Raw genomic sequence first — 360510 nt, forward strand, 5'->3', positions numbered from 1 at the left:
ATAATAAAGGAGCCTGGCAGTACGGTACCATTGGCCTCGACTACGACCCTGCCGAGTATCACAGCTTTTCGCTGGCTGGCTCCATAAACCACTACGGCGGCAATACCACGCAGGACCTGTTTAGCCAGGACCGAGCCGCTTTCCCAGTGAGTAACCCGCTGTACACGCGCGCTACCAAGAATATTTTCAGCGGCCTCAACGTGGAGGGTACCGGCACCTACACGCGCACCTTTAAGCAGGCGCGCAAGGAGTGGAGCGTGCTGGGCCAGTACGCGCTCAACACCGGCACCTTTGGCTACGACTTTGACCAGTACACCAACTCGGCAATCCCGCTAGAGCAGAGCCAGGCCAGCTACCGCGAGCGCAGCCGGGGCCGCACGCCGGGCCACACCTTCACCTTTCAAACCGATTTTACGCAGCCCTTCGGCGATAAAAAAACCTTGGAGCTGGGCCTGAAAGCCATATTCCGCAGCACCGGCTCCATTGCCGATGTCGATACGCTGTACCCCGCGCTGTCGTCCGATTTTACCCGCTCGGCCCGGCGCTCCACCAATTTCAACTATTCGCAGGATGTGCAGGCAGCCTACGCCACCTATGGTTTTGGGGTGGGTAAGAAGCTCAGCGCCAGCCTGGGGGGTAGGGTGGAGCGCACCGGCCTGGCCGCCGATTTTGTGAATAATCCCGGCTTCACGCGCAGCTACGTGACACCGCTACCTAATGGCAATGCGCGCTACGCCTTCAGCGAGGTTACCAGCCTGCGCCTAGCCTACAGCCGCCGTATCACTCGGCCCTACATCGACTATCTCAACCCGTTTATCGACCGTTCCGATGCCAAAAACATCTCTTACGGCAACCCCAATCTCGACCCCGAACTGACGGATTCCTACGAGCTGAGCTACAACACCAGCATTAAAACAATGAGCCTCAATGCCTCGCTCTCGGTGCGCCACACGGGCAATGCCATCGAGCAGGTTCGCTTCCTGACTACCAACCCGCTTGTGGCGTTGCCCGAAACCATCGTGCCCGACCCCAGCGTCACGGTCCAGACGTTTGCCAACGTGGCGGCCAATACCTACTACCAGTTCAACGTGTACCTCTCGGCTAAGCCGTTGCCCAAGTGGGACCTAAGCGCCGGCCCCGATGTGCAGTACATCGTGCGCCGCAGCGTGGCGCTCAATGCAGAGCGCCAAGGCTTCACGGCGGGCATCAACGGCAATACTTCTTACAAGTTGAATAAAGGGTTCACGGTGCAAGGGTTCGTGTATGCGTCCCTACCCACCCCCGAGATTCAGGGCACCGGCCCCGCCAACCTCTACTACCAGATGGGCGTGAAGAAGAGCCTGCTGAAAGAAAAAGCTGACCTCGTGCTCAACTTCGGCAGCCCGTTCAACGCCTACTGGCCTTATCGAACTACCACTACTACCCAGTATTTCACCGAGCGTTCGGAGTCGCGTTCCTACCAGCGCGCCTTCCGGTTCAGCTTCAGCTACCGCTTTGGCCAGGCCGGCCAGGCCAAGCAGCGCAAGAGCATCAACAACGACGACACCAAAGGTGGGGGTAGCAAGCAGGGCGGCTAAGGAAACAACTTGCGTTTAAACACGAAAAGGCCGGTCCCGCACTGCGGAACCGGCCTTTTCAACTTTCATGCTTCGTTATTTTACCTCACCAGCTTCCGGCTCTGAGGGCGCCTCTTCGGGCCGCTCGTCGCTGGGCAGGTTGGGGGCCTCATCGCTCTTGGCGATGCTGAATGACAACTCTTCTTTGCCTTCCTCATAGTCGGCTGTGATGATGTCGCCGTGCAACAGCTGGGCTTTCAGGATTTCCTCGGCAATCGGGTCTTCGATGTACTTCTGGATGGCCCGATTCAGCGGACGCGCACCGTACTTGGGGTCGTAACCCTTATCCGATACGAAATCCTTGGCTTTTTCCGTCAGCTCCACTTTGTAGCCGAGCGCGAGCACGCGGCTCAACAGCTTGCCAAGGCTGATGTCGATAATCTTGTGGATATCCTTCTTCTCCAGGGAGTTGAAAACGACCACATCATCCAAACGGTTGAGGAACTCTGGCGAAAAAGTCTTCTTCAGGGCGTTGGTTATCGTGCCCTTCGTCAGCTCGTCCATGTTCTCATTGCGCGACTTCGTGCCGAAGCCAATGCCAGCGCCGAAATCCTGCAAGTCACGCGCCCCGATGTTCGAGGTCATGATAATGATGGTGTTCCGGAAGTCCACCTTGCGGCCCAGGCCGTCGGTCAGAATACCGTCGTCCAGCACTTGCAGCAGCAGGTTGTACACGTCCGGGTGCGCCTTCTCAATCTCGTCGAGCAGGATAACCGAGTACGGCTTGCGGCGGATTTTCTCCGTCAGCTGGCCGCCCTCTTCGTAACCCACGTAGCCGGGAGGCGCGCCGACCAAGCGCGATACGCTGAATTTCTCCATGTACTCCGACATATCCACGCGCACTAGCGCATCTTCCTTGTCGAAGAGGTAGGTAGCCAGTACCTTAGCCAGCTCCGTCTTACCCACACCCGTAGGGCCGAGGAACACGAACGAGCCAATCGGCTTCTTCGGGTCTTTCAGGCCCACGCGGGTGCGCTGAATAGCTTTCACCAGCTGCTTGATAGCTTTTTCCTGGCCAATTACCTTTCCTTGCAGCTCCTCACCCATGTTGAGCAGCTTCTGGCTTTCGTTCTGGGCCACGCGGTTCACGGGGATGCCGGTCATCATGGCGATTACCTCAGCCACGTTTTCCTCCTTCACCGTGTAACGCTTCTTCTTGGTCTCGTCTTCCCAGCTTTTCTTAGCCGACTCGAGCTGCTCCAATAGCTTCTTCTCGTTGTCGCGGAGCTTAGCAGCTTCCTCGTAACGCTGCGATTTTACCACGCGATTTTTCTCACCCTTGATGTTCTCAATCTGCTCTTCGAGCTTGAGAATATCCTCCGGCACCACGATGTTGTTGATGTGCACGCGGGCACCAGCCTCGTCCAAGATGTCGATGGCTTTGTCCGGCAGGAAGCGGTCGCTCATGTAGCGGTCGCTCAGCTTTACGCACTGCTCGATGGCCTTGTCCGTGTACACCACGTGGTGGTGGTCCTGGTACTTGTCCTTGATGTTGTGCAGGATTTCAATCGTTTCCTCGGGGGTAGTGGGGTCCACCATCACCATCTGGAAGCGACGAGCCAAGGCGCCATCCTTCTCAATATACTGGCGATACTCGTCCAGCGTGGTAGCGCCGATGCATTGAATCTCACCGCGGGCCAAAGCTGGCTTGAACATATTTGAAGCATCGAGCGAGCCCGAGGCACCGCCGGCGCCCACAATCGTGTGCAGTTCATCAATGAACAGAATCACGTCGGGCGACTTCTCCAGCTCGTTCATCACGGCCTTCATACGCTCCTCGAACTGGCCACGGTACTTGGTGCCAGCCACCAGCGAAGCCAAGTCCAGTGTTACTACACGCTTGTTGAAGAGCACGCGGCTCACTTTCTTCTGGATAATGCGCAGGGCCAAGCCTTCGGCAATTGCCGTTTTGCCTACCCCCGGCTCACCAATGAGAATCGGGTTATTCTTTTTACGGCGGCTCAGTACCTGGGCCACGCGCTCAATCTCTTTTTCACGGCCCACGATGGGGTCGAGCTTGTCATCCTCGGCTAGCTTGGTGAGGTCGCGGCCGAAGTTGTCGAGCACCGGCGTGCGCGACTTCTCCCCGGCTTTGCGGGTGCCAGCGGCACCGCCTTGCCCACCTTGCTGGCCCCGGCCAGCCCCGCCCTGGCCTTGGCCAAAGAGGCGGTCGTCATCGTCGTCAGCCTCCGGGCCGGCTTTGGGGCCGGTAGTGGGAGCCGCGCCGTGGTAGTCAAGCGAGTCGCGCACGGTTTCGTAGTTCACGTTGAATTTGGAAAGAATTTGAGAAGATATGTTGTCCTCATCGCGCAAAATGGAGAGGAGCAGGTGCTCGGTACCAATGATTTCCGACTTGAAAATCTTGGCTTCGAGGTAGGTGATTTTCAGCACCTTCTCGGTCTGCTTGGTTAGCGGAATCGAGCCGGTAATGCTGGTGCCTTGGGTGGAGGCTGTGTTGCGCGTGGCTTGCTCAAGAGCAAACTTCAGCTCATCGGTGGCCACGCCGAGCTTTTTCAGCAAGCCGAGGGCCGTGCCTTCGCCTTCGCGAATCATGCCCAGCAGCAAGTGCTCAGTACCGATGTAGTCGTGGCCCAGCCGGATGGCCTCCTCCCGGCTCAAGGAAATAACCTCCTTGACGCGGTTTGAAAATTTAGCTTCCATGCAAGCAAGATATTAATAAGACGCAGATAGTAGCTGTACCGAAAACGGCCTGAATAGTTACGCTACACAGATACGTAAAGGAAAGCGGAATATTTGAAAAACAAGCGCCTGGGAGCGAAGGTTCGACCAAAATAAAATTGACCTTCTCCTGGGTCTATAAAAACTGCCCCGCCCCCGGCCCTTGCATAAACAGCAAGTCCAACACGCTAAGGTTTGGTACAAATGCGGTACCAAATACCTGAGGGTATGAATGGGGCGACGGTCTGTCAGGTTCTAGCCCGTTCGGCAGGGCTTTAGGTGTCAAGAAGTCGCGCCGGTCGAGTAGCGCCTCCTGGCCCGGCGCCGGGGGGGTAGGGGCCAGGTACTCGGCCGTGAGCTCAATAGGGAGCGGCCAGCGCAGGCAGCGAAACAACAGCTGTAAAAAAGCCAGGTTCAACTCCCAGAGGCGGGCGGGCTTCTGGGCGTAAATATCCTGCAAGTAATCAGCGTAGTAGCCAAAGTACGGCGAGGCCCCGTAGGCGGTTTGCAGGGTGCGAAAGTGGCGGTGCCGCCAGTTCTGGCGGTAGTCAATCTCGATTTCGCTGGTGCGCACCTTCGCGGCGCGGGCGCCATCAATCACCGGCACCGTGAGCGGCTGCGGGCCTTGCACCGTGAGTACCAGGCAGCGGTTGCGGTAGGTTTGTTTGTGGTAGTGCTCGTGGGCGTCGAGCAGTAGCTCATCAGCCGACAATAGCTGCTGAAAAAACGGAATAGATGGCAGGTAATGCAGCTCGGTCAGGACAACGGACATGGCCGCAAGGTAGCCGCAGCCGTGTAAAACGGAGGGGTATTCCGTTGGCCGCTGCACAACTTGCGCACGCGGAAACGGAGTGTCACTCCGTTTTACGAGCTCTTCGTCCGGCACGGTAATGGCCCTGGCGCCCACTACTTGCTTATTTTTGTTCTCTATGCGTTTCCTACCCCTCTCTCTTTCGCTGGTCTTGGCGGCCAGTCTTGGTGCCCAGGCCGGCCCGCCGCAGCTGCTGCTGCGGGTGGCCAAGTTTCGCAACCTCGACCAGGTGCAGAAAGGCGGCGAAATCGAGATTTCGGTAATGGTGCCGACCCAGCCGCTCACCTACCGGCAGCGGGCGCCCAAGTCGTTTCAGTCATCGGCGGTAGTCGATTTGACCATTCTAAAAGCCGACGGCACCACCGCCTGGCAGGAAACCGTGACCCTGAAGCCGCCGGTGCTCAGCGACACCACCATTGCCATCAAAAACCCGCTGAGCTTCCTCAAGCGCGTAGCCCTGCCCGACGGCACCTACACGCTGCGCGGCCGCATCCGCGACCAGTACAAAGCCGCCAACGGCGAAACGACCGTGGAGCTGCCCGTCGTCATTGCCGAGCCGAAGGGTCCCGCTTTCAGCGACTTGGTTTTCCTGGCCCGGCCCGCTGCCAAGGCCAGCGCCCAAAGCGTCTTCAACCGCGGGGGCTACCTGCTGACCCGCGCGGCCAGCGGCTACTATGGCCGATGGACCGATAACGTCTTCTTTTACACCGAGTTAAATCAGGTGCCCGCCGGTCGCTCGGTGCGCTTGCACTACCATCTCGCTGCCCCCGACGGCACCGCTGCCGACGCCGACGCGCCCCCCGTAACCACGCAGGCCGGTCGGCCCACAGCCGTGGTAGGCCAGCTGCCGCTCGGCCCCATTCCGGCCGGGCCCTTCACGCTCACCATCGAGGCCCGCGACATAGCCACCAAAAAGGTGCTGGCTACCCAGAGCCAAAGCGGCGAGCGCAGCCTTACCGAGTATGCTCCGGCGGGGGCCGCCGTGCCCCGATGAGTACTACCCCTGCCGTGCCATGGTACTACCGTGTGCTTAGCTGGCCGTTACTGACTCTGGCTCATCTGCCGCTGGTTGTGCTTTATGGCTTCGCCAAGAGTCTTTATTGGCTGCTGGCCTACGTGGTGCGCTATCGCCAGCAGGTAGTGCTTGATAACCTGCGTCATGCTTTTCCCGAAAAGTCAGCTGCCGAAATTCAGCACGTGGCCCGGCAGTTTTACTGGCACTTCGCGCAGGTAATGGTCGAAATTCTCAAGTTGGCCAGCATCAACGCAGCCGAGCTGCAACGCCGCGTGCACTTTACCAATCCCGAATTGCTGGGCGGCTATTTGGCCCAGGGCCGGCAGGTATTGGGCGTCGGCTCACACATGGGTAACTGGGAATGGGTGCTGGCCGGGGCCGCGGTCAGGTTTCCAGGGCAGGTGGCCGGGGTATATAAGCCGCTGGGCAACAAGTTTTTTGAGTATTATGTGCGCCGCTTGCGCATGCGCCTCGGCGCCGAGGTGGTACCGATGCTTAGTACGCTGCGGTACCTGGTGGCCCACCGGGGCCAGGGCCAAATCCTAAGTCTAGTATCGGACCAGGCCGCTGGCCCCGACGACCGTCCGTACTGGACTGATTTCCTGCATCGGCCGGCTGGCTTTTATACCAGTGTCGACCGCCTGACGCCGCAATTCGCCGCTGTAGTGCTCTGCGCCCGCACCCGGCGGGTAAAGCGCGGCTACTATACCGTCACTTTCACAGAATTGCCTGGCGATGCGGCTACTACTAGCCTTCCCCCAGATGCTGCTCATTACCCGATTATAGCCTCCTTCGTGCAGCTACTGGCCGCCGATATCGGCGCGGCCCCCGAGCAATACCTCTGGACGCATCGCCGCTGGAAGCACAAGCGGTAAATGAGCAGTTGCGTACATGAGTAAGGGTAGCCTGGAGTAGTTTATTCTCCAGGCTACCCTTACTCATGTACGCAACTGCTCATTTACCGCTTACAGAAACTGCTCAATGTCGCCCAAGCCCTGGCGCACCAGCTCAAAGTCGTCATTGGTGCAATCCACGATGGTGCTGGGCTCGTTGCCGCCAAAGCCGCCGTCGATGACGAGGTCTACGAGCGAGCGGTATTTCTCAAAAATCAGGTCCGGGTCGGTCACGTATTCTTCCAACGTCTCCGCGCTTTCGCGCACCGATGTACTCACGATGGGCGTACCAAATTCTTTCACTATTTGGCGCACAATCTGATTATCAGGTACCCGAATGCCCACCGTGCTGCGCTTCACGCCGCCGTAGCGGGGCGCGTTGGGGCTAGCTTCGAAAATGAAGGTAAAGGGGCCGGGTAGGGCTTTTTTAATGACCTTAAACACGGGGGTAGTAATGCCGTGCGCGTAGTCGCTGATGTGCGACAAGTCGTGACAAATAAAGCTAAGGTTAGCTTTCTCAGGCTTTAAGCCCTTAATGCGGCAGAGCTTTTCAACTGCTTTCGCGTTGTTGATATCACACCCAATGCCATAAACCGTATCGGTGGGGTAAATAATAAGCCCACCCTTGCGCAACACTTCTACTACTTGCAGAATGCGATTTTGGGGCGGGTTATCGGGGTGGATGCGGAGCAGGGTAGCGGACATAGGGCAGAAAAAGATTTTATATAAAAGAAGGAACAGGCAGCGGGGGTAGCCCGTTCGGGTGGGAAAGGTACTACGGCGGGCGGTTTTGGCCTCCGCGCCTTTCAATAGCTAAGCGCTACAAGCCAATGGCGCGCCAGTTGTTTGCGGTGATGGGGGTAGGAGGACCAACCGGGGGTTAATTTCGCAAACTTTATTTTTCAATCCATGTCTGAACCTGTCAAAAAGTCCGCTTTCGAGTACCGCGCAGAGTCTATCAAGCGCCGCAATCGCTACGGCACCGTGAGCGTGATACTCGGCTTGATAATGGTGTGCTTCTCTTATTATTTCTACCAGGTTTTCTTTAACCCCAACATCGACACCAAGGACCGGCCGACCTACGTCTACATCCGGCGCGGCGACAATTGGCAGAAGGCCCTGGCCCAGGTGGAGAAAAGCGGCGCGGTTATCGACCGGCTCTCGCTGTATTTTGTGGGCAAGATGATGGGCTACAATAAGCCCGGCGCCGTGAAGCCAGGCCGCTACGAACTGGTAGATGGCGCCACCAACCGCCAGGTAATCAACCTGCTGAAGTCGGGCCGCCAAAAGCCGCTCAAGCTCACGTTTACCAACGTGCGCCTGCGCCGCGAGCTGGCCGCCAAGCTATCCAAGCAGATTGACGCCCGCCCCCAGCAAATCGACTCGCTGCTGAGCAGCCCCAGCTATACCCGCAGCCTGGGTTTCGATACGACTACGGTGCTCTCGATGTTCATCCCCAACACCTACGAGCTCTACTGGAATACCTCGGCCCAAAACCTCATGCAGCGAATGAAGTCGGAATACGAGAAGTTCTGGACGCCCGCCCGCGACGCGGCCCGCGAGAAGCTGGGCCTCAGCCGTGCGCAGGTGAGCACGCTGGCTAGCATCGTGGAGGCCGAGCAGCAGCAGCATGCCGACGAGCGCCCCCGCATTGCGGGTGTGTATCTTAACCGCCTCAAGCGCGGCATGAAGCTGCAAGCCGACCCCACCGTGGTGTATGCCAACGGCGACTTCGGCATCAAGCGCGTGCTCAACGTGCACCTGCAAAAAGACTCGCCCTACAATACGTACAAGTACGCCGGCTTACCCCCCGGCCCCATCAACCTGCCCAGCATCGCCAGCATCGACGCCGTGCTGCACCCCGAGCAGAACGACTACCTATACTTCTGCGCCAAGGACGACTTCAGCGGCTACCATGCTTTCGCCGCCACCCAGCAGCAGCACCTCGTGAACGCCCACCGCTACCAGGCCGCCCTCACGCGGGCGGGCATTATGTAGCCAGGGCCAGCCGCACTCCACGGCGGCTTGCCGGCTTGGGCGGGGGTAGGGGCTGCTACGCGCTGGCGCTTCCCCAATGGTTTGCCACTGGCTAGCTACCGGGCGGTTTTACTGCTACAGTATGCTTAGCCCCTGCCGCCCCTTCGGGGCCAGCCACGCTTTGCACGCGCACCACCAAGCCAAGCAGCGTAAGCAGCACAAAAGCAAGGTAATAGCGGAAGTGAGGAGAAGTATTCATAAAGCTGGCGCGTGTGGAAAAGTAGAATAAGCTTAACTATGCACAAAGCTACTAAGCTAAACCAGACTATTGCGAACCCTTGGTTTAAACCAAGAATTTTGTGGATGAATCAGGTTTTTTCCTGGTTGAACAACTAAAATGGCGGCCTTCGCTTGCCTTACTACTTTACCTATGTACCAAGCCGATATTCAAATTCGCGTGCGCTACGCCGAAACCGACCAGATGGGCTACGTGTACCACGGCAACTACGCGGCCTATTTTGAGGTAGCCCGCACCGAGTCGTTCCGGCAGCTGGGCATTCGCTACAAAGACCTCGAAGGGCAGGGGGTAGGGATGCCCGTGGGCGAGCTGCAAACCCGCTTTCGCCGCCCCGCCCGCTACGACGACTTGCTGACTATCAAGGTAATGCTGCGCGAGCTGGTCGAGGGCTCACGGGTTAAGTTTGAGTACGAAATCCGCAACGAGGCCGACGAGCTGCTGACGGTAGGCCACACCTTAATGGTATTTGTGAGCACTACTACCGGCCGGCCGGTACCTATTCCGGCGAGCGTGCGCGAAAAGCTGGCGCCGTATTTTGCCGAAACCGAAGCTGACCGGCCACTGGGTACCGGCCGCGCTACCCCCGGCGACGCGCCCGCCCCGGCCACGTTTGGTAAGTGAGCAGGTGAGTAGATGAGTGAGGGCGCGGGTAAAACCAGTTCGTGAACTCATCGGCCTGCCCGCTCCTTTACCCATCTACTCACCTATTCAGTTACCAATGCACGCTCCTCCCGCCCGCCGCCGTGTGCTACCCGATGTGCGCCGCCACCGTGCCTACCGCATGCTCATGGCGTGGGGCAAGCGCCGGCGGCTGGGCGGGGGCCACGTGTCGCTCTACGACGTGGGCGAGCGGGTGCTGCACGAGCTACGTCTCGACTCGCTCGAAAAGCGTGCGGCCTACATGGCCTTCAACCTCACGCTGGCGCTGTTTCCGACCATCATCTTCCTGTTCACCCTCATCCCCTACATCCCGGTGCCGAACCTGGACGTGGACATTCTGCAGTTTCTGGCCGATATCATGCCTCACGAGCTATACTCGGCCACGGCGGGTACCATTGAGGATATTGTCCGCATTCCGCACGGCGGGCTGCTCTCGTTCGGGTTTGTGTCGGCCCTGGTGCTTTCCAGCAACGGCATTATGGCCCTGCTCGACGCTTTTGAGAAGAAGTACCCGTGGTTCAAGCACCGTGGATACTTTCGCAAGCGCCTCATCGCTACTGGCCTAACGTTTATTCTGGCCCTGATTCTGGTGCTCTCCATCGCGGGTATCTTTTTCGGCACCTTCATCATCGACGCGCTGGTATTCTACGAAGTAGTGCCCGAAAGCTCCACCGAATTCATGATTCTGGTGCTACGCTACGGCTCGCTTATCGGCCTTTTTCTGACCACTACCTGCGTCATCTACTACTTCGTGCCGCCCGTGCACGACAAATGGCCCTTTATCTCAACCGGCGCGCTGGTAGCCACGCTCCTCATCTTTCTGGTGTCCTTCCTGTTCACGCTCTATGTGCGCATCTTCAACTCCTACAACCACTTCTACGGCTCCATTGGGGCGCTGGTAGGCTTTATGGTGTGGCTGGAGTTTGTGTGCATGACGCTCATCATTGGCTTCGAAGTCAATGTAAGCATCGACGCCGTGACGGGAAGACTGAAATTATTGCCTAATGACAAATAACTACTATCTAATTAGTTAGTGTGAGATTAAAAAAAAATAGTCCGTAGTCACTTGTCATTAGTCATTACGTATCTACTTTTGCAGCCCCAACCACTCGTTTGGGACCTTTAGAGAGGTGGCAGAGTGGTCGAATGCGACGGTTTCGAAAACCGTTATACCGGCAACGGTATCGGGGGTTCGAATCCCCCCCTCTCTACGAAATGGTGAATTAATGAATTGGCGAAGTAGCTTCCACGCTTCGCTAGTTCATCGGTTTGCCATTTTATTTCTAGAGAAGTGGCAGAGTGGTCGATTGCGGCGGTCTTGAAAACCGCTGACTGTAACAGGTCCGGGGGTTCGAATCCCTCCTTCTCTGCAAAAAGCCCCGTTTCCAAGCTGGAAACGGGGCTTTTGCTTTTTCGGGGGACGGTTTAGGGGACAATTATGAAAATTTATAAGTCAAGCCAGTTCTTTGCAGCCTCGTATCTCACTGCCTTACTACATCCACTTCTATTATGATGAGGCATTGTCTAGGTAGCTTGAGCTGAACTACGCGCGGGAAGGGGCCGAGCCGCTGGTGGTGAGTGGGGCGGTGTTTAAGAAGTGGTGGGTGAAGGGGTAGCGCCTAGCGTAGGCAGCACTTTGCTACTTAAATAAGTTCGCCAAAATTCTACTGTTTGGCTAACAAGGCTACGCATGGTTTGCGTAGTACCATCTTGAAAATCAATTAATAACCAGTTATTGCCGTAAGTCTCGGTATATGTAGGTGGATAGTAACTTTCAAAAGCGACACGGCTTTGTGCCATATCTGACCGAGGCTTACTAACAGTCAGGTGTTTCATGCCTGTAACTACATCATGCATTACATCGAGCGCTGGGCATTGAGTAGTTAGGTAAGCTCGATAGGCTTTAATGCCATTTGGGCCATAAGTGCCCTGTTCGTAGCTAAGTAGTGTCCAGTCTACTAAATGCCAAGCTGAAGTGGCGCAGTCCATTGCTTTGTAAGTCGAATCAAGTTCGCCAGAGAATGCCGCGAAATCTGCTTCGAGCTTGCGAAATAAATCTTCGGGTGAGGTCAGAAGTGTGTATGAGGCCATGAGTCAATGCATTGAGAATGCAGCTAAATTAAAGCAGTAGGTAGTACTAAAACTGGAGCCGGATGCTGAACTCGCCAGCTGCGCCACACAGTAACTAGTAGCAGTACGATAGCTAAGTCAAATGCCAGGCGACGGGGCAGCAGGTCGGGCAGCGGTGGCAGCGGTGGGTGAGCATGGGGCGAAGGCGTGAGGCGCCGTACTAGTCAGCATCAATATTACTAAACCCGTGTATATTTGGACACCTTTCACAGGTGCGCGTTGGCAGACGCTGCTTCCGACTTCACCACTGGCCGAATCGCGGCTAGCGGCTAAGCCCGTTGCGCTCTGCCAGGCGCACGGGCTTTTTTCTTTTTGCAAATTTTTGTGGATTGCACAGAAGCTGTAAAGGATTTTCTAAATCTTTGAAAACAAACCCAAAATGTCCAAAAAGAAGTCTGCTGAAATTCGCACAACATTCACTACATTAAACATTAAGATTAGGCAGCACGGTAACAAGGATAGTACACCTGCTCAATATGCGGACCTATTCATGAAGATGGCTAATCAGAAAAAAAAGATTAGGCTAGCGTCTGATTTAGGTGGTATTATCTGGCGCTGCCAGCGTGAGCGCGCAAATGGCCGAGATATTATTCTCGGGTTTATCACTCGCTATACAATTATCGAAAGCGGTAAATGGCTAGAAATAGATAATCCAGAAGCTCAAGAAACGGATGTACCAATACCGGCTGGTATGGCAGCTAACAGTAGGCATACCCCATTTTATTTTATACCGGAAAATCATCGTTTAGCACTGAAGCGCGGCGCTAAAACATTGACTCCATTCCAAGCTAAAATATTTTTTGAACGCGCATTCAAATTTGCATTAGAGCCTGAGCAGCATATCGAGATAGATATCGCTCCCTCTGAGGAACAGTACAATCGCATCTTGGAATCCAAGTCATTGTCTCGTCTGGATATTACCTTAAACTTCTCCAATAATGACATAACTGACGACTTTGCAGCTATGATTGAAGAGCAGGTAAGGGCCACTAAATCAAGAAGATGGAGGATAGAGGCAGTGGCTGAAGACGGTGAACTATTGGACCCGAGTAAGAGTTCAGTATTGGCGGGCGCTCTGGGCGCAGCAAAGAATAACGGGACCGTCGAAGCAACAGAAGTAAGCCCAACAGGTAAGAAAAAGGTCATCAGGCCCAGTACTGCCCCTCGCACAGAGACGATAACTTCCGCGCAACCTAGCAATTTACTTGGTGACGTGGGTGATAAACTTTTACAGATGTACCCGCGGCCTAGAACCACTCAGCAAGATGAATGATGTCACTAATTTAGTTAAGCAGCATGAAGCTGGTTTCGCCGGCCTCAGGCATCTGTACCCTAAAGACTTATTAAGGAAAGGTATTTTATGGCCCACAATCGCAAGCACCATCTTAATAGTTTTTCTACTAGCGACTAAAGCAGATTCGCAGAAGATGTTAACAAGTATTACAGAAGCAACAATCTCTGTGATGCCATCTCTCCTAGGATTTTTGCTCGGAGGCTATACTATACTGATAAGTTTTTCGAATAATAAATTATTAGGCAATCTAACCAAAATACCTAAAAACAGCAACATTAGTGTATTTCAAAAAGTCAGTTGCATTTTTGCATTAACAATTTTAGTGCAGTCAATAACATTGCTATTTGCTTTGATTACTCGATTTTCAATGCTGATAGATATTAAAATACCAAATAACTATAGCTGGTTTCTGACATTATTTAGATATATAGATTACGGTGTTAGTTACTTACTATTAACTATGCTATTCTATACGATTTTCGCATTTAAAGACATTATAGTTAACATATTCAGCTTAACTCAAGTCTTCCACCTAACTATTGTTATTTCGCAGGACGAAGAAGAGTTAGACTCAGTAGCCACTAAGGCGTGAGGACAATTATTAAATCAAGTAATCCAATCCATTGCTGCACCAATATACCAGAATCCCAGAAAAGAGACAATCGTTTTTTCATAGCGCGTGGCCAGCCGACGGTACTGTTTGAGCCGCCCAAAAAAGTGCTCGATTTTCTTGCGCTGGCGGTAGGTCTGCTGGTCTAAGGCGAAGGGCTCGACCCGATTGGGGCGGTTTGGAATCACCGCCTCCATGCCCTGCTCGGCGCAGTACGCCCGGTTTTCATCACTATCATAGGCGGTATCGGCCAGCACTTTGCCCGGCTGCAAGCCCGCCAGCAAGGGCAGCGTCTGGGGCGTGTCGCCCGCCTGGCCCATCGTGGCAATCAGGCGTACGGCGTGCCCCTGCGCCTCGACACACGCGTGAATCTTGGTGCTTACCCCACCTTGGCTGCGGCCGAGGCATTCGGTTTGGGGGTCACTTTTTTTTGGCCCGCCGAATGTTGATGAGCCCGCAGGATGGTCGAATCGAGCATCACCCAGGCTAAGTCGGGCGTCTGGACGGTGGCGAAGAGCCGCTCCCACACCCTCTTTTTAGCCAGCCGCCGAAAGCGTTTGCAGGCCGTGTTGGATTTGCCGAAGCGTTCAGGTAAATCGGCCCACGGGCAGCCCGTGCGGGCAATCCAGAGCACCGCATTGAAAAACAAGCGGTTATCTGTGGCCGTCACCCCGCAATCACTGGCTTTGCCTGATAAGTGGGGAGAAACCACCTCCCAGGTAGCATCCGAAACTTCGTGGCGACGCATAAAATTGAGTCAAAAAACAAAGATATATTACTCCGCTTTATTGTCCTCACGCCCTAGTTCATCTGAGAAGCCTCGCCGTAATGGCGGGGCTTATTAATTAAAAAGATATAAGCCCTGCCCACTAGCGGGGCTTTCTCATGCCCACCCTTCCGACAGCCGTACGCTATGCTATCTTGGCTGGCATGAAATACCTGCTGATTGCCTGCTGTTTGTCACTAGCGCCCAGGGTCTACGCGCAGAGTGCGCCTACCACTACCGCGCCCGTCAGCGCGCCCTCCCGCTATTGTGCCTTGGTTGTTGCTGATGACCGCTATTTCAATTCAAGCCGGGCACGCCTAGAATATGGGCAGCCTGCCCCCGGAGAAGTAGCTGACCCCGAAATGGCCGAGATGGCGAAGACCATCCATCAATCCGGCAGTATCATTGATATCTGCAATTATTTAGGCCGTCATGGCTGGGAGTGGCTAAGCACGACAACGGTACAAACCGGGGGCCGCAAGTCTAGTCTCAACGATATGGAGTACTTTGTCGAAAATGAGACGCGCTACTTCTTTCGTCGCCGAACGCCCTAAAACTCCGGCAATCGCACGTAGTGGCTGTAATCCTCCAGCGGCACGCTGCTCACAAAGCTCCTGAGCACTATCGGCTGCTCCTGGCCATAGTCCACGCCCACCTCGACAAAGAAGCCGCGGCCTTCATCAGCGCAGTGGTAGAGATTGACGCCCTCATCAGTGCTTGGCTAGGAAGGTACCGTGCTTAAGTACCCAGTAGAACTGCACCACGGGCGAAAGCAAGCGAAACGACTAGAAGCTCATGCCCGCAAGGTAGTAGCCATCATTTCGCCAGCAAAGCACGACACGTATCAGAAAGAACGTCTGCTGCCTGACCTCATTTGAAGTTAGTAGTACTAACACTGCGCCGGGCGTAACCACCAGCGTCAAGGGGGCTTCCTCTAGTACGGCCTCGGCGATAACAACTGTACATTTCAGAACCTGTACGCTGTAGCAATCCCCGCTCTTTACAGGAAGCCTATACCGGTTCCCTTACTGCACGCCCACCTAGCCACTACCACAGACTTGCCCCACTTATTCTTAAGTCCAGACAAAAAGTGCATCGGCAATCCTTAGTTCCGTGCTGGCACTGATGTATCGAGAAGAATAGGAAATTAATATTGTGCCACATGCACTATTAAAGCAGTAACCCCCGAATTGATACGCACGTGGCCCACCGCATCCGCCAGGCTTCTGCCCTTGACGACTTATAGGTGTGAAACGCTGAATAGCGCAATCCCACTCCTTTGGGTACGTACTTACGCGACTGAGTAGCGGACTATGTTCGGATTGCCGCTACTTCCGGTGTCATGCAGTAGCGGCAATCTGAATGTTACCTGCCAGTAATACTCATGACCATGAAACATTACAATATATATTACAGCTGCCTTACTTTAAAATAAATTTATGAAAACGGTCAGCTTTTTTATCTCGATAATATTCTTATTTCTGCCCGCATTTACATATGCACAATTTCCGGTTATCGATTTGCGTGATGATGTTAATGCCTCAAAAAACTGGGTTGGTTTTGCAGTAAGAGATAATACGACATCTGGACATGCCTTTGTGATTTTAGGACGAGAGAATGAAAAAAGTGCAATGACAGAAATCGCTATTCAAGGCTTTTATCCTAATGGAAATATAGTGAGTTCTCCAGGTGAAGTAAAATCTGATTTTGAAGGCCTAAAGTACGTTCGGAGTGCAGACCAAATTTACTTTATTGTAAACGATAACGATTATACTACAGCACATCAATTGTTAGTTACGTGGGAATATAATCCTCCAAAATACAATGTTTTTACAAATAACTGTATTGACCTTGTGCAAAAGGTGACAAAATCAATAGGTATAGACTTGCCTTCAAGGGGTTTGCTATCTATTAGGCCAAGCGGCTATCTGAATAAAGTTAAGGAGCAATTGAATTCAAACGAAGGCTTAAGCTATTACAAGACCAATTCGAGGATAAAAAAATTTCCAAAGGGAAGTTATCGCGGAGCATTAAATAACGGTATGCCTAACGGGTTAGGTACGTTAGTTTCGGAAAATTCTGTTTATAAAGGGCAATTTAAAAATGGTAAGTATGACGGAGAGGGTAAACTCAGTACTGGCTCTGATACATATTCTGGTCATTTTAAAGATGGTATTCCTGACGGACAAGGTAATTTAGTTAACAAGTCTAGAGCATACGTAGGGTATTTCAAGAATGGAGCATTTGACGGAAAAGGGGAATTAGAAAATAAAGAGAATGGCTCAAAAATTAGTGGCACATTCAAAAATGGAAAGATTGATGGTAAGGTTACCATTGCAAGAAATAAAGGTAATGAAACTACTACTTTTGAAACAAAAGATGGTAAGCAAGTAACACCAACAAATACAAAATATAAGGATGGGTCTAAAAAAGTGACTCAAATTAACGATAAAGGCGAGCCTATATCTTCAAAATACGATGGTAGCGATGGAACTAAAATTTCTATGAATTTCCAAGATGGAAGACCTTCGTCAGCAGATTATAAATTCCCCGACGGTAGTGAAATTAATCTTCAAAAATATTATGAAGCAGCCACTGATTCCGCCTATGGTACTGCTAAAGGAAATAATTATACATATGTTGGAGATTTCAAGTATTTAGTCTTTTCAGGAAAAGGTGAGTTAAATGTAAGTGGCACCCAGATGAAAGGTGATTTCAAAAAAGGTCGAATTGATGGTGCGATTGAACATGTTCACAGAAATGAGTATACTTTTGATGGAAAGATTTGGTATGATGATAAATATTCGTATCAGAGCGGTAATATGACTCTAGCAAATGGAGATACATATCAAGGAGAACTACGAAACTTCTTATTTCATGGGAAAGGAACTTACGTCCATGATGAGCATTGTGGTAATTGGGGGAATTGCAATAGTTATACACTAACTGACATTTCTTGGGTTGATGGGAAGACTAACTTTAGACCTCTTATAACTCCAGCATCTTCTGCTTTTCTTGATAATAGCTGGTATAAAACTAGTTTGCCAGATTATAGCATGTTCGATGCCCCTCTATTTGTATTAATTGGGGTTCCAACAGAGTATCCAACGTTTAACTCACAAAAAGGCCAATGGAACTGGAATATTAAATTTCCGATATTAATATTACCATAAAAATTCTCGAAATTTAACGCCAGGTAACATGGATTTGGCAATAGTAGGGCTGAAAAATATTAGCTTCAGTTGTATTCAGGCTATCAGCTTCAGTTCCGGTTTAACATTAGCAATTTGGCTATTAGTTGTTATCTTTAACACTTAGTTGTCAATTGGCTTGGATTATCGGCTGGACGTTATAAAATCCTCTGGCATCGTAAAGCACTGCTCGCTAGCCGAAAATAGTATTTAAAATCCTGGAATAATCAAAAACAGGATACTTGCAAATACTTTATTTGGGTAATTTAATTAATTCTGTTGGATTAGTTTTCGGTGCAATTATCTCGGATATGAGGTTGAACACTTTAAAGCGGCAGAGCATCTAGGAAATAAAGTCTTTTAATTATTTCGTCTTGGTTGCGCTTAACAATCCGTAGTATCTTAATAGGCATTCCTTACAATAAGATGCGACGCTGCCATGATTTTTCTGCAGTTTTGAACTGCGTGCCTTTGCCGAGCGGCTGGGCTAGTCCGCGTATTAAGGAGTGTGCGACCAAGAAAGCGGCGGGAGCATTGAGCGACCTCAACTTAAGCAGCCTTGTTAATCCACCGTTAATAAGTCCTCCAATCGTGTAGTAAATGCCCTGCTCCGCCACTGGGCCTGCGCCACGCCGAGCTCCTGCGTGCTTGGCTTACCCGCACCTGCCCGGTCTGGAACGAACTGCAAGCTGGGGCTGATTCGAACCATCTCTACCGGGGCCAGCTGCGGGGCGCCCACCCGGGGGTAGTGCTCACCTTCGTGGTGCGGCTCACCCGCCCCGCGACCGGCTGGCAGTACCAGCTGCTGGCCTTCCAAGTGGGCACCCCCACCAGGGAGGGCCTGCTGCAGTAAGTGCCCCTGCTGGGGGTGCCCGACGACGCGGACTACCGGCCCGATGTAGCCAGCTTTCAGCAGCAGTTGCAGCGGGCGCTGCCGACGCTGTAGCGCCTAGCGCACGCCCGCGGCGGGGGCAGTAGTCCGGGTGGGCACTAGGGCGTAGAACTGCTGGCGGCCGTAGTGAAAGCTGACCAGCTTATCCTGGCTCAGGTAGGGAAAACCCAGCACACCCTGGTACGGCAGCGGCTGGCCGTTGGCGGGTCGAGCAAAGGCCGCCAGCTGCACGGGCATCCCCTGCCAACTAGTTTCCCCCACCACCGCTTCGCGCAGCATACTACGCCGCACGAGTTGCCGGTGGCCATCGGCGCCCGTTGAGGGCTCCGCGGCGCCCGGCTGGGGGCGGTCGGGCAAGGGCAGCGTGCGGCAGAAGGTGGTGTCGAGCTGGTTATCGGCGGCCCCGGTATCGAGCAGCCACCGCACGGGTGCCTGGCCGATAAAGCCGGCCGCCACGGGGAAGCCCCTGCCCGGCACCAGAGTAAAGGCCACCGAGTCCCGGCGCGTAAACGGCCGCCGGGCGGGGTGCGGCACGCGCAGGGAATAAAAGCTGACCCGGCGCTGCGCGTAGTCCAGCACGACTTCGAAGTGCTGCAGCAGCCCGTAGCCGATAAAGCCCAGTAAGGGCCCGCCGGTGTAGCGGCGTAGGTGGTCGAGGGCAAAGGCCTGGGCGGCGAAGCCCGTGAAGCGGGCGGGCCCGAGGGCGAACTCCCGCACGGCCAGGGCTTGCACGACTACCCGGCCGGTCTGGCCGCGCGCTATCTGGGGAGGCTGCGTCGTACTGAGCTGCTGGGCAAAGGGGCCGCTGTCCACCACCAGCGGGGCCGAGCTGCCCGTATCGAGGATAAAATCGCCCCGCTGCCCGTTGCAGCGCAGGTCGCGCAGCACGACCAGTCCGCCCACCAACTTAAAGGGCAGGGTGAAGGCGGGCGTGGCCTCCAGGCGGTGGGGCTGGGGGGCCGGCGCGGGCGTGGTGGCCGGCCTATGAAGTGGGCCCAGTAGGGCTAGTAGTAGATAGAAACACATGGAGGCAGAGCAGGCCATAAGGGCCAGCGGACGGCGGTAAAACTACGCGCGTCTGGCCGCACCGTTGCGCGGATGAACTTACCCACTTAGCCGGGGCAGAGTCCTGGCCTTGCTGGCCGTTTCCTGCATTAAAACCGACGATGCTACTCCCTCCGCGGCGAAGCGGGCGGAAGAGGTGCGCCGCTGGATTCCGCTGGGAGAGGTGCATAGCTAGGCTCGTAGCGCCGTGAGCGGCGGGCCTCATCGTGACGCCCGCCGTGGGTGCCAGCCCGGCCGTGGTGCGGGCGCTGAGCACCACGGCCAGCTACTTCGCGGGGGTAGACCTGAGCCTCAGCCTGAACGGCATGGTATTGACGGAGTACTGGGCCGACCTGCGGGCCATGCTCGACCAGGCCCGCTACCTGACCGAATATTATAGGCTCACGCCGCAAGACATTGCCGAGCTGGATTTCAGCATCCCGATTTGGGACGCGCTGCTCGGCGACTTTTTTGCCGTGGCGGCCGTGGGCGAATACGACCCGCGCCGTCCGGTGGAGGTCCGGCTGGCCCGGCTGAACGCTGCCCAATTGGGCGCGCCAGCGGTACCGGGTGCCGGGGTAGAGTGGTATGGAGGTGAGTTTTACGGCTCAGAATGGTACTAGAAGATTAGCTGAGTAGTAGGTAATTGATTCAGGTACCATTCGAGTCTACCCAATCTTGTGTTCTTATAGGGAATAGCCATGCCTGGCACTAAGGCGACATGACCAAGTATATCTGCATTTTCTAAATACTGAACTTCTTCCAAGGTAAAGGATACCGACTGCGTCATATGAAATAGCTTTTGTAATTCATGAGAATATCCACTTGGCTGATTTCTTTTTACAGGAAACACATAGTTATACGTGTCTACGGTGGTAAGCATGATATTTTGAGGATTGCCCGCAATAGCAGATAACAAGTCGATTTTAGTGGAGGGATACATGATGCCATCTATTTCATCTTTATTCACTACATATTGAAGAAGTAGTTGAGGAATAATATATTCTGGCTTGAAAATAGCTTTAGGATGTTCAGTGCGAAATACACATGCTATAACAAGAGGCAGGATAGCTAAATAACTAAAGGTTACCTGCACTCGAAATGCCTCATTTTTTTCGTCTCTCAATGGGTCATTTTGCTCTAAAGTAGGAAGAAATGAGTTTGTTATATTTCTGAATTGAAAAGGCCGAAGAATACGAACAATATTCAATTCTCGTTGAGGTATGAATTTAGCAATATGCAAATTAGCCACTGACGGCCGATCAAATTCTTCCCAACACGTAAAAACAGAGCCACCTAAAAACAAAGCGGGTAAGCCAGGAATACTATACCTAGTTGTTTTGGCCTCGTGTCGCTTCTCAAAGGGCAAATGAAACAACTCTTTCTCTTGTAACTGATGAGCTTCGCTGAATCGTGCCCGAAAAAATCCGTTTTTCTGATAATTACCTTGAGAATCACCGTGATTTTTATAGCGACTAAAAATCTTAATTGTATCTGTAAACTTAATGTTTTCTAGTGTGGCATTAAACAAGCTCGTAGCCTCTAATATCTTGCCATCATAATATAATTCAATCGTTGTGCAAATTCCATTAGACAATTTTTCGAAATTACTTTCAAATAATAGCAAATGCTCTTGTGTGAAATATAGTTTTTTTTCTAATGTTGTCTTCAAATGAGATTTAACTGTATTCAATGATTCTTTGACAAAACTTGGAAAATAACCTTTAGAGGTAAAATAAATCTTCCTCTCGACATCTAAGCTATCAAAATAGCTCTCAAGGCCACCATGGGCATCCTTAGTAAAAGTCATAATGCAATAATTAAGTGGGGTATGCAAGTTACACTCACGGGGCATGGTCGGCATCGGCCTTAAAGCTGCGCTGTTAGCCCCACTCATGACGGTGGGGCTTTTTGTTGCCTCAGCTCTTAGTGCATGCTGCCCGAATCCACCTGCTGGTGTAGCTTTCGGGCATGAAAAAGCTACTACTCATGGGGGTGCTATTGACTGGGCTGATAAGCCCGGCTGTGGGGGCAAGCATGGAAAAACCTCTTGCCAGTTGACAGCACAAGCGGCTATGTAACCCGGGACCGCCTGGATGCACCCAACCAGGCGCAGGCGCAGGCCCTGGCCCGTGCGTACGCCCGTACAACACTCACCGACAAGCCAAGCTTTCTATTGGATAGTAGCAACGCGGGGCGGCTATTGATTAGCGGGGCCGGAGCGCGTGGATTTAGCCGGCGTGGCGGCCCCGCTAACACGGCTGAGCGCACCTTACATTACGAGTTGCTGCTGCGGCCTCACGCGGGCTATTATGAGTACGAGCTGACTGACCTGACCAACGAAACCTCCGTAATACAATACAGTGTAGCGCCTGGGGTAGCAGCAGCAACCACGGCTCGACGTGGGCCAGTTGAGGCAGGACTACGTAACCCCACCAGCTACGATAAAAAGTGCCGCCCCACCCCCGCGCTTCGCTCTTACCTGCGAGGCGGTGAATGAGGCGGTTCTGGCTGTGCTGTCGGATGCGCGGGCGACTACACCGTGAGGCTGAACATGGTGAGCAGCATGACGAACCCCATGTACTGGGTGAAGGGTAACCTGCTGCAGGCTAAGCAGTGGTTTCTGCTCATCCAGCCGGTGGCTTTGGCCTACCCTGGCGGGCGCATAGCTTATCGGCAGAGCCCCCAAAAGTCTTAGTGCACCTTACCCACTACTCGCCCAGTTCTGGTTTGCTGGATTTGTAGCACGCCTTGTAAGCTGGAGCCGTGGGCTACTATTTCCACCTGGTGCGTGATGATCACTGGGGCCGGGGCCTGCGTTTGGGCAGCGGGCGTGTACGCTTTAGGCGCGCTCGGCACGGCGGTTGAAGTGCCACCCGAGCCAATGCTTTTGAGGCTGCTGCCGGCGCTCTGCCCTATGGCCGAGGCGATGCCGGCCAGCGCTACCAGGCCCACGCCGGCCGCAATGGCCAGTACCCCACCCTGTGGGCCAGTGAAGAGCGAATCCAGCGCCAGCTTGCCGATGCCGATAGTGATGAGCTGCTTGCCAAAGTCGGACATAAACGAGCCGATTTTGGAGAGGATGCTGCCAAACAGCTGCCCGAAGGCATCCCCCGCCGTGGCCGTGCCGGCAATGATGCTGCCGAACGCATCGGCAAACGAGCCGGCCAGGTCGGCCAGCGCCGGACCGATGGAGGCGCCCAGCTGGTCGGTGAGCTGCTCCATGCTGGTGTTGAAGTCGAGCTGGCTCTGTTTCACGGGCACAAAGGCGTTTTGCAGCTGGCCTTGGCCGGCCTGGATATCCTTGGCGGCCTGCCCAAAAATGGCCTTGTAGTCCGGCAGCTCCGGGTTGTCCACTACCAGGCTCGAAACGGTATTCGACAGGTCGGGCAGTTCAACCTTGGGCAGCTTCAGCTTGAACTCCGGCGTCTCGGTGGGGAAGGCTTTCTTCACCACGTCGGCCATGCGCAGGCTCAGGTTGGCATTGTCGCCCAGCGTCACGTTCAGGTTTTTCAAGTCGCCTACCAGGTTCTGCACCGCCCGGCTGAACGGCGAGTAGCCCGCATCGAGCAGCTTTTTAATGCCCGATTGGTCGGCTGCTTGCCGGGCTTCGAGGTACTTAAACTGCTCGCCGAGGGCCAGCGACTCGTTGCCGATTTCGCGGAAAGTCTTCTGCACCTCGGCGTAGGCCTTGGCCATATCGCCGTTGGCCTTGCCCAGCTCATTCAGCCGCTTAATCTGTGCTTCGAGGCTGGCAATAAGCTGGTTGCTGGCCGTAATGTCGGCTTCGGTGGTCAGATTGGGCTTGGCATCCTGCGCCGTTTTGAGGCGGGCCTGCAAGTCGGCCAGTAAGCCGACTTTTGCCGTGGCGGCTTCCGTGCTGCCTCCCAGAAACTTTAGCGCTAGGTCGGCCTCGGTTAGGGCCTGGATGAGTGGTCCGGCCACAGTACGGGCCAGGATGCCGGCGGCAGCCTCGAAGTCCTGCACCTGCTTGCGTTGCTTATCCAGTTCTTCGCCCACCTTGGCAATATCATTGCGCAGGTAGCCGATGTTTTCGGCCGCGCCTTTGGCTCCCAGGTTGCTCAGTTCCACGCCGTTGAGCTTGCCCGTTTCATTGACCGCCGCGGCTGACTTTTGTAGGGTAGCAAAGGCGTCTTCCAGCTCTTTAAGTTTGGCCTTGGCAGCCGGTAAGCTGTTAAGTGCAAAGGCTTTGTCCAGCCCCTGAAAAGTGTCAATCGACTGGCGGGCCTTTGCGGCCGCGATATCAATAAAGTTGCCGTACTGGTCAATCTTAGTACCCGCCTCGGGCATGATGGCCGTCACGCGCTCGACGACGCTGCGCAGCTCCTCCTGCTCGGTGACGCTCAGGCTGGTTTTGCTCTTGAGCTGGTCGTATCGGTCGAGCAGCGGGGTGAGGCTGCTATCGAGCTTTTTCGTGGCCTCGACCTGCTTTTGAAACGATTCGTAGGCGCGCTCGCCCTCGGTGCGGGCGGCGTAGATGACCAGCGCCAGCGTGGCCAACGCCGCTACAATCGCGCCCGTGGGGCTCAGTACGGCCGCCAGCGCCCCGCGTAGCGCGGCCATGTTATTCTGCATCAGTAGCGTAGCGGCCTGCACCTCCAGCATCCCGGCGCGAATGGCCGGCAGGGCAGCACCCAGCGTGCCCAGCCCCACCAGCACCGGACCGGTGGCGGCGGCCAGGCCGGCCAGCACCGTGCCGGTGGCCAGCACGGCCGGGCTAAGCTGGGCCAGGCCCGCCGCCAGCGCGGCCCCGTGCCGCAGCAGGCTATCAAAGAAGTCCAGCAGCCCACTATCGGCAACAGCTTGCGCCAGGCCTTCCACTGAGCTTTTGAACGCTTCCAGCCCGCCGGTGAAGCCCTTGTTCAAAATCTCGCCCTGGCTGGCGGCATTCACCTTGCCGATGCTGGCGGCCATTTCATCGAAACCCTCCGCGCCAGATTTGGCCAGCAGCAGGGCTGTACGGATAGAATCGGCCCCGAATATCTGCGTGCCAAACGTGTTTTTCGCTTGGTCTGACAAGCCGCCGAATGCCTTTTGCAGCTGGCCGGCAATGTCGCGCAGCGGCAGCATCTTGCCCTGGGTGTCGAAGAAATTCAGGCCCAGCTGCTTGATGGCCGTCTCGGCTTCCTTGCTCTGCAGCACCAGGCGCTGCAGGAAGGTTTTGAAGCTGGTGCCGGCATCGGAGCCCGACGAGAAGCCCGACGAGGTGACGCCCAGCGCCGTGTTGAAGTCCTCGAAGTTTACGCCCAACTGCCCGGCCACGGCCCCGGCCTGGCCCAGCGCCTGACGGTAGTCGTCGATGGCGAATTTGCTGGCAATGGTGGTGCCGGTGATGTTGCTTACCAGGCCCGCCGCTTGCTGGGCCGACTTGCCGAAGTTGTTCATTACGTCGGTGGTGATGTCGGCGGCCGTAGCCAGCTGGGCACCGGTAGCCGTGGCCAGGGCGGTGCTGGCATCAGCTGCCCCGCCCAGAATCTGGGTGGTGCTCAAGCCGTTCTTGGCCAAGTTCTCTAGGGCCTGAGCTGCCTGCACGCTGCTGAACTTGAGGTTGGGGTCGAGAGCAATGTTCTGCGTTTTCTGCCGCAGGGCGGCGAGGCTGGCACCGCTGGCCTGGGTGGCGGCTTCTACCCGGTTGAAGGCGGACTGAAAATCGCCGCCCACTTTGAGCGCGCCCGCGCCAATCAGGGCAAGCGGGGCGCTCACGTAGGTGGTCACGCTTTTGCCGATGTCCTTGGCGCCCTCCGCAAACTGCGTCAGGCCTTTGAGGTCTTTTCTTGCCTCGGCCATGGCAGCTTTGAAGCCACCTATTTCAGCACCGAGAACGACGGAGACGCTAGCGAGAATATCCATAAGGCAACCAAGTCAGGACCCGCCAGGCGGCCGGCGGCTGAGCAGAAAAAAGGCGAGAGAAGAGCGCGATAAAAAGCGTCCCCAATCTCCGATTGGGGGCCGGTTCTGCCAAGGCCCGGCGGGGTAAAGCGGGGTAAGCAGCTGGCCGCTACACCTCGCCCGGGGCGGAGAGGCCGGCGCAAGAGTGCGTTCACGCCCACGGCTGGGTAAGGCCGTCCACTGGGCTGGACACCCTTGGCGGTAATCGGCGCAAAAGTGTGCCGATTGGTACAGCCGTTCGGGGCGCTGATAGCTCTGGCAACTGGTACTAAAGCTCAGTACCAGTTGCTACCGCCCGAGCTGGGTATGGTAACACTATACCCAGCGTAGTGAACTATGCTAGCAGATGGGCAAACTCATGGGAGATAGTAGGGCCGAAGTTCTGTGACGGCTGACACGTACAAGGGGTGGCGCGGGTGGCCTGCTTTCGTTATGCCTAAGCACTGAGGCGAAACGCCAGCCTGCCTCAGCAATTCCATTACTTCTTTTGCTCGAAGGCGCGCCATGCGGTGTGCTCCCCAGGCTACGACTACCCATTTTGCACTAGCTATTTCGTGCAGCAAGTAGCGCTCTGCTTCCCCTAGGGGGCTTGCGTGACTCTTTAAAACACGTGGGTGAGCGGTGCACAGCGTGTAGAGGTTACGCACTGACAGGCTGCCAGCGCCCCAATCCTGAGCAAAGCTGATGCACCGTCGAATAGTAGGGTCATCTTTTTCGGCATCTGCTGTGCTGGGGTTAAGCATAATGAAGACAGCCTGCGGTAAGCTCTCATCCCAAGTGCGACCGAGTAGGTACCGATACTCTTTAGTGTGGTCGTCGTTAAATGTTGCAAAGTGTTTCATCCTTTCATATCGTTCATCATTTCCTCGAACGGGTCCTTCCCGTCCTCGCCACCCAGCGCCGAAACCTTGCTGCGGCTGGCCGGCGTGAGGCCGAACTGCGTGAGCATGGATGAGGCCCGGCGCCAGGCATCTGAGGCAATCGCTACCTGGGGGTAGGCGCGGTGCATCACGCCGCCTTGCTTAGTGTAAATCTCGTAGCTCATGCCTTCACGGTTCACGAACTCCCTGGCCTCGGCCCACTCAGCCAGCGCCTCGGTGAGTAGTTGCAGCGCGGGGCCGTCGGCCACGGTGGTGAGCTTCATCGACAAGAGCACGGCCCCGATTTCCCCCCAATATTGTTTCGCCCGGTCACTGAGCCAGTCCGGTGGGGTAGGCAAATACACGTCGGCCGTGGGCTCGTGGGGGTTGGTGCGAGAGGGCTGCAAAGTACCGCCGAGGGCCTTTTGTGCAGTGGGTTTGCGGGGTCGGCCGGCCATTTTAAAATAGTATTTTATGAATATAGTAACTGATTTCCCCTTTTCCCTCCATTATGCACGCGCGTGTTTTTGACGCACTCAACGGTCTAGAAGGCAAGGGGGCTTGAGGATTTTACCCCCCTATCCCCCTGGCCTGTTTTTAGCCCCGCTACGGGCCTCGTTTGGTTTTGGCGCGCTGGGCGCTGTCTGCTGCTGTGGGGGCGGCGTGGGGGGCTGCTAGGTAGGTGGGCGTGCCATAGGTTACGCGCTGGAGCTAACAGCTAACCAAGCGGGGTAGGGGCGGTGGGTAGTAGCCGTTCGCTCTGTGATTTTCGAGCATGGCAGGACTTACAAAGCGACTGGTGGTTGGCAGCGTCCCAGAAGGCACCACCAAGGCGTACAGGGGTAATGTGGTCGCAGACTGTGGCTACCGTGGTGCGCCCCTGTTTGGTGCAGACTTCGCAGCACGGGCAACGTCGCAGTTGGGCTTTACGGGCAGTCTGCCAGGCTGCGGTGCCGTACTCGGGACTACGGGCAGCGTGCTGCTGGTACTCGCGCTTCACAGGGGTGGGCATCCATGGGCGCCTGACTGGTTTGGGTAAAGAGGGCATCAACTGAGCGGTTGGTTATCGGGTGGGGTGGTAAGTAACTGAGCAGCGTGGGCAGCTGCCTGCCGGGCCGCGCGGGCGGCTGCTCGCCGCTGACGACCGGGGCGCATATTGTCGGGGTGTTCGCGCTGCCACTGCAGAATAGCAGGCCGGCGGCGCTGGGAGCGTACGCGCTCGGCTTCGCGCATGCGCTCGGCGTGGTCAGGGTGGCGGCGTAAGGCGCGCAGTTCAGCCGCCCGACAGGCCTTGCAGGTGCCGCGATACTTCTGCTCAGCCTTGAGAAAAGGAAAGCGCTCCAGCAGCTGCGGAATACCGCACTTTTTGCAGGCTTTGAGGAAAGCCGTTTCGGACATAGTACAAGTTGGATAATCCATAGGAGCTGTTCGTAAGGTATTAATTTAAGAATAATGCAATTATTAAAAAAAGGGTCTGTTTTGACAGCGTGATAAATTCACGATGCCCTACGATCTAAGGCTGGGCAGGCTGAAGGATTGGAACCCCTACCCCCTAGGCGATGGGGATGGGGGTCACCGATGCCCGGCGGGCAGCTACAGCCGCTTCAGCCAGGAAGGCGGTGTAGGCCTCATCGAATGCGGCCGCCGGCAGCAGCGGGTAGTAGCCAGGTATAGCGGGCTCACCAGGTAGCAGGTAGAGCGTGAGCGGGGGCTCGTCAGGACTGAGTAATTCAAAGGGCAGCTGCACCTTGCTGATGCGCAGGCGCTGGCCATTGTTGCCGGATACGATAAAGCAGTTGGCGGCAGGCCGTAGGTCCAGGTGCCAGTAGGGGCTGCCGGTGGGGGGCGCTACCAGGTTGGCGGGCTGGGCCAGCTCCAGGCCCAGGTGCGTGGTCAGGGCAGCATGCAGGTACACGCGGCCCTGGTCCGTCACGGACAGGGTGGGCAAGGGGGGTAGCAGCGGGGCAGTAGCAGTAGGGGAATTCATGAGCGCACAGGGTTAGCAGTTTTCGGATGAGGTAGCGGGCACCGTGAGCTGATACAGGCCAGGGCAGTGGGGCTGGGCAGCACCCAGGGCCAGGGTAAGCTTAGTGCCGGGGGCCAGCAGGCCGGCGGGCAGACGCACGCCGTTAATGCGGGGGCGGGTCGCGGCGTGCCAGCTGATGTGCAGGCGCGCCGTGGGGCGCAGGTCCAAGTGCCAGCCGGTGCAGTCCGCACCGGGGGGTAGCAGGTCAATGGGCTGGCCGACACGCAGGCCCAGAGTAGTAAGCAGAATCTTACTCGGATACAGCCGGCCCTGGGCGGTGAGCGTCAGCGTGGGCGTGGGGCTGGGCGGGGGCAGGTGGTGGTCGAGGATATAGGCAGGTAGCATAGATGAGGGGGTATTTCTGGCAGAAAAAGGTAGGAAGCGTGTGGTAGCTAGCGGCCCGGTTGGGCCCGGGCCCGGCGGCGCTCAGCCTTGGTGACCGCGCGGGCGTGGTGCAGCAGGGCCATGGTGGCGCGGTGGGCGGCCAGTTCGGGGTAATAGGCGGCACTCTGGCGGTTCTGGGTGGTGAGGGTAACGCGCACGCCACCGCGGGCGGTGGGCTGGGGCTCACCGAGCAGCCGGCAGGCGTAGGCCGCCACGCGGGCGGGGTAGAGGGCCGTGATGGGCTCCTCGCCTGGGTATTCCATCCGGATGCGAACCAGGCGCCCGGCAGCCAGCTCAGCCAGCTTGTACTTGTCGCGTTTGGCAGCAGCGAGCAGGCGGGCCTGCTCGGCTTGCTGGTGCTGGCCGGCTGTGTGGTGGGAGGCTAGGAAGTCTTTTGCAGAAAGCATGGGGGTAGGGGTAGTAAGATTTAATACAGCCCTGAATCTTGAAACTCAAGACTCAGCTTCGGTTGGCAGCGAGGTAGTAACGAAACGTTACACCCTTTGGCGGGGGAAAGGGGTAACCAGATTGGTTATGCCTTCAGGGGGCCAACGCAATTTTGCGTTGACCTCTTCGGGCGGTCAGCTCACTTCTGAGCTTACCCTTTTGGAGGTCGAGTAACTTTTAACGGCACCTTTCGAGGTCGCCTCACTTCTGAGTACACTCCTCGGCGGTCGGCCCAGATTTGGGCACACCCCTCGGGCCGTTTCAATCGCGTAACTTTTAACGGCATCGGTGAGGGCCGTCAATCAACTGACTTTTCAATCGATTGAAAAGTGAGCCCACCTGCTGAGCCAGGGCATGAAAGCAGTTTTGCGTTGGTGGCGAGCAGAATTCAACTTTGAGGAGTGCCGGCCAGCAGCGGCCGGTGGGGTAAGGCCGTGGCGCAGGGTGGCATGAATTCAACGTTGAATTGGTGGCGGTCAGAATCCAGATTTGGATTCTGCTAAAGCCGTGGCCGGCGAGGTAGGGCCGTAGGGCAGTGGGGGTAGGGTAGGGCGTGAATCCAGTTTTGGATTGGTGGGCGCAGTGGCCAGGCGGGGCTCGTCGAGCAGGGCAGCGAGGGGGGGGGCGTAACGGCTAGGATTGATAATGAATTAGAAGTGTTGATTAGCCGATTCGTGCCATGCCGCGAAACGGTCTCGACTGAGGATTGGGGGGCTGGTCTGTGGCCAGCCGTTGTATATCAGGGCGATATAGCCCCCTTCAATTCTGACGCGCTTCGATTTATAAGCAGGATGTAAAAACACTCGCTTACCAGTGCGCGACCGCCTAAGGGTTTGGGTGATTTCTGTATAGTTCAGGCTGAGCAAGTGCAGCACGAATAGCTCATTGGCTTGAAAAGAAGTAGGCAGTGTGTAGCAAGACATCGCAGTAGTAGGTAAAAAGTGGCTGCCCCACGAATGATTTCCTAGTTTCGTGGGGCAGAAAAATAGCCTTTTTCTATAGCGTCAAGGCATTTTTTTGGAGGTTTTAGAGAGGCGTTGTCTGCTGTTTATACTTACTCTAGCCAATTTGTATTTTTCTTATTCTCGCGTTTTATAGTAATGAGAAAAATACAAAAAAAGAAAAAGGTATAGGCTGAAGCGTAAAGAGTGACCTTTTGAATGCTGAAACACTAGGTAATGAATTGATTCACAATAGGTAGGCCTGCCCCACGAATGATTCTTTAAGTTCGTGGGGCAGCGAGCGGCGGTATCATATAGAACTGCTTTTCACGCCAGTCACGTTTCTCCCACCTTTTTCTCGAAAATCCAAGCCTTTCAAACCAATTATTAAATCGCCGCAGGGTTATTCGTTTATCACCTGTCTCTGTTTGATACCGTTTTAAAGCATCTTCCACCCAAATACCCGGCTCACCTGCCGGCACGCCCGCCGCCAGTAGCTCTGCCGCAAACTCGATGAACTCCGTACCCGTCTCTTGCTCCAGCTTGCGGGCAGCCAGCGTGGCTGAAGGCAGCTGCACCAGCTGCCGGCCACTCTTCAGAAAGCCCTGCACCCAGAACAAAGCCAGGTTGAAGAAACGGTTGTACTCGGCCACGTCATCTTCCCAGCCCTCCCGAAAGAAGCCGCGGCCGAACTCATCCTTTGGGGTGTGGGTGGCCGAGTAGTGCGGGGCCAGTGGAATTTCCAGCTTGCGGCCCTCGTGGCTGCTGCCGTCGCCCAGCAACACGTCGTTGGTGGTCATCGCGAACTTGGGCCCGTCCGCGAAGGGAATGATGAACTCGGGCTGGTTCTTCTTGTTGACGGCCAGCTCCGACACGATTTCGGTAAAGAGCTTTTTGAAGGGTAGCCGCCGGCCATCCCACTCATCGAAATAGAGAATTCGGGTATCGAGTTCGACCCGCGAAAAGCGAAAGCCATCCTCGAAGCGGAAGGTAGCGCCGGGTATCAGTGTCACTTTGATGAGCTCACCCACCGCCCGAATCAGTAGGCTCTTACCCGTCCGGCCATCGGGCTTGCCGGTGGTGGCCACCTCATCGAGGAAGATGACGCAACGCGCGTTCAGCTCCTCCTTGTAGCCGTGCAGCAGGTAGCCCAGTGCGTGTTGTAGCACGGTCAGGCGGGCGGCGTCCCGGGCACTCACGTTGGCCGTGAAGGTGTGGAAGTCGCACTGCTCGGCGGCGGACCGGCTGATGAGCACCACGTGGTGGGTCCGCACCTGCTCGGCCCAGATAAGGCCTGGCAGTTCGTCGTAGGGGTAGGCCTGGCGCTCGTCGGCGCCCACCCGTACCCAGCAGTTGGCAAAGAAGAAGTAGGCCAGTTCGCGCTCATCCCGCAGGAACGGCTGCTCCAGGCTCGGTAGATTCTGCAGAAACTTCGGGTCGAAGTACTTGCCATCCTTGCCGTGCACTAGGTCTTGCACCTGAAAGCGGTACACGCCCCCGTCGAACTCGAAGGGCAGGCCTTCCAGGTAGGCGTTCACGAAGTCGCGCAGCTGGCCGCTGTCCTGGCGGTGCACGATGTTGGCCCGCACCTGCACGGTCAGGTAGCTGCCCTCGCCCGTGCGGTACTTGCGGAAGCCTGCGCCGGCCAGCCAACTCAGGTACTTGTTGTCGCTGAGCACCAGCTTCGGCGGGGCATCGCGCTTGGTGCTGGCGCTGGGCAACAGGTTCCAGAACGTCAGCAGTGCCAGGGCCTGCTGCTGCTCCTCGGCAATAGCCTGCACGGCGGCCTGCACGCTGGTCAGCGGTACGTGGGCCTGGGTGGCAATGTCGGAAGCCAGCGAAACCACTGTGCCGTAGGCCTGGCGGGCGTCGCGCAGTTCCCGGCGCACGCGCAGCTGCAGCCAGTCGGGCAGCAGGGGCTTGGCCGGGCCGGTTTTGTAGAGGCCCGAGTGCAGGGCCTTCTCGGCGTTCTTGAGGTCGGCCACGTTTTCCTTGGCCAGCACCTCGGCGTGTAGCGCATCGTAGGCGCGGCCGGCGTCGACGAAGCCCGAGCCGACGTAGCCGCCCACCGTATGGGCTGCGTGCAGCACCTTCACGTACTTGCCGCCGTCCTGGGCTTCCCGAATCATCTTGCAGCCGATGGCAATCAGCGTGGCTTCCGTATCGGCGTTGCGCAGGTCGGGGCCTGCCAAGTGGTGGGCGGGCGCCTGGCGCGCCGCCCGCGCCGCCACCTGGGGCTCAGGCAGCGTTTCCTCGAACGTGGCGGCCTCCTCATTCAGGTACAGCGCCGGGTCGTAGCTGACGAAGCGCAGGCGGCTTACGTTCGAGCAGCTGGCATCTACTGTTACGCCGTGGGCGGCCAGAAAGTAGGCGGCCAGGGCCCGAAAGCTGCCTTTGTGGTCGTCGGGCGGAATGGGCACCAGCACGCAGAAGCCCACACCGCCCACGCTGGCCGCCACGGCGTAGGCGTAGCTGTCGGCCTCAATGCTAGCGCGCGCGGCCGCCAGGTTGATGCTGGCGTTGGCGTCCTTAGCGTCGATATCCAGGCAGAGCAGCCCCGAATGCGCTAGCAGCTTGCCGTCGGCGCGGGCGCTGAATGTGCCCGACGTGGTGAAGCCAGGCAGTTTCCTTTTGGCCCTGTCATACGCGGCCTTGTCACCGGCGACCGCGCGGGCCGCCTCGACCTGCTCGCGCCAGCGGCCCTCTTTGATGCCCGCCAGCACCTCGGGCAATTCCAGCGCCTGGCCGGCGGTAGTTACGGAGTCAGGATAATAGGAAACGAGCATCACTAATTTAGGCTAGGGCTGATGGCCGCCACGACCTCGGGGCAGTGGCTTTCGCGCAATTCGTAGCGCAGAATGATGTGTAGTTCGGCCAGGCGTAGGATGGTGGCAGGCCGCTTATCCGGCTCACCCTCGGGCAGCCAGCCCCAGGCCAGGCACAGAATGGGCACGGTCGGGTGGTCAAGATTATTCTGGTCGATGGTGGCCATCTCCACCGCCTGCTGCCAGGGTTCGTGCCGGCGCTTCGTGCGGATGAGCAAGAGCTGGGCGCCCACGAGTAGCCGGTGCCAGTCTTCCCGATGCACGCGCTGCATCCAGAACTTGCGGCCGTCGGGTAAGGCAATTTGTCCTTCGTTGGCGGGCAAGCCAGTTTGCTGGGCCGGGCGAGGCGGGTGCCCGCTCAGGCGACGCACCAGCGTTTTTGAGAAGTTACCCACAGGCTACCTCGCTTTCTTTGGCTAAAATCAGAGTTGCTTTCATGCTGCTAATTCAAATGATGTGGTTTCTTCTTCTGCTGGCGCATAGCCGCCTAGCATCGAGAAGGCATCTATCACGGTCGTATCCAGTAGCTCGGCATAAAGCTTTTGGGTAATGAGCACGTTGGCGTGGCCCAGGAATTTGCTTACTACTGGTAGGGGTATTCCCATATTCAGCAGTAACGTTCCGGCTGTCTTGCGCCCGACGTGGGTGGTCATTTTTTCGGCTGCAATGCTGCACATTTCACCCAGCACTTTTAGCCCACGGTTATAGGCTTGATTAGTCAACACAGGTATGGTATCCTCATAGTGCGCTAGCAGCCGCTCAGCTTCGGGCAGCAGCGGAATCACGCACTCGTAGCCCTTGAACATGGTGCTTTTGGCCCGCTTGACGCGTAGCACCCGCCGCAAATTGCCGGCCCTGTCGCGGTGGTACTCCACATCACGTCCCACGTTCAGGCTGGCCATGTCAGCGTAAGCCAGGCCCGTCCAGCACTGGAACACGAAGCAGTCGCGGACCAGGCCGAGGCCATTGTTGGCGAGCTCGATACAGGAAATTGCCTCCAGCTCCCCGACGGTCAAAAATTTAATAGGCTCTTTCGCTTGATGCTTGAACTCGTAGTGCTGAGCTGGGTTTTTGTCGATATACTCCCGACGCACGGCCCAGCTTAGGACTTGCAAAACCCCGCGAAGTATTTTGTTAGCAGAGTTGCGCTTGAGGCCCTTTACCTTTAGAAGCCAGTGTATTAGCTTATCGGCCATATTCAGGCCGAAAGATTCGGGCCGTAGGCCTGCTATATCGTGAGCCCGCAAGAAGTCCGTAAGCCTATTGAGGCGGGTTTTGTGGCTCATGGAAGTAGCCAAAGCGATTTCTACACCTACCAGCCCCTCACGCTCTGCTATAAATGCCCGGTACAATTCTGCTAGCGACTGGCTCACGCGCTCACGCGTAAGCTGCTGCGGCGTCTTTTTGGGGCCGCGTAGGCCATCCTTAACCGCCGTAATTCGCACCTCCACTACTGGCCCGCGTGGTTCAGGCTTGCGCAACCGCTTGTATATCTCAACTACTTCACATTGTAGCTGATACAGCGTGTTGTTATGCTCGGCTACCACCTCCTCGCTAAAGTCGGGCAACACATGCTGCTTTTGACTGGCTGGCATAGTCAGCTTGCGCAGAGCGTTTTTCCAATAGGCTTTCGGGCAGGTAACGCCGGTAGCTAGAACAACGCGCTTGCTGTCAATGGATAACAGCAACACAATGGGAGCAAGTCCTAGGTGATTTTCGCGCTTGTGGCGTCGTCGAAAGGATAGATATAGAGTGTCTACTTTCATGCTACCTGCCCTCCTTTCTGAACGGCGGGCCGGAACGGCCGCGGCGCGAACTTCGCGGGCGCTGCCACAGGCACAGGAGCACCTACAGCCGGTTGTGGCTGCCCAGCCGCTAAGCGAACCTGCAAGGCGGTAAAATCACGCGCCACTTTACGCCGTTCAATAAAGCGGGCGTAGTAGCGGCTCGTCGTGCGCTCGTTACGGTGCCCGAGCACGGCCGACACGGTAGCCAGCGGCACATCTTCGTTGAGCAAAAACATGCCGAAGGTGCGGCGGGCGGCGTGGTGGGTAATGTCCATTTCCCAGCCTAGCAGGCTGCCTATTTCTTTCAGCGAGCGGTTTAGCGGCGCGTTCTCATAGCGCGGCAGCCCAGCGGCCCCGTACTTGTTCAGCAGGCGCACCGCGCCCGGCAAAAGGGGCATTGCGAAGCCCGCACCGGTTTTGGTGCGCTGCATTTCCAGCCAGCCCGCCGCGTCGATGTGGGTAGCCGTGTCGAAGCTGTCGAGGTCGGCCCACGCCAGGCCCGTCCAACACGAAAACAGGAACGAATCTGCGCACCGCTGCAAGTAGGCGTTGGCGAACGGGTAGGCTTCTAGCTTAGCTACTTGTTCGGGCAGCAAGTACACCAGCGGCTTTTCAAAGCTGTGCGGGGCCGACCAAGCCGACAATGGATTGACCGCCAACCATTCTTGGTTAATAGCAAAGTCCAATACCTGACTTACCCAGCCAACTACTTTGCCAGCGTAGTGGGCTTCGCCCTTGCCCCGCGCCGCGCCGGATAGCTTGCCAGCTACGGCCGGCCGGGTTAGAATTAGTTCGCACAACGCGTCGGCGTGTTTGGCCGTGAACTTGTGCAGCGGCATGTGAACGTGCTGCTGTTTTTTCAGGTACTCACGAAGTAGCCCAAACCGACACTTGTACTTTTTAATAGTAGCAGGTGAAAAGCCGGACTTGTCCCACGCGGGGGCCGTGGCAGGCCGCACCTGCTTCTCGCGGGCGGTAATGAATTGCTCAGCGGCCTGTAACAGCGTCGGCACGGCCTTGCCGAAGCCCCGCAGCACCTCCACGACGGCGGCGGCATCAGAGGGTAGCCCTTGTCGCTCTAAGTCAATTTTGATGCTGCGCAAGCGGTTGTAGAGGGCGCCTAGGGTGGCATTGTCGGCTTCCACGTCGGGCGCGTCGCCATACAGGCAAGAAGTAGGTGCGTTTTGCCAGCTGCGGGGGGTAGGTGTCTGCCCCTTCTTTACGGGGGGCCATGCCTGAATACCCGTAGAAAAGGGCGTAGCTTCTTGGCCGCCACAGGTCAGGGTGCAATACACGACGCCCGGCTGGCCTTCTTTTTTGGAGTGCCGCAGCCAAAAGCGGATACTCATGGTGTTGAACTGAACCGTTTTCATACTGCCAGCTCCTCTCCACCGCTAAAGCCCACGGCCATGCCCACACGGTGCGCCACCCGCCTCACCGTGGCCGCGCCACAGCCCAGCAGCACACCCACGGCCTGCCTGGCCTCAGCCAGCCCGTAGGTGGGGGTAGAGGCAGGTGCTTCGACAGCCGCCGCCGCCACAGCCAGCGTGGGGGCGGTAGTCAGCTGCTCCAAATGATAAACGCACAACTGGCCTACCAGCTTCGCGGCCCGCCGGTCCTGCTGGCGCTCGTAGGCCAGCATCCCGCGCAGCAGGGTCGCAAAATCGTCATAGCTGCCGTAGCGCAGGGTAGTAGCGTATTGGCCCGCGCCGGCCGGCCGGGCCTGCAACGTCACGCACCACCACTGCGAAGGCGGCAGGCCGTGGTGATTGTCAACAGTAGGTACTTGCCGAGTCGCCCAGTCAAATACGCGGGCTGACACCCAGCCCTCTACCACGGCGGTTGTCTCCGTTCCCAGGTAGTCGAGGCGGGGCCGCTTATTGGCCTGGTCGGTAATCGTAATGCGGTAGCGGGCCTGACCGCCGCGCACTAAGTCGGCATCGAGCTTGACGCGCAGCAGCTGAGCCAGCGAGCGGCCGTGCGGGTCCGTGTGCAGCGCGGCCAGCGCGGAGCAGAAGTAGGGGTAGAGGCCCTGAATTGCGGCGGTAGTCATAAACGAGTTTGGGGTGAAGTGAGTGGAAAAAGTGTAGGCAAAAGCGTGGCTGAACTAGCTGGGCTAGTTGGAAGTAAAGCCCAGAAAATCAATGGTTATTTACTTAGTGACTCGCGCGCTTGGTGCGGGCCGGCTTGGCCGTGCGCTGGTGCTGGGTGCCGGCGGCCAGTACGTCGGAACGACGGATATAAGACCTGCCGCCAATCTTCTGGTAAGGCAGCTTACCAGTGCGTTTGTGCTCGTGGATTGAAGCCACACACACATCCAGCAGTTCGGCTGCTTGCTTGATGGTTAGTAGCTCATCACCGGCCGGTTGTTGGGTTACCGCGGCGGCCGGTGCTGATTGCATCTCGTGCCGGACTATGTTGCGTAAGTCTTCGAGCAGCTGCTGGTAATCGACGACGGCGATAGACATTTGAAAAAAGCAATAAGGGGGTGGCCTGGCCTCGAATGAGACAGGTAAATGCTTGACAGGAAATGATTTGTGCTAGCCGGTTAGTGATAGGGTGGCTAGTGTCTGGGCGGCTTCGAGAGCCCCCGATTCTTTAGCCATGCGCAGAGCTTCGCGCACAGCGGGGTGGCCTGGGTTACCACGCTTTAGCGCATGGCTAACTGAGGGTTGCGAAAGTCCTAGCTTTTTAGCGATAGTCCCTACATCGCCTGGCGCAAGTAAACTACTGATGTTATCTTTTGCCTCCATTGTGTGTGAAATTGTTCGCAATTGCGTATTATTGCGTGGCTAATGCAAATATACGCAGTGTGCGAATAAATCGTTCGCAGTTGTCAATTTTTTTTATTCAAAAGTCATAATGGAAGCTCAGCACTCTATACACGGACGCCTTGATGCGCTTATTGCTCATTTCGCAAACGGTAACAAGACAGCTTTTGCGAAAGAAGTAGGCACGTTGCCTAGCGTAGTGGCTAGTATAACAGGTGGTAGAATGAGCAAGCCCGGCTTTGAATTGCTAGAGAAAATCATGTTGCGATATCCTGAGATTAATGGCAGCTGGCTTTTAGCAGGCCGGGGGCCTATGACTGTTCCTACCCCGCCAGCAAGGGTACAATTACCATACAAGCCCCCCACAGCGCCCCGTCCTAGCCAGTTTCTACCACCTAATACTGACTTTTTAGAAGAGTTTCATAAACAACAGAGCGCCGATTGGGGCTACTTGTTAGAGGTAGGTAAATACTTGGAGGCTGTGAGTCCTAGCGCCCTGATGAATGACTTTACAGATAGGCTCCCTTACACACTAAATCCTAGTTATGAACCCGATGAGCTTGACCAAGAGGAGGAGGGAAATCGGATAAGGTGACCTCACGGTGTTAGTACCTCAACCGTCCCGATAGTCTGGGCCCGCCCATCTACACACCCGTACCCCGCCGCCGTGGCCCAGCACGCAAGCCGTGACCGTGCGGGGGCATTCAAGCAGCCACAGGGCACCGATGGGTAGCAGGATGGCAGGGGGCAAAGATGGTGTTGCTGCCGAGGGAAAAGTGAGCCCGTCGGCAACACCACAAAGGGCGGCGTCAGCCAGATTTAGTGCCTCGCTTTTTTGCGACCGCCCCACTCCTGCGACACCGAGTCCCAGCCCCCAACACCTCAGCCTTCTTCAAGTAAACCCGGCCGCCAATTCGAGTATAGCCCAGCAGCCCCCGCCGCTTCCACTCATGGATAGTAGCCACGCACACGTCGAGCAGCGTGGCGGCCTGGCGCACGGTCAGTAGTTCTTCCTCAGCGGCCGCCGCTGCGGGACTCGCTGCCTGGGCCTGGCTTACCTCGTGGCGAACGATGGCGCGTACATCGTCGAGTAATTGCGGGTAGCCCACGCTCTGGGTGATAATGGTAGGTAGCACCGTGGTCGCGCCGCCGGAGAAGTAAGCCTGGCGGCGTGGTGCAAAGGGACTAAGTAACTAGACAAAAAAAAGGGTACTACCCAAGGTAGTACCCTGAAATTAATTATTTTTTATTTGGAAGTGTCAGATTTAGAGGTAGTTAAAAAATGGTCTAAGGCTGGCTTTAGCTTATCAAGAATAGTTGTTTTCTCGCTTTTCCGTCCCTTGGCCTTAGTTATAGTATTTGCTGGGTCTTTTAATGCCTCGCCAAAAAAAGCCGCTAGTAAATGAGTAAACTTTTCACGATTACCAGTTACTATTAATCCACTTGCTATTAAAGAATAACTCAGTTCGACTATCTCTGTCAAAGAGCCATTCCATTTATAAGGCTTGGATGATATAAACTCACCGGCTTGGGCGCTACTGAATGATTGTTGCTCAGCCAATTTGCGAGAAGCCTCCGCTATGCCGGTTGCTAGATTAATTGCTTCCAATCGCTCAGTTTGTTTGATTAACCAATTATGAGCGTGCGTCAGGTTGGTCGGAACTGGCTGTAGATTAGGCAGGCCCTGAGTTATTAGGTCAACCAAGTACTGATAATCATCCACAAGGGCCGAGAAACCATAGACGGTTTCAAGCTTCTCTCCCAGCAGCTGGTTCAGATAAGGAATGACGTGGAAGAGCGGAAGAGGAGGGCCGTACAAGCTTTCGTAGCGCAGCTTTTCCTCGTCATCAGCAAAGTAACCGTTGGGAAGAACCCCACTAAGCACCCAGAAAAAGCAATTCTGAAAGTCAGTCTCGTAAATGCGCGCGGGTATGTTCTGCTCTATGGGCCGCCTCTTGAACACGTCAAGCTGAATGTACCTATTGCCTTGTTTGGTGAGACCATCTCGTCTGGCCTCTTTTATTTCATCCCAAAGTTTTTGCCCTGGTAGCTGTTCCATCGTGCTGGTAATTAGTTTACTACTTAACTCTGACACCTCTGCTGCGCACCACTTGCTCCTCTACCACCTGCTGCTCCACTACTTTTTCCTGCCTTACCGTGTGCGCCTTAGCCGCCTGCACCTGCTGCGCAAAGTCCTGCCCATCAGGCCGGATATCCTCGTAGCCGAATTTTGCCCCTGTCTTTGAGTCGAGCACGGCCAGCTCCGTCGGCCCCCCGAGAACCAGTTTGTAGCCCAGTCCTTTCATGGCCACCTGTAGCTCAGACTCCCCACGCCACGGCAGCGCCAGCTGCTCAGCAAGGGCCTGCTCAATGGCCCGACGAGATTGCTCCCGTAGGTTTTGCCCTTGGCTTAGCAGGTACCTGTCGAGTGGCTCGCCCTGGGCAAGCTGGACGGCTAGCTGATTAAAGCCTCGAATTTTGGAAGCCTCCGACTTCTGCAGTTCAGCCACCTTGGCTTCCTCGGCAGCCAGCTTCTCGTGCACCTTCGCCAGGTTCTCCTTGGCGCGCGCCAGCTGCTGCTCCAGCACCCGGGCCCGGTCATGCTCCAAGGTGTTGGCCGTGGCTACGGTGGCCACTTTTTCTAACTGCTGGTTGGCGGCCGCTAGCTGCGCGGCGAGGTGCGCGTCGAGCAGCGCCTGCTGGCGGTCGAGGTAGCCGCGCAGGTTCACGCGGTCCCAGGCCGTCGGTTCTTCTAGTCTAAGGGTAGTAACAATGGCCGGAGCGGCGACCTTGGCCAGCGCTTCCTTGCTCATCTGCTGGGCCCCGTAGTGCCGGCGCACGTCCTCGTGAATAGCCGTGCTGTACTTGATGCCCCGCTCCAGGCCGTGGGGCGCCATCGCCTTGGCGTAGTCGGTTTGCAGCTGGCGCAGGCTCATCGGGCTAAAGACATCGCGGCTACAGAGCCGGCCATCGGCCGTAATGGGCACCACCACAGCGTGAATGTGCGGCGTCACTTCGTCCTGGTGCAGGGTGAAGCTCACCACGTTCTGCGGCCCGAAGCGCTCGCGCACAAAGCGCAGGTTGTCCTGCACCCACAGCGTGCCGCGCCGGTCGAGCGCCCGCCCGGCAGCATCGCGGGGGAAGGCCTCAGGGCTACCCGTCAGCACCAGCTCCACCGCCCGCACGGCGTCGCTGCGCAGCCTGGCCAGGTGCAGCTCGGCGATGCGCTCGTTGGCCAGGTGCCAGTAGTTGCGCTGGCCGTGGTTGAGATGCTCCTCGTTGAGCACCGCCCATTCCGGATTAGCATTCGGGGTATCTTGCAGCCGGTAATTGTGCTGGGTGGCACTGGTGGCCATGCCCAGATTCTTGAGCTTGCTCAGGCGCAGAATGGCGTAGGACATAGCGGGTGGGTGGGCATTCCCAAAGCGTAATGGGTTACACCTTGGATGGTCTGGAGTGACACCGGAAATATACGGAATCGGCTAGACTATAGCTAATGATTTTCCTGTTTCTGGGTCACAAAAAAGCCCGCTTCTGCCGGGGCGAGAAACGGGCTTTCGGGGCTGCTGGTAATTCGTGCTCCTATCAAAACGCGTGGTAGCCAGACATCGCCTTCACTTGCTCCATGGTCAGTACCTGGTAGGGGATGCCCATGCGCTGCGCATTCTGCTCGACCGTCTGGCTGAAGCCAGCCTGCTTGCGGCGCTCGTTGACGTGGGCCGGGTCCTGGATGGGCCAGATAATATTGTGCTGCTCCGGCGTGCCCGTCTTCGAATTGGTGCCCCCGAAGTTGAAGCCCTGCGTGCCGTACACCTGCGCCTGATTGTGCTGCAGCAGCTCCCGGTCAAGCATCATGGCGTAGAGGCGGAAAGGCAGTTCGCCGCGGTCCGCTGCCTGCTTGATGAGGGGTAGGTATTGCGAAATGCGATTGGAATGCTGGATGACGTAGAAGGCCGCCTCGTTCGTGGGGGTGCCGACGAGTGCCTTACCTGGGTAGCCGTGGCGCTGAATGATGGCCCCCACGCGCTTGATGTCGGCCGAGTCAGTTCGCAGCATCAGCCCGATTAATTGTGCCTGCTCCTGCCCAGCTGGGAAGTGGTGCACGGCCGCCAGGGAGTCCACCAGATAATGCTTCTCGGGTACCAGCATTGCTTCCCGGTAGAGCTGGTCAACATGGTAGAGGCTATCGAGTTCGTACTTGAGCCGTAGGTTCAGGGTCTGCTGGGCTGAGGCTCCGAGCGTGACGAATAGGAAGAGCGATAGGAAGTAAATCTTCATGCGACTAAGATATGTATGCCGCTACTCCACCTGGTATGTGGTGCCGAACGCGCACGGCCACTGCTGGCGGTACCACTACCCGCCGATGGACTCCAACCAGGATGCCACGCCTCACCAGCCAAAAGCCAGTACGATGCACCAAGTGACGGCTCCCACCACCGTGCCGACTAAGGCTAGCCTTAGAACCGTCCGGACGTAGTCTTTGCGAAAGGACTCCCTAAGATTCATCCCGCGAAACTACTGCTACGCACTGCCTCACGTGTGGATGCTAACCAGCCTATTGCCGCTTTGTGAATATAAGCGTTGTAGGCCCTGAACCACCCGTACCCTCATTAGCAGTATAGGTAGTAGTAAGAGAATAGCCTTGCTGGCTTAGCTCAACGAGCAGACTGCGTGTGTACTCAGCCTGACCGTTAAGGTAATCGCCTTCTCCTTTCTCTTTCAGTTGCTTCAAGTTGACCTCACGATGCTCTGGCTTGCTACCGGGCCGAGCGATACCAATCTGCATCGACCCATTGGCCTCAAGCACTTTTATCACAATAACTTCGGCCCCACCAGTCTGCGCCATCACCGGCTGCGAAGCCAATGCTACTAGGCACGCCCCCAAGAATAAGAGTTTTCTCATGGCCGTGAAGATAATATTACCCTACTGGTACACTCACAGGCAGTCAGAAAATTTACTGCTCAGTAGCTACTTTACCCCGCATAAGCCCCCTCCGGCGTGAAGCGCACCAGCTTGAGCATGGCCAGCGTATCGAGTAGCGGCTGCACCCGCTCAGGCCGTGTGCGGCGAAAGCAAGCGGCTACCTGGGCCAGCGTAACCGGGGTGCCGGCCTGCGCCACCACGGCCCGCACGGCCTGCATCTGCTGGGCCAGTTCCGTGGGCCAGGGATGAATAATAGCGAGGTCAGTGAGGGCCGTAGTAGCCGACGCGGCGGTAGGTAATACAAGGGCGGCTTGCTGCTGGCCGGGCGCCTGGTAGGAGGGCCGCAGGTAACGCACGGTGCCAGCCGCCTCTTCCTGCCGGCGCTCGTGGTTGAGCTGCACCAGGCGGGTAAGAATATCGGCGTCGGGTAGGTCGGCTGGCCAGCCGTATGCGGCGGCCACTGCGGCGTCGAGTTGCTGGTGCAGGCTGAGCACTACGGCGGCCAGGCCCTGCTCGTGGGTGGTTTGGTCTTTGGCCGTGAGGGGCTGGCCGGCGCGCAGTTTCTCTACCACATTGTAGAGGTCGGTGAGCGTGAGGTTGGGGTAATGGGCCTGCTGGCGCTTGCGGTGGGCGTCGAGCGCTTCGGCTAGCTCGCGGATGTGGGCTTGCTGGGCAGGTGTGGCGATTGGGAAAGGAAAGGGATCGAAGCAACGGGTTTTTACATAAACTGGGTCGTTACCCACGCCCAAATGGCTGCCGGAGGCCAGTGCCCAAGCGGTGTGGCAGCGACTTGATAATACGCCCAATGCAAAAGCGTCATCCAGCGCAATAGCCACCAGTTTATTGTCAGGCAGAATGCTAGCGTCTAGAAACTGAAAAATCCGATGCTTCGCCGTCTCGACGGTGGCTAGGTAACGGCATAGACCATCAATAGCTTGACGCATTTCGTCGCGGGTACGGCCATGTAACCACCAGTTAGCTTTTACTCGTGCTTCATTGCTACGATCACGCTCTGGCTTTACACGCTCTACCACTCGCTGATAAAGATTAGGAAACTGCTCAAGGGCCTGAATTTCAGTCAGCCCGAAGAAATCAATAACCACTACACCCCGACTATTTCCTGTAAAATCCCGGCCGTTTAAGTAGGGTCGGATTACTGCGCGAGCGGCAGGCATATTTGCCACCATTGCAGTAGCATCTGCTTCGGATAAAATAAATCCAGCTCCATACAATTGAACACCACGGCTAGTTAATGCGGCATTCGCAGTCAAGGACTTGACCCGATCTATTTCCGCACCGATGCTCAAATCGGGTTGGATGCGGCCTTCCTCGCTGCCGAAAGCTACCTCGGCCGCATCGTCGCCCCCCACGGCTTTTTCGGAGAGCACGCGCAGTAGCTGGCCCGTGGGCGCTCCGTTCGCCCGTTCGCCTACGGTGAAAGCTACGCGCACAGCGGCCCCGTCTGCGCTATCTACCCACGGGTGGTCAGGGATGGCAAAAGTCAGCGCCAGCGGGGGCTTCTCACCTTCGAGGAAAGGCTGCATCACGCGGCGGTTGAAGGTCTGGCGCAGGCTGTTGGTCGTGATAAAGCCGAAGCGCTCTGCACAGCCGGCCTGCACGGCGGCGGCGGCGCGCTGCCACCAGAACATAACGAGGTCGGCCGAGTCAGGCACCTGGCCGGCGTAGGCCTGGCGTAGGGCCAGAGTGTAGGCATCGCCCAGGGCCTCACGCATGCGGCTAGCTCCTACAAAGGGCGGGTTGCCGACGATAAACTCGGCCTCAGGCCACTCGGCTGGCCGTGGGCTGGTATAATCCGGGCCGTCGCAGGTCAGCACGGCATCTTGCTGCCTAATATTCTGGTAGTCGTCCAGCAGCGGCTCGCGCAACTGGGTGAGGCCGTGGGTGCGTAGATGCCATTGCAGGTAGCCGATGCGCAGCACCACGTCGGCGATAGCGGCGGCGCGCGGATTCAACTCCAGCCCCAGCAATTGGCGCGGGCTCACGGTAGTGCCGTCGCCCAGCTCCAGGCGGCCACTTTGCCCGAGCTGGCCCAGGGCGGCGAGCACCTCGCCTTCGAGGCGCTTGAGGTGCTCCAGTGTTACGTAGAGGAAGTTGCCCGACCCGCAGGCTGGGTCCAGAATGCGCACCGAGGTGAGACGGCGCAGAAATTTCAAGAGCTCTTCGCGGGCTTCGGTCACGGACTTCTTACCCTTGCCTGTCTCAAGCAGCTGGGCGCTGGCAGCCTGGGCAGCCGCCCACTCGCGGCGCAGCGGCTCCAGCACGGTGGGCAGCACCAGGCGTTCGACGTAGCGGCGCGGGGTATAGTGCGCCCCCAGGCTGTGGCGCTCGCGCGGGTCGAGGGCGCGCTCCAGCAGGGTACCGAAGATAGCGGGCTCCACGGCCTGCCAATCGGCTGCGGCGGTTTGTTGCAGTAGCGTCAACTGGTCGGCGGTGAGGGGTAGGGCGGTAGCATCGTGAAAGAGCTTGCCGTTGAACTGGCGCACGTGTACCCGTAAGGCCGGCGAGAAGCCGCCCTTATCCATTGCAACCCACAGGCTTTGCAGGGCGGCGGGCAGGTTGGCGCGCTCCTCGGCCGAGCCCGCATAGTCGGCCAAGAGCTTGGTAAATGACTTTTTGGGAATCAACTCCACGTCTTCAGCAAACATGGTGAAGACGCAGCGCATCAGAAACTGCGCTACCACATCAGATGCGTAGCCAGCACGCTCCAATTGGCTGCTCAGGCCCGCCAAGTGTCGGGCGAGCTGGCGCGTTACTTGGGCCGCCCGGCGGCTAGGGTCGAGCTGCTGCGGGTCGGTAAAAAGCAGCCGTAGTCGCGCCTGGGACTCCTCTTCTGCCAGGGCCGGCAGCATGATGCGAAAGCTGCTAGAATCAGGAAACGGCACGTAGCCCTCCCCAACGCCCGCGAAGTTGGCATACAGGTCGATGCAGTAGCCTACATCTATCACTACTACGAATGGCGGCCGTGGTTCTGCTGCAGGCAAGGCCCGCACGTAGCGCAAGGCCTGCTCACGAGCGGCCTCCATCATTTGGCCCCACTTAGCTGAACCACGGGTTGCGTGGCCTAGGCGCCGCCGCTCAACTGGTAGGCCTAGCTCTGAACGCTCACGTTTAGAGTCAATTATAGGTTCCCGCGTTCCCGCGTTCCCGCGTTCCCGCGTTCCCGCGTTCCCGCGTTCCCGCGTTCCCGCGTTCCCGCGTTTTTATTAGTATCTAAAAAATCTTCAAAACTACCTACACCCTGCTTCGTTTCCAACACGAAGCAACCTCTTTTGTAGAGGTCAATCCGGCCAGTGGTGTCCTTGTTGCCAGGGCCATTATCGAACGTAACGGTTCGTTCAAAAACGTAGGCATCCTGAGCTGGCTTATGCGTGGTAGCATCAGGGTGAGGTACGCCTAGCAAGTCGCACAGTTCAGTCAGAAATAAGCTGTAGTTGGCCCGCTCCGCTCCGCCCGAGGGCTGCCAACGGGCTTCAAAGTCAGAGTAGGTCACGGGTGGGAATCTGTATAATAGGTTATGACTGCAAGTATAGAGCAGAGTAGTAGAAGTTGCATTTCTGATAGTAAGGCGTTCACTGTCCCCACGACTGCCGAAACTCTCGCTCTACCGCGTCACTGGTCACGTTGACGTAGCGCTGAAAGGACTTCCAGCCGCGGTGCCCCGTCACTTTCATAATCGTTTCCGGCCTCAGGCCTCGCTCCAGGCTCAACGTGACGAAGGTGCGCCGGCCGGTGTGGCAGCCCAGCCGCTCCCATTTGGCAACTGTAGTGCTCTCGCGCACGCCGCCCCGGAAGCGAATAATCTCCGTTGGTGCGTCGATGCTGGCCAACTGGCCGAGCTCCTTCAGGTAGTCGTTAAGCTTCTGGTTGGTGATGGCCCGCACCTTACCGGCCAGCAGCTGCTCAACGATAGTCAGCGCTTCGGGCCGTAACGGTACCGTAACGGTTTCGCGGGTCTTCTGCGTAGTCATGCGTAGCGAGTGGCCGCGTAAGTGCTCCGTGCGGATACTAACTAGGTCAGAGAAGCGCAGGCCCGTGTAGCAGGCCAGCAGAAAAAGCTGGCGGGCGTTGTCGAGGTAGCCGCCGGCCGGCAGCGCCAACTGCTCCAGCGCCGCAACCTCGCCGGCGGTGAGCGTCATGATGTCCGGCTCCTGCCGCTTCCAGCTCAACCGGTCAAAGCCCGTGGCGTTGGTGTAGCCGCGGTCCCGGGCCCAGCGTAAAAACCTCTTCAACGTGAGCACCTGCTTGGCCACCGTGTTGTCGGTGAGCTGGACCTTGTGCAGTAAGTACGTGGTGTAGCGGTCGCCAAAAGTGGGCGTGATGGTGTCGAAATCCACAGCATACTTGCTGGCCTGGGAGAACTCGCGCAGGTGGCGGGCCGCCGTGGCGTACACTTGCGCGGAACGCGGTTTCTGTTGAGCGCGAGCAAGGGCTATCCACTCGTCGAAGTATTCCCATAGGGAGTGCGCTACTGGCGCAGTGCTGGCCACGGGCGCGGCCACCGGCTGCACGGCGGCTCGCAAAGCTTCCGTGCTCGGTAGTTGGCCGAGGGCGCGGTACTGGCTGTAGCAATCGAGCAGCTGCTCCTCGGCCAGCTTCAGCGCGTCATTGAGTGTGCCGTTGTCGGGCAGCCCGCGCTCCTGGGCGCGCTGCTCAGCTTTGAGCCATTGCTTGGGTAGAATGCTCAAGCCAGTATATACCTTGACGCGTTGCCCGTCGAAACTCAAAAAGGCGAAGATGGGCGTGAGCTTGGTAGCGCTGGGCTCTTTGAGTAAAAAGGAGACGGAAGCCATTGGGTAGGAGAGTAGCTACCCAAAACTAGCTACTGTCCCCCGCCTAAGGGGACAACCAGGGGACAAAATGCCCGATTTAAACCGATACTAACTAGACTTATCCAGAGTAGTTACTTAGTAAAGCTGGCTTTGAAGCGTTCAGAGAGGGTTTTTAGTAGTGGGATGAATCTAGCTGAATCGCAAGGATAAAGTACCTCCTTCTCTGCAAAAAGCCCCGTTTCCAAGCTGGAAACGGGGCTTTTTCATGGGCTGGTTCTAGCGTCGGTTCCCGAGTCGGTGTACCGGTTTGGGAACTGCGCTAGCTGGCTACTCAGTCCAGCTCATTATCCGGAATAATGATGAAGCGCTGCTTTTCATACACCAGCGCCAGCGAGGCAATGCCGTCTTTCTGCCAGTCGGCTACGAGAGGCATTCCTTTGCGAATCAGGTTTTTAATTATTTCCGGAATCACATTCAGCAGTGATTCTGTCATGTGCTTCAGCGTTGCTTCTTCCTGGGCTATCTCTTCGATAGCTTCATTCATGCGCTGCTCGTGCTCACTGGCGGCTACCACATTAGCAACGGTTAGCGTGCGCTGCCCCAGCGCCAGGGGCACCGGGTTAAAGGCCAGGGCCTCGGTAAGCTTCTCTTGCAGGTAGGATAACTTGCGTTGTGTATATACCACGCCGTGCATTTGGCGGGCAAGCTGTTCTTGGTCCATAAGGGGGGGTAGGCGGGCCGTGATACTAACGTTAACTACTCCTGGCGGCGGTAGGGTCGAAACGGGTGTGGTGCAAAGGAGCTTACCTGCGGCCCCATGCCGCCATGCGCCGCATAAAAGTCCTTAATAGCCGTTTCCAGGCCGGGCCGGTCGTGTAGGTCAACGGTGGCAAACACGTCTTGCGCGGCTATTGGCGCGGCCAGCGTGCTCAGGCGGCAGCCATCGATACCCAGCGGGTGCTCAATGTAGAGGCGTACCCCATCGCGCGCGGCGTGGTTGAACTGGTAGCTCCAGGTCTGGCTGAAGTTATTTCGGCTAGCGCGCGATTCTTGGCGGATAGGCGCAAAGCCGAGGCTTCGCAGATAAGTATCGGTCATGGTAAGAAGGTAGATTATATTTTACCTTGTTTACGGATAGCCTCAGCAGTGCGTTATTATCCTACTTAAAATCAATTTATTAACTTGGTCACCTGGCTGGCGGCCAAGCAGGAAAGTGGTAAGCCCTTGCCGGCCTTGTGTCGGTAACGTGCGTGGCCCCCGTTTGGTAGCTGCCACGTGGCATGAGCGGCCAGTGGGCAGCCGCGCGCTCACAACCGTCTGCTCACTCACTTGCGTACTTATAAGGGCAGCTACTGCCGCAATTGGAGGCTGCCGTGTTTCTTTGCTTTATACCCAACGCTCCTTCTAATGGCCAAATCTGCTGCCTCTTCCGCCCCGCCTACCCCCCCCGCCAAGCCCAAGCCGGCTGCCCGTGCCAAAGCGCCCCGTGCCAAGGCCGTAGTAGTGCAGACCCCAGTCAATGAAGAGCTGCCGCCCGACCGCCTCAACCTCATTGCCCAGGGCCTGCGCGAAAAATCGGGAGCCAAGCAGGCTATTTTTCGGGCTACGCAGGCGGCCTTTACGCTGCTGCGGCAGGTGTCGCAGCAGCTGTGCTTAGAGCTGACGCAGAAAGTAACTGCCAACACCGACGCCAGTGTGAAGATTGATTGCCTGCCCGTGAACGAAATGGAGTTTCACATTCGCTTCTCCGGCGACTTGCTAGTGTTTGTGATGCACTCCAACATCGTCACGTTTCCCGATGACTTCGGGCCGCTCAACACGCCTTATGTGGAAGCCGACTTTCGGCGACGCTTTTTCGGCCACATTATGGCCTACAACTTCATGGCCGACAGCATCCGCTACCAGCGCCTGAACGACCCCGGCTACCTGCTGGGCCGCTTGCTTATCAATATCGACAGCCACTATTTTCTGGAAGGCGTGCAGCAGCTGGAACTGCCCGGCCACGACATGAGCGCCAGCACCGTCACGGCCGAATCGCTGCGCCTATTCGTGGAAAGCGCCATGATTGCGGCCGTCAACAACGACCTTATCGCCCCGCCGCTACCCGAAATCCAGAAAATATCGGTGAAGCAAAAGCTGGAAAACCAGCAGGTGAGCCGAGGCAGCAAAGTCGGCTTCAGCTTCACGGCGCAGCAAGTCTGAACCGCGGATTTATCGGATTCGTCGGATTTTGGTGAGAAGACACTACGGACCACTTTGACATCACCAAAATCCGATAAATCCGACGAATCCGATAAATCCGCGGTTCAGACACCGTAGCCTACCCGCTGCCGCACTTTAGCCAGCACGCCCGCGCCGTATTCCTGCGCCCGGCGCGCGCCGATAGCCAGCGCCGCATCCAGCTCCGGTAGGTTGTTCATGTAGAAATTAAAGCGCTCGCGCTCCGGAGCAAAGCGTCGCAAAATCAGCTCGTAGAGGGCCTGCTTGGCGTGGCCGTAGCCGTAGCCGCCGGCCAGGTAGCGCTGGCGCAGGTCGGCCGTTTCGGAGGGGGTAGCGAGCAGCGAGAAAAGCCGGAACGTGACGTCGGTATCGGGGTCTTTGGGGTCTTCGAGCGGCGTGCTGCTCGAAATGATAGTTTTGATGGTTTTCAGCAGCTCCTTCTCGGGTGCAAACACGTCGATGATGTTGCCGTAGCTCTTGCTCATCTTCGCGCCGTCGGTGCCCGGAATAGTCATCAGCTCCGTATCGACGCGGGCCTGGGGCTCCACCAGCGTGTCGCCGTAGCGGCTGTTGAACGCGTGGGCAATGTCGCGCGCTATTTCGAGGTGCTGCACCTGGTCCTTGCCCACCGGCACAATCTCGGCATCGTAGAGCAGAATGTCGGCGGCCATTAGCACGGGGTAGGTAAACAGGCCCGCGTTCACATCCGAAAGCTTATCGCTTTTGTCCTTGAAGCTGTGCGCGTTGGCCAGCATGGGGTAGGGCGTGAAGCACGACAGGTACCACGTCAGTTCGGTCACCTGCGGCACGTCGGACTGCCGGTAAAACAGGTTTTTCTCCGTGTCGAAGCCGCAGGCCAGCCACGCGGCGGCCACGGCGTAGGTGTTGGCGCGTAGCAGCGCCGGGTCGCGCACGGTCGTGAGCGAGTGCAGGTCGGCAATGAAATACAGCGAGTCGTTCTGCGGGTTCTTCGACAGCTCGATGGCGGGTAGGATGGCGCCGAGCAGGTTGCCCAGGTGCGGGCGGCCGGTGCTCTGAATGCCGGTGAGGATGCGGGACATAGTTAAAAATAAAGTTAGCCCGACGCGCTACTCTGAATCAAGCGTAGCTGACGGCGTAAATAGTTGGAAAGCTAAACGCCCTCATCCATAAATGCCTCCTCCTGCAATTCTGCCGTTTCTTCTGGCCCCAAATACCGGTCAATAGCATAATGCGCCAAATAAAGCAGCGGTGTGAGCAAAATGGCGGCGGCGAACTTATACCAATAATTGAACCGCGCCACGTCGAGCACCTGCGTCATCGACCAATTGCCGAACAGATAAAACGCCACGTATAGCACCACGAAGCTGTCGACAAGCTGCGAAACGAGCGTAGAGCCAGTGGCCCGCAGCCAGATAAAGCGGCTGCCCGTGACGCGCCGAAACAGCTGAAACACGCTGGCATCGAGCACCTGCCCGATAACGAATGCCACCAGCGAGCCGATAATAATGCCCAGCCCTTGCCGGAAAATGCTCTGGTAGGCAAACTCGATATTGAAGGGCCGGCCCTGCGCATCGGTCTTGTTGAGGTCGAGCCAGAAGTCGGCCGGTATCAGCTTGGTGGTACCCAGAATAACCAGGAAGGCGTACAAAATCAGCCCCACCGTGAGGAAGGTGATGCGCAGCACGCCCTTGCGCCCGAAATACTCGTTGATAACGTCGGTGGTGATGAACACGACTGGCCACACCAGCACCCCGGCCGTGAGGTTGCCGCTCAGCCCAAAGGTTTTTTCGACCGAGAAAATCTTGACGCCGATAATTTCGGCCAGCAGCGCATTTACCAAAAAAATGCCGCTAAGCACTAGGTAGAGCTGCTGTTTTTTGTGGGCGTAAGAGGACATTTTTAGGTGCGGCAAGCTTTAGCTTGCCGGGGTAGGGTAGGGTAAGCTTTCGCTTACCGGGCGTAGGGCGTTGGTACTGAAACGGCAAGCTAAAGCTTACCCTACACGCTTACTTCGAGGCCTTCGGTGGCTAGCTCCGTCCATGGGAAAACGGCTTGGGCTTCTTCCAAATGCGCATCCAGCTGCTTGTAGCGCGACGAAAAGTGGCCGATGAGCAGGCGGTGGGCATCGGCGGAGCGGGCCAGCTGGGCCGCTTGCCGGGCGGTGCTGTGAAAGGTAGTGGCCGCCCGCTCGCGCAGGTCGTCCAGAAACGTGGCCTCGTGGTAGAGCAGGTCCACGCCGCGCACTAAATCGGCCAGCTCGGGCGTGTACACGGTATCGGAGCAAAAGGCGTAGCGGCGCGGTGGCGCGGCCGGCACCGACACGTCGGCGTGAGCCAGGGCCGGACGGCCGCTTTCGGGGTCGGCGGGCAGGTCGTGGCCCTGCGCCAGCTGGCCTAGCTCGGTGGGCGTGAGGCCGGGGGGTAGGCGCTCTTTCACCAGGTTGGCGCGGCGCGGCTGCTCCTCAAACAGGTAGCCGGTGCACGGCACGCGGTGGCGCATGGGCAGCGACCACACCCGCACCAGGGCATCCTCATACACCACGGCGTGCGCCTCCGTATCGACGGGCACAAACGTGATGGGGTAGCTGGGCTGCATGCGCGAGTGCAGCGCCTGCGTGGTGAGCACCATTTCCAGGCCGGGCGGGCCCACTACCAGCAGCGGCTCTTGCCGGCCCTGTAGGCTGAGCGTGCTCAGCAGCCCGAATAGCCCAAAGTAGTGGTCGCCGTGCAGGTGCGAGATAAAAACGACCCGCAGGGAGCTGAGGCGACGGCGGTGCTCCAGCAGCCGCAGCTGGGTGCCTTCGCCGCAGTCGATGAGGTAGCGGCCCTCGCCCACCGCCAGCACCTGCGCCGTAGGGTGGCGGCCCACCATGGGGGTAGCCGAGCCGCTGCCCAGTATCTGAAGCTCGAATAGCATTGTCAGCTAGTAGCTGTTAGCTACTAGCTTTTGCAGGCGCTAACAGGTTATGAAAAAAAGCAGCCGTTAGATACCAGCGCCAGCTTTCGTCTTGCCGACAAAAAGCTAGTAGCTAGCAGCTAACGGCCATATGCCGCAAATAGGCAGTGGCACACTAAAATTTATTCTTTATCCGTCAAATCGCGCTCAATGGAGTGCAGAAAGATGCGGTCGATACCTTCTTCTACCGTGGGCAGAATGTGCAGTACCGATTCGAGCTTGCTGATAGTGATGAGCTTAAGCACATGGTCTTGCAGGCCCGTGAGCACTAGCAGGCCGCCCGTCGAGTTGCAGAGCCGGTTGGCAATGAGGATGCTGCTGAGCCCCGACGAATCAGTGTATTTTACGTTTTGTAGGTCGAGTATCAGGTTGTTACTGCCTTCCGCGTTGAGCTTAACAAACTCCGATTTCAGGTCAGGCGCAACGGTCGTGTCGAGCTTCTTTTCATCAATCGTGATGACGGTATAGCTCTCTTTCTTGTCAATGGAGTACTTCATAAAACCGCGGCGGGAGAATGAGAATTAAGTGCAGAGGGACGAAGGTAACGATAAAATGCAGAACGTGAAATGAATGCTTTCCCCAAGCTCATCCTTAACGAATTGAGCAACACCAACTAGTTAGTCTTAAGGGGTAGCTCCTGTTTCCGGCCCCCCAAAGGTAAGCGAGGCCCACGTACTTAGCCAATCGGCCCGGCTGGCGAGGGCGGCGGGCGCGGCCTCCATGCGCACCGTAGCCAGCAGGTAGGGGCCGGCATCGGGCAGGCGCAGCAGCACCCGCCCCTGGGCATTGGTATAGGTAGCGAAGTAGGTAACGGCCGGCTGGCCCGGCGCGAGCGTATGGTGCGGGCCCGTGAGGGGGGTAGGGCGCCATACCTGCACCTGCGCGCCTGCCACCGGCCGCCCCTGGCTCAGCACCCGCACCGTGAGGGCGGCGCCAGGGCGCAGGCGGTAGGGGTTTTGCTCGGGCACCAGCTCCAGCGGCAGGCCCAGCACCCGGCGGTAGGTCGTGTCGGCGGCGGCGGGGGGTAGGGCGGGGCCGCGGGTGGCCAGCACCAGCGCCTTGGCGCAGCGGCGGTAGGCTTCGCGGCCGGGCTTAGTGGTGCTTTCGTCGGCTTCCTGGCGCTGGCGTAGGGCCAGGCTCAGACCTTCTTTGCGCAGGTAGGCGGTGAACTGGGCAGCCGGCAGTTCAATAAAAGCTAGCTGGCTGGTGAGGGCGACCACGTGCGTGCCCGGCGTGGGGCAGCGCAACGCCGGGGCCAGTGAGTCGGTTAGCAGCGCGGGGTGTAGGTCGGCCGAATCGGCGGGGTTAGGGCCGAGGCGCACGAAGCGCCGCACCCGGCGCGTGGGCCGCGCCCAGCTGTTACCCGCGAAGTTTTCGCCCACTAGCAGCTTAATGGGCACGGCCGCGCCCACGGCCACGCGGTAGCTGGCCGGTTGCAGCCAGAACTCGTGGGCCAGGGCGGCGGCGGTGAGGAGTAGGAGGGGGGGTAGGAAACGCATGTAAGTATATCCAAGAATTCAACAAGAACGTCATGCTGAGCTTGTCGAAGCATCTCTACCGCACCGTTCGGGTGTCGTTTGGTAGAGATGCTTCGACAAGCTCAGCATGACGTTCTTGTTGAATTCCTACTAACCTTTACTGCCGTTCCAGTGCCAGTGCATAGGCCCGGTCGTAGTACACGCGCAGGTTTTTCCAGTCAAAAATGTCGGCTGAGCTTTCGACGCGGTTGCGCTGGGCGATACGCTCGCGGCGGCTCAGCAGCACAAAGTTCCAGAGCATGTCGGTGAGCTCCTCGGCGGCCTGGTCGAAGCTGCGCTCCTGGCGGCGCACCACAAAAATGCCTTTGTCCTCGTGCTCGGGCACGTTTTTCTGCACGTAGTCGCCAAAGCCCGAGAGGTCGCTCGTGATGGCTGGCACGCCGCGCGCCGCGCACTCCAGCGGGGTGTAGCCCCAGGGCTCGTAGTAGCTCGGAAACACGCCCAGGTGGCAGCCCCGCACAAACTGCCCATAGTCCATGCCAAAAAGCGGCGAGGTAGTACTCACAAAATCAGGGTGGTACACGATTTTCACCCGGTCGTGCTGGTTGTTGACCAGGTTGGCCTTGCGCACGAAATTCAGGATGTCATCGTCCTGGTCGTTCACCAGGTTGTGGGTAATAACGGAGGGTAGGGCCGTAGTTTTCCAGCTTTGCAGGCCGCGGCGGTAGCGCAGCTTCCAGTAGTCGTCCACCATGCTGTCGAGGTCGGGCAGGCGATGGTCGTGGCTGGCAGCGGCGGCGTAAAACAGCCGCTCGCCCACCTGCTCCTCAATGGCGCGGCAGGTCTGGCGTACTTCTTCGAGCTGGGCGCGGCTTTGCAGCACCAGCGGGTTGATGCTGGTATAGGGCCGCTTAGTGATGAAAAACATCACCACTTGTCCCTCCAGGCCGCTTTGCTGCAGGCGGTGGTTGAGGCGCGCCAGGGCTTCCAGCGTCAGGTCAAAACCCTTGTTGTGGTATTCGTAGCGGCCCGAGGTGAAGAGGTAAATCGTCTGGTCGAGGTCGAAAGAATAGCTCTGGAAAAAGTGCGCCATCACAAACTCGTGGATTTTATCCTTGTAGAGCTTGTGCAGGTTCTGAAACTCGTGCAGGGCCACAAAACGCTCGATATTCAGGCCATTCGGCAGCACCGCATCGGGTATTCTATCCAATAAGTAGATGCACTCGCGCACCGTCAACTCGCTCACCGTCGTGAACACGTGGCTGCCGTGGGCGGCGGCGCGCTCCATGCTCACGGCCGGCTCAATGTTGAAGTGGCGGGCCTGCGCGCGCCAGTCCACCAGCATCAGGTTGTCGTAAAAATTGGGGTCGTTCATGGCCAGGTAGCGGCCCAGCAGCGTAGCGTGCGTGGTGAATAGCAAGTGCACCGGCACCTGGCGGCGGCGCAATTCCGGAATCGCTACCCCCGTCATCCACTCGTGAAAGTGCCCGACTACCCGCCACTGGTCCACCGTTTGGCGGGCCACGGTTTCGATAAACTGCGTGGCCAGGTGCCCAAAGGCAATAACCTGGTGCAGCAAATCGTCGTTGTCGGGCGCCGGAATCTTGTGGTCGCGCCAAAGGTCACTTTTCAACGTAGCCAGCTCGCCGTATTTCTGAAACGGATTGATGAGTACCGTGCGCGGCCGGCCCGTTACGAGCCACACCCCGAGGCAAATATCCATGCCCTGGGCGCGCAGCGTGCGCACGGCCGTGGCGTAGGGGTCGTTCATGCCGGCCAGCTGGTCGTCGTCGTAGCTCTCAAACTCGCCCTGCGCCATCAGCGGAAAGTAGGGCCCCAGCAGGCAGTAGCGCCCGCCCCATGCCGGCATGGTAGCCGGCACCTTCGAGCGAATAACCGTGTAGATGCCGCCTACCTGGTTGCACACCTCCCAGGCTACTTCTATCAGTAAGGAATCAGGAAATAAAGCTTCGGGCGCGGAAGAATGGGGCTGCATAGGCGAGGAGAAGGAGGGTAGGAATACGGAGCGAAAGGTAAGCGCTCCCACGTTTAGTTAGTAGCCTGAACTAGGTGGTCGCGGGATTGCCTGTTAAAACAATACGTTTACCGTCGTGCTTTAGGCTGACGCATTCCAATCCTTTTTTATGTCGGACCTCACCAACGTGCTCACGCCCGAGCACCCCATTCTACCCCACCTGACGCAGCGCCGCAGCCCGCGCGCCTACACCGCCCAGCCCGTATCGGCCGAGGCGTTGCAGCAGCTGTTTACTGCCGCCGGCTCGGCCGCCTCGTGCTTTGGCGAGCAGCCCTGGCGCTTTATCGTGGGCAGCAAGGCAACCAGCCCCGAGGCGTACCAGAAAATTCTGGGCACGCTGGCCGAGTTCAACCAAGCCTGGGTAAAAAGCGCGCCCGTGCTGGCCATTGCCCTCGCTAAAACCACGTTTTCGCACGACAGCAACCCTAATGCCTGGGCTACGCACGACGTAGGCCAGGCCGTGGCTACCCTGGCCGTGCAGGGCGTGGAGCTGGGTCTGCAAATTCACCAAATGGCCGGCTTTTCGCAGGAAGGCGCCCGCACGGCCTTCAGCATCCCAGCCGGCTACAACCCGGTATCGGTGTTTACCATTGGCTACCCCGGCGACCTTGACCAGCTTCCCGAAGCCCTGCGCGAGCGCGAAATGCTTCCCCGCGTGCGCAAGCCGCTGGCCGAGTTTATGTTTGAAGGCGGCTGGCCCCAGCCCGCCGAGGAGCGCTACGACCAGGCACCGGTATAAGTGGTAAATGAGTAGGTGAGTAAATGAGTAAGGGGGGTAGGGCGTTCAAAATTCAGAACGCCCTACCCCCCTTACCCATTTACTCACCTACTCATTTACCTTTAACGCGATAGAATTACGGCTGCATACGGCCCCAGGGCGATGCTGCCATGCTGGTCGTAATCGTCGTATTCTCCCGCCACCGCATCGGCGCCCAGGCCGGGAAAATTGCTAAAATCAGCATCGTAGCCTTCCCAGTCCGAGTTGAAGCGCACCTGCCAGTTGCCGCCGGCGGGCAGGCCAATAGTATAGTCGTGGTGTGCCTGGTTGGAAAAATTTACCACCACCACGGTAGCGTCTTCGGGGTTGCCATCCCAGCGGGCGAAGGCAATAATCTTGTCGTCATTGTTGACGTGGAACACGTGGCAGCCCTGGCCGCGCAGGCCGGGCGTCACGCCGCGCAGGTCGCGCCGCAGCGCAATGAGGTCGCGGTAAAGCTGCGTGAGGCCGCCGTGCGCCTCGGCCCAGTCCCACTCCAACGGCTCAGTATCGTTGAAAGCGCCGGGCGCCAGAAATTCCTGGCCCTGAAACAGCATCGGAATGCCGGGCGCAGTGAGCACCAGCGCCGCACCAAGCACGGTACGCTTCTTGGCAAAGTAATTCTCCACGTCGCCGGGCATTATTTCCTCGGGCAGGCGGCTTTTGCCGTTGGCTACCTCGTCGTGGCTCTCGGTGTAGATAATGCGCTGGAAAGCATCGCCATTATACGCCGTGCAAATAGCCCGGCCCACGGCGTGCATGTCGCGGTCAGCATCCGAATAAGCCTTCAAGGCCTCGTGTACGGGGTAGATGAACGAAGCCGACCACTGCGCCGAAAAGCCCTCGCCGCCCTGCTCCGTGGCCCCCGTAATGGCGGGGTTCGAGCGCAGGTCTTCCGCGATGGTGATTTTCCAGGGCTGGCGAGCCTTTATTTCCTCGTTTATCCAGCGCATCAGGCTCCAGCCGTCGGGCAGGTCGGCGCCGGGGTCGTCCTCGCCGCGCACGTTGCGCACGAAGGCAATGGCATCCATGCGCAGGCCGTCGCAGTGGTAGTCTTCGAGCCACATCAGGGCATTGTCCAGGATATAGCGGCGCACTTCGGGGCGGCCGTAGTCGGGGCGGTTGTGGCCCCAGGGCGTTTCGGCCCGCCAGTCGTTGTAGAAGTAGATGCCGCCGCCGTCATTTTCCTGCCAGCCGTCAAACTGCCACAGGTCGAGGTCGCCGGGGCCAAAGTGATTGTACACCACATCGAGCACCACCGCAATGCCGTGCTGGTGCGCCGCCTTCACCAGCTCGCGGAAGGCCTCGGGCCCGCCGTAGTCGCTCTCCAGGGCAAACGGGTTCGAAGGGTTGTAGCCCCACGAGTAGGCACCCGGAAACTCGGTAGCCGGCATCACCTCGATGCAGTTGATGCCCAGGCCTTGCAGGTAGTCGAGCCGCGCTATCACATCGCGAAACGTGCCCGGCTTGCCCGCTTCCACCACATTAAAGGTGCCGATGTGCAACTCGTAGATAACGAGGTCGTTCCAGGCCGGCATCTGAAAATTATCACCTTCCCAGTCAAAATCCTGGGGGTCAAACACCAAGGAGTAGCCTGACGAATTGGTGACGGACCGGGCGTAGGGGTCGTTGCGGGTAAGCTCGCCACTGGGCGTTTGCAGCACGTATTTGTAGCCATCGCCGGGCTTGGCGGGCAGGTCGGCGGCCCAGTTGCCATCGCCCTCGGCTTGCAAGGGGTGCTTGGTTTTGTCCCAGTCGTTGAAGGTGCCGGTGACCGAAACGGCACTGGCGGCCGGGGCCCATACCCGGAAGGTGGTGCCATGGGGGTGGGGTAGGGCCCCAAACCCCTCGCGCACGGGAGCTGCCACGGTGGGCGCGGCGGGGGCTTTGGCTGGCTTAGAGGGGGTAGGGGAAGCGGCTGATTGAGCGGCGGGTTTAGCTTTGGGTAAGGTCGGGGTAGGCATAAATAGATGCCGACGCGCGCGGGCTTCTGTGGCGAGCCCGACTGGCGCGACCAGCGAATTAATCCACCTTTTACGAAGCTAAGCAGATTAGGATGTGCTAGTCAGCTTGGTGGCTGTGTGCAATGCAGATAAGGGAACTTATAAGCTCCACCTTAGGTTAGGCAAAAAAGCGCTCTTAGCTCGGCATCAACGAGTCAAAACCCACTGCTTTTCTGCGCGTTGCTTATGACCCTGGCTTTACCTCCCGACGTCTTTCAGGTATCTTACGAACCCAGCGACGACATCCTGGCCGCCGACTGGCCGCGCCCGCTGCCCATGGAGCTGCTGCCCGCCTGCTACGAAAAGATGTTGGCCGCCGCCCAGGCCCAGCACAACTGCCGCTTCTGGCTGCTCGATATTCGGCAGCGCAACTGGCACTCGGCCGAGTTTGGGTACTGGTTCCTGGCTGAGTTTGTGCAGCGGGCCGTGGCCGCGCTGGGCCAGCCGCTTTTTATGGCCTACTTAGTGGCCGATGAGCAGCAGCAATTTATCGAATCGGGCCCTACCGATACGATGCTGCGGCAGGCGGCCCGGCTCAATTGCTTTCCCTTCTATTTCAGCTACGAAGAAGCCGCCCTGGCCTGGCTACGCGACCAGCGGGCTGCCGAGCAGGCTTCGCTGCCCGGCCAGCCACGCGCCGCAGTGGCCGCCCAGTAGCGCGCGGGCCAGCTATCAAAATTGGAAACAATGGTAACCTGCCGGATAGATTTGGGGTTTTAGCTTTGCGCCGCGTCTACCTGATAAGCTTACATGCCCCGTCCTCGTCCCGTTGTTTTTGGGTTATATGCCTGGTCGCCCGACTATGGCTACCGCTACCTGCACCCCGCCAATCGCCGCTCATTTGAGTTGTTAGAGCCTGTGGGTAAGGTATTTGAAAAAGTAAGCGACCTCGACGACGACAGCGACTGGATAACCCTGCGCTACGACGAACAGCAGTTTCTGGTGCGCGGCGAGCTGTTTAAGGAGATTTACAATAAGCCACCCTTTGGCTTCGGCGATTTGGTGGAGGAAGTGCGCCCTACCCCCGGCCAGCCGGCCCACCTGGGCCTCATCTCCGATATTTATTGGAGCGAAAGCCGCGATAGCGCCACCTTTCAGTTGGTCGAGCGCAAGCGCAAGCTGGCCCGCATCTTCGAGCCCGAAGAGCTACGCAAGGCCGATGTCTGAACCGCGGATTTTTCGGATTCAGCGGATTAGTCGGATTTTGTAGCAGATTAGCCACGCTCACCGAAATAGCCTAATCTCTCTTCATTAATTTGAGCGAACTGCACGAACTGCGGGCATTTCGGGGGCAATTTGCGGGCGCAAATGACAGCGCCCACAAAATCCGACCAATCCGAAAAATCCGATAAATCCGCGGTTCAGATACCTGCTTTGTGGAGCGCGCTCACGGTGGCGCAGGTGCGGCAGCAGTCGCGGCTGGTAGCCAGCCGCAGCATGCAGCCGCTCAAGATTATCAATCCCGCTGCCCCGGCCGGGCCAGCCTGCCACGCGGTACTGGCCAGCTACGGCGGCGGCCTAGTGGCCGGCGACAGCATCCGGCTGCGCGTGCACTGCGAGCCCGACACGCGACTGCTGCTCACCACCCAAGCCAACACCCGCATCTTCAAGTCGATAGATGGCCGCCGGGCCGAGCAGCTCACCGAAGGCCACGTGGCCGACCACGCCCTGGCCGTGGTGCTGCCCGACCCGCTGGTGCCCCAGGCCGCCAGCCGCTACCACCAGGCCCAGCACTGGCACCTGGCCGACACGGCCACCCTGCTGCTGGTCGACTGGTGGCACGCCGGCCGCACCGATATGGGCGAAAAATTCGCCTTCACCGAGTTTGCCACCGAGCTGCGCGTAACCGTGGCCGGCCGCCTGGTGCTGCTCGACCGCTTCGCGCTGCGGCCCGAGGAGCACTTGGCTACCTCGCAGGCCACGTTTGGGCCTCATCATTCGGCGCTGGCGGTATACCTGGTGGGGCCGCCCGCAGGGGCGCAGTTCCAGGCGTTGGCCGCGGTGCTGCGGCGCCTACCCCCCCCTGGCCAGACGGCGCTGCACGCCCAGCTCGCGGGCCAGCCCTACGTGGTAGCTGTGACTCAGGCCCGCGAAAACGTGCTGCTGGTGCGGGCGCTGGGGCAGTCGCGCCAGGCCCTGGAGCCGGTATACCAGGCCCTGGCCGAAGCGCTGGCAGGCAACGAGCTACTCGGCTTCAACCCGGCCCGGCGCAAGTACTGAGGTAGAGGCGCAACATGGTACGCCTCTACCTCAGCTAGTTTGGTAAACCACTTGATTGGGGCTGAAAACCTGGAGGAAATCTGCTGAAATTCTGCTTGTTCGCTGCCGCCAACCTTAGCAGTCGGGCTTGCGTTTAGCTTCTTTTTTCGAATCCTATGAAGCAGATTTTCTCCTTACTCATCGCCTCGCTGAGCCTGGCTGCTGCCCAGCCAGTAGTAGCCCAGCAAACAACTTCGCCTTATCGCACCCGTTTTGCCGTCGATGGCCCGGTTATTCTGGGCGAGCTGGCTGTGAGTGGCTTCGGTCTCTACCGCTCGATGCAGCGCGACGGGCTCTCCAACACGCAACTAGCCGCGCTCAATAAGAACGACATCCCCAGGTTCGACCGTTTTTCGGCCGGCTACTTCAGCCAAAGTGCCCAAACGGCCAGCGACCTCATTTGCTACCCCACGCTGGTTATCGCGCCCGGCCTGCTGGCCCTCAACCCCGCTATTCGTAGCCACTACGGGCAAACGCTGGCGCTGTACGTGCAAACTGTGCTGGCCGCTGATGCGCTTTTCACGACCTCCATCGGTAATATTCCGCGCTACCGGCCCTTCATCTACGGCACCGAGGGTGGCGACCTGCGCAACGGCCACATCGCCACCAACTCGTTCTTTGCCGGCCATACGGCCCACACGGCTGCGGCTACCTTCTTCGCCGCCAAGGTATTTCACGATTTTAACCCCGACTCGCCGGCCCAGCCCTACGTGTGGGGCGCCGCGGCGGCGGTGCCGGCCGTGGTAGCGTATTTCCGCGTGGAGGCCGGCAAGCACTTTCTCTCCGACAACATTGTGGGTTACGCCGTAGGCGCCACCATGGGCGTAGTAGTGCCGCAGCTGCACAAAATGGCTGGCCGCCGGGGCATCTCGCTGGTGCCGCTACAAGGCGTGAACGTGAACGGGTATTCGTACAGCGGCCTGCTGCTGAGCAAGCAGTTATAAAACAGCATAAGTATGCGCCTTGCAAGCTGCTATTGGCTATGCTGAAGCAGTTCCATGCCCAACTATCAGTTTAAAGCTGACGACACTCTATCCGTTTATCGGTTCGTGAGCGAGGACCGCAAGGGACTTGTTGCGAAGCGAATACAGTTTACGCTAGTCAACTAGGCCTGAATCTATACTTTGGGTTTTAGTGACGAGCATCCCGCTAGCGGCGAGCTAGATGACTTAGTTATTCGTGATAATGGCGACACCGGGAAAGCGCTGGCTGGCGTAGTATCAGCTATTTACGACGGGTACTCAGAAAGAAATAGACTTAGCAGAGACAAAGAAATCTATAGCGAAAAGCCCCGAAAACAACTGCTTTCGGGGCTTCTCTTTTACACCAATTCCCAGAGAACCTTACCCAAACATCCCCACCGCATTCTTGCTAGGCAGGCTAGTCTTGCCCATTAAATACATGTCAATCTGCCGGGCGGCCTCCCGGCCTTCTGAGATGGCCCACACGATGAGCGACTGGCCGCGGCGCATGTCGCCGGCCACGAATACGCCGGGGATATTGGTGTGGTAGGTGGTTTCGGGGGCGTGCACGTTGCCGCGCGCATCCAGCCCTACCCCTAGCTGGCCGAGCAGGCCCGCGTTGGCCGGGCCGGTGAAGCCCAGGGCCAGCAGCACCAGCTGGCACGGGATTTCGCGGTCGGAGCCGGGTACTTCCTCGAAGCGGACGCGGCGGCCCATTTCGTCGGTTTCCCAGGTTACGTCGCTCACGAGCAGGGCGCGCACCTGGCCGTGGGCATCGCCGAGGTAGGCCTTGGTGTTCACGCCCCAGTAGCGCTGGCAGCCCTCTTCGTGCGAGCTGCTGGTGCGGAAAACGGTGGGGTAGAGCGGCCAGGGCGTGTGGGCCGGGCGCTCCTCGCCGGGCTGGTGCATCATAGCAAACTGCGCTACCGACTTGGCTTGCTGGCGGTTGGCTGTGCCCACACAGTCGGAGCCCGTGTCGCCGCTGCCGATAACGACCACGTCGAGGCCATCGGCCAGAATGTGCTCGCTGTCCACGGGCGTGTCGCTCACGCGGCGGTTTTGCTGCGTCAGGTATTCCATGGCGTAGTGTATGCCTTGCAGGTCGTAGCCGGGCAGCTTCAGCTCGCGCGGGGCGGAGGCGCCGCCGGCCAGCACCACCGCATCGAAGCCCAGCCGCAGCTCGTCGGCCGAGATATCGCGGCCGATTTCCACGTTGCAGCGGAAGGTCACCCCAGCGTCTTCGAGCAGCTTGATGCGGCGCTCAATCACCCACTTTTCGAGCTTGAAATCGGGCACGCCGTAGCGCATGAGCCCGCCCGCATGCGGGTCGCGCTCAAACACCGTGACCGTGTGGCCGGCCTCGGTGAGCTGCGCGGCCACGGCCATGCCGGCCGGGCCCGCGCCCACTACGGCCACCGTTTTGCCGGTCTTGAGTATCGGTGCAGTAGGCTGCACGTAGCCCTTCTCAAAGGCAATTTCGATGATATTCTTCTCGATTTCCTCAATGGCCACCGGCGCACTGTGGATGCTCAGCACGCAGGCCGACTCGCAGGGCGCGGGGCAGATGCGGCCCGTAAACTCGGGGAAGTTGTTGGTGGCCGTGAGGATGTCGTAGGCCTCGCGCCAGTCCTGCCGATACACTGCCTCGTTGAACTCGGGGATGATGTTGCCCAGCGGGCAGCCCGAGTGGCAGAAAGGCACGCCGCAGTTCATGCAGCGCGCCGCCTGCTGGTGCAGCTCCTGCTCGGGGTAGAGGCCGATAAACTCTTGGTAGTGAGCCACGCGCTCGGTTGGGGCCGCTTTGGGCGGCGTGGTGCGCGGGTATTCTTTGAAGCCGGTGATATTGCCCATGGTGTATGACCCCACCCCCGGCCCCCTTCCTGGTGGGGAGGGGGAGCCGAGAGATATTGAATAAGGAATTTATGGAATACTAAAAAGCTAAAATCAAAAATCATCAGGTTCCCCCTCCCTTGCAGGGGAGGGGGAACCTACCCCACCTTCACCTTCCCCACCAGTACCCGCTTGTACTCCAGCGGGAATACCTTCACAAACCGCCCCGCTTCTTCTTCCCAGTTGCCTAGCAGGAAGTTAGCTAAGTGGCTGCCCGTCAGCTCGACGTGTTGCTTAAGTAGCGCTTGGATTTCGGTTTCGTCCTCCTCAGCAAGGCCTTCGAGGGCTACCATGTCGGGGTTGCAGTTGACGGGAAACTGGCCTTCCGGGTCGTAGACCCAGGCCAGGCCGCCGCTCATGCCGGCGGCGAAATTGCGGCCCGTGCGGCCCAGCACCAGCACCCGGCCGCCCGTCATGTATTCGCAGCCGTGGTCGCCTACCCCCTCCACGACGGCCGTGGCACCCGAGTTGCGCACCGCGAAGCGCTCGCCCGCCTTGCCGCGCACATACAGCTCGCCCGAGGTGGCGCCGTAGAGCGCCACGTTGCCGATGAGGATGTTATTCTCGGGAGTAAACGTGCTGGCGGCGGGCGGGAAGATGGCTAGCCGCGCGCCGCTCAGGCCCTTGCCTACGTAGTCGTTGGCTTCGCCTTCGAGCTTGAACGTGAGGCCGCTAGCCGAAAACGCGCCGAAGCTCTGCCCGGCCGAGCCGGTGAACTTGTAGCGGATAGTATCGGCGGGTAGGCCGGCCGAATGGTAGCGCTTGGCAATTTCGTTGGAAAGCAGCGTGCCGATGGTGCGGTCGGTGTTCTTTACTTCGAATTCGCCCGTTACGGCTTCCTGGCGCTCTAGCGCAGCTTTCGCGTGTTCCAGCAACTGCCAGTCGAGCACCTCGTCGATGCCGTGGTCCTGGCTTTCGCTATTATATAAGGTGCCGCCCGAGATATTCGGGGCGGGCGATAACACCCCGCTGAGGTCGATGAGCTTGGCCTTCCAGTGGCCAGCCTCGGGGTTTACTTTCAGAAACTCGCTGCGGCCCACCATCTCGTTGAGGGTGCGGAAGCCCAGCTCGGCCATGATTTCGCGCAGTTCTTCGGCCAGGAAGCGGAAGAGGTTGACGATGTGCTCGGGCTTGCCGCTGAACAACTTACGCAACTCGGGGTCTTGCGTGGCCACGCCTACCGGGCAGGTGTTGAGGTGGCACTTGCGCATCATGATGCAGCCGCCAGCGATGAGCGCGGCCGTGGCCACGCCAAACTCCTCGGCCCCCAGCAAGGCGGCTACGGCCAGGTCGCGGCCGGTTTTCATCTGGCCATCGGCTTGCAGCACTACGCGGCTGCGGAGCTGGCTGCGGAGCAGCGTTTGCTGCGCTTCGGCCAGGCCCAATTCCCAGGGCAGGCCGGCGTGCCGGATGCTGCTGAGCGGCGAGGCGCCCGTGCCGCCGTCGTAGCCCGAGATGAGAATCACGTCGGCGTGCGCCTTGGCTACGCCGGCCGCGATGGTCCCTACCCCCGCCTTGCTCACCAGCTTCACGTTGATGCGGGCGGCGCGGTTGGCGTTTTTGAGGTCGAAAATCAGCTGCGCCAGGTCTTCGATGGAGTAAATGTCGTGGTGCGGCGGCGGCGAAATCAGCCCTACCCCCGGCGTGGCGTGGCGCACCTTGGCAATCCACTCATCTACCTTGTGGCCAGGAAGTTGGCCGCCCTCGCCGGGCTTGGCGCCCTGGGCCATCTTGATTTGTAGCTCGTCGGCATTGGTGAGGTAGTGGGCCGTTACGCCGAAGCGGGCCGAGGCAATCTGCTTGATGGCCGAGCGCATGGAGTCGCCGTTTTCCATCACTTCGTAGCGCAGCGGGTCTTCGCCGCCCTCGCCGGTGTTGCTCTTGCCGCCGATGCGGTTCATGGCGATAGCCAGCGTGCTGTGCGCCTCGTGCGAAATCGAGCCAAACGACATGGCACCCGTGGCAAAGCGCTTCATGATATTCTCGGCCGGCTCTACTTCTTCGAGCGCAATGCTGGGCCGATGCTTGGCAAAGCCCAGCAGCCCCCGAATGGTAAAGAGCTGGTTCGGATGCTCATTGAGCAGCTGGGCGTACTTCTTGTACGTCTGGTAGTTACCCGTGCGCGTGGCGTGCTGCAACAGATGCACCGTTTCGGGGTTAAACATGTGCGCCTCGCCCTTGCGCCGCCACTGGTACACGCCGCCCGTGTCGAGCAGCTCGGGGCCCACGGTGCTTTCCTGCTTGTAGCCGTGGTGGTGCTTGTAGAGGGTTTCGCGGGCAATCTCATCCAGCCCCAGGCCCTGAATCCGGGTCACGGCCCCGGTGAAATACTGGTCCACCACGCTTTGGTTAAGCCCCAGAATCTCAAATACCTGCGCGCCGTGGTACGATTGCAGGGTCGAAATTCCCATCTTCGAGAAAATCTTCAGCAAGCCATCGCACACCGCCTTGATGTAGTTGTAAGCCAGCTTTTCGGCGGGCAGGTTATTGCCCAATAACCCGGCCGCGTGGCGCGTCTGGATGGTAGCCAGCGCCAGATAAGGGTTCACGGCCGTGGCTCCAAACGACAGCAGACAGGCGAAGTGGTGCACTTCCCACACGTCGCCGGCTTCCACCACCAGGCCCACCGAGCCGCGCATCCCGCTCTTAATGAGGTGGTGATGCACCGCCGACACCGCCAGCAGCGACGGAATGGGCGCGTGCTCCGAGTCCATCGCCCGGTCCGATAAAATCAGCACTTCAAAGCCGTCATTCACCGCGTCTTCGGCGTAGCGGCACAGGCGCTCTACCCCCCGCTGCAACGCCCCTGGCTTGCCATCGGCCTTGAAATAAGTCTGTAAGGTCTTGGCCTGAAACGAGCCGGTATCAATGCTGCGCAGCTTTTCCAGCTCGCGATTGCTCAGAATGGGCTGCTTGGCGGCCACGCAGTGGCAGTGGCGCGGGTCTTCATCTAGGATATTGCCGTTGTTGCCGATGAAGGTGGCCAGGCTCATCACCAGCCGCTCCCGAATGGGGTCGATGGGCGGGTTCGTAACCTGCGCAAAAAACTGCTTGAAGTAGCTACTCAGGTGCTGCGGCTGGTCCGAAAGCACGGCCAGCGGCACGTCTACCCCCATCGAGCCGATGGGTTCCTTGGCCTCCAGCGCCATCGGGGCCAGGATGGTTTCGAGGTCCTCGCGGGTGTAGCCGAAGGCCTGCTGGTACTTCATCACCGCGTCGGCGCCCAGGTCGGTGAAGGTGAGGCGCGGCTCGGGCAGGTCCTCCATCTGAATCTGGTAGTCCTCGAGCCAGCGGCCATAATCTTGCTGGCCAGCTGCTTGTGCCTTTATCTCGCGGTCGGTAAGGATGCGGCCGGCCTTGGTGTCCACCACGAACATCTTGCCCGGCTGCAAGCGGCCTTTCTTGATGATGCTCTCCGGCGCGAGGGGTAGCACGCCCGCCTCAGACGCCACCAGCACCCGCCCATCGTTGGTAATGGCGTAGCGCAACGGGCGCAGGCCGTTGCGGTCAAGCATGGCGCCCACCAGCGTACCATCGGTAAAATTGAGCGCCGCCGGGCCGTCCCAGGGCGCCATAAACGTGGCGTGGAACTCGTAGAACGCCTTTTTGAGCGGGTCCATCTGCTCGTTGCCGTCCCAGGCTTCGGGCACCAGCATCATCATTACGTGGGGTAGGGACCGCCCGCAGTGCAGCAGCAGCTCCACAATGTTGTCGAGGCAGGCCGAGTCCGACTGCCAGGGGTCGATAACCGGCAGCAGCATCTCCATTTCCTCGGCCGAGAAGTAGGGCGAAGTATAGGTGGGTAGGCCCGCGAAAAACCAGTTCAGGTTGCCGCGCAGCGTATTAATCTCCCCATTATGAGCCAGGTAGCGGAAGGGCTGGGCCAGCTTCCACGAAGGCATCGTATTGGTCGAAAACCGCGAGTGCACCAGCCCAAAAGCCGAGGTCACGCGCTCGTCGCTGAGGTCGGGGAAATACATACCGACCTGAAACGTTGTCAGCTGTCCCTTGTACACGATGGTGCGGCACGAGAGCGAGGCGAAATAAAATGCATCAAGCGCAGCCGGCAGCTTCTCATTCAAGGTCTTGATAATCAGGCGACGCAGAATGAAGAGCTTGCGCTCAAAGTCGGCTTCGGTAGCCAGCCCCGCCGGCCGGCCCAGAAACAGCTGCTCCATCACCGGCTCGGCCGAGAGGGCCGTAACGCCAATACCCTCGGTGCGCACCGGCACCGGCCGGTAGCCCAGCACCGGAATGCCCAGCCGCTCTGCCGCCTCCGCAATGAGGTGGCGCGCCCCCTCGCGTAGCTTCTCCTTCTTCGGAAAAAACACCATGCCCACGCCGTAGTCGCCCGGCTCGGGCAGCCGGATGCCGTGCTTCACGCATTCCTCCAGCAAAAACCAATGCGGCAACTGAATGAGCACGCCCGCGCCGTCGCCCGAGTCGGAGTCGCAGCCGCAGGCGCCGCGGTGCTCCATATTAGCCAGCATGGTAAGCGCGTCGGCCACAATCTGGTGGCTCTTGCGCCCGTCGATGTACGTGATAAAGCCGGTGCCGCAGGAGTCGTGCTCAAACTCGGGCCGGTAAAGGGTGGGCGTGGTCATTTCAAGTAGTAGTTAGCAATGAACAAGTAGCAATTGGCGGGCTTCGGGGCGAACCGACCGGACACGGCTTCGCGGCGCTGGCCCCAAGCTGTTTTTGAAAAACAGCGAGGCTAGTGCCGAAAATCGGCATCCGTAGTGGGTGGGGGAGGGGAGGGAGAGGGTGGAAGCGAGGCAAAAGCAAACAAAGTCAGCTTTTGCCAAGGCAGTTTGGCGCAGTGGGTGCGCAAACCGAAGAGTAAGATACGCCGCCGTAGCTGAACGGCAACTTAGGTAGCTAGCGTCGGTCTTCGTGCACGGCGGCCAGGGCGTGGGCTTTGGCCGCGTGGATGTGCGCGATAATTGGCCCTAAGTTATGTCCATCCGAAGCACGGGCGAATACAACTGGTCCATCGCCGCGCATTCGGCGCGCGTCGCGGTCCATCACGCCCAAATCGGCTTTTACGAAAGGCGCCAGGTCTATTTTATTGATAACCAAGAGGTCAGACTGCGTGATGCCGGGGCCGCCCTTGCGAGGCACCTTGTCGCCGCCCGACACGTCGATGACGTAAATCGAGTAGTCCACCAGCTCGCGGCTGAAGTGGGCGGCCAGGTTGTCGCCGCCACTTTCCACAAACAAGTAATCTATTTGATAATCAAATTTGTGCATTAATCCTTCCAGCGCATCCATATTCAGCGAAATATCCTCGCGAATGGCGGCGTGAGGGCAGCCGCCGGTTTCGACGCCCACGATGCGGTCTTCCGTCAGGGCGCTATTGCGAATTAAAAACTCGGCATCCTCGCGGGTAAAAATATCGTTCGTGACCACGCCAAGGCGGTGTTCATCGCGCAAATTCTCGCACAGCGCCTTGAGCAGGGCCGTTTTGCCGGTGCCCACCGGCCCGCCGATTCCCACCGTGAAGGCTCGCTTGCGGAAGTTGCGGTAGGGGGGTAGGCGGCGGGTTTCGCGCTCAGCAAAACTGCCCGGCGAGTCGAGCGCCTCGTGGCTATGGCCGTGGAGCAGCAGCGCCAGTTTCTCAACGAAAGCCATAAGCAATTAATTCTGAAAGAGTCGCGAGTAAATATTGTCGTGAAAAATCTGGGCTACATCCAATAGTAATGTACAACGCGTAGCCTCCATGTAGGGCCGAATATCGGCAGAATCCAGTAAACTCTCAAAAATAACGTAAAAATCGTGCTGCAGCAAGTGCCCCGCCATCGGCCCAATAAATCCCAGGCGGATGGCTGCGCTCAACTGGTCGCGCAGGGCCAGGTGTAGGTAAGTACTCTGAATATCAGCTACCTCAAAGCCACCGCGCCCCAGGCTAAGGCCAAACAGCGGCACAAAATGCGCCGGCAATTCCTGTTGCGCCAGCTCGCGGCCCAGCTCAGCCAGGCCAGCTTCGGGGTAGAAGGTAGCGAGCAGCTTCAGCCAGTTTTTGCCCTGCGTGAGGCTGGCCCGGTGCAAAGCGGGCGTGAGCAGCTGAGCATCGTACTCGATAAGGAGGGTAGGGAGGTCATCAAAACCAGCCTGCGCCGCCGACGTGATGAACGGCAGCTCGAACCCCACCGCCTGCTGCAAAAACGAGTAGAGATAGGCCCGAAACTCAGTTTCTGTCCTGATGAGGCCAAAGGTCAGGCTGCTTTCCAGCCCGTAGGAATAGGCAAAGGAGCCAGTGGGCAGCGCCGAGTCGGCGAGGTGGAGCAGGCGGGCGAGGTGGGGCATAGTGTCGTTTTAGCGGGTCACCTCACCCCCCGACCCCCTCTCCTTGGGGAGAGGGGGTCGGGGGGTGAGGTGAATAATGAGATGGAGGATAGGGATATAATAAAACCTTAGTAATTTGGCTTTATGGCAAATCTTGGTCCCACCGACAGTTCTATTCACACCTTCACTACTGACCGAAAGCGGTGGAAAAATCTGAAAGAATTTGCCCGCGATAATCACAAGCAGCCGACTCCGGCGGAAGCGCAGTTGTGGCAGGCACTGCGGGGTAACCAGCTGGGGCCGCGTTTCCGGCGGCAACACGCGATTGCGGACTACATAGTGGATTTTGTGTGCCTGCCGGCGTGGCTGGTAGTGGAAGTCGATGGTGAAATTCACCAAAAGCCGGAAGCCGTTGAATATGATGGGGGGCGCACTCATGCCTTGCAGGAGTGCGGTTTCTTGGTGGTGCTCTACCCCAATGAAGCAGTGCTGCAACGGCTACCCGAGGTGTTAGCAGATATTGAGCGGCATGTGAAGCTGCTGATGGGGTAGTTATTCAATGATTCACCTCACCCCCCTACCCCCTCTCCCCAAGGAGAGGGGGTAGGGGGGTGATTTTCTAATGCCAATCTCGTTTCACGTTTGCGCCGCCTCGGCTCCCCCTCTCCCCAAGGAGAGGGGGTAGGGGGGTGAGGTGACCCGCTAGAACAAATTATACAGCTGCGCCAGCGGCAGCGTCTGCGCCGGCTCGCACGTCAGGTGCACGCCATCTACCATCACCCGGTACGTCTCCGGGTCCACCGAAATATTGGGCAGATAGTCGTTCAGCGCCATGTCTTTCTTAGCCACCGTGCGGCAGCCTTTCACCGCCAGCACGCGCTTGCTCAGACCGTATTCAGTTGACACCTTCTCCACCGAAGCGGCCGACACAAACGCCACCGAGCAGTAGCCTACCCCCCCGCCATACGCCCCAAACATGGGCCGCGAAAATGACGGCTGCGGCGTGGGGATGGAGGCGTTCGGGTCGCCCATCTGGGCCTGCACGATAACGCCGCCTTTGAGAATCATCTCGGGCCGCGAGCCGAACAGGGCCGGCTTCCAGAGCACCAAATCGGCGAGCTTGCCGATTTCGATGGAGCCGATTTCTTCGGCCATGCCGTGGGCGCGGGCGGGGTTGATGGTGTACTTGGCCACGTAGCGGCGGGCGCGAAAATTGTCGTTCGGCCGCTGGGCGCCGGCGTCTTCGGGCAGGGGGCCGCGCTGCTGGCGCATCTTGTGGGCCGTTTGCCAGGTGCGGGTGATGACCTCGCCAACCCGGCCCATCGCCTGCGAGTCGGAGCTTATGATGCTCAGCGCGCCCATATCGTGCAGAATATCTTCGGCGGCAATGGTTTCGGGGCGGATGCGGCTCTCGGCAAAGGCCACGTCCTCGGGGATGTTCTTGTCGAGGTGGTGGCACACGAGCAGCATGTCGAGGTGCTCGTCGAGGGTGTTCACTGTAAACGGCCGCGTGGGGTTGGTGCTCGACGGAATGACGTTGGGCTCGCCGCAAATCTTAATGATGTCGGGCGCGTGCCCGCCGCCCGCTCCCTCCGTGTGGTACGAGTGGATGGTGCGCCCCTTGAAGGCCGCCACCGAGTTCTCCACGAAGCCGCTCTCGTTGAGCGTATCGGTGTGGATGCACACCTGCACGTCGTACTTGTCGGCGATAGTCAGGCAGTTATCAATCGTGGCCGGGGTAGTGCCCCAGTCCTCGTGCAGCTTGAAGCCCAGCGCCCCGGCCTCCACCTGCTCGGCCAGCCCCTCGGGTTTCGAGGAGTTGCCCTTGCCCAAAAACCCGAAATTCATGGGGAAGGCATCGGTGGCCTTGAGCATCATTTCGAGGTAAAACGCGCCCGGCGTGCAGGTAGTGGCCGTGGTGCCAGCGGCCGGACCGGTGCCGCCGCCCACCATCGTGGTCACGCCCGAAGCCAGCGCCTCGGTTATCTGCTGCGGGCAAATGAAGTGGATGTGGCAGTCGATGCCGCCCGCCGTGAGGATGTGCCCCTCGCCGGCCACCACTTCGGTGGTCACGCCCACCACCAGGCGCGGGTCCACGCCAGGCATGATGTGCGGGTTGCCGGCCTTGCCAATGCCCACGATGCGCCCGCCTTTGATGCCGATATCGGCCTTGTACACGCCGGTGTAGTCGAGCACCAGCGCATTAGTAATCAACAGGTCGAGCGCATCGGCCTGCCCGATGCCGGCCGCCTGCCCCATGCCATCGCGCAGGGTTTTGCCGCCGCCAAACTTGCATTCCTCGCCGTACACGCAGTAGTCGCGCTCGACCTCCAGCAGCAGGTCGGTATCGCCCAGGCGCACCCGGTCGCCCACGGTCGGGCCATACATAGCGGCATACGCCTGCCGGGAAAGGGGTAGGGACATGGGTCTATGAGTTTTTTGTAGCCAGTTTTCCTAATAGAAATAAATCTGACCTATTATAAATAGCGCTAAAAAACATAAGAAATAATAATTAATTAGCTTACATTTATTATAAAAATCAAAGAAAAACGAATTGTCATAAAGAAAGCCGTATTCTTTTTTATTAGGAAAGCCCAATAAGTACCCAAAGAAGTCAGTGTAGTTACTTAAAAGATTATTTACCTTGTTTTTACGCCATTGATTTACGTCAGAACTAGTGTAGATTGTGAGAAAATGAATGATTTTATTTAATCTGTATTTGTTATAAGATACAAATGCGAAGATGTTAATAACACCTAAGAGTGTAAGAAGAGCGTCAAGAGTATCCACGAAAGATTAAGGTCGAAATAAAATACTCGTTTAGCTTGAAGCCAAGTTACTAGCTGTTTATAAATAATCGTTACCCCAGCTTCCCCAGCGCCTGCTGCTTGCCGGCCTCATCGAGCGGGCCATCAATCCAGCCGTTGCCGCCGTACACGCGGCGCTCGCCAGCCAGCGCTACTAGCTGCACGCGCTTGCGCTCGCCCGGCTCGAAGCGCACCGCCGTGCCGGCCGGGATGTGCAGGCGGTAGCCGAAGGCCGCCGCCCGGTCGAAGTCCAGCCCCGCGTTGGTTTCGAAGAAGGGGTAGTGCGAGCCCACCTGCACCGGCCGGTCGCCCCGGTTGAGCACCTCCAGCTCAATTACTACGCGGTTTTCGTTCAGGATGATGTCGCCGTCGGCCAGCAGGTACTCGCCCGGCACGGCGGCGGGCACCGGCGCGGCAACCGGGGCCGTGCGGGCTAGGCCGCTGCCGTAGAGTGCCAGCTCGGGCGCGCCGTGCTCGCGGCAAATGGGCTGGTGGACGGTCACGAGCTTGGTGCCGTCGGGGAAGGTGCCCTCTACCTGCACCTCGGCCAGCAGCTGGGCCACGCCCTCCAGCACGTCGTTGAAGCCCAGGAGCTGCTTGCCCTTGTCCATGAGCGCGGCCACCGATTCGCCGTCGCGGATAAACTCCAGTAGCTGGGTAGCGAGCAGGGCGGCGGCCTCGGGGTAGTTGAGGCGCAGGCCGCGGGCGTAGCGCTTCTGGGCTACTACGCCGGCCTGGTGCAGTACCAGCTTGTCGAGGTCTTTGGGGGCGAGGTGCATGGGGGAGGGGGTAATATTGGACAGTCATGCAGAGCGTAGCGAAGCATCTCGCGTGCTGACCCCAGGGTTACTATCCCAACGACTGCGAGCGAGATGCTTCGCTGCGCTCTGCATGACGGGTAGGGTATCTGGCGGGCTAATGTAGGTCAGGCGCGCCAGTCCACGTTTCCAAATCTATGGCTTCCCAGTTTGGATTGAGCCCCGCAATCATTTTTTCCTTTTTGGCACGGCTCCAGCCTTTCAGCTCTTTCTCGCGAGCAATGGCTTGCATGGCGTCAGCGCAAAGCTCGAAGTAAACCAGTAAGTTGGCTTGGTAGCGGCCCGTAAATTTGTTGCGTTGGCCCAACGTGTCGCTATGCTCACTTAGCCGCCGCGCCAGGTCGTTCGTTACACCGCTGTACAGCACAGTACGGATGTTATTGGTGAGCATATAGACGTACATGGGGCGCGATAGTCGGGTAAGTTAAAAGGCAAAAGAACGGTCAGGCAGAGCGCAGGGAAGCATCTCGCCCGCAGTCGTTGGGGGTAGTACCATTAGCGTCAGCACGCGAGATGCTTCCCTGCGCTCTGCCTGACCGTTTAGGGTAGCCAATTACTGTAAATCATCCAGCTACCGTACCCCACGCTCAGCCCCGACGACAGCACTACCGCGCCGGCCCGCAGCCGCCGTCCCAGCCGCATGCGGGGCGTAAAAGGAATGCGCATCAGGCTCACGGCCACCAGCATCCCCAGCACCGAGCCCAGGCCAAACAGCAGGATGTAGGCCAGGGCGCCCGCTACCCCCGGTATCGCGCTCAGGGCCAGCAGCACCAGCGCGCCGCTGCCCGCCAGCCCGTGTACCAGCCCCACGGTGTAGGCTAAGCCGGGCCGCTGCCTGGTTACTTGCACTGGCTGGTAGGAGTTTTTATCCACTAGCCTACTGATACCCAGCCCAATCAACATCACGCCCACCACGGCCTCAAAGTAATGCGATTGCAAAAACGTGGCTCGCCCAAGAATCAGCAGCCCGCCAAAAACGATGAGCATCGTGGTGTGCCCCAGGCCCCAAAAAAGGCCATTTTTGAGCGCCGCCCGCAGCTGGTCGTGGCGCGCCACGAGGGTGCTCACCGCCAGCAGGTGGTCGGGCTCGAAGGCGTGGCCCATGCCCATCACCGCCGCGAATAAGAGGGGTAGGAGGCTGTGCATGGGGGGAGAAGAGTATTAAAAATTAAACACGGTCGTCAGGCAGACCGCAGGGAAGCATCTCGCGTGCTGACGCCAGGATTACTACCCCAGCGAAGCGAGCGGGATGCTTCCCTGCGGTCTGCCTGACCGTTCTTTTACTAGTGAAAAAATACCAGGCCTACACCGACCGAATCATCCAAATCTGGCAGCCAAAATGCCCGCTATCCCCCAGCGAATTAGTAAGGTACGTGAACCCCAGGCGCTCGTAGAGCGGGATGGCCTGGGTCAGCTCATCCGTGGTTTCGAGGTACACGCGGGCGTAGCCGTTGGTGCGGGCAGCTTCGAGGCACTTGTTTATCAGTGCCTTGCCCACTCCACGGCCCCGGGCGGGGGGTAGGAGGTAGAGTTTCACCAGCTCCACGGTATTGGCGGGCAGGCCCTGGGTAGGGAAAATGCCGCCGCCGCCCAGCACTTCGCCATTCACTTCGGCCACGAAATAGGCACTGCGGGGCGTTTGGCTGAATAGCTCGTGGAGGTGGTCAGTGGCGGTGTCGTAGTAGGCGGTGCCAGGCTTGGCGGCGCCAAATTCGGTGAGCGTATCGCGGATGGTGCGGGCCAGGGCCGCATCGTCGGCGGCGGTAATGGGGCGAATGGTAAGCGAGTCAGTCAAAATCGAAAGAAAAGTCTTGGCACAAAAGAGATAAAGCGCCGCCAAAAACAATCACCATAGCGGCAAGTTCTACAAGACCTGCCAGCAACTGGCACGTGAATAAGGACAAGCAAAATGAACGATACAGTGGATAATATCAAAGGTAAGGTCGTCGTAATTACGGGCGCCAGCAGCGGCCTGGGCGAAACCACGGCGCGCCATTTGGCCAGCAAAGGGGCGCTGGTAGTGCTGGGCGCCCGCCGCGTAGAGAATCTGGAAAAAATTGCCGCCGATATCCGCGCCGAGGGCGGCCAGGTAGAAGTGCTGCAAACTGACGTCACGAAAGCCGCCGAAGTGAAAGCGTTGGTAGACAAAGCAGTAGAGGCTTTTGGCCGGCTCGACGTCATCATCAACAACGCTGGCCTGATGGCCATCGCCCCCATGAGCGCCACCAAGGTAGACGAGTGGGAGAGCATGATTGACATCAATATCAAGGGAGTGCTCTACGGCATTGCCGCCGCGCTGCCCATCTTCGAAAAGCAAGGCGCCGGCCACTTCATCAATATTTCGTCGGTGGCTGGTATTAAAGTATTTAGCCCCGGTGGCACCGTGTATAGCGGCACCAAGTACGCTGTGCGCGCTATTTCCGATGGCCTACGCCACGAAGTGGGGGGTAGCATCCGCGTTACCAGCATCGAGCCCGGCGCGGTAGAGTCGGAGCTGAAGCACGGCAGTTCGCACGAGGAAAGCGCCAAAGGCGTGGTGGAGTTTTACAAGCAGGCCATCCCGTCGTCGTCGGTGGCCCGCGCCATTGCCTTCGCCATCGAGCAGCCCGCCGACGTTGATATCAACGAAATTGTGCTGCGCCCCACGGTGCAGGAGTTTTAAGATTGATTAAGATAGATATCTATTAAACAGATATTTAATAAACAGATATCTAATAAAAAAAGGATACCGCTACGTGTAGCGGCATCCTTTTTTTGTAGGCAGTGAGCCCTAGCCAGCATTGGCAAATTGCCGTGCACTATGAGCGCGCAGTCAGGTTACTTAAGCAGCTCGTGCAGCACAGTCTGCATCGAAAACGTGCGATTGCCCGCCTCCTGAATAATGAGCGAATTGGGTGAATCGAGCACGGCATCCGACACCTCCACGTTGCGGCGCACGGGCAGGCAGTGGATAAACTTGCCGTTATCTGTCAGTGACATATGCTCGGGCGTGAGCATCCAGTTGGGGTCGTTGCTGAGCACCTGGCCGTAGTCACGGTAGCTGCTCCAGTTTTTGGCCTGCACGTAATCGGCCCCTTCAAGGGCTTTTTTCTGGTCGTACTCAATGGTGGCACCCTTCGTGAATTTCGGGTCCAGCTCGTAGCCCTCGGGGTGGGTAATCACAAAATCTACCCAGTCAATTTCCGAAAACCAGTCGCAAAATGAGTTGGGCACGCACTGCGGCAGGGCGCGCACGTGTGGGGCCCAGGTCAGCACCACTTTCACGCGCTCCTTGTTCTTCGTCTCCGCCACTGTAATGAGGTCGGCAAACGACTGCAAGGGGTGCAGCGTGGCGCTTTCCAGACTGATAACCGGTACCGTGGCGTACTGCAAAATCTTGCTCATCACCTCCTCGTTGTAGTCGGCCTCCTTGTCCTTGAGCGTCGGAAACGTGCGCACGCCCAGCACGTCGCAATACTGGCTCATCACTGCAATAGCATCCTTAATGTGCTCCTGCGTCGAGCCGTTCATCACGGCGCCATCGGCCATTTCCAATGTCCACGAGTCGGCCCCCGCGTTCAGCACCCAGGCTTGCGCGCCCAGGTTGTATGCTGCTTTCAAACTGCTAAGACGGGTGCGCAAACTGGGATTGAAAAATATCAGCCCCACGGTTTTATTCTTACCCACGTGCTGGTAGCCGAAGGGGTTTTCCTTAATTTCTAAGGCTTGAGCCAGCAGCGCTTTATAGTCGCCCGCATCGGCGAAAGAGAGGAAGTTTTTCATAATTAATTAGAATAGCTCAAAGCCAAAAAAGAACGTCATGCTGAGCTTGTCGAAGCATCTCTACCGCTTCGTTGGATTACTACCCTAACGGCGTGGTAGAGATGCTTCGACAAACTCAGCATGACGTTCTATTATTCAGTAACGAGGCGATTACCCAGCCTTGTACTCGTTCCAGCTCTTAATCTTCAAGTCGCTCATCTCCAGCTCGCAAAACGCATTAATAAATGCGCTCGCCAGCCGCGCATTCGTTAGCAGTGGGATATTAAAATCGACCGAAGTACGGCGGATTTTGTAGTCATTATCTAACTCGCCTTTCGTCAGGTTTTTGGGGATATTAATGACCAACTCGATTTGCTTGCTACGCAGGTATTCCAGCACGTTGGGCTGCTCCTGGCTATCGGGCCAGTGGAGGAGGGTAGAGGCCAGGCCCATGTCGGCGAGGAACTTATGGGTGCCCTCCGTGGCGTAGAGCGTGAAGCCGCGCTCGGCCAGTAGTTGGGCCACCGGCAGCAGCGTCACTTTCGAGGCGATGGGGCCGCCCGAAATCAGCACCGATTTTTGCGGGATGCGGTAGCCTACCGACAGCATCGACTTGAGCAGCGCTTCGGCGGCGGTGTCGCCCAGGCAGCCTACCTCACCGGTCGAGGACATGTCCACCGTCAGCACCGGGTCGGCGCCCGCCAAGCGAGTGAAGGAGAACTGCGAGGCCTTGACACCCACAAACTTGGCATCGTACACCAGCTCGCTGGCGTCGCGGTCTACGGGTATGCCAAGCAGAATTTTAGTCGCCTTTTTAATCAGATTGTTACCCGATACTTTCGACACAAACGGGAAGCTGCGCGAAGCCCGGATGTTGCACTCAATCACCTGCAAGTCGTTGTTTTTACCCAAAAACTGGATGTTGAACGGCCCGCTGATTTCGTAGCGCTTGGCAATTTTTTCGGCAATGGCTTTCAGGCGGCGCACCGTCTCCACATACACCTTTTGGGGGGGGTAGTACATGGTGGCGTCGCCCGAGTGCACGCCCGCAAACTCGACGTGCTCCGAGATGGCGTAGCTCACGATTTCGCCGTGGTCGGCCACTGCGTCCAGCTCAATTTCCTTGGCTTCCTGAATAAACTCCGATACCACTACCGGGTATTCGGTGCTCACTTCTTTGGCGAGCTTGAGGAAGGTTTCCAGTTCGAAGTTATTGGAAACCACGTTCATGGCGGCACCCGACAGCACGTAGCTAGGCCGGATGAGCACCGGGAAACCAACCTTCTCCACGAACTCAAACACACCCTCCAGCGTCGAAAGCTCGCTCCAGCGCGGCTGCGCGATGTCCAGCTCGTCCATAATCGATGAGAACTTGTGGCGGTTTTCGGCCTCGTCGATGCGCTCGGGCGAGGTGCCCAGCACCGGCACGTTTTCCTGGTGCAGGCGCATGGCTAAGTTGTTGGGAATCTGGCCGCCTGTGGAGAGAATAACCCCGCCCGGCTGCTCAAAATCCAGAATATCCATCACTCGTTCAAACGACAGCTCCTCGAAATACAGCCGGTCGCTCACGTCGTAGTCGGTCGAAACGGTTTCGGGGTTGTAGTTGATAACGATGGTTTTGTAGCCCTCCTCGGCGGCAGTCTGGATGGCGTTTACGCCGCACCAGTCAAACTCCACGCTGCTGCCGATGCGGTACACGCCCGAGCCCAGCACGGCCACCGATTTTTCGGTTTCCGGCTTCAGGTCGTTTTCGGTGCCGTGGTAGGTGAGGTACAAATAGTTGGTCTGGGCCGGAAACTCGGCTGCCAGCGTATCAATCTGCTTCACCACCGGCACAATGCCCAGCGACTTGCGCAGCGTGCGCACGCGCAACTCGCTGTTGCGCAAGTCGTTTTCGCCGTAGAATTTGGCCGCTAACTGTTGGTCCGAAAAGCCAAGTTTCTTGGCTTCTTTCAGCAGCGCCGTGTCGGGCGTGGTGCCGTCGCCGAGGGGTAGGAGCCGCTGACCCAGCTCGAAAATGGTGCTCAGGCGCTGCAAAAACCACAGGTCGATTTTCGTCAGCTCGTGCACTTGCTCAATGGTGTAGCCCAGTTCAAATGCCTGATTGATAGCGAAAATGCGCTCCTCGTTGGGGTCGCTCAGCAGCTTATCTACCTGGGCGGGGGTCACGTCGGCCTCGGGCCGGTTGGCCACGAAACCGCGCTTACCGGTGTCCAGCATCCGCAGGCCCTTCTGAATGGCTTCCTCAAACGAGCGCCCGATGGCCATCACCTCGCCCACGCTCTTCATGCTGGAGCCAATCAGTCGGGTCACGCCGTCAAACTTGCCCAAATCCCAGCGTGGCAGCTTCACCACCACATAGTCGAGCGCCGGCTCAAACAGCGCCGAAGTCGTCTGCGTCACGCTGTTTTTGACCTCGAACAGCCCGTAGCCCAGTGCCAGCTTGGCCGCCACAAATGCGAGGGGGTAGCCCGTCGCCTTCGAGGCCAGCGCCGACGAGCGCGACAAACGCGCGTTTACTTCAATCACGCGATAATCTTCCGAAACCGGGTCGAGCGCGTACTGAATATTACACTCACCCACAATGCCCAGGTGCCGAATAGCCTTGATGCCAATCTGGCGCAGCTTGTGGTACTCGCGGTTGCTCAGCGTCTGCGACGGCGCAATTACGATGCTCTCCCCGGTGTGAATACCAATCGGGTCGAAGTTCTCCATGTTGCAGACCGTGATGCAGTTATCATAGCAGTCGCGCACCACTTCGTACTCCACTTCCTTCCAGCCTTTCAGCGACTCTTCCACCAAAATCTGGTCGGAAGTCGTAAACGCCCGCTCGGCCAGCGCCCGCAGTTCGTCCTCGTTGTTAGCAAAGCCGCTACCCAGGCCACCCAGCGCAAACGCCGCCCGAATAATCAGCGGAAAGCCGATTTCCAGGCCCGCCGCCAGCGCGTCGTCCATGGTAGTCACAGCCCGGCTACGGGCGGTTTTTACGTCGATTTCATTGAGCTTGTCAATGAAAATATCCCGGTCCTCGGTGTCAATGATTGACTGCACCGGCGTGCCGAGCACGCGCAGGTTGTACTTCTCGAAAATATTATTCCGGTAGAGCTGCACCGCGCAGTTTAGCGCCGTTTGCCCCCCAAACGCCACCAGAATGCCGTCGGGTTTTTCCTTCTTAATTACCTCCTCGACGAAATACGGCGTGACGGGCAGAAAGTACACGTCGTCGGCAATATTGTCCGACGTCTGCACGGTGGCAATATTGGGGTTAATGAGGATGGTCGTAATGCCTTCCTCCTTCAGCGCCTTCAGCGCCTGCGAACCGGAATAGTCAAATTCGCCCGCCTCGCCGATTTTCAGAGCGCCCGAGCCGAGAACCAGTACTTTCTTGATGTCTTTCATTGGTTGCTTAAAGCCTTCAGAATAAGAAGGAAGCGAGTGTAAAAATTAAGTTTTTTAACGTCAAAATCAGGGCGTTCGTCATGCTGAGCGGAGCGCAGCGAAGTCGAAGCATCTTGGCCGCTTCGTTGCTAAGCAAGTCCACGTATTATGTCCAAGCGGTTGCTAAGGGCATGCGGAGAAAAAAAGTCAGGAATAGTATGCTCATTTCTCTGTGGCCGACTTAAAAACTCAGGTTTCCATTCAGCGATGCGCTTTTCCTTGATGTGAATGTATTTTTCGGGTTCAGGCTCGTCTATGTATTCCTCTTGTAGCACAAGAACCAGCGGCGCTTCTGTTCCAGCGTGTGCCAACGAATAAGCCAAGGCTTCTTCGTATGTCTCAAAAGAATAGAAGTAGTCATCGCCATCATCAAAATCGGGTGCTCCATCATGCGGATGGCACCAGACCCGATATTCTAAGACCTCATCCCAAACGTAGCCGCCTGAGCCAACGAACGCCGGATAAGTGCCTATTAAATCGGGGTCTTTTGCTGCTGAATATTTTGACATGAATTTAACCCTCCCAAGTTTCTAAGTCAATTGCCTTCCAAGCAGGGTTAAATCCGTTTATCAGAGCTTCCTTTTTCGCCCGAGTCCAGCCTTTTAGTTGCTTCTCACGCGCAATAGCCTGCGTAGCATCAGGACATATTTCAAAGTAAATCAGCAAGTCCGCCTGATATTTACCCGTAAACTTTCCAACGTCGCCACGCCCGCTACTGTGCTCATAGAGCCGCCTCACCAAGTCGCTAGTCATACCGATATAAAGCACGGTTTTCGTAGGGTTAGTAAGAATGTAGACGTACATATTTTGAAAAGCGAGTGACTGTCATGCTGAGCTTGTCGAAGCATCTTGGCCGCTTCGTTGCATACGTATTCCAACGAACCTGCCAAGATGCTTCGACTTCGCTGCGCTCCGCTCAGCATGACGTTGCTTGTTGCTTCTGTTTATACCGTCGTCTGCTCCGCCTTATACCTCTCCACCGAAGCCAAAAAGTCGTCAAACAAATACTCCGTATCCACTGGCCCGCCGGCGGCTTCGGGGTGAAACTGCACCGCGAAAAACGGCTTGGTTTTGTGGCGGATACCCTCACAGGTGCCGTCGTTTAGGTTCTCAAATAAGCCTTCCCACTCAGCGGGCAAGTTCTTCATATCTACCGCGAAACCGTGGTTTTGCGAGGTCACGTAGCACTTATTGGTGCCGAGCTGGCGCACGGGCTGGTTGTGGCTGCGGTGGCCGTATTTCAGCTTGTAGGTGCTACCTCCGCAGGCCAGGCCCATGAGTTGAATGCCCAGGCAGATGCCGAAAATCGGCTTGTCGCCGGCCAGTGCGGTGCGCAGGTGGCCGATGGTTTTTTCGCAGGTGGTGGGGTCGCCGGGGCCGTTGCTCAGGAACAGGCCGTCGTAGTCGAGCTGGTTGAAATCGTAGTCCCAGGGCACGCGGGTTAGCTCCACGTCGCGCTCCAGCAGGCAGCGGATAATGTTGTTTTTCACGCCGCAATCGACCAGCACTATTTTGTGCTTGCCGCTGCCGTAGCGCTTCACGCCGTCCACGCTCACCTGGGCCACGAGGTTGTCCTCGTTGGGGTCGTGCAGCGGCACGTCGTGGTCAGGCGTCACGATTTTGCCAAGCATCGCGCCTTCTTCGCGCAGCTTCTTGGTGAGCATCCGGGTATCCACATCGTAAATGCCGGGAATATCGTGCGCCGCCAGCCACTCGCTCAGGCTTTGCGAGGCGTTCCAGTGGTTGTACTCCTCCGAATAATACGACACCACAAGGCCCGAAATATGCACCTGGCTCGATTCGAGGGCGCTCGAAATATCCTGCTCAATCTGCTCCATCGGCACGCCGTAGTTGCCCACCATGGGGTAGGTGAGCACCAGAATCTGGCCCCGGAAGGAGGGGTCGGTCAGGTTTTCGGGGTAGCCCGTCATGGCCGTGCTGAACACAACCTCGCCCGCCGACGCCGTGTAGGCCCCAAACGACTTGCCTTCCAGCTCAGTGCCATCGGCTAATACCAGTTTTACCGGCTTCGTATTTTCCACGCTTGTTGAGTTATGTGTAAAATGGAGTGGTGCTCCGTTGGTCGCTTTAAGCAATTTAACTATCGTTTGTCAGGGTCGTCGGTCATGCAGAGCGCAGCGAAGCATCTCGCTCGCAACGTTGGGTTGGTAACCCTAGCGTTAACACGCGAGATGCTTCGCTGCGCTCTGCATGACCTTATCCTTCTATTATTCCTGCTCGACTACCGTGTTATCAACCGCAAATTTAGCCGGTTCCAGCGCGTATAGCGCCTGCAAAAATAGGTCAGCCTCGGCTTTTGTGATGTTAAGTGGTGGTAATAAGCGCAGTACGTTCGGGTCGCTGGCGTTGCCCACGAAGATGTGATGCTCGAACATGAGCTTGTCACGAATCTCCTTGATGGGGAAATCGTATTTCACGCCAATCATCAGCCCACGCCCACGCACCACCGTGGCTTGGCTGTGCGCCCACAACTCTTGCATGATGTAGGCACCCAGCTCGGCCGCGTGAGCCACCAGGTTTTCCTGCTCCAATACTTCGAGTACCGCTAGCCCCGCCGCGCAAGCCAGATGGTTGCCGCCAAACGTGGTACCCAGCAAGCCATACGACGCCTTAAATTTGGGCGAAATCAGCACACCGCCAATCGGGAAGCCGTTGCCCATGCCCTTGGCCGTGGTGATAATATCCGGCCGGATGCCCGCGTGCTGGTGCGCGAAAAACTTACCGCTGCGGCCGTAGCCGCTCTGCACTTCGTCGGCAATCAAAAGGGCCCCGTGCGCCCCGCAGACCAGCGAAAGACCCACCAGAAAATCGTCGGGCGGGCTAATAACCCCGCCTACCCCCTGAATCGGCTCCACGATGACTGCGCACACGTCGCCGCCGCGCAGTGCTTCCACCACCGCTGGCAAGTCGTATTCCAGGAAGGAAACCAGGTGGCCTGCGTTAAAAGGTGCCACAATTTTAGGGTTATCCGTCGCCGCCACGGCCCCCGACGTGCGGCCGTGAAACGCACCCTTGAAGGCGATTACCCGCTTTTTGCCCGTGTGAAACGACGCTAGCTTGAGCGCATTCTCATTGGCCTCGGCACCCGAGTTGCACAGAAACAGGCTGTAGTCAGGGTAGCCCGATAAGTCGCCCAACTTCGTGGCTAGCTCCTGCTGCATCGGGATTTTCACCGAGTTGGAGTAGAAGCCGATTTTGGCCACCTGCTCCTGCACGCGCTGCACGTAGTGCGGGTGGCTGTGACCGATGGAAATCACAGCGTGGCCGCCGTAAAAATCCAGGTATTGCTGACCGTTCGCGTCCCAAAGCGTCGCGCCGAGCGCCCGAACGGGGGTGATGTCCACTAGCGGATAAACGTCGAAGAGGTTCATGGTTAGGTTATTCAGAATCTAAAAAAGAACCTTTGTTCTTCTGGATGAATAAGGCATAATTCATTAGGTCTTTATCGACCCATCGCAAATTGATGTAATGGTTATTTGTTATAATTCTATCAACGTGCTCAACAAATTTGTATTCATTAGGATTTGGAATAAAATGTTTTGCTACAAGAATATGGATTGGTAGTTGTTCGACTTTTTTTAAGAATTTTTGACCGCCTCTATGCCAGGGTTTCAAATCAGACCTAAGTTTTATTGCTCCGTTAAGTGTAATATTTATGTAGCCATGCTGTGGAATATCCGGCTCAATCCAATGAGGCTTTCTACTTCCATCTTTACCATTTTTAGAATATACCAGAGGCTCGTGTTCCTTTCCAGGTTCTTTATTCCAGAACTTCCAAATGCGACCTGATTCTGTAACAGCGTACCGATACCCTTCGATTCTAGTGGCCTGTTCACCATCAAGCGTAAAATACTGCCTGTCTTGAAGCATTGGCTAGGAGAGAGACTATTATTTAAAGAAATTTGATAGTAAAACCTTTATTGAGTTTCTTCCTAATCTAGAATGGCCGGTAGAGCCGCAAGATTAGAAAAACGAGGCTTTTATTCCCAACCCTGCCGTTTCCTCCAAGCCAAACATTAGATTCATATTCTGAATAGCCTGCCCCGATGCGCCTTTCAGCAGGTTGTCCAGCGCGGACGTGATGAGCACTTGGTCGTCGTGCTTAGCCACGTGCAACAAGCATTTATTGGTGTTCACCACTTGCTTGAGGTGAATTTCCTTCTCCGACACTATCGTAAACGGCGCATCACGATAGTAGTCGGCGTACAACTCTTGTACTTCGGGTACTAAAAGTTCACAGGTAGTATAAACTGAAGCGAAGATGCCCCGCGTAAAATTGCCCCGGTAAGGAATGAACCGCACTGGCTTAGCAAAGCTCGTCTGCAAGCCTACGAGCGTTTCGCCAATCTCGCCCAAGTGCTGGTGCGTGAAGGTTTTATAGGTTGAAATATTGCCGGTGCGCCAGGTGTAGCCCGTCGTTTCGACGAGGCCCCGGCCCGCGCCGGTGCTGCCCGTAATAGCCGAAACGTGCACGGCATCGTGCAGCTGCCCGGCGGCGGCCAGCGGCAGCAGCGCCAGCTGAATGGCCGAGGCAAAACAGCCCGGATTGGCAATGCTGTCGGCGGTGCGGATTTGCTCGCGGTTCAGCTCCGGCAGGCCGTATACGAAGTGCCGGCCGGCTACGTCGCGGTCGGCCGCCAGGCGAAAATCATTGCTCAGGTCAATGACCTTCGTGGAGGGGGGTAGATGCGTTTTCAGTAGCCACTCGCGGGAGTTGCCGTGGCCGAGGCACAGGAAAACCACGTCCTCATCGCCGGTTAGCTCGCTGGCAAAGGTGAGGTCGGTATCGCCCAGCAAGTCGTCGTGTACCGAGTGCAGCGGCTGCCCGGCCTGCGTCGAGCTAACCACCGCGCCGATTTCGACTTGCGGATGGTGCAGCAGCAGGCGCACCAACTCGCCGGCCGTGTAGCCCGCGCCACCCACGATACCCGCCTTAACCAACTTGCTCATCGTTCAGGCTGGCGTGGATTTTCAATTGGTTGCCGAAGATTTTAATAAAGCCGCGCGCGTCGCGCGAATCCCAGGCGTTGTTCTCCTCACCGTAGGTCGCCACTTTCGATTGCATCATGTCGTACTTCGACTCAATACCCAGCAGCTCAAAGTGGTAGGGCCGCAGTTCGACGAACACCGTGCCCGTCACGCGATCCTGCGACGACACCAAAAACGCCTCGAAATCGCGCATCACCGGGTCGAGATACTGTGCCTCGTGTAGCAGCGTGCCGTACCAGGTCGCAATAGGCTCTTTGTTAAGCTGCTGCCAGCGCGAAAGCGTATGCTTTTCCAGCAAGTGGTGCGCCTTAATAAGCAGCAGCGCCGCTGGCGCCTCGAAGCCTACCCGGCCTTTGATGCCCAAAATGGTGTCACCCACGTGCGTGTCGCGACCGATGGCGTAAGCGCCGGCGATGTCATTCACCTGCTGAATGAGCAACACGGCATCCATGCGCTGGCCGTTCAGGGCCACCGGCTCACCTTTTTCAAAGGTGATTTCCAGCTGGCTGGGCTCAGTTTTGGATAATTGGGTGGGGTAGGCGCTCTCGGGCAAAGCCTGGCGTGAGGTCAGCGTTTCGACGCCGCCCACGCTGGTGCCCCAAATACCCCGGTTGATGGAGTATTTAGCCTTTTCCCAGCTCATTTCGAAGCCCTGGTCCTGCAAATACTGAATCTCGGCCTGGCGCGACAGCTTCTGGTCGCGGATGGGCGTGATAATCTCCGTATCGGGCGAAATAACGGCGAAAGCCACGTCGAAGCGCACCTGGTCGTTGCCGGCGCCAGTGCTGCCGTGCACGATATACTCAGCATTCTCTCGCTTGGCATACTCGGCAATGGCCAGCGCCTGAAACATGCGCTCGGCGCTCACGCTCAGCGGGTACGTGTCGTTTTTCAACACGTTGCCAAACAGCAGGTAGCGCAGGCAATCGTGATAGTAGCGCTCCGTAATATCAATTACCTCGTGCTTCACCGAGCCCAGTTCATAAGCGCGCTTTTCAATGGCGACTAACTCGTCGGCCGAAAAGCCGCCCGAATTCACGATAACGGTGTGCACTTCTAAATCCTGCTCCCGCGAGAGGTTCACCACGCAGTACGAGGTATCCAGCCCGCCGCTGTACGCTACAATTGCCTTTTTCTTCATTAGAGTGAGTAGCACGGACTGTTAGTCCGCGAGTAAAGAATCATAAATACTATTGCCGGGAGCAGCTTTCAGCTCGTAGCGCGGACAGAAAGTCCGCGCTACGATTACATCGGTGCTACTATTGGTAGCTGCATTTCGGCCGGAATAGCCGGTGCATCTTCGTCAATTTCCACAGCCGGCAGGGGAGCGTTAATATCGTCGAAGACCATACCCGTGCACAGGCACATTTTGCGCTCATTCTCCGTCAGGATAGCGAAATTTTTGCAACTTTTGCAGCCTTTCCAAAAATCTTCGCTGGTCGTCAACTCCGAGAACGTCACGGGTTTGTAGCCCAGGTCGCTGTTGATTTTCATCACCGCCAGGCTGGTCGTGATGCCGAAAATCTTGGCGTTGGGATACTTGGTGCGCGACAGCCGAAAAATCTCGCGCTTGATGGCGCGGCCCAGGCCATTCTTACGCAGCTCGGTGTTCACCACGAGGCCCGAATTGGCCACGAACTTGCCACTCTCGAAGGTTTCGATATAGCAGAAGCCGGCCAGCTCGCCGTCGACGAAGGCAATAACGGAATTTCCCTGGCGCATTTTCTCGCGCACATATTCCGGGTCGCGCTTAGCGATGCCAGTGCCCCGCTGCTTGGCCGACTCGATGTACCACTGGCACAGCAGGTCCGCGTAGTGCGTGTCTGCTGCCGTTGCAACCCGAATTGTCATGATTATTAAAGGGATAACTTAAGGAAAGAGACGCAGTTAACCGGCCCCCACAACAAGCGAGTTAGCGGCAGAAAACCCGAAATCTATCGGTTAAGCGGCCGGGCTCTCTCGCTGAATACGAGAATAGCTCGGTAAAAGCTGGCGTTACAGGCCAGCGCCGGCGGTTGAAGCCGGCTAGGATCGTCGCAGCAACGCGCAAACCAGCGTGCGCATGCTTTCCGAGCCCAAACGGGTCGTAGTGGAAAGCAGAGAATTGGTGCGAACCAAGTAAGTCATTGCAGAAAGTAGCCGTGGGCTAGCGAGTTAAACTAGCAAACCAGGGGCCATAATGGAGCCGCAAAGGTAAAAGTTCCTACTTTTGCCCGCAACAGAAAAGGTGTTTTTTTTCGCGGCTGGGTGAAGGGCTGGCGATGAACAAAATATGAATAAGCAGGAAGTAACTATTTATAAGATTGGGGGTGGCATTATTGACGATGCCGCCGAGCTGACGAAATTCCTGGCGCTACTGGCCCAGGTGGCCGGTCCCAAAATCCTGGTGCACGGCGGCGGCAAAGGCGCCAGCACGATGATGCGCGAACTAGGGATGGAGCCCCAGCTCATCAACGGCCGCCGCATCACCGACGCCGCCACGCTCGATATCGTAACGATGTTTTACGCTGGCAAAACCAACAAGCAGGTGGTCGCCGAGCTGCAAAAGCAGGGCATAAACGCGCTGGGCTTGAGCGGGGCCGACGGCAACATAATCCGGGGTCACAAGCGTCCGGTGAAAGATATCGACTACGGCTTTGTGGGTGACTTGACGCCGGCCAGCGTCAATGTAACCTTATTGCAAACCTTGCTGGCGGCTAATATTACGCCCGTGCTATGCCCCATTATTCACGATGGGCAAGGCCAATTATTGAATACCAACGCCGATACCATTGCCTCCGCCGTAGCCGTGGCGCTAGCTGCTGAGTACGAAGTGACGCTACACTACTGCTTTGAGAAGAATGGGGTGCTACGCGATGTGACTGATGATAACTCGGTGATTCCTGAAATTAATTCAAGAACTTATGCTGAATTAAAGCAGCAGGGAATTATTGCCGATGGGATGCTGCCCAAGCTGGAAAATGCCTTTTCGGCGCTGAACCAAGGGGTAGCAAAGGTAATTATTGGCCACGCGCTCAATATTGGGTCTGACTTGCGTACGTTGCTATGTCTGAATTAATTGCGCAGCTGAGCGAAGAAGCGATTGAATTATTAACTCAATTAATTCAAACGCAGTCTTTTTCGCGGGAAGAAACCGCTACTGCCGATATTCTGGAAGCATTTCTGACGCAGCATACTATTCCGGCTCAGCGGCAGGGACATAACGTGTGGGCCACAAGCCGCCATTTCGACCCCGCAAAGCCTACTATTTTACTCAACTCGCACCACGATACTGTGAGGCCGGGCGTGGCGTGGTCCTACCCCCCCTTTGGTGCGGTAAGGGAAGGTGATAAATTAATTGGCCTGGGCAGCAACGACGCCGGGGCATCGGCGGTGAGCTTACTGGCGGTATTTCGATATTTTTACGACCAACCCACGGCGTTTAATTTAATTTGCGCTATCACGGCCGAGGAGGAAATTTCGGGCGCCAATGGCATCAAAAGTATTCTGCCTGAATTAGGAAAAATTGACCTCGGTATTGTGGGTGAACCCACCAGCATGAATGCCGCCATAGCCGAAAAAGGCCTGCTGGTGCTCGATGGCGTAGCACATGGCCGCACCGGCCACGCCGCCCGCAACGAGGGCGATAATGCGCTGTATAAAGCGCTGGATGATATTAATTGGCTGCGCAGCTACCAGTTTCCGAAAGTGTCGGAGTTGCTCGGGCCGGTGAAAATGACGGTAACCCAGATAAGCGCCGGCACGCAGCATAATGTAGTGCCTGATGAGTGCCGCTACGTGGTGGACGTGCGCCCTACGGAGTGCTACACGAACGAGGAAATTCTGGAAATAATCCGCGCGAATGTGCAAGCTGAAATTACGCCGCGCTCCACGCATTTGCAGTCGTCAGGAATTTCCTTAAATCATCCGATTGTGCGAAAGGCGGTGGCGATGGGAAAAACAACTTACGGCTCACCGACGCTCTCTGACCAGGCATTAATGCGGTTTCCTACCTTGAAGATGGGGCCGGGTGACAGCGCTCGCTCGCACGCGCCGGATGAATATATTTTGTTGAGTGAAATCCGCGGTGGAATTGCGGATTATATTGGTTTATTATCCGACTTTAAATTTTAATTCTCTTAGTCTGTCATGCTGAGCTTGCGAAGCATCTTGCCACGCCAGAATTAGTCGTTCAGCGGTGATAGGATGCTTCGCAAGCTCAGCATGACAGATGGGTGGGAGCTAGTAGTTGTAAAATATGAAAATCTGGGAAAAAGGCTTCTCCGTCAACGATAAAATTGAGCAGTTCACGGTGGGGCAGGACCGGGAGCTGGATATGTACTTGGCGCCCTTCGACATGCTGGCCTCCAAGGCGCAGGCGAAGATGCTGGCGAGTATTGGCTTGATTTCAAAAGAGGAAGAAAGTCAGCTGCTGCAAGGCTTGGACGAGCTGCTGGCGCAGGTCGAAAACGGCACGTTTCAGATTGAAGCCGATTTTGAGGATGTGCACTCCAAAATCGAATATTATTTGACCAATAAATTCGGTGATGCAGGCAAGAAAATCCACACGGCGCGCTCGCGGAATGACCAAGTGCTAACGGCGATTCAATTATTCATTAAGGATTATACCGAAAGAATTGGCGCTAAAATCCTGGAATTAGCCGATTTATTAATTCAACGGGGCGAGAAATATAAAAACGACTTGCTGCCGGGCTACACGCATTTTCAGGCGGCCATGCCGAGTAGCTTTGGGCTGTGGTTTGGCGCGTATGCCGAGCATTTACTGCTGGATATGAGTTTGCTGGAAGCGGCGCACACCGTGGCTGACCATAACCCGCTAGGCTCGGGCGCGGGCTTCGGCAGCAGCTTCGGTATCGACCGCGAGCAGACGACCCGCGAGATGGGATTTGGTAGCTTGGCTATCAGTGCGGTAGGTGCGCAGATGCTGCGCGGCAAGACTGAAAAAACGCTGGCTTTTGCCATAGCGGGCGTGGCAGGTACGCTCAGCAAACTGGCTTATGACCTAGTGCTGTATAACAGCCAGGATTTGGGCTTTGTGAAGCTACCGAAGGAATTTACGACGGGCTCCAGCATCATGCCGCACAAGAAAAATCCCGACGTTTTTGAGCTGGTGCGGGCGCACTGCAACCGGCTGCAAGCGCTGCCTACTGATATTATTCTCACCATTAATAATCTGCCCAGCGGCTACCACCGCGATTTTCAGATTTTGAAGGAGATATTATTCCGGCCGATGGTGCAGTTTGCGAATATTCTCGATATTCTGCTCTTCGCCGTGCCCGAATTGCAGGTAGTACCGGGCGTGATTGACCAGCCGAAGTACGACGCGATATTTTCGGTTGAGAATATCAATCAATTAATTCAGCAGGGCGTGCCGTTTCGGGATGCGTATAAGCAAGTGGGGCAGGCCGTGGACGCCGGCACCTACGTGCCGCATAAGGAATTTGCGACTACGCACCTGGGTAGCGTGCACCAGCCGGGTCTCGATGCGCTGAGCGCGCGCCTGCAAGCCGTGCGGGCGCGCTTGCCTTGGATTGGGGCCATTGCGGAGGGGTAGGGGGGTAGGAAGCTTGCGGCCCACGGCGTAGCTTAGCCGCCTAACAGCCGCTACTTCTGCCAAAACCCGTATGAAAATCACGAAGCTGCTCGTCGCCAATCGCGGTGAAATAGCCATCCGCGTGTTCCGCGCCGCCACCGAACTGGGTATTTCCACGGTCGGTATTTATACCTACGAGGACCGCAACTCGCTGCACCGCTACAAGGCCGATGAGGCCTATCAGATTGGCGGCGACGACGAGCCGCTGCGCCCGTACCTTGATATTGAGGCCATTATCGCCGTAGCCAAGGAGAACGGCGTGCAGGCCATTCACCCCGGCTACGGGTTTTTGAGCGAGAATGCTAACCTGGCCCGGCGCTGCCGCGAGGAAGGCATCATCTTCGTGGGCCCGCGCCCCGAGGTGATGGAAGCGCTCGGCGACAAGGTGGCCGCCAAAGAAGTGGCGCTGCAATGCGAAGTGCCGCTGATTGAGAGCAGCGAGGCCGATTTGGTGGATGTGGAGGTGGCCCTGACCGAGGCGCACCGCATCGGCTACCCCATTATGCTCAAGGCTGCCTCGGGTGGAGGGGGTAGGGGCATGCGCGTGATTCGCGACGATGAGCAGCTGCGCAAGGGCTTCTTTGAGGCGCGCAACGAGGCGCTCAATGCCTTCGGCGACGACACCGTATTTCTGGAGAAATTTGTGGAGCGGCCCAAGCACATCGAGGTGCAGCTGGTGGGCGACCAGCACGGGCACCTCACGCACCTTTACGAGCGCGACTGCTCGGTGCAGCGCCGCTTCCAGAAAGTAGTAGAGGTGGCGCCGGCCACAGACCTGACCGAGTCGCTGCGCCAGCGGCTGTATGAGTACGCGCTGAAAATCGGCCGGGCCGTGGGCTACGACAACGTGGGCACGGTGGAATTCTTGGTGAACCCTGAGCTGGACCGCATCTATTTTATTGAGGTAAACCCCCGCATCCAGGTCGAGCACACGGTGACTGAGATGATAACGGGCGTAGATATCGTTAAAACCCAGATTTACATTGCCTCGGGCTACCCTCTCGAATCGCCCGAAATTGGGCTGGGACCCGACGTGACGGTGCCGCGCATGGGCGTGGCCGTGCAGTGCCGCATCACCACCGAAGACGCCACCAACGACTTCAAGCCCGACTACGGCACCATCGTGGCCTACCGCTCGGCGGGCGGCTTCGGCATCCGGCTCGACCAGGGCTCGGTGTACCAGGGCGCGGTGATTTCGCCGTTTTTTGACTCGCTGCTGGTGAAGGTATCGACCCAGGCGCCCACCCTGGCCGGCGCGGCCCAGAAAATGCTGCGCACGCTGGACGAGTTTCGGGTGCGGGGGGTGAAGACGAACATGCAGTTTTTGCAGAATATCGTCCGCAATCCCGAGTTTCAGGCCGGCGAGGCGACCGTTGATTTTATCAAGGACCACCCCGAGCTGCTCGATATCCGGAAGCGCCTCGACCGGGCCACGCGCCTGCTGCACTACATCGGCGAGGTGGTGGTGAATGGCAACCCCGACGTGGAAGGCCGCGTGGATGAGCGCCGCCAGGTGCGCCCCGCCCCGCTGCCCCACGCCGACTGCACCCTACCCCCCCCCGCCGGCACCAAGCAGAAGCTGCAGGAGCTGGGCCCCGAAAAATTCAGCCAGTGGCTGCGCGCCGAGCCGCTCATTCACTACACCGACACCACGCTGCGCGACGCTCACCAGAGCCTGCTGGCCACCCGCATGCGCACCATCGACATGCTGAAGGTGGCCGACCGCTACGCCCACCAGCACCCCCAAACCTTCTCGATGGAGGTGTGGGGCGGGGCTACGTTCGACGTGGCGCTGCGCTTTCTGCACGAAGACCCTTGGGCGCGCCTCACCCGGCTGCGCGAAGCCGTGCCGAATATCTTGCTGCAAATGCTCATTCGCGGGGCTAATGGCGTGGGTTACAAGGCGTATCCGGATAACCTGACCGAGCGCTTCGTGGCCGAGGCCGGCGCCAAGGGCATTGACGTGTTCCGCATTTTTGACTCCCTGAACTGGATGAAGGGCATGGAGTCGTGCATCAACTTCGTGCGGAAGCAAACCACCGGCCTGGCCGAGGGCAGCATCTGCTACACCGGCGATATTCTGGACCTCAGCCGGCCCAAGTACAACCTGCAGTACTACCTCACGCTGGCCAAGCAGCTCGAAGATGCCGGTTCGCACATCCTCTGCATCAAGGATATGGCGGGCCTGCTGAAGCCCTACGCGGCGGCCGAGCTGATTCCGGCCCTGCGCGAAACGGTGAAGATTCCCATTCACCTGCACACCCACGACACCAGCAGCCTGCAGCCCGCCACCTACCTCAAGGCCGTGGAAGCGGGCGTGAACGTGATTGACGTGGCGCTGGGTGGCCTCTCGGGCCTCACCTCGCAGCCCAACTTCAACTCGCTGGTGGAGATGCTGCGCCACACGCCGCGCCACCGCGAGTTCGACCAGCGCAGCCTCAACGAGTTCAGCGACTACTGGGAAGCCCTGCGCGAGCAGTATTACCCCTTCGAATCGGGCCTGCTGGCGGGCACGGCTGAGGTGTACGGGCACGAGATTCCGGGCGGGCAGTACTCCAACCTGCGGCCCCAGGCGGCGGCGCTGGGTTTACTCGACAAGTTTGAGGAAGTGAAGCAGCGCTTTCACGATGCCAACCAGCTGCTGGGCGATATTCCGAAGGTGACGCCCTCTTCCAAAGTGGTGGGCGACCTGGCCTTGTTCATGGTTTCCAATAAGTTGACGCCCGAGGAAGTTATCAGCCGGGGCGAGAGCCTGAGCTTCCCGGAGTCGGTGCGCGAGCTGCTGCGCGGCGATATTGGCCAGCCGCTGGGCGGCTGGCCCGCCGATATTCAGCGGGTGGTGCTCAAGGGTGAGCCGGCTTTCACCGACCGGCCCAACGAACACCTGGCGCCTATTGATTTTGACAAGGAGTGGGCCGATTTTGAGAAGGAGCACCCCTACGCGCAATTCACCGACTTGCTTTCCAGCCTGCTCTACCCCAAGGTGTTTGCTGACTATTGGAAGTTCCGGCAGAACTACGGCGACGTGAGCCGGGTGCCTACCCCCGTCTTTTTCTTCGGCCTGAAGGAAGGCGAAGAAACCATCATCACCATTGCGCGGGGCAAGACGATTATCATTCGTCTGCAGTCTATCGGCCCCGTGAATGACGAGGGGATGCGCACCGTGTTCTTCGCCCTCAACGGCCAGACCCGCAACCTGGAAGTGCGCGACCGGCACGTGGAAGTGAAGACCGTGCACAACCAAAAGGCCGACCGCGCCAACCCCAAGCAAATTGGCGCGCCCCTGCAGGGCATGCTGAGCAAGGTGCTGGTGGCCGCCGGCCAGCAGGTAGCCAAAAACACCCCGCTGTTTGTGATTGAAGCCATGAAAATGGAAACCACCATTACCGCGCCCGACGACCTGACGGTGGGCACCCTGGCGCTGGGCGAGGGCGCCCGCGTGCAGGCCGACGACCTGGTGCTGACGGTGGCGTAGCGTTACTAGGTAGCCGATGGTAGGCCAAGTCTTATAGGTACATGTATGACTACAGTGAGCATGTTTTTTAGGAGTGCGACCCTGGCCCTGGGGTGTAGCCTGCCGTTGCTAAGCCACGCGCAAAGCTCAGAGCTGGCCCGTGACCATAACAGCAATAATTTCAACAACGGGTATGCCATGCCGCCTCCCGAAGCGAATACGCTGCAAGGCAGCCCGTTTCTGCTGGCTTCCTGGTTGCCGGGTACCATTCTGCTAAGCGCTTCGACGCAGCCCATTGCCACGCCACTGAAATATGACGTGTACCGGCAAGAGCTGCGGGTGCGCCGTGCCAAAGGCGACTCGGTAGTGGTGCCCCTGGGTCAGGTGCGCGAATTCAGCCTCCTGGGCGGTAGTCTGGCCCGCCGCTTTGTGTGCTATTCTTCGGCGGCCTTGCCCGCCGAAGGGGGCAGCTGCGGGGAGGTGGTCTTCGATGGCCCGCACGCCCAGCTATTGAAATTCGTGCGCAAAGAAGTTAAGAAACGGGCTGTTGAAAACGGTGCCTACGTGTCGAACAACACGGTAAATGTGCTCGAAGAGCAGACGCACTACTACCTGCACTGGCCGGCCGATGGCCACTTCACCCCGCTCAAGCTGAAGCGCGCCAGCCTGGAGCAGGCGTTGGCCGGCCAGCCGGCGGCCCTGGCGGCCCTAAAAGCGCGCAAGGGTGGCCTCAGCTCGGAAGCCGACTTGGCAGCAGCGCTGGCAGTTATCGACCCCGTGCTTACTACCCCCGCGAAATAATACGGTATGCTAAGCTATTGCAAATCATTAGGTAACGTAGTGGCGGCGGCGCTGCTGGCGCTGGTAGTGCAGCCGGCCGCCGCGCAGCGCGTGTCAGAAAGCACCGTGAAGCGGGTGCTCACGACCCTGGCCGCCGACGATATGCAGGGCCGCGCCACCGGCCAGCCTGGTCAGCTGAAAGCGGCGGAGTTTCTGGCCGCTGAGTTCAAGCGCATTGGCTTGCAGCCGCTGCCGGGCGCTACGAGTTTTATGCAGGAGTTTCCGGCGTATGAGTCGGCGCTGGCCGGCGCCCAAGCCACGCTCAATGGGGTAGCGCTGCCCGCCGACCACGTATTTGCCCGCACCAGCCAGCCCGCGCTCAGCTGGACCGAGCAGGACGACGTGCGCGTGTTGTTCCTCGGGCCAACCGAGAAGATTCAGCCGCACTTCCGGGAGATATTCCGGCCCGAAAAAAACACGCTGGTCATTTTTGACCCCGTGCATGCAGACGAGTTCAAGTCGCTGGTGGCGCAGTTCAGCAAGCCGCAGCTACGGGCCGAACAAGCCGGTAATGCTTCTTCGAGCGTGTGGCTGCTGGCCAGCGCTGCGCCTACCCCCCTCACGTACCGCGTAGCGGCTACTACCACCACCAAAACGCTGACGCTGCGCAACGTAGTGGGCTACCTGCCGGGCCGCGACCCGGCCCACGCGGCCGAGCAAGTCATTTTTTCGGGCCACTACGACCACCTGGGCATTATTAAGCCGATGGCGGGCGACTCGATTGCCAATGGGGCCGACGACGATGCCAGCGGTACGACGGCCGTGGTGGCCCTGGCGCAGTATTTCAAGAAGCAGAAAAAGAATGCCCGCTCGCTGATTTTCGTGGCCTTCACGGCCGAAGAGATTGGGGGCTTCGGGGCGCGCTATTTCTCCCGGCAGCTCGACCCGCAGCGCCTGACAGCCATGTTCAACATCGAGATGATTGGCAAGCCGGCCAAGTTTGGGCCCAACACGGCGTTTATCACGGGCTACGAGAAATCGGATTTTGGCCAGCTGCTGCAAGCCAATCTGCAAGGCACGCCGTTCAAGTTTGAGCCCGACCCCTACCCCGAGCAAAACCTGTTTTACCGCTCCGACAACGCCACGCTGGCGCGCCTGGGCGTGCCAGCCCACACCATCAGCACCGACCAGATTCCGACCGACAAGCTCTACCACAGCGTGGACGACGAGGTGAGTAGTCTGGATATCAAGAACATGACGGCCGTTATCCAAGCCATTGCCCAGAGTGCCAGGGGCATCGTGGCGGGCCAGCAAACGCCAACCCGCGTGGCGCCCGAAAAGTAGCTATTCTTGGCAGAACAGCGTTGAAAAAGCCCGTCATTCCGAAGTTGTCGAGGAATAACGGGCTTTTTGGCGACGCTTTTGGCGACGACTATTATCAGCGCAGGTGCACGGCCTCAAGCTGGGCCAGCGGCTCGCCGCTGCGCTCCGAGTTGCCGTAGAGCATCAGCATGTTGCCTACAATACGGTAGGCGCGGGTGGCCCCGAGGGCCTGGGCGAAGCTTTGCTCGGTGTCGAGGGAGGGGCACGCCATGCGGGTGCTCAGCAGGGGCGCAAATTGCAGCTCACCGTCGTTCTCAACCGATTCGAGGCCGCCCCGAAAGCGGTTGCAGCCACCCTGCCCCTCGGCTGTGCCCGCCGCGCTGATAAACAGAAACGGCTCCTGGCCCTCGGGGAAGGTTTCATGCAGGGGCTGGCTAGAGAGCTGGCGCAGCACCCAGCGCGTATTGCGCAGCGGCGCATCAGGAGTAATATTGGTAACGGGCGGCGTGGTATTGCCGCGGTCGGTGGGGCGCTGGCAGGCAGTGCCGGCTAGCAGTAGGCAAGACAGAAAAAAGGCGGAGAGACGCATGGAAAAAGCCGGAAAAAAAGCCGGCTCGCAACTATACGTTACGAGCCGGCTCTGAGTAGTAAAAAGTGTGGCTAAAGACAGACTTTTTTTTGTTGCGAATGGTGTTTTATAATTGATTACCAGTAAAATGTACCCTGAGTAATAGTGCAGGGGGTAATACTAGTTGCCGCCGTTGCCGCCCAGCCGAAAGCCTAGGCCTACCCCCACAGTGTTGGCCCCGGCGCTCACGCCGCCCAGGATGCGGCCCACTGTAGCATCGAAGCGCAGGCCGGTCCAGGGGCGGTAGTAGAGGCCGGCGTTGGCGCCGGTGGTCAGGTTATCGCGGCCGCGGCCGTAGGCTTCCACAAAGTAGCCGGCCTGGTTGGTGATGGGCGCCGTGAGCGCCAGCGAGCCGATGTACTGCCCACCAATCTGGCCGTTGAAAATATTCGTCAGGGTGATGCCGCTCTGCACGAAGCCGAAGTTGCCTTCGAGGGCGGCGCGGCGGCCTAGCTGCTGGCTCACGAGCAGGCGGCCGGCGGGGGCCCAGGTGCTGCGGCGCAGGCCATTCTGGCCGGTGTTGGGTAGCGCCGCTTCTACCAGCAAGGCTACCTGGAAGCGGCTGGCCCGGTCAGGCGTCAGCATCAGCTTGGTGCCCACCGTGAGCGGCGCCCAGCCCACCGAGTCGGGACGCGGGGCGCCGCTTTCGCCCATCGTGGCTGGCGTGCCGGCCGTGCCGAACACGTAAGGCTGGGTGATGCGCAATTCCATGCTGTTGAAAAAGCCGATGCGCAGCATTGTAGCCTGGCTGTTAATCCCTACCCCCCCTTGGGGCGCGTAGTGCTGCCAGCCGGTTTCGAGCTGAAACTGCCCCGGCCGCAGCACGCCGGCCGTGATAGTCTGGCCGGGCCGGTCGGGCCGAATGTGTTGAAAGAAAGGCGTTTCCGCGTTTTCGTTGCTCTCATCCAGGGTATTTTGGGCCAGGGCGGGGGTGAGGCGGCCTGCGAGCAGGGCGGCCAGCACCAGCGGAGTGGTCTTGCGCATAGGTACCCCGACGCGCAACCCGCCGGGATAGTTCAACGTAGAAGGCCGCTTCATTTGCAGCTCACGCAAAAGGGAGGGGGTAAGGAAGCGCCACGCTGGCGTTCCCTACCCCCTCCCTCACTTTATTAGGTTTCATGCAAAAACGTCTGTCATTGCGAGCCTGCGAAGCAATCTCACTTAAACGAGTCGTTTGAACATCGCTTAAATGCGATTGCTTCGCAGGCTCGCAATACAAGTAGCAGCATTTACTTGGCGGCTTGAATAGCTTGCACAGCGGCCGCGGCCGTGGCTTGGTTCTGGGTGGCGTGGGCGCCGGTTTGGGCGGCGGCGCCTTTTTGCAGCGCGTCAATCATGCGCTTATCAAAACCGTAGGCGCGCAACTGGGGCTGAAGGGCCACCTTCTGGAGACGGTCCACGTCCTCGCCGAAGGCCGTGGGGTCGTCGAGGCGGCCCAGCATCTGCACCATCGGCGCAATGAGGCCGTAGCGGCTACGGCCGGTGGCGGCATCGTAGGTGGTGCGCATGTAGTTCCACTGCGCGGGGCCACCGTGCGCGGCGTACACGCCCGTTACGGCCGAGGCCAGGTGCGGCTCCGATTCCAGGGTTTTGGCGCGGGCCAGGGCCAGGGGGGCGTCAATCTCGCCCAAGGCTTGCAAGCCCGCGCCTTGAATGCCGTAGGACTGGCTGCCGAGCGCGGCCGTCAGGGTTTTGGCGTCTTTCTTGTCTTTCAGTTCGCCCAAGGCCAGCAGCGCGGCGGCGCGTACGTGGGTGTCGGCCTCGGTGGCGGCAAGCTGGCGTAGGGTAGGCGCGGCAGCTTTGGCCACGGTCTTATTATCGAGCTTCAAGCCCTGAATGGCCGCAATGCGCAGGCCGTAGAACTTATCCTTGAGGGCGGCCAGCACCACGGCACGGGCAGCACTGCTGGTAGTTTGCTGAGTCAGGGCCGCGTCGAGGGCCTCGCGGCGGTCAACGTAGAGCGGGGCGTGGCTGTACTGGTAGGCGTACTCGGCCAGGGGCTTGTTGTCGGTTTTTTGCCAGAGCGTGAATTTGTCGGCGTCCACGTTCACCAGCTCGGGCCGGGCGGCCAGCGGCATGGTAAAGGTCTGGGTGGCCTCAGTCATGGTCACGCGCTGGCGCTGGGCCTTACCCCCCACGTAGTAGTCGATGGCCAGCGGCAGCCGAAACGGCTCGCCCGGCTGCGTCTGCTTGATGGTGACGCTCTGGGTTTTGCTGCCCGCGTTCCAGGCGTAGTCGATGGTTACGGCCGGGCTGCCATTGTTGTAGTACCACTGGTTGTAAAACCAGTTGAGGTCCTGGCCCGACACGGCTTCCATGGCCAGGCGCATCTGGTGGGCCTCGCCGTTGCCGAATTTGTTGTCGGTGAGGTATTTCTGCAAGCCAGCGAAGAATACGTCGTCGCCCAGGTAGGTACGCAGCATCTGCACGATGGCGCCGCCCTTCTGGTAGCTTACCAGGTCAAATACGTCTTCCTTATTGTTATAATGGAAGCGCACCAGGTTTTTGGCCGCGTCGCGCGGGCTGGCCAGGTAGCTTTGGCGGTAGCGGTAGTTGTGGGCGTCGGCCTCGTCCTGGCCATACTTGTGCTCGGCGTAGAGCGACTCCGAGAAGTCGGCCATCGACTCGTTCACCGTGATATTAGACCACGACTCAGCCGTGACGTAGTCGCCAAACCACTGGTGAAATAGCTCGTGCGCAATCACCGATTCCTGGTCGTAGGTGCGGTCCAGTAGCTCGCGGTCCGTCATTTGCACCTGCTCGCCGTGCAGCGTGGCGGTGGTGTTTTCCATGGCGCCGCTCACGTAGTCGCGGGCCACAATCTGGCTGTACTTATTCCACGGAAACTCGACGCCCAGCCGGCTGCTGAAAAACTCCAGCATATCGGGCGTATTACCAAAAATCTGCTTGGCGAAGGGCGCGTACTTGGGCTCCAGGTAGTAGTTAACTTCCTTGCCGCGCCAGGTATCCTTGTAGATTTTGAAGTCGCCCACGGCCATCATAAAGAGGTAGGGCGCGTGGGGCAGGTCCATTTTCCAGGTATCGGTGCGCAGGCCGGGGCCGGCGGGCTTCTGGCTCACGAGGCGGCCGTTGCTGAGCGTCACGTACTTGGCTGGCACGGTCATGGCAATTTCCTCGGTCGTCTTCTGGTTGGGCCGGTCGATGGTCGGAAACCAGGCCGACGAGCTTTGCGTCTCGCCCTGGGTCCAGATTTGCACCGGCTTGCCCGCCACCGCGCTGTCGGGGTTGATAAAATACAGGCCCTTGGCATCGGTAATAGCCTGCGAGCCTTGCACTTGCAGCTCATCCGGCTTGGCCGTGTACTCGATGTACACCATGTACTCCTCGCCCGGCTTGTAGAGGCGGTCGAGGTTGATACGCAGGTTATTCTTATCCGAGTAGTCGAATTTCAGCGGCTGCTGCGCCCCGCCGCTCATGATGGCCACGCTCTTGATATCCATGCCCTGGGCATCAAGCCGCAGCGTGTCGGTGGCGTAGGCGTGGGGCTTCAGCGTCACCCATTCCTGCCCGTAGAGGTAGCGCTTGGCGTAGTCGAAGCGCACGGCCAACCGGGTGTGCACCAAGTCGTTGGTTTTAGTAGCCGAGGGCTGGTAGGGCGCGTTGGCCGCCGCCAGGGGGGTAGAGGGCGCCTGGGCCTGGGCCGCCAGGGCCAGCAGCAGGCAGCCCGGCAGCAGCGCAGCAGAGAGAAGCTTCATTCAAAAAAACTAAAGGGCGAGGGGGTAGGAGGGGGGTAGGGCGCAAAGACCCAGCTCCCCGCACAAAGTTGCTACGCGCGCCGCTCTCAAACGCAAAGAGCCGGCCGCTAAGACAGCGGCCGGCTCTTTTTTTGATTTCCAAGCGCGTAAAAACTTACTTCACTATTACGTTAGCACGAATTTCACCGCTAGGGTATTGGCTAGTGTGAATGTTGGCGTACACGTGAGCCATCTTAAAGGAATCTGCCTGCACGGCCATCGGCTTAGCCGGAACGGCCGGGGTGGTTGCAGTAGCCGGCTGGGCCGCTACGGCTGGGGTCGTAGTTAGCGTAGTGCTACCCGTGACAGTACCGCTGGTGCCGGTCGGCAGGTTGCTGATGGGAATAAATACATCCCCAGTGTGTTTCGCGTCACCGTAGTGAAAGTGAGCGGCCTGCGGCGGCCCGGTGAGGTTTTTGAAGGTAAGTGTATAGGTCAGCAGCTTGGTAGCGGGGTCGTAGGTGCCTGTAACGTCGCCGGTAGCGGTGGAAGCGCTGGTAGGCTTGATGGAATTGGCCGCACTCAAATTACCCGAAAGCTGCTGCGTAGTAACAGCCGGCGTAGCTGGGTCGTCTTTTTTGCAAGCAGTTGCCAGCGTGAGGGATGCCAGTGCGGCAAGGAGAACTTTTTTCATAAAAAAACAAAAATTTAGAAAGAGATAAATGATTTTGGAAACAAAGTAACAAAAGTTCGGGGCGTACGAGCTAGAGAATTGTTGCGTTTTGTTGAAATTTGCTATATAATCCTTGGTAGGTGCCAATTGTTTTTTGTCCCCTAAAAGAAGTTATAGCAAGGGGCATGAACGGCGACTGCTAAGAAGGCAGCCCTACCCCCAGCGCCACGCCTCAAGCCCGCCGCGCTGGCAGCATTGAGCCGTTTGCCCCGCCATTGTGGCAGGAAAAAGGGGCTGGTACGAGCCTTGTAACAAGGGCAGCAACGGCCGCATAGCTGTTATTCTAACCAGACATCACTCCTCTTTTTAACCTTAGCACCCACCAGCATTATGGGCAAAATCATCGGTATTGACTTGGGCACCACCAACTCGTGCGTCGCCGTAATGGAAGGCAACGAGCCGGTTGTTATCCCCAACTCCGAAGGCCGCCGTACTACCCCTTCCATCGTCGCTTTCCTCGACAATGGTAAGGGCGAGCGTAAGGTCGGTGACCCGGCCAAGCGCCAGGCCGTTACCAACCCCAAGAACACGATTGCCAGCATCAAGCGTTTCATGGGCCGCCAGTTCTCCGAGGTTTCGTCCGAGAGCAGGTACGTTGCTTACGACCTGACGCCCGGCGCTAACAATACGGTAGCCGTGAAAATTGGCGACCGCAACTACACGCCCCAGGAAATTTCGGCTATGGTGCTTCAAAAGATGAAGCAGACGGCCGAAGACTACCTGGGCCAGCCCGTGACCGAAGCCGTTATCACGGTGCCCGCGTACTTCAACGACGCCCAGCGCCAGGCTACCAAAGAAGCCGGGGCCATCGCGGGCCTCGATGTGAAGCGCATTATTAACGAGCCTACTGCGGCTGCCCTGGCTTACGGCTTGGACAAGAAGCATAAGGACCAGAAAATTGCCGTGTACGACCTCGGCGGCGGCACATTCGACATCTCCATCCTGGAGCTTGGCGACGGCGTGTTTGAAGTACTAAGCACCAACGGTGATACGCACCTCGGCGGCGACGACTTTGACCAGGTTATCATCGATTTCCTGGCCGACCAGTTCAAGAGTGAAAACGAAGGCCTCGACCTGCGCAACGACCCCATGGCCCTCCAGCGCCTGAAGGAAGCCGCCGAGAAAGCCAAAATCGAGCTGTCGAGCTCCAACGAAACTGAAATTAACCTGCCGTACATCACGGCTACGGCTTCGGGCCCCAAGCACTTGGTAGTGAAGCTGACGCGCGCTAAGTTCGAGCAGTTGAGCGACAGCCTGGTGCGCCGCTCGATGGAGCCCTGCAAGAAGGCGCTGTCGGACGCTGGCCTTTCGGCCGCCCAGATTGACGAGGTTATCCTCGTGGGTGGCTCGACCCGCATTCCGCGCATTCAGGAAGAAGTAGAGAAGTTCTTCGGCAAGAAACCTTCGAAAGGTGTGAACCCTGACGAGGTAGTAGCCATTGGCGCGGCCATCCAGGGCGGCGTGCTCACCGGTGAGGTGAAGGACGTGCTGCTGCTCGACGTGACCCCGCTCTCGCTGGGCATTGAGACGATGGGCGGCGTAATGACCAAGCTCATCGAGTCGAACACGACTATTCCGACCAAAAAATCGGAAACCTTCTCGACGGCTTCGGACTCGCAGCCTTCGGTAGAAATCCACGTGCTGCAGGGCGAGCGCCCGCTGGCCAGCCAGAACCGCACCATCGGCAAGTTTCACCTCGACAGCATTCCGCCCGCCCCGCGTGGCGTGCCGCAGATTGAGGTAATCTTCGATATCGATGCCAACGGCATCCTAAACGTGACGGCTAAGGACAAAGGCACTGGTAAGGAGCAGAAAATCCGCATCGAAGCCAGCAGCGGCCTCAGCGACGCCGACATTGAGCGGATGCGCACCGAGGCTACGGCCAACGCCGAAGCCGACAAAATCGAAGCTGAGCGCATCAAGAAGATGAACGACGCCGACTCGCTCATCTTTCAGACCGAGAAGCAGTTGAAGGAGTTCGGCGACAAACTGAGCGGCGGCAACAAAACCGCCGTAGAAGGCGCCCTTGCCGACCTCAAGAAAGCCCACGAAAGCAAAGACCTCAACGGGGTTGATGCTGGTGTAGCGGCGCTCAACAAGGCTTGGGAAGCAGCTTCGCAGGAAATGTATGCTGCGGCTGGCGCCCAAGACGGCCAGCCCGGAACTGATGGCCAACCCCAGGGCCAGCCCGCTGGCGACCAGGTTACCGACGTAGACTACGAGGAAGTAGACGGCAAGTAAGCTGCTGTTTGCACCTATTGTGAAAGGCCGGGAGCGAAAGCTTCCGGCCTTTTTGCGTACCTGGGGTACCGCTCAACTACTACGGGCAGGCTTCGGCTACCCAGAGGGGGGTAGGGATATTTCTGCACAGCTTAATGCAATAAAAAGCTAGATAAATACCGTTCGTGCAACATGCAAGAAACAATACGCGCGCTACGAATACTCTTAATCTAAGATTAATGCGTAGTATATAGTATTGATTTTATGGTATTTTTTAAAGTTTATTTATTCGTTACTATTTTATAAAAATCTGTTGAGCAATGACTTGTAAAAATTATAAGTTAGACATAACTTGTGTAATTTTTATGGACAGGTTTGACGTGGTAATAAGTGCTATGTAACTTGCTTACTAATTGCCTGCCTGGGCTACTGTAGGCTAGTGCCGGTAGAAGTAATTTTTCACCGGCTAACGCCGGTACTACGCTACTGCGAGTTGGCTGATTTAATACCTGGTGCTGGATTTTAACAGGTGAAAGGCAGTTTGTGACGCGTGCTGCTACTAACCTGGCGAAAACCAGTCCCCGGCATGATTTTTATTTCCTTGTTTTGCCAACCAATTAGCTAAGCCATCCCGTAGGTCAGGCCATGAGTATTTTTAGGCTATTTATTCGTCGCGTTGCGCTGCTGCTGCCTGTTACAGGCCTGCTGCTAGCTACTGGCTGCACCCTGCGTGAAACGCGCCAGGAAAGTGTTCCTGCCGTGGAGCCCCACCTAACTGTGCGGGCCGTGGAGCAGGCCAGCCTGGGCACTCTCGATGTTCTTTCCCTGCGCACCCCCGACGACGTAGACCTACCCCGCCGCAATCAACTCATTGACGGCTACGTGAATAAAAACCTGCCGCTGAAAATGCGCTTGCAGCTCAATGTCTACAACCCCAACTTGGAGCCCACCGCCATTACCGGCCTTGACTACACGATATTGGTAGACAAAAAAGAGCTGGGCGCGGGCCGCATGCCGCTGGCGTTGGAGCTGCCGCCCCGCGACTCGGTGCGCGTGCCGTTCAGCTTTGAGTTGAATACGTATAAGCTGCTGGGTACTGATGCGCTGCCTGCGCTGCGCAATTTTGCCCTGGGCTTCGGCGACCTGCGCCGCCAGCGTGTGACGCTGCGGCTCCACCCCATTATGCGCAACGCTCGTGGCCGCTTTAGCACGCTCGTGCGGCGCGTGCCGCTACCCGTGGCTAGCCGGACCAAGGTTGCCCAACCCGCACCGGCCAGCGTGGAGGCCAACTTGCGCAGCAAGGTTGTTAAGCCAGTTCCGCAGGCTTTGTAATGGCAGTTTAAATACACCTGCTTGGCACTACCGTAAGTGGCCCGGCTCCTCATCCAAACCGGATAGGAGCCGGGCCACTATGCTTAGGTAAGGTGCTTAAGCTGGCTCTTCTACTGCCGCGTCGTGGATTTTTTCGCGGGCTTCGAGGCGGTCTTCGGCGTCGGCGGCTTCCAGTTCGGCTTCCTGCGACTGCCAGCCTTGGGGCTCGTAGCTGAGGCGAATAAAGATAGGAAAGTGGTCGGACCCGATGTAGGGCAGGCGCTCGATGTGCTGCAAGCGGAAATGAGCCGAGTGAAACACGTGGTCGAGGGGCCAGCGCAGCAGCTTGTAGTCGGCATGAAAGGTAGGCAGCAGGCCCCGGCCCACGCGCGGGTCAAGCAGCCGCGCCAGTCGCCGGAACAGTTCGGAAGTGTGTGACCAGGCCACGTCGTTGAGGTCGCCGGCCACGATGGTAGGCCCGTCGTGCACCTGAATGGCGCGGCCCACCAGCAGCAGCTCGGCATCGCGCCGGGTGCTGGTCTTGGACTCGCTGGGCGCCGGCGGCTTGGGGTGCACAAAGTGCAGGTTGGCCTCGACGCCGCTGGGCAGCCGCACCCGCCCGTGAAACGACGGAATGCCGGGGTCGAGAATAAACTGTATCTCCTTGGTTAAGAGAGGTAGGCGCGAAAAAACCAGCATGCCGTAGGTGTTGGGCAGCGGTGCGTGGCAGGTGTGGGGGTAGTCTTTGGTGAGGCCTTGCAGCTGGCTCAGCCACCACTCGTCGGTTTCGACGGCCAGCACGATATCGGGCTGCTTTTCGCGGATAACGCCCAGGCACCGTGAGGCATCGCGGTTGTACATCAGCACGTTAGTTACCAGTAGGCTGATGTGGTTGGGGTCGTCGGGGCGGCGCTGGCTGTCCTGCACCTGCTTGCGGTGCCAGGTCGTGTAAGGCCAGATGCGGCTGGCCTGGTACACCACCGTTAGGCCCAGCATACCCAGCACCACCGGCGCATGCGCCAGCCAGAGCCGGTGGCCTGGCAGGGCCAGCAGCAGCAAGCTCAGCAGCAGGCCGGCTACTATTTGCAGGCGCGGAAAGTCGCAAACGCGAATCCACCAAGCCGTTTGACGAAGCAGGGGTAGCAGCGTGGCCAGTATGCCAGCGCCACCCAGCAACAGCCCCAGGCCGTGCAAAATGAAGTAAAAAGTGGGCACGCGATGAGTGTAGCGGTGGGCAGATAGGACTGTAAAGATGATAAGCGAACGATGAAATTGCGGACAACTTCGTCGGTACCCCGCCCGCCTTCAATTACCCGGCCAATACCTTTACGGCATGGAAGTCCTGATTCTCACCTTCACCACGCTCTTTTCGGTCGTCAATCCCTTCGGCGCCATGCCGGTGTTTCTGACCCTCACCGACAGCGACAGCAATGCCGAACGCACGGCCACCGCCCTGCGCTCGTGCCTCTACATGGTCGCGATTCTATCAGTAGCGTTTTTTGGCGGGCAGTATATTCTTAACTTCTTCGGTATCAATATTCAGCACCTGCGCATTGCCGGCGGCATCCTGCTCATGCGCTCGGCCTTCGACCTGCTGACGCCGGGCGCCAACCGCGACCGCGTGGGCCCCGCCGCGCTCGAAGAAAGCATGCAGAAGGACGATATCAGCTTCACGCCGCTGGCCATGCCCATGCTCTCGGGGCCGGGCTCGATGGCGCTCTGCATCGGCTTCATCCGCCCTTCGGTGGCGGATAAGGTTTTCACGGTATTGGGCTTCGGACTGGTGGCGGCGGCGGCCTTTCTCATCCTAGTGTCGTCGCTGCGGCTCACGCGCTTCCTGGGCCGGCCGGGCATGGCCGCGCTGGCCCGCGTCATGGGTTTTTTGACACTGGCCATCGGGGTCAACTTCTTCGTGACGGCCGTGAAGGCGCTGTTCCATGTGGCAGAGTAGCACATGGTTTCTAGCGGGTGCTAGCGTCTTGCTATTATCCAGTTGCCTGGCAGACCAGCGCAACACCAACGTAGCGGAGACGAAACCACACCGCACAATTGTTTACTTTCAAAATGGTAGCGATACAGAACCGGAAGCTAATTTGGAAATTCGCCGCGATGATAGCGTGGTTTTTTCTGGTCCAGTTTCATTCAACAATACACCTGATGCCTGGCATAGCCTGATTTTGCGAAATAAGAGTGCGACGCATCGCTTCAGTATACTCCACAAAAATACTGGCGTTAGACTTGATACATTGGTGCAAAGCACTGATAGCGTAACGCATGTCTTTCTGACTTTTAGTTATCACAAACTTTCGGCTGAAGAACTCAGACGCTTTCACAAAAACGCACATGATGATTTGGAAGAGGCATACATGCGTAAGCTATTTGGTAGCCCGCGACGGTTTTCGGTTTTAGTAATGAAAGGGCCAGTATCTATTCCTTAGCTACTGGCCCTTTTAGCTACTTCACTATCACCCGCTTACTAGCCGTGCGCCCAAACTTCGTAGGGAAATACACCAGCTCCGCCTTGGCCGGATTGAGCGTGTAGCTGCCCCGGTAGCGCGGCTGCAACGCCACCCGAAACGTGTGCCTGCCCACCGGCAGGCGGTCGATAAAAATGCCGGCCTGGTGCTTGAGGTACTCGCGGTGCACCTCGCCATAAGTAGTCGGCGCCGGGTCGCCGTAGGAGCAGCCGGCCGGAATGGGCACTTCCAGCAGCACGTAGTGGGCCTCGGCCTGCACGTCTACTGTTACCACCAGCTCCACGGGTTTGCCAGCGGGTAGGGCCACGCGGCTGCCTGCCTGCCCGGCCAGCGTAGTTGTGACGGTAAACGGCTTGGCCACGGCGGCGGGGGTAGGGTCCCAGCGCGTCTGGTACGCGGTGGCGTACACCGGCAGGCCGCCCTGCTTGCGCAGCGTAAGCGAGCCCGTGCCCGCGGGCAGCGTGAGCGCCAGCGGAAACTGCGTGACTGGCCCCGCCGGCAGCGCCGGGCTGCCACTGAGCTGCACTTGCGCCGCCTTGCCCGTGCCCGGTACCAGCAGGTCGGGGCCGATGGTAGCCAGGATTTGGGCCGTTTCGTAGGTGCTACCCCAGTAGCCCCCACCCCGCAGGCCCAGCAAAAACGTGCGGATGCGTGCTAGCTCGGCCGCGTGCCCGCCTTGCTGCCGCAAGAGTTTATACGCCAGCAGCGTAGCCCCTACCCGGCTCGAAAGCAGGTAGCGGTAGTACGTGCCGTCGCGCAGCGTATCGGCATAATACACGCCGCCCAGCTCGGTGCGCAGGCGGTAGCGCCGCAGCGTGTCGAGCTGGTACGACAGGCCCAGCTGCTGGCGCAACTCAGTGAGGGCCAGGTAACGGTCGAGGGCCGGGCGGCGCGGGGCGGCGGCCTCCACGCGGCGCAGGTAGGTGCCGTAGGGCGCGGCGGCGCCGAGCTCGTGCAGCAGCTTCAGCAGGCGAATCTGGTCGTCGTCGGCCGCAAAGTGGCCGTAGTAGCGCTGGGTGGGGGTAGGGAGGCTCAGTCTTTCGTCCAGCTCGTGCAAGAGGTAGGTGGTCAGCTTGTTGCGGTCAATGGGCACGGCGTAGCCCAGCTTCTCGGCGGCCAGCAGCGCCTCCACTACGTGCACGGTAGCCCAGGGGCTGATGTCCGACGTCGGCCAGGTACCCCAGATGCCCTCGGGCTGGTGGCGGCCATCGAGGAGCTTCTTAATGAGAAAGTTAACCACCTTCTGCCCCTTATACGGCACGCCCTGCTGCTGCCGGATACGCTGCTCCAGCAGCAGCCCCAGCAGGCGCGAGGCGGCCTGCTCGTTGCACAAGTACGCATACTGCTGCAAGTGCTGAATCTCCGATAGCAACGCGGGCAGCGCGTCGCTTTCCACGCGCACCGTGGCCGGCCCTAGGCTCGGGTCGAGGGGTAGGGTGATGGTCGTATCGGCTTCAGCCAGCACGGCGTATGTACCCACGCGCTCGCGGGTGCCCACCGGCAGCACCGGTAGGCTGCGCTGCTCGCCGTCGGCGTAGCCACTGGCTTGCTCCAGACCAAAAGCCACCTGCACCGAGTCCGCCGCCGCCGGGGCCGTCACGCTGAGCGTGTCAATAAACGACGAGCCCACGCGGCGCGCCTGGCGGCGCACCACCTGCCCGCCCACGCGGAAGGTGGTGGTCAGCTGCGCCGTATCGGGCAGGTAGTTCAGGGCCTTGCCGAGCACCTGCACGCGGTCGCCAGCCACCAGGAAGCGCGGCACGGCCAGCGTGGCCAGCAGCGACTTGAAGGCCCGCACCCGCCCGGTGCTGCCGCCCAGCCGCCCGTGGTTGTCGGAGCCCACCACGAAGGTGTCCCAGCTCGTCACGTCGTCGGGCAGCACCACGTCGGTGTGGGCGCGGCCTTGGGCGTCGGTGAGGAGAGTAGGGCGCCACCAAGCCTGGTCGCGGAAGTGGCGGCGCAACGCCAGGCGCGGGTCGCCCCCGGGTAGCAGGTCGTTAGTTAGCAGCAAGTTAGCCAAATTGTCAGTGGGCTGGCCGGCCAGCACAGTGCCGCTTTTCAGGGTGATGAGGACCACGCCCGCGCTGGCCCGCAACCCGTAGAGCGCGGTGGCCTCAGTGCCTTTCAGTACTTTCATGTCCAGAATATCGGCCGGGCTGATATCAGCCAACCGGCCAGTAAGCAGTACGCCATTCACGACGTAGAGCGGCTGTGCGCTGGCCGTTACCGACGCACTACCCCGGATGAGCACATTGGCTGGCGCGCCGCTGATGCTCACGCCCGCTACCCGGCCCTGCAGGCTATACCCCACCACCGAGCTTACGCTGCCCGTCAGGTCGCTACGGCGCTGGGTGCCGTAGCCCACTACGACTACCTCCGAAAGGGACTCCGTCGATGCGCTCAGCGCGACATCCAGCTTATTACGGTAATCAATGCCCTGCTCCTGCGTGGTGTAGCCCACGGACGAAAAAACCAGCGTCTGCGCCTCAAACGGCACCGCCAGCGCGAAGCTGCCATCGGCCGCCGTGGAGGTGCCGTTGGTGCTGCCCTTCACCAAAATCGTCACGCCGGGCAGGCCTTCCTCGGTGGTGCGGTCCACCACGCGGCCGCGTACTTGGCGCGTATTGGCCCGCCGCCCACCCGGCTGCTCCACCCTGATTTCGCGGCGCGGCGGGGCCACTACCAGCACGCGTACCAGCGGCGACAAGCGCCACAGCCACTGGTTGATACGGTGGCTGAGCGGGCCGGACGGCTGGCGGTCAGCGGCCCGCAAGCGGAAGTACGTCTGGCCATTAGCTTCGACCAAAACCGTTTCTTTGGGAGTCAGGCAGCTGCTATCGGCCAGCAGCACGGCCACGCGGTAGCGGCCGGGCGTCAGGCCGTGCAGCAGGGGGTAGGCGGGCTGTAAGCGCCGAAACTTGGGCTGGTCGGGCCGCGTGAGCAGCGTGTAGAGCGGCTGGGCCAGGCTATCGGGCAGCAGCAATTCCAGGCGTCCCTGGCCGGCCAGCGTTTGGTCCGGGAAGGTTAGCTTGGGCGCTTCGCGGTAGCGAAGGGGGTAGGGAAGAGGGCGCCGAATCCTCTTGCTTTTTTTACCTTTCAAAGCCGACGTTGCGGGAGTCGCGTACTCGTAGGTCGCGCGCTCGTATAGCCAGGGGCGCAGCGCGGCTTCGGTGTAGGCAAAATCGCCGAGCGGCAGCTGGGTGGGTAGGCCCGACCCGTTGAGGTCGCCCAGGCGCGCCGGGTCGAGGCACGTCAGCTTAATCAAGCTGGGGCTGAACTGGTAGCTGTACAGTGGCTCAAACAAAAACTTGCGTCGGCCGCCCTCGCTCTGCTCCTCGCGCAGGGGCCGCAGCAGCACCGAATCAGGCTCAAAAGGCCCCGCTAGGGCCATGCCACCCGAATAATAGCTGGGCGCTACCGGGCGCAACACATTGCCCTGGCGCAGCGTCGAAGGCCCGCGGCCCATCACCGGCACCAGCGTGCGGCGCAGGGCCAGCAGCTCGGCGGGCAGCAGGGTAGGGGGGCGCTTTTCCACGGTCAGCTCGGCGCAGGGCTGGTTGGGGTCGAGGCTGAACGTGAGCTTGTGCTGGGCCCGCAGGTACACATCGCGCAGGGTAATGAGCCGGTTGGCGGTGCGAATGCTGAGCGTGTGGTGCCCGCTGTCGGCCACGGCCACGTAGGGCTGGCCCTGGTTAATGTCGTGAATATAAGCCGGCTGGCCATCTACGTACACCGCAATCGGCGCCTGCACCCGGCCCGAATCAACCACGAACGCCGCCACCTGCGTGAGCCCGCCCGGCGCCGGCCGATACTCGTAAAACGCGCCGCCCGCCGGGTACAGAAAGTGGTAAAATTGCAGCGAATCGAGCCCCAGCTGGTGCCGCCACTGCTGCCAGGCCAGCCGCTGCCGCTCAGTAGCGTAGTGGCTGAAACCAGGGGTAAGGGCGAAGCGCTGGCGCGCCAGCCGGCCCGCCACCGGCGGCGCCGTCACGGGCAGCTCGGGCAGGCCGCCGCGCTCAAACTTGCTGGTGTAGGCGTAGGCAGTGAGGTCGGCGTCGGGCATGGGCCGGCCGCGCTCGTCCGTAACCCGGAAGCCCAGGCGCAGGCGCTGGCCGGGGTAGGCCACGGCGGGCTGCTCGGTGGCAATGTGCAGCTGGCGCGGCACCGGCCCCACCGAGTACTCCGCATCGCGCAGCTGCCCGCCCCACACGTAGTGCAGCGATACGTGCCAGGTAGCCGTGTTATTTTCCTCAATATTCAGCTGATAGTCACTGGCGTAGCCGCGGTCACGCAGCTCATTGCCCCGATATACATAGTACCAGAACGGCAGGCGGTGCGGGTTGTCCACGGCCAGCCGCAGCGAGTCGGCGGTGCGGGCCGAGCCGAGCGTGAGGTCAGCGTTGTTGGCGCTCAGGTCGTGGTGGGCGCTGCGGCCGGCGTCGTCGTGCACCAGGTAGCTGGCCGCCTGTGGGTTCAGGGATAACGCGAGGGGTAGGCGCACGCTGCCGCGCCGGAAATACGCGCTGTCGCCGGGCGCGCTATTCGCCCTGGCAATGTCCAGCCGGGCGCGGTGCGGCCGGTCAATACCCAGCGAGTCGTAGCGCAGGTGCACTGAGTCGCCGCGCACCGTCAGGTGCAGCCGGCCGGGGTCGAGTTGATAGGGTAGGCTGACGGTTTTCACGTGCCGCTCGTTGTCAGTGGTCCGAAACTCGGCGCGCACCTCGTAGCTGAAATCGGTGCGCGGAAAGATGCCGGCCGGCAAATCCACGCGGGTTTCGCCCACCGGGTCGAGCGCCTGGGTGTGCGCCCACAGCGTATCGGGCACAAACAGCCGCCGTCCCAGCACCTGGCGCGGCCCGCTGGTGGGCACCACTGCCAGCCGCACTTGCGCATCGAGCAGGTTCAATTCGCTGGCATCGCTGCCCCGCATAAAGGCCGCCTGGGGCTGCCCCCGCCGGGGCGCCTTCTCCAGCATTCGTAGGGTAAACTGATTGTTATTCAGCTCATAGTCTTCAAATCGAAAATCGCCCTCGGCCACGGTCTGCTCGTGAGCATCTTCCAGCACCAGGCTGGCGGTGGTGCCCACGCGCAGGCCCAGCGTGTCGGTGAGGGGTAGGGCAAACTCGTAGGAGCCGGGGCGCACCGGGCGCAGGGTGGCCAGGCGCTTGGGCTTGCCCAGGCCGCCGCCGCTCAGCCACAGCGTCAGGGGCTTGGTGCTGGGCCGGCCGCTGCCGCGCTGCAGCACGCGCGCCTTCAGGCGCAGGGTGTCGTGGGCGGGTCGGTAGCGCGGCTGGCTCACAAGCAGGTAGCTCAGCCAGCGCTGCTGGGCATGCTCCTCACGCTGGTCGCGGTGCTGCTCGCGGCGGTTCTGCCGCTCGTCGCGCACGTCCTCGCTGAAGGGCGAGCGCAGCAGGCCCACCAGCCCGGTATTTACGGTGGAAGCGTGTCGGAGGTCATGGGCCGTGCGCCACACCGGCACCGTAAGGTAGCCCAGCGGCCAGCCGAAAAGCACGCGGCGGCCGGCCGCCAGCCAGCCACTGCGCCGCCAGTTGCCGCCCGGCTGGCGGTAGGTTTGGGCCAAGGGGTGGAAGGTGGTACGCCCGCCGGCCGTCACGGCCACGATGCCGGCCCGGCTGGGGCGGGCTCGGCGGTAGGTGCGGGTGGCGGGGTCGCAGGCCAGGGGCTGGCCGGCCACCGCCACCTGTGCGCCGGGTAGCAGCTGCCCCAGCGAGTCGCGCACCACCAGCGTCAGGTCGCTTTGGTTGTCAATGACTTCCAGCGTGCGCGAGGTTTCGGCGCGCAGCCAGTACACCAGCTCGGGCCCTTCGGTGTGGGCCACCAGGTAGTAGCCCAGCGCCAGGCGCGGCCAAGCCGGCTTATCAGTCGGAAACGAATCGACCGGCACGGTAAAGAACTCGGGCCGGGCCGCCTGCAAGCCGCGCTCATACAAGCGCTGCGCCTGGGCGGTAGTCAGCCGGAAAACCTTGGTGAGGTAGCTGCTCTGGCGGGCCTTGGCGAGCTGCTGCTGTGCCAGCACGGGCAGCGCCAGCCAGCATAAAATCAGGGTGAGTACGAGTTGGTACATAAGCGGCGGGGTAGGGAGTGGCTACCTGATGCCGCCGCGCTGCTTATTGCACAAAAGAAAATCGTTTGTCATTGCGAGCCTGCGAAACAATCGCCCCAGAACAAACCCTGAACGAGTCGCTCTGATGCGATTGCTTCGCAGGCTCGCAATGACAAACGATTTTGACTACCAGCTTCTTACGGGTTAGTCGACCACAGCCCCGCTTCCTTCACAAAAATGCGCCGGTTCAGCTTCAATTGCGAGATGATAAACTCGGCAATATCCTCCGGCTGCATCACCTTATCCGGGTTGCCGTCGGTGAGGTTATTACTGATAGCCAGCTCGGTAGCCACCGTGCTCGGCGTGAGGGCAGTCACCCGGATGTTGTGCTTGCGCACCTCCTGCATCAGCGATTCGCTGAGCCCCATCACCGCAAATTTCGAGGCGCTATAGGCGCTGCTGCCCGCCGATGCGCGCAACCCCGAGGTCGAAGAAATATTGATAATGTCGCCCGTCTGCCGCTCAATCATGGCTGGCAGCGCGGCGCGCGTCACGTAGTACACGCCCAGCAAATTCACCCGAATAATGTGCTCCCAGTCGGCCACCGGCATCTCCAGAAACTTGGCAAACGTGCCGATGCCGGCGTTATTAATTAGAATATCGAGCGGGCCCAGCTCGCCGGTGATGTGGGCCACGGCGGCGTTCACGGCGGCTTCGTCGGCCACGTCGGCGGTGGCCACGCTGGTTTTCACACCCAGCTTTTGCAGCTCGGCGGCTACTTCGGCGAGCTGGTCGGCCGAGCGGGCCAATAGGCCTACGTGTACGCCTTCGTGCGCCAGCGCAATGGCCACGGCCTTGCCGATACCCTTGCCCGCGCCCGTTACGAGGGCGACTTTTCCGGTTAGTTTTTCCATGAGAAGAATAAAATGGTCAGGTGAGATAACCCCAGCGTAACCCGTCCAAGCCGCATTGGGTTAACTACTCAATCGTAATTATCCGGTAGGGCCCTGCCCAACAGAACCTTTTTTAGCTGAATTTCCATGAAAGCCATCGTCATTACCCGCCCCGGCGGCCCCGAAGTATTGCAGCTGCAAGAGCGCCCGCGCCCCGTGCCGGCCGCCCACGAAGTGCTCATCAAAGTAAAAGCCATCGGCCTCAACCGCTCCGACCTAGGCCTGCGCGAGGGCAAGTACGGCGGCGCACTAGTGAACGGCGTGGTGCCCGGCCTCGAAGTAGCTGGCGAGGTGGTCGAGGTGGGCGCGTCGGCCCCGCGCTGGGGGGTAGGCGACCAGGTGTGCGCCCTGCTCACCGACGGCGCCTACGCTGAGTACGCCGCCATCGACGCCCGCCACTGCCTGCCCGTGCCCGCCGGCTGGTCACTAGAGGAGGCCGCCAGCCTGCCCGAAACCACCTTTACCGTGTGGTCCAACGTCTTCCAAATGGCCGCCCTGCAGCCCAGCGAAACCGTGCTAGTGCACGGGGGTAGCAGCGGCATCGGCCTCACCCTCATTCAGATAGCCACGGCGCTGGGCAACAAAGTGCTGGCCACCGCCGGCACCGCCGACAAGTGCCGCGACTGCGAGAAATTCGGCGCCGCCCGCTGCGTCAACTACAAGGAAGAAGACTTCGAACAGGCCTTCAAAGAGGAAAAAATCAACGTCATCCTCGACATGGTGGGCGGCGACTACACCGCCAAAAACCTGCGCCTGCTCGCCCCCGACGGCCGCCTGCAATACATCAACGCTATGAACGGCCCCAAAGTCGAGCTCAGCCTGCTCGATATCATGACCAAGCGCCTGCGCCTCAGCGGCAGCATGTTGCGCCCGCGCTCCGCCGAATTCAAAGCCGCATTGGCCGCCGAGGTCGAAAAGCACGTGTGGCCGCTGGCGGCCAGTGGCCAACTCAAGCCGGTTATCTACAAAACCTTCCCGCTGGCCGAAGCCGCTAAAGCGCAGGAATTGATGGCCAGCAGCGAGCACATAGGCAAGATTCTGCTGGTGAATGAGGGGTAGGGAATCGTTTGCCTTGTCTGTCATTGCGAGCGCAGCGCGGCAATCGCCCCAGAACGAAGCCCGAACGACTCGTTCTGGGGCGATTGCCGCGCTGCGCTCGCAATGACAAATGGAGCAAGTGATTTAAACGGAGCATCCTATCACTTCAGCACCTGCGCCGCGTGTTCCTTCGTATCAGGCCGCTTGATAACCTTCTCAATCAGCCCATCAGCGTCAATTAAAAACGTGGTGCGCACGGTGCCCCAGTAGGTTTTGCCGTAGTTTTTCTTCTCCTGCCACACGCCGTAGGCGTTCACAATGGCCTTGTCAGCATCGGCAATGAGCGGGAAATGCAGGTCGTATTTCGCCGCGAACTTGCCATGCGAGGCCGCGTCGTCGGTGCTCACGCCGACTACTTTGATGCCCTGGGCGGCGAGCTGGCCCTCGTTGTCGCGCAGGTTACAGGCCTGGGCGGTGCAGCCGGGCGTATCGTCCTTGGGGTAGAAGTAGAGCGCCACGCGCTGGCCGCGCAGGCTGCTCAGCGTGAGGGGGTTGCCGTGCTGGTCGGGGGCCGTGAAATCGGGGGCGGCGGTGCCGGGTTCGGGAAGCATCTCTTTTGAATTATGAGTTATGAATTAGGAGTTATGAGTCGTTTGTCCACGCTAGTCGTTCGGATGCGATTGCCTCGCTGCGCTCGCAATGACAAACCATTGGAAGACAAAAATTTCCTTACAGCTTCAGCGGGATAACTCGTTTATTGCCAACCTGGTCGGTGAGCCGCAGCTCAGCAGCACCGTGCAGCGCAGGCCCCAGCGTATCGCCGGCCACGGTGAAGAGGGTAGCATTCTTATACTCGTAGCGCAGCAGCCGGAAGCGCCCGCCAATCAGCAGCTTATACGAGCTCAGGCCCGACATATCGTCGCCCACCCGGAACAGCAGTTGCCCGCCCGCGCGGCTCAGCAGCTGGGCCGTGGGTGCCTTGGTATCGGTGTAAAGCCGGAACTGGCCAAACTGCTTCAGATTGGCCGAAAGCTGGGTGCTGTCGGCGTTCCAGAGGCCGCCCGCGTAGGCCCGGCCGCCGTTGGCCGACACACTGTAGATGGCGGTGCGGCGGCGTTCGGCGGGGGGGGTAGTGGGCTTCAGCGTGAGGCGTAGGGGTAGGTAGAGCGGCACCAGCGGCGAGCCGATGGTCCAGCTTTCGGGGGCCGTGGGCCCGGCGTCGGCTCGGTGCAGGGTGTTGAGATAAAGCGGCGAAAACAGCGTTTGCGGTCCAAAAACAAGGTTGGCGTAGGGCGTGGCGTAGCTCATTTCCTTGCCGGCCGGTATCATCGCTTGGCGGTCGAATACCTGGTGCACGCTGCCCAGCAGCAGCGAGTCGGGCAGGCCGGCGCGCAGGTCGTAGAGGTAGGTGGTGGCCGCGCCCATCGAGTAGCTGGGGCGCAGCGCCAGCTGCCGGCCGCCGCGCCGCAGCAGCAGGTACTGCGGCTGGCCGGTGGTATCGGTAGGGGCATTCAGCGCGGTGGCGCGCAGCAGGTTGCGCGTTATATCGTAGCTGAGCTTGGGCCGGGCGCCGGGGGTAGGAGCCGCGCCGGACAGCCGGACGTAGTCGGTGGGCTGGTCGCCGCGCAGCACCAGCCGCGCCGTGGCCTTGTTGTTGTACGCATCAGCCAGCTCAAAATCAACGGTGTACACCTTGCCCGCTTCCACGTCGAGCTTGCCCTGGCCGATGCCGGGCGGGGTGTAAAAGGGCAGGTCGTTGCTCTCCTCTACCCACAGCTTTTGCAGCGTGCGGCCGCTGGTGCGGGCATAAGCATAGTCCACGAAGTTGTTGACCTGCCGCGTGCCGCTCGGAAACGGTACGGCGTCAATCACGTGCTGGTAGTGGGGCTGGCCGTTCACGCGCACCGTCACGCGCTGGATACCGTTCTTGTTCCAGGCCCCATCAAACCTATCGAAGCCCTGCAGCAGCAGCCCGACTTGCCCAAAGCACGAAACCGTATCGGGCCACACCGTAGCCGCGCCCGGCGCGGGCTGCACCTTTGGCACCAGCAGCGCCCGCTCGAAGCGCCCGCGCACCCGCGCGCCAATGGCCAGCGGCTCTACGGCCAGCGCCTGCAGGGTAGGGCCAGTATGGTCCTGGATTTCGGGGAAGCCGCCCCACTGCAAGGGGTTTAGCTGGCGGTCCTGGGCGTCGCGCACTTCCCAGTGCACGTGCGGGCCGGCCGAGCCGCCGGTGTTGCCCGATAGCGCCACTTCCTCGCCGCGCCGCACCGGAAACCGGCCCTTATCAAAGAATAGCTCCAGCTCGTAGGTCTGCTTCTCGTATTGCTGGCGCAGCAGCTCGGACCCCACGGCTCCCTCAAACTTGTTGAGGTGACCGTATACGGTGGTCAGGCCATTAGGATGAGTGATATACAGCACGTTGCCGTAGCCAAAAGCCGATTGCTTGAGGCGCGAGATGTAGCCATCGGCCGAGGCAAACACGGGCTTATTGACCCCGCCGCCCGTCTTGATGTCGAGGCCGCCGTGGAAGTGGTTGGGCCGCAGTTCGCCCATGCTGGCCGCCAGAAACCCCGGCTGCCCAGGGGCAATTGGAAACAGGAAGTAGCCGGCCGGCACGTCCACCTTGCCCGCGGCCGCGGCCGCCTTTATCGGGCCGCTCACGCGGCGCGTGGTGGTGTCGTCCTGCCCGTCGTCCTGGCCGTGGCCGCTGGTAGCCAGCAATAATAAGCCGCCGAGCGCCGGCAGCGATAGCCAGCGCACTAATTTGATAGTCAACAAAATAATGAGTAGGGTAAGCTTTAGCTTGCCGTTGCTGGTAACGCAGGCCAGCAGTTTTTTATATCAAAATGACGCACAATACGGCAAGCTAAAGCTTACCGCACAGCCCTACCGCACGGGCACTTCCAGGATTTTCTCGCCTTCGAGGTAGCCCACCAGCTCGTCGCCGGGCTGCACCGGGCCTACCCCGGCGGGCGTGCCCGTAAAAATGAGGTCGCCCTGCTTGAGGGTAATGTACTGCGACACGAACGCGATAATCTTGGCAAACGGGTGTAGCATCAGCCCCGAATTGCCCTGCTGGCGCACCTCGCCGTTCACTTCGAGCTTAAAATTGATATTGGCAAAATCGGTGAAGTCGGCCACCGGCTTGAAGGTGGGCGAGATGGGCGCCGAGCCGTCGAAGGCCTTGGCTAGCTCCCAGGGCAGGCCTTTTTTCTTGAGCTCGCTCTGCAGGTCGCGGGCCGTGAAGTCGATACCCAGGCCGATGGCGTCGAAGTAGGTGTGGGCAAATTTCTCCTCAATGTGGCGGCCGTTTTTGCACACGCGCAGCACCAGTTCTAGCTCGTGGTGCACGTCTTTCGAAAAATCGGGCACGAAAAATGGCTGGCCGCGCTGCACTAGCGCAGTTTCGGGCTTGAGGAAAATGACGGGGGCGGCGGGCGTTTCGTTGTGCAGCTCGGCAATATGGTCGGCGTAGTTGCGGCCGATGCAGATAATTTTCATGGACGGAGATAGCGAAAAAAGAGGGGGGTAGGGCGGCGCGGCGCGGCCCGGCGGCTGGTCTTGCCACCACAAAGTAAACATTTCCCCCGCCCGGTTGCGTATAGCTACTAGTACCCGGCTGCTAAAATAGTCCTGAACCAGCAGTTGGCCGGGCAGCTTCACACGCCCTATTTTCCTACCCTTACGCTACTTTTTTCATGCTTAAGAATTTCCTACTTGCCTCCAGCCTGCTGCTTGCCGCCGGCTGCACCACCGTACCCATTACAGGCCGCCGCCAGCTCAGTCTAGTGTCAGATAGCGAGATGAATACGCTGGCCATCACGCAGTACAAGCAAACCCTGGGCGAGGCCAAGCTCTCGACCAACTCGGCCGATGTGGCGGAGGTGCGGCGCGTGGGCCAGCGCATTTCGCAGGCCGTAGAGCAGTACTTCAAACAGCAGGGCCAGTCGGCGCAGCTCGAAGGCTACCAGTGGGAATTTAACCTCATCGACGACCCTAAGACGGTGAATGCCTGGTGTATGCCCGGTGGCAAAGTAGCCGTGTACTCGGGCATTTTGCCGATTACGAAGGATGAGAATGGCCTGGCCGTGGTGATGTCGCACGAAATTTCGCACGCCGTGGCCAAGCACGGGGCCGAGCGCATGAGCGACCAACTGGCGGCCCAGGTAGGCGGCGCGGCGCTCTCCACGGCCCTCTCGCAAAACCCGACTACCACCAAAAGCCTGTTTCTGACCGCCGTGGGTGGTGCCAGCCAGGTAGGCATGCTCGCCTTCAGCCGCCGCCAGGAAAGTGAGGCCGACCACCTGGGCCTGATTTTTATGGCCATGGCGGGGTATAATCCTGAAGGTGCCGTACCGTTTTGGGAGCGCATGGCCGCTCAAAGCCAGGGCGGTACGCCCGAATTTCTCTCGGACCACCCCGCCGATGCCACCCGCATTGCCGACATCAAAAGCCTGCTGCCCGAGGCCATGAAATATTATAAGCCGCGCTAAGTGGCGCAGATTAGGCACGATAGATGGAGCGCACGGCGTTAAGCTACCGTAGGTTGCTGCGCTACCTACCAGCTGCAATCAAAATTCATAAAATTATACTTCGTGTAATGAGCGCCTTGTCTCGCCTATTTGGGTTGCTGCTACTGGGAATGCTCAGCGGCTTGCTGCTGCTGACCTCGTGCGAAACTACCCGTAACCGCGAAAAAACTGCCCCCGTGGCAAAAGCCGAGCGGGTAGGTGACCTGCCGGGCGCGGCCTTATCGGGCGCGGCTAACAGCCGTCAGATTATGCGGCTCGACAACAAAGGAGCGGTTAAGTACAAAATGGGGCAGGCCACGCTGGCGTCGGCGCTCATCCGGCAGTTTCACGACGGCACGGTTATCGACAACGTGCAGGTGCGCAAGGCACCGGGGAGCGAGGCTGCCAACCCGGTGTACTACCTCATCGGCCTGGGGCATAATAATGGCAGCTACCGCGCCATTGCCCTGCCCTTGCGCGGCACCGACGACAGCACGTACTACCTCTCGCCCAAGGCCAGCCGCTACGTTATTTCGGGGGTAGGCTGCCCCAATTGCTACTTCGATTTTGAAGACGGCCACATCATTGGCACCACCTGCGACGATAATTCGGGCGGCAGCAGCTGCAGCCTCAAAGTGTTGCAGGAGAATGAGGTATTTGTCTCGGCCGCGCCCGATAAGCGCCGGGCCAAATGAGCCGCGCCGCCAAATGGGCCCTGCGCCTGAGCCTGGTAGCCCTGGCCGTGCTGCTCACCAACGATAGCGGCCGCCCTACCCCCCCACGCAAGCCGTGAAGGAAGTAAAAGTGAAAAGTCAAAAAGCACGTCACTCCAAGCTTGGAATGACGTGCTTTTTGACTTTCAAGCCGAATGCCACTCGCCGCCGAGCACTGTGGCGTGAGCTTGAAAGTCGTTGTCAAACAAACACATATCGGCCCGGTAGCCGGGCGCGATGCGGCCAATTTCGTGCGCCAGGCCCACCACCCGCGCCGGGTAGAGCGAGGCCATGCGCAGCGCCTCGGCCAGCGGCAGGCCCACGTGCCGCACGCAGTTTTGCACGGCCGTGAGCATAGTCAGTGCCGAGCCGGCCAGCGTACCGTTTTCATCCACAAAATGGTCGCCCTGCTGGTGAAAGCGGTAGGCGCCGACGGTGCCGGCCTCCACCGCGTCGGTGGTGAGAAACAGCCGCTCGCCCATCACTTTCTGGCTCACGCGGGCCGCCGCGTAGGCGCAGTGCACGCCATCGACGATGATGCTGGCGTAGGCCGCCGGGTGGTCGTACACGGCGCCCACCAGCCCCGGCGCCCGGCTCTCGAAGCCCGACATGGCATTGAATAAGTGGGTAGTGGTGGTGAACCCGTTGCCAAATGCCGCCGCGGCCCGCTCGTAGGTGGCCGCCGAGTGGCCCGCCGACAGCACCACGCCCGCCGCCCGCAGCCGGGCCACCACGGCCGCGCTCACCCGCTCGGGCGCCAGCGTCATGAAGCACAGGGCGCCGTCGGCCTCGGCTAGTAGCTCGTCAATATCCCGGGGGGTAGGGATTTGAATAAACTCCTCCCGGTGCGCGCCCTTCTTGGCGGGGTTGATGTACGGCCCCTCCAGGTGCAGGCCCAGCAGGCCCGGCATGGTGGGCAGGGCCGCCCGCACGGTGGCCAGCGCCTCGCGCATCAGGGCGGGCGGACTGGTGGGCAAGCAGGGCAAAAAGCTGGTGGTGCCGTGGCGCAGCGTGTGCGCCCGCAGCCCGGCCAGCACCGGGGGGGTAGGGGCCACCGAAAACAGCACCCCGCCGCCATAAATCTGCAAATCGACGAAGCCGGGGCTCAGGTGCAGGCCGCGGCCGTCGCGTCGGGGCACGTCGGGCGGTAGCTCGCCCGCCGTCGGCAGCACCGCCTCAATGCGGTCGCCGTTGATGAGCACGGCGTGGTCGGGCAGCACCTCGGTGCCGGTGTACACGGTGCAGGGCGTGAGCAGGTAGCGCATGGGTCGCGGCGAAAGGGTAATAAGGTTAGCCCACCACCTCAGCCGCCAGCACCTGCAAATCCAGCCCATCAAACGTGCCCGAGGTCATCAGCAGCAAGTTGGTATCGGCCCAATGCTGCGCGTGCAGAAAATCGGCCAGCTCCTGGCTGTCGGTGAAAACCCGCAAATCGGGTCGCTCGAAGGCCGCCGCCACGGCCGCCGGTGCGAGGGGGGGTAGGCGCTTATGCTCTAGCACGTGGGGGTTAAAGTACACCACCGCCACGTCGGGCGCGTCGAAGCAGTGCGCATACTGCGGCAAAAACGCCGGGTTGAGCGAGCTGAAGGTGTGCAGCTCCAGGCAGGCCACCAGCCGCCGCTGCGGAAACTGCCGCTTGAAAGCCGTGGCCGTGGCGCGCAGCTTGCTGGGTGCGTGGGCAAAGTCCTTGTACACCACCGAGGTAGCGCCCTCGCGCACCAGCTCCAAGCGCCGCGCCGCACCCTTGAACGTGGCCACGGCCTTGTAAAAGTCCTTGCCCTTGATACCCAGCTGCTTGCATACCTCCTTGGCCGCCGAGATATTGCGCAAGTTGTGCTCTCCAAACACCTGGATGGGCACCTCGTCGTCCTTCTTGGTAAGGAGGTAGGTGCGGCCGTCGCGGATGACGTTTTCGTGCGGGCCGTAGCCCACGTAGGTCACGTCGGGGTTGCTGGGCACGGCCACGAGCTGGGTTTGCTCGTCGTCGCGGTCGTAGATGAGCACGCCAGCCTTGGGCGTTTGGCGGGCAAAAATCTCGAACTGCTCGCGGTAGATTTCCTCGGTCGGAAACACGTTGATGTGGTCCCAGCTGATGCCCGAAATCACGCCGATGTGGTGCTGGTAGAGGTGAAACTTGGGCCGCCTATCCACCGGCGACGACAAATATTCATCGCCCTCGATGATGATAATCGGCGCATCGTCCGTCAGTTGCACCATCAGGTCAAAGCCCGCCAACTGCGCGCCCACCGCGTAGTCGAACTGCCGCCCGTGAAACCGCAGCACGTGCAGAATCAGCGCCGTAATGCTCGTTTTGCCGTGCGAGCCGCCAATGACCACGCGCTGCTTGTCCTTACTGGCTTCGTAGATGTACTCGGGAAAAGAGTAAATCTTGAGGCCCAGCTCTTGGGCGCGGGCCAGCTCGGGGTTGTCGGGGCGGGCGTGCATGCCCACAATCACGGCCGTGAGGTTGGGCGTTACGCGGGCCGCGTCCCAGCCTTCGGTGGGGGGTAGGAGGCCGGCGGCGGCCAGCCGCGAGCGGGCGGGCTCAAAAATCTCGTCGTCCGAGCCCGTCACGTGCGCGCCCCGCCGGGCCAGGGCCAGCGCCAGGTTGTGCATAATGCTGCCGCCCACGGCAATCAGGTGAATATTTTCCAAGTCTTTGACAATTAACTGCTTATTATTAATGCTGAACTGCTCCGGCGAGCCAATACGAGTGGCTAACCTGCCCGCCGCCCCTGGCTAAGCCGCCCGCTGCCAGCCGGTTGCAGGGCGCGAAAGTACGGCCGGGCTTCCGGTCGGGTCGGGCAGTGGGCCAAAAACAATTGCCTCCACCCGGCTTTCATTTCGGGCACTTTTAAGTTAGCTTTGTTAGTTCAGGCTCTTCGCGGCCTGGCCAACTTTTGCGAAGCGCTCCCGCACTGTTTCCGTCTCTTGCCCCGCCTACCCTCTTAATAATGAACGACCGAATGGACGACCGCCTCAAGCAATCCGCGGCCCGCGCCGCCGCCGCCTTTCAGGGTGGCCGCGGCCAACGGCTGCCCGTGCCCATGTCGCCCACCGGCAAGCTGCCGCCCCAGCGCCTCGAAATGGAAGCCGCCGTGCTCGGCGCTCTCATGCTGGAGAAAGACGCGCTGACCACGGTAGTCGATATTCTGAAAGCGCACAGCTTTTACAAGGATGGCCACCAGCGCATCTACAAGGCTATCAGTAACTTGTTTGATAAGTCGGAGCCCATCGACCAGCTCACCGTGGTGCAGGAGCTGCGCGAGATGGGCGAGCTGGAGGCCGCCGGGGGGGTAGGCTACGTGGCCGGCCTCACCATGCACATCAACTCGGCGGCCAACATCGAGGCCCACGCCCGCGTAATTCTGGAGGCGGCTATCAAGCGCGAATTAATTCGCACCGCCACCGACATCCTGCGCGACGCTTACGAGGAAACCACTGACGTATTTGAGTTGCTCGACGCCACCGAGAAAAATATCTTCCAGGTGTCGGAGGACAACATGCGCAAGGGCGTCGACTCGATGCAGGACCTGATGGTGAAGGCCATCAAGGAGCTTGAAGAAAAGAAGCACCAGAAGGACGGCCTCACCGGCGTACCCACCGGCTTCTCGGCGTTGGACCGCGTGACCAGCGGCTGGCAACCCTCTGACCTGGTGATTATTGCGGCTCGGCCGGGCATGGGCAAAACCGCTTTTGTGGTGTCGGCCATGCGCAACGCTGCCGTCGATTTCAAGAAGCCGGTCGCCATTTTCTCGCTGGAAATGTCGTCGCTGCAGCTCGTTAATCGTCTGATTTCGGCCGAGGCGGAGCTGGATTCCGAGAAAATCAAGAAGGGCAACTTGGCTGATTACGAGTGGGCGCAGCTCAACCACAAGATTTCGGCGCTCTCGTCGGCCCCGATTTTTATTGATGACACGCCCGCGCTCAGTATTCGGGAGCTGCGGGCCAAGTGCCGCCGCCTCAAGTCGCAGCACGATATCCAGCTCATTATCATCGACTACCTGCAGTTGATGAGCGGCGGCGAGGCCGGGCGGCCGGGCGGCAACCGCGAGCAGGAAATTGCCAGCATCTCGCGGGCGCTCAAGGGCATTGCCAAAGAGCTGAACATCCCGGTAATTGCCCTTTCGCAGCTCTCGCGCTCGGTCGAAACGCGCGGCGGCGACAAGAAGCCCCAGCTCAGTGACCTGCGCGAATCGGGCTCCATCGAGCAGGATGCCGACATGGTTATCTTTCTCTATCGTCCTGAATACTATAAGATTACGGAGGATGAGATGGGCAACCCGACCCAGGGCATGGGCGAGGTAATTATTGCCAAGCACCGCAACGGCTCGCTCGAAACGGTGCAGCTCAAGTTCATCGGCCGCTTCACCAAGTTTGCCGACCTCGACGGCTTCGATGGCGGCGGCGACGCGGGCGGCTTCGGCGGCGCGCCGGCCTTCTCGTCCAACTCGTTTCCTACCAGCAGCTTCGACTCGGAGCCGGCCGGCGGGCCCGCGCCGGGTGGCGGCTTTGCGCCGAACACCATCCGCCTGGGTAGCAAAATGAACGATGCGCCCGCGCCGGTGCCCTTCCCCAAGGGCAATAGCTTCGGCGAGGAGCCGCCGTTTTAAATCTTATTCAACTAAAGAAGAACGTCATGCTGAGCTTGCCGAAGCATCTTGGTCGCCTCGTTAGATGAAGCGGCCAAGATGCTTCGGCAAGCTCAGCATGACGTTCTTTTGTGCTCGTTTCTTCCTTGAACATGCCGCTTAGCGACCCTGCTTACACCCTACCCCTCCTTTGCGCAGCATCGCTGCTGGCGGGCCTCATCGATGGCATGGTGGGCGGCGGCGGCCTCATTCAGCTGCCGGCGATGCTGCTGCTGCTGCCCACGGTGCCGGTGCCCACGGTGCTGGGCACCGGCAAAATAGCCAGCCTGGCGGGCACCTCGGCCTCGGCCTACCGCTACCTGAAAGGACTCACGGGCGTGTCCATCAACTGGCGCACGGTGGCGGTGGCGGCGGTGGTAGCTGGCTGCTTCGCGCTGCTGGGCGCACGGGCCGTGAGCGGCCTCAACAAGGAGCTGGTGAAGCCGCTGGTGCTGGCGCTGCTGGTGCTGATGGCCGCTTACACCTTCTGGCGCAAGGACTTTGGCAGCCTGCACGCGCCGCGCCTGCACGGCAGCCGCGAGCTGTGGACGGGGGTAGGGCTGGGCGCGGCCATTGGGTTTTATGACGGGTTTTTTGGGCCGGGCACGGGCAGCCTGCTGTTGTTTGCGTTCGTCGGGCTGTTTGGCTACGACTTCCTGGCGGCCTCGGCCTCGGCCAAGGTGGTGAATATTGCCACCAACCTCGCCGGGTTGGCCTACTTCATCTCGACGGGGCAGGTGCTGTACTATTACGCCCTACCCATGGCGGCCTGCAACGTGCTGGGCTCCACGCTGGGCGCGCGGCTGGCCCTGAGCCGGGGCACGGGCTTCGTGCGGGTGCTGTTTTTGGGGGTAGTGAGCGCGTTTATCCTAAAACTGGGTTGGGAAGTGGGCGTAAGTAGTGGAGTGCTGTAAAACGGAGTGGTACTCCGTTTAGCGCCCGGTCGGAAACGGAGTACCACTCCGTTTTACCGCATGCTGGCCTAAACATGTGGCCAAGCTGGCGGGTTATGGAAGCTTACTATTGGCTGTTTCATGTCCATTCCTAAACCAACCGTTCTCATTACCGGCGCTACCGGCCAGATTGGCGGCGATGTACTGCGCCGCCTGCAAGGTGACGATTCCATCACGCTGGTAGCCGCCGTGCGCTCGGCCGCCAAGGCCGCGCCGCTCGAAGCGCAGGGTATCCGCACGGTTATCCTCGATTTTGACAAGGAAGAAACGCTGGGCCCGGCCCTGCAAGGCATCGACCGGGCGCTGCTCGTGACCGGCTACACCGTGGATATGCTGCGCCAGAGCAAAGCGTTTCTGGACCAGGCCAAGGTGGCCGGCGTGCAGCACATGGTGCACCTGGGTGCCTGCGGGCGCGACGACACCACGGTGGCGCACTGGGCTTGGCACCAGCTGATAGAGCGCTACATCGAATGGTCGGGCTTCTCGTTCACGCACCTGCGGCCCGAAACATTCATGCAAAATCTGCTCAGCTACGGCGGCACGCAGGTGGTGAAGGCGGGCGTTATTCAGCAATTTACCGGCGATGCTCGCCTGAGCTGGGTCGATGCCGAAGACGTGGCCCTAGTGGCCGTGCAGGCATTGCTGCACCCCGAAAAGCATGCCGGCCAGACCTACCGCCTCGGCTACGATGCCAAATCATACGGCGAAATCGCGGCCATTATGCAGCAGGCGCTGGGCGGACCCTTCCACTACGAAGCCCTACCCCCCGAAATCTTCTTGGAAAACATGCGCGCTGCCGGGGCCGAGATGGCCTACATGGGCTGCGTGTATGACCACTACAAGCGCTACGCCGCCCACACCATTCCGGGCGCCGACGACACGTTCGATAACTTTCCCGCCATCACGGGGCAGGAGCCGGTGCGCTGGCAGCAGTTTGTGGAGAAGCACCGCGCGGCCTTTGCCTATTGAAAGGAGCTTACTAGAACGTCAGGCTTCGATAAGCTCAGTCTGACGTTCTAGTAAATTATTATAGGTGAAAGACTTGTTTCCAAATAAGCAAAAAAATGAAGAAAGGCCGTCCTGCCCATCTGGCGTCCGCTTGTCGAAGCATCTCTACTGCAACAGTAATCTAATCGGGGCAACGAAGCGGTAGAGATACTTCGGCAAGCGGACGCCAGATGGGCAGGACGAGCTGTTTTTAAGATAAACTAATTACCGTCGAGTACTTAAAGCCTACCCCCCCTAGAACCGGTAGCCCACCGTGGTCAGGAACTGGCGCGGCGGAATGGGGTTGATGCTGTAGCGGTCGTGCACGAGGTAGTTCAGCTCATCGGTGATGTTGGAGAGCTTGAACAGGATGGAGAAGTGCTGGTAGGCATAGCCGGCCGATAGGTCCACGGTCGTGAAGCCGCTCAGCGAAATGGTGCGGCTGTAGCTGCCGGCCTGGCCCACGGTGTTGTTGTTGCCGCCCAGGCGCTGGCCGGTGTAAAAGGCCGAAGCCCCCAGCTTGAGGCCACGCAGGCCGGGCCGGTCGAAGGTGTAAAAGATGGAGGCGTTGGCAGTGTGGGCCGGGTTGTTGGTGAGGCGCTCGCCGTTGATGGGGCTGCCCGTGGCGGTGCCAGCGTTGGTGTAGCGGGCAAAGTTGTAGGCGTAGCCGGCGTTGAAGTAGAAATTCTGCGAGAAGCTGCCGCTGATGTCCACGTCGGCCCCGTCGCTGGTGGTTTCGCCGGTCAGCTCCTTCACCGTCGTCACGGCGTTAGGGTTGCCAAACCGGTCGTAGGGAGCCGTCTGGGCAAAGTTGTTGTTGAGGTAGCGGTACACGGCCGCGTTGGCAAACAGGCGGCTGCCAAACAGCTCGGTCTTCACGCCGGCTTCGTACTGGTTCACCAGCGACGGCGACAGGTTCTGGCCGTAGATGTCGGTGCCCGTATTCACAATGAAGTTGTTGGCGTAGCTGGCGTAGAGCGACAGCGTGGGGAGGGGCTGAAAAATCAGCGCCCCCTTGGGCGACCAGGCCTGGTCAATCTTGTCGGCCGCGCCATGGCGCGTTTGCTGCTTGTCGTAGTTGGCAATGCTGGTTTGCTGCGTAGTCTGGTACGAGTAGCGCACCCCGCCGAGCACTTTAAACTTGGGCGAAATAGCTATTAAATCCTGCACGTAGCCGCCAAAGCGGTACGAGGGCGAGGTGGTGCGGGCCGTATCGATGATGCCCGGCACGTCGGTGCGCGCCCCGTATTTCGTGGGGTCGAGCAGGTTAATAACGCCGTAGCCGGAGCCAATCTTACCCGTCGCATCCTGGTACTTGAAGGTGGTGCTGGTAGTGGTGATGCGCAGGGCATCGCCGCCCACTAGCAGCTGATGGCCCAGGAAGCCGGTCGTAAATTTTCCGTTCAGGTTAAGCTGGGCGTTCCAGTCGCGCTCGCTGGTGTTCACGGCCCCCAGCGTGCGGGTATAGTCGCCGTTGGCCGCAATCGCGTTGTTGGGCACGGCCAGCCCGAAGCCATGCACGCGGGTGTCGGCCACGCCCGCGATGGCACTCAGCCGCCACGCATCCGAAAAGTGGTGGGTGAGCACGGCCGAGCCGGTAGCCTGGTCGGTGACGTTGTAGGCCCAGGGTGCGTTAATAAAGCGCGAGCGCGGCGTGTTGGGCAGCAGCCGCGACTCGGTGTTCAGGTTGATGATGCCTACCCCCGCGTCGGGCGTGATGTCGGAGCGCAGGTAGTCGCCCTGCACCAGCAGGTCGGTTTTTGCCCCAAACTTGTACAGGAGCGAAGGGTTCACGTACAGGCGCTTCGACGTCACCACATCGCGGTAGCTTTGGGCATTTTCGTAGGTGCCCACCACCCGGAAAGCCAGGTTTTTAGTCAGCGGCCCGTACACGTCGACAATCGGCTTGTAGAAGTTGTAGCTGCCCGCGCGCATCTCCACCGAGCCGCCCCATTCGTAGCGCGGCTTTTTGGTGACGGTATTAATAATGAGGCCGCCCGACACGTTGCCGTAGAGCAGGGCCGCCGCGCCCTTCAGCACCTCCACCGATTCCAGGGTGCTGGCGTCGGGAATGCCCTGGGTGTTGGTGAGCAGGCCGTTTTTGAAAATGCTACCCCCCCCGCCGCCGATGCCAATGCTGTAGCCGCGCGCCGAAAACGTTTCGGCCACGCCGCCGCGCTGCTGCGTCAGCGATACGCCGCTCACGTTGCGCAGCGCGTCGCCGAGGCGGTTTATTTGCTGGTCGGCAATGACGGTGTGCGTCACTACGCCCACGCTCTGGGGCTGGTCGAGGGGCGCAATGTCGGCCTTGCTGGCCGAAGCCAGGCGATTGATAGTCGTGGTGCCCGTCACGATAACCTCGCTCAGGTCGGCGGCGCTTTCGCTCAGGGCAAAATCGGCTTTAGCCGTCTGGCCGGCGGCCACCGTTACGGTCTGGCGCTGCGGCTGCAACCCCACATAAGATACTTGCAGCTCCTGCTCGCCCGGCTCGACGCCCACGATGGTGAAAGAGCCGTCTTCGGCTGTATTGGCTCCCTTGCCCAGCTTCGGCAGGCCCACGCTAACGAAGGCCGCTGGCTGCCCATCGCTGGTGCGAACAATCCCCCGAATAGTACCCGTGCGCTGGTGCGCGCGGCCGGCAGCAGCCGGGATAGGGAGCCCCTGCCCCTGGCTGAATACGGGCAAGGCCACGCTGATGAGCAGAAAAGGAAAGAAGAAGTGGCGCATACGCTTATTTAGAATCGTTCAACGTAGCGCAAAGGTCAGGGCTAGTTTAGATGTATTCCAAATAAATTCTGCAGAAGGTTTGTAGCTCGAATGGCTTTCCTGGCCACTTTTCTATTCGTAAAAGCTTGCTTTATAGGGTATTGATAAATAAAAAGGCTCCATTGTAGAGCCTTTTTTATTTAGAATAATCTTAAATAAGCTTCACCAGTTAATCCATCTCTACCGTTTCGGCCACTGTCTGGCTGGTCGGCGTTAGCTCAAAGGCTTCGGCCAGCAGCTCATACGAGCGCAGGCGGTCGGCAAAATCGGCGGTGATGCTGGTCAGGAGTAGCTCCTCAACCTCGTAGGCTGCCGCCAGCTCGGTGAGTTGGGCGTGTACCTGCGCGGGCGTGCCGCTCACCACGCGGGCCTGGTGGTAGCGCAGGCGCGTTAGTTCGAGGGGGCCAAACTGGTAGGCCGCTGCCTCGGCGGCGGTGGGGTAGGGGCCGCGCACGCCCTGCTCAAAGCGCAGCAGCTGCATGAGCATGGCCTTGGCCAGGGCGTTAGCTTTCTCCTCGGTATCGGCGCACAGCACGAACAACGCCACGCTGGCGGCGGGTGCCGCCAGCTCAGGCGAGGGCCGGAACTGCTGCCGGTACGCGCGCACGGCCGCCGGCCCGCCATTGGGATTGATAAATTGCGCAAACGTGAAGCCCATGCCCAGCCGCGCCGCGAAGTCCCCGCTCTGCCCGCTGCTACTCAGCAGCCACAATTCGGGCTGGGTGTCAATCTGTGGAATGGCCAGCACTCGCTCGTGAATGGTTTCGGGCGTGCGGTCGTCGCGCAGGTACGCCTGCAAATCAACTAGTTGCTCGATAAAATCTTCTTCCTTAAACTGGTTGCTCGGGTTGAGCGCGTAGGCCGTGAGGCGGTCGGCGCCCGGCGCGCGGCCGATGCCCAGGTCGATGCGGCCGGGGTGCAGAGCTTCCAGCATCTTGAAGTTTTCGGCCACCTTCAGGGCCGAGTAGTGGGGTAGCATCACGCCGCCCGAGCCCAGCCGGATGCGGCTGGTGTGCGCGCCCAGGTGGGCTAGCAGCACTTCGGGTGTGGGGCCGGCAAGGGTAGTGGTATTGTGGTGCTCGCTCACCCAAAAGCGGGTGTAGCCCAGGCGGTCGGTGAGTTGGGCGAGCTGCGTGGTTTCTTGCAGGGCCTGGCGGGCGGTGGCGCCGGGCCGCACCGGCGACTGGTCGAGCACGCTCAGGCGCAACGTGGGGGTAGGGGACATAGCGGGATAAATAAAGAAACGCGGATAGGTCCGAGTAAAACATCGGCTTCCATCGCCTTGTTTCTGCCAGCAAATCCCTTTTCCCTACCCCCTCTCTTTATGAGCACTCCCAATTCATTGGTGTTGAACGTGGCTGATGGCACCCAGGCGCACGCCTACGTGGCCCAGCCCCAGAACACCACTTCGGCCCCCGGCATCATTCTTTTTCAGGAAGCCTTCGGCGTGAACCACCACATTCGTAGCGTAGCCGACCGCCTGGCTGCCTCCGGCTACGTGGTGGTGGCGCCCGAGCTGTTTCACCGCACCGCCGAGCCGGGCCTCGAAATCGGCTACGACAACTTTGCCGCCGCCATGCCGCACTACGGCGCCGTGACGCCCGACACTATGAAGCAGGACGCCCAGGCGGCCTACGACTGGCTGCAGGCCCAGCCCAACGTGCAGAAGGACAAAATCGGCGCTATCGGCTTTTGCCTGGGCGGCCAGGTAGCCTTCGTGGCCAATGCCGCGCTGCCGCTGCAAGCGGCCGTGTCGTACTACGGCGGCGGCCTGCACACCCGCACCGACATGGCCAAAGACCTGCACGCGCCGCACCTCTTCTACTGGGGCGGGCTCGACCAGCATATCTCGAAAGACAATATCACCACGATAATCGACGCCGTGGACGCCACCGGCAAGCCCTACATCAACACCGTCATCTCCTACGCCGACCACGGCTTCCACTGCGACGAGCGCCCGAGCTATAATAAGGAAGCCGCCGCTGAGGCCTGGGCTTTCACGCTGGCTTTCTTCCAGGAAAAGCTGGGGTAGGGAGTGTAGCGTGACCTTTCGCAGCTCGGGCGCAAGCACGGCGAGCAGCGCCGTCCGGTTTATCCGGTGCCGCCCGCTCGCTGCACTCGCGCCCGAGCTGCGAAAAGTCGCGCTGCTTCTCACGTAACCTTTCTACCCCAAATCCATACAGAAGAGCATGAAAACTTCCCACCGCTCTTCTGCCGGCTGGCTTTGGGCCGCCGGCCTTGGCGTTGCCGCCCTTGCCACCACCGTTTGGCGCAACCGCCGGGGCTCGTATGAGCTCATGGGGCGCACCGTGCTCATTACCGGCGGCTCTCGCGGGCTGGGTCTGGTGCTGGCCCGCCGCGCCGTGGCCGAGGGCGCCCGCGTGGCCATTTGCGCCCGCGACGAGCAGGAGCTGGCCCGCGCCCGCCAAGACCTGCTCACCTACGGCGGTACCGAGGGCAGCGTGCTCACCTTCGCCCGCGACCTCACCGATGCCAACGAGGTGCGTAGCCTGGTGGCCGAGGTCGAAAAAAAGCTGGGCGGGGTAGATGTTCTGGTGAATAATGCCGGCATTATCATCGGTGGCCCGCTCGAAAACATGGACGACCGCGACTTTGCCGATGCCATGGATACGCACTTCTGGGCGCCGTTTCACGCCATGCAGGCGGTGCTGCCGGGCATGCGGCTGCGCGGCGAGGGCCGCATTATCAATATCTCGTCGTTGGGCGGCAAGGTGGCCATTCCGCACCTCACGGCCTACAGCGCCAGCAAGTTTGCCCTCACGGGCCTGTCCGAAGGCTTCCGGGCCGAGCTGAGCCAATTTGGCATCTACGTCACTACCGTGTGCCCCGGCCTGCTGCGCACCGGCAGCGCCCAAAACGCCGACGTGAAGGGCAACCACGAAAAAGAATACGCCTGGTTCAGCATTGCCGACGCGCTGCCGGGCTTCACGATGAGCGCCGAAGACGCTGCCCGCCGCATTTGGAACGCCGTTCGGCGCGGCGACGGCGAGCTGATTCTGTCGTTGCCGGCCAAGCTGCTGGCTACCTTCCACGGCATCGCGCCCGGCACTACCGTCGATATTCTGGCCTGGGTAAACCGTGCCCTACCCGCCACCGGCGAGAGCGCCGCCGCCAACGAGCGCCGCAAGGGCTACGAGAGCGAAACGCCCATCACCCGCTCGTTCCTCACCAAGCTCAACCGCGACGAAGCGGCCCGCAACAACGAAAACTAGCGCCGGGCAACTGGCTTGCCGAGCCGGCCGGGGGTAGCCTTGGCCGGCTTTTTTGATGGGTAGCCGAAAAATGTGGAGTAATCGGGCCAGCGTGGTTAAACCATGAAGCTAGCCTAAAGTCAATGGGTGGTAATATTCGACTACTTGTAGCTCAGCTCATTGACTTATGAAAAACGCTTTTCTCCGCCGCCTACCCCTCATCTTGCTACTGGTGCTGGGCACCACGGCCGTCACTAGTGCGCGCAGCGGCTTTGGCCACCGCAACGGCCCGAATACGCCGCCACGCCACGATATTAAAGCCTACATCGAGGCCAACGTACTGCCCGTGCTACGCCAGCAGCGCCAGAAGCTGGAACCCCAGCTCGCGCCCGCCGACCAGGCCAAAATTATAGCCTTCCGTGCCCAAGTGGAGGCGCTGAAAACTCAGCGCCAGGCCCTGCGCCAAAGCCTGCGGCCCGCTGCCGCGGCACCCGGCGCGCGCCCTACGCTCACGGATGCCCAGCGCCAGCAAGCACAGGCCCTGCGCCTGCAAGGTCAGCAGATTATGCTGAGCGTGGCCCAGCTGGCCCTGAAATACGATGCCAATATCCAGAAGCTGGCCGCCGAAATTCAGCCCCAAAAAGCACAGTGGGCCACTGACCTCAAAGCCATCGTGGCCAAGGATACTACCCCCGAGCAACAGGCACGGCTGGCCCGCTGGCAGGGCTTCGCGGCGCGGCGCGGGGGCCTGGGCAAGCTATTTAAGCCGGCGGCTTTCCTGCTGCTTGACCCCAACGGCCCGGCCGAAAACGCTACCCCCCTCGGCGGCACCAGCCTCTACCCCAACCCCGCTGCCGCTGCTACCCAGCTGCAATACGACGTGAAAAAAGCTGGTAACGTCAGCGTCGAGCTGCTCGATGGCACCGGTACCAAGCTGCGCACGCTCATCCCGGAAACGCAGCAGGAGAAAGGCACCTACACGCAATCGCTCGACCTGAGCGACCTGCCCAAAGGCACGTATTTCTACAAAATCACCACCAAAAGCGGCAGCGAAACCAAGCGTTTCGTGAAGGAATAAGTAGTAGCGAATGACTAGTTAAAGACCGCCATGCTGAGCTTGTCGCAGCATGACGGCCTTTCTTAACTATTCTCTACCCCCTCACGGCGTGAGCAACGCCCCCAGCTGCCGCAACGTGATTTCGGCCGACTTAGCGGCATAGCGGTAGTTGACCAGCCGGTAACCGGCATCCTCGAAGCTCTGTTGGGCCAGCTTCACATCGACCAAGGTTGAGAGGCCGGCGTCGAGGCGCATCTGCACGAGCTTGAGGAGCTGGCGGGCGGTGGTGTAGCTGGCTTCGGCGGTGGTTACGAGGGTAAGCTGCTTTTCATATGATTCCCAGGCTTTCAGTGCGTTGAGGCGGTAGTTGCGCTGCAAGGCCGTGCGCTGCAGCTCCGTAGTGCGCGTGTTGAGGCGGGCAATATCGACCAGCTTTTTATTAACGCCCCCGGTGTAAATGGGCACCGACAGCCCCAGCCCCGCGTAGGGCCCGTAGCTCTGGTTGAATAGCGTGTTGCCCACCGCATTTTGGCTGCGGGCGAAGTTGGTGCCGGCATTCAGCCCGAAGGAGGGGTAGCGATTGGCGCGGGTTTCGCGCTCAATCAACTCATTAACGCGCACTTGGCGTTCGGCGGCCAGCAGGTCGGGGTTCTTATCGAAGGCGCCTTGCAGCTCGGCCCAGCTCAGGCTATGGTCTACCGGAATGGTATCTTCCACGGCCACCGCCTGGGTCAAATCCAGGGTGAGGGCGCGCAGCAGGTCGGCGGTGGCCTGCTGGGCAGCCAGCGCCTGCTGCTGTTGCGTCAGCAGCTGGGCATTGAGGTCGAGCTGCGCCTGAAAGCGGTCGGCATTGTTGGCCAGGCCCACGCTTTGGCGCGCATCGATGAGGCGCAGCTTCTGGCGCGACACCTCTACCGAGGCTTCCAGGGTGCGGATGTAGCGCTGCTGCTGCACCACGGCGTAGTATTTCAGGCTCACGTCGGCCAGCACGTTTTGCACGGTCGAGTTTAGCTGGAGCTGGCTGATTTGGGCCAGCTCGTTCAGGCGCTTGCGGGTGGCTACTACCCGGCCCCCGTTGTAGAGCAGGTAGCTGCCCGCCAGCCCCACATTGTACTGCGTGGAGCGGGCGCCCGTGGCCGAGCGCGGGTCGCCGGTATTGAACTGCTGCTGCGTATTGTTGATAATCAGGTTGTTGCTAGCGTTCAGCCCCACCGTAGGCAGCGCGCCCGCAAAGCCCGCGTTGTTCTGCAGCGCCTGCACCTCCACATTAGTCTGGCTGATTTGAATGTCGAGGCTGTTTTTGAGCGCCGTCGTTAGGGCCTCGTGTAGGGTGAGGGTAGGGGCCGGGCCACCCCGCCCGGCCGGCGACTCGGCCGGGGCCGGGGGCGCGGTCGTTTGGGCCAGGGCAAGCGCGGGCAGCAGCAAAAAAAGATGGACTAGAAACTTCATAAGAAAAAAAAGGCTCGCCCGCCACGGTTTATCTCTCCCTGGCCCCCGCTCGCGTGGAGAAGGGGCCAGGGGGTAGGGCCACGCTAGGCGGCTACCTCGGCTGGCTCGGGGGTAGGGGCTAGCGCCTCGGCGGCAGCCTCGGGCTGGCGCTCTTTGGCAATAAAGGTATAAATAGCCGGAATGACCAACAGCGTGAGCACCAGCGAGAACAAAATGCCGCCCACGATAACCGTGCCCAGCGGCTTGCGGCTGGTGCTGGCCGCGCCCAGGCTGAGCGCGATGGGTAGGGCGCCGAGCGCGGTGGCCAGCGAAGTCATCAAGATGGGGCGCAGGCGCTGCTGGGCGGCCAGGCGCACGGCCTCGTGCAGGGGCATGCCGGCGTCGCGCTGGTGGTTGGCAAACTCCACGATGAGGATGCCGTTTTTGGTCACCAGGCCGATGAGCATAATCATCCCGATTTGCGAGAAGATGTTGAGCGTCTGGCCCACGGCCCACAGGCTGAGCAGCGCGCCGGCCAGCGCCAGCGGCACCGTGATGAGGATGATGAGCGGGTCGCGGAAGCTCTCAAACTGCGCCGCCAGCAGCAGGTAAATCAGCACCAGGGCCAGCAAAAAGGCAAACGTGGTGTTGCCCGCGCTCTCGGCAAAGTCGCGCGACGAGCCGGTGAGGGCCGTCTGAAACGCGTCGGGGTTCAGCACCTTGTCGGCGATGGCCTGCATGGCTTGCACGCCGTCGCCCACGGTTTTGCCCTCGGCCAGCTGCGCCGAAATGGTGGCCGCCTTGAAGCGGTTGAAGTGGTAGAGCGTGGCCGGGTTCGAGTTTTCGACCTGGTGCACCACCGCCGACAACGGAATGCTCTCGCCCCGGCTGTTGGTCACGTAGAGGCGGCTAATGTCGTTGGGCGCACTGCGGAAGTTGCGGTCTACCTGCCCAATAACCTGGTACTGCCGGCCATCGCGCAGGAAATAAGCCATGCGCCTACCCCCAAACGCGCCCTGCACGGCGGCCACCACATCCTGGGTAGTCAGGCCCAGGTCCCGGATTTTGAGGCGGTCAAACGTGAGCTGCACCTCGGGCTTGTTGAACTTGAGGTTGGCATCGACGTTCTGAAAAGTCGGGTCCTGCCGGGCGGCGGCCAGAAACCGGGGTAGGGCCTCCCGAATGCGATTGAGGTCAGTGGTTTGCAGCACAAACTGCACCGGCACGCTGCTCTTCGAGCCCGAGCCCACGGCAATGGTCTGCTCCTGCACCACGAAAATGCGAGCGTCGTTGAAGCGCTTGGTGGCCTTGGTCAGGTACTTAGCTATCTGCTCCTGGGTGCGCTTGCGTTGGTCGGGCGGCACCAGGCCGGCGCGCACCTGCGAGGTATTGGCGCTGCCGCCGGCGGGCGTGCGCGAAAACACAAAGTCATTTTCGGGCACCGAGTCGCTCACGAAAGCCGCTACCTGGTCGCTGATTTTTTCCATCGCCCCGAAGCTCGTGCCCTCCGGGCCGGTCAGTACCATACGCACGCTGCTGCGGTCTTCGAGCGGGGCCAGCTCGGTCGGAATGCCCTTGCCAATGAAAAAGATGATGCCCGCGCAGGCCGCCACCACCACCCAGGCCAGCGCCCGCACCCGCAGAAACTTGCCCACAATGCGCCCGTACCAGCTTTCCATGCCCTGGAAAAACGGCTCCGTTTTGTCGTAGAGCTTGCCGTGGCCGCTGCCGCTCTGGTTGCTGCTTTCGCGGTGCAGCACCACGTTGAGCACCGGCGTGATGGTGAGCGACACGAAGGCCGAAATCAGCACCGCGCCCGCCACTACTACCCCAAACTCGCGGAACAAGCGCCCCGTGAAGCCTTCCAGAAAAATGACGGGTAGGAACACTACCGCCAGCGTGAGCGAGGTGGCAATAACGGCGAAGAAAATCTCCTTGCTGCCCTCACGCGCCGCGTCCTTGATGTTCATGCCCTCTTCGAGCTTGCGGAAGATGTTCTCCGTCACCACAATACCGTCGTCTACCACCAGGCCGGTGGCCAGCACAATGCCCAGCAGCGTCAGAATATTGATGGTGAAGCCCGCCAGGTACATCACGAAAAACGTGGCAATGAGGGAAATCGGAATGTCGATGAGCGGGCGCAGCGCCGTGAGCCAGTTGCGGAAGAAGAAGAAGATAACCAGCACCACCAGCCCGAAAGAAATGGCCAGCGTTTCCATCACTTCGTCAATCGAGTTGCGCACAATCTTGGTGTTGTCCACAATCACCCGCATCTCAATGTCAGACTTGTTCTCCTTCTGCACCTCGGCCAGGCGCTTGTTGAATTCGTCGGCAATCTCCACGTAGTTGGAGCCCGGCTGCGGCACAATAGCCAGGCCCACGGCGTAGGAGCCGTTGAGTTTCCAGCTCTGCTCGTAGTTTTCGGGGCCCAGCACCACCCGCGCCACATCGCCGAGGCGCACAATGCCCTGGGCATTTTCGCGCAAAATGAGGTTGCGAAACTGCTCTTCGGTGGTGAAGCGGGCCATCGTGCGGATGGTCAGCTCGGTGTTGCCGCCGTAGATTTTGCCGGCCGGCACCTCCACGTTTTCGGCGTTCAGGGCCGCCTGCACGTTGGTAAACGACACCTGGAAGGCGTCCATCTTGGCCGGGTCGAGCCATAGGCGCATGGCGTAGCGCTGCTGCCCAAATATGTTGATGGCCGACACGCCATTGATGGTCTGGAAGCGCTGCTGCAGGTTGTTCTCGGCAAAGTCGCTCAGTTCCAGCAGGCTCTTGGTGCGGCTCTGCACGGCCAGGATGAGGATGTTATCCGAGTTGGCGTCCGACTTCGACACTACCGGTGGAGCGTCGATATCCTGCGGCAGCGAGCGCACGCCCTGGCCCACCTTGTCGCGCACGTCGGAGGCGGCGGCCTCCAAATCGACGCCCAGGTTAAACTCGACCGTGATGTTGCTGCTACCCAGCGAGCTGCTCGACGTGATGGACTTGATGCCCGGAATACCGTTAATCTGCTTTTCGAGCGGCTCGGTTATCTGGTTCTCAATCACGTCGGCGTTGGCACCGGTGTAGGAGGTATTGACGCTGATAATGGGCGGGTCGATGGCCGGGTAGTCGCGCAGGGCCAGAAACGAAAACCCTACCCCCCCGAAAAGTATCAGCAGCAGGTTAAGCACCGTCGCCAGCACGGGCCGTTTAAGGGATAGCTCGGAGATGTTCATTAGTATAATTTATTGCTAACTGCCTAATCATCTGTCATTGCGAGCGCAACGAAGTGAAGCGCGGCAATCTTTCCTTGTCGTTCGCTTTACTAGGTTAGTAATCCTAACGTGAAGGAAAGATTGCCGCGCTCCACTTCGTTGCGCTCGCCATGACAAACGGGATTTAATTCACGGATTTCGCCTTGCGCACCTTCACCGGCTTGCCGGGCTGGGTAAACAGCACGCCGTTGGTCACCACCGAGTCGCCGGCGGCCAGGCCGCTGGTAATGGCAATATGGTCCTGCTGGCGGTCGCCGGTGCGCACATCGCGCATGGTGGCCTTGCCGTTCTTCACCACCACCACTTGGTCCGACTTATCGCCGGGCATGATGGCGTTGGTGGGTAGCAGCACGCTGCGGCGGGCCGCGCCGGTGGGCACGCTCACGCGGGCAAAGGCGCCGGGGCTGGCCTGGGCGCCGGCCGGCAGCTGGGCGCGCACGGTCAGGTTGCGGGTAGTTTGGTTGACCTGGCTTTCCTGGGCGATGACGGTGGCGCGGTAGCGGCGCGGCGGGTTGCCGGTGAGCTGCACCATCACCACCGAGCCGGGATGCACCAGGCCGCCGTTGGCCTCGGGCAGCGTAAAATCTATCTTGAGCTTGGTATCGGCCTGCAGGGTAGCGATGATGGTAGTGGGCGTGACGTAGGCACCGGGGCTCACCTGGCGCAGGCCCATCACGCCGGTGAAAGGCGCCCGAATGACGGTTTTGGCCAGCATGGCCTGGGTGTAGGCGGCGTCGGCCTGGTTGCTGCGCACCTGGCTCACGGCCAGGTCGTAGTCGGCCTGGTTCACGCCCTGCACCTTCAGCAGCTTTTCGAGGCGGTCTTGCGAGAGGCGCGACACTTGCAGCAGGGCGTTGGTTTTCTGCAGGTTGGCTCGCAGGTCGGCGTCGTTGATGCGGGCAATCACGGTGCCCTTGCTCACGCGGTGGCCCTCGGGCACGTTGAGGAAGGTGAGGCGGCCGTTCACTTCGGGGTGCAGCTCCACGTAGTCGTTGGCCACCACCGCGCCGTTGGCCTCAATGGAGTCGGTCACGGCCGAAGGCCGGGCCACCACCACATCGACCAGGGCGGGGCCGTTGTCCTTTTTACCGCCCTTGCCGCCTTTGGCCTCGTCGGGTTTAGCATGGCAGCCAGCCAGCAGGGCCAGCGCAGTGCCGGCGATGAAGAGTGGAGCCGTAGAAAAAAAACGCATACAGGGAATAAGGTGATACTCAGCAGCCAGCGCCGCTAGGCGCCGGGTGGCCGGGTGGGAGGCAGGCAACACCGAGCCCATGGGTCGGGTTCAGTGCGCGGGCGCAATGACGCGCCCGCCGGCCCGGAGGTTGCGCCGCCGGCCCCGTATTTTTGGCCCATGAAGAAGCCCGCCGCCCCGCTGCCGCCTACCCCCCCCGCCGAGCGCAACTACTTTGCCGACGTGCACGAGGTGGTGCGCCTGGTGCCGCCGGGCCGCGTCACGAGCTACGGCGCCATTGCGCACTACCTCGGCGCCCGGCACGGCTCGCGGGCCGTGGGCTACGCCCTTATGGCGGCCAACCTCGACGCCATCACCCTGAAAAAAGAAGCGCCCGTGCCCGCCCACCGCGTGGTGAATCGGCTAGGGCAGCTCACGGGGCGGCACCATTTCCCTACCCCCTCTGCCATGCAGGAACGCCTCGAAGCCGAAGGCGTGCGCGTGGCCGACGATGTGGTGGTCGATTTCAAGAAGCTGTACTGGGACCCGAGCGTGGAGCTGGCGTAGGGCCGCTCCTTTGGTAAACGCAAAAGGCTGCTGGTAATCGAGTTACCAGCAGCCTTTAAGTATGCGTAACTAGTGGGTATTACTTGTTTACTTCCAACGGGGCTGAGGCGATATGCAGGTAACTAACCTTCCAGTCATTCTTGCTGTCTTTGCTGGCTATCATCAAGTAAGAACCAGTATCTATGCCTCCCTGCTTGTATTTGGTCGCTTTAGCTGAAGGCAATACTTTTTGAGTGTAAAAGCCCGAGTAGTAGACCATATTGGCGTCACCACCTTTGGCTAGCGGCGTAAACTTGAAATCGGCGGTTCTACCAGTTGGTTTAAAAGCAGAAGTTACGGTGTCTCTGCCAGTCATCCGCTGTTTTAACGAAGTTCCAAGGACCACTACGTTGTCTGCCAGCAGGCTCCTGATTTTAGTAGTGTCTTCTTTCACAAGGGCTTCCATAAACTGCTCGCCGATGGTAGTGGAAGCCATGGTGGTGGCAGGGGCAGTAGCCTCAGCCGGTGGCGTACTCACGTTGCCAGAGCAGGCGCCGAGTAGCGCAGTCAGCGCCAGGAGGGGTAGGGATTTTTTCATGCTTGGGGAAAGAGAATAATGAAATTGCCGACAATCAAAGAGTTAGACTATCAAAAAAAACGAATGCATAAGCCAAGTAAAACGGCTCAGCTTGCTGCGTTGCTTGCATTGACACGTTTTCGCCTACAAAAAAGCTGCTGGAGATTCATCCTCAGCAGCTTTTTTGTAGGCGAAAACGTGACCTTTACTTGTTGACCTTGATAGGGTCTGTGGCTATGTGTACATACGCAACTTGCCAGGTAGCCCCTTCCTTGCGGGACAGAGTCATATAAGAGCCGTGGCCCGAAGCGCCTTTCGGAAGATTAGCCATCGGTTTGATGTCGTAGGTGTAATAGCCCGTGTCGTAGCCCATCGTGGCGTCGCTGCCCGACTGCAGGGGCGTAAGTTTTAAATTACTGGTGTTGTCGAATGTCTGCTTCAGCCAGGCAGTGCTCACCGAATCGCGGCCGCTTACCACCGCCTCCGTGTTGACGAGATAGCGTACCTTCTTCGACAGACAGGCGGTGGCTTTGGTCAAATCCTGCTGCTTCAGCGCATCGGTAAGCTGTTGCGTCAAAGCGGTCATGGTGGCTGGCCCGGCCGCGGCGGGGAGGGTAGCGGCCGGCACGCTGGCGTTGCCGGCGCCAAACGCCAGGAGCGTGGCCACGGCCAGGAGGGGTAGGGAGGTTTTCATACGCTGCTAGATGGGAAAGGTGAGCGGCAAATCTAGCAGAGAACCAAGAGTTTATGATGCTTTAAGGGGTTGAAAACCAGTAAAACAGGTAGAAATACTTGCCTCGTCCCGCGCTACTTGCCCGCTACCCCCGGCGCGGCCAGCGCCACGGTTTTGGGGTCCATGGTAATCTCGGCCAGGCGCTGGGCCACGGCGGGCGTTATGGTGGCCTGGTAGCGGCCGTGCAGGTACTGGGCCAGGAATTTTTCGGCGTCCGCAATCATGGCTAGGTTGTTCACGGGGCGGGCAAAGCCGTGGCGAAATTTGGACGCCAACCCGCGCCCTACCCCCCGCTAGCTGCCCGGTGCTACTTCACCAGCCGGTTGAGGGCGGCCGCGCCGGTGGCGTCCTTCACCTGGCGCAGGGGCTCGGAGGCGGCGGCCCGGCATTCGAGGTAAGTGGGCGCCTCGGCGGTAGGCGTGATGGGCAGGTACACGGCGGGGCCGGCGGCGGGCAGCAGGCACACGCGCAGCGGCTGCTCGCTGGCCGGCTCAAAGGTGAGGTAGTCGCCGGGGGCCAGTTCCTGGGCGGGCTGGTCGTCGGCCAGCCGGATGCGCACGGCGGGCCCTTTGTCGCCGCGCGGCCGGTACACAAACAGGTGCGTGGGCCGGCTGGCCGCGCCGGGCGTTTCGGCCAGGGTAGGGGCCTGGTCGAGGCTCACTGTGCCGGGCAGCAGGTGCAGCGTAAACAGCGCCCGGCGCCCCAGCGAGGGGGCGCTGGCGCTGGCCAGCACGCTGCCCATTAGCAGGGAGTTGTTGAATGAGCGCCCATTCACCGCCATGCGGTACTGCGGGTCTTCGCCCACCTGGCCGTAGTACACGAAGCCCGGCCCCTGCCGCCGCAGCCGGTAGTAGCTGCGCTCGCGGCGCACGTAGTAATCCTGGCCATCGCAGAAGCCCCAGGCGTCGGTCACCATTTCCAGCTTATTGGTCGGCAGCGGGCGGTAGAGCTTCACCTCCGAGTCGCCGGCCCACTCGGTGTTCAGGTAGGGGTGCTTTTCCACGTCGGGCAGGCCAGGCTCACTGGGCTGATTGTGCCAAAACTCGACCACCGAATGGTAGATGCCGGGCCGCGGCTGCGTGGCCGGCCGCAAGATGGGCAGCTGCTCCTCGGGGTGGGGGGTAGGGGCCAGCACGTAGGCGGCCGGGTAAGCCGGGCCCGCCGGCAGCCAGGCGGCCTGGCTGCGGGCTGCATCGGCGACGCCCAGCAGCAGCACGCCCAGGTTGGCGGCGTGCAGCTTGGTGGCATCGGTAAAGGGCCTGCGGTTCGATTGGGCGTGCACGTTGGCGTAGTGGCTCACCAGGCGGTAGGTGCTGTCGGGCTGGGGCGCGTAGAGGTCGGCGGTGCAGCCGGCCACGGCGGTTTCGTCGTGGCCCAGAGTTTCGGCTATTTCGAGGCCCGTGAGGCGCAGCACCAGCGGCACCGCGCCGGGCTGGCCGGGCGCGTAGGTGTCGTAAAACGGCTGCAAGGTGGCCCGCACTCCCGCCCGAAACGTAGCAGGCATCAGCAGCATCTCGCCCCGGCTCACACTGCCCACGCTGGCCCGCTGCGCCCGCGCATCTACCACGCGGGCAATGTAGGCCGGCCCCGGCGCCAGCGCGCCGCGCGAGGTAGGCGCATCTAGGTAGTAAATTCCTTGGGCGACCCCCAAGTGGCTCAGCAGCAGCGCACCCCCAGCCAGTAGTATAGTAATTATTCGCACAAATAGCAAGAAAAAACAGGCCCGAATTGCGGTAGTCTGCGGACGGCGCCTGCCCGCCAGTGGGTCAGCAGCTCAGCCCCGACCCGCAATAGTAGTGCCGGGCCCTATAGTTGCCCGGCCGCGCCGGCCTCAGCGCGCTGCCGACTGGCGCACCACCAGCGCCTGCAGGGCCGCCTGGCCCTGCGCCTTGGGCACCCAGCGCCAGTAGCGGTTGCCGGCCGCCAGCGGCGTTATTTCCAGATACAGGGGCTGGGCCGGATTAGGCAGCAGCATCTGGGCGGGGCCATCGGGTGGGCCCACGCCCTCCAAGCTCAGGCGTAGGGGTAGCACCGGGTGGAGGCACGTGAGCCGGCAGTAGCCGCCAGGGTAGAGGCGGGCCGTTTCGCGGCCATTTACCAGCACCCGCATCGCGTTCAGGTTGCGGGCCTGGGGCGGGCGGTAGAGGTACACGTAGGCAGTGTCTTCGCGCCGGGGCCGCAGCCCCGGAAACGAGCCCACTTCGCCGGTGCGCGGGTCGAGGGCCAGGGTCAGGGGCTCGCCGCCGGGCACGGGCGTAGTCAGCATCGGGTTCTGGCTCAGGCGCTGGGCCGGCTTTTGGGATAGGTAGGCCTGGTACTGCATATTATAGGCCGCTTCCCGCACGAAGGTGAAAAAGTCGTTGTACCGGTTGAGCGGGTAAAACTTGTCTTCCTGCTCAATAAACAACTGCTGCCCATCGCAAAAGCCCCAGATGCCGGGCGGCACAGCTCCCCGGCCCGCCCCCACCACGGGCCGCACCCGCGCCACGTGCCACCAGGCCCACCACCAGCGGGCCACCTGGCGCGCCTGGTAGCGGCTGGGTCGGTCGTCGGCCACCGTGTCGAGCCGGAAGGCCAGGGTAGTGTCGGGCTGGTTGGCCACAAACTGCGCAAAGCTGCGGTACAAGCCCCGGCGCGGGGCCTCGCGCAGGATGGCCGCCGCGGCTTGGGCGGCGGGCAGGGGGGTAGGCGCATCGGTGGCCAGCTGTGCCAGCGTGCGGGCGGGCTGCTGGGCGGCGCCGGCCCAGTCGGCCTGCGCCACCTGCCCCAGGCAGTAGCCCAGCAGCCGCGCCAGTCGGGTCGAAAAGTATAAGGCACTTTGGTAGCTGCTGCCGCCCCAGTGCCCGGCCACGCGCTGCACAAAACGGTAGCCATCAGGCTGGTGCGCGTACACATCGAAGGCCAGGTCGGTATCCGACTGCCACGGCGGGGTTTGCTGCGACGCGCCATCCGAAAGCATTTCGGTCAGTTGTAGCTGCCGCAGGCACAGCACCACCGGGTAGTCGGTGGGCCGGGCGGGCAGCCGGGCCTGCATAAAGGCGGTTAGCTCGGTGGCCGCGCCCTCGCGAAAAAAAATAGTGGCGGGTCGGGCCTGTCCGCCGTGGCTCATCACCCCAATCTGGGGGCTGCGGCGGCCATCTACCACGCTTTCCACGGCTACCGTGCGGCCGGGTACCTCCAGCGGCTCCTTGTGCAGGTCGATGTAGTATTCCTGGCCGTGGGCAGCCCCGGCCGCCGCCAGCAGCCCAGCAAGAAGCAGTGTTTTCATGGCAGAGAGAGGTAAGTAAGCCCCAGCCAACACACAGGGCACGGCCGGCACTTCGTTGGCTTCGCGCCGCTGGCTTCGCCACGAAATATAGCACTGCTGCTACTAAACTGAAAGCGCCTAGCGTGCCGCCCAACGAAGTTGGCTGACTTTTCTGCCTTCCTACCCCCCCTGTTTTTACGCGGCCTGGGCCAGGTGGCAGTTCTTATACTTTTTGCCCGAGCCGCAGGGGCAGGGTGAGTTGCGGCCCAGCACCGTCTTCTGGGCGCGCAGCTGGCGCAGCCACTGGCGTGGGTCGAGGTGGCGGCCGTGGGCCGTGAGCGTTTGCTCGGGGTGCTGGTGCAGGGCCTGGCTCAGCAGGTCGAAGAGTTCGGGGTGATTTTCCTGCAGCTTCTCGGGGCGCTCGAAAAAATACTCGTTCACCACCGCAAAAAACTCGGCTTCGTTAGTGCCGGCGTAGGGGTCGATGTCGGAGTGGCCGGCCCGGATGGCGGCCAATTCGCGCTGCATCATCTCGGCCCAGGCCGGGCGCAGGGCGGGGGGTAGGCCTGCGCCCGGCACGCCGTCAATCTCGCCGTCGGCTTCGTCCACGAGATGCGCAAACTCGTGCACGCCCACGTTATGCCGGTCCTCGGCGTCGGCAAAGCCCTGCACCAGCGCGGCCCGGCTCAGGCGCATATACTGCGAAGTCTGGAAGCGCTGCACCGAGCCCAGCAGCGTGCCTTGCAGGGGCTGCACCTCCTGCTCGGGCCGGGTTTCGAGCTGCCAGCTATCGGGCACAATCAGTACCTCGTGCAGCGTCGGATATTCCCAGCCCGGAAAGCCAAACACCGGAATCACGGCCGCCGCCGCCGTGAGCACCCGCGTGAGGTCGTCTACTTCGGTTTGCACGCCCGTGAGGTGGGTGCGGGCCAAAAAGAGCTGCATGGCCTGCTCGAAACGGGTTTTCTCGGCCGCCGCCAGGCCGTTGTAATAGGCTACGTTTTCGGTGAGCAGCGTGCGCCAGGCGGCCGGAAAAGGGGTAGCGAGCGCGGCCCGGCGGCGGCGCTGGTCGGCGGTGAGGTAGCGGTAAAAAACCAGCAGCAGGGCCAGCAGCACGGCCCCGGCCAGAAAATAAGGAAGTGACATGGCCAGCTTAACGGCCGGCCCGGCCCAGCGGTTTTGGCGCTGGCGGCAGCGGCAGGTTCTGGGTGGGCTGGGCCGCGGCCCGCGCCGCTCGTGCCGGGGTAGGGCGGGCCGTTTGGCGTTTCATGCGCAAATTTGTGGCGCAACTACTCCTTTTGTCATTCCCCTGCCTGCCCCGATGAACGCCGCTGACCTGAACGCCGCCCTGCTGGCCCTGATTGAGAAGAAAGCTGAGCTGCACACGCTCACCTACGACGACGCCCGCTACGACGATGTAGAGGAGTCGCTGCACGACCTCGAAGACGATTTTAACGAGGACTATGGCGCCGACCTGGAGGCAGTGCTGGATAAAGTCCACGTCGACCTCAAATCCGATACCGACGTGCTGCTGCCCACCGCCTACCTGCCCGCCACCGACATTCCGCAGAAAGAAGACGGCGTGTGGGTCGATTCGGAGAAATACCCTGGCCGCGTGCGCCTCGTGCTACGCGCCAACCCGCCCCGCTTCATCCTCACTACCAGCAAGGGCCAGGAGCACGAGCTCTGGAAAGCCTAACCCTCCCTGCCTCAGCCAAGGAGCCGCCCGGCTAGTGCCGCTGAGGTTGGATTGGGCCGCAACAAGCCCTCTCTGGCTGGCCAAACTACCTGGCCGGCTGGTATCCCTACCCCCCTCTGCGCGAGTGAAGGCAGAGATACCAGCCAGCAAGAAGACCCCGTTGTCGAAGTCACCTGCAGTTGAGCAGGCGACTTCGGCAACGGGGTCTTCTTGCTGGGCCGCGTGCTGGTTCACCGCAGTGAGCAGCACGCAAGCCTAGTGATAGTGCGGTACCAGAACAGGCTGCGCCAGCGCCAGGCGGGCACCCACCAACGCCGCTTCCAGCGACGGAAAATAGGCGGTGCGCAGCGCATAAGGCAGGCCGGAGGGGGTAGTGCCGTGGGCGTAGCGCTGGGTAGCGGGCGGGCTCAGCGAGGTGGGCGACTGCACTAGGCTCAGCTCGCGCAGCCCAACTGCGGCCGCGCGGGGAATGAAATCAGTCAGCAGCCAGTCCTGGGCCTGCACCGGAATGGCTTGCAAGCGGTGCACATCGCCCACCCAGCCCCAGGGTTGCTCGGGCGTAGAATGGGTTTCGAAGTAGCGCAGGGCAGCTTCCTGCAAAGCGATAAATTCGCTGGCGCTGGCAAAAGCGCGCCATTGGGTAACGATGCACGGCCCGCTGGTTTCGGTTAGCACCAAGCCGTAGGGGCGAGTAATAAGTACGGTAGTAGCCATAAGAGTAGGAAAGCGCTGCCTAAAAGCAATAACTCATCCAAACTAGCTCCTGCCCCTTAGTTGAACCTGCTTTTCGCTGCAAAACCAAACTTAGTCTGGCTATTATGCTAAAAAGGAGAGTAGCAGCTGGCAACAAGTACCAGCTGCTACTCTCCGTAGGAGGCCTTTGTAGAAAGCCGAAAAGGCTAACAGGCTCCGGATTTCCTAAGCCGCATTGTTCCCCAACCCCGCCACGCCAGCTCCTCGTGTGGAACCGGGTAGGCCAGGCTAGTTAAACAAAGTCGCTCAGCTCCAGCCAGCGCTCGCCTTTGGCGTCCAGGTCTTTATCAACGGCTTGCAGGCGGGCGGGCCAGGTCGTCAGGTCCTCCCGCGAGCCCTGGCCGGTGGCTAGGTTGGCCACAAGCTGCTCCTTTTCCCGTTCGAGCGCGGCAATGTCCTTTTCTAATTGCTCAAATTCCTTCTTCTCGGCAAAGCTGGCGCGGCGCTTGGGCGGGGCGGCCACCGGGGTGGGGGCGGCGGGCGTAGCGGCGGCTACTTTGGCGGCGGCGCGGGCGACCTTAGCGGCTTTTTCCTCGGCTTCGAGGGCGGCTTCGGTTTCGCGCTCGGCCAGGTAGTCGCGGTAGTCGGTGTAGTTGCCGGGGAAGTTGAGCACGGCCCCGCCCGGCTCCAGCACAAACAGGTGCTCGGCCAGGTTATCGAGGAAGTAGCGGTCGTGGCTCACGATGAGCAGGCAGCCCGAAAAATTGAGTAGAAAGTCCTCCAGGATGTTGAGCGTGCCCAGGTCAAGGTCGTTGGTCGGCTCGTCGAGAATGAGGAAGTTGGGGTTTCGTACCAGCACGCGCAGCAGCTGCAAGCGCCGCTTTTCGCCGCCGCTCAGCTTGCTCACCAGTGTGTACTGCTGGGCCGGCGGAAACAGAAACAGTGTCAGGAACTGGCTGGCCGTGAGCACGTCGCCGTTGGCTAATTCTACCACTTCGGCCACCTCCTTCACAATGTCAATCACGCGCTGGGTAGGGTCAAATTCCAGCTCCGTCTGGGTATAGTAGCCAAACACGGTCGTCTGGCCCACGTCCACGGTACCGCTGTCGGGCTTGAGCTTGCCAGTCAGCATGTTGAGCAGCGTCGATTTGCCCGCGCCATTAGGTCCAACCAGGCCGATGCGGTCCTTCTTTTTAAAGACGTAGCTGAAATCGTCCAGCACCACCTTATCGCCAAATTTCTTGTTAAGGCCGTCGGCCTCAATGATTTTGCCGCCCTGGCGGGTGGTTTTCACGCTCAGCTCCAACTGCTGCTTGCCCAGGTTGGTGCTGGCCTTTTCCTTGGTTACGTAGAAGGCGTCGATGCGGGCCTTCTGCTTGGTGCCGCGGGCCTGGGGCATGCGGCGCATCCACTCCAGCTCCTTGCGAAACAAGTTGCGGGCCTTCTCCACCTCCACGGTTTCGCGCATTTCGCGGTCAGCCTTTTTCTCCACGAAGTACGAGTAGTTGCCCTGGTAGCGGTACATGGTGCCCTTGTCAAGCTCCACGATTTCGTTGGCCACTTTGTCCAGGAAATACCGGTCGTGGGTCACCATCAGCAGGGTAAGGCTGGGCGAGTTGAGGCGGTTTTCGAGCCACTCGATGGTGGCTAGGTCGAGGTGGTTGGTGGGCTCGTCAAGTAGCAGTACATCAGGCTCTTCGATGAGCACGCGGGCCAGGGCCACGCGCTTACGCTGCCCGCCCGAGAGCTTGCTCACGTTGCGCGTCAGCAGCTCGCCCAAAATGCCGAGCTTGCCCAGAATCTGCTGCACCTGCGACTCGTAGTCCCAGGCGTTGAGCGTATCCATGCGCTCCATCACGCGCTGCAGGTCGTCGGGGTTGTGGTTGGGGTCGTTGACCACGTGCTCGTAGTCCTTCACGGCGCGCAGCGTGTCGTTCTGGCTGGCAAAGATGGTTTCCTCCACCGTCAGGCTTTCATCAAACACCGGCTGCTGGCCCAGGTACGTGACCCGAATGCCTTGGCGGCGCGTCACGAGGCCCGTATCGGGGTTCTCCAGGCCGGCCAACACGCGCATGAGCGTGGTCTTACCGGTGCCATTGATGCCCACAAAGGCAATGCGCTGGCCCAGCTGTAGTCCAAAGTTGAGGTTCTGAAACAGCCAGCGGTCGGCGTAATTCTTCGAGATATTCTCGGCGGATAGCAAATTCATAAGTCTTGCAAAGGTACGGCGGGGGTAGGGCGTAGTGAGGTGGGCATATAAAAAGAACGTCATGCTGAGCTTGCCGAAGCATCTCGCGTGGAGTACTAACTCAATCGTTTGACCGATTTTAGTACTACCCCACGTGAGATGCTTCGGCAAGCCCAGCATGACGCTCCTGCCGAAACCTTGCTTTCTTATTTCAACTCGCCCAGGCTGCGCTTGATGCGCCCAAACGCGTCGGCCAGCTTCTCATCGGCGGCGGCGGTGCTGAAGCGGATGCAGTCGGGCGCGCCGAACGAGTCGCCGGCCACGGCCGACACGAACGTGTCGCGCAGCAGATACAGCGCCAGGTCCGACGAGTCGTTGATGAGCGTGCCATCGGGCGCGGTGCGGCCGAAGAAGGCCGACACGTCGGGGAAGATGTAGAAGGCGCCTTCGGGGGTAGGCGTCACGAGGCCGGGAATGTCCTTTACCAGGTCCAGCACGAGGTCGCGGCGGCGCTTATAGGCCGTCACCATCTCATCGGCCGAACCCCTACCCCCCTGCAAGGCGGCCAGGCCGGCGCGCTGCGCGATGGAGCAGGTGCCGGACGTAATTTGGCTCTGGAGCTTGTCGCAGGCGGCGGCCAGGGCGGGGTGCGCGGCCAGGTAGCCCAGGCGCCAGCCCGTCATGGCGTAGCCCTTTGAAAAACCGTTGACGGTGATTACCTGGTCTTTAACCGCATCGAACTGCGCCAGGCTCACGTGCTCGCCGGTGAAGTTGATGTACTCGTAAATCTCGTCGGCGATGGCGAAGATGCCGGGGTGGCGGGCCAGCACCTCGGCAATGGCGCTCAGCTCGGTGCGGCTGAACACGGCGCCGGTGGGGTTGCAGGGCGAAGAGTACATCACGGCCTTGGTGCGGGGCGTGATAGCGGCCTCAAACTCGGCAGCCGTCACCTTGTAGTCGTTTTCGAGCGTGCCCATGATGGGCACGGCCACGCCCTCGGCCAGCTGAATCTGGGCGGCGTAGCTCACCCAGTAGGGCGAAAAGATGATAACCTCGTCGCCGGGGTTCACCAGGGCCATGATGATGTTGCTGAGGGCCTGCTTGGCGCCAGTGCTCACCACAATCTGGTTGGGAGCGTAGGTCAACTGGTTGTCGCGCAGTAGCTTGTCGCAAATGGCCTGGCGCAGGTCGAGGTAGCCCGGTACCGGCGTGTAGAAGGTGTAGCCCTCGTCAATCGCCTTCTTGGCGGCTTCCTTGATGTACTGCGGCGTCTGAAAATCGGGCTCGCCGAAGCTCAGGTTAATCACATCTACGCCCTGGGCGGCCAGCTCGCGGCTTTTCTTGGCCATGGCGATGGTCGCCGACTCCTGAATCTGGAGGATGCGGTCGGAGAGGTAGGCGGTCGGGTCGGCCGGCGCGGTAGCCGCAGAGTTGCTGGGAGCCATATTCTTAAGCAATAAAAGAAGGTGCGAGTCGCAAAAGTATTCGAAAACTGCTGGTTCTTGCGCACTTAATCCGCGTAAAAGCAACATTTGTAGCCATTCGCGCCTTCTACGCTACCCCCGCTTGCCTGGGGCGCCTCCCTTAATTTTTGCCAAACCTGCCATGCCAACCGCCGACCTGCCCGCCACCAAGATGCTCACGTTCCTGTCCGAAGTGCCCAAATCCGGCCCGCCAGTCGCGCCCGTGCCCTTCAGCAGGGCCGAACTAATGGGTTTTAAGGAAGTAAAAGAATGGCTTGCCAAAGGCTACGAGCTGGACAGCTTCGAGAATAAGCTGTCGCCTAAAAACCCGGCGCAGGTTATTCTGTTAGTCGTGCTCGCTCGTAGCGCGGATATTTAGTTGTATAGAAATTGAGCTGTTAGTTGACGGCTAGTAGCCGAAGGCTCACTGCTTAAAGAGTCGTTTTAGCGACGGCCGCCAAGTAATAGGTGTTGTTGATTTTCGAAGAGGCATCGATTACCACTTTGGTTTGCACGACATCATCGACTAGAATTTCGACGGCGTAGCTAGCGGCCGGGTTAGGCACTACTGTACTTGAAGGTGTGATGGCCCGGAAGGAAATTTCCACAAAAATGACATCTCCACTGTTTCTGATGCCACCGTCGAGCACTTCCGTGTCATTGTTGCGAGCTGAGCCAGCGCCGAGTTGCTCCGGGAGATTGTTTCCGGTTTGCCGCGAAAAAGTGTACTGTGCGCCAAGTCCATCGAGTGACTTGGCCGTGAACCGAACTTGCACTTTGTGCTGACCGGCGGGTAAAACGTTGTACTCGCTGACGCGCGAACAGGCCCCTAAAAAGGTCACTAGAAGAAATAGGCCGATAATCTTGAATGTCCGGTTCGAGGGCATGGTTAATTGTATTAATGGGTTAATGGCTACGTGTACGCGATTGCGTGAGAAATGGACGAAAATAGTATTACTACGCTGCCTGAAGAAGTAAAATGGCATTAAATATCATAAAATTGCAAATTACATGCCGCTTTTAACGAGAAGCGAGAAGCAAGAAGCTGGAGGAGTTGGAGGACTTTCTCGAATTAGTTGTCAAAACGTGCGTAAGCACGGTATAACGTCTGTTTATTAAACGGAACCGATGCAACTGTTCGCCGGATAGAGCGAAGAAGGGTGTCCCCGCGTCCTCCAACGCGGACTTGAACAGGCGGTTCCCAGCAGCTAGCCGCGGCGTCCTACCCTCCCAGGCTGCGCCAACCGCGCCAGAGCACTGCTAGGTCGAGGCCCGGCGCGTAGTCTTGCGCATATAGCCATTCCAGGCGGCACTGGGTTGCCGCCGACAGCGACTCGGTAGCCGCAGCCACGTCGGCCGGGGAGAGCACAGCGGGATAGCGGCTGGCTTCGGGCAAATAGCGCAGACCCACCCAGCTGCAGCGGCCGCGCAATACCTGGGCTACATTGGGCAGCAGGCCGCCGGGCCGATGCTGGCCCCAGAGTAGTAGCGGGCTCAGCATCAATACTATTCCTGCAAGGACCAAGTCGAGCAGGCGCTTGTTGCGGCGCTGGGCGGGCTGGCCCAGGCGCCACGAGCGGTCGAGGGCATAGTAGTCGCCGGGTGCGTCTTTGCGGCTGCTGCCGATGATATACTGGCTGCCCGCCGGCAAAATCTTGTAGGCCACCGGCGGCTGGGCCGGCAGCCGGGCCATAAGGTCGATAATCTGACTAGCGGGCAGGTCCTGGCCGCAAAAAATCAGTTCTGTGAGGCCGTAGATGCGCAGAAGTGCGGGCAGCTCGGCCACCGGGCCGAGGTGGTCGGCAAGGAGAGGGGTAGGGGCGGCGTTCGAGTTTTCATCGGGTGTGATGTAGCCGATAATCTTGGCGGGTACCTGGGCCTGGGCCAGCAGCTGGCGCACGCGCTGGCTTTCGGCCTGGCTGCCCACGATGGCCAGGGTTTTGGGGCGGTTTTCGCTCAGGCGCAGGTTGCCGTGGCGCAGCCAGTGGCTGAACACCCGCCGGCCCACCAGCGCCGCCACCGCCCAGGTACCGCCCAGCACAATCAGGGCCTTCGAGAAACGCCAGCTGTCAAAGAAATTCGACACCGCCGAAATGAGGACCGTGCCTACGGCTACGCCCCGCACCACGCGGCTGGTGCGCGCCGGCGGGTCGTAGCCCCCACTGAGCCAGGTAGTGGTCAGCCACACCACGATGTAGAGCGGCACGGCCACCAGCATGTACCGGGGGGGGTAGGGCAGGGGCACGTACTTGTTGTTGCGCTCCCAGTATATTTTGAGGGCAAATATGCCGGCGTAGAGCAGGCCGGCATCGAGTAGCACCGGGGCAGCGGCGCTGGCCAGGCGCTGGGCCACCGCCGCGCCCGCCCGCAGCCAGATGGCTGCGTTTATCAGCAGCGAAAACAGCCCGGCCTGGCTGGTGGCGAAGTGCTTGCGGGCAAAAATGACCATGGCGCGGTAAAAAACGAACACGTAGTTGACGCTCGTGCGCTTGGTGCTCTCACCCTTGTAGTGCAGAATGCGGGTGCCGGGGAAGTACCAGTTTTGCCAGCCGCCGCGCGTGAGGCGGTACGAGAGGTCGATGTCCTCGCCGTACATAAAGTAGTCTTCATCGAGCAGCCCTACCCCTTCCAGCGCGGCCCGGCGCAGTAGCATAAACGCGCCGCTGAGCACTTCTACCTCGTGGGCCTCGTCTTTGTCAAGAAAACCTAAGTGGTAGCGCCCGAACGTGCGCGAGCGCGGAAACAGCCGCGCCAGCCCAAATATCTTGTAAAATGCCACCGCCGGGGTAGGCAGCCCGCGCTTGCTTTCGGGCAGGAAGCCGCCCTGGCCGTCGAGCATCTGCACGCCCAGGCCGCCGCAGCGCGGGTGCGCGTCCATAAAGTCGCAGCAGCGCCGGAAGGTAGTTTCCTCTACCAGCGTGTCGGGGTTCAGCAGCAGCTGGTACTCGCCGGTGGCCAGCCGCAGGGCCTGGTTGTTGGCTTTGGAAAAACCCGGATTATCAGGGTTTTCCAGCAGGATAACTTCCGGAAACAGCGCTCGCACCATCGCTACCGAGTCGTCGGCCGAGTGGTTATCCACCACGAATACCTCTACCGGCTCGCCCAGCGCGGCCGCCGCCACGCGCACCGACAGCAGCGTCTGCTCCAGGAAGTAGCAGACGTTGTAATTGACGATAATGACGGAGAGCTTCACGTGTTAGCTAGTAGCCAGTAGCAGTTAGCTGATAGCTTTTTTCAGCCGAGTACCCAGCAGCGTAAACAGGGCGACAAAGCTAACAGCTAGCAGCTAACCGCTGCTTGCCGAAAAACCAGCTACGCCTTACGCAGTAGCCACATATCCTGGCTGAGCCGCTGGCCCTGCTGCTGGCCGGGCTCGTGGCGCAGCACCTCCAGGCGCTCGCCAAACAGCTGCCGCAGAAACGCTGGTGGCTGAAAGGCGGTAAATACCCGGTGGCCCTCCCGCACCTGGCGCCGCTCCACCAGCGCGCCGGCGTCGAACTGCGCCTGCTCGGCCGGGGTAAGAATGGCCCGAAACGCGGCCCCGTGCGTGGTGAGCAGTAGCACGCCGCCGGGCCGCAGCACGCGCAGCAGCTCAGCCAGCCAGCTCACGTGCCCGGCCGCCGAGAGGTGCGTAAAAATGGAAATGCCATAGGCCGCATCTACCGAGCCGGTGGCCAGGGCCAGTGGCGGGCTCATGCCATTGTGCAGAAACGTGATGCCCGGCAGGTGCGCCCAGCACCAGGCCACGGACTCGGCGTTGGCATCGGTGCCGGTAAACTGGCAGCCGCCGCCCATAACCTCGGGCAGGTGCCGAACCACGCGGCCCGGCCCGCAGCCCCAATCCAGCACGTGCTGGCTTTGCAGACTGGTATAGGGCGCCAGCTCGTTTTTCACCCACTCCGCCGTTTCGCGGCCGCCCGCATAGTAATTGCGGTAGCGCAGCTTAAACGACTCGTACATGAGGTAGTCGGGGGGTAGGGCCACGGCCGGGTGGGCCGCCCGGAACGCCCGGTTCTCGCGGTAGTAGCGCGCGCGCAGGAGCCAGTAGCGCAGCCGGTCGGCCAGGTGCAGCAGGCCGGCTTGCCGCAGCCAGGTGCTGAGGGTGGCTTTATTCATGGGCGCAATATCGGGGCAACGCCTCGCTGCCGGCCTGCCGGGTTATCGGGCCTGGCGCTGGCGCTCCACGATGCTGCGGCCGAGCGTGATTTCGTCGGCGTACTCCAGCTCGCCGCCCATCGGGATGCCGCGGGCGATGGTGCTGATGTTGAGCTGCTCGAAGTCGCGCAGGCGGCGCGAGAGGTAGAAGGCCGTGGTGTCGCCTTCCATCGTGGGCGAGATGGCCAGAATAATTTCGCGGATTTCAGAATCCTCGGCCGCCGCGCGGGCCACCAGCGAATCGACCTGCAGGTCGGCCGGCCCTACCCCCTCAATGGGCGAGATAACGCCGCCCAGCACGTGGTACACGCCCTGGTACTGCCCGGTATTTTCGATGGCGATAACGTCGCGCACGTCGGCCACCACGCACACCATGGCGTGGTCGCGCAGCTTATTAGCGCAAATGCTGCACTCCTCGGCGTCCGAAATGCTGTGGCAGGTGCGGCAATATGTGATGTCGAAGCGCATCTTGGCCAGCGCCTCGGCCAGGTTGGCGGTGGTGTCGCTTTCGGCCTTGAGCAGGTGCAGCGCCAGGCGCAACGCCGTTTTTTTGCCGATGCCGGGCAGCCGCGCCAGCTCGACTACCGCGTTTTCAATAAGCTTGGAAGGAAAATCCATTCTGGGAATAAAACGATTTTGTCATTGCGAGCAACGCGAAGCAATCGCACCAGAACGAGTCGTTCGGGTTTCGTTCTGGTGCGATTGCTTCGCGTTGCTCGCAATGACAAAATCGCCCCTATAACTAACTAATCAAACAATATCAGCCGAAATTCCCCGGTCATGGATGGCCGAGCAGCGGGGCTCCAGCTCCTCGTAGGTGCCATTCTTAACCGCGCACTTGCCCTTGTGGTGAATGAGCAGCGTGCACTGCTCGGCCTGCTCGGGCTCGTGGCCGCACACCTCGATGAGCGTCTGGATAACGTGCTCAAACGTGTTCACGTCGTCGTTATAGACGATGAGCGTGCGCAGCTCCTGCTCTTCTTCGAGCAGCAGTACGTCATCCTGGTAATCAATCTGTGGTCGGGTAGCGGGAAATGCCATGACGCAAAAATACGGCGGCCGGCGCCGACGGTAGTACGTGGGTATCGGCTGATAACCGTGCGCGCGGCGGTTTCGTTTCGCCGAAAACCGGAATAGTAGCCGGGTTGGCACATTTCTTACCAAGGCGCTACCAAAAGCACGCCCCGCCGCCCGGGCCGCCTGGTGAGCGGCTGGGGCAGCGGGGCGTGCTTAAACAGCGCTAGTTGCGCTACTCTACCTGGCGGTCGCCGCCGGTGAAGCCCAGCATCCAGCCCGGGTACTCAGGTGCGAGCTTGCTCACCTCATCGAGCTGCTGCAGCTCTTCGGGCGTAAACTTGACGTCTACGGCCGTGAGGTTGTCTTCGAGCTGCTCCATCTTCTTGGCCCCGATGATGACGGTGCTCACTACTTTTTGGTGCAGCAGCCAGGCTAGTGCCAGCGAGGCCACGGTGCTGCCCTTGGCCTCGGCCATGGGGCGCAGCTTATCCAGAATATTGAACGCCAGGTCTTTGTTAACGGGCGGGAAGTCGAAGCCGCTGCCGCCGCGGCGGCCTTCAGCCTCCTGGTTTTCGCGGGTGTACTTGCCGCTGAGGAAGCCGCCGGCCAGCGGGCTCCACACCATGAGGCCCACTTTTTGGTCGAGTAGCAGGGGCACCAGCTCGCGCTCCAGGTCGCGGCCCGCCACGGTGTAGTAGGCTTGCAGCGAGGCGAAGCGCTCCAGGTGCTGGTAGTGCGAGATGTCGAGCGCCTTCATCAGCTGCCAGGCGGCCAGGTTGCTGGCCCCGATGTAGCGCACCTTGCCGCTGCGCACGAGGTCGTCGAGGGCCCGCAGGGTTTCTTCCAGCGGCGTGAGCGGGTCGTAGCTGTGAATTTGGTAGAGGTCGAGGTAGTCGGTTTGCAGGCGCTTGAGGCTGGCTTCGGCCTGGGCAATAATCTGCTTGCGGGTGAGCCCCACGTCGTTGGGGCCGTCGCCCATCTTGCCGCGCACCTTGGTGGCCAGTACCACGTCGTAGCGGTTCACGCCCAGGTTGTGCAGCGCCTGGCCGGTCATTTCCTCCGACTGGCCCTCGGTGTACACGTTGGCCGTGTCGATAAAATTGATGCCCGCATCCAGCGAGCGCTTGGTGAGCGCGTCGGCCCCGGCCTGGTCTACGCCATTGATGGCGGCAAAGCGGCCGCCCGAGCTGCCAAAGGTCATGGTGCCCAGGCACAGCTCCGACACTTTCAGGCCAGTATTGCCTAAGAGATTGTATTTCATGGGTTGTTGGGAAAAGGAATGAAGCGTGCGCCGGGCCCTACCCCCCTGGTGAGTGGCAAAGCTGGGTCCGGCGCGGTGCTATGGTAAACCGCTCAGGAGCCAGGGTGTTGCAATTGGGGTAGGGGGTAGGGGCTGTCAAGCGTAAATTTTCGGGCCGGCTTTACCGGTATTTTTGGGGAAAACGCCGGAATTGAAAGTAGAATGTGACCAGCTAAACCGCTCATTTTACCTCTCTTCCTGTTCCTTTGCAGCTACATGCCCGTTCCTTCCGCCGAATTTAAAAAAGCACTGGCTCGCCTCTCCGACAAGGAGCTGGCGGCGCTGCTGCTACGCGCCGTGCGCCGCGACGCCGAGCTCTACGACACCTACACCTTTGAGCTTCTGCCCGATGTGACGGTGGCCACCGTGTACGAGGCCAGCGCCGACCGCATTCACGAGCTGTTCAACGTGGCCGTGACGGGCCGCCTGCTCAACCGTAGCCTCGTGAAGGCCCTGCGCGGCGCCGTGCAGGAGGCCGCCCGCGCCCGCCGCGTTACGAAAAGCAAGCAGCTTGAAATAGACCTGAGCATGTACACCCTGCGGCTGATTTTTGAGAACTACACGGGGCAGTTCGACAGCGTGTACCAGGGCTTTTTCGTGGGTACGGCCCGGCTGGCGGTACGCCTCACCAATCTCATCCCCAAGCACCTGCATGAGGACTTGTGGCTTGAATACAAGCCCGAGCTCGATGATTTTCTGACCCAGCTGCACGGCCGCAAAAAGAGCCGCGAGCTGAAATTTGAGCTGCCCCGCGAGCTGGTGCTGACTTCCTGAAAACCCATGGCTGACGCTCCGCTCCCTACCCCCTCCTGGCCGCGCATACCCCGCCTCGTAACCCTGCGCAGCTCGCTGCAAGCGGCCCGCGACCCGGTGGGTAACCTCGACAAGCTGCTGGCGCACTACGGCGACACGGTGCACCTGTTTTTGGGCGGCGCGCGGCCGTCGGTCGTGACCCGCGACCCGGCGCTGGTGCAGCACATTCTGCAAAAAAACCACCGCCGCTACCACAAGTCGGACCTCACGCACGGGCTGGTGCGCTACCTGGGCAAGGGCCTGCTCACCAACGAAGGGGCCGACTGGCTGCGCCAGCGCCGGCTCATTCAGCCGGGCTTTCACCGGCAGCGGCTGGCGGGCCTCACGCGCCTCATGCGCCAGGCCGCCGACGAGTGGGTGCAAGACCTGAAATTGCAACTATCTGACCAAAAGCCAGTAGTGGAGCTGGATGCCCACGCCGCCATGACGCAGGTGGCGTTTCGCATCGTGGCGCGGTCGGTGTTTGGCGACAGCCTGGGCGAGGAGCAGCTCACGCAGCTCAGCGACTGGCTAACGGCCATTCAGGCGTTTTACGTCAACACCATCCGGCAGCCCTACTTGCGGCCCTGGCACTGGGCGCGGGGCAACTACGGCCGCCACGACCAGCTGGCCCGCAACCTGCGTGAGCTGGTGCGCGGCGCCATAGCCCGGCACGAGGCGGCATTGGCGGCCGCCCCCGCCGGCGCCCTACCCCCCAACGACCTGCTGCAAATGCTGCTCGATGCCCGCTACGAGGACGACGGCACGGCCATGAGCGAAAACCAGCTGCTCGACGAGCTGAACATCCTGCTCATTGCCGGCCACGAAACCTCGGCCAATGCCCTGGCCTGGGCCTTCGCCCTACTGGCCCACCACCCCGAAAAGCAGGAAAAGCTGGCCGCCGAAATAGCGCGCGAGCTGCCTAATGGGCAAGCAGTTGAGTTTGAGGACCTGCCGCGGCTGCCCTACGCCCTGCACGTGGTGCAGGAGGCCATGCGCCTCTACCCGCCCGCCTGGATAATCGACCGCACGGCCACCGAAACCGACGAGTTTGCCGGCGTACCCATCGCCAAGGGGACAATTTTCTCGCTCTATATCTACGGCCTGCATCATCATCCTGGCCTGTGGCCCGATGCGGAAGTATTTAACCCCGAGCGCTTTGCGGCTGGTGCTGCGCCCGCGCCGCCCGCCTACGGCTACCTACCCTTTGGCGGCGGGCCGCGGCTGTGCGTGGGCCAGCAGTTTGCCCTCACCGAGCTGCAGCTAGTCTTGATTCAGACGCTACGCGAGTTTCGGGTGGAGCCCACCGAGGCACCGGTACCGGGCATGAATCCGCTCATCACGCTGCGGCCCGCCGGCGAGCTGCGTCTGCGCTTTCGGCGGCGATAGGGGGGGTAGGGCCGGGGTAATAATGCGTTGCTTCACAGCTCATTCACCCTGCAAAGCATGGGGTTTATCGCACGCAACAGCCGCTACCGACACTGGTGCCGGTAGTACTTCAAAATCACCCTCAATTACGTAGTTACTGCGGTTCTCACGGCTGGGTACCTGCGCCGGTCCGACGGCGGAGCCGTCCGACCGGTTGACGCGTGCGCTGCTTTGCCAGTCGTTTCGTCCTCGTTCCCGCGTCAACCGGTCGGACGGCTCCGCCGTCGGACCGGAGCAAGGACCCTGACTTGAGAATTGTTCTAGTACAGCGCGAGCGAACGCAGGTTCTGGAACGCGTCTGCATTGTCTTGCAGGGCCAGATAACGGCCGAACTCCTGGGAGGGCAGCACTTTTTGCAAGCAGTCGGTGAGCAAAGCCGGGGTGCGCGTCAGGCGCTGGTGCTTCTGCACTGCCTCTTGCACGGCTACCGTTTGCTCCTGCGAGAGCTGAAGCGTGGCGGCCAGGTAGCGTACCAGTGGGCTAGCACTGATGCCATTGCCAGCAATGACGCCAAGGCTGGGGACAGCGCGCTCAAGGTCGATATTCTGCGCAGCTACCGGTTTGGTAGACAGGCCAATGGCTAACAGGAAAATAGCAGAGGTAAGGAATGATTTCATGAGCAAGAGGAGAATAAGATGGGTAGTAACAGCAAGCACAGCCGCCGGCATTAGACCGCTGCTGCGTTTGACTGATTCAAAGGTACAACCAACTTTTGGTTTTATGTAATCCAAATTACTCACTTGTAAGTCCTATTCAGGTAATAATTTTCATTTATCCAGAATTCGCTCATCTGCTGGTGGCTACCCTTTTGCCGCGAAGGCCCTATCGCATGGCCAGTTAGCGGAGGTTTTTATAGATATCTGATTGATTCTGAAGTTATAACAGCTGGTCATACTGGTCGAGGGTAAGCACTGCCTGCAGGCGCTGGCTCACCTGCTCGGGCGTGCGCACTTGCATGGGCCGGGTGCGCAGGGTTGCTGCACGTTTTTGGTCTGCTCTTGCGGAAGCTGTAGCGCGGCGGCCAGGTAGCGTACCAGCGGGCGGGCACTCAGGTCGCCACTGGCCAGGCGCAGGCTGGGAGTGGGGCGCTCCACGTCTTGCGCAAAGGCGTGGATAGGGGCAGTTAGCAGGACGGCGAGAAAGAGGAAGCAGGCGGTAAAGAGGGCTTCTATACTAATAAGGAGAGAGGGTGAATGAAGTGGCAGACCACGGACCGGTAGCACCGAGCAAGCAGGGAAACCAGAGAAGCTTTACGCTGCGGTATCGGGTTACTACCCGGCGAGATAGGTGGCTATCGTTCCTTTCTTATTCCACCTACGAAACGTGGTGCGCGCAGATTTTATGGATAAAAATTTTTTTTAAAAAATTCATTGGGATAGTAAAGAGCTCTGCTCAGCTCGTTTTTCCGCCCATTTTTTTAGTAGCCTACTAATCGGCTGCCCAGTTCCCGACGCAAATCAGGCACGTCATAATGGCGTAGCACGCCCGGCAGCAGCTCTGAGTAAGCCTCCTTCGCCGTCGGGTTTTCCAGGTAATAAAGCCACGAGGCTGGCCCGCCGCTCACCTGCACCTGGTCGATTTGGGGTTTGTAGGTACGCGGCGTACTATGAGCCGAGCCATTGCCATCGTTGACGTCGGTAGTTGGCACTTTCACTACGAGTGGGCTCAGCAGGGCTGCGTGCAGGGCTACTAGCGCCGCACGCCCATCGGCCCGCAGCAGTAGCGGCAACTGCCACAACCGGTTCTCGTTGCGGATAAAACGCAGTAACGTGCTGACGTCCAGCACGCGCTGGGCCAGCAGCGGCCGGCCTAGGTGCAGCGCCAGCAGCGCATCGCGGTATTCCTGGTTATAATACTTGGGGTCGTTGAAAGCGGCCGGGTCGGTGGTTTCGCCCAGGCCACGCAGGTCGGCTAGCAGCACGGCTGAGCCCTGGCGCTGGTAGGTGGCCAGGCGGTTGGCGCTGTCGCGCAGCACTGCGGCCATGCCTCGGTCGGGCAGCCACACTACGAGGCGCGCCGGGGGGGTAGGGCCCGCTGGCAGCAAGAGCCGGGCCGGCAAGGGCGGCTCGCCGGACCGCCGCAAAATCAGATTTTGCCAGACTAAGCCGCTAGGTTGGCGTAGCGTGTCGCCAGCGTCGATACTGGTAATTTGGCCTTTTTCACTACTAATGCCCAGCTGCTGACCCACCAGCGCGGTTAGCGCCGCGCCGGTGGGCCGGCCGCGCCGGGCGGCCAGCGCCTGGGCTTCGGCGCGGTGCAGGTCGGCCAGGGTTTGCTCGTCTTTGAAGCTAGTGTTGACCTGGCCGGTGGTGGTGCAGCGCAACGTGGTTTCGGGTAGCGCGAGCGCGGCGTCTTCGGGCACGGCCGGGCCGCCTACCCCCAGCCACCGCCGAAACCAGGCCACCGCCGCCGCCCGCTTGGGCGCCGAGATGCCGTGGCCGTCGTCATACGTAAAAATGGCGGCCTGCGCGGGCTGGCCCAGCGCGCCGTAGGCCCGGTGCACATCGGCGTAGGCGGCCTCCATATCAGTCTGGTCCACAAAGTCGTAGCGACCCGTGAGCAGCAGCACTGGCTTGGGTGCGAACATAATGGGCCAGTCGGCCACGTCGAGGCCAGCCGCGCCGGCACCGGGCAGCATCACGCAGCCATCGGCCGGGCCGGTAAGGGTGAGATTGCGCTCGCCGGCGGCCACGTAGCTGCACAGCGCCGCCACCTTTACCCGCTCGTCGTAGCCCATAAAATAAGCCGTTTGGGTGGCCCCGCCTGAGTTGCCGAGGCAGCCCACGCGGGCGGCGTCTACCTCAGGCCGGGTCAGGAGGTAATCGAGGCCGCGCACGTTGTCCCACAGCTCCTCGGCGGGCAGGGTGCGGCCTAGCAGGTTGGCTTCGGCATTCAACAATGTGTGCTCCGTAGTGCCGCCGCGCGTCAGCGACTTGCCGCTGGCATCGGTCAGCTGCATGCGCTCGCCCTGCGAAACGGGGTCGATAACGAGCACCACGAAGCCATTACGAGCCAGCAGCCGGGCCGTGAGCTGGTAGGAGGGAGTAGCCTTACTCGCGTTCTCGTGCCCGCAAAACAGCAGCGCCGCCGGCTTCTTCCCTACCCCCTCCGGCACGTATAAATTGGCCGTAACGTGGTGGTGCGGCAGGCTCTCGTAGATAATTTTCTCAATCCGAAACCCCATCTGCGGCACCGTGCCCACCACCCGCGCCCGTAGCGGCGTGCGCGCCGGCAGCGGCCCCAGCACCCGCCGGAAGCGCGCCCGCGCCGAGTCGCGGTAGGCCGCCGTGCCCGCCGCCGAAGTCAACGCGGCATCGAGCGCCGCCCGGCGCGGCACGTATTGCTGGTGCACTTGCTGCAGCAGGTAGGTCGGTAGCGTAGTCGGCGCTTTCCAGTCGAGGACGGGGGTAGGGGCCTGGGCGTGGGCACGGAAGGCAGCCAGGACGAAGAGTGCCGCGATTATCTTTTTCATCATGGGTGGGTGGGGTAGCAAGTAAAAGGGCCGCTTTCCAGCTGGAAAACGGCCCCGATACATTCTGAAACAAAGTGCTTATGCCTTTTCAGGCAGCAGCACGGCGTCGGGGTAGTTGCCGAGCACCGGCTGCGAGGGTGAGCCTTGGGTTACGGCCTCCACGAGCAGCTTACCGCCCACAAAGGCGCCTTTCCAGCTCTCGCCCAGGCCGCCGAATACTTCCTCGCGGTCACCGCGGCTGCGCAGCTTGTTGACGCCCACCTTGAAAGCGCGCAGCTCCTTGCCGGTGCGGGTGGCCCACTTCTCGTCGTCTGAGCCGAGGGCGGTCACGAGCGCGCCGTTCGAGATGTTCATCTCGCCCACCAACTCCTCCACGCGGTCTACCAGCACCACCGAGTCGATGGGGCCGAAAGGCTCCTTGAAGTACAGCTCGGCCTGGCGGGGTAGGCCCACCAGCGCGCGCGGGGCGCGGTAGGCCGAGCGGTCCTGACCGGGCAGGAACAGGCTGTCATCTAGCTTGCCTTCGTAGAACGGGATAGCGCCAGTCTTGAGCCCGTCGGCGTAGAGGCGGTCAAGGTCTTCGGCCTGGCGGGCGTTGATAACGGGCCCGAAAGCTAGGTCGGGCAGCTTGTCGCCGGCCTTATCTACGAGGGTAGGGTTGCCGATTTTGAGGCTGCTGATGGCCTTGGTGTACGTTTCGAGGAATTCTGGGAACAGCCGGCGCTCGACCACCCAGCGCACGTAGGCGGTGCAACGCTGCTTACCGTAGTCGTAGCCCTTGGTGAGCTGCTCGGCCAGGGTGTCCCACTGCGAGTAGTTCCAGATGCCATAGGTGTTCACGCCCTCCATTTCGAGCATGTAGCGCTTGTCTTGCGCAGCCAGCGCGTCGGCAATGTTGCGGCCGTTGTAGCGGCCGCCCACAAAGCTGAGGCAGTCCACGGCAGCGTCCTTCACCAGCACATCGCTCAGCTCGCCGCCGGGGCCGCTCACCAGCGTCACGGGCAGGCCGGCGCGGCGCGCAATGGCAAAGGTGAGGCTCAGCGAGATAAAGCCGCCATCGGTAGGGGCCTTGGCAATCACCGAGTTGCCGCACAGCACCTGCACCAGCACGGCGTGCAACAGCACCGACATGGGGTAGTTCCAAGAGGCAATGTTGCTGACCAGGCCCAGCGGCTTGCGGTCGCCGAGCATGCTCTCGATGTTATCCACGTACCACTGCACGCCCTCCACGGCGCGGTCAATGTCATTGAAGCCCAGCTTGTAGGTCTTGCCGATTTCCCACATCAAGAGCTTGCTTACCAGGTCAATGTGCGGGCGCAGCTGGTCGAGGCAGTCCTGCACGCGGCGCTTGCGCTCGTCAAGGTCAGTAGCGGCCCAGGCGGCTGCTTCGCCCTTGGCGGCGCGCACGGCGCGCAGGGCTTGGTCGTGCTGCAGCATGGGCAGCGAGCCAATGTCGGAGCCGTCGATGGGCGAGTGGAAGGGCTTGGGCTGGCCCGGCTCCTGCCAACGGCCTTCGAGTAGGTTGAAGTAGCCGCCGTCGGCGGTAAAGATTTCGGGAGTTGCCTGCTTGAGGTCGGCCAGTAATTTGCTGAACTCGACTTCGGGCGCGATGATTTTGGGCATGGAGAAAAAAACAAGTAGCAGGTAACAAGTACCAGTGAGCAGCCTATTGGCTGGCAGGCGAGGGCTGACGTGCCCGCTGCGTACACTTACTGATAACCGATTCGGCTGATAATTGATACTTAATGGCTGATAATTGAACTAAGCGGTGGCTACGCTTTGTAGCTCGCGCACTAGCTCAGCCGAGCCTACAAACAGCGGTACGCGCTGGTGCAGGTCGGCGGTGGGGCGCACGTCGAGCACTTCTTCGGCCCCCGTAACTGCCACGCCGCCCGCCTGTTCGCTAATGAAGGCAATAGGATAGCACTCGTAGAGCAGGCGCAGCTTGCCGCTGGGCCACTGCCCGGTGGGGGGGTAGAGATAGATGCCGCCCGTAAACAGGTTGCGGTGGTAGTCGGCGGCCAGCGAACCCACGTAGCGGGCGGCCATGCGGCGCTCCTTACAGGTGGTGAGGAAGGCGCGGGCAAAATCCGGAAAGTCAAACCAATTGCCCTCGTTGCAGGAAAACACCTCGCCCGTGGCCGGAATAGTCAGCTTGGGGTGCGAGAGGAAAAATTCGCCCAGGCTTGGCTCGTAGGTGAAGCCCGCCACGCCGTGCCCGGTCGTGTACACCAGCATCACGCTGGAGCCGTAGAGAATGTAGCCCGCCGCCACCTGCGCCCGCCCGCCCTGCAAGAAGTCTTCGACCCGCGCTGGCCCGCCGTAGCGGCTCACGCGCCGGTAAATGCTGAAAATGGTGCCCGTGCTCACGTTGAAATCAAGGCTCACCGAGCCATTCATCGGGTTGAGTGCCACCACGTAGCGGCCGTCGTGGTTGCCGGTATCAATCATGTCGGCGCTGGCTTCGCTTAGGATGGCGCAGCACTCGCGGCCGTTGGTGAGGGCACGCACAAAGCGCACGTGGGCCTCCTCGCCCAGGCGGTGGCGGGGGGGCGTATCCTGGCCCTCGGGCGCCACTACTTCGGCCAGGCCGCTGAGGCCAGCGCGGCTCACCTCGCGCACCATAATCTTGCTAGCCAGGGCAATATCGCGCAGCAGCTGGCTCAGCTCGCCGGTGGCAAACGGAAACTCGGCCTGCTTGCGCATGATGTAGCGCTCCAGGGTAGTGCCGACGGGGGTAGCTAGGTCGTCGTGCGAAGGAGGAGAGGTAGGGGACATATCAATTATCAGTGAGCAATTATCAAGGAGCAGGCGGGGAGAATGCCAGGCTCATTCGGCATTTTTCGGGCACTACGCCAGCTTACGGCTTGGTTTCCGGCTGCTTCTGCGACTGCCACAGCACCACCTGCCAACCCTTCTGGGGGTCTTTAATCTGGGTAGTGACGTACTTGATGTGGGCCACGTTGGGCGAGCCGTCGGGCTTATTGGGCTGGTAAATAACTATTTGGCCGTTTACCACGGCCGCGGTGCCACCATTGTAGGCGCGCACGTTCATGTTTTCCACGTCAATCTTGTCATACACGCTTTTGCCGTCGTGAATGCTTTGCAGGTACTCGGTTTTGTCGTTCTGCTTGCCGCTGGCATGCGTGTACACGAGGTCGTCGGCAAAGACTTTTTCCATAAAAGCGTAATCCTTGCTCACCTGCGCGGCAAAGCGCTGGCGCTCCAGCTGCTCCACTTCCTTGGCAGCGGCGGCGTTGCGCTCGGCCATTTTGCCGTCCGTAGCAAGCAGGGCGGTGTGGGAGCGCGGGGGCTTGAGGCGTTGGGTGGTTTGGGCTGCGCCGAGCAGGGGTAGGGCCAGCAATAGGGCGCTGGCAATGGGCAGGTGTTTCATGAGTCGGGTGGGTTAGGCAGCAGAAGAGGGGGTAGGCTCGTCGAGCGAGATAGGCTCCATGCGCGGCACCAGCGTGAACATCAGCACCCAGGCCAGCAGGTAGGCCGCGCCGCAAATGAAAAACATGATGTAATAGGCCTTATCGAGCTGTCCAATAGCTTCGTAGTGCACAAACATGCGTTTCTGCACCAGCGCCGTGAGTGCAATGCCGCCCATGCCGCCCGCAAAGCCCCCAATGCCTGTGACCGAGGCCACCGCCCGCTTCGGAAACATATCCGAAACAGTAGTGAAGATGTTGGCGCTCCAGGCCTGGTGGGCCGCCGCCGCAATACCGATTACCAGCACCGCCAGCCACATATTCATGGCCCCCAGCCACTGCGCAAACACAATCGGGAATACGCAGAAAGCAATCAGCAGCATAGCCGTTTTGCGCGCTTGAAAAGCCGGCATGCCGCGCCGCATAAAGCCCAGCGGCAGGTAGCCGCCGCCCACGCTCCCGATACTCGACAGCACGTACACGGCCGCTACGGGCAGCGCAATGGCCGTGCCCGTAAGCTTGTATTGCTTGGTCAAAAAGTCGGGCAACCAGAACAGGTAAAACCACCAGATGGGGTCGGTAATGAACTTACCGATGACGAAGGCCCAGGTTTGGCGAAAGCCCAGCAGGGGCAGCCAGCCCACCTTGGGCTTTTCCTCCGTCACGCCTTCGGCCGGCAGGCCCACCGGAATGTCGGCGTTGATGTAGTCAAACTCTGCTTTGCTCAGGCGCTTGCTCTCGGCGGGCGTTTCGTAGATGAGCATCCACAGTACCAGCCACACGAAGCCTAGTGCCCCCGTAACCAGGAAAGCCGACTGCCAGCCCCAATGCTCGGCCATCCACGGCACCGAGAGCGGGGCAATGATGGCCCCCACGTTGGAGCCCGAGTTGAAGATACCCGTGGCCAGTGCCCGCTCACGCTGCGGAAACCATTCGGCCGTGGTCTTGATGGCGGCCGGGAAGTTGCCGGCCTCCGTCAGCCCCAGAAAGCCGCGCGCCACCCCAAAGCCCATCGTGCTGCTTACCAGCGCGTGGCCCATCGCGGCCACGCTCCAGAGCGCCGTCGAAAGCGCATAGCCGATTTTGGTGCCCAGCTTATCAATAATGCGCCCTACCCCAATCATGCCCACCGCATAAGCCAGCTTGAAGGCAATCTCAATGTTGGCGTAGTCGCCCGAATTCCACCCAAAAGCCTTCTCCAGGTACGGCTTCAGCAGCGAGATAACCGCCCGGTCAAGGTAGTTGATGGTCGTGGCGAAAAATACCAGCGAACAGATAGTCCAACGGTACCGGCCAATAACCGACGTGTCGGCGAGCGGCGGCGAGCTGCGAAGGGTGGGATTCATAGAGGATAGGTTAATTAAGGAGGAACGTCATGCTGAGCTTGCCGAAGCATCTTGCCCGTCTCGTCCTCACGATTGAATTACTACTGCACGCGAGATGCTTCGCCAAGCGGACGCCAGATGAGCATGACGTTCTGTTTACTTCTTCCTAGTAGACAAAAACGTCATCAGCGGAGCTACGCGGGCCGTAATAGCGGCCGGGTCGCCTACCCCCTTAAAAAGCTGCGAGCCAATGCCCACCACGTTCACGCCCGCGCCAAACCACTCGGTCAGGCTGGCTTCGGTGGGCTCGACGCCGCCCGTCACCATGAGCTTGGTAGTGGGCATGGGGCCGCGCAAGGACTTGATGTAGTCGGCCCCCACGAAGTTGCCAGGGAATATCTTCACGATTTGCGCGCCGAGCTGCGTGGCCGCGTGTATCTCATTGGGGGTGAGGGCGCCGGGCAGCCAGGCCACGTCGTGGCGCTGGCAGGCGGCAGCTACGTCGGCGGTGGTCACGGGCTGCACCACGAAGGCCGCGCCGGCCGCGATGAAGCGCTCGGCATCGGCGGCTGTGTAGATGGTGCCGATGCCCAGCACCAGGTCGGGGCATTCGCTCTCGGTCAATTTAGCCAGCTCCTGAAATACTTCGAACGCATTGGCACCGCGGTTGGTAAACTCAAATACCCGGATGCCCCCGGCGTAGCAAGCCCGCACCATGGACTGGGCATACGCCGCATCGGCGTGGTAAAAAACCGGCACCAGTGGCGCGGCTAGCGTACGGGTGATAACGTCGGAAGAAGAAAGCATAGGTAAAATTCTGGTCTTTTGCGTTCGTCTGTCGTTGCGAGCCTGCGAAGCAATCGCATCAGAACTAGGCGCCTGGGTGTCATGCGGGTGCGATTGCTTCGCAGGTTCGCAATGACAAGTAAAAAAATTAGCGCAATAAGCGCCCTGTGAGGTTGCCCTGCATGAGGTGCTCGACTTCGGCGGGCGTCACCAGGTTGATGTCACCGTGGATAGTGTGTTTCAGCGCCGAAGCGATGGTAGCAAAGGATAAGGCTTGCTCGCGGCTCTCATAGGTATTGGAGCCGTAGATGAAGCCCGAGATGAACGAGTCGCCGCCGCCGATGCGGTCCACCACCGGCGAAATGTCGTAGAATGGCGTTTCAAAAAACTCGCCCTGGTCCCACAGCAGGCCGCAAATGCGCTCGTGCGAGGCGCTCTGCGTCTGGCGGCGGGTAGCAATCACGCGCTTGATGTGGGGGAAGCGCTGGGTTAGCTGCTGGCTCATCGAGATAAAGCCGTTGTCCGAATTGGCCTCGGCTTTAATGCCAAACAGGTCGTCAGCATCACCCTCGGTGCACACCACGATATCGCAGCCCGCCACAAGGTTAGGCATTACATCCTGCGCCTTCTGGCCGTACTGCCACAGGTTGCGGCGGTAGTTCACGTCGGCCGATACGGTGAGGCCCAGCCGGCGCGCGGCCACAATGGCATCGGATGTGGCTTGGGCGGCGGCGGCCGAAATGGCGGGCGTGATGCCCGTCCAATGCAGCCAGCCGGCATCTTTCAGAATCTCATCCCAATTGAAAGCGGCCGGGTCGAGGTAGGCAAAGGCCGAATCGGCGCGGTCATACACAATGCGGCTGGGCCGTAGCGAAGCGCCCACTTCCAGAAAGTACAGCCCCAGCCGATGGCCTTCGGTAAACAGGCAATGGCTCGTGTCGACGCCGTAGCGGCGCAGGTGGTTGGCGGCCGCGTGGCCCAGCTCATTGGCCGGGAAGGCCGAAACGTGGGCGGCCGGCACGCCCATTTGGGCAAGGGCGGCGGCTACGTTGGCGTCGCCGCCGCCGTAGGTTACTTCGAGGGTAGCGGTCTGCGGCAGCCGGTAATTCAGCGGTGGCGAGAGCCGCATCATTACTTCACCGAAGGTGACGACTTGCTTCATTAGGGAGGGAAAATTAGCTAGCGCCCGGCCCTTGCTACTAGGCTAAGCCGGGCGCTAACCACGGGAATAGGACTTGAAAGGTAGGCCGTTAAGGTGCTGGAAAAACACAGTTTACTCCACTTTTTTAACGCAAACGATACCGGTAATGGGCTTCGCAGCCGGCTACTTGGTAGGGTAGGGGCAAAGCAAACAGCTAGTTAGCTACCAACTCTCCCGCACTCACCGGCGCGGCGGCCGCATCGAAGCCGAAGTAGTCGCGGGCATTGCCGTAGCTGATTTTCTCCACCAGCTCGCCCAGCCAGGGCAGCTCCTCGGCGGGTAGCTCGCCATTCTCGACGTCGCGGCCCAGCAGGTTGCACAAGATGCGCCGGAAATACTCGTGGCGCGGAAACGACAGGAAGCTACGCGAGTCGGTGAGCATGCCCACGAAGCGACTCAGCAAGCCCATGTTGCTGAGCGCGTTGAGCTGCTTTTCCATGCCGTCCTTCTGGTCCAGGAACCACCAGCCCGAGCCAAACTGCATCTTGCCGGCTACCGAGCCATCCTGAAAGTTGCCAATCATGGTAGCAAACAAGTCGTTATCGGCGGGATTAAGGTTGTAAAGCACCGTTTTGGCCAGCTTGTCCTGGTTGTCAAGCCGGTCGAGGAAGCGCGATAGCGCCCTACCCTGCTCAAAATCGCCAATCGAGTCCCAGCCCGTATCGGGGCCAAGCTGGCGCAGGGCGCGGGTGTTGTTATTGCGTAGCGCACCCAGGTGAAACTGCTGCGTCCAGCCCTTTTCCCAGTCCAGCTCGGCCAGGAAAATCAGCATGGCCGACTTAAACTTTTCTACTTCGGGCGCGCTCAGCACCTGCCCGGCGCGGGCTTTGGTGAAGATGGCAACTACCTCTTCCTCCGTATAGTCGGCGGCGTAGAGCTTTTCCAAGCCGTGGTCGGAGAGCCTACCCCCCTGCGCAGCGAAGAAGTCGTGCCGCTGGCGCAGGGCCGCCTGCAAGTCGGCGTAGGTTTGAATCCCTACCCCCGCCGCGGCGCCCAGCCGGTCGAGGTACTGGTTGTAGTCGGGCGCCTCGGGCGTCATAGCCTTGTCGGGACGGAAGGTGGGCAGGATGCGCGTACCAAAGTCGGTGGCGGCTAGCGCCAGGTGGTGCTCCAGCGAGTCGGCCGGGTCGTCGGTGGTGCACACGGTTACCACGTTCATCTTGCGCAGCAGGCCCTGCACCGCGTATTCGGGCGTTTGCAGCAGCTCGTTGCACCGGTCGTAGATGCGGCGGGCGCTCGTCTTGTTCAGCAGCTCGGTAACGCCAAAGTAGCGGCGCAGCTCCAGGTGCGTCCAGTGGTAGAGCGGGTTGCGCACGGTGTAAGGCACCGTTTCGGCCCACTTCTCAAACTTCTCCCAGTCCGAGGCGTCGCCGGTCACGAAGCGCTCATTCACGCCGTTGGCCCGCATGGCGCGCCACTTGTAGTGGTCGCCATAGAGCCAGATTTGGGTGATGTTCTCAAACTGCCGGTTCTGGGCAATCTGGTCAGGCGGCAGGTGGCAGTGGTAGTCAATAATGGGCTGCGGCGCGGCGTGAAAATGGTAGAGCTGGCGCGCCGTGGCCGACTGCAGCAGAAAGTCGTCGGAGAGGAAAGGAGTCATAGTCAATTAGTAATCAACAGTGAGCAAAAAGAACGTCATGCTTATCTGGCGTCCGCTTGTCGAAGCATCTCTACCGCTTCGGTGAACGACCCGCGACCGGAGCGGTAGAGATGCTTCGACAGGCTCAGCATGACGTTCTTTTTGCTTTTCTTGTTACAGAGAAACCCCGCGCTTCCACGGGATAAAATCGGTTTGGCCGTGGCGCACGGCGCTTACTTCGCGGCCGCTGGCTACTTCAATAACGTAGTTGAGAATGCGTTCGCCGGCCTGCTCAATGGTTTCTTCGCCGTCGATGACGGTACCCGTGTTCACGTCGATGATGTCGGGCATACGCTCGGCCAGCTTGGTGTTGGAGCTGATTTTAACGACCGGCGCGATGGGGTTGCCGGTGGGCGTGCCCAGGCCAGTGGTGAAGAGCACCACGTTGGCACCCGAGCCCACTTCGGCGGTGGTGCTTTCCACGTCGTTGCCGGGCGTGCAGAGCAGGTTGAGGCCGGGCTGGGTTACCAGCTCGGGGTAGTCGAGCACGGCCACTACCGGCGACGAGCCACCCTTGCGGGCCGCGCCCGCCGATTTCATGGCGTCGGTGATGAGGCCGTCGCGGATGTTGCCGGGCGAGGGGTTCATGTCGAAGCCCGAGCCCACGGCCACCGCGCTGTCGCCGTAGGCTTTCATGAGCGAGGTGAAGCGCTGGGCCGTTTCGTGGTCCACCGAGCGATTCACGATTTCCTGCTCCACGCCGCACAGTTCCGGAAACTCGGCCAGAATGACCGAGCCGCCAAGCGCCACCAGCAGGTCCGACACGTGGCCCACGGCCGGGTTGGCCGAAATGCCCGAGAAGCCATCGCTACCCCCGCATTCGAGGCCGATGGTGAGCTTGCTCAGCGGCGCGGGCTGGCGCTGCTGCTGGTTGGCCTGCATGAGGCCGGCGAAGGTCTGGCGCAGGGCTGTGCTCACGAGGGCTTCCTCGGTGCCGATTTTCTGCTGCTCCAGCACAAACAGCGGCTTGCTGAAGTGGGGGTCGCGCTTGTTGATTTCGTCCTGCAGCATGCTCACCTGCGCATTCTGGCAGCCCAGGCTAAGCACCGTGGCGCCGGCCACGTTGGGGTGCGTAATGTAGCCGGCCAGCAGGCCGCACAGCGTCTGGGCATCCTGCCGGATGCCGCCGCAGCCGCCCTCGTGCTGCAAAAACCGGATGCCGTCTACGTTCGGAAACGGCTTTACTTTTTGGTGGCTGATTTCGGCCGAGTGCAGGTCGGTGGCCAGAATTTCTTCCACCGACTTGCCGGCCTGCATCAGCTCCAGCAGCGCCTGAGTCTGGGGCTGGTAGCTCTTGCGGCGGGCGTAGCCGAGGTCGTTCACCAGGGCTTCTTCAAGCACCTGGATGTTGCGGTTCTCGCAGAAAACCAACGGGATAACCAACCAATAATTAGCGGTGCCTACCCGCCCATCGGGCCGGTGAAAGCCCATGAAGGTGCGGCCCGTAAACTGGCTCACGTCGGGCTGGGCCCAGCTATGCGGGTGTTGCCCTTCCTGGTACGCGTCGGTAGCGTGTTTGATATTGGCGGTGGTGAGCAGGCCGCCCTGGCCCACGGGCGACGCCATTTTGCCCACCAGCACCCCGTACATGGTCACTTCGTCGCCGGGCTGCAAGGCTTGCAGGACCAGCTTGTGCTTGGCCGGTATCTTCTCGGTGGTCGTCACGGTTACCCCATCCCAGGTTACGGGCGTGCCGATGGGCAGGTCGGTGAGGGCGACGAGCACATTATCAGCGGGGTGAATTTTAGCAACTAGATGCTTCATAAGTAGTTAGCAATAGTAATAAGCAATGAACAGTCACGTAGGTGATAAACTGATGAGTGCCTACCCCACCGTGAGGCGGCCGCCGGCAATTGTTCACGGTTCATTGCTCATTGATATTAAACCGCCGCGCGCTGGTTTTTATTCAGCATGGCCGCTAAGGTAGCGGCCGCGCCTTTCAATTGCAGCTGCCCCAGGTAGCGCGTTACGGCCGCCGTAAAGCCGGGTAGGGCCGTGAGGTCGGTATTCCACAGCGTGTGGTTGCTAAGCACAATCTGCACTAGGCTAGTGGCCGATTGGTGCGCCCACAAGTCGGCAAAGTAGCCCGCCTGCTCGTCCTGAATCAGGTATTCCTGGCCCTGGGCCTCACCGTACCACTTGTTCCCTTCTTGCCGCACGCCGCGCATAAAGAGCAGGTAGGCCGCAAAGCCCAGCGCTACGTACTGCGGCACGGCCCCGAAGCGGTGGTAATAGTGCTGCAAATCGGGCACCACGCGCATCTGCAGCTTGGCCGAGTAGTTGAGCGTGATGGCCAGCCAGCGGTGCTCCACGGCGGGGTTGCGGAAGCGGTCGAGCACCTGCATGCCAAAGCGCTGGCCTACCTTCTCATCGAGGGGGTAGGGAATGCCGGGCAGCAAATCGGCCAGCATCAGGTTGCGGATGTACGTGAGCAGGTGGTCGTCTTCCATCGCCTCGCGCACGGTGGGCACGTCTGCCAGCACGGCCAGCCCGCAGGCCAGCGAGTGGGTCCCGTTGAGCAGGCGCAGCTTCAGTTCTCTGAACTGGTTGATGTCAGGCTGCACGATAATGCCCGCGTCGGCCTGCTCAAAGCTCAGTATGGCCTTCACGCGCTCGTCGCCCTCAATGGCCCACAGCCGGTACACTTCCGACATGGTCAGCAGCTCGTCGTCGTAGCCCAGCTCCTGGGCCAGGTCGGCGGCGGCCGCGGCGGCGGGTGCGCCCGGCACAATGCGGTCTACCAAGGAGTTGCAAATGGTATTGGCCGTCTCGAGCCAGTGCAGGAAGCCGGCGTCGGGTACCTGGTTCTCGGCCAGCTCGCGTAGAATGTTACGCAGTTTGGTGCCGTTTTCGGGAATAAGCTCGGTAGGCACGATAACCAAGCCTTTGTCGGCCGCGCCAGCAAAGGCCTGGTAGCGCGCCAGCAGCACGGCCAGCAGCTTGCCCGGAAACGAGCGCGGCGGCGTGGCGCGCACATCGTCGGTTTCGTCGAGCACAATGCCTACCTCCGTCGTATTCGACAGTACGATTTGCAGCTCGGGGCTGGTGGCTACTTGCAATACCTCGGCCCACTGGCTTTTGGCCGACAGCACCCGGCTGATGCCGGCGCACACCACGTTCTGGCTGACGGACTGGCCGTCTTCCACGCCGCGCACGCACACTGTGTACAGGTTGTCCTGGCGGGCAAACGCGGTGGCGTCGCCGCCATCGGTGCTTTTCACCACCACCACCCGACCATTAAAAATGCCCTGGCGGTTGGCCTGGTCAATGAGGAAGTCGGGCAGGCCGCGCAGCAGCACGCCCGTACCAAACTGTAGTACTTTTTCGGGCAGGCTTAGCAGGGCAGGGGGGGGTAGGGACACGCCAGGCGCGGCGGCCCCGTTGCGTACTAATTCTTCGGATAGAATAGGCATGAGTGATAATGACTAGTTACGAATGACTAGTGACCAATGACAGCGATTCAAGAGGAATGACTAGTAGCAAAATCCGAGGCTAAACCAGGATGCCCATGTAGCGCTACTAGTTTATTCGTCATTTGTCACTAGTCATTCGTCATTAATACTAGTAGCCCGAGTTTTGCTTAAGGGCGGGGTCGGTGTCAAGGGTAGTCTGCGGAATGGGCAGCAGTTCTTTGCCCTGGCCCGCGATGTATTCGGCGGCCATGCCGCTGCCGGTGCTGTTCACAGTGGTAGTACCCACCTTCACAGCGGTACCGCTGGGCTGCAGGTTGGCCACGTAGGTAGCGTCGATGCTCTGGCGCCAGTTCACGCGGGTAGTGCCGGTAGGGGTAGCGGCCGGCGACGGCTTGTAGAACGAGCGTTGCCACTGCACTAGGCCATTCACTACTTTATAAAACTGGTACTGCGGCACGTTCTGGTAGGGCGCGGCGGCGGCCTGCATCAGGGCCAGGTTGGCCTTGGCGGCGTTTATGCGGTCGGCCAGCAGGTTCCAGCGCAGCAGGTCATACTTGCGCACGCCTTCGGAGCCAAACTCCAGCAGGCGTTCGTTCACGATGGTCGTAAACATGGCATCCTTGGTGGTAGTGTTCACGCCCAGGGCGGCGCGAGCCGCGTTGCCATTAAAGCCGCGGGTGCGCACTTCAAGCAGCGCTGTGCGAGCGGCAGTGGTGGGGCCGTTCACCTCGTTATCGGTTTCGGCAAACATCAGCAGTACGTCGGCAAAGCGAATGAGCGGCCAGTTGTAGCCCAGGTAGTTGTTGGTGCCGGGCAGGGCTGGGGTGTGCCAGTCGCGCCGAAACTTGCCATCGTAAATCGTGTTCAGCGCTACGCCCGCCTGGTTGTTGTTGGCCGGAATCTGGTAGGGTGCCACCGTAATATCACGGCGCACATCTGTCGAGTCGAAGGCGTAGAAGTAGGTCGGCACAATGTTTACGGCACCCTGCGTCGAGCCATACACGGTCGAGGCGTTCAGGCGCGGGCCGTTGTAGTAGCCCAGTTTCGAGTCGCCGACGGCCGTCGAGCCGGCCATACCTACCTCAAACAGAATCTCGTTATAGTTGTCGTGGCGCTGCTGGTTCACCCCTAGCCACAGGTCCGAGAAGCTCGGGTTGAGCGTGTGCTCACTGCGGCGGGCCATCAGCTCCAGGCACTCCTGGCGGGCTATCTTGTAGTAGTCGAGGTAGTCGGTAGCGCGGGTCATGGTGTTGCCTTGCAGCGAGTAGCCGCCGCGCTGCAGGCATAGGCGGGCGCGCAGGGCCTTCACAGCACCCTTGGTGATGCGCTCGTTGGTGGCGCCAGCACCCGTGCGGTAGGGTACCAGCTTTTCGGCCATGCCCAGGTCGGCAATTAGGCGGGTCAGGGTCTGGTTGCGGTCAGCGTTAGGCAAGTTAAAATCCTGGCCCGGCGTGCTGGGAGCAAACTGCACTGGCACGTCGCCCCAGTTGCGAATCAGCTCGTAGTAGTACTGTGCCCGCAGGGTCAGCGACTCGCCGTAGAGGCGGTGTAGGGCGGCCGTGTCGGCGCTCGCCCCACTGGTGTACAAGGCCATCTGCGGGATAAACTTGATGCAGATATTGGACCGCTCTACCCCCTGGTAGAGGTTGTTCCAGGGGTTGATAACCTCCGTATTGCTGGCGTAAGCCTTGTAGCGGGCAATGCCCCGGCGGCCCGTGTCGTAGGTGCCCGACGAGCCAATGAGCTCATCGGTATCGACGGGGAAATACATGCTCAGGCGCGTGCCGTAGGTGTTGTCGCCCGAGAGGGGGTCGTAAGCCCCCAGCACGGCGCTGGTGGCTCCGCTCACGGTGCTAAACGTGGCGTCGGTGTTGCTGAGCGCCAGCGGCTCTACGTCGAGATAGTTTTTGCAGGACGATACCAGCCCAGCGGTGCCAGCCAGCAGCATCGTAGCCGCTAAGGTCCGGGAAGAAGTGAAAAATTTCATAAGCCAGATACTAGCTAAAAAGTCGGGTGGGAAGATTTCTAAGCGGTTAGCTAAAAGCTGTTAGCTGTTAGCCTTTGAGATGAAGCCGAAATAGAAGAAAAGCTAACAGCTAGTAGCTCTCAGCTAACAGCTGATAACTTACAGGCCTAGGTTCACGCCAAACAAGAAGGCGCGGCTGCGGGGGTAGGCCGCGTAGTCGACGCCCGGCGTAAGCGGGGTGCCGCGGCGGGTGTTCACCTCGGGGTCGTAGCCCGAGTAGCCGGTGAGAGTTGCCAGGTTGTTGAGCGTCACGTAGAAGCGCAGCTGCTGCAGCTTGGCCCGGTTGATGAGCGCCTTGGGCAGCGAATAGCCGAAGGTGATGTTGTTGAGGCGCAGAAACGAGCCGCTTTCCACGGCGTAGGAGTGCAGGAAGTAGTTGCCGCGCACCGGGCTCCAGATGGTGGCGTTGGCATTCACCCGATTGAAGGTGGCCGCGTCGGCGATGAGGGCTCCGTTCTCGTCGATGTTGCGCACCCGGCCGTTCATGTCGCTCAGTAGGTTGGCGTAGGCCGTGTTGGCCGTGCTGGTCGTAAACTCAATCTTGTTGGCGTTGTAGATGTCATTGCCCAGTACGAAGTTCACGAATACGCTGGCGTCGAAGCCCTTGTAGGCAAACTGCTGGTTGAGGCCGCCGGTCATCTTGGGGTTGGCATTGCCGATTACCGTCTTGTCGGTTTCCGTCACGGTGCCGTCGCCGTTGGTGTCCTGCAGCTTAATAGTGCCCAGGCTCACCGGCACGCCCGTAATGCTGGCGTCGCTGGCTATGCCGGCCTTCAGCACGCCCGTGCGGGTGGCGTAGTTGTAGTTCTCGAAGTCGTCGATGGTGTAGAATCCTTTGGTCACGTAGCCGTACATCAGGCCTACCGGGCCGCCCACGCGGGCCACGTAGTCGGAGCCCGACAGGGCCGAGCCTGCCCAGCCCGACTGAATGCTCTGGATTTCGTTGGCGCCGCCCAGTGCCTCAATGCGGTTGCGGTTAAACGAGGCGTTGGCCGAGGCCGACCAAGTAAAGCTTTCGGTTTGTACTACCGTGCCACTCAGCTGCAGCTCCAGGCCTTTATTCGAGGTCGAGCCGATGTTGCGCAGCTGCGTGGTGTAGCCCGTGAAGCCCGGAATCGACACGTTCACGAGCAAGTCGTTGGTGGTGTTGTAGTAGGCGTCAGCCGTGAATTGCACTCGGTTGTTGAACAGGCCCACATCAATGCCCACGTTGCGGGTAGTAGTCACTTCCCATTTGAGGTCGGGGTTGTAGAAGTTGGCAAACGACGTGGCCGGAATGGTCACGTGGTTGAGCACGTAGGAAGCGTTGCCCGCCTGCGAGAGCTGAGTGTAGAGGAAATCGTTGATACGGTTGTTACCCGCCTGGCCGTAGCTCAGGCGCAGCTTCAGGTCCGACACCTTCTTGGTGAGGTCGCCGAAAAAATTCTCGCGTGAAATGCGCCACGCGGCCGATATGCCGGGGAAAACCCGCGAGCGGTTGCCAGGGGCAAACTTCGACGAGCCATCGAGGCGGGCCGAGGCCGTGAGCAGGTACTTGTCGTCGTAAGAATAGTTGAGGCGGCCGAAGCCCGACAGCAGGCGGTAGTCGACCGGAATAGCGGTGCTCGGCAGCACCGGTTGGGCCACCGTGCCGACTGGCAGCACGGCCTGGTTGATATTGGCCAGGGCCCGCTCGGCGGTGATGTCGGCGGGTAGGAAGTTTACCTGCGTAAACTGTTGGGTGCTGCGCTGCTGGTAGGTTTCCTGCCCCAGCAGCGCGTTCAGCGTGTGCTTCTCTTTCTTAAACGTGTAGTCGAGCACGTTCGAGTTGTTATAGGTGGTCGTGATGCCCGTGGTGATGCTCGCAAACGGCAGGTTCTGGTAGCCGCCGGCCGCCTGCCGGATAGTGGGCGAGTACAGTCCGTTGAAGGTGCTCAGGTCGGCGTAGGTGAAGTCGAAGCCGCCCACCGAGCGAAACACCAGCGACGGCGTGATATTGAAGGCCGCCGTGGCACTCATGTTAAAAGTGCGGCGCTTGTCACCCCGATACTCGTTGTTGTTGGCCAGCACGGGGTTTACCAGGCTGGAGTACGTAAAGAAGTCGGGGTCGAAGTTGGCCGTGGGGTCGCCGGAGAGGGTAGGCGAGGTGAAGGGCTGGTACTGAATGGTGTTGCGCAGGCGCGAGGTCACGCTCGAGCCGGTGTTGGCCGTTTGGCCGGTGGTAGAGGTGCCCAGCGCCGCGCCGGTGCCCGCGCCAAAGTTGGCCTGGTCGTTCACGCGGGCGTTGAAGCCCAGCCGGAAGCGGTCGCTGGCCTTGGTGTCGAGGCGGAAATTGACCAGGTTGCGCACGTAGCTCGACCCCAGCTGGATGCCGTCCTCGTTGTTGCGGGTCACGCTCAGGGCAAAGGTGGTGGTTTGGTTGCCGCCGCTCACCGTCAGGTTGTGCGTTTGCTGAAACGCCTTGCGGCCAAACACCTGCTCCTGCCAGTCCTGCAAGGGCGCCGCCCGCAGGCGGTTCAGCGTATCGCCGTTGAAGTTGGTAGAGCCAAACAGGCTCTTGAACGTGCTGAGGCCGCCCGAGCCAGTGCCCGTGAGCTGGGCGCGTTCGTATTCCCAGTTGAGGTAGTCGGCGGGGCCCATTACCTGCAGCTTCTTGCTGAGCTGGCGGAAGCCGCCAAAGCCATTGTAGGTTACCGAAGTGCGCCCGTTGCGGCCGCCCTTAGTGGTGATTATCACAACGCCGTTGGCGCCGCGCGCGCCGTAAATGGCCGTCGAGCTGGCATCCTTCAGTACGTCGACCGAGGCAATGTCCTGCGGGGCAATCACCGACAGCGCGTTCTCAATCTGCACGCCATCCACCACGTACAGCGGTGAGTTGTCCTGCGTGATGGAGCCGCCGCCGCGCACACGTACCTGCACGTTGGTGTTGCCGGGCGTGCCCTCCGAGGAGGTCAGCTGCACGCCAGCCAGGCGGCCGGTCAGGGCCTCGGCTGCCGAGTTCACCGGTATATCCTTGAGCTGCTGCGCGTTCACCGACGACACGGAGCCCGTTACGTCGCCGCGTCGAACCTCCTGGTAGCCGATAACTACCACGTCGTCCAAGCTTTGCGTATCCGAGGTCAAGGTTACGTTAATGGTCGTCTTGGTGCCCACGGCTACTTCTTGGCTCACGTAGCCAATAAAGCTGAAGCGTAACGTAGCCGACTTGCTGTCCTGCGGTACGGCTAGCGAGAAGGTGCCGTCGGCCGCGGTGGAGGCGCCAATGGTGGTGCCCTTCAGCACTACCGTTACACCGGGTATAGTTTCCCCGTCCGAGCCTTTGACGGTGCCAGTAACGGTTCGGTTTTGGGCAAACGCTAGGCCGATGCTGCCGCAAAGCACGAGCCAAAGCATGAGAAGATATTTTTTCATAAGAAAAGCAGCTAGAAGCAGTTGGGTGGGAAATTGAAAAAAAAGTGAATTGCTAGCGCAGGTCGGCCAAAGCCACGGCGTCCATGTCGGTGTATTCGAGGTTTTCGCCGGCCATACCCCAGATGAAGGCGTAGGCCGCGCTGCCGCAGCCGGTGTGGATGGACCACGGCGGCGAGAGAATCGCCTGCTCGTTGCTCACCCACAGCGGGCGCGTTTCGCTGGGTTCGCCCAGCACGTGTAGCACGCGCTGGCCGGCTGGCAGGTTGAAGTAGAGGTAGGCTTCCATGCGGCGGTCGTGCACGTGGCTGGGCATGGTGTTCCACACCGAGCCGGGCTTGAGCTGGGTGAGACCCATCACGAGCTGGCAGGAGGGTAGGCCCTCGTTGAAGATGTACTTGTAGATGGTGCGGGCATTGGCCGTTTCCTGGCTGCCCATCTCCACCGGCGTGGCCTCGGCCTGAGTGCGACGGGCAGTAGGGTATTCCTTGTGCGCCGGGGCTGAGAGCAGGTAAAACTTAGCCGGGTTGGCCGCGTCGGCGCTCTCGAAGCTCACTTGCTGGCAACCCTTGCCTACATAAAGGCAATCCTGCGTGCCCAGCTCGTAGGTGGTTCCATCGACTACGATGGTGCCCGGCCCGCCCACGTTGAGGGCGCCCAACTCGCGGCGCTCCAGAAAGTAGGTGGCCTTCAGGCCGTCGGGGCAGGGTAGGGGCAGGCTGCTATCAGTAGGCATGGCCCCGCCCACTATCATGCGGTCGTAGTGAGTGTAAGTCAGCTCGATAGCGCCGGGCGTGAAGATGTTCTCAATCAAAAAATGTTCGCGCAGGCCGGCCGTATTCAAGCCGGCCGTTTCACGCGGACCAATAGCAAAGCGAGTGTTCATAAATCGCAGATTTAACAGATTTAACGGATGACGCAGATACGCCTGCTGCGCAGGCTGGCTACGCGACTTCCGCTTTTGGTAGATTGGATAACCTATTCATTAGTAGTCGCTAGTCACTAATAGTTAGTCACTACCTAGCGGCCCATCCAGCCGCCGTCGACGGTGAGGATGGTGCCGTGCACGTAGTCGCTGGCGGCCGAAGCCAGGAAGACGGCCGGGCCCTGGTAGTCGGTGGGCTCGGCCCAGCGGCCGGCCGGAATGCGGCTTAGGATGGCGGCCGAGCGCTCGGCATCCTGGCGCAGGGCGGCGGTGTTGTCGGTGGCCACGTAGCCGGGGGCGATGGCATTCACGTTGATGCCGCGGCCGGCCCACTCGTTGGCCAGGGCCTTCACCAGGCTCCCTACCCCCCCTTTGCTGGCCGCATAGCTTGGCACGTTGATGCCGCCCTGGAAGGTGAGCAGCGAGGCCGTGAAAATGATTTTACCCGAGCCCTGCTGCAGCATTTGGCCGCCGATGGCGCGGGCCAGCCGGAAGGGCGCGTCGAGGTTGATGCTGAGCACGGCGTCCCAGTCCTCATCCGAATGCTCGGCGGCCGGGGCGCGGCGAATGATACCCGCGTTGTTGAACAGAATGTCGATAACCGGAAAATCGGCTTGCACTTGCTTGATGAAGCCTTGCAGCTCGTCGAGCTTGCCAAAATCGGCCTGATAGCCCCGAAACTCGCGGCCCAACGCCCGCACCGCCTGCTCGGTTTCGCCGCCGGCGGGCATGTGCATCGAAACGGCAATGATGTCGGCCCCGGCCTCGGCCAGGCCCAGGGCGATGGCCTGCCCAATGCCGCGGTCGGAACCCGTAACGAGGGCGCGCTTGCCAGCCAAGCTGAAACGGGAAGAAATATTCATGAAAAAAACAGGTGGGTGGGATTTTAGAAAGAAGAAAAAGCGCTTTGCTGCAACCCCGGGGCTACTGGCAGTGTCGAAGTTTAGTCCCAAAAGCATTGGGGCTAGCTACCAGGGACCGTTTTTATTTGTGCAATCGTTATCGGCAACGATTCCATGTTGCATAGCACGGTAGGGCTAAAGCGCTCATTTAGCTATTGCAGCAATTTAACGTTTACCTTTAACCACGAAAGCCTGCTGCCCGATAGGCGTAGATAATTGTATTTTAACAAGAAAATTAGCTTGGAACCAGCCACTCTCAAAGACATTGCCCGTGAGCTCAATATCTCCGTTTCGACGGTGTCGCGGGCTTTGCGAGACAGCTACGAAATCAACCCCGAAACCAAGCGGCTCGTGATGGAGTGCGCCGCGCGCCTACACTACCGGCCCAATCCCATCGCGCTTAGCCTGAAGGGGAGCAGCAGCAAGGCCATTGGGGTCATCGTGCCGCAAATTGCCAACTATTACTTTTCGCAGGCCATCAACGGTATTGAGGAGGTGGCCAACCAGCGTGGCTACGATGTGCTCATCTTCCAAACCCACGAAGCCTACGACCGCGAAGTAGCCAATCTGCGCCAAGCGCTGGCCCGGCGCGTCGATGGCCTGCTCATCTCGCTCAGCAGCGAAACCAACAACGTGAGCCACCTGCAGGAATTGCAGCAGCAGGGCACGCCCATTGTGCAATTCGACCGGGTGTCGGCTGAACTGAACACGCCGCGCGTGGTGGCCGACAACTTTGCCGGAGCTTTTGGGGCTACCGAGCACCTGTTGCAGTCGGGCCGCCGCCGCATCGCGCACCTCACCATTCAGCCCTGGCTTAGTATTACGCAGGAGCGCCTGGCGGGCTACCGCGCCGCCCTGGAGCAATACGGGGTGCCCTACGACGAGAATCTGGTGCGCTTTGGCACGTTTGGGCCCGATGAAGTGGGCCCGCTGGTGGATGAGCTACTGGCCCTCACACCCCCGCCCGATGCCTTCTTCACGGCCAGCGACCGCCTGGCGGTGGGCTGCCTGGCCGCCCTGCGCCAGCGCCACATCGCCATCCCCGACGACGTGTCGCTCATTGGCTTCACCAACCTCACGGTGGCCGATATGCTCTCGCCCTCGATGAGTACGGTGATGCAGCCGGCCAAGGAAATCGGGCAGGAAGCCGTGAGCCGCCTGCTCGACCTCATTGAGCGCAAGCACCGCGCCGCGCCACCCGCTACCCTCACCATTCCGACCGTTATGGTCGTGCGCGAGTCGTCGGCCTGGCCGGTGGTGGAGGGGTAGGGAATTAGTACAAGTTATTTCAGTCTAATTTCCGCCGTGAAGCACCATGAGCAGCCGCATAGGACCAACGCTCCTGTTTCTGTTGCTGCCTGCTTGGGCTGCCGCACACGGCGAAGAAGTGCTATATCCGTTCTTCACCTTGATAGGCTCAATCGGTTTATTCTTGGTGATTATTCTCGCTGTCAGGCTGCCTTATGCTGTCAAGGCTCTATTGGTTACAGTGTACCTTATTACCACGGCAGGAATCTGTATTCTACTTAGTACGCTCCCCTTCTCCAATAACGCGAGTATACTTACGCTATTGGTCGGGGCTGTTCCTATGTCGAGCGTCTTAGTGGCCTATTTGCTTGTGCGGCTGAGACATAACAAATTGTAAGTGGCCAGCGAATAGGTTGTAGGCTTGTTCCTGAATGCCTGCCATCGTTTACTGCTGCGGCACCCAGCCGCTTTCGCCGCCGAAGATATGTTGGAGTGTGTAGCGCCGGGCCTCTTTCGCCGTGAGCTGGTGGCTCCACTTCACGCGGGCGCCGAGGTTTGCGCCGGGGCCCGTGCTTTGGTACTCGGCGTAGTAGGCGGTGGCCTCGTTGGCGGCATCGCGCCAGTTGTCCCAGCCGGCGGGCAAGATGTGCGCGCCTAGCTCGCAGCGCAGGTACACCGTGCGCGAGTGGGGCCGCCAGGGCCGACCCAGGTATACCTTATGCGCAGCCGAGTCGGCGGTGAGCTTGCAGTCGCGGAACACAAAGCCGTAGGCCTGCCGCTCGGTGGTGGCTGCGGCGGCAATGTAGGAGTCGCGCTTGCTGCGAATCTCGCAGTGGTCGAACACGGCCGTGGCCATGCCGAAGATGAAGTCCGTCGTGCCCTCGATGTAGCAGTCCTGGTAATACTGCCGGCTGTTTTCCACGGCCGGAAACAGCGTGTCCTGGTTGCCCAGCATCCGGCAGTGGCGGAAGGTGGCGCGGTCGCCATCCACGTGCAGGGCCACGGCTTGGCCTACGGGGCCGGCGGCGTTCTCGAAGGTAATGTTTTCGGCCGTGAAGTCGTTGCCCTGCACCAGCACCGTCTGCGACGAGTAGGTGTTGTGGCCGGCCGCATCGCCGGTGTGGTCGGCCCCCGTAATGATGGTGGTCGCGGCATTCTCGCCCACCAGCGTAACGTGCATTTTGTGGGCCGGCACCACCAGTTTTTCGCGGTACGTACCGGGCCGCAGGCGGATGGTAACCGTCACCTGTGATAAATCGCGCACTGCCTGCACCGCCTCCTGAATCGTCTTGTAGTCGCCTGTGCCATCCGGCGCCACCGTCAGCAGCAGCTTTTGGGGCGGTGGCACCGGGCGAGCCGGGGGCGTTGCGAGCGCGTTGGCCGCCGCCGGGGGGGTAGGGGCCGCCGGCAAGGCCTGGGCCACGGCGGCCGACAGCGGCAGCAGGCTGCTGCCTAGCAAAAGCAGGGGTAGGGATTTCATGCTGTTGGGCGCGCTACTTGCCGGGCTGCCAGCCGCGCAGCACAGTGGTCTGGGTATAAGTCTTGGCTTCCGCCTTGGTGAGCTGGTGCGTCCAGGGCGCGCGGGCGCCGGGGTTGGCGCCGGGGCCGCTCGATTTATACTCGGCGTAGTAGGCGGTTTGCTTGTTGCTTTCCTTGCCCCACTCGTCCCAGCCCTGGGGCCGGATGAGGGCGCCCAGCTGGCACTCCAGAAACACCGTTTTGGCGTAGGGGCGCCAGGGGCGGCCCAGGTAAAAAGTGCTGGCCGGGGCCGGCCCGTCGATGCGGCAGCGGTGAAACACGTAGCCGTAGCGCACGGTATCGGGGGTAGAGGCGGCGGTGAAGAAGCCGCCTATTTTTCCCACCACGTGGCAGTTTTCAAACCACGCCGTGCTGCTACCGAAGATAAAATCGACGGTGCCCTCGATGTAGCAGTCGTCGTAGAGCTGGTGGCTGCCGTAGCCAAACGTGTAGAGTGTATCCTGAAAGCCCAGGAAGCGGCAGTGCCGGAAGCTGCTGCGGTTGCCGCCCACCCAGGCCGCCACCGCCTGCCCCACCGGCCCGGCCGAGTTCTCAAACGTGATGTTTTCGGCCGTGAAGTCGTCGGCGTACAGGTGGACGCTGGCCGAGCCCGAGGTGCCGATATTCTTGCCCGTGGCCGGGTCGATGCGCTGGTTGTAGTCGTCAAAGGTGAGGATGGTGCGGGCGGCGTCTTCGCCCAGCAGCCGCACGTGGGTCTTTTCCTTGGCCAAGGTCAGCTTTTCCTTGTAGGTGCCGGGCTTGATGACGATGGTCAGCCAGTCGGCATTGCTGGCGGGCACGGCGTCGAAGGCGGCCTGCACGGTGCGGTAGTCGCCGCTGCCATCAGGCGCCACTACCACGCGGTGCGCCTGGCCCCAGGCAGTGGTAGCGGCCAGCAGCAGGCCAAGAAAAAGCGGGAATTTCATGGGGTAGGGAAGTAGGTAAAACGGAGTGGTACTCCGTTTTCGAGCGAACGAGTCGTTCAACGACAAACGGAGTACCACTCCGTTTTACATTATTCAGCGGCCCGCACTACCTGCCGCGACGTGCCCAGGCCCTCAATGCCCAGCTCCACCACGTCGCCGGCAGCCAGGTAGCGGGGAGGCTTGAGGCCACTGCCCACGCCGGCCGGCGTGCCGGTCGAGAGGATGTCACCCGGCAACAGGGTCATAAACTGGCTGACGTAGCTGATTAGATAAGGCACGCTGAAAATGAGGTTGGCGGTGTTGCCATTCTGAACCGTTTCGCCGTTCACCGAGAGCCAGAGCTTAAGGCGGGCGGGGTTGAGCAATTCGTCGGGGGTAGCGAGCCAAGGGCCGAGCGGCGCGAAGGTGTCGCAGCCCTTGCCCTTGTCCCAGGTGCCGCCGCGCTCCAGCTGGTAGGCGCGCTCGCTCACGTCATTGAGCAGCACGTAGCCGGCAATGTACTGGGCAGCGTCGGCTTCGCTCACGTAGCTGGCGCGCTTGCGAATAACCACCGCCAGCTCGGCCTCCCAATCGGTTTTCTCCGAGCCTCTGGGCAAAATAATGTCGTCGTTGGGCCCGGATAGCGAAGAAGTTGCCTTCAAAAAGATAACCGGCTCGGTGGGCAGGGGTAGGCCCATTTCCTGGGCGTGGTCGGTGTAGTTGAGGCCCGCGCACACAATTTTGGAGGGCCGGGCTACCGGCGGCCCCAGCCGCTCGGCGGCGGGCACGGGCAGCAGCAGCTCGCGCTGCACGTCGATGTAGGCGGCCAGGCGGCCCAGGCCATCGCTGGCAAAAAAGCGCTCGTCGTAGTCTTCGCCAAAGGGGCTGAGGTCGTAGCGCTGGCCGTCGAGCACGATGCCGGGTTTTTCGTGGCCGGGCTGGCCGTGGCGGATAAGCAACATAAGGTGTTGAGTTATGAGTTAAAAGTTATGAGGTTGGTCGTGGGTAGCCTTTCGGTACGCTGGGCTTTATTCAGCTTCTAACGCACAAAGCTTACCTCTAGCTAACCCAAGTTGCGAGGCATGCTCCCCGGTCCGCCGGTGCGAGCCGGCCGACCGGTTGTCGTTGCGTGGGCCGCAGCTGTCAACGATAACCGGTCGGCCGGCTCGCGCCGGCGGACCGGCCAGGCGGGCCCTCCAGCTGAAACTTTCCCCCGCAGCAAGCTGGTCTGCAACGTGGGTTAGCTAGCCAATTCAGCGCGCCGGATGCTATTCAACCCCAAATTCATAACTCATAATTATCTTAACAGCCACTTCCCCAAATCCTTACCCGCCTGAAAATTCTCGAAAGTGGCCGGAATCTTGCGCCCGTCGGTGTACTCGTTATAGAGCCAGGGGTCACCGAGCACGAACACGCGGCCCTTGCCCAGCGTGGCCGTGGCCATTATCACCTTGCCGTTATTCGTCACCAGCGGCTGGGCCGGGCTCTGCACCGCCAGCACTGCCAACTCCTTGACGTAGGCCGTCTTGGCCTGCTTGAATACCGCCGTGCCGCTGCTAAGGTCCACGCGGCCCTGCTCAAACTGGCTGCCCTGCACCATGTTCACGCTTTGGTCGGTGAACTGCACGCCGAAGTTTTTGGCCAGCGTGTTGAAATGCTTGATTTCGCAGTTGGCCGTGTCGTTGGCCAGCAGCACCAGCGTGCCGCCGGCGCGCACCCAGGCCGTTACGGCCTGCCCATCGGCGGCCGAGATGTAGTTGGGCGCCGGCGATTCCTTTTTGGTGTCGGGGTCCACTATCACGTACACGCTTAGCCCCTTGAGGCTGGCGGCCGTGGGGGGGGTAGGGATGGGCACGGTGCGGGCGCCCAGCTCGCGCAGCTGGTTGCCCCACAGCCAGAAGCCGCCGTGCGTGCGCTCCTCCCAGGTGTAGTGCCACTGCTCGGGCTGGCCATTAAAGGCGTTTTTGCGAATCTCGTGATTAAAGTAGTAGTCGAGGCCTACAGTTTTGCCCTGGCCGGCGGCATTTTCCTGCGCGATTTCCATCTCCGTGCTCGCCAGGATAAACGGCCCTACCCCCTTCAAATCGTTCTTACGCAGCGGCTCGCTCAAGTAATATTGAAACGAGCCGTCGCGGTACGGATTGCCGCCCAGGCCGCCCACGCTCACGGTGCCGTTCATGGCCAGCGCGCCGTTTTCGGTGCTGATGAAGGTCTTCATAATCCCATCGTAGCCCCGGCGGGCCACGGCGGCGTACTTCTTGTCGAGGTAGCCCAGGCGCACGCCCTTGGCCAGCGCGTACACAAACATGCTACTGCCTGAGGCTTCGGCGTAGTTGCCCTTTTGGCTTTCCTGGCCCATCACGAGGCTCCAGGTGCCGGTTTTGGCATCCTGGTACTTGGCCAGCACGGGCGCCAGGCGCTGCAAATCTTTTGTCAGCTCGGTGCGGTGCGGGCTGCCAACCGGCATATAATCGAGCACATCTACCAAAGCCATGGCGTACCAGCCAATGGCGCGGTCCCAGGCCTGGGGCGACTGCCCGGTGGCCTTGTCGGCCCATTTTTGCTCGTGGGCCTCGTCGTAGCCGTGGCGGAGCAGGCCGGTTTTGGGGTCAAGCAGGTGCTTTTCGATGAGCGCAAACTGCTTGGCCACGTCGTCGAGGCCGGCCGCGTCGCCCGTCAGCACGCTGTACTGCGCGTAGAAGGGCTCGGCCATGTACAAGCCATCGAGCCACATCTGGTTGGGGTAGGTTTTCTTGTGCCAGAAGCCGCCTTCCTTGGTGCGGGGCTGGTCGGCCAGCTGCTTGCGCAGGTTGGCAGCGGCCAGCCGGTACTTCTCGTTGCCATTGCTCGGCAGCGATACCTGGCTCAGCAGCAGCAGCGCCGGCCCGGTGGCAATGTTATCGAGCTGATATTCTTCGGGTTTATACGTTCGGATGCTGCCATCCTTCTGCACAAACTGGTCCACGTCCTTTTGGATGTAGGTGAAGTAGCGGCCGTCGCCGGTGCGCTCCCACACCCGCTCCAGCGCCCGCAGCATCAGTCCCTGCTCGTAGTCCCAGCGGGCGCTTTTGCGGCTGCCAATCACGATGGAGTCGGGGTGCTGGGCAATAAACGTATCGGCCATGCGCTGCGATAGGGCGGCCGGCGCGTTCTGGGCCGGCGCCAGCAGCGGCAGGGCGAGTAGGACGGAAAAGAGGGGGGTAGGGAATTTCATGGGGAAAGTCGTTGGCTGTTTGCGCTAAAGCAGAAAGAACGTCATGCAGAGCGCAGCGAAGCATCTCGCCTACCCAGTTGGGTTAGTAATTCTGACGACCGCGCGAGATGCTTCGCTATGCTCTGTATAGCGTTCTTTTTTATCCTTACTTCGCCGCTACCTGCACTACTTTCTTGCTCACCTTATCACCCAATTCCAGCCCTTTTTTAGCCAGCTTGGTATTGGTATTGGTGAGGTGAATTTCCTGGCTGCGGTCGCCGCTCACGCGTAGCAGCAGGTCGGCCCCGCTGGCGTAGCGGATGCCGTCGAGGCTGATGTTTTTGCTGTTCTGTACCTCCATCACCGGCTTGGTATCGGTGGTGAGCAGGGTCACGTTTTTGAGGCGAATGTTTTCGGCCTCCTGGCACACCAAGCCTTTATGTGACTCAATCACAATGTTTTCAAGGCTGATATCCTTGATGGCCATCTCGGGCAGGCCGCGCACCAGAATGGCGGTTTCGGCCCCTTTGCACACCACGTTTTTGATGTAAAAATGCTGGAACTGCGGCGTGCCCTCATTCAGCGGCTGGGCCGCAATAACGGGCGGGGCTACCGACTCGCCGGCCTGCGGCACGGGGTCCTTGGCCATGTAGTACATGTCGAACAAGATAGCCTGCCCGGCAATGTCCGTCATCGTGATGCCATCGACCCAGATGTTTTCGACCATGCCGCCGCGGCCGCGCGCCGTCTTGAAGCGCAGGCCCACGTCGGTGCCCTGGAAGGTGCAGTTGCGCACAATCAGGTTGCGTACGCCGCCCGACATTTCGGAGCCAATCACGAAGCCGCCGTGGGCGCTGTACACTTTGCAGTTCTGGATGAGAAAGTTCTCGGTGGGTACGCCGCGCTTGCGGCCTTCCTCGTCGCGGCCACTCTTAATGCACAGGCCGTCGTCGCCCACGCTAAACACGCAGTCGTCGAGCACGCCGTTGCGGCACGATTCCACGTCGATGGCGTCGGTGTTCTGGCCGTACCAGGGGTTGCGGGCAGTCACGCGGCGCACGGTCAGGTCCTGGCACAGCAGCGGGTGAATGGTCCAGGCCGGCGAGTTCTGAATGGTAAAGCCTTCGAGCAAAATCTGCTTGCAGTCGGTCAGGCTCAGCATGTTAGGCCGTAAGAAATCGCGAATGTCGTCGAAGTCGGCTGGGTTCAGGCTCTTGCGCGGGGTGTTGGCGGCCGCCAGCATATTGCCCTTGAGCGAGGCCGCCGAAGGATACCACGAGTCCTTCTTCTCGTTGAGCACGCCGCCCGAGGCCACCAGCTTTTTCCATTCGCCCTCGTTGAGCTTGCTCTTTTTCACGGGCCGCCAGCTGTCGCCGGCCCCGTCGAAAGTGCCGTTGCCCGTGATGGCGATATTAGTCAGCCCTACCCCCGAAATCGGCGCTTGGCTCCGAATGGCGTCCTCGCCCTCCCAGGAGGTTTTTACCAGCGGGTATTGCAGGTGGTCGGTGGTGAATTGCACGAGCGCGCCGGTGGCCAGGTGCAGGTTCACGTTGTTTTGCAGCACGATGGGGCCCGTGAGCCACAGTCCCGCCGGCACCTGCACCGTGCCGCCGCCAGCCTGCGCACAAGCCATAATGGCTTTCTGAAACGCCTGCGTATTCAGCGTTTGCCCATCGGCCATGGCCCCGTATTTCTGGATGTTAAACGTGTCGGCCTTGAAGCGCACCTGCCGCACGGCGGGCAGGGTAGGGGGCGCGGGCTGGGCCGCTGCGGCCGCGCGGCTGGCCTGGGCTAGGGTGAGGGAGTGGGGTAGGGCGGCCAAGGCCACCGCTACGCCGGCAAGCAGCGCAAAACGGGTCATATGTAAGCGGGTGGGAAGGCCGCGCGGTGAAACCGCGGCAGCCAGGCAGTAAAGAAGAGAAAAGTGCTATTGGCCCGATACAAAACGGGCTTCGGCAGCGGAATACTAGGGTGGCCCGGCGGTATCTGCAAGCAAAGAGGGTGAATTATTTGCGCTATCGTTGCCGGCAACGTTGCCGATGCGCGGCCAGCGTGCCTGCCCGCCGCCTGGGCGCTGCCGGGCGGGCGCAAAAATGCCAAGTCAGAATATTACCAGAATTAACAAATAGCTTCGTTGGCGACAGCAAAAACCGGCCGGCTTGCGTAGAGGCCATTTTGTTACCAATTCATCGTTCCATGCATTCATTCTTCTCTTCTACCCGTGCCTTGCTGCTGGGGCTGCTGCTGAGCAGCGCCACGCCTGTGCTGGCGCAGGTGCCCCTCAACCCCGCCACCACCGCCCCCGTCGATACCACGCACAAGTACGAAAACCCCGCCGGTGTATCGCCGCTGGCCAAGCGGCCGTTTTTCAAGAGCAAGCTGTTCCGGGCGGTCGCTATTCCGGCAGTGCTCATTGGCTACGGTGCCTACACGTTTAACGGCGGCGGCTTCTACACCAACCAGGATGCGCAGCGCGATATTCACCGCCTCTTCCCGTCGTCGCAGAGCCGCGTGGCCGACATCCTCATCTTCGTGCCCTACCTCGAGCTGGGCGCCGTGGCACTGGCCGGGGTAGAAAGCCGCGACGACCGCATCAATACGCTGCTCATCATTGCCAAGAGCGAGGCTATTATGCTGGGTAGCACGTTTTTGGTGAAGTCGCTGAGCCACGAGGAGCGGCCCGATAGGTCGGATAACCTTTCGTTTCCGTCGGGACACACGGCGCAGGCGTTTCTGGCGGCCAGCATCGTGCACACCGAGTTTCGGGACAAGAGCCAGTGGTACGGCATCGGGGCCTACGCCCTGGCTACCAGCGTGGCGGGGCTGCGCATGGTGGTAGACAAGCACTGGCAGAGCGATGTAGTGGCCGGCGCGGGATTCGGCATCTTGTCGGCTCACCTGGCCTACCTCACGCACCGCAACCGCTGGGGCCGCAAGTCAATTGGCCGCGATGTGGGCATTATGCCTACTTACTACGGCAATACGCCCGGCCTATGCATCACGTGGCGGCCTAAGTAGGTTCCTGGTTCTTAGTTCCTAGTTGTCGTTCAAACGAAGAACTAGGAACTACGAACCAGGGACCAGGAACTACGAACAAGGAACCAAAAACCCAATTTGCTTCAGATTTGCTTTCTTTTTTCGGGCAATAATTCTTCCTTTTCCTGCCCATGAAAATACTGTTAGTCGAAGACGAAGCAGCCCTGCGCTCTACCTTGGTTGATGCCCTCAGCCAGGGTGGCTACGTGGTAGAAGTAGCCGCCAGCTTTGCCCAGGCCTACGAAAAAGTCAAGCTCTACCACTACGACTGCGTGCTGCTCGACCTCACCCTGCCCGACGGCAATGGCCTCGACCTGCTGCGCGTGCTCAAGGCCGATAACTCGCCTGCGGGCGTGCTCGTTATCTCGGCCCGCGATGGCCTCAACGACCGCGTAACGGGCCTCGACCTGGGCGCCGATGACTACCTGGCCAAGCCTTTTCACCTCTCCGAGTTGAATGCGCGGCTGCGGGCCATTATCCGGCGGCGGCGATTTCAGGGCCAGCACCACGTGGCCTTCCGCGACCTGCTAGTGTGGCCCGAGCAGGCCGAAGTGCTAGTGCGCGGCGAGCCCCTTACCCTGACCCGCAAGGAATACGACCTGCTGCTGTACCTGCTCGCCAACCCCGGCCGCGTGCTCACCAAGGAAGCCATTGCCGAGCACCTCTGCGGCGACGCCGTCGATGCCGCCGACTCGTTTGCCTTCATTTATACCCACCTCAAAAATCTGCGCAAAAAGCTGCAGGAAAAGGGCGCCGAGAATTATATCCGCACTATGTATGGCGTAGGGTATAAGCTGAGTGTGGAGTAAGGAGTAGGAGGGTAAAGGGGGCGTTTGTCCTTGCGAGCGCAGCGCGGCAATCGCCCCAAAACGAAATCGTTCGGGTATCGTTCTGAGGCGATTGCCGCGTTGCGCTCGCAAGGACAAACGCCCCCTTTACCCTCCTACCCCCAAAACATGAAGCTGTTAGCCGCCACCAACCGCTACTTTATGCTGCTCAGCATCGGGCTGTTTGCAGTGGGTAGCGGGGTGCTGTACGCGGGCGTGGACCATGCCGTGCGCAACGAGGTGGAAGAGCAACTGCTTACCCAGCGCCAGGAGCTGGAAGCCTGGTTGGCCCGTGGCCAGCCGCTGCCCGCGGCCATTTTCAGCCAGCAATACAGCGCTAGCCTCCGCCCCCGGCCGCTGGGCTACTCCGATACGCTGCTGCTCGACCCCAACGAGCACGAGCTGGTGCCGCACCGGCAGCTCACGTTCCGGGTAGCGGGGGGGGTAGGGCAGGCCCCAGCTTGGGTGACGCTGCGCAAGTCCTTGGTCGAAACCGACGAGCTGCTGGTGGCCACCGTGGGCAGTATGCTGGTGCTGCTGGCGCTGCTGCTGGGCGGCATCGTGGTGCTGCACCGCTACCTGTCGGGGCGGCTGTGGGCGCCGTTTCGGCACACGCTGGCGGCGCTGCGCGGCTACGATTTGCAGCAGCACCAGCCGCTAGCGCTGCCCACGCCCGGCATCGAGGAGTTTGCCGAGCTCAACCAGGCCCTGACACACTTGAGCCAGCGCCTGGTGGCCGACTACGAGAGCCTGCGCGAGTTCACGGCCAACGCCGCCCACGAAACCCAGACGCCGCTGGCCATTATGCAGGCCCAGCTGGAGCAGCTGCTGCAAGTGCCCGCCCTGGCCGACGACGCGGCCGCCGCCCCGCTGCTGGCCGAGCTCTACGGCGCCACGCGCCGGCTCTCGCGGCTGCACCAGGCGCTGGGACTGCTCAGCCGCATCGAAAACGGCCAGTACACCGACGCCGTGCCGCTCGACCTGGCCGCCCTGGTGCGCGAAAAAGCCGAGCAGCTGGCCCCGCTGCTGGAGGCCCGCGACCTCACGCCGCACCTGCACCTGGCCCCTACCCCCCCCCGCCGCCTGCACCCCGGCCTGGCCGACTCGCTGCTGCACAACCTGCTGCACAATGCCATCCGGCACAACGTGCCCGGTGGCGACGTGACGGTGCATCTCACCGATAACGTGCTCGAAGTCAGCAACCCCGGCCCGGTGATAAGCGGTGACCCGGCGCGGTTTTTTGAGCGTTTCCGCAAGCACAATGCCGCCTCCGAGTCGCCGGGCCTGGGCCTGAGCATCGTGCAGCAGATTTGCGCCTACTACGGCTTCAAGCTGAGCTACGAGTTTGTGCCCGCCGGGGCGCGGCACACGCTGCGTGTGGTGCTGCATAGGGGGTAGGGGGAGGTCATTCGTCTAGCTTTTGGGCGGGATAGTAGAAAAAAGCGCGGCCCCAGCTAGCAACCGCTGGTAAGTTTGCAGGATGAAACTACCGCTTACGCTGCTGTCTTTGCGTTTCCACTTGTTTTTGGCGGCGCCGGCAGGCGGGGTACTGGGGCTGCTGGCCTGCGCCAGCCCCCAGGCGGCGCAGGCGCAGGCCCGCGTCACGCTCAGCGGCACCGTGAAGGACGCCAAAACCGGCGAAGACCTCACCGGCGCCTCGGTGCACCTGGTCGAGCTGCCGGGGGTAGGGGCGGCGGCCAATGCCTACGGCTTCTACTCGCTCACGGTGCCAGCCGGCACCTACACCGTGGAGGCCAGCTTTGTGGGCTACCAGGCCCAGCGCCGCAAAGTCACGGCCGAGAAAAGCCAGCGCTTCGACTTCAAGCTGAGCCCCGGCGGCCAGGAGCTGACCGAGGTAGTCGTGACGGGCCGCAGTGCCCAGGCCAACATCAGCAAGGCGCAGGCCGGCGTAGAAGTGCTGGACTTAAAGCAGATAGCCAAGGTGCCGGTGCTGTTTGGCGAGAAAGACGTGCTCAAAACCCTGACCCTGCTGCCGGGCATCAAGAGCGCCGGGGAGGGTAGCAGCGGCTTCACGGTGCGCGGCGGCAACGTGGACCAGAACCTGATTTTGCTCGACGAGGCGCCCGTCTACAACGCCTCGCACTTGCTAGGCTTCTTCTCGACTTTCAACTCCGATGCTATCCGCGACCTCACCGTGTTTAAGGGCGGCATGCCGGCGCAGTACGGCGGCCGGCTCTCGTCGGTGGTCGATATTAAGATGAAGGACGGCAACAACCAGGAGCTGCACGGCAGCGGCGGCATCGGCCTCATTGCCTCGCGCCTGGCCCTGGAAGGCCCCATTGTGAAGGACAAAGGCTCGTTTCTGGTTACCGGCCGGCGCACCTACGCCGACGTGTTCCTGAAGCTGTCGTCGAACGAAACGACCAAGAGCTCCAGCCTGTATTTCTACGATTTCAACGCCAAGGCCAACTACACGCTCAGCCCCAGCAACCGTCTCTACTTTTCGGGCTATCTAGGGCGCGATGCGCTGGGCGTGGGCAACTTCGGCAACAACTACGGCAACCAAACGGCCACGCTGCGCCTCAATCACCTGTTTTCGGACCGGCTGTTTAGCAATACCTCGCTCATTTTCAGCAAGTACAGCTACCAGATTAATATTAAGGTCAACAACCAGGATTTCAGCATCGATTCCGATATCAAGGACTGGAACCTGAAGCAGGACTTTGAGTTCTCGCCCAGCACCACGCAAACGCTACGCTTTGGGGCGCAGGCCATTTACCACACCATCACGCCGGGCCACGTAACGGCCGCCGCCGATGCGGCCGTGAACCCTACCCCCGCCCGCCCCAACTACTCGCTCGAAACGGCCGCCTACGCCTCCTACGAGTGGCACGCTACTGAGAGCCTGGATTTTGCCGCCGGCCTGCGGCTCTCCGACTTTGCCCTGCTGGGCGCGGGCACTTACTCGACCTACGACAACAGCGGCCGGGTGGTGGCCAGCCAGCAGTACGGCAGCGGCCAGGTCATCAAAACCTACCTCAACCTGGAGCCGCGCTTTGCGGCCAGCTACCAGCTCTCGGCCGCCACGGCGCTCAAGGCCGGCTACGCCCGCAACGTGCAAAACCTGCACCTGCTCAGCAACTCAGCCTCCACCTCGCCCACCGACCTCTACATTCCGACGTCGGTGAACGTGAAGCCCGAGCTGGCCGACCAGCTCTCGGCCGGCTACTTCCGCACGCTGGGCGCCAAAGAAGACTACGCTTTTTCGGCCGAAGTCTATTATAAATGGCTGCAAAACCAGGTGGACTACCGCAACGGCACTCAGCTGCAAGGCAACCAGGATGTGGAAAGCACGCTGGTATTTGGCCAGGGCCGGGCCTACGGCATCGAGTTTTTGGTGAAAAAGCAAACCGGCCGCCTCACCGGCTGGCTGGGCTACACGCTGAGCAAGAGCCAGCGCCAGTTCAACGACATCAACAATGGGGCACGGTTTAATGCCCGCCAGGACCGGCCCAACGACCTCTCGGTGGTGGCCCTCTACCAGCTCAACGCCAAGTGGAGCCTGGCCGCCACCTTCGTGGCCAGCACCGGCAACGCCGTGACCTACCCGGTGGGCAAATACCTCGTGGCCGGCCAGGCCGTTCCCCTCTACGGCGCCCGCAACGCCGACCGCCTACCCGCCTACCGCCGCCTCGACCTGGGCGCCACCTACGAAAAGCCTCACCAGGAGGGCCACCGCTTCCATAGCAGCTGGAACTTCTCGGTCTACAACGCCCTGGGCCGCGAAAACCCCTACAGCATCACCTTCCAAACCGACCCCAACGACCCCACCAAAACCCAGGCCGTGCAAACGTCCTTGTTTAAGATGGTGCCCTCGGCTACCTACAATTTTAGCTTTTAATAGAGTTGCCGTAAACACTTAAAAAAGAACGTCATGCTGAGCGCAGCCAAAGCATCTCGCATGGTGTACTAACCCAATCATACAATAGTGCGAGCAAGATGCTTCGGCAAGCTCAGCATGACGTTCCTGAATCAGTTATGAAATATCCGCTTGTCTTGGCCGCCGCGCTGCTGCTCACGGCCTCGTGCCAAAAGGTGGTGACGCTCGACCTCCAAAACGCCGACCCGCAGCTAGCCATTGAGGGCAACCTGGCCGACGACGGCCAGCCCTGCACGGTGCTGCTCTCGCGCAGCGTCGATTATACCCAGACCAACACGTTTCCGGCCGTGAGCGGGGCCACCGTCACGCTCAGCGACGACGCGGGCGGCCTCGAAAAGTTGGCCGAAACCAGCACGCCCGGCCAGTACCGGGGTAGCAAGCTGCTGGGCCAGCCGGGCCGGCGCTACACGCTGCGCGTCGAAACCGGCGGCCAGAGCTACGTGGCGGCTTCCACGCTGCCCAGCCCGGTGGTGGCGCTCACGGGCCTGCGCGCCCAGAAAAGCGTGGTGGGCAACAACATCCAGGTGGTGCCCGAGTACCAGGACCCGGCCGGCCCGCGCAACTACTACCTGTTTCGGCAATACCGCAACGGCCGGCTCAACAAAAATATCTTTCTGCAAACCGACGAGTTTACCGATGGCAAGTCCAACGCCCGCGCCCTGGGCAGCGGGGGTGGGGGCGGGGGTAGCACCGACGATGCCGATAAGCTGGCCACCGGCGACAGCGTGCGTGTAGAGATGCAGAACGTGGACCCCGACGCCTACGAGTATTTCCGCACCCTGAACCAGATTTTGCAGGGCAACCCGCTGTTCAGCATCACGCCTACCAATCCTAAGTCGAATTTTTCGGGCGGCGTGCTGGGGTATTTCAGTGCCCACTCGCGCCGACAGCGCTCGTTGGTGGTGCCGCCGCTGTAGCGGGGTTGCCGTTCCGGGTCCGTTCATTTTCACCTCCGCCGTATGCTTGCCCGCTTCCTGCAGCCGCGCGCCTTGCGCATTCTGGCCCACGTGGCGGCGTGGCTGGCGGTGGCGGTGCTGCTGCTGGCGTTTGCGCAGCTGGTGGTGGGCATTGGGCTGGGGCTGCGCTCGCTGCGCATTGTGCTGTTTGTGGGGCTGCTGGCGGGCTTTTTTTACCTCAACTACTGGGTGTTGATTCCGCGGCTGCTGGCGCGGCGACGCTTTGCGGGCTACTTCGCGCTGGTGGTGTTCATCGGGCTGTCGTTTGCCGGGCCCATGATACTACGGCACTTCGGCCTTATCTCGTTGCCGCCGCCCCCCGCTGTCAAGCGCTGGGGCACCCTCAGCCCCCTGCAAATGCTGTTTGTGCTGCTGGCCCTGGTGTGGGTAGTGAGCAGCGCCTTGCGCATCATCGGCGAGTGGCTCGATAGCGAAGACCTGCGCAAGCAGCTGCACAGCAGCCAGCTGGCCGCCGAGCTGCCTTTCCTCAAGTCGCAGGTCAACCCCCACTTTCTCTTCAATACCCTCAACAACGTGTATTCGCTGGCCGAGCTGAAGAGCGACGACGCGCCCGCCGCCATCCTCAAGCTCTCACACCTGATGCGCTACATGCTGTATGAGGCCCACGCGCCCCGCGTGCCGCTCACCCACGAGCTGGCCCACCTGCGCACCTACGTCGACTTGCAGCGCCTGCGCCTCGACGCCGAACAAGTGCCCATTGAGCTGGAGGTGGTGGGCGACCCGCACGGCCACCTCATCGAGCCCATGCTGCTGATTCCGTTTGTGGAGAATGCCTTCAAGCATGGCATCAGCTTTCAGCAGCCTTCGCCAATTGGCCTGCACCTGCGGGTAACGGACGACAGCCTGACCTTTACGGTGCGCAACCGCGTGTTTGCCAGTGCGCCGGCGGTTGCGGCCGGGGCGGTGCCGATGGGGGGGGTAGGGCTGCGCAATGTGCGCGAGCGCCTGCGCCTGCTCTACCCCGGCCAGCACACCCTGACGCTCGACCGCACGGCGCCCGACTTCATTGCGACCCTCACCCTGACCTTTGCCCATGCTCCGGTGCCTGCTGGTTGACGATGAGCCCCTGGCCCTGCGGCTGCTGGCCAGCTTTGTGGCGCGGGTGCCCGGCCTGGTGCTGGCGGGCACCTGCCGCAGCGCGCTCGAAGCCCGCGAGGCCCTGCGCCGCGAGCCGGTAGACGTGATTTTTCTCGATATTCAGATGCCCGACCTCACGGGCGTGGAGTTTGTGCGCAGCGTGCGGCCCGAGGCACTGGTGGTGTTCACCACGGCCTACGAGGCGTTTGCCGTGGAAGGCTTCGACCTCAACGCCCTCGACTACCTGCTGAAGCCGTTTGCCTTTGACCGCTTTTTGCAGGCCGTGCACAAGGCGCAGGACCGCCTGGCCGCCCGCGCCGCGCCGGCCCCGGCCGTGCTCGCCCCGCCCGATGACTACCTCTTTGTGAAGGCCGACTACCATGCCCAGCGCGTGAGCCTGCGCGACATCCGCTACCTGGAGGGCCTGAAAGACTACGTCAAGATTTATACGCTTGCGCCCCGGCCGCTGCTCACGCTCAACTCGCTGAAGGCATTTGAGGAACGGCTGCCTGCCGCCGATTTCGTGCGGGTGCATCGCTCGTATATCGTGGCGCTGGGCCACATCGACTCCATTCGCAAAAACCGGATTTACCTGGGTGAGGTGGTTGTGCCGATAGGCGAATCCTACGCCAAAGCCTTTGAGCTAGCCATTGCGGACCGGAACATGGGGTAGGGGTTTTGCCGTATAGGTAAGCAGTACACGCACCATTTTACGCCAATACCAATGTCCGGAATCCAAGATATTCTCGCCAACAATCAGCAATGGGTAGCCGACCGCAACGCCGAAGACCCCAACTTTTTCAAGCGCCTGGCCGACGGCCAGCAGCCGCGCTACCTGTTCATTGGCTGCTCCGACTCGCGGGTGCCGGCCTCGGGCATCACGGGCACCGGGCCGGGCGAGATGTTTGTGCACCGCAACATTGCCAACCTGGTGGTGCACACCGATATGAACTTGCTCAGCGTGCTGCAATACGCCGTGGAAGTATTGGGCGTGCAGGATATCTTGGTGTGCGGCCACTACGGCTGCGGCGGGGTGGCGGCTGCCGCCAGCCACAAGCAGTACGGCCTGATTGACAACTGGCTGGTGAACATCCGCAACGTAGTGCACCAGCACGAGCCCGAGCTGCAAGGCATTGCCGACGAAACCCAGCGCCTGCGCCGCCTGGTAGAGCTTAACGTGCTGGAGCAGGTGCAAAACCTGGCCAAAACCAATATCATCCAGAATGCGATGAAGGGCGAAAACCCGCCCCGCCTCCACGGCCTCGTCTACGACATTGCCGACGGTATGCTCAAGGACTTAAAAATCGACGGGCAGGAAGTGCTGGAGGAGTTGGAGCACATCTACGCCACGGAGGTAGCGCCCGAGGTGAACAGCCAGGTTGACGAACAGCAAACTGCTTAGGTCTCAGAAAATCACTGGCTAATAAGCGTATTCTTATGCGCTAGCTTGTTTAATTGAGCCTGGCTACCCACCGTGCGGGCCAGTAGCCAACGGTGCACCGGCCGCTCGAAGTAGCGATAGCCTAACTCAGCCAGCAGCAAAGTGGCCAAAAACTGTAGACCAATGTGGCGGCCCCAGCCAAACCAGTTTCGCCACCAGATACTAAGCAGTCCTATATGCAGCAAATAAAAGAAGTAAGAGCTACGTCCCAGCGCCTGTAAAAGCGAAGTAGCCAACCCGGTACGCAGCCAGCTGCGTTCAGTAAGTAGCCCGGCAAGCAACAGCGTTACACCAGCCGGAAATAATACCAGATTGAGCCCAATAGCCGGTAAGTACTGATTGCCCTCGTACCAGTGCCGTGGAGAATTAAAGATGGCTAGCGTTGAGATAGTGCCTACAATAATTACTCCTCCGGCCAAGGTGCGCCAAGGCCAGCCCGTAGCCTCCTCTGAGGGGCGCCCGCCCCACCAGCGGGCCAGCCCTGCACCAAGCATAAACTCCAGCACCCGCCCGAAAAACGTGAAGTTGAACAAATGGTAATAGGAGCCGAAGAAACCGTGTAGGGCCAGCCGGCCCTGGCATATAGTGGTGAGCCCCAGCCCTAATAGCAGGACCGCTAATGCAAACCCGATAGCACCCCGGATGCCCCGGCGCTGCCACAGCAACAGCAGCAGCGGCAGCGACACGTAGAAGCATTCTTCGGGTGTGAGCGACCAGCCCTGCGGTAACCCCACGTATTTGAGCGTGCTCGAAAAGCCGCGCAATAAGCTCTCGCTCAGGAAGACCAGCAGTAGCGTATGGCCCAGCTTTCCGGTCGCAACAGGCCAGTACAAGCGCGCTAGTACAGTAGTGTTAAGTAGCAGATAGCTAGGGTAGATACGTGCCGTTCGCTTCCAGAAATACGTTCGCCACCAACGCCCAGTCAACTGCACGCGTTGCTGGTAGCGCGTGGCCAGCACGAAGCCGCTAAGTACAAAAAACAAGCTCACGCCTACGTAGAGCTGCTCAAGCACGAGTTTAGGCCAGCCATCATTGAGAATGAGCGGCCGGAAGTGGTGAAAAAACAGGAGATATGCCGCCACGGCACGCAAGCCTGTAAGGGCTGGGTAGTAGGGTGAGCGGGCTGGAGCCGCCAAAGTAGTAACTCCGACTGGGGTAGAAACGGACATAGAACCGCAAGATAATGTGGGCTATACCGGAGCCGTAGTCATCCTAGCTGCCGCTGGCCTGCATTAGCTGCGCAGTAAGCTGTGGAGTAGTTTATTATCCTCCTTTCGGCCTAGGATGGCAGGCCGTTTCACGATTAACCTCGTGCGGACTGTCGGCGGTCGTAACCAGCTGACCGGGCAGCCGGCCCAGTCTGGTGGCTTGTAGCCGGAGCTGAGCCAGGCAGGCGGTTTGTGGCACAGGCTGCTCAGTAGCTTTGCTGCCTCACACTCACGCGCTGGTACCACCCTGGTTACATATATGAAGAACATCTTCCTCAGCAGCTTATTGGCTTGCGGGGCGTTGCTGGCTCGGGCCCAGGCCCCGGCACCTACCCCCGCCGACACGTCGTACTGGCGCACCAGCCTCAAGGCGGGCGTCAACCTCAACGAGGCCGTAATTTCGGATAATTGGAAGGGCGGTGGGGCTACGTCGCTGGGACTGAGCACGCTCTTTAATGGCCAGGCGCACTACCTGCGTGGCCGGCAAAGCTGGGACAACGAGGCCGACTTCTTGTACGCCGGGCAGTACACGCGAGGGCAGGGCTACCGCAAAACCAATGACCGCCTTTGGCTCGATACCAAGTACGGCCACGCCCTCTCGCCCAAGTGGGACGCCTTTGTGTCCTTGAACATGCTCTCGCAGTTTGCACCCGGCTACGACTACTCGGGCGATATACCGCGGCTGGTATCGAGTTTCCTGGCCCCGGCTTACCTGACGAATGCCTACGGCTTTGAGTTTCATCCTAACAAGCGGTTTGTGCTGCGCCTGTCGCCCTTCGCGCCGCGCCTAACGATAGTGCGGGAGCCGGGGCGCTTCCAGACGCTGCCCACCGATGTGGTATATGGCGTAGACCCCGGCCACACCACGCGCTGGGAAATTCTGGCGGCCCAGATTCTGGCTTCCCTCGACCAGCCGCTGGGTCCCAACGCCAATTTTAAGGCGCGCTACCTGCTGTTTACCAACTACGGCGGCTTTCGGGCGCGCGACATCAACCAGCGCCTCGACCTCACCATTACGGCCAAAGTGTACGGGCTGCTGAGCGTTAACTTCCAGAGTACCGTGCTGTATCAGTATGACCAGGACCCCGGTATTCAGTTCAGCCAGGGCCTGGGACTGGGCCTGTTATTGACACGCCAGAACCCGCCGGCGCCGCCCAAGTAGCCATTTTTGGGCATTCCAGGCTTTTTCGCTGGCAATAAAGGGTACCTTTGCGGCCGTTTATTTAACCGCTTGTATGTCCCCATTTTTACGAAGCGCCGCCAGCCTAGTTTTACTGTTGCCGCTAGCCACGCAAGCCCAGCGCCTGGCTGTTCCTACCCCCGCCGATAGCGCCCGCCAGCGCCCGCTCGGCGAAGTGACGGTGTACGCCACGCGCCTCGGCCAGCTCTCGGGCCAAACCGGCCGCTACGTGACCGTAGTGCCCGGCAGCACCCTCAGCCGCTACCCGGTGGCCTCGCTCGACGACCTGCTGCGCCTGCTGCCCAACCTGGAGGTGCAGAGCCGCGGCAGCTTCGGCACCCAGGCCGACATCACGCTGCGCGGCTCAACCTTCAACCAGGTCTTGATTTTGCTGGATGGCATGCGCCTGAACGACCCGCTCACGGGTCACTTCGCGGGCTATCTGCCCATTACGCCGGCCGAGATTGAGCAGATTGAGGTGGTGCGCGGCCCCGGCGCGGCGCTGTACGGGCCCGATGCGGTGGGCGGCTTCATCAACATTGTGACCAAGACCTTCGCCGCCACTCACCGGCCCGACGCCGTGGAGCTGGCCGGCACTTTCCTGTCTGGCGAATACGGCCTGAAAAGCACCAACGCCGGCTTCTACGGCCAGGACCACGGCCTGCGCCTGGCGGGCGGCATCCTCAACAACACGGCCAGCGGGCAGCTGCTCGACCTGCCCGGCGGCCTGCGCAACGACTTCAAGCTGAACACCTACTCGCTGTCGGGCGCATACCAGATTACCGATAAATTCAGCGCCGCCGCCCGCGCCAGCTTCGACCGACGCGACTACAACGCTCAGAATTTTTACACGACCAACGCCGGCGACCGCGCCCGCGAAACCACCTCGCGCGACTGGTACCAGGGCCAGCTGCGCTATGAGTGGAACGAGCGCGCCCGCACCGAGCTGTCCATCGTGGGCACGGCCAGCACCGACCTCTACGTGTACACGCCCACCTCGGCGGCCAGCGACCACCTCATGCACTACCTCAACGTGCAGGGCCAGCACCAAATCCAGCTCTCGCCCAAGGTGCGCGCCACGGTGGGCGGCCAGGCCGACCGCCGCGCCGTACAAAGCAACGACCGCGGCGACCACGCCGTGTGGCACGCCGGCGCGTTTGCGGTGGCGGCCCTGGCGCCTACCCCCGGCCTCAACATTACGGCCGCCCTACGCCTCGACCACGACCAGAACTACGGCACCGAGGTGGTGCCGCAGCTCAATGCCAGCCAGCAGGTGGGCGAAAAGCTGACCGTGCGCGGCGCGGTGGGTAGGGGCATCCGGGCACCCAACTTTACCGAGCAGTACAACTCGGCCATTCGGCCCGGCGTGGTGCCCAGCGGCTTCAACGTGGGTAACCCCGGCCTGAGCGCCGAGCGCACCTGGAACTACGAAGCGGGCCTCGACTACCAGCCCCTACCCGCCCTCACGCTGCGCGGCACCTACTTCAACCGCTACGGCCGCAACCTGATTGACTACGTGGCCGCCTCGGGCAGCCAGACGATTGAAACCACGGGCTTCACCAACCTCAGCTCCAGCGCGAGCTACCGGCTGGCCGAAAACCTGTTTGCCGTAACCACCCAGGGCATCGAAACCGAGGTGACGAGCCGCGCCCAGTTGGCGCCTGGCCTGCGCCTCGACGGCAGCGTGGGCTACACCTGGGTGCACCTCGATGTGGCCGGCGATGTGCAGTCGCAGTACCTCTCCAACGTGGCGCGGCACCTGGTTTCGGGCAACGTCAGCCTTGTTCACCAGCGCTTTACGCTGAGCGTGGGCGGCCTCTATAAGGTGCGCGCCGGCCAGCAAACCGTGCCCAGCGCCGCCACCAATTTGGCCGTGCTCACGCCGAGCTACGCCGTCTTCAACGCCCGCCTGGAGCTGGCCCTGCTACCCGAGCGCGTGTGGCTGGTGGGCCAGGCCCAGAACCTGTTCAACGCCAAGTACTCAGACCTGCTGGGCGCCCAGATGCCCACCCGCTGGCTCATGGCCGGCGTGCGCGTGGCGCTGAAGCGATAGGGTAGGGGTAGGGAGCTTCCGTCGTGGCAAGCCACGCTAAGCAGTCGCCCCCGAACGACACCCACGCCAGTCGTTCGCTCATCGTGCGGGCGCGATTGCTTCGCAGGCTCGCCATGACATTTTTAATAAGAGCAAAATAATGCTTCCCAAACCTGCTCCGCGCCTGTTGCTCCTCGCCGCCTTTGCGGCCGTGTACCTGCTGTGGGGCTCCACGTACCTGGCCATTAAGTATGCCATCGCCACGATGCCGCCCTTTCTGATGGCGGGCAGCCGCTTCGTGCTGGCGGGGGGTATTCTGGCGCTGGCCGGTCGCGCGTCGGCTGAGTACGAAACGCCTACTCTGGCGCAGTGGAAAACGAGCTTCGTGGTGGGCGCGCTGCTGCTGGTGGGTGGCAACGGCCTGATAGTGCTGGCTGAGCGCACGCTGCCCTCTAGCCTGGCGGCGCTGCTGGTGGCCAGCGAGCCGTTTTGGGTGGTGCTGTTGGGCTGGTGGTGGCTGGGCCAGGCGCGGCCCAGCGGGCGGGTAGTGCTGGGGCTGCTGCTGGGTTTTGGGGGCGTGTATTTGCTGGTGGGCGAGCAGCTGGCGACCGGCGCGGCGGGCCGGTCGCAGCTGCTGGGGGTAGGGCTGGTGCTGCTGGGGGCGTTTAGCTGGGCGGCGGGCTCCATATACGGGCTGCGTGCGCCGCGGCCGCAGTCGCCGGTGCTGGCCTCCGGCATGCAGATGCTGTGTGGCGGCGCGCTGCTGCTGGTGCTGGGCACGGCTACCGGCGAGTGGCGCGGGCTGGAACCCAGCCGCTTTGGCACGGCGGCCTGGCTGGGCTGGGGCTACCTGGTGGTGTTTGGCTCACTGGTGGCGTTCACGGCGTATAGCTGGCTGTTGCAGCACGCCCCACCGGCGCGGGTGGCCACCTACGCCTACGTCAACCCGGTGGTGGCTGTGCTGCTGGGTTGGGCCATGCTGCACGAAGCTCTCACCGCCCAAATGCTGGTGGGCGCGGCCGCCATCGTGGGCTCGGTGGTGCTCATCACAACCCAGCAGAAAAAGGAGGGGTAGGGCCAGGGCTGATGTAACAGCGCAACTTTATTGTTGTGAATGCCTGACTTTAGGAGAATCCAAAGTATAGTGTAAGTTATTGAATATTAATAAATTAAATACATAAAAATCTGACTTTAAGCCCAATGGTTACTAGTAGGTAGCGTAGAAAATGAGCACGTACTTCGCTCATCATTTTTCCTTTCTGCACTATGAAACACCTACTTCTACTTTTGGGCCTGTTAGTAGTATGTGCCCCAGCCGGCGCGCAGGTTCCGCGCCCGGCCGCTCGGCCCGATTCGCTTGGCGCATTGCTCCCTACCCCCCTAGCTGCGCCCGATACGGTGGCGGCGCTGCACCGGCTGTTTGCGGCCAAGCGCAAGCGTAATAGCCATTTCTTTATTGGTACACTTGGAGTGGCCGCTTTAGGAGGGGTAGTGGTAGGTACCGCGCCATCTACCTGGGCTGGTTTGGACCAAGCGGTACTCGGGATTGCCATAATTGCCTTCGTGAGTCTGCCCGCCATAGTTGCGGAAACAGTTATCGCGCTGGATTACAATAAGAAAAGTGAACAACAGGCAATCGAGAGTTTCCAAGCCCGCAAGCTGCCCCGCTACTTAAAACGGAAAATGAAGGCCAAGTATTTTCAATAAACTGGCGAGCCTCAGCTAAAGCAATGAGGACCCACGCACTTATTAATACCTATATACTTCAACGCCTTGTTTGCTTGCTCTTTACAGTGGTGTTAATGGGTAGCTTGATAGCCCAGGCTCAGCAAGTGCCCCCAACTCTCTATACTGCTAGCGTGGCGCCTGATACGGTGGCGGCGCTGCACCGGCTGTTTGCGGCCAAGCGTAAGCGAAAACTATTCGTTATTGCCGTAACAATAGTAGCGGGAGGAGCTGGCTTGGCAATAAGCGGAAACCTTTCAGGAGAAGGGATTGCCAGTCCGCGTGCGATGGCCCAGGGTTTAATTCCTATTATAAGTATCCCAGTTATAGGCGAGCAAGGAATAGTCTATACCCTTAGCCATAAGAAAGAAGCCCAAGTAATAGAGTTATGGAGAGTACATCGATTACCAGAACGTATTAAGGCTGAACTCACCCCAGATTATTTCAATTAGTACTCTGTCGTCATTAACAACTCACAGTAGTGGCTGTGTAAGACAAGAAGCTTGTGTTAGACTGAAGCCGACCTTTTCGCAACGTATTTTTGTTGATTAACGCCAGCCCGCGTAGCGGGCATATCCGCGAAATCCGTTTAATCAGTTTAAATCTGCGATGAAGGTTTGCCTTGCCGAAAAGCCCAGCGTGGCCCGCGAAATAGCCCAGGTTATCGGGGCCGACCGGCGCATGGATGGCTACTACGAGGGCAACGGCTACCAGGTGACCTGGACGTTTGGCCACTTCTGCCAGCTCAAGGAGCCCGACGACTACCGCCCCGAGTGGAAGCGCTGGAACCTACACGACCTGCCCATGATACCCGAGCAGTTCGGCATCAAGCTCATGCGCCGCGACGAGGGGGTAGTGAAGCAGTTTAACACGATAAAAAGGCTGCTCGACGGCGCCACCGAGGTCATCAACTGCGGTGACGCCGGGCAGGAAGGCGAGGTCATTCAGCGCTGGGTGATTCACGAGGCCAAGTGCCGCAAGCCGGTGAAGCGCCTCTGGATTTCGTCGCTTACCGAGGAAGCTATTCGGCAGGGATTCAATAATTTGCGCGATGGCAAGGAGTTCGACAGCCTCTACCAGGCCGGGCGCAGCCGGGCGGTGGGCGACTGGCTGCTGGGCCTGAACGCGACCCGCCTCTTCACGCTCAAATACACGACCTACCAAGACAAGCAGCTGCTGAGCATCGGGCGGGTGCAGACGCCCACGCTGGCGCTGCTCGTGGACCGCTACCACGAAATCCGCAACTTCAAGCCCGAGCCCTATTGGGTGCTCAAAACGCAGTACCGCGACACCACTTTCACGCGCATCAACACCGAGGCTGAGCAAAAGCAGGCCCAGGATGCGCCCGATGAGCAGAGCCGCCTGCGGGCGCTGGGCTACTTCGTGAAGGAAGACGAGGCCAACCAAGCCCTCGAAGCCGTGAAACCCGCGCCGCTTACCGTCACCAACGTCGAGATTAAGAAGGGTAGGGAATCGCCGCCGCGCCTGTTCGACCTCACCAGCTTGCAGGTGCAGTGCAACAACCAGCTGAGCCTCTCGGCCGAGGACACGCTCAAGATTGTGCAGGCCCTCTACGAGAAGAAGGCCGTGAGCTACCCGCGGGTCGATACCACGTTTTTGCCGGATGATATCTGCCCCAAAATCCCCGGCATTCTGCGCGGTATTGGCTACCAGAACCTCACCGGGCCGCTGCTGGCAAATAAGATTCCGAAGACGACTAAGGTATTTAACAACAACAAGGTAACTGACCACCATGCCATTATTCCGACGGGTAGCGGTGGGCCGGGCGGCGGCATGGAGAGCAGCGTGTACGACATCATCGTGCGCCGCTTCATCGCCGCGTTTTACCCCGACTGCGAGGTGAGCAACACTACCGTGCTGGCCGAGGCCGCTGAGTACCTGTTTCGGGTGCGCGGCCGCCAGATTCTCAATCCCGGCTGGCGCGTGGTCTACGGCGACCCGACCCAGCAAACGGCGCCCAAGCCTACCCCCCCCGCCGGCGCCAACGCCACCGGCAGCGAGGACAACGACGACGTGGTGAGCACCGTGCTTCCCAGCTTCGCTAAGGGCGAAAGCGGCCCCCACCAGCCGCGCCTCGAAAGCAAGATGACCCAGCCGCCCAAGGACTACACCGAGGCCAGCCTGCTGCGCGGCATGGAAACGGCCGGCCGCAACATCGACGACGAGGAGCTGCGCCTGGCCATGAAGGAGAGCGGCATCGGCCGCCCCAGCACCCGCGCCGCCATCATCGAAACGCTGTTTAAGCGCAACTACGTGCGGCGCGATAAAAAGCGCCTCCTACCCACCCCCACGGGCGTCGAGCTGATTGGCTTGATACGAAACCCGACTCTGAAATCAGCGGAGCTAACCGGCCAGTGGGAGCAGAAATTGCGTCAGATTGAGCGCAACGAGCTGCCCTCCGACCAGTTTTTGGAGGAACTGAAAGGCCTGGTGCGCGAGATGGTGCAGGAGGTGAAAACCGACCGGAGCGGCCGGGCGGTGTCGGGCGGTAGCCCTACCCCCCCCGCCGCCAGCGGTAGCCAAGCAGTTGCAAACGCAACGCAAAAGCCAGCTATTGCCGGGCAAAAGGCTGGCAGCCAGGTAGCGGCGACAGCTAGCTTAGGAAACTGCCCCGCCTGCAAAACCGGCCACATCCTGCGCGGCAAAACGGCCTTTGGCTGTGCGCGCTTTCGTGAGGGCTGCCAGTTTCGCCTGCCCATCGAAATACTCGGCAAAAAGTTGAGCGACCCGCAAGTCAAAAGCCTGCTCGCCAAGGGCCGTACGCAGCTGATAAAAGGCTTTGTGACCGGCGCGGGCGAAAAGCTCGACGGTGCGCTGACGCTCGATGCCCAGTTCCAACCCGAGCTGGTGCCCGCCGCCGAAAGCAAGCCCACCACTGCCATTGACCCCGGCCAGATTCCGTGCCCCGTGTGCAAGCTCGGCACCATGCTCAAGGGTAGCAGTGCCTTCGGCTGCTCGCGCTTCCGCGAAGACTGCCAGTTCCGCGTACCCTTCGAGTGGGGGGGTAAGAAGCTGACCGACACGCAGCTGCGCCAGCTCCTGCGCCGCGGCGAAACGGGCGTTATCAAAGGCTTTCTTTCGGCCAAAACCGGCAAGAAGTACGACGCCGCCCTGAAGGTGGAGGAGGGGCGCGTGGTGCCGGTGTTTGGGTAATTCGCGGGGGGTAGGCGCTACTCTTTCTTCGGTACGTAGGGCTTGCCGTTGAGCTTGGTGCGGGGGCCGGCGTTCTGGGCCTTGCCGTCGCGGTAGGTTACCTGGCGCTCAATGCTGTGGCCGTTGGCCTTGTAATACGTCCACTCGCCGCTCTGCTTGCCGTTTTTGTACTGGCCGGCCACGGCGGGGCTGCCATCTTCGTGGAATTCTTGGAAAGCACCCACTAGCAAGCCTTTCAGGTAGTTAGCTTCTTTGCGCGCTTGGCCGGTGGGGTAGTACTCCTGGCCTACGGCCGTTTGCAGGCCGTTGAGGTCAAACTGCTGGCGAGTCTGCACTTTGCCGTTGTCGAAATACGTGAGGCGCTCGCCGGTGAGCTTGCCGTTGGCGGCGTAGGTTTCGGTTTGGCGCGGGGTCTTGCCGTCGGGGTAAAACTCTCGCCAGGTGCCGGCGGGGCGGTTATTCTTGTACTGCTCCTCGGCCTGGCGGGGCTGGCTAGCGGCGTCGTAGTAGCGCACCACCTTGCGGTCGCGGCCCTGGTTGGCGTAGTCGATTTCTTCCTTCAGCTGGCCATTTTCGAAGTATACCAAGCCGTGGCCGGTGGGCACGCCCAGGCGGTAGGTGGTCTTGCCCTTCACCTTGCCGCTTTCGTAGTACGAGGTGGCCGGGCCGTCGAGGGCGGCGGTGCCGGTGCGCGGGGCCACGCGCTTGGTGAGGTCATCGCCGAGCTTGTTGGTCACCTGGCGCTCGCGCAGGGCGGCCGGGGCGTAGGTGCCCTCGGTTTGGAGCTGGCCGGTGGGGTAGTACGAGCGGTAGCTGCCCTTGCCGGTCTGGTCGTTCATCACCGTCTCGCTTTCGAGCTGGCCGGTTTCGTAATACGTCTTGTACGAGCTGGCCAGCAGGCCATTGCGCAGCGTTCCCTCACTCTGCACCTTGCCGCTGGGGTAGAAGAATTTCACCGCGCCGTTGGGCTGGCCGTTGGCATACGTCACCTCCGCTGCCGACTGCCCATTGGCGTACAGCTCGCGCACCGCGCCATTGGGCTGGCCCTTGGTGAGCGTGGTTTGGAGCTTGATTTCGCCGGTGGGGTAGTAAGTCGTCAACGGCCCGTTGGGCTCATCGTCCAGGAAAGTGCCGACCTGCGCCACCTTGCCATCGGGGTAGTAGGTCTTAAAAGGGCCCTGGCGCACGCCGGCCGCGTAGGTCGCCTCCAGCCGCCGGGCGTGGTTGGCGTGAAACTCCACGTAGAGCGAGTCGCGCTTGCCGTCGGTGTAGCGGGTCTGGGCTTCGAGCCGGCCGTTGGGGTAGAAGCGCTTGTAGGGGCCATTCAGTACGGTATCCTGGGCCACCAGGGCCCGGTAAATCTCGTGCGGATGAATCTTGGTCGAGTCGAAATAAATCGTAATGCGCTGGGAGCGTTGGGCTTGGCTGGCCAGTGGCAGCAGCAAAAGAAGCAACAGGTATTTCATAAGTAAAGCCTAACGCTGGCGAGCGTTTTTTTAGCGCAAAGTCTCGCAAAGTTGGCAGAGTTTCGCGGAGGCGCCCGGCTTTGTACACTACGAAACTCTGCCAACTTTGCGAAATTCTGCGCTAAAGACGTATGCGCCCCTGCGTTTTCTACCGCAAAAAAAGAGGTTTCGCCGGGTGCACGACCCCGCGAAACCTCTTTATAACTTAGTGAACCGTAGAAAGGCGTAAGCCAAACCTCGCGCTTACAGCTTTTCCAGCACAATCGAGCTGGCCCCGCCGCCGCCGTTGCAGATGCCGGTGACGCCGATTTTGCCGCCTTCCTGCTCCAGCACGCTCAGCAGCGTGGTCACGATGCGCGCGCCCGAGGCGCCCAGCGGGTGACCCAGGCTCACGGCCCCGCCATACACGTTCACCTTGGTGCCTTCCAGGCTGAGCAGCTTGTTGTTAGCTAGCGAAACCACTGAGAATGCTTCGTTAATCTCGTAAAAATCAACGTCCTTCGCTTCCAACCCAGCGTTCTTCAACGCCTTCGGAATCGCCAGCGAGGGCGTAGTAGTAAACCACTCCGGCGCCTGCTCGGCATCGGCAAAGCCGCGGATGAGGGCCAGCGGCTTGATGCCCAGCTCCTCGGCCTTCTCGCGGCTCATCAGCAGCACGGCGGCGGCGCCGTCGTTGAGGGTTGAGGCGTTGGCGGCCGTCACGGTGCCCGTCTTGGTGAAAGCCGGCTTGAGGCCCGCCATCTTCTCAAACTGCACCTTGGTGTATTCCTCGTCGTCGCTTACTATAGTGTCTTTGCCGCGCACCGTAACGGTCACGGGTACAATCTCTTCCTTCTTTTTGCCGGCCTGCGCGGCGGCGGCACTGCGCTCGTAGCTCTGGCGCGCAAAGGCATCCTGCTCCTCGCGGGTGATGCCGTAGTGAGCGGCCGTGGCATCGGCGGCGTTGCCCATGGCGTAGTCGTGGTAGGGGTCCCAGAGGCCGTCGCGCACGAGGCCGTCAATCATCTGGCCATTACCATACTTAGCGCCGAAGCGCGCCTTGTCGAGGTAGTAGGGCACGTTGCTCATGCTCTCCATGCCACCGGCCAGGATAACCTCGGCTTGCCCTAGCATAATAGCCTGGGCCGCAAACATAATGGCCTTCGAGCCCGAGGCGCAAACCTTGTTCACGGTGGTGCACTCCACGGTATCGGGCAGGCCGGCTTTCTTGGCTGCCTGCCGGGCAGGAGCCTGGCCCAGGTTGGCCGAAATGACGTTGCCCATAATGACCTGCTCAACCAGTTCGGGTGCCACGCCGGCCTTGTCCAGCGCGCCTTTCAGGGCAATCGCACCCAGCTCAACGGCCGACAGCGAGGCCAGCGACCCGCCAAATGAGCCAATCGGCGTGCGCACGGCGGCTACGATAACTACTTCTTTTACTTGCATAACAGGGGTGGGATAGGGGGTAAGCAACGAGTAGCTTAGCCGCCCGATGGGAATAGAAGCACAAAAGCTGACAAACCTTCGTTTGTTTTAGCAAAAGTACGGCTAGCAGCGCAGCTGCCTCACCAGGTGGGCTGGCCGGGCGGCGGCGCGGTGCCCGCCCGGGGCCGGGGCCGCTGCTGCAAATACTGCTGCTCGCTGGCCCGCAGCGCATCCAGCAGCTGCTGGGCCTGCACGGGCGTTAAGTCCATCGCTTTCAAGCGTTCACGCTGGGTTTGCAGCTGTTGGTCGGCGTCGGTAGCCGCCTCGGTGCCGGGCCGGCGCCCCTGGCCCGCCGGGGCGCTGTTGCCCAAAGCTGCGTTGCCGGCATCGAGGCCCTGGCGCGTGCCCCCTGCGGGGCCGGTGGGCACAGGGCGTGCCGGCCCCGCGCCACCGGGTTTACTGCCTCCACCAGCGTTGGCTCCCGCCTGGGGGGTAGGGCGCTGGCGGTCGGGCTGCCCCGTGGGACCAGGCTGCGCCGCGCCGGTGGAGCCACCTGCGGGCGGCGGCCCAGAGTCGGGCACTTCGCCGGGCCGGTCGGTGCCGGGGGGGGGAGCGGGGGTAGGGCTGCGGCCCGCATCGGGTGGCGCCGCCGGGTCCTTTTTAGGCTGATTATCAGGCGAAGCGCCAGCGGGTGTGGCAGCGTCAGGGGGGGGTAGGGCCGGCGGCCGCTGGCCCGCCAGGTACTGGCTCAGTAGCTCGTAGTTGTAGCGCGCCACCGCGTTGGTCGGGTCGAGCCGCAGGGCTTGGCGCAGCAACCCAATGGCCTGCGAAAACTGGTGTTCCGTGGTCAGCAGGCCGGCCAGCTGCTGCCGCGCGGCGCTGCCAATAGCCGCCGGCACCGCCGGGCCCAGCAGGCGGCCGTAAGTAGCGCGGGCATCAGCCGTCTGCCCGGCCAGCGCCTGCGCCTGGGCTTGGTTGAGCAGCAGGGCGGGGGTAGGGCCGCCCCGCCCCGCCAGGGCCACGGCGCGGGCATATAGCCAGGCCGCCTCAGTAGCCTGGCCCCGCTGCGCCGCCGCCTGAGCCTGAAGCTTGGCCGCGTTGTGCTCGCGCACCCGCACCAGCCAGTCCCAACCCGGCAGGCTGGCCCCCAGCAGCACGAGCAGCATAGCTACGAAGCTGATTTTCATTGGTCGGGGCGCAGCACGCGCACGGTGATGAGGCTATCAATGAGCAGCAGCACCAGCGCTGCGCCCAGCGGGTAGCGGTAGCGGTTGTCGGCCACGGCCACGGTGCGGCCGGCGAGCTGGCTGGCCTCGGGTGTGGGCAGGGTACGCAGGCGGGCCACAAGAGTGCCCAGGCCATTTTCTTTGTCATTAAGCGCCACGTATTGCGCATTGGTTTGGGCGGCTATCTGCAGCAGCGGCGCCTCGCGCAGACGGCTCACTACCTGGCCGCCGCGGGCATCGCGCAGTGGCGTTTTGCCGCCCGGCGCGGGCACCGGGCCGCCCGCCGCCGTGCCTACCCCCACCGTAAACACCCGCGCCCCGGTGCGGGCCAGCGCTTGCAGCACGGGCTCCAGGTTCTCGCCAAAGTCTTCGCCATCGCTTAGCACTACGGCGGCCGTGGCGCGCGGTGGCGCGGCCCCCGTGGCCCCGGCCGAGCCGGCGGGCCCCAATCGGCTCAGCAGCAGGTTGAGGGGCGCGCGTAGGGTAGTGGGGCCGGGTGGCGTTAGCTTGGTGCTCAAGGTATTCAGAAACAAGTCTAAGGCCGATTGGTCGTAGGTGAGGGGGCACTGCACGTAGGCCTCCGCCCCGAATACGATGAGCCCCAGCCGGTCGGCCGGAAAGGCGGCGGCCAGCTCGCGCAGGGCGGCTTGGGTGCGTAGTAGGCGGGTAGGCGTCACGTCGGCCGCGTCCATCGAGCGCGATACGTCTACCAGCAGCCACACGTCTTGCCCGGCCGTGCGCACCGCTTGCTGCCGCACGCCCAGCGCCGGCCCCAGCCAGGCCAGCACCAGCAGCAGGCCGGCCGCCAGCCGCACGGGCAGCTTCCAGGCCAGGCGGGCCGCCCCAACTCCCAGCCGCCGCCCCAGCCGCGCCGTGCGCTGCGTGTAGAGCGTCAGCAGCAGCCCCAGCACCGCCAGCGCCAGGGCCGCGGGCCAAAAATCAGGATACGCCCAGGTGAGCATAAGGCGTGGCAGATGGTAAATGACCCCGGCAATGCCACCGGAGTCCGGCAAAACTACGCGCAGCCCAGAACAAGCCGCTTATTGAAGCAAAGGGAAGATTTTCTTATCGCCTGTAAGTCAGGTCACAGTCGGTATCGGGCGTGGCCGCATCGCCAACTTCTGCGCCCCAACCTGAAAAAAAGACGTGGATTTCGGCCAAGTGCTCGTATATTTGCACCCGCTAAGGTTAACCGGACCCTAGCAAGCCACTTGTACGGAGAAGTGGGTGAGTGGCTGAAACCAGTAGTTTGCTAAACTGCCGTAGCTCTAAAGGTTACCGGGGGTTCGAATCCCCCCTTCTCCGCATAGTTTTGGATTAAAAATCACGAATTAAAATTTACGAATTGCTCGTAAATTTTAATTCGTGATTTTTAACTCCTAATTAAAACACCTCGGGGTGTAGCGTAGCCCGGTATCGCGTCTGCTTTGGGAGCAGAAGGTCGTAGGTTCGAATCCTGCCACCCCGACATATTTTTCAATGGATTTGACCCCATAGCTCAGCTGGATAGAGCAGCTACCTTCTAAGTAGCCGGTCATTGGTTCGAATCCAATTGGGGCCACTTTATCCCGGACCCAAAGGGAGTTTATTAGTCTTAAAAAAAGCCCCTGCCGCAGCTGGCAGGGGCTTTTTTTTGGCTTGAAAATACCCCGGAAAAGATGCACAAAAACTAGGCAAAATGGAATAAAAAGAGTACTTTTGGATGTTCTCTTCCTGACTGGTTTTTCAGTCAGTTTAACCCCCTCTCTCGCATGAGTGAAGTAGTAGAAAAGAAAGCCCCCGCCGACTACTCGGCCGATAGCATCCAGGTGCTGGAAGGGCTGGAGGCGGTGCGCAAGCGCCCCAGCATGTACATCGGCGATACGGGTATCAAAGGCCTCCACCATCTGGTGTGGGAAGTGGTGGACAACTCCATCGACGAGGCCCTGGCCGGGCACTGCGACCTGATTCAGGTCACCATCAACGAAAATAATTCGGTTACCGTCCGTGACAACGGCCGGGGTATTCCCGTCGATTGGCACGCCAAGGAAGGCCGCTCGGCCCTCGAAGTGGTGCTGACCGTGCTGCACGCCGGCGGCAAGTTTGACAAGGACAGCTATAAGGTTTCGGGCGGTTTGCACGGGGTAGGCGTGAGCTGCGTAAACGCGCTCAGCATCGACCTCAAGGTGAACGTGCGCCGCAAGGGCCACCTCTACGAGCAGGAATACAGCATTGGCGCGCCGCTGTACCCGGTGAAAGAAATCGGCGATACCGACGAGCACGGCACGGAAGTGCAGTTCTTGCCCGACCCCAGCATCTTCACCGAAACGGTGTATCGCTACGCTACCATCGCCGGACGCCTGCGCGACTTGTCGTTCCTCAACAAAGGCATCCGCATTACCCTCACCGACCGCCGCGAGGTGCTGACCGGCGACGCGGCCGTGGGCCACGCCAACGCCGAAGGCTTCCGCTACGAGGAGTTTTACTCCACGGGCGGCCTGCGCGACTTCGTGCAGTACCTCGACGGCACCGAGCGGCCCTCGCTGCTCTCCGAGCCCATTTACGTGGAGAGCGAGAAGGGCGGCACGCCGGTGGAGGTAGCGTTGCAGTACAATACCTCGTACCAGGAAAACGTCTATTCGTACGTCAACAACATCAACACCGTGGAGGGTGGCACGCACGTGGCGGGCTTCCGCTCGGCCGTGACGCGGGTGCTGAAGGCGTACGGCGACAAGAGCAAGCTGTTTGAAAAGGCCAAGGTGGACATCACCGGCGACGACTTCCGCGAAGGCTTGACCGCAGTTATCTCGGTGAAAGTGATGGAGCCGCAGTTTGAGGGCCAGACCAAAACCAAGCTCGGCAACTCCGAAGTGAGCGGCGCCGTGAACTCGGTGGTGGGCGAAATCCTGGGCCAGTACCTGGAAGAAAATCCCGGCCAGGCCAACCGCATCATGGACAAGGTGATTCTGGCTGCCAAGGCCCGCATCGCCGCCCGCAAGGCCAAGGATATGGTGCAGCGCAAGAATGTGCTGGGCTCCAACTCTTTGCCCGGCAAGCTGGCCGACTGCTCCGACTCGGACCCCGAGGTGTGTGAGCTGTACCTGGTCGAAGGTGACTCGGCCGGTGGCACCGCCAAAATGGGCCGCAACCGGGCGTTCCAGGCCATTTTGCCGCTGCGCGGTAAAATCCTGAACGTGGAGAAAGCCCAGGAGCACAAAATTCTGGAGAACGAGGAAATCAAGAACATGATTACCGCGCTCGGCGTCACGTTCAACGAGCGGAAGTCGCTGGCTTTCGGCACCGATGATGACGGCAACGAAACGGGCCCGCTGAACTTCAGCAAGCTGCGCTACCACAAAGTCATCATCATGACCGATGCTGATATTGACGGCTCGCACATCCGCACGCTCATTCTCACGTTCTTCTTCCGCTACATGCGGCAGCTCGTGGACCAGGGGCACATTTACATTGCCCTACCCCCCCTCTACCTCGTGAAGCGTGGCAAGGAGGAGCGCTACTGCTGGAGTGAGGAGGAGCGCATGCTGGCCCAGGAAGAAATCGGCCGCGGCAAGCCCGACACCGTGCACGTGCAGCGCTACAAGGGCCTGGGCGAGATGAACGCCGAGCAGCTCTGGACCACCACCATGCAGCCCGCCACCCGCTCGCTCAAGCAAGTGACCGTGGATTCGGCCGCCGAGGCCGACCACCTCTTCTCGATGCTGATGGGCGACGAAGTGGCCCCGCGCCGCGACTTTATCGAGCAAAACGCCAAGTACGCCAAGCTCGACGTGTAAAGTACCGCGCCAGGCTTCGGCCCGACGTATTTTTCGCCCACCATTCCGGCCTTCGGAGTGGTGGGCGATTTTTTTGCCCCGTTTTCCTGACAACCTATGCAGCTCCTGCCCAGCGCTCCGGCGGATACCGGCGAGATTTTTCGCCTTTATAAAAACGCTTCCGACTACCAGGCGGCCATTGGCAGCATCGTGGTCTGGCCCGAGTTTGCGCGCGAGATGGTGGAGCAGGAGCTACGAGAGGGTAGGCAGTGGAAAATGCTGATTGATAATCAAATAGCCTGCGTATGGGCCATTGCGTTTGACGACCCCCAAATTTGGGGTGCCCGCAATGCCGACTCGGCCATTTACATCCACCGCATTGCCACCAACCCGGCTTTTCGGGGGCAAAAGCTAGTGGAGAAAATAGTGCAGTGGGCCAAAGACTACGCCCGGCAGCACGGTCAGCAATTCGTGCGGCTCGATACGATTGGCGAGAACCACGGGCTGATAGCCCACTACACGGCCTGCGGCTTCCACTACCTTGGGTTGGTTGAGCTCACCGATACGGTGGGCCTGCCCGCGCATTACCACGACGCCACCGTTAGCCTGTTCGAGCTGCCGGTAGGGGGGTAGGGAAGCTAGTAATCGGTGCGGCTTTCGTGCGCGGCCCAGGCTTGGAACGACACCAGCGCCTCGTCGCGCAGAAACTGCTGCATGGGCAGTTGGCGCTCGGCCAGGGGCTTGTCGATTTCGTCGTAGATGAACTGGTCGTCGAAGCCGATGGCCGCCGCATCGGCCTTAGTATTGGCGTAGAACACCCGCGCTGGGCGCGCCCAGTAGATGGCGCCCAGGCACATGGGGCAGGGCTCGCAGCTGGTGTAGAGGTCGCAGCCGTCGAGCTGGAAGGTGCCCAGCGCCTGGCACGCCTTGCGAATGGCGTCGACCTCGGCGTGGCAGGTGGGGTCGTTGGTGCTGGTGACCTGGTTGAAGCCGCGGGCGATAATCTGGCCGTCCTTCACGATAACAGCGCCGAAGGGACCACCGAAGCCCGCCTGCATGTTGGAGAGCGATAAGCGAATGGCCTCGCGCATAAACTCGGCAGTAGGCTCGGAAGGGGAGGGATTGATATTTTCCACGAGTTGATAATCAGTTTATTAGTGGAAAGAACCAGAAAAATTTCAGCTTTGGCTGAATCTTTTGCCGGGTTGTTTGTTCTATCCACGTGAAAGAATAGTTTTTTAAGGTGTTTTGGTTGGAAAGCCCTTCGCTACTGGCGTAGGGCTTTTTTCATGCCCTTTTTATTCGACCCACCGCCTATGAGACGCAGCCCTGCTGCCGGGCAAGCAGGCAAAATTAGGGCTTTTGCCGCCGCTCGGCGGCAGCGCAAGCAAAGGGAAACCGGAGCGAGAGTTGGGCCAGGCCGCTATCTTGGAGGAGCGGCAGTTTTCCTACCCCCTCTTTCCCACCCTTAGCGACCCGACTTGATGGCGACGCGCAGAGAATTTTTAACTACAACGGGCATTTTCACGGCTGGCCTAATGGCCGGTCAGCTTAGCGCCCGCGCCGCCGGCGGGCGGGCTATCGGCATTCAGCTGTACACGGTGCGGGCCGAAATGCTAGCTGATGCGCGCGGCACGCTGGCCCAGCTGGCAGCCCTGGGCTATAAGGAAATAGAGTCGGCCAGCAGCGCCAAAGGCCACTATTATGGCTTGAGCGCGAAGGAGATAAAAAAAATAACCCGCGACCTGGGCCTGACGCTGCGCAGCAGCCACGTGCAGGTGGATGAGCACTGGCCGCGCACCATTGACGAGGCTGCCGAGGCGGGCCAGCAGTACCTCATCTGCTCGACGATGCCCAGCACGGGCCAAACGGCCAGCAACTACGAGCGGGTAGCCGACGTGTTCAACCAATCGGCCGAAGCCTGCCGCAAGGCGGGCCTGCTCTTCGGCTACCACAACCACGAGTATGAGTTTGAGCAGGAGAATGGCCAGATTTTTTATGATATTTTATTAGCAAAAACTGACCCTAAGCTGGTGCATATGGAGCTGGATTTGGGCTGGGTGGTGGCCGCCGGGCACGACCCACTGCGCTATTTTGAGCGCTACCCCGGCCGGTTTCCGCTGTGGCATCTCAAGGATGTAAAGCGCGACAAGGCCGTGAGCACCGAGCTGGGCACCGGCCGCGTGCCCCTGGCTCAATTGCTGAAAAAGGCCCCGCAGGCCGGATTAAAGCACTTTTTTGTGGAGCAGGAAGAGTACGAAAAATCGGCCCTCGACAGCGCGCGGCGCGACATTGCCTACCTGCGGCAGCTGGCCTACTGAGCCGGCCCGACAGCGGGGGGTAGGGCGTGATGCGGGGCAAAAACCACCCGGTTTTGGAATGCCGCAAAAGCGGTAAATTGCATTGTCCCCTTTTTTCACTCGCATGATAAACCGACGATTAGCGGTCAGGCACCTGACCATCCTGGCTGGGGCAGCCGTGCTGCTGCCCGGCTGCCTGTCGCAGACCCAGGAGGAGCAAAAAGCTTCCTACCCCCTCCGGCACGTGGCCATGAGCGCCGGCCAGGAAAAGCTGCTCGCCGAGGTGTGCGAAACGCTGATTCCAAAGACGACCACGCCGGGCGCCAAAGACCTGAGCCTGCCCCTGTACGTGCTGAAAATGCTGGACGACTGCACGCCCGCCAAAGACCAGAAAACCTTTATGGCCGGCCTGGGGCAGTTCGATGCAGCAGCTAAGAAGCAGCTGGGGCAGTCGTTCGAGGCCAGCACGGCGGCACAACGCGCGGCGTTGTTGCAGCGCATCGACCAGCAGCCGAAGGCTTTTCCGGAGGAAGTGGTGGCCTTTTACCGCGCGGCCCGGCAGCTGGCCATCGACGGCTACACGGGTAGCAAGTACTTCATGACCAAGCAGGTAGTGTACGAGCTGATACCGGGCCGCTACGACGGCTATTTTCCAGTGAGTAAAGTTGATTTAGCTAATCCCCATCATGGCCAACCTCAATATCGATAGCATAAAAGCCCGCACGTTTGACGCCATCGTCATTGGCTCGGGCATGAGCGGCGGTTGGGCAGCCAAGGAGCTGACCGACAAAGGCCTGAAAACGCTGGTAGTGGAGCGCGGGCGCGACGTGAAGCACAACATCGACTACCCCACCACCAACCTCAACCCCTGGGAATTTCCGCACGGCGGCAAGGTGCCGCAGGACATTAAGGAGGCCAACCCCATTGCCAGTCGCTGCTACGTGTTCAAGGAAGACGCCATGCACTTTGTGGTGAAGGACGCCGAGCATCCCTACGTGCAGGAAAAGCCGTTTGACTGGATTCGGGGCTACCAGGTGGGCGGCAAGTCGCTGCTGTGGGCGCGCCAGACCCAGCGCTGGAGCAAGTATGACTTTGAAGGGCCGGCCCGCGACGGCTTTGCCGTGCCCTGGCCCATCGGCTACGACGATATGGCACCCTGGTACAGCCACGTGGAGAAATTTGCGGGCATCAGCGGTAACCGCGACGGCTTGCCCGCCCTGCCAGACGGCGAGTTTATGCCCGGCTTCCCGCTGAACGCCGTGGAGGACCACTTTCGCAAGCAGCTGCAGAAAACTCACCCCGACCGCCACGTTATCAGCGCCCGGTGCGCGCACTTGTCGAAGCCGCAGCCCATTCATTATGAGCAGGGTAGGGTGCAGTGCCAGAACCGGACGCTGTGCCAGCGCGGTTGCCCGTTCGGCGGGTATTTCAGCAGTAACTCGTCTACCATTCCGTGGGCGCTGAAGTCGGGCCACCTCACGCTCACGCCCAACCAGGTGGTGCAGAGCATCTTGTACGATGAGCAGAAGGGTAGGGCCACCGGCATCCGGGTTATTGATACCCATACCAAGACCACGACCGAGTACTATGCGCCGGTGCTGTTTGTGAACGCGGGCGCGTTGAATACCAATCTATTGCTGCTGAACTCGACTTCGGGCCGCTTTCCGAATGGTTTGGGCAATGACAGCGGCGTGCTGGGCAAGTACGTGGCGTTTCACAATTACAGCGCGCGGGTTTTTGCCGAGTATGAAGGCTTGAAAGACATGACCACCGACGGGCGCAACCCGGCGGGCGGCGGCTACCTACCCCGCTTCCGCAACGTATTCAAGCAGGAAACCGACTTTTTGCGGGGCTACGCCACTAGCTTTGGCGCCTCGCGCGGCTTGGTGCAGCCCACCGACGGCTTCGGCGCCGACCTCAAGCAGCAGCTGGAGCACCCGGCGCTGGGGCCGTGGCGGGTATCGGCGGGCATGATGGGCGAAACCATTCCGAAGGCGACCAACTACGTGCGCCTAGACCCCACCCGCAAGGACGAATGGGGAATGCCCTTATTGTCAATTTCAATGGCTTACGACGACAACGACGTCAAGATGAAGCAAGACTTCTTCGAGCAGTTTACCGACATGTTTACGCAGGCGGGCTTCACTAATATAAGGCCCCAGGACTCGCACCAGGCGCCCGGCCTCGACATCCATGAGATGGGTGGCGTGCGCATGGGCCTCGACCCTAAGACGTCGATGCTGAATAAGTGGCACCAGCTGCACGCCTGCCCCAACGTGTACGTGACCGATGGCGCGGCCATGACTTCGACTTCGACCCAGAATCCGTCGCTCACCTACATGGCCTTCGCGGCCCGCGCCGTAGACCACGCCGTGAGTGAGTTGAAAAAGCAAAACCTGAAAACTACCTAGCCCTACCCCCTCCCTATGAGTCATCGTCGCGATTTTCTGAAACAAGCTGGTTTATTTTCCGCCGCTGCCCTGGTGCAGCCCGCGCTGCTGCGCGCCGCGCCGGCCCCGCTTAAAATTGGCTTGCAGCTTTATTCGCTGCGCGAAACCATTAGCCAGGATGTGAAAGGCACGCTGGCCAAAGTGGCCCAGGCCGGCTACCAGGAAGTCGAAACCTACGGCTACAGCCCCGAGAAGCACTTCTGGGGCCTCACGCCGGGCGAGTTTCAGGCGGCGCTCGCGGCCCACGGCCTCAGCACTTCCAGCGGCCACTACGACGTGGGTGACTTCATGCGCGACGGCCGCGAGGAATCGCTGCAAGCCACCATCGCCGCGGCCAAGGGCTGCGGCCAGACCTACCTCGTTGTGCCCTACCTCGATGAGAAGCTGCGTACCTCGGTGGCCGATTTTAAGACCGTGGCTACCCGGCTCAACAAGGCTGGGATGCTGTGCCAGGCGGCCGGCCTGAAGCTGGGCTACCACAACCACGACTTCGAGTTCAAGCCCATCGGCGGCACCACGCTTTTTGACGTGATGCTGAAGGAAACCGACCCCAAGCTGGTCAGCTTTGAGCTGGACCTCTACTGGGTGGTGCGCGCCGGCCAGGACCCCATTAAGCTGATGCAGGCGCACCCCAAGCGCTTCCCGCTGTGGCACGTGAAGGACATGGACAAGGCGAGCCCTGGGTTAAATACGGAAGTTGGCGCGGGTTCTATTGACTTCCGAAAAATATTCGCCCACGCCGGTACGGCCGGACTCCAGCACATTTTTATGGAGCAGGAAAACTTCGGGATGGATGCCTATAAGAGCATCGCCCAAAGCGCAGCTTACATGAAAAAAACGTTGCTTCCGGCGCTGAAGAGGGGGTAGGGCAAACTTCCCAACTCGTGCGCAAGCAGGCCGGCCGGACGATATGCTCGACGCGCTCGCGCACGAGCTGGTAAAGTTCGCGCTACTGCTATGCAGCTTAACTTGCGCCTGGGCCGTCCCTGGGGTGAAAACGGGGTAAACCGGCCCGCCACCAGATGCAAAAACTGTGTACGCTTTTCCTGATGCTGGCCGCCGCTGAGGCTAGTGCCCAGGCTTTTACGCCCGTTGAAATGGTGAACTGGAAGCTGCAGGCCCAGCGCGTTACTATCGTGCGCGATACCTGGGGCGTGCCCCACATCACGGGCAAAACCGACGCCGATGCGGTGTTTGGGCTGCTGTATGCGCAGTGCGAGGACGATTTTGCGCGGGTCGAGGACAACTACCTCACCGCGCTGGGGCGGCAGGCCGAGGTAAAGGGCGAGGCTGCTCTCTACGACGATTTGCGCCAGCGTTTATTCTTGGATTCGGCGCGGGCCGTGCAGATTTATGGCCGTAGTCCACGCTGGATGAAGGACTTGCTGCACGCCTTTGCCGACGGCACCAACTACTACCTCGCCACCCACCCCACGGTGCGGCCCCGGCTGCTGCACCGCTTCCAGCCCTGGATGCCGCTGCTCTTCAGCGAGGGTAGCATCGGGGGCAACGTGAGCGTGGTGCCGCTGGAGCGCCTCAAGGCGTTTTACAGCCAGCAAAAAGGCACCTCGTACCAAGCGCCCAAGCCCACGGCCGACCGGCTGGCTTTTGAAAAAGCGGAGGAAGAGCCGACCGGCTCCAACGGCTTCGCCATCGGGCCGAGCAAGAGCGCCAGCGGCCATCCGCTGCTGCTCATCAACCCGCACACCTCGTTCTACTTCCGCTCGGAGGTGCAGCTGACCAGCGCCGCTGGTCTCAACGCCTACGGCGCCGTAACCTGGGGGCAGTTCTTTATCTACCAAGGCTTTAATGAGAAATGCGGCTGGATGCACACCTCCAGCCAGGCCGACTCGATGGATGAGTACCTCGAAACGGTGAGCCAGCAGGACGGTAAGTATTTTTACCAGTACGAGGGCAAGCAGGTGCCCCTACCCACCGATACACTGTCATTGGTGTACCTCAAAGACGGGCAGCGGCAGCGGCGGCGCTTCACTACCTACCGCACGCCGCACGGCCCTGTGGTAGGCAAGGTGGGAGAGAAGTGGCTGACGGTGAAGATGATGGATACGCCGCTCGAAGCCCTGGAGCAGAGCTACCTGCGCACCAAGGCCCACGACTACGCCGGCTTTCAGAAGGTGATGCGCCTGAACGGCAACGCCTCCAACAACACCGTTTTTGCCGATGCCAGCGGCACGATTGCCTACTGGCACGGCAATTTTATGCCCCGCCGCCCGGCCGGCTACGACTACGCGCAGCCCGTGGATGGCAGCACCAAGGCCACCGAGTGGCAGGGCCTGCACAAAGTAGAAGAATTGGTGCAGGTGAAAAACCCCGCCAGAGGCTTCATCCAAAACTGCAACTCGACACCCTTCACCGTATCGGGGGAGGGTAGTAGCCCCGATAAAAAGCAGTACCCCAGCTACATGGCGCCCGATGCGGAGAACTACCGGGGCATTAACGCGGTGCGGGTATTGAGCCGCAAAAAAGCGTTTACCCTCGACACGCTCATCGCGGCGGCTGACGACCCGCACCTGGTGGGCTTCGAAAAGCTACTGCCCTCGCTGGTGCGCGATTGCCAGCTGCTGCTCGACGAGCCCGGCGGTACCCTACCCCCCGGCGTGGAGGCGGCCCTACCCCTGCTGCGCGCCTGGAACTTCAACTATAGTAAAACTTCAGTGGCCCAGACGCTGGCCATTTACTGGGGCGAGCGCATCCAGCGCCTGGCGCGGCCCCGCGTGCCGGCCGGCCAAGCCACTGATTATATTAGCTTTACCAACTTCGTCATCGAGCACACCACGCCCGAAGAAAAGGCCGTGGCCCTGAGCGAAACCATTGCCGAGCTGAAGCGTGATTTTGGCAAGTGGCAGGTACCGTGGGGCGAGGTGAACCGCTACCAGCGCCTGACCGGCCAGATTGACGAGACGTTTGATGACCAGCAGCCGAGCCGGCCGGTGGCGTTCACGTCGTCGGCCTGGGGCTCGCTGGCCGCGTTTGGGGCGCACACCTGGCCCGGCACCAAGAAGCGCTATGGCTACGTGGGCAACAGCTTCGTGGCGGTGGTCGAGTTTGGGCCCCGCGTGGTGGCCCGCTCGGTGGTGACTGGCGGCCAGGCCAGCCGCCCCGACTCGCCGCACTTCACCGACCAGGCCCCGCTCTACTGCGAAGGCCAGTTCAAGGACGTCTGGTTTTACCCCGAAGACGTGCAGAAGCACGTGGAGCGCCAGTATCGGCCGGGCGAGTAGGGGTAGGGATTCAGAGAAATTCTACGAACAGCCCGCACGTCATGCTGACGAAGGAAGCATCTTGGTCAATTCATTCAAGGCCCGCCAGTATATTTTCTTCGTCAGTATGACGTGCTGCTAATCAATGGGTAATGACATGAAAAAAAGCTACTTGTTTTCCTTCTGGCTGGCGGCACTGCCGCTGCTAAGCCGCGCTCAAACCAGCCCTGCCCCCGCCACGCTGCTCCATCCTGCCGCCGTATTCGATGGCGAAACCCTGCACCCCGGCTGGGCCGTGCTGGTCGAAGGCGAGAAGATAACCGCCGCCGGCCCGGCCGCCCAGGTGAAGGTTCCGGCCGGCACGCGCACCCTGGAGCTGCCCGGCCTCACGCTGCTGCCAGGCCTCATCGAGGGGCACTCGCACCTGCTGCTGCACCCTTATAACGAAACCAGCTGGGACGACCAGGTGCTGAAGGAGCCGCTGGCCCTGCGCGTGGCCCGCGCCACCGTGAGCGCCCAAAAGACGCTGCTGGCCGGTTTCACCACCAGCCGCGACCTCGGTACTGAGGGCGCCGGCTACGCCGACGTGGGCCTCAAGCAAGCCATCAACGAAGGCATTATTCCGGGTCCGCGCCTGCTGGTGGCGACCCGCGCCCTGGTGGCCACCGGCAGCTACGGCCCGCGCCTGGCTGCCGTCGAAAACCTGCCCCAGGGCGCCCAGGAGGCTGATGGCGTCGATGGCATCGTGCGGGCCGTGCGCGAGCAGATTGGCCACGGCGCCGATGTCATTAAGGTGTATGCCGACTACCGCTGGGGGGTGAATAACGCCGCCGAGCCCACGTTCTCGCTCGAAGAGCTGACGCTCATCGTGCAAACGGCGCGCTCGGCCGGGCGGGGGGTAGTGGCCCACGCCAGCACCGCCGAGGGTATGCGCCGCGCCGTGCTGGCCGGCGTCGAAACCATCGAGCACGGCGACGGTGGCACGCCCGAAGTCTTCCGCCTGATGAAACAGCGGGGGGTGGCGCTGTGCCCCACCGTGGCCGCCACCGATGCCACTTCGCAATACCGGGGCTGGAAAAAAGGTCAGGACCCCGAGCCCGCCCGCGTCACGGCCAAGCGTCAGGCGCTGGCCGCCGCGCGCCAGGCCGGTGTAGCACTGGCCATGGGCGGCGATGTGGGCGTATTTCCGCATGGCGACAACGCTCGCGAAATGGAGCTGCTGGTGCACGACTACGGCCTACCCCCCCTGGAAGTGCTGCGGGAAGCCACCAGCGGCAACGCCCGCATTTTCCACCTCGCCGACCGCGGCCGTGTGGCCCCCGGCCTGCTCGCCGACCTCGTAGCCGTGGCCGGCGACCCCACCCAGCAGGTAGAGGCTCTGCGCCAGGTGCGCCTCGTCATGAAGGGCGGCGTGCTGTATAAGCAGCCGTGAGGGGATAGGGTAAGCTTTAGCTTGCCGTTTTTAGTGCCGGTAAGCTAAAGCTCACCCTACTCTGTTGTAAGGTCGCGCTCGCTACCGCGTCTATGCTTGGGTCGGCGGCTTGCTACCTTCGTAAGCGCATTGGCGCCGCTGCTTTTTATGAAAAAACTCGTCGAAAAACACCCGCTGGCTATTCGCTGGTTTCACTGGGTCAACTTCCCGGTGCTGATGCTGATGATATGGAGCGGGCTCTGGATTTACTGGGCCAACGACGCGTACCGTATCGGCTGGGGAAATACTACGCTCTACAAGTTTTTTCCGCAGTCGTTTTACCAGTTCGTGCACCTCGACCACAAGCTGGCGCAGGGCATGGCCTGGCACTTCGTGCTGATGTGGGTGTTTTTTATCAATGGCCTGCTCTACGTCGGCTACACGTTTCTCTCCGGCGAGTGGCGCTACTTGCTGCCCAACCGCCACTCTTTCCGCGAAGCTATTGAGGTAACGCTCCATGACCTGGGACTGCGCAAAGCGGCCCCGCTGGTGCAGAAGTACAATGGTGCCCAGCGCATTGCCTACACGGCCGTGCTGCTGATGGGAGTAGGCTCGCTGCTCACGGGCCTGGCCATATATAAGCCCACGCAGTTTGGCTGGCTCACGAGCTTGCTGGGTGGCTACGGCGCGGCGCGGGTCGAGCATTTTGTGCTGACCATTGGCTACGTGCTGTTTTTTGTGGTGCACGTGGCGCAGGTGGGTCGCGCCGGCTGGAACAACTTCCGCTCGATGGTGGCCGGCTTTGAGATTGAAGATGTGCCCACTGGTGGCGCGGCCGGCCCCGTGCTGGCCCAGCGCGAGCCGAATAAGAGAGGCTAATATTCTCCGTTTGTCATTGCGAGCTTGCGAAGCAATCGCACCAGAACGGAATCGTTCGAGTGTCGTTCTGGTGCGATTGCTTCGCAAGCTCGCAATGACAAACGGGTAACAATAAACAACGAATTATAATGGACCAAAAGCCTATTCCGCCGCATGTGTCGCCCGATGGCGAAGACCTGCGCCTACCCCCCGGCTCGGCTCTCGACCGCGAGGCCACGCGCCGCACCCGGCGCTCGTTCATCGGCCTGGGGCTGGCGGGGCTGGGCGGCGTGCTGGGCTGGCGCTACCTGCTCAATCGGCCCCAGATTGAGGGCGTACCCGCGCCCTTCCGCCAGGTGCTCAACGCCAACGGCCGCCTCACGCAGGCTTACCTGCGCGAAACGCGACTAGCCCCCGAGTTTGCCAAAAGCCAGGGGGTAGCGAAGGTGCGCACCAACGGCAGCGCCGGCCTCACCTCTGCCCTCGACCCAGCCGCCTGGCGCATGGTGGTGCAGCCCTACGGCGGCGGCAAGGCGCAGGAGTTTACGCTGGCCGATATCCAGGCCCTACCCCGCGTCGAGATGACGACCGAGCTCAAGTGCATCGAGGGCTGGAGCATTGTGGTAAACTGGGCCGGCGCGCGCTTCTCCGACTTCCTGGCCAAGTACCCACTGGCCAGCCGCAGCGGCCAGCCCGTCAAGGATATAGCTAATCCACCCGCCGACCTGGCGCCCTACGTAGGCATCACTACTCCCGACGAAAAATATTACGTGGGCCTCGATATGCCCACCGTCCTTCACCCCCAAACGCTGCTCTGCTACGAGATAAACGGCCAGCCGCTGAGCCTGGCGCACGGCGCGCCGCTCCGCCTCGTCACGCCCCTCAAATACGGTATCAAGCACCTCAAGCGCATCGGCACCATCGCCTTCGCCGACACCAAGCCCGCCGATTACTGGGCCGAGCAGGGCTACGACTGGTACGCGAGCCACTGAGGAAGCTACAAATCAAAAAAGAACGTCATGCTGAACGCAGTGAAGCATCTCGCCCGAATCGTTGGAGTTACTAATTCTAACGGCGCGGGCGAGATGCTTCGACAAGCTCAGCATGACGTTCTTTTATTAGGCAATTACATCACTACGCGTATCTCGTAGTGCTCGGCTTGCGAATCTTGCGCATTAGGCACGCGCCAGGCGCCGACGCGGCTGGGGCCGTAGCCGAGGTTAACTTTCACCCACTCATCGCGGGTCGAGAGCAGGGCCAGAATATCCTGGCTGAGCTTATCAACTGCATCCTGGGCATCCTGGTGTTGCAGGGCCAGCTCGTCGGCGTGCTGGTCGAACGAGCCCGTGGGTGGGCGCTGCTCAAACTCGGCGGCTGATTGTGCCACGGCGGCATCGTGGGTGGCCTCGTTGCGCTCGGCCACGTGGAGCTTGCGCAGGTCTTCTTTGGCGGCGAGGTAGGCTTCTACTTTCTCCACGAGGGGCTGGAGGTCGGGGTTGAGGTAGTCGAGGTTGGAGGCCATTGTTGTGAGCTGTTAGCCATTAGCTGCTAGCTGATAGCTTTTTAGTAAATGAAACAGAGGATGTAAGGGGAGTAAGAGCTCAGGGCGCAATCAAAAAAAAGCTAGCAGCTAAGAGCTAACAGCTTTTTTGTTGCGTTGGCATTTTTCGCTGCAATATTTCACCTCCGCCCAGTTGTTGCGCCACTTCTTGCGGTATTCGAAAGAGAGGCCGCACGTAGCGCAGATTTTGGTGGGAAGCTGGCCTTTTTTCTGCGAAGCAACCATAAGGGAAAAGTAAAAAGCGAAAAGCTGCCGGACCTTTGCTGGCCGGCCCAGCGCTGTTTACGTTCAACTGCGCAGTTTTGGCCATGCCTACCCCCCTCCGTATGCCCCACCCCGCCCCCGACCTCATCGGCCAGGCCCTGCTCGACTACCAGCACGGCCACCACGCCGCCGCCCTCACCGTGCAGTGCAGCGCCGCCGAGGATGAGCCGCTGCCCGCCGCCTATTTCTTCCGCACCCTGCTGGCCATGCCCGAGCTCGAGCGCCAGGCCCTCGACGAGTGCCGCGGCCGCGTGCTCGACCTGGGCGCCGGCGCCGGCTGCCACTCGCTAGAGCTGCAAAGCCGCAATTTTACCGACGTGCGGGCTGTGGACCACTCGGCTGGCGCCGTGCAGGTGATGCAGGCGCGCGGCGTGCGCCAGGTGGCGCAGCACGACATTATGGCCCCGCGCAGCGCCGATGAGCGCCCCTACGATACCATCCTGCTGCTGATGAACGGCCTGGGCCTGGCCGGCACCCTCGAAGGGCTCGACAAGTTTCTGGTGCACGCCCGCAGCCTGCTCGCACCCGGCGGCCAGATTCTGGGTACCTCCTCCGACATCAGCTACCTCTACGAGGACGAGGAAGGCGCGCTGGTTTTCAACCTCAACGGGCCGTATTACGGCGAGGTAAGCTATACTTTTCAGTACAAAGGCCAGGCTGGCGAGCCGTTCCCCTGGCTCTTTATCGACGCCTCCCTGCTCGAAGATGCCGCCCGCCAGGCCGGTTACGAGGTCGATTTTCTGGGTGATGATGAAAACGGCCAGTACCTGGTGCGCCTCACGTTGGCCGGAGGCTTCGAGCCCACTATCGATTAGCAACTCCTTATGAATCATAGCCAAACCTACACTGTGCGCTGGGCCGAATTGGACCCCAACGGCCACATGCGCCACTCGGCCTACGCCGACTTTGCCGCCGACCAGCGTGTGCACTGGCTCGCCAGCCTGGGCTACACCGTCCAGAAATTTGCCGAATTGCGCATCGGCCCCATCCTTTTTCGGGAGGAAACCAAATTCCTGAAAGAGCTGCACGGCGGCGAAAGCATCCGCGTGGAAGGCGTAGTAACGGCCGCTACCCCCGACGGCGCCCGCTGGACTATCCTGCACACCATCTACAAGGCCGATGGCCGCGTGGCCGCCACCGTGGAGGTCGATGGCGCCTGGCTCGACCTCGACCGCCGCAAGCTCACTACCCCACCCGCCGAACTGGCCCAGGCCCTGGCGGTGGGGCAGGAGTAGAAATCGCCTGTCCTTGCGAGCGTAACGAAGTGGAGCGCGGCAATCTTTCCTTGTCGTTGTGGTACTAACCCTGACGTGAAGGAAGGATTGCCGCGCTCCACTTCGTTACGCTCGCAAGGACAAAGGTGCCCTACCCCCTCATTTCAGCACTTTGCCAATGCGGTTGAGTTGCTGCTGATGGTGCAGCGTGTGGTCGAGCACCGACGCCACGGTTTGGCCAATAGTGAGCCAGCCGGCCCTTGGGTGCCGAAAAACCGTGTGGTGCAGCTTGGTGCCCGGAAACTCGTGCAGCACCTGCTCCAGCTCGCGGCGAATGCCGGCCCACTCGGTACGCAGCGCGGGCAGCGGCGCGATGGCCTCGGGCGCGGGCGGCGGCGTGAGCATGGGCGGCACCTTAAACTTGAGGCCGGGCAGGCGCAGTGCGATGCGCAGCAGCAGCGCCCGCAGGCGGTTTTTATACGAGCCGGGGCGCAGCGCGCTGGCATCGGCGGCCAGCGTTTTGCGTAGTGCCTGCACAATCCTCTTTTCGGTCGTCAGCAGGTGGTGAATGACCTGGGCGGCGGCCCACTCGCCGGGTACGGGCGGCGTGTGCGCGCGCGGGCCCAGGGCCTCAGCAGCGGCCAGCGCGTGCTCGGTAGCCAGGTCGAGCTGCTCAAGCAGCAAGTGTAGGCGATTGGTCATGGTCGGGTGGGAATGAGGGGGTAGGGCAGTCAGAACCGCACGTATAGCCGCCCGGCGGTGCCCCGCTTCGGGTTGCTAGCCGGCGGCGTAGCTTTGGGCAAAAGGTAAGCCATATACGCAAGCCGGGCCCGGCAAGACCTAACCTGGGCCGCAGCTTACTTTAAAACCGCTAATCGCGCCGCGTTCGTGCTATTTAAGAACACAATTTCCAACCTTTCGCGCATTCGGCAGGTGGCCGAAGTCTTGCTGCGCTACGGCTTCAAGGACGTGGTAACGACCACGCCCCTGCGCCGCCTCGTGAGCCAGAGCCGCCGCCTGCGCTGGCTGGAAAACGACGAACGCGCGGTGTTTGAAACTACGAGATGGGAACGCATTCGATTGATTATCGAGGAATTAGGCCCCACTTTTATCAAGCTGGCCCAGGCCCTGAGCAACCGGGCCGACCTGTTGCCGCAGGCCCTCATCGACGAGTTTGAGAAGCTGCAAAGCAACGTGCCGCCCTTCCCGGTCGAGGAAGCCCGCCAGATAATCGAGGCCGAGTTGGGCCGCCCGCTAACCGAGGTATTTGCCGAGTTCGACGATGTGCCCATTGGCTCGGCCAGCATTGGGCAGGTGCACCGGGCGCGGCTGCAAACGGGCGAGGAAGTCGTGATTAAAATCCAGCGGCCCGGCGTGCGCGAAAAAGTGGAGGGTGACCTGCGCCTGCTGCACGAGCTGGTGCGCCTCACGGCCGGCTTCCTGCGCAACCAGGGCCTGGCCAACCCGCAGGACGTGGTCGATGCCTTCGAGCGCAGCATGACCAAGGAGCTCGACTACACCTCCGAGGCCCGCGCCATGGAACAAATGCGCAAGCTCTACGAGCACTACGACACGTTCTACATTCCGCAGCCCTACCGCGAGCTGAGCACGGCCAAAGTCCTGGTTATCGAGTTTATAAATGGCTGTAAGATAACCGATAAGCCGCAGCTGCTGGCCTGGGGCCTCCGCCCCGAGGTGGTGGCCGAAACCGGCATGGATATCTACCTGACCCAGATTTTTGAGTTCGGGTTTTTTCACGCCGACCCGCACCCCGGCAACGTGCTCGTGCGCCCCGATGGCACGCTGGTGCTCATCGACTTTGGCATGGTGGGCAAGCTCACCAAGCAGCAGAAATACGCCTTCGCGGGCGTATTTATCGGTATGGCCCGGCAGGATGCGCGCAGCATGGCCCTCAACTTCCGCCGCCTGGCCATCAGCAGCGACATCCCCGACATGCGCGCCTTTGAGGCCGACCTGGGCCAGCTCATCGAAGACTTCGCGGTGCTCGATGTCAAGGACATGAGCATGAGCGATTTGGCCGATTCGCTCCAGGGCATCATCTACCAATATAAATTGCAGGTGCCGGGCGCGGTATTCCTCATCTTGCGGGCGCTGGTTATCCTCGAAGGCATCGGCAAGGTGCTGCATCCCAGCTTCAACACCTTCGAGTTTGTGCGGCCCTACGGCGCGCGCATCCTCAAGGAACAGTACTCGACTGCCAACCTACTCAACGAGGCCGAGTACACCGGCACTCAGCTACTGGCCTTGCTCCAGGCCCTACCCATCGACCTGCGCCAGATAATGCGCAAAATCAGCAAGGGCGAGCTGCGCGTGAAGGTCGAGCTGAGCGGCTACAACACGCTGCTGCGCAAGGCCGACCAGCTGGTGAGCCGCACCATCCTGGCGCTGCTGATGCTGGGCAGCCTCATGTTTGCGGGCTTCAGCCTGCTGGGCCACTACCCCCCCGAAATGCCCTATTACCGTGGCCTGCCCATGATTACGTGGTACAGCCTCGGGGCCACCGCTTTTCTGTTGCTGCTTCTCACGCTACCCCGCCGCGCCCGGCCCGAGTAAGGCTGCACCTGTCTTTTTAAAGAGGGGTAGGGAGTGGGGCGGGGCGGTTGCATGGGTAGGCTGTTTTTGAGGGCTATGCGTAAAATAGTTGCCGCCCTGCGTTACTGCCCGGTAGCTTTGCATTTCTACGGGGCCCCGCGCCGGCCGCATCTGCGTAATCTGCCCCATCCGCGTCAATCTGCGATTCTATGAAACTATTTAAGTCCGCCGACCTTATCCGCAAAAGCAAGTACATCAGCCGCGACCTCAGTTGGTTGCGCTTCAACTACCGCGTGCTCGACCAGGCCAAGGACCCCGGCCGCTCGCTGTTTGATAAGCTGCGCTTTTTGAGCATCACCAGCTCCAACCTCGACGAGTTTTTCATGATTCGGGTGGGCTCGCTCTACAATTACCTCGACTATGGCAAGGAGCGCGTCGACTACTCGGGCCTGCGCGAATTGCCCTTTCGGCGCAAGCTGCTCGACTTTGCCCACCGCTTCGTCAACGACCAGTCGCTGACGTACTTAAACGAATTGAAGCCGCAGTTTGAGAAGAACGGCTTTAGCATTCGGCGGATGGAGGAGCTGACCGAGATTGAGCTGAAAAAGGTCGAAGGCTACTTCAAAAACACCGTTTTCCCGCTGCTCACGCCGATGGTGTACGACTCGTACCACGGCTTCCCGCTCATTATTAACCAAGTACTGACCTTTGGCGTGGTGACGCGTGAAGGAGGGGGTAGCGAGGGCGCGCCGGTGAGCACCATGCTGCCCGACCTGGAGCGCGGCCAGGAGCGCCTCACGTTTGTGCAGATTCCGCAGAACCTGACGCGGTTTTTTGAAATCACGCGCAAGGACCGGGTGGTGTTCGTGCCCATCGAGGAAATTGTGCGGGCCAATCTGCCCAAGCTGTTTCGCAACGTCGAAATCGTATCGGCCGACCTGCTGCGTGTCACCCGCAACGGCGACTTCACGCTGGAAGAATCGGAGGATATCGACAGCAACTTCATCAAGGAAATCCAGACCGGCCTCAAGACCCGTAAGCGGGGTAGGGTGGTGCGCGTGGAGGTCGAGCCCGACGCCTCGGCCCACCTCATGAACATCCTGCGCGAGCGCTGGAACATTGACAACGGCAACATCTTCGTGATTCCCGTCTTGCTGGATATGAAGGGGTTAAACCAGATTTTGCGCTACCCCTCCTTCAAGGGCAAAGGCTCGAAGCTGCCCGCCCCGGTGCTGCCCCTGAGCCTGCCCGAAGGCGCCGAGGACAACATGTTTGAGTACCTCAAGCACCACGATGTGCTGCTACATCATCCTTACAACAGCATCGAAACCGTGGTGCGCCTGCTCGAGCGCGCCGCCGAAGACCCGCAGGTACTGGGCATCAAGCAAACGATTTATCGCCTGGCCGAAGACTCGCGCGTGACGGCCGCGCTGCTCAAAGCGGCCGAAAACGGCAAGCACGTCTCGGTGCTGTTTGAGGTGAAAGCGCGCTTCGACGAGGAGCGCAATATTCGGGAAGGCGCGCGGCTCGAAAAGGCCGGTTGCTTCGTCATCTATGGGGTAGGGAAGTACAAGACCCACACCAAGATGCTGATGATTATCCGCAAGGAAGGTGAGAAGGTGACGCGCTACGTGCACATCGGCTCGGGCAACTACAACGAGCAAACCTCGCGCCTCTACACCGACTTGAGCATGCTCACCACCAACGATACGTATGGCCACGACGTGTCGGAGTTTTTCAACGTAATCACGGGCCACTCGCAGCCCGACGACTACGAGTACCTCATCACGGCCCCGCGCGACATGCGCCAGCAACTTATCCACTTGGTGCGCGAGGAGGCCAAAAATGCCAAGAAAGGCCTGCCCAGCGGCATCGTGATGAAGATGAACTCGCTGGAAGACCGGGAGTTAATCGACGAGTTTTACAAGGCCAGCAAGGCTGGCGTGCCCATGCGATTCATCGTGCGCGGCATCTGCTGCCTGCGGCCGGGCAGGGCGGGCCTGAGCGAGAATATTGAGGTGAAGAGCATTGTAGGCGAATACCTGGAGCACGCGCGCCTCTTCTACTTCCACCACGGCGGCGAGGCCCTCGTCTACGCCGGCTCGGCCGACGCGATGGTGCGCTCCTTCGACCGCCGCATCGAGGCGTTGTTTCTGATTGTAAACCCGCAGCTGCGCCGCGAGGCCATCCAGATTTTGCAGCTCAACCTGCTCGATAACCTCAACAGCTACCTCATGCGGGAGGACGGCGCCTACATCCGGCAGGTGCCCGCCGCCGGCGAAACGCCCGTCAATATTCACCGCGACTTCTACCGCCGCCCCGACGAGGCGCAGCTGGCCCAGGCCACGCCCGAAGGCCTGCTGGCCCTGCTGCACGAGCAGGCCGTTCAGCGCCGCCGCCTAGCCGAAGAAGTAGTAGCGCCTAACCTGGCCGTCATTGATGTCGAGGCCGATAGCTTCGGCCAGGGCGATGTCATCATGGAAGATGAAGTGGAGCAAGAGGCCGACATCGCCACCACGGTCGTAGACGAGTAAAACTGGATGTGGGAATGGGTAAAAGAACGTCATGCAGACCGTAGGGAAGCATCTCGCTCGGAGTAGTAATCAAAACCGTTGAACGATTAAATTACTAACCCGAGCGGGATGCTTCCCTACGGTCTGCATGACGTTCTTTTTTGCCTATCTACCCCCTTAAATCACACCAGCGGGCCGTTTTCCACGTCGGCCACCGGCAGGAGGCTGGGGTGCACGGTAGGGCTGATTTCGTCAAAAAACTGCTCGAACAGCGCTTGCAGCATGCCGTCTTTCAGGCCGATGTCGGGCACAATCATGCTGCTGACATTGGCCCACTCCATCGCCGCGAGGTAGATGTGGCCGGCGGGCACAATCACGTCGGCGCGGTCGGGGTTGAGCATGGCGATGTTCACGCGCTCGCTCATGCTCATGGCGCCGAGGCGGTCGAGTAGGGCCTGCACGCTGCGCTTGGTCACGGGCTTGTTGGGCGAGGCCGGCGACATGCTGTAGAGCTTGTTGATGTTGCCGCCCGTGCCGATGGCGCGCGTCACGTGGTAGCGGCGCGCGTTTTCACGCACCCAGGCCTCCATGCGCTGCCACAGGCCGTTCATTTCCTCCACGGTGCGGCCGCTTTCTTCCTGCTGCATGCGCCGGATGGAGCCAATTTCGAACGACTGCGCAGCCACCTTGCGGCGGTCGTGGTAGATGTTGAACTCCGTGCTACCCCCCCCCACGTCGATGTGCAAGTAGTGGCGGTTGTCTTCGAGCACATGCTCAATCACGCGGTTGATGTAGGAAGCTTCAGCCTGGCCATCAATAATCTGGATATCCATATCCAACTCCTGCTTGATGCGGGCGGCGATGGCGTTGCCGTTGCGGGCCGTACGCATGGCCGAGGTGGCGCAGATGAGGCAATGCGACACCTCGTGCACCTCCATCAAGAGCTTGAGCGCGTGCAGAAACTTGACGAACTTATCGGCCTTGCGCGGCGGAATTTCGCCGGTGGCAAACACGTCTTCGCCCAATCGGAGGGGGTAGCGCACGTACTCGACGCGCTTCAGGCGGTAGCGCCCATTAAAAAAAAGCACCGCCGAAATCTGGCAGCGCACGGCGTTAGAGCCAATATCAATGGCGGCGAGCTTGGTAAGCTGATACTCCATAAACCGCAGATTTAACTGATTAAACGGATGGCGCGGATACGCCCGCTGCGCGGGCTGACTACGCGGATTCCTGTGGTACGAGCTACAAAGTTGGCTCACATTAGCCGTTTGCGCTACTACCCCCTAGTTAGCCCGCGCAGCGGGCGTATCCGCGCCATCCGTTTAATCAGTTAAATCTGCGGTTAGAAATGCCGCGATGCGCTTATTACCATCCGAAAACGAATGGTTCTTCACCACAAAATACAGCAGATTTGCCGCTTTTTCCTCCACGCTAGGATATATATCCTGCCCGCCAAAGCTCTGATAAATAGTGCGCACCGAACTTTCAAACGACCGGTCCTTCTCCCGTCCAAACAGCTCAGAGCCGCCAAACTGCACGCGCAGCGCATCAATGGCGCGCATGGCATCTTTATAAGTCAGCTCAAAACCGGCTTCGGCGGCCGGCACTACTGTATCGCGGGCCACGCGCAGGCGTTGGTGGTCGTACTGGTCAAGTACGTCTAACGCACGCGCGTAGTCGCCCAAAATGCGCAGCAGCGCGTCGGACTGGTCGGCAGTCAGCTCCTGGTTGCTCGCTACTTCAGCTTGCAGTTGCACGAGGCGCTTGAGGTCGGCGAGCTGGCGGGCGCTTTCGCGCAAGCGCTTCTCATTCAGTACGTAGCCTTGAACGAGATATTGGCGGAGCACCTGGGTGGCCCACTGGCGAAAGCTGGTGCCACGCTTTGATTTTACCCGGTAGCCAACGGAGATAATAACGTCGAGGTTGTAATACTTGGTGCGGTAAGATTTGCCATCGGCGGCAGTTAGTAAGGAATCCTTACTAACTGAATTTTCTTCTAACTCATTATCAGTAAAAACATTACGTAAGTGCATCGTAATATTTGGTCGGGAAACATCAAACAGTTCACTCATCTGCGCTTGCGTCAGCCACACAGTGTCGTGGTCGAGCTGCACGTCGAGTTGGATTTGCCCGTCGGGTGATTAATAAAGCAGGATGTCGGAGGAGGAGCCGGGCGCCATGAGGGGGGTAGGAAAATTGGCCGGCTAAGGTATAGATTTTCCTATGAATAAAATCGGCTACCTTTAAAATACCTCTCCCAGGTTTAGGGCCAGGCCGTGCGAGCCGTCGAGGCCGAAGGCGTAGTCCACGGCCAGGTTGGTGCGCGAGGACTTGTTGAGGCTGAGGCGCAGGCCGCCGCCCACGGCGGGCACTACCTTTTCAAAGGTGCCATCGACCACGCGGCCGTGCATCACGCTCAGCTCGGTTACGCTCTGAGCATTGGTGAAGGCCACGCCGCCGAGCAGGCGGTTGCGGGTGATGGCGAAGCGGTATTCGGCCTCGGCATACACGAAGTTTTTGCCTCGAAACCGGCCCTGGATGAAGCCGCGACCAGTGTTGCCGTACATATCCCAGCCCGTGGCGGGTAAGTCCAGAAAAGGTGGATTTCCGTTGAGGGTAAAGGTATTATATGACCATAGGGCCAGGAGATTGGGCGAGTTGGGCGACGGGTGCAGGTACACGCGGCCTTCGAGCAGCAGGGTCTGGTAATTGGTGTCGCTGCCCAGGGCCTGGAGGTTGGGGCGGTACTGCACGTTGAGCAGGTAGCCGCCGGGCGGGTTAATGGCGTTGCCCCGGTTGTCGTGCAGCACGCTGATAACCGGCCCCGACGAGATGGACCGGCCCGACACCCCGTAGCTGTAGCGCGAAATAGACGTGACCTCGCGCCGGCTGTTGCGGCTCGTGATGCCCCAGTGGTCGTCGAGCTGGTAGCCCACCCCCACGTACCAGCCCGACGCCACGCGCCGCAGCGCGCTCTGGTAAAACCGGAAATACTGGTAGTCCATCGATACCACGCCGCCGGTAGTGGAGGTGAACATGCCCAGGCCGTAGGTGCTTTGCGGATAGTGCATTACGCGCCAGTCGCCCACAAATTCCCAGGCGTTGTTAGGCCGCCAGATGGACGAGGCCAGCGTGAAAATCAGCTGGTTGTTGAGGGTGTATTCGGCCGCGCCCACTACGGTTGAAACATTAGCTGCCGGCTGCTGAAACGCCATGTTGAGGGCCACCTCGGCTACCCCACTGGTTTGCTGCGAGTAGCCCACCACGGGCACCAGCAGCAGCATGCGCCGGCCGCGCTGCAAGCCCAGCGAGTCGTGGGCCGGAATGCGGGCGTAGAGGCGGTGGCCCACGTCGGCCACGTCGAGCGGGGCGGGCGCGCTGGCCGGGTGCAAGCCGGGCGAAACGATAGTCTGCGCCCGGCCTGGAGCCACCACTGCCACAACCAGCAGCAGCCCGCCCGCCACGCAGCGCAGCCATCGCCTAAAAGATGAAGAGTAGGTGTAGTTCAAGTAGTTGCGAAAGCCAGCTGCCGCCCGTCGGCACCCCAAGGTAGCGTAGCTGGCAGGCTTTCACCGCACAGACTTCGAAACGGGGCAAAGGTTAAACGGACGTTGGCAGGCCGGAGCAAATTATCGGCCAGCGGGCCCGCCACGTCGGCGAGCCCGCGCGGGTCGCCGCTTACTTGTCGATGCGGAAGCCCAGGCCGAATTGCACCAGGCTATTCTCGGGCGATACCTGGTAGGAGACGGAGAAGGCCAGCGTCTCCACCACCGGCGCCAGGTAAAAGCCGCCGCCGTAGCCCGCGTGCCAGCCGCCCGGCGAGCTGCCCTGGTAATAAACCCTACCCTGGTCATAAAAGCCAAACACGCCGTAATAGAAGGGTAGGAAGTGGTTTTTGCTCTGGCCCAGCGCCAGGCGCAACTCCGAGTTCAGGTAGAGGCTGGCGTCGCCGGTGAAGCGGTTGCGGTAGTAGCCGCGCAGGTTTTCGGCCAAGCCCAGGCTGGTGAGCTTGTAGAACGGAATAGCCGAATCGGGCCCGTAGTTTTTGGCCCCGCCGCCCTTCAGGGCCAGCGTAATCGGAATACCGAGCCGGGCCGTGCCCAGGTACTCGGCCGAGGCCTGCGTGAGGCCAAACAGCCGCTGGTCGCCGCTCAGCTGCTGGTACGAGTCGTGGCGCACGAGCAGGCGCACGCCGCGCTGGGCAAACACGCGCCGGTTGCGCAGGTCGAGGTCAAAGAGTGCGTTCACGCCCAGCAGGCGCTGGTCGGCGGCATTGGGGCGGTTAAAGCTGCGGATAGAGTCAGCGGCAGCCAGCTCCAGGCCTATCTCGCTGGTAGGAGCGTAGCTGGTGTTGTAGTACTCAAAGCTGGGACCCACGCGCAGTATGCTACGCTGCAAAAATACACGCTCAAAGAACGTGCTCACCGTGAAGCCTTTGTAGCGGGCGCGGTAGTAGCGGGCGTCGTACAAGTCCTGGCTAATCTGGGTGTTATTGCCGATGCCGAAGTAGTTATAGAACGGAAAATAATTGCCGTAGCTCACCTCCGCCCCAATATCTACCTTGCCAATGGCGTAGCGGTGGCGGGTGCTGGCCGTGAGCTGCAATTGCCCGCCGGTGGAGGCTTGCAGGGCAAAATCGTAGCGGTTCTTGTAGTCGGGCTTGCGGAAGCCCTGCCGCACAAACCCTACCCCCAGGCTGAGGCCGAAGCCGTCGTTGCGGTTGTAAAACAAGCCTGCCTTCGGCGCGTAGCTGTTAAATTCAAACGCCTCACGGTCATACAGGTTCACGTCGGGCCGGCTGGAGCGGCGGTCGTCGGTTTCGGGGCCCGCCGCCAGGTCGGTGCCGGGCGTGTCGTACACCTTGGTGAGGCGGCGCAGGCCGGGCGCCCGCGAGTTGTCGGCGATGCTGTCCTTGCCTGCGCCGCCCACCACGCGCACCACGATGCTGTGCTTACCGCCCTGGCCGGTTACCTGAAAAATATCTTTGCCGTCGAGGCCATACACGCAGATTTCCTCCGTCTCGGCGGGCTCAAAGGTGCGGTCGAACAGCGCCGGGCCGTGGGGCTCGGGCGAGTCGCCCTTCCGGTCAAACTCCTGCACGCGCACCCTACCCCCCGCCAGGCGCTCGATGCGAAACACCTCGGCCTTGTTGGAACCCACCACGTCTACGCGCCGGGCCAGCAGCTGGTAGTAGCGGTCCACGGCCGCCGGCAATTGCTGCAAGCGCGCCTTGAGCTTGCGGTTGATTTCCTGGCCCGACAACGGCTGAATTTCAGGGGGTAGGGTGGCCGTGGCCTCATCAATCACGGCCGGCGTAAACTGCGTTTGCAGGTACTTAGCGGCCGTTTGCCAGTCCTGGCGCGTCAGGCTTTGCAGCAAAAAGCGGTCGAGGTGGCGGGCCGGCCAGTTCAGGCTCTTCATGTCGTGAAACTCCTCGCCAAAGTCCTCAATGCTGGGCACGGCCCACGGGCGGTTGGCCAGGTAAGTCAGCAGGCCGTTCCACTTCGTAAAGGCCTGGTCGCGGTCGCGCGGAATAGGCCGATAAATCGTGCCTTTGCCCTTGCCCTGGTCGTAGCCGGCCCATTTCCAGTTGTCTTCGTGCTTGCCAAAGTCGGCCACCAGCATGTCAAAAACGCGGGCGCGGGACAGGGCCGGCGCGTCGATGCGGTTGTCGTGGTCCTTGTACAGTTGCCGAAAAAAGCTGTAGCTGCGCCGCACATCGTCGGCTCCGCCGAAGCCCGGCAGGTTGGGCTTGGGGTCGGTGGGCCGGTCCTCTAGGGTGCCGAGCAGGCCGGCGTAGTCCTGGCGATAAGGTCCGAGCTGGTTGTTATCAGGCAGCCGAAACAGGCGCGGCCGGGCGTGCAGAATATCGGTGTGGTCGAGCAGCGCGCTGATGGGCAGGGCCGAATACGGGTTGGCCGTGGCGGTAATGTCCTTGAGAATGGGCGCCACGAACGACGTGCGTAATTCGGGGGGTAGAATGGTCGTCACGTCCTTGTCTACCGACCGGAACACGTACTCCGCCGAGTCGGCCGCGATGAGCTTGAGCGAGGTCGTCTGGCGCCCGCCGCCCCGCCCAAACGGCCGCAGCCCGCCCTTTTCGGCGCGCAAGTCCAGCGTTTTTACCTGCACTGGCGCCAGCCACGACGCCCGGTAAATATCCCCGATAAAGAAGCGCTTGACTTTGCCGGCCGCGTACTCGGGCCCCGGCACCACCGTCGTCACGGCCCGAAACGGCGCGTCGGGCCGGCGCTCGGCGGGCGTCTGGGCCACGCCGGGGCAGCGCACGATGAAAGAGTTGACCGGAATGCGCGAGGTCGTGTCCACATCGCAGGGCGAGCGAAACAGCGTGCCCGCGTACACAGGCTTGGCCGGCTGGTCGTCGGCCGCGAAAGTGAAAAACCGGCTTTTCACCGTGCCATCGGCGTAGTAGTCGAGGGCCGCGTAGCCAGTTTCACTCTCGTTGACCAGCGACGCTGGGTTGATGCCCACATGCTCGCTCTGCACGAAGCTGCCCGCCACCAGGTGGTAGTTGCCCTGAAAGGGCGTCAGCTGCAAAGAGTAGTCGTGCGCGGCGGCGTACACCACGCCGGGGTTGCTGCGCAACGCATTGCTGAGCAGCTCCTTGCTCAGCTCCTTGTAGCGCGGGTTGGCCAGGTCGCGCGGGGTGCCCACGTTTTGGCGGTAGGCGGCGTACACCGTGCCCAGCACAGGGGGTAGGAGGTGGCGGCTCAGCGGCTCGTGGCCGCCATACACGCCGTTGGTAACCACCGGGTGGTGCCCCACCAGCAGCACGTTCTTGCCCTTGGTATCGTCAATGATGTCTTGCAGCTGCTCCCGAAACTCCTCCTTGGTCAGCGTCTTGCAGTCGGTGTCGGGCGCCTCGGGCTTGTCGTAGGGGTGCGTAAACCAGGGCGTGTTCAGGGCCACCAGGCGCACCAGCGGGGCCACGTCTACCACTTCGGGGCCGGGGCAGCCGCCGGTAGGCACGAAGGCATTTTGGCCGGGCAATTCCTTTTCAATGTATTTCTCCAGGCGGCGCACGGCTTTCAGGCCATCGCGGCCCGAGTTGGCCCAGTCCTTATCGCCGGGCACGAAGTAAATCTTACCCAGCGGCAGGCCGCGCACCAGCGCCAGCAGCGTGTCGGCGCGGCCTTTTTCTTGGGTCGAGAGGGCAGTATCCTTTTTAGAAGCCAGGCCGGCATTGGCCACAATATCGCCGAGATGCACCACCGTGAAGGGGGTAGCCTGCTGCTCCAGCACCCGGCGCAGCTGCCGCAGGCGGGCGGCGGGCAGCCGGCCCTGAGCAGTGTTGCCGAGCAAAAAAACGGTGTGCGCGGGCGAAGTAGACTGGGCAGCAGCAGCAGTAAAAGTCAGCCAGCCAAGGGCCAGCGCAGGGAGTAGAGGTAAGCGCATACGAGAACGGGTAAGGTCGTAGGTACGCAAAAGTCTTCACCAAGGCTACACGTAGCCAGCGCCCGCAACGTGCCTACCCCCCTAAAAAGCAAGCAACCCCGCGACGAGTGCCACGGGGTTGCAATAGATAACTAGATAAGAGTAAGTAGTTTAGAAGCAGCGGGGTATAATGATAAATTGTTGGCTATAAGGTTAGTCTTGCTCCAGCACCAGCTTGAGGATGTGCAGGGCGGTGGCCGTGTGCTGCATGCGGTGAGCAAAAGCTTCGGCGGTGAGGTGCACGGGCTTCACGAAGGTGGCGGCCAGGTAGCAGCCGGTGCGGGTGGCTACCAGCCGGATGGGCACGCGCCACGTTTTGGCGGCAGCCACCAGCTCGTATTCCAGGGTGCCCAGGGCTTGGTTGAAGCGGGGCCGCAGCTTGGCCAGGCCACTGCGCGTTTTCACCAGCCATTGCCCCAGCGGCAGGGGCAGCACGGCCTGCGCCTGCGGCATGGCCCAGGGCAGCCACTGCTGCACATCGCGCAGAAAATCAAACGCTTTGGCCACCGAGCAATTGATGTCAATGGCGTGTACTACGGTAGTAGCGGGGGTAACGAGTTGGCACATAGCAGGCGCAGAAAAAGGTGGGTGAACAGCGATAACTATTCAAATTACGCAGCTCAACTCAGCACCGGATTTAGTTCTTCGCCAGATAGTTCCTTTTAGTCGTTGAATAATGTAAAATACTTGTTAAGTACAATACGGTCAGCTCGCCCGCTAGGCGCCCGGCGCGGCCACGCCCAGCGCCGCCAACGGGCTGGCGTACTTGTCATAAATAACCCGCAAGTCGGCGTTGTGCTTGGCTGCGTCCACGCCCTGGCTGGTGTTGGCTGCATGGAAGCGGTGCAAATGGCTGTAGTGCGGACACACCACCGGCAGGTGCCCGGCCAGCAGAAACCGCACGTATAAATCCAAATCTTCGGCCATGGCCAGCTCGGCGTCGTAACCACCTACCTCGGCCAGCAACGCCTTTGTGTAGCATACGTTGCCCTGAATGAAGTGCTCGGCCCGAAAAATAGCCTGAAGCATGGCCGTGGGCGAGTCAAATTTCCAGGCGTAGTAGTCCTCGCCGGGCAGGTAGCGGCCGGTTTCGTCCACGCGCAGGAAGTCGGCCACCAGCCAGGAGCGGCCGGGGTGGGCCGTAATGGCCGCGCCGTAGTGGTAGAGGGCGCGCTGCAGCAGCAGGTCGTCGTCGTCGAGGGGTACCACCCAGGCGTCTGCGGGCGCTTCTTTGCTCAGCTCATTGCGGGCGAGGCCGGGGCGCTGGGGCTTGGGGTGCTGCCAGTGGCGCAGGGGGGGGTAGGGCTGGGCGGCGGCTTCGGCGAGGTAGGCGGCGGTGCCGTCGTCGGGGCCATTCTGGTAAATAAGGTGCTCCACCGAGAAGTCAAGCGGGGCCGAAATCGTGGCGCGCACGCTGGCAATGGTTTCGGGCAGCAGGTCGCGGCGCTGGTGGGTAGGGGTAATGACGGTAAAATGCATGGTTCCTTCATTCGGAGGAAGCCGCCCAAAAGTTGCGTGCCAGGGGCAGGAGGTGTAATGCAGGGCTGGGTATCAGCGATAAAAGCTGGGCTGCTGTGGTGGTCGCAGAGGGCGATTCCCCGTTCCCCGTACCGTTCTTTACACCCTACCCCATCCTCTCCCCCGTCATGCTGCTCATTTTCTTAGGTTTTATCGCGCTTATTCTGGGTCTTAATGCCAACCGCTACTCCGAGGGTTTTGCGCGGTGGCGTGGGGGGCTGCTGGTGCTAGGCGCGGCACTGCTGGCGCTGGGCGTAGTGTCGAGTATGGTAGTGCAGGTGGGGGTAGGGCAGGTGGGCGTGCAAACGCTGTTTGGCAAGGTGGAGGGGCGGGTGCTGCAGCCCGGCCTGAGCGTGGTAAACCCGCTGGTGAGCGTCACGCGCTTCGACACCCGCACTCAGAACTACACCATGTCGGCGGTGCGCGCTGAGGGGCAGCAGACCGGCGACGACGCCATCCGGGTGCTCTCGGCCGATGGGCTGGAGGTCGTCATTGACCTCACCGTGCTCTACCATGTAGTGCCCAGCCAGGCGCCCAAAATCCTGTCCACCATCGGCGAAGACTACCAGGAGAAAATCGTGCGCGCCCTGGCCCGTACTCGCATCCGCGACAATGCCGTGTACTACGACGCGGTGGCGCTCTACTCCACGCGGCGCGAGGAGTTCCAGACCCGCATCCTGGCCGCCATCGAGAAGGATTTTAACAGCAACGGCCTCAAGCTCGACCAGCTGCTCATTCGCAACATTCAGCTGCCCGAGTCGGTGAAGCGCAGCATCGAAAGCAAGATTTCGGCCGAGCAGGATGCCCAGAAAATGGAGTTCGTGCTGCAGAAGGAAAAGCAGGAGGCCGAGCGCAAGCGCGTCGAGGCCCAGGGCATTGCCGACTACCAGCGCATCGTGAACACCGAGCTCAGCGACAAGCTCTTGCAGTACGAAAGCATCAAGGCCCAGCAGGCCATCGCTACCTCGCCCAATGCCAAGGTCATCATCATGGGCAAAAGCAGCGGCGCGCAGGTATTGATTGGGGATAAATAAGGGGGTAGGACGAGCTTTAGCTTGTCAGTTTTTGCGGCCGATTGACAAGCTAAAGCTTATCCTACACTGACAACCTCTTTACGCTCGCCAATCTGCTGGCGCCACATGGCATAGTACAGCCCTTTCTGCGCCAGCAGCTCGGCGTGGCCGCCGGCCTCGGCCACCTGCCCACGCTCTAGCACAAAAATGCGGTCGGCGTGCAAAATCGTGCTCAGGCGGTGGGCAATGAGCACCGTGATGTGCTGGCGCGAACCCGAGAGCTCGCGCACCGTGCGCCCGATTTCTTCCTCCGTGAGCGAGTCGAGGGCCGAGGTGGCTTCGTCGAAAACGAGGAGGGTAGGGTGGCGCAGCAGGGCGCGGGCAATGCTGAGGCGCTGCTTTTCGCCGCCACTCACCTTCACGCCGCCCTCGCCGAGCACCGTGTCGAGGCCCTTGGGGGCGCGGGCCAGCAGCGTGTCGGCCGCCGCCTGGTGCAGGGCGCGCAGGCACTCTTCATCAGTAGCCTGGGGCGCCACAAAGCGCAGGTTTTCGCGGATGGTGCCGGCGAAGAGCTGCGTGTCCTGGGTCACGAAGCCGATTTGCTCGCGCAGCTGGTCGAGGTCCACGTTGCTGCTCGGGATGCCGTTGTAGAGAATCTCGCCCGACAGGGGGGGGTAGAGGCCCACCAGCAGCTTCACGAGCGTGGTTTTGCCCGAGCCGCTGGGACCCACAAAGGCAATGGTTTCGCCCAGCTTGGCATCAAACGAGATGCTGGAGAGCGCCGGCTGCGGGGCCGTGAGGTGCTTGAACGTGACGTGGTCGAAGGCCAGCGTTTCGATGCGGTCGACGGCCTGTGGGTGGGCCGGCTTCACATCACGAGGCGTGTCGAGAATCGTCTGGAAATTGGCCAGCGAAATCTGGGTTTCGCGGTAGGTGCCGATGATAGTGCCCAGCTCCTGCAGCGGCCCGAAGATGGAGAATGAGTAGATAAAGAACGAGAAGAACTCGCCCAGGCTAATGTGATTCTGCACCCGCAAATACAAGAGCATCAGGATGATGATGTTGCGCAGCAAATTCACGAACGTGCCCTGCACGAAGCTCAACGAGCGCAGGTAGCGCACCTTGCGCAGCTCCAGCTTCAGGATTTTGGCGGTGATGCCATTCAGGCGCTCGGTTTCCTGCTGGGCCAGGCCCAGGCTCTTGATGAGTTCAATGTTGCGCAGGCTCTCGGTGGTGGAGCCGGCCAGCGCCGTGGTTTCGCCCACGATAGTCTTCTGAATGACCTTGATTTTTTTGCTCAGCGCAAAGCTCAAAATGCCCAGCAGCGGGATGGTAATGAAGTAGCCAATGGCGATGGGCCAGTACACGGTAATGGCGTACCACATCACGAAGATGATGCCCACCACGGCCGTAAACAGCACGTTCACAAAGCTTTGAATGAGCTTCTCCACGTCGAGGCGCACCTTCTGAAGCTTGCCCAGCGTCTCGCCCGAGCGCTGGTCTTCAAACACTTGGTAGGGCAGGTCGAGCGAGTGCCGCAGGCCGTCGGAGTACATGGTGGCCCCCAGCCGCTGGGTTATCACGTTGACGTAGTAATCCTGAAAATTCTTGGCGATACGCGACACCATTGCTACGCCCAGCATGGCCCCGATGTAGGGAATGGCCTGCCAGAAAAACGGCCAGAACGGCACATTCAGCAGCCCGCTCACCGAGCCGGTGCGGGGCACGAAGTGGTCCACCAGCCGGCGAAACAGGTAGGGGTCAAGCAGCGAAAAAACCTGGTTGATAGCTGCCAGCACGAGCGCCAGCACCAGCAGCGGCCAGTAGCGGCGCAGGTAAGAATAGAGGATTTGCATAAAAAAAGCGCCGGGCTACGAACCCGGCGGTACTAGTTGTAAAGCGTCAGCGACGCCAGATGTTGCGTTGCCCTAGGTGAGGCGGGCTGGCACCGGCCGGCGCAAGGCCAGCAGCACCACAAGCAGTACGAGCAACGCGATGGCCGGCACCCCCTTAGCCAAGCCGCCGGGAATCTTAGTGGCGTGCATAATTACCGCGCCAATCATAATAATAATAAGCCCCATGGCCGCCGGCCGCACGAAGCGCGGAATGAGCAGGCCAATGCCGCCCAGCACCTCGCCGCCCGCCACCAGGTAGGTCAAGGCCGCCGGCAGCCCCATGCTGCCAAACATGCCCACCGTATCCTCTAGGTGCAGAAATTTATTGGCCCCCGAAAGGATGAAAGCCAAGCCGAGAATCACTTGTAGAACCCAGGAGATAATGTTGCGCGCTGCCATGAGAGAGAAGGGGTTAGGGAGAATAGCGCAAACATACGCGTTATAACTCATGTACCAACATTATTACTGCCAGCCGCCGCCCAGCGCCCGTACCAGCGCCACGGCGGCGCGCAACTGGGTGGCCTGGGTTTGCACCACCAGCCGGGCCGCGTCGAGGGTCTGGCGGTCGGCATCCACCACGGCAAAGTAGTCGCTGAGGCCGCGCCGATAGCGCTCCAGGGTGAGGCGGCCGGCCAGGCGGGCGGCGCGCAGCGCCCGCTGCTGGGCCGCTAGCTGGGCCTCGCCGGCGCGCACGTCGGCCAGGGCGGTTTCTACTTCCTCGTAGGCCGTGAGGGCCGTGCCCTGGTAGGTGGCCACCTGCTCGCGGCCCTGGGCGCGGGCCAGCTGCTCGGCCCCGCGCAGGCGCCCGCCGTCAAACAGCGGAATATTAAACCCACCACCCACGTAGTAAGTAAGGCCGCTGCCCACCTTGGCCACATCGCCGACGTGGCTGCTCTGCGGGCCGATAAAGCCGTTGAGCAGGAGGGTAGGGAGGCGGTTGAGGCGGGCCTGGTCGGCGTGCAGGTCGGCGGCGGCCAGCAGGCGCTCCTGGCGGCGCAGGTCGGGCCGCCGCGTGAGCAGGCTTGCCGGCAGCGTGGCCGGAATAGCGGGCAGCGGCGCCAGCAGTGCCGGTACAGCCGCCGAGGGGGGGGTAGGGGCGGTACCCTTAGTCGGCAGCGCGCTCTGGTAGCTCACCGAGTCGGGCGCCAGTGAGGGCAGCACAAAGCTGCTGGCTGGCCGCCCGGTGAGGGTAGCCAGCGAGGCTACCAGCCCGGCGCGCTGGCGGCGCAGCTCAATGGCGCTGGCCTCCACGTTGGCCAGTTCGGTTTCGGCCCGGCGCAGACCGATTTCGTTGTCTACGCCGGCCTTGAAGCGGGCGGCGGTCAGCTGCACGTTGTAGCGCCGGGCTTGGCGGGCGCTGTCGAGCACCAGCAGCTCGGCGTCGAGGCCACGCAGGCTGAAGTAAGAGTTAGCCGCATCGGCCGACACGCTCAGGCGCACGGCTTGCTCATCGGCCTCGCTGGCCTGCTCGGTGGCGCGGGCGGCCTGCGCGCCGCGCCGCAGCCGGCCAAACAAGTCCACTTCGTAGTTCACACTGAGCGGCACGTAGTACTGCTGCTGCTGCACTGCCACCGCCGGAATAATGGCCGACTGCACCGGCCGCAGCGCCGACAGCCGCGAATTATACACCTGCGGCGCCAAGGCAATTACCGGCGAGCGCTGGGCCTCGGCCACCCGCAGCTGCGCCCGCGCCTGGTCGATGCGCGCCAGCGCCGCCCGCGTCGTAAAATTCAGGCTGCCGGCCTGGCCCTCCAGCCGCGTGAGCGTGGTGTCATTAAACACTGCCCACCAGGCGGGCAGGCTCGGCACCTGGGCCAGGCGGGCCTTAGTGGCAGTGTCGGCCACCACGGGCGCGGGCACCTCAGCCCTACCCCGGCCCAGCGAATCAACGGCCGCCGTGTTTTTAAACGCCGTGGGCACGGCCACGGCCGGCGGGTCGTAGGTATAGTGGCTCACGGCACAGCCGCCCAGGGCCAGGGTCAGAAGAGCAAGGGGGATACGCATGAACGTCTATAATCGAGGATGGAGCGGGTGGTCGTTTGCAACGGTACCTCACCCCCTAGCCCCCTCTCCAAAAGAGAGGGGGGACTAACTCTAGTCATAGTTTCTAAAAGCTAGAATTAAAACTAGTTCCCCCTCTCTTTTGGAGAGGGGGATAGGGGGTGAGGTGCCGTTGCGAACGACCCGTATACTACTTACTTCGCCACCGGCGACGACACGCGCGGCGCGTCCGGGTCGTTGGGTCGGGGCTTGGCGGGTGGCGGGCCGGTGGGTGCCTTCGGTTTGGGAGCAGCCTTGGCAGTCACGGCCAAGCCCTCGGTCAGGGTTTCGACCGGGTTAATAATGAGCTGCTCGCCGCCCTTCAAGCCCTGGGTTACTTCGAGGGTCGAGCCGAAGTCGCGACCCAGCACCAGGGGTAGGAAATGAATTTTACCGTCGCGCACCTCCGCTACCTTGGGTTCGATGCCCGGCACCAGCGCATTGGCCGAGATGAGGACGCTCGGCGTGCTTTGCGGCAGGCGAAAGCGCACCTGGCCGTACACGCCGGGGCGCAGCTGGCGCTTCGAGCCGCGGTTGGGCAGCACTACTTCGGTGCGCAGGGTGCGCGTCTGGTCGTCGAGGGCTTCGGCATCGCGGGCCACCCGGCCTTCGAAGGGCTTGTTCGGAAATTCGGGCACCAGCACGTCGGCCCGCAGCCCGCGCTTGATGCCGGGCACGAAGTTCTGGGGCACATCCACGAAGGCGCGCAGCGTGTCGGTCTGCTCAATCTTAAAGAGCTGGGTACCCGTGGCGTTGCCGCCCGTCACGAGCGTACCCACCTCCACATTACGCTGCGTTACGATGCCGTTAAATGGGGCAACTACCTGCCGGAAAGCCCGTTGGGCTTGTAGCTGCTTCACCGCCGCGCCCTGGGCAGCAAACTGCGCCCGGCCGGCATCTACCTCCTGCTGCGACACGGCGCCCGGCAGCGTCACGCTGGTGAGGCGGCCAAACGAGGTGCGGGCCAATGCCAGGTTGGCCTGCGCCTGGGCAATCTGCTGGTCCAGCTCGGGGGTAGAGATGGTGGCCAGCACCTGGCCCTTGCGCACGTGCTGGCCGATGTCGCTGGTCCAGCTTTGCACAAAGCCATTGACGCGGGCAAAGGCAAACGTTTCGTGGTTCGAGCGCAGGTCGGCGGGTAGGGTTACGGTGGTGGTATCGGGCGCGGTTTTGGCGCGTTGCACCGTCACCATCGGCTTGGCGCTGGCCTGGGTCTGCGACTCTTCATCGCGGGCCTTGTTGTGCTTGAGGCGGGGTAGGAGCCCCACCGCAAACAGAATTCCGAAGACAATCAGCAAAACCAGGATAACCAGCCAGAAGCGGCCCTTGCCAGAGGAAGTAGCTGCGGTTGAATTAGTTGACATGTAAAAAGTAAAGCGGTTTGGGAAGCGGCAACGGGCGGATAACTTCCTTGTTAAGGATGATTAAGCGGCTTGGGCCTGCGGTTCGGGCTGGGCTTCAGCCGGTTGCTCTTCCTTCTTTTTTAGGTAAGAAAACATAATCGGCACGAAGAACAGCGTGGTGACGGTTGCCAGCATCAGCCCGCCGATTACGGCGCGGCCCAGCGGGGCATTCTGCTCACCACCCTCACCCAGGCCCAGCGACATGGGTAGCAGGCCGATAATCATGGCCAGGGCCGTCATCAGCACCGGCCGCAGGCGCGTGAAGCCGGCGTCCAGGGCCGCATCTCGGGGGCTCAGGTCGGGCTCCTCCTCGCGGCGCTCATTAGCGAACGTCACCAGCAAAATCGAGTTGGCCGTAGCTACCCCGATGCACATGATGGCGCCCATCAGGGCCGGTACGCTGAGCGTGGTCTGGGTCACAAACAGCATCCACAGAATACCCGCCAGCGCGCCCGGCAAGGCCGTAATGATGATGAGCGGGTCGAGCCAGCTCTGGAAGTTTACCGCCATTAGCAAGTATACCAGTACGATAGCGCCCGCCAGGCCCAGGCCGAGGCCGATAAACGAAGTCCGCATCGACTCCACCTGCCCGCGCATCACGATGGTCGTGCCCTTGGGCAAGTGCTTCTCAGTTTCGGCAATAATCTTCCGAATATCCTTGCTCACGCCGCCTAGGTCGCGGCCGCTCACGCTGGCGTAGAGGTCCACGGTGCGCTGAATATTGTAGTCCGAAGCCACCGCCGTAGTCTGGGTGCGGCGCACCTGCGCGAAGTTGGTCAGCAGCTGCGGGACAGGCTGGCCGGGGCCCGTCACCGTAATGTTGCCCACATCATTGAGGGTAGCGAGCTGGCTTGGCGGGGTTTGCACGGCCACGGTGTAGTTTACGCCGTTTTGCGGGTTCAGCCACTGGTTAGGGTTGGTTTGGGTGCTGCTACTCAGGTTCACGAGCAGGTTGTTGGCGATATCGCGCTGGGCCAGGCCCGCCTGCTGGGCACGCACCCGGTCAATATCTAGGCGCAGCTGCGGTTGGTCAAACGCCTGGTACACAAACGCATCCACTACCCCCGATACGTTGGTGATTTTCTTCTTGAGCTCGGCCGCCACCTCCTGGTTGGCCTTGGTGTTGCGGCCCGTCACCTGAATGTCGATGGGGGAGGGTAGGCCGAAGTTCAGCGTCTGGTTCACGATATCGGCCGGCTGAAAGAAGATAATCAGGTCGGGATACTGCTTATGAATCTGGCGGCGGATTTCCTCAATGTAGCCGGCCGTGGGGCCGTGGTCCTCCTTCATGCTCACCAGTATCTCCCCGTCGCCGGCCCCAATTGTTGGGTTGTCGCTCAGCAGCAGGTTGATGGGCACCACCGGCAGCCCAATATTATCCAGCACTAAATCCAGTTCCTTGGCCGGAATCACCTGCCGAATCACGCCCTCTACCTGCCGGAAGCGCTGCTCCGTTTCTTCCACCCGTGTGCCGGTGGGCACCCGCACGTGCAGGCGCAGCTGCCCCGCATCCACGGTTGGGAAGAAGTTTTGGCCAATCAGGGGAAACAACCCCAGCGAGCCCACAAATAGCACCAGGAAGGCTGCCACGACCAGCCCGCGGTTGCCGAGTGCCCAGTCGAGCGCGCCCTTGTAGCCGTGCCGGAAATTCTCAAAATGATGCTCAAAGCCCGTGTGTAGGCGCCACACCCACGTTTTGGTAATGGCCTCGCCGGCCCGGCGCTCCTCATCGGTAATGCCCTGCTCGGCCTCTTCCTCGGGTGTGCCGCTGGGGTGCTCGCGCTCAAACTGCTCGCGGTGCAGGCGGGCCAGGTCGCGCTCACCCTGCGTCACCTCGCGGCCGTTGCGAAAATAGGCGCTCGGCACTTCCTCTTCTTCCTGCGCGTGATAAATGGGCAACTCCTTGCGCAGTAGGTACATCACCATTGTGGGCACCAGCGTCCGGCTCAAGATGTACGAGGCCAGCATAGCAAAAATTACCGCCGTAGCCAGCGGCGCGAAGATGGCCGACGCTACCCCCCCCAGAAAGAACACCGGCACAAACACGATGCAAATGGACAGCGTAGCCACTAGCGCGGGGGTAGCAATCTGCTGCGCGCCATCCAGAATACTGCGTTTGAGGCCTTTCTTCTGGCCCATGTTGCGGTGAATATTCTCGATTTCCACCGTCGCGTCGTCCACTAGGATGCCCACGGCCAGCGAGAGCCCGCCCAAGGTCATAATATTCAGGGTTTGCCCCAGAATATTCATCACGATAATGCTGACCAGGATGGAAAGCGGAATGCTGATGGCGATAATGAGCGTGGAGCGCCACGAGCCCAAAAACAGCAAAATCATGAGCGCCGTAAGCGCTGCCGCAATGCTGGCCTCAATAATAACGCCTTTAATCGAGGCTCGTACGAAAAACGACTGGTCAAACAACAGCTTAATATTCAAGCCGGGCGGGGCATTGGCCTGGATATTTGGCAGCGCTTTCTTAATCTGGTCAATAATAGCCAGCGTAGAAGCCGCCCCACTTTTTAGAATCGGGATAATGGCCGTGCGCCGCCCGTTCTGACGCACAATGTTTTGCTGCACCGCCGAGCCTTCGTGCACAAAGGCCACGTCGCGGATGTAGGTCGTCACGCCATTTACCGTCTTGATGGGTAGGTCGTTGAGTGTGGCAATCGCCTCGGGGCTGGAGTTGAGCTTGACGTCGTACTCGCGGGTGCCGATTTTGGCCGAGCCGGCCGGGATAATCAGGTTTTGAGTGGTGAGCGTGTTCACTACGTCGTCGGCGCTCAGGCCTTTGCCGGCCAGCTTCTGCGGGTCGAGGTCCACCATTATCTGCTTGGGCTTGCCACCGTTGGGCAGCAGCACCGAGGCGCCCTGCACCACCGCCAAGCCCGGCCGGATGAAGGCGTTGGCCGCATCGTAGAGGTCCGACTCACCGAGCGTTTCCGAGCTGAGCGAGGTCTGGGCAATCGGCACGTTGGAGGCCGAGTAGCGGATAATGAGCGGCGGCGTGATGCCCGGCGGCAGCACCCGCAGCAGCGTCTGGCAAATGGCCGTGAGCTGCGCTACCCCCCCATCGGGGTTCGTACCTGGCTGGAAGAATACTTTTATCAGACCAATGCCCTTAAGGCTCTGGCTTTCCTGGTGTTCGACATTGCTAACGGTCGTGGTAATGGCCCGCTCCACGGGCACTACCACGCGCTGGTTCATCTCCTCGGGCGCAATACCCGCATACGTCCACACAATACCCACCACCGGAATCGGGATGTCGGGGAAGATGTCCACCGCCATGCGCTGAATTGTCAGCACCCCGCCAATAAGTATTAGTAGCGCCATTACCACGAAGGTGTAGGGCCGCGCCAGCGCCAGTCTTACTATCCACATAAGTTGTCCTCGGGTTCGCCCTAAGCCACTCGTTCAACAAAATAAAATCTCACTACATTAGTCCGAGTCAAGCAGTAAAACTGCTTTTATCCGGAATGGTTGCAGCAGAACTCCATTATAAAGTCATTCGCTAAGCAATTCACTAATAATTCATTAAGGCCTATTGGTGGATTTACTAAGCAAGTATAAACTGGGTGGGATATGAGAAGCTGGGTACCAGTAGCTAAGCGGCATGGGCGAAGCGCACTGGGTGTCTACTGACATAAAATTCCCGCTAACGTTGCAGCTACGGCGGTTTCGTAGTCGATATACAAGAGGGTAGAAGCGCGAATTTGCGCGCCTCCGCGTCAGAACAAGCTCTTTCGACGCGGGGCTACCTAGGGTCACGCCTCAGGCTATACTTCTGTGTACCAATCCCAAGGTTGCCGTAGCACACCGGCCAGGCCGCGATTCCTCTAATAAAAGCCACAAAAAAGCCTCTCCCGGCTGGGAGAGGCTTTTTGAAAATCTAAAGCTCGCTATTAATAGCGGTACACTTTGTCAGCGTTGTTGGTCTTGAACTGCTCTTCGAAGTACTTGGCATCTTCGGCGTTGCGGGGCTTTACGCCCATTACAATACCACCGTTTTTGATGCCTTCCTCGTACTCAGCGGCGTGCTCCTCGGGGATACCCGAGCCTACCAAGGCGCCTACCAGACCACCCGTGAGTCCACCGGCACCGGCACCAGCCAATGCAGCGGCCAGCGGGCCAGCAATGATGAGGCCGAGGCCCGGTAGTGCTACCGAAGTACCGATAGCAGCAATAGCGCCAATAATGGCACCGGCCGTACCACCGATGGCCGAGCCTACGCCCGCACCTTCCATAGCCTTGTCACCCAAGTCCGTATGAGCCGTGTTATCACCAAAGTGGGTCTTACGGGTATCATCCGACATCAGCAGGTTTACGTCGTCCTTGCCATAGCCGCGCTCGTGCAGCGACTGGTAGGCTTTCTCGGCGCTGCTACGGTCGCGGAAAATGCCGCTGGTGTGCGTGTAGTCGCCATCGTAGCTGTCGTTCGAGCCGGTTACGGCATCTTCTACGGCATGGCCAGCACGCGAGGCCGTGTTTTGCACGGCGTCAACGCCGCGGCCTACGGCAGCACCGGCGCTGCCGGCTACTGCGGCACCTTTAGCGGTAGCGCTATAGTCGTCGCCGGGGCGTGAGTTGGTATCAGTCGAGTTAGTAGGGGTAGTATCAGCAGTCGAAGCAGGAGTGGCATCCGAAGCCGAAGCATCGGCGTTGTAGTCTGTGCCAGCAGCGTAGCTGGTGCTTTCGTTGCTTAGGTTGCCGCTATTACCGAGGCCAGTGCCGGTGTTGCTAGTGCCATAGTTAGCGCCAGCGCCGGTACCAGAATTCATCGGGTTGTTTGCATCGTTGGTGTTCATCGGAAAAGGGGGATTTAGATTAAATGTCGCCAGAACCAACTGTTCGGCTTCATGTACTTTAACGGCAACACCCGAGAGTTGGTTACGCGCTGATAGGAGGCTTTCTGAGTTGGTTCTGCTGCCGGGGGGTAGGGCACAAAAAAGACCCTGGCTGTAGTCAGGGTCTTATTAATCATGCTAAGAGCCAGTTAGCTAATAGCTACTGTTGCGCGAGGTTTAGTGCGTACTGCGCGTAGTTGTCTTCTTCCTGCCAAAACTCGCGGCAATCTTTTATTAAATTCTTTAGAAAGTTCTCGTCTTGCTTCAGGCTACGCCACTCACCCATGCCCAGGCGCTCGCACAGCTTATAGAAGTTATCGCCCTGGCCTTTGGAGCCCGGCACGCGCACCAGGCAGCTCAGCAGGGGCCGGCCGGCCGCGTGTTCTTCGGTCGATATTTCGGCGAGTATTTCGTTGAGGCGCGATTTCTCGTGCGAGATTTCCAGGTTCAAGCCCAACTCGGCTTCCTGCACCAGCGTGAGGTAGCTGACCGTACCGGCCTGCTGCCGGGCATAGCGAATAAGGTAATGGCGAAGGCGAATAATCATGGAGAATATAGGGGGTAGACAACGTTAAAAACCCGCATGCGGCGCGTAGTCAACGTTATATAATACGAAGGTGAGCACGTAGGCGGATTGCTGCTGGGCCTAGCCGGCCCCTAAGCTACTGCCCGAGCCTCGGCGACTGGCTGCGCAACCACTCACCAGAAGAGCCCAAAAACCGCGCCGACGTTGCAGGTAAGTCCGTCCCTCGCCCACTATTTTCGGGGGGTAGGGCTAGCTGCGGCCCTTGCGGCGGCGCAACTCTTTCTGAATCAGTAAAAATTCGCGGCTGCTTTGGCCGGCGATGGCGGTATTTTCGTTGGCCCGGCGCAGCAAGTAGGGCATTACGGCTTCCACGGGGCCGTAGGGCACGTACTTGGCGGTGCGGTAGCCCGCGTGGGCCAGGTTGTAGCTCAGGTTATCGCTCATGCCGTAGAGCTGGGCAAACCACACGCGCTCATCGCCGGGCGCCAGGTTGGCCTGCTGCATCAACTGGGTCAGCAGCAAAGAGCTGGCTTCGTTGTGCGTACCGGCGCACAGGCTGATACGGTCAATATGGTTTACGCAGTAGCGCAGCGATTCGTTGTATAAGTCGTCAGTGGCCTGCTTGCTGGAGTTGATAGGGGTAGCGTGGCCGCGCTGCTTGGCCACGCGGGCTTCCTTCTCCATGTAAGCGCCGCGTACCAGCTTCACGCCCAAGTAGTAGCCGCCGGCCACGGCGCGGTCGTGGGCCGCTTGCAGGGCCTCCAGCCGGTCGTGGCGGTAGAGCTGATACGTGTTCCAGACAATGGCGCGCTCCTGGTTATAGCGCTGCATCATGGTTTCGGTCAGCTCGTCGATGGTGTGCTGAAACCAGCTCTCTTCGGCATCCACAAACAGGCGCACGTCGTGCTGGTGGGCGCTGGCACACAACGCATCGAGCCGCTGCTGGCCGCGCTCAAATGCCGCCTGCTCGGGCGCGGTGAGGGCGGTGCCGGCCTGCATTTTTCCCAGCAGCGCCGTGGGCAGCAGGCCCGTCACCTTAAACACGGAGAACGGAATATTCGACGTAGTCGCAGCCATGGCAATGGTCGCCAGAATCTCGTCGCGGGTGCGGTCGAAGCTGCGGTCGTTGCCGGTGCCCTCCACCGAGTAGTCGAGGATGGTGCCGATGTGGTAGCGCCCCAGCTCAGCAATTACCGGCTGGCATTCCTGAATAGTTTCGCCGCCGCAAAACTGCTTGAAAATACTGTTCTTAATCAGAAACTTGGTGCCCGGAAAGCCCAGCTTGAGCGCCGACTGCATGAGGCTGCTTCCCACCTGCACCAGGCTGCCATTGTTCATGGCCGCAAACAGGGCGTACATCGTGCGCAGCTCACCATCCGACTTGGCCTCGAAGGCAATGCGGGTGTCTTCAAACGAGATGGGCGCCACGGGCGGAGCGGGCGCGGTGGGAGTAGTAGACATGGGGGCCAGAAAGCTGCGGGTGAATAGGATGGGGAGGGGTAGGACGAAGGTAACGCCCCCTGCTAAAACCTCGTTCGGCAGCCGCTGGTTACTTTTAGGGTTACAAAGTAGCGTGGGCTCTGCGAGCCCGCGCGTAAGTCGTTCTATGCGCGGGCTCGCAGAGCCCACGCTACAATTCATAAATGGAAAAAAGCACCGCTACCGCCAACACGTATTTCACCCGCCTGCTGGCGGCCAAAGGCCAACCCTTTATTATTGCCGGCCCCTGCTCGGCCGAGTCCGAAGCGCAAGTCCTGACGGTGGCCCGCGCCCTCAAAGCCGCCGGCCAGGCCGACATGTACCGCGCCGGCATCTGGAAGCCGCGCACCAAGCCCGGCGGCTTCGAAGGCATGGGCACCGCCGCGCTGCCCTGGCTGCAAGCCGCCCGCGCCGAAACCGGCCTGCCCATGTGCATTGAGGTAGCTACCCCCAAGCACGTAGAAGAAGCTCTCAAGCACGGCATCGACGTGCTCTGGATTGGGGCGCGCACCACCGTGAACCCCTTCGCGGTGCAGGAGCTGGCCGATGCGCTGGCCGGCACCGGCGTGCCCGTGATGGTGAAAAACCCCGTCAACCCCGACCTCGCGCTTTGGATTGGTGCGCTAGAGCGGCTGGAGCGGGCCGGTATTACCGATTTGGCGGCTATTCACCGGGGGTTCAGTGCGTTTGGGCCCTCGCGCTACCGCAACGCGCCCACCTGGGCCATCCCCATTGAGCTGAAAACGCGCTACCCCGAGCTGCCGCTCATCAACGACCCCAGCCACATCGGCGGCTCGCGCGATTTGCTGCTGCCCATCGCCCAAAAGGCGCTCGACCTCGACTACGATGGCCTCATCATCGAGACGCACCCCGACCCCGACCACGCCCTGAGCGACGCCGCCCAGCAGGTGACGCCCGCCCGCCTGCAAGAAATTCTGAGCGAGCTGAAGTACCGCTACCGCAGCTCCGACAACGCCGACTACCGCAACAAAGCCGAGGAGCTGCGCCAGAAAATGGACACCGCCGACCACGAAATCCTCGAAATGCTGGCCCGCCGCATGGCCCTCATTCAGGAGCTGGCCGAGTACAAGAAGGAGAACAACGTGAAGATTTTGCAGCTCGAACGCTGGCAGGAAATCTTCAAAACCCGCCCCGAGTGGGGTAGGAAGCTCAATATCGACGAAAAATTTGTGGGCGAGCTCTATAAGCTCATCCACATCGAAAGTATTCGCCAGCAAACCGAGGTGCTCAACGGCCGCTCTATCGACGGGCCCGTGAACCTGGGGCCGGGCCTGTAGGCGGGGGTAGGGCGGCTACTGGCGCTGGTAGGTATACCTAGGCCCGTCGGCCGCACTGCACTGGTCAATAACCAGCGTATTGTTGGCGAGGCTATAGGCGCCTTTGGGCACGTACACGTTGGCTGCCGAGGCCGTGAGCGTGATAAATGGCACCATATCGTTGGCCGAGCAATTGGCACCCTGGCTGGTGGCGTAGGTGCCCGCCGCCGCCAAGGTGCCGTTGCGGAAGAGCTTAAAGTGCTGGCTGGTGTCGAGCATCAGCACCTCATTGGGCACGGGTTGGCCAGCGGGGCAGAAGCACTGCAAGTTGGTAAGCCGCCAGGTGCCCGCCAGCTCATCGGAGAGGGCGGGCGCGGGCGAGTCGCTGTCGTGCTGGCAGCCGCTGAGGCTGGCAGCTAGTAAAATGCTGGCGTAGAGTAGTTTGTTCATAGTAAGGGGGGTAGGGAAAATCACTCGGCAACCCAATGATACGTTTCGTAGGCCCCGCCATCGACGCAGGCATCTTCGCCTGTGATGCTGAGTACCTGCTGGCCATTTTGCTGACTGACGGCGTAAGTCTTGCGCTCGTTGTTCGGCAGCTTTTCCTCATTGGTCGAATACGTGATAATAGGAAAACTAGCCTGTTTATAGCCACAACGCGGCAGCGGCCCCATGGAAAGCTGGTAGCTGGTGCGGTAGTCGCCCTGCCCACTGCGGCGCAACAATAGCTGCTCACCTGACCCAAATACCAGCTGGCGGGTGTAGCCCTCGGTGGCGGGGCTGCGGTTGCCGGCCCAGTTCAACGTCGAGCGGTCCCACTCCCAGTGGCCGGTGCTCAGCGCCAGCTCGTCGTAGTTGCTGGGTCGAATGTCGGCGTCGTGCTGGCAGCTAGCGGCCAGCTGCGACGCCGCCAGCAAGGCAGCGCAGCGCAAAAGTTTGTTCATAAGAAACTGGGAGAATGCAAGGAAAGCGTGGGATACCTATGTAGAGCGCCGCCAGCCAGAAATCGTTGCACGGCGGGCCGGCAAAAATGCTTAGGCCGGCCCGCCGTTTATTTGCACCTGCTTACTGTTTAGCTCACCCGCGACGTTTTTGCTTTGAATACTCCGCCCATCATTGGCCCCGCCGCCCTCCCCGCCCTGGCCGAGCTCCTGCGCGAGGCCCCGCCCAGCCGCCTCTTCGTACTGGCCGATACCAACACGGCGCGCGACTGCTACCCCCCCCTGCGCGCCCAACTACCGCCGCACGAGTTGCTGACCATCGCGGCCGGCGAGGAGCACAAAACGCTGGCTACCTGCACCGATGTCTGGGCCTGGCTCACCGTGCACCACGCCGACCGCCACGCCCTGCTCGTGTGCCTGGGCGGGGGGGTAGTGACGGACCTCGGCGGTTTTTGCGCCGCTACCTACAAGCGTGGCCTGCGCTGCGTGGGCGTGCCCACCACGCTGCTGGCCCAGGTCGATGCCGCGGTAGGGGGTAAGACGGGGGTTGATTTTCAGGGCTTTAAAAACCATATCGGCGTGTTTCAGGAGCCGGAGGCGGTGTTCATGGACCCCGCTTTTCTGGCCACGCTGCCGGCCGGCGAGCTGCGCTCGGGCTACGCCGAGGTTATCAAGCACGCGCTCATTGCTGATACGGCCGCCTTCGCCGAGCTGCGCGGACTGCGCGTGTCGGATGTGTCTGATTGGACGCCCATTATCCGCCACTCAGTCGCCATCAAGGAAGCTATCGTGGCCCAGGACCCGCACGAAAGCGGCCCGCGTAAGCTGCTCAACTTTGGCCACACCATCGGCCACGCCCTCGAAAGCTACCTGCTGGCCCAGCCCGGCCGCGTCGTGCGCCACGGCGAAGCCGTGGCGGCGGGCCTGGTGGCCGAAAGCTGGCTCTCGGCCGAGCGCGGCCTGCTCACGGCCGACGAGCTGGCCCAGGTGCGGGGGGTAGTAAATGCGTCATTCGAGCCGCTACGCTTCGCCGAAAATGAGATTGCCGAAATCGCCGCCTACGCGCTGCACGACAAGAAAAACCGGGGCGACAGCATCAAGTGCACGTTGCTACAGGGCATCGGGCACGGCATTTTTGACCAAGCCGTGACGATAGCCGAAATCAGCGACGCCCTGCGGGCATATGCCGCGTAGGGTAAGCTTTGGCTTGCCGCAAGTGGTTTAATAAGAATTCATTAGTATTGAAGGACCGGCTTTAGCTTTCCGCTCATCACGTTAAGAAGGCGAGCTAAAGCTTACCCTACACTGTTTTATATGACAACTCAACAACTGCGCTGGCCGGGCGGCCCACTGGGCGGCACGGCCCACCTGCCAGCCTCCAAAAGCGAAGCCAACCGTGCCCTGCTGCTCCAGCGCCTGGCCGGCGGCGGCACCCTCACCAACCTCTCCGAAGCCAACGACACCGTGCTGATGCAGCGCCTGCTAGGCCAAGCCGCCGGCACCGACCTGCTCGACGCCCAAGACGCCGGCACCGTCATGCGCTTCATGACCGCCTACCTGGCCGTAACCGGCTGGCGCGGCACCCTCACCGGCGCGGCCCGCATGAAGCAGCGGCCCATCGGCATTTTGGTCGATGCGCTGCGTGCGCTCGGGGCTGCTATTGAGTACGTTGAAAAGGAAGGCTACCCGCCCTTGCGCTTCACTGGGGGGGGTAGGGCGGCGGGCGCTACCGCCGAGCTGGCCGTGCGCGGCGATATCAGCAGCCAGTACATTTCGGCGCTACTGATGGTGGCGCCCATGCTGCCCGGCGGCTTGCGCCTGCGTCTTACCGGCGAAGTTGGTTCGCGGCCGTATATTAAAATGACCCTCAAGCTGATGCGGCACTTCGGAGCCACGGCTACCGAGGTGGGCCGCGACGAGATTGAGGTGCAAGCCGGCGGCTACCGCCCGGCCGACTACCAGGTGGAAAGCGACTGGTCGGCGGCCAGCTACTGGTACGCGCTGCTGGCACTGGCCCCGGCGGGCTCCAGCCTGGTGCTGCCCGGCCTGCGCGAAAAATCGTGGCAGGGCGACCACGTTATCCAGATTATTATGCGGCCGCTGGGGGTAGCCACCGAGTTTTTGGCCGATGGCAGCGGGGCGCGCCTCACGCAGGTGCCCCCCAACCCGGTGCCTGCCCACGCGCCCACCATCAACTTTACCGACTGCCCCGACCTGGCCCAAACCGTGGCCGTAGTAGCCGCCGCCCTGGGCCGCCCCCTACGCCTCACGGGCCTGCACAGCCTACGTATCAAGGAAACCGACCGCATCGCGGCTATCCAGACCGAGCTGCGCAAGTTCGGGGCCGATATGCCCGAGGTAGAGCCCGGCGTATTTGAAGTGCAGTCGGCTGGTTTCAAAGTTGACGGACAAGTAGTTGATACCTACGACGACCACCGCATGGCGATGGCCTTCGCGCCGCTGGCCATGCGCGGCCCGCTGGCCGTGCACGACCCGCTGGTGGTGCGCAAGTCCTACCCCAGCTTCTGGCGCGCATTAGCGGCGGTGGGGATGGCGGAGTAGATTGAGCAGTAGCGCGAACTTTGTAGTTCGCGCTACTACCCACCGCTGAGGCCAAGCCAGGATAGGAGCGTAAAAGACTATAATCTTCTCATAATGAGTTACTACGAGGTCGTCGCCGTGCTACTTGCCAGCGGCCTGCTGCTGGCCAGCTGTCAGTCGAAGCCCGGCGCGGGCGAAACCGCTGGTGCCACCCCAGCCGGCGCCCTGTGGCACTCCGACGCTTACACGCTGTACCGCGACAGCGTGACGCAGGGTGCCAACCACGCCCGCGCCACTTCGCCCACTGCCCTCACGTCGAACTACCGCAGCCCGGCCAACGAGACGCAAAGCCCGCTTATCGCCTTCAAATTCAGCCTCAACGGCAAGGATAACGAGCTGGCGCCCGGCCAGGATAACACGTACCTGGCCCTACCCCCCGCCGCCGGCACCACGCTCGAAACGCCCGTCATCGTCTTCGGCCAGCGCTCCGTGGACCCGCGACCCGTGCCCAGCGGCGTATACCTGGCGCCCAATACGCCCCTCAAAATCCGGCTGGACCTGCGGCCCGTGCTGGAGGCTTTCAAAAAGCAGGGCTTCTACACTACTTATAAGGGCGAAAAGCTTTATAAGCAAGACTTTAAGAAGGTGTTCGTGGCCGGTGAGCAGGCCCCGCTGAGCTGGGATTTCGACAACCTCGTGAACAAGCCCGAGCTGGAAATGCACGACCCCGACGGCGACGGCATCTACGAGGTGACGCTGATGCTCAACGCGCCGGCCGATACCAAAACCACCGCCCAGCAGTGGCAAAAAACCCTCAAAACCGACGACTTTCCGCAGTATAAGTCGGACTATCCGCTGGCCGACGCGCTCTACAACCTGGCCCTCGAAGAGGCCCGCCGCGCCGTGGAGCCCGACAGCACCTTCCGCACCGGCAAGGAGTGGGCGGGCGTCTGGACACGCGACATCAGCTACTCTATCATCCTGGCCCAGGCCACGTTGCAGCCGCGCTCAGCCATGAAAAGCCTGCTGCGCAAGGTGAGCCCCGAGGGCCGCATCATCCAGGATACGGGCACCGGCGGCGCCTACCCCTGCTCCACCGACCGGGTTATCTGGGCCGTGGCCGCCTGGGAAATCTACAAGGTGACCGGCGACGATGCGTGGCTCAAGAAGGTGTACCCGATTATCCAGAAATCGCTGGCCGACGACGCGCAGAACGTGTACGACCCCGCCACCGGCTTAGCGCGCGGCGAGTCGTCGTTTCTCGACTGGCGCGAGCAGACCTACCCCCGCTGGATGCAGCCGGCCGACATCTACGAGAGTGAAAACCTGGGTACCAACGCCGTTCATTTTCAGGCCAATACCGTGCTGGCCCTCATGGCCCGGCAGCTCGGCCACGCCGATGTAGCCGCGCAGCACGAGCAGGTGGCGGCCAAGATGAAAGCCGCCATCAACCAGCACCTGTGGCAGGAAAAGGCCGGCTACTACGCGCAGTACCGCTACGGCCGGCTGTTTCCGGTGCTCTCGCCGCGGGCCGAGGCGCTGGGCGAGGCCCTGAGCGTGTACTTCGGCGTGGCGGAGGGGGGTAGGGCTGCGCAAGTGGTGGCCAGCACGCCCACCGTGCCCTTCGGCATTTCGTGTATTTACCCCCAGATTCCGGGCATTCCGCCTTACCATAATGACGCGGTGTGGCCCTTCGTGCAGACCTTCTGGGCGCTGGCCGCCGCCAAGGCCGGCAACGAGGCCTCGCTCACGGAAAGCATCGCCGCCATCTACCGCCCGGCGGCGTTGTTTTTGACGAATAAAGAGAACTTCGTGGCCGAAAACGGCGACTTTGCCGGCACCCAGATTAACTCCAGCAACATGCTCTGGAGCCTGTCGGGTAGCCTGGGTTTAGTGTACAAAATCCTGTTCGGGATGCACTACGAGGCCGACCGGCTCGTCTTTCAGCCCTTCGTGCCGCAGGCCTTCCAGGGCAGCCGCTCGCTCACCAATTTCACCTACCGAAAAGCGGTGCTGGACATTGACCTGCAAGGCTTTGGCAACGCGATAAAAACCATTACGCTTGATGGCAAGGAGCTAGCCGGCGCGGCCGTGCCGGCCACCCTCACCGGCCGCCACCAGGTGCGCATCGTGCTCAGCAGCCAGGCCCCGGCCGCGGCCAAAACCAACCGCGTCGCCAATGCCTACTCGCCCGAAACGCCGCAGGTGACCCTCGCCAACGGCCACCTCAGCTGGCCCGCCATCAAAGACGCCCAAACCTACCGCGTGCTGCTGAATGGCCAGCCCGTAAATGCCAGCGGCGCGCTCACCTACGCCGTGCCCGCCGGCGCCCCCGCCTACGCCGAGTACCAGGTTGTGGCCATCGATAACAAAGGCTTGGAGTCCTTTGCCAGCGAGCCGCTGCCCGTGACCACTGCCGCCACCGAGGTTCAGCTCGAAACCGTGGCCCCCGCCGCCGCCTACGCCTACAAAGGCTTTAGCGGCAAGGGCTTCGTAGAAACAAGCACTGCTAAAAACACCGTGCTCCGCATTCCGGTGACGGTGGCCGAGGACGGTATGTACGCCGTGGATTTCCGCTACGCCAACGGCAACGGCCCCATCAACACCAATAACAAGTGCGCCATCCGCACGCTGCGCAACGGCCCGGCCCAGCTCGGCACCATCGTGCTGCCCCAGCGCGGTGTGGACGAGTGGTCGAACTGGGGCTTCACCAACGCCGTGCGGGTGCAGTTGCCCAAAGGCACGACGACCCTCACCCTGGCCTACGAGCCGGCCAACACCAACATGAACGGCGCCGTGAATCAAGCCATGCTCGACTACTTGCGCCTGCGCAAGCTGTAAAACGGAGTGGTACTCCGTTTCCGGTCACGCAATTCGCAACAGATAACGAAATGATGCTCCGTTCCACAACCACTACCCCCCACATCTTGCGCAACGACGAACGGAGTGCCACGCTGTTCTACCTTACTTTTGCTCCCCATGACGGACGCTGAATTTGACCTGCTCGACGAGCTATATTTCGTAACGCCATTTCGGGTGCTGCTCGAAAAAACCGGCCGGCCCGCCGCCGAGCTCCTCCCGGTGCTCGGCCACCTGCTGGAGCGCGGCCTGGTGCGCTACTACTGGCCCGACCCCGACACCGAGCTGGCCTACGAGCCCACCTCCTTCGGCGCGCTGGGCCAGGATGCCAGCTACCTGGCCTCGAAAGAGGGCCTGCTGCAGCACAACACCCGCTAGCCGTGGCCGCCGTGCCCCTGGCCCCCGACGTGCTCCCCGCCGGCCTCGACTCGGCGGTGGTGGTGCCGCCCCCGGTGCGCACGCCCGGCTACTACGTGCGCCAGCGCCTGTGGGCCAACCGCCCGGCGGTGGCCGGGCTGGTGTTTATCGGCCTGTGCGCGCTGGTGGCGCTGCTCGGCTACTGGGTGCTGCCCGACAACTCGCCCGATGCCAACAACGGCCTGGTGCAGCTGCAAAAGCAGCCGCCCGGCTTCGTGGCCACCATCTACCAGCGGCCCGACCCCAACGCCCTACCCCCCGGTAATGCCCTGGAGGTGTGGCTATATGGCCGCCCGCCCCAGCTAAAAGATGCGGTAGCCCTTCCCAACGAACAACAAAAAACCGACAACCAACAACGAATAACCCGCCGCTACTGGCTGGGCACCGACAAGGCCGGGCGCGACGAGCTGAGCCGGCTGCTGCTGGGCACGCGCATCTCGCTGGGCATTGGGCTGGTGGCGGTGCTCATCTCGTTGGCGCTGGGGGTGGGGGTAGGGGCTACGGCCGGCTACTTCGGCGGATGGATAGACAGTGTGCTGCTGGGCCTGATGACGGTGGTATGGAGCATTCCCGGCATTATGCTGGTCATTGGTATTTCCTTAGCTTTGGATAGTAAAGGCGTATGGGTCAGCTTTGTAGCTGTGGGCCTGACCATGTGGGTCGATGTGGCGCGGGTGGTGCGTGGGCAGGTGCTGGGGCTGCGCTCGGCCACGTTTATCGAGGCCGGCCGGGTGCTGGGGCTGCCCACCTGGCGGCTCATCTTCGTGCACTTGCTGCCCAACCTGCGCGGGCCGCTCATTGTGCTGGCTACCAGCAACTTTGCCGCCGCTATTCTGCTTGAGGCGGGCCTGAGCTTTCTGGGCCTGGGCGTGCAGCCGCCGGCCCCCAGCTGGGGCCTCATGGTGAAGGAGGGCTACGACCTGCTCGGCACCGAGGCGGGCCTGTGGCTAACTGCGTTACCTGGGCTAGCCATCAGCTTGTTAGTGCTGAGCTTTAACGTGCTAGGCAATGCCCTGCGCGATGCCTTCGACCCTAAAACGCAGCTGACCTGAAATAGTGGGAGGCAAGTTGGGCTTCCGGCCGTATTATTGTAGCTGTCGCTGTACGCCTGGCGGCCTCCTTTGCTACCGAGTTAGTACTCATTCATTCTGCCTTTATGCCCCAAACCGCTGAAATTGCGGGCCTCGAAAAACGCCTTTTCCTAAAGGAGCGGGAGCTAGGGGCGCTGCTGGAGATTACGCAAGCTATGACCCACGACTCGGTGGAGGCTGATTTATATAAGATTTACCAGTTCACGCTGATTGGGCAACTAGGGGTGCGGCGGCTGGCGCTGTACGTGCTGGAAGAGGGCGTTTTTAAGCTGAAGATTAATTTCGGGACCGCCCTACCCCCCAACTCGCACCTTTTACCCGCCGAGGTAGCAAAGTGGTGCATTGATGTGCCCTGCCCGGTCAAAAACCTGGGGCTAGGGCCAACCTGGCAAAACTTCGAATTGCTGGTGCCGGTGCGCCGCCGCGACATCGTGCAGGCCCTCGTATTTGTGGGCACGGTGCACGGCGACTACGCTAGCAGCGAGGCCCTTGCGTTTCTGGAAACGCTGAGCAACATCCTGCTTGGGGCCGTGGCCAACCTGCGCCTGGCCCGCCAGCGCGAGGCCCTGCTGGTAGCCGAAGCCGCCGTGCGCCGCGAAATTGAGATTGCCCAGCAGGTGCAGCAGCTGCTGTTTCCGCAGCACCTGCCTAATAATGCGCACTACGCCCTGCACGCCACTTACCAGCCGCACACGGAAGTAGGCGGCGACTACTACGACGTAGTCGAGATTGATGCCCACCGCCTGCTGGTGTGCGTGGCCGATGTGAGCGGCAAGGGCGTGCCCGCCTCCCTGCTGATGTCCAACTTCCAGGCCGGGCTGCGCACGCTGCTGCGCCAGGGTATCAACCTGGCCACCACCGTGCGCGAGCTCAATTACCTGCTGTTTCGCAATTCGGGCGGCGAGAAGTTTATCACGGCTTTCCTGGCCATTTACGACCGCCGTACGCGGGTGCTCGAATACGTAAATGCTGGCCACAACGACCCGCTGCTGCTGCCTGATACCGGCCCACCCGAACTGTTGCACGACGGCACCATCATGCTGGGTATCATGGACGAGCTGCCCATGCTCAAGGTCGGGCTAACGGTGATGCCGCCGCGCTCCCTGCTGTTTGCCTACACCGATGGCCTCACGGAAGTATTTAATAATCAGCAGGAAGAGTTTGGCGAAGCCGGTGTGCTGCGCGCCCTCACCCGCAACCGCTACCTGCCCCTGCCCGGCCTGCACCAGGAATTGCTGCGCTGCATCTGCGAGTTCAACAGCAACGGCGACCGCTTCGACGACGACGTAACCATGCTAAGCCTGAGAGTGAAATAGGGGGTAGGGTTATGAGTAAGGATAAAAAAGACCGTCGTGCTTCAACAAGCGGACGCCAGCTAAGCCCGACGGTCTTTAGTTATCCTCCTCGGTTAGCCACTTTTCGCTGCGGATAAGCACGGCCAGCGCCACGAAGAAGACGGAGCCGATTTTGTCGACTTCCACCAGCTCGTTGAGAAAGAGATGGGAGAGAATAATAACCAGCGACAGGCTCACGGCCAGCACTATCCGGCGCACCTCGGGCCGCTGCGCGCTGGCGTGGTAGAGGCGCTCGGCCGTGAGCAGCGCCGTGGCCACCAGCGCGCAAAATAGCGCAAAGCCCGGAATACCTTGCTCGGCCAGCGTCAGCAAAAAGTAATTGTGGGCCGTGGACTGCTCGAAGTTGTGGCTGACGTAGGTGCGAAAGCCTGACACCGTGTAGCGCTTGTACTCGGGGTAAAACGTGGCCGGGCCGCTGCCCACCAGGGGCTTGTCGGCAACCATGCGGGCGGCGGCCACCCAGCGGTACACCCGCTCCATGCCCGACACATCCTGGAGCGTGTAGGTCGATTCGAGGTGGGCCGCCAGGTTGTTGCCGTGCCAGATAGTCTTCTCGTAATCAGGCGCAAAGCGCATGAAATTATCGCCGCTCACAAAATACGTCACACTGCCCGCTACCCCCAGCGCTAGGCTCAGCAGCACTACCCGCGTGAGGCGCAGCCGCAGCACCCAATAGAAAAGGCCCGCCACTGGCAGCGACAGCCAAGAGGCGCGGGTGTATGACACAACCAACCCCACTAGCAGCACCCCGCCCGCCGCTAGCCACCAGCGCCGCCGCAGGGGGGTAGGGGCCTGCCCCGCCAGCCCCCAGGCCAGCGGCAGCAGTAAGGCCAGCACCGTGGCATAAATAACGTGGTTGCGGTAAAACGGCTGAATGGCCCAGTTGGTGAGCGCAAAGCTGAAGCCGGTGCTGGCGTGCCGCGGCAGCACCCAGGCCAGCGATGCTACTGCCGCCAACACGTAGCAGGCTGCCAGCCGCCAAAAATCGGCGGGCCGGCGCAGCAGCAGCAGGCTGCCCAGTAGAAAAGGCACCAGGTACCAGCACTTGGCCAGCACGTACTTGAAAGACCGTAGCTGATTAGTAGAGAAGCAGATATCTAACACCGACCACGCCAGCAGCAGCACCGGCAGCACCAGCAGCGGGTGCCGCCACTCGCGGCGCGTAAGCTGCCCCAGGCTGCCGGGGCCCAGCAGCAGCGCCAGCGGCACGCAGCCCAGCAGCAGCACCATCAGGGGCTCGGAGGGCACGTCCATGCTCAAGCTGCCGGGCAATGCCACCTCGTGCGAAAACGGCAGCGTCAGAAACAAGAGGTAGTACAGCCACTGCCAGCGCGTGAGCAGCAGCCCCAGGCCCAACACCGCCAGCGCCGGCAGCACCAGCATGGGCTGTTGCCGCAGGACCGCCAGCGCCCCACCCGCCACCAACAGGCCCACAAAGCCGACAAACAGCCATTGGCTGGTATCGGTAGGGCGCAGGCGCAGCAGCTTTTTCAATTATCAAGTATCAGTTAACAATCATCATTTATCAATTTCTAGGACGAACGGTTTTGGGTAAGTCCTGCATTGCTAATTGATGATTGCAGAGGGCCGGCGGTACAGCTCTAGCAGCAGAATGAAAAAGACCGACAGCGCCAGCGTCAGCAGCACCGAGCCCAGCACGATAACCGTGCGAAATGGTTTGCTCTTGCGGGTGGCGGGATAGGCTTTCTGCACCTGGTAGAGCGACGACACGCGGCTGGTGAGCGAGGTTTCGGCCTGTTCGTAGGCGCCCTGTGAGGCCACGTAGCGCGTCTGAATATCAGTTAGTCGGCTATTTAGCAGGTTTACCGAGTCGGTGCCCTGGGTCCAGCCTTCGAGGTTAATGGCGTTGCCGCCGTCGGCGCGAATCAGGCCATTGAGCGCCCGGCGCAGGCCCGATACGCTGCCGCCGCCGCCGCCCTCGGCCACGCGCAGCTCTTTTTCCGTCTCAATCACTTCTTTGGCCAGGTAGCGGCCCTGCTGCTCCAGCCCAAACACGCCGTAGCGGCGGCGGGCGCCCAGCAGCCGCTGCCGGGTGCGCTCGTAGCTGCGGCCCAGCTGCGCCGAGCGCTGCCGGTACAGCTCCAGCACGTTGCGGCGGTTTTCGAGGGTAAGCTGCTGGTTTACTGAGTCAATGGCCGCCACCATGGCATTGGCCACGGCCGCCGCCAGCTTCTTATCGTAGTCCTGAAACGTGAGCTCGATGGCATCGCGCTCGTTGTGCACAATACTCAGGTTACTATTAAATTCGCCCAGCACGGCGTTTTCCACCACATCGGAGCCCGGCTGGCCCATATTGTAGTGCTGGTAGAGGTTGAACCGCTTAATCATGAGCTCGGCCAGGGGTAGCGACTGGCCGATGGTCAGCACACGGTCCAGGTCTTCGGAGCGGGCGCCTATTTCCAGCTTCGAGCCCTCCACCAGGCGGTCAGGGTCAGTGCTTTGGGGCGAGGTGGGGAGAAATACCGCGGTGGAGCTATAAATATTGGGTAGCGCCCACGCCACCGCCGCACTCACCACGGTGGCCAGGCCCACAGCCAGAGCCAGCAGGTATTTCCAACGGTGAAAAACAGCCCGTAGGCCAGCAGCGGAGAAGGGTGGTAACGAATCGGGCGACATAAACTGGGAAAAGAGCGGCGGCTGCGGGGCTCGCCCAACGCGGCAACGGACAAAGATAAACCGCTGCCCGCCCCAGCCCGGCTTTACCTTTGCGTTTTCAATTGACCACGGGCCGCGCCCCTTTTTTCGCATCAAACGCTTTCTCGGTAATATCAGCCTGGCCGTCGTTCTCAACCTGCTGGTGAAGCCCGGTTGGGTGCTGCTCGAAAACGTCGTGCAGGACCGCATCGGCCACAGCGCATTTGGCCTGGTGGCGGCCTGCTCGGCCCTCACCATTGTGGTGGCCACCCTGGCCGACCTCGGCCTCACGCAGTTCACGGTGCAGCGCCTGGCCGCCGAGCCTGGCTTTGCCGACAGCGAGTTTCCGACGCTGCTGCCCATGCGCGGGCTACTCACGGTGGGCGCGCTGGGGCTGCTGCTGGCGGTGGGCTGGGGCCTGGGCTACCGCGGCGGCCAGCTCACGCTGCTGGCCGCGGTGGGGGTAGGGCTGCTGCTGACGCAGTACGGGCAGTTTTTGCGGGCCCCCGTGCAGGCCCGCCAGCACTTCAATACCGACGCCGTGCTCTCGGTGCTCGAAAAGCTGCTGGCTTTTGGGCTGGTGATGGGGCTGCTGCTGAGCGGGCAGCTGGAGCTGAGCAGCTACGTGGGGGCGCGGCTAGCGGCGGCGGCGTTCACGGCCATCCTGTTTTTTGGGCTGTTGCGGCGGCTGTTTGGGCGGCTGCCGCACCGCTGGCCCCGCCGGCGGGCGGCCAGAAAGCTGCTGCGGGGTAGCCTGCCGTTTGCCCTCATTGCCCTGCTCTACGGCATCAACGAGCGGGTCGATATGGTGCTGCTTGAGCGCCTGTCGTCGCCTACCCAGGCGGGCTACTACGCCGGCGCCTACCGCTGGCTCGACGCCGCCATGATGTACGCCTGGACGGTGCTACCCCTCTTTTTTGCCCGCTTTGCCCACGCCTCGGCCCGCCCGCGCGAGCTGCGCCAGCTGCTATGGTTGGGGCAGCGCATTGTGGCGGTGCCGCTGCTGCTGGTTGTGGCCTTCGTGTTGTTTCGGGGCGAAGTGCTGTTCTGGCAGTTCAGCCACAGCGATACGCATGCCCTCACGCGCATGACGCTCTGCCTGAAGGTGTTATTTCTAAATGTATTGGTGCACGCGTTTTGCGCCATCTACAGCACGTTGCTCACCAGCACCCGCCACCAGCGGGCCGTGAGTTGGCTGGTCACCTTCAGCATTCTCCTCAACATTGCCCTCAACCTGCTGCTGCTGCCGCGCCACGGGGCGCTGGCCGCCGCCGCCAACACGCTGCTGAGCGCCGTGGTGGTGTCGGTGGGCTACGTGTGGTTGGTGGCCCGGCGCATGGATATCGCCGTGCCCTGGCACATTCTTTCCCGGCTGGCCCTGGCGTTTGGCCTGCTGTGCGGCGGCTGGTTCCTTGCCCAAACGTACCTTACCCTGGCCTGGTGGCTCGAAACCGGCCTGATGAGTCTATTCTTTGCCGCGCTGCTACCCCTCACCGGCCTCGTGCAGCGCCGCGAGCTCAAGTTTCTTCGGGTTCCTGGTTTTTAGGTTTCGAATACCTATATGCTTGCGATAGCTAACTTTCAAATTAGGAACCAGGAACCTAAAAACCAGGAACTTGAAAGAATTAGGAACCCAAAAAGATGCATATCGCCGTTACGACCCGCTTTTTACTCCCCGGCGGCCACCTCGAAGGGCTGGGTCGTTACACCTTCGAAACGCTGAGCTGCCTGGTGCGGCAGCACCCGGAGTGCACTTTTCACTTCCTCTTTGACCGCGAATACGACCCGCGCTACCTGCTGGCGCCCAACGTAGTGCCGCACGTGCTGGCCCCGCCCGCCCGCCACGTGCTGCTGCTGGTGGCCTGGTACGAAAGCGCGGTAGCCCGGTGGCTGCGGCGGCACCGGCCCGCCGTGCTGCTCTCGCCCGAAGGCTTCACGGTGCTGAATACGCGGGTGCCGCGGGTGCTGGTGGTGCATGACCTGGCCTACCTGCACCGCCCGCAGGACGTGAGCGGCTTGGTGCGGCGCTACTACGCCTGGTTTGCGCCGCGCTGGGCCCGTGCCGCCACGCAGCTGGTGGCCGTGTCCGACACCACGCGGCAGGATGTGGCCCGGCAGTATGGCCTACCCCCCGCCCGCATTCGGGTGGCGCCCAATGCTCCGGCCGCGCATTTTGTGCCCCAAACGAGGGAGCAGCAAGCCGCCACGCGGGCCCGCTTTAGCCAGGGGCAGCCGTATTTTTTGTTTGTGGGGGCCTTGCAGCCGCGCAAGAATCTGGCAAATCTGCTGCGGGCCTTCGGGCAGTTCCGGGCCGTGGGGGGGGGTAGGGCGGCCGAGGTGCGCCTGCTGCTGGTGGGCCGCGAGGCCTGGCAGACGGGCCCCATCTTCGAGGCCTACCAGCAGCTGCCGCCCGCCACGCAGGCCGCCGTGCAGTTTACGGGCCGCGTGAGCGAGGCCGACCTGGCGGCCCTCTATGCGGCGGCGCTGGCCACCGCCTACGTGCCTTTTTTCGAAGGCTTTGGCCTGCCCGTAGTCGAGGCCCAGGCCAGCGGCTGCCCGGTGCTCACGTCCAGCCTGTCGTCCTTGCCCGAGGTATCGGGGGGGCCAGCCGCCGCGCTGCTCTGCGACCCACACCAGCCGGCTGCCATTGCCGATGGCCTGCGCCAACTGGCGCAAGACGCGGCCCTGCGCGACCAACTGCGCACGGCTGGCCTGGCCAATGCCGCCCGCTACAGCTGGGCCCGCAGCGCCGAGGTGCTGTGGCAGGCAATAAGGGCAGCATTACCAACCAGTAATGAATGACGAATATTCAGTGTGAGATAAGGACGCTCTTTTGTGCACCTAACCGCGTAACGGGTATAATTTGCGGTTCCTATTGCTCACAGACTACAAGTAATCACCTGCCAGTAGTTACTGGTTACTAAAAAAACATGGCTCGCCCGCACCCGTATCATTTTGCTTACACCATGCTGCCCCAGCTGGTATGGCGCCGCCCGGCCGCCGTGCGCCGCGAGCTAAACGACCCCCTGCTGGCCCGCGAGCTGCTGCTGTACATCTGGGACAAAGCCGCCGAAAGCCTACCCCCCCGCGAGCGCGTGCCGCCGCGCGGCCTGCACCTGAGCTGGCACCGGGTGGCCGGCCGGGCTACTGCCCTGCTTCAGCTGCCGTCGCCGCAGGCCACCGGCGAGGCCCATCTGGCGGCCATCGTGTACGAGCAGGCGGAGGTTGACCCCAACGACCACTCGCGCATTCCCGACGAAGATGAGGACGACGATGACCTCGATACCGAGCCCGACGATGCCGTGCCACGCTATTTTTTGCTCGAAGCTGCCCTGGGCCGCAGCCCCGATGAGGCCGGCACGCCCACTATGCTCGGCGAGCTGCGAGCCGAGCACCACCATCACCACGCGGCCGGCCCGCCCGCGGGCCGGCCCGATACCGCCGGGCGCTTTTTGCAAGCCCTGGCCGACCTGCTGGGCCCCCTGCCCGACGATGTGCCCTTTATGCGCGTGGTGCGGGGGTAGTGGGCCCAGGCCGCCTTATTCTTTCTTGCCGATTACCGTTACGTCGTTGCCCACCTCGGGGAAAGCAAAGTGGCCGCTCACGGCTTTCTTGCCATTTACGCGGCACTCCCAGGTGTAGCGGCCCGGCGTGGGCTGCGCGGCCAGGCCTTGCAGATTTTTGAAATAATCGGGGTCGCTGGGCTCGGTCGGAAACAAGACGTCGAGGCCACTTTCCCCTTTGGCTACTTGCTTGGTGAGCATAAACTCTTGCCCGGAACGTTCGTTAGTGACAATAAATACCGCTGTATAGCCGCCCAGCGCGTTATACTTGTCGAGCACCCCCAGCTTAATGTAGGGGGTAGTCGATACCATCCAGGTTTGGGCCTTGGCAGCGGGGGCCGCAAGCGAAAGTGCAACTAGCAAGGCACCCCCAGCGAGCGGCCGCAGCCAGGATGGAGCAGAGAACGGAGTAAAAAACAAGGCCATCGTGAAAAAATTATAGTTTAAAGAAAGTAAATGATGAAGTTGATTTGCTGATACTTAAATGTTGGTAAACGGGGGTCAAGATAGCTATGCAGCGTCTAAGTGCGCAACTTTTAGCAATAAAAACTTACCCTCATAATTTACAGCAGTTAAGAAATAGGTTTAGTAGTCATTCGTTTTGTCCTAACTTATGCGCCGTCGTCAACAACGCCAGCAGGCTGCCGCCGAAGCTGCTACTCGTGCCCAGCAGGCCACTACTACCGAGTGTGGCCTGTGCCAGCGCGCAGTGCAGCACACTACCCGCCACCATCTGGTGCCCCGCGAAGAGGGCGGTCGCTACGGCGCTATCGTTGAGCTGTGCCAGCCGTGCCACAGCAGCGTCCACCGTTTTCTGAGCAACCGTGAGCTGGCGCGCCAGTACCCCACCGTGGAGGCCCTGCGCGCCGCCGAAGCCCTGCAAGGCTACCTCGGCTGGATTAGCAAAAACAAAGTAGAGAAAATCCGCAATCGACGGGGTGCGAAGTGAGGGGTAGCTGTCAGCGCAAATGCGAGGTCTTGCTAACAACCAGCTACCGCATAACGTCCGTAATCCGTTTACTTTTGAATGACTACAGTATGAGCAGGGAGCAGGTAGGGGAGGCGTGGTATTTTGTGCCGTTTGGGCAGCTGCGGCAGCAGCCTACGATAGTGGTGGACAGCACCGGGCTGGGCGCGGCCCTCACGCTGGCGCACTGGCGCGGGGCCGCTACCCCCCTCGCCCTGCGCGACGATACCAGCGCTGGCTCGTGCCTGCGGGCCCTGCATGCGCCCACCACGCCGGGCTTGGCAGCGCGGGCCGTCACGGCCAATCACTTTGATATTGACGGCTTTGTGGGCGTGTGGGCGCTGCTGAACCCGGCGTTGGCGCTGGCCCAGGAAGAGTTGCTGCGCCTGGTGGCCACGCTGGGTGACTTTCGCGAAATCGATTGGCAGCACCCGCTCGCCGACCACGCCTTGCAACTGGTGTGCTGGCTGAATGCGGAGGAAAAAGCCCGCTTCTACGAGCCCTTCGGCGCGCCTGCCCGGCGGCGGCGCGAAGACGAGGCTTCGGCCGAAAAATTTGCCTGGTTTCTGCCGCGCTTCGCGGAAATCCTGACGGACCCAGCCGCCGGCCGCGCCGCCTGGCAGCCCGAATATGAGCGGGTAAAGCTAGCTGTAGCAGCTCTGCGAGGGCCTCTAACGCAGCGCACCGACTACCCCGAAATTGGCCTGGCGGTCGTTCGCACGCCCGCGCCGGTGCCGTACTACGCCTTGTTTGGCCCCACGGCGGGCTTCGACTGGGTGCTGAGCCTCTACGACGGCCAGCGCTACGAGCTGGAGTGCAAATACACCACTTGGATTGACCTGGCCAGCCGGCCCACGCTGCCGCGCCTACCCCTGCCCGCGCTTGCCAACCGCCTCAACGAGCTGGAAACGAGTAATTACCGCTGGGCCGCCGACCCGCTCACCGATACTGGCCCGCTGCTGCGCCTGGCCGGCCGCCGTCTCTCCAAAGCCGAACGCTACGCCGACCCCGACGGCCGGCCCATCTACGCCTCCAGCCTGGCGCCGGGGGTAGTGGAAGCCGAAGTAGTGGCCTTTCTAACCAAAAGCTACGTCGGCATTCAGCCGAAAAGCTACTGGACCTGGGCCGAAGTGCGAAGTGTAGGGTAAGCTTTAGCTTGCCGTTTTATCACTTGAAATCAAAAAATAAGCAACCAGCGGCAAGCTAAAGCTTACCCTACACGTTGCATTCCAGTTCGTTGCCGACCACGTCCACTACGCGCACGGTGCTGTTGCCGCCGGCGCCGGGCTGCACCCGAATCTGGGTACCGATGCGCTCCTTGAGGTCGGCCACGTGCGAGATGATGCCAATCATCTTGCCCGAATGCTGCAGGCGCTCCAGCGCATCGAGGGCCGTGTTGAGTGAGTCGGGGTCGAGCGTGCCGAATCCTTCATCAATAAACAAGGACTCGATGCGGGCTTTGTAGCCGGCCAGCTCGCTCAGGCCCAGCGCCAGCGCCAGGCTGACGAGGAAGCTTTCGCCGCCCGAGAGCGAGGCCATCGGGCGCACAGTATCGGCTTGGTCATGGTCGATTATCTGCAGCTCCAGGTTGCGGTTGGGCGTTTTGAGGATGGTGTAGCGGTTGGTGAGCTGCTGCAGGCGCAGGTTGGCCAGGCGGGCTAGGTGGCTGAGCGTGAGGCCCTGGGCAAACTGGCTGAACTTGTCGCCCCGCGCCGAGCCGATTTGCTCGGCCAGGTCTTGCCAGCGCTGCTGCTCCTGCTGGCGCAGCTGCAACTCGCGTAAGCCTTCGGCCTGCTGCTGACGGGCTTCATCGTCTTGGGTAAGCTGGCTGCCAGCGGCCCCAATGCGCTGGTTAAGCTTTTCATTCTCATTATTAAGCTGCGCAAGTTCGGCCGTGAGGGCAGCAGTCGAAATCGGGGTGAGGGCGGCCTCCTGGTGGTGAGCCAAGTCGGCGGCCAGCTTGACTTGCAGTTGCTGGCTGGCCTGTTGGTCGGTGAGGTGGCGCTGGCGGCGCTGGGCAAGCTGCCGGGCGTCGGTTTCGGGCAATAGTAGCGCCTGCGCTTCGGCAGTAGTAGTAAAGCCAGCAGCGGCAAGGGCAGTAGCTAATTCTGCCTGGCGAACCTGGTAATCAGCCTGGTGGCGTTGCAGGTCTTCCTTGCGTTGCGCTATTTTTTCGCTCGTGCCTTTTAGTAGCAGCTGCTGTTGCTGGAGAGATGTTTCGGCACGGTGCAGGGCCTGGGTTACTTGCTGCGTGGTCTGGTGCAGGCGCTCCTGCTCAGCGGCGGGGTCGGGGCCGTCATAGCTCATTCGGCGGGTAGTGCGCTGCGCCTCAATAGCTTGTTGCTCGTCGTGCAGGGACTCGGCGTCGGCTTTCAATTTAGCTTCATTTTTAGCCAGCATATCAGCACGCACGGCCTGCGCTTTTTGCAGCGCGTCCAAGTCGCTTTGGCTCTTATCCAGTGCCTGACTACGAATTTGATACTTTTCAGCGCGGTCAGTCAACGTGGAAAGCACCCCGCCATACGCCTGCGAGGTGGCTGGCAGGCGCAGTTGGTGCGGAGCTAACAGGCTTTGAATAACAGCTCGATAATTAGCGGCTTGCTCGCGTATATCGACGAGCTCGGCATCTATAGGTTGAAGCGTTTGCTTAGCCTGCAAGTGGCGGGTGCCGGCGCGTTGGCCTTCTTCCTGTGCCTGGGCCAGCCGCACGCCGGCCGCCGTGTGCTCCGCCTTCAGCTGGGCCAGTTCCTCGGTAAGCGTTGTGAGGCGTCGGCGACCCTTATCGGTGGCAGCTTGCTTCTCGGTAGTTTCGGCCAATAGTTGGCTAACGGCGTCCGGGTCGGCCGGGTCGGGGAGGGGTAGGACAAGCGTGGCGGCCAGCTCCGTAGCCTGCGTGCGCGCCAGGGTAGCGGCGGCCAGGGCCTCGTCGTAGCGGGCCAGGCGCTGCTGCTGGGCGTAGCGTAGGCGGGCCAGCTCCTGGCCAGCGCTGGTTAGTTCTTCATGCAGGCGGGCTACGGCATTTTTTTGCCCCTCTACGCGCTGCTCCTGCTCGTCGGCATCGGCCGCAAAGTCGGCGGTAAACGCGTGCTCGGTCGCCCCGCAGAGCGCACAGGCTTGGCCGGGCCGCAGATGCTGGCGGTGGCTGTTGAGGTCAGCCAGGGCTTGCTGGGTGCGCAACTCGCGCTGATAGCTTTCAAGCAGGCGCTGGCCATCGGTGTGGCGCTGTTCGAGGTGCGCAAACGCGGTTTCGGCGGTAGCCAAGCCGAGGGTGGCCTGCGTATGCTCTTGCGTCAGCGTATGAGCGCGGGCAGTGTGTTCGTGGGCAGCCTGCGCTTGGGGCAGCAGCCGTTGCAACAGGCCCAAGTGGGCCGTGAGGGTAGCCGCGTGCTGGTCCAGCGCGGCCGCATCAGTGCCGCGAAGCAGGGTAGTAACTTCTTCGCGGCAAGGGCGACCCTGCTCTACCAGCACGCGCTGCTTTTGCTGCGCCTCGCTGGCGGCCAACTCATGCCGCTGCCGCTCGGCCGTAGCATCGGCTAATAGCTTGAGCTGCGCTTTCTGCTGCGCTTCGAGGGTGGCTAGTTGGGTATTTACCGTTTCTAAATCAAGTATTTGTCGATTTATTTCCGCTAGTTCACTCGTCAAGTCCCGTTCGTGGTGGTGAGCGGCCAGCCACGCTCGTAGCTCGGTCTGCTTGTCTTGCTGCCGGGTCAGTTCGCTGGCTTGGGTGTGGTGCCAGGCGGCCTGCTCGGCCTTGTGGGCAGATTGGTCGCGGTCGTGGGCAGCACATTTTTTAGTTAGCTGACCCTGGTTTGCCCGGATAGTCGTATCCTGTTCCAGCGCCACTTGTAACACGGGGCGTAGGCGCTCGGCCTCCAGCTGCGCGGCAGCTTGGCGAGTGGCGGCCGTGGCGTGTGCCCCGCTGGCTTCGTTAGTGGCGGCGAGTAGGGTAGGGAGTTGTTGCTCAAGCTGCGCCAGCGCCTCCATGTCGCGACGCAACTCCTGCTGGGCCTGCTCATGCAGCACCAAGGCATTGGATAAAGCCGGGGCGGCGGCGCGCTCGTGGTCGGCGAGGCGCGCAAAAGTGGGCTGCAAGGCCTTATCATCCGCTTGAAGCTGAATGGCTTGCTGCGCCGCTTCTGTTAGCAGCCTGTCGAGCTGGTCGAGGATAGTGCGCCAAGCCAGGCAGGTGCTTAGCTCCTGCTGGTGGTCATATATTCCCTGCGCCTCCAAGTCCAATATATCAAGTAGTTGGGTGAGGCGCTGGCGCTCGTCGTCAGGCAGCAAGCGGGTAGCGTTCAGAGAAGCTTCGAGCAGCTTGGTTTTTTGCTCCTCCTCCTTGGCTTTCTCAAATGCTGCCACCGACAGCTGCGAGTAGATGCCCACGTTGGTCATCTTTTCGAGTAGGGCGCTGCGCTCGCGCTCCGGCGCGTGCAGGAAGCGCGCAAACTTGCCCTGGCTCAGCAGCACGGCCTGCTCAAACTGCCCAAAGTCAAGCCCCGACAGCTCGCCCACCTTGGCCGGCACGGCTTCCTTGCCGCTCACCACGGCTTCGCCCGAAGGGCTGAGCACCAGCGACATGGCATCCTGACCCAGGCTGCCTTTGTCCTCGCCGCGGGTTTTGCGCTTCACCTGCCAGCGCGAGCGGTAGCGCACGCGCTGCGTGAGGCCGGTGTCGGCGTTGGTTTCGTGCACTTCAAATTCCACTTCCGACCAAGCCTCCGGCGCGTGGCGGCTCACCATCTCGCCCACCTGGCGGTCGTGGCGCGGCACCCGGCCGTAGAGGCCCACCGCGATGGCGTCGAGCAACGTGCTTTTGCCCGCACCCGTGGGCCCCGTGATGGCAAACAAGCCCGTGTCGGCCAGCGGCGCCGCATCGAACCGGATGAGGTAGGGGCCCGGCAGCGAGTTGAGGTTGGCAAAGCGCAGGCTGATAATCTTCATACCCTAAAATTACGCCCCTACCCGCCAAAATAGCCGGTAGGGGCGCAGTCTTTAGCGTTGCTGATAGCCTTGACTTGGCTGGCGCCGGGGGGTAGGGGCCTGCTGGCGGCGAGCATCTTCGGCCTAAAAAAAGACGCATCTACTTCGTTCTCACCCCTCACTCGCATTTCCGCCCCAGGCCTGCGGGTCAGCCTCGGCCAGCAGCTGGCGCAGCTCCTGAAAGGTGGCCGTCAGGGCCGCCGCCCGCTCGGGAGGTAGGCCGGCTACGCGGCGGCTGAATACCTCCTCCACCGTCAATTCGTGCAGGTGCTCGATGGGCGTGACGACCTCGGCCGCCATGCCGGGAGCATCGGTGAGGCGCTGGTGGCGTGCGCCACGCGGGGCCAGCACGTGGTCGCGGCGCTCCTTGAGCACGGCCTGTATGCGGCGCTGCACCTCGGTGGGCGCCTCGTCGGAGCGCACCAGCACGTCGGCCCAGGCCACCAGGCTAAAGGCTTCGTTATCAAAGGCCAGAATAGTGGCCTCCACTTCTTCCAGCTCACCGTGGAAGCGCTGCAGGCGGCGCGCCACCGGCACGGCCAGTGGCGTAATAACCGGCGGCCCCGCGCCCGCAAAGTCGAGCAGCAGCACTTGCTGCTTGTCATCAGCCTCGGTAAACGACAGCGGCACCGGCGAACCCGAATACCGGATGCGCGCCTGGCCGCCCACCACTTGCGGCCGGTGCAGGTGGCCCAGCGCCACGTAGTCGAACGCGGCCGGGAAGTGCTCGGCGGCAATCACGCCCAGCCCGCCAATGTGCACGTCGCGCTCGGCACCTTCGCGGGCCTCGCCGCCGGCCGCGTAGAGGTGGCCGGTAGCCAGCACCGGCACGTCCTGTTCGCGCAGGCCGCGTACCAACTCGTGGTCGCTCAGTAGCTTATAATGGCCCGCGATGCTGTCGCGCACGCGCAGCTGGCGCTCGTCGGGCGTTTCGCCGGCCACGGCCAGGCGTAGGTCGCGGTCGCGCAAAAAGGGCACGGCGCACACCACGAGCGCGGCCCGGCCGTCGGGCCCGGCCAGCGTGATAATCTGCTCGGCCGGGTCGGCGGGCACGCCCCCGATAACGTGGATGCGCAGCGCTCGCAGCAGCCGGCGGCTGGCATTGAGCAGGGTAGGGGAGTCGTGGTTGCCGCCCACCACCACAATATCGCGGCAGCTGGTGCCTTGCATCCGCACCAAAAAATCGTAGTACAGTTCCTGAGCCGCGTGTGAGGGGGTGGTGGTGTCGAATACGTCGCCGGCCAGCACTAGTGCCCCTACCCCCTCGGTTTGTACCGTAGTCAGCAGCCAGTCGAGAAAGGCGCGCTGCTCGGTCAGGCGCTCGTTGCCGGTGAGAAAATGCTGGCCGAGGTGCCAGTCGGCGGTGTGCAGTACGCGCATAAAACTAGGAGGGAAGCCGCAAAATTACCACCCGCTCGCGGGTGCCGTGCCCTCAAGTTCGTGTAGAGCCTTAACGAACTGAGGATGAATATTTTTTGTCATTTTTGCCAGCCGGCGCAACTCCTTGATAGCAAAAAATATACCCGCCCCGAAAGACGAGTTTGCGCTTGCTCAACGCGGGAGGATTGCTGATAATTCACGTTCGTGCCAGTGCCTTTTCCGTACAACGGCTCTCGCAATCGCCCTACCCCCGGTTGCGTAGCCAATGTTCAAGTAGCTTATAATCAATATGAAAACCCGTAATTTCTTAGGAGCCGCCCTGCTGGGCCTGGCTTATAGCTTTTCAGCCAATGCCCAGGTAGCCGTGCCTGGTGCGGCGCCCATGTCTACCACGCCAGGCGGCATGGCCACTCCCACCGGCACCGGGGCCGTCGTGCCAGGTCAACCGGGCGTTACGGGTTCCGTGCTGCCTTCGGGAGGAGTAGCTCCTGCAGGGGCTGCGGTGCCCCTCGGCACTATGCCGGGCACAAGTAATACCACCACCGGTGGCACGCTGTATGGCAGCCCGCTTCCTACTAACACGCCCGCGGGCACCATGTCGACTACCCCAGGCGCTACCGGCAGCTCCACGCAGCGCACCACCGGCCGGCGCACTTCTACTACTAAGGCTCGTCCGTAAAAACGGCTTTTAGTGCCATAAGCCCGGTTACTTAGCAAGTAGCCGGGCTTTTTTGTGGTTGTTGAGTTGCTACTGGTTCAGCGAACATAGAAATTATTTTGCCTCCTTCCAAGTCAAGCGCTTACCCGAGTAGTCCCTCATCCGTAAAAGCTGGTAGCTATTGCTCCGGCTTATACCCGGCCTACTCACCCACTCCTGGCTTGGCCGCTCACTTATGAAAGTACTGTATCTCTTCGCAACCGCCTTGCTGGGACTGGCCAGCGCCTTTTCGGCCCACGCCCAAACGCCCGCCGCCCGCAGCCTGCCCGTCGCGGCGCCGGCCTCCAGCACCGCGCCCCGCACCATAATGGTCCAGCCCGTGCCCACCAGCGCCACTACCCCTACCTCGCCCGAAACGGCCCGACCTCTGTACACCAACGGTGTGCCGGCCCGCGATGTCGATGCCGGGCCGCAGCACATCAACCGGCTCTACGGGGGGAAGGCGGCCGTTTCGGGCTCGCACGAAACGCGCAGCCTCAACCGCAAGCGCACTACTACCCAGCCATAAGCTGCGGGCAGCTGCACCAAAAACCCCTGGCCGCTCCAACGCAGCCAGGGGTTTTTGGTGTCTGAAAAGGGGGGGTAGGGCTAGCCGATTTGCTTGCCGCTCATGGCCTGCTTGATGGAAATATTCATCACGCGCTCGGCAAAGGGGCGGGTTTGCTCATCCAGCTCGTCCATGCGCTTGAGAATCAGGTCGCGGTCGTTGCCGGTGAGGGCCTGGCGCAGCGCGTCGGTGTGGCCGGTGGTGGTAACTACTTCGGCGGCTTCGAGGTGCTCGGCGTTTTTCTTTAAGAAGCGCTCGACCTGGTAGAGCAGCTGCTCGGCGGCGGTGCGGGCCTCGATGAGCAGGCGGGCGGCCACGTCCTGCTTGGCGTTGGTGAGTGAGTCCATCAGCATCTGCTCCACCTGCTCATCGGTGAGGCCGTACTGGGGCTTGATGTCGACCTGCTGGCGGGTATCGGAGCGCAGCTCCACGGCCTCCACGCGCAGGATGCCGTCGGCGTTGAGAAAGAAGTTGACATCAATTTTGGGCAGGCCCGCCGGCATGGCCGGAATGCCGCTGAGCACAAATTCGCCCAGCTTACGGTTTTCGCTAACCAGGTCGCGCTCACCCTGGTACACGCCGATTTTCAGGTTCACCTGGCCGTCTACGCTGGTCGTGTACTGGCGCCCGGCCTTGGTCGGAATCTTGGAGTTGCGCGGAATAATGGCATCCATGAGCCCGCCCAGCGTTTCGATGCCCAGCGTGAGGGGCGTCACATCAAGCAGCAGCACGTCGCGCCGGTTGCCCGCCAGAATATCGGCCTGAATGGCCGCGCCAAGCGCCACCACCTCGTCGGGGTTGAGCGAGCTATTGGCCGGCTGGCCGAAGAATTTCGACACTTCTTCCTGCACCAGCGGCACCCGCGTCGAGCCGCCCACCAGCAGCACCGCGTCGATGGCGGCGGCCGCTAGCCCAGCATCGCCCAGGGCCTGGCGGCAGGCGTCGATAGTGCGCGATACCAGCGGCGCAATGAGGCCATTAAACTCCGCCTTGGTCAGCGTTACGGCGTACACATTCTCTTCGCCGTCAATAAGCTGCGTCGTGAAGTCGTCGTGCTGGCTGAGGTAACGCTTGGCCATTTCGGCGGCTAGGCGCAGCTGCTGCTGCTGGCCCGGTACCGACTGAAAAGAGGGGGGTAGGGAAGCCTGCGCCACCCAGTGCTCGCCAATAGCGCGGTCCATGTCGTCGCCGCCCAGCCAGGTATCGCCGTGGGTGCTCAGCACCTCAAAAATGCCCTGGTGCAGCCGTAAAATGCTCACGTCGAAGGTGCCGCCGCCGAGGTCATACACGGCCACCGTCTTTTCCTCCTCGGGGTCGAGGCCGATGCCGTAGGCCAGGGCCGCGGCGGTGGGCTCGTTCACAATGCGCAGCACCTCCAGGCCAGCCAGGCGGCCAGCGTCGCGGGTGGCCTGGCGCTGCGAGTCGTTGAAGTAAGCCGGCACCGTAATTACGGCGCGGCGCACGGGCGTTTTGAGGGCGTGCTCGGCGCGGTGGCGCAGCTCGCGCAGAATGTCGGCCGACAGCTCGATGGGCGAGTAAAAGCGCTCGCCCACCCGCACCTTCACCAGGCCCTCCGAGTCGTCGTCGATGACCTTGTAGCCGAGCTGGCCGGCGTGCTGGCCCAGGTCGCGGTAACTTTTGCCCAGCAACCGCTTCACCGAATAAATGGTATTCGCGGGGTCCGAAAGCAGAAAATCCTTCGCGTCGGTGCCCACCAGCGGCGAGCTGCCATCGGCCGGAAAATGCACCACCGACGGCACGATGGTGCCCCGCCCCAGGTCGTTGATGGCGGCGGGCTGCCGCGTTTCGGGGTGCACGTAGGCCACGAGGCTGTTGGTAGTGCCCAGGTCGATACCCACAATGAGTTCTTCCTGCTGAATGGCGCCGGTGGCGAGGTTAATGGCAACTTTAGCCATGAGTAGAGTAAAAGAGCGAAGCCGCCGCGGGGCAGCTGAAAACAGTACAACAAAATTGCCAGCTGAATGGCCCGGCAAAAGTAGTTCCGCTCGCCGCCCGCCCACGTTGGCCGGCCAAAATGAGGGGTAGGCGCTGCCCCCTAAAACCGGTTTCGCGGGCAGTTCGTAGCTAGCCCAGCCAATCGGGGCTGCCCACCGGCAACCCGCCCCTCGCTTTTAGAAGGCAGCACCGGGGCGGTAGTGCGGTAAGCTACGTTCAGGTGGCCTGCCCGACCCCGAAGTTGCCTGGTTATTGCGTAATTTTCGCTTCCCCATCCCCATCCATTGCTGTGCGTAAAAACCTCTACCCCATTCTGCTACTAGCTTTCGGGCTGGCCGTAGCTGCTATCTTTTTCTTCAAAAAGCAAGCCCCGGCTGGCCTGCCCGAGCCCAAGGACCGCATTGGGCGGCTGGCGCTGGGCGGCGAGTGGGTCAATACCAAAGCCGCAATGCAGGGCCTGCTGGCCAAGCTCCGCGCCGACCCCAACGACCAGAAAAGCCGCCTGCTGCTGGCCGAGGCGTATATGCAGGAAGGGCGCGTGACCGGCAACCACCCCTACTACGATGCGGCGGCCATGCAGCTCTTGCAGGAAGTGCTGAAGACCAACCCCGACAACTTCGAGGCCTTGTGCTGCCAGGCGTCGCTGAGCCTTACGCAGCACCACTTTTCGCAGGGCCTGGCCCTGGCACAGCAGGCCCAGGAAATCAACCCTAGCAGCGGCTACGTCTACGGCCTGCTCACCGATGCCAACGTGGAGCTGGGCCACTACGACCAGGCCGTGAAAATGGCCGATAAGATGAACCAGGTGCGCCCCGACCTCACGGCCTACGCCCGCGTGAGCTACCTGCGGGAGATTCATGGCGACATACCCGGCGCCATTCAGGCCATGGATATGGCCGTGAAAGCTGGCTACGTGGGCCTGGAGCAAACTGAGTGGAGCCGCGTGGCCCTGGGCCACCTCTACGAAGTGAGCGGCCAGCTCGATAAGGCGCAGGAATATTACCAGCAGGCACTCGTGATGCGGCCCAACTACGCCTACGCCCTGGCTGGCCTGGCCCGCGTGGCGGCGGCCCACCACGACTACCCCACGGCCATCAAAAACCTGAACCTGGCCCGCGCCACGGTGAAAGATTATGCTTTTACGGACGAGCTGGTGGACGTGTACCGCCTCAACAACCAGCCCGAGGAAGCCGAAAAAATGGCCCGCGAATCGGTGAATATGCTGGCCGATGCCGCCAAGCAAGCCAACGATAACGAGCAGCTGGGCCACTACACCGACCGCGAGCTGGCCTACGCCTACCTCAAAACCGGCGAGCTGGACAAGGCCCTGGAGCACGCCAAAATCGAGTACGCCCGCCGCCCCGACAACATCGACGTAAACGAAACCCTGGCCTGGGTTTACTACAAGCGCGGCGACTACCAGGAGGCTCAGAAATACATGGCCGTAGCCCGCCGCACCAACTCCCAAAACCCCGTGCTGCTGTGCCGCGCCGGCCTCATTCTCACTAAAACCGGCAAGGTGGCCGAGGGCCAGGCGCTCATTACCAAAGCCCTCGATACCGCGCCCTACCTCAACCCCGAGGTAGAAGCCGAGGGTAAGAAAATGCTGGCGACTCGCTAGTGATTTGAATAATGTCAGAATTAACATAGAACGTCATGCTGAGCCTGCCGAAGCATCTCGCTCGCCTCGTTGACCGATTGCGTTTATTGCTGCACGCGAGATGCTTCGGCAGGCTCAGCATGACGTTCTGCTACAAGCAAAAACGCGCAGGGCTGTGGGTGCTGCCGGCATTGCTGCTGCTAGCCCTACCCGCCGCCGCCCACGTCATCGACGCCGACCTGAGCAAGCTTTCGCGCACCCAGGTTATCTGGACTTATATCCAGCTCGGCTTCACGCACATTCTGCCGCTGGGTTTCGACCATATCCTGTTCATTATCAGCCTCTACATTCTGGAGCCCAAGCTGAAGCCGGTGCTGTTTCAGGCCACGGCCTTCACGGTGGCGCACTCCATCACGCTTGGGCTGGCCATGTATGGGCTCATTCAGCCGCCGAGTAGCGTGGTCGAGCCGATTATCGCGCTCTCCATCCTGTTTGTGGCCATTGAGAATATTATCACGACCAAGCTCAGCCCGTGGCGGCTGGTTATCGTGTTTGGCTTCGGGCTGATTCACGGCATGGGCTTCGCCAGCGCGCTCACCGGGCTGGGGCTGCCGCGCAAAGATTATTTTGGCTCGCTCATCTCGTTCAACGTAGGCGTCGAGCTGGGCCAGGTCACCATTATTATGCTGTGCTGGCTGCTCGTCGGTCGCTGGGCCGCCGACCGACCCTGGTACCGGGCGCGGGTCGTCATTCCGGTGTCAATAGTCATCGGTCTGGTCGCGGCTTATTGGACGGTGGACCGGCTTTTAGCTTGAACCAACTTATCTGTCATTGCGAGCCTGCGAAGCAATCTTTCCTTGTTATTCGCATCGTTGAGTTTACTATCTCTGGCGGAAGGAAAGATTGCTTCGCAGGCTCGCAATGACAGCCATACTCCTTATCTGAAAAGCAATGCTCCGTTCGCTCCTCACTTGGCTCTTGCTGCTCAACTACCTGCTGGTAGTAGGGGTAGGGCTGCTCGTGAGCCGGCCGCCGGAGCCGCTTTTTACCGCCGCGCACCCCTACGTGCACAGCAAAGAATGCCAGCAGCGCAATTACCTGCGCCTCGACTGTTTTGAGCGCTGCAACGGCGACCAGCACGAGGTGCACCGCAAGCTGCCTACTGGCACCGGCCTGCACTACCTGGCTCAGCTAAAGGGGCTCGATGTGCATTGCGCGGCCCTGCCGCTGGCGGCCCTACCCACCCTGGTAGGCGGCTGGCTGGCGCCGCCGCGCGGCGCCCTGGCTTTGGCCCGGCTGCCCCCCGGCGCCAGCGGGCGCGACTACCCCCCGCCCCAACGCGGCTGAAACTACCCGCCCCCGGTGGCCGCCCGGCCGTCGCGGTGCCCCCGTGCGGCTACCTGGCTGTGCGGTGGGCCGGTTTATGTTTCACGCCGAAGCTGGTGGCCGCTGCTGAACGCACGCCCGCTGGATTCGTCAATGCGTTGATATGCAAGTTATTTACAAAGGGAAAAATAAGGGGCGGCGGCTTTGGCTGTTGCTACTGCTGGTGCTGGGCGGAACGCCGATGGCCTGGGCACAGCGCTCGGCCGGACTACGCGGCACCGTGGCCGACTCACTTTCGGGCCAGCCGCTGGCTGGGGTGAGTGTGGGACTGCTGGGCCAGCCCGGCGGCACGGCCACCGATGCGCTGGGGCAGTTTCAATTGAAAAACCTGGTGCCGGGTGCCTACCAGCTGCGGGTGGGCGCGCTGGGCTACCGCCTCAAGAGCCCCCGCGTGACGCTGCTGGCCGGCGAAACGCGCGGCCTGACCATCACGCTGGCCCCGACCGCCCTCGACCTGGCCGAAGTGACGGTGAGCCAGCCGCGCGACCTCAACCAGACGCTGGCCGCCATCTCGCACATCGACCAGACGCTACGGCCCATCAACTCGGCCCAGGACCTGCTGCGGCTGGTGCCGGGCCTATTCATTGCCCAGCACGCGGGCGGCGGCAAGGCCGAGCAGATTTTTATCCGGGGCTTTGATGCCGACCACGGCACCGACTTTTCGGTGAACATCGACGGCATGCCGGTGAATATGGTGAGCCACGCCCACGGCCAGGGCTACGCCGATTTTCACTTCGTGATACCGGAAACCGTGGAGCAGCTCAAGATTTATAAAGGGCCCTACACGGCGCGCTTCGGCGACTTTGCCACGGCCGGCGCGGGCGAGTTCAGCACCAAAACCAGCCTCGACCGCAGCCAGGTGAAGCTCGAAGTGGGCCAGTACGCTACCCGCCGGGCGCTGGTGCTGCTCGACCTGCTGGGCACCCACCACCTGCTCAGCAAGAAGCCCGAGAGCGCCTATGTGGCGGCCGAGTACAACTTCACCAACTCGTATTTCGATAACCCGCAGCATTTCAAACGCTTCAACGGCCTGGCCAAGTACACCGGGCAGCTCTCGGACAAAACTTCGCTGGTGCTGCTTAGCTCGCACTTTCAGTCGAGTTGGGATGCCAGCGGCCAGATACCCGAACGCGCAGTGGCAGAAGGGCTTATCTCGCGCTTCGGCAGCATTGACCCCAGCGAGGGGGGTAGCACGCGCCGCACCAATGCCTACGCCATCCTGACCACCGCGCTGCCCCACGATGCGGTGCTGCGCCAGCAGGCGTACTACTCGCGTTACTACTTCAGCCTGTTTTCCAACTTCACCTTTTTCAAGGATAACCCGATAAACGGCGACGAGATAAACCAGCAGGATACCGGCCGCAACGTGTGGGGCTACACCGCCACCTACGACCGTGACGACCACCTCGGCCCGCGCAACTTGCACTCGACCTGGGGGGTAGGCACCCGCCTCGACGACGGCGGCCTGCTGCTGCGCCACGCCGTGCAGCGCGTGCCCACCGACACGCTCACTACCGGCCGCCTGCACGAGCAAAACGTGCACGCTTACCTCGACGAAACCCTCGACCTCACCGACCGCCTGAGCGTGAACGCCGCGCTGCGGGCCGACCTATTCGTGTTCGATTTTCGGGGGCAGATTACCGACTCGACGGGCGTGCTGGGGCCGTTGCGGGGCCGCGTGAATGCCGCCCGCGTGTCGCCCAAGCTCAACTTCTACTACCAGGTGTCGCCGGCGGTGCAGCTATTCTGGCGCTCGGGCCTGGGCTTTCATTCGAACGATGCGCGGGGGGTAGTGCGCGAAACTAACCCCGCCCAGGCCCTGCCCCGCGCCACCGGTACGGAGGTGGGCAGCACCTTCAAGCCCGTGCCCGCGCTGGTGGTGAACGCCGCCCTGTGGTACCTGCGCCTGCAAAACGAGCTGGTGTACTCCGGCGACGATGGTACCACCGAGAGCGTGGGCGCCACCCAGCGCTTCGGCCTTGACGTGTCGGCGCGCTACCAGCTCACGCCCCGTTTTTTTCTTGATGCTGACGCCAACTACAGCCACGGCCGCCTGCTGGAGCGTGCCGAGTACGACAACTACATTCCGCTGGCGCCTACGTTTACCAGCATCGGCGGCCTCACCTACCGGCAACCCAATGGCCTGAGCGCCAGCCTCCGCTACCGTCACATCGACAGCCGCCCGGCCGTGGAGGACAATAGCATTCGGGCCCACGGCTACTTCCTGCTCGATGCCGTGCTCAGCTACACGCGGCCGCGCTACCAGGTGGGCGCCAGCGTGCAAAACTTACTGAACGTGAACTGGAACGAGGCGCAGTTTGCCACCACCAGCCAGCTGCGCGGCGAAACTATGCCCGTGACTGAGCTGAACTACACGCCCGGCACGCCCTTCTACCTGAAGCTGAACGGTAGCCTCTTTTTCTAGCCCGATTTCGCGCCCGGCACTGGCTGGAGGCCTTACTTTTGATAATCATGAGGAATCAGACGTACAGGCAGCACGTGGTAAGCATGGCGCTTTTGGCGCTAGGGCTGCTGCCGCTAGTGAGCGGCTGCTCGCGCGTGGGCCACGCCGAAGCCAGCGCTACCCCGGTGGCCAGGCCTCAGCTCGGGCCGCCTACCCCCGCACTTTTGCCCGACTCGCTGCGGCCCACGCCCGTGCCGCTCGTGGCCGGCGTGCCCGACACGCTGCACCGGGTTATTGCGCAATTGCACCAGGCCCTGGGCCCCGCCGCCGCCGAACTGCGCCCTGAGGTGCTGGAGCAGGCCTGCGTGGGCTACCTCACGCTGCACCCCACCGGCCGCATTGAGCGGGCCGGCGTGCTGGCCGTGGCCGATATGGACCTGCCCAATACCACCGAGCGCCTCTGGGTAATTGACCTGAACGAAGCCAACGTGCTGCACCGCAGCTTGGTAGCTCACGGCGAGGGCTCGGGTCACCTGCGGGCGCGGCGCTTCTCCAACGTCGAGAGTTCGGCCTGCACCTCGCTCGGCTTCTACCGAACTTCGGGCACCTACGATGGCATTCACGGCTATTCGCGCCGCCTGCAAGGGTACGACAAGGGCGAGAATACCAACGTGTTTGACCGCTACATCGTGCTGCACGCCGCCGACTACGCCAGCCCCGACTACGTGCGCGAGCACGGCCACCTGGGCTACAGCCGCGGCTGCCCGGCCCTGCCGCCTGCGCAGTACAAAGCCATCATCAGCACGCTACGCACGGGTAGTATGCTGCTGGTGAGCGGGCCGGGCCTGGCCTCGCGCTGGCTCGACGGACCGGCCGCCGGGCGGCGCTTTGCGCGGCGCGGCTGGCGCTAGGCGCGGAATTTTTTTGGTCCTTAGGCTGTTTTATGCTACCTTGTCGTAGTGTACTGCGTATAACAATCACTGAATTAGGTAGCCCGCTTCGGCGAGCGCCTACCCCATTCAATTAGTAGCAAGTGTTATGAAGCATCATCATTCCAGTGTCGTTCAGCGTCAGCGCGATAGCCGTCGCCGTTCGCAACGCTTAGTGCGGCGCGTTTTGCCTTTTGTAGCGTCGCTGTTTCTGGCTACGCCCCTGGCTGGTCCGCTGATGAAGTCATCGGCGCACGCCCCAGCTAAAATAACTACTACCAAAGCTGCCGTGGTTGCTACCCCCCTGGCCCGCTTCGACGCTACTTTGCACGAGACGTATAGCCGCCTGGGGGCTGCCCAGCAGGGCCTGCGCTTCGAGGTATTCCAAAAGGCCATGACCGGCTACCTCAACCTGCGCGAAACTGGCCACCTCACTGCCAGTCAGCAGCACTTAACGGTAGTGGATTTCGACCTTCCTTCAACCGAAAAGCGCCTTTGGGTGCTCGACCTGAACAGCGATAAGATTCTGTTTCACACCCTGGTGGCCCACGGCCACAACTCGGGTGAAAACGGGGCCGACCAGTTTTCGAACACCGACCAAAGCAACATGAGTAGCCTGGGCTTCTACGTTACGGGCCAGGAGTATGAAGGCAAGCACGGCCATTCGCTGCGCCTGCAAGGCCTCGACGAAGGATTCAATACCAACGCGTTTACGCGCTCCATCGTGATGCACGGCGCTGATTACGTTAGCGAAGACTTCATCAAGCAAAATGGCCGCCTGGGCCGCAGCCTCGGCTGCCCTGCCCTGCCGCTCGACCAGTACTCCCAGATTATTGACCAGGTGAAGGGTGGCAGCTGCTTGTTTTTGAACAAGTCAAACGCCGGCTACACCTCGAAGTACCTGAACCAGAATGTAGCGCTGGCTGCGCTCGCAAGCAAGCGGGCTGCCAATTCTTAAGTAAGTGTTTTTCTTAAAAAGGGCCTTCTACGAGTGGTAGAAGGCTCTTTTTTGTTTTCACCGCAGAAGACGCGGAGGGTTTCGCGGAAGACGCGGATGAACGACCTCCGCATCTTCCGCGAAACCCTCTGCGTCTTCTACGGTGAAACTACCATCAGGGCAGCCGCACCAAGCGCTGGTGCTGCCCGCCCAGCTCCACATCATACAGGCCGGGAGGCGCAGCATGGCCATTCGCATCCAGCCCATTCCATTCCAGAGAATGAGCACCCATCTTAGGTACAGTAGGCAGCTCGCGCACCACCTCGCCTCGCACGTTGCGGATGCGCAGGGGGGTAGGGGCCGCCGTCGGCACGTAGCGCGTGTAGTGTAGCCCCACCGCTTGCGAGAAAGTGCGGCTGTCGGGCACGGTGAGCGTTAGCGTTTCGGGGTCGGTTTGGGCGGCGGGGGTAGGGAGCAGGCACAGGCCGGTGAGGGTGAGCACAGCCTGCTTTTCGAGTGCGAATTCCAGCGATAATTCGTGCCGCGTCGCATCAAATTTCCACGCCGAAGCAGCCAACGGTTGGCTACCGAGTAGCACTGCTGTGGGGGGCGCCGCTACTCGTGCCACATGCAGGCGCACCAGCCGCTGAGTGGGCGCGCCGGGGTAGGTGCCCGCCAGCGTAGTAGTGATAATAACTTGGTTAGCAGATGTTTTGCCTGTGAGCCGCAGCGTGGCAAACTCGCGCCGGGCGAGGGCCTGCGCCGAGTGCCCATCATCCTCATACACGGTGAAAAGGGGGGTAGGAACCTGCCAATCGGGAAAGTAGCGCACCAGCAGCGTGTCGGACCGAAACTGCGCCGTGCTGGCCCGGTAGGCCGTCATCGGCACGAATGCCCCGGCGCGGGCCAGCAACGGAATGTGGCCCAGCGGCGCGGGCAGGCCCACCGTTTGGCCGCCGGGCAGCGTTTGGCCCGCGTCGAAATCGACCCAGCCGCCGGGGGTAGAAGGTAGTGCCACGTTGCGCCGCCGCTGGCCGGGTTGGTTGACGGGTGCCACCAGTAAGTTGGGGCCGAGCAAGTATTGGTCGCCAGGAGGAGCCATATCGGGGCTGGCTTGCTCGCCCGCCGGGGGGGTAGGGCTAAGGGAAAACCGGTCGCCGGGCTCACCCCAGCTGCCGCCTTCGTCAGGCATGTTGGCGTCGGCCGACGAAGAGGCAGAAACTAGCCCATCCGGCTTAGCTACCGCCTCAAAATCCATCGCCCTGGCCAGCGGCGCGCCGGTCAGCGTATTCTGTGCGGCCAGGGTGTAGAGGTAGGGTAGGAGCTGGTAGCGCAAATGCGCATACTTCCGCACGATGCTTTGGTAGGGCTCGGGGTAAGTGTAGGGCTCGGGCGCCACCACCTGGTCGGAGTGCGGGCGCATGATGGGGCACAGCGCCGCCAGCTGGAGCCAGCGCGTGTACAACTCGGGGTCCTGGATGGCATTGGCCCCGAAGCCACCGGCATCGGAGTGCATGTAGCCCACGCCCGCCTGGCCCATGCCCAGCATGATGGGCACCTGCGCCTGCAAGCCGCTCCAGGTGCGGCTGATGTCGCCGCTCCACGGAAACACCGAGTTGCGCTGCATGCCCGCCCAGCCCGAGCGCGCCAGGTTGAACACGCGCTCATTCGGGTATTCCTTGGCGTAATTATCCTGAAAAATACCGGCCCAGGTGAGGCCATAGGCATTGTGTACCTGCGGTGTGGTGCCCAGCGCGTGGTGCATGGCCAGCGGGTGGTTTTCAGGTTCGCCGAGGTCGCTCCACCAGCCGGCGGCGCCCTGGTCGTGCAGGCGGCGGTACTGCGCCCACAGCCAGGTGCGGGCCGCGGGCTTAAACACATCGAGAATACTCGCCGGCCCCGCCCAAAACGAGCCCACCGTAAACGGCTTACCCCCCGCCGTGGTGCCCACCAGGCCCTGCGTGCGCACGAGGCTGTCGTTCAGCGAAGTGCGCATTACATAAGGCTCCGAGATGAGGATGGTGTTGACACCCTGCGCTTTGAGCGTGCGCATCATGCCGGCCGGGTCGGGAAAATTGGCCGCATCCCACTGAAAATCGCCCTGCCGGGTGGTGCCGCCGAACCAGAACAGGTCGAGCACCAGCGCATCGAGCGGGAAGTCGGCGCGGTGCATGCGGTCGGCCACGGCCAGCATTTCGGCCTGGCTGCGGTAGCCAAAGCGACTCTGAATGAGGCCCAGCGCCCAGCGGGGGGGTAGGGGCTGCCGCCCCGTGAGCGCCGTATAGCGGTCCAGGATTTCGGCCTGGCTCTCGCCCGTTACTACGAAGTAGCTCAGGCTGTTGAGTCCCTGTGCGCCGTATTCGAGCACGTCGGGGCGCTTTTTCCCTAAATCCAGGTAAGCGGCCGCGTAATGGTCAAACAGCAACAGGTAGCCCCGGCTGCTGAGCACCACGGGCAGCGTCACGTTCAGGTTTTTCTCGCCGTTTTGGTAGCCGTAGTGCGCTTGGTTGTAGAGCTCCAGCCGGTAGCCGCGCCGGTCGAGGGGTAGGGCGCGGGCCCCCGTGCCGTAGAGCCGCTCGCCGGGCGCGAGGCGAAAGCGCACGCCCGTGCCGGCCAGCTCGTCGGCGCGGTCGGGCGGTAGGTCGGGGTCGGGCTCGGTAGTGGGGGGTAGGCGGCGGAAGGGCGTGGCGGCTTCGCTAAAAAGTGGCTGTTTTACGCCGTAATCGCCATACAGTGTAATCGCCAACGTTTTCTTGTTGATTACAACACTTTGACAATTAATACTAAAAACGATTTTATCTGGGTAAATCAGGACGCCTGAACAAATATCTGGACCGTACTTTTTTATCTCAGCCGCCGTGCGAGGGCCATCACAACCCATGTTACAACTAGTTTCATACTGCACCGGCTGCGGCGGCTGCACCACGCTCACCGACGAGTCGGCCCGTGGCAATTGGCCTGGCGCGAAGTAGCTGATTTTTACCACACCCGATGCCCAGGTTTGGATGTGCCGTTTGCTGCCATCGGTGGCTTTTACTTCCAGCATCAGTCGCACCCATTTGCCATCCTTGTAGTCGTGAAAAACTTTGTGCGACTGATACCGCCCGCCCGGCACTTCGCGCGCCGGCACCGGGTGGCGGCTAAAAGGGTCCTGCGTGGGCGGCCGGTCGCCCTCGTATTGGGCATGGGCAGGAGCCGCGAGCAGGACTAAAGCAGGCAGCAGCCAGCCGGCTCGCCAAAAAAACAGCATACGCATAAAGTAGAGGTAGGAAGTAACAAAGGTCATTATTCCGGTCCTAAAGCCAACAAAACGGCCGCGGCTGACGTGGTCGGGCGCTTTTTGAGCGTTCGCTAGCACCGTGCTCATCCTGGTTTTTTGGGCTGGTACTCATCTGCTTCGCTCTGATTAAGCCCGACCTTTGCCTTACCTGCTCTATTCTACGCCGCCCGCTGGGCTAGCCAGCCGGCCGCCGCCTTCCTATCAACTACGCTTATGCTGACCCCTACCCCCTTCGCTGCCGCGCCCCCGGCCTCGCCCTACGCGGCGGTGTTTATTGATTTTGAGAACGTCTATTATTTTCTCAAAAACCACTACCTTGACCCCCAGGACCCCCACGATTACGCCCTCGACCTGGTGCGCGCCCTGCGCGACTCGCTCAAGCGTGAGCAGGGCCTCGACTCGCTGGTGCTCAACGCCTACGCCGACTTCGACAAAATCCCGACCGGCCCGCAGGGCCCGCTCTACCTCATGGGCGTGAGCACGCGCAACGTGCTGGGCACCGACCACAAAAACGCGGCCGACATGCAGCTCTGCATCGACGCGCTGGAGGTGCTCTATACCCGGCCCGCCATTGGCACCTTCGTGCTCGTGGCCGGCGACCGCGACTACATTCCCGTGCTCCAGCACCTGCGCCGTCAGGCCCGGCAGGTGAAAGTGGTGGGCTTCCGCGAAAGCGTATCGGGCGACCTGCTCCAGATGCTGGGCCAGGAGCACTTCATCGACGCCCGCCAGCTGCTGCCCGCCGAGCGCCTCCAGGCCCTCGAAGACCACCGCACGGCCCGCCTGCGCCTGGGCCAGGACCTGCGCCGCCTGCGCGAGCAGGGTATGGTGGGCGTGCAGTCGGCCGCCGCCCGCCAGGCCGCCCAAGATGCGGCGGCCTCCGGTAGTGACCTGCCGGCCGAGGATTTGCCCAGCCCGGTGGCCCCCGCGCCCCGCGCTACCCCCGCCGCCCGCCCCAACCTCCTAGACCAGTTGCTGCAAGAACCGCCGGCCACGTTTGCGCCCATTCGCCGCATCACGCGCGACGATGAGCGCCGCTGCCTGGAATTTTTATTGGAGCAAGTGCAAAAGTTTGGCGGCCAGCAAGGGGTACCCGAAATATGGGCCAGTCCCTTTCTGCGGCGCCTCACCGACGTGCTGCCCGAGCTGCCCGATTGGGAGCGCCGCCAGCTGCTGAGCCAACTGCGAGATGCCGGAGCCGTGCGCCTCGAAAAGCGCGAGGGCGAGCCGCACCCTTTCTCTGTCATTCTCGTCAACTACCAGCACCCCGATGTGCGCGAGCTCAACCCCGGTCCGCTGGAGGAAAAATAAGGGGGGGTAGGGTACTAACAAGAACGTCATGCTGACGACAGGAAGCATTTCGCGTGCAGCAGTAATTTCTGATAATTAAGATTACTGCTACGAGCGAGATGCTTCCTGTCGTCAGCATGACGTTCTTGTTGTCACTAGTACCGCCTTAGTTGGCGCCGCCCGTGGGGGTGGTAGTCGTGGGTTTGGGGCAGATGGTAGGCTTGGGCTTAGGGTCGCACTTTTTATCGTGGTCGAAGCACGAGGTGAGCGCAAAGCTGGTGGCAAGTGCCAGCAGCGGCAGGCGCAGGTACGTAAAAAATCTCGGCATAATGGGGTTGGGTTGAAAGAAAGGGGGTAGGGCCAGTTGTGCGGGCCACAACTGCTCGAAAAGATACAGCCTTCCCGTCAAACTCCAACGCCTTCAGGCTATTGACTCAGCTCAAACAGGGGTAGGGGCTGAAGCTGGGCATACTTGCCGCCCATTTTATTCAGCTCCTCGCCGTGCAGTTTTAGGTAGGTATTGTACGCCTTGGCGGCCCTATCGTAGTGCGAGCGGTAGCCCACCACGTTGGCGTCGGCCAGCTGAATGGCTTCCACGTAGTCGCGGACGCGCTCGGAGGGTGCGTTGCCGTCGGGCGCGGCAATAGGTAGCACGATTTTTAGCACTGAATCCTGGACGGCATCGTAGCGGTCGATTAGGGCTGAGGAGGCCATCGTTTGGCGGTCGTAGCGCTGGGCCTGGATGCGGGCGCGGGCCTGGCGCAGGCTGGCCAGCTGGGCCTGGTTGGCGCCGGGGTACTTGCTGAGGTCTTGCAGCAGCTCGCGCAGGTCGGTCAGCTTCTTGTCGTCGCTGGTCATCATGCGCGTCCAGTTCACGTCGGCCGAGTCGCGCAGGATGTCGAACTGGCCCCGCACGGCCGTCGGTGAAGCGGGGCTTTCCGTGGTGGTGGCGGTGGTAGTGGTGGCGTCGGGCTTGCACATGGGCAGCACGGCCAGGGTCAGCAGACCCGCAAAGAGAACGGCTTTCATGAAAACCAAACGAATAACCCGGCGGTAATAAGGTGCCGGCGGGCGCACAAAGTTACGTCAGTGAAAGGTGGGGTACCTTTGTAAGGACTACTAGAAAACGGTTGTCATTGCGAGCGCAGCGCGGCAATCGCCCCAGAACGACACCCACGCCAGTCGTTCGTTCATCGTGCTGGTGTGATTGCCGCGCTGCGCTCGCAATGACAACCGTTTGCAAAAATTATAGATACATGGCTGATTTAACGCCCCTTTCCCAGCTCGGTGAGTTTGGGCTCATTCGCCGCTTGCAGCGCGACATTACTCTAACGCAGGTTTCCACCATCCTTGGCATCGGCGATGATGCGGCCATTCTGGCGCCGCCAGCCGGGCAGGAAGTCGTGGTCAGTACCGATTTATTGGTCGAAGGCGTGCACTTCGACCTGTCGTTTTCGCCCCTCAAGCACCTGGGCTACAAGGCGGTGGCTGTGAACGTGTCCGACGTGGCCGCCATGTTTGCTACCCCCACCCAGATTATCGTGGGCCTGAGCCTACCCGCCCGCTTCACGGTGGAAGCCGTGGAGGAGCTGTACGCCGGCATCAACCTGGCCTGCGAGGCCTATGGCGTCGACCTGGTGGGCGGCGACACCACCGGCAGCCGTGGCGGACTGGTTATCAGCATCACGGCGCTGGGGCAGGTGGCGGCCGGCCAGGCCGTGCGCCGCAGCGGCGGCAAGCCCACCGATATTCTGTGCGTGAGCGGCGACCTCGGCGGCGCCTACCTGGGCCTGCAAGTGCTGGAGCGCGAAAAGCAAGCCTTCCTGGCCGACCCCGAAACCCAGCCCGAACTCGAAAACTACGAGTACATCGTAAACCGCCAGCTCAAGCCCGAGGCGCGCCTCGATATCGTGCACGAGCTGCGCGAGCTGGGCGTGCACCCCACCGCCATGATTGATATTTCCGACGGCCTGGCTTCCGAGGTGCTGCACCTGTGCGCCGCTAGCGGCACGGGCGCCCGCGTATTCAGCGAGTACCTGCCGCTGGCCAACCCTACCCTCGAAGCCGCCGCCGAGTTCAACCTAGACCCCATCATGGCCGCCCTGAACGGCGGCGAGGACTACGAGCTGCTCTTCACCATCCCCGTCACCGACCACGCCAAGATTAAAAACCACCCCGACATCACCGTCATCGGCCACCTCACCGAGCACGACGACGCGGTGAATCTCATAACGAAGTCGGGCCAGGCCGTGCCGCTGCAAGCGCAAGGCTTCAATCACTTCAACTAGCACAAACAGAACGTCATGCAGACCGAAGGGAAGCATCTCGCCCGCATCGTTGGAGTAATAATCCTGACGATGCGGGCGATTCCCTTCGGTCTGCATGACGTTCTGGCTAATCCTCGGGGTAGGGAATGTACACGAAATTCGTAAACTCCTCATCCACCACAAAAAGGCAGCAGAATTCGTCGGGGTCCTTCCAGGTTTCCATGAAATCGGCCATTTTCTCGGGGTCCACGATGCCTTGTTGGGCTAATATTTCGAGGTAGCTGGCGAAGACGTGCCACTGCAAATCCAGCTCGTCGCCGTTGATGAGCAGGCTGCCGAGCTGCACCGTTTGGCGGGCAAACACGAACACCGGGTACTGCGAAATCTCGCGCTTGCGAATCTGGTAGGAGGCTTCCTTAATGGTATCGGAGGCGGTGGCAAAATCCTTGGTAATTGTGCCCAGGTATTTGCCGTTTAGCTCGGGGTCGTTGAAGTAGTCCATTGTATTTACTTTGCTGGTAGAATATCAGCGACTATTATGACTTGGGAAATTCATTCTTACGAAGGCGCTGGACAAATTGTATTTGGAGCACAGCGGGAAATTATTCGTAAGTTTTTCGACGAAAAACCCAGTGCATTTGAAAGGGGTAGCACTGAGCCAACAGACTATTTTCAAGCAGCGGGAGTTTTCGTCATCTATGATGAGAATGGCGCTTGTGCAGCAGTTGAGTTTGCAAGTCCAGCGGTAGTAAGCTGGCAAAACAAGCAGTTATTTCCACTGCCATTAGGTGAATTACTAAACTTTGTACGTGAACAAGATGCGGAATTAGAAGAGGATGAAAGTGGCTTTACCTCTTATAAAAATGGCGTTGGTTGCTACACTGAGGACGCTGAGAAACTCGAAGAGCCTGCCGAAACTATTATCTGCTTCCAGCGCGGATACTATGATGGATTAACCTGATTACCGCAACTCCAGCAGCACCACATTCTCCACATGATGCGTGTGCGGAAACATATCCACTGGCTGCACGCGGGTCACTTTATACACCTCGTCCAGCAACTCTAAATCCCGCGCCTGGGTGGCGGGGTTGCAGCTGATGTAGACAAGGCGGGGCGTGCGCAGGGCCACGAGGCGCTTCACCACGTCTTCGTGCATGCCGGCGCGGGGCGGGTCGGTGATGATGACGTCGGGGTGGCCGTGGTGGCTGGTGAAGGCCTCGGTGAGCATGTCCTTCATGTCGCCGGCGAAGAACTCGGTGTTCCCTACCCCATTAATTTCGGAGTTGACGCGGGCATCGAGCACGGCCTGCTCCACGTACTCGACGCCAACTACGCAGCGGGCCTGGCGGGCCACGAAATTAGCAATGGTGCCCGCGCCCGTGTAGAGGTCGTACACGAGGTCGGTGGGCTTGATTTCGGCGAAGTCGCGGGCCACTTTGTAGAGGTTGTGGGCGCCGGCCGAGTTGGTTTGGTAAAACGACTTGGGGCCGATGCGGAAGCGCAGGCCTTCCATGTCTTCCTCAATGTAGGGCTTGCCTTTATAGCACACTACCTCCAGGTCGTGGAAGGTTTCGTTGCCCTTGTTATTGAGCACGTAATTGAGCGATGTAATCTGCGGAAACTTGGCGTACACCGCATCGAGCAGGGGTAGGAGAGCCTCGTCGTCGTGGTAGCACTGCAAAATCACCATCGTTTCGCCGGTGCTCTCGGCGGTGCGGATGATGAGGTTGCGCAGAAGGCCCGTCTGCTTCACCATGTCGCCGAAAGGCAGGCGGTGCTGGCGCGCATAGTCGCGGATGAAGAGCCGAATTTCATTGCTCGGCTCGGACTGCAAGTGGCAGTGCTCCACGTCTAGTATCTTGTCGAAGCGGCCGGGCGTGTGGAAGCCCAGCACGCGGCGGTCGTAGTGCGCGGTTTCGTCCTTTATCTGCGCCTCCGTGAGCCAACCGTTGCCGCTGAAGGTGTATTCGAGCTTGTTGCGGTAGTATTTGCGCTCGGGCGAGGGCAGAATCTGGCGCACCTCAGGCAGCGCCACCTTGCCGATGCGCGTGAGCTGGTCTTCCACCTGCTGCTGCTTGTAGCTGAGCTGGGCGTCGTAGCTGATGTGCTGCCACTTGCAGCCGCCGCAGGTGCCAAAGTGCTGGCAAAATGGCTCGGTACGCAACTCCGAGCGCTTGTGAAAGTGGATGGGCGCGGCCTCCATAAACCGCTTGTGGGCCTTGGTGATGCGCAAATCCACAATGTCGCCGGGGGCTACCTGTCCCACAAACACGACGAGGTTTTCGATGCGAACCAGGCATTTGCCCTCGGCCACCATGTCCTGGATTTCGACGTGCTGAAGGGCGGCGGGCGGGATGGAATTAGCGAGCTTAGTGGCTTTACTGGGCATAACTTCTTTTCGGTAGGGGCGCAAAGTTACGCCGCTACCCCAACGGGCTGTCTGAACCGCGGATTTATCGGATTCATCGGATTCGTCGGATTTTGTGGACGATTAGCCTTACTGCCCTCCGATATAGCAAACAAAAAGCCGCTTTGCTGAGCGGCTTTTTTGCGAGTGGTCGTCCACAAAATCCGACGAATCCGACAAATCCGCGGTTCAGACTACTTCACTACCTCCACCCAGCCTTTGGTGCTGGTGCCATCAGCCAGCTTGAAGAGGTAATAATAAACGCCCGCCACCAGGCTGGGGTTGCTACCCCAGGCATTGGTGGTGTTGTTGTAGTTGGAGGTGGCATATATCTCGCGGCCCCAGCGGTTGAAAACCGTGAGCGAGTTACCGGGGTACAGCGTCACGTTGTCGATGATAAGCAGGTCGTTCTGGCCGTCGCCGTTGGGCGTGATGATGTTGTAGAAAGCCGTTTTATTGGCAAAGCCAACGCAGGAAGTGTTGGAGTTCGACTCGCGCAGCGTCGCCTCATTGGAGAAAGCCACCACGCGGAAGCACTGGTTAAAGCCCGTGCTGCTGGCCACTACCGTATTGCCCACGTCAATTTGCCGGGCACTAGCGGGCAGGGTCGTCTGCAGGTTATAGCCCGCGTTGTCATTCTGCTGGTACACGCGGTAGCCCGCCACCGTAAAGCCCTGGTAGGCCGTCCAGGTCAGGTGCGTCGAGCCCTGGTTGCGGCCACCGGGGCCGGGCATGGCCACCGCCTTCAGCAGTACCGTGGTGGCCGACACGGGCGCCGTAAACACATCGCCGCAGCCGTTAGTAAGGGTCAGGCTGTACTCGTAGGCCGTTTGGGCGGCGGTGGCGGTAGCATCGACGTAGGTGGTGGCTGTGGCCGCCACCGTGCCCACCTGCGCGAAGGCGCCGGTGCTGCCCGCGTCGCGGCGCAGCACGCGCACCGGGTTGGGAGTAGTGCCGGGGTTGGCCACGCTGAAGGTGAGGGTCACTTTCGAGTTATCAGTCGGCACCACCGAAGCCAGCGTGAGCTGCGGCGCCTGGGCATTGTCTGGCATTATCGTGATGGCCACCGGCGTGCCGGCGCAGCCATACTGCGAGGTTTCGGTCACGCTCACCGTGGCACTGGTGGTAGTGCCGGCCGCAAAGCCCACCGTGATAGTAGCCGTGCCCTGGCCGCTGGTGAGGGTGCCGCCCGTCACGGCCCATTGGTAGGTCGAGGAGGGGGTAGGGTTGGCCACCGTGTAGGTGAGGCTGAGCGTAGATGGGCACCCAAAGCGCGGCCCGCTGATGGTGAGCGCGCCCGGCCGCGGGTCCACGATAAACGTGCGGGTGTACAGAATGCCCACGCAGCCGCCGGCGTTGGTTTCGCGGGCAGTGAGGGTGTAGGTGCCCACCGCCGTGCTGGCCGCAATGCTCACCGTGCCATTTGTATTGGCGATGGTAGTGCCATTGAGCTGAAACACGTAGGTCGAGCCCGCCGCGCCGGGTAGGGAATAGGTTTGCGCCCCGCTATTCACGCAGAAGCGAGCCGGCCCCAGAATGGCCAGGTTGGCGGCCGGCGAAGGCTTTACCGTGATGTAGAGCGTGTCGCTCACGCCGCGGCAGATGCCGCCGGTTGGGTTGCTGGTTTCCGTTACTACCAGCTTAGCCAGGCCCGCCTGGGTGAAGGTAATGCTGGTCGTGTTCAGTGTATTAACCAACGTGCCCCGAGCCGAGCCAAATAGCTGCCACGCATACGACGAGCCGTTGGTCAGGGCGGTTTGGTAGGGGTAGGGGCCGTCGGCCTGGCACACGCTGGTGGGGCCGGTGGGCCGGGCCGTTTGCAGCACCGGGTTGATGCGCACGGGCAGCGTGAAGACCTGCGAAGGGCAGCCCTGCACGTTGGTCGCATACGCGCTCACCGCGCCCGCGCCGGCCGGCCCCCAGTTCACGGTAATGGCCGCCGTGCCCTGGCCGCTGGCAATGGTGCCGCCCGTCACGGCCCATTGGTACGCCGTGCTGCCCGGCTTTTCAATGGCATACGCCACGCCCGTAATAGTGGGGCACACCGATTGCGGCCCCACCACAGCATCGGCGGCCGGCAGGGGCAGCACCGTCACGGTGGCTTGCCCTACCCCCGCGCAGCCGCCGGTAGTGACGGTACTCGTAATGGTGTAAGTCGTTGTCTGGGTGGGCGTCACGGTGAAGGGGCCGGGGCCGGTCTGGGTAGCGCCGCCGCCCGTGAGCACAAACGGCCCGGTGCCGCCCGCCACGGTGAGCGTAGTGCTACCCCCCTGGCACACGCTCAACGTGCCGGTCACGGCCAGCGCGCCCGCCGGCGCCACCGACACCGTCTGCGATACCGAGTCGGTGAGGCAGCCGTAGCTCGATACGCCGCGGGCCACCACTAGGCCGGTGCCGGTGGTAGTCCAGCGCACCTGCACGGGGTTGCTGGTGCGGCCATTCACGAAGGTGCCGCCCACCACGCGCCAACTGATGCCGGGGGCCGTGCCGCCGCTGGCCGTGTAGGTACTTATCGTATTCACCGCACACACCAGGGCGTCGCCGGCCACGGCCGTCGGGCCCGTGGGCTTGGTCACGGTGATGCGAATAACGTCGGCCACGGTTTTGCCGCCGCAGCCAACGTCCTTCACCGTTAGGGCAATATCGTAGGGGGTAGGGCGGGCGTCGGCGCAGGCCGAGTTATACACGAAAGTGCCCGTGACGCTGCCCGTGCCGCTGGCCGAGGCAGTGCCCGTGAGGCCACCTGAGGCCACGCTGCCGGGGCTGTTATTAAAGGTGGCCGCGAAGCCGCCCGGCCCGTCGAGCAGCGCACTATTCAGGGTCATCACCAAGGGGTGGCCGTCGGCCTGGGTCGCCGTAATCGGGATACTTAGCACTTGCCCCGCCTCGATGGTGTAGCTGCGCGGCGTAACCACCGCCGAGGGCAGCACCGGCGCCTTGGTGGTGGGGCACTGCGCCACAATGAGCTGCAAATCGCGCCGGGTGGTGCCCACCAGCACCTCGCGCCCGTTGATGGTGCGGTACTCACTCACATCTACCGCCACCACGTACTTGCCCTGGGTCGCGGCGCCATACTTAGCAATGCCCGTTGAGGCATTCAGCATAGCAAAATTGCCGGGCCCCGTGCCAAATGGCGCGGCCGTCGAGTAGCCGTTGTAGTAGGTAATGGCGTTGGGCAGCGGCGGGAAAATCGTGGGTAGGTTGGCTCCCGACGACGCGAACGTGCCAAACGGCGAGCCGAACGAGTATACTAGCCGGTCGCCGTCGGCATCTACCGCGTTATTCAGCGAAATAGTGGTATCGCTCTGGCACACAATGGCTACTGCCGTGTCCGAAAACACCGGCGAACGGTTGGGGCGCAGGGCCGGGGCCATCGTTGTGTACAGCGTCAGCGGCTGGTTGTTGCCCGAGGTGTTGAGGTTGGTCACGTCCACGTTGCGGGCGCTGCGCGTGAACACGGCGTAGTAGCCATCGAGCGTGGCCGGCAGGTTTACTACCCCCACAAACTTCTGCAGGCGAAAAGGTTGCGCCGGCCCGCTCACGGCGCAGCCCGCTGGCACCTTAGGCTGCAACACCGCCGAAATAGTGTAGTTGGTAATATCCATCGAGCCCCCACTTACCGAGGTGCCCGAGCCCGCCAGCACGTTGGTGCCCTGCACTAGCTGAATTTTGGCCCCCGTGCTCGGGTTATAAATGCCTACTACCGCATTGGTATTGGGTTGGGCCGCGCCGGCGTTCGAGTTGTTATAAATCGTGACCGTAATCTCGTAGCGCACGGGCGCCGCCGCCGGGCCGTTGGCGTCGAGGTAGCGGTAAGTCATTTCCCCGCCCAGCAGGTGGGTGGCCCGGGCCGGGCCAGCCGCCAGCACCAGCAGAAATAGCAGCAGCGGCCAGCGGCGGAGTAAAAGTGCAAGCATACAAAAAATGTAGGGTAAGCTTTAGCTTGCCGCGGTAAGCACCAAGCGAGCTAATTGGTAATACAGATAAAAATCGGGCAGCGGCCGGCTAAAGCTCACCCTACTGCCGCACCACGCGCCGCAGCGCAGACTGCCCCGCGGCATTGGTAAAGCGCAGCAGGTACAGGCCGGGGGGTAGGGCGCTCAGGTCGAGCGTGGCGGGGGCGGTGGTGCTGAGGCGCCGCTGCTGGGCCAGCAGGCGGGCACCCAGGGGGCTCAGCACTTCGAGGTCGTAGAGGCCGCTGGCGGCGGCTTCGCTCACCTGCACGTGCAGGCTGCCGTCGGGGGTAGGGTTGGGGCTCACCGTGAGGGCAGGCAGGGCCAGCGCCTCGCGGGCGGCCAGCGGCTGGGCGGCGTTCACGGGGTAGTCTTCCACCTCGCCCTCGCCCTGGTTGGTGGCGCAGGCGTTGGCTGTGTTGTTGTTGATATTCACTGCGATGCGCATGCGGGTGCTGCCTACGGTGCCGGGCAGCGTCACGGCCACGGAGTTGGTAGCCCCGCTCACCAACATATTGTACACCAACTCGCCGCCTGCGCCGGTGGTGTTCGAAAATACCCCGTCGCGGTTGTAGTCAATCCAGATAATAACGCGGTGAGTATACGCCTGGTTGGTCGTGACGGCAATAGTCTGAGTAGCGCCCGCCACCAGGGGCACGCTCTGGCTGGCGTAAAAAGTATAGCCGCCCGTCGAGTTCACCGAGGTATTGCTGAACGCCGCCCCGCTGGTGGCCGCGCTCACGTCCACGCCGGTAATCCAGAGCGAGCTGGCCGACGCCGCGTAGCCCCCGCTGGAGGCGCAGTACGTGAGGCAGGGCACCTGTATCAGCAGGGGGGTAGGGCTGGTGGCGGTAGTGCCGCCGTTGGCGTTGCTGGCCGTAAGCGTCACAGTGTAGTAGCCGGCGGTGGCAAAGGCAATTTGCGGGCTTTGCGAAGCGGCCGAGGTGCCTCCCACAAACGTTACGCCCGTGTTTGGGCTCACCGACCAGGTCCACGCCGTGGGCGAGTCGGTGGTCTGGTCCGTAAAGGTGAACGTGTTGGCTGGGCTGGTGCACACGCCCGCCACGTAGGTCGAGGTGAAGGCCGCCGTGGGTGGGCTAGTGTTCGGAACGGCCGTCACGGTGTAGTCTTCCACCTGGCCCAGGGCGGGCGCCACGCAGGGCTGGGGGTTGGTGCCTACCCCATCGGCCACCAGGCGCAGGCGCAGCGGCTGGTTGAGCACGGCCGTAGCGGGCAGCGTCAGGCTCAGGCTGGGGCTGGCCGTGTTCAGGGCCTCGGCTACCTTTTCGCTGGCGCTAAAAATGCCATCGTTGTTGAGGTCGAGCCAGGCGCGGGTATCGTGGGCATTGGTGCCGCCGGTGGTGAGCACGAGGGTGTACCGCTTGCCCACCATCAGGCTGGTGCGCTGCGGGCAGGTAAAGTCCTGGTAGCCCGCGCTGCCGTCGGCCGAGGTATTGTCAATGGTATTGAGCCGCACCCGCGTGAGGCCGTAGTTGCAGCAGTTGGCGGTGGCCGCCAGGCCTGCGCAGCCGGCCGCTACTGGCACGCTGCTATTGTAGGTGATGGCAGTGGCGGCGCTGGTGGTGCTGCCTATCGCGTTGGTAGCCGTGAGGGTTACCTGGTAGGTGCCGGTGCCGGCGTAGGTGTGCGCCGGGTTTTGCGCGGTGCTGGTGGTGCCATCGCCAAAATCCCAGCGCCAGCTGGTGGGCGCGCCGGTGCTTTGGTCCGTGAACTGCACCGCCCCCGCGCACACGGTAGTGGCACTGGCCGCAAAGGCCGCCGTGGGCCGGCTGGTGTTGGCCACCAGCGTCACGGCGTAGTCCTCATCCTGCGAATATTGGGGGGTAGCGCAGGCCGTAGGCGGCGCAATATCGGCAAAGTCGGCGGCCACGCGCAGGCGTAGCGGCCGGCCCGTTACGGCCGTGGCCGGCGGCGTGATGGTGCCCGTGTGCAGCTTCTTGTTGTCGGAGGTAAACGCCAGCTCGTCGGCCGCGAACACACCGTCATTATTGTAGTCAATCCAGACCCGCACGTTCTCGTTGGCCAGTGTGCCGTTGGTGACGCTGATGGGGGTAGGAGTGCTCACCGTGAGGCTGGTACTCACGGCCCCGCTGGTAGCGCAGCTAAAGTCTTTGTAGCCTTCGGTATAGTTGCCGCTGGTAGTATTAATGCTGCCCAGCGTCACGTTAAAAATGCCCATATTGTAGGCCGAGGCCAGCGAGCTGCTAGCCTTGCCGGGCGTGCAGGAGGCGGCAATCGGGCACTGCGCCTGGCTCAGGGCCGGCGCGAGCAATAAGCTGAAGCTGGCCAGTTTGGTAACCCACGAACGTAGAGGTAGAAGCATGCGGTAGGGAGAGGCGGGAAAAGACGGTAGCAAGCAGACCCCGGTAAAGTGCAGCCCACTCTTGGTTAGGCTCTAAAGGTAAAGACAAAGCAAGCGCTTCAACTGTCACTTTTACATGAAAATCGACTAATCCGGCACGCTGCCGGAAATTTGCCGGCCTGGCATCGCCGGGCCGGAACACCGCCGTAGGTTTGCGGCCCGGTTTCGGGCTTTTTGGTTCCTGGATGTTGTTCAACCAACGAACCAGGAACCCGGAACTAGCAACCAGGAACCTAAAAATAAAGCCATGAAAAACAGCGTAGTTCTTATCACCGGCGGCACCTCGGGCATTGGCCGGGCGTGTGCTTTGGAGTTTGGCCGGGCGGGCGCCCGCGTCGTTATCACGGGCCGCGATGCCGCCAAGCTGGCCGCCACCGCCGCCGAGCTGGCCGCCGCCGGCATCGAGCACCGCACCGTGCAGGGCGACGTCGGCATTCTGGCCGATGCCGACCGCGCCGTGGCCGATACCGTGGCCGCCTTCGGCCGCCTCGACGTGCTCCTCAACAACGCCGGCCTCAGCATGCGCGCCAAGTTTACCGATGTCGATGTGAAGGTCATCGAGCAGCTCATGCAAACCAATTTTTTCGGCACCGTGTACGTCACCAAGGCCGCCCTACCCCACCTGCTGGCCAGCAAGGGCACGGTAGTGGGCATGAGTAGCATCGCGGGCTTCCGGGGGCTGCCGGGCCGCACCGGCTACTCGGCCTCCAAGTTTGCCATGAACGGCTTTCTCGAAGCCCTGCGCACCGAGCTGCTGCCCGAAGGCGTGAACGTGCTCACGGCCGCGCCCGGCTTCACGGCCTCCAACATCCGCCACACCGCCCTGCTCGCCAACGGCCAAACCCAGAACGATACGCCCCGCAACGAGGGCAAAATGATGACCAGCGAGGAGGTAGCCCAGCACCTGCGCCGGGCCGTGGAAGGGCGCCGCCGCAGCCTCGTGCTCACCGGCGAAGGAAAATTGGTGGTTTTTCTCAACAAGTGGCTACCGGGCCTGATGGACAAGATGGTACTAAATAATTTCCGCAAGGAAGAAGGCGATTTATAGCCTTGGCGACTGTGTGGCTCACGCAGTATTCATCTGGTGAACGGGTGCTTTGCCGGTTCTTTTCGCCTTTTTCAGGCGCGAGGAGCCGGTTTTTTGCCTTATTAGTTACCCGTTTAGATGAAGCAATTTTTAGCTCCCGCCGTGCTTGGCACGGCCCTCCTTCTCCCCGGCCTGGCCACTGCGCAGGTCAGCCCTACCCCCAACCAGCAGCCCACCCAAACCCAGGCCGAGCAGGCCACCGACCAGCCTCGCCCGGCGGCGCCTACCCCCAATTTTTTTCTCAAAGACGGCAAGCTGCCGCTGAACGCCGACGCCAGCCGCTACTTCAAAATTACGCTCCTCAACCAGGTCTGGATGCGCTACAACGAGAGCAACCCCGGCACCACCGTGGGCGGCTACGCCGTACCCAATACCTACGACCTGGGCATCCGGCGCTTCCGCATTCAGCTCTACGGCCAGCTCACCGACCGCGTCTTTATCTATTCGCAAATCGGGATTAACAACCTAGCCTTCAACTCTGACCGCAAGGCCGATGGCACGCCGGCCAGCGCCGAAACGGCCACCGGCGGCTTCTTCCTGCACGATGCCGTGGTCGAATACGCCATTGTGAAGAACAAGCTGTCGTTTGGCACCGGCCTAGGCGCCTGGAACGGCCTGGCGCGCTACGCCTCGTCGTCGGCGGGCACCATCATGGGCCTCGACCTGCCGGGCGTAGAGGAAACTACCAACGACGTGAACGACCAGTTTGGCCGTAAGCTCAGCGCCTACCTCAAAGGCAAGCTCGGCAAGCTCGACTACCGCGTGGCCCTCACCAACCCACTCATTTACCAGAAGGCCGCCGGCTACGTGCCTACCCCCGGCCCCAACGCCAACTTCGCCAGCACGCCGCCCAAGCCGCAGTACCAGGGCTACTTCTCCTACCAGTTCAAAGACCAGGAGAGCAACCTGACGCCCTACGCGGCGGGCTCGTATTTGGGCAAGAAGAGCGTGTTCAACGTCGGCGCGGGCTTCATCGTGCAGCCCGATGCCATGTGGTACACGCTGGGCGGCGTGGCCAGCAACGTGCAAACCAAGGCCATGCAGCAGTACGCCGTCGACGTGTTCTACGACGCGCCGCTGAGCGCCGCACCCGACGCGCCGAGCGTGAGCTTCTACGCCGCCGCGCTGCACCTCGACTACGGCCCCGGCTACCTGCGCAACAACGCGCCCATGAACCCCGGCACCGGCACCACCAATACCAATACCACCTTCGGCTTCGGCAACGCCTTTCCGCAGTATGGCACCGGCAACGTTATCTACAGCCAGCTGGGCTATAAGCTGAAGGATAACCTGGTGGGCACCACCACCTTCATGCCCTACGTAAGCTACCAGCACGCGCGCTACGGCCGCCTCACCGACGACGTGAACTACTACGATGCCGGCCTCAACTGGCTCGTCTCGGGCCACACCTCCAAGTTCACCCTGGCCTACCAAAACCGCCCGTACTACGCCACCAATAGCACCGGCGAAAACGTGGTAAGCTCGCGCCGCAGCGCCGTCATCCTGCAATACCAGGTGTACTTCAATTAGCCGCCTCAGGCTTGGCAAAAGGGGGTAGGGAGCGGGGCCGCTTAGCAGCCCCGCTCCCTACCCCCCTTTTATTCCACATTATTCCACCACCAGCGCGTCGGTGGCGCGCAGGTAGGCCACGCGCTCCTGCCAGCGCACGCGCAGCCAGATGTCGTCGTGGCCTAGCACAGGCAGGCGGTCGCCGGGCGCGGCGGTGCTGAGCCACGCGGCCCCCGCGCCGGGTCCTGCCATCAGGGCCGAGCCGGCGTGCGTGACGACCCCCACGGGCTCGGGGCGCAGCAGCACCAGGTAGGCCCCGGTGCCGAGCAGGTAGGCCGCGTAGGCCAGCCAGGTGCCGCGGCCGCTGCGCCCGCGCCGCAGCAGCAGCAAGATGGCCGCCACCACGGCCCCCATCAGCAGCCCTTGCAGGCCGGGGTAGTAGTAGCGCAGGGCCTGCACGCGCAGCTCTTGCTGCCAAGTGCTGGGGTAGCCCACCAAGCGCTGCCGCTGGGCCACGGCTACCAGCTGCCGCCAGGTGCTCAGGCGGGGCTGCCGGGCCTGGGCCAAGTTGAGGTAGAGCAGCTCGGCGGGGTAGTGGCGCAGCTGGTGCTGGGCGTAAGCCATGCGCAACAGCAGGCGCGGCGAAACCTGCTGCCGCTGCCATATCTGGGCCCGGTAGCGCGGCACCGCCGCCGCGTAGTCGCCCTTCTCGAACAATAAATCCGCCTGCCGAACCTCAGCAACTACCTTGGGAGTGGGGCTCGCCGAAAAATTTATGGGCCCGCAGGCTGTTGTCAACAGCCAGAAAGGCAACTGAATAAACCACGCCAGCCGGCTCAGCCGGAGCGCAGTACGCGTTTCTTTTTGCAACGGGGTTGTCAGATTCAAAATAGCGCCGTACTTTTGCACCCACAAAAACGGTAACACACCGCGATTGTAACACAAAGTTATCGGTTCTGTAGCTCAGCTGGTAGAGCAGTACACTTTTAATGTACGGGTCCTGGGTTCGAATCCCAGCGGAGCCACTAAATCCTCCTGAGCGTGTTGCTAAGGAGGATTTTTTATCAAAGTTGCAACACAAAAACGAGTACCGGTTCTGTAGCTCAGCTGGTAGAGCAGTACACTTTTAATGTACGGGTCCTGGGTTCGAATCCCAGCGGAGCCACCAAAAACACCCTTTCAACTACTTGTTGAAAGGGTGTTTTTTTATGCTGAAGCTCTTCAAAAAGCAGCTAGTCGCCTGCGCGTTTTTCCGAGCTTGCTGTGTAAGCCCGGAAAAACGCGCAGGCGACTAGCCATACATCTTTTCTTCTAATGCCCTAGCTGACCCTGGTACCAGGGGTAGGGCAAGTCGCTGCTTATCCGTAGCAATGATTGCCGTAGTAAGCCTGACGAGGGCAAGAAGTAAGTTTGGCGCTTAAAAGTGAAAAAGGAGAAAATACGACTCAATGGCCAGAAAATCCTCTTGGTCCACTTTGTGAAAAGGCTTCCACTTTAAGCCTTTGGCTGGGCTGGATGCTGAAACAGGTATACCTATTTCCTGGCCTCGGAGCATCCCTATTTGGCGAAGCATCGCGTATGTGACGGTGACTTGCTCGTTTGTTAGCGAAATCATACTTGAAATAAAATTTATTTGGGTTTGGGGGTGTGCGTTTAATGGAAGGGAAGTGCGGTATTATGCTAAAAATAGTACAATATTTACAACAAATTGACTTTTTTTTGTTCTTTTAGTATAAATATTTGTTCTGAATGCTAAATTAGTGTTATTTATAAAAAAATGCAATTAATTTAGAATTTTATCAATAAAAATTAAGGGCTCATCCACAATGTTTGGTTGCTGAGCGTAAGCTGTTTAGTGCGTAGTGCGCATGCTGCCCAACCCGCTTTGTTTAGTAGCTACAGCGCAGTGCTCGCTGCGCCGACTCGTGGCCCTGCTTGCTGCGCAACGTGGCCATGCGCAGGGTAGCCGCCGCTTGCTCGCTTCTATGGGTCCGTGCGCTGGTCCGACGGCGAAGCCGCCCGACCGATTGACAGGTGCGCTGGGTAGCCAGTCATTCAACCCTCATTTCCGCGCCAACCGGTCGGACCCTAGCTTGGAAATTGCGTTAAGCTGTTGAAATAGCCTACTTGTAGCCGTTGCCTGGCAAGGCTTGCAGTACGTGTTACTGGCCGCGTCGGCGAAATAAGTACCGGCTTTTCGAATCGAGGTAATAGGTGTGGTAGGTGCCGTCTCCATTGATAGTTGACGGCGTGTTGTTCACGTTCAATAGCTCCTACCCGTGTCAGCTCACGTAGTTGAGGGCGTCAATGGCTGACCGGGAGCCGCGGGTATTTTTGGCTGTTTCGGCCATCTTTGGTTCGATAGAGGCACCTTTTATAGCTTGCCCATAGTCGAGCAACGAGTGGTTAGGCGGCGAAAAAGAGGGGCCATCGACCGCCAGCGCACATTTCTGCTAGCAAACGCTGACTAACGGCGCAAAACAAAGCCCCGGCCCTGGAGCCGAGGCGCTGTTTGGTGGAGAATATCGGAGTCGAACCGATGACCTGTTGCTTGCGGAGCAACCGCTCTAGCCAGCTGAGCTAATCCCCCGGTGACAGCAAACATAACAGATTACCCGCAACTTACCGCGCTACGGAGGCAGCCTCGTCGGCGGTGAGGGGTAGGGTAGGGCCCCGGGCAAAAGGTAGCTGCTACTGCTAGCTCCGGTGAGTACTTCGCTTCCCAAATTGGCTAAGTCAATTTATTATGTTTTTCCGGTATTTTGGAGGGCGTTTAGCTAAAAAAATAAGGAAAAAATTTTGTTTTTTTGGGTCCTTTTATATCTTTGAAACCGTGCAGAGGCAATAGTTTAACTTGTTGGTACACTACTTATTTTGAATTGGACGATGCCCATTTTAGCTGACCTTTCGCCTGCCAACGAGACAGAGCGGCTATACGCGCTGCGGCAGGCCGACATTTTGCATTCCTTGCAAGAGGAAGTTTTTAACGAGCTGGTAGCCCTAAGTGCCCGCTTGTTTGGATTACCGATTTCGTACATCGCCCTGCTCGATACCGACCGCATACACTACAAGGCCAGCTACGGCTTGCCGCTGCCGCCGCCCGCGCCGCGCCAAGACGTGCTGTGTGCCCAGGTGGTGCTACACAACCGGGTAGTGCTCTACAACGACCTAACCACCACTGCCCCAACGCCGATTGATGGGCCAGCGATTGCCAACGCGCTGGCCCATCAGGCGCGCTTTTACGTGGGCGCCCCGCTGCGTACGGCGGCCGAGCACGCTATTGGTACGCTGTGCCTGGTTGGCCCGTCCTCACGCACCTTTAGCGAGCAAGAGCAGCAAGTGCTTGAGCAGCTGGCCACCGTGGTAGCCCAGCTGATAGTGTTGCGGCAGTGCTGCCTGCACACGCGCGCGCTGGGCGCCGCCCACTGGCAGCGCGTGCGCGACTTGGTTCGCGATGAAATACATTCCCTGAGCACGCTCATGCGCTACCTGGTGCAGCGCTACGGTGCGCTGGTGCCCGTGCCCGAAGACGTGCTGCACCTGATGGAGCGGCGGCTCTGGGATGTGCAGCTGCTGATAGAGGAAGGCGCCAACTATCTAAAGGATAGTGTGCTATCGCCTAGCTGCGCGCCAGAGTTGTCAAATTATTAGGCAGTAGTTACTGATGGTTAAGCAAGATTATAGAGTAGTTCCCAGGTCGGTGTACGGGGCGGGCTCCCGGCATTGAGCTGGCTGTCCGCTCATTAGCAGAATAAGCGGGGCGAGCGATGAGCGGATAGCCTGCCCCAGCCAAGCTGTACACCAACTTGAAAATCCCTGTAAGTGACTGAATGTTAAGTAATAAATTAGTTGATTTCGCGCGATTACTTAATTGAATATTTTTATTTTATGAAATATAGCCTGCTGTTAGTTGGTTTGCTTGGTTTTACATTCTCGGCGCGGGCGCAGTATATGCCCGGCGCTGTAAGCCTCGTCACGCTGGGCGTGCGAGCGCTTAGCAACCGTGATGCTCCCCAGCAAAAAGCCACGCTATTCGTAACGCCCGCTACCTACCAGGCCCACGCATTTCCGCAGAAGCGCACGCCTACTAAAAAGTTACCCCGGGCCGATAAGGGTGGCACCGAAATCGCGGCCCTAGAGCAGCTGCTGGCCGGTCGCTTCACCGCCCTACAAGCCGATTCGACCGCCGTGCTGCTCGATGTAGCGCAGGAAAAAGAATTCGGCCGCCTGCGCACCAACCTCGAATCCTTCAACCCTTTCTGGAACACTGACCCCTACTCGCAGGAGATGAGCCTGTACCGCCAGCACGATGCGGTGCGCCGCCGGTTAGCCCGGTAAGGGGGGGTAGGCGCCGGGTATAAACCAAGGCGCCCCGTCCAGCAGGCTGGGCGGGGCGTCTTAGTGTTCAGGCTAGCCAGGTAGTGGTAAGGCGGGCAGCTACTCTACCACCAGCTTTTTGGTCACCAGTCCTTGGTTGGCCAGCAGCTGCAGCGTGTAGAAGCCGGCTGCCAGCCCCGACAGGTCGAGGGCGCGGGTTGGGGCACTGGTCGCTAGCGCGGCTTCGCGGCGCACTACGCGGCCGGTCGCGTCGGTCACGGCTAGGGCGCCCGCCAATAGGGTAGGGGGGGCATGCAGCAGGTAGCGGCCATCGGGGCTGGGATTGGGAGCCACGGTGAGGGCAGCGCTCAGGGCGGCATCGCGGGTGGCGGTAACCGTGCCCGTAAAGCTGACGTCATCGACTTGAAACACGGTGCCGACTACCGGGCCGGCTGTGGTCGTAATAATGGCCCCCGAGCTCAGTACCAGGTGCACTGAGTCGGGCGTGGCCGACGAAGTGTAGGTCAGCGGTACCTGCGCCAGCACATAGGTTGAGGTGACGGTGGTAAATAACTGCTTGGCCGTGGCAAGGGTTTGAGTAGCGCCATTGACGTAGCGGGTGAGGGCCACCTGCGCAAACGCCCCGTCGCTGCCCGTTGGCTGGGGGCCCGAGAGCTTATAGTAGAACTGCAGCATGGTGGGCCGGCCCGTGAAGGGGATGCCGCCGGGCAGCGTTGCATTGGTGCCCACTTTGGTGCCCACCGCCACGGCTCCTGGCAGTATGCCGAATAAAGTGTTTTTGGATTCGAGCCGGGCGGCGTAGGTGCCGCCGTGGGCGTCGGTGGCTTTCGTAAATGTACCCGTAACAAAAGGGATAGGGCTCAGAATTTTTACTACGTCATCGGTGGTGAGCCAGCCGGTGGGCGAGTCTACCGCATTGCGGGTTGCCCACGTTTCGAAGTCGCCGTTGGCAAGGGCCTGGCCCTGAGCCGCGCCGAGGGTCGTGCAGAAAAGTCCAGCCAGTAGGCCAGTGCGGAAAAGTGTTTTCATCAAGCAAATAGAAAGAATGGTGAAGCTGTAAAAATAGAAAAGTCTGCCCCCACTTAAGACAGTATAACGATGAAATATTTTTGCGCTACGGCTGGCCCGGCGCGCAGAAAAGCAGGTGCTGGCGTAGCCCCGGCGCGTCGCTACGCCCTCAGTTGGCCAGCGCCAGCGGTAGGGTCCCTACCCCCACGATGCGGCGCGATGCGCGCTCCTGCACCAGCACCACGGCTCGCAAGTGCGCCGGCTGCCAGCCCGCGGCCAGGGCCAGCGGTACCGTGGCCGCAAAGGTGCCACCGGCCCCCACGGCGCCCAGCGGGCGCAGGGCCCGCACTACGGCGGCGTGGTGCAGCAGGCGGCCCGCGTTTTCGCCCCGGCCCACCTGGGTGGCCAGGCCGGTTTCGGTGAGGGCAAGTAGCACCTCGGTGGCCGGCGTGCCGGGGGGTAGGCCGCCCACGCGCACCGCCAGCGTCGTAGCCGTGGGGCGGCTGAGGGCCACCGCGGCGCGGGGTGCGCGAGCAGCCTCCGCAATGCGCTGGGCCAGCTCGGCGCGGCGGCTACCCACCAGTTCGTAACGGCCATTCACCACAGCCTGCGGCGTGTAGCTGCCCGCCGGAAATACGCGGGCGTACTGCCGCTGCCGCTCGCTAAACCCGGCCGCCGAGAAAGGGTCCTTCCAGCCCAGGCGGTTCCAGTAATCGACGTGCTCGCCCAGCACGATGACCTCGGCGCCCGGCACCGGCTGCGTAGCTTCGAGGGTGCGCGCCACCTCATCGGCGGCGGGGCACGACGAGCAGCCTTCGGAAGTGAAGAGCTCCACCACCACCGGCACGGCGGCCGAGGGCAGCGTGGGTAGGGTAGCCGGCCGGCTGCCAGCCAAGCCAGCCAGTAGCAAAGGCCCGAAGGCCAGCAGGGTGAGTTTCATAAAAACAAAGGGGGTAGGGCGGCGGTGTTGCCGCGTAAGTAGCCAGACGCGCCCGCGCCCCCCACCTTACGCGCCGCTTCTTACAAGATAGCAACGGGGGTAGGGAATAAAAAACGGCCCGGCGTGTAAGGTGCCATCTTAGCCTGCGTCTGCCGCTGAGCTGCTACCTTCCCCTAACTCCTTCCCTATGCCTAAAATTTTCACCCTGGCTGCCGTGCTGCTGGCTAGCCCCGCCCTGGCCCAAACCCCTGCCGCGCCCCTCACCGCTTTGGCCCTGGCCGTGGGCACCGTCGCACCCGCCTTCAAAGGGCAGGATGCCACCGGCCGGCCCGTCGAGCTGCGTCAGCTGCTGAAAAAAGGCCCCGTGGTGCTGTATTTCTACCGCGGCCAGTGGTGCCCGTATTGCAACAAGCAGTTGAGCCAGCTCCAGGATTCACTGCAAGTGCTCACCAGCAAAGGGGCGCAGGTGGTCGTCATCACGCCCGAGCTGCCGACCAATATCGACAAGACTGTGGCCAAGACGAAGGCGGCGTTTCCTATCGTACACGACCAGGATTTTGTCATTATGAAAGCCTACAAAACGGCCTTCACCGTGGACGACGCCACCGCCCAGAAATACCAGGGCTTCGGCGTAGACCTGAAGGCCGCCAACGGTGCCCCCACCAACGTGCTGCCCGTGCCCGCCACCTATGTTATCGGCCGCGATGGCAAAATTCGGTACGCCTTTTTTGACGCCGACTACCGCCACCGGGCCAGCGTGCGCGCCGTGGCCCAGGCCCTGGCGGCCCGGTAGCCGCCCACTCAGGAGGGCCGCTGTTACCTTGTCGGCTCGTTTCCCGCGCGCATGTCTCCTCCCGTTCTCCCTACCCCCGCCTCCGACCCGCAGCAGTGGCTGGCCCGATTTGGCGATGAGTTGTACCGCTTCGCCCTGGGCCGAGTAGCCGATACCGACACGGCCGCCGAGCTGGTGCAGGACACGTTTGTGAGTGCCCTGGGCGCACTTGATTCGTTTCGGGGCCAGGCCTCGGAGCGCACTTGGCTATTTGTCATTCTGAAGCGCAAAATAATTGACCACTACCGGCGCGAGGCGCGCTCGCCCTTCGTACCGCTCGACCTCAGCCCCGAGCACGCGCCCGAGGCTGAGTTTTTTCGGCCCGCCGACGGCCATTGGCGCGAAGAGCAGTACCCCGCCGACTGGCCCGCGGCGGGCCCCGACCAAAACCGCGCCGACCTGGCCCTGGAGCAGCAGGAGTTTCAGGAGATATTGCAACTCTGCCAGCAGCGGCTCTCGGCCCAGCAGCGAGCCGTGTTCGTGCTGCGCTTTGTGGAGGAGCTGCCGGCCGAAGATATTTGTAAGGAGCTGGGCCTGAGTTCGGCCAACTACTGGGTGCTGGTGCACCGCGCCAAGCTGCACCTGCGCCGCTGCCTCGAAAAAAATTGGCTCCAAGCCCCCACTGCCGCATGAGCCGTATTCCGTCGCCCCTTTTCAACTGCCAGCAGGCCACGCTGCTCGTCGAGCGCCGGGCCGCTGCGCCGCTGCCCGTGCGCCCCCGCGTGCAGCTGTGGGCGCACCTGCACCTGTGCCCGCACTGCCGCCGCTACGCCCTGCAAAGCGCCCGCCTGGCCCACGCCGCCCGCCCCGCCGCCGAAGCCGCCGTGCCCGCCAACCTGGCCCTGCCCGCCGCCGCCCGCGCCCGCATGCAGCAGCTATTCGACGCCCACGGCTCCGCGCAGGGGTAGGGCCGCGCCACGGCGCATTGCTGCCCGCCATTTCTTTTTTTGCTGAAAAGCGTAATGAGTTGAGGGCTGCGGCGATACATGCGGAGCCGGCTGCCCGCGCAAGCTGCGCCTGTTTTTTGCCTACTCTTCCGCCTCCTCATTGCTATGCTACTCGCCATCTTGTTTCCCAGCCTTTCGATGCTGCTCAATGGCCACATCCTCAAGGCCTTTTTCTGCTTCATCCTGCACCTTACGCTCATCGGCTGGATTCCGGCCGCCATCTGGGGGGTAGCCTCGCTCAACGAGGACCGCGCTCGCCGCCGGCAGGAAGAGTTGCTGCGCGCCGTGCAGCGGCAGTAGGGGGGTAGGGCGGGCGGCCCGGCCGGTGGCTACCTTTGCGGCCCGCTCACGGCCGGCGCTTTGTGCCCGCCCCCGCCCCGCCTCATGCTCCAAAACGATATCCTCCTCCGCGCCGCCAAGGGCGAAACCACCGAACGGACACCCGTCTGGCTCATGCGCCAGGCCGGCCGCATCCTGCCCCAGTATCGGGCCCTGCGCGGCCGCCTCTCCGGCTTCAAAGAGCTGGTCGAAACGCCCGCCCTGGCCGCCGAAGTCACCATTCAGCCCGTCGATGCGCTCGACGTGGACGCCGCCATCATCTTCTCCGATATTCTGGTGGTGCCCGAGGCCATGGGCCTCACCTACGAGATGCTGGAGGCCAAAGGCCCGCTCTTCCCCGAAGTGGTCAAAAATGCCGCCGACGTAGCCAAGCTGCGCGTGGCCGACCCCGAAGAGCACCTCGGCTACGTGCTCGAAGCCCTGCGCATTACCAAGCGCGAACTGGGGGGTAGGGTGCCACTCATCGGTTTCGCGGGCGCGCCCTGGACCATCCTGGCTTACATGGTAGAAGGCCACGGCTCCAAAACCTTCAGCAAAGCGCGCCGGATGCTCTATCAGGAGCCCGCGCTGGCCCACCAGTTGCTGGAAAAAATCACGGTTACGACCATTGCCTACCTGCAAGCGCAGGTGGCCGCCGGGGCCGATATCGTGCAGGTGTTCGACTCGTGGGCCGGCATCCTACCCCCCACTCACTACGCCGAGTTCTCGGTGGCCTACATCAACCGCATCAGCGCGGCGCTGGCCCCGCTGGTGCCCGTCACGGTCTTTGCCAAGGGCGCGTGGTGGGCCGTGGAAGACTTCGCTCACTCGCCCGCCCGCACCATTGGCCTCGACTGGAACCAGTCGCCGCGCCAGGTGCGCCAGCAGGCCCCCGGCAAAACCCTGCAAGGCAACCTCGACCCCTGCGCCCTCTACGGCACGCCCGCCCAGGTAAAAGCCGCCACCGAAGCCATGCTGGCCGAATTTGCCGGCGGCCCCCACATCGCCAACCTCGGCCACGGCGTGTATCCCGATACCAACCCGGATAACGTGAAGGTTTTCGTGGAGACGGTGAAGGCTTGGCGGGGGTAAACAGGAAGAAGCAAGGCGGTCATGCTGAGCTTGTCGAAGCATCTTGGCCGCTTCATGCGCGCCATTCAACGAAGCAGGAGAGATGCTTCGACAAGCTCAGCATGACCGCCTTGTTCTTGCTTGAATTATTGATAATAAGGCCAATAGAGACGGCAAATACCTTTATGGACAATCCCACCAAAGACAGCAACGGCACCCTGCTCGCCGAAGGCGACGCCGTTACCCTCATCAAAGACCTCAAAGTAAAAGGCTCGTCGCAGACGCTCAAGCGCGGCACGCTGGTCAAGAATATCCTCCTCACCAACTCGCCCGCCGAGGTGGAAGGCCGCGCCGGGGGTAGCACGATGGTACTGAAAACCGAGTTTCTCAAAAAAGCCTAATCACCGATGGAGCTTGCAAAAACCGGCTTTGGCATCGGTTTCTACGTGGTGTCGCTGGTAGTTTCCGGCCTGTTGTTCTTCGGGTGGCGGCGGCTGTTCCGGCGCGTCTTCCGCGCCGAGTATTGGGTCGTTCTTGCCACCGCGATGGCCGCTATTATCACCACGCCGGTAGTGTTGCTGGTGCTGCTGTGGCTGCTCGCGCTACTCAAAAAGTAACGACCAGGCGTTGGTTTTCGCACCGAGTTAAAGGAGGAAAAGGGAGTTTCACAGAGTGCGTTTACCCTCTGTGGAACTCCCTTTTCCTCCTTTAACTCGGTGCGAAAAACTGGTTACAGCCCCGCTGCCTCCGCTTCTTCCAGTAGCCGCTGCTTCTCGATGGGCACCACGCCCACCTGCTCGCACACCAGCCCGCCGCCGAGGTTGGCGAGGGCGGCCGTGAAAGGGGCCGGCTGGCTCAGCGCCACGCAGCAAGCCGCAATGCTGATAACCGTATCGCCCGCGCCCGACACGTCGGAGATGGTGCGCAAGTGGGCCGGCAGGTAGGTTTTGTCCTCGCCCTGCTGGGCAAAAACGCCGTATTCGGAGAGCGTGACGAGCACGATTTCGGGCGTCAGCACCTCACGCAGGCGGGCCACGGCAGCCTCAAAGCCGGGCCGGTCGGCGTCGGGCGCGCCAAATTCCAGCTTCAGGCCCTCGCGCAGTTCTTTGAGGTTGGGCTTGAAGAGGGTGCAGTGGCGGTAGGCCAGAAAGTTCTTCTTCTTGGGGTCTACCACCGTCGGGATATTGCGCTGGCGGGCGCGGGCAATGCACTGGCTGATAACAGCTTCGCTCAACACGCCTTTGTCGTAGTCTTCGAAGATAACCACGTCGGCGCGGGGTAGGAGGTCGTCGTAGGCGGCCAATAGCTGGGCGGTTTCCTCGGCATTAAGGTCGGTTTCCACTTCCGAATCGATGCGCAGAAGTTGCTGGCCGTGGGCCAGGATGCGCTGCTTGAACGTGGTGGGCCGGTGCGCGCTGCGAATAATACCGTCGGCGGGCAGGTGGTGGTCGTGCAGCAGCTGGAGCAGCTGGTCGCCGCCGGGGTCGTTGCCCACCACGGCGCACAGCAGGGGGGTAGCGCCCAGCGCCTGCACATTGAGGGCCACGTTGGCGGCCCCGCCGAGGCGGTTTTCGGTGCGGTCCACGTTCACGACGGGCACCGGCGCCTCGGGCGAAAGCCGGCTGGCGCGGCCCCACACGTAGGCATCGACCATCACATCGCCCACAATGAGCACCTGGAGGTTATTGAAATCGGCGAAGAGCTTGGCGAGGGGAGTAGGGGCAGGCATGGGCGCAAAATTAGCCCTGAACTACAGTGAGCAAGGAGCAAGGAGCAGGGAGCAAGGAACGAAGGTGCTCCCTGCTCCCTGCTCATTGCTTACTGTCAACTGTTTATTGCCCCTCGGCGCGCAGCACGGCCAGCGGCGGCTGGCTAAGCACCGAGCGGCTGTTGAGCCCGCCGATAAGGGCCGTGAGGCCAGCCACCAGCACCACCAGCGCCGGTAGCGGCCACAGCGCGCTGAGCGCAAACGGCGTTTCGAACACCCAGAAGGCCAGCGCCCAGGCGGCCAGGCCGGCCAGCAGCACACCGGCAAAGGCGGCCAGCGAGCCCAGCAAGGCGTATTCGAGCAGCGTGATGCGCAGAATCTGGCTGCGGCTGGCGCCGAGCGTGCGCAGCAGCACGCTCTCGCGGGTGCGCTGGTAGCGGCTGATGAGTACCGAGCTGGCCAGCACCAGCAAGCCGGTAAGGATGCTGAAGCCCGCCATAAAGCGGATAACGAACGAGATTTTGGTCAGAATCTCATCCACGGTTTGCAGAATCAGGCCCAGGTCGATGGCCGACACGTTGGGGAAGTCGCGCACCAGCGCGCGCTGGGCGGCGGCGAGCACGGCATTGGAGGGCGTGCGGGTGAGAATGACGTGGAACTGCGGCGCCTGCTCCAGCACGCCGCTCGGAAACACGACCAGAAAATTGGTTTGCACCCGGCCCCAATCGACCTCGCGGGTGCCGCCCACGACCGTGGCAATGGGCGCGCCCTGCACGTTGAAGCTCAGCGTGTCGCCGAGTTTCAGCTTGACGCGCTCGAAGTAGCTGCCATCGACCGACACGCGGGGTAGGCCGCCGGCCGTGGCCGGTCGCGGCGGGGTGCCAGACGTCAGCTTCTCAGTTTTGCTGAGCGTGTCGCGGTACGTTACGCGGTACTCGCGGGTGAGGGCCCAGGGCGGAATGCCGTTGGCGGTATCCTTTTTGAGCTGCGTCACCGACTTGCCATTGATAGCCGCTAGGCGCATCGTCACGATGGGCACGCGCTGCAGGATGGGCAGGTTTTCCTTGGTGAGCAGCTGCTCTACCCCCTTCTCCTGCTCGGTTTGGATATCGAAGAGCACTAGGTTGGGTTGGTTGCCGCCGCCCGATAGCTGCACCCGGCCCAGCAGCACCGACTGTGTGAGGTAGAGCGTGGCCAGCAAAAACGTGCCCAGCCCGAGCGACAATATCAGCGTAACGGTCTGGTTTTGGGGGCGAAATAAATTAGCCAAACCCTGCCGGGCTACGTAGCTCCAGCCGGTGGGGAAGAAGCGCCGCAGCAAGTAGCGCAGCCCCAGGCCCAGCCCGGCCAGCGCGCCCAGCGCCGCCAGCAGCCCGGCCGCGAAGCCCAGCGCCAGCTTCCAGTCGCGGGTTTGGGCGTAGGAAAAGCCCAGCACAAACAGGCCGATAATGGCTAGCACCAGCCCGCGCAGCGGGTCGGGCGTGGCGGTGTCCTCGTCGAGCGAGGCGCGCAGCACCCGCAGCGGCGATACCCGCCGGATGCTCAGCAGCGGCAGCAGCGCGAAGAGCACCGCCATCGCTACCCCCGTCAGCAGCCCCAACCCCACCGAGGCCAGCGACACGCTCATCTCGACCTCAACGGGTAGGAAATTGCCCAATACCTTGGGCAGCAGCACTTGCACCACCGCGCCCAGCGCCGCCCCAATGGCCGCGCCCAGGAAGCCTAGCCCCGAAGTTTGAATCAAATAAATGAGCAGCGCCTGCTGGCCGCTCGCACCCAGGCAGCGCAGCACGGCCACGCTGGCCAGCTTTTCTTTCACGTACAAGCTCACCGCGCTCGCTACCCCCACGCTGCCCAGCAGCAGCGCCACAAAGGCCACCAGGCTCAGAAACCGGGTGAGGTCGCGGAAGGCACGGCCGGTGGCTTGCTGCCGGCTGGCCACCGTATCGGTGTCGATGCCGGTTTGGTCGAAGCGCACCTGGTAGGGCTTGATAGCGGCGGCCACGTCGGCGGTAGGCGCAAACTGGTAGTAGGTGCGGTACTGCACCCGGCTGCCGCGCTGCACCAGCCCGGTTTTGTTGAGCAAATCAATGGGAATGAATACCTTGGGCGCAATGGCGGCGCTGAAGCCGCTCTGGCCCGGCGTTTTCAGCACCCGCCCCACAATGGCTACCGTGAGGGTGCCCACCTTCACCGAGTCGCCCACGCGGGCGTTGAACTGGTCGAGCAGTACGTCATCGACCAGCGCGCCAGTGGCCATACCCCCCCGAAAGTCGGCGGAGGCAGTCGCGGGCTGGGTTTCCCAGTCGCCGTAGTACGGGAAGCCCGCGCCCAGCGCCCGCACCTGCGCCAGCCGCACGCCCTGGGTGCGCGGAAACGACACCAGCGACGCGAACGACACCTCGTCGGTGCGCGTGTTGCCCAGCCGCCGTAGCGCGGGCCGCAAAGTAGAGTCAAACGGCTGGCTCGACGAGAGCACCAAATCAGCGCCCACCAGCTCGCGGGCCTGCGCCGAAATGCTGCGCGCCAGGTTGTCGCCAAACGAATTAATGCCCACCAGCGCCGCAATGCCCAGCACAATGCTCGACATAAACAGCGCCAGCCGCGACCGGCTGCGGCGCGAGTCGCGCCACGCCATTGTTACTAACCAACTGAAATTCATAAAATTAATAAACTAAATCCGCCACTGCTGGCCGCAGATTTAAGCGAAGCGCATCTGCTGGCCGGCCAGTGGCACCAGTCTCCAGACTGGCGTAAGTGAGTTCGCCCCGGCCCGTTGTGCCAGTCTGGAGACTGGCCCCACTTCACTGCCGGGAAGTCGCGCCGCTGCGCGGCTTAAGACTTCCGGCAGCGTGGCGGCGTGCCGGTAGTGTCATTAGGCTGCCGTGCCCACGGTTTCTTCCACCACTTTGCCGCCGCGCATCCGCATGATACGCTGCGTCTTAGCGGCCAGCTCAAGGTCGTGGGTTACCAGCACGAGGGTGGTGCCGGCTTCCTTGTTGAGGTCGAAGAGCAGCTGCACTACCGTGTCGCTGGTGTCGGGGTCGAGGTTGCCGGTGGGCTCATCGGCGAAGAGAATCTGGGGGCGGTTGGCGAAGGCGCGGGCCAGGCTCACGCGCTGCTGCTCGCCGCCCGAGAGCTGGGCCGGGTAATGGTGGCCGCGCGCGCCGAGGCCCACACGCTCCAGCAGGTTTTGGGCTTGCTTGGCTACGTTGCGCTCGCCGCGCAGCTCCAGGGGCACCTGCACGTTTTCGAGGGCCGTGAGGGTGGGTAGGAGCTGAAAATTCTGGAAGATGAAGCCCACGTGCTGGTTGCGTACCGCCGCCCGCTGGTCCTCGCTCAGCTTGTCTAGCCGGATGCCTTGCAGCCACACGCTGCCGCTGGTAGCCCGGTCGAGGCCCGCGCACAGGCCCAGCAGGGTAGTTTTGCCGCTGCCGCTCGGCCCCACAATGGCAAATGTGTCGGCTGGCTGCAGGCTGAAGCTGACCTCGTGCAGCACCGTGAGCTGGCGGCCGGCGCTGGTGTAGGTCTTGGTAAGGTTTTCGACTTGAAGGCTAGTCATTCAGGAAGCAATGAGGTATGGATTATAGTGGAACGTCATGCTGAGCTTGTCGAAGCATCTCTGCCACGCCGGTAGGGTAGTACTCCAACGGAGCAGTAGAGATGCTTCGACAAGCTCAGCATGACGAGCGGCGAAAAGCAAACGCTTAGCGTTCTATTTGAAACAACGTCAAGACAAAAAGCCTTTTGGGAAGAAAAACATCCCCTTGCGGGTTATGGCTACGTAGGACGCACGACAACGGCCTATACTTTTGCCTGCTTTCGCTTTTCTGCCCATGAACTACCTGCCCGCCAGTGCCCTGCTGCTGGCCCTGCTCGCCGCCGGCTGCAACTCCGACACTACCAAAACCCAATCGGCCCCTACCCCCCCCGCCACGACCGAAGCGCCCGCCGCTAAAAAAGGTGAGGCCGCTATCCTGTTTTTTGGCGACAGCATCACGGCCGGCCTGGGCGTGGAGCCCGACCAGGCCTATCCCGCCCTCATTGAAAATCGGGTTGATTCGCTGCACCTGCCCTACACCGTCGTCAATGCCGGCCTCAGCGGCGAAACCAGCGCCGGCGGCCGCTCGCGCATCAACTGGGTGCTGAGCCGCCAGCCGGTGGGCGTGTTTGTGCTGGAGCTGGGCGGCAACGATGGCTTGCGCGGCCTACCCCTCACCGACACCCGCAAGAACCTGCAAGCCATCATCGACACCGTGCGCCAGCAGGCCCCGGAGGCCAAAATCGTGCTCGCCGGTATGCAGATTCCGCCCAATATGGGCCCCGCCTACGCCGCCGATTTCAAGAAGCTCTACGGCGAAATCGCGACTAAGAACCACCTCACACTCATTCCGTTTCTGCTCGAAAACGTGGGCGGCATCGCCAAGCTCAACCAGCGCGACGGCATCCACCCCACGCCCGAAGGCCACCGGCTGGTGGCTCGCACCGTGTGGCGCACCGTGCAGCCGCTGCTCTAATGGAAACGCCCCTGCTCGAAACGGCGCGCCTGCGCCTGCGCGGCCATTACCTTACCGACCTGGCCCCGTTCGTGGCGATGTGGCAGGAGCCGCAATTTTATCAGCATCTCACTGGCTCGCCACTAGCCGAAGAGGAAGTCTGGACCAAGATGCTGCGCCACGCCGGGCTTTGGGCGTTGGGCGAATACGGCTACTGGGCGGTGGAGGAAAGGGCAACCGGCGACTTTATCGGCGCCATTGGCTTTGGGGCGTGGCAGCGCGCCATCGAGCCATCCATTAAAGGCTTTCCCGAAATCGGCTGGGTGCTGGCCCCGCATACCCACGGCCGGGGCTACGCTACCGAGGCCGCGCAAGTGGTTTTCGCCTGGGGCGATGCCCACCTGCGCCAGCCGCGCACCGTGTGCCTCATTGATAGGGCCAATGCGGCTTCCCGGCGGCTGGCCGCCAAATTTGGTTACCAGGAGTTCGACCACTCGTTGTATAAAGGGCACGAAGTGGTGCTACTGGAGCGCTGGCGGCCGGCAGGGGGGTAGGGCGCAAAACGCCGCGCCGCCCGACCTTTGCCGCTACCTATGACGACTTCTTCTGACCCGGCCGCCCGGCCCATTGGCATTTTCGATTCCGGCATTGGCGGCCTCACCGTGGCCCGCGCCGTGGCCCAGCGCCTGCCCCACGAGCGGCTCGTATACTTTGGCGATACCGCCCACCTGCCCTACGGCGAGAAAAGCACCGCCGCCATCCAGGCCTACTCCGTCAAAATTTGCGACGTGCTGTTGCGCCAGAATTGCAAGCTTATCCTTATCGCCTGCAACTCGGCCTCGGCCGCTGCCTACGAGCTGGTGCGCGAATACGTGGGCTCTAAAGCCATAGTAATCGGCATGATAGACCCTGTGGTATCGTACGTGGGCCAGCATTATGCCGGCCGCCCGGTGGGCCTCATCGGTACCAAGCAAACGGTGGGCTCCAACATTTACCGCAAGAAAATCGACCAGCTCGACCTCGGCGTAGACCTGCACGCCCTCGCTACCCCCCTGCTCGTGCCCATGATTGAAGAAGGCTTCTTCAACGGCCGCGTATCGGAGGAAATTATCCGCGCCTACCTCGCCCACGACGAACTGCAACACATCGAAAGCCTGGTGCTGGCCTGCACGCACTTCCCCCTCATCAAGCCCCAGATAGAGGACTATTACCAGGGCCGCGTGGCTGTGCTCGACCCCTCCGACGTAGTCGCCGCCACCGTGGCCGAGGCCCTGGCGGCGCGCCAGCTATTGGCCCCGGCCGGGGGGGTAGGGCCGGCGCATCACTTTTACGTGAGTGATTTTACGCGCTCATTTGAGGAGAGTACGCGCATCTTCTTTGGTCAGGAAGTGCAATTAGAGCATTACCCGCTGTGGGAGTAGGGTAGAAGCTGAATTATATTTTTTTTAGATGACAGGCTTGGGAAGAGGAAGTAAATAAGTAATTTCGTCGCTACGAAGTATTGCTTATTCAAAATTCTATTCACATTCTTATGACAGGTATTCTTACTAAAAACATAACCCACTTCTTTATAAGTTTACTGCTATTGATACTGCCCTTTCTTGGTGTAGGGCAAACGATAATTGTCAATTACGATTTCAACTCAACTACTGCGCCCAACTCGCCTCTGACCACGGCGGGCGGAATAACTTCGGCTGCTTCAGCTTCCAAAACTTCTACTGCCAGTGGAGGTACCGCTACCGGTGCGGGGGCATACGTACCTGCCACTGCGGGAAATGCCTTGACAATGACTGCCCTAAGTGCGGCCAGCACCGACTACTTCCAGGTTACCCTGGATGGGCCCTCGCTTGCCAGCTACTCGGCTTTTAAGCTGTACTTTCAGAGCTTTCGCACGTCCACGGGCCCCACAACGCTCACCCTTCAATACAGCTTGAATGGGGGCGCGTTCATTACCACGGCCAATACAGCCGTGCCGGGTAATCCGGGTTTCAACGAAGCAGCTGTCGATTTGTCGGGGCTGACGATGCTGAACGCTCCAACCAGCTTGAAGTTCCGGCTGGCGGTTAGCGGCTCTACCGGCGGCAATGCCCGCGTAGATAATTTTCAGGTGCAGGCCGTCAATACCGTAGACCCGCTCATCAATGGGATTAGTCCAGCTACGATAGAAGCCGGCTCGGCCGATTTTTCGCTGGCCGTGACGGGTAGCAATTTCAAGCCGGGCTCGGTAGTGAGCTTCAATAGCCAGAATTTGATGACTACTTACAAATCAAGTACTTCTCTGGTCGCCGTGGTGCCCGCAGCGGCGGTCGCCTTGGACGGCAGCTATCCGGTGGTAGTCACAAACCCAAGCGCGGTGCCCTCCCCCGCAGCGACTTTCAGCGTAACGCCGGCATTGGTACACTGGACTGGCACGGCGGGCAATACCAGTTGGTTTGAGCCGACCAACTGGAGCACCGGCGCCCTGCCCGCCACCACCGATGAGGTAGTGCTCGACCACCGCTATGTGGCCGGCAGCTTCACCGTCAGCCTTGACCAAAACGTGGCTGTGAGCATCAAGTCCCTAACCATTAATCCCGGTGTGGGCGATTCCATATTTGCGTTGGTGCCAGCTAGTAATACTTTGGCAACGGCCCTTACGCTGAGTAACAGCGGAAGCGGAGTAGTGGCCCTGGCCATTTATAATAAAGGGGTAGTAACCAATGCCAGCGGTGCCAGTTCGGGCTCGGGTATTGATGTGTTAGGCACAGGGGCTACTGCTTTTATCTACAACGGTGGCAGCTATCGCCAGGCTACCGTGCGAGGACACGCCGCCGTGGTAGAAAACCTGAGTGCGGTAGCTGGTACCGAGTTGGGGATTTTTGATTTTCGCTTGCCAACTAACGGTACTGCCTCTTACTCGCTGTCACTTGCCGGGCGTACTTACGGGACGCTTATTTTTCGCAATCGCTTGGGGCAGGCATCCACAAGCTATCCGGGCTCGGTAAACTCACTTATAGTGCAGGGGAATTTGATAATTGGCCCTGGTGCGGTGCTCATCGCTACCCTGAACACAACCAATGAAGCACGGTTTCTGGGTGATGTACGGGCGCAGGGCACTTTGCAGTTTAAGAACGGTAGCGCCGGGTCTCCTAGCCAAGTGCTATTTTCGGGTAGCAAATCACAGATTATTAGTGGCAACGTTACGTTCGAGCCTGGAGTTGGTATGATGCTGAATAATCCGTCTGGTGTTGTCTTAGCTACGCCCTTACTGCAAAATGGGATGTTTACGCTCACTAGTGGGCCGCTCACTACTACCGCCACAAACCTGCTGACGCTGGGTACAACTGCCTCAATTGCCGGGGGTAGCAGTGCCAGCTACGTCAACGGCCCGCTGGCCCGCCAAACGGCCGCTGGGGCGCTCAGCGGCTTGGTGTTTCCGCTCGGTAGCGGTGGCGTTTATCGGCCGGTAGTGCTCAATGCCACTGCGCAGGATGCTACGACTTACCTGGTAGCGCTTGCGCAGGGGCCTGCCCCCGACTACAACAACTTGCCCACCAGCACGACTGGCCTACCCCAGCTCACGCGCGTATCGCGGGCTTGGTCCTATACCATCACGCCCACGCCAGCGGCCAATAATTTCAGCGGTAACGTGCTACTGCCCTATGAGCTTACCGACCAGGTGAATGCGCCCAACGATGCCAGCTTCGTCATTGGTAAAAACAGCGGCAGCGGCTGGCAAAATATTGGTAAATCGGCTGTGAGCGTGACGACTGCCGCCCCCGCAGGCGGCTACGCCAGCGGCACTATCACTTCGGGCACATTCACGTCGTTTAGTACCTTCTCCCTGGCCAGCACCAGCGCTGATGCGGCCATTAACCCATTACCCGTAATACTCACCAGCTTCGCCGCCCGGCGCCAGGCCGCCAACGTGCGCCTGAGCTGGGCCACTGCCTCTGAGCTGCGTAATGCACATTTCGAGGTGCAGCGCAGCCTGGACGGACAGGTATTTACGGCGGTGGCTACCGTGGGCGGCCAAGGCACTACCGCGCTGGCGCGCCAGTACACTGCGCTCGACGCCGCTGCCCCAAATGCCGTGCTCTATTATCGCCTAGCCCAAGTAGATATCGACGGCCGCACCACGTATAGCCCCCTGGTGGTGCTGACTGCTACCAGTAGCGCCGTGCTCTATCCCAACCCGGCGCGCGACCGCTTGGTAGTGCCCGCCCCGGCAGGCACCCAGGTGCGCGTGCTCGACCTCGCGGGCCGCGTGCTGCAAACCGTAGCCCTACCCCTCTCGGGCGAAGTGAGCGTAGCCAGCTTACCCGCCGGCACTTATCTGCTGCAACTAAGTGAGGGCGCGCAACCCTTGCGATTCAGCAAAGAATAGGGGGGTAGGGAAATAAAAAAGTAAAGGCCCGATGCAAGCTGCACCGGGCCTTTACTGGCTGAGAATAGCTGCCTACCCCGCCTTAAACTGAGAAGCTCTCGCCGCAACCGCAGGAGCGCGAGGCATTGGGATTGTGAAACTGGAAGCCCTTGCCGTTCAGGCCATCCGAGAAGTCGAGCTCGGTGCCGGCCAGGTAGAGAAAGCTCTTCATATCGACTACTACGCGCACGCCTTTGTCTTCAAATTCCTGGTCCATGGGCCGGGTTTCGTTATCGAAGTCCAGCTTGTAGCTCAGGCCCGAGCAGCCGCCGCCGGCCACTGAGGCGCGCAGGCGGTAGGTTGAATCGAGTTGCGAGTCGTGCATCAGGTGCTCAACTTTCTCCTTGGCTTTATCCGAAACGGTTATCATATAAGTAGGTAGCTAAGGTGCTAGGAAAGAATAAGGGCGGCTGGGCTTCAAAAGCCAGCGGTAGTAGTATAACAAAGATACCGCTAAGAAGGATTCTAAATAACAAAAAAAGACGACCCTTTTTCAAGGGTCGTCTTTTACAAAAGGTTGGTCAACCTAGTGGTGCGACTTTTCCAGCTCCAGGGCCGGCATGCCGTTCTTCACGCGGTAGTCGTTGATAGCCATTTTAATAGCATCTTCGGCCAGTACCGAACAGTGGATTTTTACGGGCGGCAGGGCCAGCTCTTCCACAATCTCCATGTTATCGATGGCCAGGGCCTCGTCCACGGTTTTGCCTTTCAGCCACTCCGTCGCCAGCGACGATGAAGCGATGGCCGAGCCGCAGCCGAAGGTCTTGAACTTGGCATCGGTGATGGTATTGGTGGCTTCGTCCACCTCAATCTGGAGGCGCATTACGTCGCCGCACTCAGGAGCGCCAACGAGGCCAGTGCCTACCGTTTTCTTGTTTTTGTCCAGCGTGCCCACGTTGCGGGGGTTGCTGTAGTGGTCGATTACCTTATCGGAGTAAGCCATTTCTTTGGAGTTATGAGTTAAAAGTTATGAGATATGAGTTGAAAAAGTGCGAGTTAAGTAAGTGGCAATGAACCAACTCACAACTTTTAACTCATAACTAAAAATCAGTGTTCAGCCCACTCAATGGTGCTGAGGTCCACGCCTTCTTTGTGCATTTCCCAGAGCGGCGACATTTCGCGGAGCTTGGTTACGGCTTCTTTTACGTGGTTGATGGCGTAGTCGATTTGTTCCTGGGTAGTGAAGCGGCTCAGGCCGAAGCGCAGGCTGCTGTGGGCCAGGTCGTCGCTCAGGCCCAGGGCCTTGAGTACGTAGCTAGGCTCCAGCGAAGCGCTGGTGCAGGCCGAACCACTCGATACGGCCAGGTCCTTCACGCCCATCATCAGGCCTTCGCCCTCCACATATTTGAAGCTAATGTTGGTGACGTGGGGTAGGCGGTGCTCTACCGAGCCATTCACGTAGCTCTCTTCCAGGGGCAGCAGCGACTGCTCCAGGTGGTCGCGCATTTTGCTCAGGCGCTCGGTATCGGCAGCCATTTCGAGGCGGGCCAATTCGCAGGCCTTGCCGAAGCCCACGATACCGGGTACGTTGAGCGTGCCCGAGCGCATGCCGCGCTCGTGGCCGCCGCCGTCCATTTGGGCGGTCACTTTTACGCGCGGGTTTTTGCGCCGCACATACAGGGCGCCTACCCCCTTGGGGCCGTACATCTTGTGGGCGGTAAATGCCATCAGGTCAATGCCATCGGCGAGTACGTCGACCGGAATCTTGCCTACGGCCTGGGTGCCGTCGCTCATGAACAGCGCGCCGTGCTTGTGAGCAATGGCGGCAATTTCGCGGATAGGCTGAATGGTGCCCGTCTCGTTGTTGCCGTACATGATGGTCACCAGAATGGTCTGGGGCGTCATGGCGGCTTCCAACTCGTCGAGGCTAATCAACCCCTTGTCGTTTACCGGCAAGTAAGTCACCTTGCCGCCGAGTTTTTCGATGTGCTTGCAGGTATCGAGCACCGCTTTATGCTCGGTAGTGGTCGTGATGATGTGGTTGCCACGCTGGCTATACATCTCGAATATCCCCTTGATACCCAGGTTGTCACCTTCGGTAGCGCCGCTGGTGAAAATAATCTCCTTGGGGTCGCAATTGATGAGCTGCGCGATTTGCTCGCGGGCATAGTCCACGCCTTCCTCAGCAGCCCAACCGAAAGGGTGGTTGCGCGAGGCGGCGTTGCCGAATACGTCGGTCAGGTAGGGCATCATGGCCTCCAGCACGCGCGGGTCGAGCGGCGTAGTGGCGTTGTTGTCCAAGTAGATAGGTAGCTTAAGCATGGCGCTGGGCTGGATGTTGCTAGTTAAGGTCTTAAAGTTAGTCGTTGACTGCCTACGAAACAGAATTTTGGCCTAAACAGTTTTTTCGAATCCACAAAAATAGCTGGAATCTGTCTAAAAAGCTGCGCGACCTGATTCGCTCTAAATCGCGGCCGGTAGCTTTGTGCCGCTGGCCGAGTCAGCTTCCTACCCCTATGCTTACCAACCTCGAACACTTAGGCCTGGCTGTGCGCGACTTAGCTGCCGCCACCGACCTCTACACGCGCCTGCTGGGCCAGCCGCCCTATAAATCGGAACACGTGGCCAGCGAAGCCGTAGACACGGTTTTCTTTCAAATCGGCGGCTCCAAGATTGAGCTGCTGGCTGGCACCGGCCCCGAAAGCGCCATCACCAAGTTTCTGGAGAAGAAGCCTGAGGGAATCCACCACGTCGCGTTTGAAGTGGATGATATTGAGGCAGAGATGGCCCGGCTGCGCGCCGAAGGCTTTGTATTATTAACTGAAACCCCCAAACGCGGCGCCGATAATAAGCTGGTATGCTTTGTGCACCCCAAAAGCGCCGGGGGCGTGCTAGTAGAGCTGTGCCAGACCGCAGATTTAACGGATTCAACGGATTCCGCAGATACGGGCCTACGGCCCTGACTATCCTGCGGCGCCTAGTTACGTTACTACTGCCGATGCCCTGCGTATGCCCATGCTCCTAAAGCAGGCAGCCCGCGTAGCGGGCGTATCTGAGCAATCCGTTAAATCCGTTAAATCTGCGATGAATTTTTTTCGCCAGGAAGTAGATGCCGCCGTTGATATCCTGCTCACGCAGCAGGTCATTCTCTACCCCACCGATACGGTTTGGGGCCTGGGCTGCGATGCCGAAGTGCCCCGCGCCGTTGAAAAACTATACCAGCTAAAAGGCCGGCCTGAAGGCACGCCCAGCATCGTGTTGGTGGCTGACCTGGCCATGCTGCGCCGCTACGTGGCGCAGGTGCCCGACGAACTGGAGGCGGCACTTGCCGCGCAAACGCGCCCCACTACCTACCTGCTGCCCGCCAGCCGCATTGTAGCGCCTGGCTTAGTGGGCCCCGATGGCACCGTGGGCCTGCGCGTGGTGCAGGACGAGTTTTGCCACAAAGTAGTGCGCCGCCTGGGCCACGGCCTGGTGAGTACCTCGGCCAATAAAACCGGGCAGCCTACCCCCGCCGTGTACGCCGAAGTAGACCCGGCCATCGTGCGCGGAGTTGACCACGTGGTGAGCTGGCGGCAGGACGACCAGACGCGCACCGCGCCCTCGCGCATCGTGCGCCTGGGGGCCAACGGCGCGCTCGAAGTAGTGCGCGACTAACCTACTGCGCAGCCTCCTGGGGCCAGTGCCAGGTCCGCAGGTCGGTGCTCCAGGCCAGGCCGATGGAGGCATTCTTGTCGAAGTCGCCCTGCTCCTCGGTGAGCGGGCCCGAGCCGTGGAAGAACAGCAGGTAGCGCCGGATGCCCGGCACGTGGCGCAGGTCGAGGGCGGCGCCGGCGGTGAGGCGGCCTTGCGCCCATTCCCAACCGGGCTGGCCCTGGCCCAGGGTAATGAGCGGGGCCCAATCGGCCCAGTGCTGCAAGTCCGTTGATTTCTTGATATTAATGCCGTTGTGGGGCGAGTTGAACAGGTAGTAGCCGTCGGGCTGGGGTAGGACGCAGACATTCTCCCCAGCCTCGGCCGAGCCGGCAAATGTCCAGATAACCAGGTCGGTAGAGGTAGAGCGGCTCACGCCATTTTGCTTGTAGAAGATGGAGTACCGACCCGGTTGCTGCGGGTCGGGCAGCAGGTAGGGGTCAATCATGCGGCCCAGGCTTTTTTCGTCCACATTGGGGCCTTTCACGCGCAGCAGTTCGGGGGCCGACCAGTGCCGCAGGTCGGGGCTGCGCAGGAGGAACAGGCGGGCGTCGCCGGTGCCGAAGCGTGGCATTTGGTCGGCGGTGTAGTGGGGGCGGGGGTAGGTCTGGAGGCACAATACCCACTCATTTTTAACCCGAATGATATTACCAGGGCTCGAAAAATCAAGATTCTGGTCCCGCACCGTAATTTTTTGCGGCGGCGTCCAGTGCGTCAGGTCGCGGCTCGTGCTGACGGCGACGTAAGAAAATACCCCGCCGTCAGCCTCCGTTTCGACCAGCGTATAGTAGAGGTAAAATGTGCCCTTTTCGTAGAGCACGGCCGGGTCGCGGTAGGCGGTTTTGACATCGCCGCGCAGCAGTACCGGCGAGGCCAGCGCCCGCAGCCGGCGTGGCTGTGCGGTGGTAGCGCGGGCCACCAGCAGCATTGCCAGAGCCAGCCCGTAGGTCAGTAAACGAAGCATAGTACGATGAAGGGGGGTAGGAAATTCATTTGCCAGCCGCGTACTCGCGCACGGCCGGCAGCCGTGCCGGGAAGGCTGACTCGCCCGTTAGGCCGCTCAGGCGCAGGCCCGTTGCGCCGTGGCTTTCCAAGGCGTGGGCGAAGTACGCGGGCGGGCTCGGGCCCCAGCGTACTGAGCAGTTGCGCACCGTACTGTTATTAGTGCGGTCGAGGTAAAAGGCTGACGTGTTGCCCGGTACCAAGCCGGGGCCGGGTGCGGGGCGCTGGTCGTACACACCGCCGGGCAGGTCGGTGGTTTTGGTGAGTAGCACGTCAACTTGGTCGAAGAAAATATGGCTGACCAGGCCGGCCGTTTCGCCACTCACGTAGATGCCGTTTTCGCTGCGGCACTTCACATTGCTGAAATAAATGTCGTGCACGGCCCCGGCGCGGCCCTCGGTTTGGCCGGGAGCGTAGCGCCGGCTGGCCCCGTGGTCGGGCCGGCGAAAGGAAGTGACGTAAATCGGCTCGGCCTTACCCCACCAGGTACCTGAAACGTAGTGCGACTCAACGATAATGTTGGAAAACAGTACGTTGGATACCGTTCCCTCGTCGCGGTTCTGGATGCCCAGGCCCCGGTTGCTGCCGCTCACCACGCAATTATCCACCACCACCCGGCCAATATGGTCTACGTTTTCGGACCCTATTTTGAAGGCGCACGAGCGTGAGCTGAGCGTGCAGTTGCTCACGGTGATATCCTCGCACGGCCCAAGGCTAGCAAACTCGCGGCGGTTTTTGAGGCAAATGGCATCGTCGCCCGACTCGATGTGGCAGTTGGTGATGCGCACGCGGCGGCTGTGGTCCACGTCGATGCCGTCGCTGTTGGGCACGCGCTGGTCGTTGCGCACCGTGAGGTCGGAAATGGCCACGTCGTCGCAGCCCGCCAGGTGAATATTCCAGTAGGCCGCGTTGCCGATGGCTAAGTCACGGATGCGCAGTCCTTTAACCCCCACCAGCGTGAGCACGTGCGGGCGCATGTCTTCGCCGTTGGGCCCGCGCTTCACGGTGAGGGCATCGCCGCTTTCGGGGCCCAGAAAGGCCTGGGAATTGCCGTCGATGGTGCCGCCGCCGCACAGCGTCACCTGCTCTAGGTTGTAGGCGCTTATCCAGCGGCTGCCCTCGCCGTAGTTGTCGGCGGCAAAGGCCGATTGGGTGTAACGGCTCAGGTCAGGGCTCGCCCGCAGGATGGCCCCGCTCTCCACGCACAGCTCCACGTGCGAGCGCAGCGCAAAGGGCCCGGCCACGAACGTGCCGCCGGCCGGCACCAGCACCCGGCCACCGCCGGCCGCGGCGCAGGTATCGAGGGCGCGTTGCAAGGCCGGCGCGTCGTCGGTGCGGCCATCGCCCACCGCCCCGAAGCTGCGCACATTGAACTGCCGAGGGGGGGTAGGCGCCGCGAGAGCGGCGGTGGGCGGCGCCGTGCGGCAGCCCGCGACGAAGCTAGCTAGCCCAAGCAGCCAGCATAAAGGAGCACTACGCATGGGAGCAGGCCGGCCGGTGGGTGGGAGCGCGCGGCCAGCACCACAAGGTATTGCGGGGAGTAGCGCTGGTTGCAGCTAACCGGGCGGGCGCTGAGAATCTGCGTACTTTTTGGTAAGCCACTATCAAGTACGAGGCCGCTCAGTTGGTGCGCGAACGCCAGTAGCGTCAAGTAGCGCGAACTTTGTGGTTCGCGCCCCCGCGCCGAGAGGCATTCGCTTGGGGGCGCGAGTTACAAAAAACGCGCTATTACCAGTTGCCCATGACCACGCCCACGCTACCCGACCTACCCATCTTTCGCACCATTGCCGACGCCGCCCAGGAGCTGGGCCAGCCGGCCTACGTCATCGGCGGCTACGTGCGCGACCTGGCGCTGCAACGGGCCAGCAAGGATATTGACGTGGTGACGGTGGGCGACGGCATCCGGCTGGCGGAGGCCGTGGGCCGGCGGCTGCCGGGTAGGGGCCGCGTCACGGTGTTCAAGAACTTTGGCACCGCCATGCTGCCCACCGAGGAGGCCGGCGAAATTGAGTTTGTGGGCGCCCGCAAGGAAAGCTACCGCGCCGAAAGCCGCAAGCCCGAAGTAGAAGCCGGCACGCTGGACGACGACCTGGCCCGCCGCGACTTTACTATCAATGCCTTGGGCCTGAGCCTGAACGCCGACGACTTTGGCGCGCTCGTGGACCGCTACGAGGGCATGAAGGACCTGGCCGCCAAGACCATCCGCACGCCACTGGGGCCCGATATTACCTTCAGCGACGACCCGCTGCGGATGCTGCGCGCCATCCGGTTTGCCAGCCAGCTCAACTTCGATATTGAGCCCGATACTTACGACGCCATCGCCCGCAATAAGGAGCGGATTAGCATCGTGTCGCAGGAGCGCATCACCATCGAAATCAATAAGATAATCGAGTCGCCGCTGCCGAGCTACGGCTTCAAGCTGCTGTTTCAAACGGGCCTGTTGCAGCTCATCTTTCCCAAGATGGCCGAGCTGCACGGGGTAGAAAAAGTGGGCCAGCATGCCCACAAGGACAATTTTTACCACACCCTGCAAGTGCTCGACAACGTGGCCGCCGCCGGCGGCGACCTGTGGCTGCGCTGGGCCGCTATTCTGCACGACATTGCCAAGCCCGCCACCAAGCGCTACGATTCCAAAGTAGGCTGGACTTTCCACGGCCACGAGGACAAAGGCGCGCGCTGGGTGCCGGGTATTTTCACGGCGCTCAAGCTGCCGTTGGGCGAAGAAATGCGCATGGTGCAGAAGCTGGTGCGCCTGCACCTGCGGCCCATTGTGCTGAGTAAGGATATTGTAACCGATTCAGCCGTAAGGCGTTTGCTTTTTGAGGCTGGCGACGATATCGACCGCCTCATGCTGCTGTGCCGGGCCGACATTACCAGCAAAGACCACCAGCGCAAAGCCCGCTACCTCCAAAACTTCGATACGGTAGAAGAAAAACTGCGCGAAATCGAGGCCAAAGACCACCTGCGCAATTTCAAGCCCGTCATCACCGGCGAGGTCATCATGGAAACGTTTGGCCTGAAGCCCTCACGCCAGGTCGGCGAGCTGAAAGAAGCCGTGCTGGAAGCCATCCTGGAGGGCGAAGTTCCCAACGAGTGGGCGTCCGCCTACGCGCTGCTGCTCAGGCGCGGCGCGGTGCTGGGCCTGGCACCGGTGGGCTAACTAGGCGTCGTATTCGTGGTAATCCAGGATGGCTTCCGCAATGGTTAGTGGGGTGGCCGCCGTGCCCAAGAAATCGGCGTACTCAGGTATAAGGTCTGCTAATTCAGACGCCGAGAAGAAGGCTTCGTATGGCTTCTCACTGACTGTAAGGAAGATGGTTGGCGGTACGCACTCCAAATCGAAGAAAGCTAACTCGCTGGTCAAGCTGACTTTGTGCTCCATGTATACGCCTATATTCTCGGTATTTATACCCGAGGCGTGGCTAGCCGCTACTTCCTCGGCTGAGGCGCTGTGCCTGATTAATTCAATAAATTGCAGAAAATTCAACCCTTGTTTTGCTTGCTAGTGAGCGGGAAAGATACAGGTGAAAAGCACCCCTCGGCCACCCGCGCTTAGGCTGGCAGCGCGAAGTGTTGCGGGCTATGTTGTCCACCCTCACGGTGCCCGGTGCCACTGGCAGTGCAGCGCGGCTTAGCCTACCTGCTGCTGCATTTTACCACCGTAATTTGAGTTATGCTTCCAATTCCTGAACTGCCCACTACTATTTTTTCGCGCACGGAGGAGGGGGTAGTAGCTGGCGTGCAGTGGCTGAAGCTGGGGGTAGAAGTGGTGGGTGCGCTCATTATCTCGCTGGGTATCTTGGCGGCGGGTGGGCTACTGGTGCGGGCGCTGCTGGCCCGGCGCACGGCCGATTTCACGGCCATCCGGCTCACGCTGGCCCGCTACCTGGCCCTGGCGCTGGAGTTTCAGCTCGGGGCCGACATTCTCTCCACGGCCATCGCGCCGAGCTGGGAGCAGATTGGCAAGCTCGGGGCCATTGCCGTGATTCGGACGGCCCTGAATTTCTTTCTCTCTAAAGAAATGCAGCAGGAGCGCCGCGAAAGCGGCAACGAGCAGCAGTCCGTTGACAGGGCCCGCAAGTCATCTGAATCTTAGTTTCGCAGGAGAATAGTTATAAAAATTATTCTCCTGCGAAAGAAATAAGGTGAAACGAAGCCACAATAAAGTTTTTGCTTGTCAAATTCAGATTAATAGCGAGTTAGGTTAAAAATGGGGTAGGATTTAGCGTGCAGTTTCGTAAACTTGCCAACGGATTCCCACCTTGTTTGCTTTCTTGTTATGGTGCAAAAATTACCTTCTTTTGTTCTGCTGTTTGTGGTGCAGGCCGCTATGCTCCTCTGCGGAAGCCCAGCTGCGTGGTGCGCCCCCGGCTGGCCGCCCGTGCTGGAGCACCCAGCCGCCGTTACTATTACGGGTAGCGTCCTCAACGATAAGGGCCTACCCCTGCCGAGCGTGGTGGTGGCCGTCAGGGGCACTTCTACCGTGACTACTACCAACTCGGCGGGTAATTTTCTGGTAGCCGTGGAAGCTATCAACCCAGTGTTGGTATTTACCTGCGCCGGGTACCAGGCGCAGGCGTTGTCGGTGCAGGCCCGTAGCGGTGTGGCCATTACGCTGTACGCGGTGGGGGTAGCGCCGCCCTCCGACGTGGAGCCGGCCGTGGGCGCCGGCAGCAACGGGGTCGTGTATGCCGAAGAGCTAGCGTCTTTCCCCGGCGGCGATGCTGCCTACACTACCTACCTGCGCCAGAATGCCCACTACCCCGAAAAAGCCCAGCAGGAGGGCCTGGCCGGAGCTGTTTACGTGAGCTTTGTGGTCGATGAAACCGGCCGCATCCTGGACGCGCAAGTGCTAAAAGGCTGCGGCAATGGCTTCGACGAGGAGGCCCTGCGCCTGGTGCGTCTTATGCCTTGGTGGAATCCTGGCCGCGCAGGCGGCAAAGCTGTGCGCTCGGGCTGCACGCTGCGCATCCGGTTTGGGGTGCAGCAGCCGTAAGCGCCATTTTAGGCCATCAAGATGCCCGTCATCCTGAGCTTGCGAAGGACCTTATCACCGTCGCGCAGATTTTTGGCAACTTGCGCGATAGTGATAAGGTCCTTCGCAAGCTCAGGATGACGGGCGTTTTACTTCCCTACCCCCAGTCTCGCCCGCGCCCGCGCTACGTCTTCGGGCGTGTCAATGCCGAAGGCGTCCAGCTCCGTGATGGCGGTTTGAATCGTGAAGCCGGCTTCCAGCCAGCGTAGCTGCTCTAGGCTTTCGGCCAGCTCCAGCGGCGAGGGGGGGAGGCGCGTGAGCTGGCGCAGCACGCCGGGCTGGTAGGCATACAGGCCCAGGTGGCGGTAGTAGCGGTGGTGCTGCAGCCACTCGGCGGGCGCGTACTGGCGCTGGTAGGGTAGGGGGTGGCGGCTGAAGTAGAGCGCGTGGCCGTGATAGTCGGTCACGACTTTGGGCAGGTGCGGGCTGAACAGCTCCTCCTCCGTGAGCACGGGCTTGATGAGCGTGGCAATGGCCGGCGGCTGGGCCTGGGCAAATAATCCTACCAGCGCATCAATCTGGGCCGGCTGAATAAACGGCTCATCGCCCTGAATATTTACAATGCAGCTGACCTCGGCCGGGCTGCCCAACAGCTCAAAGGCCTCCCAGGCACGGTCGGTGCCACTGGGGTGGTCGGGGCGCGTGAGCACGGCCTCGCCCCCAAAGCCGCGCACGTGGTCCAGGATGCGCGCATCGTCGGTGGCCACCACCACGCGGGCCAGGCCCGCCAGCCGGGCCTGCGCCACTACGCGCTGAATCATGGTTTGGCCGCCCAGGTCTACCAGTGGCTTGCCGGGTAGGCGGGTAGAGGCGTAGCGGGCTGGGATAATACCGAGGGCAGACATGTGATAAGGAACAAGGAGCAAGGAACAAGAAGCACGGAGTAGGGGCCCAAAACCAGGGGTTCGGGACCTGTCGTTGGCCCGAAACTAGGGCCGCCCGGCCGCTACGTAGTTACTTTGCCTACCGCTGGCCTGGCGCCGGGGCCCGCCGGTGGTGGGTTTTGGTACACCTTTAGCTTCGCTTTTACGCATGAGTCTGCTTGCTTCGTTATTGATTTTGAATTCGCTGCATGGTCCGGTGGCCGCGCAGCTGCCCACCCACCGCTTACCCACCGATTCTATTGGCCAGGAAATGCGCGGCGGCCAGCGCTTCGTGCGCCACCGCGTAGCGCAGGGTGAAACCATGTTTGCCCTCAGCCGCCGCTACCACGTGTCGGTCGACCAGATTACGGCTGCCAATCCGCAGCTGAAAGCCGGCCTGGGCATTGGCGAAATCGTGCTCATTCCGCGGCCCAGCGGTGGCAAAACAGCGCCGGCCACTGCCGCCCGCATTTCGGCGGCCCCTACCCCCGCCGCCACGGCCAACGTGCCCGAGAGCTACACCGTGGCCAAGGGCGAAACGCTCTTCGGCATTGCCCGGCGCTTTAGCCTGTCGCCCGCCGAGCTAATCTTGCTCAACCGCCTGCCCGCTGGCGGCGCGGTGCGCGTGGGCCAGCAACTGCAGCTGCGTAGCGCTGAGGCGGGTGCGCCGCCCATGGCGGTTACTCCCACTACTGCGCCCGAGCCCACCACCGCGTTGCGCCCCACCGCGCCCGAGCCGGCCACCTCCAAAATCAACCCCGCCAAGGAGGCCCAGATTGCCACCGTTACGGCTGCTACCCCCGCCGAGCGCCGCGAAGAGGTAGCCGAAACTAAATCGCCCACCCGCGCCAGTGAGCTGTCGGGCCGCAAGACAGATGTGGGCATTGCCGCGCCCATTGCCAGCAGCGGCACCGACAAGTACCTGGCGCTGCACAAAACGGCCCCCATCGGCACCATCATGCAGGTTAAAAACCAGATGAATGGCCAGTCGGTATACGTGCGTGTGATTGGCGTATTGCCCGATACCGGCGAGAATGATAACATTCTGGTGCGCCTCTCGCCCCGCGCCGTGCAGAAGCTTGGCACCAATGACAGTAAGTTTCGGGTTGAGACGAGCTACGTGCCGTAGGGCCGAAGTATTCTGGCCCTCAAACAAAAAGAACGTCATGCTGAGCTTGCCGAAGCATCTCGCTCGCGCCGTTGGAATAATACTTCTGACGGCGTGGTAGAGATGCTTCGGCAAGCTCAGCATGACGTTCTTTTTATATCTCTTACCAACCAATGCCTAAGCTGAACCTTGCCGAATTGCGCGTCCTTCTCGACGAGCGCGCCGACCGCCACAACCAGCCCGCCTTCCTCACCAAAGACCCGGTGAGCATTCCGCACCGCTTCCGGCAGCGGCAGGATATCGAAATCAGCGGCCTCTTTGCCGCGCTGCTGGCCTGGGGCCAGCGCCCCACTATCCTCAAAAAAACCAGTGAGCTTATGCAGCGCATGGACGATGCGCCCTACCAGTTCATCACCCAGCACCAGGACGACGACCTGAAGAAGCTGCTCGGCTTCTGCCACCGCACGTTCTGCGACACCGACCTGCTGTATTTCGTGCACTGGCTACGCTGGTTCTACGGCGAGCACGCGTCGCTGGAAGATGCTTTCCTGCACGGCGCCACCATGCGCGAGCGGCTCATCAACTTCCACGACCTGTTTTTTAGCTTACCCGACGCGCCGGCCCGCACCCGCAAGCACGTGGCCACGCCCGCCCGCGGCTCGGCCTGCAAGCGCCTTAATATGTACCTGCGCTGGCTCGTGCGCCGTGACACCAACGGCGTCGATTTTGGCCTCTGGACGCGTATCTCGCCCGCCGAACTCATCTGCCCCATCGACGTGCACGTGGAGCGCCAGGCGCGCTTACTGGGCCTGCTGAAACGCGAAAAAGTAGACTGGCAAGCCGCTGAGGAGCTGACGGATAATTTGCGCCTGCTCGACCCGAATGACCCGGTGAAATACGACTTTGCGCTATTTGGGGAGGGGATAGGGTAGTACTATATATTTGCGTGATGAGCAGTCCTCGAACCGCATTCAAGCTTCAGCTTTTTGACCCAGCCAGGGGCACTAGCTTAGTAATTATCCCATTACTTGGCCTGTTTGTCTTGTTCGGAATTGCTTTCGGTGGGCTGGCAACCGGAATGCTAACCGGACCTTGGTTAGCAGGCGCCTACATAGTTGCGGTACTTGGTGGCGGGGGTTGGCTAGGATACCAGGCGTATAAAAAGCTGGTTATTGTATCTGCCAAAGTTCTTCTATCGGATACCGCCATACAGGTGGTTGACCAAGATAAAGAGCTGCTAGTAGTCCCTTACGACACCATTAAGGCTTACCGCTACCAAAGTTTCAATGACGCGGAAGAACTGCGTATAACCTTGAAAAATAACGAGCGCTTGAAAATACGGTCGAATAGCAAGCTGACTAAAGTTGGTGATTTTTCTGGTATGGTAGCCGCATTCGAAGCCCAACTTACCCAACGGCAAGATTTAGGCGCAATCGAAGCGGTTACACGCGAAAAAAGCTTCTTCGAGAAAAAGATTTCTACCTGGCTACTCGTAGCAATGACCGTGTTGATAGGTATGCTCACCGTTGATTTGATGACTGGCACCCATTCCAAGCGGCCAGGCAGCCTGTTCATGGTGTACGGTAATTACCTTATTTACCTGGGAGCGTGGATAGCAGCTAGTGCCCGTCGCAAAGAAGCTTCTCAAACAGCATAGCCCACTAATACGAGTTACAGCTTCACCTAAACTTGCGCCAGTGTTGGTGTTACATCCGTAGATTGTTTTATCACATCAACTTATGTTCCGAAATTCAAAAGGCCCCGAGCTACCCGCCTGGGTATTCCTGGCTCTGCGCCTGGGCGCGCTGGTCGCCGTGGCCGTGGTAGCGGTAGTAGTGTCCCGGTGCAACGCTTGAGCTTCCGCGTTCTTCCGCGAAAACTTCCGCGTCCTCCGCGGTGAAAAGCCCGTTAGCGCCGAATCTTCCGGCCCCGTTTGCTGTTTTACCTTCGCGGCCAGTTAGCCAAATTATATCCGCGCGTAGTCGATTTGTTAGTACCCCAGAACTTTGAAGCCAAAATTGGCTTCGCCACCCTGCGCGAGCTGCTGGAGCAGCTCTGCCTCTCGGCCCTGGGCCGGCAGTACGTGGCCAAAATGCAGTTTAACACCAACCACGAGCAGCTCAGCAAGCTCCTGGCCCAAACCGACGAGTTTCGGCAGCTGCTGGCTGGCGGCAGCGAGTTTCCGGGCGCGCACTACTACGATGTGAGCGTGCACCTCAAGCGGGCTTCGCTGCCGGGCGCCTACCTCGACGTGGCCGCGTTCTTCGAGGTGAAGATGAGCTTGCGCACCATCCGGTCGGCGCTCACGTTTTTTACCCACGCGCCCGAAAATCTGTACCCTACCCTCCGGTTGCTGGGCATCGGTATTCAGGCCGACCGCAACTTGCTGGCCGCTCTCGATAAAGTGGTGGACGACGACGGCCACGTGCGCGACGATGCCTCGCCGCTGCTGCGCCAGGTGCGCCAGGAGCTGATTCAGCGCCAGGGCCAGCTGCGCAAGCAGATTGCCAGCGTGCTGCGCCACGCCAAAAGCGAGGGCTGGATTCCCGGCGATGCCGAGCCCACCATTCGCGGCGGGCGCTTGGTGCTGCCCGTTATTGCGGAGCACAAGCGCCGCGTGCGCGGCCTCATTCACGACGAGTCGGCCTCGGGCCAGACGGTGTTCATCGAGCCCTCGGAAGTTTTTGAGTTGAACAACGACATCAAAGACCTCGAAAACGCCTACCAGCGCGAGCTGATTCGCATTCTCACCAGCCTCACCGACCAGCTACGCCCGCATTTGCCCGACCTGCGCAGAGCTTATAGCTACCTCGGCCTGCTCGACTTTATTCGGGCCAAAGCCCGACTGGCGCGCGAGCTCGATGCGCAATTACCCGAACTCAGTAGCCGCCCGCTCATTCGCTGGCGCGGCGTGCGCCACCCGGTGCTGGCGCTCACGTTCAAGGAGCAAAACAAGGCCGCCGGCAAAGACGCCGAAAAGCGCGAAGTAGTGCCGCTGGACATTGAGCTGACGCCCGAGCAGCGTATCCTCGTCATTTCGGGGCCGAATGCGGGCGGCAAGTCGGTGTCGCTGAAAACGGTGGGCCTGGTGCAGTACATGCTGCAATGCGGCCTGCTCATTCCGTGCGACGATTACTCGGAGGCTGGCATGTTTGAGGATATTCTGCTGGATATTGGCGACGAGCAGAGCCTCGAAAACGACCTTTCGACCTACTCCTCGCACCTGCTGGCTATGAAGCAGTTCGTGACGGTGGCCAACAAGAAAAGCCTGGTCCTGATTGACGAATTTGGCACCGGCACCGAGCCCAGCCTGGGCGGCGCCATTGCTGAAGCCGTACTGGAGCAACTAAATCAAGCGCGGGCATTTGGGGTGATAACCACGCACTATACCAACCTCAAGAACTTCGCCGAGAAAACCGACGGCCTCGTAAACGGCGCCATGCGCTACGACCCCGAGCGCCTTCAGCCGCTCTATCGCCTCGAAATCGGTAAGCCGGGTAGCAGCTTTGCCATCGAGATTGCCCGCAAAATCGGCCTGCCCCGGCAGCTCGTGGAGCGCGCAACCCAGCTCGTAGGTAAGGATAAAATCCGCTACGACCGCCTGCTCGAAGGCCTCGAAAAAGATAAAACTGAGCTGGAAACCAAGCTGCGCGATACCGAAAAGCTGCAAAACGGCCTGCGCAAGTTCACCCAGGAGTATCTGGACCTGAAAAAGAACCTCGAAGACACCCGCACCGAAACCCTGCGCGAGGCCAAGCACCAGGCCAAGAAGCTGCTCCAGAACACCAACCAGCAAATCGAGGCTACCATCGGCGAAATCCGGCGCTCGCAGGCGGATAAGGACGTGACCAAGCAGGCCCGCGAAAAGCTCGACACTTTCGTGCGCCAGGAGCTGCAAACCGAGCCGCCAAAGGCCCGCCCCACCCGCGAACTGGCCGAGCCCGGCACTCTGGCCGCCGGCGACCGGGTAGCGATTCTGGGTCAGGACGGCCACGGCGAGGTCGTGAGCGTGAAAGGCAAAACCGCCGAGGTGCTCTTCGGCGGTATGAAAACGCTGGTCAAAGTCAACCAGCTCGAAAAGCTGAGCCGAGCCGAAGTGCGCGACCGCGAAGCCACCGCCCGCAAAACGGCCGCCGCCAACACCGGCGGCCCGAGCCTCAACCTCACGGGCCGCATGGCCGATTTCAGCCCTACCCTCGACCTGCGCGGCGAGCGCGCCGAGGACGCCCTCACCAAGCTCATGGTGTATGTGGATGATGCCGTGATGTTTGGCATTCCGGAAATGAAAATATTGCACGGGCGCGGCAACGGCGTGCTGCGCCAGGTGGTGCGCGACTACCTGCGCCAAACCCGCGCCGTAGCGAGCGTGGGCGACGAGCACGCTGACCGCGGCGGCGACGGCGTGACCCTGGCCGTGCTAAAATAAACAAGTGCTTTCATGCGGCTATCTTAGGCGCATGAAAGCACTTGTTTATTTTGGCTGGATTATTGGCGGCTCTGAGTGGATGCCAGGAAAAGCCACCGGTATTCACCGTACTGCCGACGGAGAAGTTCGTTGGTTACGCCTTGAGCGGCGATACGTTACGCGTAGCCCATTTGCTGGCTCAGTACCATCGTTATGTGCTCCATCAGGCTGTGCTCATTGATGGCCGGGAAACTAAGCAATATGCCTTGCCGGTGCGCGTAGTACCGCCTGACAGTGTACAATTTGTTACGCACGATTTGCGCGCTCAATATCAATGGCGCCCGTGGGTAGAAAAACAGTCAGTAATACTATTTGTACAGGTAGAGCCCAGCCAGGATAATCAAGAGGAAACGCTCTGGAATATCGTAGCCGTGATGAATGAACGTAACTCATTGGAAAGCGACCTAGAAAAGGCTCTGCAACAAGCTAACCTGGGAAAATCAGTAGGTAGCGACCTAGGCCCCGGTGGGATGAATATCCTGTTTGAAGTAACGGACCCGGTATCCGCGCTGCCTATTTTGGTGCGAGCGCTGGAAGCCCGGGGTGTGGAGCAGCGTGCGCGTATTGCACGCCGCTTGCCGACCACACCAAATGACTGGCGCTACGAGGTGGTATATCCGGTGAATTTTAGCGGAAAATTTAACTCGATGTAGTGACAATAACTTGATAACTTGTAGCTTCTTGAACAGTCTTGGAACTATAAAATCGTATTGAAGTCATGCACCCGCTTCGCGCCTACATCCAGCGTTTTGTGCCGCTCACCGAGGCGGAGTGGGCGCCGCTGGCCGCCGCGCTGCGGCCGGTGCACCTGGCCCGCCACGCGCATTTTGTGGCGGCTGGCCAGCGGCGCGCCGAGCTTGGGTTGGTGCTCAGCGGGGCGCTGCGCCTGTATTACCCCCGCCCCAATGGCGAAGAGCGCACCACGTATTTTTTCTTTGAAAACCACTTGCTGGCCGATTACCCGTCCTGCTTGACGGGCCAGCCCAGCCAGCTCAGTATTCAGGCCTTGGCCGACTGCGAGCTGGTGGTATTCGATTACGCCGTGCTGCGCCGACTCTACGACGAGCTGCCGGTGTACGAGCGCTTTGGCCGGCTGGTGGCTGAATATCACCTGCTTGGCACCGATGCGCGGCTGGTCGAGCAGCTGCTGCTCTCGCCTGAAGAGCGCTACCGACAGCTGTTGCGCAGCGGCAAAACCAAGATTCTGGAACGGATTCCGCAGCACCTGGTGGCGAACTACCTGGGTATTACACCGGTGTCGCTGAGCCGCATTCGGGCGCGGGTGGCGGCCGAGAGCGGTAGTATTTCTTAGCTTTTGTTATCGTCGGGGGGTAGGGGCCGGGGGAAATTTGTGGGGTCAAACGACCAACCCAATAGTCCCCATGAAAACCCTGCTCACCCTCGACGAAGCTGCCTCGCTGCTGCTGGCCCTGCTCGTATTTGCCCACCTGCCCTACGCTTGGTGGTGGCTACCGGCCCTTTTTCTGGTGCCCGACCTGAGCATGCTAGGCTACCTGGCCGGGCCGCGCAGCGGGGCCTACTGCTATAATTTTATGCACCACAAACTGCTGGCCCTGGCGCTGGCCGCCGCTGGCTGGGGGCTGGGCCAGCCGGCGCTGCTACTGGCCGGCGTCGTGCTGCTGTTCCACATTAGCTTCGACCGCGTGCTGGGCTACGGTTTTAAGTTCAGCTCTGGCTTTCAGGATACCCACTTGAGCCGCACTGGTAAGCAGCCGGTGGCGGCGGCCGTGGCCTGATAAGGTCGAAGCTGCCCCTCGCAGGCGGGGTAGGCCTCGCTCACAGTAGCAGCATGTCGATGCGGTGGGACACGTTTGTGAGCCTTATCCCTTTCATCACGCGTAGCGTGGGGCGTTGGTAAAAAACGAGGGGGTAGGGGCCTACCTTTGCGGGCGTATGCCAACTAGTGCGCCTCTTACCGTTTTGCTAAAGAATGCGGCGGGCCAGGTTTTGGTTGACCCGGTCGGTTTTTTGCGCCTGCACTGGAGCGGGCCATTCCGCACCCTAGCCGATACCCAGGCTATGTTCACGACTGCCGCCCAGGCCCTGAATGAGCGCGGCTGGAGCAGGATTCTTGTCAATCAAGTATATATGCTACCTTTTACGCCGCAAGAGCAGCTCTGGATAAGCCAGGAGTGGCTGCCCACGGCCGTGCGCCACAGCGGCTACCGCGCCGGCGCCGTGGTGGTGGCCACCAACGTGATTACCCGCCTAGCCACGGCTTTCATCACTTCCAGCGCCCCCGAGCTGCCCCTGCGCTACCGCTCCTTCGACCTCGAAACGCTGGCTATCCAGTGGCTGCTGACGCAGCCAATTTAGGCGGCCCCAGGCTCACAGCAGCAGCACGTCGATGCGGTGGGCGTGCACCAACTGTAGCTCCGCCGACCAGGAGAAGACGGTAAAATTGCCATCCTGCGAGGCCACTAGGGCCAGGGCACCGGGCTGGTCGTGCACAAACTGCGCGGCGGCCAGGTGGCGCGTGCCGCCGTTTTTGGCCGGGTGCAGGCGGGTAGGGCTCGACCCCACCACGGGCTCGCTGAGCAGAATTTCCTCCACGGCGGTGCCGTCGGCGCGGCGCGTCACCTTGGCCCCGAAGCCCAGCAGCTCGAAGCGCCGGTTGATGATAGTGGCCCCGTCTACGGCCGTGAAGCCGCCCAGCACTTCAATGGCTTCGAGCAGGTCGTCCTGCCAGTCGCGGCGGGTGTGGTCAGGCTCGGCCAGCAGGCCCGAGATGCTGGTGTAGGCCGGCGCCACCGGGTAGCCCAGGGGCGAAACAATGGAGGCCCGCCAGGCCTCGGAGCCGGGCGGCACGGCCAGCAGCAGGCCGCCGCGCCCGTGCGCCCGCATGGCGCGGGCCAACTCCAGGCGCACATCCACGGCCGGGCCGCTGCCGGGCGCGGCGGGCTGCGCAATGGCCGGCAAGGCGGCCCGCAGGGTGGGGTAGTCGGCCAGGCCCTGCGTATCCTCATCCACCACCCGAATGTGGTCGCCCCGCAGCACGGCCACGTTCAAAAATTTGCCGAAGCCATCGGCCCGGCGATGCTTGGCCACCAGCAGGCCCGGCTCCACCACTTCGAGCACAAAGCACACCGGCGGCACCTGCGTGGTCGTGCCCCACACGTAGAGGCCCTCGTCGTCGAAGCCTACCCCCAGGTGAATACCCGGGTGCTCAACGGCCGGTGCCAACTTGATGAGTACCTGCGGTGTAAGGCGCAGGCGGTAGCCAAACAGCAGCGGGTGGCCGGCTTCTTCGGGCGTGAGCAGCGCCAGCGAAATGCGCGGCGGCCGGCCCTCTTCGCGGCGCAGGCTGGCCCAAAAGGCAACGTCGATAATGGCTTCGAGCAACGCCGCCGGTGGGGTGGGGGGTAGGGAATCGCAGTGCTGGGTGGCGGCTGCCCGGTGCTGCGCAAAGTGGACTTCGAGGGCCGGCGCCACCATGCGGGCCCCCAGGTAAGTAGGTTCAGAAAGCATAGAAAAAAGCGGTGCGGCGCGCTGGCCGCTACTGCATGCTTACCACAACAGCGAAAGCCGAAAAGTGCTTAGAAAGCGTGGGCTTGTAGTTGGGGCACTGGCCGGCGCGCGTGGCGCGGGCCACCGCTACAAGCACACGCTAAACGTGGTGCCCTCGCCCGGCTGGCTGGCTACTTCGATGTGGCCGCCCTGCGCCTGCACCAGCCGGTTTACCAAAAACAGCCCTACCCCCGTGCCGGGCGCCGCATCGGGGTGGAAGCGCCGAAACAGCTGAAATAACTCCTGGCCATGTGCCTGGAGGTCAATGCCCAGGCCATTATCCTGCACCACGAGCACGGGCCGCCCGTTGGCCAGGTGGCTGCGTAGCCGAATGCGGGGCGGGCGCTCGGGGTGGCGGTATTTGAGGGCGTTGGCCAGCAGGTTGAGCAAAATCGTGCGCAGGTTGCCGGGTACGTAGTGCACCGTGGCCAGCCCGGCAAAGTCGAGCTGCACATCGGCCTGGCTGGTCATTATCTGCGTGTGCAGGGTTTGCCGCACTTCGGCTGCTATGTCGGCCAGTGCCACCTGCTCGGCGGGCTGCTCGGTGGGCTGCCGCTCCACTTGCACCACGGTGGCCAGGTCGGTGATGGTGGTGGCCAGCACCCGCAGCGAGTTATCTACCAGCTGCCACATCTGCGGGGCCACGGGGTCGTCGAAATCGCCCAGGTGGCGCAGCTCATCAAACAGGCCGCGCAGGTTGTTTACCGGCTGCTTAAGGTCGTGCGAGGCCGCGTACACGAAGTTGTCGAGGTCGGCATTGGTGCGCGCCAGCTGCTGGTTGGTGGCCGCCAGCTCGGCATTGCGGGCCTGCACCTGCTCGTTGGCGGCCAGCAGCTGCGCATTCTTGGCGCTGATTTCGCGGCGCGTTTCCTCCAGCAGGTCCAGCGATTCGCGCAGCTGCTGGTTCACGTCCTGCAATTCGGAATGGTAGCGGCTCTGGTACTGTCGCCACTCGTTTTTCGCGATGGCGTGGTGCACCGTCTTATTCAGCAGCTCCTGGTCAAATCGCTGCTTAACCAAGTAATCGAGGGCGCCACCATTCAGGGCATTTACAGCCAGCTGCTCGTTGCCGCCACCCGTTATCATGACCACGCACAGGCTGTCGGCGGGGGCCAGCTGCCTGAGCTGCGCCAATAGGTCGAGGCCGTCGGTATCGGGCAGGTTGTAGTCGAGCAGCACGCAGTCGGGGCGCACGCGCTCAAACTCAACTACAGCTTCAGCCCCGGAGGCCGCCTCGGTAATCTCGACGCGCTCATGGCCCAGCTGCCGGCCCAAAAAACGTTTGTACAGCAGGCGGTCCTGCTCATTATCGTCAACAAGTAATATTTTCTTCACCGAACAATATAGGGCCTAGTTCAGGCGGGGCAATTCTGAGGCGTTGAGCCAATAATGAATAGTAAGCCGAATCTTTTCCTCCAGCGCGGCATATTCAATGGGCTTGGTGAGGTAGCTGTTGGCCCCCAGCCGGTAGCAGTCCTCAATATCACGCGAGCTGGATGAGGTGCTGAACACAATTACCGGGATGGAATGCAGCAGCGGGTCCTTCTTGAGAATATCCAACACGGCCCGGCCGTCGGTGCCGGGCAGGTTGAGGTCGAGCAGCACAATGGCGGGTAGGGTAGCCGGCCAGCCCACGGCCTTGCCATAGCCTTGCAGGTAAGCCAGGGCCTGGTCGCCGTCTTCGCAGCGCAGCACGGGGTTTTGCAGGGCGTGCTTGCGAAATGCCCGGCCCAGCGCCGTAAAATCTTCGGCGCTGTCTTCCACTACCAGTACCGGTTTTAAGGGGAAAGTATTCACGGTGATAGAATTATAGCGTAGATAAAAGCTTGGGAAGGGAGAAAAAGAAAGTAGCACCTTGGCCCAGCGTGGACTCTACCCACAAGGTGCCGCCGTGTTTTTCGGCCATCTTTTTGGCGATGGCCAGCCCGGCGCCGGTGCCCCCACCATATTTGTTGAGAGCATGTAAGCGTTTGAACAGCTTAAAGATATTATCGTGGTGGCGCGGGTCAATCCCGATGCCCTGGTCTTGTACGTAAAAAGTATGAAAAAAGGCTGAGTCAACTGGCCGGGCAGGCTCCACTTTATCCGTGCCTACCACGCCCAGTGTCACGGCTTTATCGGGCTGGTCGCTGTACTTCATGGCGTTGGTGAGCAGGTTGCTGATAATCTCCTGAAGGCGCAGCCGGTCGCCCTCCACGGTGGGCAGCGGCCCATTCACCCGCACGGCCGTGCGGGTTTGCTCGAAGCGCGGGCGCAGCAGGTCCAGCACCTCGGCCACTAGCTCGTTCATATCCACCGGGGTCACCTCCAGGTCGAGGCGGCCCGCCCGCGACAGCTGCAGCAGGCCCTCAATCAGGCCCTCCATGCGCTGGCTCAGGCGCACCAGCGTCTGTAGCTTGTCTACCCCGTCGGCATCGAGCTTGTCGGCGTAGTCTTCGAGCAAAAAAAGCGAGTAGTTATGAATGCCCCGCAGCGGCTCCTTGAGGTCGTGCGAGGCCACGTAGGCGAAAGAATCCAGCTCGTCGTTGCTGCGCTCCAGCTCGGTATTGAGCTGGCTCAGGGCCTGGGCGCGGGCGTGCAGCTCGTTGAAAACCTTGAGGCGCACATCGGAAATGTGCAGGCGAATCTCCTTGGCGGCTTCCACTTCGAGTGGCCGCCAGGGGGTAGCCGTGTTTTCAACCAGCTGCTTCCAGGCCTCAAACGACTGGCGCGGCGACAGGAAAATCTGGCCATTGGCCAGGCGCTCGGGCTTCTCGTTCTGGCCCGCCCAGGTCACGGTTTGCACCACCTCGGGCCGAAACCAGAGCAGGTAGTTGCCGGGCGCGTCGGCCAGCGCGGCGGCCAGAATGCCGCTCGCCGATGCGCGCATGGCCAGCCCCGCCGGGTTGAGCGCCGGGTAAGAATTCGTATGAAAAATATCCTGCCGCGCGTGGGTTTGCAGCCAGTCGAGCAACTCCCGAATCTGGGGCTCGGTGGGCGTGTTGCCCAGCAGGGTAATCTCGTTGCCAAAGCAAATGGCCGCGCCTCCGCAGTCAAACACATCGCGCAGCGTGGGCGATTGCCGGTAGAGGCCCTCCACAAAATTGACCTGGCCCGACACGTGCTCAAACAGCCGCGCCTGGCGCTCGCGCACCAGCAGCTGGTAGGCGCGCTGGTCAAGCTCCTCCTTGGAGTTGAGCAGCGCCGAAAACGTTTTGCCGATAAACTGGCACAGGTCGCGCAGTTCGTAGCTCACCAGGCGCGGCGCGCGGTGGTGGCACGTAATCATGCCCCAGAGCTGGTTGTTCTGGATGAGCGAAATCGTCATCGTGGCCGCCGAGCCCAGGTTGTGCAGGTATTCGAGGTGAATGGGCGACACACTGCGCAGCACGGCGAAGGTCATGTCGGGCGGGCGGCCGCTGGCGGGGTTGCGCACCGGCACCAGCGGCACCGGCACGTAGGAGGCGTCGGGGATGAAGCGCAGCCAGTTTTTGAGGTACATGGCCCGCGCCTGCTGCGGAATATCGGAGGCCGGGTAGTGCAGCCCCAGCCAGGGCGCTACGTCGGGATGGCGGTCCTCGGCAATAATTTCGCCGCTCTCATCGGCCGCAAAGCGATAGATGGCCACCCGGTCGAAACCCGTGATGGTGCGCACCTGCTCCACGGTGCGCTGGCAAAAAGTGAGCAGCTGGCCCGCCGCCAGCATCTCGCTCATGGCCGCGTTCAGCACCGACAGGTCGGGGGGGGTAGGGGCCGCCTCATCGAGGGGCTCAAACTCCAGCCACAGCAGCCCGTCGAAGCGGTGCAGAATCAGCTTATAAAACGGCGCACCCGGCACCTGGTCGAGGCGTACGCCCAGCAGCTGGTGCGCCTCGGTGAGGGTAGCGAAGCGCACGGCCACCTCGGCCGCGCGGGCCGGGGCCAGCAGGCGGTCGAGGCCCGCGCCGAGCAGCTCTTTGGCCGCAATACCAAGCAGGGCGGCCGTGTTCTCGCTGGCCTGCACCACGCGCTGCGTGCCGGGGTCGAGGCACAGCAAAAAGCCGTAGGGCTGAATAGCGCCCGGAATGTGAATCGGCTCGCGGTCGCAGTTGGTAAGGTCGATGGTAGCCGCCGCTTCCAGCAGGGTTTCGTCGGGTAAGCTCACGGTTGGTTCAGCCAGGCAGTTAGGGTTTGAAACGTCAGGCCGGCCGACGCCACGATATCGGCCTCCGTGGCGGGGGTAACCGCCGCGCCCAGCAGCCGGCAAAAGGTTTTCCAGCGCGGCCCGGTGAGCGCGCCGTAACCCGTGAAGTAGCGGCCCAAATCCAGGCCCGCTTTGGCCAGCTGCCGGGCCAGTACCTGCCCGCCCAGCGTGGAGCCCTCTAGCACGTACATGGCGCCCAGCAGCTGAGGTAGGGAGGCCAGCGGCGGCAGGGCCGGGCACTGCGGCAGTTGGTCGGCGGGCAGGTGCAGGTCGCTCAAAATCAGGTAGGCACGCTGGCGCTCGGGCACTTCCCAGGCTGGGCCCAGCGCGGCGGCGTGCTGGCGCAGGGCCTCCTCGTAGGGCACCAGAAAGCCGTACATCTTACCCAAAAACCACCGGGTAGCCGCCGCGCTGGGCGTGCCCGCCGCCAGCGCCTGGTTGAACTCGTTGAGTTCCAAGGCGTCGTGGTAGGGGCGGGTTTCGGCGCGCAGGCGCGCCAGGATGGTCGGGCCGGGCGAGGGGGGTAGGGCGTCGGTAATGGGGTCGGCCATCGGGTCGAGCGAGGGGGCAAAAAGCACAAAGTAGGCGCTAAATGCCTAATGGCGTGCGAAAGTTCAGCTTATAGGATATTCACCTCGGGGTGCAGCTCGATACCAAACTGCGTGCCCACGGCCCGGATAACCTCCTCCGCCAATTCCCGAAGCTCCTGACCCGTAGCGCCGCCGTGGTTCACCAGCACCAACGCCTGGCGCTCGTGCACACCGTGGGTGCCCGCGCCCGGCCCGCGCCGCATTCCCTTAAAACCAGCCTGCTCGATGAGCCAGCCAGCGGGCACTTTCACGCCGCCTGGCACGGGGTAGCCCGGCAGGGCGGGGTAGCGCGCCTTCAGCTCGTCAAACTTGCGCTGGGAGATTTCAGGATTCTTGAAGAACGAGCCCGCGTTGCCGATTTCGGCCGGGTCGGGCAGCTTCGAGCGCCGGATGTGCACCACGGCGTCGCTCACGTTGCGGGGGGTAGGCTCGGCCTCAATGCCCAAATCAGTGAGCGTATCCTGGATGGCGCCGTAGCTCACATTCACTGGCCGGCCGCCGCTGGCCCGGTGCAGGCGCAGCACCACGGCCGTTACCACAAACTGGCCCTTCAGCGGGCCCTTAAACACGCTTTCGCGGTAGCCAAAGCCGCATTCTTCCTTGTTAAAAACCCGCAGCTCGCCGGTGCCGATTGCCAGCGCCTCCAGCCGCTCAAAGGTGTCTTGTAGCTCGGCCCCGTAGGCCCCGATGTTCTGGAGCGGCGCCGCGCCCACCGTGCCCGGTATCAGCGACAGGTTTTCGATGCCACTCAACTCTTGGTCGAGGGTATACTCGACCATTCCATGCCAGCTTTCGCCGGCCCCGGCGCGCACCAGAGCCGTGTGCGTGTCGTCGTCTTCACTGATAATTTCCAGACCCTTAATCTCATTTTTTAGTACCACGCCGGCAAAGTCCTGCGTCAGCAGCAGGTTGGACCCGCCGCCCAGAATGAGCAGTGGCCCCGCCTGCACGGGGGGTAGGGCCAGCAGGTGGCGCAGCTCCTCGGCCGAGGCGAAGCGGGCAAAATAGCGGGCCGTCACATCGAGGCCAAAGGTGTTAAAAGGGCGGAGCGAAACGTGTTCTTCGAGATGCGGCATGGCGCAAAGGTCGGACTGAAGCGCGGACTCGCAGCGTCCGCGCTACCCCCATAACTTACTTCACGTTGGCCTTCACGTTGAACTGTGAGTCGGCGCGCACCTTGGTATCCTGGGGGAGGGGTTTGGCCAGCTCGGCGGTGGTGAAGAGCGTGTAGTTGCCACTGCGTAGGTACTTATCGAGCTTGTTGCCGCTGGGCGTGAGGCTGATGGTCGTCTGGCCAGTGGGCACGGGGCTGAGCGAAGCCAGCAGCACCTTATCGCTACCCGTGGCATCGGTGGCGATGTAGAGACTGATGCTTTTCAGAAAGTCAAACGTCTGAGTACTAGGGTCGGTAGTAGTGAGCGTAAGCTTATCAAGGGTCACGTCCTGTACGTAGTCGGCAGTCGTATTATTACCCGCGTAGGTGCTCGAGGAGTTCGACGACACCGCGATGCCCGGCAGCGCCAGAGCGGTATTCAGCACCAGCCCAGTGGCCGGAATAGTAAAATTGGTAGAGTCGCTGATTTTGAAATTGAGAAGATTTACGAGCTTCTGGCAGCTAATGACGGCGAGTAGCAACAGGGACAGGGATAGGACGAGCCGAAGCTTAGGCGATAGGATATTTTTCATAAAAAAAGCCCTAGCAATAGTCGTGCACAAGTATGGTAAATGGGCATGGACAGCAGTATTTGGCTCGCGCAACGACTGCGGCGCTCAGCTACATGCCCAATAATCAGCAACTTTGTGGCTTCCTACCCGCCGCCCTACCCCATGAAAAACATCGTATTCGGTGCCGGCCTGCTGCTGGCCAGCCTCGTGGCCCAGGGCCAGCCCACGCCGCGCCAGCTCTATCCCGGCCTGTTTGAAGCCATCCAAACGCAGCGCGTCTATGCCGACGGCAAGACCTTTGTAGATGCCCTACCCACCGCGCCGCCCACCGAGATAGTGGCCGCCTACGAACGCCAGCGCACCCAGCCCGGCTTCGACCTGAAGGCGTTTGTGGGTCAATATTTCGTGCCGCCCGTGGCCGGCACCGACCTCTACCGCAGCAATGTGCAGGCCGGCATCCGGGCGCACCTCGACACGCTGTGGACGGTGCTGAGCCGGCCGGCGCAGGGCAGCGCGCAGCCGTATTCGTCGCTGCTGCCGCTGCCGCGGCCCTACGTGGTGCCGGGCGGACGCTTTCGCGAGATGTACTACTGGGACTCGTACTTCACGATGCTGGGCCTGCGCGAGGCGGGCCGCACGGCGCTGGTGCGCGACATGGTGGCCGATTTTGCCTCGCTCATAGACCGCTACGGGCACATTCCGAACGGCACGCGCACCTACTACCTCACCCGCTCGCAGCCGCCGTTTTTTGCCCTCATGGTGCAATTGCTGGCCGAAAGTGAAGGCCCCGGCAGCCGGGCGCTTACCCAGTTCCGGCCCCAGCTGCTGAAAGAATACGCCTACTGGACCGCCAACGGCGCCCAGCCCGCGCCCGGCACCGCCGAGCGCCTGGCTGTGCGCATGCCCGGCGGCGAGCTGCTGAGCCGCTACTGGGACGATAGCGACCAGCCCCGCGAAGAGTCGTACCGCGAAGATGTGGAGGCCGCCAAAACCAGCCCCCAGCCGCCCGCCGAGTTTTACCGCAACGTGCGCGCCGCCGCCGCCTCGGGCTGGGATTTCAGCTCGCGCTGGTTTGTGCCCGGCAAAGGATTGGAAAGCATCCGCACCACCCGCCTCGTGCCCGTGGACCTCAACTGCCTGCTGCTGACTCTGGAACAAACGCTAACTATGGCCGCCCAGCAGGCCGGCGACTCCACGGAAGCCCCGCACTACCGCAAGCTGGCCGGCCAGCGCGCCGCCGCCATCCGCCGCTACTGCTGGGATGCCAAGGCGGGTTTCTACTCCGACTATGACCTCGATACCCGCCAGCCCACGCCGGCTCGCTCGCTGGCGGCCGTGTTTCCGCTGGCGTTCGGGGTGGCTACCCCCGCGCAGGCCGGCCAGGTGGCGCAGCACCTGCGGCAGGAGTTTCTGCGGCCCGGCGGGCTGCTCACTACCCCCGTGCCCAGCGGCCAGCAGTGGGACGCCCCCAACGCCTGGGCCCCGCTCGAATACCTGGCCATCCTGGGCCTGAACCGCACCGGCCAGAACGTGCTGGCTGATACCGTGGCCCACCGCTGGCAGCGTGTGAACGTGCGCGGCTTTCAGCAAACCGGCAAGCTGCTGGAGAAATACAACGTAGAAGCTGCCGGCACCGCGGCCGGTGGCGGCGGCGAGTACCCCCTGCAAGACGGCTTCGGCTGGACCAATGGCGTGCTGCTCACGCTGCTCGATGCGGCGCGCACGGATAAGTACATCGGTGTGCGGCCCAAGCAGCCCACTCCGGCCGTGCGGCCCAAGGGCAAGGCTGCGAAGCGGGTGCCGGTGCAGTAGGCGCGGTAGGCCCCAACGGCACCTCACCCCCTAGCCCCCTCTCCCGTGGAGAGGGGGAACTAGCTCTAGCATAGCCTCTAGCGTTTAGACTAGAATTAGAAGTTAGTTTGAGGTGGTCGAGTAATTGTGGACAGAATAGGGTCTTATCTTTCGAATGTCATGAGAGACAGTCCCCTACCTACCAAACGTCGGCGCTATGATGCCGCCTTCCGGGCCGAGGCCCTGCGCCTGGCCAGCGAGAGCCGCTCCACGCAGGCCGCGGCGCGCGCCTTGAATATTGACCCGAAACGCATTTACAAGTGGCAAAAGCAAGTCCTTACGCCGGTGGCGGCCGCCCAGGGGGCGGAGTTGGACCCCGCCACGGCGGCGGAGCTGCGTCAGCTGCGGGCCGCTAATCGGCGGCAGGCACAGGAGTTAGAAATTTTAAAAAAAGCCATCGCCAGTTGCCTGCTATGAGCGCAGGCTCTCGCAGACACCGGACCAATGAGTCGTTACCGATTCATCGAAGCGCAGCGTGCCCACTACCCCGTGCGGCTGCTCTGCCAACTGGTGGAGGTGCCGGCTAGCGGCTACTACGCGTGGCAACAAGCTCAGCACCAAAAGGTAGCGCAGA

Annotated in this window: 292 protein-coding genes, 8 tRNA genes and 1 pseudogene (1 of these 301 only partly in view); 132 read left to right on the forward strand and 169 right to left on the reverse strand. The window is 61.0% G+C overall.

Annotation, left to right across the window (positions count from 1 at the left end; genetic code table 11):
- Positions 1-1577: the 3' portion of a TonB-dependent receptor gene (locus tag E4631_RS05995; protein ID WP_166648092.1), read on the forward strand. Its footprint begins 931 nt before the window's first position; only the last 1577 of its 2508 coding nucleotides appear in the window; its start codon lies beyond the left edge, outside the window; the stop codon is at positions 1575-1577.
- A gap of 75 nt (positions 1578-1652) precedes the next feature.
- Here E4631_RS05995 and E4631_RS06000 read toward each other — a convergent pair whose 3' ends face one another.
- Together E4631_RS06000 and E4631_RS06005 are read right to left on the reverse strand one after the other, a co-directional pair.
- On the reverse strand, positions 1653-4277 hold the full coding sequence (locus E4631_RS06000; protein WP_133657699.1) for an ATP-dependent Clp protease ATP-binding subunit: 2625 nt from the start codon (positions 4275-4277) through the stop codon (positions 1653-1655).
- Positions 4278-4431: 154 nt separating this feature from the next.
- A complete protein-coding gene (locus E4631_RS06005) occupies positions 4432-5067 on the reverse strand; it encodes a WbqC family protein (protein ID WP_133657698.1) in 636 nt (211 codons plus the stop codon).
- 157 nt (positions 5068-5224) lie between these two features.
- On the opposite strand from E4631_RS06005, the gene E4631_RS06010 reads away from it, so the two are divergent.
- On the forward strand, positions 5225-6100 hold the full coding sequence (locus E4631_RS06010) for a hypothetical protein (RefSeq protein ID WP_133657697.1): 876 nt from the start codon (positions 5225-5227) through the stop codon (positions 6098-6100).
- The gene (locus E4631_RS06015) at positions 6097-6996 is read left to right on the forward strand and encodes a lysophospholipid acyltransferase family protein (RefSeq protein WP_133657696.1); all 900 of its coding nucleotides are present in this window, start codon (positions 6097-6099) and stop codon (positions 6994-6996) included. Before E4631_RS06010 ends, E4631_RS06015 begins: the two co-directional genes overlap by 4 nt.
- Positions 6997-7086: 90 nt before the next feature.
- Here the strand turns inward: E4631_RS06015 and E4631_RS06020 are convergent, their stop codons facing one another.
- Complete coding sequence (locus E4631_RS06020; protein WP_133657695.1) at positions 7087-7719, reverse strand: L-threonylcarbamoyladenylate synthase; 633 nt, start codon at positions 7717-7719, stop codon at positions 7087-7089.
- A 204-nt stretch (positions 7720-7923) separates the two neighbouring features.
- On the opposite strand from E4631_RS06020, the gene mltG reads away from it, so the two are divergent.
- A complete protein-coding gene (gene mltG / locus E4631_RS06025) occupies positions 7924-9012 on the forward strand; it encodes an endolytic transglycosylase MltG (protein ID WP_133657694.1) in 1089 nt (362 codons plus the stop codon).
- A 91-nt stretch (positions 9013-9103) separates the two neighbouring features.
- Here mltG and E4631_RS25825 read toward each other — a convergent pair whose 3' ends face one another.
- Positions 9104-9250, reverse strand: coding sequence for a hypothetical protein (locus E4631_RS25825; protein WP_167797029.1), 147 nt, complete (start codon positions 9248-9250; stop codon positions 9104-9106).
- Between the two features lie 171 nt (positions 9251-9421).
- On the opposite strand from E4631_RS25825, the gene E4631_RS06030 reads away from it, so the two are divergent.
- The 4 genes from E4631_RS06030 to E4631_RS06045 all read left to right on the forward strand — a co-directional run bounded on the left by E4631_RS06030 (position 9422) and on the right by E4631_RS06045 (position 11319).
- The gene (locus tag E4631_RS06030) at positions 9422-9910 is read left to right on the forward strand and encodes a thioesterase family protein (protein ID WP_133657693.1); all 489 of its coding nucleotides are present in this window, start codon (positions 9422-9424) and stop codon (positions 9908-9910) included.
- Positions 9911-10007: 97 nt separating this feature from the next.
- Positions 10008-10964, forward strand: coding sequence for a YihY/virulence factor BrkB family protein (locus E4631_RS06035; protein ID WP_133657692.1), 957 nt, complete (start codon positions 10008-10010; stop codon positions 10962-10964).
- 109 nt (positions 10965-11073) lie between these two features.
- Positions 11074-11160, forward strand: a tRNA-Ser gene (locus tag E4631_RS06040).
- Between the two features lie 74 nt (positions 11161-11234).
- Positions 11235-11319, forward strand: a tRNA-Ser gene (locus tag E4631_RS06045).
- 220 nt (positions 11320-11539) lie between these two features.
- Here the strand turns inward: E4631_RS06045 and E4631_RS06050 are convergent.
- Complete coding sequence (locus E4631_RS06050; protein WP_133657691.1) at positions 11540-12040, reverse strand: hypothetical protein; 501 nt, start codon at positions 12038-12040, stop codon at positions 11540-11542.
- Positions 12041-12458: 418 nt separating this feature from the next.
- On the opposite strand from E4631_RS06050, the gene E4631_RS06055 reads away from it, so the two are divergent.
- A complete protein-coding gene (locus tag E4631_RS06055; protein ID WP_133657690.1) occupies positions 12459-13352 on the forward strand; it encodes a DUF4747 family protein in 894 nt (297 codons plus the stop codon).
- Between the two features lie 627 nt (positions 13353-13979).
- Here E4631_RS06055 and E4631_RS25830 read toward each other — a convergent pair.
- Positions 13980-14704, reverse strand: a pseudogene (locus E4631_RS25830) (IS5 family transposase); the annotation flags it as partial.
- Positions 14705-14913: 209 nt separating this feature from the next.
- Here E4631_RS25830 and E4631_RS06070 point away from each other — a divergent pair.
- Both E4631_RS06070 and E4631_RS06075 read left to right on the forward strand, forming a co-directional pair.
- Complete coding sequence (locus E4631_RS06070; protein ID WP_133657687.1) at positions 14914-15303, forward strand: hypothetical protein; 390 nt, start codon at positions 14914-14916, stop codon at positions 15301-15303.
- Positions 15304-16188: 885 nt separating this feature from the next.
- The gene (locus E4631_RS06075; protein ID WP_133657686.1) at positions 16189-17922 is read left to right on the forward strand and encodes a hypothetical protein; all 1734 of its coding nucleotides are present in this window, start codon (positions 16189-16191) and stop codon (positions 17920-17922) included.
- 967 nt (positions 17923-18889) lie between these two features.
- Here the strand turns inward: E4631_RS06075 and E4631_RS06080 are convergent.
- Positions 18890-19858 carry a pepsin/retropepsin-like aspartic protease family protein gene (locus tag E4631_RS06080; RefSeq protein ID WP_166648091.1) on the reverse strand — a complete coding sequence of 323 codons (969 nt, stop codon included), beginning with the start codon at positions 19856-19858 and terminating at the stop codon, positions 18890-18892.
- Positions 19859-20103: 245 nt separating this feature from the next.
- Between E4631_RS06080 and E4631_RS06085 the strand changes: the two genes are divergently transcribed.
- Entirely contained in the window at positions 20104-20499 is a 396-nt protein-coding gene (locus E4631_RS06085) for a hypothetical protein (RefSeq protein ID WP_133657684.1), read from the forward strand.
- Here the strand turns inward: E4631_RS06085 and E4631_RS06090 are convergent.
- The 25 genes from E4631_RS06090 to E4631_RS06205 form a co-directional block, all read right to left on the reverse strand.
- Positions 20496-21686: a hypothetical protein gene (locus E4631_RS06090; RefSeq protein WP_133657683.1), complete on the reverse strand. Its 1191-nt coding sequence runs from the start codon at positions 21684-21686 to the stop codon at positions 20496-20498. The two genes, E4631_RS06085 and E4631_RS06090, sit on opposite strands and share 4 nt — an antisense overlap.
- Before the next feature lie 884 nt (positions 21687-22570).
- Positions 22571-25747, reverse strand: coding sequence for a phage tail tape measure protein (locus tag E4631_RS06095; protein WP_133657682.1), 3177 nt, complete (start codon positions 25745-25747; stop codon positions 22571-22573).
- A 395-nt stretch (positions 25748-26142) separates the two neighbouring features.
- On the reverse strand, positions 26143-26628 hold the full coding sequence (locus tag E4631_RS27025) for a DUF1643 domain-containing protein (protein ID WP_133657681.1): 486 nt from the start codon (positions 26626-26628) through the stop codon (positions 26143-26145).
- Positions 26625-27104, reverse strand: coding sequence for a phage terminase small subunit P27 family (locus E4631_RS06105; protein WP_133657680.1), 480 nt, complete (start codon positions 27102-27104; stop codon positions 26625-26627). Before E4631_RS06105 ends, E4631_RS27025 begins: the two co-directional genes overlap by 4 nt.
- Before the next feature lie 260 nt (positions 27105-27364).
- Positions 27365-27694 (reverse strand): HNH endonuclease, encoded by a 330-nt coding sequence (locus E4631_RS27030; protein WP_133657679.1) that lies wholly within the window; start codon positions 27692-27694, stop codon positions 27365-27367.
- A complete protein-coding gene (locus E4631_RS06115) occupies positions 27694-28044 on the reverse strand; it encodes a hypothetical protein (protein WP_133657678.1) in 351 nt (116 codons plus the stop codon). Before E4631_RS06115 ends, E4631_RS27030 begins: the two co-directional genes overlap by 1 nt.
- 154 nt (positions 28045-28198) lie before the next feature.
- A complete protein-coding gene (locus E4631_RS06120) occupies positions 28199-28633 on the reverse strand; it encodes a hypothetical protein (protein WP_133657677.1) in 435 nt (144 codons plus the stop codon).
- Positions 28634-28645: 12 nt separating this feature from the next.
- Positions 28646-29017, reverse strand: a complete 372-nt coding sequence (locus E4631_RS06125; protein ID WP_133657676.1) for a hypothetical protein — start codon at positions 29015-29017, stop codon at positions 28646-28648.
- 47 nt (positions 29018-29064) lie between these two features.
- Complete coding sequence (locus E4631_RS06130) at positions 29065-29463, reverse strand: hypothetical protein (RefSeq protein ID WP_133657675.1); 399 nt, start codon at positions 29461-29463, stop codon at positions 29065-29067.
- 1262 nt (positions 29464-30725) lie between these two features.
- On the reverse strand, positions 30726-33230 hold the full coding sequence (locus tag E4631_RS06135; protein ID WP_133657674.1) for a BT4734/BF3469 family protein: 2505 nt from the start codon (positions 33228-33230) through the stop codon (positions 30726-30728).
- Between the two features lie 2 nt (positions 33231-33232).
- A complete protein-coding gene (locus E4631_RS06140; protein WP_133657673.1) occupies positions 33233-33664 on the reverse strand; it encodes a hypothetical protein in 432 nt (143 codons plus the stop codon).
- 39 nt (positions 33665-33703) lie between these two features.
- The gene (locus tag E4631_RS06145) at positions 33704-35035 is read right to left on the reverse strand and encodes a site-specific integrase (RefSeq protein WP_133657672.1); all 1332 of its coding nucleotides are present in this window, start codon (positions 35033-35035) and stop codon (positions 33704-33706) included.
- Complete coding sequence (locus E4631_RS06150) at positions 35032-36405, reverse strand: site-specific integrase (RefSeq protein ID WP_166648089.1); 1374 nt, start codon at positions 36403-36405, stop codon at positions 35032-35034. The genes E4631_RS06145 and E4631_RS06150 overlap by 4 nt, the downstream gene beginning before the upstream one ends.
- Before the next feature lie 20 nt (positions 36406-36425).
- Positions 36426-37109 carry a hypothetical protein gene (locus E4631_RS06155; protein WP_133657670.1) on the reverse strand — a complete coding sequence of 228 codons (684 nt, stop codon included), beginning with the start codon at positions 37107-37109 and terminating at the stop codon, positions 36426-36428.
- A gap of 103 nt (positions 37110-37212) precedes the next feature.
- Positions 37213-37524 carry a helix-turn-helix domain-containing protein gene (locus E4631_RS06160; RefSeq protein WP_133657669.1) on the reverse strand — a complete coding sequence of 104 codons (312 nt, stop codon included), beginning with the start codon at positions 37522-37524 and terminating at the stop codon, positions 37213-37215.
- A 1112-nt stretch (positions 37525-38636) separates the two neighbouring features.
- A complete protein-coding gene (locus E4631_RS06165) occupies positions 38637-38963 on the reverse strand; it encodes a helix-turn-helix domain-containing protein (protein ID WP_133657668.1) in 327 nt (108 codons plus the stop codon).
- A gap of 110 nt (positions 38964-39073) precedes the next feature.
- On the reverse strand, positions 39074-39886 hold the full coding sequence (locus E4631_RS06170; protein ID WP_133657667.1) for an RteC domain-containing protein: 813 nt from the start codon (positions 39884-39886) through the stop codon (positions 39074-39076).
- A 19-nt stretch (positions 39887-39905) separates the two neighbouring features.
- Complete coding sequence (gene mobV, locus E4631_RS06175) at positions 39906-41228, reverse strand: MobV family relaxase (protein WP_133657666.1); 1323 nt, start codon at positions 41226-41228, stop codon at positions 39906-39908.
- 184 nt (positions 41229-41412) lie between these two features.
- The gene (locus E4631_RS06180) at positions 41413-42105 is read right to left on the reverse strand and encodes a DUF6624 domain-containing protein (RefSeq protein ID WP_133657665.1); all 693 of its coding nucleotides are present in this window, start codon (positions 42103-42105) and stop codon (positions 41413-41415) included.
- A gap of 277 nt (positions 42106-42382) precedes the next feature.
- Complete coding sequence (locus E4631_RS06185; RefSeq protein ID WP_133657664.1) at positions 42383-42730, reverse strand: hypothetical protein; 348 nt, start codon at positions 42728-42730, stop codon at positions 42383-42385.
- A 71-nt stretch (positions 42731-42801) separates the two neighbouring features.
- The gene (locus tag E4631_RS26225) at positions 42802-45798 is read right to left on the reverse strand and encodes a class I SAM-dependent DNA methyltransferase (RefSeq protein WP_174805456.1); all 2997 of its coding nucleotides are present in this window, start codon (positions 45796-45798) and stop codon (positions 42802-42804) included.
- A gap of 92 nt (positions 45799-45890) precedes the next feature.
- Entirely contained in the window at positions 45891-46262 is a 372-nt protein-coding gene (locus tag E4631_RS26905) for a type IIL restriction-modification enzyme MmeI (RefSeq protein WP_317129123.1), read from the reverse strand.
- 79 nt (positions 46263-46341) lie between these two features.
- Positions 46342-47562 (reverse strand): site-specific integrase, encoded by a 1221-nt coding sequence (locus E4631_RS06195; RefSeq protein ID WP_133657663.1) that lies wholly within the window; start codon positions 47560-47562, stop codon positions 46342-46344.
- A gap of 310 nt (positions 47563-47872) precedes the next feature.
- Entirely contained in the window at positions 47873-48262 is a 390-nt protein-coding gene (locus tag E4631_RS06200) for a hypothetical protein (RefSeq protein WP_133657662.1), read from the reverse strand.
- Positions 48263-48297: 35 nt separating this feature from the next.
- Complete coding sequence (locus E4631_RS06205; protein WP_133657661.1) at positions 48298-48639, reverse strand: hypothetical protein; 342 nt, start codon at positions 48637-48639, stop codon at positions 48298-48300.
- Positions 48640-48948: 309 nt separating this feature from the next.
- Here E4631_RS06205 and E4631_RS06210 point away from each other — a divergent pair, with 309 nt between their 5' ends.
- Positions 48949-49743, forward strand: coding sequence for a hypothetical protein (locus E4631_RS06210; RefSeq protein WP_240734707.1), 795 nt, complete (start codon positions 48949-48951; stop codon positions 49741-49743).
- A gap of 104 nt (positions 49744-49847) precedes the next feature.
- Here E4631_RS06210 and trpS read toward each other — a convergent pair whose 3' ends face one another.
- From trpS to E4631_RS06240, 6 genes are all read right to left on the reverse strand, one after another.
- The gene (trpS, locus tag E4631_RS06215; protein ID WP_133657660.1) at positions 49848-50822 is read right to left on the reverse strand and encodes a tryptophan--tRNA ligase; all 975 of its coding nucleotides are present in this window, start codon (positions 50820-50822) and stop codon (positions 49848-49850) included.
- Positions 50823-50893: 71 nt separating this feature from the next.
- Entirely contained in the window at positions 50894-51640 is a 747-nt protein-coding gene (locus E4631_RS06220) for a queuosine precursor transporter (protein WP_133657659.1), read from the reverse strand.
- Between the two features lie 101 nt (positions 51641-51741).
- Positions 51742-52659: a ribonuclease Z gene (locus tag E4631_RS06225; protein WP_133657658.1), complete on the reverse strand. Its 918-nt coding sequence runs from the start codon at positions 52657-52659 to the stop codon at positions 51742-51744.
- Positions 52660-52820: 161 nt separating this feature from the next.
- On the reverse strand, positions 52821-53195 hold the full coding sequence (locus tag E4631_RS06230) for an STAS domain-containing protein (RefSeq protein ID WP_068336511.1): 375 nt from the start codon (positions 53193-53195) through the stop codon (positions 52821-52823).
- A 126-nt stretch (positions 53196-53321) separates the two neighbouring features.
- The gene (locus E4631_RS06235; protein ID WP_133657657.1) at positions 53322-54197 is read right to left on the reverse strand and encodes a DUF4198 domain-containing protein; all 876 of its coding nucleotides are present in this window, start codon (positions 54195-54197) and stop codon (positions 53322-53324) included.
- A 136-nt stretch (positions 54198-54333) separates the two neighbouring features.
- A complete protein-coding gene (locus tag E4631_RS06240; RefSeq protein ID WP_133657656.1) occupies positions 54334-56172 on the reverse strand; it encodes a glycosyltransferase in 1839 nt (612 codons plus the stop codon).
- A gap of 148 nt (positions 56173-56320) precedes the next feature.
- Between E4631_RS06240 and E4631_RS06245 the strand changes: the two genes are divergently transcribed.
- Positions 56321-56950 carry a nitroreductase family protein gene (locus tag E4631_RS06245; RefSeq protein WP_133657655.1) on the forward strand — a complete coding sequence of 210 codons (630 nt, stop codon included), beginning with the start codon at positions 56321-56323 and terminating at the stop codon, positions 56948-56950.
- A gap of 101 nt (positions 56951-57051) precedes the next feature.
- Here E4631_RS06245 and E4631_RS06250 read toward each other — a convergent pair whose 3' ends face one another.
- A complete protein-coding gene (locus E4631_RS06250; protein WP_133657654.1) occupies positions 57052-58932 on the reverse strand; it encodes an alpha-amylase family glycosyl hydrolase in 1881 nt (626 codons plus the stop codon).
- A gap of 225 nt (positions 58933-59157) precedes the next feature.
- Here E4631_RS06250 and E4631_RS06255 point away from each other — a divergent pair, with 225 nt between their 5' ends.
- The 4 genes from E4631_RS06255 (at position 59158) to E4631_RS06270 (ending at position 62174) form a co-directional block, all read left to right on the forward strand.
- Positions 59158-59628: a hypothetical protein gene (locus tag E4631_RS06255; protein ID WP_133657653.1), complete on the forward strand. Its 471-nt coding sequence runs from the start codon at positions 59158-59160 to the stop codon at positions 59626-59628.
- 93 nt (positions 59629-59721) lie between these two features.
- Positions 59722-60138: a hypothetical protein gene (locus E4631_RS06260; protein ID WP_133657652.1), complete on the forward strand. Its 417-nt coding sequence runs from the start codon at positions 59722-59724 to the stop codon at positions 60136-60138.
- Between the two features lie 207 nt (positions 60139-60345).
- Positions 60346-61191 (forward strand): urease accessory protein UreD, encoded by an 846-nt coding sequence (locus E4631_RS06265; RefSeq protein WP_166648088.1) that lies wholly within the window; start codon positions 60346-60348, stop codon positions 61189-61191.
- A 155-nt stretch (positions 61192-61346) separates the two neighbouring features.
- On the forward strand, positions 61347-62174 hold the full coding sequence (locus tag E4631_RS06270) for a phosphatase PAP2 family protein (RefSeq protein WP_133657650.1): 828 nt from the start codon (positions 61347-61349) through the stop codon (positions 62172-62174).
- 399 nt (positions 62175-62573) lie between these two features.
- On the opposite strand, the gene E4631_RS06275 is transcribed toward E4631_RS06270, so the two are convergent.
- The 4 genes from E4631_RS06275 to E4631_RS06290 all read right to left on the reverse strand — a co-directional run bounded on the left by E4631_RS06275 (position 62574) and on the right by E4631_RS06290 (position 70388).
- Complete coding sequence (locus E4631_RS06275; protein ID WP_133657649.1) at positions 62574-64043, reverse strand: glutamate synthase subunit beta; 1470 nt, start codon at positions 64041-64043, stop codon at positions 62574-62576.
- Positions 64044-64180: 137 nt separating this feature from the next.
- Positions 64181-68686, reverse strand: a complete 4506-nt coding sequence (gltB, locus tag E4631_RS06280; RefSeq protein ID WP_133657648.1) for a glutamate synthase large subunit — start codon at positions 68684-68686, stop codon at positions 64181-64183.
- Between the two features lie 274 nt (positions 68687-68960).
- Positions 68961-69713 (reverse strand): urease accessory protein UreG, encoded by a 753-nt coding sequence (gene ureG, locus E4631_RS06285; RefSeq protein ID WP_133657647.1) that lies wholly within the window; start codon positions 69711-69713, stop codon positions 68961-68963.
- A 6-nt stretch (positions 69714-69719) separates the two neighbouring features.
- Positions 69720-70388: an urease accessory protein UreF gene (locus E4631_RS06290; RefSeq protein WP_133657646.1), complete on the reverse strand. Its 669-nt coding sequence runs from the start codon at positions 70386-70388 to the stop codon at positions 69720-69722.
- Between the two features lie 123 nt (positions 70389-70511).
- Here E4631_RS06290 and E4631_RS06295 point away from each other — a divergent pair, with 123 nt between their 5' ends.
- Entirely contained in the window at positions 70512-70919 is a 408-nt protein-coding gene (locus tag E4631_RS06295; RefSeq protein WP_133657645.1) for an endonuclease domain-containing protein, read from the forward strand.
- A 150-nt stretch (positions 70920-71069) separates the two neighbouring features.
- On the opposite strand, the gene ureC is transcribed toward E4631_RS06295, so the two are convergent.
- From ureC to E4631_RS06320, 5 genes are all read right to left on the reverse strand, one after another.
- Positions 71070-72791, reverse strand: a complete 1722-nt coding sequence (gene ureC / locus E4631_RS06300; protein WP_133657644.1) for an urease subunit alpha — start codon at positions 72789-72791, stop codon at positions 71070-71072.
- 436 nt (positions 72792-73227) lie between these two features.
- On the reverse strand, positions 73228-73953 hold the full coding sequence (locus E4631_RS06305; RefSeq protein WP_133657643.1) for an urease subunit beta: 726 nt from the start codon (positions 73951-73953) through the stop codon (positions 73228-73230).
- A gap of 136 nt (positions 73954-74089) precedes the next feature.
- Positions 74090-74395 carry a GIY-YIG nuclease family protein gene (locus E4631_RS06310; protein WP_133657642.1) on the reverse strand — a complete coding sequence of 102 codons (306 nt, stop codon included), beginning with the start codon at positions 74393-74395 and terminating at the stop codon, positions 74090-74092.
- A gap of 137 nt (positions 74396-74532) precedes the next feature.
- Positions 74533-75138 (reverse strand): HupE/UreJ family protein, encoded by a 606-nt coding sequence (locus E4631_RS06315; protein ID WP_133657641.1) that lies wholly within the window; start codon positions 75136-75138, stop codon positions 74533-74535.
- Between the two features lie 157 nt (positions 75139-75295).
- On the reverse strand, positions 75296-75787 hold the full coding sequence (locus E4631_RS06320) for a GNAT family N-acetyltransferase (protein ID WP_133657640.1): 492 nt from the start codon (positions 75785-75787) through the stop codon (positions 75296-75298).
- A 126-nt stretch (positions 75788-75913) separates the two neighbouring features.
- Between E4631_RS06320 and E4631_RS06325 the strand changes: the two genes are divergently transcribed.
- Positions 75914-76654 (forward strand): SDR family oxidoreductase, encoded by a 741-nt coding sequence (locus tag E4631_RS06325; protein WP_133657715.1) that lies wholly within the window; start codon positions 75914-75916, stop codon positions 76652-76654.
- 155 nt (positions 76655-76809) lie between these two features.
- Here E4631_RS06325 and E4631_RS06330 read toward each other — a convergent pair whose 3' ends face one another.
- From E4631_RS06330 to E4631_RS06375, 10 genes are all read right to left on the reverse strand, one after another.
- Entirely contained in the window at positions 76810-77754 is a 945-nt protein-coding gene (locus E4631_RS06330) for an N-acetylornithine carbamoyltransferase (protein WP_133657639.1), read from the reverse strand.
- A gap of 150 nt (positions 77755-77904) precedes the next feature.
- Complete coding sequence (gene carB / locus E4631_RS06335; protein WP_133657638.1) at positions 77905-81132, reverse strand: carbamoyl-phosphate synthase (glutamine-hydrolyzing) large subunit; 3228 nt, start codon at positions 81130-81132, stop codon at positions 77905-77907.
- Positions 81133-81260: 128 nt separating this feature from the next.
- On the reverse strand, positions 81261-81680 hold the full coding sequence (locus E4631_RS06340) for a GCN5 family acetyltransferase (RefSeq protein ID WP_133657637.1): 420 nt from the start codon (positions 81678-81680) through the stop codon (positions 81261-81263).
- Between the two features lie 4 nt (positions 81681-81684).
- Positions 81685-81975 carry a GIY-YIG nuclease family protein gene (locus tag E4631_RS06345; RefSeq protein ID WP_133657636.1) on the reverse strand — a complete coding sequence of 97 codons (291 nt, stop codon included), beginning with the start codon at positions 81973-81975 and terminating at the stop codon, positions 81685-81687.
- 140 nt (positions 81976-82115) lie between these two features.
- On the reverse strand, positions 82116-83213 hold the full coding sequence (gene carA / locus E4631_RS06350) for a glutamine-hydrolyzing carbamoyl-phosphate synthase small subunit (RefSeq protein WP_133657635.1): 1098 nt from the start codon (positions 83211-83213) through the stop codon (positions 82116-82118).
- Positions 83214-83399: 186 nt separating this feature from the next.
- Positions 83400-84563: an aspartate aminotransferase family protein gene (locus E4631_RS06355; protein WP_133657634.1), complete on the reverse strand. Its 1164-nt coding sequence runs from the start codon at positions 84561-84563 to the stop codon at positions 83400-83402.
- A 7-nt stretch (positions 84564-84570) separates the two neighbouring features.
- Complete coding sequence (locus E4631_RS06360; protein ID WP_133657633.1) at positions 84571-85062, reverse strand: hypothetical protein; 492 nt, start codon at positions 85060-85062, stop codon at positions 84571-84573.
- A 93-nt stretch (positions 85063-85155) separates the two neighbouring features.
- Positions 85156-86142 carry an N-acetyl-gamma-glutamyl-phosphate reductase gene (gene argC / locus E4631_RS06365; protein ID WP_133657632.1) on the reverse strand — a complete coding sequence of 329 codons (987 nt, stop codon included), beginning with the start codon at positions 86140-86142 and terminating at the stop codon, positions 85156-85158.
- Complete coding sequence (argG, locus tag E4631_RS06370; RefSeq protein ID WP_133657631.1) at positions 86126-87322, reverse strand: argininosuccinate synthase; 1197 nt, start codon at positions 87320-87322, stop codon at positions 86126-86128. Before argG ends, argC begins: the two co-directional genes overlap by 17 nt.
- Positions 87323-87426: 104 nt before the next feature.
- On the reverse strand, positions 87427-88032 hold the full coding sequence (locus tag E4631_RS06375; protein ID WP_205704211.1) for a GNAT family N-acetyltransferase: 606 nt from the start codon (positions 88030-88032) through the stop codon (positions 87427-87429).
- 421 nt (positions 88033-88453) lie between these two features.
- Here E4631_RS06375 and argB point away from each other — a divergent pair, with 421 nt between their 5' ends.
- From argB to E4631_RS06405, 6 genes are all read left to right on the forward strand, one after another.
- A complete protein-coding gene (gene argB, locus E4631_RS06380) occupies positions 88454-89239 on the forward strand; it encodes an acetylglutamate kinase (protein WP_133657630.1) in 786 nt (261 codons plus the stop codon).
- On the forward strand, positions 89227-90294 hold the full coding sequence (locus E4631_RS06385) for a M20 family metallo-hydrolase (RefSeq protein WP_133657629.1): 1068 nt from the start codon (positions 89227-89229) through the stop codon (positions 90292-90294). Before argB ends, E4631_RS06385 begins: the two co-directional genes overlap by 13 nt.
- A gap of 124 nt (positions 90295-90418) precedes the next feature.
- Positions 90419-91735, forward strand: coding sequence for an argininosuccinate lyase (argH, locus tag E4631_RS06390; RefSeq protein WP_133657628.1), 1317 nt, complete (start codon positions 90419-90421; stop codon positions 91733-91735).
- 70 nt (positions 91736-91805) lie between these two features.
- Positions 91806-95249, forward strand: a complete 3444-nt coding sequence (locus E4631_RS06395; protein WP_133657627.1) for a pyruvate carboxylase — start codon at positions 91806-91808, stop codon at positions 95247-95249.
- Between the two features lie 177 nt (positions 95250-95426).
- Positions 95427-96029, forward strand: a complete 603-nt coding sequence (locus E4631_RS06400; RefSeq protein WP_133657626.1) for a hypothetical protein — start codon at positions 95427-95429, stop codon at positions 96027-96029.
- A 6-nt stretch (positions 96030-96035) separates the two neighbouring features.
- Positions 96036-97352: a M20/M25/M40 family metallo-hydrolase gene (locus tag E4631_RS06405; protein ID WP_133657625.1), complete on the forward strand. Its 1317-nt coding sequence runs from the start codon at positions 96036-96038 to the stop codon at positions 97350-97352.
- Positions 97353-97446: 94 nt separating this feature from the next.
- Here the strand turns inward: E4631_RS06405 and E4631_RS06410 are convergent, their stop codons facing one another.
- The 4 genes from E4631_RS06410 to E4631_RS06425 form a co-directional block, all read right to left on the reverse strand.
- Positions 97447-97920: an META domain-containing protein gene (locus E4631_RS06410; RefSeq protein ID WP_133657624.1), complete on the reverse strand. Its 474-nt coding sequence runs from the start codon at positions 97918-97920 to the stop codon at positions 97447-97449.
- Positions 97921-98079: 159 nt separating this feature from the next.
- Positions 98080-98943 (reverse strand): transporter, encoded by an 864-nt coding sequence (locus E4631_RS06415; RefSeq protein ID WP_166648087.1) that lies wholly within the window; start codon positions 98941-98943, stop codon positions 98080-98082.
- Positions 98944-99188: 245 nt separating this feature from the next.
- Positions 99189-101675 carry a M1 family metallopeptidase gene (locus E4631_RS06420; protein WP_133657622.1) on the reverse strand — a complete coding sequence of 829 codons (2487 nt, stop codon included), beginning with the start codon at positions 101673-101675 and terminating at the stop codon, positions 99189-99191.
- Between the two features lie 154 nt (positions 101676-101829).
- Positions 101830-102348, reverse strand: coding sequence for a CHRD domain-containing protein (locus E4631_RS06425; protein ID WP_133657621.1), 519 nt, complete (start codon positions 102346-102348; stop codon positions 101830-101832).
- Positions 102349-102717: 369 nt separating this feature from the next.
- Between E4631_RS06425 and dnaK the strand changes: the two genes are divergently transcribed.
- Together dnaK and E4631_RS06435 are read left to right on the forward strand one after the other, a co-directional pair.
- Positions 102718-104628, forward strand: a complete 1911-nt coding sequence (gene dnaK / locus E4631_RS06430; RefSeq protein WP_133657620.1) for a molecular chaperone DnaK — start codon at positions 102718-102720, stop codon at positions 104626-104628.
- Positions 104629-105252: 624 nt separating this feature from the next.
- Positions 105253-105939 carry an LEA type 2 family protein gene (locus E4631_RS06435; RefSeq protein ID WP_133657619.1) on the forward strand — a complete coding sequence of 229 codons (687 nt, stop codon included), beginning with the start codon at positions 105253-105255 and terminating at the stop codon, positions 105937-105939.
- A 96-nt stretch (positions 105940-106035) separates the two neighbouring features.
- Here E4631_RS06435 and E4631_RS06440 read toward each other — a convergent pair whose 3' ends face one another.
- Complete coding sequence (locus E4631_RS06440) at positions 106036-107133, reverse strand: endonuclease/exonuclease/phosphatase family protein (RefSeq protein ID WP_205704212.1); 1098 nt, start codon at positions 107131-107133, stop codon at positions 106036-106038.
- A gap of 118 nt (positions 107134-107251) precedes the next feature.
- Between E4631_RS06440 and E4631_RS06445 the strand changes: the two genes are divergently transcribed.
- Both E4631_RS06445 and E4631_RS06450 read left to right on the forward strand, forming a co-directional pair.
- Complete coding sequence (locus E4631_RS06445) at positions 107252-107869, forward strand: MarC family protein (RefSeq protein WP_133657618.1); 618 nt, start codon at positions 107252-107254, stop codon at positions 107867-107869.
- On the forward strand, positions 107856-108356 hold the full coding sequence (locus E4631_RS06450) for a hypothetical protein (protein WP_135318593.1): 501 nt from the start codon (positions 107856-107858) through the stop codon (positions 108354-108356). Before E4631_RS06445 ends, E4631_RS06450 begins: the two co-directional genes overlap by 14 nt.
- A 16-nt stretch (positions 108357-108372) precedes the next feature.
- Here the strand turns inward: E4631_RS06450 and E4631_RS06455 are convergent, their stop codons facing one another.
- Positions 108373-114480 carry a carboxypeptidase-like regulatory domain-containing protein gene (locus E4631_RS06455; RefSeq protein WP_133657616.1) on the reverse strand — a complete coding sequence of 2036 codons (6108 nt, stop codon included), beginning with the start codon at positions 114478-114480 and terminating at the stop codon, positions 108373-108375.
- A gap of 176 nt (positions 114481-114656) precedes the next feature.
- Positions 114657-115373: a 3-ketoacyl-ACP reductase gene (locus E4631_RS06460; protein WP_133657615.1), complete on the reverse strand. Its 717-nt coding sequence runs from the start codon at positions 115371-115373 to the stop codon at positions 114657-114659.
- A gap of 126 nt (positions 115374-115499) precedes the next feature.
- On the opposite strand from E4631_RS06460, the gene E4631_RS06465 reads away from it, so the two are divergent.
- Entirely contained in the window at positions 115500-116471 is a 972-nt protein-coding gene (locus E4631_RS06465) for an NAD(P)H-quinone oxidoreductase (protein WP_133657614.1), read from the forward strand.
- Between the two features lie 140 nt (positions 116472-116611).
- Here the strand turns inward: E4631_RS06465 and bcp are convergent, their stop codons facing one another.
- The 3 genes from bcp to E4631_RS06480 form a co-directional block, all read right to left on the reverse strand.
- Positions 116612-117061, reverse strand: coding sequence for a thioredoxin-dependent thiol peroxidase (gene bcp / locus E4631_RS06470; protein ID WP_133657613.1), 450 nt, complete (start codon positions 117059-117061; stop codon positions 116612-116614).
- A gap of 118 nt (positions 117062-117179) precedes the next feature.
- Complete coding sequence (locus E4631_RS06475) at positions 117180-119228, reverse strand: M23 family metallopeptidase (protein WP_133657612.1); 2049 nt, start codon at positions 119226-119228, stop codon at positions 117180-117182.
- A gap of 111 nt (positions 119229-119339) precedes the next feature.
- On the reverse strand, positions 119340-119954 hold the full coding sequence (locus E4631_RS06480) for a fumarylacetoacetate hydrolase family protein (protein ID WP_133657611.1): 615 nt from the start codon (positions 119952-119954) through the stop codon (positions 119340-119342).
- A 197-nt stretch (positions 119955-120151) separates the two neighbouring features.
- On the opposite strand from E4631_RS06480, the gene E4631_RS06485 reads away from it, so the two are divergent.
- Together E4631_RS06485 and E4631_RS06490 are read left to right on the forward strand one after the other, a co-directional pair.
- Positions 120152-120946 carry a M48 family metallopeptidase gene (locus E4631_RS06485; RefSeq protein WP_133657610.1) on the forward strand — a complete coding sequence of 265 codons (795 nt, stop codon included), beginning with the start codon at positions 120152-120154 and terminating at the stop codon, positions 120944-120946.
- Positions 120947-121053: 107 nt separating this feature from the next.
- Positions 121054-121659 carry a hypothetical protein gene (locus tag E4631_RS06490; protein WP_133657609.1) on the forward strand — a complete coding sequence of 202 codons (606 nt, stop codon included), beginning with the start codon at positions 121054-121056 and terminating at the stop codon, positions 121657-121659.
- A 164-nt stretch (positions 121660-121823) separates the two neighbouring features.
- Here the strand turns inward: E4631_RS06490 and nagA are convergent, their stop codons facing one another.
- Positions 121824-122942, reverse strand: a complete 1119-nt coding sequence (nagA, locus tag E4631_RS06495; protein WP_166648086.1) for an N-acetylglucosamine-6-phosphate deacetylase — start codon at positions 122940-122942, stop codon at positions 121824-121826.
- Between the two features lie 25 nt (positions 122943-122967).
- Complete coding sequence (gene murC, locus E4631_RS06500; RefSeq protein ID WP_133657607.1) at positions 122968-124332, reverse strand: UDP-N-acetylmuramate--L-alanine ligase; 1365 nt, start codon at positions 124330-124332, stop codon at positions 122968-122970.
- Between the two features lie 392 nt (positions 124333-124724).
- Between murC and dnaB the strand changes: the two genes are divergently transcribed.
- The 3 genes from dnaB to E4631_RS06515 all read left to right on the forward strand — a co-directional run bounded on the left by dnaB (position 124725) and on the right by E4631_RS06515 (position 128230).
- Positions 124725-126290 (forward strand): replicative DNA helicase, encoded by a 1566-nt coding sequence (gene dnaB, locus E4631_RS06505; protein ID WP_240734740.1) that lies wholly within the window; start codon positions 124725-124727, stop codon positions 126288-126290.
- A gap of 131 nt (positions 126291-126421) precedes the next feature.
- Positions 126422-127222 carry a TSUP family transporter gene (locus tag E4631_RS06510; RefSeq protein WP_133657606.1) on the forward strand — a complete coding sequence of 267 codons (801 nt, stop codon included), beginning with the start codon at positions 126422-126424 and terminating at the stop codon, positions 127220-127222.
- Positions 127223-127342: 120 nt separating this feature from the next.
- The gene (locus E4631_RS06515; protein WP_133657605.1) at positions 127343-128230 is read left to right on the forward strand and encodes an SDR family oxidoreductase; all 888 of its coding nucleotides are present in this window, start codon (positions 127343-127345) and stop codon (positions 128228-128230) included.
- 273 nt (positions 128231-128503) lie between these two features.
- Here E4631_RS06515 and E4631_RS06520 read toward each other — a convergent pair whose 3' ends face one another.
- Together E4631_RS06520 and E4631_RS06525 are read right to left on the reverse strand one after the other, a co-directional pair.
- Positions 128504-130975, reverse strand: coding sequence for a TonB-dependent receptor (locus E4631_RS06520; RefSeq protein ID WP_133657604.1), 2472 nt, complete (start codon positions 130973-130975; stop codon positions 128504-128506).
- Between the two features lie 208 nt (positions 130976-131183).
- Positions 131184-132239, reverse strand: coding sequence for an LLM class flavin-dependent oxidoreductase (locus E4631_RS06525; protein WP_133657603.1), 1056 nt, complete (start codon positions 132237-132239; stop codon positions 131184-131186).
- Between the two features lie 99 nt (positions 132240-132338).
- Here E4631_RS06525 and E4631_RS06530 point away from each other — a divergent pair, with 99 nt between their 5' ends.
- From E4631_RS06530 to E4631_RS06540, 3 genes are all read left to right on the forward strand, one after another.
- Positions 132339-133046, forward strand: a complete 708-nt coding sequence (locus tag E4631_RS06530; RefSeq protein WP_133657602.1) for a dienelactone hydrolase family protein — start codon at positions 132339-132341, stop codon at positions 133044-133046.
- Between the two features lie 157 nt (positions 133047-133203).
- Positions 133204-134247 carry an SDR family oxidoreductase gene (locus tag E4631_RS06535; protein WP_133657601.1) on the forward strand — a complete coding sequence of 348 codons (1044 nt, stop codon included), beginning with the start codon at positions 133204-133206 and terminating at the stop codon, positions 134245-134247.
- Positions 134248-134413: 166 nt separating this feature from the next.
- Positions 134414-135304, forward strand: coding sequence for a T9SS type A sorting domain-containing protein (locus tag E4631_RS06540; RefSeq protein ID WP_133657600.1), 891 nt, complete (start codon positions 134414-134416; stop codon positions 135302-135304).
- 81 nt (positions 135305-135385) lie between these two features.
- On the opposite strand, the gene E4631_RS06545 is transcribed toward E4631_RS06540, so the two are convergent.
- From E4631_RS06545 to E4631_RS06555, 3 genes are all read right to left on the reverse strand, one after another.
- A complete protein-coding gene (locus E4631_RS06545; RefSeq protein WP_133657599.1) occupies positions 135386-136732 on the reverse strand; it encodes a TolC family protein in 1347 nt (448 codons plus the stop codon).
- Positions 136733-136815: 83 nt separating this feature from the next.
- A complete protein-coding gene (locus E4631_RS06550) occupies positions 136816-139932 on the reverse strand; it encodes an efflux RND transporter permease subunit (RefSeq protein ID WP_133657598.1) in 3117 nt (1038 codons plus the stop codon).
- A gap of 163 nt (positions 139933-140095) precedes the next feature.
- Entirely contained in the window at positions 140096-141163 is a 1068-nt protein-coding gene (locus tag E4631_RS06555) for an efflux RND transporter periplasmic adaptor subunit (protein ID WP_133657597.1), read from the reverse strand.
- Positions 141164-141322: 159 nt separating this feature from the next.
- Here E4631_RS06555 and E4631_RS06560 point away from each other — a divergent pair, with 159 nt between their 5' ends.
- Positions 141323-141709, forward strand: coding sequence for an MGMT family protein (locus E4631_RS06560; protein ID WP_133657596.1), 387 nt, complete (start codon positions 141323-141325; stop codon positions 141707-141709).
- Positions 141710-141788: 79 nt separating this feature from the next.
- On the opposite strand, the gene E4631_RS06565 is transcribed toward E4631_RS06560, so the two are convergent.
- The 6 genes from E4631_RS06565 to E4631_RS06585 form a co-directional block, all read right to left on the reverse strand.
- Positions 141789-142286 carry a hypothetical protein gene (locus E4631_RS06565; protein ID WP_133657595.1) on the reverse strand — a complete coding sequence of 166 codons (498 nt, stop codon included), beginning with the start codon at positions 142284-142286 and terminating at the stop codon, positions 141789-141791.
- 184 nt (positions 142287-142470) lie between these two features.
- Entirely contained in the window at positions 142471-142959 is a 489-nt protein-coding gene (locus E4631_RS06570; RefSeq protein WP_133657594.1) for a DUF4440 domain-containing protein, read from the reverse strand.
- A 113-nt stretch (positions 142960-143072) separates the two neighbouring features.
- Positions 143073-143237 carry a hypothetical protein gene (locus E4631_RS25835; RefSeq protein WP_166648085.1) on the reverse strand — a complete coding sequence of 55 codons (165 nt, stop codon included), beginning with the start codon at positions 143235-143237 and terminating at the stop codon, positions 143073-143075.
- Between the two features lie 68 nt (positions 143238-143305).
- The gene (locus E4631_RS06575; RefSeq protein WP_133657593.1) at positions 143306-144700 is read right to left on the reverse strand and encodes a hypothetical protein; all 1395 of its coding nucleotides are present in this window, start codon (positions 144698-144700) and stop codon (positions 143306-143308) included.
- A gap of 129 nt (positions 144701-144829) precedes the next feature.
- Positions 144830-146266 (reverse strand): hypothetical protein, encoded by a 1437-nt coding sequence (locus E4631_RS06580; RefSeq protein ID WP_133657592.1) that lies wholly within the window; start codon positions 146264-146266, stop codon positions 144830-144832.
- Positions 146267-146440: 174 nt separating this feature from the next.
- The gene (locus E4631_RS06585; protein WP_133657591.1) at positions 146441-147391 is read right to left on the reverse strand and encodes a zinc-dependent peptidase; all 951 of its coding nucleotides are present in this window, start codon (positions 147389-147391) and stop codon (positions 146441-146443) included.
- 175 nt (positions 147392-147566) lie between these two features.
- On the opposite strand from E4631_RS06585, the gene E4631_RS06590 reads away from it, so the two are divergent.
- Complete coding sequence (locus tag E4631_RS06590) at positions 147567-147944, forward strand: hypothetical protein (protein ID WP_133657590.1); 378 nt, start codon at positions 147567-147569, stop codon at positions 147942-147944.
- 255 nt (positions 147945-148199) lie between these two features.
- Here E4631_RS06590 and E4631_RS06595 read toward each other — a convergent pair whose 3' ends face one another.
- From E4631_RS06595 to E4631_RS06605, 3 genes are all read right to left on the reverse strand, one after another.
- Positions 148200-148658, reverse strand: coding sequence for a hypothetical protein (locus tag E4631_RS06595; RefSeq protein WP_133657589.1), 459 nt, complete (start codon positions 148656-148658; stop codon positions 148200-148202).
- A gap of 271 nt (positions 148659-148929) precedes the next feature.
- Positions 148930-150846 (reverse strand): ABC-F family ATP-binding cassette domain-containing protein, encoded by a 1917-nt coding sequence (locus E4631_RS06600; protein ID WP_133657588.1) that lies wholly within the window; start codon positions 150844-150846, stop codon positions 148930-148932.
- Between the two features lie 185 nt (positions 150847-151031).
- Complete coding sequence (locus E4631_RS06605) at positions 151032-152270, reverse strand: pyridoxal phosphate-dependent aminotransferase (RefSeq protein ID WP_133657587.1); 1239 nt, start codon at positions 152268-152270, stop codon at positions 151032-151034.
- 160 nt (positions 152271-152430) lie between these two features.
- On the opposite strand from E4631_RS06605, the gene E4631_RS06610 reads away from it, so the two are divergent.
- On the forward strand, positions 152431-152667 hold the full coding sequence (locus E4631_RS06610) for a hypothetical protein (protein ID WP_133657586.1): 237 nt from the start codon (positions 152431-152433) through the stop codon (positions 152665-152667).
- Positions 152668-152719: 52 nt separating this feature from the next.
- Here E4631_RS06610 and E4631_RS06615 read toward each other — a convergent pair whose 3' ends face one another.
- From E4631_RS06615 to E4631_RS06640, 6 genes are all read right to left on the reverse strand, one after another.
- Entirely contained in the window at positions 152720-153175 is a 456-nt protein-coding gene (locus E4631_RS06615) for a hypothetical protein (protein WP_133657585.1), read from the reverse strand.
- 335 nt (positions 153176-153510) lie between these two features.
- Entirely contained in the window at positions 153511-155481 is a 1971-nt protein-coding gene (locus E4631_RS06620; protein WP_133657584.1) for a glycosyltransferase, read from the reverse strand.
- Between the two features lie 119 nt (positions 155482-155600).
- Positions 155601-156404 (reverse strand): class I SAM-dependent methyltransferase, encoded by an 804-nt coding sequence (locus tag E4631_RS06625; protein WP_133657583.1) that lies wholly within the window; start codon positions 156402-156404, stop codon positions 155601-155603.
- A gap of 42 nt (positions 156405-156446) precedes the next feature.
- Positions 156447-157061, reverse strand: coding sequence for a recombination mediator RecR (recR, locus tag E4631_RS06630; protein ID WP_133657582.1), 615 nt, complete (start codon positions 157059-157061; stop codon positions 156447-156449).
- A 132-nt stretch (positions 157062-157193) separates the two neighbouring features.
- Positions 157194-157484, reverse strand: a complete 291-nt coding sequence (locus tag E4631_RS06635; RefSeq protein WP_133657581.1) for an ATP-dependent Clp protease adaptor ClpS — start codon at positions 157482-157484, stop codon at positions 157194-157196.
- Between the two features lie 208 nt (positions 157485-157692).
- On the reverse strand, positions 157693-158721 hold the full coding sequence (locus E4631_RS06640) for an aldo/keto reductase (protein WP_133657580.1): 1029 nt from the start codon (positions 158719-158721) through the stop codon (positions 157693-157695).
- Between the two features lie 255 nt (positions 158722-158976).
- On the opposite strand from E4631_RS06640, the gene E4631_RS06645 reads away from it, so the two are divergent.
- Positions 158977-159534, forward strand: coding sequence for a hypothetical protein (locus E4631_RS06645; RefSeq protein WP_133657579.1), 558 nt, complete (start codon positions 158977-158979; stop codon positions 159532-159534).
- A gap of 6 nt (positions 159535-159540) precedes the next feature.
- Complete coding sequence (locus tag E4631_RS06650; RefSeq protein ID WP_133657578.1) at positions 159541-160941, forward strand: cytochrome P450; 1401 nt, start codon at positions 159541-159543, stop codon at positions 160939-160941.
- A 299-nt stretch (positions 160942-161240) separates the two neighbouring features.
- Here the strand turns inward: E4631_RS06650 and E4631_RS06655 are convergent, their stop codons facing one another.
- From E4631_RS06655 to E4631_RS06725, 15 genes are all read right to left on the reverse strand, one after another.
- On the reverse strand, positions 161241-161597 hold the full coding sequence (locus tag E4631_RS06655) for a hypothetical protein (RefSeq protein ID WP_133657577.1): 357 nt from the start codon (positions 161595-161597) through the stop codon (positions 161241-161243).
- A gap of 800 nt (positions 161598-162397) precedes the next feature.
- On the reverse strand, positions 162398-164455 hold the full coding sequence (locus tag E4631_RS06660; protein ID WP_166648084.1) for a S9 family peptidase: 2058 nt from the start codon (positions 164453-164455) through the stop codon (positions 162398-162400).
- Between the two features lie 75 nt (positions 164456-164530).
- A complete protein-coding gene (locus E4631_RS06665; protein WP_133657575.1) occupies positions 164531-166075 on the reverse strand; it encodes an aldehyde dehydrogenase family protein in 1545 nt (514 codons plus the stop codon).
- A gap of 138 nt (positions 166076-166213) precedes the next feature.
- A complete protein-coding gene (gene fbp, locus E4631_RS06670) occupies positions 166214-167230 on the reverse strand; it encodes a class 1 fructose-bisphosphatase (protein ID WP_133657574.1) in 1017 nt (338 codons plus the stop codon).
- Between the two features lie 82 nt (positions 167231-167312).
- Entirely contained in the window at positions 167313-167846 is a 534-nt protein-coding gene (locus E4631_RS06675; protein WP_240734709.1) for a nuclear transport factor 2 family protein, read from the reverse strand.
- 12 nt (positions 167847-167858) lie between these two features.
- The gene (locus tag E4631_RS06680) at positions 167859-169229 is read right to left on the reverse strand and encodes an MFS transporter (RefSeq protein WP_133657573.1); all 1371 of its coding nucleotides are present in this window, start codon (positions 169227-169229) and stop codon (positions 167859-167861) included.
- Between the two features lie 135 nt (positions 169230-169364).
- Positions 169365-170015, reverse strand: a complete 651-nt coding sequence (locus E4631_RS06685) for a bifunctional 4-hydroxy-2-oxoglutarate aldolase/2-dehydro-3-deoxy-phosphogluconate aldolase (RefSeq protein WP_133657572.1) — start codon at positions 170013-170015, stop codon at positions 169365-169367.
- Positions 170016-170142: 127 nt separating this feature from the next.
- The gene (locus E4631_RS06690) at positions 170143-171156 is read right to left on the reverse strand and encodes a sugar kinase (RefSeq protein ID WP_133657571.1); all 1014 of its coding nucleotides are present in this window, start codon (positions 171154-171156) and stop codon (positions 170143-170145) included.
- Positions 171157-171349: 193 nt separating this feature from the next.
- Complete coding sequence (gene uxaC, locus E4631_RS06695) at positions 171350-172795, reverse strand: glucuronate isomerase (RefSeq protein WP_133657570.1); 1446 nt, start codon at positions 172793-172795, stop codon at positions 171350-171352.
- 153 nt (positions 172796-172948) lie between these two features.
- On the reverse strand, positions 172949-174598 hold the full coding sequence (locus tag E4631_RS06700) for a UxaA family hydrolase (RefSeq protein ID WP_133657569.1): 1650 nt from the start codon (positions 174596-174598) through the stop codon (positions 172949-172951).
- A gap of 116 nt (positions 174599-174714) precedes the next feature.
- The gene (locus E4631_RS06705) at positions 174715-176247 is read right to left on the reverse strand and encodes a tagaturonate reductase (RefSeq protein ID WP_133657568.1); all 1533 of its coding nucleotides are present in this window, start codon (positions 176245-176247) and stop codon (positions 174715-174717) included.
- Positions 176248-176395: 148 nt separating this feature from the next.
- Positions 176396-178234 (reverse strand): RagB/SusD family nutrient uptake outer membrane protein, encoded by a 1839-nt coding sequence (locus E4631_RS06710; protein ID WP_133657567.1) that lies wholly within the window; start codon positions 178232-178234, stop codon positions 176396-176398.
- 138 nt (positions 178235-178372) lie between these two features.
- Positions 178373-181663, reverse strand: a complete 3291-nt coding sequence (locus E4631_RS06715; protein WP_133657566.1) for a TonB-dependent receptor — start codon at positions 181661-181663, stop codon at positions 178373-178375.
- 52 nt (positions 181664-181715) lie between these two features.
- The gene (gene kduI, locus E4631_RS06720; protein WP_133657565.1) at positions 181716-182546 is read right to left on the reverse strand and encodes a 5-dehydro-4-deoxy-D-glucuronate isomerase; all 831 of its coding nucleotides are present in this window, start codon (positions 182544-182546) and stop codon (positions 181716-181718) included.
- Between the two features lie 134 nt (positions 182547-182680).
- Positions 182681-183448: an SDR family oxidoreductase gene (locus tag E4631_RS06725; protein ID WP_302476326.1), complete on the reverse strand. Its 768-nt coding sequence runs from the start codon at positions 183446-183448 to the stop codon at positions 182681-182683.
- A gap of 279 nt (positions 183449-183727) precedes the next feature.
- Between E4631_RS06725 and E4631_RS06730 the strand changes: the two genes are divergently transcribed.
- On the forward strand, positions 183728-184756 hold the full coding sequence (locus E4631_RS06730) for a LacI family DNA-binding transcriptional regulator (protein ID WP_133657564.1): 1029 nt from the start codon (positions 183728-183730) through the stop codon (positions 184754-184756).
- 424 nt (positions 184757-185180) lie between these two features.
- Here the strand turns inward: E4631_RS06730 and E4631_RS06735 are convergent, their stop codons facing one another.
- The 5 genes from E4631_RS06735 to E4631_RS06755 form a co-directional block, all read right to left on the reverse strand.
- A complete protein-coding gene (locus tag E4631_RS06735; RefSeq protein WP_133657563.1) occupies positions 185181-186215 on the reverse strand; it encodes a pectinesterase family protein in 1035 nt (344 codons plus the stop codon).
- Between the two features lie 13 nt (positions 186216-186228).
- Entirely contained in the window at positions 186229-187179 is a 951-nt protein-coding gene (locus E4631_RS06740) for a pectinesterase family protein (protein WP_133657562.1), read from the reverse strand.
- Positions 187180-187268: 89 nt separating this feature from the next.
- Positions 187269-188120 (reverse strand): fumarylacetoacetate hydrolase family protein, encoded by an 852-nt coding sequence (locus E4631_RS06745; RefSeq protein ID WP_133657561.1) that lies wholly within the window; start codon positions 188118-188120, stop codon positions 187269-187271.
- Between the two features lie 335 nt (positions 188121-188455).
- Positions 188456-190372 (reverse strand): DUF4350 domain-containing protein, encoded by a 1917-nt coding sequence (locus E4631_RS06750; protein ID WP_133658787.1) that lies wholly within the window; start codon positions 190370-190372, stop codon positions 188456-188458.
- Positions 190373-190517: 145 nt separating this feature from the next.
- Entirely contained in the window at positions 190518-192212 is a 1695-nt protein-coding gene (locus tag E4631_RS06755) for a glycoside hydrolase family 28 protein (protein WP_133658786.1), read from the reverse strand.
- 335 nt (positions 192213-192547) lie between these two features.
- Here E4631_RS06755 and E4631_RS06760 point away from each other — a divergent pair, with 335 nt between their 5' ends.
- The 8 genes from E4631_RS06760 (at position 192548) to can (ending at position 201571) form a co-directional block, all read left to right on the forward strand.
- Entirely contained in the window at positions 192548-193369 is an 822-nt protein-coding gene (locus tag E4631_RS06760) for a phosphatase PAP2 family protein (protein WP_133658785.1), read from the forward strand.
- Positions 193370-193518: 149 nt separating this feature from the next.
- The gene (locus tag E4631_RS06765; protein WP_133658784.1) at positions 193519-194196 is read left to right on the forward strand and encodes a response regulator transcription factor; all 678 of its coding nucleotides are present in this window, start codon (positions 193519-193521) and stop codon (positions 194194-194196) included.
- 147 nt (positions 194197-194343) lie between these two features.
- Entirely contained in the window at positions 194344-195612 is a 1269-nt protein-coding gene (locus tag E4631_RS06770) for a HAMP domain-containing sensor histidine kinase (protein ID WP_133658783.1), read from the forward strand.
- 82 nt (positions 195613-195694) lie between these two features.
- A complete protein-coding gene (locus E4631_RS06775; protein ID WP_133658782.1) occupies positions 195695-198076 on the forward strand; it encodes a TonB-dependent receptor in 2382 nt (793 codons plus the stop codon).
- Between the two features lie 137 nt (positions 198077-198213).
- Positions 198214-199032, forward strand: a complete 819-nt coding sequence (locus E4631_RS06780) for a DUF4249 domain-containing protein (RefSeq protein ID WP_166648176.1) — start codon at positions 198214-198216, stop codon at positions 199030-199032.
- A gap of 42 nt (positions 199033-199074) precedes the next feature.
- Positions 199075-200148: a sensor histidine kinase gene (locus tag E4631_RS26230; protein ID WP_133658780.1), complete on the forward strand. Its 1074-nt coding sequence runs from the start codon at positions 199075-199077 to the stop codon at positions 200146-200148.
- Positions 200126-200842, forward strand: coding sequence for a LytTR family DNA-binding domain-containing protein (locus E4631_RS06790; protein WP_133658779.1), 717 nt, complete (start codon positions 200126-200128; stop codon positions 200840-200842). The genes E4631_RS26230 and E4631_RS06790 overlap by 23 nt, the downstream gene beginning before the upstream one ends.
- 51 nt (positions 200843-200893) lie before the next feature.
- Positions 200894-201571: a carbonate dehydratase gene (gene can / locus E4631_RS06795; protein WP_166648175.1), complete on the forward strand. Its 678-nt coding sequence runs from the start codon at positions 200894-200896 to the stop codon at positions 201569-201571.
- Positions 201572-201582: 11 nt separating this feature from the next.
- Here can and E4631_RS06800 read toward each other — a convergent pair whose 3' ends face one another.
- Positions 201583-202779: an acyltransferase gene (locus E4631_RS06800; protein WP_133658778.1), complete on the reverse strand. Its 1197-nt coding sequence runs from the start codon at positions 202777-202779 to the stop codon at positions 201583-201585.
- A gap of 298 nt (positions 202780-203077) precedes the next feature.
- Between E4631_RS06800 and E4631_RS06805 the strand changes: the two genes are divergently transcribed.
- The 6 genes from E4631_RS06805 (at position 203078) to E4631_RS06830 (ending at position 210929) form a co-directional block, all read left to right on the forward strand.
- On the forward strand, positions 203078-203980 hold the full coding sequence (locus E4631_RS06805; protein WP_133658777.1) for a DUF3078 domain-containing protein: 903 nt from the start codon (positions 203078-203080) through the stop codon (positions 203978-203980).
- A gap of 73 nt (positions 203981-204053) precedes the next feature.
- Positions 204054-206051: a TonB-dependent siderophore receptor gene (locus tag E4631_RS06810; RefSeq protein ID WP_133658776.1), complete on the forward strand. Its 1998-nt coding sequence runs from the start codon at positions 204054-204056 to the stop codon at positions 206049-206051.
- Between the two features lie 139 nt (positions 206052-206190).
- Positions 206191-207105 carry an EamA family transporter gene (locus E4631_RS26755; protein WP_133658775.1) on the forward strand — a complete coding sequence of 305 codons (915 nt, stop codon included), beginning with the start codon at positions 206191-206193 and terminating at the stop codon, positions 207103-207105.
- A 290-nt stretch (positions 207106-207395) separates the two neighbouring features.
- Positions 207396-207737, forward strand: coding sequence for a hypothetical protein (locus tag E4631_RS06820; RefSeq protein WP_133658774.1), 342 nt, complete (start codon positions 207396-207398; stop codon positions 207735-207737).
- A gap of 74 nt (positions 207738-207811) precedes the next feature.
- Positions 207812-208207: a hypothetical protein gene (locus tag E4631_RS06825; protein WP_133658773.1), complete on the forward strand. Its 396-nt coding sequence runs from the start codon at positions 207812-207814 to the stop codon at positions 208205-208207.
- A 157-nt stretch (positions 208208-208364) separates the two neighbouring features.
- Positions 208365-210929 carry a type IA DNA topoisomerase gene (locus E4631_RS06830; protein ID WP_133658772.1) on the forward strand — a complete coding sequence of 855 codons (2565 nt, stop codon included), beginning with the start codon at positions 208365-208367 and terminating at the stop codon, positions 210927-210929.
- 17 nt (positions 210930-210946) lie between these two features.
- Here the strand turns inward: E4631_RS06830 and E4631_RS06835 are convergent, their stop codons facing one another.
- From E4631_RS06835 to E4631_RS06850, 4 genes are all read right to left on the reverse strand, one after another.
- Positions 210947-212395, reverse strand: a complete 1449-nt coding sequence (locus tag E4631_RS06835; protein WP_133658771.1) for a toxin-antitoxin system YwqK family antitoxin — start codon at positions 212393-212395, stop codon at positions 210947-210949.
- Between the two features lie 243 nt (positions 212396-212638).
- Positions 212639-213820: an acetyl-CoA C-acyltransferase gene (locus E4631_RS06840; RefSeq protein WP_133658770.1), complete on the reverse strand. Its 1182-nt coding sequence runs from the start codon at positions 213818-213820 to the stop codon at positions 212639-212641.
- Between the two features lie 119 nt (positions 213821-213939).
- On the reverse strand, positions 213940-214986 hold the full coding sequence (locus E4631_RS06845; protein WP_133658769.1) for a tetratricopeptide repeat protein: 1047 nt from the start codon (positions 214984-214986) through the stop codon (positions 213940-213942).
- Positions 214983-215987, reverse strand: a complete 1005-nt coding sequence (locus tag E4631_RS06850) for a VWA domain-containing protein (RefSeq protein WP_133658768.1) — start codon at positions 215985-215987, stop codon at positions 214983-214985. Before E4631_RS06850 ends, E4631_RS06845 begins: the two co-directional genes overlap by 4 nt.
- Positions 215988-216242: 255 nt before the next feature.
- Between E4631_RS06850 and E4631_RS06855 the strand changes: the two genes are divergently transcribed.
- The 5 genes from E4631_RS06855 (at position 216243) to E4631_RS06875 (ending at position 219410) form a co-directional block, all read left to right on the forward strand.
- Positions 216243-216330: transfer RNA gene (locus E4631_RS06855), tRNA-Ser, on the forward strand.
- Positions 216331-216419: 89 nt separating this feature from the next.
- A tRNA-Pro gene (locus E4631_RS06860) sits at positions 216420-216493 on the forward strand.
- A gap of 19 nt (positions 216494-216512) precedes the next feature.
- A tRNA-Arg gene (locus E4631_RS06865) sits at positions 216513-216586 on the forward strand.
- A 190-nt stretch (positions 216587-216776) separates the two neighbouring features.
- The gene (gene gyrB, locus E4631_RS06870; RefSeq protein WP_133658767.1) at positions 216777-218798 is read left to right on the forward strand and encodes a DNA topoisomerase (ATP-hydrolyzing) subunit B; all 2022 of its coding nucleotides are present in this window, start codon (positions 216777-216779) and stop codon (positions 218796-218798) included.
- 96 nt (positions 218799-218894) lie between these two features.
- On the forward strand, positions 218895-219410 hold the full coding sequence (locus E4631_RS06875; protein ID WP_133658766.1) for a GNAT family N-acetyltransferase: 516 nt from the start codon (positions 218895-218897) through the stop codon (positions 219408-219410).
- A gap of 5 nt (positions 219411-219415) precedes the next feature.
- Here the strand turns inward: E4631_RS06875 and E4631_RS06880 are convergent, their stop codons facing one another.
- Positions 219416-219868: a nucleoside deaminase gene (locus E4631_RS06880; RefSeq protein ID WP_133658797.1), complete on the reverse strand. Its 453-nt coding sequence runs from the start codon at positions 219866-219868 to the stop codon at positions 219416-219418.
- 447 nt (positions 219869-220315) lie between these two features.
- Between E4631_RS06880 and E4631_RS06885 the strand changes: the two genes are divergently transcribed.
- The 8 genes from E4631_RS06885 to E4631_RS06920 all read left to right on the forward strand — a co-directional run bounded on the left by E4631_RS06885 (position 220316) and on the right by E4631_RS06920 (position 230009).
- Positions 220316-221098, forward strand: a complete 783-nt coding sequence (locus E4631_RS06885) for a sugar phosphate isomerase/epimerase (RefSeq protein ID WP_205704213.1) — start codon at positions 220316-220318, stop codon at positions 221096-221098.
- Between the two features lie 103 nt (positions 221099-221201).
- Positions 221202-221786: a gluconate 2-dehydrogenase subunit 3 family protein gene (locus E4631_RS06890; RefSeq protein WP_133658764.1), complete on the forward strand. Its 585-nt coding sequence runs from the start codon at positions 221202-221204 to the stop codon at positions 221784-221786.
- A complete protein-coding gene (locus tag E4631_RS06895) occupies positions 221764-223488 on the forward strand; it encodes a GMC oxidoreductase (RefSeq protein WP_133658763.1) in 1725 nt (574 codons plus the stop codon). Before E4631_RS06890 ends, E4631_RS06895 begins: the two co-directional genes overlap by 23 nt.
- Before the next feature lie 15 nt (positions 223489-223503).
- Positions 223504-224394 carry a sugar phosphate isomerase/epimerase gene (locus tag E4631_RS06900; RefSeq protein WP_133658762.1) on the forward strand — a complete coding sequence of 297 codons (891 nt, stop codon included), beginning with the start codon at positions 223504-223506 and terminating at the stop codon, positions 224392-224394.
- 155 nt (positions 224395-224549) lie between these two features.
- Positions 224550-226769: a penicillin acylase family protein gene (locus E4631_RS06905; RefSeq protein ID WP_133658761.1), complete on the forward strand. Its 2220-nt coding sequence runs from the start codon at positions 224550-224552 to the stop codon at positions 226767-226769.
- Between the two features lie 136 nt (positions 226770-226905).
- Positions 226906-228180, forward strand: a complete 1275-nt coding sequence (locus E4631_RS06910; protein ID WP_133658760.1) for an amidohydrolase family protein — start codon at positions 226906-226908, stop codon at positions 228178-228180.
- Positions 228181-228327: 147 nt separating this feature from the next.
- The gene (locus tag E4631_RS06915) at positions 228328-229038 is read left to right on the forward strand and encodes a cytochrome b/b6 domain-containing protein (protein WP_133658759.1); all 711 of its coding nucleotides are present in this window, start codon (positions 228328-228330) and stop codon (positions 229036-229038) included.
- 128 nt (positions 229039-229166) lie between these two features.
- Complete coding sequence (locus E4631_RS06920) at positions 229167-230009, forward strand: molybdopterin-dependent oxidoreductase (RefSeq protein WP_133658758.1); 843 nt, start codon at positions 229167-229169, stop codon at positions 230007-230009.
- A 134-nt stretch (positions 230010-230143) separates the two neighbouring features.
- On the opposite strand, the gene E4631_RS06925 is transcribed toward E4631_RS06920, so the two are convergent.
- Both E4631_RS06925 and E4631_RS06930 read right to left on the reverse strand, forming a co-directional pair.
- Positions 230144-230539, reverse strand: a complete 396-nt coding sequence (locus E4631_RS06925) for a hypothetical protein (RefSeq protein WP_133658757.1) — start codon at positions 230537-230539, stop codon at positions 230144-230146.
- Positions 230540-230647: 108 nt separating this feature from the next.
- The gene (locus E4631_RS06930; RefSeq protein ID WP_133658756.1) at positions 230648-230803 is read right to left on the reverse strand and encodes a DUF2256 domain-containing protein; all 156 of its coding nucleotides are present in this window, start codon (positions 230801-230803) and stop codon (positions 230648-230650) included.
- Between the two features lie 101 nt (positions 230804-230904).
- Between E4631_RS06930 and E4631_RS06935 the strand changes: the two genes are divergently transcribed.
- A complete protein-coding gene (locus E4631_RS06935) occupies positions 230905-231657 on the forward strand; it encodes a bifunctional 2-polyprenyl-6-hydroxyphenol methylase/3-demethylubiquinol 3-O-methyltransferase UbiG (RefSeq protein WP_133658755.1) in 753 nt (250 codons plus the stop codon).
- Between the two features lie 9 nt (positions 231658-231666).
- Positions 231667-232077: a thioesterase family protein gene (locus E4631_RS06940; protein ID WP_133658754.1), complete on the forward strand. Its 411-nt coding sequence runs from the start codon at positions 231667-231669 to the stop codon at positions 232075-232077.
- 138 nt (positions 232078-232215) lie between these two features.
- Here the strand turns inward: E4631_RS06940 and E4631_RS06945 are convergent, their stop codons facing one another.
- Positions 232216-232758 carry a DinB family protein gene (locus E4631_RS06945; protein ID WP_133658753.1) on the reverse strand — a complete coding sequence of 181 codons (543 nt, stop codon included), beginning with the start codon at positions 232756-232758 and terminating at the stop codon, positions 232216-232218.
- A gap of 186 nt (positions 232759-232944) precedes the next feature.
- Between E4631_RS06945 and E4631_RS06950 the strand changes: the two genes are divergently transcribed.
- Complete coding sequence (locus tag E4631_RS06950) at positions 232945-234630, forward strand: AarF/ABC1/UbiB kinase family protein (RefSeq protein WP_133658752.1); 1686 nt, start codon at positions 232945-232947, stop codon at positions 234628-234630.
- 188 nt (positions 234631-234818) lie between these two features.
- Positions 234819-237143: a polyphosphate kinase 1 gene (gene ppk1 / locus E4631_RS06955; RefSeq protein WP_240734712.1), complete on the forward strand. Its 2325-nt coding sequence runs from the start codon at positions 234819-234821 to the stop codon at positions 237141-237143.
- A gap of 161 nt (positions 237144-237304) precedes the next feature.
- On the opposite strand, the gene E4631_RS06960 is transcribed toward ppk1, so the two are convergent.
- The 6 genes from E4631_RS06960 to E4631_RS06985 all read right to left on the reverse strand — a co-directional run bounded on the left by E4631_RS06960 (position 237305) and on the right by E4631_RS06985 (position 246056).
- Complete coding sequence (locus E4631_RS06960; protein WP_133658751.1) at positions 237305-238282, reverse strand: Ppx/GppA phosphatase family protein; 978 nt, start codon at positions 238280-238282, stop codon at positions 237305-237307.
- A 162-nt stretch (positions 238283-238444) separates the two neighbouring features.
- Positions 238445-239155 (reverse strand): virulence protein RhuM/Fic/DOC family protein, encoded by a 711-nt coding sequence (rhuM, locus tag E4631_RS06965; protein ID WP_166648174.1) that lies wholly within the window; start codon positions 239153-239155, stop codon positions 238445-238447.
- A 210-nt stretch (positions 239156-239365) separates the two neighbouring features.
- Positions 239366-240631 (reverse strand): BamA/TamA family outer membrane protein, encoded by a 1266-nt coding sequence (locus E4631_RS06970; protein ID WP_240734713.1) that lies wholly within the window; start codon positions 240629-240631, stop codon positions 239366-239368.
- Between the two features lie 169 nt (positions 240632-240800).
- The gene (locus E4631_RS06975) at positions 240801-244538 is read right to left on the reverse strand and encodes a hypothetical protein (RefSeq protein ID WP_133658749.1); all 3738 of its coding nucleotides are present in this window, start codon (positions 244536-244538) and stop codon (positions 240801-240803) included.
- Positions 244539-244730: 192 nt separating this feature from the next.
- Entirely contained in the window at positions 244731-245144 is a 414-nt protein-coding gene (locus E4631_RS06980) for a hypothetical protein (protein ID WP_133658748.1), read from the reverse strand.
- Between the two features lie 150 nt (positions 245145-245294).
- Positions 245295-246056: a glycosyltransferase family 2 protein gene (locus tag E4631_RS06985; protein ID WP_133658747.1), complete on the reverse strand. Its 762-nt coding sequence runs from the start codon at positions 246054-246056 to the stop codon at positions 245295-245297.
- 167 nt (positions 246057-246223) lie between these two features.
- Here E4631_RS06985 and E4631_RS06990 point away from each other — a divergent pair, with 167 nt between their 5' ends.
- Positions 246224-247129: a prohibitin family protein gene (locus E4631_RS06990; RefSeq protein ID WP_133658746.1), complete on the forward strand. Its 906-nt coding sequence runs from the start codon at positions 246224-246226 to the stop codon at positions 247127-247129.
- A 56-nt stretch (positions 247130-247185) separates the two neighbouring features.
- On the opposite strand, the gene E4631_RS06995 is transcribed toward E4631_RS06990, so the two are convergent.
- The 8 genes from E4631_RS06995 to E4631_RS07030 all read right to left on the reverse strand — a co-directional run bounded on the left by E4631_RS06995 (position 247186) and on the right by E4631_RS07030 (position 259274).
- The gene (locus E4631_RS06995; protein ID WP_133658745.1) at positions 247186-248964 is read right to left on the reverse strand and encodes an ABC transporter ATP-binding protein; all 1779 of its coding nucleotides are present in this window, start codon (positions 248962-248964) and stop codon (positions 247186-247188) included.
- Between the two features lie 72 nt (positions 248965-249036).
- Entirely contained in the window at positions 249037-249402 is a 366-nt protein-coding gene (locus E4631_RS07000; protein WP_166648173.1) for a DoxX family protein, read from the reverse strand.
- Positions 249403-249465: 63 nt separating this feature from the next.
- Positions 249466-251007, reverse strand: a complete 1542-nt coding sequence (locus tag E4631_RS07005) for a TolC family protein (protein WP_133658743.1) — start codon at positions 251005-251007, stop codon at positions 249466-249468.
- A 191-nt stretch (positions 251008-251198) separates the two neighbouring features.
- The gene (locus E4631_RS07010) at positions 251199-252407 is read right to left on the reverse strand and encodes an efflux RND transporter periplasmic adaptor subunit (RefSeq protein ID WP_133658742.1); all 1209 of its coding nucleotides are present in this window, start codon (positions 252405-252407) and stop codon (positions 251199-251201) included.
- 60 nt (positions 252408-252467) lie between these two features.
- On the reverse strand, positions 252468-255824 hold the full coding sequence (locus E4631_RS07015; protein ID WP_133658741.1) for an efflux RND transporter permease subunit: 3357 nt from the start codon (positions 255822-255824) through the stop codon (positions 252468-252470).
- Between the two features lie 521 nt (positions 255825-256345).
- Positions 256346-257248, reverse strand: a complete 903-nt coding sequence (locus E4631_RS26910; RefSeq protein WP_317129124.1) for a hypothetical protein — start codon at positions 257246-257248, stop codon at positions 256346-256348.
- Positions 257249-257447: 199 nt separating this feature from the next.
- Complete coding sequence (locus E4631_RS07025; protein ID WP_133658740.1) at positions 257448-257834, reverse strand: hypothetical protein; 387 nt, start codon at positions 257832-257834, stop codon at positions 257448-257450.
- Positions 257835-258062: 228 nt separating this feature from the next.
- Positions 258063-259274, reverse strand: a complete 1212-nt coding sequence (locus E4631_RS07030; RefSeq protein WP_133658739.1) for a proline dehydrogenase family protein — start codon at positions 259272-259274, stop codon at positions 258063-258065.
- 182 nt (positions 259275-259456) lie between these two features.
- Here E4631_RS07030 and E4631_RS07035 point away from each other — a divergent pair, with 182 nt between their 5' ends.
- On the forward strand, positions 259457-260590 hold the full coding sequence (locus tag E4631_RS07035; RefSeq protein ID WP_133658738.1) for a chorismate mutase: 1134 nt from the start codon (positions 259457-259459) through the stop codon (positions 260588-260590).
- A 15-nt stretch (positions 260591-260605) separates the two neighbouring features.
- Here E4631_RS07035 and E4631_RS07040 read toward each other — a convergent pair whose 3' ends face one another.
- Positions 260606-261019 carry a hypothetical protein gene (locus E4631_RS07040; protein WP_133658737.1) on the reverse strand — a complete coding sequence of 138 codons (414 nt, stop codon included), beginning with the start codon at positions 261017-261019 and terminating at the stop codon, positions 260606-260608.
- A 20-nt stretch (positions 261020-261039) separates the two neighbouring features.
- A complete protein-coding gene (locus E4631_RS07045; RefSeq protein ID WP_133658736.1) occupies positions 261040-261513 on the reverse strand; it encodes a hypothetical protein in 474 nt (157 codons plus the stop codon).
- 153 nt (positions 261514-261666) lie between these two features.
- Between E4631_RS07045 and aroB the strand changes: the two genes are divergently transcribed.
- The 6 genes from aroB to E4631_RS07075 all read left to right on the forward strand — a co-directional run bounded on the left by aroB (position 261667) and on the right by E4631_RS07075 (position 269734).
- The gene (gene aroB / locus E4631_RS07050; protein WP_133658735.1) at positions 261667-262704 is read left to right on the forward strand and encodes a 3-dehydroquinate synthase; all 1038 of its coding nucleotides are present in this window, start codon (positions 261667-261669) and stop codon (positions 262702-262704) included.
- 120 nt (positions 262705-262824) lie between these two features.
- Entirely contained in the window at positions 262825-264072 is a 1248-nt protein-coding gene (locus E4631_RS07055) for a 3-phosphoshikimate 1-carboxyvinyltransferase (RefSeq protein ID WP_133658734.1), read from the forward strand.
- A 93-nt stretch (positions 264073-264165) separates the two neighbouring features.
- Positions 264166-266892, forward strand: a complete 2727-nt coding sequence (locus E4631_RS07060) for a trehalase family glycosidase (protein ID WP_133658733.1) — start codon at positions 264166-264168, stop codon at positions 266890-266892.
- Positions 266893-267030: 138 nt separating this feature from the next.
- On the forward strand, positions 267031-267288 hold the full coding sequence (locus E4631_RS07065; protein WP_068335980.1) for a hypothetical protein: 258 nt from the start codon (positions 267031-267033) through the stop codon (positions 267286-267288).
- 2 nt (positions 267289-267290) lie between these two features.
- Positions 267291-268379: an ABC transporter permease gene (locus E4631_RS07070; protein ID WP_240734715.1), complete on the forward strand. Its 1089-nt coding sequence runs from the start codon at positions 267291-267293 to the stop codon at positions 268377-268379.
- A gap of 104 nt (positions 268380-268483) precedes the next feature.
- Positions 268484-269734: a PP2C family protein-serine/threonine phosphatase gene (locus E4631_RS07075; protein ID WP_133658732.1), complete on the forward strand. Its 1251-nt coding sequence runs from the start codon at positions 268484-268486 to the stop codon at positions 269732-269734.
- A gap of 75 nt (positions 269735-269809) precedes the next feature.
- On the opposite strand, the gene E4631_RS07080 is transcribed toward E4631_RS07075, so the two are convergent.
- Positions 269810-271267 carry an O-antigen ligase gene (locus tag E4631_RS07080; RefSeq protein WP_133658731.1) on the reverse strand — a complete coding sequence of 486 codons (1458 nt, stop codon included), beginning with the start codon at positions 271265-271267 and terminating at the stop codon, positions 269810-269812.
- A gap of 72 nt (positions 271268-271339) precedes the next feature.
- A complete protein-coding gene (locus E4631_RS07085; RefSeq protein ID WP_166648172.1) occupies positions 271340-272410 on the reverse strand; it encodes a hypothetical protein in 1071 nt (356 codons plus the stop codon).
- A 181-nt stretch (positions 272411-272591) separates the two neighbouring features.
- Here E4631_RS07085 and E4631_RS07090 point away from each other — a divergent pair, with 181 nt between their 5' ends.
- From E4631_RS07090 to E4631_RS07100, 3 genes are all read left to right on the forward strand, one after another.
- Complete coding sequence (locus E4631_RS07090; RefSeq protein ID WP_133658729.1) at positions 272592-273974, forward strand: lipopolysaccharide biosynthesis protein; 1383 nt, start codon at positions 272592-272594, stop codon at positions 273972-273974.
- Between the two features lie 95 nt (positions 273975-274069).
- A complete protein-coding gene (locus E4631_RS07095; RefSeq protein WP_133658728.1) occupies positions 274070-275230 on the forward strand; it encodes a glycosyltransferase family 1 protein in 1161 nt (386 codons plus the stop codon).
- A gap of 128 nt (positions 275231-275358) precedes the next feature.
- A complete protein-coding gene (locus E4631_RS07100) occupies positions 275359-275952 on the forward strand; it encodes a hypothetical protein (RefSeq protein ID WP_133658727.1) in 594 nt (197 codons plus the stop codon).
- Between the two features lie 15 nt (positions 275953-275967).
- Here the strand turns inward: E4631_RS07100 and E4631_RS07105 are convergent, their stop codons facing one another.
- Positions 275968-276354, reverse strand: a complete 387-nt coding sequence (locus E4631_RS07105; RefSeq protein ID WP_133658726.1) for a hypothetical protein — start codon at positions 276352-276354, stop codon at positions 275968-275970.
- Positions 276355-276604: 250 nt separating this feature from the next.
- Between E4631_RS07105 and E4631_RS07110 the strand changes: the two genes are divergently transcribed.
- Both E4631_RS07110 and E4631_RS07115 read left to right on the forward strand, forming a co-directional pair.
- Positions 276605-276940 carry an HNH endonuclease gene (locus E4631_RS07110; protein ID WP_240734717.1) on the forward strand — a complete coding sequence of 112 codons (336 nt, stop codon included), beginning with the start codon at positions 276605-276607 and terminating at the stop codon, positions 276938-276940.
- A gap of 74 nt (positions 276941-277014) precedes the next feature.
- Positions 277015-278106 (forward strand): DUF6687 family protein, encoded by a 1092-nt coding sequence (locus E4631_RS07115; RefSeq protein WP_240734719.1) that lies wholly within the window; start codon positions 277015-277017, stop codon positions 278104-278106.
- 67 nt (positions 278107-278173) lie between these two features.
- Here the strand turns inward: E4631_RS07115 and E4631_RS07120 are convergent, their stop codons facing one another.
- A complete protein-coding gene (locus E4631_RS07120) occupies positions 278174-281899 on the reverse strand; it encodes an AAA family ATPase (RefSeq protein ID WP_133658725.1) in 3726 nt (1241 codons plus the stop codon).
- Between the two features lie 150 nt (positions 281900-282049).
- Entirely contained in the window at positions 282050-283318 is a 1269-nt protein-coding gene (locus tag E4631_RS07125; RefSeq protein WP_133658724.1) for an exonuclease SbcCD subunit D C-terminal domain-containing protein, read from the reverse strand.
- A 289-nt stretch (positions 283319-283607) separates the two neighbouring features.
- Between E4631_RS07125 and E4631_RS07130 the strand changes: the two genes are divergently transcribed.
- Positions 283608-283997 carry a hypothetical protein gene (locus E4631_RS07130; RefSeq protein ID WP_133658723.1) on the forward strand — a complete coding sequence of 130 codons (390 nt, stop codon included), beginning with the start codon at positions 283608-283610 and terminating at the stop codon, positions 283995-283997.
- Positions 283998-284211: 214 nt separating this feature from the next.
- On the forward strand, positions 284212-284544 hold the full coding sequence (locus E4631_RS25845) for a hypothetical protein (protein WP_166648170.1): 333 nt from the start codon (positions 284212-284214) through the stop codon (positions 284542-284544).
- Positions 284545-284624: 80 nt separating this feature from the next.
- Here the strand turns inward: E4631_RS25845 and hscA are convergent, their stop codons facing one another.
- Entirely contained in the window at positions 284625-286499 is a 1875-nt protein-coding gene (gene hscA / locus E4631_RS07140; protein WP_133658722.1) for a Fe-S protein assembly chaperone HscA, read from the reverse strand.
- A 329-nt stretch (positions 286500-286828) separates the two neighbouring features.
- Here hscA and E4631_RS07145 point away from each other — a divergent pair, with 329 nt between their 5' ends.
- From E4631_RS07145 to E4631_RS07170, 6 genes are all read left to right on the forward strand, one after another.
- Positions 286829-288160: a tetratricopeptide repeat protein gene (locus tag E4631_RS07145; RefSeq protein ID WP_133658721.1), complete on the forward strand. Its 1332-nt coding sequence runs from the start codon at positions 286829-286831 to the stop codon at positions 288158-288160.
- 119 nt (positions 288161-288279) lie between these two features.
- A complete protein-coding gene (locus E4631_RS07150) occupies positions 288280-288954 on the forward strand; it encodes a HupE/UreJ family protein (RefSeq protein ID WP_240734721.1) in 675 nt (224 codons plus the stop codon).
- A 136-nt stretch (positions 288955-289090) separates the two neighbouring features.
- Positions 289091-289486, forward strand: coding sequence for a hypothetical protein (locus E4631_RS07155; protein WP_133658720.1), 396 nt, complete (start codon positions 289091-289093; stop codon positions 289484-289486).
- 142 nt (positions 289487-289628) lie between these two features.
- A complete protein-coding gene (locus E4631_RS07160) occupies positions 289629-291950 on the forward strand; it encodes a TonB-dependent receptor (protein WP_133658719.1) in 2322 nt (773 codons plus the stop codon).
- A gap of 47 nt (positions 291951-291997) precedes the next feature.
- Positions 291998-292840, forward strand: a complete 843-nt coding sequence (locus E4631_RS07165) for a murein L,D-transpeptidase catalytic domain family protein (protein ID WP_133658718.1) — start codon at positions 291998-292000, stop codon at positions 292838-292840.
- A gap of 205 nt (positions 292841-293045) precedes the next feature.
- Positions 293046-293816 carry a murein L,D-transpeptidase catalytic domain family protein gene (locus E4631_RS07170; protein ID WP_240734723.1) on the forward strand — a complete coding sequence of 257 codons (771 nt, stop codon included), beginning with the start codon at positions 293046-293048 and terminating at the stop codon, positions 293814-293816.
- Between the two features lie 154 nt (positions 293817-293970).
- Here the strand turns inward: E4631_RS07170 and E4631_RS07175 are convergent, their stop codons facing one another.
- Positions 293971-297051 (reverse strand): TIM-barrel domain-containing protein, encoded by a 3081-nt coding sequence (locus tag E4631_RS07175; protein ID WP_166648169.1) that lies wholly within the window; start codon positions 297049-297051, stop codon positions 293971-293973.
- A 237-nt stretch (positions 297052-297288) separates the two neighbouring features.
- Between E4631_RS07175 and E4631_RS07180 the strand changes: the two genes are divergently transcribed.
- Entirely contained in the window at positions 297289-298386 is a 1098-nt protein-coding gene (locus E4631_RS07180) for an NYN domain-containing protein (protein ID WP_133658715.1), read from the forward strand.
- A 145-nt stretch (positions 298387-298531) separates the two neighbouring features.
- Here the strand turns inward: E4631_RS07180 and E4631_RS25850 are convergent, their stop codons facing one another.
- Positions 298532-298693, reverse strand: a complete 162-nt coding sequence (locus E4631_RS25850; protein ID WP_166648168.1) for a hypothetical protein — start codon at positions 298691-298693, stop codon at positions 298532-298534.
- Positions 298694-298791: 98 nt separating this feature from the next.
- A complete protein-coding gene (locus tag E4631_RS07185; protein ID WP_133658714.1) occupies positions 298792-299394 on the reverse strand; it encodes a hypothetical protein in 603 nt (200 codons plus the stop codon).
- A gap of 227 nt (positions 299395-299621) precedes the next feature.
- Here E4631_RS07185 and thiL point away from each other — a divergent pair, with 227 nt between their 5' ends.
- A complete protein-coding gene (gene thiL / locus E4631_RS07190; RefSeq protein WP_133658713.1) occupies positions 299622-300653 on the forward strand; it encodes a thiamine-phosphate kinase in 1032 nt (343 codons plus the stop codon).
- A 106-nt stretch (positions 300654-300759) separates the two neighbouring features.
- On the opposite strand, the gene E4631_RS07195 is transcribed toward thiL, so the two are convergent.
- Complete coding sequence (locus tag E4631_RS07195) at positions 300760-301134, reverse strand: hypothetical protein (RefSeq protein ID WP_133658712.1); 375 nt, start codon at positions 301132-301134, stop codon at positions 300760-300762.
- A gap of 36 nt (positions 301135-301170) precedes the next feature.
- Here E4631_RS07195 and E4631_RS07200 point away from each other — a divergent pair, with 36 nt between their 5' ends.
- Positions 301171-301593: a hypothetical protein gene (locus E4631_RS07200; RefSeq protein ID WP_133658711.1), complete on the forward strand. Its 423-nt coding sequence runs from the start codon at positions 301171-301173 to the stop codon at positions 301591-301593.
- Here the strand turns inward: E4631_RS07200 and rlmD are convergent, their stop codons facing one another.
- The 3 genes from rlmD to E4631_RS07215 form a co-directional block, all read right to left on the reverse strand.
- Positions 301594-303021, reverse strand: coding sequence for a 23S rRNA (uracil(1939)-C(5))-methyltransferase RlmD (gene rlmD / locus E4631_RS07205; protein WP_133658710.1), 1428 nt, complete (start codon positions 303019-303021; stop codon positions 301594-301596).
- Positions 303022-303233: 212 nt separating this feature from the next.
- Positions 303234-306956 (reverse strand): gliding motility-associated C-terminal domain-containing protein, encoded by a 3723-nt coding sequence (locus tag E4631_RS07210; RefSeq protein ID WP_133658709.1) that lies wholly within the window; start codon positions 306954-306956, stop codon positions 303234-303236.
- Between the two features lie 100 nt (positions 306957-307056).
- A complete protein-coding gene (locus E4631_RS07215; protein WP_133658708.1) occupies positions 307057-309336 on the reverse strand; it encodes a GEVED domain-containing protein in 2280 nt (759 codons plus the stop codon).
- 286 nt (positions 309337-309622) lie between these two features.
- Here E4631_RS07215 and E4631_RS07220 point away from each other — a divergent pair, with 286 nt between their 5' ends.
- The gene (locus E4631_RS07220) at positions 309623-310423 is read left to right on the forward strand and encodes an SDR family oxidoreductase (RefSeq protein WP_133658707.1); all 801 of its coding nucleotides are present in this window, start codon (positions 309623-309625) and stop codon (positions 310421-310423) included.
- Between the two features lie 117 nt (positions 310424-310540).
- Positions 310541-311992, forward strand: coding sequence for a hypothetical protein (locus E4631_RS07225; RefSeq protein WP_133658706.1), 1452 nt, complete (start codon positions 310541-310543; stop codon positions 311990-311992).
- A gap of 78 nt (positions 311993-312070) precedes the next feature.
- Here E4631_RS07225 and E4631_RS07230 read toward each other — a convergent pair whose 3' ends face one another.
- Positions 312071-312688, reverse strand: coding sequence for a hypothetical protein (locus E4631_RS07230; protein ID WP_133658705.1), 618 nt, complete (start codon positions 312686-312688; stop codon positions 312071-312073).
- Between the two features lie 235 nt (positions 312689-312923).
- On the opposite strand from E4631_RS07230, the gene E4631_RS07235 reads away from it, so the two are divergent.
- Both E4631_RS07235 and E4631_RS07240 read left to right on the forward strand, forming a co-directional pair.
- Positions 312924-312996 (forward strand) — tRNA-Lys (locus E4631_RS07235).
- Positions 312997-313063: 67 nt separating this feature from the next.
- A tRNA-Lys gene (locus E4631_RS07240) sits at positions 313064-313139 on the forward strand.
- 1345 nt (positions 313140-314484) lie between these two features.
- Here E4631_RS07240 and E4631_RS07245 read toward each other — a convergent pair.
- Positions 314485-314561, reverse strand: a tRNA-Ala gene (locus tag E4631_RS07245).
- A 296-nt stretch (positions 314562-314857) separates the two neighbouring features.
- Between E4631_RS07245 and E4631_RS07250 the strand changes: the two genes are divergently transcribed.
- Positions 314858-315622 (forward strand): GAF domain-containing protein, encoded by a 765-nt coding sequence (locus E4631_RS07250; RefSeq protein ID WP_133658704.1) that lies wholly within the window; start codon positions 314858-314860, stop codon positions 315620-315622.
- Between the two features lie 237 nt (positions 315623-315859).
- Positions 315860-316309, forward strand: coding sequence for a hypothetical protein (locus E4631_RS07255; protein WP_133658703.1), 450 nt, complete (start codon positions 315860-315862; stop codon positions 316307-316309).
- 99 nt (positions 316310-316408) lie between these two features.
- On the opposite strand, the gene E4631_RS07260 is transcribed toward E4631_RS07255, so the two are convergent.
- On the reverse strand, positions 316409-317338 hold the full coding sequence (locus tag E4631_RS07260; protein WP_133658702.1) for a T9SS type A sorting domain-containing protein: 930 nt from the start codon (positions 317336-317338) through the stop codon (positions 316409-316411).
- 148 nt (positions 317339-317486) lie between these two features.
- On the reverse strand, positions 317487-318257 hold the full coding sequence (locus E4631_RS07265; RefSeq protein WP_133658701.1) for a thioredoxin family protein: 771 nt from the start codon (positions 318255-318257) through the stop codon (positions 317487-317489).
- A 187-nt stretch (positions 318258-318444) separates the two neighbouring features.
- Here E4631_RS07265 and E4631_RS07270 point away from each other — a divergent pair, with 187 nt between their 5' ends.
- The 7 genes from E4631_RS07270 to E4631_RS07300 all read left to right on the forward strand — a co-directional run bounded on the left by E4631_RS07270 (position 318445) and on the right by E4631_RS07300 (position 322042).
- Positions 318445-319050: a peroxiredoxin-like family protein gene (locus E4631_RS07270; RefSeq protein ID WP_133658700.1), complete on the forward strand. Its 606-nt coding sequence runs from the start codon at positions 318445-318447 to the stop codon at positions 319048-319050.
- A 51-nt stretch (positions 319051-319101) separates the two neighbouring features.
- Positions 319102-319722, forward strand: coding sequence for a sigma-70 family RNA polymerase sigma factor (locus tag E4631_RS07275; protein WP_133658699.1), 621 nt, complete (start codon positions 319102-319104; stop codon positions 319720-319722).
- Positions 319719-319997 (forward strand): hypothetical protein, encoded by a 279-nt coding sequence (locus tag E4631_RS07280; RefSeq protein ID WP_133658698.1) that lies wholly within the window; start codon positions 319719-319721, stop codon positions 319995-319997. The genes E4631_RS07275 and E4631_RS07280 overlap by 4 nt, the downstream gene beginning before the upstream one ends.
- Positions 319998-320141: 144 nt before the next feature.
- Entirely contained in the window at positions 320142-320336 is a 195-nt protein-coding gene (locus E4631_RS07285; RefSeq protein ID WP_133658697.1) for a YqaE/Pmp3 family membrane protein, read from the forward strand.
- An 84-nt stretch (positions 320337-320420) separates the two neighbouring features.
- Entirely contained in the window at positions 320421-321446 is a 1026-nt protein-coding gene (gene hemE, locus E4631_RS07290) for a uroporphyrinogen decarboxylase (protein WP_133658696.1), read from the forward strand.
- Positions 321447-321610: 164 nt separating this feature from the next.
- Entirely contained in the window at positions 321611-321826 is a 216-nt protein-coding gene (locus E4631_RS07295; RefSeq protein WP_133658695.1) for an alkylphosphonate utilization protein, read from the forward strand.
- A gap of 6 nt (positions 321827-321832) precedes the next feature.
- Positions 321833-322042 carry a hypothetical protein gene (locus tag E4631_RS07300; protein WP_133658694.1) on the forward strand — a complete coding sequence of 70 codons (210 nt, stop codon included), beginning with the start codon at positions 321833-321835 and terminating at the stop codon, positions 322040-322042.
- A gap of 113 nt (positions 322043-322155) precedes the next feature.
- Here E4631_RS07300 and E4631_RS07305 read toward each other — a convergent pair whose 3' ends face one another.
- The 3 genes from E4631_RS07305 to E4631_RS07315 form a co-directional block, all read right to left on the reverse strand.
- Positions 322156-323154, reverse strand: a complete 999-nt coding sequence (locus E4631_RS07305) for a bifunctional heptose 7-phosphate kinase/heptose 1-phosphate adenyltransferase (RefSeq protein WP_133658693.1) — start codon at positions 323152-323154, stop codon at positions 322156-322158.
- A gap of 103 nt (positions 323155-323257) precedes the next feature.
- Positions 323258-325795: an ABC transporter permease gene (locus E4631_RS07310; RefSeq protein ID WP_205704214.1), complete on the reverse strand. Its 2538-nt coding sequence runs from the start codon at positions 325793-325795 to the stop codon at positions 323258-323260.
- A gap of 213 nt (positions 325796-326008) precedes the next feature.
- Positions 326009-326695: an ABC transporter ATP-binding protein gene (locus tag E4631_RS07315; RefSeq protein WP_133658692.1), complete on the reverse strand. Its 687-nt coding sequence runs from the start codon at positions 326693-326695 to the stop codon at positions 326009-326011.
- Between the two features lie 274 nt (positions 326696-326969).
- Between E4631_RS07315 and E4631_RS07320 the strand changes: the two genes are divergently transcribed.
- The 4 genes from E4631_RS07320 (at position 326970) to E4631_RS07335 (ending at position 331995) form a co-directional block, all read left to right on the forward strand.
- Complete coding sequence (locus E4631_RS07320) at positions 326970-327650, forward strand: arylesterase (RefSeq protein ID WP_133658789.1); 681 nt, start codon at positions 326970-326972, stop codon at positions 327648-327650.
- A complete protein-coding gene (locus E4631_RS07325; protein WP_133658691.1) occupies positions 327650-328183 on the forward strand; it encodes a GNAT family N-acetyltransferase in 534 nt (177 codons plus the stop codon). Before E4631_RS07320 ends, E4631_RS07325 begins: the two co-directional genes overlap by 1 nt.
- A gap of 39 nt (positions 328184-328222) precedes the next feature.
- A complete protein-coding gene (murI, locus tag E4631_RS07330) occupies positions 328223-329050 on the forward strand; it encodes a glutamate racemase (protein ID WP_133658690.1) in 828 nt (275 codons plus the stop codon).
- A 365-nt stretch (positions 329051-329415) separates the two neighbouring features.
- On the forward strand, positions 329416-331995 hold the full coding sequence (locus tag E4631_RS07335) for a T9SS type A sorting domain-containing protein (protein WP_166648166.1): 2580 nt from the start codon (positions 329416-329418) through the stop codon (positions 331993-331995).
- 82 nt (positions 331996-332077) lie between these two features.
- On the opposite strand, the gene E4631_RS07340 is transcribed toward E4631_RS07335, so the two are convergent.
- The 3 genes from E4631_RS07340 to E4631_RS07350 form a co-directional block, all read right to left on the reverse strand.
- Positions 332078-332404: an iron-sulfur cluster assembly accessory protein gene (locus E4631_RS07340; protein WP_133658688.1), complete on the reverse strand. Its 327-nt coding sequence runs from the start codon at positions 332402-332404 to the stop codon at positions 332078-332080.
- A 156-nt stretch (positions 332405-332560) separates the two neighbouring features.
- On the reverse strand, positions 332561-332977 hold the full coding sequence (gene iscU / locus E4631_RS07345) for a Fe-S cluster assembly scaffold IscU (RefSeq protein ID WP_068335800.1): 417 nt from the start codon (positions 332975-332977) through the stop codon (positions 332561-332563).
- Positions 332978-333081: 104 nt separating this feature from the next.
- Positions 333082-334296, reverse strand: coding sequence for an IscS subfamily cysteine desulfurase (locus E4631_RS07350; protein ID WP_133658687.1), 1215 nt, complete (start codon positions 334294-334296; stop codon positions 333082-333084).
- A gap of 194 nt (positions 334297-334490) precedes the next feature.
- Between E4631_RS07350 and mce the strand changes: the two genes are divergently transcribed.
- The gene (gene mce / locus E4631_RS07355) at positions 334491-334937 is read left to right on the forward strand and encodes a methylmalonyl-CoA epimerase (RefSeq protein WP_133658686.1); all 447 of its coding nucleotides are present in this window, start codon (positions 334491-334493) and stop codon (positions 334935-334937) included.
- A 121-nt stretch (positions 334938-335058) separates the two neighbouring features.
- Positions 335059-335631 (forward strand): L-threonylcarbamoyladenylate synthase, encoded by a 573-nt coding sequence (locus E4631_RS07360; RefSeq protein WP_133658685.1) that lies wholly within the window; start codon positions 335059-335061, stop codon positions 335629-335631.
- A gap of 1 nt (position 335632) precedes the next feature.
- Here the strand turns inward: E4631_RS07360 and E4631_RS07365 are convergent, their stop codons facing one another.
- Both E4631_RS07365 and E4631_RS07370 read right to left on the reverse strand, forming a co-directional pair.
- Positions 335633-336631 (reverse strand): family 43 glycosylhydrolase, encoded by a 999-nt coding sequence (locus E4631_RS07365; protein WP_133658684.1) that lies wholly within the window; start codon positions 336629-336631, stop codon positions 335633-335635.
- Positions 336632-336656: 25 nt separating this feature from the next.
- Positions 336657-338150, reverse strand: coding sequence for a glycoside hydrolase family 28 protein (locus E4631_RS07370; protein WP_133658683.1), 1494 nt, complete (start codon positions 338148-338150; stop codon positions 336657-336659).
- Positions 338151-338410: 260 nt separating this feature from the next.
- On the opposite strand from E4631_RS07370, the gene E4631_RS07375 reads away from it, so the two are divergent.
- Positions 338411-339829 carry a CCA tRNA nucleotidyltransferase gene (locus E4631_RS07375; protein ID WP_133658682.1) on the forward strand — a complete coding sequence of 473 codons (1419 nt, stop codon included), beginning with the start codon at positions 338411-338413 and terminating at the stop codon, positions 339827-339829.
- Here E4631_RS07375 and E4631_RS07380 read toward each other — a convergent pair whose 3' ends face one another.
- Entirely contained in the window at positions 339830-340156 is a 327-nt protein-coding gene (locus E4631_RS07380; protein WP_133658681.1) for a hypothetical protein, read from the reverse strand.
- A 186-nt stretch (positions 340157-340342) separates the two neighbouring features.
- Here E4631_RS07380 and E4631_RS07385 point away from each other — a divergent pair, with 186 nt between their 5' ends.
- The gene (locus tag E4631_RS07385; protein WP_133658680.1) at positions 340343-340765 is read left to right on the forward strand and encodes a DUF1622 domain-containing protein; all 423 of its coding nucleotides are present in this window, start codon (positions 340343-340345) and stop codon (positions 340763-340765) included.
- Between the two features lie 183 nt (positions 340766-340948).
- Positions 340949-341665, forward strand: a complete 717-nt coding sequence (locus tag E4631_RS07390) for a TonB family protein (RefSeq protein ID WP_133658679.1) — start codon at positions 340949-340951, stop codon at positions 341663-341665.
- A gap of 128 nt (positions 341666-341793) precedes the next feature.
- On the opposite strand, the gene kdsB is transcribed toward E4631_RS07390, so the two are convergent.
- Complete coding sequence (kdsB, locus tag E4631_RS07395) at positions 341794-342549, reverse strand: 3-deoxy-manno-octulosonate cytidylyltransferase (RefSeq protein ID WP_133658678.1); 756 nt, start codon at positions 342547-342549, stop codon at positions 341794-341796.
- Between the two features lie 187 nt (positions 342550-342736).
- Here kdsB and E4631_RS07400 point away from each other — a divergent pair, with 187 nt between their 5' ends.
- The 8 genes from E4631_RS07400 to E4631_RS07435 all read left to right on the forward strand — a co-directional run bounded on the left by E4631_RS07400 (position 342737) and on the right by E4631_RS07435 (position 350477).
- Positions 342737-343696, forward strand: a complete 960-nt coding sequence (locus E4631_RS07400; protein WP_133658677.1) for a LysM peptidoglycan-binding domain-containing protein — start codon at positions 342737-342739, stop codon at positions 343694-343696.
- 152 nt (positions 343697-343848) lie between these two features.
- Complete coding sequence (locus E4631_RS07405) at positions 343849-344607, forward strand: TIGR02757 family protein (protein ID WP_133658676.1); 759 nt, start codon at positions 343849-343851, stop codon at positions 344605-344607.
- Between the two features lie 17 nt (positions 344608-344624).
- Complete coding sequence (locus E4631_RS07410) at positions 344625-345332, forward strand: hypothetical protein (RefSeq protein ID WP_135318595.1); 708 nt, start codon at positions 344625-344627, stop codon at positions 345330-345332.
- 276 nt (positions 345333-345608) lie between these two features.
- Positions 345609-348101 (forward strand): endonuclease MutS2, encoded by a 2493-nt coding sequence (locus tag E4631_RS07415; protein ID WP_240734726.1) that lies wholly within the window; start codon positions 345609-345611, stop codon positions 348099-348101.
- A 50-nt stretch (positions 348102-348151) separates the two neighbouring features.
- A complete protein-coding gene (locus E4631_RS07420) occupies positions 348152-348793 on the forward strand; it encodes a hypothetical protein (protein WP_133658674.1) in 642 nt (213 codons plus the stop codon).
- 65 nt (positions 348794-348858) lie between these two features.
- Complete coding sequence (locus E4631_RS07425; RefSeq protein WP_133658673.1) at positions 348859-349452, forward strand: Crp/Fnr family transcriptional regulator; 594 nt, start codon at positions 348859-348861, stop codon at positions 349450-349452.
- A 70-nt stretch (positions 349453-349522) separates the two neighbouring features.
- A complete protein-coding gene (locus tag E4631_RS07430) occupies positions 349523-349897 on the forward strand; it encodes a DUF4260 family protein (RefSeq protein WP_133658672.1) in 375 nt (124 codons plus the stop codon).
- Between the two features lie 184 nt (positions 349898-350081).
- Entirely contained in the window at positions 350082-350477 is a 396-nt protein-coding gene (locus E4631_RS07435; RefSeq protein WP_135318596.1) for a hypothetical protein, read from the forward strand.
- 12 nt (positions 350478-350489) lie between these two features.
- Here E4631_RS07435 and E4631_RS07440 read toward each other — a convergent pair whose 3' ends face one another.
- The 7 genes from E4631_RS07440 to E4631_RS07470 all read right to left on the reverse strand — a co-directional run bounded on the left by E4631_RS07440 (position 350490) and on the right by E4631_RS07470 (position 358106).
- Positions 350490-351629 (reverse strand): putative sensor domain DACNV-containing protein, encoded by a 1140-nt coding sequence (locus E4631_RS07440; protein ID WP_133658670.1) that lies wholly within the window; start codon positions 351627-351629, stop codon positions 350490-350492.
- A gap of 126 nt (positions 351630-351755) precedes the next feature.
- A complete protein-coding gene (locus E4631_RS07445) occupies positions 351756-353003 on the reverse strand; it encodes a response regulator (RefSeq protein WP_133658669.1) in 1248 nt (415 codons plus the stop codon).
- Between the two features lie 15 nt (positions 353004-353018).
- Complete coding sequence (locus E4631_RS07450) at positions 353019-353465, reverse strand: response regulator (RefSeq protein ID WP_133658668.1); 447 nt, start codon at positions 353463-353465, stop codon at positions 353019-353021.
- 10 nt (positions 353466-353475) lie between these two features.
- The gene (locus tag E4631_RS07455; RefSeq protein ID WP_133658667.1) at positions 353476-355791 is read right to left on the reverse strand and encodes an ATP-binding protein; all 2316 of its coding nucleotides are present in this window, start codon (positions 355789-355791) and stop codon (positions 353476-353478) included.
- Positions 355788-356408, reverse strand: a complete 621-nt coding sequence (locus E4631_RS07460; protein ID WP_133658666.1) for a biliverdin-producing heme oxygenase — start codon at positions 356406-356408, stop codon at positions 355788-355790. The genes E4631_RS07455 and E4631_RS07460 overlap by 4 nt, the downstream gene beginning before the upstream one ends.
- Before the next feature lie 41 nt (positions 356409-356449).
- A complete protein-coding gene (murB, locus tag E4631_RS07465) occupies positions 356450-357496 on the reverse strand; it encodes a UDP-N-acetylmuramate dehydrogenase (RefSeq protein ID WP_133658665.1) in 1047 nt (348 codons plus the stop codon).
- 55 nt (positions 357497-357551) lie between these two features.
- Complete coding sequence (locus E4631_RS07470) at positions 357552-358106, reverse strand: hypothetical protein (RefSeq protein ID WP_133658664.1); 555 nt, start codon at positions 358104-358106, stop codon at positions 357552-357554.
- 141 nt (positions 358107-358247) lie between these two features.
- Here E4631_RS07470 and treA point away from each other — a divergent pair, with 141 nt between their 5' ends.
- Entirely contained in the window at positions 358248-359897 is a 1650-nt protein-coding gene (treA, locus tag E4631_RS07475; protein WP_133658663.1) for an alpha,alpha-trehalase TreA, read from the forward strand.
- Positions 359898-360056: 159 nt separating this feature from the next.
- On the forward strand, positions 360057-360353 hold the full coding sequence (locus tag E4631_RS07480; protein WP_133656198.1) for a transposase: 297 nt from the start codon (positions 360057-360059) through the stop codon (positions 360351-360353).
- Positions 360354-360510 lie beyond the last annotated feature (157 nt).

Origin of the sequence: Hymenobacter sp. UV11 (assembly GCF_004684095.1) — a bacterium.
GTDB lineage: Bacteria > Bacteroidota > Bacteroidia > Cytophagales > Hymenobacteraceae > Hymenobacter.

Bases quoted from the DNA above. Each gene is read 5' to 3' on its own strand.
- E4631_RS06840 (WP_133658770.1), bottom strand. From the start codon at position 213,820: ATGCAAGTAAAAGAAGTAGTTATCGTAGCCGCCGTGCGCACGCCGATT.
- E4631_RS07010 (WP_133658742.1), bottom strand. From the start codon at position 252,407: ATGTCAACTAATTCAACCGCAGCTACTTCCTCTGGCAAGGGCCGCTTC.
- E4631_RS06075 (WP_133657686.1), top strand. From the start codon at position 16,189: ATGAAAACGGTCAGCTTTTTTATCTCGATAATATTCTTATTTCTGCCC.
- E4631_RS07225 (WP_133658706.1), top strand. From the start codon at position 310,541: ATGAAGCAATTTTTAGCTCCCGCCGTGCTTGGCACGGCCCTCCTTCTC.
- argH (WP_133657628.1), top strand. From the start codon at position 90,419: ATGAAAATCTGGGAAAAAGGCTTCTCCGTCAACGATAAAATTGAGCAG.
- E4631_RS06745 (WP_133657561.1), bottom strand. From the start codon at position 188,120: ATGTTGCTTATCCGCCACGGCCAGCCCGGCCACGAAAAACCCGGCATC.
- rlmD (WP_133658710.1), bottom strand. From the start codon at position 303,021: ATGCCCAGTAAAGCCACTAAGCTCGCTAATTCCATCCCGCCCGCCGCC.
- dnaK (WP_133657620.1), top strand. From the start codon at position 102,718: ATGGGCAAAATCATCGGTATTGACTTGGGCACCACCAACTCGTGCGTC.
- E4631_RS06530 (WP_133657602.1), top strand. From the start codon at position 132,339: ATGAGCACTCCCAATTCATTGGTGTTGAACGTGGCTGATGGCACCCAG.
- E4631_RS07360 (WP_133658685.1), top strand. From the start codon at position 335,059: ATGAATTTTTTTCGCCAGGAAGTAGATGCCGCCGTTGATATCCTGCTC.
- E4631_RS06395 (WP_133657627.1), top strand. From the start codon at position 91,806: ATGAAAATCACGAAGCTGCTCGTCGCCAATCGCGGTGAAATAGCCATC.
- treA (WP_133658663.1), top strand. From the start codon at position 358,248: ATGAAAAACATCGTATTCGGTGCCGGCCTGCTGCTGGCCAGCCTCGTG.
- E4631_RS06585 (WP_133657591.1), bottom strand. From the start codon at position 147,391: ATGTCACTTCCTTATTTTCTGGCCGGGGCCGTGCTGCTGGCCCTGCTG.
- E4631_RS06015 (WP_133657696.1), top strand. From the start codon at position 6,097: ATGAGTACTACCCCTGCCGTGCCATGGTACTACCGTGTGCTTAGCTGG.
- E4631_RS26230 (WP_133658780.1), top strand. From the start codon at position 199,075: ATGCTTGCCCGCTTCCTGCAGCCGCGCGCCTTGCGCATTCTGGCCCAC.
- E4631_RS06225 (WP_133657658.1), bottom strand. From the start codon at position 52,659: ATGCTATTCGAGCTTCAGATACTGGGCAGCGGCTCGGCTACCCCCATG.
- E4631_RS07210 (WP_133658709.1), bottom strand. From the start codon at position 306,956: ATGCTTGCACTTTTACTCCGCCGCTGGCCGCTGCTGCTATTTCTGCTG.
- E4631_RS06255 (WP_133657653.1), top strand. From the start codon at position 59,158: ATGACCCTGGCTTTACCTCCCGACGTCTTTCAGGTATCTTACGAACCC.
- E4631_RS07150 (WP_240734721.1), top strand. From the start codon at position 288,280: ATGACGTTCTGCTACAAGCAAAAACGCGCAGGGCTGTGGGTGCTGCCG.
- E4631_RS07400 (WP_133658677.1), top strand. From the start codon at position 342,737: ATGAGTCTGCTTGCTTCGTTATTGATTTTGAATTCGCTGCATGGTCCG.
- E4631_RS06160 (WP_133657669.1), bottom strand. From the start codon at position 37,524: ATGTCTATCGCCGTCGTCGATTACCAGCAGCTGCTCGAAGACTTACGC.
- E4631_RS06130 (WP_133657675.1), bottom strand. From the start codon at position 29,463: ATGCTTTCTGCAAAAGACTTCCTAGCCTCCCACCACACAGCCGGCCAG.
- E4631_RS06600 (WP_133657588.1), bottom strand. From the start codon at position 150,846: ATGAATTTGCTATCCGCCGAGAATATCTCGAAGAATTACGCCGACCGC.
- E4631_RS07310 (WP_205704214.1), bottom strand. From the start codon at position 325,795: ATGAATTTCAGTTGGTTAGTAACAATGGCGTGGCGCGACTCGCGCCGC.
- E4631_RS06725 (WP_302476326.1), bottom strand. From the start codon at position 183,448: ATGAATATTTCTTCCCGTTTCAGCTTGGCTGGCAAGCGCGCCCTCGTT.
- kduI (WP_133657565.1), bottom strand. From the start codon at position 182,546: ATGAACACTCGCTTTGCTATTGGTCCGCGTGAAACGGCCGGCTTGAAT.
- E4631_RS07425 (WP_133658673.1), top strand. From the start codon at position 348,859: ATGCACCCGCTTCGCGCCTACATCCAGCGTTTTGTGCCGCTCACCGAG.
- E4631_RS06635 (WP_133657581.1), bottom strand. From the start codon at position 157,484: ATGGCATTTCCCGCTACCCGACCACAGATTGATTACCAGGATGACGTA.
- E4631_RS06655 (WP_133657577.1), bottom strand. From the start codon at position 161,597: ATGAAATCATTCCTTACCTCTGCTATTTTCCTGTTAGCCATTGGCCTG.
- E4631_RS26910 (WP_317129124.1), bottom strand. From the start codon at position 257,248: ATGAACACCAACGATGCAAACAACCCGATGAATTCTGGTACCGGCGCT.
- E4631_RS26225 (WP_174805456.1), bottom strand. From the start codon at position 45,798: ATGATGGAGGCCGCTCGTGAGCAGGCCTTGCGCTACGTGCGGGCCTTG.
- E4631_RS06650 (WP_133657578.1), top strand. From the start codon at position 159,541: ATGGCTGACGCTCCGCTCCCTACCCCCTCCTGGCCGCGCATACCCCGC.
- E4631_RS06905 (WP_133658761.1), top strand. From the start codon at position 224,550: ATGCAAAAACTGTGTACGCTTTTCCTGATGCTGGCCGCCGCTGAGGCT.
- ureC (WP_133657644.1), bottom strand. From the start codon at position 72,791: ATGTCCCTACCCCTTTCCCGGCAGGCGTATGCCGCTATGTATGGCCCG.
- mce (WP_133658686.1), top strand. From the start codon at position 334,491: ATGCTTACCAACCTCGAACACTTAGGCCTGGCTGTGCGCGACTTAGCT.
- E4631_RS06875 (WP_133658766.1), top strand. From the start codon at position 218,895: ATGCAGCTCCTGCCCAGCGCTCCGGCGGATACCGGCGAGATTTTTCGC.
- E4631_RS06615 (WP_133657585.1), bottom strand. From the start codon at position 153,175: ATGCCCTCGAACCGGACATTCAAGATTATCGGCCTATTTCTTCTAGTG.
- E4631_RS06330 (WP_133657639.1), bottom strand. From the start codon at position 77,754: ATGAAAAACTTCCTCTCTTTCGCCGATGCGGGCGACTATAAAGCGCTG.
- E4631_RS07265 (WP_133658701.1), bottom strand. From the start codon at position 318,257: ATGAAACTCACCCTGCTGGCCTTCGGGCCTTTGCTACTGGCTGGCTTG.
- E4631_RS06090 (WP_133657683.1), bottom strand. From the start codon at position 21,686: ATGACTTTTACTAAGGATGCCCATGGTGGCCTTGAGAGCTATTTTGAT.
- E4631_RS07480 (WP_133656198.1), top strand. From the start codon at position 360,057: ATGAGAGACAGTCCCCTACCTACCAAACGTCGGCGCTATGATGCCGCC.
- E4631_RS06310 (WP_133657642.1), bottom strand. From the start codon at position 74,395: ATGTACGTCTATATGCTCACCAATAACATCCGTACTGTGCTGTACAGC.
- E4631_RS06445 (WP_133657618.1), top strand. From the start codon at position 107,252: ATGGAAGTCCTGATTCTCACCTTCACCACGCTCTTTTCGGTCGTCAAT.
- E4631_RS06780 (WP_166648176.1), top strand. From the start codon at position 198,214: ATGAAATATCCGCTTGTCTTGGCCGCCGCGCTGCTGCTCACGGCCTCG.
- E4631_RS06415 (WP_166648087.1), bottom strand. From the start codon at position 98,943: ATGCGCAAGACCACTCCGCTGGTGCTGGCCGCCCTGCTCGCAGGCCGC.
- E4631_RS06240 (WP_133657656.1), bottom strand. From the start codon at position 56,172: ATGCAGCCCCATTCTTCCGCGCCCGAAGCTTTATTTCCTGATTCCTTA.
- can (WP_166648175.1), top strand. From the start codon at position 200,894: ATGTCCGGAATCCAAGATATTCTCGCCAACAATCAGCAATGGGTAGCC.
- E4631_RS06880 (WP_133658797.1), bottom strand. From the start codon at position 219,868: ATGCGCGAGGCCATTCGCTTATCGCTCTCCAACATGCAGGCGGGCTTC.
- E4631_RS07340 (WP_133658688.1), bottom strand. From the start codon at position 332,404: ATGATAACCGTTTCGGATAAAGCCAAGGAGAAAGTTGAGCACCTGATG.
- thiL (WP_133658713.1), top strand. From the start codon at position 299,622: ATGGCTGATTTAACGCCCCTTTCCCAGCTCGGTGAGTTTGGGCTCATT.
- E4631_RS07180 (WP_133658715.1), top strand. From the start codon at position 297,289: ATGCTGACCCCTACCCCCTTCGCTGCCGCGCCCCCGGCCTCGCCCTAC.
- E4631_RS06005 (WP_133657698.1), bottom strand. From the start codon at position 5,067: ATGTCCGTTGTCCTGACCGAGCTGCATTACCTGCCATCTATTCCGTTT.
- E4631_RS06740 (WP_133657562.1), bottom strand. From the start codon at position 187,179: ATGAAATTCCCGCTTTTTCTTGGCCTGCTGCTGGCCGCTACCACTGCC.
- E4631_RS06685 (WP_133657572.1), bottom strand. From the start codon at position 170,015: ATGCTTTCTTCTTCCGACGTTATCACCCGTACGCTAGCCGCGCCACTG.
- E4631_RS07385 (WP_133658680.1), top strand. From the start codon at position 340,343: ATGCTTCCAATTCCTGAACTGCCCACTACTATTTTTTCGCGCACGGAG.
- E4631_RS06835 (WP_133658771.1), bottom strand. From the start codon at position 212,395: ATGAAATACCTGTTGCTTCTTTTGCTGCTGCCACTGGCCAGCCAAGCC.
- E4631_RS06220 (WP_133657659.1), bottom strand. From the start codon at position 51,640: ATGTCCTCTTACGCCCACAAAAAACAGCAGCTCTACCTAGTGCTTAGC.
- E4631_RS07410 (WP_135318595.1), top strand. From the start codon at position 344,625: ATGAGCAGTCCTCGAACCGCATTCAAGCTTCAGCTTTTTGACCCAGCC.
- E4631_RS06290 (WP_133657646.1), bottom strand. From the start codon at position 70,388: ATGCCCCACCTCGCCCGCCTGCTCCACCTCGCCGACTCGGCGCTGCCC.
- E4631_RS06035 (WP_133657692.1), top strand. From the start codon at position 10,008: ATGCACGCTCCTCCCGCCCGCCGCCGTGTGCTACCCGATGTGCGCCGC.
- E4631_RS06560 (WP_133657596.1), top strand. From the start codon at position 141,323: ATGAAGAAGCCCGCCGCCCCGCTGCCGCCTACCCCCCCCGCCGAGCGC.
- E4631_RS06135 (WP_133657674.1), bottom strand. From the start codon at position 33,230: ATGCTCGTTTCCTATTATCCTGACTCCGTAACTACCGCCGGCCAGGCG.
- E4631_RS06345 (WP_133657636.1), bottom strand. From the start codon at position 81,975: ATGTACGTCTACATTCTTACTAACCCTACGAAAACCGTGCTTTATATC.
- E4631_RS06105 (WP_133657680.1), bottom strand. From the start codon at position 27,104: ATGGCCGGCCGACCCCGCAAACCCACTGCACAAAAGGCCCTCGGCGGT.
- recR (WP_133657582.1), bottom strand. From the start codon at position 157,061: ATGGATTTTCCTTCCAAGCTTATTGAAAACGCGGTAGTCGAGCTGGCG.
- uxaC (WP_133657570.1), bottom strand. From the start codon at position 172,795: ATGACTCCTTTCCTCTCCGACGACTTTCTGCTGCAGTCGGCCACGGCG.
- E4631_RS06760 (WP_133658785.1), top strand. From the start codon at position 192,548: ATGCATTCATTCTTCTCTTCTACCCGTGCCTTGCTGCTGGGGCTGCTG.
- nagA (WP_166648086.1), bottom strand. From the start codon at position 122,942: ATGCGCTACCTGCTCACGCCCTGCACCGTGTACACCGGCACCGAGGTG.
- E4631_RS07025 (WP_133658740.1), bottom strand. From the start codon at position 257,834: ATGATTATTCGCCTTCGCCATTACCTTATTCGCTATGCCCGGCAGCAG.
- E4631_RS07060 (WP_133658733.1), top strand. From the start codon at position 264,166: ATGAGTTACTACGAGGTCGTCGCCGTGCTACTTGCCAGCGGCCTGCTG.
- E4631_RS27030 (WP_133657679.1), bottom strand. From the start codon at position 27,694: ATGCCCTCTTTACCCAAACCAGTCAGGCGCCCATGGATGCCCACCCCT.
- E4631_RS06800 (WP_133658778.1), bottom strand. From the start codon at position 202,779: ATGTCCGTTTCTACCCCAGTCGGAGTTACTACTTTGGCGGCTCCAGCC.
- E4631_RS06765 (WP_133658784.1), top strand. From the start codon at position 193,519: ATGAAAATACTGTTAGTCGAAGACGAAGCAGCCCTGCGCTCTACCTTG.
- E4631_RS06605 (WP_133657587.1), bottom strand. From the start codon at position 152,270: ATGGCTCCCAGCAACTCTGCGGCTACCGCGCCGGCCGACCCGACCGCC.
- E4631_RS06400 (WP_133657626.1), top strand. From the start codon at position 95,427: ATGCCGCCTCCCGAAGCGAATACGCTGCAAGGCAGCCCGTTTCTGCTG.
- E4631_RS07430 (WP_133658672.1), top strand. From the start codon at position 349,523: ATGAAAACCCTGCTCACCCTCGACGAAGCTGCCTCGCTGCTGCTGGCC.
- E4631_RS07055 (WP_133658734.1), top strand. From the start codon at position 262,825: ATGACAACTCAACAACTGCGCTGGCCGGGCGGCCCACTGGGCGGCACG.
- E4631_RS06640 (WP_133657580.1), bottom strand. From the start codon at position 158,721: ATGAAATACAATCTCTTAGGCAATACTGGCCTGAAAGTGTCGGAGCTG.
- E4631_RS06480 (WP_133657611.1), bottom strand. From the start codon at position 119,954: ATGAAAATTATCTGCATCGGCCGCAACTACGCCGACCATATTGCCGAG.
- E4631_RS06550 (WP_133657598.1), bottom strand. From the start codon at position 139,932: ATGAACATCTCCGAGCTATCCCTTAAACGGCCCGTGCTGGCGACGGTG.
- E4631_RS06180 (WP_133657665.1), bottom strand. From the start codon at position 42,105: ATGAAGATTTACTTCCTATCGCTCTTCCTATTCGTCACGCTCGGAGCC.
- E4631_RS06205 (WP_133657661.1), bottom strand. From the start codon at position 48,639: ATGACCGATACTTATCTGCGAAGCCTCGGCTTTGCGCCTATCCGCCAA.
- E4631_RS07110 (WP_240734717.1), top strand. From the start codon at position 276,605: ATGCGCCGTCGTCAACAACGCCAGCAGGCTGCCGCCGAAGCTGCTACT.
- E4631_RS07125 (WP_133658724.1), bottom strand. From the start codon at position 283,318: ATGCGCGTACTGCACACCGCCGACTGGCACCTCGGCCAGCATTTTCTC.
- E4631_RS07440 (WP_133658670.1), bottom strand. From the start codon at position 351,629: ATGCTTTCTGAACCTACTTACCTGGGGGCCCGCATGGTGGCGCCGGCC.
- E4631_RS06775 (WP_133658782.1), top strand. From the start codon at position 195,695: ATGAAACTACCGCTTACGCTGCTGTCTTTGCGTTTCCACTTGTTTTTG.
- E4631_RS07085 (WP_166648172.1), bottom strand. From the start codon at position 272,410: ATGTCGCCCGATTCGTTACCACCCTTCTCCGCTGCTGGCCTACGGGCT.
- gltB (WP_133657648.1), bottom strand. From the start codon at position 68,686: ATGACCACGCCCACCCTTTACCGGCCCGAGTTTGAGCACGACTCCTGC.
- E4631_RS06270 (WP_133657650.1), top strand. From the start codon at position 61,347: ATGAAGCAGATTTTCTCCTTACTCATCGCCTCGCTGAGCCTGGCTGCT.
- E4631_RS06595 (WP_133657589.1), bottom strand. From the start codon at position 148,658: ATGGCTACTACCGTACTTATTACTCGCCCCTACGGCTTGGTGCTAACC.
- E4631_RS06410 (WP_133657624.1), bottom strand. From the start codon at position 97,920: ATGCGTCTCTCCGCCTTTTTTCTGTCTTGCCTACTGCTAGCCGGCACT.
- E4631_RS06460 (WP_133657615.1), bottom strand. From the start codon at position 115,373: ATGGAAAAACTAACCGGAAAAGTCGCCCTCGTAACGGGCGCGGGCAAG.
- E4631_RS07370 (WP_133658683.1), bottom strand. From the start codon at position 338,150: ATGCGTAGTGCTCCTTTATGCTGGCTGCTTGGGCTAGCTAGCTTCGTC.
- E4631_RS06935 (WP_133658755.1), top strand. From the start codon at position 230,905: ATGCCCCACCCCGCCCCCGACCTCATCGGCCAGGCCCTGCTCGACTAC.
- E4631_RS06645 (WP_133657579.1), top strand. From the start codon at position 158,977: ATGCCCGTTCCTTCCGCCGAATTTAAAAAAGCACTGGCTCGCCTCTCC.
- E4631_RS06230 (WP_068336511.1), bottom strand. From the start codon at position 53,195: ATGAAGTACTCCATTGACAAGAAAGAGAGCTATACCGTCATCACGATT.
- E4631_RS06245 (WP_133657655.1), top strand. From the start codon at position 56,321: ATGTCGGACCTCACCAACGTGCTCACGCCCGAGCACCCCATTCTACCC.
- E4631_RS06295 (WP_133657645.1), top strand. From the start codon at position 70,512: ATGGCAAATCTTGGTCCCACCGACAGTTCTATTCACACCTTCACTACT.
- E4631_RS26755 (WP_133658775.1), top strand. From the start codon at position 206,191: ATGCTTCCCAAACCTGCTCCGCGCCTGTTGCTCCTCGCCGCCTTTGCG.
- E4631_RS06125 (WP_133657676.1), bottom strand. From the start codon at position 29,017: ATGCTACCTGCCTATATCCTCGACCACCACCTGCCCCCGCCCAGCCCC.
- E4631_RS06200 (WP_133657662.1), bottom strand. From the start codon at position 48,262: ATGGACCAAGAACAGCTTGCCCGCCAAATGCACGGCGTGGTATATACA.
- E4631_RS06235 (WP_133657657.1), bottom strand. From the start codon at position 54,197: ATGCGTTTCCTACCCCCCCTCCTACTCCTCACCGCCGCCGCCCTGGCC.
- E4631_RS06450 (WP_135318593.1), top strand. From the start codon at position 107,856: ATGTGGCAGAGTAGCACATGGTTTCTAGCGGGTGCTAGCGTCTTGCTA.
- E4631_RS06050 (WP_133657691.1), bottom strand. From the start codon at position 12,040: ATGGCCTCATACACACTTCTGACCTCACCCGAAGATTTATTTCGCAAG.
- E4631_RS06485 (WP_133657610.1), top strand. From the start codon at position 120,152: ATGCTTAAGAATTTCCTACTTGCCTCCAGCCTGCTGCTTGCCGCCGGC.
- mltG (WP_133657694.1), top strand. From the start codon at position 7,924: ATGTCTGAACCTGTCAAAAAGTCCGCTTTCGAGTACCGCGCAGAGTCT.
- E4631_RS06830 (WP_133658772.1), top strand. From the start codon at position 208,365: ATGAAGGTTTGCCTTGCCGAAAAGCCCAGCGTGGCCCGCGAAATAGCC.
- E4631_RS06675 (WP_240734709.1), bottom strand. From the start codon at position 167,846: ATGAAACACCTGCCCATTGCCAGCGCCCTATTGCTGGCCCTACCCCTG.
- E4631_RS06000 (WP_133657699.1), bottom strand. From the start codon at position 4,277: ATGGAAGCTAAATTTTCAAACCGCGTCAAGGAGGTTATTTCCTTGAGC.
- dnaB (WP_240734740.1), top strand. From the start codon at position 124,725: ATGTCGCCCACCGGCAAGCTGCCGCCCCAGCGCCTCGAAATGGAAGCC.
- E4631_RS06750 (WP_133658787.1), bottom strand. From the start codon at position 190,372: ATGAAATTCCCTACCCCCCTCTTTTCCGTCCTACTCGCCCTGCCGCTG.
- E4631_RS25850 (WP_166648168.1), bottom strand. From the start codon at position 298,693: ATGCCGAGATTTTTTACGTACCTGCGCCTGCCGCTGCTGGCACTTGCC.
- E4631_RS06010 (WP_133657697.1), top strand. From the start codon at position 5,225: ATGCGTTTCCTACCCCTCTCTCTTTCGCTGGTCTTGGCGGCCAGTCTT.
- E4631_RS07005 (WP_133658743.1), bottom strand. From the start codon at position 251,007: ATGCGTATCCCCCTTGCTCTTCTGACCCTGGCCCTGGGCGGCTGTGCC.
- E4631_RS07195 (WP_133658712.1), bottom strand. From the start codon at position 301,134: ATGGACTACTTCAACGACCCCGAGCTAAACGGCAAATACCTGGGCACA.
- E4631_RS06525 (WP_133657603.1), bottom strand. From the start codon at position 132,239: ATGTCCCCTACCCCCACGTTGCGCCTGAGCGTGCTCGACCAGTCGCCG.
- E4631_RS07065 (WP_068335980.1), top strand. From the start codon at position 267,031: ATGACGGACGCTGAATTTGACCTGCTCGACGAGCTATATTTCGTAACG.
- E4631_RS06710 (WP_133657567.1), bottom strand. From the start codon at position 178,234: ATGAAATTTTTCACTTCTTCCCGGACCTTAGCGGCTACGATGCTGCTG.
- E4631_RS06435 (WP_133657619.1), top strand. From the start codon at position 105,253: ATGAGTATTTTTAGGCTATTTATTCGTCGCGTTGCGCTGCTGCTGCCT.
- E4631_RS06590 (WP_133657590.1), top strand. From the start codon at position 147,567: ATGAACGCCGCTGACCTGAACGCCGCCCTGCTGGCCCTGATTGAGAAG.
- E4631_RS06885 (WP_205704213.1), top strand. From the start codon at position 220,316: ATGGCCGGTCAGCTTAGCGCCCGCGCCGCCGGCGGGCGGGCTATCGGC.
- E4631_RS06250 (WP_133657654.1), bottom strand. From the start codon at position 58,932: ATGCCTACCCCGACCTTACCCAAAGCTAAACCCGCCGCTCAATCAGCC.
- E4631_RS07255 (WP_133658703.1), top strand. From the start codon at position 315,860: ATGAAATATAGCCTGCTGTTAGTTGGTTTGCTTGGTTTTACATTCTCG.
- E4631_RS07405 (WP_133658676.1), top strand. From the start codon at position 343,849: ATGCCTAAGCTGAACCTTGCCGAATTGCGCGTCCTTCTCGACGAGCGC.
- E4631_RS06155 (WP_133657670.1), bottom strand. From the start codon at position 37,109: ATGACTACCGCCGCAATTCAGGGCCTCTACCCCTACTTCTGCTCCGCG.
- E4631_RS06360 (WP_133657633.1), bottom strand. From the start codon at position 85,062: ATGCTTCAAGACAGGCAGTATTTTACGCTTGATGGTGAACAGGCCACT.
- E4631_RS07130 (WP_133658723.1), top strand. From the start codon at position 283,608: ATGAAAACCCGTAATTTCTTAGGAGCCGCCCTGCTGGGCCTGGCTTAT.
- E4631_RS06625 (WP_133657583.1), bottom strand. From the start codon at position 156,404: ATGAATAAAGCCACCCTCAGCACCTGGCTGCGGCAAGCCGGCCTGCTG.
- E4631_RS06930 (WP_133658756.1), bottom strand. From the start codon at position 230,803: ATGGTTGCTTCGCAGAAAAAAGGCCAGCTTCCCACCAAAATCTGCGCT.
- E4631_RS06705 (WP_133657568.1), bottom strand. From the start codon at position 176,247: ATGCCTATTCTATCCGAAGAATTAGTACGCAACGGGGCCGCCGCGCCT.
- E4631_RS06790 (WP_133658779.1), top strand. From the start codon at position 200,126: ATGCTCCGGTGCCTGCTGGTTGACGATGAGCCCCTGGCCCTGCGGCTG.
- murB (WP_133658665.1), bottom strand. From the start codon at position 357,496: ATGCCGCATCTCGAAGAACACGTTTCGCTCCGCCCTTTTAACACCTTT.
- E4631_RS07260 (WP_133658702.1), bottom strand. From the start codon at position 317,338: ATGAAAACACTTTTCCGCACTGGCCTACTGGCTGGACTTTTCTGCACG.
- E4631_RS06455 (WP_133657616.1), bottom strand. From the start codon at position 114,480: ATGTACCAACTCGTACTCACCCTGATTTTATGCTGGCTGGCGCTGCCC.
- E4631_RS07040 (WP_133658737.1), bottom strand. From the start codon at position 261,019: ATGAACAAACTACTCTACGCCAGCATTTTACTAGCTGCCAGCCTCAGC.
- trpS (WP_133657660.1), bottom strand. From the start codon at position 50,822: ATGTCCCGCATCCTCACCGGCATTCAGAGCACCGGCCGCCCGCACCTG.
- E4631_RS07320 (WP_133658789.1), top strand. From the start codon at position 326,970: ATGAACTACCTGCCCGCCAGTGCCCTGCTGCTGGCCCTGCTCGCCGCC.
- E4631_RS07250 (WP_133658704.1), top strand. From the start codon at position 314,858: ATGCCCATTTTAGCTGACCTTTCGCCTGCCAACGAGACAGAGCGGCTA.
- E4631_RS06545 (WP_133657599.1), bottom strand. From the start codon at position 136,732: ATGAAGTTTCTAGTCCATCTTTTTTTGCTGCTGCCCGCGCTTGCCCTG.
- E4631_RS06770 (WP_133658783.1), top strand. From the start codon at position 194,344: ATGAAGCTGTTAGCCGCCACCAACCGCTACTTTATGCTGCTCAGCATC.
- E4631_RS07220 (WP_133658707.1), top strand. From the start codon at position 309,623: ATGAAAAACAGCGTAGTTCTTATCACCGGCGGCACCTCGGGCATTGGC.
- E4631_RS07200 (WP_133658711.1), top strand. From the start codon at position 301,171: ATGACTTGGGAAATTCATTCTTACGAAGGCGCTGGACAAATTGTATTT.
- E4631_RS06755 (WP_133658786.1), bottom strand. From the start codon at position 192,212: ATGACCCGTTTTGCGCTGCTTGCCGGCGTAGCGGTGGCCTTGGCCGCC.
- E4631_RS06020 (WP_133657695.1), bottom strand. From the start codon at position 7,719: ATGTCCGCTACCCTGCTCCGCATCCACCCCGATAACCCGCCCCAAAAT.
- E4631_RS07270 (WP_133658700.1), top strand. From the start codon at position 318,445: ATGCCTAAAATTTTCACCCTGGCTGCCGTGCTGCTGGCTAGCCCCGCC.
- gyrB (WP_133658767.1), top strand. From the start codon at position 216,777: ATGAGTGAAGTAGTAGAAAAGAAAGCCCCCGCCGACTACTCGGCCGAT.
- bcp (WP_133657613.1), bottom strand. From the start codon at position 117,061: ATGCTTCCCGAACCCGGCACCGCCGCCCCCGATTTCACGGCCCCCGAC.
- E4631_RS07000 (WP_166648173.1), bottom strand. From the start codon at position 249,402: ATGGCAGCGCGCAACATTATCTCCTGGGTTCTACAAGTGATTCTCGGC.
- E4631_RS06080 (WP_166648091.1), bottom strand. From the start codon at position 19,858: ATGTGTTTCTATCTACTACTAGCCCTACTGGGCCCACTTCATAGGCCG.
- E4631_RS06535 (WP_133657601.1), top strand. From the start codon at position 133,204: ATGAAAACTTCCCACCGCTCTTCTGCCGGCTGGCTTTGGGCCGCCGGC.
- E4631_RS07335 (WP_166648166.1), top strand. From the start codon at position 329,416: ATGACTGCCCTAAGTGCGGCCAGCACCGACTACTTCCAGGTTACCCTG.
- E4631_RS06195 (WP_133657663.1), bottom strand. From the start codon at position 47,562: ATGGCTTCCGTCTCCTTTTTACTCAAAGAGCCCAGCGCTACCAAGCTC.
- E4631_RS06850 (WP_133658768.1), bottom strand. From the start codon at position 215,987: ATGCTCACCTGGGCGTATCCTGATTTTTGGCCCGCGGCCCTGGCGCTG.
- E4631_RS06690 (WP_133657571.1), bottom strand. From the start codon at position 171,156: ATGAAGCAAGTCGTCACCTTCGGTGAAGTAATGATGCGGCTCTCGCCA.
- E4631_RS07095 (WP_133658728.1), top strand. From the start codon at position 274,070: ATGCATATCGCCGTTACGACCCGCTTTTTACTCCCCGGCGGCCACCTC.
- E4631_RS06520 (WP_133657604.1), bottom strand. From the start codon at position 130,975: ATGCGCCACTTCTTCTTTCCTTTTCTGCTCATCAGCGTGGCCTTGCCC.
- iscU (WP_068335800.1), bottom strand. From the start codon at position 332,977: ATGGCTTACTCCGATAAGGTAATCGACCACTACAGCAACCCCCGCAAC.
- E4631_RS07155 (WP_133658720.1), top strand. From the start codon at position 289,091: ATGCTCCGTTCGCTCCTCACTTGGCTCTTGCTGCTCAACTACCTGCTG.
- E4631_RS07275 (WP_133658699.1), top strand. From the start codon at position 319,102: ATGTCTCCTCCCGTTCTCCCTACCCCCGCCTCCGACCCGCAGCAGTGG.
- E4631_RS06465 (WP_133657614.1), top strand. From the start codon at position 115,500: ATGAAAGCCATCGTCATTACCCGCCCCGGCGGCCCCGAAGTATTGCAG.
- E4631_RS06895 (WP_133658763.1), top strand. From the start codon at position 221,764: ATGGCCAACCTCAATATCGATAGCATAAAAGCCCGCACGTTTGACGCC.
- E4631_RS06995 (WP_133658745.1), bottom strand. From the start codon at position 248,964: ATGCAAATCCTCTATTCTTACCTGCGCCGCTACTGGCCGCTGCTGGTG.
- E4631_RS25825 (WP_167797029.1), bottom strand. From the start codon at position 9,250: ATGAATACTTCTCCTCACTTCCGCTATTACCTTGCTTTTGTGCTGCTT.
- murI (WP_133658690.1), top strand. From the start codon at position 328,223: ATGACGACTTCTTCTGACCCGGCCGCCCGGCCCATTGGCATTTTCGAT.
- hemE (WP_133658696.1), top strand. From the start codon at position 320,421: ATGCTCCAAAACGATATCCTCCTCCGCGCCGCCAAGGGCGAAACCACC.
- E4631_RS07390 (WP_133658679.1), top strand. From the start codon at position 340,949: ATGGTGCAAAAATTACCTTCTTTTGTTCTGCTGTTTGTGGTGCAGGCC.
- E4631_RS06070 (WP_133657687.1), top strand. From the start codon at position 14,914: ATGAAATACCTGCTGATTGCCTGCTGTTTGTCACTAGCGCCCAGGGTC.
- E4631_RS06700 (WP_133657569.1), bottom strand. From the start codon at position 174,598: ATGAAGCATCTAGTTGCTAAAATTCACCCCGCTGATAATGTGCTCGTC.
- E4631_RS06375 (WP_205704211.1), bottom strand. From the start codon at position 88,032: ATGACAATTCGGGTTGCAACGGCAGCAGACACGCACTACGCGGACCTG.
- E4631_RS07365 (WP_133658684.1), bottom strand. From the start codon at position 336,631: ATGCTTCGTTTACTGACCTACGGGCTGGCTCTGGCAATGCTGCTGGTG.
- E4631_RS06960 (WP_133658751.1), bottom strand. From the start codon at position 238,282: ATGGAGTATCAGCTTACCAAGCTCGCCGCCATTGATATTGGCTCTAAC.
- E4631_RS07280 (WP_133658698.1), top strand. From the start codon at position 319,719: ATGAGCCGTATTCCGTCGCCCCTTTTCAACTGCCAGCAGGCCACGCTG.
- E4631_RS06985 (WP_133658747.1), bottom strand. From the start codon at position 246,056: ATGCATTTTACCGTCATTACCCCTACCCACCAGCGCCGCGACCTGCTG.
- E4631_RS06555 (WP_133657597.1), bottom strand. From the start codon at position 141,163: ATGCGTTTTTTTTCTACGGCTCCACTCTTCATCGCCGGCACTGCGCTG.
- E4631_RS06945 (WP_133658753.1), bottom strand. From the start codon at position 232,758: ATGACCAATCGCCTACACTTGCTGCTTGAGCAGCTCGACCTGGCTACC.
- E4631_RS06420 (WP_133657622.1), bottom strand. From the start codon at position 101,675: ATGAAGCTTCTCTCTGCTGCGCTGCTGCCGGGCTGCCTGCTGCTGGCC.
- E4631_RS06260 (WP_133657652.1), top strand. From the start codon at position 59,722: ATGCCCCGTCCTCGTCCCGTTGTTTTTGGGTTATATGCCTGGTCGCCC.
- E4631_RS07325 (WP_133658691.1), top strand. From the start codon at position 327,650: ATGGAAACGCCCCTGCTCGAAACGGCGCGCCTGCGCCTGCGCGGCCAT.
- E4631_RS27025 (WP_133657681.1), bottom strand. From the start codon at position 26,628: ATGAAACACTTTGCAACATTTAACGACGACCACACTAAAGAGTATCGG.
- E4631_RS06355 (WP_133657634.1), bottom strand. From the start codon at position 84,563: ATGAACCTCTTCGACGTTTATCCGCTAGTGGACATCACCCCCGTTCGG.
- hscA (WP_133658722.1), bottom strand. From the start codon at position 286,499: ATGGCTAAAGTTGCCATTAACCTCGCCACCGGCGCCATTCAGCAGGAA.
- E4631_RS06055 (WP_133657690.1), top strand. From the start codon at position 12,459: ATGTCCAAAAAGAAGTCTGCTGAAATTCGCACAACATTCACTACATTA.
- E4631_RS07075 (WP_133658732.1), top strand. From the start codon at position 268,484: ATGCCCCAAACCGCTGAAATTGCGGGCCTCGAAAAACGCCTTTTCCTA.
- E4631_RS06095 (WP_133657682.1), bottom strand. From the start codon at position 25,747: ATGGATATTCTCGCTAGCGTCTCCGTCGTTCTCGGTGCTGAAATAGGT.
- E4631_RS06680 (WP_133657573.1), bottom strand. From the start codon at position 169,229: ATGAATCCCACCCTTCGCAGCTCGCCGCCGCTCGCCGACACGTCGGTT.
- E4631_RS07285 (WP_133658697.1), top strand. From the start codon at position 320,142: ATGCTACTCGCCATCTTGTTTCCCAGCCTTTCGATGCTGCTCAATGGC.
- E4631_RS06170 (WP_133657667.1), bottom strand. From the start codon at position 39,886: ATGGAACAGCTACCAGGGCAAAAACTTTGGGATGAAATAAAAGAGGCC.
- E4631_RS06990 (WP_133658746.1), top strand. From the start codon at position 246,224: ATGCTGCTCATTTTCTTAGGTTTTATCGCGCTTATTCTGGGTCTTAAT.
- mobV (WP_133657666.1), bottom strand. From the start codon at position 41,228: ATGTCCTACGCCATTCTGCGCCTGAGCAAGCTCAAGAATCTGGGCATG.
- E4631_RS06570 (WP_133657594.1), bottom strand. From the start codon at position 142,959: ATGAAAACCTCCCTACCCCTCCTGGCCGTGGCCACGCTCCTGGCGTTT.
- E4631_RS07470 (WP_133658664.1), bottom strand. From the start codon at position 358,106: ATGAAAAATATCCTATCGCCTAAGCTTCGGCTCGTCCTATCCCTGTCC.
- E4631_RS07295 (WP_133658695.1), top strand. From the start codon at position 321,611: ATGGACAATCCCACCAAAGACAGCAACGGCACCCTGCTCGCCGAAGGC.
- E4631_RS06515 (WP_133657605.1), top strand. From the start codon at position 127,343: ATGTCCATTCCTAAACCAACCGTTCTCATTACCGGCGCTACCGGCCAG.
- E4631_RS06490 (WP_133657609.1), top strand. From the start codon at position 121,054: ATGAGCGCCTTGTCTCGCCTATTTGGGTTGCTGCTACTGGGAATGCTC.
- E4631_RS06315 (WP_133657641.1), bottom strand. From the start codon at position 75,138: ATGCACAGCCTCCTACCCCTCTTATTCGCGGCGGTGATGGGCATGGGC.
- E4631_RS07375 (WP_133658682.1), top strand. From the start codon at position 338,411: ATGACCACGCCCACGCTACCCGACCTACCCATCTTTCGCACCATTGCC.
- E4631_RS06715 (WP_133657566.1), bottom strand. From the start codon at position 181,663: ATGAAAAAATATCTTCTCATGCTTTGGCTCGTGCTTTGCGGCAGCATC.
- E4631_RS06185 (WP_133657664.1), bottom strand. From the start codon at position 42,730: ATGAGAAAACTCTTATTCTTGGGGGCGTGCCTAGTAGCATTGGCTTCG.
- E4631_RS06665 (WP_133657575.1), bottom strand. From the start codon at position 166,075: ATGCCCAAAATCATCGCGCCCGAAGTCGAGTTCAGCAAATTACTGGCC.
- E4631_RS06940 (WP_133658754.1), top strand. From the start codon at position 231,667: ATGAATCATAGCCAAACCTACACTGTGCGCTGGGCCGAATTGGACCCC.
- E4631_RS06540 (WP_133657600.1), top strand. From the start codon at position 134,414: ATGAAAAACGCTTTTCTCCGCCGCCTACCCCTCATCTTGCTACTGGTG.
- E4631_RS06120 (WP_133657677.1), bottom strand. From the start codon at position 28,633: ATGAATTCCCCTACTGCTACTGCCCCGCTGCTACCCCCCTTGCCCACC.
- E4631_RS07035 (WP_133658738.1), top strand. From the start codon at position 259,457: ATGGAAAAAAGCACCGCTACCGCCAACACGTATTTCACCCGCCTGCTG.
- E4631_RS06900 (WP_133658762.1), top strand. From the start codon at position 223,504: ATGAGTCATCGTCGCGATTTTCTGAAACAAGCTGGTTTATTTTCCGCC.
- E4631_RS06340 (WP_133657637.1), bottom strand. From the start codon at position 81,680: ATGTCAAAATATTCAGCAGCAAAAGACCCCGATTTAATAGGCACTTAT.
- E4631_RS06210 (WP_240734707.1), top strand. From the start codon at position 48,949: ATGGCCAAATCTGCTGCCTCTTCCGCCCCGCCTACCCCCCCCGCCAAG.
- E4631_RS07185 (WP_133658714.1), bottom strand. From the start codon at position 299,394: ATGAAAGCCGTTCTCTTTGCGGGTCTGCTGACCCTGGCCGTGCTGCCC.
- E4631_RS06910 (WP_133658760.1), top strand. From the start codon at position 226,906: ATGAAAAAAAGCTACTTGTTTTCCTTCTGGCTGGCGGCACTGCCGCTG.
- E4631_RS07305 (WP_133658693.1), bottom strand. From the start codon at position 323,154: ATGCCTGCCCCTACTCCCCTCGCCAAGCTCTTCGCCGATTTCAATAAC.
- E4631_RS06580 (WP_133657592.1), bottom strand. From the start codon at position 146,266: ATGAAAACACTGCTTCTTGCTGGGCTGCTGGCGGCGGCCGGGGCTGCC.
- E4631_RS06405 (WP_133657625.1), top strand. From the start codon at position 96,036: ATGCTAAGCTATTGCAAATCATTAGGTAACGTAGTGGCGGCGGCGCTG.
- E4631_RS06425 (WP_133657621.1), bottom strand. From the start codon at position 102,348: ATGAAAAAAGTTCTCCTTGCCGCACTGGCATCCCTCACGCTGGCAACT.
- kdsB (WP_133658678.1), bottom strand. From the start codon at position 342,549: ATGTCTGCCCTCGGTATTATCCCAGCCCGCTACGCCTCTACCCGCCTA.
- ppk1 (WP_240734712.1), top strand. From the start codon at position 234,819: ATGAAACTATTTAAGTCCGCCGACCTTATCCGCAAAAGCAAGTACATC.
- E4631_RS06115 (WP_133657678.1), bottom strand. From the start codon at position 28,044: ATGTCCGAAACGGCTTTCCTCAAAGCCTGCAAAAAGTGCGGTATTCCG.
- E4631_RS07100 (WP_133658727.1), top strand. From the start codon at position 275,359: ATGGCTCGCCCGCACCCGTATCATTTTGCTTACACCATGCTGCCCCAG.
- E4631_RS06610 (WP_133657586.1), top strand. From the start codon at position 152,431: ATGCCAACCGCCGACCTGCCCGCCACCAAGATGCTCACGTTCCTGTCC.
- E4631_RS06305 (WP_133657643.1), bottom strand. From the start codon at position 73,953: ATGCACCTCGCCCCCAAAGACCTCGACAAGCTGGTACTGCACCAGGCC.
- E4631_RS06980 (WP_133658748.1), bottom strand. From the start codon at position 245,144: ATGTGCCAACTCGTTACCCCCGCTACTACCGTAGTACACGCCATTGAC.
- E4631_RS07160 (WP_133658719.1), top strand. From the start codon at position 289,629: ATGCAAGTTATTTACAAAGGGAAAAATAAGGGGCGGCGGCTTTGGCTG.
- E4631_RS07015 (WP_133658741.1), bottom strand. From the start codon at position 255,824: ATGTGGATAGTAAGACTGGCGCTGGCGCGGCCCTACACCTTCGTGGTA.
- E4631_RS06150 (WP_166648089.1), bottom strand. From the start codon at position 36,405: ATGAGTATCCGCTTTTGGCTGCGGCACTCCAAAAAAGAAGGCCAGCCG.
- E4631_RS07165 (WP_133658718.1), top strand. From the start codon at position 291,998: ATGAGGAATCAGACGTACAGGCAGCACGTGGTAAGCATGGCGCTTTTG.
- E4631_RS06975 (WP_133658749.1), bottom strand. From the start codon at position 244,538: ATGCGCTTACCTCTACTCCCTGCGCTGGCCCTTGGCTGGCTGACTTTT.
- E4631_RS06565 (WP_133657595.1), bottom strand. From the start codon at position 142,286: ATGAAAAAATCCCTACCCCTCCTGGCGCTGACTGCGCTACTCGGCGCC.
- E4631_RS06275 (WP_133657649.1), bottom strand. From the start codon at position 64,043: ATGGGCAATATCACCGGCTTCAAAGAATACCCGCGCACCACGCCGCCC.
- E4631_RS06510 (WP_133657606.1), top strand. From the start codon at position 126,422: ATGCCGCTTAGCGACCCTGCTTACACCCTACCCCTCCTTTGCGCAGCA.
- E4631_RS06385 (WP_133657629.1), top strand. From the start codon at position 89,227: ATGTCTGAATTAATTGCGCAGCTGAGCGAAGAAGCGATTGAATTATTA.
- E4631_RS06920 (WP_133658758.1), top strand. From the start codon at position 229,167: ATGGACCAAAAGCCTATTCCGCCGCATGTGTCGCCCGATGGCGAAGAC.
- E4631_RS06915 (WP_133658759.1), top strand. From the start codon at position 228,328: ATGAAAAAACTCGTCGAAAAACACCCGCTGGCTATTCGCTGGTTTCAC.
- E4631_RS06890 (WP_133658764.1), top strand. From the start codon at position 221,202: ATGATAAACCGACGATTAGCGGTCAGGCACCTGACCATCCTGGCTGGG.
- argB (WP_133657630.1), top strand. From the start codon at position 88,454: ATGAATAAGCAGGAAGTAACTATTTATAAGATTGGGGGTGGCATTATT.
- E4631_RS06660 (WP_166648084.1), bottom strand. From the start codon at position 164,455: ATGATGAAAAAGATAATCGCGGCACTCTTCGTCCTGGCTGCCTTCCGT.
- ureG (WP_133657647.1), bottom strand. From the start codon at position 69,713: ATGGCTTTCGTTGAGAAACTGGCGCTGCTGCTCCACGGCCATAGCCAC.
- E4631_RS07030 (WP_133658739.1), bottom strand. From the start codon at position 259,274: ATGTCTACTACTCCCACCGCGCCCGCTCCGCCCGTGGCGCCCATCTCG.
- E4631_RS25845 (WP_166648170.1), top strand. From the start codon at position 284,212: ATGAAAGTACTGTATCTCTTCGCAACCGCCTTGCTGGGACTGGCCAGC.
- carB (WP_133657638.1), bottom strand. From the start codon at position 81,132: ATGAAAGACATCAAGAAAGTACTGGTTCTCGGCTCGGGCGCTCTGAAA.
- E4631_RS07175 (WP_166648169.1), bottom strand. From the start codon at position 297,051: ATGCGTATGCTGTTTTTTTGGCGAGCCGGCTGGCTGCTGCCTGCTTTA.
- E4631_RS06805 (WP_133658777.1), top strand. From the start codon at position 203,078: ATGAAGAACATCTTCCTCAGCAGCTTATTGGCTTGCGGGGCGTTGCTG.
- E4631_RS06030 (WP_133657693.1), top strand. From the start codon at position 9,422: ATGTACCAAGCCGATATTCAAATTCGCGTGCGCTACGCCGAAACCGAC.
- E4631_RS07315 (WP_133658692.1), bottom strand. From the start codon at position 326,695: ATGACTAGCCTTCAAGTCGAAAACCTTACCAAGACCTACACCAGCGCC.
- E4631_RS07120 (WP_133658725.1), bottom strand. From the start codon at position 281,899: ATGAAGATTATCAGCCTGCGCTTTGCCAACCTCAACTCGCTGCCGGGC.
- E4631_RS07045 (WP_133658736.1), bottom strand. From the start codon at position 261,513: ATGAACAAACTTTTGCGCTGCGCTGCCTTGCTGGCGGCGTCGCAGCTG.
- E4631_RS06845 (WP_133658769.1), bottom strand. From the start codon at position 214,986: ATGAAAATCAGCTTCGTAGCTATGCTGCTCGTGCTGCTGGGGGCCAGC.
- argC (WP_133657632.1), bottom strand. From the start codon at position 86,142: ATGAGCAAGTTGGTTAAGGCGGGTATCGTGGGTGGCGCGGGCTACACG.
- E4631_RS07215 (WP_133658708.1), bottom strand. From the start codon at position 309,336: ATGCTTCTACCTCTACGTTCGTGGGTTACCAAACTGGCCAGCTTCAGC.
- E4631_RS06735 (WP_133657563.1), bottom strand. From the start codon at position 186,215: ATGAAATCCCTACCCCTGCTTTTGCTAGGCAGCAGCCTGCTGCCGCTG.
- E4631_RS06925 (WP_133658757.1), bottom strand. From the start codon at position 230,539: ATGGCCTCCAACCTCGACTACCTCAACCCCGACCTCCAGCCCCTCGTG.
- fbp (WP_133657574.1), bottom strand. From the start codon at position 167,230: ATGTCCCCTACCTCTCCTCCTTCGCACGACGACCTAGCTACCCCCGTC.
- argG (WP_133657631.1), bottom strand. From the start codon at position 87,322: ATGAAGAAAAAGGCAATTGTAGCGTACAGCGGCGGGCTGGATACCTCG.
- E4631_RS06810 (WP_133658776.1), top strand. From the start codon at position 204,054: ATGTCCCCATTTTTACGAAGCGCCGCCAGCCTAGTTTTACTGTTGCCG.
- E4631_RS06145 (WP_133657672.1), bottom strand. From the start codon at position 35,035: ATGAAAGTAGACACTCTATATCTATCCTTTCGACGACGCCACAAGCGC.
- rhuM (WP_166648174.1), bottom strand. From the start codon at position 239,155: ATGCACTTACGTAATGTTTTTACTGATAATGAGTTAGAAGAAAATTCA.
- E4631_RS07300 (WP_133658694.1), top strand. From the start codon at position 321,833: ATGGAGCTTGCAAAAACCGGCTTTGGCATCGGTTTCTACGTGGTGTCG.
- E4631_RS07350 (WP_133658687.1), bottom strand. From the start codon at position 334,296: ATGCTTAAGCTACCTATCTACTTGGACAACAACGCCACTACGCCGCTC.